General features: G+C 36.6%; 451 protein-coding genes, 1 tRNA gene, 1 other RNA gene, 7 pseudogenes, 3 riboswitches and 3 other annotated features (2 of these 466 cut by a window edge). Of the genes and pseudogenes, 129 read left to right on the top strand and 331 right to left on the bottom strand.

Going from position 1 to position 461,373, the window contains the following annotated elements; all coding sequences use genetic code 11:
- Positions 1 to 39, top strand: partial view of an MgtC/SapB family protein gene (locus MHB74_RS24250; RefSeq protein WP_061680269.1) — the 3' end only. Its footprint begins 642 nt before the window's first position; 39 of the gene's 681 nt are visible here — the last part of the coding sequence; the start codon falls outside the window, past its left edge; the stop codon is at positions 37 to 39.
- A gap of 92 nt (positions 40 to 131) precedes the next feature.
- Positions 132 to 1,127 carry a potassium channel family protein gene (locus tag MHB74_RS24255; RefSeq protein ID WP_061680268.1) on the top strand — a complete coding sequence of 332 codons (996 nt, stop codon included), beginning with the start codon at positions 132 to 134 and terminating at the stop codon, positions 1,125 to 1,127.
- On the opposite strand, the gene MHB74_RS24260 is transcribed toward MHB74_RS24255, so the two are convergent.
- Entirely contained in the window at positions 1,114 to 1,527 is a 414-nt protein-coding gene (locus MHB74_RS24260; protein WP_061680267.1) for a YugN-like family protein, read from the bottom strand. The genes MHB74_RS24255 and MHB74_RS24260 overlap by 14 nt on opposite strands.
- A 107-nt stretch (positions 1,528 to 1,634) precedes the next feature.
- Positions 1,635 to 2,987, bottom strand: a complete 1,353-nt coding sequence (locus tag MHB74_RS24265; RefSeq protein WP_061680266.1) for a glucose-6-phosphate isomerase — start codon at positions 2,985 to 2,987, stop codon at positions 1,635 to 1,637.
- A 274-nt stretch (positions 2,988 to 3,261) separates the two neighbouring features.
- Between MHB74_RS24265 and MHB74_RS24270 the strand changes: the two genes are divergently transcribed.
- On the top strand, positions 3,262 to 3,495 hold the full coding sequence (locus MHB74_RS24270) for a DUF378 domain-containing protein (RefSeq protein ID WP_048542215.1): 234 nt from the start codon (positions 3,262 to 3,264) through the stop codon (positions 3,493 to 3,495).
- A 112-nt stretch (positions 3,496 to 3,607) separates the two neighbouring features.
- On the opposite strand, the gene yugI is transcribed toward MHB74_RS24270, so the two are convergent.
- The 3 genes from yugI to MHB74_RS24285 all read right to left on the bottom strand — a co-directional run bounded on the left by yugI (position 3,608) and on the right by MHB74_RS24285 (position 5,889).
- Positions 3,608 to 3,952, bottom strand: a complete 345-nt coding sequence (gene yugI, locus MHB74_RS24275; RefSeq protein ID WP_000003765.1) for a S1 domain-containing post-transcriptional regulator GSP13 — start codon at positions 3,950 to 3,952, stop codon at positions 3,608 to 3,610.
- Between the two features lie 252 nt (positions 3,953 to 4,204).
- The gene (locus tag MHB74_RS24280) at positions 4,205 to 5,395 is read right to left on the bottom strand and encodes an aminotransferase (RefSeq protein WP_061680265.1); all 1,191 of its coding nucleotides are present in this window, start codon (positions 5,393 to 5,395) and stop codon (positions 4,205 to 4,207) included.
- The gene (locus tag MHB74_RS24285; RefSeq protein ID WP_061680264.1) at positions 5,392 to 5,889 is read right to left on the bottom strand and encodes an Lrp/AsnC family transcriptional regulator; all 498 of its coding nucleotides are present in this window, start codon (positions 5,887 to 5,889) and stop codon (positions 5,392 to 5,394) included. Before MHB74_RS24285 ends, MHB74_RS24280 begins: the two co-directional genes overlap by 4 nt.
- 265 nt (positions 5,890 to 6,154) lie before the next feature.
- On the opposite strand from MHB74_RS24285, the gene MHB74_RS24290 reads away from it, so the two are divergent.
- Positions 6,155 to 7,147, top strand: a complete 993-nt coding sequence (locus tag MHB74_RS24290) for a 2-hydroxyacid dehydrogenase (protein ID WP_061680263.1) — start codon at positions 6,155 to 6,157, stop codon at positions 7,145 to 7,147.
- Positions 7,148 to 7,256: 109 nt separating this feature from the next.
- Positions 7,257 to 8,096 carry an alpha/beta fold hydrolase gene (locus MHB74_RS24295; protein ID WP_061680262.1) on the top strand — a complete coding sequence of 280 codons (840 nt, stop codon included), beginning with the start codon at positions 7,257 to 7,259 and terminating at the stop codon, positions 8,094 to 8,096.
- Positions 8,097 to 8,125: 29 nt separating this feature from the next.
- Here MHB74_RS24295 and MHB74_RS24300 read toward each other — a convergent pair whose 3' ends face one another.
- A complete protein-coding gene (locus MHB74_RS24300; protein ID WP_061680261.1) occupies positions 8,126 to 8,377 on the bottom strand; it encodes a YugE family protein in 252 nt (83 codons plus the stop codon).
- Between the two features lie 117 nt (positions 8,378 to 8,494).
- On the opposite strand from MHB74_RS24300, the gene MHB74_RS24305 reads away from it, so the two are divergent.
- Entirely contained in the window at positions 8,495 to 9,649 is a 1,155-nt protein-coding gene (locus MHB74_RS24305; protein WP_061680260.1) for a MalY/PatB family protein, read from the top strand.
- A gap of 260 nt (positions 9,650 to 9,909) precedes the next feature.
- On the opposite strand, the pseudogene MHB74_RS24310 reads toward MHB74_RS24305, so the two are convergent.
- From MHB74_RS24310 to MHB74_RS24320, 3 genes and pseudogenes are all read right to left on the bottom strand, one after another.
- Positions 9,910 to 11,210: pseudogene (locus MHB74_RS24310) on the bottom strand (IS4 family transposase).
- A 103-nt stretch (positions 11,211 to 11,313) separates the two neighbouring features.
- Positions 11,314 to 11,853 carry a superoxide dismutase [Cu-Zn] gene (sodC, locus tag MHB74_RS24315; RefSeq protein ID WP_061680141.1) on the bottom strand — a complete coding sequence of 180 codons (540 nt, stop codon included), beginning with the start codon at positions 11,851 to 11,853 and terminating at the stop codon, positions 11,314 to 11,316.
- Positions 11,854 to 11,921: 68 nt separating this feature from the next.
- Positions 11,922 to 12,098: a hypothetical protein gene (locus MHB74_RS24320; RefSeq protein ID WP_000982763.1), complete on the bottom strand. Its 177-nt coding sequence runs from the start codon at positions 12,096 to 12,098 to the stop codon at positions 11,922 to 11,924.
- 164 nt (positions 12,099 to 12,262) lie between these two features.
- On the opposite strand from MHB74_RS24320, the gene MHB74_RS24325 reads away from it, so the two are divergent.
- Complete coding sequence (locus MHB74_RS24325) at positions 12,263 to 12,646, top strand: kinase-associated lipoprotein B (protein WP_001209345.1); 384 nt, start codon at positions 12,263 to 12,265, stop codon at positions 12,644 to 12,646.
- A gap of 41 nt (positions 12,647 to 12,687) precedes the next feature.
- On the opposite strand, the gene kapD is transcribed toward MHB74_RS24325, so the two are convergent.
- The gene (kapD, locus tag MHB74_RS24330) at positions 12,688 to 13,311 is read right to left on the bottom strand and encodes a 3'-5' exonuclease KapD (RefSeq protein ID WP_061680142.1); all 624 of its coding nucleotides are present in this window, start codon (positions 13,309 to 13,311) and stop codon (positions 12,688 to 12,690) included.
- A gap of 290 nt (positions 13,312 to 13,601) precedes the next feature.
- Here kapD and MHB74_RS24335 point away from each other — a divergent pair, with 290 nt between their 5' ends.
- Positions 13,602 to 14,927, top strand: coding sequence for an ArsB/NhaD family transporter (locus tag MHB74_RS24335; protein ID WP_061680143.1), 1,326 nt, complete (start codon positions 13,602 to 13,604; stop codon positions 14,925 to 14,927).
- Positions 14,928 to 15,037: 110 nt separating this feature from the next.
- Here MHB74_RS24335 and MHB74_RS24340 read toward each other — a convergent pair whose 3' ends face one another.
- Entirely contained in the window at positions 15,038 to 15,505 is a 468-nt protein-coding gene (locus tag MHB74_RS24340) for a hypothetical protein (RefSeq protein ID WP_000390064.1), read from the bottom strand.
- 117 nt (positions 15,506 to 15,622) lie between these two features.
- Here MHB74_RS24340 and MHB74_RS24345 point away from each other — a divergent pair, with 117 nt between their 5' ends.
- Positions 15,623 to 16,336: a DNA alkylation repair protein gene (locus tag MHB74_RS24345; protein ID WP_061680144.1), complete on the top strand. Its 714-nt coding sequence runs from the start codon at positions 15,623 to 15,625 to the stop codon at positions 16,334 to 16,336.
- 345 nt (positions 16,337 to 16,681) lie between these two features.
- On the top strand, positions 16,682 to 18,058 hold the full coding sequence (locus tag MHB74_RS24350; RefSeq protein ID WP_000287155.1) for a glycine--tRNA ligase: 1,377 nt from the start codon (positions 16,682 to 16,684) through the stop codon (positions 18,056 to 18,058).
- A 39-nt stretch (positions 18,059 to 18,097) separates the two neighbouring features.
- Here the strand turns inward: MHB74_RS24350 and MHB74_RS24355 are convergent, their stop codons facing one another.
- Positions 18,098 to 18,481: a hotdog fold thioesterase gene (locus MHB74_RS24355; RefSeq protein WP_001140606.1), complete on the bottom strand. Its 384-nt coding sequence runs from the start codon at positions 18,479 to 18,481 to the stop codon at positions 18,098 to 18,100.
- Between the two features lie 95 nt (positions 18,482 to 18,576).
- On the opposite strand from MHB74_RS24355, the gene MHB74_RS24360 reads away from it, so the two are divergent.
- Both MHB74_RS24360 and MHB74_RS24365 read left to right on the top strand, forming a co-directional pair.
- A complete protein-coding gene (locus MHB74_RS24360) occupies positions 18,577 to 19,320 on the top strand; it encodes a DUF3298 and DUF4163 domain-containing protein (RefSeq protein WP_061680145.1) in 744 nt (247 codons plus the stop codon).
- Between the two features lie 50 nt (positions 19,321 to 19,370).
- Positions 19,371 to 19,964, top strand: coding sequence for a biotin transporter BioY (locus MHB74_RS24365; RefSeq protein ID WP_061680146.1), 594 nt, complete (start codon positions 19,371 to 19,373; stop codon positions 19,962 to 19,964).
- 44 nt (positions 19,965 to 20,008) lie between these two features.
- Here the strand turns inward: MHB74_RS24365 and galU are convergent, their stop codons facing one another.
- Complete coding sequence (gene galU, locus MHB74_RS24370; RefSeq protein WP_061680147.1) at positions 20,009 to 20,896, bottom strand: UTP--glucose-1-phosphate uridylyltransferase GalU; 888 nt, start codon at positions 20,894 to 20,896, stop codon at positions 20,009 to 20,011.
- Positions 20,897 to 21,004: 108 nt separating this feature from the next.
- Positions 21,005 to 22,729 (bottom strand): phospho-sugar mutase, encoded by a 1,725-nt coding sequence (locus tag MHB74_RS24375; RefSeq protein ID WP_061680148.1) that lies wholly within the window; start codon positions 22,727 to 22,729, stop codon positions 21,005 to 21,007.
- Positions 22,730 to 22,872: 143 nt separating this feature from the next.
- Between MHB74_RS24375 and cdaS the strand changes: the two genes are divergently transcribed.
- Positions 22,873 to 23,478 (top strand): sporulation-specific diadenylate cyclase CdaS, encoded by a 606-nt coding sequence (gene cdaS, locus MHB74_RS24380; protein WP_001158734.1) that lies wholly within the window; start codon positions 22,873 to 22,875, stop codon positions 23,476 to 23,478.
- Positions 23,479 to 23,723: 245 nt separating this feature from the next.
- Here cdaS and pepA read toward each other — a convergent pair whose 3' ends face one another.
- From pepA to MHB74_RS24405, 5 genes are all read right to left on the bottom strand, one after another.
- Entirely contained in the window at positions 23,724 to 25,208 is a 1,485-nt protein-coding gene (pepA, locus tag MHB74_RS24385; RefSeq protein WP_061680149.1) for a cytosol aminopeptidase, read from the bottom strand.
- A gap of 128 nt (positions 25,209 to 25,336) precedes the next feature.
- Positions 25,337 to 25,963 (bottom strand): 3D domain-containing protein, encoded by a 627-nt coding sequence (locus MHB74_RS24390; RefSeq protein WP_033656415.1) that lies wholly within the window; start codon positions 25,961 to 25,963, stop codon positions 25,337 to 25,339.
- An 86-nt stretch (positions 25,964 to 26,049) separates the two neighbouring features.
- On the bottom strand, positions 26,050 to 26,367 hold the full coding sequence (locus MHB74_RS24395; protein WP_000027007.1) for a YuiB family protein: 318 nt from the start codon (positions 26,365 to 26,367) through the stop codon (positions 26,050 to 26,052).
- Entirely contained in the window at positions 26,364 to 26,870 is a 507-nt protein-coding gene (locus tag MHB74_RS24400; RefSeq protein WP_061680150.1) for an NUDIX hydrolase, read from the bottom strand. The genes MHB74_RS24395 and MHB74_RS24400 overlap by 4 nt, the downstream gene beginning before the upstream one ends.
- A 123-nt stretch (positions 26,871 to 26,993) precedes the next feature.
- Positions 26,994 to 28,202: an NAD(P)/FAD-dependent oxidoreductase gene (locus tag MHB74_RS24405; protein WP_000856609.1), complete on the bottom strand. Its 1,209-nt coding sequence runs from the start codon at positions 28,200 to 28,202 to the stop codon at positions 26,994 to 26,996.
- 462 nt (positions 28,203 to 28,664) lie between these two features.
- Here MHB74_RS24405 and MHB74_RS24410 point away from each other — a divergent pair, with 462 nt between their 5' ends.
- Complete coding sequence (locus MHB74_RS24410) at positions 28,665 to 29,654, top strand: NAD(P)/FAD-dependent oxidoreductase (RefSeq protein WP_000829779.1); 990 nt, start codon at positions 28,665 to 28,667, stop codon at positions 29,652 to 29,654.
- Positions 29,655 to 29,712: 58 nt separating this feature from the next.
- Here MHB74_RS24410 and MHB74_RS24415 read toward each other — a convergent pair whose 3' ends face one another.
- Complete coding sequence (locus MHB74_RS24415; RefSeq protein ID WP_340844568.1) at positions 29,713 to 40,065, bottom strand: isopeptide-forming domain-containing fimbrial protein; 10,353 nt, start codon at positions 40,063 to 40,065, stop codon at positions 29,713 to 29,715.
- 465 nt (positions 40,066 to 40,530) lie between these two features.
- Here MHB74_RS24415 and MHB74_RS24420 point away from each other — a divergent pair, with 465 nt between their 5' ends.
- Both MHB74_RS24420 and MHB74_RS24425 read left to right on the top strand, forming a co-directional pair.
- Complete coding sequence (locus MHB74_RS24420) at positions 40,531 to 41,010, top strand: GyrI-like domain-containing protein (RefSeq protein WP_061679569.1); 480 nt, start codon at positions 40,531 to 40,533, stop codon at positions 41,008 to 41,010.
- Positions 41,011 to 41,339: 329 nt separating this feature from the next.
- Positions 41,340 to 42,587: an MFS transporter gene (locus MHB74_RS24425; RefSeq protein ID WP_061679570.1), complete on the top strand. Its 1,248-nt coding sequence runs from the start codon at positions 41,340 to 41,342 to the stop codon at positions 42,585 to 42,587.
- 17 nt (positions 42,588 to 42,604) lie between these two features.
- Here MHB74_RS24425 and MHB74_RS24430 read toward each other — a convergent pair whose 3' ends face one another.
- On the bottom strand, positions 42,605 to 43,486 hold the full coding sequence (locus MHB74_RS24430) for a helix-turn-helix domain-containing protein (RefSeq protein ID WP_061679571.1): 882 nt from the start codon (positions 43,484 to 43,486) through the stop codon (positions 42,605 to 42,607).
- A 77-nt stretch (positions 43,487 to 43,563) separates the two neighbouring features.
- Here MHB74_RS24430 and MHB74_RS24435 point away from each other — a divergent pair, with 77 nt between their 5' ends.
- Positions 43,564 to 44,025, top strand: coding sequence for a DUF523 domain-containing protein (locus MHB74_RS24435; RefSeq protein WP_061679572.1), 462 nt, complete (start codon positions 43,564 to 43,566; stop codon positions 44,023 to 44,025).
- 28 nt (positions 44,026 to 44,053) lie between these two features.
- Here the strand turns inward: MHB74_RS24435 and MHB74_RS24440 are convergent, their stop codons facing one another.
- The 3 genes and pseudogenes from MHB74_RS24440 to MHB74_RS24450 all read right to left on the bottom strand — a co-directional run bounded on the left by MHB74_RS24440 (position 44,054) and on the right by MHB74_RS24450 (position 44,875).
- Complete coding sequence (locus tag MHB74_RS24440; protein ID WP_061679573.1) at positions 44,054 to 44,407, bottom strand: YxeA family protein; 354 nt, start codon at positions 44,405 to 44,407, stop codon at positions 44,054 to 44,056.
- A gap of 105 nt (positions 44,408 to 44,512) precedes the next feature.
- Positions 44,513 to 44,602, bottom strand: a pseudogene (locus MHB74_RS24445) (O-methyltransferase); the annotation flags it as partial.
- An 84-nt stretch (positions 44,603 to 44,686) separates the two neighbouring features.
- Positions 44,687 to 44,875: a hypothetical protein gene (locus MHB74_RS24450; protein WP_061679574.1), complete on the bottom strand. Its 189-nt coding sequence runs from the start codon at positions 44,873 to 44,875 to the stop codon at positions 44,687 to 44,689.
- A 213-nt stretch (positions 44,876 to 45,088) separates the two neighbouring features.
- On the opposite strand from MHB74_RS24450, the gene MHB74_RS24455 reads away from it, so the two are divergent.
- On the top strand, positions 45,089 to 45,652 hold the full coding sequence (locus MHB74_RS24455) for a GNAT family N-acetyltransferase (protein WP_061679575.1): 564 nt from the start codon (positions 45,089 to 45,091) through the stop codon (positions 45,650 to 45,652).
- A 146-nt stretch (positions 45,653 to 45,798) separates the two neighbouring features.
- On the opposite strand, the gene MHB74_RS24460 is transcribed toward MHB74_RS24455, so the two are convergent.
- From MHB74_RS24460 to MHB74_RS24470, 3 genes are all read right to left on the bottom strand, one after another.
- Positions 45,799 to 46,152 (bottom strand): HesB/IscA family protein, encoded by a 354-nt coding sequence (locus MHB74_RS24460; protein ID WP_000573830.1) that lies wholly within the window; start codon positions 46,150 to 46,152, stop codon positions 45,799 to 45,801.
- 40 nt (positions 46,153 to 46,192) lie between these two features.
- Positions 46,193 to 47,059: a diaminopimelate epimerase gene (gene dapF / locus MHB74_RS24465; protein WP_061679576.1), complete on the bottom strand. Its 867-nt coding sequence runs from the start codon at positions 47,057 to 47,059 to the stop codon at positions 46,193 to 46,195.
- Positions 47,060 to 47,297: 238 nt separating this feature from the next.
- Entirely contained in the window at positions 47,298 to 47,537 is a 240-nt protein-coding gene (locus MHB74_RS24470) for a YuzB family protein (RefSeq protein WP_000595025.1), read from the bottom strand.
- 350 nt (positions 47,538 to 47,887) lie between these two features.
- On the opposite strand from MHB74_RS24470, the gene MHB74_RS24475 reads away from it, so the two are divergent.
- From MHB74_RS24475 to MHB74_RS24490, 4 genes are all read left to right on the top strand, one after another.
- On the top strand, positions 47,888 to 48,958 hold the full coding sequence (locus tag MHB74_RS24475; protein ID WP_061679577.1) for an NAD(P)/FAD-dependent oxidoreductase: 1,071 nt from the start codon (positions 47,888 to 47,890) through the stop codon (positions 48,956 to 48,958).
- 230 nt (positions 48,959 to 49,188) lie between these two features.
- Positions 49,189 to 49,362: an aspartyl-phosphate phosphatase Spo0E family protein gene (locus MHB74_RS24480; protein ID WP_061679578.1), complete on the top strand. Its 174-nt coding sequence runs from the start codon at positions 49,189 to 49,191 to the stop codon at positions 49,360 to 49,362.
- Between the two features lie 54 nt (positions 49,363 to 49,416).
- Positions 49,417 to 50,076 carry an ABC transporter ATP-binding protein gene (locus MHB74_RS24485; protein WP_061679579.1) on the top strand — a complete coding sequence of 220 codons (660 nt, stop codon included), beginning with the start codon at positions 49,417 to 49,419 and terminating at the stop codon, positions 50,074 to 50,076.
- Entirely contained in the window at positions 50,060 to 50,857 is a 798-nt protein-coding gene (locus tag MHB74_RS24490; RefSeq protein ID WP_061679580.1) for an ABC transporter permease, read from the top strand. The genes MHB74_RS24485 and MHB74_RS24490 overlap by 17 nt, the downstream gene beginning before the upstream one ends.
- A gap of 182 nt (positions 50,858 to 51,039) precedes the next feature.
- On the opposite strand, the gene phnA is transcribed toward MHB74_RS24490, so the two are convergent.
- From phnA to MHB74_RS24515, 5 genes are all read right to left on the bottom strand, one after another.
- Entirely contained in the window at positions 51,040 to 51,381 is a 342-nt protein-coding gene (phnA, locus tag MHB74_RS24495) for an alkylphosphonate utilization operon protein PhnA (RefSeq protein WP_000212737.1), read from the bottom strand.
- A gap of 235 nt (positions 51,382 to 51,616) precedes the next feature.
- Complete coding sequence (locus MHB74_RS24500; RefSeq protein WP_061679581.1) at positions 51,617 to 52,411, bottom strand: DUF2628 domain-containing protein; 795 nt, start codon at positions 52,409 to 52,411, stop codon at positions 51,617 to 51,619.
- Between the two features lie 321 nt (positions 52,412 to 52,732).
- Entirely contained in the window at positions 52,733 to 53,410 is a 678-nt protein-coding gene (locus MHB74_RS24505; RefSeq protein WP_061679582.1) for a CPBP family intramembrane glutamic endopeptidase, read from the bottom strand.
- A 96-nt stretch (positions 53,411 to 53,506) separates the two neighbouring features.
- A complete protein-coding gene (locus MHB74_RS24510) occupies positions 53,507 to 54,301 on the bottom strand; it encodes a nucleotidyltransferase domain-containing protein (RefSeq protein ID WP_061679583.1) in 795 nt (264 codons plus the stop codon).
- Positions 54,302 to 54,354: 53 nt separating this feature from the next.
- Positions 54,355 to 54,663, bottom strand: a complete 309-nt coding sequence (locus tag MHB74_RS24515) for a YuzD family protein (protein ID WP_061679584.1) — start codon at positions 54,661 to 54,663, stop codon at positions 54,355 to 54,357.
- A gap of 195 nt (positions 54,664 to 54,858) precedes the next feature.
- Here MHB74_RS24515 and MHB74_RS24520 point away from each other — a divergent pair, with 195 nt between their 5' ends.
- Both MHB74_RS24520 and MHB74_RS24525 read left to right on the top strand, forming a co-directional pair.
- Positions 54,859 to 55,095, top strand: a complete 237-nt coding sequence (locus tag MHB74_RS24520; protein WP_000431158.1) for a NifU family protein — start codon at positions 54,859 to 54,861, stop codon at positions 55,093 to 55,095.
- A 189-nt stretch (positions 55,096 to 55,284) separates the two neighbouring features.
- Complete coding sequence (locus MHB74_RS24525; RefSeq protein WP_001137787.1) at positions 55,285 to 55,500, top strand: hypothetical protein; 216 nt, start codon at positions 55,285 to 55,287, stop codon at positions 55,498 to 55,500.
- 57 nt (positions 55,501 to 55,557) lie between these two features.
- On the opposite strand, the gene yutH is transcribed toward MHB74_RS24525, so the two are convergent.
- Positions 55,558 to 56,559, bottom strand: a complete 1,002-nt coding sequence (gene yutH, locus MHB74_RS24530; RefSeq protein ID WP_061679585.1) for a spore coat putative kinase YutH — start codon at positions 56,557 to 56,559, stop codon at positions 55,558 to 55,560.
- 120 nt (positions 56,560 to 56,679) lie between these two features.
- Between yutH and MHB74_RS24535 the strand changes: the two genes are divergently transcribed.
- Positions 56,680 to 57,171 carry a phosphatidylglycerophosphatase A family protein gene (locus MHB74_RS24535; protein WP_000665100.1) on the top strand — a complete coding sequence of 164 codons (492 nt, stop codon included), beginning with the start codon at positions 56,680 to 56,682 and terminating at the stop codon, positions 57,169 to 57,171.
- Positions 57,172 to 57,194: 23 nt separating this feature from the next.
- On the opposite strand, the gene MHB74_RS24540 is transcribed toward MHB74_RS24535, so the two are convergent.
- The 3 genes from MHB74_RS24540 to MHB74_RS24550 all read right to left on the bottom strand — a co-directional run bounded on the left by MHB74_RS24540 (position 57,195) and on the right by MHB74_RS24550 (position 61,523).
- Positions 57,195 to 57,674 carry a GNAT family N-acetyltransferase gene (locus tag MHB74_RS24540; protein WP_061679586.1) on the bottom strand — a complete coding sequence of 160 codons (480 nt, stop codon included), beginning with the start codon at positions 57,672 to 57,674 and terminating at the stop codon, positions 57,195 to 57,197.
- Between the two features lie 503 nt (positions 57,675 to 58,177).
- Entirely contained in the window at positions 58,178 to 60,751 is a 2,574-nt protein-coding gene (locus tag MHB74_RS24545; protein WP_061679587.1) for an FtsX-like permease family protein, read from the bottom strand.
- Positions 60,735 to 61,523: an ABC transporter ATP-binding protein gene (locus tag MHB74_RS24550; RefSeq protein WP_061679588.1), complete on the bottom strand. Its 789-nt coding sequence runs from the start codon at positions 61,521 to 61,523 to the stop codon at positions 60,735 to 60,737. Before MHB74_RS24550 ends, MHB74_RS24545 begins: the two co-directional genes overlap by 17 nt.
- A 228-nt stretch (positions 61,524 to 61,751) precedes the next feature.
- Here MHB74_RS24550 and MHB74_RS24555 point away from each other — a divergent pair, with 228 nt between their 5' ends.
- Together MHB74_RS24555 and MHB74_RS24560 are read left to right on the top strand one after the other, a co-directional pair.
- Positions 61,752 to 62,333, top strand: a complete 582-nt coding sequence (locus MHB74_RS24555; RefSeq protein ID WP_061679589.1) for an NAD(P)H-dependent oxidoreductase — start codon at positions 61,752 to 61,754, stop codon at positions 62,331 to 62,333.
- A 109-nt stretch (positions 62,334 to 62,442) separates the two neighbouring features.
- A protein-coding gene (locus tag MHB74_RS24560) for an IS3 family transposase (protein ID WP_151360624.1) occupies positions 62,443 to 63,599 on the top strand; the annotation gives its coding sequence in 2 pieces (ribosomal slippage) (positions 62,443 to 62,695 and positions 62,695 to 63,599; 1,158 coding nt in all).
- A 55-nt stretch (positions 63,600 to 63,654) separates the two neighbouring features.
- On the opposite strand, the gene MHB74_RS24565 is transcribed toward MHB74_RS24560, so the two are convergent.
- From MHB74_RS24565 to MHB74_RS24580, 4 genes are all read right to left on the bottom strand, one after another.
- On the bottom strand, positions 63,655 to 64,185 hold the full coding sequence (locus MHB74_RS24565; protein ID WP_061678033.1) for a hypothetical protein: 531 nt from the start codon (positions 64,183 to 64,185) through the stop codon (positions 63,655 to 63,657).
- A gap of 115 nt (positions 64,186 to 64,300) precedes the next feature.
- Positions 64,301 to 65,065: a TIGR01457 family HAD-type hydrolase gene (locus MHB74_RS24570; RefSeq protein ID WP_000276470.1), complete on the bottom strand. Its 765-nt coding sequence runs from the start codon at positions 65,063 to 65,065 to the stop codon at positions 64,301 to 64,303.
- Positions 65,066 to 65,173: 108 nt separating this feature from the next.
- Positions 65,174 to 65,806 carry a helix-turn-helix transcriptional regulator gene (locus MHB74_RS24575; protein ID WP_061678032.1) on the bottom strand — a complete coding sequence of 211 codons (633 nt, stop codon included), beginning with the start codon at positions 65,804 to 65,806 and terminating at the stop codon, positions 65,174 to 65,176.
- 79 nt (positions 65,807 to 65,885) lie between these two features.
- Complete coding sequence (locus MHB74_RS24580) at positions 65,886 to 66,326, bottom strand: DUF86 domain-containing protein (RefSeq protein ID WP_061678031.1); 441 nt, start codon at positions 66,324 to 66,326, stop codon at positions 65,886 to 65,888.
- Between the two features lie 147 nt (positions 66,327 to 66,473).
- Between MHB74_RS24580 and glpX (MHB74_RS24585) the strand changes: the two genes are divergently transcribed.
- The 3 genes from glpX (MHB74_RS24585) to MHB74_RS24595 all read left to right on the top strand — a co-directional run bounded on the left by glpX (MHB74_RS24585) (position 66,474) and on the right by MHB74_RS24595 (position 68,576).
- A complete protein-coding gene (glpX, locus tag MHB74_RS24585) occupies positions 66,474 to 67,445 on the top strand; it encodes a class II fructose-bisphosphatase (protein WP_000439089.1) in 972 nt (323 codons plus the stop codon).
- 16 nt (positions 67,446 to 67,461) lie between these two features.
- Positions 67,462 to 67,728 carry a DUF3055 domain-containing protein gene (locus tag MHB74_RS24590; RefSeq protein ID WP_000392615.1) on the top strand — a complete coding sequence of 89 codons (267 nt, stop codon included), beginning with the start codon at positions 67,462 to 67,464 and terminating at the stop codon, positions 67,726 to 67,728.
- Positions 67,729 to 68,078: 350 nt separating this feature from the next.
- Positions 68,079 to 68,576 carry a hypothetical protein gene (locus MHB74_RS24595; RefSeq protein WP_061678030.1) on the top strand — a complete coding sequence of 166 codons (498 nt, stop codon included), beginning with the start codon at positions 68,079 to 68,081 and terminating at the stop codon, positions 68,574 to 68,576.
- A 39-nt stretch (positions 68,577 to 68,615) separates the two neighbouring features.
- Here the strand turns inward: MHB74_RS24595 and MHB74_RS24600 are convergent, their stop codons facing one another.
- Entirely contained in the window at positions 68,616 to 68,927 is a 312-nt protein-coding gene (locus MHB74_RS24600; protein ID WP_002073449.1) for a YutD family protein, read from the bottom strand.
- Between the two features lie 115 nt (positions 68,928 to 69,042).
- Here MHB74_RS24600 and MHB74_RS24605 point away from each other — a divergent pair, with 115 nt between their 5' ends.
- On the top strand, positions 69,043 to 69,621 hold the full coding sequence (locus tag MHB74_RS24605; RefSeq protein ID WP_002191082.1) for a YhcN/YlaJ family sporulation lipoprotein: 579 nt from the start codon (positions 69,043 to 69,045) through the stop codon (positions 69,619 to 69,621).
- Between the two features lie 37 nt (positions 69,622 to 69,658).
- Here the strand turns inward: MHB74_RS24605 and MHB74_RS24610 are convergent, their stop codons facing one another.
- The gene (locus tag MHB74_RS24610) at positions 69,659 to 70,390 is read right to left on the bottom strand and encodes a MerR family transcriptional regulator (RefSeq protein ID WP_061678029.1); all 732 of its coding nucleotides are present in this window, start codon (positions 70,388 to 70,390) and stop codon (positions 69,659 to 69,661) included.
- A gap of 99 nt (positions 70,391 to 70,489) precedes the next feature.
- On the opposite strand from MHB74_RS24610, the gene MHB74_RS24615 reads away from it, so the two are divergent.
- Positions 70,490 to 71,305 carry a YhfC family intramembrane metalloprotease gene (locus MHB74_RS24615; RefSeq protein WP_061678035.1) on the top strand — a complete coding sequence of 272 codons (816 nt, stop codon included), beginning with the start codon at positions 70,490 to 70,492 and terminating at the stop codon, positions 71,303 to 71,305.
- A gap of 23 nt (positions 71,306 to 71,328) precedes the next feature.
- Here MHB74_RS24615 and MHB74_RS24620 read toward each other — a convergent pair whose 3' ends face one another.
- Positions 71,329 to 71,772 carry a hypothetical protein gene (locus tag MHB74_RS24620; protein ID WP_061678028.1) on the bottom strand — a complete coding sequence of 148 codons (444 nt, stop codon included), beginning with the start codon at positions 71,770 to 71,772 and terminating at the stop codon, positions 71,329 to 71,331.
- Positions 71,773 to 72,055: 283 nt separating this feature from the next.
- On the opposite strand from MHB74_RS24620, the gene MHB74_RS24625 reads away from it, so the two are divergent.
- Entirely contained in the window at positions 72,056 to 72,610 is a 555-nt protein-coding gene (locus MHB74_RS24625) for a histidine phosphatase family protein (RefSeq protein WP_061678027.1), read from the top strand.
- Positions 72,611 to 72,684: 74 nt separating this feature from the next.
- Entirely contained in the window at positions 72,685 to 73,167 is a 483-nt protein-coding gene (locus MHB74_RS24630) for a YbaK/EbsC family protein (protein WP_061678026.1), read from the top strand.
- 17 nt (positions 73,168 to 73,184) lie between these two features.
- On the opposite strand, the gene lipA is transcribed toward MHB74_RS24630, so the two are convergent.
- Positions 73,185 to 74,081 (bottom strand): lipoyl synthase, encoded by an 897-nt coding sequence (gene lipA, locus MHB74_RS24635; RefSeq protein WP_000166375.1) that lies wholly within the window; start codon positions 74,079 to 74,081, stop codon positions 73,185 to 73,187.
- A 189-nt stretch (positions 74,082 to 74,270) separates the two neighbouring features.
- Here lipA and MHB74_RS24640 point away from each other — a divergent pair, with 189 nt between their 5' ends.
- A complete protein-coding gene (locus tag MHB74_RS24640) occupies positions 74,271 to 75,254 on the top strand; it encodes a M23 family metallopeptidase (protein ID WP_061678025.1) in 984 nt (327 codons plus the stop codon).
- 36 nt (positions 75,255 to 75,290) lie between these two features.
- Here MHB74_RS24640 and yunB read toward each other — a convergent pair whose 3' ends face one another.
- The 19 genes from yunB to MHB74_RS24735 form a co-directional block, all read right to left on the bottom strand.
- On the bottom strand, positions 75,291 to 76,022 hold the full coding sequence (yunB, locus tag MHB74_RS24645) for a sporulation protein YunB (RefSeq protein ID WP_061678024.1): 732 nt from the start codon (positions 76,020 to 76,022) through the stop codon (positions 75,291 to 75,293).
- A gap of 54 nt (positions 76,023 to 76,076) precedes the next feature.
- The gene (locus tag MHB74_RS24650; protein ID WP_000248463.1) at positions 76,077 to 76,379 is read right to left on the bottom strand and encodes a YunC family protein; all 303 of its coding nucleotides are present in this window, start codon (positions 76,377 to 76,379) and stop codon (positions 76,077 to 76,079) included.
- Between the two features lie 64 nt (positions 76,380 to 76,443).
- Positions 76,444 to 77,859 carry a bifunctional metallophosphatase/5'-nucleotidase gene (locus MHB74_RS24655; protein ID WP_340844751.1) on the bottom strand — a complete coding sequence of 472 codons (1,416 nt, stop codon included), beginning with the start codon at positions 77,857 to 77,859 and terminating at the stop codon, positions 76,444 to 76,446.
- A gap of 676 nt (positions 77,860 to 78,535) precedes the next feature.
- Positions 78,536 to 79,933: a Fe-S cluster assembly protein SufB gene (gene sufB, locus MHB74_RS24660; protein WP_001118824.1), complete on the bottom strand. Its 1,398-nt coding sequence runs from the start codon at positions 79,931 to 79,933 to the stop codon at positions 78,536 to 78,538.
- A 48-nt stretch (positions 79,934 to 79,981) separates the two neighbouring features.
- Positions 79,982 to 80,413, bottom strand: a complete 432-nt coding sequence (gene sufU / locus MHB74_RS24665; protein WP_000009525.1) for a Fe-S cluster assembly sulfur transfer protein SufU — start codon at positions 80,411 to 80,413, stop codon at positions 79,982 to 79,984.
- The gene (gene sufS / locus MHB74_RS24670; RefSeq protein ID WP_001020767.1) at positions 80,403 to 81,623 is read right to left on the bottom strand and encodes a cysteine desulfurase SufS; all 1,221 of its coding nucleotides are present in this window, start codon (positions 81,621 to 81,623) and stop codon (positions 80,403 to 80,405) included. The genes sufU and sufS overlap by 11 nt, the downstream gene beginning before the upstream one ends.
- Entirely contained in the window at positions 81,623 to 82,915 is a 1,293-nt protein-coding gene (gene sufD, locus MHB74_RS24675; RefSeq protein WP_000152177.1) for a Fe-S cluster assembly protein SufD, read from the bottom strand. Before sufD ends, sufS begins: the two co-directional genes overlap by 1 nt.
- A gap of 15 nt (positions 82,916 to 82,930) precedes the next feature.
- Complete coding sequence (gene sufC / locus MHB74_RS24680) at positions 82,931 to 83,716, bottom strand: Fe-S cluster assembly ATPase SufC (protein ID WP_000929163.1); 786 nt, start codon at positions 83,714 to 83,716, stop codon at positions 82,931 to 82,933.
- 238 nt (positions 83,717 to 83,954) lie between these two features.
- Entirely contained in the window at positions 83,955 to 84,761 is an 807-nt protein-coding gene (gene metQ / locus MHB74_RS24685) for a methionine ABC transporter substrate-binding lipoprotein MetQ (RefSeq protein ID WP_000722407.1), read from the bottom strand.
- Positions 84,762 to 84,830: 69 nt separating this feature from the next.
- Complete coding sequence (gene metQ, locus MHB74_RS24690; protein WP_016085693.1) at positions 84,831 to 85,643, bottom strand: methionine ABC transporter substrate-binding lipoprotein MetQ; 813 nt, start codon at positions 85,641 to 85,643, stop codon at positions 84,831 to 84,833.
- Positions 85,644 to 85,667: 24 nt separating this feature from the next.
- Positions 85,668 to 86,333, bottom strand: coding sequence for a methionine ABC transporter permease (locus MHB74_RS24695; protein WP_061678021.1), 666 nt, complete (start codon positions 86,331 to 86,333; stop codon positions 85,668 to 85,670).
- Positions 86,326 to 87,351 (bottom strand): methionine ABC transporter ATP-binding protein, encoded by a 1,026-nt coding sequence (locus tag MHB74_RS24700; RefSeq protein WP_061678020.1) that lies wholly within the window; start codon positions 87,349 to 87,351, stop codon positions 86,326 to 86,328. Before MHB74_RS24700 ends, MHB74_RS24695 begins: the two co-directional genes overlap by 8 nt.
- A gap of 179 nt (positions 87,352 to 87,530) precedes the next feature.
- Positions 87,531 to 87,638, bottom strand: a riboswitch (SAM riboswitch).
- A gap of 125 nt (positions 87,639 to 87,763) precedes the next feature.
- On the bottom strand, positions 87,764 to 88,108 hold the full coding sequence (locus tag MHB74_RS24705) for a hypothetical protein (protein WP_000781217.1): 345 nt from the start codon (positions 88,106 to 88,108) through the stop codon (positions 87,764 to 87,766).
- A 154-nt stretch (positions 88,109 to 88,262) separates the two neighbouring features.
- Positions 88,263 to 88,571 carry a thioredoxin family protein gene (locus MHB74_RS24710; RefSeq protein WP_080467534.1) on the bottom strand — a complete coding sequence of 103 codons (309 nt, stop codon included), beginning with the start codon at positions 88,569 to 88,571 and terminating at the stop codon, positions 88,263 to 88,265.
- Between the two features lie 3 nt (positions 88,572 to 88,574).
- Positions 88,575 to 88,919, bottom strand: coding sequence for a toprim domain-containing protein (locus tag MHB74_RS24715; RefSeq protein WP_000640869.1), 345 nt, complete (start codon positions 88,917 to 88,919; stop codon positions 88,575 to 88,577).
- Positions 88,920 to 89,276: 357 nt separating this feature from the next.
- The gene (gene gcvH / locus MHB74_RS24720; protein WP_000026896.1) at positions 89,277 to 89,660 is read right to left on the bottom strand and encodes a glycine cleavage system protein GcvH; all 384 of its coding nucleotides are present in this window, start codon (positions 89,658 to 89,660) and stop codon (positions 89,277 to 89,279) included.
- A 41-nt stretch (positions 89,661 to 89,701) separates the two neighbouring features.
- On the bottom strand, positions 89,702 to 90,067 hold the full coding sequence (locus MHB74_RS24725; protein ID WP_000218969.1) for an arsenate reductase family protein: 366 nt from the start codon (positions 90,065 to 90,067) through the stop codon (positions 89,702 to 89,704).
- A gap of 609 nt (positions 90,068 to 90,676) precedes the next feature.
- Complete coding sequence (locus MHB74_RS24730) at positions 90,677 to 90,919, bottom strand: DUF3937 family protein (RefSeq protein WP_061678018.1); 243 nt, start codon at positions 90,917 to 90,919, stop codon at positions 90,677 to 90,679.
- A 254-nt stretch (positions 90,920 to 91,173) separates the two neighbouring features.
- Positions 91,174 to 91,701, bottom strand: a complete 528-nt coding sequence (locus tag MHB74_RS24735; RefSeq protein ID WP_061678017.1) for a hypothetical protein — start codon at positions 91,699 to 91,701, stop codon at positions 91,174 to 91,176.
- Positions 91,702 to 91,844: 143 nt separating this feature from the next.
- Between MHB74_RS24735 and MHB74_RS24740 the strand changes: the two genes are divergently transcribed.
- Positions 91,845 to 92,492 (top strand): phosphatase PAP2 family protein, encoded by a 648-nt coding sequence (locus MHB74_RS24740; protein WP_061678016.1) that lies wholly within the window; start codon positions 91,845 to 91,847, stop codon positions 92,490 to 92,492.
- A 55-nt stretch (positions 92,493 to 92,547) separates the two neighbouring features.
- Here MHB74_RS24740 and MHB74_RS24745 read toward each other — a convergent pair whose 3' ends face one another.
- The 5 genes from MHB74_RS24745 to MHB74_RS24765 all read right to left on the bottom strand — a co-directional run bounded on the left by MHB74_RS24745 (position 92,548) and on the right by MHB74_RS24765 (position 96,087).
- Entirely contained in the window at positions 92,548 to 93,561 is a 1,014-nt protein-coding gene (locus MHB74_RS24745; protein ID WP_000666174.1) for a PTS transporter subunit IIC, read from the bottom strand.
- Positions 93,562 to 93,583: 22 nt separating this feature from the next.
- Positions 93,584 to 94,534 (bottom strand): L-lactate dehydrogenase, encoded by a 951-nt coding sequence (locus MHB74_RS24750; RefSeq protein ID WP_061678015.1) that lies wholly within the window; start codon positions 94,532 to 94,534, stop codon positions 93,584 to 93,586.
- A 245-nt stretch (positions 94,535 to 94,779) separates the two neighbouring features.
- The gene (locus MHB74_RS24755; RefSeq protein ID WP_001002992.1) at positions 94,780 to 95,028 is read right to left on the bottom strand and encodes a spore coat protein; all 249 of its coding nucleotides are present in this window, start codon (positions 95,026 to 95,028) and stop codon (positions 94,780 to 94,782) included.
- A gap of 13 nt (positions 95,029 to 95,041) precedes the next feature.
- A complete protein-coding gene (locus MHB74_RS24760) occupies positions 95,042 to 95,227 on the bottom strand; it encodes a hypothetical protein (protein WP_001180553.1) in 186 nt (61 codons plus the stop codon).
- Positions 95,228 to 95,373: 146 nt separating this feature from the next.
- Positions 95,374 to 96,087 carry a CPBP family intramembrane glutamic endopeptidase gene (locus MHB74_RS24765; protein WP_061678014.1) on the bottom strand — a complete coding sequence of 238 codons (714 nt, stop codon included), beginning with the start codon at positions 96,085 to 96,087 and terminating at the stop codon, positions 95,374 to 95,376.
- Positions 96,088 to 96,328: 241 nt separating this feature from the next.
- Here MHB74_RS24765 and MHB74_RS24770 point away from each other — a divergent pair, with 241 nt between their 5' ends.
- Entirely contained in the window at positions 96,329 to 96,457 is a 129-nt protein-coding gene (locus tag MHB74_RS24770; RefSeq protein ID WP_270400891.1) for a hypothetical protein, read from the top strand.
- 94 nt (positions 96,458 to 96,551) lie between these two features.
- Here the strand turns inward: MHB74_RS24770 and MHB74_RS24775 are convergent, their stop codons facing one another.
- The gene (locus MHB74_RS24775) at positions 96,552 to 97,100 is read right to left on the bottom strand and encodes a TetR/AcrR family transcriptional regulator (protein ID WP_061678013.1); all 549 of its coding nucleotides are present in this window, start codon (positions 97,098 to 97,100) and stop codon (positions 96,552 to 96,554) included.
- Between the two features lie 3 nt (positions 97,101 to 97,103).
- Positions 97,104 to 97,826 (bottom strand): MBL fold metallo-hydrolase, encoded by a 723-nt coding sequence (locus MHB74_RS24780; RefSeq protein WP_061678012.1) that lies wholly within the window; start codon positions 97,824 to 97,826, stop codon positions 97,104 to 97,106.
- A 55-nt stretch (positions 97,827 to 97,881) separates the two neighbouring features.
- Here MHB74_RS24780 and MHB74_RS24785 point away from each other — a divergent pair.
- Positions 97,882 to 98,612: pseudogene (locus MHB74_RS24785) on the top strand (integrase); the annotation flags it as partial.
- Between the two features lie 307 nt (positions 98,613 to 98,919).
- Here the strand turns inward: MHB74_RS24785 and MHB74_RS24790 are convergent.
- The 13 genes and pseudogenes from MHB74_RS24790 to MHB74_RS24850 all read right to left on the bottom strand — a co-directional run bounded on the left by MHB74_RS24790 (position 98,920) and on the right by MHB74_RS24850 (position 113,059).
- Positions 98,920 to 99,081 carry a hypothetical protein gene (locus MHB74_RS24790; protein WP_270400890.1) on the bottom strand — a complete coding sequence of 54 codons (162 nt, stop codon included), beginning with the start codon at positions 99,079 to 99,081 and terminating at the stop codon, positions 98,920 to 98,922.
- Between the two features lie 307 nt (positions 99,082 to 99,388).
- Positions 99,389 to 99,850 (bottom strand): thioredoxin family protein, encoded by a 462-nt coding sequence (locus MHB74_RS24795; protein WP_061678011.1) that lies wholly within the window; start codon positions 99,848 to 99,850, stop codon positions 99,389 to 99,391.
- Positions 99,847 to 100,278, bottom strand: a complete 432-nt coding sequence (locus tag MHB74_RS24800) for a disulfide oxidoreductase (RefSeq protein ID WP_061678010.1) — start codon at positions 100,276 to 100,278, stop codon at positions 99,847 to 99,849. Before MHB74_RS24800 ends, MHB74_RS24795 begins: the two co-directional genes overlap by 4 nt.
- A 20-nt stretch (positions 100,279 to 100,298) precedes the next feature.
- Positions 100,299 to 101,213, bottom strand: a complete 915-nt coding sequence (locus tag MHB74_RS24805; RefSeq protein ID WP_270400889.1) for a S8 family peptidase — start codon at positions 101,211 to 101,213, stop codon at positions 100,299 to 100,301.
- A gap of 298 nt (positions 101,214 to 101,511) precedes the next feature.
- Complete coding sequence (locus MHB74_RS24810) at positions 101,512 to 102,216, bottom strand: hypothetical protein (protein ID WP_061678008.1); 705 nt, start codon at positions 102,214 to 102,216, stop codon at positions 101,512 to 101,514.
- 154 nt (positions 102,217 to 102,370) lie between these two features.
- Positions 102,371 to 104,257 carry an asparagine synthase (glutamine-hydrolyzing) gene (gene asnB / locus MHB74_RS24815; protein WP_061678007.1) on the bottom strand — a complete coding sequence of 629 codons (1,887 nt, stop codon included), beginning with the start codon at positions 104,255 to 104,257 and terminating at the stop codon, positions 102,371 to 102,373.
- Between the two features lie 204 nt (positions 104,258 to 104,461).
- The gene (locus tag MHB74_RS24820; protein ID WP_061678006.1) at positions 104,462 to 104,848 is read right to left on the bottom strand and encodes a methylglyoxal synthase; all 387 of its coding nucleotides are present in this window, start codon (positions 104,846 to 104,848) and stop codon (positions 104,462 to 104,464) included.
- Positions 104,849 to 105,563: 715 nt separating this feature from the next.
- Complete coding sequence (locus MHB74_RS24825) at positions 105,564 to 106,082, bottom strand: DJ-1/PfpI family protein (protein ID WP_061678005.1); 519 nt, start codon at positions 106,080 to 106,082, stop codon at positions 105,564 to 105,566.
- Between the two features lie 750 nt (positions 106,083 to 106,832).
- A pseudogene (locus MHB74_RS24830) lies at positions 106,833 to 107,236 on the bottom strand (HTH domain-containing protein); the annotation flags it as partial.
- A gap of 122 nt (positions 107,237 to 107,358) precedes the next feature.
- Complete coding sequence (locus tag MHB74_RS24835) at positions 107,359 to 109,143, bottom strand: acyl-CoA dehydrogenase family protein (protein WP_061678003.1); 1,785 nt, start codon at positions 109,141 to 109,143, stop codon at positions 107,359 to 107,361.
- Positions 109,144 to 109,241: 98 nt separating this feature from the next.
- A complete protein-coding gene (locus tag MHB74_RS24840; protein WP_061678002.1) occupies positions 109,242 to 109,478 on the bottom strand; it encodes a hypothetical protein in 237 nt (78 codons plus the stop codon).
- Positions 109,479 to 109,483: 5 nt separating this feature from the next.
- Complete coding sequence (locus tag MHB74_RS24845; protein WP_001206343.1) at positions 109,484 to 110,656, bottom strand: acetyl-CoA C-acetyltransferase; 1,173 nt, start codon at positions 110,654 to 110,656, stop codon at positions 109,484 to 109,486.
- A 21-nt stretch (positions 110,657 to 110,677) separates the two neighbouring features.
- The gene (locus MHB74_RS24850) at positions 110,678 to 113,059 is read right to left on the bottom strand and encodes a 3-hydroxyacyl-CoA dehydrogenase/enoyl-CoA hydratase family protein (RefSeq protein ID WP_061678001.1); all 2,382 of its coding nucleotides are present in this window, start codon (positions 113,057 to 113,059) and stop codon (positions 110,678 to 110,680) included.
- A 237-nt stretch (positions 113,060 to 113,296) separates the two neighbouring features.
- Between MHB74_RS24850 and MHB74_RS24855 the strand changes: the two genes are divergently transcribed.
- Positions 113,297 to 113,443 carry a YuzL family protein gene (locus MHB74_RS24855; RefSeq protein ID WP_061678000.1) on the top strand — a complete coding sequence of 49 codons (147 nt, stop codon included), beginning with the start codon at positions 113,297 to 113,299 and terminating at the stop codon, positions 113,441 to 113,443.
- Between the two features lie 97 nt (positions 113,444 to 113,540).
- Entirely contained in the window at positions 113,541 to 114,380 is an 840-nt protein-coding gene (locus tag MHB74_RS24860; RefSeq protein WP_000831469.1) for a D-alanyl-D-alanine carboxypeptidase family protein, read from the top strand.
- Positions 114,381 to 114,402: 22 nt separating this feature from the next.
- Here the strand turns inward: MHB74_RS24860 and MHB74_RS24865 are convergent, their stop codons facing one another.
- The 4 genes from MHB74_RS24865 to MHB74_RS24880 all read right to left on the bottom strand — a co-directional run bounded on the left by MHB74_RS24865 (position 114,403) and on the right by MHB74_RS24880 (position 118,307).
- Positions 114,403 to 115,320, bottom strand: a complete 918-nt coding sequence (locus tag MHB74_RS24865) for a proline dehydrogenase family protein (RefSeq protein WP_000436767.1) — start codon at positions 115,318 to 115,320, stop codon at positions 114,403 to 114,405.
- A gap of 311 nt (positions 115,321 to 115,631) precedes the next feature.
- Positions 115,632 to 115,877, bottom strand: a complete 246-nt coding sequence (locus MHB74_RS24870; protein ID WP_001290594.1) for a YusU family protein — start codon at positions 115,875 to 115,877, stop codon at positions 115,632 to 115,634.
- A gap of 48 nt (positions 115,878 to 115,925) precedes the next feature.
- A complete protein-coding gene (locus MHB74_RS24875; protein ID WP_001018860.1) occupies positions 115,926 to 116,228 on the bottom strand; it encodes an MTH1187 family thiamine-binding protein in 303 nt (100 codons plus the stop codon).
- A 78-nt stretch (positions 116,229 to 116,306) separates the two neighbouring features.
- The gene (locus MHB74_RS24880; protein WP_061678034.1) at positions 116,307 to 118,307 is read right to left on the bottom strand and encodes a methyl-accepting chemotaxis protein; all 2,001 of its coding nucleotides are present in this window, start codon (positions 118,305 to 118,307) and stop codon (positions 116,307 to 116,309) included.
- 188 nt (positions 118,308 to 118,495) lie between these two features.
- Here MHB74_RS24880 and MHB74_RS24885 point away from each other — a divergent pair, with 188 nt between their 5' ends.
- Positions 118,496 to 119,254 carry a TrmB family transcriptional regulator gene (locus MHB74_RS24885; protein WP_061677999.1) on the top strand — a complete coding sequence of 253 codons (759 nt, stop codon included), beginning with the start codon at positions 118,496 to 118,498 and terminating at the stop codon, positions 119,252 to 119,254.
- Positions 119,255 to 119,284: 30 nt separating this feature from the next.
- Here MHB74_RS24885 and MHB74_RS24890 read toward each other — a convergent pair whose 3' ends face one another.
- The 4 genes from MHB74_RS24890 to MHB74_RS24905 all read right to left on the bottom strand — a co-directional run bounded on the left by MHB74_RS24890 (position 119,285) and on the right by MHB74_RS24905 (position 124,567).
- Positions 119,285 to 121,441 (bottom strand): SpaA isopeptide-forming pilin-related protein, encoded by a 2,157-nt coding sequence (locus tag MHB74_RS24890; RefSeq protein WP_061677998.1) that lies wholly within the window; start codon positions 121,439 to 121,441, stop codon positions 119,285 to 119,287.
- A 269-nt stretch (positions 121,442 to 121,710) separates the two neighbouring features.
- Positions 121,711 to 121,881, bottom strand: a complete 171-nt coding sequence (locus MHB74_RS24895; protein WP_061677997.1) for a hypothetical protein — start codon at positions 121,879 to 121,881, stop codon at positions 121,711 to 121,713.
- A gap of 79 nt (positions 121,882 to 121,960) precedes the next feature.
- A complete protein-coding gene (locus MHB74_RS24900; RefSeq protein ID WP_141658057.1) occupies positions 121,961 to 123,145 on the bottom strand; it encodes an MFS transporter in 1,185 nt (394 codons plus the stop codon).
- A gap of 108 nt (positions 123,146 to 123,253) precedes the next feature.
- The gene (locus MHB74_RS24905; protein ID WP_061677995.1) at positions 123,254 to 124,567 is read right to left on the bottom strand and encodes an APC family permease; all 1,314 of its coding nucleotides are present in this window, start codon (positions 124,565 to 124,567) and stop codon (positions 123,254 to 123,256) included.
- 65 nt (positions 124,568 to 124,632) lie between these two features.
- Positions 124,633 to 124,869, bottom strand: a binding site (T-box leader).
- 166 nt (positions 124,870 to 125,035) lie between these two features.
- Here MHB74_RS24905 and MHB74_RS24910 point away from each other — a divergent pair.
- A complete protein-coding gene (locus tag MHB74_RS24910) occupies positions 125,036 to 125,263 on the top strand; it encodes a hypothetical protein (protein WP_061677994.1) in 228 nt (75 codons plus the stop codon).
- A gap of 81 nt (positions 125,264 to 125,344) precedes the next feature.
- Here the strand turns inward: MHB74_RS24910 and MHB74_RS24915 are convergent, their stop codons facing one another.
- The 3 genes from MHB74_RS24915 to MHB74_RS24925 all read right to left on the bottom strand — a co-directional run bounded on the left by MHB74_RS24915 (position 125,345) and on the right by MHB74_RS24925 (position 127,679).
- Positions 125,345 to 126,454 carry a hypothetical protein gene (locus MHB74_RS24915; protein ID WP_340844593.1) on the bottom strand — a complete coding sequence of 370 codons (1,110 nt, stop codon included), beginning with the start codon at positions 126,452 to 126,454 and terminating at the stop codon, positions 125,345 to 125,347.
- Between the two features lie 129 nt (positions 126,455 to 126,583).
- The gene (locus MHB74_RS24920) at positions 126,584 to 127,366 is read right to left on the bottom strand and encodes a membrane protein insertase YidC (RefSeq protein WP_061679000.1); all 783 of its coding nucleotides are present in this window, start codon (positions 127,364 to 127,366) and stop codon (positions 126,584 to 126,586) included.
- A gap of 28 nt (positions 127,367 to 127,394) precedes the next feature.
- Positions 127,395 to 127,679, bottom strand: coding sequence for a hypothetical protein (locus MHB74_RS24925; protein ID WP_061678999.1), 285 nt, complete (start codon positions 127,677 to 127,679; stop codon positions 127,395 to 127,397).
- Positions 127,680 to 127,956: 277 nt separating this feature from the next.
- Between MHB74_RS24925 and MHB74_RS24930 the strand changes: the two genes are divergently transcribed.
- Positions 127,957 to 128,850 (top strand): YitT family protein, encoded by an 894-nt coding sequence (locus MHB74_RS24930; RefSeq protein ID WP_000530035.1) that lies wholly within the window; start codon positions 127,957 to 127,959, stop codon positions 128,848 to 128,850.
- A gap of 98 nt (positions 128,851 to 128,948) precedes the next feature.
- Here the strand turns inward: MHB74_RS24930 and MHB74_RS24935 are convergent, their stop codons facing one another.
- Positions 128,949 to 129,470 carry a GNAT family N-acetyltransferase gene (locus MHB74_RS24935; protein WP_061678998.1) on the bottom strand — a complete coding sequence of 174 codons (522 nt, stop codon included), beginning with the start codon at positions 129,468 to 129,470 and terminating at the stop codon, positions 128,949 to 128,951.
- Between the two features lie 462 nt (positions 129,471 to 129,932).
- Here MHB74_RS24935 and MHB74_RS24940 point away from each other — a divergent pair, with 462 nt between their 5' ends.
- Complete coding sequence (locus MHB74_RS24940; RefSeq protein WP_001077770.1) at positions 129,933 to 130,319, top strand: DUF3938 domain-containing protein; 387 nt, start codon at positions 129,933 to 129,935, stop codon at positions 130,317 to 130,319.
- Positions 130,320 to 130,537: 218 nt separating this feature from the next.
- Here the strand turns inward: MHB74_RS24940 and MHB74_RS24945 are convergent, their stop codons facing one another.
- From MHB74_RS24945 to MHB74_RS24960, 4 genes are all read right to left on the bottom strand, one after another.
- Positions 130,538 to 130,678: a DUF3985 family protein gene (locus MHB74_RS24945; protein ID WP_000404782.1), complete on the bottom strand. Its 141-nt coding sequence runs from the start codon at positions 130,676 to 130,678 to the stop codon at positions 130,538 to 130,540.
- Positions 130,679 to 130,774: 96 nt separating this feature from the next.
- On the bottom strand, positions 130,775 to 131,857 hold the full coding sequence (locus MHB74_RS24950) for a hypothetical protein (RefSeq protein WP_061678997.1): 1,083 nt from the start codon (positions 131,855 to 131,857) through the stop codon (positions 130,775 to 130,777).
- A gap of 12 nt (positions 131,858 to 131,869) precedes the next feature.
- On the bottom strand, positions 131,870 to 132,577 hold the full coding sequence (locus MHB74_RS24955) for a DUF3169 family protein (protein ID WP_061679002.1): 708 nt from the start codon (positions 132,575 to 132,577) through the stop codon (positions 131,870 to 131,872).
- Positions 132,567 to 132,788 (bottom strand): helix-turn-helix transcriptional regulator, encoded by a 222-nt coding sequence (locus tag MHB74_RS24960; protein ID WP_000776168.1) that lies wholly within the window; start codon positions 132,786 to 132,788, stop codon positions 132,567 to 132,569. The genes MHB74_RS24955 and MHB74_RS24960 overlap by 11 nt, the downstream gene beginning before the upstream one ends.
- A gap of 164 nt (positions 132,789 to 132,952) precedes the next feature.
- On the opposite strand from MHB74_RS24960, the gene MHB74_RS24965 reads away from it, so the two are divergent.
- Positions 132,953 to 133,753: a hypothetical protein gene (locus MHB74_RS24965; RefSeq protein WP_061678996.1), complete on the top strand. Its 801-nt coding sequence runs from the start codon at positions 132,953 to 132,955 to the stop codon at positions 133,751 to 133,753.
- A gap of 56 nt (positions 133,754 to 133,809) precedes the next feature.
- Here the strand turns inward: MHB74_RS24965 and MHB74_RS24970 are convergent, their stop codons facing one another.
- Entirely contained in the window at positions 133,810 to 134,424 is a 615-nt protein-coding gene (locus MHB74_RS24970; RefSeq protein WP_061678995.1) for a DedA family protein, read from the bottom strand.
- 414 nt (positions 134,425 to 134,838) lie between these two features.
- Here MHB74_RS24970 and MHB74_RS24975 point away from each other — a divergent pair, with 414 nt between their 5' ends.
- From MHB74_RS24975 to MHB74_RS25000, 6 genes are all read left to right on the top strand, one after another.
- Positions 134,839 to 135,282 (top strand): DUF3978 family protein, encoded by a 444-nt coding sequence (locus tag MHB74_RS24975; RefSeq protein WP_000388764.1) that lies wholly within the window; start codon positions 134,839 to 134,841, stop codon positions 135,280 to 135,282.
- Between the two features lie 30 nt (positions 135,283 to 135,312).
- Positions 135,313 to 135,774: a L,D-transpeptidase gene (locus MHB74_RS24980; protein WP_061678994.1), complete on the top strand. Its 462-nt coding sequence runs from the start codon at positions 135,313 to 135,315 to the stop codon at positions 135,772 to 135,774.
- 363 nt (positions 135,775 to 136,137) lie between these two features.
- Positions 136,138 to 136,803, top strand: coding sequence for a response regulator transcription factor (locus MHB74_RS24985; RefSeq protein WP_002145008.1), 666 nt, complete (start codon positions 136,138 to 136,140; stop codon positions 136,801 to 136,803).
- Positions 136,781 to 138,223 carry a sensor histidine kinase gene (locus MHB74_RS24990; protein WP_061678993.1) on the top strand — a complete coding sequence of 481 codons (1,443 nt, stop codon included), beginning with the start codon at positions 136,781 to 136,783 and terminating at the stop codon, positions 138,221 to 138,223. The genes MHB74_RS24985 and MHB74_RS24990 overlap by 23 nt, the downstream gene beginning before the upstream one ends.
- Positions 138,224 to 138,362: 139 nt before the next feature.
- Positions 138,363 to 139,265: an EamA family transporter gene (locus MHB74_RS24995; protein WP_061678992.1), complete on the top strand. Its 903-nt coding sequence runs from the start codon at positions 138,363 to 138,365 to the stop codon at positions 139,263 to 139,265.
- A 72-nt stretch (positions 139,266 to 139,337) separates the two neighbouring features.
- Complete coding sequence (locus tag MHB74_RS25000) at positions 139,338 to 139,592, top strand: hypothetical protein (protein ID WP_061678991.1); 255 nt, start codon at positions 139,338 to 139,340, stop codon at positions 139,590 to 139,592.
- A 42-nt stretch (positions 139,593 to 139,634) separates the two neighbouring features.
- Here MHB74_RS25000 and metG read toward each other — a convergent pair whose 3' ends face one another.
- Entirely contained in the window at positions 139,635 to 141,269 is a 1,635-nt protein-coding gene (gene metG / locus MHB74_RS25005) for a methionine--tRNA ligase (RefSeq protein WP_061678990.1), read from the bottom strand.
- A 51-nt stretch (positions 141,270 to 141,320) separates the two neighbouring features.
- Positions 141,321 to 141,591, bottom strand: a binding site (T-box leader).
- Positions 141,592 to 141,705: 114 nt separating this feature from the next.
- On the opposite strand from metG, the gene MHB74_RS25010 reads away from it, so the two are divergent.
- From MHB74_RS25010 to MHB74_RS25025, 4 genes are all read left to right on the top strand, one after another.
- Positions 141,706 to 142,524 (top strand): class I SAM-dependent methyltransferase, encoded by an 819-nt coding sequence (locus tag MHB74_RS25010; RefSeq protein ID WP_061678989.1) that lies wholly within the window; start codon positions 141,706 to 141,708, stop codon positions 142,522 to 142,524.
- A 412-nt stretch (positions 142,525 to 142,936) separates the two neighbouring features.
- Entirely contained in the window at positions 142,937 to 144,631 is a 1,695-nt protein-coding gene (locus tag MHB74_RS25015; protein ID WP_061678988.1) for a methyl-accepting chemotaxis protein, read from the top strand.
- A gap of 224 nt (positions 144,632 to 144,855) precedes the next feature.
- Complete coding sequence (locus tag MHB74_RS25020; protein ID WP_061678987.1) at positions 144,856 to 146,547, top strand: methyl-accepting chemotaxis protein; 1,692 nt, start codon at positions 144,856 to 144,858, stop codon at positions 146,545 to 146,547.
- 118 nt (positions 146,548 to 146,665) lie between these two features.
- The gene (locus MHB74_RS25025; RefSeq protein ID WP_000082521.1) at positions 146,666 to 146,983 is read left to right on the top strand and encodes a metal-sulfur cluster assembly factor; all 318 of its coding nucleotides are present in this window, start codon (positions 146,666 to 146,668) and stop codon (positions 146,981 to 146,983) included.
- A gap of 42 nt (positions 146,984 to 147,025) precedes the next feature.
- Here the strand turns inward: MHB74_RS25025 and nprB are convergent, their stop codons facing one another.
- The 7 genes from nprB to MHB74_RS25060 all read right to left on the bottom strand — a co-directional run bounded on the left by nprB (position 147,026) and on the right by MHB74_RS25060 (position 153,046).
- Positions 147,026 to 148,675 (bottom strand): neutral protease NprB, encoded by a 1,650-nt coding sequence (gene nprB, locus MHB74_RS25030; protein WP_061679001.1) that lies wholly within the window; start codon positions 148,673 to 148,675, stop codon positions 147,026 to 147,028.
- A gap of 157 nt (positions 148,676 to 148,832) precedes the next feature.
- A complete protein-coding gene (locus MHB74_RS25035) occupies positions 148,833 to 149,531 on the bottom strand; it encodes a pirin family protein (RefSeq protein ID WP_061678986.1) in 699 nt (232 codons plus the stop codon).
- A gap of 51 nt (positions 149,532 to 149,582) precedes the next feature.
- Complete coding sequence (locus MHB74_RS25040; protein WP_061678985.1) at positions 149,583 to 149,993, bottom strand: MarR family winged helix-turn-helix transcriptional regulator; 411 nt, start codon at positions 149,991 to 149,993, stop codon at positions 149,583 to 149,585.
- Between the two features lie 112 nt (positions 149,994 to 150,105).
- Positions 150,106 to 150,540 (bottom strand): DUF3920 family protein, encoded by a 435-nt coding sequence (locus MHB74_RS25045; RefSeq protein ID WP_061678984.1) that lies wholly within the window; start codon positions 150,538 to 150,540, stop codon positions 150,106 to 150,108.
- Between the two features lie 135 nt (positions 150,541 to 150,675).
- Positions 150,676 to 151,269: a DedA family protein gene (locus MHB74_RS25050; RefSeq protein WP_000900205.1), complete on the bottom strand. Its 594-nt coding sequence runs from the start codon at positions 151,267 to 151,269 to the stop codon at positions 150,676 to 150,678.
- Positions 151,270 to 151,348: 79 nt separating this feature from the next.
- Positions 151,349 to 152,548, bottom strand: a complete 1,200-nt coding sequence (locus MHB74_RS25055) for a cation:proton antiporter (RefSeq protein WP_000380218.1) — start codon at positions 152,546 to 152,548, stop codon at positions 151,349 to 151,351.
- Complete coding sequence (locus MHB74_RS25060) at positions 152,549 to 153,046, bottom strand: cation:proton antiporter regulatory subunit (RefSeq protein ID WP_001026069.1); 498 nt, start codon at positions 153,044 to 153,046, stop codon at positions 152,549 to 152,551.
- A gap of 411 nt (positions 153,047 to 153,457) precedes the next feature.
- On the opposite strand from MHB74_RS25060, the gene MHB74_RS25065 reads away from it, so the two are divergent.
- The 3 genes from MHB74_RS25065 to MHB74_RS25075 all read left to right on the top strand — a co-directional run bounded on the left by MHB74_RS25065 (position 153,458) and on the right by MHB74_RS25075 (position 156,445).
- Positions 153,458 to 154,891 carry an alanine/glycine:cation symporter family protein gene (locus MHB74_RS25065; protein WP_061678983.1) on the top strand — a complete coding sequence of 478 codons (1,434 nt, stop codon included), beginning with the start codon at positions 153,458 to 153,460 and terminating at the stop codon, positions 154,889 to 154,891.
- 335 nt (positions 154,892 to 155,226) lie between these two features.
- Positions 155,227 to 155,667: a Dps family protein gene (locus MHB74_RS25070; RefSeq protein WP_061678982.1), complete on the top strand. Its 441-nt coding sequence runs from the start codon at positions 155,227 to 155,229 to the stop codon at positions 155,665 to 155,667.
- 580 nt (positions 155,668 to 156,247) lie between these two features.
- Positions 156,248 to 156,445, top strand: coding sequence for a hypothetical protein (locus tag MHB74_RS25075; RefSeq protein ID WP_000656323.1), 198 nt, complete (start codon positions 156,248 to 156,250; stop codon positions 156,443 to 156,445).
- Positions 156,446 to 156,461: 16 nt separating this feature from the next.
- On the opposite strand, the pseudogene MHB74_RS25080 reads toward MHB74_RS25075, so the two are convergent.
- Together MHB74_RS25080 and MHB74_RS25085 are read right to left on the bottom strand one after the other, a co-directional pair.
- Positions 156,462 to 156,743 (bottom strand): annotated as a pseudogene (locus MHB74_RS25080) (hypothetical protein).
- A 271-nt stretch (positions 156,744 to 157,014) separates the two neighbouring features.
- Positions 157,015 to 157,593 (bottom strand): LOG family protein, encoded by a 579-nt coding sequence (locus tag MHB74_RS25085; protein ID WP_061678981.1) that lies wholly within the window; start codon positions 157,591 to 157,593, stop codon positions 157,015 to 157,017.
- A gap of 73 nt (positions 157,594 to 157,666) precedes the next feature.
- On the opposite strand from MHB74_RS25085, the gene MHB74_RS25090 reads away from it, so the two are divergent.
- Together MHB74_RS25090 and MHB74_RS25095 are read left to right on the top strand one after the other, a co-directional pair.
- The gene (locus MHB74_RS25090; RefSeq protein WP_061678979.1) at positions 157,667 to 157,990 is read left to right on the top strand and encodes a MazG nucleotide pyrophosphohydrolase domain-containing protein; all 324 of its coding nucleotides are present in this window, start codon (positions 157,667 to 157,669) and stop codon (positions 157,988 to 157,990) included.
- A 53-nt stretch (positions 157,991 to 158,043) separates the two neighbouring features.
- Positions 158,044 to 158,550, top strand: a complete 507-nt coding sequence (locus MHB74_RS25095; RefSeq protein WP_061678977.1) for a ferritin — start codon at positions 158,044 to 158,046, stop codon at positions 158,548 to 158,550.
- A gap of 25 nt (positions 158,551 to 158,575) precedes the next feature.
- Here MHB74_RS25095 and MHB74_RS25100 read toward each other — a convergent pair whose 3' ends face one another.
- The 5 genes from MHB74_RS25100 to MHB74_RS25120 all read right to left on the bottom strand — a co-directional run bounded on the left by MHB74_RS25100 (position 158,576) and on the right by MHB74_RS25120 (position 165,082).
- Positions 158,576 to 158,809 carry a hypothetical protein gene (locus MHB74_RS25100; protein WP_061678976.1) on the bottom strand — a complete coding sequence of 78 codons (234 nt, stop codon included), beginning with the start codon at positions 158,807 to 158,809 and terminating at the stop codon, positions 158,576 to 158,578.
- A 92-nt stretch (positions 158,810 to 158,901) separates the two neighbouring features.
- Positions 158,902 to 160,083 (bottom strand): NupC/NupG family nucleoside CNT transporter, encoded by a 1,182-nt coding sequence (locus MHB74_RS25105; protein WP_061678975.1) that lies wholly within the window; start codon positions 160,081 to 160,083, stop codon positions 158,902 to 158,904.
- Between the two features lie 350 nt (positions 160,084 to 160,433).
- A complete protein-coding gene (locus tag MHB74_RS25110; RefSeq protein ID WP_016085638.1) occupies positions 160,434 to 161,615 on the bottom strand; it encodes a NupC/NupG family nucleoside CNT transporter in 1,182 nt (393 codons plus the stop codon).
- Positions 161,616 to 161,935: 320 nt separating this feature from the next.
- A complete protein-coding gene (locus MHB74_RS25115) occupies positions 161,936 to 163,378 on the bottom strand; it encodes an alanine/glycine:cation symporter family protein (protein WP_061678973.1) in 1,443 nt (480 codons plus the stop codon).
- A 273-nt stretch (positions 163,379 to 163,651) separates the two neighbouring features.
- Positions 163,652 to 165,082, bottom strand: coding sequence for an alanine/glycine:cation symporter family protein (locus MHB74_RS25120; RefSeq protein ID WP_061678971.1), 1,431 nt, complete (start codon positions 165,080 to 165,082; stop codon positions 163,652 to 163,654).
- 300 nt (positions 165,083 to 165,382) lie between these two features.
- On the opposite strand from MHB74_RS25120, the gene MHB74_RS25125 reads away from it, so the two are divergent.
- Positions 165,383 to 166,021 (top strand): NAD(P)-dependent oxidoreductase, encoded by a 639-nt coding sequence (locus MHB74_RS25125; protein ID WP_061678970.1) that lies wholly within the window; start codon positions 165,383 to 165,385, stop codon positions 166,019 to 166,021.
- A gap of 42 nt (positions 166,022 to 166,063) precedes the next feature.
- On the opposite strand, the gene MHB74_RS25130 is transcribed toward MHB74_RS25125, so the two are convergent.
- The 4 genes from MHB74_RS25130 to MHB74_RS25145 all read right to left on the bottom strand — a co-directional run bounded on the left by MHB74_RS25130 (position 166,064) and on the right by MHB74_RS25145 (position 174,279).
- The gene (locus MHB74_RS25130; RefSeq protein ID WP_061678969.1) at positions 166,064 to 170,485 is read right to left on the bottom strand and encodes a putative mucin/carbohydrate-binding domain-containing protein; all 4,422 of its coding nucleotides are present in this window, start codon (positions 170,483 to 170,485) and stop codon (positions 166,064 to 166,066) included.
- 724 nt (positions 170,486 to 171,209) lie between these two features.
- The gene (locus MHB74_RS25135) at positions 171,210 to 172,139 is read right to left on the bottom strand and encodes a thioester domain-containing protein (protein ID WP_061679263.1); all 930 of its coding nucleotides are present in this window, start codon (positions 172,137 to 172,139) and stop codon (positions 171,210 to 171,212) included.
- A gap of 124 nt (positions 172,140 to 172,263) precedes the next feature.
- Positions 172,264 to 173,100: an aldo/keto reductase gene (locus MHB74_RS25140; RefSeq protein ID WP_186369163.1), complete on the bottom strand. Its 837-nt coding sequence runs from the start codon at positions 173,098 to 173,100 to the stop codon at positions 172,264 to 172,266.
- 15 nt (positions 173,101 to 173,115) lie between these two features.
- Positions 173,116 to 174,279: an MFS transporter gene (locus MHB74_RS25145; protein ID WP_270400893.1), complete on the bottom strand. Its 1,164-nt coding sequence runs from the start codon at positions 174,277 to 174,279 to the stop codon at positions 173,116 to 173,118.
- 392 nt (positions 174,280 to 174,671) lie between these two features.
- Here MHB74_RS25145 and MHB74_RS25150 point away from each other — a divergent pair, with 392 nt between their 5' ends.
- The 3 genes from MHB74_RS25150 to MHB74_RS25160 all read left to right on the top strand — a co-directional run bounded on the left by MHB74_RS25150 (position 174,672) and on the right by MHB74_RS25160 (position 177,113).
- On the top strand, positions 174,672 to 175,019 hold the full coding sequence (locus MHB74_RS25150; RefSeq protein WP_061679266.1) for a winged helix-turn-helix transcriptional regulator: 348 nt from the start codon (positions 174,672 to 174,674) through the stop codon (positions 175,017 to 175,019).
- Positions 175,020 to 175,449: 430 nt separating this feature from the next.
- A complete protein-coding gene (locus MHB74_RS25155; RefSeq protein WP_001115312.1) occupies positions 175,450 to 175,890 on the top strand; it encodes a DUF1641 domain-containing protein in 441 nt (146 codons plus the stop codon).
- A gap of 44 nt (positions 175,891 to 175,934) precedes the next feature.
- Positions 175,935 to 177,113 carry an NAD(P)/FAD-dependent oxidoreductase gene (locus tag MHB74_RS25160; protein WP_000043194.1) on the top strand — a complete coding sequence of 393 codons (1,179 nt, stop codon included), beginning with the start codon at positions 175,935 to 175,937 and terminating at the stop codon, positions 177,111 to 177,113.
- A 193-nt stretch (positions 177,114 to 177,306) separates the two neighbouring features.
- On the opposite strand, the gene tyrS is transcribed toward MHB74_RS25160, so the two are convergent.
- The 5 genes from tyrS to MHB74_RS25185 form a co-directional block, all read right to left on the bottom strand.
- Positions 177,307 to 178,566, bottom strand: coding sequence for a tyrosine--tRNA ligase (gene tyrS, locus MHB74_RS25165; protein ID WP_061679267.1), 1,260 nt, complete (start codon positions 178,564 to 178,566; stop codon positions 177,307 to 177,309).
- A gap of 52 nt (positions 178,567 to 178,618) precedes the next feature.
- Positions 178,619 to 178,834, bottom strand: a binding site (T-box leader).
- Between the two features lie 97 nt (positions 178,835 to 178,931).
- Positions 178,932 to 179,849 (bottom strand): UDP-N-acetylmuramate dehydrogenase, encoded by a 918-nt coding sequence (gene murB, locus MHB74_RS25170; protein WP_061679268.1) that lies wholly within the window; start codon positions 179,847 to 179,849, stop codon positions 178,932 to 178,934.
- Positions 179,850 to 180,238: 389 nt separating this feature from the next.
- Positions 180,239 to 180,634, bottom strand: a complete 396-nt coding sequence (locus tag MHB74_RS25175; protein WP_000573651.1) for an SET domain-containing protein — start codon at positions 180,632 to 180,634, stop codon at positions 180,239 to 180,241.
- A 196-nt stretch (positions 180,635 to 180,830) separates the two neighbouring features.
- Entirely contained in the window at positions 180,831 to 182,333 is a 1,503-nt protein-coding gene (locus MHB74_RS25180; RefSeq protein WP_061679269.1) for a DUF4077 domain-containing protein, read from the bottom strand.
- Positions 182,334 to 182,360: 27 nt separating this feature from the next.
- Positions 182,361 to 183,419 (bottom strand): endonuclease/exonuclease/phosphatase family protein, encoded by a 1,059-nt coding sequence (locus MHB74_RS25185; RefSeq protein WP_061679270.1) that lies wholly within the window; start codon positions 183,417 to 183,419, stop codon positions 182,361 to 182,363.
- A gap of 218 nt (positions 183,420 to 183,637) precedes the next feature.
- Positions 183,638 to 183,697, top strand: a riboswitch (Fluoride riboswitch).
- A 54-nt stretch (positions 183,698 to 183,751) separates the two neighbouring features.
- On the opposite strand from MHB74_RS25185, the gene crcB (MHB74_RS25190) reads away from it, so the two are divergent.
- Both crcB (MHB74_RS25190) and crcB (MHB74_RS25195) read left to right on the top strand, forming a co-directional pair.
- Positions 183,752 to 184,156: a fluoride efflux transporter CrcB gene (gene crcB / locus MHB74_RS25190; RefSeq protein WP_061679419.1), complete on the top strand. Its 405-nt coding sequence runs from the start codon at positions 183,752 to 183,754 to the stop codon at positions 184,154 to 184,156.
- Entirely contained in the window at positions 184,153 to 184,509 is a 357-nt protein-coding gene (crcB, locus tag MHB74_RS25195; RefSeq protein ID WP_061679271.1) for a fluoride efflux transporter CrcB, read from the top strand. The genes crcB (MHB74_RS25190) and crcB (MHB74_RS25195) overlap by 4 nt, the downstream gene beginning before the upstream one ends.
- Positions 184,510 to 184,542: 33 nt before the next feature.
- On the opposite strand, the gene MHB74_RS25200 is transcribed toward crcB (MHB74_RS25195), so the two are convergent.
- From MHB74_RS25200 to MHB74_RS25225, 6 genes are all read right to left on the bottom strand, one after another.
- Entirely contained in the window at positions 184,543 to 184,782 is a 240-nt protein-coding gene (locus MHB74_RS25200) for a DUF3947 family protein (RefSeq protein ID WP_061679272.1), read from the bottom strand.
- Positions 184,783 to 184,882: 100 nt separating this feature from the next.
- Complete coding sequence (locus tag MHB74_RS25205) at positions 184,883 to 185,116, bottom strand: DUF3955 domain-containing protein (RefSeq protein WP_081110345.1); 234 nt, start codon at positions 185,114 to 185,116, stop codon at positions 184,883 to 184,885.
- A 159-nt stretch (positions 185,117 to 185,275) separates the two neighbouring features.
- Positions 185,276 to 186,469, bottom strand: a complete 1,194-nt coding sequence (locus MHB74_RS25210; protein ID WP_061679274.1) for an MFS transporter — start codon at positions 186,467 to 186,469, stop codon at positions 185,276 to 185,278.
- A 5-nt stretch (positions 186,470 to 186,474) separates the two neighbouring features.
- Positions 186,475 to 188,022: an ABC-F family ATP-binding cassette domain-containing protein gene (locus tag MHB74_RS25215; RefSeq protein ID WP_061679275.1), complete on the bottom strand. Its 1,548-nt coding sequence runs from the start codon at positions 188,020 to 188,022 to the stop codon at positions 186,475 to 186,477.
- Positions 188,023 to 188,457: 435 nt separating this feature from the next.
- The gene (gene speG / locus MHB74_RS25220; protein WP_000076820.1) at positions 188,458 to 188,973 is read right to left on the bottom strand and encodes a spermidine N1-acetyltransferase; all 516 of its coding nucleotides are present in this window, start codon (positions 188,971 to 188,973) and stop codon (positions 188,458 to 188,460) included.
- 149 nt (positions 188,974 to 189,122) lie between these two features.
- Complete coding sequence (locus tag MHB74_RS25225) at positions 189,123 to 189,674, bottom strand: PadR family transcriptional regulator (protein WP_061679276.1); 552 nt, start codon at positions 189,672 to 189,674, stop codon at positions 189,123 to 189,125.
- Positions 189,675 to 189,822: 148 nt separating this feature from the next.
- On the opposite strand from MHB74_RS25225, the gene MHB74_RS25230 reads away from it, so the two are divergent.
- Both MHB74_RS25230 and MHB74_RS25235 read left to right on the top strand, forming a co-directional pair.
- The gene (locus MHB74_RS25230) at positions 189,823 to 190,983 is read left to right on the top strand and encodes an MFS transporter (RefSeq protein WP_061679277.1); all 1,161 of its coding nucleotides are present in this window, start codon (positions 189,823 to 189,825) and stop codon (positions 190,981 to 190,983) included.
- On the top strand, positions 190,983 to 191,312 hold the full coding sequence (locus MHB74_RS25235) for a DUF1516 family protein (RefSeq protein ID WP_061679278.1): 330 nt from the start codon (positions 190,983 to 190,985) through the stop codon (positions 191,310 to 191,312). Before MHB74_RS25230 ends, MHB74_RS25235 begins: the two co-directional genes overlap by 1 nt.
- A 31-nt stretch (positions 191,313 to 191,343) precedes the next feature.
- Here the strand turns inward: MHB74_RS25235 and psiE are convergent, their stop codons facing one another.
- Positions 191,344 to 191,745 carry a phosphate-starvation-inducible protein PsiE gene (gene psiE / locus MHB74_RS25240; RefSeq protein ID WP_000671179.1) on the bottom strand — a complete coding sequence of 134 codons (402 nt, stop codon included), beginning with the start codon at positions 191,743 to 191,745 and terminating at the stop codon, positions 191,344 to 191,346.
- Positions 191,746 to 192,034: 289 nt separating this feature from the next.
- Here psiE and MHB74_RS25245 point away from each other — a divergent pair, with 289 nt between their 5' ends.
- The gene (locus MHB74_RS25245) at positions 192,035 to 192,592 is read left to right on the top strand and encodes a cysteine hydrolase family protein (RefSeq protein WP_061679279.1); all 558 of its coding nucleotides are present in this window, start codon (positions 192,035 to 192,037) and stop codon (positions 192,590 to 192,592) included.
- Positions 192,593 to 192,632: 40 nt separating this feature from the next.
- Here the strand turns inward: MHB74_RS25245 and MHB74_RS25250 are convergent, their stop codons facing one another.
- On the bottom strand, positions 192,633 to 193,061 hold the full coding sequence (locus MHB74_RS25250) for an Lrp/AsnC family transcriptional regulator (RefSeq protein ID WP_061679280.1): 429 nt from the start codon (positions 193,059 to 193,061) through the stop codon (positions 192,633 to 192,635).
- A 191-nt stretch (positions 193,062 to 193,252) separates the two neighbouring features.
- Here MHB74_RS25250 and MHB74_RS29255 point away from each other — a divergent pair.
- A pseudogene (locus MHB74_RS29255) lies at positions 193,253 to 193,339 on the top strand (DUF4822 domain-containing protein); the annotation flags it as partial.
- A gap of 200 nt (positions 193,340 to 193,539) precedes the next feature.
- Here MHB74_RS29255 and MHB74_RS25255 read toward each other — a convergent pair.
- Complete coding sequence (locus MHB74_RS25255; protein ID WP_061679281.1) at positions 193,540 to 193,971, bottom strand: Lrp/AsnC family transcriptional regulator; 432 nt, start codon at positions 193,969 to 193,971, stop codon at positions 193,540 to 193,542.
- A 167-nt stretch (positions 193,972 to 194,138) separates the two neighbouring features.
- Between MHB74_RS25255 and MHB74_RS25260 the strand changes: the two genes are divergently transcribed.
- The 3 genes from MHB74_RS25260 to MHB74_RS25270 all read left to right on the top strand — a co-directional run bounded on the left by MHB74_RS25260 (position 194,139) and on the right by MHB74_RS25270 (position 196,633).
- Complete coding sequence (locus MHB74_RS25260; RefSeq protein WP_061679282.1) at positions 194,139 to 194,720, top strand: beta-class carbonic anhydrase; 582 nt, start codon at positions 194,139 to 194,141, stop codon at positions 194,718 to 194,720.
- Between the two features lie 55 nt (positions 194,721 to 194,775).
- The gene (gene cynS / locus MHB74_RS25265; RefSeq protein WP_029443571.1) at positions 194,776 to 195,225 is read left to right on the top strand and encodes a cyanase; all 450 of its coding nucleotides are present in this window, start codon (positions 194,776 to 194,778) and stop codon (positions 195,223 to 195,225) included.
- A gap of 127 nt (positions 195,226 to 195,352) precedes the next feature.
- Positions 195,353 to 196,633: a purine/pyrimidine permease gene (locus MHB74_RS25270; protein ID WP_061679283.1), complete on the top strand. Its 1,281-nt coding sequence runs from the start codon at positions 195,353 to 195,355 to the stop codon at positions 196,631 to 196,633.
- Between the two features lie 133 nt (positions 196,634 to 196,766).
- Here MHB74_RS25270 and MHB74_RS25275 read toward each other — a convergent pair whose 3' ends face one another.
- From MHB74_RS25275 to MHB74_RS25330, 12 genes are all read right to left on the bottom strand, one after another.
- Positions 196,767 to 197,519: an iron ABC transporter ATP-binding protein gene (locus tag MHB74_RS25275; RefSeq protein ID WP_046955601.1), complete on the bottom strand. Its 753-nt coding sequence runs from the start codon at positions 197,517 to 197,519 to the stop codon at positions 196,767 to 196,769.
- On the bottom strand, positions 197,516 to 198,580 hold the full coding sequence (locus MHB74_RS25280) for an iron chelate uptake ABC transporter family permease subunit (protein WP_061679284.1): 1,065 nt from the start codon (positions 198,578 to 198,580) through the stop codon (positions 197,516 to 197,518). The genes MHB74_RS25275 and MHB74_RS25280 overlap by 4 nt, the downstream gene beginning before the upstream one ends.
- The gene (locus tag MHB74_RS25285; RefSeq protein WP_061679285.1) at positions 198,577 to 199,593 is read right to left on the bottom strand and encodes an ABC transporter permease; all 1,017 of its coding nucleotides are present in this window, start codon (positions 199,591 to 199,593) and stop codon (positions 198,577 to 198,579) included. Before MHB74_RS25285 ends, MHB74_RS25280 begins: the two co-directional genes overlap by 4 nt.
- A 19-nt stretch (positions 199,594 to 199,612) precedes the next feature.
- A complete protein-coding gene (locus tag MHB74_RS25290; protein ID WP_061679286.1) occupies positions 199,613 to 200,626 on the bottom strand; it encodes a siderophore ABC transporter substrate-binding protein in 1,014 nt (337 codons plus the stop codon).
- Positions 200,627 to 200,980: 354 nt separating this feature from the next.
- Complete coding sequence (locus MHB74_RS25295) at positions 200,981 to 201,658, bottom strand: response regulator transcription factor (protein WP_061679287.1); 678 nt, start codon at positions 201,656 to 201,658, stop codon at positions 200,981 to 200,983.
- 374 nt (positions 201,659 to 202,032) lie between these two features.
- Positions 202,033 to 202,387: a transfer-messenger RNA gene (gene ssrA / locus MHB74_RS25300) on the bottom strand.
- Positions 202,388 to 202,513: 126 nt separating this feature from the next.
- On the bottom strand, positions 202,514 to 202,981 hold the full coding sequence (gene smpB / locus MHB74_RS25305) for an SsrA-binding protein (protein WP_001123922.1): 468 nt from the start codon (positions 202,979 to 202,981) through the stop codon (positions 202,514 to 202,516).
- A gap of 371 nt (positions 202,982 to 203,352) precedes the next feature.
- Positions 203,353 to 205,785, bottom strand: coding sequence for a ribonuclease R (gene rnr, locus MHB74_RS25310; protein ID WP_061679288.1), 2,433 nt, complete (start codon positions 205,783 to 205,785; stop codon positions 203,353 to 203,355).
- 145 nt (positions 205,786 to 205,930) lie between these two features.
- Positions 205,931 to 206,671 carry a carboxylesterase gene (estA, locus tag MHB74_RS25315; RefSeq protein ID WP_161940854.1) on the bottom strand — a complete coding sequence of 247 codons (741 nt, stop codon included), beginning with the start codon at positions 206,669 to 206,671 and terminating at the stop codon, positions 205,931 to 205,933.
- Positions 206,672 to 206,833: 162 nt separating this feature from the next.
- Positions 206,834 to 207,067, bottom strand: coding sequence for a preprotein translocase subunit SecG (gene secG / locus MHB74_RS25320; RefSeq protein ID WP_000557263.1), 234 nt, complete (start codon positions 207,065 to 207,067; stop codon positions 206,834 to 206,836).
- A 94-nt stretch (positions 207,068 to 207,161) separates the two neighbouring features.
- Positions 207,162 to 207,854, bottom strand: coding sequence for an LrgB family protein (locus MHB74_RS25325; protein WP_000078299.1), 693 nt, complete (start codon positions 207,852 to 207,854; stop codon positions 207,162 to 207,164).
- On the bottom strand, positions 207,851 to 208,219 hold the full coding sequence (locus tag MHB74_RS25330) for a CidA/LrgA family holin-like protein (RefSeq protein ID WP_000673220.1): 369 nt from the start codon (positions 208,217 to 208,219) through the stop codon (positions 207,851 to 207,853). Before MHB74_RS25330 ends, MHB74_RS25325 begins: the two co-directional genes overlap by 4 nt.
- A 275-nt stretch (positions 208,220 to 208,494) precedes the next feature.
- Here MHB74_RS25330 and MHB74_RS25335 point away from each other — a divergent pair, with 275 nt between their 5' ends.
- Positions 208,495 to 209,445 (top strand): nucleoside hydrolase, encoded by a 951-nt coding sequence (locus MHB74_RS25335; protein WP_061679290.1) that lies wholly within the window; start codon positions 208,495 to 208,497, stop codon positions 209,443 to 209,445.
- A 51-nt stretch (positions 209,446 to 209,496) separates the two neighbouring features.
- On the opposite strand, the gene eno is transcribed toward MHB74_RS25335, so the two are convergent.
- From eno to MHB74_RS25385, 10 genes are all read right to left on the bottom strand, one after another.
- Positions 209,497 to 210,792: a phosphopyruvate hydratase gene (gene eno / locus MHB74_RS25340; protein WP_000103948.1), complete on the bottom strand. Its 1,296-nt coding sequence runs from the start codon at positions 210,790 to 210,792 to the stop codon at positions 209,497 to 209,499.
- A 30-nt stretch (positions 210,793 to 210,822) separates the two neighbouring features.
- Positions 210,823 to 212,352, bottom strand: coding sequence for a 2,3-bisphosphoglycerate-independent phosphoglycerate mutase (gene gpmI / locus MHB74_RS25345; RefSeq protein ID WP_001231145.1), 1,530 nt, complete (start codon positions 212,350 to 212,352; stop codon positions 210,823 to 210,825).
- The gene (gene tpiA / locus MHB74_RS25350; RefSeq protein WP_061679291.1) at positions 212,349 to 213,104 is read right to left on the bottom strand and encodes a triose-phosphate isomerase; all 756 of its coding nucleotides are present in this window, start codon (positions 213,102 to 213,104) and stop codon (positions 212,349 to 212,351) included. The genes gpmI and tpiA overlap by 4 nt, the downstream gene beginning before the upstream one ends.
- Positions 213,105 to 213,136: 32 nt before the next feature.
- A complete protein-coding gene (locus MHB74_RS25355; RefSeq protein WP_001036332.1) occupies positions 213,137 to 214,321 on the bottom strand; it encodes a phosphoglycerate kinase in 1,185 nt (394 codons plus the stop codon).
- 139 nt (positions 214,322 to 214,460) lie between these two features.
- Positions 214,461 to 215,465, bottom strand: coding sequence for a type I glyceraldehyde-3-phosphate dehydrogenase (gene gap, locus MHB74_RS25360; RefSeq protein ID WP_000161234.1), 1,005 nt, complete (start codon positions 215,463 to 215,465; stop codon positions 214,461 to 214,463).
- A 26-nt stretch (positions 215,466 to 215,491) separates the two neighbouring features.
- Positions 215,492 to 216,520 carry a gapA transcriptional regulator CggR gene (gene cggR / locus MHB74_RS25365; protein WP_001258183.1) on the bottom strand — a complete coding sequence of 343 codons (1,029 nt, stop codon included), beginning with the start codon at positions 216,518 to 216,520 and terminating at the stop codon, positions 215,492 to 215,494.
- Between the two features lie 135 nt (positions 216,521 to 216,655).
- On the bottom strand, positions 216,656 to 216,901 hold the full coding sequence (locus MHB74_RS25370) for a glutaredoxin family protein (RefSeq protein WP_061679292.1): 246 nt from the start codon (positions 216,899 to 216,901) through the stop codon (positions 216,656 to 216,658).
- 9 nt (positions 216,902 to 216,910) lie between these two features.
- On the bottom strand, positions 216,911 to 218,218 hold the full coding sequence (gene rpoN, locus MHB74_RS25375) for an RNA polymerase factor sigma-54 (RefSeq protein ID WP_061679293.1): 1,308 nt from the start codon (positions 218,216 to 218,218) through the stop codon (positions 216,911 to 216,913).
- A 252-nt stretch (positions 218,219 to 218,470) separates the two neighbouring features.
- Entirely contained in the window at positions 218,471 to 219,691 is a 1,221-nt protein-coding gene (locus MHB74_RS25380) for an ABC transporter permease (RefSeq protein ID WP_061679294.1), read from the bottom strand.
- Positions 219,692 to 219,693: 2 nt separating this feature from the next.
- Positions 219,694 to 220,578 (bottom strand): ABC transporter ATP-binding protein, encoded by an 885-nt coding sequence (locus MHB74_RS25385; RefSeq protein WP_061679295.1) that lies wholly within the window; start codon positions 220,576 to 220,578, stop codon positions 219,694 to 219,696.
- Between the two features lie 316 nt (positions 220,579 to 220,894).
- Here MHB74_RS25385 and MHB74_RS25390 point away from each other — a divergent pair, with 316 nt between their 5' ends.
- Complete coding sequence (locus MHB74_RS25390; RefSeq protein WP_061679296.1) at positions 220,895 to 223,213, top strand: sensor histidine kinase; 2,319 nt, start codon at positions 220,895 to 220,897, stop codon at positions 223,211 to 223,213.
- Between the two features lie 3 nt (positions 223,214 to 223,216).
- Positions 223,217 to 223,858: a response regulator transcription factor gene (locus MHB74_RS25395; RefSeq protein WP_061679297.1), complete on the top strand. Its 642-nt coding sequence runs from the start codon at positions 223,217 to 223,219 to the stop codon at positions 223,856 to 223,858.
- 85 nt (positions 223,859 to 223,943) lie between these two features.
- Here MHB74_RS25395 and MHB74_RS25400 read toward each other — a convergent pair.
- Together MHB74_RS25400 and MHB74_RS25405 are read right to left on the bottom strand one after the other, a co-directional pair.
- Positions 223,944 to 224,019 (bottom strand) — tRNA-Arg (locus tag MHB74_RS25400).
- Positions 224,020 to 224,171: 152 nt separating this feature from the next.
- Positions 224,172 to 224,525, bottom strand: coding sequence for a YxeA family protein (locus MHB74_RS25405; protein ID WP_061679298.1), 354 nt, complete (start codon positions 224,523 to 224,525; stop codon positions 224,172 to 224,174).
- Between the two features lie 203 nt (positions 224,526 to 224,728).
- On the opposite strand from MHB74_RS25405, the gene MHB74_RS25410 reads away from it, so the two are divergent.
- From MHB74_RS25410 to clpP, 8 genes are all read left to right on the top strand, one after another.
- Positions 224,729 to 224,935, top strand: coding sequence for a DUF1657 domain-containing protein (locus MHB74_RS25410; protein ID WP_000216166.1), 207 nt, complete (start codon positions 224,729 to 224,731; stop codon positions 224,933 to 224,935).
- A gap of 93 nt (positions 224,936 to 225,028) precedes the next feature.
- Entirely contained in the window at positions 225,029 to 225,514 is a 486-nt protein-coding gene (locus MHB74_RS25415; RefSeq protein ID WP_001228535.1) for a YhcN/YlaJ family sporulation lipoprotein, read from the top strand.
- A 29-nt stretch (positions 225,515 to 225,543) separates the two neighbouring features.
- The gene (gene spoVAC, locus MHB74_RS25420) at positions 225,544 to 226,020 is read left to right on the top strand and encodes a stage V sporulation protein AC (protein ID WP_000095399.1); all 477 of its coding nucleotides are present in this window, start codon (positions 225,544 to 225,546) and stop codon (positions 226,018 to 226,020) included.
- A complete protein-coding gene (gene spoVAD / locus MHB74_RS25425; protein ID WP_061679299.1) occupies positions 226,021 to 227,037 on the top strand; it encodes a stage V sporulation protein AD in 1,017 nt (338 codons plus the stop codon).
- Positions 227,034 to 227,384, top strand: coding sequence for a stage V sporulation protein AE (spoVAE, locus tag MHB74_RS25430; protein WP_000575919.1), 351 nt, complete (start codon positions 227,034 to 227,036; stop codon positions 227,382 to 227,384). The genes spoVAD and spoVAE overlap by 4 nt, the downstream gene beginning before the upstream one ends.
- A gap of 9 nt (positions 227,385 to 227,393) precedes the next feature.
- Positions 227,394 to 227,600 carry a DUF1657 domain-containing protein gene (locus tag MHB74_RS25435; RefSeq protein WP_002167398.1) on the top strand — a complete coding sequence of 69 codons (207 nt, stop codon included), beginning with the start codon at positions 227,394 to 227,396 and terminating at the stop codon, positions 227,598 to 227,600.
- A gap of 20 nt (positions 227,601 to 227,620) precedes the next feature.
- Entirely contained in the window at positions 227,621 to 228,490 is an 870-nt protein-coding gene (locus MHB74_RS25440) for a DUF421 domain-containing protein (RefSeq protein ID WP_061679300.1), read from the top strand.
- Positions 228,491 to 228,731: 241 nt separating this feature from the next.
- On the top strand, positions 228,732 to 229,313 hold the full coding sequence (clpP, locus tag MHB74_RS25445; RefSeq protein WP_001049162.1) for an ATP-dependent Clp endopeptidase proteolytic subunit ClpP: 582 nt from the start codon (positions 228,732 to 228,734) through the stop codon (positions 229,311 to 229,313).
- 249 nt (positions 229,314 to 229,562) lie between these two features.
- Here the strand turns inward: clpP and MHB74_RS25450 are convergent, their stop codons facing one another.
- The 25 genes from MHB74_RS25450 to MHB74_RS25570 all read right to left on the bottom strand — a co-directional run bounded on the left by MHB74_RS25450 (position 229,563) and on the right by MHB74_RS25570 (position 250,995).
- Positions 229,563 to 229,811, bottom strand: coding sequence for an HPr family phosphocarrier protein (locus tag MHB74_RS25450; RefSeq protein ID WP_000250305.1), 249 nt, complete (start codon positions 229,809 to 229,811; stop codon positions 229,563 to 229,565).
- A 23-nt stretch (positions 229,812 to 229,834) separates the two neighbouring features.
- Entirely contained in the window at positions 229,835 to 230,785 is a 951-nt protein-coding gene (gene whiA, locus MHB74_RS25455; RefSeq protein WP_061679301.1) for a DNA-binding protein WhiA, read from the bottom strand.
- An 89-nt stretch (positions 230,786 to 230,874) separates the two neighbouring features.
- Positions 230,875 to 231,828: a gluconeogenesis factor YvcK family protein gene (locus MHB74_RS25460; RefSeq protein ID WP_000712183.1), complete on the bottom strand. Its 954-nt coding sequence runs from the start codon at positions 231,826 to 231,828 to the stop codon at positions 230,875 to 230,877.
- Between the two features lie 3 nt (positions 231,829 to 231,831).
- Positions 231,832 to 232,713, bottom strand: a complete 882-nt coding sequence (rapZ, locus tag MHB74_RS25465; protein ID WP_000138462.1) for an RNase adapter RapZ — start codon at positions 232,711 to 232,713, stop codon at positions 231,832 to 231,834.
- A gap of 20 nt (positions 232,714 to 232,733) precedes the next feature.
- Entirely contained in the window at positions 232,734 to 233,192 is a 459-nt protein-coding gene (locus tag MHB74_RS25470) for an NUDIX hydrolase (protein ID WP_061679302.1), read from the bottom strand.
- Positions 233,193 to 233,419: 227 nt separating this feature from the next.
- Positions 233,420 to 234,226 carry a DUF368 domain-containing protein gene (locus tag MHB74_RS25475; RefSeq protein ID WP_000455196.1) on the bottom strand — a complete coding sequence of 269 codons (807 nt, stop codon included), beginning with the start codon at positions 234,224 to 234,226 and terminating at the stop codon, positions 233,420 to 233,422.
- 164 nt (positions 234,227 to 234,390) lie between these two features.
- On the bottom strand, positions 234,391 to 235,347 hold the full coding sequence (gene trxB, locus MHB74_RS25480) for a thioredoxin-disulfide reductase (RefSeq protein WP_061679303.1): 957 nt from the start codon (positions 235,345 to 235,347) through the stop codon (positions 234,391 to 234,393).
- Between the two features lie 85 nt (positions 235,348 to 235,432).
- Complete coding sequence (locus MHB74_RS25485) at positions 235,433 to 236,944, bottom strand: tetratricopeptide repeat protein (protein ID WP_061679304.1); 1,512 nt, start codon at positions 236,942 to 236,944, stop codon at positions 235,433 to 235,435.
- A 145-nt stretch (positions 236,945 to 237,089) separates the two neighbouring features.
- A complete protein-coding gene (locus tag MHB74_RS25490; RefSeq protein ID WP_061679305.1) occupies positions 237,090 to 237,596 on the bottom strand; it encodes an acyltransferase in 507 nt (168 codons plus the stop codon).
- 57 nt (positions 237,597 to 237,653) lie between these two features.
- Positions 237,654 to 238,304 (bottom strand): pyrophosphatase PpaX, encoded by a 651-nt coding sequence (ppaX, locus tag MHB74_RS25495; RefSeq protein ID WP_061679306.1) that lies wholly within the window; start codon positions 238,302 to 238,304, stop codon positions 237,654 to 237,656.
- A gap of 67 nt (positions 238,305 to 238,371) precedes the next feature.
- Positions 238,372 to 239,184, bottom strand: a complete 813-nt coding sequence (gene lgt / locus MHB74_RS25500) for a prolipoprotein diacylglyceryl transferase (RefSeq protein ID WP_061679307.1) — start codon at positions 239,182 to 239,184, stop codon at positions 238,372 to 238,374.
- A gap of 24 nt (positions 239,185 to 239,208) precedes the next feature.
- A complete protein-coding gene (hprK, locus tag MHB74_RS25505; protein ID WP_061679308.1) occupies positions 239,209 to 240,138 on the bottom strand; it encodes an HPr(Ser) kinase/phosphatase in 930 nt (309 codons plus the stop codon).
- A 156-nt stretch (positions 240,139 to 240,294) separates the two neighbouring features.
- Positions 240,295 to 240,675: a phage holin family protein gene (locus MHB74_RS25510; RefSeq protein WP_001267308.1), complete on the bottom strand. Its 381-nt coding sequence runs from the start codon at positions 240,673 to 240,675 to the stop codon at positions 240,295 to 240,297.
- 114 nt (positions 240,676 to 240,789) lie between these two features.
- Entirely contained in the window at positions 240,790 to 241,239 is a 450-nt protein-coding gene (locus tag MHB74_RS25515) for a DUF4275 family protein (RefSeq protein ID WP_061679309.1), read from the bottom strand.
- A 59-nt stretch (positions 241,240 to 241,298) separates the two neighbouring features.
- Positions 241,299 to 244,169, bottom strand: a complete 2,871-nt coding sequence (uvrA, locus tag MHB74_RS25520; RefSeq protein WP_061679310.1) for an excinuclease ABC subunit UvrA — start codon at positions 244,167 to 244,169, stop codon at positions 241,299 to 241,301.
- 11 nt (positions 244,170 to 244,180) lie between these two features.
- Entirely contained in the window at positions 244,181 to 246,157 is a 1,977-nt protein-coding gene (uvrB, locus tag MHB74_RS25525) for an excinuclease ABC subunit B (protein ID WP_061679311.1), read from the bottom strand.
- Between the two features lie 151 nt (positions 246,158 to 246,308).
- Entirely contained in the window at positions 246,309 to 246,740 is a 432-nt protein-coding gene (locus MHB74_RS25530; RefSeq protein WP_061679312.1) for a DUF4362 domain-containing protein, read from the bottom strand.
- Between the two features lie 45 nt (positions 246,741 to 246,785).
- Entirely contained in the window at positions 246,786 to 247,406 is a 621-nt protein-coding gene (locus MHB74_RS25535; protein WP_061679313.1) for a hypothetical protein, read from the bottom strand.
- On the bottom strand, positions 247,403 to 248,164 hold the full coding sequence (locus MHB74_RS25540; protein WP_061679314.1) for a MerR family transcriptional regulator: 762 nt from the start codon (positions 248,162 to 248,164) through the stop codon (positions 247,403 to 247,405). Before MHB74_RS25540 ends, MHB74_RS25535 begins: the two co-directional genes overlap by 4 nt.
- Before the next feature lie 100 nt (positions 248,165 to 248,264).
- Positions 248,265 to 248,492: a hypothetical protein gene (locus MHB74_RS25545; RefSeq protein WP_000524124.1), complete on the bottom strand. Its 228-nt coding sequence runs from the start codon at positions 248,490 to 248,492 to the stop codon at positions 248,265 to 248,267.
- Between the two features lie 17 nt (positions 248,493 to 248,509).
- Positions 248,510 to 248,902 carry a hypothetical protein gene (locus MHB74_RS25550; RefSeq protein ID WP_061679315.1) on the bottom strand — a complete coding sequence of 131 codons (393 nt, stop codon included), beginning with the start codon at positions 248,900 to 248,902 and terminating at the stop codon, positions 248,510 to 248,512.
- Complete coding sequence (locus MHB74_RS25555) at positions 248,899 to 249,120, bottom strand: hypothetical protein (RefSeq protein WP_029440982.1); 222 nt, start codon at positions 249,118 to 249,120, stop codon at positions 248,899 to 248,901. Before MHB74_RS25555 ends, MHB74_RS25550 begins: the two co-directional genes overlap by 4 nt.
- Before the next feature lie 18 nt (positions 249,121 to 249,138).
- A complete protein-coding gene (locus MHB74_RS25560) occupies positions 249,139 to 249,528 on the bottom strand; it encodes a hypothetical protein (protein WP_061679316.1) in 390 nt (129 codons plus the stop codon).
- 11 nt (positions 249,529 to 249,539) lie between these two features.
- Complete coding sequence (locus MHB74_RS25565) at positions 249,540 to 249,737, bottom strand: helix-turn-helix transcriptional regulator (RefSeq protein ID WP_061679317.1); 198 nt, start codon at positions 249,735 to 249,737, stop codon at positions 249,540 to 249,542.
- Positions 249,738 to 249,972: 235 nt separating this feature from the next.
- On the bottom strand, positions 249,973 to 250,995 hold the full coding sequence (locus MHB74_RS25570; protein WP_061679318.1) for a YeiH family protein: 1,023 nt from the start codon (positions 250,993 to 250,995) through the stop codon (positions 249,973 to 249,975).
- 152 nt (positions 250,996 to 251,147) lie between these two features.
- Here MHB74_RS25570 and MHB74_RS25575 point away from each other — a divergent pair, with 152 nt between their 5' ends.
- The 4 genes from MHB74_RS25575 (at position 251,148) to abc-f (ending at position 254,911) form a co-directional block, all read left to right on the top strand.
- A complete protein-coding gene (locus MHB74_RS25575; protein WP_061679319.1) occupies positions 251,148 to 252,041 on the top strand; it encodes a LysR family transcriptional regulator in 894 nt (297 codons plus the stop codon).
- A 51-nt stretch (positions 252,042 to 252,092) separates the two neighbouring features.
- Positions 252,093 to 252,461, top strand: a complete 369-nt coding sequence (locus tag MHB74_RS25580) for a MerR family transcriptional regulator (RefSeq protein WP_001219207.1) — start codon at positions 252,093 to 252,095, stop codon at positions 252,459 to 252,461.
- 4 nt (positions 252,462 to 252,465) lie between these two features.
- On the top strand, positions 252,466 to 253,011 hold the full coding sequence (locus MHB74_RS25585) for a flavodoxin family protein (RefSeq protein WP_061679320.1): 546 nt from the start codon (positions 252,466 to 252,468) through the stop codon (positions 253,009 to 253,011).
- A gap of 265 nt (positions 253,012 to 253,276) precedes the next feature.
- The gene (gene abc-f, locus MHB74_RS25590; protein WP_061679321.1) at positions 253,277 to 254,911 is read left to right on the top strand and encodes a ribosomal protection-like ABC-F family protein; all 1,635 of its coding nucleotides are present in this window, start codon (positions 253,277 to 253,279) and stop codon (positions 254,909 to 254,911) included.
- Positions 254,912 to 255,011: 100 nt separating this feature from the next.
- Here the strand turns inward: abc-f and MHB74_RS25595 are convergent, their stop codons facing one another.
- From MHB74_RS25595 to MHB74_RS25670, 16 genes are all read right to left on the bottom strand, one after another.
- Entirely contained in the window at positions 255,012 to 255,323 is a 312-nt protein-coding gene (locus MHB74_RS25595) for a heavy metal-binding domain-containing protein (protein ID WP_000637523.1), read from the bottom strand.
- A 67-nt stretch (positions 255,324 to 255,390) separates the two neighbouring features.
- On the bottom strand, positions 255,391 to 257,106 hold the full coding sequence (locus MHB74_RS25600; protein ID WP_061679322.1) for an ABC transporter ATP-binding protein: 1,716 nt from the start codon (positions 257,104 to 257,106) through the stop codon (positions 255,391 to 255,393).
- A 258-nt stretch (positions 257,107 to 257,364) separates the two neighbouring features.
- On the bottom strand, positions 257,365 to 258,549 hold the full coding sequence (locus tag MHB74_RS25605; RefSeq protein ID WP_132133416.1) for a PDZ domain-containing protein: 1,185 nt from the start codon (positions 258,547 to 258,549) through the stop codon (positions 257,365 to 257,367).
- 260 nt (positions 258,550 to 258,809) lie between these two features.
- Positions 258,810 to 260,246, bottom strand: a complete 1,437-nt coding sequence (locus MHB74_RS25610; RefSeq protein ID WP_081110349.1) for a S41 family peptidase — start codon at positions 260,244 to 260,246, stop codon at positions 258,810 to 258,812.
- A 118-nt stretch (positions 260,247 to 260,364) separates the two neighbouring features.
- Entirely contained in the window at positions 260,365 to 261,258 is an 894-nt protein-coding gene (ftsX, locus tag MHB74_RS25615) for a permease-like cell division protein FtsX (RefSeq protein WP_061679326.1), read from the bottom strand.
- On the bottom strand, positions 261,248 to 261,934 hold the full coding sequence (gene ftsE / locus MHB74_RS25620) for a cell division ATP-binding protein FtsE (RefSeq protein ID WP_071724655.1): 687 nt from the start codon (positions 261,932 to 261,934) through the stop codon (positions 261,248 to 261,250). The genes ftsX and ftsE overlap by 11 nt, the downstream gene beginning before the upstream one ends.
- Before the next feature lie 317 nt (positions 261,935 to 262,251).
- On the bottom strand, positions 262,252 to 262,575 hold the full coding sequence (gene cccB / locus MHB74_RS25625; RefSeq protein ID WP_000727965.1) for a cytochrome c551: 324 nt from the start codon (positions 262,573 to 262,575) through the stop codon (positions 262,252 to 262,254).
- Between the two features lie 438 nt (positions 262,576 to 263,013).
- A protein-coding gene (gene prfB / locus MHB74_RS25630) for a peptide chain release factor 2 (RefSeq protein WP_097863750.1) occupies positions 263,014 to 264,112 on the bottom strand; the annotation gives its coding sequence in 2 pieces (ribosomal slippage) (positions 263,014 to 264,039 and positions 264,041 to 264,112; 1,098 coding nt in all).
- 134 nt (positions 264,113 to 264,246) lie between these two features.
- A complete protein-coding gene (gene secA, locus MHB74_RS25635; RefSeq protein WP_061679328.1) occupies positions 264,247 to 266,754 on the bottom strand; it encodes a preprotein translocase subunit SecA in 2,508 nt (835 codons plus the stop codon).
- 274 nt (positions 266,755 to 267,028) lie between these two features.
- Positions 267,029 to 267,571 (bottom strand): ribosome hibernation-promoting factor, HPF/YfiA family, encoded by a 543-nt coding sequence (hpf, locus tag MHB74_RS25640; protein WP_000671193.1) that lies wholly within the window; start codon positions 267,569 to 267,571, stop codon positions 267,029 to 267,031.
- Between the two features lie 320 nt (positions 267,572 to 267,891).
- Complete coding sequence (cspC, locus tag MHB74_RS25645) at positions 267,892 to 268,089, bottom strand: cold shock protein CspC (RefSeq protein ID WP_001990088.1); 198 nt, start codon at positions 268,087 to 268,089, stop codon at positions 267,892 to 267,894.
- Positions 268,090 to 268,215: 126 nt separating this feature from the next.
- Complete coding sequence (locus MHB74_RS25650; protein WP_081110352.1) at positions 268,216 to 268,920, bottom strand: ComF family protein; 705 nt, start codon at positions 268,918 to 268,920, stop codon at positions 268,216 to 268,218.
- On the bottom strand, positions 268,920 to 270,269 hold the full coding sequence (gene comFA, locus MHB74_RS25655) for an ATP-dependent helicase ComFA (protein WP_061679330.1): 1,350 nt from the start codon (positions 270,267 to 270,269) through the stop codon (positions 268,920 to 268,922). The genes MHB74_RS25650 and comFA overlap by 1 nt, the downstream gene beginning before the upstream one ends.
- 127 nt (positions 270,270 to 270,396) lie before the next feature.
- The gene (locus MHB74_RS25660) at positions 270,397 to 271,695 is read right to left on the bottom strand and encodes a C40 family peptidase (RefSeq protein WP_061679331.1); all 1,299 of its coding nucleotides are present in this window, start codon (positions 271,693 to 271,695) and stop codon (positions 270,397 to 270,399) included.
- 252 nt (positions 271,696 to 271,947) lie between these two features.
- A complete protein-coding gene (locus tag MHB74_RS25665; protein ID WP_000400858.1) occupies positions 271,948 to 272,262 on the bottom strand; it encodes a winged helix-turn-helix transcriptional regulator in 315 nt (104 codons plus the stop codon).
- 171 nt (positions 272,263 to 272,433) lie between these two features.
- Complete coding sequence (locus MHB74_RS25670) at positions 272,434 to 273,276, bottom strand: DegV family protein (protein WP_061679332.1); 843 nt, start codon at positions 273,274 to 273,276, stop codon at positions 272,434 to 272,436.
- A gap of 239 nt (positions 273,277 to 273,515) precedes the next feature.
- Here MHB74_RS25670 and MHB74_RS25675 point away from each other — a divergent pair, with 239 nt between their 5' ends.
- The gene (locus tag MHB74_RS25675) at positions 273,516 to 274,151 is read left to right on the top strand and encodes a YigZ family protein (protein ID WP_061679333.1); all 636 of its coding nucleotides are present in this window, start codon (positions 273,516 to 273,518) and stop codon (positions 274,149 to 274,151) included.
- Positions 274,152 to 274,225: 74 nt separating this feature from the next.
- Positions 274,226 to 275,359: an LCP family protein gene (locus MHB74_RS25680; RefSeq protein WP_061679334.1), complete on the top strand. Its 1,134-nt coding sequence runs from the start codon at positions 274,226 to 274,228 to the stop codon at positions 275,357 to 275,359.
- A 40-nt stretch (positions 275,360 to 275,399) separates the two neighbouring features.
- On the opposite strand, the gene wecB is transcribed toward MHB74_RS25680, so the two are convergent.
- Positions 275,400 to 276,515: a non-hydrolyzing UDP-N-acetylglucosamine 2-epimerase gene (gene wecB, locus MHB74_RS25685; RefSeq protein WP_061679335.1), complete on the bottom strand. Its 1,116-nt coding sequence runs from the start codon at positions 276,513 to 276,515 to the stop codon at positions 275,400 to 275,402.
- A 74-nt stretch (positions 276,516 to 276,589) separates the two neighbouring features.
- Positions 276,590 to 277,960, bottom strand: coding sequence for a UDP-glucose dehydrogenase family protein (locus MHB74_RS25690; protein WP_061679336.1), 1,371 nt, complete (start codon positions 277,958 to 277,960; stop codon positions 276,590 to 276,592).
- A 521-nt stretch (positions 277,961 to 278,481) separates the two neighbouring features.
- Here MHB74_RS25690 and MHB74_RS25695 point away from each other — a divergent pair.
- From MHB74_RS25695 to MHB74_RS25705, 3 genes are all read left to right on the top strand, one after another.
- Positions 278,482 to 279,555, top strand: coding sequence for a glycosyltransferase family 4 protein (locus tag MHB74_RS25695; protein ID WP_061679337.1), 1,074 nt, complete (start codon positions 278,482 to 278,484; stop codon positions 279,553 to 279,555).
- A gap of 207 nt (positions 279,556 to 279,762) precedes the next feature.
- Positions 279,763 to 280,500, top strand: a complete 738-nt coding sequence (locus MHB74_RS25700) for a polysaccharide deacetylase family protein (protein WP_061679338.1) — start codon at positions 279,763 to 279,765, stop codon at positions 280,498 to 280,500.
- Positions 280,501 to 280,604: 104 nt separating this feature from the next.
- Complete coding sequence (locus MHB74_RS25705; protein ID WP_061679339.1) at positions 280,605 to 283,280, top strand: sigma 54-interacting transcriptional regulator; 2,676 nt, start codon at positions 280,605 to 280,607, stop codon at positions 283,278 to 283,280.
- 141 nt (positions 283,281 to 283,421) lie between these two features.
- Here the strand turns inward: MHB74_RS25705 and exsM are convergent, their stop codons facing one another.
- Positions 283,422 to 283,835 carry an exosporium regulatory protein ExsM gene (gene exsM, locus MHB74_RS25710; RefSeq protein WP_061679340.1) on the bottom strand — a complete coding sequence of 138 codons (414 nt, stop codon included), beginning with the start codon at positions 283,833 to 283,835 and terminating at the stop codon, positions 283,422 to 283,424.
- Positions 283,836 to 284,024: 189 nt separating this feature from the next.
- Between exsM and MHB74_RS25715 the strand changes: the two genes are divergently transcribed.
- Positions 284,025 to 285,206, top strand: a complete 1,182-nt coding sequence (locus MHB74_RS25715; protein WP_061679341.1) for a chromate transporter — start codon at positions 284,025 to 284,027, stop codon at positions 285,204 to 285,206.
- 41 nt (positions 285,207 to 285,247) lie between these two features.
- Here MHB74_RS25715 and chbG read toward each other — a convergent pair whose 3' ends face one another.
- The 5 genes from chbG to MHB74_RS25740 all read right to left on the bottom strand — a co-directional run bounded on the left by chbG (position 285,248) and on the right by MHB74_RS25740 (position 289,464).
- Positions 285,248 to 285,952 (bottom strand): chitin disaccharide deacetylase, encoded by a 705-nt coding sequence (gene chbG / locus MHB74_RS25720; protein ID WP_061679342.1) that lies wholly within the window; start codon positions 285,950 to 285,952, stop codon positions 285,248 to 285,250.
- Between the two features lie 49 nt (positions 285,953 to 286,001).
- Positions 286,002 to 287,327, bottom strand: a complete 1,326-nt coding sequence (gene celF / locus MHB74_RS25725) for a 6-phospho-beta-glucosidase (protein WP_061679343.1) — start codon at positions 287,325 to 287,327, stop codon at positions 286,002 to 286,004.
- 3 nt (positions 287,328 to 287,330) lie between these two features.
- A complete protein-coding gene (locus MHB74_RS25730) occupies positions 287,331 to 287,654 on the bottom strand; it encodes a PTS lactose/cellobiose transporter subunit IIA (protein ID WP_000989050.1) in 324 nt (107 codons plus the stop codon).
- Between the two features lie 183 nt (positions 287,655 to 287,837).
- Positions 287,838 to 289,145: a PTS cellobiose transporter subunit IIC gene (celB, locus tag MHB74_RS25735; RefSeq protein ID WP_061679344.1), complete on the bottom strand. Its 1,308-nt coding sequence runs from the start codon at positions 289,143 to 289,145 to the stop codon at positions 287,838 to 287,840.
- A 16-nt stretch (positions 289,146 to 289,161) separates the two neighbouring features.
- Positions 289,162 to 289,464, bottom strand: a complete 303-nt coding sequence (locus tag MHB74_RS25740) for a PTS sugar transporter subunit IIB (RefSeq protein WP_001023569.1) — start codon at positions 289,462 to 289,464, stop codon at positions 289,162 to 289,164.
- Between the two features lie 396 nt (positions 289,465 to 289,860).
- On the opposite strand from MHB74_RS25740, the gene MHB74_RS25745 reads away from it, so the two are divergent.
- Together MHB74_RS25745 and speD are read left to right on the top strand one after the other, a co-directional pair.
- Positions 289,861 to 290,919, top strand: a complete 1,059-nt coding sequence (locus MHB74_RS25745) for a polyamine aminopropyltransferase (protein WP_061679345.1) — start codon at positions 289,861 to 289,863, stop codon at positions 290,917 to 290,919.
- A 27-nt stretch (positions 290,920 to 290,946) separates the two neighbouring features.
- The gene (gene speD / locus MHB74_RS25750) at positions 290,947 to 291,318 is read left to right on the top strand and encodes an adenosylmethionine decarboxylase (protein ID WP_061679346.1); all 372 of its coding nucleotides are present in this window, start codon (positions 290,947 to 290,949) and stop codon (positions 291,316 to 291,318) included.
- Between the two features lie 110 nt (positions 291,319 to 291,428).
- On the opposite strand, the gene MHB74_RS25755 is transcribed toward speD, so the two are convergent.
- The 3 genes from MHB74_RS25755 to MHB74_RS25765 are packed head-to-tail and all read right to left on the bottom strand — an operon-like array spanning position 291,429 to position 293,374.
- The gene (locus tag MHB74_RS25755; protein ID WP_061679347.1) at positions 291,429 to 291,746 is read right to left on the bottom strand and encodes a PTS lactose/cellobiose transporter subunit IIA; all 318 of its coding nucleotides are present in this window, start codon (positions 291,744 to 291,746) and stop codon (positions 291,429 to 291,431) included.
- 9 nt (positions 291,747 to 291,755) lie between these two features.
- Positions 291,756 to 293,057 (bottom strand): PTS cellobiose transporter subunit IIC, encoded by a 1,302-nt coding sequence (celB, locus tag MHB74_RS25760; protein ID WP_061679348.1) that lies wholly within the window; start codon positions 293,055 to 293,057, stop codon positions 291,756 to 291,758.
- A gap of 14 nt (positions 293,058 to 293,071) precedes the next feature.
- Positions 293,072 to 293,374 (bottom strand): PTS sugar transporter subunit IIB, encoded by a 303-nt coding sequence (locus tag MHB74_RS25765; RefSeq protein ID WP_061679349.1) that lies wholly within the window; start codon positions 293,372 to 293,374, stop codon positions 293,072 to 293,074.
- A 222-nt stretch (positions 293,375 to 293,596) separates the two neighbouring features.
- On the opposite strand from MHB74_RS25765, the gene MHB74_RS25770 reads away from it, so the two are divergent.
- The 3 genes from MHB74_RS25770 to MHB74_RS25780 all read left to right on the top strand — a co-directional run bounded on the left by MHB74_RS25770 (position 293,597) and on the right by MHB74_RS25780 (position 296,644).
- Positions 293,597 to 294,814, top strand: coding sequence for a dicarboxylate/amino acid:cation symporter (locus MHB74_RS25770; RefSeq protein WP_061679350.1), 1,218 nt, complete (start codon positions 293,597 to 293,599; stop codon positions 294,812 to 294,814).
- 249 nt (positions 294,815 to 295,063) lie between these two features.
- Entirely contained in the window at positions 295,064 to 296,221 is a 1,158-nt protein-coding gene (locus tag MHB74_RS25775; protein WP_061679351.1) for an acyltransferase, read from the top strand.
- A gap of 42 nt (positions 296,222 to 296,263) precedes the next feature.
- Positions 296,264 to 296,644 carry a VOC family protein gene (locus MHB74_RS25780; RefSeq protein WP_000609849.1) on the top strand — a complete coding sequence of 127 codons (381 nt, stop codon included), beginning with the start codon at positions 296,264 to 296,266 and terminating at the stop codon, positions 296,642 to 296,644.
- A 42-nt stretch (positions 296,645 to 296,686) separates the two neighbouring features.
- Here MHB74_RS25780 and MHB74_RS25785 read toward each other — a convergent pair whose 3' ends face one another.
- Positions 296,687 to 298,687: a YhgE/Pip domain-containing protein gene (locus MHB74_RS25785; protein WP_061679352.1), complete on the bottom strand. Its 2,001-nt coding sequence runs from the start codon at positions 298,685 to 298,687 to the stop codon at positions 296,687 to 296,689.
- 135 nt (positions 298,688 to 298,822) lie between these two features.
- Here MHB74_RS25785 and MHB74_RS25790 point away from each other — a divergent pair, with 135 nt between their 5' ends.
- Positions 298,823 to 299,707, top strand: coding sequence for a LysR family transcriptional regulator (locus MHB74_RS25790; protein WP_061679353.1), 885 nt, complete (start codon positions 298,823 to 298,825; stop codon positions 299,705 to 299,707).
- Between the two features lie 61 nt (positions 299,708 to 299,768).
- Here the strand turns inward: MHB74_RS25790 and MHB74_RS25795 are convergent, their stop codons facing one another.
- Positions 299,769 to 300,854, bottom strand: coding sequence for a hypothetical protein (locus MHB74_RS25795; RefSeq protein ID WP_061679354.1), 1,086 nt, complete (start codon positions 300,852 to 300,854; stop codon positions 299,769 to 299,771).
- 91 nt (positions 300,855 to 300,945) lie between these two features.
- Positions 300,946 to 301,095, bottom strand: coding sequence for a hypothetical protein (locus MHB74_RS25800; RefSeq protein WP_000283173.1), 150 nt, complete (start codon positions 301,093 to 301,095; stop codon positions 300,946 to 300,948).
- 256 nt (positions 301,096 to 301,351) lie between these two features.
- Here MHB74_RS25800 and cydA point away from each other — a divergent pair, with 256 nt between their 5' ends.
- The 3 genes from cydA (at position 301,352) to MHB74_RS25815 (ending at position 305,432) form a co-directional block, all read left to right on the top strand.
- Entirely contained in the window at positions 301,352 to 302,707 is a 1,356-nt protein-coding gene (cydA, locus tag MHB74_RS25805; RefSeq protein WP_061679355.1) for a cytochrome ubiquinol oxidase subunit I, read from the top strand.
- Entirely contained in the window at positions 302,700 to 303,725 is a 1,026-nt protein-coding gene (locus tag MHB74_RS25810) for a cytochrome d ubiquinol oxidase subunit II (RefSeq protein WP_000544166.1), read from the top strand. The genes cydA and MHB74_RS25810 overlap by 8 nt, the downstream gene beginning before the upstream one ends.
- A gap of 348 nt (positions 303,726 to 304,073) precedes the next feature.
- Positions 304,074 to 305,432 (top strand): arsenic transporter, encoded by a 1,359-nt coding sequence (locus tag MHB74_RS25815; protein ID WP_061679356.1) that lies wholly within the window; start codon positions 304,074 to 304,076, stop codon positions 305,430 to 305,432.
- 101 nt (positions 305,433 to 305,533) lie between these two features.
- Here MHB74_RS25815 and thiC read toward each other — a convergent pair whose 3' ends face one another.
- Positions 305,534 to 307,294, bottom strand: coding sequence for a phosphomethylpyrimidine synthase ThiC (gene thiC, locus MHB74_RS25820; protein ID WP_061679357.1), 1,761 nt, complete (start codon positions 307,292 to 307,294; stop codon positions 305,534 to 305,536).
- 112 nt (positions 307,295 to 307,406) lie between these two features.
- A riboswitch (TPP riboswitch) is annotated at positions 307,407 to 307,522 on the bottom strand.
- A gap of 71 nt (positions 307,523 to 307,593) precedes the next feature.
- Entirely contained in the window at positions 307,594 to 309,255 is a 1,662-nt protein-coding gene (gene lldP, locus MHB74_RS25825; protein WP_061679358.1) for an L-lactate permease, read from the bottom strand.
- Between the two features lie 283 nt (positions 309,256 to 309,538).
- On the opposite strand from lldP, the gene MHB74_RS25830 reads away from it, so the two are divergent.
- Complete coding sequence (locus MHB74_RS25830; RefSeq protein ID WP_061679359.1) at positions 309,539 to 309,856, top strand: DUF4870 domain-containing protein; 318 nt, start codon at positions 309,539 to 309,541, stop codon at positions 309,854 to 309,856.
- Positions 309,857 to 310,125: 269 nt separating this feature from the next.
- On the opposite strand, the gene MHB74_RS25835 is transcribed toward MHB74_RS25830, so the two are convergent.
- Both MHB74_RS25835 and MHB74_RS25840 read right to left on the bottom strand, forming a co-directional pair.
- Positions 310,126 to 310,617, bottom strand: a complete 492-nt coding sequence (locus tag MHB74_RS25835) for a metal-binding protein (RefSeq protein WP_061679360.1) — start codon at positions 310,615 to 310,617, stop codon at positions 310,126 to 310,128.
- A gap of 50 nt (positions 310,618 to 310,667) precedes the next feature.
- A complete protein-coding gene (locus MHB74_RS25840) occupies positions 310,668 to 311,033 on the bottom strand; it encodes a YkvA family protein (protein ID WP_061679361.1) in 366 nt (121 codons plus the stop codon).
- Between the two features lie 546 nt (positions 311,034 to 311,579).
- Here MHB74_RS25840 and MHB74_RS25845 point away from each other — a divergent pair.
- From MHB74_RS25845 to MHB74_RS25870, 6 genes are all read left to right on the top strand, one after another.
- Positions 311,580 to 313,508 carry an LTA synthase family protein gene (locus MHB74_RS25845; RefSeq protein ID WP_061679362.1) on the top strand — a complete coding sequence of 643 codons (1,929 nt, stop codon included), beginning with the start codon at positions 311,580 to 311,582 and terminating at the stop codon, positions 313,506 to 313,508.
- Positions 313,509 to 314,014: 506 nt separating this feature from the next.
- Positions 314,015 to 314,896, top strand: a complete 882-nt coding sequence (locus tag MHB74_RS25850) for a D-amino-acid transaminase (RefSeq protein WP_081110354.1) — start codon at positions 314,015 to 314,017, stop codon at positions 314,894 to 314,896.
- Between the two features lie 210 nt (positions 314,897 to 315,106).
- Positions 315,107 to 316,864 carry a C40 family peptidase gene (locus tag MHB74_RS25855; RefSeq protein WP_061679364.1) on the top strand — a complete coding sequence of 586 codons (1,758 nt, stop codon included), beginning with the start codon at positions 315,107 to 315,109 and terminating at the stop codon, positions 316,862 to 316,864.
- A 346-nt stretch (positions 316,865 to 317,210) separates the two neighbouring features.
- On the top strand, positions 317,211 to 318,422 hold the full coding sequence (locus tag MHB74_RS25860; protein WP_061679365.1) for a NupC/NupG family nucleoside CNT transporter: 1,212 nt from the start codon (positions 317,211 to 317,213) through the stop codon (positions 318,420 to 318,422).
- 255 nt (positions 318,423 to 318,677) lie between these two features.
- On the top strand, positions 318,678 to 319,433 hold the full coding sequence (locus tag MHB74_RS25865) for a diguanylate cyclase (RefSeq protein ID WP_061679366.1): 756 nt from the start codon (positions 318,678 to 318,680) through the stop codon (positions 319,431 to 319,433).
- Positions 319,430 to 320,731, top strand: coding sequence for a glycosyltransferase family 2 protein (locus tag MHB74_RS25870; RefSeq protein WP_061679367.1), 1,302 nt, complete (start codon positions 319,430 to 319,432; stop codon positions 320,729 to 320,731). Before MHB74_RS25865 ends, MHB74_RS25870 begins: the two co-directional genes overlap by 4 nt.
- Positions 320,732 to 321,294: 563 nt before the next feature.
- On the opposite strand, the gene opuD is transcribed toward MHB74_RS25870, so the two are convergent.
- The gene (gene opuD, locus MHB74_RS25875) at positions 321,295 to 322,812 is read right to left on the bottom strand and encodes a glycine betaine transporter OpuD (RefSeq protein WP_061679369.1); all 1,518 of its coding nucleotides are present in this window, start codon (positions 322,810 to 322,812) and stop codon (positions 321,295 to 321,297) included.
- A 665-nt stretch (positions 322,813 to 323,477) separates the two neighbouring features.
- On the opposite strand from opuD, the gene MHB74_RS25880 reads away from it, so the two are divergent.
- The 4 genes from MHB74_RS25880 to MHB74_RS25895 all read left to right on the top strand — a co-directional run bounded on the left by MHB74_RS25880 (position 323,478) and on the right by MHB74_RS25895 (position 329,316).
- Positions 323,478 to 324,341 (top strand): cell wall-binding protein EntA, encoded by an 864-nt coding sequence (locus tag MHB74_RS25880; RefSeq protein ID WP_061679370.1) that lies wholly within the window; start codon positions 323,478 to 323,480, stop codon positions 324,339 to 324,341.
- 79 nt (positions 324,342 to 324,420) lie between these two features.
- On the top strand, positions 324,421 to 324,723 hold the full coding sequence (locus tag MHB74_RS25885; protein WP_061679371.1) for a DUF3910 family protein: 303 nt from the start codon (positions 324,421 to 324,423) through the stop codon (positions 324,721 to 324,723).
- Between the two features lie 233 nt (positions 324,724 to 324,956).
- Positions 324,957 to 326,576: an SWIM zinc finger family protein gene (locus MHB74_RS25890; protein WP_061679372.1), complete on the top strand. Its 1,620-nt coding sequence runs from the start codon at positions 324,957 to 324,959 to the stop codon at positions 326,574 to 326,576.
- Positions 326,560 to 329,316: a DEAD/DEAH box helicase gene (locus MHB74_RS25895; RefSeq protein ID WP_061679373.1), complete on the top strand. Its 2,757-nt coding sequence runs from the start codon at positions 326,560 to 326,562 to the stop codon at positions 329,314 to 329,316. The genes MHB74_RS25890 and MHB74_RS25895 overlap by 17 nt, the downstream gene beginning before the upstream one ends.
- Positions 329,317 to 329,340: 24 nt before the next feature.
- Here MHB74_RS25895 and MHB74_RS25900 read toward each other — a convergent pair whose 3' ends face one another.
- The gene (locus MHB74_RS25900; RefSeq protein WP_016136054.1) at positions 329,341 to 329,826 is read right to left on the bottom strand and encodes a VanZ family protein; all 486 of its coding nucleotides are present in this window, start codon (positions 329,824 to 329,826) and stop codon (positions 329,341 to 329,343) included.
- 110 nt (positions 329,827 to 329,936) lie between these two features.
- Between MHB74_RS25900 and MHB74_RS25905 the strand changes: the two genes are divergently transcribed.
- Both MHB74_RS25905 and MHB74_RS25910 read left to right on the top strand, forming a co-directional pair.
- A complete protein-coding gene (locus tag MHB74_RS25905; protein ID WP_061679374.1) occupies positions 329,937 to 330,161 on the top strand; it encodes a DUF1659 domain-containing protein in 225 nt (74 codons plus the stop codon).
- Positions 330,162 to 330,225: 64 nt separating this feature from the next.
- Entirely contained in the window at positions 330,226 to 330,441 is a 216-nt protein-coding gene (locus tag MHB74_RS25910; RefSeq protein WP_061679375.1) for a DUF2922 domain-containing protein, read from the top strand.
- Between the two features lie 20 nt (positions 330,442 to 330,461).
- On the opposite strand, the gene MHB74_RS25915 is transcribed toward MHB74_RS25910, so the two are convergent.
- The gene (locus MHB74_RS25915) at positions 330,462 to 330,860 is read right to left on the bottom strand and encodes a DUF4359 domain-containing protein (RefSeq protein ID WP_000731404.1); all 399 of its coding nucleotides are present in this window, start codon (positions 330,858 to 330,860) and stop codon (positions 330,462 to 330,464) included.
- A 194-nt stretch (positions 330,861 to 331,054) separates the two neighbouring features.
- Here MHB74_RS25915 and MHB74_RS25920 point away from each other — a divergent pair, with 194 nt between their 5' ends.
- Positions 331,055 to 331,561 (top strand): competence protein ComK, encoded by a 507-nt coding sequence (locus MHB74_RS25920; protein WP_061679376.1) that lies wholly within the window; start codon positions 331,055 to 331,057, stop codon positions 331,559 to 331,561.
- Positions 331,562 to 331,616: 55 nt separating this feature from the next.
- On the opposite strand, the gene MHB74_RS25925 is transcribed toward MHB74_RS25920, so the two are convergent.
- The 57 genes and pseudogenes from MHB74_RS25925 to nuoA form a co-directional block, all read right to left on the bottom strand.
- Positions 331,617 to 332,087 carry a sigma-70 family RNA polymerase sigma factor gene (locus MHB74_RS25925; RefSeq protein WP_061679377.1) on the bottom strand — a complete coding sequence of 157 codons (471 nt, stop codon included), beginning with the start codon at positions 332,085 to 332,087 and terminating at the stop codon, positions 331,617 to 331,619.
- Positions 332,088 to 332,305: 218 nt separating this feature from the next.
- Positions 332,306 to 332,986 (bottom strand): Yip1 family protein, encoded by a 681-nt coding sequence (locus tag MHB74_RS25930; protein ID WP_061679378.1) that lies wholly within the window; start codon positions 332,984 to 332,986, stop codon positions 332,306 to 332,308.
- 16 nt (positions 332,987 to 333,002) lie between these two features.
- The gene (locus MHB74_RS25935) at positions 333,003 to 333,701 is read right to left on the bottom strand and encodes a Yip1 family protein (protein ID WP_061679379.1); all 699 of its coding nucleotides are present in this window, start codon (positions 333,699 to 333,701) and stop codon (positions 333,003 to 333,005) included.
- A 126-nt stretch (positions 333,702 to 333,827) separates the two neighbouring features.
- Positions 333,828 to 335,030 (bottom strand): ABC transporter permease, encoded by a 1,203-nt coding sequence (locus MHB74_RS25940; protein WP_061679380.1) that lies wholly within the window; start codon positions 335,028 to 335,030, stop codon positions 333,828 to 333,830.
- Positions 335,027 to 335,707, bottom strand: coding sequence for an ABC transporter ATP-binding protein (locus MHB74_RS25945; RefSeq protein ID WP_048542605.1), 681 nt, complete (start codon positions 335,705 to 335,707; stop codon positions 335,027 to 335,029). Before MHB74_RS25945 ends, MHB74_RS25940 begins: the two co-directional genes overlap by 4 nt.
- Positions 335,704 to 336,897: an efflux RND transporter periplasmic adaptor subunit gene (locus MHB74_RS25950; protein WP_061679381.1), complete on the bottom strand. Its 1,194-nt coding sequence runs from the start codon at positions 336,895 to 336,897 to the stop codon at positions 335,704 to 335,706. The genes MHB74_RS25945 and MHB74_RS25950 overlap by 4 nt, the downstream gene beginning before the upstream one ends.
- 239 nt (positions 336,898 to 337,136) lie before the next feature.
- The gene (locus MHB74_RS25955) at positions 337,137 to 338,471 is read right to left on the bottom strand and encodes an MFS transporter (protein ID WP_061679382.1); all 1,335 of its coding nucleotides are present in this window, start codon (positions 338,469 to 338,471) and stop codon (positions 337,137 to 337,139) included.
- A gap of 19 nt (positions 338,472 to 338,490) precedes the next feature.
- Positions 338,491 to 339,525 (bottom strand): ABC transporter substrate-binding protein, encoded by a 1,035-nt coding sequence (locus tag MHB74_RS25960; protein ID WP_061679383.1) that lies wholly within the window; start codon positions 339,523 to 339,525, stop codon positions 338,491 to 338,493.
- Complete coding sequence (locus tag MHB74_RS25965; RefSeq protein ID WP_061679384.1) at positions 339,522 to 340,304, bottom strand: DUF3919 family protein; 783 nt, start codon at positions 340,302 to 340,304, stop codon at positions 339,522 to 339,524. Before MHB74_RS25965 ends, MHB74_RS25960 begins: the two co-directional genes overlap by 4 nt.
- Positions 340,305 to 340,370: 66 nt before the next feature.
- Positions 340,371 to 341,801 (bottom strand): sensor histidine kinase, encoded by a 1,431-nt coding sequence (locus MHB74_RS25970; protein WP_061679385.1) that lies wholly within the window; start codon positions 341,799 to 341,801, stop codon positions 340,371 to 340,373.
- Positions 341,802 to 341,812: 11 nt separating this feature from the next.
- Positions 341,813 to 342,484, bottom strand: coding sequence for a response regulator transcription factor (locus MHB74_RS25975; protein WP_061679386.1), 672 nt, complete (start codon positions 342,482 to 342,484; stop codon positions 341,813 to 341,815).
- Positions 342,485 to 342,606: 122 nt separating this feature from the next.
- Positions 342,607 to 343,599 carry a UDP-glucose 4-epimerase GalE gene (galE, locus tag MHB74_RS25980; RefSeq protein WP_061679387.1) on the bottom strand — a complete coding sequence of 331 codons (993 nt, stop codon included), beginning with the start codon at positions 343,597 to 343,599 and terminating at the stop codon, positions 342,607 to 342,609.
- A gap of 89 nt (positions 343,600 to 343,688) precedes the next feature.
- Positions 343,689 to 344,507: an SGNH/GDSL hydrolase family protein gene (locus MHB74_RS25985; RefSeq protein WP_061679388.1), complete on the bottom strand. Its 819-nt coding sequence runs from the start codon at positions 344,505 to 344,507 to the stop codon at positions 343,689 to 343,691.
- 98 nt (positions 344,508 to 344,605) lie between these two features.
- Positions 344,606 to 345,517, bottom strand: coding sequence for a polyisoprenyl-teichoic acid--peptidoglycan teichoic acid transferase TagU (gene tagU / locus MHB74_RS25990; protein WP_061679389.1), 912 nt, complete (start codon positions 345,515 to 345,517; stop codon positions 344,606 to 344,608).
- Between the two features lie 104 nt (positions 345,518 to 345,621).
- The gene (manA, locus tag MHB74_RS25995) at positions 345,622 to 346,566 is read right to left on the bottom strand and encodes a mannose-6-phosphate isomerase, class I (protein ID WP_061679390.1); all 945 of its coding nucleotides are present in this window, start codon (positions 346,564 to 346,566) and stop codon (positions 345,622 to 345,624) included.
- A 31-nt stretch (positions 346,567 to 346,597) separates the two neighbouring features.
- Entirely contained in the window at positions 346,598 to 347,665 is a 1,068-nt protein-coding gene (locus MHB74_RS26000) for a glycosyltransferase family protein (protein WP_061679391.1), read from the bottom strand.
- 42 nt (positions 347,666 to 347,707) lie between these two features.
- Positions 347,708 to 349,093, bottom strand: a complete 1,386-nt coding sequence (locus MHB74_RS26005) for a sugar phosphate nucleotidyltransferase (protein WP_061679392.1) — start codon at positions 349,091 to 349,093, stop codon at positions 347,708 to 347,710.
- A gap of 49 nt (positions 349,094 to 349,142) precedes the next feature.
- Entirely contained in the window at positions 349,143 to 350,465 is a 1,323-nt protein-coding gene (locus MHB74_RS26010) for a UDP-glucose dehydrogenase family protein (protein ID WP_061679393.1), read from the bottom strand.
- Positions 350,466 to 350,503: 38 nt separating this feature from the next.
- Positions 350,504 to 351,736: a glycosyltransferase family 4 protein gene (locus tag MHB74_RS26015; protein ID WP_061679394.1), complete on the bottom strand. Its 1,233-nt coding sequence runs from the start codon at positions 351,734 to 351,736 to the stop codon at positions 350,504 to 350,506.
- Positions 351,737 to 351,807: 71 nt separating this feature from the next.
- Positions 351,808 to 352,998, bottom strand: coding sequence for a glycosyltransferase (locus MHB74_RS26020; RefSeq protein WP_061679395.1), 1,191 nt, complete (start codon positions 352,996 to 352,998; stop codon positions 351,808 to 351,810).
- Between the two features lie 99 nt (positions 352,999 to 353,097).
- Positions 353,098 to 353,619, bottom strand: coding sequence for an acyltransferase (locus tag MHB74_RS26025; RefSeq protein ID WP_061679396.1), 522 nt, complete (start codon positions 353,617 to 353,619; stop codon positions 353,098 to 353,100).
- 26 nt (positions 353,620 to 353,645) lie between these two features.
- Complete coding sequence (gene murJ / locus MHB74_RS26030) at positions 353,646 to 355,193, bottom strand: murein biosynthesis integral membrane protein MurJ (RefSeq protein ID WP_061679397.1); 1,548 nt, start codon at positions 355,191 to 355,193, stop codon at positions 353,646 to 353,648.
- Positions 355,194 to 355,208: 15 nt separating this feature from the next.
- Complete coding sequence (locus tag MHB74_RS26035; protein WP_061679398.1) at positions 355,209 to 356,306, bottom strand: glycosyltransferase; 1,098 nt, start codon at positions 356,304 to 356,306, stop codon at positions 355,209 to 355,211.
- A 52-nt stretch (positions 356,307 to 356,358) separates the two neighbouring features.
- Positions 356,359 to 357,498 carry a glycosyltransferase family 4 protein gene (locus tag MHB74_RS26040; RefSeq protein ID WP_061679399.1) on the bottom strand — a complete coding sequence of 380 codons (1,140 nt, stop codon included), beginning with the start codon at positions 357,496 to 357,498 and terminating at the stop codon, positions 356,359 to 356,361.
- A 77-nt stretch (positions 357,499 to 357,575) separates the two neighbouring features.
- Positions 357,576 to 358,802 (bottom strand): O-antigen polymerase, encoded by a 1,227-nt coding sequence (locus MHB74_RS26045; RefSeq protein WP_061679400.1) that lies wholly within the window; start codon positions 358,800 to 358,802, stop codon positions 357,576 to 357,578.
- Positions 358,803 to 358,920: 118 nt separating this feature from the next.
- Positions 358,921 to 359,997 carry a GDP-mannose 4,6-dehydratase gene (gene gmd, locus MHB74_RS26050; protein ID WP_061679401.1) on the bottom strand — a complete coding sequence of 359 codons (1,077 nt, stop codon included), beginning with the start codon at positions 359,995 to 359,997 and terminating at the stop codon, positions 358,921 to 358,923.
- A 36-nt stretch (positions 359,998 to 360,033) separates the two neighbouring features.
- Positions 360,034 to 360,978, bottom strand: coding sequence for a GDP-L-fucose synthase (gene fcl, locus MHB74_RS26055; protein WP_061679402.1), 945 nt, complete (start codon positions 360,976 to 360,978; stop codon positions 360,034 to 360,036).
- A gap of 18 nt (positions 360,979 to 360,996) precedes the next feature.
- On the bottom strand, positions 360,997 to 361,677 hold the full coding sequence (locus tag MHB74_RS26060) for a sugar transferase (RefSeq protein WP_061679403.1): 681 nt from the start codon (positions 361,675 to 361,677) through the stop codon (positions 360,997 to 360,999).
- A gap of 17 nt (positions 361,678 to 361,694) precedes the next feature.
- A complete protein-coding gene (gene bpsC / locus MHB74_RS26065) occupies positions 361,695 to 362,576 on the bottom strand; it encodes a UTP--glucose-1-phosphate uridylyltransferase BpsC (protein ID WP_061679404.1) in 882 nt (293 codons plus the stop codon).
- Between the two features lie 241 nt (positions 362,577 to 362,817).
- Entirely contained in the window at positions 362,818 to 363,585 is a 768-nt protein-coding gene (locus MHB74_RS26070; protein ID WP_061679405.1) for a tyrosine-protein phosphatase, read from the bottom strand.
- A 108-nt stretch (positions 363,586 to 363,693) separates the two neighbouring features.
- Positions 363,694 to 364,395, bottom strand: coding sequence for a CpsD/CapB family tyrosine-protein kinase (locus MHB74_RS26075; RefSeq protein ID WP_061679406.1), 702 nt, complete (start codon positions 364,393 to 364,395; stop codon positions 363,694 to 363,696).
- Positions 364,385 to 365,128 (bottom strand): YveK family protein, encoded by a 744-nt coding sequence (locus MHB74_RS26080; RefSeq protein ID WP_061679407.1) that lies wholly within the window; start codon positions 365,126 to 365,128, stop codon positions 364,385 to 364,387. Before MHB74_RS26080 ends, MHB74_RS26075 begins: the two co-directional genes overlap by 11 nt.
- Before the next feature lie 276 nt (positions 365,129 to 365,404).
- The gene (locus MHB74_RS26085; RefSeq protein ID WP_061679408.1) at positions 365,405 to 366,082 is read right to left on the bottom strand and encodes a CpsD/CapB family tyrosine-protein kinase; all 678 of its coding nucleotides are present in this window, start codon (positions 366,080 to 366,082) and stop codon (positions 365,405 to 365,407) included.
- A gap of 366 nt (positions 366,083 to 366,448) precedes the next feature.
- Positions 366,449 to 366,883, bottom strand: coding sequence for a 3-hydroxyacyl-ACP dehydratase FabZ (gene fabZ, locus MHB74_RS26090; protein WP_000931959.1), 435 nt, complete (start codon positions 366,881 to 366,883; stop codon positions 366,449 to 366,451).
- A gap of 505 nt (positions 366,884 to 367,388) precedes the next feature.
- Positions 367,389 to 368,390 (bottom strand): rod shape-determining protein, encoded by a 1,002-nt coding sequence (locus MHB74_RS26095; RefSeq protein WP_061679409.1) that lies wholly within the window; start codon positions 368,388 to 368,390, stop codon positions 367,389 to 367,391.
- A gap of 161 nt (positions 368,391 to 368,551) precedes the next feature.
- Positions 368,552 to 368,824, bottom strand: a complete 273-nt coding sequence (gene spoIIID, locus MHB74_RS26100; protein WP_000544012.1) for a sporulation transcriptional regulator SpoIIID — start codon at positions 368,822 to 368,824, stop codon at positions 368,552 to 368,554.
- 308 nt (positions 368,825 to 369,132) lie between these two features.
- Entirely contained in the window at positions 369,133 to 369,267 is a 135-nt protein-coding gene (locus tag MHB74_RS26105; protein WP_000008903.1) for a hypothetical protein, read from the bottom strand.
- 287 nt (positions 369,268 to 369,554) lie between these two features.
- Positions 369,555 to 370,460: a M23 family metallopeptidase gene (locus tag MHB74_RS26110; protein WP_061679410.1), complete on the bottom strand. Its 906-nt coding sequence runs from the start codon at positions 370,458 to 370,460 to the stop codon at positions 369,555 to 369,557.
- A 162-nt stretch (positions 370,461 to 370,622) separates the two neighbouring features.
- Positions 370,623 to 371,327 (bottom strand): ABC transporter permease, encoded by a 705-nt coding sequence (locus MHB74_RS26115; protein WP_061679411.1) that lies wholly within the window; start codon positions 371,325 to 371,327, stop codon positions 370,623 to 370,625.
- Positions 371,327 to 372,169, bottom strand: coding sequence for an ABC transporter ATP-binding protein (locus MHB74_RS26120; RefSeq protein ID WP_061679412.1), 843 nt, complete (start codon positions 372,167 to 372,169; stop codon positions 371,327 to 371,329). Before MHB74_RS26120 ends, MHB74_RS26115 begins: the two co-directional genes overlap by 1 nt.
- A 180-nt stretch (positions 372,170 to 372,349) precedes the next feature.
- Positions 372,350 to 373,357 (bottom strand): LytTR family transcriptional regulator DNA-binding domain-containing protein, encoded by a 1,008-nt coding sequence (locus tag MHB74_RS26125; RefSeq protein ID WP_061679413.1) that lies wholly within the window; start codon positions 373,355 to 373,357, stop codon positions 372,350 to 372,352.
- A gap of 116 nt (positions 373,358 to 373,473) precedes the next feature.
- Positions 373,474 to 373,696 (bottom strand): annotated as a pseudogene (locus MHB74_RS26130) (hypothetical protein); the annotation flags it as partial.
- Between the two features lie 112 nt (positions 373,697 to 373,808).
- A complete protein-coding gene (gene spoIID / locus MHB74_RS26135) occupies positions 373,809 to 374,828 on the bottom strand; it encodes a stage II sporulation protein D (protein WP_061679414.1) in 1,020 nt (339 codons plus the stop codon).
- A 207-nt stretch (positions 374,829 to 375,035) separates the two neighbouring features.
- On the bottom strand, positions 375,036 to 376,340 hold the full coding sequence (murA, locus tag MHB74_RS26140) for a UDP-N-acetylglucosamine 1-carboxyvinyltransferase (protein WP_061679415.1): 1,305 nt from the start codon (positions 376,338 to 376,340) through the stop codon (positions 375,036 to 375,038).
- 39 nt (positions 376,341 to 376,379) lie between these two features.
- Entirely contained in the window at positions 376,380 to 377,084 is a 705-nt protein-coding gene (locus tag MHB74_RS26145; RefSeq protein WP_371399484.1) for a YwmB family TATA-box binding protein, read from the bottom strand.
- Positions 377,085 to 377,135: 51 nt separating this feature from the next.
- Positions 377,136 to 377,372 (bottom strand): DUF1146 family protein, encoded by a 237-nt coding sequence (locus tag MHB74_RS26150; protein WP_000940742.1) that lies wholly within the window; start codon positions 377,370 to 377,372, stop codon positions 377,136 to 377,138.
- A gap of 212 nt (positions 377,373 to 377,584) precedes the next feature.
- Positions 377,585 to 379,099, bottom strand: coding sequence for an NADH-quinone oxidoreductase subunit NuoN (gene nuoN / locus MHB74_RS26155; protein ID WP_061679421.1), 1,515 nt, complete (start codon positions 379,097 to 379,099; stop codon positions 377,585 to 377,587).
- A gap of 7 nt (positions 379,100 to 379,106) precedes the next feature.
- The gene (locus MHB74_RS26160) at positions 379,107 to 380,609 is read right to left on the bottom strand and encodes an NADH-quinone oxidoreductase subunit M (RefSeq protein ID WP_061679416.1); all 1,503 of its coding nucleotides are present in this window, start codon (positions 380,607 to 380,609) and stop codon (positions 379,107 to 379,109) included.
- On the bottom strand, positions 380,606 to 382,468 hold the full coding sequence (gene nuoL, locus MHB74_RS26165) for an NADH-quinone oxidoreductase subunit L (RefSeq protein WP_061679417.1): 1,863 nt from the start codon (positions 382,466 to 382,468) through the stop codon (positions 380,606 to 380,608). The genes MHB74_RS26160 and nuoL overlap by 4 nt, the downstream gene beginning before the upstream one ends.
- 29 nt (positions 382,469 to 382,497) lie before the next feature.
- Complete coding sequence (gene nuoK, locus MHB74_RS26170; protein WP_000100078.1) at positions 382,498 to 382,812, bottom strand: NADH-quinone oxidoreductase subunit NuoK; 315 nt, start codon at positions 382,810 to 382,812, stop codon at positions 382,498 to 382,500.
- The gene (locus MHB74_RS26175; protein WP_061679418.1) at positions 382,805 to 383,329 is read right to left on the bottom strand and encodes an NADH-quinone oxidoreductase subunit J; all 525 of its coding nucleotides are present in this window, start codon (positions 383,327 to 383,329) and stop codon (positions 382,805 to 382,807) included. Before MHB74_RS26175 ends, nuoK begins: the two co-directional genes overlap by 8 nt.
- Positions 383,326 to 383,745 (bottom strand): NADH-quinone oxidoreductase subunit NuoI, encoded by a 420-nt coding sequence (gene nuoI, locus MHB74_RS26180; RefSeq protein WP_000677191.1) that lies wholly within the window; start codon positions 383,743 to 383,745, stop codon positions 383,326 to 383,328. The genes MHB74_RS26175 and nuoI overlap by 4 nt, the downstream gene beginning before the upstream one ends.
- Before the next feature lie 25 nt (positions 383,746 to 383,770).
- Complete coding sequence (gene nuoH / locus MHB74_RS26185; RefSeq protein ID WP_000573437.1) at positions 383,771 to 384,772, bottom strand: NADH-quinone oxidoreductase subunit NuoH; 1,002 nt, start codon at positions 384,770 to 384,772, stop codon at positions 383,771 to 383,773.
- Positions 384,772 to 385,872 (bottom strand): NADH-quinone oxidoreductase subunit NuoD, encoded by a 1,101-nt coding sequence (gene nuoD, locus MHB74_RS26190; RefSeq protein WP_000621434.1) that lies wholly within the window; start codon positions 385,870 to 385,872, stop codon positions 384,772 to 384,774. The genes nuoH and nuoD overlap by 1 nt, the downstream gene beginning before the upstream one ends.
- A 3-nt stretch (positions 385,873 to 385,875) precedes the next feature.
- Positions 385,876 to 387,141, bottom strand: a complete 1,266-nt coding sequence (locus tag MHB74_RS26195) for an NADH-quinone oxidoreductase subunit C (RefSeq protein ID WP_340844660.1) — start codon at positions 387,139 to 387,141, stop codon at positions 385,876 to 385,878.
- Positions 387,138 to 387,656, bottom strand: a complete 519-nt coding sequence (gene nuoB / locus MHB74_RS26200) for an NADH-quinone oxidoreductase subunit NuoB (RefSeq protein ID WP_000236331.1) — start codon at positions 387,654 to 387,656, stop codon at positions 387,138 to 387,140. The genes MHB74_RS26195 and nuoB overlap by 4 nt, the downstream gene beginning before the upstream one ends.
- Entirely contained in the window at positions 387,647 to 388,015 is a 369-nt protein-coding gene (gene nuoA / locus MHB74_RS26205) for an NADH-quinone oxidoreductase subunit NuoA (protein ID WP_000179273.1), read from the bottom strand. Before nuoA ends, nuoB begins: the two co-directional genes overlap by 10 nt.
- A gap of 290 nt (positions 388,016 to 388,305) precedes the next feature.
- Between nuoA and MHB74_RS26210 the strand changes: the two genes are divergently transcribed.
- On the top strand, positions 388,306 to 391,035 hold the full coding sequence (locus MHB74_RS26210) for a putative bifunctional diguanylate cyclase/phosphodiesterase (protein ID WP_061680016.1): 2,730 nt from the start codon (positions 388,306 to 388,308) through the stop codon (positions 391,033 to 391,035).
- A gap of 70 nt (positions 391,036 to 391,105) precedes the next feature.
- On the opposite strand, the gene MHB74_RS26215 is transcribed toward MHB74_RS26210, so the two are convergent.
- The 19 genes from MHB74_RS26215 to MHB74_RS26305 all read right to left on the bottom strand — a co-directional run bounded on the left by MHB74_RS26215 (position 391,106) and on the right by MHB74_RS26305 (position 405,452).
- Positions 391,106 to 391,759, bottom strand: coding sequence for a DUF975 family protein (locus tag MHB74_RS26215; RefSeq protein ID WP_061680017.1), 654 nt, complete (start codon positions 391,757 to 391,759; stop codon positions 391,106 to 391,108).
- 47 nt (positions 391,760 to 391,806) lie between these two features.
- Entirely contained in the window at positions 391,807 to 392,598 is a 792-nt protein-coding gene (locus MHB74_RS26220) for a DUF975 family protein (protein WP_061680018.1), read from the bottom strand.
- A gap of 129 nt (positions 392,599 to 392,727) precedes the next feature.
- Positions 392,728 to 393,129 carry a F0F1 ATP synthase subunit epsilon gene (gene atpC, locus MHB74_RS26225; protein ID WP_060487972.1) on the bottom strand — a complete coding sequence of 134 codons (402 nt, stop codon included), beginning with the start codon at positions 393,127 to 393,129 and terminating at the stop codon, positions 392,728 to 392,730.
- 20 nt (positions 393,130 to 393,149) lie between these two features.
- Entirely contained in the window at positions 393,150 to 394,559 is a 1,410-nt protein-coding gene (gene atpD / locus MHB74_RS26230) for a F0F1 ATP synthase subunit beta (RefSeq protein WP_001032603.1), read from the bottom strand.
- A 162-nt stretch (positions 394,560 to 394,721) separates the two neighbouring features.
- Entirely contained in the window at positions 394,722 to 395,582 is an 861-nt protein-coding gene (atpG, locus tag MHB74_RS26235) for a F0F1 ATP synthase subunit gamma (protein WP_000157696.1), read from the bottom strand.
- A gap of 290 nt (positions 395,583 to 395,872) precedes the next feature.
- Positions 395,873 to 397,381 (bottom strand): F0F1 ATP synthase subunit alpha, encoded by a 1,509-nt coding sequence (gene atpA / locus MHB74_RS26240; protein WP_000027514.1) that lies wholly within the window; start codon positions 397,379 to 397,381, stop codon positions 395,873 to 395,875.
- Between the two features lie 11 nt (positions 397,382 to 397,392).
- Complete coding sequence (gene atpH, locus MHB74_RS26245; RefSeq protein WP_000064683.1) at positions 397,393 to 397,935, bottom strand: F0F1 ATP synthase subunit delta; 543 nt, start codon at positions 397,933 to 397,935, stop codon at positions 397,393 to 397,395.
- Positions 397,932 to 398,438: a F0F1 ATP synthase subunit B gene (gene atpF, locus MHB74_RS26250; RefSeq protein WP_001142618.1), complete on the bottom strand. Its 507-nt coding sequence runs from the start codon at positions 398,436 to 398,438 to the stop codon at positions 397,932 to 397,934. The genes atpH and atpF overlap by 4 nt, the downstream gene beginning before the upstream one ends.
- Before the next feature lie 129 nt (positions 398,439 to 398,567).
- The gene (atpE, locus tag MHB74_RS26255) at positions 398,568 to 398,786 is read right to left on the bottom strand and encodes a F0F1 ATP synthase subunit C (RefSeq protein ID WP_000052064.1); all 219 of its coding nucleotides are present in this window, start codon (positions 398,784 to 398,786) and stop codon (positions 398,568 to 398,570) included.
- A gap of 56 nt (positions 398,787 to 398,842) precedes the next feature.
- A complete protein-coding gene (gene atpB, locus MHB74_RS26260; RefSeq protein WP_061680019.1) occupies positions 398,843 to 399,562 on the bottom strand; it encodes a F0F1 ATP synthase subunit A in 720 nt (239 codons plus the stop codon).
- Positions 399,563 to 399,569: 7 nt separating this feature from the next.
- Complete coding sequence (locus MHB74_RS26265; protein ID WP_000567600.1) at positions 399,570 to 399,962, bottom strand: ATP synthase subunit I; 393 nt, start codon at positions 399,960 to 399,962, stop codon at positions 399,570 to 399,572.
- Positions 399,962 to 400,186 (bottom strand): AtpZ/AtpI family protein, encoded by a 225-nt coding sequence (locus MHB74_RS26270; RefSeq protein ID WP_001171219.1) that lies wholly within the window; start codon positions 400,184 to 400,186, stop codon positions 399,962 to 399,964. Before MHB74_RS26270 ends, MHB74_RS26265 begins: the two co-directional genes overlap by 1 nt.
- Before the next feature lie 26 nt (positions 400,187 to 400,212).
- Positions 400,213 to 400,326, bottom strand: coding sequence for a DUF4024 domain-containing protein (locus MHB74_RS26275; protein WP_071724806.1), 114 nt, complete (start codon positions 400,324 to 400,326; stop codon positions 400,213 to 400,215).
- A gap of 371 nt (positions 400,327 to 400,697) precedes the next feature.
- Positions 400,698 to 401,327, bottom strand: coding sequence for a uracil phosphoribosyltransferase (gene upp, locus MHB74_RS26280; protein ID WP_000517539.1), 630 nt, complete (start codon positions 401,325 to 401,327; stop codon positions 400,698 to 400,700).
- Between the two features lie 271 nt (positions 401,328 to 401,598).
- Positions 401,599 to 402,840: a serine hydroxymethyltransferase gene (glyA, locus tag MHB74_RS26285; protein ID WP_061680020.1), complete on the bottom strand. Its 1,242-nt coding sequence runs from the start codon at positions 402,838 to 402,840 to the stop codon at positions 401,599 to 401,601.
- Between the two features lie 253 nt (positions 402,841 to 403,093).
- Positions 403,094 to 403,711 carry a TIGR01440 family protein gene (locus tag MHB74_RS26290; RefSeq protein ID WP_098374244.1) on the bottom strand — a complete coding sequence of 206 codons (618 nt, stop codon included), beginning with the start codon at positions 403,709 to 403,711 and terminating at the stop codon, positions 403,094 to 403,096.
- Positions 403,712 to 403,732: 21 nt separating this feature from the next.
- Complete coding sequence (gene rpiB / locus MHB74_RS26295; protein WP_000869917.1) at positions 403,733 to 404,176, bottom strand: ribose 5-phosphate isomerase B; 444 nt, start codon at positions 404,174 to 404,176, stop codon at positions 403,733 to 403,735.
- A 96-nt stretch (positions 404,177 to 404,272) separates the two neighbouring features.
- Positions 404,273 to 404,713, bottom strand: a complete 441-nt coding sequence (locus MHB74_RS26300) for a low molecular weight protein arginine phosphatase (RefSeq protein WP_061680022.1) — start codon at positions 404,711 to 404,713, stop codon at positions 404,273 to 404,275.
- A gap of 241 nt (positions 404,714 to 404,954) precedes the next feature.
- On the bottom strand, positions 404,955 to 405,452 hold the full coding sequence (locus MHB74_RS26305) for a PTS sugar transporter subunit IIA (protein ID WP_000473666.1): 498 nt from the start codon (positions 405,450 to 405,452) through the stop codon (positions 404,955 to 404,957).
- A gap of 388 nt (positions 405,453 to 405,840) precedes the next feature.
- Between MHB74_RS26305 and MHB74_RS26310 the strand changes: the two genes are divergently transcribed.
- Together MHB74_RS26310 and MHB74_RS26315 are read left to right on the top strand one after the other, a co-directional pair.
- Positions 405,841 to 406,227: a DoxX family protein gene (locus tag MHB74_RS26310; RefSeq protein WP_061680023.1), complete on the top strand. Its 387-nt coding sequence runs from the start codon at positions 405,841 to 405,843 to the stop codon at positions 406,225 to 406,227.
- Between the two features lie 310 nt (positions 406,228 to 406,537).
- Entirely contained in the window at positions 406,538 to 407,149 is a 612-nt protein-coding gene (locus MHB74_RS26315) for a flavin reductase family protein (RefSeq protein ID WP_061680024.1), read from the top strand.
- Between the two features lie 510 nt (positions 407,150 to 407,659).
- Here MHB74_RS26315 and MHB74_RS26320 read toward each other — a convergent pair.
- The 16 genes from MHB74_RS26320 to spo0F all read right to left on the bottom strand — a co-directional run bounded on the left by MHB74_RS26320 (position 407,660) and on the right by spo0F (position 421,380).
- On the bottom strand, positions 407,660 to 408,175 hold the full coding sequence (locus MHB74_RS26320) for a hypothetical protein (RefSeq protein WP_061680025.1): 516 nt from the start codon (positions 408,173 to 408,175) through the stop codon (positions 407,660 to 407,662).
- 10 nt (positions 408,176 to 408,185) lie between these two features.
- Positions 408,186 to 408,461, bottom strand: a complete 276-nt coding sequence (locus MHB74_RS26325; RefSeq protein WP_000197468.1) for a DUF3935 domain-containing protein — start codon at positions 408,459 to 408,461, stop codon at positions 408,186 to 408,188.
- A gap of 81 nt (positions 408,462 to 408,542) precedes the next feature.
- The gene (locus tag MHB74_RS26330) at positions 408,543 to 408,674 is read right to left on the bottom strand and encodes a hypothetical protein (RefSeq protein WP_257144581.1); all 132 of its coding nucleotides are present in this window, start codon (positions 408,672 to 408,674) and stop codon (positions 408,543 to 408,545) included.
- Positions 408,675 to 408,693: 19 nt separating this feature from the next.
- Complete coding sequence (locus MHB74_RS26335; RefSeq protein ID WP_061680026.1) at positions 408,694 to 409,242, bottom strand: manganese efflux pump MntP; 549 nt, start codon at positions 409,240 to 409,242, stop codon at positions 408,694 to 408,696.
- Between the two features lie 77 nt (positions 409,243 to 409,319).
- The gene (locus MHB74_RS26340) at positions 409,320 to 410,360 is read right to left on the bottom strand and encodes an L-threonylcarbamoyladenylate synthase (protein WP_061680027.1); all 1,041 of its coding nucleotides are present in this window, start codon (positions 410,358 to 410,360) and stop codon (positions 409,320 to 409,322) included.
- Between the two features lie 108 nt (positions 410,361 to 410,468).
- On the bottom strand, positions 410,469 to 410,927 hold the full coding sequence (locus MHB74_RS26345; protein WP_000758432.1) for a hypothetical protein: 459 nt from the start codon (positions 410,925 to 410,927) through the stop codon (positions 410,469 to 410,471).
- Positions 410,928 to 410,976: 49 nt separating this feature from the next.
- The gene (gene spoIIR / locus MHB74_RS26350; RefSeq protein ID WP_061680122.1) at positions 410,977 to 411,840 is read right to left on the bottom strand and encodes a stage II sporulation protein R; all 864 of its coding nucleotides are present in this window, start codon (positions 411,838 to 411,840) and stop codon (positions 410,977 to 410,979) included.
- A 112-nt stretch (positions 411,841 to 411,952) separates the two neighbouring features.
- Positions 411,953 to 412,804, bottom strand: coding sequence for a peptide chain release factor N(5)-glutamine methyltransferase (gene prmC / locus MHB74_RS26355; RefSeq protein ID WP_061680028.1), 852 nt, complete (start codon positions 412,802 to 412,804; stop codon positions 411,953 to 411,955).
- A complete protein-coding gene (prfA, locus tag MHB74_RS26360; RefSeq protein ID WP_033656424.1) occupies positions 412,804 to 413,871 on the bottom strand; it encodes a peptide chain release factor 1 in 1,068 nt (355 codons plus the stop codon). The genes prmC and prfA overlap by 1 nt, the downstream gene beginning before the upstream one ends.
- Positions 413,872 to 414,061: 190 nt before the next feature.
- Positions 414,062 to 414,646, bottom strand: coding sequence for a thymidine kinase (locus MHB74_RS26365; protein ID WP_000281086.1), 585 nt, complete (start codon positions 414,644 to 414,646; stop codon positions 414,062 to 414,064).
- Between the two features lie 110 nt (positions 414,647 to 414,756).
- Positions 414,757 to 415,002, bottom strand: coding sequence for a type B 50S ribosomal protein L31 (locus MHB74_RS26370; protein ID WP_000643447.1), 246 nt, complete (start codon positions 415,000 to 415,002; stop codon positions 414,757 to 414,759).
- Positions 415,003 to 415,570: 568 nt separating this feature from the next.
- The gene (gene rho, locus MHB74_RS26375; RefSeq protein WP_001053898.1) at positions 415,571 to 416,842 is read right to left on the bottom strand and encodes a transcription termination factor Rho; all 1,272 of its coding nucleotides are present in this window, start codon (positions 416,840 to 416,842) and stop codon (positions 415,571 to 415,573) included.
- 394 nt (positions 416,843 to 417,236) lie between these two features.
- Entirely contained in the window at positions 417,237 to 418,202 is a 966-nt protein-coding gene (gene glpX / locus MHB74_RS26380; protein WP_000442336.1) for a class II fructose-bisphosphatase, read from the bottom strand.
- Positions 418,203 to 418,319: 117 nt separating this feature from the next.
- On the bottom strand, positions 418,320 to 419,609 hold the full coding sequence (murA, locus tag MHB74_RS26385; RefSeq protein WP_061680029.1) for a UDP-N-acetylglucosamine 1-carboxyvinyltransferase: 1,290 nt from the start codon (positions 419,607 to 419,609) through the stop codon (positions 418,320 to 418,322).
- Between the two features lie 333 nt (positions 419,610 to 419,942).
- A complete protein-coding gene (locus tag MHB74_RS26390) occupies positions 419,943 to 420,800 on the bottom strand; it encodes a class II fructose-bisphosphate aldolase (RefSeq protein ID WP_001131859.1) in 858 nt (285 codons plus the stop codon).
- Positions 420,801 to 421,011: 211 nt separating this feature from the next.
- On the bottom strand, positions 421,012 to 421,380 hold the full coding sequence (spo0F, locus tag MHB74_RS26395; RefSeq protein WP_000398592.1) for a sporulation initiation phosphotransferase Spo0F: 369 nt from the start codon (positions 421,378 to 421,380) through the stop codon (positions 421,012 to 421,014).
- Positions 421,381 to 421,580: 200 nt separating this feature from the next.
- Between spo0F and MHB74_RS26400 the strand changes: the two genes are divergently transcribed.
- A complete protein-coding gene (locus tag MHB74_RS26400; RefSeq protein WP_061680030.1) occupies positions 421,581 to 422,105 on the top strand; it encodes a DUF2529 domain-containing protein in 525 nt (174 codons plus the stop codon).
- 32 nt (positions 422,106 to 422,137) lie between these two features.
- On the opposite strand, the gene pyrG is transcribed toward MHB74_RS26400, so the two are convergent.
- The 8 genes from pyrG to MHB74_RS26440 form a co-directional block, all read right to left on the bottom strand.
- A complete protein-coding gene (pyrG, locus tag MHB74_RS26405; RefSeq protein WP_000170443.1) occupies positions 422,138 to 423,745 on the bottom strand; it encodes a CTP synthase in 1,608 nt (535 codons plus the stop codon).
- Positions 423,746 to 424,002: 257 nt separating this feature from the next.
- Entirely contained in the window at positions 424,003 to 424,533 is a 531-nt protein-coding gene (gene rpoE / locus MHB74_RS26410) for a DNA-directed RNA polymerase subunit delta (protein ID WP_061680031.1), read from the bottom strand.
- Between the two features lie 154 nt (positions 424,534 to 424,687).
- Positions 424,688 to 425,317, bottom strand: a complete 630-nt coding sequence (locus tag MHB74_RS26415; RefSeq protein WP_000238598.1) for a TetR/AcrR family transcriptional regulator — start codon at positions 425,315 to 425,317, stop codon at positions 424,688 to 424,690.
- Between the two features lie 66 nt (positions 425,318 to 425,383).
- Entirely contained in the window at positions 425,384 to 426,523 is a 1,140-nt protein-coding gene (gene acdA, locus MHB74_RS26420; RefSeq protein ID WP_061680032.1) for an acyl-CoA dehydrogenase AcdA, read from the bottom strand.
- 21 nt (positions 426,524 to 426,544) lie between these two features.
- Positions 426,545 to 427,675 (bottom strand): acyl-CoA dehydrogenase, encoded by a 1,131-nt coding sequence (locus MHB74_RS26425; protein WP_061680033.1) that lies wholly within the window; start codon positions 427,673 to 427,675, stop codon positions 426,545 to 426,547.
- Positions 427,676 to 427,747: 72 nt separating this feature from the next.
- Positions 427,748 to 428,599 carry a 3-hydroxybutyryl-CoA dehydrogenase gene (locus MHB74_RS26430; protein WP_061680034.1) on the bottom strand — a complete coding sequence of 284 codons (852 nt, stop codon included), beginning with the start codon at positions 428,597 to 428,599 and terminating at the stop codon, positions 427,748 to 427,750.
- Between the two features lie 56 nt (positions 428,600 to 428,655).
- Positions 428,656 to 429,939 (bottom strand): acetyl-CoA C-acetyltransferase, encoded by a 1,284-nt coding sequence (locus tag MHB74_RS26435; RefSeq protein ID WP_141658097.1) that lies wholly within the window; start codon positions 429,937 to 429,939, stop codon positions 428,656 to 428,658.
- 9 nt (positions 429,940 to 429,948) lie between these two features.
- On the bottom strand, positions 429,949 to 432,060 hold the full coding sequence (locus tag MHB74_RS26440; protein ID WP_061680036.1) for a heterodisulfide reductase-related iron-sulfur binding cluster: 2,112 nt from the start codon (positions 432,058 to 432,060) through the stop codon (positions 429,949 to 429,951).
- A gap of 299 nt (positions 432,061 to 432,359) precedes the next feature.
- Between MHB74_RS26440 and cls the strand changes: the two genes are divergently transcribed.
- The 3 genes from cls to MHB74_RS26455 all read left to right on the top strand — a co-directional run bounded on the left by cls (position 432,360) and on the right by MHB74_RS26455 (position 437,347).
- On the top strand, positions 432,360 to 433,553 hold the full coding sequence (gene cls / locus MHB74_RS26445; protein WP_061680037.1) for a cardiolipin synthase: 1,194 nt from the start codon (positions 432,360 to 432,362) through the stop codon (positions 433,551 to 433,553).
- Positions 433,554 to 433,586: 33 nt separating this feature from the next.
- Complete coding sequence (uvsE, locus tag MHB74_RS26450) at positions 433,587 to 434,540, top strand: UV DNA damage repair endonuclease UvsE (protein ID WP_061680038.1); 954 nt, start codon at positions 433,587 to 433,589, stop codon at positions 434,538 to 434,540.
- A gap of 128 nt (positions 434,541 to 434,668) precedes the next feature.
- Complete coding sequence (locus MHB74_RS26455) at positions 434,669 to 437,347, top strand: DUF4084 domain-containing protein (protein ID WP_061680039.1); 2,679 nt, start codon at positions 434,669 to 434,671, stop codon at positions 437,345 to 437,347.
- 17 nt (positions 437,348 to 437,364) lie between these two features.
- Here MHB74_RS26455 and papR read toward each other — a convergent pair whose 3' ends face one another.
- On the bottom strand, positions 437,365 to 437,511 hold the full coding sequence (papR, locus tag MHB74_RS26460; RefSeq protein WP_000734741.1) for a quorum-sensing peptide PapR: 147 nt from the start codon (positions 437,509 to 437,511) through the stop codon (positions 437,365 to 437,367).
- An 89-nt stretch (positions 437,512 to 437,600) separates the two neighbouring features.
- Positions 437,601 to 438,458 (bottom strand): transcriptional regulator PlcR, encoded by an 858-nt coding sequence (plcR, locus tag MHB74_RS26465; RefSeq protein ID WP_061680040.1) that lies wholly within the window; start codon positions 438,456 to 438,458, stop codon positions 437,601 to 437,603.
- A 404-nt stretch (positions 438,459 to 438,862) separates the two neighbouring features.
- Between plcR and MHB74_RS26470 the strand changes: the two genes are divergently transcribed.
- Complete coding sequence (locus MHB74_RS26470) at positions 438,863 to 439,186, top strand: bacillolysin (RefSeq protein WP_061680123.1); 324 nt, start codon at positions 438,863 to 438,865, stop codon at positions 439,184 to 439,186.
- Positions 439,187 to 439,198: 12 nt separating this feature from the next.
- On the opposite strand, the gene MHB74_RS26475 is transcribed toward MHB74_RS26470, so the two are convergent.
- Genes MHB74_RS26475 through MHB74_RS26490 form a run of 4 tightly spaced genes read right to left on the bottom strand, consistent with a single transcriptional unit; the run spans position 439,199 to position 442,556 of the window.
- Positions 439,199 to 439,801: a response regulator transcription factor gene (locus MHB74_RS26475; RefSeq protein ID WP_000619264.1), complete on the bottom strand. Its 603-nt coding sequence runs from the start codon at positions 439,799 to 439,801 to the stop codon at positions 439,199 to 439,201.
- Positions 439,798 to 440,922, bottom strand: coding sequence for a sensor histidine kinase (locus MHB74_RS26480; RefSeq protein ID WP_061680041.1), 1,125 nt, complete (start codon positions 440,920 to 440,922; stop codon positions 439,798 to 439,800). The genes MHB74_RS26475 and MHB74_RS26480 overlap by 4 nt, the downstream gene beginning before the upstream one ends.
- On the bottom strand, positions 440,923 to 441,657 hold the full coding sequence (locus tag MHB74_RS26485) for an ABC transporter permease (protein ID WP_061680042.1): 735 nt from the start codon (positions 441,655 to 441,657) through the stop codon (positions 440,923 to 440,925). It abuts the gene before it with no gap.
- Positions 441,654 to 442,556: an ABC transporter ATP-binding protein gene (locus MHB74_RS26490; protein ID WP_061680043.1), complete on the bottom strand. Its 903-nt coding sequence runs from the start codon at positions 442,554 to 442,556 to the stop codon at positions 441,654 to 441,656. The genes MHB74_RS26485 and MHB74_RS26490 overlap by 4 nt, the downstream gene beginning before the upstream one ends.
- A gap of 157 nt (positions 442,557 to 442,713) precedes the next feature.
- Between MHB74_RS26490 and map the strand changes: the two genes are divergently transcribed.
- From map to MHB74_RS26505, 3 genes are all read left to right on the top strand, one after another.
- Positions 442,714 to 443,508, top strand: coding sequence for a type I methionyl aminopeptidase (gene map / locus MHB74_RS26495; protein ID WP_097863846.1), 795 nt, complete (start codon positions 442,714 to 442,716; stop codon positions 443,506 to 443,508).
- Positions 443,509 to 444,237: 729 nt separating this feature from the next.
- Positions 444,238 to 454,224, top strand: a complete 9,987-nt coding sequence (locus tag MHB74_RS26500) for a SpaA isopeptide-forming pilin-related protein (RefSeq protein ID WP_061680045.1) — start codon at positions 444,238 to 444,240, stop codon at positions 454,222 to 454,224.
- 487 nt (positions 454,225 to 454,711) lie between these two features.
- Positions 454,712 to 456,112, top strand: a complete 1,401-nt coding sequence (locus MHB74_RS26505; protein ID WP_061680046.1) for a M28 family metallopeptidase — start codon at positions 454,712 to 454,714, stop codon at positions 456,110 to 456,112.
- Between the two features lie 39 nt (positions 456,113 to 456,151).
- Here MHB74_RS26505 and MHB74_RS26510 read toward each other — a convergent pair whose 3' ends face one another.
- From MHB74_RS26510 to MHB74_RS26530, 5 genes are all read right to left on the bottom strand, one after another.
- A complete protein-coding gene (locus tag MHB74_RS26510; protein ID WP_061680047.1) occupies positions 456,152 to 456,823 on the bottom strand; it encodes a hypothetical protein in 672 nt (223 codons plus the stop codon).
- Positions 456,807 to 457,121 carry a hypothetical protein gene (locus MHB74_RS26515; RefSeq protein ID WP_061680048.1) on the bottom strand — a complete coding sequence of 105 codons (315 nt, stop codon included), beginning with the start codon at positions 457,119 to 457,121 and terminating at the stop codon, positions 456,807 to 456,809. Before MHB74_RS26515 ends, MHB74_RS26510 begins: the two co-directional genes overlap by 17 nt.
- Complete coding sequence (locus tag MHB74_RS26520) at positions 457,108 to 457,635, bottom strand: RNA polymerase sigma factor (protein ID WP_061680049.1); 528 nt, start codon at positions 457,633 to 457,635, stop codon at positions 457,108 to 457,110. The genes MHB74_RS26515 and MHB74_RS26520 overlap by 14 nt, the downstream gene beginning before the upstream one ends.
- A gap of 229 nt (positions 457,636 to 457,864) precedes the next feature.
- Positions 457,865 to 459,535, bottom strand: coding sequence for an arginine--tRNA ligase (argS, locus tag MHB74_RS26525; protein WP_001086441.1), 1,671 nt, complete (start codon positions 459,533 to 459,535; stop codon positions 457,865 to 457,867).
- The gene (locus MHB74_RS26530; protein WP_000414868.1) at positions 459,535 to 459,972 is read right to left on the bottom strand and encodes a DUF1934 domain-containing protein; all 438 of its coding nucleotides are present in this window, start codon (positions 459,970 to 459,972) and stop codon (positions 459,535 to 459,537) included. The genes argS and MHB74_RS26530 overlap by 1 nt, the downstream gene beginning before the upstream one ends.
- 202 nt (positions 459,973 to 460,174) lie before the next feature.
- Here MHB74_RS26530 and MHB74_RS26535 point away from each other — a divergent pair, with 202 nt between their 5' ends.
- The gene (locus MHB74_RS26535; RefSeq protein ID WP_061680050.1) at positions 460,175 to 461,161 is read left to right on the top strand and encodes a S66 family peptidase; all 987 of its coding nucleotides are present in this window, start codon (positions 460,175 to 460,177) and stop codon (positions 461,159 to 461,161) included.
- 26 nt (positions 461,162 to 461,187) lie between these two features.
- Here MHB74_RS26535 and MHB74_RS26540 read toward each other — a convergent pair whose 3' ends face one another.
- Positions 461,188 to 461,373, bottom strand: the 3' portion of a protein-coding gene (locus MHB74_RS26540; protein WP_061680051.1) for a YxeA family protein. The gene runs 177 nt beyond the window's last position; the window shows 186 of its 363 coding nt (coding positions 178-363); its start codon lies off the right edge, out of view — the gene reads right to left on this strand; it ends in the stop codon at positions 461,188 to 461,190.

Consider the following 461,373-nt stretch of genomic DNA (forward strand, 5'->3'; position numbering starts at 1 on the left):
CTTGATAGTGTTCAACAAACTGAAGTGGAAAGTATGTAATGTAAAAAACTCTCTTTTCAATTAGAGAGTTTTTCTTTTTTCTATAATGGTAACAATGAATGTAGTCCTGCAAAGTAAGGAGGAATAAGAGTTTGAAATCCCGTCCAAATTTAGTAGATACATTTCGTGATTCCATTATTTTTCGTTTAATTTGCTTTATTGTTGTACTTACTGCTTTTTCCGGATTTCTTATACATAGATTAGAACCATCGCACTTCACCACATGGTTTGATGGAATTTGGTGGTCAATCGTTACTATCTTCACCGTTGGCTATGGTGACTTTGCCCCGCATACACTAATAGGCAAACTTATCGGTATGGGTATTATTTTATTAGGAACCGGATTTTGTTCTTATTATATGGTTTTGTTCGCTACTGAAATGATTAGTAAACAATATATGAAGATTAAAGGAGAAGAAGCTGCGACTTCTAACGGACATATGATTATTGTAGGATGGAACGAACGGGCAAAGCATGTTGTCAAACAAATGCATGTTTTACAACCGAATCTTGATATCGTTTTAATTGATGAAACACTTTCTTTACTTCCAAAACCATTTCATCATTTAGAATTTATAAAGGGGTGCCCCCATCACGATCAAACTTTATTAAAAGCTAATATTACAACAGCACACACTATATTAATAACAGCTGATAAAGAAAAAAATGAAAGCTTAGCAGATACACAGTCCATTTTAAATATTTTAACTGCAAAAGGACTCAATCCAAACATTCATTGCATCGCTGAACTTCTTACTTCTGAACAAATACAAAATGCAACGAGAGCTGGTGTATCAGAAATTATAGAAGGAAATAAATTAACGAGCTATGTATTTACCGCTTCTCTTTTATTCCCTTCTATTTCAGGTGTCCTATTCTCACTTTACGATGAAATCTCTGATAATAAATTACAACTGATGGAGCTTTCTCCTTCCTGCACAGGACAAACTTTCGCAAATTGCAGCTATACTCTTTTAAAGCAAAACATTCTATTACTAGGTATAAAGCGCGACGAACAATATATGATTAATCCAGTCCATTCCTTTATTCTCATTGAAAGCGACATACTCATTGTTATTCACCATTAATAAAATGACGCTCTAGTTCTTGTATGAGCACTTTCCCAATATTGATATATTTTCTTTTCACATCTCCATCTGGATCTTTCGGCTCAGCAAATTGATCCATTCCACTCGTTCCGGCTGCTAAAGTATTTACATGATCATCTAGTTCGTCTTGATATACGTGAGAAAGAATATACGGTGTTTCAAGACGGACGATTACGCCCGGCACATCTAATTCGCCATTCACTGCTGTAAATGGCACTCGTAAAAATTGATAGCCATCTTCTTCATCGATTTTATAATCGAAGCACCCTTTATCGTAATCCCAATTGCCACCAATGTTATACCCAAGCGGCTTCATTATCTCTTCTAACTTATATAACGCATATGTACGTCCTTCTAAATTGGATTGAATCGGAATCAAGCCCATCCCTCCTAGACTTTTTCTTTAGCATACCCACTCTAGTTTGAATATACTGATGGACTTTTCGATTAAATAATAAAAAGCGACCGGAATCCGGTCGCTTTTTATTATTTTAAACGCTCTTCTAATTCTGCTTTTAACTCTTCAAATCCTGGTTTACCAAGTAAAGCAAACATATTTTTCTTGTATGCTTCTACTCCTGGTTGGTCAAATGGATTTACGCCTAATAAGTAGCCGCTCATCGCACATGCTTTTTCGAAGAAGTATACAAGGTAACCGAATGTGTACTCATTTAATTCAGGGATATTTACGATTAAGTTTGGTACTCCACCATCGCTATGTGCAAGTAATGTACCTTCGTATGCTTTTGTGTTTACGAAGTCTACAGTTTCACCAGCAAGGTAGTTTAATCCATCTAAATCGTTTTCTTCTGATTCGATTGTTAGTTCATGCGTAGATTTACCTACTTTCAGAACTGTTTCGAATAAGTCACGACGACCTTCTTGAACGTATTGACCTAATGAGTGTAAGTCAGTTGAGAAGTTTGCTGAAGATGGGAAAATACCTTTTTGATCTTTTCCTTCACTTTCACCAAATAACTGTTTCCACCACTCAGAGAAGTATTGAAGTGCTGGCTCATAGTTAACAAGCATTTCAATTGTTTTTCCTTTATTGTATAAAGCATTACGAACTGCTGCATATTGGTAAGCTGGGTTTTCTTCTAGCTCTGATGCACCGAAGTCACCATGACCAGCAGCTGCACCTTTCATCATCTCTTCAATATTTAAGCCACTTACTGCGATTGGTAATAAACCAACTGGCGTTAATACAGAGAAACGTCCTCCAACATCATCTGGAATAACGAATGTTTCGTAACCTTCGTTATCAGCTAATGTTTTTAATGCACCACGTGCTTTATCTGTCGTTGCATAAATACGTTTGCGAGCCTCTTCTTGTCCATACTTTTCTTCTAATAACTTACGGAAAATACGGAATGCTAGTGCCGGCTCTGTTGTTGTACCTGATTTGGAAATAACGTTAATAGAGAAGTCTTTACCTTCTAATACGTCCATTAAATCTTTCATGTAAGTGGAGCTAATGTTTTGTCCAACAAATAGCACTTGTGGAGTTTTACGTTGTTCTTTAGATAGCGTGTTGTAGAAAGAATGGTTTAACATTTCGATTGCTGCGCGTGCTCCTAGGTAAGAACCACCAATACCTACAACAAGTAAAATGTCAGAGTCATTTTTAATTTTTTCTGCGCATTTTTGAATGCGAGCAAATTCTTCTTTGTCATATTGAAGCGGAAGGTCTACCCACCCAAGGAAATCGTTCCCAGCTCCAGTTTTTTCGTGGATTGCGTGATGTGTTACTTTCACTGCATCACGTAAATAAGTGATTTCATGTTCACCGATGAAGGATAACGCTTTAGAATAGTCGAACGTTACATGTGTACTCATCTTTTTCCCTCCAATAATGTATATGTATTTCTGTATTCACTTTAGCGAAACTGAAGTTGTAAATCAAGCGATTCAACAATTGTAAACGTAACCAATATATATTTTTTAGAAAAAGTTCATTTTTTGCATAAAAATTCGCATTTTTCGGTATAGATGTATATACATCCTTTTTCTTATATTTTTTATGTATAAAAACAACATAACTGCCCCATTCTATAAAGGAGTTAATTAACTCATCGCTTGCTCATGCTTCACAATTAAGGGGGGCTTTTTCATGAGTACTCTGCAACGTATCGCATTAGTCTTTACTGTAATTGGCGCTGTAAACTGGGGACTAATCGGGTTCTTCCAGTTTGACTTAGTGGCAGCCATTTTCGGTGGACAAAACTCAGCTCTTTCACGTATTATTTACGGCATCGTCGGTATTTCTGGGCTTATCAATCTTGGTTTACTCTTTAAACCATCAGAAAATCTTGGTACTCACCCAGAAACGAACGAAATCCACTAGTCAGTATGTCTTTATTTCGCCTCCGACATACGAATATGATTGCATGCAATCATATTTGCAAATATATATCATAAGACAAAGTAAAAGAGGAACGCTCATATGCGCTCCTCTTTTACTTTGTTAACTCGGACTCTTCAATCCATTCTGTTAGCTTTTCTCGCAGCGTATTAAATCCGTTCTCAGATGGATTCGGTATAAGAATCCGTCCTTGTTTTCTTTTCGCCGCTTTTAACGATAAACTCATTTTTCTGTGTTCTTCATCAATTGAAAGTACTTTTACTTCTACTGTATCGCCGACTTTTAAAAAGTCATGAATATCCTTTACATATCCATTTGTAATTTCAGATATATGCACAAGTCCTTGTGTTTCTGCATCTAACGCTACAAATGCACCGTAATCTTGAATCCCAGTCACTTTCCCTGTTACAACCACTCCTGTTGTATATTGTTCTGACATATGAAACACTCCCATACGTTTACCATTTTCTCTACAATTGTAGATAGCAAAGCAGATGATTTATTGTTAAATATCCGATTAGTTAGTACGTATCCTAAGTAAAGCGACTCAGGATACGCATACCTTATATTAGTAAATTATACCACTATGGCAGAACTCATTCAAAATTAACGAAAAATTTCCTGTAGTACGTATAATTCTCCAATATTGGGATAGAATACTAACACATGGCTTTCTAGTATTCCCCCCCTTTTATGGACAAAACGTATTACGTTTTGTCCTTTTTTTATTTCCTATAAACCGTTCCATTCTCTTCATTGCTTCCATTAGTTGTTCAAGCGATGTTGCATATGAGCAACGAATAAAGCCTTCACCACTTTCGCCAAATACACTTCCAGGTACAACAGCCACTTTTTCTTCTAATAATAACTGTTCTGCAAATTCCGCTGAAGATAATCCAGTTGAAGAAATGGAAGGAAAGACATAAAACGCTCCGCCCGGTACATGGCATGTTAATCCCATTTCATTGAAAGATGTCGTCATAAAATTACGTCGTTTCTTATAACTATCTCTCATTCGAATTACTTCATCATTCCCCGCGCGTAACGCTTCGAGTGCTGCGAACTGAGACATCGTCGGTGCACACATCATGGAATATTGGTGGATTTTGAGCATTAATTCTGAAAAATGAACAGGAGCTGCAATCATACCGAGGCGCCATCCTGTCATCGCAAATCCTTTTGAAAATCCTGAAATTAAAATCGTATGCTCGCGCATATTTTTAATACTCGCGAAACTTGTATATACTTCGTCGTATACAAGCTCTGCATAAATTTCATCAGATAATACGATTAAATTGTACTTTTCAACGATTACTGCTATTTCTTCAAGCTCGGATTTATTTAACATCGCACCTGTTGGGTTATTTGGTGAACAAAGTAAAATTGCCTTTGTTTTCGCCGTAATAGCTGCTTCAATTTGTTCTGGTTGTACTTTAAACTCATTTTCTAAAGTAGTCGCCACGGGAACTGGAACTCCTCCAGCTAATGTCACAAGCGGTGCATAAGAAACGAAACTCGGTTCAATAATGAGTACTTCATCATCAGGATTTATAATGGCACGCATCGCTACATCTAACGCCTGACTCGCTCCAACTGTAACAATGATTTCATCGTTTGGATCATAAGATACTGCAAATTGTTTTTTTAGATACTTTGCTATTTCTTGACGGAGCTCCAATAATCCTGCATTTGCTGTATAGGACGTATATCCTTGTTCTAAAGAACGGATACATGCTTGCCTTACATTCCAAGGTGTAACAAAGTCAGGCTCTCCTACTCCAAGAGAAATAACACCTTTCATATTCGCTGCTAAATCGAAAAACTTTCGAATACCTGATGGTTGTAAAGATTCTGCTGCTCTAGATAGTTCAAATTGCTTCATGGTGTCACCACAATCCGCTTATCATCATCGTTTTTTTCATAAATAATTCCCTCATGTTTATACTTCTTCAAAATGAAATGAGTTGTCGTAGAAACGACAGATTCAATTGTTGCTAATTTCTCAGAAACAAACATCGCTACTTCTCCCATTGTCTTTCCTTCTAATGTAATAGACAGATCATATGTCCCTGACATTAAATACACAGACTTCACTTCTGAATAACGATAAATTTGTTCAGCAACCGCATCGAACCCAACGCCGCGCTTTGGCGTAACTTTCACATCGATCATCGCCGTTAAACCTGTATGTTCTTTCACCTTCGTCCAATCGATATGTGTTACATAATCCACGATAATCTTTTCCGCTTCTAATTTCTCCACCATTTTCTTTACTTCTTCTACTTCTATATTTAACAGCTTCGCTAATGTATCTACAGTTAATCGACTACTTTTTTCAAGACAAGCTAATAATTCTAATTCCTTTTCCGTCACCATATAAATCATCCTTCCTTTCCTTTGTGTCTAAATTATACAAATACCCTTTCCAGTTTGAAAAGAAGATTTTTTTAGTGAATTATGTCAAAATAAAGTGAAACTTTAATCCATGGAAAGGTTCACCCCATGGATTATTAGCCCGCACCAATCGGGCTTTTACGAGCAGTTGATCTCCCACCTCACTTCTTTGCCTTAACCGTCTTTTTAGGTGAGAGTCTTACTGCTCGTTAAAGCGGGGTAAAGTGAAACTTTAATCAGCGGAAAAATGCGTGATAAAGCGAAAGGGGATGGAACCGTGAAACCAAAAGTTTATATTGCCGAACCAGTTCCAACATTTGTAGAAAAATATTTATCAGAACACTGTGATTATGAAAAATGGGAGCAAAATGAGAAAGTACCTCGCGATGTTCTATTGGAGAAAATACAAGATAAAGATGGTTTATTAAATTTTGGATCTGCTATTAATGAAGAATTATTAGATGTAGCTCCTAACTTAAAAGTAGTAAGCAACATTTCTGTCGGTTACGATAATTTTGATTTAGAAGCGATGGAAAAGCATAATGTCATCGGAACGAATACACCATACGTACTAGATGATACAGTAGCTGATCTCGTTTTCGCTCTTATGCTATCTGCTGGTCGCCGCGTCTGCGAACTCGACTCTTACGTAAAAAATGGCGAATGGAATGCCGAAATTGGAAAAGAGCACTTCGGGCTGGATGTACACCATAGTACAATCGGTATTATCGGGATGGGACGAATTGGTGAAGCCGTTGCAAAACGAGCGAAATTCGGATTTGATATGAATGTTCTTTATTATAATCGTCGCCGTAAAGAAGAAGCAGAGCAAAAATTCGATGCTACATATTGTGATTTACAGACGCTACTAAAACAATCTGACTTTATTGTCCTTCTTACTCCACTAACAGATGAAACGTATCATCTTATTGGAGAAAAGGAATTTTCATTAATGAAAGAAACAGCAATCTTCATTAATGCTTCTCGCGGAAAAACAGTAGATGAAGAAGCGTTAATCCATGCGTTAACCGAAAAGAAAATCTTTGCAGCAGGCATCGATACGTTTACACAAGAGCCGATTCAAAAAGATAATCCGCTCTTATCCTTACAAAACGTTGTGACTTTACCGCACATCGGATCTGCAACATTAAAAACTAGACAGCAAATGGCTATGACAGCGGCTGAAAATTTAGTTGCAGGGTTACAAGGAAAAACACCGCCTAATATTGTTCGCGGATAATACTGAATAAGCGAAAGGCAAGATGACATCGTCATCTTGCCTTTTTTTGTTAACATATTTTCTTCTTCCTTGGAAATGATATGAACAAAAATCAATGGAGTGACAAAAAATGAATCACGAATATACTTGTCCTTATTTCACTTTTTCCACTCGCGGCACTACTATTCATTACGAATTGTATGAACATGACAATAAAGCGGAACGTCCTACTTTCGTGCTCATTCACGGCTTTTTATCTTCCTCATTCAGTTACCGCCGTCTTATTCCTTTACTATCGAAAGCAGGAACAGTACTGGCTCTTGATTTACCACCATTCGGAAAAAGTGATAAGTCTCATCTGTTTAAGTATTCTTATCACAATTTAGCAACGATTATTATCGATTTAATTGAACATTTATCTCTCTCAAATATTGTGTTAGTTGGGCATTCTATGGGTGGGCAAATTTCTCTTTATGTAAACCGTATACGTCCTGAATTAATCTCAAAGACAATTTTACTATGTAGCTCTAGCTATTTAGCACGCGCAACCTTACCTTTACTGTACTCTTCTTATTTACCGTTCTTTCATTTATACGTAAAGAACTGGATTATTCGGCGCGGCATCGTTCATAACTTAATGAATGTCGTTCATGATCACTCATTAATTGACGATGAAATGAAGGAAGGCTACTCTGCTCCCTTTTATGACAATCGTATATTCCCCGCTTTAACTCGTATGATACGAGATCGTGAAGGTGACTTATCTTCAACTGAATTACAAAAAATCGAAACACCTACACTACTCATTTGGGGTGAAAAAGATCGCGTTGTCCCTGTACATGTAGGTCATCGACTACACAAAGATTTACCAAATTCAAAATTTATTTCTTACGAAAACACAGGGCATTTACTACCTGAAGAAAAACCTGAAAACGTTTATGAAGAAATCATCGCTTTTTCTGCGCAATAATATAAAAGGCTGTCGGAAATTCCGACAGCCTACAATGAACAACTTCCGCCTTCTTTTACTACAAGTAATTCCACAGCTAACTTCTCACATTTTTCAAGCGCAGGTACTTCCTCAAAAGACATAAAGTATATATGTTGAATCTTCTTTGCGATGTATTTTGGATCATCAAACACACTTACGACGTTCACAACATCGCTCGCTTCTGTTTCATAAAACTCCGGTCCCATTTGAAACGGATCCCAATTCTTCACAACCTCTATCATCTTTTCATATGTACCCATTCGCTTCCCGCCTTTTCACTTTTTAATACTTTTCTTTATCCTATCACATCAGCTATTCTATAAGAAGAGAGAGAACTTTCATAACTTATCGGTTTTACAGAAGAAGGGGGCAAACTTATGCAACTATTTCATAAAACAGTCAATCGTCGTGGAACTCATAGTACAAAATGGGATACATATAAAAACGAAGAACTTATCCATGCTTGGATTGCTGATATGGATTTTGAAGTACCACAACCAATTCAAACTGCTTTAAAGACACGTATCGAGCATCCTATTTTCGGCTACACACTTCCTCCCGAAAATATGGGAGATATTATTTGTAACTGGACAAAAAAACAGTACAACTGGGATATTCAAAAAGAATGGATTATCTTTAGCGCCGGAATCGTTCCAGCTCTTAGTACGAGCATACAGGCCTTCACAAAGGAAAATGAATCTGTTCTCGTACAACCACCTATTTATCCACCATTTTTCGAAATGGTTACAACAAACAATAGACAATTATGCGTAAGTCCATTACAGAAACAAAATGATACATACGCGATAGACTTCGAGCATTTAGAAAAACAATTCCAACAAGGCGTCAAACTCATGCTTCTTTGTAGCCCTCACAATCCAATCGGGCGTGTTTGGTCAAAAGAGGAACTCACACAACTTGGCGCGTTATGTACAAAATATAACGTAATTGTTGTCGCGGATGAAATTCATTCTGATATTATTTACGCAGACCATACACATACACCGTTCGCTTCTTTATCTGAAGAATTAGCAGCGCGCACCATTACTTGTATGGCTCCGAGTAAAACATTTAATATCGCTGGATTACAGGCATCAATTATTATCATTCCAAACGAAAAACTCCGTCAAGCCTTTACATCTATCCAATATAGACAAGGCTTCCACGGATTAAATATATTCGCCTATACAGCGATGCAAAGCGCCTATACAGAATGCAACGATTGGCTAAATGAAATCCGATTATATATAGAAGATAACGCTCAATTCGCTTGTAAATATATTAAAGATCACATACCTGCTCTTTCTGTAACGAAACCAGAAGGTAGTTTTTTATTGTGGATTGATTGCTCTCGCCTACAGCTTTCTCAAAACGAACGCACTACACTGCTTGAGGAAAAAGGGAAAATCATCGTTGAGCCTGGTGAGAAATACGGATTAGGCGGAGAAGAACATATTCGAATTAACATCGGCTGTCCAAGATCTGTTTTAGACGAAATTTTAAATAGACTGCGCCATACGTTTTCATCCTAAACTCTTTTGTAGGCAAATTAATATATTTCCACTTACGTTTCACAAAAAAAGCTACCATGCACGGTCATAGCCATCAAGTTAAAAAAATGAGTCCGATGCCTTTTGGCATCGGACTCATTTTTTTACAATAGGGAGTAGAAGAGTACGGTTTTGGACATACTCAAATAAGACTCTCCGGATTTCGTATTTTTTATACGGCTTTGTGAAGTCTTTTCGTACATTCTTGAGTGATACTAAGGATATCGAACGGTGTACGACACTTATACCTTCGTGCTTTTCTTCCGTTTTTGACAAGATCCTGAAAGAGCCTGGTTAGCACTGATACAGGATGTTGAAAGGTTGTGAAAAGCACGTCGTGTATACTAGAGAAGTAAATTTTGACGATATATGTACACTTATACTCACTAACCTCTTTTTGTTTTTTCTCCCATATAAGTCTTCTCATTCGATATGTAATGCTAGCTACCAAACACAAACCAATTAATTGCCCATATAAATGACATTGAAATCGTTCCAGTTTCACAGGTTTCACTTCATGAATTTTAAAAATAGACTTCCATGTTTTAAATATAATTTCAATTTGCCACCGTAAAGAATACAGTTCATACACTTCATTGTGCGGAAGGTGTTTACTAGATACGTTCGTAATAAGAAGGTTGATCCGACTTGCATATTTCGGCATCCTCTTTTTCGCTTTCTTGTGATGTTCCAAACGTTTCGCCCACTCAGTTTGTGTTAGACGATATATGACAAGGCGTGTTTTATGTTTTTGGCGAAGTCCTATATAGATTTCTGGTAATTCTAATATTTGTCCTTCAGCTAGATCTTTCGTCAATTTTTCTAAATCGAGAAGAGTCCATTTTCCATCTTTCTCTTTTTGATAGACTTGTGTATTCCAGCGAATACGTGACACATAAAATGCTTTTCGATCCGCAATTTTTTCTAAATCATAAATAGAAAAATAACCAAGATCACGAAGAGAAAGTTCCCCTGGCTCTAATGTTTGCGTACGTTCCTGTCCATAACGGCAATCGCTACTTGTTCCATCGCTTACAGCTGTTTCTAAAAATTCTCCAGAAATCAGTTCATACTCTAATTGAATTTTCACACCAGCTTCTGAACCACCACCCCCTATCCCTTTGTAAGAAGATGCATATTGAGCTGGAAGCTGAAAGGCTGTTGAATCTAGTATACGGATACGTGTAAAACGGTTAGATAAAGGAGTCATTGGAGAAAACTTCTTTCGAAATACTTGTAAAAACAATTCCTTTAAGAATTGTACAGTCTGTGCATTAAATCGTTCGTTCAGACCTTGACTAGATAATTGGATTCCCGTAGCTCTAGTTAGTTTCGCACATAAACTAACTAGGGATTCTGTCCCAATTGCTTGGCTGAGAAACACGCATAATGAAACGAGGTCTTGTGCTCTACACTTTCGTTTTCGTCGAATCATTCCAGTTTTAACTGCTAGTAGTTGTAAGTGGTGAATCGAAAATTTACTTTTAAATTCTTCACCTAGTAAACGTAACTCTTCTTGTGTAACATCATTAATTTTATACATAAAATGGGTCATCCTTCCTTGCGGTATGCATGGAAGGATGACCCATTTAGTTAAATTTTATTCATTTCCTTAAGTTGATGGCTATGACCATGCACGGTAGCTTTTACTTTTTCTTCATATCCGACGCTTTTTTTACAATGACACCACAAGCAATTCTATCACCAGATTTACCTGCTGGTTGTGTCATACCATCATCAGCGTTTTCTGTAATAATAATAGACGCTCCATCTTTTCTATGAATCGTCGTTTTTCCTTCTTCAAGCGTTATATGTGGTGCATCGATTTCTGCTTTAATCTTTCCAGAACTGTCTGCAATTACGTTCGGTAAATCACCGTTTTCTGCACCTTTTGGATTAAGAAGCCCATGCTTTTTATTATCAGGATTAAAATGATTCCCAGATGATTCAAAACGTGGTGCTTTACACTCACCAATTTCGTGTACATGTATGCCGTGTGGGCCAGGTGCGAAACCTTCCCCTTTAATCGTAATTTTCACTCCGCTTGTTTGCTGTACTACTTTTGCAGTCCCCACTTCATCGCCTGAAGCATTATGTAATTTCACGTCAATTTCTTTCGGCTTTCCTTGGTCACAACCTGCCATCAGAAATAATACACAACAACTGAAAAAAAGCCGTTTTTTCATTCTATTCCCTCCAAAATATATTCTGCCCTTAGATTGTCCGAGCATAGAGGGAAACATACAAAAATGAGTTACTGTTTCTTTTCCGCTAACAGTTTTTCTTCAACTTTCTGTAACCGCTCCGCTTCTCGTTTTGATACACGAATGAACATACGCCACGTAGCAACGGCACCAATGATAAATAGAACGCAAACAATCCCTGGAATAATATATTCTGTTTTATCTTCCGGAAAATATAAAGGCATCATATTGAACACTCCTTATGATTGGATTGAAAAACATCAGAATTTTCTGTTTTATACCTTTAAATTATAGTTGAACCGATTCATATTCTCAAGGGGTCGTTCCGAAAGAGAAGGATTTCTTTGACTACTTCGTGGACTTTCCTTACTATAAACTTGAGGTGAAAAATATGAGAGAAACATTTGAAATTGGCGAAATCGTTACTGGTATTTATAAAACTGGAAAATACATCGGCGAAGTTACAAATAGCCGCCCTGGCAGTTACGTCGTAAAAGTATTAGCTGTTTTAAAACATCCGGTGCAAGGTGACTTACATAATGTAAAACAAGCTGACGTACCATTTTTCCATGAAAGACGCGCTTTAGCTTTCCGTGAACAAACGAACATTCCGGAGCAAATGGTGAAGAAATATGAAGGGGAAATTCCAGAGTATACAGAGTCACTCAAATTAGCATTAGAAACTCAAATGAATTCATTTTCTGAAGATGATTCACCTTTTGCGGTTCGTAGTCTAGAAACATTAGAACAGTTAAAAAAAGACTACAAACTTTAAAAAAACAAAACGACCAAATTACATACTGTGCAATTTGGTCGTTACTGTGTACTCACTTTCTTTAACACTTTTGAAAAATCAACAAGTTCCCCTAATGTTGGAGGTGCTGGTTTCACTAAATACTCTTTATCTTTTTCTACTAATTTAAAAATATTATACGTCGTCATCGCATCATCTAGCGCACAATGATGCTTACCCGTCCCTGCTTTTCCATACGCCTCAATTGCTTTCCACAATCCTGTTTGATTTCTCTCCCCAAAAAACTTCTTATACTCAAGTGATAAATCACGACACTGTCCTAAGAATGGAAAGTCTACTCCAGCCATTTCACAATTATGTTTCAACACTTTCATATCCATATTTCCCCACGTAACAATGGTTGGTTTACATCTCTTTTCATATTCTGCAAGTTTTTCAACGAGTTCTGGAAATGAAATTCCTTTATCTACGACTTCTTGTTTAATCCCTAAAAATTTCTTACATCGATCCGTTAAAGAAGGAAAAGTTTTCGGCCTAACATGAGCTGAATACGTGTCTTCTACCTTACAGCCAACAACCGAGACGAGTCCTACCTCAATAATCTCCGGGAAAAATCCTTTTGGTTTTTTTCTGTGCTGGGGCATCGTAAACTCAAAATCCAAAAATAAAAATCGTTGTTCATCCATACGATCCCTTCCTTATCATCTTTGTCATTCCTTTCTATTTGACACTCCTACACGAACAAGCTCGAATGCTAATTCCATTTTAAATATTCAGATTGGATGTATCTTATATATATGTCAAATGCCCACAAATATTTTTAAAAATAAGAAAAAATGACCGATGCAGAAAATATGACAAAATAAGCCCTTTCATTTACATCCCCCTTTTTTCTACTTTATAATGACGTTATGTGTGTTTCATCTAGTTAATTTTTTGACACACTAAGAAAAGTGAATGAAAGGAGATGAGAGTTTTGCACGAAACAACGCAAGAGCTCGCAAACTGGCAGTATTATTTTGCTATCGCAGTCTTTTTAATTACATATGCCATTATTATTTCTGAAAAAATTAATCGCGCTGTCATCGCACTTCTTGGCGCAGCACTCATGGTAATTATGGGGGTCGTTGATTTACACAACGCCTTTACGAAACATATTGAATGGGGGACGATTACACTACTCATCGGTATGATGATTCTGGTGAATATTACGAGTAAATCGGGCGTCTTCCAATACGTTGCCATTAAAGCAGCAAAAGGAGCACAAGGAAATCCAATTAAAATTTTAATTTCACTTTCCTTACTTACTGCACTTGGTTCCGCATTTCTAGATAACGTTACAACTGTACTTCTTGTTGTACCAGTTACTTTATCTATTACGCGCATACTGCAAGTAAATCCTGTTCCTTATTTACTTTCTGAAATTATTTTTTCAAACATTGGGGGCACAGCAACATTAATTGGTGATCCACCTAACATTATGATTGGTTCTGCAAATAAGCATTTAGATTTCAATGCTTTCTTGTTCAACTTAGCACCTATCGTAATCATTATTATTGCTGTTACAGCGACAATACTTTACTTCATGTACCGTAAACAATTAATTGCTGATCCTGTACAAATTAAAAAATTAATGAGTTTAGATGAAAAACAATACATTAAAGATCCCGTATTAATGAAAAAATCTTTAACAGTACTTGGACTTACAATCGTAGGTTTCATGACTCATTCGATCTTCCATGTTGATGCAGCTATCATCGCTTTAACTGGTGCTACTGTACTTATGCTAATCGGTGTGAAAGAACATGAAATTGAAGAGGTATTCGCAAGTGTAGAGTGGGTAACAATCTTCTTCTTCGCAGGACTATTCGTACTTGTTGGAGGACTTATTGATATCGGCCTTATCAAAATGTTAGCTCAAAAAGTAATTGGCATAACAGGTGGAGATGTTTCTTACGCATCTATCCTTATTTTATGGGTATCTGGTATCGCCTCGGCAACAATTGATAACATTCCATTCGTTGCAACAATGATCCCGCTTATTAACGATATGGCAGTTGGGCTAGGTTTATCACCTTCTGACGCACAAATCGACGTATTATGGTGGGCATTAGCATTAGGTGCTTGTCTAGGTGGAAACGGAACATTAATTGGAGCTTCAGCTAACGTAATCGTTGCAGGTATCGCAAGCCGCGAAGGACATAAGTTTAGCTACATGGACTTCCTAAAAGTTGGTTTCCCAATTATGATCGTTTCATTAATCATTTCTCATATTTATATTTATTTACGCTACCTTATGTAGTAGAAAAAGGGCTGTCCTATGTGGCAGCCCTTTTTTCTTAGTCAACGAAATATCGCTTTACCAACAAAGAGCTGTTCCAAAACATCTTCGAAACAGCTCCCCACATATATCTACTCGTTATATCTTACCGGCTCATTCCGAATAATAAATAAGTGAATCGGTAAGAAAACCGAAAACGTGATTGTATGAATAATTGTAAACAATATAGAATTCGTTCCGTATCTATCTAAAATTGCGTAGATAAGATAAATAGACAGCACAATCGATACAGCTGTTGCTATTAAATATAGAATTGGTACGAAGTTAAAAATGAAACACGCGACATATATGCCGAATACTTTCCATCCTGCTTCTTCTTTTAAGAAATCTGGTAATTTATCTTTCGCTAAATCCCCCCATATCTTACTATTTAAAAAAGGAATAAACGCAAGAGCACCATCCGTTGCACCATCATTTTTCGCCATCGTATACAGTGCAAAAGCCGTTAATAAATACGCAATAATTGCCCAAATCAATACAACAAGAATAAACGCAAAACTAAGAGCAAAGAAACCTGCTAGTACGCCTTGATCTTCCATCTTATCCTCTCCTCTCTACTCTCAACATATTTCATTACATAGCAAGTTATGTTTTAAAATTTAACCAAACTCTCTGTATAATAATAGGAGTAAGATAATTAGAGAGGAGAACAACTGATGCATCCATTTGTAAAAGCACTACAAGAACATTTCATAGCTCACAAAAATCCGGAAAAAGCAGAACCGATGGCACGTTATATGAAAAACCACTTCCCATTTCTCGGTATTCAAACACCTGAAAGAAGACAACTATTGAAAGACATCATCCAAATACATACTCTCCCAGATCCAAAAGATTTCCAAATTATCGTACGTGAGCTTTGGGATTTACCAGAACGTGAATTTCAGGCAGTAGCACTCGATATTATGCAAAAATATAAAAAGCATATAACCGAAACACATATCCCGTTTTTAGAAAAACTCATTGTCACAAAGTCTTGGTGGGATTCTGTCGATAGCATCGTTCCTACATTTTTAGGGAATATCTTTTTAAAACATCCAGAATTAATTTCTGCCTATATTCCAAAATGGATTGCATCAGATAACATATGGTTACAACGCGCCGCTATTCTATTCCAGCTAAAATATAAACAAAAGATGGATGAAGAACTTCTTTTCTGGATTATTGGACAACTACATTCTTCAAAAGAATTTTTCATTCAAAAAGCGATTGGCTGGGTCCTTCGCGAATATGCAAAAACAAAGCCCGATGTCGTTTTGGAATACGTACAAAATAACGAACTTGCCTCACTTAGTAAACGTGAAGCAATTAAGCACATTAAACAAAATTACGGAATAAATAACGAAAAAATAGGCGAGACTCTATCATAGATAGACACGTTCCTCTATTGAGATTTAAAAAAGAACGTGTTAGAATATGTTCATTATTATTAATATAAGTAGCGATGACGGACTTATAAGTACTTGCACAAAAAGCGATTCAGGGATAGTGAAAGCCTGAAGCCGCAAGGAAACGGCAGTCCCGAGCAATACGTGATAAAGTGGATGCACCTTTAGTGTATCAACTAGGGTGGAACCGCGGGCAAACGCTCGTCCCTAGGCAATTAAGCCTTGGGATGAGCGTTTTTTTATGTTTTCAAAGCATATACTGCTCGTTTCACAAGTACCTGAGCACGTCATCGCCAATACGTTAACTTTCAAAAGGAGGATTTTATTATGTATTCAATGGAACAAGTTGTAAACTTAGCAAAACATCGCGGTTTCGTTTTCCCTGGTTCTGAAATTTACGGTGGTCTTGCAAACACTTGGGATTACGGTCCACTTGGAATCGAATTAAAAAATAACGTTAAAAAAGCTTGGTGGAAAAAATTCATTCAAGAATCTCCATACAACGTTGGTTTAGACGCAGCTATTTTAATGAACCCAAAAACTTGGATCGCTTCTGGTCACGTTGGTAACTTCAACGATCCAATGATCGATTGTAAAAAATGTAAAGCGCGTCACCGTGCTGACAAATTAATTGAAGATGCATTAGATGCAAAAGGCATCGAAATGGTTGTTGATGGTCTTACTTTCGACCAAATGGCTGACTTAATGAAAGAGCATGAAGTAAAATGTCCTGATTGTGGTAGTGAAGAGTTCACTGAAATCCGTCAGTTCAACTTAATGTTCAAAACTTTCCAAGGTGTTACAGAGTCTAGCACAAACGAAATCTTCCTTCGTCCTGAAACAGCACAAGGTATTTTCGTAAACTTTAAAAACGTACAACGCTCTATGCGTAAAAAACTTCCATTTGGTATCGGCCAAATCGGTAAGAGCTTCCGTAACGAAATCACGCCAGGTAACTTCACGTTCCGTACACGTGAATTCGAACAAATGGAACTTGAATTCTTCTGTAAACCTGGCGAAGATTTAGAGTGGTTCGCATTCTGGCGTGAAACTTGTAAGAACTGGTTACTTTCACTTGGTATGACTGAAGAAAGCATGCGTCTTCGTGACCACGGTGAAGAAGAGTTATCTCACTACAGTAACGCAACAACTGATATTGAATTCCGATTCCCATTCGGTTGGGGCGAACTATGGGGCGTAGCATCTCGTACAGACTTCGATTTAAAACGTCACATGGAACACTCTAACGAAGACTTTAACTATATCGATCCACAAACGAATGAGCGTTACGTACCGTACTGCATCGAGCCATCTTTAGGTGCTGATCGCGTAACATTAGCATTCTTATGTGATGCATATGAAGAAGAGCAATTAGAAAACGATTCTCGTACAGTTCTTCGTTTCCACCCTGCTTTAGCACCATACAAAGCAGCAATCTTACCATTATCTAAAAAGCTATCTGAAGGTGCTACTGAAGTATTCGCAGAACTAGCTAAAGACTTCATGGTAGACTTTGACGAAACTGGTTCTATCGGTAAACGTTACCGTCGTCAAGACGAAATCGGTACACCATTCTGTATCACTTACGACTTCGACTCAGTTGAAGACAAAGCTGTTACAGTACGTGACCGTGACACAATGGAACAAGTTCGTATGCCAATTAGCGAACTAAAAGGTTTCTTAGAGAAGAAAATCCAGTTCTAATGATAAGAAAAAGAGGCAGCTCATGAGAGCGCCTCTTTTTTACTTTTCACGTTTTTCTTTAATTGCTACTGTACATCGTGATATGCACAGTAAATCATCATTTTCATCAATAATACGCACATCCCAAACCATCGTTGAATGTCCTCTATGTATCGGTGTCCCGATCGCTGTTACAATTCCATCTTTCTTTGAGCGAATGTGATTTGCATTAATTTCTAGACCGAAACAAATACATTTCTCTTGATCAATTAAATTGTATGAACCAACGCTTGCTACTGTTTCTGCTAATGCAAGGGATGCACCACCATGTAAAAATCCAAACGGCTGATGCGTACGCTCATCTACAGGCATCGTAGCAACTACCTTATCCTCTGTCATCTCTAACAACTCAATTCCAAGTGAATCCATTAAAGTTTTTGCCATCTCGTTTCCCCCTTCTCTTACTTTAATTAAATGTATAATTTTACCTGTTTATTTTCAAACTACTTATAACGCTTATATAAGGAGGTTTCACCTAAATGAAACAGAAATTTTGTATATTACTGCTTATGTTCTCCTTGCTGACTATTGTACCAAATTGTGCACTAGCAGCCAAAGCATCCAACCTGACAATCGATGTTCAGACTGTGACGCAAAAAGGTAAGAAACCTTATATAGAATATCAAATTAACAGACCTTCTTTTCACAATTTTTCCGATTCTAAATTTCAAAATAAGCTCAATTTCTATTACAAGAAATCTACTGACAAATTTAAAGCCAAATTAGAAAAAGACGCAAAAAAATATTATAAAGAAACAGAAGGATCTAGTACACCATTTCACCCGTATGTGGCGAATGTTGATTATAAAGTCTCCTTAAATAAACCACCTTTTCTTAGTCTATATGTGAATTACTATCAATATACAGGCGGAGCACACGGTCTGTATACGTGGAAGGCAAACACATTTGATTTAAACGAAAAAAAGCTACTACACTTAGACGAATTATTTCAAAAAGCAGATACATATAAAGAAGTAATTCGTGCTGAAATTGTAAGGCAAATTAAACAAAATGAAAGCATTTATTTTCCTGATGCAACTGAAAAGGTCATGAGTACGAAAAAGTTCCACTTCTTTTTAGAACCAGACAATCTCGTCATTTATTTCCCTTTATATGAGATTGCTCCTTATTCAAGCGGAATTCCGCAATTTCGTATTCCATATACGTTGCTAAGAGATTATTTGAAGCCTTCTTATCAAAATATTTTGATTGACAACAAGTAAATATTTTCGCTACGATAATGTTAACCTAAAAACAACAGGAGGTTAACATTATGAGAAGATTTCATGTTTTAGATTTAGCATTAGCTGCCATGTTCGTTGCTCTTATGGCCATTGGTGCAAATATTGTATCTTGGGCACCATTCCTGCAAGTAGCGGGCATCCCATTATCTATGCAACCATTTTTCGCAATTTTAGCAGGGCTTCTTCTTGGAAGTAGACTTGGCGCATTATCAATGACTGTTTATATGCTTGTTGGATTAGCAGGTGCGCCAATCTTCGCTAACTTCAAAGCTGGTTTTGGAGCACTTTTAGATCCTACTGGTGGTTTTATTATCGCATTTATTATCGTTGCTTACGTATCAGGAAAACTTGTAGAACAAAAGGAAAAACCAACATTCAGCACATTTGCAATTGCCTCTTTCACAGGAATCATTTTAACTTATATTATCGGCACTACTTATATGTACGGCGCAGTCAATCTCTTCATGGGTGGTAATATGAGCTATAAAGCTGCTTGGATGATTATGATGTGGTTCGCAGTAAAAGATATTGTATTTACAATTATCGGTGCTATTATCGCACCTCGTATATACTATGCTGTACGCCGTTCCGCTTATCAGCATTCTCATTCAACGATTTCATAATAAAAAAGAGTTATTTCAGTGTACTGAAATAACTCTTTTTTCTATTAAGAATTTTGATTCATGTGTTTTTCTAAAATTTTCTGCATCATTGGAACCATGTCATCACGTAATTCTGGGTGTTGTAGGGCCATTTCAATTGTCGTTTGAACGAATCCTAACTTTTCACCTACATCATAACGCGTTCCTTCGAAATCGTAAGCGAATACACGTTGAATTTCGTTTAAGTTTTGGATTGCATCTGTTAACTGAATTTCACCACCAGCACCAATATGTTGCTGTTCTAAGAACATGAAGATTTCAGGTGTTAAAACGTAACGTCCCATAATTGCTAAGTTTGAAGGTGCTGTACCTGCTGCTGGTTTCTCAACGAAATTGCGAACTTGGTAACGACGGCCTTCTTGCTCTAATGGGTCGATAATTCCGTAACGGTGTGTTTCATCTTCTGGAACCGTTTGTACACCAATAACAGAAGAAAGCGTTTTATCATATTCTTCAATTAATTGACGTAAACATGGTTTTTCAGCTTGAACGATATCATCACCTAATAAAACAGCGAATGGCTCATCACCGATGAATTTACGTGCACACCAAACTGCATGCCCTAATCCTTTTGGTTCTTTTTGACGGATATAGTGAATATCTACCATTTTTGAAGAAGCCTGTACTTTTTCAAGTAACTCATACTTTTTCTTTTCTAATAAGTTTTGCTCTAACTCAAATGCATTATCAAAATGATCTTCAATAGAGCGCTTCGTTTTACCAGTAACGATAATAATATCTTCGATTCCTGATTTTATTGCTTCTTCTACAATGTATTGGATAGTTGGTTTATCTACTATCGGTAACATTTCTTTTGGCATTGCTTTTGTAGCTGGTAAAAAACGTGTTCCTAATCCAGCTGCTGGGATTATCGCTTTTCTTACTCTTTTCATCACAAAATACCCTCTCTTCTGTCAGAATCAATAACGATCATTTCCTTACATAGAACAAAAGGGAGGTTTCACTCCCTTTTGTTCCCTACTACCTAAAATTACTTTATATTATAAACGATTCATAATATCTTCTTTAATAGTAAGTAACTTTTGTTCACTATTTTGTAAAGAATTGTCTTGAACACCGAAGTAGAACTTAATCTTCGGTTCAGTTCCAGATGGACGTAGGCAGAACCATGAACCATCTTCTAATTGATATTTTAACACATTTGATTTCGGTAAGTGAATCTCTTCTTTATGTCCATCTTGTAAAGATGTAACGATGCTCGCTTTATAGTCTTCAACTGCTACAACTGTTAAGCCAGCTACTTCTTTCGGAGGATTTTCACGGAATGTTGCCATCATTTCTTGGATTTGTTCCGCTCCATCTTTTCCTTTTAGCGTTAACGATACAAGATCTTCACGGAAGAAACCATACTTCTCAAATACTTCTAATAGACCATCGTATAACGTTTTTCCTTGTGACTTGTAGTATGCAGCTACTTCACATGCAAATAGAACAGATTGTACTGCATCTTTATCACGACAGAATGGACGGATTAAATAACCATAGCTTTCCTCATAACCGAATTGGAATTCGTATTGTCCGCTTTCTTCATACTGTTTAATTTTCTCACCAATAAATTTAAATCCAGTTAACGTATCAACTGTATCTAAACCGTATGCTTTCGCGATTGTACGGCCAATTTCAGATGTTACGATTGTTTTTAATACAACACCGTTCTCTGGAAGTGTTCCGTTTTCTTTCTTTTGAGATAATAAGTAATCAAGCATTAATGCACCTGTTTGGTTACCAGTTAATACTTGGAACTCACCATCGTGATTACGAACTGCTACGCCAAGGCGGTCAGCGTCAGGATCCGTTGCGATTAACACATCTGCGCCTACCTTCTCACCGTCACGAATAGCATACTCAAACGCTGCATGCTCTTCTGGGTTCGGTGATTTAACTGTAGAGAAGTTCGGATCTGGTAACTCTTGCTCTTTTACAACTGTTACATCTGTAAATCCAACTTCTTCTAAACCACGGCGTACAGAAATATTTGATGTTCCGTGTAATGGTGTAAAGACGATTTTTAAGTCTTTCCCAACATTTTGTACCATTTCTTTATTAATGATGACATTGTTCAATTCTGCTGCATATGCATCATCTACTTCTTGTCCAATAATATGTAATAAACCGTCAGCTTTTAATTGCTCCACATTAGCAACCTCAACTGTTAACTCATCCTCTACTGCATCTACATAGCTAATTAACTCATCAGCTTCTTTTGGAGGCAACTGCCCACCGTCTTCACCGTACACTTTATAACCGTTATATTCAGGTGGATTATGGCTTGCCGTAAGAACGATTCCACTCACTGTATGTAAATGACGAACTGCGAAAGAAAGCACTGGCGTTGGACGTAAGCTTTCAAACACATATGTTGTGATGCCGTGTGCACCAAGTGTAGCAGCTACTTCCATTGCGAATTCAGGTGATTTATGACGAGAATCGTACGCTACAACAACACCGCGCTTCTTCGCTTCTTCACCTAATTTTTCAATAAACGTCGCTAATCCTTGTGTCGCTTTACGAACTGTATATACATTTAAACGGTTCGTACCAGCACCAAGTTCACCACGCATACCACCTGTGCCGAATTCTAGATTTTTATAAAAGCTGTCCTCAATTTTCTTCTCATCTTGCTTCATGTTTTCTAACTGTTCTTTTAGTTCTGCGTCTAGCTCTGTATATGAAAGCCAGCGACTAAATTCTTGTTTCCAGTTCATACTTCTATCTCCTCTCGCTTGTCATACCTTTATTATATGAAAAAAACAACCTGTATCTCAATATTTTTTACAATCTAATAGGATTTTACTAAGAATATTTGTATACACTATGGCTAAATACTCCACTAAAGGGAATGAGGATTATGCAAGAATGGGGCTTGTCAGAAGAGCTCAAAATACAAACAAAACAAATGATTGAAATTGCTGAGAAAGAATTATCAATTATGAGGCAAGCAATTGATAAAGAAGATGAATGTATTTTGTGCAAAATGGAAGATATTCATCATATGTTAGCCAATGTACAAACATTGGCAGCTACATACTATATTCAAGCGTATTTATCACCTTATACGGAAAGCTCACATTCTATTACAGCGACTGTCCAACATTTAAGCGCCCGAAAACACGGGGCTCTTATTGTTGTGGAAAGAAACGAACCGCTTGACTCTCTCATTCAAACTGGGACAACATTACATGCTCATTTAACCTCACCGTTACTTGAATCCATTTTCTATCCAGGTAACCCTCTTCATGACGGGGCCGTTCTCGTTAAAAATAATCATATTGTTTCAGCTGCCAATATTCTTCCGTTAACGAAAAGCACAGAAGTTGATCCAGAACTAGGAACACGTCACAGAGCTGCAATTGGCTTATCAGAAAAAAGCGATGCCCTTATTTTAGTTGTCTCTGAAGAAACAGGCCGCACTTCATTCGCTTTAAATGGGACGCTATATACGATTTCTTTATAAAGTGAAACTTTAATCAGTGGGGGTTTTCTTCATCCCCCACTGATTATTAGCCCTCACCAATCGGACTTTTATGGGCAGCCCGACCCCACACCTAACTTCTTTGCTTTCGCTGAATTTTGAGGCGGGGGTCTTACTGTCCATTAAAGCGGGATAAAGTGAAACGAGTTCATGTGGGATAAGACGACCATAGTCATCATAATAAAAAAGGCTGTTCCAACATGTTGGAACAGCCTTTTCTTATAATTTTATTCTTCTCCGAAACGTTCAACAAGTGTTGCAAGTGTACGTACCATTGCACCTGTTGCTCCAGCTGGCCCTAAATCATGCGCTCCTGATGTTTCAGATGTTCCAGCGATGTCTAAGTGTACCCACGGTGTATCTTCAGCAAATTCACCTAGGAATGTCCCTGCCATAACCGCATGTCCTTCACGACCTGGTGAGTTATTTAAATCAGCAAATTTACTGTTTCTCACGCGTTCTTTATCACGATCAAAAATCGGTAATTGCCAAATTGATTCATCTGTTTCCATAGATGCCTCTAGCACTTGCTCAAACAACTCTTCATTGTTTGTCATTGCACCTGTCGTGTGATTTCCAAGCGCAACAATTACACCACCTGTTAACGTCGCAACATCAATCAGATAGTTTGCACCTAGTTTTTTCGCATACGTAATACCATCAGCTAACGCTAGGCGACCTTCTGCATCTGTATTTAATACTTCAATTGTTTTTCCGCTCATAGACGTGATGACATCGTCTGGCTTAAATGCTGTACCACTTACAACGTTATCCGTTGATGGAATAACAGCGATCACATTTTGCTCCGGGCGAAGTTCACCGATAATTTCCATCGCACCTAATACAGCAGCAGCACCGCCCATATCACCTTTCATACCGACCATGCCTTCACGTGGTTTTAATGAATAACCACCTGTATCGTATGTGATTCCTTTTCCAACGAATCCAATGACATCTGTCCACTCTTCTTTTCCTTTATAAATAAGAGCGATCATTTTTGGTGGTTCAGTAGATCCTTGGTTTACTGCAAGTAACGCACCCATACCAAGGTCTTCCATCTCTTCTTTCTCAAGAACTTTATAATCCATATCATACTTTTCCGCTAACTCAACAGCATACTCAGCAAGTTTTGTTGCTGTTAATACGTTTGGCGGCATATTTACAAGTGTACGAGCTGAATTTGTTGCATGTCCATGTACGTAGCCAACTGTTAATGCAGCTTCAATTTCATGTGCATCTTCTGTTGTAATAGCCGTGAACTTCTCTAACTCCACACGTTCTTTTTTATCTGATTTATACGTTTGTAACTCATATGTACCAAGACCTTGTACCTCTGCTGCAATGTGAGCTACATCAATCGCGTCTAATTTCTCTGTTACGAAAGAATCAAGTAAGATTGCTGCATCTTGTACTTTTGCTGCTTGTAACGTTTTAAACGCCTTACCAAGAGCTGCACGTAATATTTCTGTCGTGTAAGACTCTTTCTTACCTAAACCAACGAAATAATAACGTTTCACATTTGTTTTCCCTAAACTATGTACTTTCGAAATAGCTTTCTTCTTCGTAGAAAGTTCTTTCTCTTCTAATAAAACTTGTAATTGTCCTTCAAACGCTTTGTCCAGTTCTTGTACAAAACTACTCGTTTTCTCTTCTTCAAATAAGGCAACAATTACCGCTTCATGGCTTGCTAATTCTTTTTGTACTTGAAACATGTTCAGACCCCCTAAATTTCTCTACTCTACCCTTATTATAACTTTATTTTCGATAAAATGCGACAATTCTAACTTCTACTATTACCTCTATCATGAAATAAAAAAAGTCTAGCGTAATTACCACTAGACTATCTTTGTTTTAAATATTGACCGCGAAACACTTGCATCGTTTCGTCTTGATTTAACATCGTTAACTCTTCCTCTGAAAACTTACCATCTCCAACTTTCACTACATACACATTTACTTTTTTCTTACCCCATTGGCTATAAACATCTTTCACTGTATCATAGTACAAATCAAGACGGTTCCCTTTTATTGCACCGCCCTTATCAGCTACTACACCATACCCATAACCTGGTACGAATAAAATCGTTCCAATTGGGAATACGCGTAAGTCAGCTGCGATTGTGGAATATAAATCCCTTTTCACCTTAACACCTGAATATGTAATACCATACTCCGGATGTCCCGGCCTCTTACCAGTTGACTCAATTCCTGACGTATAACCTGTTGCAGTCATTTCAATTGAACGATATTTAGACCAGTCTTTCGCCTGCTCTAAAGCATTTATCACTTCTTTACTCGGAGCAACATTTCTCTTAATTTCTGCTGCATGTACTTCTTTTGCACTCGTTCCCTCATACTTCTTTACAATCTCTAATAAAGAAACTCCTGTGAAAGCATTCCATGTTACGCATAATGCGGATACAAGTAAACAAGTCATCATAATGCGAATACAATATCGTTTTAACATTTTTATATTCCACACTCCTTCATCGTTAATCATTCCCTATACAATGAAGGAATATGCAAAAAAATAATCCCCAAATGAATTGGAGATTAAAACATTTGATATCCGCTTTTCCTAAGTTTCTTAATGACAATTCCAGCTAAGGCAGCACCTACTAATCCAGTAGATAGAATAAACACATCTGCCTGTCCTAAATGCGATACACTTGTCCCAAATGAAGAGAATGTTTCTTTCGGCTTTGAAAAATAATCCCACACACTCGCCTTATTAATAATAAGTATACAAACAATTGGATACACAATAACCATTACCCACGTAGCTCGCAAAATCATGTTAAGTAAAAATCCAATTCCAAAAAACAAAATAAAGAATAACATCATTGAAATAAGTAGTACCGGTATACTCACTCTCTCTCCCTCTCCTTCGCATGCGCCGTAAATACGTGATAGGCTGTATAACCGAATTGCTCTCCTGGATCTAATGTTTTGTTCATCTCAAGATGTAGTTCTGATCTTCCTTCAAACAAATATTTGATAAGTAAAGACGTATTTGGATCGTCTGCAATCGTATCTGGATGTAAAAACGCGACTTCAGACAATTCTTTCTCCTGTACAATAATGTTTTCTCCTTCAGGCTCCAAAAGGAAAATAATCATATTATCACTAATCTCATTGCGAATCACGCCCGATCGAACGCCAATAATCCCCTTCACATGAGCGATAATGCCTGTCTCTTCTAACACTTCACGTTTCACAGCTTCATCAACCGTCTCACCTTCATTTACAAAACCAGCCGGCAAAGACCATTTCCCCTTTAATCCACTGTACTTCTTCTTAACGAATAGCCACCTGCCATCTTTTGTAGCTACTAGGCCACCGACAGCTAACCACACTTTCCCTCGTTTCTCCATGATGCAATACCCTCCTCTACCAAAACGGACAGAATATTCTTTCTTTTTTATATATTATACTATATTTTTAAAATGAAAAAAGCAGAAACAGCTCTTAGCCGTTTCTGCTTTTTCTACTATATATTAAAAGAACTTTAATTTACCTTTTTTAAGAACTAATAAAGGTCCACCTAATAAGAATAGGTAACGGTTATCGATTACTTTCTTCATGAAAGAAGCTTTCCAACCTGTTAACTTTTTGCCCATAACAACGCCCATTGCATCGTCATGACCTAAAGAACATACAGATCCTTTATTATCGAATGCGAATTTCTTCATTTCGCCCTTGCCACGAACTAATACAGTTAAGTTGTGTGCAATGTTGTAACCTTGTTGAATTGCGATTTGTGCTGTTGGTGGGTATGGACGGTTAATTTCTTCGTTAATGATTAACGCTGCGTCACCAACCATGAATACCTCTTCGTATCCTGGAGCGTGCATGTACTCATCAACTTTTACACGTCCGCGCATTGCTTCAAAGCCAGACTCTTCTACAATACCATTACCACGAACACCTGCAGCCCAAACTACTGTTTCAGACTTAATTAATTCAGTATCATCGCCATTTGCAACGATAATACCTTCTTCAGTTGCTTCTTTAATTGCTGTACCGATGCGGAATTCTACGCCTTTTTTCTCAAGTTGTTTTACAGCGTATTCTACTAATGCTGGATCGAAACCTGGAAGTGCTGTTGGAGCAGCTTCTACACAGATAATACGTGCTTTTTCACGTGGTACATTGTACTCTTTGCAAAGTTCAGGAACACGGTTCGCAAGCTCACCTACGTATTCGATACCAGTAAATCCAGCACCACCAACAACGATTGTTACTAGCTCATCGCGTTGTTCAGTTGCATATTTAGCGAAACTAGCTTCCATATGCTCACGAATTTCACGAGTTGCATTAATGTTAGCGATTGAGAATGCATGCTCTTTTAATCCTGTAATTCCGAATGTTTCTGACTCGAAACCAAGACCGATTACTAAGTAGTCATACTCTAATTCGCCGTCTTTTAAGATAATGCGTTTTTCAGCAGCTTTAATTTCTACTACTGTGTCTTGTACAAAGTTTACTTTATTTGTATCAATAACGTCTTGAATATCTAGACAGATTTTTTCATCTTGTAATGTACCAGCTGCGCTCTCGTGTAACCAAGTCGCTTGGTAGTGATAGCTGTTGTTGTTTACTAACGTAATTTCAGCTTCATTTACAGATAATGCTTTTTGCAGACGAACAGTCGTAATCATCCCGCCATAACCTGCACCTAAAACTACGATTTTTGGAGTCTTCACCAAATCACAACCCTTTTCTTTATATAATAGTAATGAAAAATAATACCAAGTACTAAAAACTCTATTTGTCAAGAATGTGGAATTTATCACATTCTATATCATAACAAAACGCAGTCAAAAAATCGTACGAATTTTGTCATAGAAATTTAACATAATACTTCCCTATATTAGTCGGTTTTATTCCAGAATTCAAGCGTCTGGCGAATTATCAATATTTTAAAATAACATAGCGTTTTCAAGGGTTTTTCAGCCTTTTTTTCATGTATTTTCCTTTCACCATATTTTATACAATTTAAAAAGCATCTATGCGAAAACTTACACACAATTCAGTCGTTTTCAGAAGTATTATGAACTCAAATATGCTATCATTTATTTGAAAGTGTCATCATTTGCAGGATTTTCGTGTACATATGAACAATATATGAAATCAATATCAAAATTCCATCTATAGGGGGAATGAAAGTGGCAGAAAATCAAAAAGTTTACGACATAACAATCATTGGTGGTGGTCCAACAGGACTATTCACAGCATTTTATGGCGGTATGAGACAAGCAAGTGTAAAAATCATTGAAAGCTTACCTCAACTTGGAGGACAATTATCCGCACTCTACCCTGAAAAATACATTTATGATGTAGCCGGATTCCCAAAAGTGCGCGCACAAGAATTAGTTGATAACTTAAAAGAGCAAATGAAGAAATTTGACCCAACTGTTTGTTTAGAAGAAGCTGTTGATACGCTTGAGAAACAAGCTGACGGTATATTTAAACTTGTTACGAATAAGCAAACTCACTATTCTAAATCAGTTATTATTACTGCTGGCAATGGTGCTTTTCAACCACGCCGCTTAGAATTAGAAGGGACAGCAAAGTACGAAAAGAAAAACTTACATTATTTTGTTGATGATATGAATAAATTTGCTGGTAAGCGCGTCGTAGTATTTGGCGGTGGCGACTCAGCTGTTGATTGGACAATGATGTTAGAGCCAATCGCTGACAAAGTTACAATCGTTCATCGCCGTGATAAATTCCGTGCGCATGAACATAGCGTAGAAAGCTTAATGAATTCTCGCGCAGAAGTAAGCACACCGTATGTTCCAGTTGAGCTCATTGGTGATGACAAAATTGAACAAGTCGTTCTTCAACACGTAAAAACGGAAGAAAAAATTATCATCGATGTTGATGATGTAATCGTAAACTACGGCTTCGTTTCCTCTCTTGGCCCAATTAAAAACTGGGGCTTAGATATACAAAAAAACAGCATTCTCGTGAACTCAAAAATGGAAACAAATATTCCTGGCATTTACGCTGCTGGTGACATTTGTACATATGAAGGAAAAGTAAAACTCATTGCTTGCGGCTTCGGTGAAGCACCAACAGCAGTAAACAATGCAAAAGCTTACTTCGATCCAAACGCAAAACTTCAACCGATGCATAGCTCGAGTATGTTTTAATATATAAAGAAAAGCACAATGAATCCGATACATGATCGAACCCATTGTGCTTTTAAAATTACTGTTTTCTTCTACCTAATATGAATAATACTCCGCCGACTAAGAATGAAATTCCCGCACCAACTGACATCATCCATGGAGACGCTGCCCCTGTTTTCGGTAATTCTCTTTCTACTTTTACTTGCGGCTCTTTAATCAATTTTTCTAGTCTTATTTCCGGATCTTCCGGCTTCACTTCTGGTTTCTTCGGATCTTCCGGTTTCACCTCTGGTTCTTTCGGGTCTTCCGGTTTCACCTCTGGCTCTTTCGGATCTTCCGGCTTCACCTCTGGCTCTTTCGGGTCTTCCGGCTTCACTTCTGGTTCTTTTGGATCCTCCGGTTTCACTTCTGGTTCTTTCGGATCTTCCGGCTTCACTTCTGGCTCTTTCGGATCTTCCGGTTTCATCTCTGGCTCTTTCGGATCTTCCGGCTTCACTTCTGGCTCTTTCGGGTCTTCCGGTTTCACTTCTGGCTCTTTCGGGTCTTCCGGTTTCACTTCTGGTTCTTTCGGATCTTCCGGCTTCACTTCTGGTTCTTTCGGATCTTCCGGCTTCACTTCTGGTTCTTTCGGATCTTCCGGTTTCACTTCTGGCTCTTTCGGATCTTCCGGCTTCACTTCTGGTTCTTTCGGATCTTCCGGTTTCACCTCTGGTTCTTTCGGGTCTTCCGGTTTCACCTCTGGCTCTTTCGGATCTTCCGGTTTCACCTCTCGTTCTTTCGGATCTTCCGGTTTCACTTCTGGCTCTTTCGGATCTTCCGGTTTCACTTCTGGTTCTTTCGGATCTTCCGGTTTCACTTCTGGCTCTTTCGGATCTTCCGGTTTCACTTCTGGCTCTTTCGGATCTTCCGGTTTCACCTCTGGTTCTTTCGGATCTTCCGGCTTCACTTCTGGTTCTTTCGGATCTTCCGGTTTCACTTCTGGTTTCTTCGGCTTAATGGAAACTGTCGGTTCAAGCGGTTTGTTTGTTGTATCTTCCACAACCGCTTTATTCACAATTTCCTCACCGATTTTAACCGTTTCTCTTACCTTCGCTTTAAAAATAATACTACGATCTTTTCTATCCATAATGTCTAAATACGTAGCAGTTACTTTTCCAAATTCCATTTTCAACTCTACTGGATTTGGCTCAGCACCTTCAAATCTAAGACTATTTTGCACATATTCTAAACCGGTTGGAATTTCATCTTCTACCTTTACCACGGCTAATTTTCCGTTTTCTACCGTATTTTCAAAACTAATTCGGTACTCGATTTCGTCCCCTAACTTCGGTTCATGATTACTTACTGTCTTCATTGCTTTTAACTTACCATCTTTATATTCTGGCTTTATTGTCACTGTCGGTTCTATAACTGGATGGTTCGGATCTTCCACATGAATAGTCGCTTTATTTGTTATTTCCTCTCCAACTTTTACTGTTTCTTTTACCTTCACTTTAAAGATGATACTTCTTTCTTTCGTATCCATAATGTCTGGATACTTTACTATTACTTTTCCACTCTCTACTGTAAGCTCTGTTGGTGCAGGCTTGTCACCTACAGCCTTCAAACTATCTTTCACGTATTCTAAACCAGCTGGGATTTCATCTTCAATTTTCACATCAACTAACTTACCGCCATCTACTGTACCGTTAAAAGTAATTCGATATTCGATTTCTTCTCCTAGCTTCGGTTCATGATTACTTACTTCTTTCCTTGCCTCTAGTTTTCCATCTTTATATTGCGGCGTAATTGGTATAAGTGACTCAACTGGCGGAGTCGTCGGATTATTATCATCCACAATCGCCTTGTTTACAATCTCTTTTCCTACTTGTACCGTTTCTTGTACTCGCACTTTAAAGATGATGCTTCTTTTTTTCGTATCTGTAATTTCCGGATACTTTGCTGTTACTTTTCCATGTTCAACATGAAGTTCTACTGGATTTGGTTCCGGTCCATCAGACTTTATACTATCTTGTACATATTCTAAACCGGCTGGAATTTCATCTTCTACCTTTACCTCTGTTAGTTTTCCGTTCTCTACCGTATTTTCAAAGCTAATTCGGTATTCGATTTCTTCTCCTAACTTCGGTTCATAATTGCTTACTGTTTTTTCTGCTTGTAATGCACCATCTTTATATTGAGGCTGAATAGCGATATTCGGTTGCTCTGGTGGGTTTATTGTATCTTCCACAACCGCTTTATTCACAATTTCGTCGCCTACTTTAGCTTTTTCTTTCACCTTCACCTTAAAGACGATGCTTCTTTCTTTCGTATCCGTAATTTCTGGATACTCTGCAAGAACGATTCCGTTTTTCACTTTCACATGCAATGGTTTCGGATTCTCTCCCTCAGCTCTTTCACTACCTTCTACAAACTCTAAGCCATTTGGTAATTCATCCTTAATCTTCACCTTTGCTACTTTTCCATGCTCAACTACGTTACGGAATGTAATTCGATACTCTACTTCTTCTCCTAATTTCGGAGCTTCGTTATTTACTGTTTTCTCAGCTTTTAGTTTTCCATCTTTATACTCCGGTGTAATAATCGCTTCTGGTTTTTGCGGTGGATTCTTTGGATTATGATCATCCACAATTGCCTTATTCACAATTGTCTTACCGACTTTTGCTGCTTCCGTTACTTTCACCTTAAAGCTAATACTACGCTCCGCTGTATCAGTAATGTTTTCATACTTCACTGTAATTTTTCCAGCTTCTTCTTTTAACTCTACTGGACTCGGTTCATTACCTTCTGCTTTTAAACTATCCTTCACATACTCTAAACCAGTTGGTAATTGATCCTCAATTTTCACCTCTGCTAGTTTTCCATTTTCTACCGTATTTTTAAAACCAATTCGGTACTCCACTTCTTCTCCTAACTTTGGATCTTTTTTGCTTACTTTTTTATCAGCTTTCACTTTACCGTCTTTATACTGCGGGGTAATATCTACTTCTGGTTGCTCTACTGGATTTTTCGAATCATCCACAATCGCTTTATTTACAATTGCTTTGTCCACTTCCACATCAGCTTTCACTTTCACTTTAAAGATAATGTTTCTTTCTTTCATGTCAGTGATATTTTCATACTTTGCGATAATTTTGCCCGCCTCTTCTTTCAACTCTACTGGCGCCGGCTTATCACCTTCTGCTTTTAGACTATCCTTCACAAATTCTAAACCAGACGGAATTTCATCTTCTATCTTCACCTCTGCTAGCTTTCCATCTTTCACCGTATTACTAAATGAAATGCGGTATTCGATCTCTTCCCCTAGCTTTGGATCTTTTTTACTTACTTTTTTATCAGCTTTAATTTTACCGTCTTTATATTGCGGTGTAATTTTAGCTGTCGGTTCAGTTATAGGATGGTTCGGATCATCCACATGAATAATCGCTTTATTTGTAATACCCTTTCCTATTGCAGCTGAATCTTTCACCTTCACCTTAAAGACAATACTTCTTTCTTTCGTATCCATAATCTCTGAATACTTTGCCGTTACCTTGCCATTTTCTACTTTCAACTCCACTGGTGTTGGCTCTTCCCCTTCAGCCTTTTCACTTCCTTGCACAAACTCTAATCCAGCTGGAATTTCATCCTCTATCTTCACTTCTGCTAGCTTTCCATCCTTCACCGTATTATTAAAAATAATTCGATATTCGATTTCCTCGCCTAGCTTCGGTTCGTGATTACTTACTTTTTTTCTCGCCTCAATTTTTCCATCTTTATATTGCGGGGTAATCGGTACGTAAGGCTCTTCTGGCAGATTTTTTGTATCATCCACAATCGCTTCATTTACGATTTCTTCTCCCACTTTTACGCTTTCTTTTACCTTCGCGTTAAAGACAATGCTTCTTTCCTCTGTATCTGTAATTGCTGGATATTTTGCCATTACCTTATTATTTTTCACCTGTAGCTCTACTGGTTCCGGTTTAGAACCTTCTGCCTTGATGCTGCCTTCTACATACTCTAAACCATTTGGTAATGTATCCTTTATATTTACCTCTGCTAGTTTTCCGTTTTCTACCGTGTTTTTAAAGCTAATTCGGTATTCTACTTCTTCTCCTAGTTTTGGTTTATGATTATTCGCCACTTTCTGAGCAGCAATCTTGCCGTCTTTATATTGTGGGATAATTGCCACATGAGGCTTTTCTGGCTCATGTGTTGTATCTACTACAATTGCCTTATTGACAATTTCCTTACCTATTTCTGCCTCTTCTTTTACCTTCACTTTAAAGACAATGCTTCTTTCTTTCGTATCCATAATTGCTGGATACTTTGCCAGTACCTTTCCGTTTTCCACTTTCAGTTCTACTGGACTTGGTTTAGAACCTTCTGCCTTCACACTGTTCTCCACATACTCTAATCCAGCTGGTATTTCATCTTCTACTTTAACCTCGGCTAGCTTCCCGTTTTCTACCGTGTTTTTAAAACTAATTCGGTATTCTACTTCTTCTCCTAGCTTCGGCTTCTTATTGTTTACAACCTTCTCTGCTTTCAACTTACCGTCTTTATATTCTGGAGTGATTGTTACTTCTGAAGTCGTTGGATCTTTCGTATCATCAACAACTACTTTATTGACAATACCTTCACCAACTTTGAAGTCTTCTTTTACTTTTGCTTTAAAGACGATACTTCTTTCTTCTGTATCCGTAATCTCTGGATATTTGGCAATTACTTTGCTATCTTTCACTTGCAGTTCTACCGGCTCTGGCTTAGATCCTTCTGCCTTCACACTTTCTTTCACATACTCTAAGCCCTTCGGTAAAGTATCTTCTATTTTTACCTCTGTTAGTTTTCCGTTTTCTACCGTGTTTTTAAAGCTAATTCGGTATTCTACTTCTTCTCCTAACTTCGGTGATGGGTTATTTACTACTTTTTTCGCTTCAACTTTTCCATCTTTATGCTGCGGAGTAATTTCTGCTTTTGGTGTTTCTGGTTTGTTTTTTGTATCATCAATAATTGCTTTATTGACGATTTTTTCGCCGATTTTTACTTCTTCTTTTACTTTCACTTTAAAAGTGATACTTCTTTCTTCTGTATCCGTAATCTCTAAATACTTCGCCAGTACCTTACCGTTTTCCACTTTCAACTCTACTGGGTCTGGATTAGATCCTTCTGCTTTCACACTGTTTTCTACATACTCTAAGCCTTCTGGTAAAGTATCTTCTATCTTCACCTCTGCTAGTTTTCCGTCCTCTACCGTATTTTTAAAGCTAATTCGGTACTCTACTTCTTCTCCTAACTTCGGTGACGGGTTATTTACTACTTTTTTCGCTTCAACTTTTCCATCTTTATGCTGCGGAATAATTTCTGCCTTCGGTGTTTCTGGCGGATGTTTCGTATCGCTCACAATCGCTTGATTGACAATTGTATCGCTCACTTTACCTTTTACTTTCACTTTAAAAGTAATACTTCTCTCTTTCGTATCCGTAATCTCTGGATACTTCGCCAGTACCTTGCCTTTTTCCACTTTCAATTCCACTGGATCTGGATTAGATCCTTCTGCTTTTAAACTATCTTTCACGTACTCTAAACCATTTGGTAAATCATCTTCTATTTTTACCTCTGTTAGCTTTCCATGTTCTACCGTATTTTTAAAACTAATTCGGTATTCAATTTCTTCTTCTAACTTCGGCGCTTGATTATTTACCATCTTTTTCGCTTCAAGTTTTCCATCTTTATACTGCGGAGTAATTTCTGCCTTTGGTGTTTCTGGTTTGTTTTTTGTATCATCAATAATTGCTTTATTGACGATTTTTCCGCCGACTTTTACTTCTTCTTTTACTTTCACTTTAAAAGTGATACTTCTTTCTTCTGTATCCGTAATCTCTGGATACTTCGCCAGTACCTTACCGTTTTCCACTTTCAACTCTACTGGATTTGGTTCGGCACCTTCTGCTTTCACACTGTTTTCTACATACTCTAAACCTTCTGGTAAAGTATCTTCTATTTTCACCTCTGCTAGTTTTCCGTTTTCTACCGTATTTTTAAAGCTAATTCGGTATTCTACTTCTTCTCCTAACTTCGGCACTAGATTATTTACGCTTTTCTTTGCTTTCATTTTTCCATCTTTGTGTAATGGCGTAATTTTTGCTTCTGGCTCTTTTGAATCTTTCGTATCGTCAACAATTGCCTTATTGACGATTTCCTTGCCTACTTCCGCTTCTTCTTTCACCTTTACTTTAAAGACGATACTTCTTTCTTTCGTATCCGTAATATTTTCGTATTCAGCGATAACTTTTCCATCTTTCACACGTAACTTTACTGGAGCTGGTTTATCGCCTTCCGCCTTTTCACTATCTTTTACATACTCTAAACCATTAGGGATTGTATCCTCTATTTTTACCTTTTCTAGTTTTCCGTTTTCTACCGTATTCTTAAAGCTAATTCGGTATTCCACTTCTTCTCCTAGTTTTGGCGTTGGATTATCTACTGTCTTCTTCGAATCAATCATTCCATCTTTATACTGCGGAGTAATTCTTTCCTCCGGCTCAATCGGTGGATGTTCCGTATCGTCAACAATTGCTTTATTGACAATCTCTTTACCTACTTTTGCTTCTTCCTTCACCTTTACTTTAAAGACGATACTTCTTTCTTTCGTATCCGTAATATCGATATACTTAGCTTTAACTACCCCAGCTTCAACTGTTAATTCTACTGGACCCGGCGCTTCGCCTTCAGCCTTAATACTATTCTCTACATATTCAAGGCCTGTTGGAATTGTATCTTCTACTCGCACCTCTGCTAGTTTTCCGTTCTCTACCGTATTATGAAAACTAATTCGATATTCGATTTCTTCTCCTAGCTTCGGCTTTTCATTATTAACTACCTTTGTAGCAGCAATTACACCTTTTTTACTTTGCGGTGTAATAACAACCTTTGCATCAGTCGGATCATGTTTCGGATCTTTTGCAACTGCTTTGTTTACAATTGCTTCCCCTACTTTTGCCGTCTCTTTTACTTTCACTTTAAAAACAATACTTCTTTGTTCCATATCCGTAATTTCTGGATATGTTGCAGTTACTTTGCCATTCTCCATTTTTAGTTCTACTGGCTCTGGTTTTACACCTTCTGCTTTCAAACTATCTTTCACGTATTCAACACCTTCAGGCAACGTGTCTTCTATCATTACCTTTTCTAGCTTTCCGTTTTCTACCGTATTATGAAATGTAATGCGGTATTCCACTTCTTCACCTAGTTTTGGTGTTTGATTCGTTACGCTTTTATCTACGTCTACTTTACCGTCTTTATAACCTGGCGTAATCTTTTCTTCTGGGTACTCAGTCTGACCATTCGGATCACTTACAATTGCTTTATTAACAATTGTTTCTCCTGCTTTTGCTTCTTCTTTTACTTTCACTTTAAAAATGATGCTTCGCTCTTCTGTATCTGTAATCTCTGGATACTTTGCGATTACCTTACCATTCTCTACTTTTAACTCTACTGGATTTGGTCCAGCACCTTCAGCTCTCTCACTACCTTGAACAAATTCTAAGTTAGCTGGAATTTCATCTTCTATTGTAACTGCCTCTAGTTTTCCGTTTTCCACCGTATTTTTGAAGCTAATTTGATATGCAACTTCTTCTCCTAGCTTCGGCTTCTTATTTGTTGCTTTTTTCTTTGCAGCAATTTTGCCGGCCTTATGCTGTGGTGTAATTTTTTCTTCTAGATCCTTTGGTGGATTTATTTTATCACTAACAATTGCTTTGTTAACAATTTCTTCACCAATTTTTGCAGTTTCTTTTACTTTCGTTTTAAAGACGATACTTCTTTCTTCCATATCCATAATTTCTGGATACTTTGCAATTACTTTTCCATTTTCAAATTTCAGTTCTACTGGCTCTGGTTTTGCACCTTCTGCTTTCAAACTACCTTTCACAAACTCAAGACCACTCGGCAATTCATCTTCAATTGTCAACACATCTAGACGTCCATCTTTAATAATGTTTTTAAAAGTAATGTGATACTCTACTTCATCACCTAAACTCGGCGTTTTGTTAGAAGCTATTTTTGTCGCTTCTACTTCTCCAGAAACCTCTTTTGGAGTCGTAACTGTAACATTTGCATCATCTTCACTTTCATACTTTATCTCGGCACTATCTTTTCCCTTTACAGCAACGACATTTTTGACTGTTGTATCTGATTGTATAGATTCTTTCACTTTCACCTTAAATGTAATAACGGCACTTTCACCAGGCTGTAAAACACCACCGTCTGTAGCATCTGCCCCTTCACCAAGACGAAAATCAATTTGATTATTTACAAACTCTGCTTCATCATCGTTTGCATCATCTGTTTTTTGTCCTTTATTGCTCCCAGTAACATATTGAATGGATCCCGGGACATACTCTAAGCGATTATCTAATTTATCAAATCCTTTTACATTAGATACCGGTGCTTGATTATTCTTCGTATCATTCTTCACTTCAATTTGATACGTAATCTCTTCGCCAACTTTAACTTCCTTAATTTCTTTTCCAGCACTATCTAACGCCTTTTTATCGACTTGTAAATTTGGTGCATTATGTTCTGTGACGAATGTAGTGTTGTTTAATACGTAAATATCACCGCCGCCACCATATGCTCTAAAGCGCATTTTTCCTTCTTTTAAATCGTTTTTCACTTGCTTTGGTCCCTCAAGATGATACGTATGAATATCTGTACTAAATGAATTTGTCCAATCTGGGTTATATCCCGGATATTTTTTTGTAACAAACTCGTTAGTGCCATCCACTTGTACTTCTGTCATAGACGAGTCATTAACATCATTGTCTTTACCGTTAATATTTTTCAACTTTTGATATCCTAATCCAAAGTCATACTCTCCATAATCATAGGCATATCCATCATGATCAGCAGGATCTCCTTGTGACGAGAAATAACTAAATTTCGCCTTAAAAGCCCCTTCTTTCGGTGTGTTTATTTTATTAACATTAATATCGGCCCAAGCTGTACTTTTTTGAGCAACTAAACCTTCCCAAATTTTCATATCTTTTACGGTTTCTTTATAGTTTTCATAAACTAATATAAGATTCCAGTTACCCCAATAGTAGCCACTACCCTTTTCATATTTAATTTGAGGTACATTAGCAACTGTCACCGTTTGAGAAATACCTTGCTTTGCAATTACATTTGTTACGTCAGCAAATGCAACATAACCATCACCAGAATAACCACCTGCATAGTTAGCTATATAAGGTAAAAGTTTTGCTTGTCGTATACTATCAGCACTTACTTCTGTATATTCTTTATTTCCCATCTTCATTTTAACTGGCTGTCTTACCTCTTCATCACTCACTTTATACTCGTTCGCATAAGTTGGTATACTCATGGCTGCCGTCCAAAATAAATACGCCTTTTTCACTTTACTTCCAGCAGGAATGTTAGGAAAAGCTCCTGTTGATGAATTAAATGTAGTGTCATCATTATCAACATCTACAGCTTTTTTATTTATTTTTCCCCCGACACTTTGCCTAGTATAGTAATTATCTGTTAGCCCCAGCGTCACATTACCCGTCTGTACTAAATTACCAGCAGCAATTACAGAATACAGTGGATCTCCAAACCCTTGCTTATCCCCTGTTTGGATTTGAACCTTTGAAGCATTTTCTGATGCAGCTTGTACCTCTGCATTGCCCTGCTTTGCTGCCTCTTTTTCTGGCTGTTTCTCAGCCTCAGTTACTGGTTGTTCTGCCTTCTCCAGTTCTGTTTTTGATGTAGGTTTATTTTTATCTTCTACAGATACTTTCAGCTTTTCATCAACTTTTTTAGTTGTATTATCAACTGATGCGCCTACTTCTTTCTTATTACTGTCAGCCTCATCATCGGCGTTCGCTTCACCCTTGTCTTCAGAAGGAATCCCTTCAACATCTACAGACATATTTCCTATTTGCACTTGATCTTTTTGCACACTAATTTTTTGTTTGTATTCTTTATTAAAATGCTGTGCACGACTAGCTTTTATTAACACAGTTATTTTTTCGTGTGATTTTAAATCTTGAATTTTAAGATTAGAAGAAAGAAGCTTTCCTCCCTTATCTTTTTCTTCTATATAGAAATCAGCTACCCTATTTTCAGGTAGTTTCTCCCCGTTTACTTTCATAGATTGAGGAAGAAACATAATTTCATTGTCATTATTTTGTTTCATCACCAATTCTTGAATTGGTGTATCTCCCGTATTTTCAATCGTATATTGAAATACGTGCTCCCTCTCAGCTACTTCTCCCCTGTATATTTCAGCATTCACTTTCTCTGCCTTAATCTTCACATCATTCCCTTGTAACTCATCCCAGCTCTTTTTATTTATCTCTGTAGCAAAAGCGCTAGGTGAAGGTAATATGATGGATAGGAGAAGTGTAATCATTGTTACGACATTAAAACTTTTCAACACTTTTTTCATATTTCTACCTTTTCTCCTTTCTATATATTTGCTATCCGTCTACTTCATTTCAGTACCCATTTCATTTAGTAACCGGAAACATAGCAATATATATCCACTCGCAACAATCTGTCCTACGAAGATGCATCATTGAAATCTTTATTTCAACAATACAAATCTCATAGAGTATTACTATTTTCATTTATCAAAAATAGCGTATATACCAGATACCTATATAAACCTCTACTATTTTTTTAATATAGGAAAAACCCATATTATATAGGTTTATATAACAGTTAAAGGATACATAAAAATCTTAACATACTCCCTAATCTATTTATACAAGCAATAGGAAGTTTACCATTTTTTACTTATTTTAGTTCATTAATTATTATTTAAATTCCCGAAAAATAGTAACCGATACATGTAAAAATATGTTATATTAAAAGAAGAACAAATGTTCTAATTTGAGAGGGGGAATTTTTAATGATAAACGAACCTATTATCGTAAAAAAAGAAGCTTTCCAAGCAATCGGCGTTTCGATTACGACGACAAATGAAATAGAGGCATCTACTGAAGGTAAAATTCCAGGGCTTTGGAACCAATACTTCCAAGAACAAATGATGCATCACATCCCAAATCAACAAACGAAAGAAACATTCGCTTTCTACTCCAATTATGAATCAGATGAAACTGGCACATATCAATTTACAATCGGCATGCCCGTTTCTTCATTAGAAAGCGTACCTGAAAATATGACAACTTTAACAATACCTGCCGCTACCTATGCGGTATTTACAACGAGAAAGGGACCAGTTGCTGAAGTCGTTTGCGAGGCCTGGGAATATATTTGGAAATGGTCAAAAGAAAACAAACGTGCTTTTACAACAGACTTTGAGCTTTATAATGAAAAAGCAACAGATCCAAACAACGTACAATTAGATATTTATATTGCATTAGCCTGAACGACAAAAAAGAAGATACCATTTGGTATCTTCTTTTTTGTCGTTAAATAGCCACTGTGCAAATTCCACATTATTGTCTACAATGAGAAAGTGCAGTATAGAAATATTAGAAACTGTATAAAGTGAAACTATACTCAGTAGTGGGGGGGCATCCCCCCACTACTGAGTATTAGTTGAACCAATCGGACGTTTACGGGCAGTTAGTCTCCCACCTAACTTCTTTGCTCGAGCCAAATTTTGAGGTGGGAGTTTTACTGCCCGTTAACGCGGGATAAAACGATTGTTAACAGGTTTTTTAGTTTAAATTTGTCACATAGAAAGGAAGCAATATGGAGGAACTACAACAAAATAAATCTGCTTTAGAGGGAAGCGGAAAACCGTTATTAAAAAATACGAATTTCCTTTTTCTTTGGGCAGCTACACTCTTTTCAAGTTTTGCTTTAGCCTTTTTTACTTTTTCACAAACGTGGTACATAGCAAAAACATTAAACCTTGAGGCTTCACTCGGTGTTGTTTTCGTAGCTCTTAGTGTTCCAAGGCTTATTTTTATGATTATCGGCGGCGCTGTAGCTGATAAATTCCCGAAAAAAAACATTATGTTTTACTCTAATATTATTCGTGCTATTCTTGTCGCGACCATTCTTACATGGTTCATCGTAGGTGATGTAACACTATATACATTTGCTTTATTCGCTTTATTCTTTGGACTTGCTGATGCTTTTTTCTGGTCAGCTGATGGATCTATCTTGCCTGAACTTGTAGAAAAAAGCCGTTTAACACAAGCAAACTCACTTACACAAATGACAAACCAAGCATCGGTTATCTTAGGCCCTGTACTTGGCGGAATTCTTATCAAATTTACGAACTATGAAACGATCTTTTCAATCACGATTTTATTGCTGATCGTCGCAGCCATACTCGTTCAAAAAATACAATTTACGATGCCAGAGCAGGAAAATACAGACAAAGGCATGTTCACTTCTATTAAAGAAGGAATCTTATATGTAAAGGAATCACCATTCCTTTCAACTTTCCTTCTTTGTAGCGCCTTTTTAAACTTATTTTTAATTGGTCCGATGCAAGTCGGTTTCCCGCTTTTCGTTAAAAATGTTCTGCACGGTGATTCGCTTCAGTTTAGTTACTTAGAAGCGTCTGTAGGAGGCGGAATGGCAATAGGCGCCGTCATTGTCGGTTTAAAAAATATTAATCGTAGACGTGGTCTATTTTGCATTATCATGATGCTACTGTCTGGTGTATTCTTCTTATCCATTAACTTTAGCACCGTACTTTGGCAAGCATTATTAGCTGGCATGTTTTACGGTATTACAATCGCAATGGCTATCGTTCCGCTTATGGCGATGATTCAATCGACAGTAAAAGAAGAAATGATGGGACGCGTAATGAGTCTACTTATGCTATCATCAATGGGCTTTATCCCGCTTTCTTATGCATTCACATCAATCGCACTTGCAATAGGAATTCCAATCGTAACCGTTATGAAAAGCGGTGCAATCGCCGTTATCGTCTTCGTACTATTTGTAGCGATTCGTGTTCCAGTTGTAAGAAAGTTTGATTAACTACTTGGAGTCATGTGTTATACGCATGGCTCCTTTTTAAACGGATCAAATAACGGTATCCCCTTACTTCTTCTCACAGCTGCTCCCCATTCTAATCCAACCTCTAAAAATAAATCCCGCACTGTACTATATAAAAGCGCCTTCACATTTTTACGGATTTCCCCGTATTTATACGCTCTTACAACACTCTTTACTCGCCAAATAAAGTTTCCATACACTTCTTCATCGGCTAATATTTGCTCCAGTAACACACCTTGTTCTAGTAACCCGCTCTTTTTATACGCAAGTTCCACCTTACTCCAAAATATATTAATCTTCTTCGGATTACGCGTCATCGGCACAAGCGCGTATATAAAAGGCTTCGGTATATCATGGCGGCAATACGTCTCATCAAGCTCGTACGTTTCTTTTCTATTCTCTTTTATTTGTGGAATGTTTTTAGAAAGAATTGTTTCCCCCTCATATTTTTGCTCATTTTTACTACAGCCAGCTGCACGATCATCACTTTCACATGCGGACATTTTCATACGGTCATCCATGCGGTCAATTGCAGATGTAAGAAATACATATAAGTTCGCACTATATCCACCGCGCCTATGTCTTTCTTTTGTTGCAACACGCTTTATAATGCCTAGTTCCTCTAACTTTGCAATCGAGCGGCGTACTGTACGAATACTCTTTCCAACATTCGTCGCAATTGTCTCCATTAATGGACAAGCAACTCCCACTGTTTTCTGTTTCTCATTCACCGCATACTTTCCTAAAAAATGAATGATGGTAGCATCCGTCTTATTTAATTGGTATCGATAGTACTTCAAAACTTGTTTTTGATATGTATTAAACTCTTCTTTACTTCGAAATTCACTGTATGGTTTCATTAAGTTATATAAGCTTCCCATTTTCATCACCTCATTTATAGGTAAGAGTCAGGAAGAAAAATTGGCGTGATATTTTAAATTTTTTTGGAGGTGACAATATGATCGTAATAAGTGCTTGTTTAGGTGGTATCGCTTGTCGGTATGATGGAAATGACAATCTCGTTTCAAAGATAGAGGATTTGCTGCAACAAGAAGATACGGTCCTCATTTGTCCTGAAGTATTAGGAGGATTACCAACGCCTCGTCCTTCAGCTGAAATTATTGGCGGGAATGGCGATGATGTTTTAGATGGAAAAGCGAAAGTGATGACAAAAGACGGTGAAGATGTTACAGAAGCTTTCGTGAGCGGTGCTTATAAAGCTCTAGAACAAATTAAGAATTTACATCCAGAATATATTATTTTAAAGGAACGCAGTCCATCTTGTGGTAGTTCTAGGATTTACACTGGAGAATTTAACGGAAATAAACAAACTGGTTACGGGGTAACCACTGCTTTATTCAAAAGACATGGATTGAAAGTCATTTCGGAAGAGGATTTTGATAAAGAAAAAAGGAATTGACCCTATTCGTCAATTCCTTTTTTCTTTCTTATTTTGCACCTAGCTTTTCTTTCACTTTCGCAGGAAGCTCATCTTTCTTTACTTCTTCCCAAGCTGATACACCTTTTTTATCTGAGTGATATACACGTAAGAATGCATCTTTACGTAAGTTTTTTTGTGCAGTAAATTCTAATTCTTTTTCTTTTCCGTCTTTATCAAAACCAGTTAGTTTATATTCGTAATCTTTATAAGGCTGACCATTATCAGCTTTACCATTATACTCTTTTCCATCTACTGTAATTTGAACGTAATACTCGTCTTTACCCATACGATTTAAATCACAGCCAACTAATAAGCTTGCAAATACAACTAAAATACTAAAAAGTGCAATATATCTTTTCATTTCCTTCACCTCATGTGTTTTTCTTATATTGTTATCTTAAAGCCTAAACTTTAAAGAAGAAATTCAAAAACATGACATGAACATTACACTTTTGTAAGATAATAATTATTTCTTTACTTTAGAAACCGTCATTCCGTCACCAATTGGAATGAGTACAGATTCTAAATTTGGATGCGTTGCTACTACTTCTTTATAAAAAGCCTTAAGCGAAATGAATTAATCATCCCCCTTAAGGCTTTTTATCCTCTATCTCTTTACTGCCAATTTTTTATGTACCTATTACCGCCAATAACGTCTTTCACGCCAGTTTCGCCACTTATCACGGATTTTATCACGTAATCTCCTTATACCGTTTATTACACCTTCTATTATGCATTCTATTATAATATCTATCACAAGGTATCTTATAACTCTAAAAATAGAACCTATAACGTACTTCAATATAAATTCAAAAATATCTTCCAGCATATATCCCCCTCTTTCTACCCTTCCATTATAACTCTGGAAAACAGAGAACTTGAAGCTCAAATAAATGATAAAGAAATTAGAAGGCAATAGATGAAAAAGGATTTCTAAGTGATGAGTTGAATATATATTTATTGTTCTCTAACTTTTGAGCGAAAGTTTTTTTACATACGTTTCATTCTGTCCTAATTTAAAGTTTTCGAGAGGTGAAATAATATGAACCCTATTTTATTAGATGTTCCGTTACAAATAGAAACAGACAGACTCATTCTTCGAGCACCACTTCAAGCTGGTGAAGGGAATATAGTACAACAAGCTATTAAAGATTCCATTAATGAGTTAAAGCAATGGTTGCTTTTATTCCAGTCAATTCCTACTGTTGAAGAAACGGAAATTCTCCTAAGAAATGCGCATATAGATTTTTTGAAAAGAGAAAGCTTTCGCTATCTTATCTACCATAAAGAGACAAATGATTTTATTGGAACTGCTAGCCTTCACAGAATTGATTGGAAGGTTTCTAAATGTGAAATTGGATACTGGATTAACACGCAATTTAGTGGAAATGGATATATGACAGAAGTAGTAAATGCGTTAATAAACCTTGGATTTGAGTCATTCAAATTTAGAAGGATTGAAATACGATGTGAACGTAATAATATGAAAAGTCGTGCAATCCCTGAAAAACTAGGCTTTGAACTTGAAGGGATATTACGTAATGAAGATCTTACCGCTGACGGCAAACAACTAACTGATACTTGCATCTATGCAAAGATAAATTAGAGTTTAACATTTGTTATGCAACATATCTTAAAGTCAGTTTCTAAATTGGGAAGGCGACGTTTTTGATTTTTTACGGCAAAAGAAAAGACCTCCTTAACGATTTTATTCAATCGCTAAAAAGGTCTTTCTCTATTTCTGCTAAAAACTTAGCACTCTTCAGGCTTACCAGCATTCGTCGCTGTACGGAAAGACGATCCACATCCGCATGATGCGATTGCGTTTGGATTGTCGATTGTGAATCCGCCGCCAAGCATAGATTGTTTATAATCAATTTTTACTCCTTTAACAATTGGAGCACTTTCTGTATCGATAACAAATTCAACACCGAAAAATTCAAGAACTGTGTCGTCTTCTTTTGGTTCTACTTCAAATCCTAAGCCGTAAGAAAGGCCAGTACATCCGCCGCCATGTACAGCAAGGCGCACGTACTTCTCTCCATCTTCAGCATCTTTTAACATATCTTTAATTTGAAAAGCTGCTTGTTCTGTTACTTCAATCATGAAATACACATCCTTTCTGTTCTCATTCTATTATACATCTTTACGCTTCTATCTTGTACTCATACACTCCGCGGCAAATTACTTCCGCTGGTCCTTTCATTAACACATTGCCTTCTTCTGTCCATGCAATCATTAAATCGCCACCAGCTAAATGAACTGTAATTTCCTTACCACGTTCCATCTTTCCATTTAAAATAGAGGCTACAACCGCAGCACACGCCCCTGTTCCGCAAGCTTGTGTTACACCAGATCCTCGTTCCCAAACGCGGAAGTTCATTTCTTCCTCATTCAAAATCTCGATGAATTCAACATTTACTCGCTCTGGGAACATTTCATGTGTCTCAAGGACTGGCCCAAGTGTTGTAAGAGGTGCTTGTTCTACATCATTCACAAAAATAACCGCATGCGGATTCCCCATTGAAACAGCTGTAAATGCATAACGATGATTATTGTATAAGAAGTTTTCACGAATAAATGGTGTTTCACCTTCACCAAGCATCGGTATTTCTTCACGCGTTAAACGCGGTGCTCCCATATCGATTTTCGCTAACGTAACTTTCCCTTCTTCTACCGTTACTTCCGCCGTTACAATGCCAGCTAACGTTTCAATTGTAAAAACTGTTTCTTCTACTAGTTTATGCTCATACGCATATTTCGCTACGCAGCGTAAACCGTTACCGCAGCTCTTTCCTTCTGATCCATCATTATTAAACATGCGCATTTTCACCGGAGCTACGTCAGATGGACAAATTAAAATCATTCCATCTGCTCCAATACCAGTATTAATATTTGAAACCTTTTCCGCCACAAGAGCTAAATCTTCTTCAGGAATTTGTTCTTCAAACATATTTACATATATATAACTATTGCCAAGACCATGCATTTTTGTAAAAGAAAATTGGCTCATTTGTATTCACTCCAAAAATAGTTTGTTATTTTAAGTATAAAATGCACGCTTTTAGAACACAATATGAATGTCCCCCGTTTCTCATATTTGACAACATTTGGCGATGAGCCTTTCTTGCACAAATTGTGTAAGAAAAAAGCCCTTTTAAAAGGGCCTTTTTTTATTTATATTCAGTATTATCCTCCCCTGCGAAACAAAATTTTATCTAATAGAAAAAGGTGCTGCCGATTGCAACACCTTAAAACATTGGATTTTCATCCAAATAATCATATACATTATTGACTAGTTCTTCTACTGTAGCACCTTGTACGACTTCGCCATTTACAAGTGCAAATGGCCCCTCAAAACAAATGCCACAATATCCTAAACAACCATACTCCATTACATCTAAATTCGGATCTTTTTCTAATTTCTCTAAAGCTGCTTGTGAACCACTCGCAAGATTACCTACACAAAATTCAATTAATGGTTTAATCAAAATTCTCCCCCCTGTACTACAAAACAAATTACCTTCTGACTATCTATAAGAAGAAAACTAAGCTGTCTCTTGTTGTTTTCGTTATACATCCTAAACTATTTAGTTACTTCACTATTTCACTTCAAAGTAGATGGCTTTATTTTATATAACATGCTACTTGCAATGAAATAGTAACTAAAAAGGCAAAACAGTTTACTTTACTTTTCTTCTTATTGTACAACAGAGTATTCATTCATGCATTGTTATTTGTTCACAAATTCGATATAATTTGATTGAGTAAAGTCAAAATATTTTATTAATATAAAATTGTGTGATTAGGGGATATTTCAACAGAAAAGGGGTAATCCATCATGAAACACCTCGTAATACTAGGTGGCGGCTACGGTGGAATGAGAATTCTGCAGCGGCTACTTCCAAACAACCAACTTCCAGATGATGTACAAGTGACATTAATCGACAAAGTACCATATCATTGCTTCAAAACTGAATATTATGCATTAGTTGCGGGTACTATTTCAGAAACGCATATTCGTATACCGTTTCCCGAGCATCCACGCCTCAATATTCAATACGGCACAATAACAAATATTGATCTCGAAGAAAAAGCTGTTCATCTCGATGGCGGCGAAGCGATTCAATATGATGATTTAATTATCGGACTTGGCTGTGAAGATAAATACCATAACGTTCCTGGAGCGAAGGAATATACACATAGCCTACAATCGATTGAACAAACTCGTAAGACATATGAACAATTAAATAGTCTAGAACCAAACGCAACAGTAGCTGTCGTTGGTGCTGGATTAAGTGGCGTTGAAGTTGCAAGTGAACTTCGCGAAAGCCGTTCTGATTTAAAAATTCACTTATTTGATCGAAAAGATAGGATTCTATTCCCATATCCAGAGAAATTAAGTAGATACGTAGAAGAATGGTTCGTAAAACATAAAGTTACTATTATAAGAAACTCTAACATTACAAAAGTAGAACCAAATATTGTGTACAACCACGATGAACCACTTGAATGTGATGCAATCGTCTGGACAGCTGGTATTCAAGCAAATGAAGTTGTTCGAAACCTTCCAGTTGAACAAGATGGTAGCGGACGGGTTGTTTTAACAAAATATCACAATATTCCGAATAACGAGCACGTGTATGTTGTAGGAGATTGCGCAGCACTTCCACACGCACCATCTGCCCAACTTGCTGAAGGTCAAGGAGAACAAATTGTCCAAATATTATTAAAACGTTGGAATAATGAACCACTTCCTGACGAACTACCTGTAATTAAATTAAAAGGTGTTCTCGGCTCTCTTGGGAAGAAGCACGGCTTCGGTTTACTAGCAAACCAACCATTAATGGGACGTGTACCGAGATTATTAAAATCCGGTCTTCTTTGGATGTACAAGTATCATAAAGGTTAATACTTTACAGGCTGTCTACTAAGCAGGCAGCCTCTTTTATTCGTTAACATATAATTATCAGACACATCTTTCTCAATATGAATAATGATTTATTTTTCATTTTCATATTAAAAACTATCAATAAACAGTGTATGCTATTTATAAGTTGTTTTATTTCCTTTAAGACCGAAGTCATTCGGTCTTATTTTTTGTGTTGTAAATACTTTTACAGGAGGCATTCCATTTCACTTATGAACTTAACGAAACTAAACGATCGAATAGAAGCAAAGAAGAAAGAGCTGATCTATCTCGTTGAACAATACGGATTCACTCATGATAAAGTAATTTCTTTCAGCCAAGAATTAGATCGTTTACTTAACTTATTAATAGAACTCAAGACGAAGAAAAAACGTTGCTCTTTATAACCGTTATCTTCTCTTTTTTGATACGATATAACTAGAATCAGAAAGGAGCCATCTATGTTTATATTAAAAGACGTTACATATAAAGATATACTACACATTCCTTATTTACAGATTCAAAAAGAAAAAATCACATGTATTATCGGTGAGAGCGGGAGCGGAAAAAGCACATTGCTCCGCATGCTAAATGATTTGCAATCTCCAACATCCGGTACAATTGAATATAACGGAAAGTTAATTTCCGACTATCCTCCTATTCAATTACGACGTGATGTAATCATGCTTGGGCAAACGCCACCTATTTTTGATGGAACGATTAAAGACAATCTATTAATGGGACTTCGTCTTTCTGAAAAACCATTTCCAAATGATAATGCACTGCGTAGCGCATTAACGACTGTTAGCTTAGAAAAAAATTTAGAAGACAATGCCGATTCATTATCAGGCGGGGAAAAACAACGACTTGCTTTTGCACGTATCGTACTTATGGATCCACCTGTCTATTTATTAGATGAACCAACATCGGCGCTAGATAGTGATACAGAACGCCGCGTTATGAAAAAATTTACTATACTAGCAAAAGAAAAGAAAAAAACAGTTATCTTCATCACACACTCACAACAACTTCCAGAAGAAATTGCAGACGACATTATTGAGATTAGTAAAGCAAACGGTGCAACTAGAAAGGAAGTGCTCTCAGTTGAAGGGCGTTATTGAACTCCAAATTTGGCAACTTGCCGCTGCATATATTTTTATTCTTATATTAATTGGACTTGTAAAATTAAAAGGAATACCGCGTGAGAAACAAATTGCACTCGCAACATTCCGTATGACGATTCAGCTCGTACTTGTTGCATATGTCCTTACATACGTATTTGAAAATAGTAATCCATTTTATACAATTGCTCTTATTACTTCTATTACTACCTTTGCCATTTTTAATATTTATAAACGAGTCAACATCCCGATGTCAAAAGACTTAAAACGAGTAGCCGCTCTTTCCATGGTTGCCGGATCGATTGGGCCACTTCTACTATTTATCTTTGTTATTATCGGTCACGACCCTTGGTATGCGCCGCAATACATCGTTCCGATTACAGGAATGTTAGTTGGGAACGCAATGACAGGCGTTTCTCTAGGTGCCAATACGTTCTTAAACAACATGAAATCGCAAAGAGGTCAAATTGAAGGTGCCCTTATGCTCGGAGCAACACCGAAAGAAGCCGTTGCTCCGCTCATCCGTGACGCTTTTGACTCTGCTATTTTACCAACGATCAACTCTATGGTCGGAATGGGAATTATAAGCTTACCAGGCATGATGACAGGACAAATCTTATCTGGTGTATCACCATTTACAGCTATTCAATATCAAATTGCTATCATACTTGGTATTTCAGGAAGCACAGCCTTTGCTGTTATTATCTTCTTACAGCTTGGATATAAAACATTCTTTAATAAGCGGTGTCAGTTGAAAGAGATTGACTATAGTGCGCGATAAATTGTCCACTGTTCATGATAAATGAAATTATATCGACGATTTTTCGAATATATCTATCGTAACTCAAATTATATCAACGATTTTTGAAATATATCGGCGATTCGACAAGGAATATCGACTTACCGACAAAAAATGACAATAAAAAAAAGAGAAGGCTACTCGCCTCCTCTTTTTTTTATTATTTACGCCTTCTTAACGAATTGTGATTTTAACTTCATAGCTCCGAAACCGTCGATTTTGCAATCAATATCGTGATCGCCATCAACTAGACGGATACTCTTTACTTTCGTACCGATCTTCACAACTGAAGAAGTTCCTTTTACTTTTAAATCTTTAATAACAGTAACAGCATCGCCGTCTTGAAGAACGTTTCCGTTCGCATCTTTTACAACTTTTGCACCATCATTATTTTCAGCTTCTGCTTCTTGGCCCCACTCATGAGCACATTCTGGACATACGAAAAGAACGCCATCCTCATACGTATATTCTGAATTACATTTTGGACAATTTGGTAAAGTAGCCATAAATTCATTTCCTCCGTTCATTATTTATACGTAAAAATCAAAATTGATGTTTACATCTCGATAAATAAAATTTGTACAGCATTTCTTTATAGTGCCATAGTCTTACGTTATTGACAAGCCTACCTGGAATTCTCATTTTTTATTGTATTTTACAAAATTTCAATTCGCATGGTGTTTCCAATAAAAAAAGAAGAACCTTCACAAGATTCTTTTTTTCAAAATGAATGAGTTCTCACTAGAACCCCCAACCATTTTCCTCAATATAAAATTGATACTCTTCTAACTCTTCTTCACTTAACTTTTTATTATTCTCATATACTTCTTGCCATTCAAAATAGTCTTCACTAAAATAAACAGCAAATTTTATTTTCACGTTTTTCTTCTCTGTATAATCATAACCAGTAAATTCTACTACATCATAATCTTTTTCTTTCTTTACAAGCTTCCACGTTGGATTATCCGTCATAATCTCTAAAGTAACACCTTCACCACTTGAACGAACAATATTTTTAATGTTCGGCTCAGTTGGTAAAAGGGAAAGTCCAAACATAGCTCCGCCAAATACTATCGTCACTATAACTTGTAAACCAATCATGCCAGCAAAACTAGCGCCACCCTTTGATTGTAAATAATATGCCTTCTCATGATCAGGCATATTTTCTCCCTTATGTAAAATACGGACAGCGTGCTTATAATATAAACGGTTTCCTTGCCATCCAGTAAATATCATCATTCCTAATTGAAAAACTAAACCAATTGATAAAAAAATCCCATCGGGAATGTCTATAAAAGGCGGTATAAGTATACTAGGAACCGAGAATAACATAAGTATAATAAACAACTTATACATTTTACGATAAGCTAACCATAAAGGTGGGAAGAAAAAGGCTACCCAATTCCACGTATTTCTTTGCGCTGGATTTTCTACTTTCCCCCACTTAAAGTCATAATACGCCGTATTCTTTTGAACAACTGTATGTAACTGTTGCGGAGAAATTGATTCTTGTAAAACAGTTTCCTTCACGTACATCATCCTTTTCTTATTTCTACATACGTGTATTTTATAGAAATAAAAAGAAGGATTCTAACAAAAAGTACATATATTTCATAAAAATGAACAGAAATCGAATATATTCCGACAATTACCCGTTTATTATTCCATTTTACTTTTAAATATATTAAAATACTTATGAATGATACGTTTAATACACTAAGTTAATCATTTTGTATATTTGATAATAAAATGTTTCACATGAAACTATCTATATTTTGTACTACCTTGCCTCTACACAGTACATGTAAATCCATTTCTTCAAAATACGAAAGACGCCCTTTTCAAAAAGGCGTCTTTTTACAGTTGAAAATTTACTAATATAAAAAATGCATTATTTAATAAATGAATCCCCCATGGGACGAGTAAGTTATTTGTTTTCTTATACGTATAAGCTAAACATATACCGCCACCAAAAATATATAAAACACTACCTACCGTAAGGGGATGACCTAAAGTAAATATAGAAGCACTTATAACGGCACTACTAAGTATAGAGAAGCGCTGAGATAATTTCATAAAAAACATACCTCGGAATACAAGCTCTTCCCAAATCGGTGCAAAAATCGTGAGTACAACTACGTATAAAATGATTTCACTTTTAGTAGGCTCTATTACTATATTAGATTCATCCACACCAAGCCCATGTGGTAAAACTAAATTTAATACCGCAAGATATATAAGCAGTACGATCATCGTCATTACTATCGTTACATAATGCTTAAAATTATTGAACTGTATTGATTTTACTAACTGCACACAATAATTTCTTGCTGGTGAGTATATTAAAATAATAGTAAGAAATGTTAAAGGCGGAATAAGATGATCTACATACCATGGATATAAGGAAGAGTCATATATAATGTTTAAAAAACCAATTCCATGCATGACCCCAAAAATAATTATTATCATACTAATTACTTCGCGCATACTTATTACTACATTCTTTTCTTCATAAGTAGCTAATTCTGTATTCACCCTATCCCCTCCAGTATAATTAAACCTTTTAAACCATTATATACCAATTACACCACAAAAACAGACGATACAATCTAATGTATCGTCTGTTTTTTCCTACCATTTCTCTCTACATGTTTCAATTAAATGCAGTAAGTACTTCCTCGTCATATCTGCTCTTCTCCATCTTGAGAGCATTCGCTTTTCTTTTGGATTCTGCCGTATCCTCGCTACTTCTTTTAATAAAATCTCCCATTCTTCCCCTGAACGTTCTAACAAGTATTGCAATCCACTATCTTTTGAAACGATTGTTTTATGATCTAGTGTATATAAAATACGGCCCATCGTAACGACAGCTGATTCTACCCACTCTTCTACGAAAAATAAATATGGCTGCTTCGCTTTTTCACTCCAGTACTGTTCTACGTTGTATTTCATCGTATTGACTACATCATCCCACCTTATTTGAAACGGAAGATCTTCCGCTTCTTTCCCGGTAACTGTAATACCTTGATTTTTCAATGTCCACCATGTGACCGCATTAATATCCCAATGACCTATATTCGCTTTACCATCTGCACAATACGCGTACTCATTCATTTCATCATTGTATTTCCCTAAATCAGTAAGCGGAATATACATACCATCCATTCTTTTCCCTAACGTACTACCACTAAGTTTCTTATGAAGTTTTACAAGTTGCTGTTTTTCAGCTTCATTCACAGAATCACTTATTACTGTAACAAAATCAACATCGCTCGTTTCTGCATGAAATGCACCGAGTGCGATGGAGCCGTAAATATATACCCCGACTATTTTTTCATCCAAAAAAATTTCTTTTAATTCTACGGTGTACTGCTCCATTAACTGTTGTACTTCTGTTGGTAAAGCATGTTTCACTCCATTTTCCACATCTATCCCTCCAATAAAAAAGAGCCTTTGCAAATTCGCAAAGGCTTCCTGCTTTATAAATATTTCTCGATTTCTTCGTAAACATCCTTCAAACGAGGATTTCCTTCTCCAACAATTTCTCCATTTACAAGAACGACCGGATAAAATAGATCTTCCTCCACTACGCGCTCTGCGAATGCTTTTTTATCCTCATCTTCTTGTTTTTCTTGAAAATCAATATACTCGAAATTAAATTTATTTTCTTGTCCTTCATATTTACGACCAATTGCCGCTTGTAGCCACTCAAACGTTTCTGTTGAAGATGGCATTCCAACGCAGCTCGCACAAATTACTTTCGTCCCATACACTTGAACATTAACCATTTCTTCTCCCCCGCCTCTTGTTTCAACAGCATATTAAGATGTCTTATTACATAAGCACATCATTTTACAAACTTATTCCCTACCCCTATACTGAAAAAACACAATAAAATATTTCGACAATAAAACAAGAAGAGAAAAAATAGATTTTCCCCTCTATCTTGATTATAATAAAACTGATGAAAGGAGTCGATAAAAATGGAAAACCCACATATGGAAGAACAAGTATTAGAAGTATTAGATAAATTACGTCCATTCTTACTTCGCGATGGCGGAGACGTTGAATTAGTAGACATTGAAGAAGGTATCGTAAAATTACGCCTTATGGGTGCATGCGGAAGCTGCCCAAGTTCTACAATCACACTAAAAGCTGGTATCGAACGCGCATTACTAGAAGAAGTACCAGGCGTTATTGAAGTAGAACAAGTATTTTAATTAAAAGCGGAAGCGGCTCGTTCAGAATCGCTTCCTAGAAAGAGACCCATTTGGGTCTCTTTTTTTATTCAAATAACACTTCTCCTTTAACATCATAAAACAAAATTGGAAATCCTTCTCAAAAAATGAGATAATTAATACTATAGAATCGTTCACACATATACAGAAAAAAACATAGGGGGACGACACATGCCAAGAATGGGAAACACTTTTTTAACAATTCAAGAACTAGAAAAGAAAAAAGAGTATTTATTAGATCTTTCATCCGTTATACCAACGTGGAATGCGAGCTACCAATTTTTATTTAAAGAAATCCAGCAAGAATTATTGAGTAAAGTAAATGAAAAAATCGAACAACATCAATTCATTTTAAATATATGTGCAGATCAACAGGTAGGGGCATAATGTATTACATACAATTGTAGTATAAAAAAAGAGACCTCAATCGGTCTCTTTTTTATTTTAAGATAGCCAATCTAATTTTTTAATCCCTAACTTATCAACTGGTAAACGAAGTGAGCCATAAAAGTGCTTCATAAATTGCTCAGAGCGGTTCACATCGTGTAAAATGGCTTCTAAGCGATCTCTATATATGCTTTTTTGTTCTTCGTTTCCCGTTTGGTAATATCGTTCGACTGTTTCAAAGTAGTGAAGTGGGAACAGGAGCCTTGCAAATAATAAGCGCCAACCAAATGAGGATAGCGAATAATTTCGTTCATAGTCTGTAACAAATTGAACGATTGTTTGCTCCCAGTCTTTCTTTTTTTCTATCATCATATAGCGAATTAATTCTGCCATATCTCGAGTTGGGTGATCATACACCCAATCGAAAGGAAGTTTGAGGCGCTTCGTTTGATGCCATAATAAAGGTGTAAATCGTTCTTGGCAAATTGTTGCTGCATCAGTTACTTGCGGCGTATCATCCATCTCTGTATCGACAACATACTGAATTGCATTTTCTGCAACTCCTAAGTAATACGGGAAGGATTCAATAAACAATTGATCGAATACGTCTGTAGGGTGGTTCATCACTTGTGATTGCCAAAACTTTTCTAATTGGTCGAGCCTTTTTTCCCATAACGCTTTCCATTCGCCTATGCGGCTTAATTGCTCGATTTCTTCTGGAAAGAATGCACCTCGTTTATGGAATATAGAAAGCTCACTTCCTAATGATGTAGCATGTCGTTCTAACGCACGCATACCTTTTAATAAGCAGTAATTTTGTTCTTCTATCTCACATACATAGTAGCCGTGTATAGTCGGAACGAAAGTCGCTACAGTTATATCCCCTTGCTGGTTCATATAGTCACTGAGCTTTTTCATCTCTACAAGTACTTCTTCCTCCATTTCTCCAATTGGAACAAGTACATAAATTTTGTTGCGAATCCAAAAGCTTTTATAGGGGCCAAGGGGGATTAATTCTTTAACATGCATGTGATAATGCTCATAAATATGATGAATCATCGCAGTCGCCACCTATGGTTTTTCTTTATATATATGAGCTTGTGCTCGCCTTTCATTCCTATGCACATGATAAAGCAACGAAACGTATACAAATACTAAAAAGAAAAAAAGGTGATAAACATGAAAGAATCAAATCAACTACAAGAAAGAGCATTACAACTATTACAAGAGCGCGGTGTAACAATTGACGATATTGCTGAGCTTGTTCATTTTCTTCAAAAAAAATATCACCCAAATTTAGAGATGTCAGAATGCCGTTATAACGTTGAGCGTGTATTATCAAAACGTGAAGTACAAAACGCACTGATTACTGGTATCGAACTCGATGTTCTTGCTGAAAAAGGAATGTTAAGTGAGCCGTTACAAGATATCGTAAAACGTGATGAAGGCTTATACGGAATTGATGAAGTAATCGCACTTTCTATCGTTAATGTGTACGGCTCTATCGGTTTCACGAACTTTGGATATATCGATAAATTAAAACCTGGTATTTTAGAATTCTTAAATGATAAATCATCTGGAAAGGTGCACACATTCCTTGATGATATCGTTGGCGGAATCGCTGCCGCTGCTTCAAGCCGCTTAGCGCATAGAGCTGAGCATTCGGAGTAATAAAACATGAAAGACCGTCAGTTTCATACTGACGGTCTTTCGTATTCCATGAGCATAAATTCTCTTCCCCGGCTCAAAAAAATAGAACCTTGCTGAAAACCTATATTTTCATATAGCGTAATCGCTCTTGTATTAAATGTCGCTACGCTAAGTCGAAACGTTTTCGGCTTATATTCTTTCGCAGCAAAAGCTATCCCAGCTTGAAAAAACATTTTCCCCAGCCCTTTCCCTGTTAACGCTGGCTTCATGCCAAGTCCGATATCAATTACATCTTCTCCACCATATAAATGAGCATCTCTTCCCCCTGGTACTTGTGCATTTTCCCCAAAACAAAAATAGCCGACAAACTCTCCCTTATCGTCACAACAACCGTAATACGTCCCATCTAATAATTCTTCTATTACTTCTTCCTCTCCTGAAAAACTATATAAATTATAAGGTTCTTCGTACGTCCACGTATTTACCTCGTTTGCTTCTGCTACCGTTAATTTATGTATATCCATCCTTCTCTCTCCTTATCAAATATTCCATATATACTCATTCATTTTTCGTACCTCATTTCCCTCTAATTGGAATATGCATAATTGCATACGCACGCCCATGAAACAAATGGTACAATTTTATTTGAATCGCTGTTGCTACACTTCTTGATCAAAGAAAAGGCGTTAAAACGGATATTAGCGCCTTATCAAACTCAAGCAATTGGCACATTTTGTCATCGTTAAAGACACTCAAAAGAGTGTCTTTTTTTTATACCTCACGAGGACTTACTCATTTCAACATATAAACACATAAAATATTGTAACTCTTTACATGCATGAATCCTTTCCTCAAAGTTTTGAAGCAGATTCAAAATAAAAAAGCACTCTTGGCTAGAGTGCTTTTTACTTTCAAATAAGGAGGTTCCATAGTATGGATAGTACTCTCGTATTTAACTTCGGCATTGGTATTGTTATCATTTTATTTGTTTTCTTTGTTCTTTGTATGAGCGGGGTATAGCAATCTTTTATGCTGATAACTCCTTTAAAGTATCACTTAATTTAAACTTTCTTAATTGTAATGAAGCAATCAATGCTGCCCCTGCTCCAAGTATCACGCTAGCTAGAGCTAGTATGGCAACTTGATTATATGGAATAATAATAACTGTTAACTCTAAGCTTGATAACACGATATAGCTAAACAAAATCCCACCAAAAATCCCTATACAACCCGCTATTGCTCCAAGTAAAGTTCCCTCTAATAAAACGATCCGTCTCATCTGCTTCGGAATAGCTCCTACCGCACGAATCATACTAATTTCAGCACGTCTTTCATGCAAGCTTGCGACAATCGCATTCATTAATCCTATACCAGAAATAATGAAAACAATTACAACTAACAATCGAATTAACATCATCATTTGCGATAATAGCTGCTCTTGTTCTTTCAATAAATCATAACTGTTTATAACTTCTACATTCTCTTTATTATTTGTAATTTCTTTTACTTGCTTCTTAATCGCTTCAAACGATTGATTAGAATTTGTCATAATTTGAATTGCTTCATATCCTTGTACGTGAAACTTATCGCGAGCCCATTGTTCATTTACGAAAATATCCAAACTCCTTAACCTTAATCCTTGCTCAATAATCGAAACGACTTTAATTGTTTGTTTTTCTTTCCCTTTTCCTTGTACGTCAACCGTATCATGCAACTGAAGCCCTAAATTTTTAGCCACTTCTTTCGTAATAACTCCCTCACCATCTTGTAATGGCTTATTTAAAGCTTGTCCTGCAATTACTTTCGCCTTTGTTACTTTCTGGTACGCTACAATATCGTTTCCTACAACTTCCATTGAATCATAGGTCAAATTGTTTTTTTTCATAAATTCATACCATTCTTGATTCGCTTTTTTAAAGTCATAATTCACAAGCTTTGCGGTAAAGTCAGTAGCATTGCCAACACTCGATTCCACACCATCAATTTTTCTAACCTTCTCCATCCAACTAAACGGTAATGTTTCTATTCCTTGCGACTCTACTGGAATTCTTACTACTAAGTCCGCTGGTAAATGTTTTTGTAACCCTTTTTTCATACCTTCATACATAGAATTTACATACATCGTTCCAACAAGTGCTAACATAAAACCAAATGCTAATATAGCAACCGACACGGCTGCCTTGTTTCGATAACGAATTACATTCCGGCTACTAATCGTCGTTTCAATTCTTAATATCATTTGAAACGGTTTTGCAATCACTGGTGCTATTACGCGAATAAATAACGGAATCGCCAATAACAAACCAACTGCAAATAACAGCGCTCCTATCGCACTTGGATTAAAACCGATATACTGCTCTAATACGCTACCCGTGAGTCCAATAGCGGTACCAATGATTAAAATGCTAAGACTAAAAGCACTCCATCTTTTTTCTTTTTTTTCATTACTAGGAAGACCAGGACGAAGTGCTTGAACTGGTGGAATCTTTCTAACCATGAAAGCTGGTATAATGGCCCCTATGATAGACATAACAATCCCTAGTAAAAAAGTAATGAGTAAAATCTCACCTGAGATCGAGAATGATGCTTTCCCTGCGCCCTCAATATTCACCCATTTATTAATGAATGATGCAGCAATTGTTTGCGTACCTGCTCCAAGAATAACTCCTGCTAGCGATCCGATTGCTCCAATGCATAAAGCCTCTAATAAAACGACTACTATAATTTGATTTGGGTTACTACCGAGCGCACGTAATAATGCCCACTGCTTAAATCGACTTCTAACAGATAAGAAGAAACTTCCCATTATTAAAAGAGCTACAACAAATAAAGCAATACCACCTAAACTAAAAATTAAAGGCTTCATTACATTTAGTCGTTCAAACGCCTTATCAACATAAGTACGTTGATCCACCTTTATATTTTCTATCTTCTTATTTACATCAAGAGCAATTGCTCTTTTCACATTTACATCGGCTGTTTTCACTTGAACGAGGTTGAATTGATTTGGTAGATTTAATTCTTTTTGAAGCCAATGGATTGGAAAATAAGCCCCGTGCCCCATTGCTGCCATTAGCGGTGGATTTAAAATGCCGACGACTTTCACAGTCTTTTCTCCATGTTGCGGGAATGGCAACTGAATCGTATTTCCTACCCGTATATTTTCACGATCTGTATATCCTTTTGTCAGTGCTACTTCAGCCCCTTCTTTCGGATATCGACCTTCTAATATTTTATAAGAATTCATTTCTGGAGAATCTTGCTCCACACCCCAATAGGACGGTTTTCCCGATAACTCTTTATAATTTGGAAAAGGATATGGTATAAGTACTTTTGATATTTTTTCAGCATTTTCTAAGCCATCTATTTCTTTTAAACTTTCATTATTTAAATACATATCATTTTTTATATAACCAAATTGTAAATTATAATCTCCATACCGGCTTACTACTTGTTCCTTCACGCTTTTCTCTACTGATTGATTGCCTAGTAATAACATCGTCGCTAACATAACACCTAAAGCTGCACCGAGGGCAATCAACATATTTCGCAACCAATTTTGTCTCATCGATTTTACTGCATACTTAATTACCCATCGCATCACCTTTACCCCCTACTTTAAAGTGACGATTCATAATCTCTTGAATGTGAGTAACTTGTTGCGGGATATTTCGAAACTTCCATCCTTTACTTTCAGCATGTTCATGAATCACTTCACCATCTAATAAGAAAACAACTTTATCCGCATGGGCCGCTACGAACGGGTCGTGCGTTACAATGACAGCTGTTTGCCCTAATTCATCACACGCATTGCGAAGTGCCGCAATTATGTTTTTGCTATTTTCCGAATCTAGTGCCCCTGTTGGTTCATCTGCTAATATAATAGCCGGCTCATTTGCAAAAGCTCTTGCAATCGCAACCCTTTGCTGTTGCCCACCTGATAACTGTGCTGGTAAATGTTTTTCTTTTCCCTTCAATCCGACAAGTTCTAATAATCGCTTTGCTGTCACCGTTGCCTTCTTTTGCGACACATTATCTAACAGTAAAGGTAATCCTACATTCTCCTCCGCACTAAACACTGGAATCAAATTAAACTGCTGAAAAATAAAACCGATTTTATGCCTTCTAAATAAAGCGAGCTCTTTTTCTTTTAATGTTGAAATCTCTGTACCATCAACTCGAATACTACCTACTGACGGAATATCTAATCCACCTAATAACTGCAATAAAGTCGTTTTCCCTGAACCACTTGCCCCCATAATACAAACAAAATCTCCTTTTTGAATTTGAAGATTAATGCCTTTTAATATCTTTACTTTACTATCCCCAATATCAAACGATTTTTCTAACCTTTCAATTTCAATAATATTCATCCCAATATCCCCTTCTCTCTCTATTTACCAATCTATATATTCTATTCAGAATGCAAAATCCCTACTTTTTTGTATTTTTTTGTCACATACTAACATGTATCCCATATTAGCTAATTACATTTTCACTTTATTTCTCACGTCAGAAAAGTTGACTCTCACAACAGAAGTAACCATAATAGTTACATAAATAAAAAACTATTCACACATCCACAAATAGGAGGAAGAATAATGAAACATGTAATCGTTTATGCACACCCAAATACAGAAAGCTTCAACCATGCAATTTTAGAAACAGTAAAAAGTGAATTAGAAGAAAAAGGTCATGAAGTACGCGTTCGCGATCTATACGAATTAAACTTCAATCCAGTATTAGGCGCTTCCGATTTCATCTCATTTTCTCAAGGAAACACACCAGAAGATATTAAAGATGAGCAAGCGCATATCTCTTGGGCTGATAGCATTACATTCATTTATCCAGTTTGGTGGGCGGGACTTCCTGCTATTTTAAAAGGATACGTTGATCGTGTATTTAGTCACGGCTTCGCTTATGCTTACGGTGAAAATGGTATCGAGAAGTTGTTAAGCGGTAAAAAAGGCTTATTATTATCTACAATGGGAAATACGAAAGAGGCATACACAGCAGGCGGTATGTTTGAAGCAATGAAGAAAACAGCAGATGTTGGTATTTTTGAATTTACAGGCATTGAAACAATTGAGCATACATTCTATACGAGTGTCCCTTCTGTGGATGATAATGTGCGTAAGCAATATCTTGAAGAAGTTAAAGATGTTGTGAATCGTGCATTCTAATAAAAAAACTCCGGTTGTTATGAAGTGAACCCGAATAGTGGTACATGAAAAAAACACCTCCTGAATTCGCATACTAAGTATGCAAATTCAATGGAGGTGTTTTTTTCGTATGACGACAAGAGTTCATTACCCAGAAGAAACAAAGTGGAAAGTAATTGAAATGAAGAAAGATGGTTATTCAAATCGTACAATTATGGAGAAACTCGGAATTAAAAATGTTTCCCAAATTAAGACATGGATGAAATGGTATCGTACAGATCAAACGTATCGTTTTCAACAACCTGTAGGAAAACAATATTCTTATGGAAAAGGACCAAAAGAGCTCAGTGAATTAGAACAACTACGTCTAGAAAATAAGCATCTAAAAACAAAATTACTTGTATGGGGAAAGTATCTGGAAATCGAAAGGGGCTGAAACCAGAAACTGTAGTTACTTTATGGAAAAATGTAAAAACAAAAATAACGATAAAAGAATTGTGTAACGTATTAGAATTACCCCGTTCCACATTTTATCGCTGGTTACAACGAACGGAAGATCGGAAAGATGATATAGAAGAGAAAGTAAAGGACGTCTGTCTTAGGCATAAATTTCGGTATGGATATCGAAGAGTGACCGCTACTCTTCAAAAAATGGGACTGTGTGTGAATCATAAAAAAGTATTACGAATCATGAGACAAAATCACATTCTTTCAAAAGTACGTCGAAAGAAAAAGAAATATATCAATGGTACGGAACCAATGGTAGCCCCTCATCGATTGGAGCGTGAATTCGATGCATCCAGACCAAATGAAAAGTGGTTTACAGATGTGACGTATCTCTTATTTGGAGAGCGTACCTTGTATTTATCAACGATCATGGATGCCTTTAATCGTGAAATTATTAGTTGTGTCATCAGCGAATCACAAACACTGACATTAGCGATGAAGACATTGAAACAAGCAATGAGAGGGCGAAGAGTAAAAGATGTCCTTCTTCACTCGGATCAAGGAAGTATTTATACAGCAAAAGAATTTCAAGCGTATGCCAAAGAAAACGGCATTATCACCAGCATGTCCCGGAGAGGAAATTGCCATGATAATGCCGTCATGGAAAGCTTCTTTGGTCATTTGAAAAGTGAAGCCTTCTATTCACAAGAGATAACAAAAGTATCCAACACAACTGTGCGAAAGATTGTGCTAGAATACATTCATTACTACAATTGTGTGCGAATTCAAGAAAAATTAAACCACCTATCCCCTAAAGAATTTAGGGAACAAGTGGTTTAGGTGTTTTGATTGGTGTCCCGTTTTCGGGGTTCACTTCATTAAAACCGGAGTTTTTTTATTTCATCATTAATTTCGGAATATATCTTTGAAGAATGCTTTCTAATTCATTCATATCTTCCTGTCTAATAAGTAAATTTACATTGTCATTCATTTTTTCTCGCCCGCGATATAAAAATATATTTTCTTTTGGATTTTCCCATGTTGATGTTTTATAGCCTTTTAATTCTTCGTATGAATAAAAGTTTAATCCGTCTACTACACCTTTTTCATATATTTGTACACTTTTAATAAGATGGATAGCTATTAAAGTCATAAAACAACTTGCTACAGCATGAATACCTAGCTGAATGAGGAACTGTTCAACTGTATCAATATCGCCACTTACGTACTGAGCATATATATACATACATTGTCCAAAGAAATATGCTGGCCCAAGTAACGCGATCCACCGTCTCTTCACTCGTGGATATGTTGCAATAAGTTTTCCCGCACTTTTTTTCATTTCATTTATTTTATATATCTTCCATAGAACAAAAAACAAAACACATAATGTAAAAACAAACATAATACATGACATCCAGTACACTCTGATTCCCTCCCCTTGCATCATTACATATAAATTTTACATTTTATATAACAACAACGAATATGCAATTATGCATAAAAAAAACAGGTAACCTATTCCGGTTACCTGCATTTCATTACATCTTCTCAATCCACTCCGTCAAGTTATGCACAACTTGCGTTGGTTGTACTTCATATTCTGTTAACTTCTCCACAGTTGTGACTCCAGTGTGGACAAGAAGCGTATGCATGCCAGCATTTACTCCCGCTAAAATGTCTGTATCGTAGTTATCCCCAACCATTAATGCTTCATCTTTTCCTATACCAAGCACTTTTAACGCTTGTTCCATAATGATCGATTCTGGTTTTCCAATAAAGATTGGATCCACACCTGTTGATACTGCTACAACTGATGTTAATGAACCGTTACCTGGTAATAATCCGCGCTCAGTCGGAATGGCAATGTCTCCATTTGTAGAAATAAATGTTGCGCCGTTACGTACAGCAAGACAAGCTTTTGCTAATTTTTCATATGTGATGTCACGATCTAAACCAACAACAACGAAATCAGGATTTTCATCCACAAGTTCAAATCCTTTTTCCACAAGTGCATCATGTAAGCCCTCTTCACCAATCATATAAACAGTTGCGTCTTGTTTACGTTCATAAATGAAGTTCGCAGTCGCCATACTCGTTGTGAATACTTGCTCTGCTTTCGCTGGAATATCGAAACGAACAAGTTTTTCTGCCACCTGTTCTGGTTTACGCGTTGAGTTATTCGTAACGAATAAATAAGGAATGCCGCGCTCTCCTAATGCTTTTACGAAGTCGCTCGCTTCTTCAATTTGTTCTTCTCCGCGATACATCGTACCGTCTAAGTCAATTAAGTAACCTTTATACATCGATTATGTCTCTCCTTCTATGCTAACGTTCTCACCTATCATACCACTCTTATATTACCCGCTTTTTCCAAAGAAAAAAACGCTTTACCTTAAAGCGCCCCATAACGTTCATTTTTTCTCTTTTACTTGGTAAGAACAACTACAATCGCCCTCACACATGTTTGCTAACGTCTTTACATCTGCTCCTGCAAATAAACGATTATACATCTCTTTTTCATCTTCACATACTTGCGGGAATCTCTCTGCAATTTCCTTTAACGGACAATTTTGTTTTTCAATTATGAAAGAGTTTTCTCCATCTCTCTTTATTTGAACCATATAACCATTTTTCTCTTGCATAGCTGCTATCTCTTGCACTTTATATGCTAAATTCTTTTGATTACTCACTCGCTTTTGCAACTGTTCTTCCATTCGCTTCGTTCTCTCTTTTAAAACGTGACTAAGTATTTTTTCATCACCCATTCGAGCTAAATCTTCTAGCATATCAATCGCAAATTGCTTATACTCCTTCGGGAATGTATCTTCTCCCTTTTCGCTTAATCCATACAAATAAGTTGGTCTTCCGACATGTTGTCTTACCATCTTGGAATAAATGAAACCATCTTTCTCAAGATTACTTAAATGTCTTCGGATCGCCATTTCGGTAATCTCTAAAACGTCAGCTAGTTCTGCTACTGTATGCTCTCCCTTTACTTTCAACAATTGTACAATTTCATCTTTCGTCGTACGTGCTTCCCCCATGTTTCAACCTTCTCCCTTTTCTTTCTCACATACAATATAAGATCCCCAAAAGATAGTCCCGGGGATCTTATAAGCATAATTATTCTGGTACAAATGCAGATACAGGTCCTAATTCCTTCTCTAAATAACTGCGAATATTTGCTGGGTATTTCTCTACCACGGCAATATGTTTTTGAATCGTCTTATATAATTCATCGTGATTCATTTGAATATAATCTTGCGTAAGCATTTTTCGAAGAAGAATCACTTCTTTCATGCCTTGTCCTTCTTCTGCACTTATCACTCGCTCGTCCATCAAAATATCGATAATATCTTCATAACTTCCTGGATCGCGCATAATAAATCCATCAATCATCGCATTCCCTACATCTAATACACTATCAATAATTAGATGAGTTATGCGTTCTAATGCGTAAAATTCAAACTCGGTTTCATATATCTTTTTCTCTTGAAATGTACTTGTTGCTCGTTCTAAACATACTAGCATTTGTTCTATTTTCTTTCTGTCTACAAAATACATGAATGTCACCTACCTGGAAATTAAAGCATTTACATTTTAATTGTAACGCTTTCTTCTGAAAAAATCGACAATTTTTCGAATTCACCTTTTCTCCGTTATTTGTTATAGTTATATTTGTATGATTTTTGAAATTGGAGGAATGGAATCTTGGAACGTGAACTCGCACTAGAAATTGTCCGTGTAACAGAAGCAGCAGCATTAGCATCCGCACAGTGGATGGGCCGCGGAAAGAAAAACGAAGCAGATGATGCAGCAACTACAGCAATGCGTGATATGTTTGATTCAGTAAACATGGCAGGTACAGTTGTAATTGGTGAAGGAGAACTTGATGAAGCACCGATGTTGTATATTGGTGAAGAACTAGGAACAGGTAACGGTCCAGAAGTAGACATCGCCGTTGACCCATTAGAAGGTACAAACATCGTTGCAAAAGGCCTTGCAAATGCAATGGCAGTTATCGCAATCGCAGATAAAGGAAACCTTCTTCATGCTCCTGATATGTACATGGAAAAAATCGCGGTTGGTCCAAAAGCAGCTGGTAAAATTAGCTTAGATGATCCAATTGAAAAAACAATTGAAATTGTAGCAGAAGCTAACAATAAAAAGATTCGCGATCTAACAGTTATCGTTCAAGAACGTGAACGTCATCAAGATATTATTGACCGTGTTCGTGCAAAAGGTGCACGCGTAAAATTATTTGGTGATGGTGATGTTGGTGCGTCAATCGCAACAGCACTACCTGGAACGGGTATTGATTTATTCGTAGGTATTGGTGGAGCTCCAGAAGGTGTTATTTCTGCAGCAGCATTAAAATGCCTTGAAGGTGAAATGCAAGCTCGCTTAGTTCCAATGAACGAAGAAGAAGAAGCTCGTTGTCGTGAAATGGGATTAGAAGACCCTCGTCAACTTCTTATATTAGATGACTTAGTATCTGGGGATGATGCAATCTTCTCAGCAACTGGCGTATCTGCTGGTGAGTTATTAGACGGTGTGAAATTCCTTGGCGGAGATTTAGCTGAAACATATTCTATCGTTATGCGTTACAAAACAAGAACGGTACGATTCATTAAAACGCATCACCATTTAGATCATAAACCACACTTAAACTTAGATATTTAATAAAGGAGCCATGTGTATGGAAGAACGTTTCTTTCTGTACGACGACACAGTCGCTACAAGAACTCGTTTCGTTAGCTTTATGGGAGAAAATGAGCGTCATGATTTAGCGCTTTTATACTCTGATCGTCATTACGGTAAAACAATTGTCCTTGATATGCAGCGCAATAAATTTGCAATCATCGGTCCTGACGATTTAAACGAACCAGGCTACTTAGAGCATGCATTTTCTATGACTGAAGAAATTGCAGAAGAACTACGCTCATTTTTATTTGAACTTATATAATTTATCGTATGCACCAGCTATTTTAGCTGGTGTTTTTTCACTTTGAGTATTTTGAATTTTCAAACGACTATGTTATAATTAAGAATAAATCTATTTGGATAGAAAGGACGTTATCTACGTATGCCAACATTTACTTTGTAATGGACCAGCAATTGGATAGCATTACTCTCAAAAAAGCACCACGCTTTTTCAAGGGAGTAGTCTGCCCATTCCCATTACACAGGAACGTAACGCATCTGTAGTATGATGTTTACGGAGGTTCCTAAGGGAACCTCCGTAAACATCATACTACAAGACATCCAAATAGCTGTATTACGTTCCTTTACCAATCCTATAAGAGGTGAAGGAAAATGCAGAAAGTACAACTTTCTTGGAGTTTATATGAAAATGAGCAAAACACAATCGAAAAGTATTGTAAAAATTGCAGACACAATACCCTATTTACTGACACGAATATTCGTAGGCATAACGCCAATGGAAAAAATATATACCGCTTTGCCATTTACAAATGTCCGAAAGATCATACGTGGAATCAAAAACTTCGTATTTATAAATCATTTACTGATCACGTTGAAACAGTCGACATGACGCAGCAAGATCAAACAGAAACAACTACTACCATTTCCATTACGCAACATAAAGAAAACGGCATAATCGAAATCACGATCGTATTAGATATCGTTTTCGGTTTACACCGAATCGATAAAGCCTTATCCACATATATTTCTGACTGGAGCCGTACACGCATTGTGGATAAAATTAAAAATGGGGATATTCAATTGAACGGGCAACAAATGAAACCAAACGCACTACTTTCTGAAGGCGATTCTATTTCAATTTGTTTGTGAGCAAGTAAAAAATCCTCTTACAATCGTAAGAGGATTTTTTTATTTCTTCATTTTTCGTAATACGAAGTGTGCACAACCGAAGTTACAGTACTCGTATAAATACTCTGATAAAGTACTAATTTTCGTATCATATGTCGAACGTTGATTACTATCATCAAAGAAACCGCGCAATCTAAGTTGCTCATAACCCCAGTCCCCAACGATGTAATCATATTTATTTAAAATTTCTGCGTAACGCTCTTTAAATGCTTCTTCACTAAAACCATCACGAAAGTTTTTAATTACTTCGTACTGAACATTATTAATGCTCACCGTAGCATGCATCTCTTGCTCTTGCTTTTGCTCCATCATTAACTTCCTCTCTAAGCATTCTTCTTTTTATCGTATCACAAAGCATACCAACCAACAATTTCAAATACAAAAAATTGAAAATTAGTGCATGCTATGGAGAAGGAGGTGATACATCGTGAAAAAACAAATTATACTCTCTCTCCTCACTCTTTCCTTATTTGCAGGCTGTCAATCAACGAATAAAGCCGAAATGGAACGTGAAGAAGGAAGTCGTGTTCTTGTTTCCAATAAAAACGACATGTATCATACGGAAAATACAAATACACGATTAACGAGAGTCGGTTATTCATCTAAACAAAAGCATGAAGTATCTAACAAACAAGTAGGAGCCATTAACCGTGAGAAAGTCGCTGAAATGATTACAAGCATGACAGTCAAACTTCCTGACGTTACAAACGCTGCTACGCTCGTTACCGATGATGAAGTATTTGTTGTATACCGTGCAAACACAACGGATCCAAAACTCGTAGCAGATCAAGTATATAAAGCTGCTTTGTCCATCGTCCCTCGCTATTATAAAGCATATGTATCAACAGACCAAAAGTTGATTTCTCAAATTCAAGGACTTCAATCTGGTGCTTTAAATGATACAGAATATACACAGAGCCTCGACATGCTAAAACGGGAAATGAGTAAAAATCCTCATTTAAACAATACAGGGGATCAGACTTTGAATGATATGATTAAAAAATAAAGAAGATGGAGAAAACCTCCACCTTCTTTATTTTTGACTATTTCTTACGATCCGCATAAACCTCCATCGCATCACACATAAACTGTGCTAAACCTTCGCCAAACTTATCAATATTTTTCGTGAAGCGCTCATCAGCGACGTACATTTGACCGAGTCCTTTAAAAGCATCTAATGAATATTCACCGAAGTTTTGCAAGTAATCGTACCATACTCCTATTGCTTCCTGTGCCTCTTTAGAATCTGGTGCGTCGTGTCTAAGCGCCGCTAAATTTCTGTAAATCGTATTGAACTCTTCTTGATTATCTTTTGACATACCTTTCGCATATTCATTCGCTTTATCTACAGCTGCGTCTCCCCATCTTTCACGCGCTTCTTCTTCGTACGGATTATGGCTGAAATCGAAGCCTTCAAATTTCTCTTTGTTCGTCATTTCAATCTCTCCTTTTGTATGTTGAATTGTTTTATCAATCGTCGCAATCACTTTATCTAACCTGGCACGCTTTTCAATAAGCATTTTCTTATGAAGCTGTAGCGCTTCTTCTCGGTCAAATGATGGACTCATGATAATTTCTTTAATCTTCTTCAAAGGGAAGCCTAGTTCTCTAAAAAATAAAATTTGCTGCAATGTCTCTAAATTTTCATTGGAATACAGACGATACCCAGACTCTGTCGTCTCGTCTGGGGTTAACAACCCAATTTCATCGTAATGATGCAGTGTGCGCACACTAATTCCAACTAAATTAGCTACCTCTTTTACCTTCATTGTCATGTGTATCTCCCCCTTAGTACATACGATAAAGTATGACGCAACGTTAGAGTCAATAAGTACATTCATTTTTTGTTAAAAGTTTCATCTCCACTATATTTCATGCATAATAGATATGTACATATATTAGAAAGCGGTGAAAGTATGGTTTCAAATACTGTAATTGCCAGCATCACAATTCAACTTGTGCTTTCGATTCTGGTACCTATTATTGCGTTTGTTTATTTTCGTAAAAAATATCATATTAATTGGAAAGTAGTCGGCGTTGGTGTTCTTATTTTTATTGGGTTTACTCAAATTCTCGAGACACCGTTCCACCTATTTATGCGCGGAAATCCGGCAATCGCTCCAATTTTAGAAAATCCATTTGTCTTTGCGCTTTATGGCGGTCTAACAGCTGGTATTTTTGAAGAACTAGGTCGTTTCGTTGCCTTTTACTACTTATTAAAAAAATATCGTGAGTATACAGACGGTCTTGCATACGGAATTGGACACGGCGGTATTGAATCAATTTTAGTCGGCGGATTCGCCGGGCTTCAAACTCTTACCTTTGCAACATCGATTAACAACGGTAGCTTCGCTCAAATGGTTGATCAATATCCACAGTTAATCCACATTAAGGACTTGTTAATAGAGCAACCTGCCTATTTATACTTATTTGGTAGCCTAGAAAGAATTATGGCTCTTGTGTTGCAAATTGCCTTTACGATGCTTGTCTTATACGCAGTAAAACAGAAGAAATATATCTTCCTTGTTTACGCTATATTATTCCACGCATTTGTAGACTTTTTCGCGGCGCTTTACCAAACACAAACAATCAACATCTTCGTTGCAGAAGGAATCACCCTTCTCTTCACAATTGGTGCTATCATTCTTATTCGTAAAATGAAAGAGAAATTAATGAGTGTATCAGAGTAAAAAATAACCCACCAGTTGGTGGGTTATTTTTTATAAGGATTATCATAATGACGATAGTTTTTCCCCGCTTGCAGCTCCCTCTTTGTTTCTGCATCTATAACGATGTACTTATGAAACTCGTCCACTTCATTTTGAGAAAAGGAGGCGAAAAAGTAAACTTGGCGGTTAGGGTGAATAAAAGAATCTTGAAACACCACACTACCCCGACAACCAGCGGCTGTTTTTTGTAGGAAAGAAAATTCTTCATCAGGCACTTCTTTAAATAAGATCTTTTTTCGAACGCTATATGCTGCATTGTTGTATTCTTTATAGATTTTCTTATCTAACTGTTCATAAAATACATCTTCACTCACAAACGATTTATTTCGGTTGCTTCGATAATTTAATTTTGTATTCGATTCTGCATATGTTGTGGACAAGTGCAGAAAAAAACAAAGACTGAATATAATACATATCATTTTTTTCATAAGTGCACCTCAAATGTTCATTATCCACATTACTTTTCCACATATTAAAATCATTATGCCGTTTCCAATAAAGTGAAACTTTAATCAGTGGGGGTTTTCTTCATCCCCCACTGATTATTAGCCCTCACCAATCGGACTTTTATGGGCAGTTGATCCCACCTAACTTCTTTGCTTTCGCTGAATTTTGAGGTGGGGTCTTACTGCCCATTAAAGCGGGATAAAAAGGAATTTTTTCCACATTTGTCGAAGTATATAGCGTCAACTTGAAAGATGGGGATGAATTATGAAGAAATTGATTGTAATACGACACTGTTCAGCAATTGGCCAAGAACGTGATTCCGAATTAACGATTGCCGGAAAAAACCAAGCAAACACCCTTGCTACATTCCTCTTAGAAAACCAACTACAAATAGATCATATTATTTCAAGCCCATTTGTGCGAGCAATCGATTCTATTCGGCCCTATGCGCTCCAAGCTAACTTATCTATCCAAGAAGATGAACGATTAGCTGAACGCATATTAAGCGACGTTCCAATGGACGATTGGATGCAAAAACTAGAATCTACTTTTACAAATATAGATATTGCCTTTTCAGGCGGAGAGTCGACAAAACAAGCAACGGACCGTGCTATATCGCTTATCCAAGACGTTTTAAAATTAAATCATACTACAACAATACTCGTTACACATGGAAACTTACTTACGCTCATTTTAAAGCACTTTGATCATACGATTGGTTTTAATGAATGGAGAGCTCTAACGAATCCTGATATTTACGAAATTACAATCGATGAACAATGTGTCCTAAAACGATTATGGGAAGCACCGTCCGAGTAATATCTCTTTCCAACACATTCAGTTGACGCCACGAGAAGAAACTGTACTAACAATAGAAAGGGGTATCACTCCATATGTACGAAGATGTACTTGCTTTACTACATAAAACAAATGCTTCTTACGAAAAGTTTGAACACGAACCAGTACTCGATTATGAAACAGATCGTATCGTACGTGAAAGGCTTGGCTTACACGGCACTCCAAGTAAAAGCTTATTTTTAAAATCAAAGTCTGGAGATTATTACGTATTTTTCACGTTAGAAGGCGCAAGACTCAACCGAGGAGAGATGAAGGAAATAACAGGAGCAAGCTTATCTCTCTGTTCTCCTGATGAGCTAAGAGAAGAAACTGGCTGTACGCCAGGATGTGTCGCTCCTTTCGGTTATTCACAACATGTAACGATTATTGTGGATCGTGCAATTTATGCTTACGACAAAATTTTAATCACACCTGGTGTACCTGAATTTACAATTGAATTATCCACAGAGGAATTAAAGAAAATTTTATTAACATGTCCGAATACTGTTTTAGAATATAAACAAAAAGAGAGCCAATGATTGGCTCTCTTTTTTCATTATTTTGCTTCTGCTGTTTTTTCTTTTGCAGAACGAACCTGCTCGTCCGCATGGTAAGAAGAACGCACAAGTGGGCCAGCTTCACAGTGGCTAAAGCCTTTGCTAAGTGCAATTTCTTTAAGCTCTGCAAATTCTGCTGGTGGGTAATATTTAAGAACTGGTAAATGCTTCTTAGATGGTTGTAGGTATTGTCCAAGAGTTAAAATATCCACATTGTTTGCACGTAAGTCATCCATTGCTTCAATTAAATCTTCTCTCGTTTCACCTAAGCCCACCATAATGCTCGATTTAGTTGGAATATCAGGCTGCATTTCTTTCGCTCGACGTAAAAACTCTAATGAACGGTCATATTTTGCTCTAGCGCGAACTCGGTTAGATAATCGACGTACTGTTTCAATGTTATGGTTTAAAATATCTGGTTTTGCATCCATTAACATTTTTAAGTTTTCTTCTACTCCACCCATATCAGATGGTAATACTTCGATTGACGTAAATGGATTTTTACGACGTACAGCGCGTACTGTTTCAGCAAAAACAGCTGCTCCTCCGTCTTTTAAATCATCACGTGCAACCGCTGTTATAACAACGTGCTTTAAGCCCATTTGTACTACAGAATCTGCTACGCGTTCTGGCTCTTGTAAATCAAGCTCAGTTGGTAAGCCTGTTTTAACCGCACAAAAACGACAAGCACGTGTACAAACCGCACCTAAAATCATAAATGTTGCTGTTTTTCTTACAGCCCAGCATTCATGAATATTCGGACATTTCGCTTCTTCACAAACTGTATGAAGATTCTTAGAACGCATCATTTTCTTTAAGCCTGTATAGTTTTCATTCGTGTTTAACTTAATTTTCAACCATTCGGGCTTGCGCTTATATTCTGTTTGTTTTGTCATGGTTATCAACTCCGCACAATATGAAATAGTTTACCGTGTTCGCTTCTTTCAATGTAACATATCTATTCTAACGTATGAAAGCGATTTGCTCAAATGAAGATTCTAAGATTTTTTCCAATCGTTCCCTATAATGAAATACTCCGTATATCCCACACTAAAAAGAGTGATGTTGTGAAAGGAGTCTATTTCATGCTTCGAAAAATTTCTCTTTTGCTTTCAATTTGCTTTCTTCTCCACCAAAACATCGCTTACGGTGAAGATAATCAGCAAAGCATATACGAAAAGCGCATGGCACTATATAAAGAAACCGAGCAATCTTCAGGCATTCCGTGGTATTACTTAGCTGCAATGGATCAATATGAAAGAAATATACGGAGCGTAAGAAAAGATATTCCGAAAAAACCAGATGCCATCATTTCCCTTTATTTCAAACCAGAAATATGGGCTGGACCCGTTAATGGTAACGACACTCTCCCCCATACAATTTCTCTATTTGGCGGGTTAGGTTTAGATGGTGACAAAGATGGATTTGCAAATGCAAATAACGACCGTGATCTTTTGCATACAGCAGCAACGATTTTAAAGAAACAAGGAACGTCCGAAGACCGTGTTCACATTATGCTTTGGGAATATTATAGACGTGCGAAAACAGTTGAATTAATTACCGAATACGCCCAAATTTATAAACATTATGGACGTATTAATTTAGAAGGAAATGCTTTCCCACTTCCAATTCGTAGCGACCATAGCTACCGTAGTACTTTTGGCGCTGGAAGAAGTTTTGGGGGAAGAAGAGTTCATGAAGGAACCGATATTTTTGCAGGCTATGGCGTACCAGTAAGATCCACTTGCTATGGCATCATTGAAACAAAGGGCTGGAACCGCCTTGGCGGATGGCGCATCGGTATTCGTGACCTTCATAACAATTACCATTATTACGCTCATTTAGGCGGATTCTCAAAAGAAATACAGCTTGGACAAATTGTCGAACCAGGAAAAGTAATCGGATTTGTCGGTAGCACCGGTTACGGCCCTCCCGGCACAGCAGGAAAATTCCCTCCTCACTTACATTTCGGCATGTATAAAGACAATGGCTATACAGAATGGGCTTTCGATCCATACATGCATTTAAGTCTTTGGGAGCGAAAAGAACGCGCAAATACAAAACGATAACCGTAGCATATTGCTACGGTTATTTTTTATATTCGGCTAACTATCCGTTTTCTTTTTATCAGGTACAACAACACTCCCGCTTCCGTAATAAGTAGGCACTTCCCCTTGAACAATGCGCGTTGCAATCGGAACATCTTGTTTTACTTTTATTTCTTTCGTATGGAATGGAATAATCACTTGCAACGTTACTTCCATCTCCATAATAATTTGAATCGCTGTCGTATTGATTCCGTGCGGTTCAATTTTTTGTTTAATATCCGTATTCACATGACCAATCGTCGTGAAATTAATTGGAATATCGGGTCCTATATTTCCAAGAAGTGCATTATCCGTTACACGACCAAAAGGAACTGCCATCGTTGCTCCATTTTTTTCAGAAATACCTAGCCCCTTCAAATCACCTTGTTCTACTTGCTGTAAATATTTTTCTATGTATGTGGTCGTTGACGTTACGATTTCATTTACTTGCTTCGTATTTAAATTAATTGTGGATACTTTCCCGTTTTTATCATTTTGTACTTTCATTAATGAATCGACATCGAATCCTTCATTAATTCTATCTTTTACCGCCTTCGTCATAATCGCTGTCGCCATTTTATGCGTCTCTACTTCTCCATATTTAAGTAATGTCGGCTGAATGCTACTATTCACAATCCATAATCCTTGCACGAGTAATATAACAAAAAGAATAAACGACATAAGCAGTATGTACCGAAAGGAAATAGGCCCCCTTCGAAACCGCGAATTTTTCGAACGAAATATACTCATAAAAAAACCTCCTTCTTATATCATTTCTATGCAAGAAGGAGGGACGATATATGCTTATCTCATTTTTAATAATGCTTCTTTTCCGATTGTGCCGGCCGTAATACCTAAAGCTTCGGCTTCAATCGTTACTGATTCTAGCGGTGCTTCAAGAAGTTGTTCAATCGTTCTTACACCAACCGCACGGCCAGCAATAATACCTCGATCCCCTAACTTCTCATTTAAAAGACCTACATCTAATGCACCACACATAATATATCCTTTATCGCTCATTACAGCTAGCAAATTTGTCTTTGGAAGTTTGACGCTAACCGCAATAAACGTATAATTATCGATTATAATTGGCTCCACATTAACCATAGTTCACACTCCTCTCTTTCTTATCTGTATGACAAGAGAAAAATGAGTGTTACAAGTAACTAGCCTATAGTTTGACGGAAGATGTATGAGTTATCAACACGTCTGTTAACACATCTCTAAGTAGTTCCGGCATATAATATTGTTTGTCAGAAAGTGCGGATAGCTCTGGGTATAAGTAGCCGAATGTAAACATATCAATCGTTCCTACTGTATATATACGATCTAATTCCAGCGATTCCCCGTTAATCACTACATCTTCGAGTAAAATTTTATTCCCAGGAATCGTATCTGGAATAACTTCTACACCAGCGTAAATCATTTTCCCCATCACTTTTCCACGAAATCCAAATCCTTTTACCTCAAGGTTCTCCATATTTGGACGGCGCGCTTTCAAAATAACTTCTCGTAACGTTTTCCCTGGTACTTTTAATAAACATGGATTAATGGGATGTGGACAAATTCTGTGAATATCTCCGCGCGTCACAACACCTTCATTTAATCCCTCTAATAGCACACCAGCGTTCACCATGCCGATTTCTGCACCACACCACGTTTTCAGCGCACTTGCTAACATGTGCGAAAATGATGTCTCCTGAAACCAATCGACCGGTAATGCTTCCTTTACATGAACGACAGGCTCGGCCATAATCTGTTTACTTTCTTCCTGCAGCAATTCAATTGTGGATAACGGTTTGCTATAAGCACCTAAACGTTCTGTCTTAATCGCTCTACCGTCTTTTTTCAACAGCTTCTTCGTCTCTTTATCCACAGTAAGCTGAACGTGCCCAACGTAACGTCCCCACTTCTCACAGCAACAAAGTAACGTATTATTCATAAGAACGCCACGCTCAAATAAATGGTGCGTATGTGCCCCTAAAATAACATCTACATCATAATGCTCTGCCATATACTCATCCATGCTTTTTCCAAGATGAGAAAGGACAACTGTAACATGAGCCTCATCTCGCACTTCTTCTAAAATAGACTCTAAATGGATAAGCGGATCTTCAATATGCCAATCGAGCATATGATAAAACTCTGGATACGCTACCGTTAATCCGATAAAAGCAATCGTAATCCCATCTGTCGTTGTATGTAATTTATAAGGCTTTGCCCACTCGGGACGTACCCCTTCTTTTTCAAATAAATTCGCGACGAGCACCTCAAATCCAGCATCATCATATAGACGATTCAAATGATCCTTGGCTAACGTAATTCCTTCATTATTTCCGATCGTTACATAATCATATAGCGCCTCATTCAAAAGCTTCGTATTGCCAAGTCCATTCGTCGCTTCCGAAATACTATGAAAACGATCCACATGATCGCCGATATCAACCGTCAAAACGGTCTCTCCCGCTTCCTGTCTTCGCTTTTTCTCTCCTTGTACAAACCGAGAAATTTGCGGCCAATTTTCAAAATGACTATGTATATCGTTTGTATGATAAAGGTGGATGATTGTTTCTTTATTTATATTCAGAGAAAAAACCTCCTCTCAGTTCCTTACTGCCATTTACGCTACGCGTACGCAATAATCCTGTAAATACTTTTCGTCTTTTCTTGCTATTTTACATTGTACTCGCATTGAGGGAAAAAGCAAAAGATTGCCCTTTTTGATAGGAAAACTTTTTCTAGTTTGTGGAAGGGTTTTAGGTGGAGGAGGTGTTTTTTTTGTGGTTGGGGTTCGGGAGGGGGGATTTGTCAAAAAGTTTAACCGAGTTTTTATGTTTGTTTTTCTGAGTGGTTTAGCGAGCAATTTGGTGGATTCCCCAATGGGATTTTTCAGTATCTTTGCCTTACTTCCAGTCGTTCTCTTTTCATATAAAATGTTACGGGGTATATGAAGAATTTCTTTTGTCTTACTTTGTCGATAAGTCGATATTCCTTGTCGAATCGTCGATATATTTGAAAAATCGCTGATATATTTAACTGAACACCCGCCTGGGTATCCCAGCCTGACCTGATCTACACTGAACCCAACCAAGCACAACATAAAAAAGCACCCTGCATAGCAGGGCGCTTCCACTTTATATATTATCCAGTTCCAGCGGCTAGAATGTTCGGTGGCTTCACTTCTTCCTATGAGGCAAAAAGCGCCTCTACGTCAGAAGCTCCATCCCCCTCACATTCTGAACGAGCCGCTTCCACTTTAAATATTAACCAATAGAACCTTCCATCTCAAACTTGATTAGGCGGTTCATTTCAACTGCGTATTCCATTGGAAGTTCGCGAGTGAATGGCTCAATGAAGCCCATTACGATCATTTCTGTAGCTTCTTGCTCAGAAATACCGCGGCTCATTAGGTAGAATAATTGTTCTTCTGATACTTTCGATACTTTTGCTTCGTGCTCAAGTGAAACGTAATCGTTTTTGATTTCGTTGTAAGGAATTGTATCAGATGTAGATTGGTTATCCATGATTAACGTGTCACACTCGATGTTAGAGCGAGAGTTTTTCGCTTTTGGTCCGAAGTGTACGATACCACGGTAAGTTACTTTACCACCATGCTTCGCAATCGATTTAGAAACGATTGTTGAAGACGTGTTTGGTGCTAAGTGAATCATTTTCGCACCAGCATCTTGGTGTTGGCCTTTACCAGCAATCGCGATAGATAATGTTAAACCACGAGCGCCTTCGCCTTTTAAGATAACTGCTGGGTACTTCATCGTTAATTTAGATCCGATGTTACCGTCAATCCATTCCATCGTTGCGTTTTCTTCACAAACCGCACGTTTTGTAACTAGGTTGTATACGTTGTTCGCCCAGTTTTGGATTGTTGTATAACGGCAATATGCATCTTTCTTAATGATGATTTCTACTACCGCACTGTGAAGTGAGTTAGTCGTGTAAACAGGTGCTGTACAACCTTCTACGTAGTGTACGTGTGCGCCTTCGTCTACGATGATAAGCGTACGCTCGAATTGCCCCATATTTTCAGAGTTAATACGGAAATACGCTTGAAGTGGTGTATCCACTTTAATACCTTTTGGAACGTAGATGAATGATCCACCAGACCAAACTGCAGAGTTTAATGCAGAGAATTTGTTGTCTGTTGGTGGGATTACTTTTCCGAAATGCTCACGGAAAATATCTTCGTTCTCTTTTAATGCGCTATCTGTATCTTTGAAGACGATTCCTAGAGCTTCTAGGTCTTCTTTCATGTTGTGGTATACAACTTCAGATTCGTACTGTGCAGATACACCAGCTAAATATTTTTGCTCAGCTTCTGGAATACCTAATTTATCAAATGTTGCTTTAATTTCATCAGGTACTTCATCCCAAGACTTCTCAGATTTCTCAGATGGTTTTACGTAGTACGTAATTTCATCGAAATCTAAGTCGTTTAAGTCGCCGCCCCATTGTGGCATTGGCATTTCATAGAACTTATCCAGTGATTTTAAACGGAAGTCTAACATCCACTGTGGTTCTTCTTTCATACGTGAAATCTCTTCAACGATCTCTTTTGTTAAACCGCGTCCAGCACGGAAAATCGAAACGTCTTTGTCTTTGAAACCATATTTATAATCGCCGATATCTGGCAGTTGCTTCGCCATGTTGGTGTGTCCCTCCTTAGATAACCTCGTTTTTAGGAACCTTTAACATTACTTATCTTCGTTTAAGCCCTTTTCTAACGCTTTCCACGCTAATGTTGCACATTTAATACGTGCCGGGAACTTGCATACGCCTTGTAATGCTTCAATATCTCCTAAATCAATGCTGTCATCGTACTCTTTTCCTAGCATCATGTCAGAGAAAATTTTAGAAAGCTGAAGTGCCTCTTCAATTTTCTTACCTTTTACTGCTTGTGTCATCATGGAAGCTGAAGACATTGAGATGGAACATCCTTCTCCTTCAAACTTCGCTTCTTGCACAATACCTTCTTCTACTTTCATCGTAAGTTGAATACGATCGCCGCAAGTTGGATTGTTCAAGTTAACTGTAACACTATCTTCTAACACGCCATTGTTACGAGGATTCTTATAATGATCCATAATAACTTGACGATATAACGTATCTAAATTATTAAATGACATTTGTGAAATACTCCTTTGTCTTGATTAGCGATTCAACAAATGTATCAATTTCTTCTTTTGTATTATATAAATAGAAGCTCGCACGTGCTGTAGAAGAAGCTTTTAGCCACTTCATAAGCGGTTGTGCACAGTGGTGTCCTGCGCGAACCGCAATGCCTTCTACATCTAATACTGTCGCTACATCGTGAGGATGTACGTCTTCTATGTTAAATGTAACAAGACCAGCGCGATGCTTTGGACCATAAATTGTAACGCCATCTACTTCTGATAGTCTTTCTAAAGCATATTGCGCTAATTCATGTTCATGCTTTTCAATATTATCAAGACCGATTTCTTCTAGGAAATCAATTGCCGCTCCAAGTCCGATTGCATTACCGATAATCGGTGTTCCTGCTTCAAACTTCCACGGAAGCTCTTTCCAAGTAGATTCTTGTAAATCTACGAAATCAATCATTTCACCGCCAAATTCAATTGGCTCCATATTGTTTAGCAATTCTTTTTTACCATATAATACGCCGATACCTGTAGGTCCGCACATCTTATGAGCAGATAATGCGTAGAAATCACAGTTCAAATCTTGTACATCCACTTTCATATGAGGTGTACTTTGTGCACCGTCAACGACCATAATTGCGCCATTTTCGTGTGCGATTGCTCCGATTTCTTTTACAGGGTTAATCGTTCCAAGCACGTTTGAAACTTGCATAATAGAAACGATTTTTGTATTCGGTGTAACTGTTTGACGAACATCTTCTAAAGAAATTGTACCGTCTGGTTGAAGCGGAAGGTATTTTAAAGTTGCACCAGTTTTCTTCGCAACTTGTTGCCACGGAATGATGTTACTATGGTGTTCCATGTAAGAAATAACGATTTCATCGCCTTCTTTTACATTTTCAAGACCATAGCTAGCCGCTACTGTATTTAATGCAGTTGTCGTTCCGCGCGTGAAAATAATCTCTTCCATTGATTTCGCATTAATAAACTTGCGAACTTTCTCGCGTGCACCTTCATACGCGTCGGTAGCTTTCGTACCGAGCGTATGAACACCGCGATGCACGTTAGAATTATATTCTTTATAGTAACGTTCTAACGTTTCAATGACTTGAATTGGTTTTTGAGAAGTTGCTGCACTATCGAAATATACAAGTTGTTTGCCGTTCACTTTTTGATCAAGAATTGGAAACTGTTTGCGTATTTCATGAATATTCATTAGCGAACTTTCCTTTCAATTACCTCAACAAGCTGTGCTTTTACTCCTTCAATTGGAAGCTCATTTACTACAGGTGCTAAGAATCCATGGATGACTAAACGTTCTGCTTCGCGTTTTGGAATACCACGGCTCATCAAGTAGTATAATTGGTACGGATCTACGCGGCCTACTGAAGCTGCGTGACCTGCCATTACATCATCTTCGTCGATTAAAAGAATTGGGTTTGCATCCCCACGAGCTTTCTCATCTAACATAAGAACGCGAGAAGATTGTTGTGCATTTGATTTAGATGCACCGTGTTCAATCTTACCAATTCCGTTAAAGATAGATGTTGCACTATCTTTTTGTACACCGTGTTTTAAAATCCAACCTTCAGAGTGTTTACCGAAGTGAACAACTTTAGTTGTAAAGTTTTGTGTTTGGTTACCACGGCCAATTGTTACTGTTTTCGTATCAGCATATGAACCGTCGCCCATTAAGTTTGTAACGTTCTCTGAAATTGTGTTTCCGTCATTCATAAGGCCTAGAGCCCAATCAATGCGGCCGTCGCGTCCTACAACACCGCGGCGGTTAACGTAAGTTGTTACGTCTTTTGCTAATAGATCAACCGCACCGAATTTCACTTGTGCGCCTTGTTCCACGATTACTTCTGCTACGATATTTGCAATACCTTTAGCATTTTCATTTGCAACGTAGTTTTCTACATAAGTTGCAGTACTGTTCGCATCAGCTACGAATAATACGTGGTTATATACGTTAGCTTCTTCGCCGTCTACTAAGAATACAGCTTGAAGTGGAGTTTCAAGAACAACGTTTTTCGGAACATATACGAATGCACCGCCGTTGATTAATGCAGCATGAAGTGCAGTTAAACGATGCTCGTCTACCTTCACGCCGTCTTTCATTAAATACTTTTGTAATAGTTCAGCATGCTCTGTTGCAGCTGTTACGATGTCTGTAAAAATAACACCTTTTTCTTTTGCTTCATCTGCTAAAGAAACGAATGCAGTTGTACCAGTACGTTGTACCAATACGCTGTTATTTTCATCGATTAAGTTTTTCACTGCTTCTGGAAGCTCTGTTAAAGAACTTACAGGCTCTTGCTTAGCAGCGTCGCCTTTTCCGATAAAGTCCCATTTCTCAATTTTCGTTTTATCAGGCGTTGGCATTGGAAGTTCAGTTGCTTGTGCAAGAGCTTGTAAGCGGAACTCAGTCAACCAAGCAGCTTCGTTTACTTCGCTTGCGCGTTGACGGATTGTTTCTTGATCGAAAGGTAATGTACCGATTGTCATGTTTATGCTCCTCTCTTACGCTTCTTGCTCTGTTGTTTCGTCTTCAATACCTAATTCTTTTTTAATCCAGTCATAACCTTCAGCTTCTAGACGTTGTGCAAGCTCAGGGCCACCAGATTTAACGATACGACCGTTCATCATAACGTGAACGAAGTCTGGAGTGATGTAGTTTAATAAACGTTGGTAATGCGTAATCATTAGGCAACCGAACTCTTCGCCGCGCATTTGGTTAATACCTTTAGATACAACTTTTAATGCATCGATATCAAGACCTGAGTCGATTTCATCTAAGATTGCGATTTTTGGCTCAATCATCATTAATTGAAGAATTTCATTACGTTTTTTCTCTCCACCAGAGAAACCTTCGTTTAAGTAACGTTGTGCCATTTCTGGATCCATTTCTAGGAATTCCATGTTTTTATCTAATGTACGGATAAATTTCATAAGAGAAATTTCATCGCCCTCTTCACGACGTGCATTAATTGCAGAACGTAAGAAGTCAGCGTTTGTTACTCCGCTAATTTCACTTGGATATTGCATTGCTAGGAATAGACCTGCTTGTGCGCGCTCGTCTACTTCCATTTCTAATACATCTTCACCGTCGATGATGATGCTACCTTCTGTTACTTCATACTTTGGGTGACCCATAATCGCAGAAGATAAAGTTGATTTACCTGTTCCGTTAGGTCCCATAATTGCGTGGATTTCTCCACCTTTTACTTCAAGGTTTACACCTTTTAAAATTTCTTTGCCATCAATTGATACGTGTAAGTCTTTAACCGTTAATGTAGAACCAGCCATCTCAATACCTCCATTAATCCTATATATACATTTTAAAAATTCCTAAAACGTTCATATTCTCATTTTATTCTCATTCTAATCTTATATCAAATAAAATGATATCGCAAACGACGAAAAAAAGTAACAATTTTTTCACAAATGTATATAAGTATTTCCCTTGCATCCTTATATGATACACCTTTCTTCTTATTTATATAAAGAAAAAAGGACTGGTAATTTTCCAGTCCTTTCCTCATATTTATTCACTTACCGGAAGTACAGCACCTTTATATTCTTTAGTAATAAAGTCTTGAATTTCTTTCGAATGCAGTACTTCTACTAATTCTTTAATTTCTTTTTTCTTCTCGTCACCTTTACGAACTGCAATAATATTTGCATACGGAGAGTCTGATCCTTCAATCGCAATTGCATCCTTTGTTGGATTTAACTTCGCATCAATTGCATAGTTTGAATTAATGAATAAAGCATCGCCTTCATTATTTTCATACAGCTTTGGTGACAATCCAGGCTCTACATCTGTTTTAAACTTTAAGTTTTTCGGATTTTCTACAACATCTTTCACTGTTGCTTTAACAACATCTACGCCATCTTTTAATTTAATAACGCCGCCTTTTTGTAACAATGCAAGCATACGGCCACGCTCCGCTACGTTATTACTCATAATAACTGTTCCGCCATCTGGAAGTTCTTTCAAGCTTTTATATTTCTTAGAATAAATACCCATTGGCTCTAAATGGATTTTTCCTGCGTTTACAATTTTATATCCCTTTTCTTGAATTTCTTTATCTAAATAAGGAATGTGTTGGAAGTAGTTCGCATCAATTTCCTTATCCGCTAACGCTTTATTCGGCAGAACATAATCCTGGAACTTTTTAATTTCTAATTTAATACCCTTTTTCTCTAGTATCGGCTGTGCCTTTTCTAAAATAACAGCATGCGGTACGTTAGAAGCCCCCACAACAAGCTTATTCTCTTCTTTCCCCCCGCAAGCAGCTAATGTAAATACAGACAGCGCTGTAACAACTGACAGTAGAATCTTTTTCATATGACGTCCCCTTCTCCCTATAGTTATGTAGTAAAAAAGGACCGGCATACACCAGCCCTTTTTCAGCAATTATTCTTTTACAGGAACAACTGCACCTTTATATTCTTTAGTAATAAAGTCTTCAATTTCTTTAGAATGTAATACTTCTACAAGCTCTTTAATCGCTTTTTTATCTTTATCACCTTTACGAACCACTAGTACGTTTGCGTATGGAGAATCATCGCCTTCAATTGCAATTGCATCTTTTTCTGGGTTTAATTTCGCATCAATTGCATAGTTCGAGTTAATTAAAACAGCGTCGCCTTCTTTATTGTTATACACTTGTGGTAACAAACCAGGCTCAATATCCGTTTTGAACTTTAAGTTTTTCGGATTATCTGCAATATCTTTTGGAGTTGCACTAACTGGATCTACTCCGTCTTTAATTTTTAAAATGCCTTCTTTTTGTAAAATTGCTAAACCACGTCCATGGTCAGTAACGGAATTACTCATAATAATTGTCGCCCCGTCTGGAAGCTCTTTTAAGCTCTTATATTTTTGAGAATATACACCAATTGGCTCTAAATGAATTTTTCCTGCAATTTCAAAATCGTATTTTTTATCTTTTATTTCTTTTTCTAAATACGGAATGTGCTGGAAGTAGTTTGCATCTAAATCCTTATCCGCTAACGATTTATTTGGTAACACGTAGTCTTGGAATTTTTTAATTTCTAACTCAATTCCTTTTTTCTCTAATAAAGGTTTAGCCTTTTCTAAAATAACCGCATGCGGCACGTTAGAAGCCCCTACAACTAGTTTCTTTTCATCTTTATCTTTCCCGCCACAAGCTGCTAACCCAAAAATTGAAGTTGAAATAAGTGCTGTAAGTAATAATTTTTTCATTTGAAACATCCTCCCGTTTTTTTATTATCGTTTATCTATTCGAACCGTTACACGATCACCAATCCACTGAATGAAAAATACAACTAGTAATACACAAATTGTCGCAACGATTGTTACATCGTTATTTCCTCGTTGGAATCCTTCTAGATATGCAAGTGTTCCAAGGCCACCAGCACCAACAACTCCCGCCATTGCTGTATAGCCTACTAAAGCAATTGTCGTAACTGTAATGCCAGATACTAATGCTGGTAATGATTCTGGAATTAGCACTTTTAAAATAATTGTGCTTGTTTTTGCTCCCATCGCTTTTGAAGCTTCGATTACACCCTTATCAATTTCACGAAGTGCAATTTCAACCATTCTCGCGTAAAATGGTGCCGCTCCAATAATTAAAGCCGGCAGTGCTGCACTCGCTCCAAGAATTGTTCCAAGCAGAATCTTTGTGAATGGGATTAATAAAATGATTAAAATGATGAACGGTATCGAACGGAATATATTTACGAACGCTCCAATCGCTGTGTTAACCGTCTTGTTTTCCCATAAATTATCTTTCGCTGTCATAAAGAGTAACAATCCTAAAATTAGTCCTAAAACAAATGTCGCAAGAGCTGCGATTGCCGTCATATATAACGTTTCACCAGTTGCTTCTAACATTTGATTCCAATCAACATTTGCGAGTAATTTATCCATGTGCGATCACCTCCAGCTCTACTTGATCTTGATGTATTCCCTCTATTGCTTGCTGAATCGCTGTTTCCTCACCATTTAAATGAACAACTAAACTACCGTAAGAACCGTTATTCGTTTGTGCGATATTTCCTTGCAAAATGCTAACTTCTATATCACTGCGTTGCATTAATCTTTGAAGTACTGGTCTTTCTACAGCTTCACCGATAAACTGCAAACGAACGACTTTACCATCTGGATACTTTTCAATTAAACTTTCAATCGTTTCATTTGTATCTTCAGAATCCGTTAACTGCTGTACGAATCGTTTCGTAATGTCTTTCTGCGGATTACGGAATACATCAAGTACTGGACCCGTCTCTACAATCTTTCCTTTTTCCATTACCGCCACTCTATTACAAATCTTTCGAATCACGTGCATCTCGTGTGTAATAAGTACAATTGTTAAACCGAGACGCTTATTAATATCTAATAATAAATCTAAAATTTGATCTGTCGTTTCTGGATCAAGAGCTGATGTTGCTTCATCACATAAAAGCACTTGTGGGTTGTTAGCTAACGCTCTTGCAATACCAACGCGCTGTTTTTGTCCTCCACTCAGCTGAGATGGATATGCATCTCCTCTTCCCTCTAATCCAACGAGATAAATTAACTCATCAACACGTTTTCTTCTCTTCGCCTTATCCACACCTGCAATTTCAAGTGGGAATTCGATATTTTCGCGTACAGTTCGTGACCAAAGTAAGTTGAAGTGTTGAAAAATCATTCCGATTTCTTGTCTAGCCTTACGAAGTTCACTTCCTGTAATTGCTGAAATCACACGATTTGCAATTGTAATTTGGCCTGAAGTTGGTTTCTCTAGCTGATTGAATAATCTGATTAACGAACTTTTCCCAGCCCCACTATATCCGATAACACCAAATATTTCGCCTTTCTCTATTTTTAAATTGGCATTATCTACAGCAGTGACATCACCGCTTTTTGCTTTATATATTTTCTTTACATTCTCTAATAAGATCATGATGTTCACCCCTTTTTTTGTTTGGATCGACTCCGCAATTTTTTATGTTTAATGCGTGTAGTCCACCGTTATCACTACTTTTATTATTTGAATGTCCTCCACATTCAAACAATAAAAAAACCTTTCCGCTTTAGAGAAGCAGAAAGGTTTATATGCGTATATAACAACATTATCCCTCTCTCTCATCTCTCAAAGCATTTGCTTTGCAGGAATTGGCACCATTTCAACATAAGTTGACGGTTGCCGGGCTTCACAGGGCACAGTCCCTCCACCTCTCTTGATAAGAGAAATCAGATTACATTTTCGTCTGATTTGTAATTTATGAAATTGTCTATATTTTATGAATTGAATTGTATCAATATCCACACACCATGTCAACAGAAATTTTCTTAAAAAATGAAACTTCAGAATTTTAAGCGCCTACTGACATCGGTTTACATATATGAAACATCGATTCAACTAATAGCATCGTTCGATACGTTCCCGAATATTGCACACGTCCATCGTTCATTAACATTTGCAACCTTACATTGCCGTTCACCAATTGTTTTACATCTTCTTCATCTACACAAACGATTTGCTCCGTTCCTCTTTCCTCATGTAGCAGCTCTATATAATCCCTTGAAATTTGTAGCGAACAACTTTCATCTCCAAAACGGAAATTAACCGTTTTTTCTCCTTGTCTTAAAAGCGGCTCTAAATGATATTGACCATTAGCGTAATTTACAAATGATTGTAGCAAAGAATATAATTTCACCCTAAATCACATCCTTCATATCACTTTCTATTACACATACCATTCCCTCTCACTAAAGAGCAATCCTGTTACTTTCGCTCGACAAATACTGTAACCACACTGCCTCTCGACATATTTCCCGAGAAATATGTCGAGGCGGCAAAAACTTTGCCGCCTATTTTAATTCCGTATATAAATATTCAACCGAATGAAATGCATATATCTTCTTCATGAGTGTCCCATTTTCAAAAACAAGTAAACACGGTACACTTTCGATTCCATACTCTTTCGCTAAATGCGGAGCATAATTTAAATCTAACATTCCAATTTGGAGGTCTCCAATTGTCATCTCAACGACTGTTAACATCTTTTTTGCTAATTGGCATGTTCCACACATTGGAGTATATACATATAACACTGTTTTTTCTTCGTTCTCTATTAGGGCTGTTGCTTCGGCTCCTGTCCAGTCAATCACTTCTATCATTCCTTACCGTAAATATTCTGTATAAACGTCAATGTCAGCTCCCCATAATACATTTGCTAAGTGTGAAGATGGCGCAGTTGCCACTTCTCGGTACGAGCGATCAATATAAATATGCTCTGCTTGCGGAAATTCTTTTCGAAACTGTTTCCTTAACTTTTCTCCAGCATCATCAGCATCCACTAGTACATACACTTCCTTATCAAAAAACTGATCAACGAGCTCATCCATTTTCGACAAACCAATTGTACCATTTGTACAAACGATTTCCACCGGTTCCCGAATAATAGATTCAATCTTTCTTCTATCTGATGTACCTTCTACAATAATGACTTTTTCCACATAAATCATATGTCATCACCCGATCACCATATACTATACAACCTTTAACTTAGTATATAGTATATTCGTTATTTTCATGTTGTTTCCTGTTTATTTTTGCAAAAGAAAAGCGCAAGCGGCTCGCTCAGAACAAGAGGGCATTGGAACTCCTGAACTAGAGGCGCTCTTTGCCTCAAGTTCAGGAGTGAAATGACCGACTGTTTAGCCATGAAGGGCTAGGAGATGGAGCTGGACAATAAAAACTTAGACGAAAAAGTTTTTTCAAAAAACGTTCTCCTACACAATAATTAGTATATGATTCTACATTCATTATTTTACATCAAATAAAAAAGGACAGCACAAAGGCTGTCCTTTAGTCGACTATAATTAGTCTTGGTTTGTCATTTCTGCATATTTTTCAGCAGTTAATAACTTCTCAACTTGGCTTGCATCAGAAAGTTCAACTTTAACCATCCATGCACCCTCGTATGGAGATTCGTTAACAAGTTCTGGTTGGTCACTTAATTCTTCGTTTACTGCTACAACTTTACCACTTACAGGTGCGTATAACTCAGAAACTGTTTTAACAGATTCTACGCTTCCGAATGGCTCGTCAGCTTCGATTGTTGCACCTACTTCAGGAAGTTCAACGAATACGATATCGCCTAGCTCACCTTGTGCAAAGTGAGTAATACCGATAACAACTTCATTACCTTCAGTTTTTACCCATTCGTGTTCTTCAGAGTAACGTAAATTATTTGGAATGCTCATGACTGTACCTCCAGTGAATGTATTAATTATGTAAAAATACCTTATTGGTACTTTTTCCACACACTTTCAAACTGCTCTTCGTTAAAACCAAGTGTTACATTCGTTCCATTTGTTACGATTGGACGTTTAATCAACATGCCATCAGATGCTAAAAGCTCGTACATTTCGTCTTCACTTGCATCCTTTAACTTATCTTTCAGACCAAGTTCACGGTAACGCATTCCACTTGTATTAAAGAATTTTTTTAATGGTAATTCACTTTTTTCATGTAAATTACGTAAATCTTCTTTTGATGGTGGATTTTCAACAATATGAATCATCTCATATGCTACATCGTTTGCCTCAAACCATTTCTTTGCTTTTTGACATGTGCCACACTTTGGATATGAATAAAATGTTACTGTCATAAATTCACCTACTTTTTTACTAACCTTTACCTTTATCATATAGAAAACGTTTTATTATTTCAAACGATTATTCGCTAAACTTTTACTTATTTCGTGATAATTTTTAATAATCCTGCAAATTTTTCTTATTTTTCCGCCATTTGTTAAGAAAAAATAAATATATAAATTTTTTTGATTCTTCTCTTATCACTCACCGAACATATATCTTAAACAAACGTTTGATTAATTCCCCACTTTTCTTTGCTGACCCTTGAGCTGCATCAATTTCTTCTTACCGAACATACATCTTAAACAAACGTTTGATTAATTCCCTATTTTTCTTAGTTAACCCTTGATCTGCATCGATTTCTTCCTACCGAACATATATCTTAAACAAACGTTTGATTAATTCCACATTTTCCTTCATTAACCCTTGGGCTATATCAGTTTCTTCCTACCGAACATATATCTTAAACAAACGTTTATTTAACCACTTCATCCTATAGTCACAAAATCCGGAAACACTTTACATGACAAAGGCGTACAGATGAAAGAAACTAACGATTTTGGCCGTAATAATGAGAGTATTCCATGATATTGAAGAAATTACTGTAAAGAAAAAAGACGCATTTAAATGGATGCGTCTTTTGGCGATGTTTCTTTTGTGAAATCATATAAAGCAATTGCGCCTAAAATAACTAGTATACTTTCAGGGGCATCTAACAAAATTGTTCTCCAAGTTTCTGATATTACCCATTTAATACCTGCCGCTGATTCAAGATATGCTTGAAAATAACCGATTGTAAAATCAATTACAAATAAACATACAAGTAATGTTAGACCAAAACGAATTAATTTCTTGTTTTTAAACATACAACACCTCTCAAAGTTCATTGGATATTTCTGAGTTCAGTCCCTTACATATAAAAATCCTTATATTTAATTTTATCATACGAAATATCCAAATAAATACAATATGCATATTTGCATATTTCTTGCATATTGAGGAATTACTGTTAATAAAAAGGCCCTACAAGCAACCTCATAACAATGGAATCATTTGAACCACTATATAACCGATTCCTGCATGCGAAATAAAGGAGAAGCCTCGTTTACAGGCTCCTTCATCATCTATTCAAGTAATCGGCAATTGTTTGAAATACGACGATATACATATTATGAATACTTTCTTCCGTATTTCCACCATTCGATAAACCAACTGCCCATTGTTGTCCTTCACCACTTCCGATATTCGCAAAGCCTTGCGTATACATAGCATTTACATCTTTTCGTGCACTGTTATAATCTATCCCTTTTGTAATAAACGTTGAATATGATTTATCTTGCAAACCGATAAAAAACACTGGTTTCTTTAGCGATGAAAATACACTTTTATACTGCTCAGTTGAGGCCTCTTGAAAGTGATCTTTCATTATCAGAAAACCATCCACTTCCTTAGATTTCTTTTCCAGTTCCCCTAACTTCGTTTCCTCAAACTTTATATTCCTAAACGTATCTTTCGGCTTCTCTCCAACAACTCCAATTACGAGTGCTCTTCCGTTATATTCTAATTTCTCTCCTTCTTTATCCTTTGCACACCCAGCACTCACTAGGCATATCAATATAAAAAATAAGAAATACGATAAACGCTTCATATAGCACCCTCCCCTTCTTTTCAGTCAAGTGACAAAAACGTAAGGTTCATTCAAGAAAATGTAAGTAAAATCGATAGCCCAAATTACGTTTCTATATTATAATCAATTGAATTTACTTACATTACTAAACATAGGAGATTATCATGAAGAAATTTAAACTTTCATCTTTTCTTCCGTTAAGTTATATACTTCTACTCGTACTCGTAAGTCCCCTTTACGATGTATTAAATAAATCGGCTGTTCACGCAGTAGATGTCACAACTGTAGTAGATGATTGGATTCCATTTGTGAAAGCATTTATTATTCCTTATTTACTTTGGTTCCCTTACTTATACGGCGCACTTATTTATTACTGCTTTGCAGATCGAAAACAATATTATGTCACTTTAAGTAGTATCATTCTTGGAAAACTTGCTTGTTTTTCTATTTATTATTTTTGGCAGACAACTGTACCACGTCCAACAGTCGTTGGATCAGACGTATTTTCCGAACTAGTCCGCTATATTTATAGTATCGATCAACCGGTAAACTGTTTCCCTAGCATTCACGTACTTACTACCTTCATCATTATGCTAGCTGCCTTTAGACGTAGAGAACAACATGCTTTTGAATATTATATCCTTATGTTCTTCGGTACGCTTATTATTTTATCAACACTATTTACGAAGCAACACGCGTTTGTAGACGCCATCTCTGGCATGACGCTTGCAAGCATACTTTACTTCGGCGTTCAGTTATTATTAGCAAAAGAAACAGTACGTGTTCCAGTAAAACAAAATCAAAAAATGTAAAAAGCAGACTGTGGCTTCCAGTCTGCTTTTCTCTATATAAAAGGAGATTTTCAATTTAAGATTGCGGTACAGTCATATCACCAGAGTGAATACGACCTGCTTTTTTAAGAGCAATGTAAAGTATATAAGAAACAGCTACTGGAATGATGATATAAGTGATTACCATCGCTGGAACAACTTCCCATCCTTCGCTGGAAATTAAATTAATTGGTGCGATAAGAGAGCTTAATCCAAGACCTGCAATTTCTTTTCCTGCTTCCAGTTGGAAAATCAATGCGGATACAGGACCAACTATAGCACTGGCGACAACAGTTGGGACGAGAATCATTGGATTTTTAGTGATATTTGGCAACTGTACTTTCGGAGTACAAAGAGCCTGAGCTAATATACCGCCTAAATTATTTTCTTTCGCTGAGATAACAGAGAATCCGATAAACTGAGCAACGCAACCTGCAAGAGCAGCACCACCTGCAACACCGTCTAAGCTAAGTGCGATCGCTAACGCAGCTGATGAAGCTGGAGAGATAAGTAATAGTCCCCAAACGACTGCAATCACGATAGAAGCAATAAACGGGCTACCAGCTGAGCTATCTTTAATAAATGCTCCAATTGTATTTAAAACAGGAGTAATATTATGAGATAACCAAATACCGACTAAACCAGAACCTAATATGGCCGCAAATGGAACGAGCATCATATCTAATGCAGTTTTCCCGCTTAAACGTTTACCAATATATACAGCTAAAGTTGCTGTTAATAATGCACCGATTGGCTCACCTGTTTTAATGATTAGACCTGCTTCAGTAATTGAAATGGATCCGGCACCAATCGCTCCAGCTACCATAGCCGAGAAGATTACAAGACCGTTTGCACCGAGCATAAAAGCAATTCCGGCACCAATGGCTGGTGCCATAAGTGATTTTGCAACAACTCCGATTGTAATAAGCAGTGGAATATCAACAATTCTTCCTATATTTTCGATTAGTAAACCAATTCCAAGGGATACGAAAATACCTTGCGCGATTCCAGCTGACGCTTTAAATACACGAGACATTATATATTCCTTCATTTGTTTCACCTTCTCCTATAAGTTAGTAACCAATTGTTTTCATATAATCACGTAAAATATCGTTTGATTTTGCGAATCGAGATTCTTCATCCTCTGTTAGATTTAGTTCTACAACTTCTTTCATACCATCTCTAGTAATAATAGCTGGCACTCCTGTACAAATATCATATTCACCGTACTCTCCATCTAAAATGGCCGATACAGCAATGACACGGTGATCATCGTTAAAGATTGAACTCGCAATATATGCTAGAGAGTTTCCGATTCCGTAATAAGTAGTTCCTTTACGCTTATAAATTTCCCATCCAGCTTTTGCAGTCTTCTCAACAATTTCATCTAAATCTATTTCACCAAATTTGTCTTTTTTCTCTTCTAAAATTTGTAGAATTGGCTTTCCACCAACAGTTACGTGAGACCAAGCAACCATTTGAGAATCACCGTGTTCTCCTAATGAATACCCATGAATGCTACGAGGATCTACATGTAACATTTCAGATAAAATTGTTCGTAAGCGAGAAGAATCTAGTGATGTACCAGTACCGATTACACGATTTCTAGGTAATCCAGATAATTTCCACACTTGATATGTAATAATATCAACTGGGTTCGATGCAAGTAAGAAAATACCATCAAATCCACTTTCCATTACGCCGCCAACAACACTTTCCATAATCTTCGCACTCGCTCCTAAAGTATCTAAGCGACTTTGCCCAGGCTTTGGTGCTGGTCCTGCTGTAATAATAACGATGTCCATATCTTTGCAGTCTTCATAGCTTCCTGCATATACTTTTGTTCTTGTATTTGTAAAGTTAATGCAGTGTGATAAATCCATTGCTTCCCCAACTGCACGTTCATGATTTATATCAATTAATAATAGTTCTTCGCAAATGCCTTGATTCACAATGGAATATGCACAACTTGATCCAACTAATCCAGTACCGATAATTGCAATTTTTCTTGTATTTCGTTTCATAGCAATCTCTCCTAATTGATCATATAATCTATTTCTTTTGTTCTTTACACTCCTAATTATAGAGATTCCCACGATATAAACCATGGATACTTTGTGAAATATTGAGCAAACTTTTGTCCTTTTTGTGAATTGTCATATTCCATTTTCGTCATATTTGTTACAACTGGAAAAATATTTATCATGTATTTATTGACATGCCCAAAACAAAAAAACGAGCGACTTCATTCGCTCGTTTTTTCATCCCATTATTCCGCACTTAATTGGCTTTTTAATTGCTGGACAATCATTGGATTCGCAGGTGCAGCTGGTTTATAATAACTTTTTTGCTTTGCGTACTCATACATATTACGTTGACGCATCTCATCTTGATTACGAATTTGAATTAACGTTTGATGTAACTGTTCGTTATCAGACTGAGAAATATAATTTGCATAACTTGTTAAACTTGCATTTAACCCTGCTAAATAATCATTTACCATATCTTTTTCATTCATCTGTCGCTTCCTCCTATCCTAGGAAAGTCATTAATTGCTGTTTCGTATTTCTTGCATCTTGCGCATCCTTTTGTAGCATTTGTTTCAACTCTGGATCTGTACACGTCTGTGCATACTGCTCCAACTTGTTAATAATTGTTGCGTGTCCACCGATTAAATGACGTAAGTTTTCTACTTCAAGCTCTGTTAAGTTTTGCATAGAATACTCCTACCTTTCTTTGTTCGTTCACTGTTAGTATTTAGCTATTTTTTGATTGTATGCATGAATTAACTTTTTTACGTGCATACAAAATAAAAGATGAATAGCTAAGCCATTCATCTTTTATACTGGTTATGTATTCATTTTTATAGAGATACAATCATACTTATACTCACAAGTAAGTTCCATACAATGTGTAAAATAATACTAGGTATAACAGATTGCGTCTTTTTGTATAACATAGCCAATACAATCCCCATAATCGTTGCTGTAATTAGAAGACCTCCATGAAGAATCCCAAAAATGAAGGAAGAAATAATAATACCAACTAAAAAATTATATTTCCTTTCTAGAAATCGATATAAAATACCTCGAAATAGAATTTCTTCTTTAACCGGTGTAATTATAGCAACACTTAACACATATATAATACTTTGTATGCTATTTTGAATCCTTAAGCTCCCTAATTGTTCCTTCTGTTCTGCTGCACTTTCGAAACTAAACACATGTAACATTAAATATTGTGATAACGCAATGATAATAAAACCAATTAATAGATATAAATATGTCTTCCCATTCTTCAAAACGGATACATCCCAAATAGATTTAATAAAATGAAGAACTGGTTTATAAGCTAATAAAATGATAACAACAACAGCTGCATCAAATAAGAGTAAATAATATCCTTCTAAATTAGTACTTAATACTTCTTCTCCATAAATCTCAAAGGCTAAACCAAGGAATAATCCTCCTAGGAGTGAAATCCCTATAATCATTGCTATCATTACAAATAGGTTTTTATATGTTATATTCTCTATTTCTCTTTCCACACTATACGCTTCTAACACTGTTTTACTCACAGTATCCCTCCAGTTATTCTCATTTGTCTTAATAAAATCCTTTAATTGAAATATAAAGATAATATAACAAAATTTCCAAAAAGAATAATATGCAATTTTACATATTATGAAAGCTTTGCATTCTATAGTTTTAGAAATCAAATTGCTATACAATAATTATTGTATGAAATTTCAAAAAAGACCTTCTATCCACCATAGCCCTCGTATCATATAAAACTGATTAGTTAAAGGAGCAATGAACATGAAAACACATGACTTCCTTACAGAAATCCAGAAGGGTTCTGAGCCTAGTCCATATCAAGATCCTATCGCATTCAGTTTCGTTTGCTTTTTCTTAGCGATATATACATTTTTCAAACCTGTAAAATGATATCCTTTAACGAGAAAAAGCCTACCGTTCTTTTAAAATCATATGTACTAAAAAACCTTAGAATCACTTCTAAGGTTTTTGTTTGCCTCGCTTCTTATTCACGTAATCCTTTAATAAACGTTTCCAATAATACATGTAAACTTGTATCTAAATCTAATGGCAGACCAAATCCACCTTGTTGTTCAATCGATGCAAATCCATGACAAATACTTCTGAATCCACGTGTCGCATGAAGTGCATTCTCTCCTTCTAAGCCGTACTGTTGTAAAACATGAAGACAAAGATTTACAATTCCGTCACCTGCTTTTCTTACTTCTTCATCTCTTAAAAAGGTTGCTTCATACAGCCCAGGATGTTTGCGTACGAATGCTACATATGCTTCTCCTAAAGCATGAATTGCTTCGTCCATACGTTTACCCTCAGCCGCTTCTTCCAGTCTGTTATGCAGCTGTTTGATTCCGTACATACCAAGATTTTTCCGTACATCTTGTAAACCTTTCACATGATTGTATAGCGAGGGTGAACGTACCCCTAATGTTTGCGCTAATGATGCTAACGTTACTTCTTGCATTCCATTTTCATCCGCAATTTCTACCGCTGTTTCTACAATTTTCTGTAATGTAAGTCCGATTCTCGGTGACATCAATTAACCCTCTTTTCTACTTTCTATATTCCGCTTAGCTTCCTTAATAGCAATTTTTATTGCAGTGCCTGGGTCCTTTATCATTTTTCCATGTCCTGCCGCAAGCAAGGAAGGCTCATATTCGCTTAACTTCTCTGCACTTTGTAATGATATTTCTTTGCTCCACGTTGCCATCGCAGGAAACGGAAACCAAAATTTCATTTGTCCCGAAACAGCCATACCTCCTCTTGTTTGGAATGCATCCCCGACAATAAGAACTTTATTCCGCACATCAAGAAACGACATGGAGCCTGGCGTATGTCCCGGTGTCATAATCGCAAGAAGCGATCCAACTCGGTCGCCATCTTCCAATAACACATCAGGGACCGTTTTTACTTTTTTAGGTACACCGCCTTTTATCGGTATATTCAGTTCATCCTTTTGTAACGTCGTATCTCCTTCTAACAGCTTTGCGTCCCGCTTAGAAATATAGACTGGAACATTAGGAAGTACTTCCTTTAATGCGTCTAATGCACCGATGTGATCATCATGCGCATGCGTTAATATAATCTTAGTAATGGGTTTCCCTATGTTCTCAGCCGCCTGTAAAATACCTTTTGCGCTATATGGCAAAGCCGCATCAATTAAAGTTAAACCATCTTCTTCCTCCACAAAGTAACAATTCACAGGAAACACTCTTGGTAAAAATGACAATTGATATACCGTTTTTTCATGTATCATTCTCATATTTCCATCTCCCTTTTCACGAAAACTAATACCATTAGTTTTATGTCACTAAAAATTTCATTTTTTAAAGGAAGAACATAATTACTCAGATAAAACTATCCACCGTATCTATAATGTTCTAAACTGACTTCACGAAGCATTAGATTTACCAAGCCTATTAGAAAGTGTAGTCCAAATAGATCAGCCCGACCGAGAATTACATGATAAAGATTTTATATCTTTTGAAGAAGAAGCCTGCCTGAAACAAGTAATCACTTCACTAAATGGTCTTACAGATAAACAGCTATCAATTCGACCGATGCTTTTAAATAGAAATCTCTCAATTATTTTATTACTTTTAGACTACAGATTATCATTACACGAGCTTGTTTCCTTGCAAATGAAACATGTTCATTTCGAAAACAATACAATTTCTATCTCGAAAGACTCAAAAACAAATCGTACGATTCATTTAAATGAAAAAGATAAGCTACATTTATATACGTATTATAACGATATACCAAAATCCATTCGTCCTAAATATCACAGTAATGATCCGTTATTTGTAGCCTTTGATTCATGTCGGAAAACATACTATTGGAGCTATGATGATGACGCTCTAAAATCGTTAGCGGAAGTATCAGTACAAAAAATGATTCGTTTAGAAATTGAACGTACTAATCTCCGAAAAGGGATTTCAGCGCAACATTTCCATAATACTTTTATTTTGAGGAAGTTTAAAAAGAGGATTGATAAAAACAGATTGGATTCAAATCGGATTATTCCTTAAAAAGATATTACACTTAATTTACTACATGCAGTCCTTGGAAAATATCATTGAAAACAATATGCTAAATGTGTAACTTTCACACACACCTATCTTTTTAACTATTTCAAGAGAGAAAAGGGTGCAAAATGAAAAAATAGACCCAAATAAAAGATAGCATAGCACTATAATAAATAAGTCCTTTTTGGTAAAAGCACTATACATTGTTGAAATCCCCTATTTCTCTATAGTAATTATCATTTCCAGTAAGATAACTTGCCTGTCATTTCTAAATACCCCCTTCAATTCTGATGAGGGCATTTAGAATAAAAACCTCCACACTTTATATTAAGAACTCTTCCCTGCACAAAATGCTGAACATAGAAGAAATACGATACCTAATCCAACCCCAACTACCATCGAATAGTCAACAGTATTTTTCAATGATAATCCACCTATAATAGATGCGACAAAAAACAGTAGAAACATAGTTGTATGTTTTTTTTTCATTTTTTATCATTCCCTCCAAATTTATTGTACAGTCTAAACTATTTTATAATATGTTTTCAAACACAACAGACATTAAATATAGAAAATTGGAATACAAGAAGATTACAAATGAAAAGCGATTTAAAAAATCAGATATGGATTTACAGTAAATCTCATTATCTACACGATACATTCTGATGTATTAGGACGATTATTATCTCGAAAACAAAAAAACTTAATATGATTTCAACTCCCTTTTTTTAAGGCATACCACAATCCATTAATATATATTAGCAATTTTATATTGAATATATCAAAACTAACAATCTTATTTTTTGTGTTTAAACCATTCCTCAAATTCACTTTTACTATTAATCCCCATAATCCTATCTTTTTCCTTTCCGTTACTAAAATGGATTATCGTCGGAGTTCCAACTACACCATACTTATCCCATCCTTCTTCATACTCAAGTAGGTTTAACTGCTTCAATTCTACCCCGATTTTTTTTGATATAGGAGATACAATTGGTGTTACCTTTTTACAATGTTCACATGTAGGACTATAAAAATATACAGTAATATCTTTACCATTTTTAATTTCATTATCTAACTGTTCGGGTAAAATAATATTTTGATACAATGGATCTTTTAATTGTTCCCGTGTTGCTTTATGAATATCTTTTTTGTGATATGGGTTATTATCACTGTAACTATCCATGTTCTTCACCACTGAATACGCAACTATAAAACAGCTACCAATAATTAATAATGTAATTAAGATTTTTTTCATTTCCCCTCCCCCACCTTTTGTAAATATAACAATAACGCACATATACAAATAATTGAGAATGCAGTTAATGCAAGAAATGGAATTGTAATGAAATTAAACCAATTAATATATTGTCCCACGCATGGTACTCTTCCACAAAACCCTTCAGTATTAATATGAAAAATGCCTTTTTGAATTCCATAATGATAACCAGAAAAAAATATACCTAATATCGATAAAGGAAGTACATAAATCACATAATTATACTCTTTTCTAATAGTTGCAATAACTCCAGTTACTGCAATTGGATACATTAAAACCCTTTGTATCCAGCACAATTTACAAGGTTCATATTCAAGTATTTCTGAAAAAAATAAACTCCCCATCGTTGCGATCAACGATATAAGCCAAATTAAAAATAATAATTGATCACTGTTTCTTCTTACCATTACAAAGCACCTCGATGTAATTAATCTTTTTCAGGTAAATTATTTATTATTTTCTTTACATTTATTATTTTCACTTCTTGTTTTTGTTGTTTTATTACCTCTGAATTATTAACAAGAATAGACTTTATATTTTCAGATGTAACCTGTGAATAATTTGATAAAAGATAAGCAACAACACTTGTAACAATCGGAGCAGCCGCAGAATTACCACCAAACATTCCTTTTTGACTCTTTTGATCTACTCGAGTAGTTAATATGTCATCACCCGGAGCAAATATATCTACTTTTCCAATATCCGATGCATTAATTAATTTTTTTTCCTTGTTAATAGCACCAACGCTAATAACCCCCTGATAGGCAGCTGGATAATATACTGAGTTTGTTGAATCATTACCATTGGCAGCTATGATTATAACTCCTTTAGATAAAGCATCCTTAACCGATTTTTTTAATAAATCATTATTTTTAGTCGTCCCTGAACTAATATTAACAATCCTTGCACCCTTTTCTACTGATAGATCAATAGCTTTCGCCAAATCATTTGAAGTCATTCCCATATCTGTTCCCGATTGGATCGATATTATCTCTCCTTTAGGTATCAATCCACCTGGATCCGTATAGCCATCTCCATTTGATATTAGAATTCCGGTTACCATAGTGCCATGATATTGCTGTGATACTTTTGAATTCTTACTTAAGAAAAACTGTTCTAAATTAGCATCTTTTAAAAATCTATTATTAGAATCAACGCCTGTATCAATAATAGCAATTTTAGGAGTTTTCCCTTTAAAAGGAAGCTCTCCTTGTGCATTAATTACCTTTACAGTTTCACCATACATTCCTTTACTATCTGTATATTTATAAAATACGAATAAAGATGCTGTTAATATAACTAACAATAGTACTACTAGCTTGTTTTTTTTCAAAACAATCACCTCTGATAAAAATATGTAGCTAAAATGATAGTGAAATCCCCTTTATATTATAAACTTTGTATTACATAAATAAGTAATATTAATTTGCATAAGAAATAAACTCGAATTAAGACGGCAGTTAATTATCCTCACAAAATTTCAACTTAATTATTTGCTGTAATGTTTTTTATTAATAGATGGTCCGGGAATGTTTTAAATAATCCCTTCTATATTCATTTATCGATAAACTAGAAAACAATTACTAAGAAAAACTAATAGCTTTCTGCTTTTAAGCAGAAAGCTATTAGTTTTTTGCTTGTTATTTTCTTAAAGCTTTTCCTAAGCAATATCCAATTGTACCACCAGTGATACTAGATCCACCATATAAACATGGCGCACAAGCTGCTCCACCAGTAGCCGCACAAGCTCCACCGCAAATAAATCCTAAAGCTGCAACTAATGCCCAAGCAACCCCTTGAGAGCTCAAACAATCTTGGAAATAGCTGAATGACCACTGCGGTTGAACATCCGGTTTTTCCAATACTACATCAGTAACCACTTGGCCGTTTGACCATGTTTTTAAAGTAGCAGTATCTTCATTTAACTGATTTAAGTTAACTTCAAATACTGACACTACCTCTTTATTTTGATTGAAGATCACGGAAAAACCATTAAGCTTCTCAGTCTCACTTTCTCCTTTAACCGATACTTTCACAAAATAGTTACCATTCTCTAGAGTACGAGCAACAACTTTAGAGAAATTCAACTTAGTATTTTCTAATGATTGAAGCTTAATTTTCCCCTCTGATAATTTTTTTTCTACTAAATTAGTTAAATCTTTTTCTACCTTTTTACTAACTGTTTTAGTTTTGCTATCAAAATCCTTAGACATTTCTTCAAATTGACTTCCTAGCCCTGTAACTTGTTCAGTTTGTTCTGCACTTACACTTTCCACAAATGAAGAAAAACCAAATGTTAGAGCCATACTAAAAGCTACTAATACTGAAATAAATCTTTTAAACATATAAACCTCTCCCTTTTATAATTTTTCATCTAAATATATGGTTATATAAATTGATGACGTGAAATATTAAAAACTTCTAAACTAATTATCCATTGCATAATAAAACACTATATAACCTGAAGAACATGCAACGGTCCCCTTAACGATAAAACATTTATATTTTTATAACATCAGCAAAAGCATTTGTATCGAATTTATGTTCTATATAAATTTGATGCCATACCATAAATGATAGAACTGTCCAGATTTTACGACTATAATCCCCTTTACCAACGTAGTGCGACTCGAGTAACTTCAAAACATAGTTCTTATCAATTAGATGTTCAGTTTGACTCTCACTAATAATCTCTACAGCCCAATCATACATTTCATTCTTTAGCCAGTGTCGAATTGGAACAGGGAAACCTAGTTTTTTACGATTTAATACATGATCAGGAACAATTCCTTTTACTGCTTCACGTAAAATATTTTTCGTTGTTCCATTTGCAATTTTCAAGTTCGTTGGAATTTTTGATGCAACATCAAATACTTCTTTATCTAAGAAAGGAACACGAAGTTCTAAAGAATGTGCTAATGTCATTCTATCTGCTTTTACAAGAATATCACCACGAAGCCAAGTAAACATATCAATATACTGCATTTTACTTACATCATCGTAGGAATTGATTTCATCGTAAAGAGGTCTTGTAATATCCATATAACTAATAGCATCTTTATAATGCTGCATAAACTTTATTTTTTCACTTTCTTTAAAAATTTTCGCATTCCCATAGTATCGCTCTTCAATGGGTGTACATCCACGGACGAGAAAATTCTTACCCTTTAAATCTTCTTGTAGAACGCCACTCAATGCTTTCAAAACACGCTTTCCAGTCGATGGAATATATTGGAATATTTTTAATGAATTTGGCTCACGATAAATATTGTAACCACCAAATAGTTCATCCGCACCTTCACCAGATAAAACAACTTTTGCACGCTTACGTGCCTCTTTTGCTACAAAATATAAAGGAACAGCTGCTGGATCTGCTAATGGATCGTCCATATGCCACATTATCTTTGGAAATTCTTTCATAAATTCTTCCGGTGTTATCAGTGCACTATAATTTTGAACATTGAGTTTTTCTGCGGTTTCCTGTGCCACATCAACTTCACTAAAACCTTCACGTTCAAACCCCACAGAAAATGTATGTAGATTTGGATTTAATTCTCTTGCAATAGAGACAATGATAGAAGAATCTATGCCACCCGACAAGAAAGCACCAACCGGTACATCACTACGCATATGCATATTTACAGAATCGTATAATACTTTACGAATGTTATTAATATGTTCTTCCTTAGTTTCCTTAGAAGCATTAAAATATGGCTTCCAGTAGCGATGAATGGAAATAGGTTTCCCCGATTCTTTAATAAAATAGTGTCCTGGCTCAAGCTTATTAATATCTTCGTTCATTGATTGTGGTTCTGGTACATATTGATATGTAAAATAATGCTGTAAAGAAGCGATATTCACACCTTTATCCTTCAAAATGTGCAGGATACTTTTTTTCTCAGAAGCAAAATAAATTGTATCTTCTTCTTGAGCAAAAAATAATGGCTTAATACCAAAATGATCACGTGCACCAAATAATTGTTTTTCCTCACGATCCCAAATAATAAATGCAAACATACCACGTAAATAATCAACACACTTTTCTTTCACATGTGCATATAGTGCAATAAGCACTTCTGTATCTGATTGTGTTGAAAATGTAGCACCTTTCTTTAAAAGCATTTCTCGAAGTTCAATATAATTATAAATTTCTCCATTGAAAACAATAACATATCGTTCATTTTCATAAGTAAGAGGTTGATGACCCGCCGCTAAGTCTATAATACTTAATCGACGGAATCCTAATTGTACATGTTCATCTCGGAAATATCCTTCATCGTCAGGACCTCGGTGATGAATCATTGAATTCATTCCCTTAAATTGCATCATCTCTTTAGTTGAAAATTCTCTTGAATTCTCATGTAAACAACCTACAAAACCACACATAATATTTTTCCTCTTTCTGTATTAACTCTTTTATTTGTATTAGATAGGATATAAACTTTTCGCTACTTTTAATAGAATCGTTTTCATATAACGAAGTCTAATCTCTCCCAATCTGCGATGTTTATGCCAAGCAAATAATTGTATCTAATTTCCGAAACAAACTCTTTTCTAGATACATGTAATCATTTATGATGAAATTTCTATTCATCCTGCCACTGAAATAGGTACTTGCTCTATCATATGAATAAGTATTTTTGCAGTCTCAATATTAGTAGCAAGTGGGACTTTATATACATCACACAATCTCATCAATGCTGCTACGTCGGGTTCATGCGGATGTGCAGTTAGCGGATCTCTTAAAAAAATCACAAAGTCAATTGAATTCTTCGTTATTAGTGAACCAATTTCCTGATCACCACCATAGGGACCTGATTTAAGACATGTAATATCTAAGCCTGTCGCTTCATTAATTTTTTTTCCAGTTGTTCCAGTTGCAAATAAGAAATGCTTTTCTAACGTTAATTTGCAGTTTGTTGCAAGTTGTACCATCTCTATTTTCATATTATCATGAGCAATAAGTGCTATTCGCATCCAATAATCCCCCTAGTTTTTCTCTATCCTTTTTACTCACTTCAAAATAATATTTATAGTTTCAGAATTATAATATGAAATATTTATAACTGAAGTTATTTAAAGAGGATTAGATTGTATTACATATAATAGATTCAGACTAAAAAACGTATACTTTACAAATAGGTTCCCATGAATAACTAAAAGAATATTCAAAATCACAAACACTGAACAGCTATATAACGATTTATTTTTATAACTATTTCATTCTAGTGTTTATGTTTACACTTGTGAAATCGATACCTTTTGTACCATTAATTTTTCACTTGTTATATCCTTTAGTTACATATTTCACATTCTTTTTTTATCCGCAATTTTTTTTCGGTTTAGAATTGCCTGATAATTCTCTCTAAAAAAAACAACTAGCATACCCATATGAAACGATCAACTATTTATCTTATCCATAATTTTTATATTCTAGGACCTCATTTCCATAAAAAGGATTATTAATTACACTTACTAACTTAATTAACATTCATTATATTAGCATAAAATGTATTTTATTGTAAATATTTTCTATATGAATATTTTGTAAAATATTCATATAGAAAATATTAGAAAATTAACATCATCCATAACAACTAGATATGAGAATATTCATTTTATAGAAGATACCTTAAAATGTAAATTCCCTAAGGTATCTTCTAATCATTCCTTTATTTTTTTAATGAAGGAACTAATTCATTATTTCAACTATGCTTTCACCGAAATTGATAGCTCCATCTGGTCCATCACTAGTTATAATATCTTTGTGAGAAACAACATGTTGTGCAACATACTCTACATTATTATCCTTCAAAGCGTTGATCATCACATCTACTGGATAACATGTTGCCTTCCTTCCAGAAAGTAAACCGGTTTCAGCTACCACTACAGATCCAGCACAAATTCCCGTTACCAGTACTTTTTGCTTATAAGCTTGTTGTAGATAATCTATTAACGTTTGATTTTCCCATAGATGATCAATAGTACCAGACCCCCCAATAACAGCTATAACATCATAGTTATTAGATGGGACTTCAGAAAAAACAACATTTGATGTCACTTTCCCTTTATAGTCTCCTTTAATTTCACCAGTTATTGTACTCGCCACAGTCACATCTATTCCTGCATTTTCCAAAACTTCTTTTGGATGAAATAATTCATCTTCATTGAATCGGTCTGGTGGTATAATAAACAGTGCTTTTTTACTCATAATATGCTTCCCCCTTGAAGTAAAGTGTTTTATTAAATCTAAATATAGCTTACCTTTGATTTATATTCATGTAAATAATGCACTTTTTTGTAAGGTAGTTACCAAAAGGTTACTATCGTAACATTATAAATAGTCAGTGAAATAAACCATTTGTAATGATAATGTGTTTAATAAAAAATAGTTCTGCTACAAATATCTAAAGAATAATATGGGGAATAGTACATTCCTAGCGCACTAACTTAATTTATACTATCATTCATCAAATCTGCTCACTCTCTATTTAATAGATATAAAGAAATGTTCTTAATATCGGATTTAGTGCAAAGAAGTGAAATGAATACATTTTATAATTTACAACTAAAGTATTGGTTCGTTCGTTTAGGGATTATGTACTATGCGGATAATTTATTAAGTAACAAGGAAAACAAATCTACCTTAAGCTATGAAATGTAGTGGGACCATAGAGGATCATACTGCTATTGGACATGAATTACCTCTTTTAGAGGAAAGAAATGAAGCTTACATACAAAGCGATTCAACAGCTAAATTAGAGCAAATAACAGCTGAACAATTACATATTTTAGATTCAGAACTTGAGAAATTAAATCAATAAGAAAGTTGTTTCAACACTATGTAATAAAACTTCAACATAGCGCTACGTTGGGGCTTTATTACTACCTATTCATAGAAAGCAATTCTTAAGAACAACACACTATAACACCTTCTGGGACATTCACCTTATTGTCCTCTATCCTCCCTTCCATAATTTTGATCTTTTTTAACAGAGCTTTTTCAGCTTTTAATACGTTTCGTTCCGCTTCCAAACGTGCATATTTCTCTTCTAATATAAGTTCTTTTCTCCACTTTCTTCCGGAGTTTTCCTTACGTGTATCCCTTAAACCAAATATACCCTTTTCCTTATAGGAGGTACTCCAGCTATTTCTTGATGACACAACACGTTGCAGACCGATGACATCTATATCAAATCCACATTCTTCAAAAATAATACGAGGTGGTTTTCCTTTTTCATTTTCTTTAATAAAAATACGTTTGAATTCATCTGTATCGATAATTCCTTTCTGACTGACTGATTTTACGTATCGATTTTTTGATAGGGCTTGAACTTCTTTTTCTGTAAACAGTTTTTTCGTCATTTTGAAATTTCTCTGATTCTCATTTTTCTCTCATTATACAAGAAATACCCTATAGAATAGACTCTTTTTAAATGTCTATTCTATAAGGTATAGTTTATACGACTACTTTTCTTTACAACTTATTAAACTGTGTAACGCTCATCTTCTAAAATTTTCGCAGCGATTTCACGTTTCTTCGGAATTACGTTAAGTGGTGTGTGGCGAGTTAATTTACGTAATGATGATAACATCATGCGCAGCATGTCGCCGTTTTCAACTGCGATAAGTGTTTCTTTCGCATCTGCTTCGATTTCGTTGAATGCTTCTTGGCAGAATACTTCAGTGTATAACACTTTTTGTTTATTCTTTTCAAGACCAGTTGTTTTAATCGCTTTTTCTGTACGAAGAACAGCTGACTCCATTGCGTATAGGTTGCTTACGATGTCAGCGATATTCACAAGAACTTCTTGCTCTTTATCTAATGCTTTACCGTATTTTTGAGCAGCTAATCCAGCTACCATTAAGCCGATTTTCTTCGCGTTAGTTACTAAATATTTTTGAAGTGCTAATGGCTCATCGCCTACTTCTTCTGGCATCATCATCATTAACTCTTCTTGTAATTTTTGTGCTTTTTGAAGAAGTGGTAATTCACCTTTCATCGCTTTACGTAAGAACGTACCTGGTACGATTAGGCGGTTAATTTCGTTCGTTCCTTCGAAAATACGGTTAATACGAGAATCGCGGTACATTCTTTCAATCTCGTACTCTGCCATAAATCCGTAACCACCGTGAATTTGAACACCTTCATCTACTGTATAATCTAATACTTCAGAACCGAATACTTTATTTAAAGAGCACTCGATTGCATATTCAGCGATAGAAGCTGCTACTGCTTTACCGTCCTTTACTTCTTCTTCAGATAATGTGCTCATGCGGCTTTCGAATAAACCTACTGTACGGTATACAGAACTTTCAGCTGCATATGTTTTTGCTGCCATATTGGCAAGTTTCTCTTGAATTAATGGGAAACGAGCGATTGGTTGTTTGAACTGTTGACGTTGGTTCGCATATTGTGCTGAAATTTCTACTGCACGTTTCGCAGATCCAACTGTACCAACACCTAATTTATAACGACCGATATTTAAAATGTTGAATGCGATAATATGACCTTTACCGATTTCACCAAGTAAGTTCTCTTTCGGTACTAATGCATCTTCTAAAATCAACGTACGAGTTGAAGAACATTTAATACCCATTTTCTTTTCTTCTGGGCTTGTAGATACGCCAGCATATTCTTTCTCTACGATAAATGCTGAGAAGTGCTCTCCATCAATTTTTGCGTATACGATAAATACGTCAGCGAATGCAGAGTTTGTAATCCATTGCTTTTCACCATTTAATACGTAATGTGTACCTTCTGCATTTAAACGTGCAGTTGTTTTTGCGCCTAATGCGTCAGATCCTGAACCTGGCTCAGTTAATGCGTATGCAGCTAATTTTTCACCAGTTGCAAGTAATGGTAAATACTTTTTCTTTTGCTCTTCGTTACCGAATAACACGATTGGTAACGATCCGATACCTACGTGAGCACCGTGAGTAATTGCAAAACCACCAGCGCGAGAGAATTTCTCTGCGATTAACGCTGAGCTTACTTTATCAAGGCCAATTCCGCCGTACTCTTCTGGTACGTCAGCGCCTAATAAACCAAGTTCCCCAGCTTCTTTTAAAAGACGAACAGAACGATCAAACTCGTGTTGCTCTAAATATTCAAGCTCTGGAAGAACTTCATTTACGATAAAGTCCTCTGTCGTTTTCGCAATCATTTTATGCTCAGATGAAAAATCTTCTGGCGTAAACACTTGATCAATCGTAATCTCATCAACTAAAAAGCTACCGCCTTTAACCGCACTTCCTACTGTTTTTTCCATGAAAATTTCCTCCTTCATATTTTCATGAGCTGCTTCTCTCATTTTGAAAGAAGCTAGCTCTCCCTTTTGTTTTTATAAACCTTTGTCGCTTCCATTCTTCATAATCCAGTTCCAGTGGCTAAAACAGTCGGTCGTTTCACCCCTTCCTGTGAGGCAAAAAGCGCCTCTTCGTCAGGGCTTCCAACGCCCTCCTGTTCTGAGCGAGCCACTTCCACTTTTTTTAATCCAGTTCCAGCGGCTAGAATGTTCGGTGGCTTTGCTTCTTCCTGCGAGGCAAAGAGCGCCTCTACGTCTGAAGCTCCATCCCCCTCACATTCTGAACGAGCCGCTTCCACTTTTTTTATAGTAATTCAAACACTCCTGCTGCTCCCATTCCGCCGCCGATACACATTGTTACGATACCGAATTGTTGGTTGCGGCGTTTCATTTCGTGAATAAGAGATAGTGTTAGTTTTGCTCCTGTACAGCCAAGTGGATGTCCAAGTGCGATTGCACCGCCGTTTACGTTTACTTTTTCTTCATCTAAACCAAGTTCACGAATAACTTGGATCGATTGAGAAGCGAATGCTTCGTTTAGTTCGAACAAGCCAATATCAGATAGCTCTAAGCCAGCTAATTTTAACGCCTTTGGAATTGCTGCGATTGGACCGATTCCCATTACTTCTGGTGGTACGCCAGCTACTGCGAATGAACGGAATTTCGCAAGTGGTTTCATTCCATCACTCACTGCTTTTTCACGATCCATTAATAGTACAGATGCTGCACCGTCACTCATTTGTGAAGAGTTACCAGCTGTTACAGAACCGCGAACGTTAAATGCTGGACGTAATTTACCTAAAATGTCTAGCGTCGTTTCTGCTCTTACGCCTTCGTCTTGTGCGAAAATGATTGTTTCTTCTTGCAGTTTATTGTTTGATCCAACAGTACGTAACGTTACATCTACAGATACTGTTTCATCAGCGAAGTTACCTGCAGCTAATGCTTTCGCAGCACGTTGATGACTTCTTACTGCAAATGCATCTTGCTCTTCACGAGAAATTCCATATTTCACAGCAACTTGCTCTGCTGTATGTCCCATGCCCATATAATATTCTGGAGCCGCTTCTACAAGGCGACTATTCGGACGAACAACGTGTCCCATCATCGGAACTAAACTCATTGATTCCGCTCCGCCTGATAATACCGCTTCCGAATGACCAAGCATAATGCGCTCTGCTCCGTAAGCGATACTTTGTAAACCTGAAGAACAGTAACGGTTAATCGTAATAGCTGGAACATCGTAAGAAAGTCCTGCTAATCCACCGATATTACGAGCCATATTTAAACCTTGCTCTGCTTCTGGCATTGCACAACCGAAAATTAAATCATCGATTGGTCCTTCATAATTCGCACGCTTTAACGTTTCTTTTACTACTAACGCCCCTAAATCGTCAGGACGAACTGTTTTTAATGAACCCCTCTTTGCTTTTCCAATTGGTGTTCTTGCTCCCGCAACAATGACAGCTTCTCTCATGAACGATATCTCCCCTCGTTATTAGTTACGTAATGGCTTTCCTTTTACAAGCATGTGCTGCATTCTTGCTTGTGATTTCATCTCACTTACTAAGCTAATAAATGCTTCACGTTCTACATCTAATAAATACTGCTCATCAACTTCTGTTCCGTACGGTACTTTTCCGCCCGCAATGACATATGCAAGTTTCTTCGCAATGTGAAGATCATGTTCAGAAATGTAACCTGATAAATGCATTGCTTCTGCACCAAGTACAAGCGTTGCATAGCCTGTTTCACCAACAACTGGTATCTTTTTGCGAATCGGTGCTTTATAACCCGCTTCATATAAAGAAAGTGCTTTTTGTTTCGCATCATATAGTAAGTGATCACCATTCACACTAATACCGTCTTTATCGCCTAAGAAGTTGTTCGCTACAGCTTCTTGTGCTGATGTAGAAACTTTCGCCATCGCTACAGATTCAAATACTTTATTCGCAACTTTTTGCAGATCAAACTCTACACCGTTTGGCATTTGGTTTAAGTGTTTAATGTATAGCTCTTTATTACCGCCTCCGCCAGGGATTAAGCCAACACCAACTTCTACTAAGCCCATATATGTTTCACTAGAAGCTTGAATGCTCGCTGCTGGTAAGCATACTTCTGTACCTCCGCCAAGCGTCATACCATATGGAGCTGCTACAACTGGCTTAGAAGAGTATTTAATTTTCGTCATTGCATCTTGGAAGTTTTTCACAACCCACTCAATTTCAAAGTAGTTGTCATCTTGTGCTTCCATTAAGATCATCGCTAAGTTCGCACCAACGCAGAAGTTCTTCGATTGGTTACCGATAACAAGACCTTTATAATTCTTTTCTACTTCATCAACAGCGTAGTTAATCATTTGCGTAATATCCATACCAATTGCATTGCTCTTCGAATGGAATTCTAAGCAAAGGATGCCGTCACCTAAATCAATTAAGCTCGCTCCGCTATTTTTCTTTAATACACCATTTTTCGCTTTTAATTGTTTAAGCGAAATTGCCTTTTTATTACGTTCGATTAGCTTATATTCGCCATTATCGTAATAGTAGCTATCTCCGTTATCATGTTTGTAGAAAGTAGTGAAACCTTTCTCTACCATTTCTTTCACCCAAGTCGGAACAACTACGCCGTTTTCTTCCATCTTTTGAACGGACTTTTCAACGCCGATTGCATCCCAAACTTCAAATGGTCCTTGCTCCCAGCCGAAGCCCCACTTCATCGCTTGGTCAATTGCAACGATATCGTCAGCAATTTCTTTATGAAGTTTTGCAGAGTATAAAAGAGTCGGTGTAATGATATTCCATAACAACTCTCCTGCGCGGTCTTTCGCATATACAAGCGCTTTCAATTTATTCGATAAACCTTTTTCTTGTTTACTTAACTCGATAGATGCAGCTTTTAATTTTTTGCGTGCTTCATATTCCATCGTTTCAGGATTTAATTCTAAAATTTCTTTTCCTTGTTTTAAGAAGAAGCCTTGACCTGTCTTGCTTCCAAGCCATTTTTTATCAAGCATGTCATGCATGAAAGCTGGTACTTTAAATACATCACGCTCTTCTTCTTGTACGTTTTCATATACGTTATTTGCAACGTGTACGAATGTATCTAAACCAACAACATCTAATGTACGGAACGTTGCGCTCTTCGGACGACCAATAAGTGGGCCTGTTACAGAGTCAACTTCCCCAATGCTATAGCCGCGTTTTATCATCTCTTGAAGAGTTACTAATAAACCGTACGTACCGATGCGGTTTCCAATAAAGTTTGGTGTGTCTTTTGCGATAACAACGCCTTTTCCAAGAACGTCTTCGCCAAATAATTTCATGAAGCTTAATACTTGTGGATCTGTTTCTTTCGTCGGTATTACCTCTAGAAGTTTTAAATATCGTGGTGGGTTAAAAAAGTGTGTACCTAAGAAGTGTTTCTGGAAGTCGTCTGAACGACCTTCTGCCATTTTTTCTACTGAAATGCCTGACGTATTCGAGCTTACAATAGAACCCGGTTTACGAACAGCATCTACTTTTTCAAATAGTTTCTTTTTAATATCTAAGTTTTCAACTACTACTTCAATAATCCAATCAACATCAGCTAGACGCTCAAGATCATCTTCTAAGTTACCTGCTTCAATCAGTGCTAGATTTCCTTTCACTGTCAGAGGAGCTGGTTTTTGCTTTAATAGTTTTTGTACAGCCGTATTACTAAAACGATTTCTCACACTTTTATGTTCTAATGTAAGTCCCTTCGCTTCCTCTTCTTTTGTTAGCGCAGGTGGTACAATATCAAGCAATAATGTCGGAATACCAATATTAGCTAAGTGTGCCGCAATCCCTGAACCCATTACGCCTGAACCTAGAACAGCAGCCTTTTTAATTTGGAACATCCAATTCTCCCCCTATTCTTGAATGAATGCTCATTCAATTTTTCGACATAAGTCGCAATCAATGAGTGAGCCTCTACTAATAAATATATGATACAGTTTGAATTTTCGCAATATATTTATTGATAAAATTTTCTGAAATAAATATTTTTCTTTTATTTGCCCATGCTATATGTATGTATTTTCTTCACTCAAATACACTTTTCCTTTTTATAATCTGACGAAACTGGAGGAATATATATGGCAAAACTTAAGAAGAACCCTTCAAAAGCTGGAATTAGCGCAGCAAGTGTAACCGGAAATGCAGGTCCTCATAATCACGTTGTGGAAAAGGGCCGTCAAGGTAATAACCAGCAATACAAGAAGCATAATATGGGCGAAAAATAACGGTATATTTTTGGGCAGAAAACGTGGCATAATGGGTAATGGCTGCTTTTTCTGCCCAATTTATTTGTACATATGGAAAACAAAAGAGGGAACGATGATGAAACGAACAATAGTTATGATTGTAATGATTGCTACACTATTTACAGGGATGATTTTCTTCTCTTACGCCCAAAGACAACAAGCTGTAAGAGCCGATCAACCCAGCATCACTGGACAATACGCCATTACAATCGATGCAGACACAGGTGAAATTTTGTATGGAAAACGAGAAGACGAACGCTCTTATCCGGCTAGTATAGCCAAAATGATGACAACCCTTCTTTTACTAGAGAATGTAAAAGAAGATGAAGAAATTACGATTACAGAGAACGCAATTAAAACAGAAAGTCAAAGTAAGAAAATTAAACTTCGTGCTGGGGAAAAGTTAAAGCGTGATGAGGCATTAAAACTGATGCTTATCATTAGTGCAGACCCAATAGCCGAATCCATCGCAGAACATATCGCAGGATCAAAAAATGAATTTGTAAAAATGATGAATGCTAGAGCGAAGGAACTTGGTACAAAGCATGCAACTTTCAAAAACGCAAGTGGCGCTGATGCACTCGGAAATAAAGTATCACCATATGACATTGCTATGATTACGAAAGAAGCATTAAAGTACCCAGTTGTTTTAGAATATATGAATTCAACACGTACAACTCTACATACTTCAGAACGCTCTCCAAACATCGCAAACTATGGACGAGAAGAACTATATGACGATCCATATGCAATTGGAAGTAAAAGCGGTCTATCAGCACTCGGAAAATATACGGTCGTAACAGTGGATGAAAAAGACGGTAAACGCGTCATTAATGTTGTATTATCTTCTACTCGCACGCAACTATATCCTGATACGAAAAAAATGGCACATTACGCATTTCAGCAATTAAAATAACCAAGGAGTATTTTCTCCTTGGTTATTTTTTAACCATACCTTTTAATACGAACGCAACGTTTGCTGGACGCTCTGCTAGACGACGCATGAAGTAGCCATACCAGTCGTTTCCATAAGGTACGTAAACACGCATTTTGTAACCTTCTTTTACTAGCTCAAGTTGACGCTCATTACGAATACCATATAACATCTGGAATTCAAATTGGTCTCTTGGAATATTGTGTTCTTCGGCAAGTTTTTTCGTATATTCAATAATCGCTTCGTCATGTGAAGCAATTGCAGTATAATTTCCATTTAATAAGTGCATTTTAATAATTTTTTTATAGTTATCATCTACATCTTTCTTATCCGGGAACGCTACCTCTTCAGGTTCTTTATAAGCTCCTTTTACAAGACGTAAATTCGGACTATAAGCATTTAATTCTTCCATATCTTTTTCTGTACGATAAAGGTAGGCTTGAATAACTGTACCAATATTATCGTATTCAGATTTTAATTGTTTAAAGATCTCAATTGTTTTCCCACAGCGCGTATAGTCTTCCATATCAATTGTAATAAACACACCATTTTCTTTTCCAGCTTCTAAAATACGGCGCATATTGTTCATTACGATTTCATCAGAGATATCTAATCCCATAGAAGTCATTTTTAAAGAAAGCTGTGAATTAAGACCTTCTCTTCCAATTGCACGAATCGCTTCAATCGATTCGCTAGCCATTTCATTTGCTTCCGCTTCGTTATCAACGAATTCACCTAAATAATCGATCGTTACACAAAGACCTTGCTTATTTAATGCTTTAATTGCAGCTGTCGCTAATTCAATCGTTTCCCCTGCGACAAAGCGACCTGCACCAAAGCGTAAACCGTACTTTTTAGCCAGTTTTGTTAGCGCTTTATTTTTTGACAAGAAAAGAAACGAATTTCGCATTAATTGTTCCATGTAATTCACCCCTATGACTGTGATTTATCTGTTTTTTACCCCTCTTCAAAATTATATCATTGTTTAAAATTATTGGATACAAATAATTATTTAGATAATTTATAAAATACTATAAAAACATTTAAAACCCTATATTTTCGCTTATAAATATGTAGGAAATATTTTTCGACATTTAGAAAAAACGAATTTACTAGGCACAAAATAAGCATGTCGAAAATATTCGACATGCTTATAAAACCCTTTATATTCCATGTAAATTATATAAGGATATTAATACAGAAAACTTGAGATTATATTTATCTCAAGTTTTTTTATTGCTCATTTCTCTTCTCTTCATTCAGCCTTTTAATATCTGTAATTAACTGCACCATCTCTTCTTTCGCATCAGGGTAAGTCTCATTCCAATGCTTCACTAAAGCCGGCATCGTCTTAGCTATGTAAGAATACAGTGCCCACTTCTGCACCTGTTCTTTTCTCTCTTCATTGCTCTCTCCAAGTAATAGTTCCGTGTATTTCTCTAACAACCCATCAAATTGTTCGTTAAACTTTTCACTCATCTTATCTACCTCCTATATGAAAAAAGCAGCGGAGGTCGCTGCTTTTTCTTATAATTTTGATCGAACAGAGTTTAATTTCTTCTCCATTGTGCTTACTTTATCACGACGATCATCGATACGAATTGTTGTCGCAACGCGCTGTGCACCTTTCGTATATGGAACTTCATGCATTTGTTGAATAACTTCTAGAATGACAGGAAGATCTCCTTCAATAATTGTATTCATTGGTGTTAATTGATATTTCACGCGATCTGCATTTTTCTCTAACACCTTTTGTACTTCTGCTACATATTCACTAACACTTGGATTACCCGTTCCTACTGGAATAATCGATACGTCAACAATTGCCATAGTAGTCTTCCTCCTATTACTTGCTTCTTATATATCCATTGTCTATTTTACCGAAATACTCATCATTTTACTAATTTGTTATTCCTCTATTTTAAATTGCTCAACTAATCTTTCTAAGTCTCTCATGTGCTCCGTCAGGCTTTCCATCGTATGAGCTACCTTTTCTAGATGATTCACTTGAGATTCAGTTGCAGCATTTACCTCTTCCGAAACAGCTGCGCTTTCTTGACTCGTACCAGCAATTGTATGCATTACCGTTGTAATTTCTCCTTGCTCATAACCAATGTTATATACCTCTTCTACAATTTGTTCCACTGAAGTACTAATCGTATTTACAACTGACATAATTGTACGGAATTCCGTTTCTGCCTCTGTCGTAACTTTATTTTGTATATCCGCAATGTCTTTCAACTTACTTACAACTTCTACAACTCGTCTTACCTCTACTTGTACATCACCAATCATCGTCGCAATTTCTACTGTTGCATCTTTTGATTGTTCCGCTAATTTCCGAACTTCTTCAGCAACAACAGCAAATCCTTTACCTTGCTCACCTGCACGCGCCGCCTCGATTGAAGCATTTAAAGCAAGTAAATTCGTTTGATCCGAAATACCTTTTATAAGCTCTACAACATTTTGAATCGATCCAACTCTTTGCTCTAACTTTCCGGAGGCTTCCTCTGTATGAACAACAATCGAAGATGACTGGCCCCTTGTACGAACTAAATTACGCATCGTATTTAATCCTTGCTTAGATGCCTCTTCAGCTTTGCCAGCCACTCCTTTTATTTCACCAACGGATTGATTCATTTGTTCCACTGACTGCGCCATATTCTCGAGCTGCTCTGAAACTTCATCTACACTATTAGCAAGAGTAGACGCTCCTCCGCTCACATCATCCATTGCACCTGACACTTCTCTACTAGCAGCTACAGTTTCAGTCGTTAAATAATGTAGATTATTCGTTGATTGCTGCACTGTTGATACACTATTTTTAATTTTGCTTACCATTTCATTCATTTGCTCAACCATATGATTAAAGTGATTCGTCAGCTCTCCAACTTCATCCTTACTAGTCACTTTCATTTGCAACGTTAAATCACCTTCTGCTACTTTTTGAACGTGATTCGTTAATAGTTGCAACGGTCTTGCTAACCTTCTTGAGAACAAGTATGAAGCTACGATTCCAACTAATAAGCTAATACATGCCATTATAAGGACTGTATTTCTCGTACTATTTAATAGCCCATCAATCGTTTCTTTCGGATAAAAAATTCCTATTTTCCATTTCATCAAATCAAATGACTGGCTATAAACAACTACATCTTCACCTTTTAATGTAGTAACAGCATATTTTGTTACCTCTTTATTTAAACTCTTCACAAGTGGCTCTTTCGAAACATCTTTCCCTATTTTCTCTGGGTAAACAAGAGCCATACTTTTATCATTTATAATAAACATTTCTCCGCCATTATTGTATTGAATATTATGAAGTAACTTCTGAATTGTTCCAAGTGATACATCCATCGCAACAACACCTAATACAGATCCATCTTGAGCTGTAATTGCTTTAGAAACTCCCACGCTTAACTTACCTGTTGCAATTTCATACATAGGTTGTCCCCAGTGAACCTTTTTCACATCAGCTTCTGAGTCTTTATACCATGGTCTTGTCGTTGGATCATATCCTTCTGGCACTTGTCCACCTTCAGCAAGATTGGCACTTAATGTTTTTTTATCTTTCGTACCAATATATAAGTCTAAAATGCCAGGATGATTCTTTTTGTACTCCGAAAACTCTTTCGTCAAAAATGCTTCTTCTTCTGGAGTAACTCCGTCTTGAAGTATATTACGAACCATCTCACTGTTCGCATAATATCCCATATCTTCATCCGTTCTTTGAACAAATGTCGTAAGTTGCTCTGTCACAAGATCCATCGTATTTTGAGAATACTGGTCTAAGGAGCGCACTTCCTTCTCTTTCTGTAATTGATACATAGCTGTGCCTAATATTACAAACATCATAGAAATAAGCACCGAAAATACTACTGCAATTTTTAAACGTAAACTTCTCAACATCTTCCCCCAAGCATCTCCTTCTCGTTGTATTATAATCATATTAATCACTATATTAAGTATAATGGATAAAATTAAAAAATTGAAATTAATTCTCATCTCAATTTGAGTAGAAAACATACTACCACTTGTGCAAAAACAAATAGTTCATTATCCTTAAGCTATATCATCTCATTCGTTCGGAGGGAACTATGTTACAAAAATTCGGTTTCTCACAGTATGAAAGCCAAGCTTATGAAGTTGTCGTATCAAGCAACGAACCACTAGATGCTACAACAATTGTGAAGCACTCTGGTGTTCCAAAAGCAAAAATATATGAAGTGCTAGCACGCCTGATCGATAAAGGCATGGTAATGGATTCTGTTTCTGAAAAGAAAAAGCTGTATACAGCATTACCACTCAAGCTAGCAATTGAAAAATTAACGACAGAATTTCAATCAAATATTAAAGAATTGGAAACGAATATATCGAAAAAATCATTTACAGATGACCGTGTATGGAGCTTAAAAATGCAATCTTCTATTCGAGTGCAAAGTAAAGAACTTATCGAAAGCGCAAAAGAATCGATTCGCATTTCAGCTTGGAATGATACTCTTTTAGAATACCTTCCTTCATTAGAAGAAAAGGCGAAACAAGGCGTCAAACTCGAATCGCTTATAGTTGGAAAAGTAGAAACAGAGTTAGACAACATGCATTTTCTAATCCCAACTGAAGAACCGAATGCATTAGAGCGCTATTTACTACTCATCGTTGACAACCGCGAAATTTTATTTGCTGGTGTAGAGCAAGAATCATGGCAAGCAATGAAAACAATGTCGCAACCTTTCGTAAAGTTCTTTACAGAATTTTTCTATCACGACGTTGCACTTGCGAAAATTACAGAGAAGCATCTTGATCTCTTCATGCAAGATGAGGAAATTAAGAGTTTGTTGAGGAAATTGAGATACTAAAAAAACGCCTCTATTACAAGGCGTTTTTTTCTACATTTCTTTTCTATTTTTCATCCTTAACACATAAGCACCCGCAATAATAAAACCAATTCCTAAAACGAATAAAGCGGTAAATTCATTGCCGACGCCGCCAGTAGCTGGTAAACGCACTTCATTATGAGTATTAGGTTGTGGCATTGGCTTCACATCAGTGGAAGGTTTCACTTCTCCATTCGGTGTTGGCTTATTTGGCTTAGAAGGAAGCGATGCCTTTTCTCCTTTCTTATTTTTCACAATATGTTTAATAATTTCTCCATCCTCTTTTATTTCAAATGCGAATGTCTCTTCATTTATTACATATCCATTTGGTGCTATTGTTTCTTTATACGTGTACTTTCCGTATGGTAATTTGAATTTCGCTATACCTTGCTCATTTGTTTTTCCTTTTGCTACTTCTTTTCCTTGTTCGTTGTAGATAGTAAATTCTGCATTTGGCAGTTTCGTATTCCCATCCGCTATATCTACTTTCGTTATTTCTAACTCACCTTCTACCTTCTTATCTTGAACGATATGTTTAATAATCTCTCCATTCTCTTTTATTTCAAATGAGAACGTCTCTTCATTTATTACATAGCCATTCGGTGCTATTGTTTCTTTATACGTGTACTTTCCGTATGGTAGTTTGAATTTCGCTATACCTTTTTCATCCGTTTTCCCTTTTACTACTTCTTTTCCTTGTTCATTGTAGATTGTAAATTCTGCGTTCGGCAGTTTCGTATTTCCATCCGCTACGTCTACTTTCGTTATTTCTAATTCACCTTCTATTTTCTTATCTTGAACGATATGTTTAATAACTTCTCCATCCTCTTTTATTTCAAAGGCGAATGTCTCTTCATTTATTACATATCCATTTGGCACTATTGTTTCTTTATACGTGTACTTTCCGTATGGTAATTTGAATTTCGCTATACCTTTTTCATCCGTTTTCCCTTTTACTACTTCTTTCCCTTGTTCGTTGTAGATTGTAAACTCTGCATTCGGTAATTTTGTATTCCCATCGGCTATATCTACTTTCGTTATTTCTAATTCACCTTTTACATTTTCATTTTTCAACTCTAATACAGCAGTTTCACCAGTTTTCACTTCAACTTTTTTAACACTTCCGTCTAACACATATCCAGCTGGCGCTTGAATTTCTTTGACGCTATATATACCGATTGGAAGATTGCCTAACTCTGCAATCCCCTTATCATTAGTCGTAACATTTTGTTTAAAGTTTTCATTAGAAACTTCAAACACAGCCCCTTTTAATAATTCCTTTTTTTCTCCTAATTTCATAATCTTTAAAGAGCCTACTGTTTCCCAATTTACAACTAAATCTGTACTCATTTTCTCACTATTTCTTTGTAACAATACTGTTGTATTTTGAACTTTTTCTGATCCCTTAAAAGCTATTGCTTGTAAATTTGTTAAAGTAGACTTCACTTTCATTTTAAAATTACCACTACTCGTATCTTTCGGGATTAATATTTTAAATTTTTCGTTAATTGATAATGTACTTTTCTCTTCTCCATTTTCATTTACAATTCGAACCCCTTTAGGAGCGTTTTCAGGAAGAATTGTATAAGAGCCAGAAACCGCATTTGTTTGCACTGCATAAAATCCTGTTTCTAAATAATTACCTTTTTGTGTAGCAGTTTGTGGATCTACAGGATTAACTTTAAAAAATACATCTTGTGATCCAGTTTCTTTTTTTGAAACCTCTACTAAACGCTTCATAAGATTATGTACTCGTTCATTTTTTGCAACTAAATCTTCTACCGTTAATTCATTTGCTGCAATCCATACCGCTAATTGTGTAGCATAATGCGCTTCTTCTACTGTCGCTACCCCTAATTCAGATGGGCTTTTTTGAGGATACCCATTTAATAAAATACGATATACGGCATCAGATGTTTTCCCCATTTCAGGCAAATCATCCCCATTGGGAGAACGCAAATCAGGCGTTAAACAATACGCAATACTACCCGAAGCCGTTTTAATTATTTCTGTTTTTATTTCACGATGTTTCGAATTACTATAACTCCAATCCATTTTATATGTTTCTCTGTTCATTACTTCTGCCTTTACTTGCGGCATTGCAATTCCTAATAAAATAATAAGAGCACTTAAAAAACTAAACCATTTCCCTACCATCTTTCGTTTCATTCTCTCCACCACCATATATAAATTTCTACATGAAGCAATCTTACTGTTTCATTGTACTTATAGTGAAAAAAAGAGAATAGGTGGTTTTTTTGTATTATCTTGTCGAATTGTTGAGAAAGTTTCAAAGCAATAAGCAACATTACAATTGTTTGTTCTCATGCTGCTATTGACAAATGAATGTTACATATTTAAAATTTTTAAAAATAATAAAAAGACACTTTATAAGTGCCTTTTTTACTTACCAGAAACAAATTTCAAACGAATACATGTTATTTATCTTTTTCTTTTATCTCTGTCAACAGCTCAATAATTTTCTCATTTTGCTCCACTTGTTTCTCTGAATTTTGATAGATGAAACGTACCCATCTAAGTGCAAGAATAATAAGGAACAACGGAAGCATTGAAATTAGAAAGCCAAAAATCGAAAAATTCGTATACATATATATCACCTCTCTACATACAACTTTCTCCATACATCTACTAAAACCTGCAATTTTTTACACATAAAAAAAGAACCTATCAAACGATAGATTCTTCTTTTGCAAACTGAGTAGAACGTCCTCTCGTAATAGAGAAAATCGCACAAAGCAGAGCTAATATAATAAAGCCGCCGCCTACCCAAGCATTATATATAACAGATGATTTTTCAATAACAACTCCGCCTACTGTTGAACCGAGTGCAATTCCTAAGTGAAGCGCAGAGTTATTTAGACTTTGCTGAATGCCAGCCGATTCTGGTGCAATTTCAATTAAATAATTTTGTTGCGCTGGCGAAATAGCCCAGCTCAGCATACTCCAAATCCCCATCATAATAATGAACAGCGGGAATGAGAATGTCATCATCGGCAATATGAAGATTGCACACGCAAATACGATAATAATTGAGATAATACTTTTCTTCGATCCCCATTTATCAGCAAGCAAGCCCCCAAGGCCGCCTCCAAGTACCGCTGCGATTCCGAAAATGAAGTAAAATACACTAATCCAATTCGCTTCCACATGCATCACATCTTTTAAAAATGGTGTTAAATATGCATATAGCGTTAAATGACCCGTTAAAAATAAGAATGACGTTAACTGTGCACTTACGATTTTCTTATCTTTTAACGTAGCAATTTGTTCTCTTATTGATAATACCGATGTCGGTGGTACTTTCGTTAAGAATAATGAAATACAAGCAATTGCCATAACTGTTAATACCGAAATTAATACAAATGGTGCACGCCATCCATATGCATTTCCGAGTACAAGACCGAGGGGTACTCCAAGTACAAGTGATCCACTAATCCCCATGAAAATGATTCCAATTGCACGCGCACGAAAATGCGGTTCTACAACACTAGAAGCAAGTGTTACAGATAACGCAATAATTAATGAACCGCTCGCCGCACAAACAACCCTCGAGAACATTAACATCCCGTAATTCACACTACATGCCGAAATAATATTTCCGATTAAGAAAATTGATAATGCCCCAATGTATAATCTTTTTCTTTCAAACTTTCCAGTTACCGCTAATAAAACAGGACCTGATAAAGCAAATACTACTGAAAATATTGTTATAAGCTGACCAGCTGCACTAATAGATACGCCTAAATCATTGGCAACTAGATCGAGCGTTCCTCCTATAATTAGCTCAACCGTTCCGACTACAAAAGCCGCGATAGCTAAAATATACACACGAAAATTCAAGTCTTTCCCCACGCTTTCTATTTTGGTTACTACGACTATAGTAACCAAAATAGAAATTGAACACAAGTACAATTTTTTTACAATAAAAAACAGGCGTATGATACGCCTGCCTTCTAATTATTAAACAGTAGTTTTATTCTTCTTATTTAAATACCAATACACCGGAAGTCCAGTAAAGACAATTCCAATTGATAAGAAACAACTTACCGGATCATTGATAATTGCACTACCAATTACAAAGAACGAACCTAAAATCGCGACAATTGGTACGATTGGGAATAACGGTACACTGTATGCACGCTCTTTATTCTTATTACGTTTTCTTAAAATGAAGACACCAATAAACGTCATTACGTAGAAAATATAAATAATGAATACGGAAATCTCAGATAGCTTATTCGGATCACTAATAATCATTAAAATAATTCCTAAAATGATTTCAACAGTAATCGCATTTGCTGGTGTTTTAAATCTTGGGCTTTCCTTTGCAATAAACTTAGCAAATGGAAGTTGTCCACGTTCTGCCATCGACATTGGAATACGTGGGAATGTTAAAATCTTTCCATTTAAACAACCGAAAATAGAAATGATAATACCAATACTAATAATTTTCCCGCCATATTCTCCAAGTAGCATGCCCGCAGCTGTCGCTGTTGCATTTTCTCCAAGGTCTACAATTTTCGCTGCTGGTAATACATTTAATAATGCCAAGTTAATTAATACGTAAGCAGCTGTTACAATTAAAATCCCAACTGTCATCGCTTTCGGTAATAACTTTGTTGGATTCTTCATTTCTCCGCCAATCGAAGCAAGTAGAATCCAGCCATCATAAGCAAATAACGTTGCTAAAATCGCCATACCAATACTTTGATTTTCCGATATCGGCACAACTACGTTAAAGATATCGCTATTCCCTTTCCAAAAACCTAACACAACAATTAAAACGATCGGAATCATCTTCCCAATTGTCGTAACCGTTTGGACGATACCTCCATATTTTGTTCCCATACTATTTACAACGCCAAGGAACACAACTGTTCCAATTGCAATTGGTAAATTCCATACTTTATCTAAATAGAAGAAATTAATCATTAAAGAACTAAAGTACAACCCTAATGTTCCAATAATAGCTGGTCCATAAACAATTGTTTGCATCCAGCCTGATAAATATCCCCAAAAACTTCCGTAAATCTCCTCTAAATACGTATACAACCCACCATTTTTCGGGATTTGCGCTCCAATTTCAGCTACTGTTAAACCACTTGCTAGCGTCAACAGACCACCAATTACCCAAGCAAGAATGGCCATATTAGAACTCCCCGAGTAATCTAATACGCTCCCTGGTTTCATAAACACACCAGATCCAATAATCGTTCCTACCACAATAGAAAGTGCTACTGTTAAGCCAATTTTGTTCTTCTCATCATGATGCATGCTGCGTATCCTCCTTCCAATCCTAGTGTGATGCAAAAATGAAATAAAAAAACACTCCTCCCTAAAAAAGGGACGAGTGTTGTATTCGTGGTTCCACCCTTGTTTCAATTAGCAAAGTGACACACTTCACCAATTTCTCAAGTCTAAATAACGGTTTTTGCCGGCAAGCAATTACTAGATGTTCGTTCACTGCTGCAGTTCAGAGGTGGTAATCCATTTTTTCGTATTAGGAAGCTCACAGCCAAAGGCTTCCCTCTCTGAGAATCGTAAAAAATTGATCGTGTCCTCATCATCACTTCTTGATGTCGAATTTTGTAGTTATTGTTCATTATATTGAATTGTTAGAAAAAATCAATATATTTTTTTATATAACATACGAAATATTTCTCTTCTTATATTATAACAGAAGTTACGACACTTCTCTAATTCCCTAAAAATGGTATACTTCATATAGGAGGTGCAAGGATAATGATTGCTGTTTTTTGTATTATCGCTACATTTCTTTCGGCTCTATTCGCTATCATGTACAGGCACAAATATCCTGGTTATAGCATTTTAGCAGTAGCTATTATACCAGCTGCTTCCTTCTATGTATTAGGTAAATACCAATATACAGAAGTATTTATCGGTTTTGCAATCTTCTACTGCGTCTTTGGATACATACTAACAATGAAAAAAAATTTATTAAATCATTAAAAGGGACCGATTTCTGCTAACAGAAATCGGTCCTCTCACGTACCTTTCGGTTGCCCACACGAAAGATACGAATTCGCTCAATTATTTCTCATCTTTTCCCATAAAAAATTTGTGATGTGGAAGATCCACATTCAACGCCTCTAATTGTTTCTTTTCATTGTCTAAAATCGATTTTGCTTTTGTTTTTGTTGCCTCATCTAATCCCGCAAAGATATCTTCATGTTTCTCTTTCTCTGGAAGTTTCACACCTAGTTTTGTTAATTCTTCTTTAGCTTGCTCATGTGTTAATTTCCCGGACTTTTCTTGTTCAAAAATAGACTTTACTTTTTCCTTCGTTGCTTCATCTAAGTTAACAAGTATGTCTTTATGCTTACCCTTCTCTGGCATTTTCACGCCTAACTTTGTTAATTCCTCTTGCGCTTGTTCACGTGTTAATTTCCCGGATTTCTCTTGCTCTAAAATTGATTTTGCTTTTTCTTTTGTTGCTTCGTCTAAGTTAGCAAACATATCACCATGCTTACCCTTTTCCGGGAACTTCACGCCTAGTTTTGTTAACTCTTCTTTTGCTTGTTCACGTGTTAATTTTCCAGATTTCTCTTGCTCTAAAATCGTTTTCGCCTTTGCTTTTGTTGCTTCATCTAAATTAGCAAACATATCACCATGCTTACCCTTCTCTGGCATTTTCACGCCTAACTTCGTTAATTCTTCTTGCGCTTGTTCACGTGTTAATTTTCCGGATTTCTCTTGCTCTAAAATCGTTTTCGCCTTTGCTTTTGTTGCTTCATCTAAATTAGCAAACATATCACCATGCTTACCCTTCTCTGGCATTTTCACGCCTAACTTCGTTAATTCTTCTTGCGCTTGTTCACGTGTTAATTTTCCGGATTTCTCTTGCTCTAAAATCGATTTCGCTTTTTCTTTTGTTGCTTCATCTAAGTTAGCAAACATGTCTTTACGCTTTTCTTTCTCTGGAAGTTTTACACCTAGTTCCTCTAACTGTTTCTTTGTATCGTCCATAATCGTTTTTACTTTTTGTTTTGTAGCGTCATCTAAATCTTTTTTCGCCGTTTTTGTAGATTGCTCAGCTGCTGGAGTATTCGTTGCCGCAAATGCTGGTATGCCGGCTCCTCCAATGATTCCGAATGATAAAGCACCTGCAATTGCTAAATACCCAACTGTTTTCTTCTTCATAGGAAATTTCCTCCTTCATATTTCTAAAGCATGTACACTTTCGTATACAATGCCTATAGTAATGTCGGTTTCTTAACATTTCCTTAACGACTTAACAAAAAAACACCGCTCTTGATGAGCGGTGTTTCTCTATGCTTTTTGTAATTGTAATTCTTCACGTTCCATTATTCTTCTTAATACAATTGTTTGTGTCATTGTAAATAAGTTACCTGTTATCCAGTACAACACAAGTCCTGATGGCGCCGCAAATCCCATAAATAGAATCATTGCCGGCATCATAATTTGCTGCACCTTCATCATCTGTACTTGTTCTCCAGGTGTAACGTTAGATTGGAAAACTTTCATCTGAATAAATGTCGTTAACGCTGCGATAATCGGTAATATATGATAAGGATCTGCATGTCCTAAGTTCACCCATAAAAATGAAGATGTGCGAATCTCTTCTGTTCGGCTAATCGCATAATACAAAGCAGAAAAAATCGGCATTTGTATAAAGATTGGCCAGCAACCAGCAAGTGGATTCCAACCGCCTGATTTCATTAGTTCTGACATTTCTTTTTGATACTGCTTTTGTTTTTCAAGATCTTTACTTACATCACCGTATTTTTTCTTTAGCTTCTGCAATTCAGGTTGCATTTTTTTCATTTTTGCTTGGCTACGATATTGCGAAATAGCTAATGGAATCATAGCTGAACGAATAACGAGCGTCATAATAATGATAGCAATCCCGAAGCTAGCTCCCGGTATATGATGAGCAACAAATTGAATCATATACGAGATTGGATATACGAAATAATGGTTCCAAATTCCCGTACTATGTGAATCGATTGTGCCTGCATTACTGCAGCCAGATAAAACAAAAACAAGTAATACTGATAAACTAATGAGCGCAGCTCGGTATGATTTTAACATGTTCATTCCTCCAATGTTTCGTAATTATTTAGCGAAACATTGGTGTATACGGACCGACCTCGTCATTCTCTTCACTTGATTCTTGTCTGCGTACAGAACGAATCATTCCATACTTATAAAAAATTGAAAATAGCGGTACATTTCCCGCACTATCTTCACATGTATCAGCTAACGCAAAAGCTCTTTGTCTACCGCTTGATGCTTGCTGACGCACAAAGCGAGAAACATTAGCAAGGAAGAAAACTTCTAATAAACAAAGCGCTGTCGTTACAAACGATATATATAGAATTGCATCCTGCAATAAAAATTCCATCGCTTCACATCCTTAATAAGGTCATTTTAGCACATTGGGCAAATATTCTCTATTTCCTTTTATCGTCAAAAAAAGTATTTTGCATATTTTCTCAAGAAAATAATAATTAAGAAACGTTGTATTCGCTTTCTTTAGTATATTCACACACATCAATGAATAGGCTTGATTTATTAGAAATTTATAAAATTTTTGCATTATAATAAAACTATTGCCAGTTTTTGAAAAAACCTTTATTCTCTTCTTGTAATCAAAAATGAATATGGAGATGAAACATACTATGGGTCAACTAGGAGACGCCGATTACGTTCCCGACACCGCCTTTTTATCCTTCCCAGCAGCTAAAACATTTCACTTAGAATTTATCATACAGTTGGTTGTTATTTTCGTAGCTTCTATTTTGTATGCAATTTCTATGAATATGTTCTTTATCCCGCATAACATGATTAGCGGTGGATTCGCTGGTGTAGGGATGATTATCGGTTATTTAATGCACTACAATATCGGTGCACTTATCTTTTTACTAAACATTCCTCTTCTTATTTTAAGTCACTTTTACTTAGGCAAGAAGACAACCTTTTTAACAGCGTACTTTGTAGCTGTATCATCGTTAGCGATGAACATTATCCCTGTACACCAAGTTTCAGACGATATTTTACTATCTTCTGTATTCGGCGGTGTAATCTGCGGAGCAGCTTCCGGAATCATATTCCGATTTGCTTCTTCAACAGGTGGTTTTGATGTCGTTGGATTGATTGTAGCAAAACATCGAGATATTTCGATTGGAGCAATCATCTTTGGATTCAACTTAATCTTACTTGTTGCAGCAGGATTTATTTTCGGATGGGATATTACACTTTATACGTTAATTAGCCGGTTTGTAGTCAGTAAAGTAATTGATGCCGTGCATACGAAACATATTAAATTAACGATAATGACAGTTACAGAAAAAGGCGAGGAAATAAAAAGCGCACTATTACATCACGGCATACGCGGAGTGACAATGGTAGATGCTGTCGGCGGCTATACAAACCATAAGAAAAAAATGATTTACACTGTCGTGACTCGCTATGAGTTAGGCGAAATGAAACGTATTATCCGTCAAGTGGATAACAAAGCATTCATGAACATTACTGAAACAGTTGAAATTGTCGGCCGTTTCAAACGCATATAAAAAGATTAATACATTAAAGGGCATAACATATAATATGTTATGCCCTTTGTTATTCAACTAACGCACCCTTTAGCATAATAAAATCACAAAGTTTATTACTACAAATCGGAGGATAGCATTCCATATACAAAACTATCTGTCCATTCATTTTTATTCCAAAAATCTTGTATGAAATGGGCTTCCTTTCTCATGCCTATGCGTTCACACAATTTTTTTGAAGCTGTATTACGTGCATCAAGATTAGCTTGTATACGATGTACATTACATTCATTAAATAATTTAAATACCAAACTACTTACTGCTTCTGTTGCCAAACCTCTCCCAGCTACTTCATTTGAAAAACTATAACCAATCTCAACAGTATCTTTCATATTTGTGTACCATACGGATAAATCACCAACTACTTTAGTCTTGTATATAACTGCCAAACTTAATATTGAATCTTTAGTAAGTACATTGTTTGCTAGCTTCGTATTAAATCTTTTCTGCATGTCTTCATGAGTCCACTTATTATATAATAGGAACTTACATGTATCATCATTATTATAAATAGCAAATACATCCTTTAAATCAGTACTCTTAAAAGGTCTAATTATTAATCTTTCTGTTGTGATCTCCAAGTTAGCTCTCCTCCTTTTCATTCATACTACAAAACATTTTTATAGTATGTAAATCTCCTTCTTATATCCCACCTTAATTACATATTTGATCATAATAAATTAAAATCCTTCTTCCACTAAACGGCATTGTTAATGGTACTTCCTTGCGCTTTTTATTTTATTACACTTATTACAAAATCAGATAATTCTATTATTGTGACCCAAAATGTGTTATAATGAAAGCAGACTCACAAAAAAAGAGTATATAGACTTGGAAGTTTCTCTTATTTTACAAGCAAAAAGAAACGAGCAGTCGGGTATATTTCAAACACCATACACGTAACGGTTTAAAAAACCGATCATCTTAGTTATTCTTCCATGATCTTTTTATAAAAAAAGATACGTACAACTAAAATTCACTTCAATATACTATACCTACCTTTTTGACTTCCAAATCATCTTATTACATAGGGAGATGAACATATGAATCAATATATCAGATATACAATAGCTGTCCTGTTTGCTATTATCGGCGGAACAATCTGCTTCTGGACAAACACTCAGCTTGGAGAGAATATCATTTTTAATGGAATCGAAACACTTGTAAGCGCTTCAATTTTAGGCGGATATATTTTCTTCCTCTTCAACCCAGAAGAAAATGCGCAAAAAACAATGTTATTAACAATGATCGGAATCGTTGGCGGATGTATTTCCTACTCAATGACTAACTATACATTACCACTTCAATTAAGCTCAGCTTTCTTCCACGGTCTATGGACTTGGTTCATTGCATTCTGCCTAGCAGACGTATTCAACCTACTACAAGACAATGAAGAAGAAAACGGTCGCCAAATTGAAAGTAACTCGTAAGCTGGAAGATATTCTTCCAGCTTTTTTATGTTATTTTGCATACTCCGTCACCACAATAAAAAGAAGCTACCCTCACGGCAACTTCTTTTCCACATACCCCATCTGGTACTCACCAGAATATATCAACGATTTTTCACATATATCGGCGATTTCTCCACTTATATCAACGATTTTTTCATTATATCGACGATTCGACATCCAAAAACGCACAACATACCCTATCCCCCAAGCAACTTACTGCCGAACTCTACGATTAAAAAGATAATTAATAGGATCGCGAGTATCTTTAATGCTACATATGCTACTTTAAAAACAGCATAAATAAGCAAGACTATTAAAATAATCGTTAAAATTTCCATCTAGAATTCCTCCAAGCTTTGCTCTTCTTATCTTATTTTACTCGCCTCAGACTTTTTATGGAACGGCATAAGGCGACATAGAAAAGAGAGGATATCTCACCCATCGTAAGATACCCTCTCTTTCAGCTGCTCAAACCATTCTCTCTCTAATTGTAAATATCCCATTTCATTCTTTTCAGCATTCTGCAATTCTTTATCAGCTTTCTTCATATAAGTACGGGACGCTTCCATATTGCCCTCTAAATATTTAATAATCCCTTGTGTACGGTAATATCCGTTTAGATCCATTTTTGTAATGGCCTTTGCATGCTCCTTTGCTTCTTGCAAAGAAAGACTATCCATCTCATAAAGGGCTTTATATAAAAGGTACCAACTATGAAAACTACTAACGAAAAACTTATTTTCTTTCGTTACAGGTAGTTGAACAATTCGTTCTATATGTGGTATCGCTCTTTCCATTCCCTCTTGATCTGCACGAGCAAAAAAGACAAGCATAAGTCTACTCATTATCTCTCTTATCCCTTTATTCTCTTTTATTTTTTCCTCACTAAGTTCTACTAATCTTTCATCCCAATCTTTCGGTCTTTTATAACTAAATAACTCACTCGATATTTGAATCTCATATAAATGATTTCTAGCTCTTTCATCATCTTTAATTAAAATAAGAAATTGCATCCCATCACTCATAAGCGTTCCTTTTATCGGCACAATTGTAACCGCAAAGATTGCAAAATGGAAAAAGGAAAAATATAAAAGATATTGATAATAACTTACCATGTATATGTAACCGGAAGTAATACCAAATAGTAAACTCGTAATCGGTCCACCTAAAGTGAGCCAAGCCCATTTTTTCGAAAGATTCGGTGTCTCTATAGAAGGTGGTACTAGTGTTGCAACGCCTCCAAAGTACGCCCATAATTTATTTTCTCGAATGCGTAATTTTCCTTTTTCTTTTTGAATAGTAATGGGTCCTACTGTCATAAATTTAAATGTCAAACCACCTATTACACCAAATACTACATGTCCTAGCTCATGAATGGCTAACACTAACAATGCAATTCCAACTATTGCCCATAGGTTCAAAATTACTTCTAATTTCCCAGTTCGGATTACTCCGTATAAAATGGACAGAATTAGCGCCACTGTCATTGAGCCAGCTGGCCTTCTTAAAATATCCATCTTTTTCTCCCCTTAATAAATCATTTTTCTATGCATCTCGTACATGAATTTTCCGATATGTAATATCCAAATAAACGAGATTAAACCAAGCAACACGAAATTGATATCACTAACTGCTGTATATATAACAGCAATCCACCATACATATGCCAATATTGTATTCGTAAATTCATACGCTTTATATCCAGCTTCATGCACAATATGCTTTAATCCTTCATCTGCGTTTTTCGTCCACATTTTCATCGATTCCAGGTAAATTACACCTTGTTCAGGATATAGCTTATTATAACGATTTTTTGTTATGATCCCGATAATCACTACGATAGTTAAACAGGCAATAGAAGCTACTAAATTCCACACCGCAAATGACACATTTGTATCCTGCAACAGTGCACGTCTACATGCAATAACTGCATATACAAACCATGCCAGTGTAACTATATCACCTATACGTAAATACATACTTATAATGCCTAATTTTCTGCCTTGTACACTCTCTTCTTCATCGCGTGCCTCCGCTAACATACGTGTATTCTTCCAAGTGTAGTACATCATTATCATTCCAAAAATAGTACATACACCTATTAATATATTGGGTGATAATTTTCTCGGTTCATCCGAAAGCATATCTAGAGCTATATACGATGCAAAAAAGCCACCTATCATACTTAATATGAGTTTGCAAAAACTAAAAAATTGTTCCCCTAGTTTACTCTTCATCATCCTCTTCCCCCTCCACTAACGTAAATATTTCCTCCACCGGTACATTGAAAATTTGTGCGATTTTTAACGACAATACGATAGATGGTGCATAATCCCCGCGCTCAATTAAACTAATCGTTTGCCGTGATGATCCAATCGCTTTCCCTAAATCCCCTTGTGATAAACGATGCTTTGCTCGCAATTCCCTCACTCGATTTTGAAGCTTCATGTCTTCCCTCTTTTTCATTTATTTAATTAAAATTGTAAATAATATCCTTATTTTTGTCAATTATAATTGTCATTACGACTATAATAATTGACAAAAATAAAGATTTATTATGATGAAAATAACTTATATAATGAATGTGAAATATTAAACAAAGGAGATTCCATATGAAGAAAACATCTACCTTTTCTTACATTCTTACCAAGCTTACAGCAGCTTTCTTGTTATTATTACTTATTAGCACGCTTCTCTTAACAACTAGTCAACAAACATTATATAGTTTCTTAGCTGGATTACGAGAACTACTATATGTTCCCTTCGTTCCTATTCTTGCGGCATATGCAATTTTTTGTTCTATTTGCATCGATAAATTAAAATTAAAAACACATACAAGACTGAAGACATTGTGCCTTTATATTTTTTGCGGCTATTTATTTTCTCTTCCATTCCTAATATTTAAAGAAGCTAGTCTAATACAGTTCTTATTTCTCGGATCAATTGGAGCAATATGTTCTCTTTTTTTCTATTTATATACAGTTATAGCAACAAAATTTAAGTGGATACAATATGTCGTGCCAGGCATTATGCTTATTATATTTATCACAATCAACTTAATAGATATAGAAAAGTTTGGAACATCAAAAGAACAATGGGTCGAAACAAAAACAGATAACTCTTTCGAGGCATCTTTTCAACATTTTAGTGGTAAACATAAAGTCCCCATTGAACTAAAACGAGGGGACATATTAGAATTCACGATTGAATCACGAGCTGAAAATCCAAATGGCTACATGGGGGACATAGGGGACATCAAAATGGCTAGTGAATTTCAAGACGAAGAAAATTATTTAGCTTCAGTCGGCCCTGATACGTACCATTTCCCAGCAATTAAGACCGGAACTTATTACATTATAGTTAGCGGAAACCAGTTAAAAGGAAAATTAAAAATAAATTGGAACATAAAATAAAAAAGGCAGTGTGTCTGCACTGCTTTCCTAAATTTTGACATAGAATGGATTTCATATTAACTTGCGTTTTGTAAAAATACTCGTTTTAACTGTTTGCGGAAACGAACTCCTAACGTAATTGCTACAATCACAATCACTCCAAAAATGATTTTACCGATGTGACCTTCTAACGCTCCAAAAATATCATGTAAGTTGCCACCTAACCAGTAACCACCGATTAAGAAGAACGATACCCAAAATAGAGCACCTGAGTAAATTGTAATGGCAAAACGACGGAATGGTAAGTTAATAATTCCTGCAAAATACCCTGTAAAATGACGGACACCAGGAATAAAGAAACCGATAAAAATCAGGAAGTATCCATACTTATCAAACCACATTCTTGTTAAGTCGATTTTTCTTTGTGTTAAAAATACGTATTTCCCATACTTTTGAATAAAGGGCATACCTAGTTTATTTCCTAAAAAGTATTGAATTGTCATTCCTACACTTGTCCCAATAAAAGATAGGATAATTAAAATCGGTAAACTTAAATCGCCCTTCTGTGCTAAAAATCCCGCATATGCTAACGTTGGCTCTCCCGGAAACGGAAGTGCAATATATTCTAACAGCAAACCAACAAGTACAACATAGTACCCGTACTGCTGAAATAATTCATGAACCCATTCCATGTCATCTCTCCTTCCAATCACGTACAACTTCTTACTATTATTGTATAAAAAAATTGTCGAAATAACTATCACAATAGCTTACATTTTTATTACATTTTTGTAAGGCTCACACTAAAGATTTCCGTTCTTTATTTGATGCTATCCATTATCATTTTAAAATGAACTAACAGCTATATATCGTACGAATCAAAGGAATTAATATACATTTTTCATCCAGTTTTTAACACCTAAAAATCACCACATTTTGTTCTCAATAAAAAACCACCACAAACTCATACGAACTTCATATTAGCTTCATATACGTATTGTAAGATTATATCGGAATTTGTTGAAAAATTTAACCAATATATGACTAATCATTAAATTGAATAAATATAAGTCGTTTTTCGAAATTGAAAAAAGGGTGAATAAGAAATGGAAGCTTATAAAATGCACGATTTTATTAATACAAATGTTGAATCTCATCAAAATGAAACCGTTTTTAATTTACACATGTGTGAAACAAGTGAATTTGACGTAAGTTTAACAAAATCTACAACACTGTCTTTTATCGTTTCAAAAAAGAACATTAAGATCGTTACGAAAAAATGGATTAATTCAAATCAAGAAAGCATGATTGGCAAAAGTTACATCATCCCAACGAAAGCTTTCCACTACTTTTTACCAATTATTTCTGAAACTGAAGATGAACTAAATATTCAAGTTCAAAGTTTTGGACTACATGGTGAACTTTTACTAAATGAAAGATTACTTATTGATAAAAACAACAAACAAAATCCAAAGATTACTACCTTCTTTGAAACATTAGATGAAAATGTAAATAAAGTATTACGCGGATTACAAATTCATTGTATGTAAGACTATTACAATAGTAAAAAGGAGAATATAATGAAAAAACTATTATTAAGCGCACTATTATCATTAGGATTTTTAACTATTCCATTCACAAATGCTGAGGCAGCTACAACGAATGATCAACTGATTGTAAACACGCAGTTAAATAAAATGGATTATTATCAAAACGGACAATTTATAAAGAGTTTTACTGTCGCTACTGGAAAAGCAGGTACACCTACACCTAAAGGTACTTTTCAAATCGTTAATAAAATTAAAAACCGTCCTTACTATACAGGAAAAATTAAAGGCGGCGACCCACGTAATCCCCTTGGTGATCGTTGGCTAGGATTAAATATGGCTGGAACTTACGGAACAACTTATGCGATTCATGGTACGAACAATAATCAGGCAATCGGCAAATGGACAACACTAGGTTGTATTCGTATGTATAACAATGATATACACTGGTTATTTGAGCGTATTCCCCAGCAGGCTACTGTCACTGTAAAATAACCTAAGAACACGATTTACGTGTAGCCAAGAATTTTATGTCTTGGCTTATTTTATTTCTTCATTTACAGTAGCAAAACAACTGTATTTACATATATAATGAAAATAGATTGTGTCAACTGACATTAAAACATTGATAAACATGGATATTAAAATTATACAGTTATAATATTTTATAAATTCTACAATACATACTATAATAGAACTACTGTAATTCTGAAATATTCAGTTTCGCTAAACAACTCCCCTTGCTGCTTTCATGATTATTTTATAGCGGGGGCTTATTATATGTATAAACAATCTGAGTCATTCAAAAATGATGAATTCGAATATTGCAGTAAAAAGCGTTATTTAGGAGGTGTTACTATGACGCATATACTGGTGATTGAAGACAACCCAGATATACAAGAACTAATTCGTGAATTTCTAATGGCACAAAACTTTACCGTTGATGTCGTTGGCGCTGGAACAGAAGGTATACTTCTTTTCCAAAAAAATTCATACGATCTTGTCCTCCTTGATGTGATGTTACCAGATATAGATGGCTATAGTATTTGTAAAATTATGCGAGGACAATCTGATGTACCGATCATTATGTTAACAGGCTTACATAATGAAGAAAGTGAAATTAAAGGATTTGAATTAGGTATTGATGACTATATTACAAAACCGTTCCATTACACCGTATTTATTAAACGTGTAGAAGCTGTATTAAGAAGGGCAGCAACGAAGGAAGCAGAAACTGCAACTATACTACAATTCCATGAATTGATGTTAAATTCTACAGCATATGCCGCTTATGTTCATGGTAATCAAATTGAATTGACAACAAAGGAATTTGAAATTATTTATACTTTACTGCAAAATCGGGGAAAAGTATTATCAAGAAGTGATTTGCTGAATAAGGTATGGGGCTATGAACATTATGGTGATGTAAGAGTTATAGATACACATATTAAAAACTTAAGAAAAAAATTAGGGATTCCTTATATTAAAACGGTGAAAGGCATTGGCTACAAAATCGAATCGTAGCACCGACAACATCACCAAAAATATTTTCATCAAAACCTTATTATTTTGTATTCTTTTATCACTTTGTCTTTATCAAATTATTTACTTTCTAGCTTCAAACTACGATAAAGAACGTTTTGCGAAAGAAAATGGGGCGCTGACGACAGAACAAGCGGATTCAGACAAACAAAACGACCAAAGTAAAATGAATCAAAGTAAGGCTGTTTCAGAGGGTATAGTTTCTAACTTTCAATCTTCTATTATAGATTATAAAGCACTCTCTACAGCCATAAATCACCTTTTGCAGCCTAGCCAAACTGCAAAAGCAAAAGAACATACTCAAAATATTTCGAAAAAAAATAGTACTTCTGCTCCACCTATAGAAACAGAAAAGCAAGTCACTACTAATGATGCCTTACAGAAACAAAATGCAGCAAGTAAAACAAATGATGCACAAGATTATCCAAAATTAGCAGATGCACTGCAGCAATTAGCTCCACATATTGGCGCGACAATGCTTGCATTATCTTTACTTGGATCCTTAATTTATACAAAACTAATTGCCAAACCTTTTCAATATATGAGCGATGCTTTAAAAGATATTATGAATATTGATTTCTCAGATAAAAAAGCACTTAACACAAATACAGATCAAACAGATTTTGATTTACAAGTAGCTGCTTCACAGGTCCCAAATATTGTGAAGAATTTACATGCAAGCAATCAAGATTTAAAAAGTGAGCTCAAAAAGGAACAACAGTTAGAACAATCTCGTAAAGAATTTATGTCTATGGTATCCCATGAATTAAAAACACCAATTGCGGCAGTTATGGGACAACTTGATGGCATGATTCACGGAATTGGTGCTTATAAAGATAGAGATAAATATTTAAAACGCTCCTATGAGATGATGCAAGATATCAACATATTAACGGAAAAGATGTCAGAATTATCCAAAATACAAAACCCTCAATTTAAACCGAATTTAGAAGTTATTTCATTAACTACTATTATTGAGGATGTTATGAAAAAAGTAGATTACTTTGTATCTGTAAAGCAATTAAATGTTCAATCTAACATTAAGCAAGACGTACAAATTTTAGCTGATCCTAAATTTATTCAAACTGCTATTTTTAATATTATTTCAAATGCAATTCATTACACAATTGACCATCAGCATGTCTATATAAAGCTTTATGAAAAGCCAAACGGTTACGCATTAGAAGTATTAAATACAGGTTCACAAATCGATGAGGATAAACTTGCCCATTTATTTGAGCCGTTCTATCGCGCAAACCCTGGCAAACATGGATTAGTACAAGGTAGTGGCCTTGGGCTATATATTGTAAAACAAATACTAGATAAACATCAGTTTCCTTATGGGATACAAAACACAGCCCAAGGTGTAAAATGTTCTATTGTATTCCCAAAAGCAATGTAAAAACCTACTACAATTTCATACCCCAAATTCATACTTCGTATGAGTGGCGGAATTTTGTAGAGTATCTTACTCTGTTTCGTTCGCCCGTTATCCTTATTTGGATAGCGGGCGTTTTTTATTATGTAAAAGGAGGATTTTCATGGAAAAATTTAAGTATTCATTACTCGTTTTATTCGGAGCTTGTAGCTACGGTGTACTTTCAACTATTTTTAAACTCGGATTCATTGATGGATTTTCAGCACATCAACTATTAGGGGGACAATATGTCTTCGGATGGATCGGGCTTCTTCTGCTCGTTCTTTTCACTTCACGTCATAAAGTAACAAAAAAGCAATTCTTTTCCTTACTAACAGTTGGCACAACAATGAGTATGACTGGTATCTTCTACGCTATCTCTGTAGAAGAACTACCAGCATCTATCGCTGTTGTCCTACTTTTCCAGTTCACATGGATTGGTGTAGTCATTGAAGCTATTGCAAATCGAACATTTCCAAGCCGTGAGAAAGTTATATCTATCATTATTTTATTTACTGGCACATTGTTTGCAGGCGGTGTCTTTGAAGGACTCGGACAAAGCTTTTCCACAAAAGGTATTATCTTTGGTTTATTAGCCGCTGTCTCTTTTTCGTTCTATGTGTTTGCAAGCGGGCGTGTTGCTACAGAAGTTCCGCCTTATACGAAAAGTTTTCTTATGACAACAAGCGCTACTCTTATCGTATGCCTATTCTTCCCGCCAACCTTTTTAACAGACGGTGCCCTGCAAGCAGGTCTTTGGAAATACGCTTTCTTCCTCGGATTGTTCGGCGTTGTCGTACCTGTCATCTGTTTTTCAATTGGTGTACCGAAAGTAGGAACAGGACTTAGTACAATACTAGGAGCAGCTGAATTACCAACGGCTATTATCGCTTCTATTACACTTGTACATGAAGTCGTAACCTTCATGCAGTGGATTGGGATACTCTTTATACTACTTGGAATTTTTACTCCTCAGCTACTTACAGCTAGGAAAGCAAAGAAACATAGTAGCGTGCATAGCGCATGAAAATAATATTTTGTATATAAATGTAAATATAGTTACAATGTAGTATAATTTCAAATCTATTTGGAGGTATAAATGACTATTTTAAGCGTAGCCTTTTTTTCCATTATGTGTATCTTCTTCTTAATAAGATATATGAAAGAGAAGAAATTTTACGATTTGCTCCTCATTCCCATTTGCATATATGCTGGGGCAGTCAAAACCCCTTTAGTAGAGTACTTAAACTTTAATACTACATTCAAAATAACATATGATATTGCAGCTATTATTCTCGTAATCCTTGCTGTACTTTTCTTCTTAAAGGATAAGAAAGAGAATCCTACTGTATAACCAAAAGACCTTTCATGTATTTGAAAGGTCTTTTTCTCTATCTTACTTTACCGCTCCATACAGCTTCTCTACCTCATGCTCAATTTGTTTTACATCAATTCGTTCAAATAGCGGCTGCACATTATCAATTCTATTCGGCAACGTGTTTTGAGGCTCCCAATTTCGTTTCACAATCGATAATGTATTTCTAACTCTTTCACTTAAAAATGGTAAAAATGGTTCAAGGAGATTTGCAAAATTAGCGATAAGATACACACAATTATAAATCGTTTCTTCGCATGCAACTGGATCATCTTCTCGTTGTTTCCACGGCTGCCTCTCATCAAAGTATTTATTTGCAAAACGTACTGCCTCAAATATTGTTTCTAGCGCCACCTTAAATGTAGTTTGCTCAATGGCCTCTCCAATATTTTTATATAATCCTTCTACTTTATCTTTCAGTTCTACATCAATACTTCCCTTCGGTACAATGCCACCATAATACTTTTCAATAAACTTTAATGTCCGGTTCACAAAGTTCCCATATGCACCTAGCAATTCACTATTATGACTGTAAATGAATTCACGCCACGAAAAATCAGTATCACGATTTTCTGGTGCATTGACTGTTAAAAAGTAACGAATAGAATCCGGATTGTAGTGTTCTAATATGTCAGGCACCCATACTGCCCAGTTTTTACTTGTAGATAACTTTCTTTTTTCAACTGTTAAATATTCATTCGAAACGATATGACGAGGGGTAGCTCCTTCTCCTATTCCAAGCAATACCGCTGGCCAAATGATGGAATGAAACGGAATATTATCCTTACCGTGCACATAATATGTTTTCGCTTCTTTATCCCAAAACTCTTGATCATCTTTCCCTGCTTCTTTAGCCCAATGTTTACTCGCCGAATAATATCCTGTCACTGCTTCAATCCATACGTAAATTTTCTTATCTGCATACCCTTCTACTGGAATTGATACTCCAATTGGTAAATCACGTGATACAGCCCTATCTAATAACCCTTCCTTAACATATCTCTCTGTTAATTGAATCGCATTGTCGCGCCATGCTCCTGTTTGTTTTGCAGTTTCTACAGCCGTTTTGATTTGCTCCTGAAATGTATGCAATGCGAAATAGAAATGCTCCGTTTCCTGCACAGACGGTGTACCGCCACATAACTTACATTTCTTTTCTAACAAATCGAGTGGATCTAAAATAGCTGAACACGCATCGCATTGATCTCCTCTTGCTGCTTCATGGCAATGTGGACAAACGCCTTCTACATAACGATCAGGTAAAAACTGCGTACACGTTTCACAATACGCTTGTTCCACTGTTTTTTTATAAATATAGCCTTCTTTTAATAAACGTAAAAAAACATTTTGAACCGTTTCATGATGGTGCTCACTATCTGTACGTGTATAGCAATCATAAGTAAAACCGAGGCTACGAAAACATCGATCGAATTCTTCATGATACTTATCAGCAATTTCCTTCGCCGTCACACCTTCTTGTTTTGCCCTAATCGCAATTGGTGTTCCATTACAATCACTCCCCGAAACATACAACACATTCTCACCCTTTGCCCGGTAATAACGCGCTAATATATCTCCAGGTAACAAACTCGCAATATGTCCAAGATGTAACGAACCATTTGCATACGGCCAAGCGCCTCCAATAAAAATACTCATCTTACATTCCTCCTTTTAAATATAAAAAAGCCCCGCCCTTATCTTAAAAAAGATAAGGGCGGGGCTGTATAAACAGTCGCGGTACCACCTTATTTCGCCAATTACTCACATAATTAGCCTTAACAAGTACGGAGCTATATGCTCTTATACTGTGGTTTTGATAACGAGTACCAACTCTCGTCGCCGCCTACTATTATCATTTGATAAGTTCAGGACGAAGCTCAAAGGCCATTGTTCAAATGAATATTCTTGCTTCTTCTCAGCTACCGAAGCTCTCTGGACAGAATGATTTCATTCTACTTTTCCTTTTCAACGCTTTTATATATAACACGTATTTTACGACTTACTTGCAGAAAAATCAAACTTTTATTCAGAAAGAAAAGGAAATCCTATCCTCTCATAGAATAACTATACGTTCACAAAAGGAGTGATACGATTGAATCAAAATCAACTAAGCATACGTAATGAAAAAAGCTGGAATGCAGCTGCTTATGAAGCTTGGACGAACCGCCACGGGGCGCCAGCCGATTATGCGAAAAAGCTTATAGCAGATCCGGAGCGCGAGGTAGATCACTATTTACCTTACATACAATCTCCAAAAGGAAAACGTATTATTAATTTACTCGGGTCAAAAGGAAATAAAGCCGTTGCTCTCGCTCTTTTAGGAGCTAACGTAACAGTTGTTGATATTTCAGCAAGTAATGCAAAATATGCAAATGAACTTGCTGAAGCAGCAGGTGTCTCTATCCAGTATGTCGTTTCTGATGTATTACATGTGCAGCTCTCCGAATCATTTGATATCGTATTGCTGGAACTTGGTGTACTCCACTACTTCTTAGATTTAAAACCGCTCTTTCAAAAAATTGCTACCTTGCTTAAAGGAGATGGCATACTTATCCTTCGTGACTATCATCCTGTTTACACGAAATTATTAGGAGCAGACCACCCATCATTCCGGGCTAATGGAAATTATTTCGATGAAGAATTAATTGAAGATGATGTTGCTTATAGCATCCTTCTTACAGAAGCGCAGAAAGAATCATTACCTAAAACACTCATCCGTCGCTGGACGCTAGGGGAAATTATTACAACACTTGCGGAAGAACATTTTAAAATTGAAAAACTAGTTGAAGAGCACGGACCTCATCAAAAGTGGGTCTTCCCTTCTACTGCACCGGAAGGAATTGAAGAACGTGTGCCTAGTTTATATACATTAATTGCGACAGCATGCAAAAAAGGATCCCTTCACGGATAGGATCCTTTTTGCATGCTCACGCATATAAGTTGAGGTTGGAGATTACCATAATTCTGTAGAATAGGACACAAGATATTTCAACATTTCGTCTCTGACTTACGTCGTCAAAAAGGGGTATGACCAACATAACGAAGAGTAATGTTTATAGTTGATAGCGATAATCATTATCAACTAATTAGAAGTATACATGATGTTATTTCAAATTACAATAGCATTTCTCATTTTTATTTATGAATTTTTTGATATACAAATGTATACATTTTAAGAACATTTACTCATATGAATCTGTCTTCTTCCATTATCTGCTATAATTTTCATTGAACAGATTAATAACTTCATAATAATGTTTTTATTAATGTCGTTCTTAATATTTATAAATTATAATAAATAGTTTTTAAAGGTAGGGGTAACGATGAAATATGTTAGTATTCGAAAAAAACTACTCTTCACACTCTTAAGCATTTCTTCTTTATTTAGCATTGCTCTTATTGTTATTCTTTCATTCGCCATGCATCAAGCCAATGAAGTCGAAACATTAAAAAATGATGTATCAAAACGAGCAACGATTTTAAAAGAGCGTGGCGATTGGTTCCAAGCACAAGTTGCTGGTTTACAAGAATATTTACTATCACATGATCAAAAAGGACTGGATAAATTCAACCGAGAAGGAAAAAAACTAGCTGATACTAGAGAAAAAGTAACAAGTGATAAAAAACTCCCCGAAGGAATGAAAGAAGCAATTTTAATGGGGGGCAAATGGCGGAGCGTTATAGATAATGAAGTCCTCCCTCTCGCTCGCGAAGGAAAATGGGACGAAGCATCCAAAATCGCTTTAGCTCAAACAGACTATGTAAACGACCTTTTAAGCCGCTTTACTAAATATACAAATGAAGAAAATGATAAACGTGACGCATTAATTGCTGACGTAGAGTCTTCTTCATCTCTTATTCAATATATTATTTTCTTCTCACTCATTACATGTACGTTAACATCTATTTTATTAGCATGGTGGTTCTCTGGTAAACTTGTTAAACCGATACGACAAATTGATGAGAAATTAAAAGAATTAGCTTCTCAAGATGGCGATTTAACTGCTAGATTGCACGTAACGAGTAAAGATGAAATTGGTGATATCGCCAATTCCTTTAATCAAATGCTCGCTAATTTACAACGTATTATAAAACAAGTGCAACAATCATCTACAAGCGTCAAAGAAGCGTCTGAAAATGTATTTATCGAAACAACTACGTCTATGGAAAATACCGCAAAAACCGAAGAAACTATGAACGCTCTTGAGCATAATATTCGTTCACAAGTTTCCAGTATCGAAGAAAGTTCAACTGCAATGGATGATATGACAACGAGTGTTCAGCGTATTGCTGAATCTGCCTCTTCTGTTACTAGCCTAGCTGTTACAACTGCTGAAAAAGCAGATAGTGGGAATCAAGTCATTGAGAAATCTATTACACAAATGCATACCATTAACGAAGCTGTTAACGCTACATCACAAGTAGTAGAACGACTCATTACACATACGAATCATATTGATACTGCACTTCAATCCATTTCTAATATCGCGGAACAAACGAATTTACTCGCTTTAAATGCTTCAATTGAAGCAGCACGTGCTGGCGAACATGGAAAAGGATTCGCCGTTGTTGCCGATGAAGTACGAAAACTTGCTGAACAATCTCAGCTAGCAGCAACTGACATTAACCATTTACTTCATCAAATTCAAGCTGACACAAAAATAGCAAATGAAATGATGACACAAGGTCAGTCAGAAGCTTCTGAAGGAATTACAGTCATTCGTACCGCTGGATCTTCATTCTCAGAAATTGTTAACCACATTAACAAAGTCTCTACACAAATGCAAGAAATGTCTGCAACTGCTGAAGAAATGGCCGCAAGTTCTGAAGAAATGAATGCAGCTTTAAATAACATTGCTTCTATTTCAAATGAAGTTGCCGCCGAAACATCACAAACGGCAACCTCAGCTGGTGACCAAGTAAACAAAATGAGTGTCGTTGCTAAAAGAGCGTCTGAAATGAAAACAACCGTACAAGAACTTGAAGTTCTCGTTTCTCATTTCAAAACAAACGTTTAAAGCGAAACTTTCATTTATACTTTCAGAAGCTCCAAGTTATTAAAAAGAGGGATCTACAGTCTCTCTTTTTTCAATTTAAAATATCTCTTTCTATCTCTCATTCCGTCTGCTATAATTCCTAAAGGAAAGAAGAAAGCTTTATTCCAATCGGAGTAAAGCTTTCTTTCAATTTTTTACATTTATTAATTCTAATACTTTGATTTCACAAGGAGGATTTTTATCATATGAATTTTATTAGCATTCGAAAAAAACTAATGTTCATGATGGGAACGATTTGCGCTTTATTTGGCATCGCCTTAGCTTTTATTTTATTTTTTGCTATTGACCAATCTCATAAAGCTGAAGCATTACAAAAAGAAATTTCCCCTCTGGCAACACAATTAAAAGAGCGCGGGGATGCTTATCAAGTACAACTCTCTGCTTTAAGAGGTTATTTATTACAACGTGACCAAGTTGAATTAGACAAATTTAATGAGATGAGTAAACTTCTTGAAGATACGAAAGAGCAGCTTCTTTCAAATCCTAACATTTCTCAATCTGTGAAAAATACAATGGAATCCGGATCGACTTGGAGAAAATTTATTGAAGAAAAAGTTTTCACTCTTGCAAAAGAACAAAAGTGGGAAGAAGCTCTACAAGTAGCGTATGCAGAAAATGGTACTGTTTATAAAGTAATTGGTGACTTCACAAATTACAGTAATGAACAAGCTAAGTTACGTGATCAAGCTATCGAAAAAATTGATCAATCTTCGCTACAAATTGAATATGTTATCTTCTTATCACTTGTTATTTGTATTATCGTAGCTATCACTCTTGCATGGTGGTTCTCTGGTAAACTTGTTAAACCAATTCAGCAAATTGATAGTAAGCTAAAAGAATTATCATCTCAAGAAGGTGACTTAACAGCCCGCCTACAAGTAAATAGTAATGATGAAATTGGCGCAATCGCAACATCATTTAATACAATGTTAGAAAATCTACAACATATCATCAATCGTGTTCAAAAAACATCTGTAGAAGTACAAAATGCTTCTGAAAATATGCTAGAAAAGACGAATATATCACGCGAGGCAACAATAAAAGTTCAAAACTCGATGTCTAGCCTAAATTCAAATATTCAATCACAAGCCTCTAGTATGGAAGAAAGCTCAACTGCAATGGACGATATGGCAGTAAGCGTTCAGCGTATTGCTGAATCTGCTTCATCTGTAACTGAACTTGCTGTATCTACATCTGAACAGGCTAACGATGGAAGTACTGTTATTCAAAAATCTGTTTCACAAATGACAACGATACACGACGCGGTAAATGCTACGTCCGAAGTGGTCGAACGTCTAATCACACACACGAAATATATTGATACAGCTGTACAATCTATTTCTAATATCGCGGAACAAACAAACTTACTTGCTTTAAATGCATCTATCGAAGCGGCTCGTGCTGGCGAACAAGGAAAAGGTTTCGCTGTCGTAGCTGACGAAGTTCGAAAACTTGCTGAACAATCTAAAACAGCGGCAACAGATATTAACCAATTACTACATCAAATTCAACAAGACACTGAAACTGCGAGTTCGATGATGTCACAAGGTCGTTCTGAAGCATTTGAAGGCATTCATGTCATTCGTGAAGCTGGCAATTCTTTCACAACAATTGTAGAACAAGTAAATAAAGTATCTACTCAAATGCAAGATATCTCAGCAACTGCTGAGGAAATGGCTGCAAGTGCTGAAGAAATGAACGCTTCACTGAATAACATCGCTTCTATTTCGACTGAAGTATCTAGTGAAACAGCGGCAACAGCACAATCTGCTGAGCAAAAAGTCATTACGATGAATGAGATGACACAAACCGCTAGAAAAATGAAACAAACAGTTGAAGAATTAGATCAACTCGTATCTCACTTCAAAACTGAATAGCCTTTAAAAAAGATCCCTCTTGCAAAAGGGATCTTTTTTTGAGCTCATTTCCTGCACATTATGCACATTTCCGTTATAATGAGAATCGATATCATTAATTATGCAGGGGGTGCTACACATGTCACAACAAGCATTTGAAGAAAAGTTATATGCAAACTTAGAAGCTGTTATTGACCCTGAACTAGGTGTTGATATTATCAATCTTGGATTAGTTTATGACGTTACAGCAGATGAAAATAATAATGCTGTCATTACAATGACGATGACCTCTATCGGTTGTCCAATGGCTGGGCAAATTGTATCAGACGTTAAAAAAGTATTATCAACGAACGTACCTGAAGTCAATGAAATAGAAGTAAATGTCGTTTGGAATCCGCCCTGGTCTAAAGAACGCATGTCACGTATGGCGAAAATTGCATTAGGTATTCGCGACTAAATAAAGAAAGACCTGACATCCTAGTCAGGTCTTTTTCTCTTATTATTTTACGCCTACTGCATCATAAGCTTTCGTAACAGCTTGTACAGCTTTAGAGTTTTTACCATATAAATCTTCAGCTGACTGCAGAGCAGCTTGACGCATCATCTTAAAGTCAGAGTTTGCAGTTAAATATTTCGTAAGAGCACGATAGTAAATTTTTTCTGTCGCTTCACGGCCTACTCCAGTTACTTTCACGCCGTAATGCTCTCCACCGTCAGATACTAAATATGCAGCTTTATTGTTAATACTACTGTTAATATGAACGCCGCCATTATCAGCTGTTCCAGTATAGCGTTTATTGTAATGATCTGGGTAACCTTCACCTGGTTTTAATGGATTTGGAATAGATGCTGGATCTTTCAGAGAACGAAGTGCATCACCAGGTTTTCCAGGTGTATAAATGTCAGCACCTAAATCCCAGCTCTTCTTCTCAACCATGACACCCATAATATCAGATAACGATTCATTTAACGCACCTGACTCATTTTTATAAACAAGATTTGCTGTATGTTCAGTTACAGCATGCGTTAATTCGTGACCGATAACATCTAGCCCAGCAGATAATGGAATGAATGTTTTACCATCGCCATCACCATACATCATTTGCACACCGTTCCAAGCTGCGTTATTCCAGCTTTCTCCAACGTGAACAGTAGAAATAAGCTTCGCACCTTGATCATCGAAAGAGTTACGATTAAATGTCTTTTTATAGTAATCATATACCTTTCCTGCATTTACATGCGCATCAACTGCCGCTTTATCTTCGAAGAACTTAGATTTACTCTTCACTTCTTCTCCTGTATATCCAAGAATTTGCGAGAATAAATTAAACCAGTTTTCGTCCATATTCTCCGCATCAAATGTATGGATACCTTGTCCTCGTTTACCGTCAAATAAGTTAAATTCTCCTGTTTTCGTATCTTGAGCAATTTCAAATGATTGTCTACCACCTAATACTCCGTAGCCAAATCCTGTAATGTTGTCTACAGCATTATATTTCTCAATCACATTTCCATTCGTTGCATCAACAAAATAATGCCAATATCCTGGAGCTGGTTTTGAAATCGATGCTTTCACTAAGTATGCAAGATAGTAGTTTCCATCTTTTTCATACACAAATAGATCTTTTTTCACACCATCATAATTCTTTACTTTACCAATTTCTTTCTCAATATCTGTCTTTGCAATCGTTTCTGCTTGCTCTGCACTAATATTTGCAAACGCAGGAATATTTTTATCATCTAAATTCGGAATAACTTGTCCGAAGAATGCTTTTACATTATTTTCTTTATCAAGTGTAACAGTTTGATCTGAACCATACACAGGAATGTTATTATGCTTCTCAACTAACTTCACGTGTGTTGTGCCAGATTCAGCGTCTTTTTCTTCCCCAACGACATTAAAGTGTTTATCAATATTCCCTGCTAATTTAAACATATCTTTCTTACTCTCTAAATATTGAAAGACCGTTTCTTTTTTATCTAGTCCTTCTGGTGCTTTCCATTCTTCACCTATGTATGCAGGTGTTTTAAACTCTTGATGATATTGAATTTTTTGTTCTTCCGCTTTCGTTGTCGTTGCTCCAAATGTTCCAAATCCCCCGGCTATAACAGTTAACGCTAATGCTGATGAAATGACTTGCTTTTTCACTATAACATTCCCCATTCCCATAAAGATTTTTGACACTTTTATACAATTCTTATTTTCCGGGCTAATACCTTTTTCTAAATATTGAGAAAGTTTTTTCTGACAATTCCACTCAAAAAAAGAGGACATCCTATCGGGTGTCCTCTTTTTCATAAACATTCTATTGTCTTTTCAACTCGATTGCTAAATAGTGTGATTGCTCTTTCGCTTCAATATGAATATCTTCTTCTATCGCTTCTGCTGCATCACGCATAACAAGCGTTTCACCATTTATTACACTACTTCCTTCAATTTGAACAAGATACAATTGACGACCTTCTCGCACAGGGAAATGAATTTCTTTTCCGGCATCTAACGATAAAGAATATAAATTTGCATCTTGATGAATTTGAATTGGTGCCCCTCCTTCTACTGGAGATACCATATGGAACCATTCGTTTTCACGCTTGCTCCAATCAAATGTAAACTCACCATAGTTTGGTTTATGATCCGCACGATCCGGTAAAATCCAAATTTGTAATAAACGTAGTGTTTCATTTCCTAAATTATGCTCGCTATGAAATACACCTGTGCCAGCACTCATATATTGAACATGTCCTCGCTCAATTGTTCCGCGGTTCCCCATGCTATCCTCATGTGTTAAAGCACCATCTACAACGTACGAAATGATTTCCATATCGCGGTGCGGATGCATATCAAAACCAGTTTGTGCCGCTACTAGGTCATCATTAATTACACGCAATGCACCGAAGTTCATGTTATTCGGGTTATAGTAATTCGCAAATGAAAAATGAAAATGTGTATTTAACCATCCATGATTTGCTCTTCCCATATTTTTATGATCAACTTTTCTAAACATACCCTTCACCTCATATTATCTCGAATTCAAGATTTATTATAAAAATTTTTCTCACTGTAATTTTTTTAGTAATTGTAATAATTGATGTTGTTCTTCTACATTTAAATTTTGAAACTGCTCCGCTTGGAACGTTTCTTGAGGCGGGACGATTTCTTCATATAAAACGTTTCCCTTTTCTGTTAACGAAATATATTTTGTAGTACCTTCTTGCTCACGACGAATCCACTCTAGCTGCTCCATTTTATTTAAAAGCTGCGTGATATTTCCCTTCGTAACAAATAGTTTATTTCCAAGCTCTTGCTGCGTTAGACGATTATGCCCTCCAACTTGTGCTAGTACATCAAACTGAGCGGCAGACACATTCCATTCTTTCAAATGCTGATTCGTCTCACGAATACTTTTGTTATAAAAACGTGATAAACGAAACCATAATAGTAATCCGAGTCTATCTTCTGTTTTCATTCTATCACCTCGCTCGTTTCATACCATTAGTTTAGAACTAAACTTTATAAAAGTCAATCACTTACTTTTAGTAACCGCAAAAGAAAGCACAGTGCCATTTCTCCACTATGCTTTACATTAACTTTCTATTTTTATATTCATCTAACTTCCTCTCTGCGAAATTCCTCGCATCTTTCTCAATCCATCTATCTTCGTACAATTCACTTCCAACATACAATACTTCGTTCTTATGCTGCATCGCATGGCGAAATTCATGCAGTAGTGTTTTGAGCACTTGCTCATACTCTTCCCATATGCAAACGAAAATTAATTGTTTTTCTTTATGATAAAAGCCACCTACTGGGAATAAAAATTCCTCTTCTTCTTCTCCTAACGATAGAAGCACATGATTCGCATCACACGTATCACAAAAAATAACTGGCGTTTTACATACTTCAATAAGTGAAAACACATCGTCTCTAAGTCTTTTGACATCCCAAGGAAGCTCCGAATCCAACACATACCAATTCTCCACCTGTTGATATACATTTTGAAACTGGAGTTCCATTTTTCTATAATCCCCTTTCCAAACTCCTTTTCCTATATGTATGCCACAATCTGTAAAATATTAAACATACTCTTCCCCTTTCGAAAAAATGACAATAAAAAAGAATCTATGTCAGAATAGATTCCTTTTACGTAATTACTTTTTTTTCATCACTTTTTTTAATACAAAGTAACCAATCGCACAAACAATAGCAGCAAGTGCAAAGTATTTCACATATGGCCCAGCTACTTTATTAATACTTTCCCACTCTGTTCCTAATTTAAAACCTAAATATACAAATACAATTGACCATGGAATAACAGCTAATGTAGTTAGCGTAATAAACTTAGCATGTGACATTTTTGCAATACCCGCTGGTATCGAAATAGCATGACGCACAACCGGAATAAAACGCGCTGTAAAAATAACACCAGTTCCGTAACGATTAAACCACGCTTCAGCATAATCAATATGTTTCTTCTGAATTAAAATATATTTTCCATATCGCTCAAGAACAGGCCTTCCTCCGTATCGACCGATCCAATAAATAAATAGTTGTGCGATTACACCACCAATTGTACCGAACGCGACAGCGCCCCAAAATGTAATGCTTCCTGTTGATACTAAATAACCTGCATAAGATAATACGATTTCACTCGGAATAACCTCTAGCATTAATCCAAGCATAATTCCCCAATAACCAAGTCCTTCTAGAAAAACTAAAACGGAATGAATCAACTCTCCTAACATCATGTACCTCTCTTTACTGTTTTCATTGCAAAAAATAAAAGTACAAGCAGGAAATATCTTGTACTTTTATTTTTTTAATTTAGTTAGTCTTCGTATCCCACTTAAAGATTTTATTTAAAAATTTATATACATTCTTTGACTCTTTCGTCAGAAGTGGACCTAAGATCGATAGTATAAGCACGTATAGTGCTGAGAATGGTTTCAAGACTGACATTAACCCCCCAGCGATACCGATATTAGCCATAATGATGGAGAATTCTCCTCTTGAAACGATTGTTAATCCAATATTTGTTGACGCTTTATGAGATAATCCAGCTTGTCGTCCTGCAATCATCCCTGCTACAAAGTTACCGATGATTGTAAGAAGGACCGCACCTAGCGTTAACCATATCGCTCCGCCTAATGAAAACGGATCAATACTTAATCCGAAACTGAAGAAGAAAATAGCTCCGAAAAAGTCTCTAAATGGAACAACAAGATGTTCAATTCTGTCACTATGCTCTGTCTCAGAGAAAACTAATCCTAAAAGAAGTGCTCCAATTGCTTCGGCAACGTGAATTGTTTCTGAGAATCCTGCAATAAAGAATAACGAAGCAAATACTACAATAATGAAAATTTCATCTGAACTAATATTGAGCAATTTATTTAATAACGGCGTCGCCTTTCTAGCTACAATAAAGAATAGAAGCATGTATCCTAAAGCAATTCCAATTGAAGTAAGAGCACCTAGGAAGGAAGCATGATCTCCTAGAACTAAACCAGATACAACTGATAAATATACAGCAAGGAATATATCTTCGAACATAATAATTCCTAAAATTAATTCGGTTTCATTATTACCAGTTCTTCTTAAATCCACTAACACTTTAGCAACGATAGCACTAGAAGAAATCGTAATAATACCCGCAATAATTAAGATTTCTAGTAAAGGGAATCCCATTATAAATCCGTATAATAATCCAAGTGAAAAGTTAATTAAAATATAAATCGTTCCGCCAATCGCAATAGAACGTCCAGATTTAATTAGTTTTTTCATCGAAAACTCTAGTCCTAGATAGAACAGAAGGAACAGAACCCCAATCCGTCCGAGGAAGGAAATGACACTTGCACTTTCAATAAACTTGAAATCGATAACACCTATTGTCGGCGCATGTGGTCCCACTAACATTCCAAGAACGATTAGAAACGGAATTACTGAGAATTTAAACTTTCCAGCAATTACTGCCGCAATTGCAACTAATACTAACGCTGTACCAACTTCAAAAATTAACGTATCCATCTAGTCAGTCCCCCTATTCGAAAGTAACTCATTAATAATTTTTTTAATTTCTTCTCTCTCACCAGAAACGACAAGCATATCGCCTTCTTCAATTACCGTTTCTGGACCTGGATTAAATAGCTTTTTCATATTCTTTTTCATAACTGCAATGATCGTTACGCTATATGTTTTTCTTATTTCCAGATCACCAATTGTTTTCCCGATTGCTGGAGCTGCATTCTCCACTTTAAACCACTCAATCGCTAAACCTTCAAAGACCATTTCAACATTTTCTAACGCTCTAGGCTTATATACCATTCCGCCTAATATTGCTGCAATTTGTCTTGCCTCTGAGTCACGTAATGAAATACTTGAGATGCTTTCTTCATGGTCTGAATCAAAATGATACATTTCTCTACGCCCGTCATCATGAATGACAATCACCATCTTTTCGTTACCTTTCGTAACGATTTGAAACTTATAACCAATACCCGGAAGTTCACTTTCTCTAATATTCATGTTTAGCTCCTCCACAACATTTTTTTATTTGAATTTTCTGTTTTTCTGTCTTTTATTCATCCAATCAACTTCAGAAATTCTAACCATTCAGGATACATGTGAGTTGGAAATCTTTTATTGTAATAATAAGTGGCTCCTAAAAAGATACTTAAAGATGTAATGATAAAAAGTATATTACTTCTCATTTTCAAACTTTTAAGGCTTACTTTCAATAAAGTTTCTTCTTTCAAATTATCCCCTCTTTCTTGCTTTACATTTAGTTTTTTAAAATGTAAATAATTCTAAAAATATTATGATGTAACATAATCATAACACATAATACGTTTAAGTAACATAATTTTTTAGAAAAATTGATTCTCGTATATTTTTTGCATATAATTTTCTTATTACGGAAAAAAGGAAGTGTATTATATGGTTGATATCTTTAGCAGATTCCTTGAGGTAACGAATAATATTTTATGGTCATATATTCTTATTGCAATGCTAATCGGCTTCGGTCTTTATTTCTCTTTTAAATTGAAATTTGTCCAAATTACTCATTTCGGTGAGATGGTCGGTTTAATTAGTAAAGGATTTAATCGAAAAGAGAAAAAGAAAGATAGCATCTCTCCATTCCAAGCATTTTGCTTAAGTGCAGCAGCGCGTATCGGTATCGGGAATTTAGCTGGTGTAGCATTAGCCATTTCAATGGGTGGACCCGGTGCAATATTTTGGATGTGGTTTATCGCTATCCTTGGAGCAGCTACTAGTTTCGTAGAATGTACGCTCGCGCAAATTTATAAAGTAAAAGATGGAAGCAGGTTCCGTGGTGGGCCAGCATATTACATGGAAAAAGGATTAAACAAACGTTGGATGGGTGTTTGGTTTTCGTTACTTATCACAGTTGCTTACGGATTAATTTTCAATTCTGTACAAGCAAATACAGTAACAATAGCGTTTGAAAATGCTTTTGGACTAGAGCGAACAATTGTAGGAGCTCTATTAGCTTTATTAGTGGCAGTTATTATTTTTGGTGGTATTAAGAGCATTTCACGTATTACAGAAATAATTGTTCCTCCAATGGCAATCATTTATATTGGTGTGGCAATTTTTGTCGTTATTAACAACTTCACTATGTTACCAAGCATTTTTTCAGAAATTTTTAACAGTGCATTCGGTTTAGACCAAGCTATCGCTGGTGGTATCGGTGCAGCAATCAAGTTCGGAATTCAGCGCGGTTTATTCGCGACAGAAGCAGGTATGGGTAGCTCTCCTAACGCAGCAGCAACATCAGATGTATCTCACCCTGTAAAACAAGGACTTGTTCAAGCGTTAGGAGTGTTCGTAGACACATTCTTAGTATGTACATCAACAGCATTTATCGTATTATGTTCTGGACTGTACAAAGGAACAAACTTACAAGGTATTGAATTAACACAGCAAGCACTAAGTTCACAAATCGGACCGTGGGCAAGCACTTTCTTAGCGATTATTATTTTCCTATTCGCATTCAGTTCTTTACTAGGAAACTACTATTATGGTGAAACAAACATCGCATTCATTAAAGAAAGCAAAACATGGTTAATGATTTATCGCGTCGCAGTTGTCGGAATGGTATTCTTCGGATCAATCGCTGCCCTTCAAACAGTTTGGAGCTTAGCTGATTTATTCATGGGACTAATGGTATTCACAAACTTAATTGCCATCTCATTCCTTAGTAAATTCGCCTACGCAGCATTAGTAGACTATATTAAGCAAAAGAAACAAGGAAAAGATCCTGTTTTCGTTGCAAGTTCTATCCCTGGCTTACAGAATACAGAGTGCTGGGATGGACAGGATGTAGAAGAGAATAAAAAAGCTGTATAACGATTAAAAGCGGATGCGGCTCGTTTAGAATCGCAGGACATTGGAGCTCTCGACCTTGAAGCGCTTTTTGCTTCGAGCGAGAGAGCGAAATGACCGGAGATTCTAGCCGCTGGAGCTGGATATCGTAAAAAGCGGATGCGGCTCGTTTAGAACAAGAGCTATATATCAAACAAAATCCCTATTACTTCACCGTAATAGGGATTTTTATTTATAACAGTTCATAATTTGTTCAAATTAATTCCAGCAAAAGGGTTGATTTATACGAATTACTAGATTATAATAATTATAAATTAGTAATTGATATAACATAAAAACTCAAAAGGAGATTGATCATAATGAACAAACAAGTAATCGAAGTATTAAACAAACAAGTAGCAGACTGGAGCGTTTTATTCACAAAATTACACAACTTCCATTGGTACGTAAAAGGACCTCAATTCTTCACATTACATGAGAAATTCGAAGAACTATACACAGAATCAGCTACTCACATCGACGAAATTGCAGAACGTATTTTAGCAATCGGTGGTAAACCAGTAGCGACTATGAGAGAATACCTAGAAATATCTACTATTCAAGAAGCAGCTTACGGAGAAACTGCCGAAGGAATGGTTGAAGCAATCATGAAAGACTACGAAATGATGCTAGTCGAACTGAAAAAAGGCATGGAAATCGCTCAAAACTCTGACGACGAAATGACATCTGACCTACTACTAGGCATCTACACAGAACTAGAAAAACACGCTTGGATGCTACGTGCGTTCTTGAATCAATAATAGATTTTAAAGCGGAAGCGGCTCGTTCAGAACAAGAGGGTGTTGGAACTCCTGATTACGAGGCGCTTTTTGCCTCGAATGAAGGAGTGAAACAACCGACTGTTCTAGCCGCTGGAGCTGGATAATACTTAAAGTGGCGGCGGCTTGCTCAGAATCGCAGGGCATTGGAGCTCTCGACCTTAAAGCGCTTTTTGCTTCGAGCGAGAGAGCGAAATGACCGGAGATTCTAGCCGCTAGAGCTGGATATCATCACCTTGAAAGCGGAAGCGGCTCGTTCAGAGTCGCTTTTTTCTATGGGCTGGTCGCACATGTTGGTACATGAAATTATATCAACGATTTTTCAAATTTATCGACGATTACTCACAATATATCAACGATTTTTTCATTATATCGACGATTCGACACAGGATATCAACTTACCGACAAATCACGACAATATCAGTGCCTCTCTCCCCTACTTTTATCAATATATTACAATCCCTTTTATGTTAAAATATAGGTAACATCCTTTAGTAAAATAGATCCAAAAAAAGCTTTTCCATATTCATCATTTACTACTTAAATGGCGGGAGTGGTTCAGTTGAAAGACTACTTAATTAGAGCATTTTTTGCGTTAATAACAGTTGGGATTGTCTTACTTATAGCTAACATTTTCAATATACGTATCGAGGTGAAAGACTATGCTTTCCTCGTTGTTGTAGCAATTGGGGGCGGCTGGGGTGGCTGGTACCTGTATAAAAAACAAAGTAATCAAAGTGATAAAGGCATTCCGAAGTAATACGGAATGCCTTCTTTTATTGTCGTCTATAATAAATAATAAAATTCAAACCGCTAATACAACCAATCGCAATAAACATGCTAAAACTCTGTGCATCTCCACCTAAATTATACTCATCGACGATAAACCCAGACATAAACAACGTTATCGCAGAAACACCGATACATAATATCGAGATAAACCAAAGCTAAAATTCATTAATTAGCTCTTTTTTCTGTGTTGAAACAATTAGCATAACAAGAAGGGATGTTGCTAATATACTTTTAAAAACAGGACGTAAATACACAAACTCCTCCATTTGTTTCTCCTTTTCCAAAAACATTATATCTCAACATTAACATATTTAACCAAATTAAAAACACATGCCTTTTCAAAATAAAATGACATGTGTTTCCGAAAATCTCTATAAAGTGAAACTTTAATCAGTGGGGGTTTTCTTCATCCCCCACTGATTATTAGTTGAACCAATCGGACTTTTATGGGCAGTTGATCCCCCACCTAACTTCTTTGCTTTCGCTGAATTTTGAGGTGGGGGGTCGTACTGCCCATTAAAGCAGGATAATTTTGTATTATGATAACTGTTTCCACTTCGTTCCTAAAACAGGACGCTCGTAATTTTGGATTTCATGAATTAGTTTATCTGCCGTCTCAGCTGAAACAATCAACTCTTTATTAGATGGGTTCATAAACCCTTCTTCTGCTGCACGTTCAACCATTTGCAGGATTGGCCCGTAAAAATCTTTAATGTTTAATAAACCAACCGGCTTATTATGTATACCAATTTGTGACCAACATACAACTTCAAATAACTCTTCGAACGTTCCATATCCGCCTGGTAGCGCAATAAAAGCATCTGCAAGCTCTGCCATTTTCGCTTTACGTTCATGCATCGTTTCTACTTCAATTAGTTCTGTTAACCCTGTATGTACAATTTCTCCTCGGAATAGACCGCGCGGCATAACACCTGTTACACGCCCGCCTAAACGAAGAACTTCATTTGCTACTTCTCCCATTAATCCAACGCATGAACCACCGTATACAAGCTCATAGTCATTCTCAACAAACATTTTCCCTAACACTATTGCCTGCTCTTTAAATTCTGGTCTCTCCCCTAAGTTGGAACCTGCAAACACACAAATCTTTCTCATTCCTACACCCCGAAACTATATATTGTTATGATACAATGAACATTGTACAACATATTGAAGGGATGAGGAAGAAATGGATATCGTCGCATTTCAAAGATGGGTAGAGGAATTTTACGAAAAACGAAGCTGGTCACAATATAATGCCTTTATTCGCTTAAATTTCTTAACTGAGGAAGTTGGGGAAGTTTCACGTGTTGTTCGCGCCATTGAGATTGGCCGTGATCGCCCTGATGAAGAAGCGAAAACAGAAGAAGAGCTAAAACAGGAACTAAAAGAAGAACTTGGTGATGTACTATCTAATCTTATTATTCTTTCACAAAAATATGATTTAGATTTACAAGACATTATGGAGGCTCACGTCACAAAGCTTTCGATAAGGTTCGAGACATCCAAATGAGAATATTATCAATTATGGTATAATATTCTTGTCACAATACTAAGGGGGATTTTATGTTATCTAAAAAATTGCACGACGCATTAAACGATCAAATGAACTTTGAATTTTACTCTGCCCACGCTTATATGGCAATGGCTGCTTACTGTACATCTGAGAGCTATGATGGATTCGCTAACTTTTTCCTTGTACAAGCTGAAGAAGAACGTTTCCACGCAATGAAGCTTTATAACTACATTAACGACCGCGGTGAGCGCGCTATTGTTACTGGATTTGATAATCCAAATAACGAATATGAATCTGTACTGAATGCTTTTGAAGTAGCACTTGAGCATGAGCGTGAAGTAACGAAGCGTATTTACAACTTATCTGATATCGCTTGGGATGAGCGTGAACACGCAACGATTACATTCTTAAAATGGTTCGTTGATGAGCAAGTAGAAGAAGAAGCTTCATTCGATAGCATCATCCAAAAATTAAAACGTATTACAAGCGATTCAAACGCATTATTTATGCTAGATGCTGAATTAGAGAAACGTACATTTACGCCTCCAGCTGAGTAGTATCCCAATCACCTTAATGAATGTATTAAGGTGATTTTTTTATTTCCTCTCTCAGCCCAATAACCTTCGCCAAATCCTTCTTATAAATCCCTGAAACCTTTTCAACAAAATCACTCTGAGTAAACGTCCCACTGCCTTCTTCTACTATACTTAAATATCCATGTATGAATTTCAAAAAGGTTCTAGCATCTTCACCAGTTAATTGATCAATGTTCTCCATAATCTCATCAAACTCCCTTAAACTATCCCGTTCTTTCAACTTAATCCCCCCTCTTTGTATTATTTATCATACCAAAATAAAAAAGCCGTTCATCTCCTAAATGAGAGATAAACGACTTCTTTATCATTTTATTAAAGCATAACCCCAACGATAATCGCTGATAATATACTTACTAACGTTGCACCGTATACAAGTTTTAATCCGAATGAAGATACAACGTTTGCTTGTTTGCCATCGATACTCTTCGTTGCACCTGCGATAATTCCGATTGATGAGAAGTTCGCAAATGATACAAGGAAGATAGATAAAATTCCTACTGTACGAGTTGATAAATCGCCTGCTACTTTACCAAGGTCAAGCATCGCAACGAATTCGTTCGTTACTAACTTCGTTGCCATAATTTGTCCTGCTTGTAGCATCTCTGATGTTGGAATACCCATTACGAATGCTAATGGTGAGAATACATATCCTAAAATGCTTTGGAATGTGATTCCGAAAATTGAATCGAATACACCGTTAATTGCTGTAATTAATGCTACGAAACCGATTAACATCGCCGCTACTGTTACAGCGATAGAGAAACCAAGCATAATATATTCGCCTAACATTTCAAAGAATGTTTGTTTTTTATCTTCTTGTAATTCTAAAATATCGTCTTCTTCTTTTACTTCATATGGATTAATAATATGAACGATAATGAATCCGCTAAATAAGTTTAGTACAAGTGCTGTTACTACATATTTTGGATCAATCATTTTCATGTAAGAACCGACGATTGACATCGATACTGTCGACATGGAAGATGCACAAAGTGTGTATAAACGATTTTTCGGTAATTTGCTTAATTGATCTTTTACTGTAATGAATACTTCACCTTGACCAACGATTGCAGCTGCTACTGCATTATATGATTCTAGTTTTCCTAAGCCGTTAATTTTACTTAATAGGAAACCGACTGCACGAATGATAATCGGTAATACTTTAATGTGTTGTAAGATCCCAATTAGTACTGCTAAGAAAATAATTGGTAATAATACTGTTAAGAAGAATGGTGCTTGTCCATCATTTGCTAAACCACCAAATACGAAATTAACCCCTGCTTCCGCAAATTTTAAAATAGCGCCAAACCCATCTGCAATCCCTTTTACTAATACAAATCCGACCTTTGTATTTAGTAAGAAATACGCGAGTACCAATTGAATGACTAGCATAAGTGCAATTGGTTTATATTTAATTTTCTTACGATCTGAACTGATAAGGAACCCTAGTACAAATACTACAAGTAAACCGACTAGAAACATTACGATCTTCATATGTGAATCCTCCACTTCTCCCACGAGTTATTGGTCGTATAACGTATAACGAATGACGTCTGACCATTGATGTTAAAAAATTTAAAACCCCTAAATACTATTCAACTATCATCTAAAATCAGTAAGCGTTTACATAAATTGCAATTTATAAAAGGTAGTTTCTTCTCTCCTACCATACTTGAAAGTCTGAAATTGATACCACCTACAAATCAAATTGTAAGCGTTATCTAATCGAAATGCAATATAAATTTTAAAAGATTTTTATATGTTAATATATTCCTAATCAATTGGTTTTTTCATGCAAATTTACCATAAAAAATAGCCCTAGCTATAAGCTAGGACCATCTTTTTTATAACATAACACCAACGATAATCGCTGATAGAATACTTACTAATGTCGCACCGTATACAAGGCGTAGACCGAATGATGATACAACGTTTGATTGGTTTTCATCGATACCTTTCGTTGCACCTGCGATAATTCCGATTGATGAGAAGTTCGCAAATGATACAAGGAATACAGAAAGAATACCAACTGTACGAGCTGATAAGTCACCAGCTACTTTTCCAAGATCCAGCATCGCAACAAACTCGTTTGATACTAATTTTGTTGCCATAATTTGTCCCGCTGTTACCATCTCTGCTTGCGGGATACCCATTACGAATGCTAATGGTGAGAAAATATACCCTAAAATAGCTTGGAATGTAATACCGAACATGGAATCAAATAAGCTATTGATTGCTGTAATTAATGCTACGAAACCAAGTAACATTGCCGCTACTGTGATCGCGATTGTGAAACCAAGCATAATATATTCACTTAGCATTTCAAAGAATGACTGTTTTTTCTTATTTTCTAATTTCAGTGTATCTTCTTCTTCTGTAATATCGTACGGGTTAATAATATGAATAATAATGAAACCACTAAATAAATTTAATACAAGTGCTGTTACTACATATTTTGGTTCAATCATTTTCATATAAGAACCTACGATTGACATTGATACTGTCGACATGGAAGATGCACATAATGTATATAAACGATGTTTTGGGATTTTACTTAATTGATCTTTTACTGTAATAAATACTTCTGCTTGCCCAACAATAGCAGCTGCTACTGCGTTATATGATTCTAGTTTACCTAGACCATTTACTTTACTTAACAACGTACCAATAGCACGAATAAATATCGGTAAAATTTTAAAGTGTTGCAGAATTCCGATTAAAACGGCAAAGAATACGATCGGTAATAACGCTGTTAGGAAGAATGAAACCTCTCCTTTATTAACAAGACCGCCAAATACGAAAACGATTCCAGCTTCTGCATATCCAAGAAGCGCGCCAAATCCATCTGAAATTCCTTTTACTAAAATATAACCAACTTGCGTATTTAATAAGAAATAACTTAACACTAGCTGAATAACAAGCATGATTGCGATTGGTTTATACTTAATCTTCTTTCGATCGGCACTTATAAGAAAACCGAGTACGAATACAACGAGCAATCCTACAAGAAACATAACAAACTTCATTAATAAAATCCTCCATTTAACTCTTCATTAACGTTGAACGTCTGACCACTCAAAATAAGAAATAATCCGAACTTTCCATTTCTCCTCCAAAACCTTCAATCGGATAGGAAAGATCATAAAACCTCTTGTTTCAAAGGCATTTTCCATTCTAACATAAATCACAACTCATATCCGCACTTTTCTTAAAAAAATTACATTTTATTATAAATCACCCATTAATGTTCGTCTTTTACCTTTTAAAATAAACTTTAAGCGAGCCTCATAAATAGCAGGATAAAACAAAAAAAATGAGCATCAAGTTTTACTTGATGCTCACCTCATTATACTGCTTTTTCTTTATCAGCTACTGCTGGCTTGTCCCAGCACTCTGTATTGTTCAAACCTGGAATAGACTCCGCATAGAACACTGGATCTTTTCCTTGTTTCTTTTGCTTAATGTAATCTGATAATGCCGCGAAAGCATACTTAGAAAGGAATACGATCGCAACTAAGTTAATAATAGCCATAATACCCATGAATAAATCTGCTACATCCCAAACGATTTGAATTGTTGCTACAGATCCTAACATAACCATACCAAGTACAGCAATTCGATAAGCATTTAGTAACACTTTACTTCCATTTAAGAACTCAATATTTGTTTCACCATAGTAGTAGTTACCTACTAATGAACTAAATGCAAACAAGAAGATTGCAACTGCTACAAATATAGATGCCCATGGTCCGATATGTTGGCTTAATGCTTGCTGCGTTAATTGAATACCATTTAAATCAGCCGCATTATGCACATCTGATAAAAGAATGATAAATGCTGTACAACTACAAATTAATAATGTATCTGTAAATACCCCTAAAGTTTGAATGAAACCTTGTTTAACTGGGTGCGTTACGTTTGCAGTCGCAGCTGCGTTCGGCGCACTACCCATACCTGCTTCATTTGAGAATAATCCACGTTTTACCCCTAGTAAAATCGCAGCTCCTAATCCTCCGCCTACTACTTCTTTAATTCCAAAAGCATGTAAGAAAATTTCTTTAAATACATATGGAATTGCCGTAATGTTTGTTACAACAACGAATAATGCCACTGCTACATATATAATTGCCATTACTGGAACAATCATTTCAACCGCACGTGCAATACGTTTTACTCCGCCGAAGATGATGATTGCAAGTAAACCAGCCATAAACAGACCTACAAACTTACCATCTGTGTTAAATGCTCCATCAAAAGCTGCCGCTACTGTGTTTGACTGCACGGCGTTGAAAATTAACCCAAAACTAACCGTTATTAGAACAGAGAAGACAACTCCTAACCAGCGTTTCTTTAAACCCTTTTCCATATAATACGCTGGGCCACCGCGGAATGCGTTCCCATCTTTTACTTTATAAATTTGCGCTAATGTGCTCTCTACAAATGCAGAAGCACCCCCAATTACCGCGATTAACCACATCCAAAATACTGCTCCTGGTCCACCTGCTGAGATTGCGATAGCTACACCAGCTAGGTTACCAGTACCTACACGAGAAGCTGTACTCATACAAAAAGCCTGGAACGATGATACACCACTCTTCTCTTTTTGCGCTTTCCTCGTTTTCGAACTTGCCCCATCCCCAAGCAAACGAATCATTTCACCGAAGTAACGAACTTGGACAAATTTCACACGAAACGAAAAGTAAAGTCCTAATCCAATTAACATCGCAATGATTATATATGACCAAAGAACATTATTTATATCCCCAATTATATTAGTTAAAAAATCCATAATTGCATTGCCCCCTCTTCTTCACAATAAGAAAATTATATTCTAAAAACTCTTAGTAATCAAGAATTTTCGACAAAAAGATGTGAGGTTTTCTAACATGAAAATGTTACCACATATAACACAATTGTTTTTTCTCTACTAAAACATCACAACTAGCACAAGCATCCCTACCTATTCAACTGATTATTTCTATACTGAAAATAGCAAAAAACAAACCACCGGGTTACAACAAAAAAGATGAGTATCGAATTCAGCTCGATACTCATCTTTTCATCACACTGCTTTTTCTTTATTCGTTACAGCCGGTTTATCCCAACACTCTGTATTCGTTAAACCTGGAATAGAATCTGCACTGAACACTGGATCTTTCCCTTGTTTCTTTTGCCTTACATAGTCTGCCAATGCAGCGTATGCAAATCGCCCAAGAAGCGTAATCGCAATTAAGTTTGTGATTACCATTAGTCCCATAAATAAATCCGCCATATTCCATACAACTTGAAGTGTCGCAACAGAACCGAATAATACCATTGCAACCACCGCAATACGGTAAATTGTTAACCAAGTTTTACTTTGTTTAATGAATTCAATATTCGTTTCACCATAATAGTAGTTTCCTAGAAGTGAACTAAATGCAAATAAGAAAATAATAATCGCTAGGAAGCTACTTGCCCACGGACCAATTTGTGAACTTAATGCATTTTGCGTTAATTCAATCCCTTCTAAATTTGTCGCTTTATATGCACCAGAACATAGTACGATAAATGCTGTTGATGTACATACTAAAAATGTATCTACTAGTACTCCAATTGTTTGAATAAATCCTTGTTTCGCTGGATGTGTTACATCCGCTGTTGCTGCCGCATTCGGCGCACTACCCATACCTGCTTCATTCGCAAATAATCCGCGCTGAATACCAAACTTCATCGCAGCACCGATACCGCCACCTACAGCTGAATCTAAACCAAATGCACCTTTAAAGATTTCTGTAAACATATCCGGTATTAAATAATAATTTTTAATAACAACGAAAATTGCTACTGCAATATAAATAAGCGCCATTGGCGGAACGATCATTTCAGACATACGCGCGATACTTTTCACGCCACCAAAAATAATAACCGCGACTAATACCGCTAATACAATCCCAACAACGTAACGCTCAATACCGAAAGCATTTTTAAATGCTAATGTAACTGTATTTGCTTGTACTGAGTTGAAAATTAATCCGTAACTAATTGTAATTAGAATAGAGAACCAAATCCCCATCCAACGTTTATTTAAACCTTTTTCCATATAATAAGCAGGTCCACCACGGAAGCCACTGCCATCTTTTATTTTATAAATTTGCGCAAGCGTACTTTCTACAAAACTTGAAGACGCCCCAATAATCGCAATTACCCACATCCAAAATACCGCTCCAGGTCCTCCCATAGAAATAGCTAACGCTACCCCAGCTAAGTTCCCGATTCCAATACGAGCTGCTGAACTCATACAAAATGCTTGGAAAGAAGATACACTACCTTTTTTACGCGTCTTTCCAGTTAATCCATCACTCATTAATCGAACCATTTCCCCTAAATGAGTGATTTGTACAAATTTCAATTTAATAGAAAAATAAAGACCTAAACCAATTAACATTGCAATAAGAATATATGACCAAAGAATTGTATTTGTCGATGAAACGAATTGCTCTAAAATATCCATACAATTAACCCCCTCCTTTTCTTCATAAAACGAATTATATTTAAAAAATACTTAAAAATCAACATTTTTCGACAATTTTCGATTTTCCAAATGTTAGAGGTTAATAAAGTACAATTTTTTTATGACTCTTCCCTCTCTAACTGTACATACTAAAACAAAAAATAAATCTACAAACAACACCATTGACAAAAATACCAACCTGTAACTATAATGATTACAACAGGTTGTAACAAACCTAATTACAATACATTCATTTACTTTCAGATATACACATTAACAAACACTTTGGAGGGATTTATTATGAAAATTGGAATCATTGGAGCAACTGGTAAAGCAGGAAGTCGTATTTTAAAAGAAGCTTTAGATCGCGGACATGAAGTAACTGCAATCGTAAGAACCGCAGCAAAAATTACAGAAGAAAACGTAAAAGTTTTAGAGAAAGATGTATTCTCTCTTACATCTAATGACCTACAAGCATTTGACGTAGTTGTAAATGCTTTCGGCGCTCCAGCAGGCGAAGAGCACCTTCACGTAGATGCAGGAAACGTACTAATTGAAGCTATGAAAGGTGCACCTAACACAAAATTACTTGTAGTTGGCGGAGCTGGAAGCTTATTTGTAGACGAAGAGAAAACAACACGTGTATTTGATACGCCAGGTTTCCCAAATGAATACCTTGCAACAGCTCAAAACCAAGGGAAGAATTTAGAAATCCTGCAACAAACAAACGATATCACTTGGACATTCATCAGCCCTTCTGCACTATTTGCATTAGGAAAACGCACAGGTTCTTATACAGCTGGCAAAGACAACCTTCTTGTTAACTCAAAAGGTGATAGCTACGTAAGTTACGAAGACTTCGCAGTTGCGGCACTTGATGAAATCGAAAATCCAAAACACGTAAACGAACGCTTCACAGTAGTTTCTGAAGCTGAATAATAGAAAAAGCTCGTAAAACATAATGTTTTACGAGCTTTTTTATTATTGTACTTGCTCTAAACCATTTGGAGTAATCTTAAAGGAAATTTCTTTAAACTTTTTCTTATCTCCTTTTCCAATTAACTCACTCTTTTTATACCAATTCAAACGATTTGATTCAGCATGGTACACTTTCACTACATCCCCATACTGGAAGAAAGTGCCGTTTAGTTGCTCAGCAAAATTCTTTGAAGTTTCTTGCCCTTCTGCTGTTACTTGCTTTTTCACGTTTCCATTTTGATCATATAGTGTAATTCCCATATATAATTCATTTTTAAAGTAGCTATGAATTTGTTCATTTGTATGCGTTACATGTAGTTGCTTATCTTCATGATTGAACGTTACAACAGAACGAATATCATCACCCAGCCCTTGGTATACAAGACTATCGCCATACGTTACTTCTAGCGCTACTTCTGTCACTTGCTTATTTTCAAATCGATCTTTCGTTTCTACTTTCACCGTTTGTTCACCAATTTTTGTTGTATCTGGTTTCCCTACAAAACCTACTACTTCTCCGCCCGTTACTTCAACAAATTTCCTCGCGTCCAGCGTTTCGCTGTTTGTTCCGATTACTACTTGCTGCGGATTTGCTTTTACTGTTTGCTCACCGTCTAACCTTTCAAATCCATTTTCAGTGATTTTGAAGACTAATTCTTTTATATCCTTACTTTTCCCTTCGCCCACATATACATCTTTTTGATACCAATGTAAACGAGAAGATTCTGCATGATATACTTTCACTACATCTCCATACTCAAATGCAAGTCCATTTACTTCATTAGCAAAAGCTTTCGTATTCTCTAAACCTTTTACCGCTATATTTTTCTTCACCTTTCCTTCTTTATTGTACAGGGTGAATTCAAAATACTTCTCATCTTTAAAGTAATCATGAATTAGATTCTTTGTATCTGTCGCACTCAGTTTTTTCGTATCATGATGCAAAGTTACAATTGATTTCAAGTCACCATCTCTATAACCTAATCCATATACTAATAGGCTGTCTCCATATGTTACTGTTAGAGGTACTTCCGTCACTTGCTTATTTCCAAATCGATCTTTCGTTTCTACTTTCACCGTTTGTTCACCGATTTTTGTTGTATTTGGTTTCTCTACAAAGCCAACTACTTCTCCATCTTTCACGTCAACAAAGTCCTTTGCATCTAACTTCTCAATATCTGTTCCTACTACTACTTGTTGCGGTTTCGCTGTTATTTCTTGTTGAGTCACCATTCTTTCGAAACCGTGCTCCGTAACTTTAAAGACTACCTCATGAACGCCATACTCTGTATTCACAAATTCATTCTTTTTATACACTTTAAATCTATCAAACTCTTTTTGATATACTTTTACTACATCACCATATTCAAAAGTCATTCCATTGAATTGCTCTGCAAATGCTTTTGTATTTTCAGACGCTTTTACAGATACTACTTTCTTCTCTTTTCCATCTTTATCATATACAGTCATTTCCATATATTTCTCATCTGCAAATGACGTATGCATTTTACCTTCTGAATCTGTCACACTAAATTTTTTCTCGTCATGATTCAACGTTACAACTGATTTAATGTTCGTTCCGCCATAGCTCGTCCCAAAGAACATAATGCTATCACCGTAAATTACTTCTAACGATACTTCCGTTACTTGCTTATTTCCGAAACGATCTTTCGTTTCTACTTTTACTTTTTGCTCACCGATTTTTGTTGTATTTGGTTTTTCTACGAATCCAACTACTTCTCCATCTTTCACGTCAACAAAGTTCTTTGCATCTAACTTCTCAATATCTGTTCCTACCACTACTTGCTGTGGTTTTGCTGTTACTTCTTGCAACATATCCATTCTCTCAAAGCCTTTTTCTGTCACTTTGAAGAATAGTTCTTTTGCCCCTTTTTTCTCACCTTGACCAGTAAGGGTATTATTTTGATACCATTTCAAACGATCCGGTTCTGCGTGGAATACTTTCACTACATCTCCATACTCAAACTGCACTCCATTCACTTGCTCTGCAAAGTCCTTTGAAGTTTCTTGTCCTTCTGCTGTTACACGCTTTTTCTCCGTTCCATTTTGATCGTATAAAGTGATTCCCATATATTGTTCTTTATCAAAGTATTTATGAATTTGTTTATTCATATCAGTTGCATGTAATTTCTTCTCATCATGCTTTAATGTTATAACTGAAGCAATTTCATTGTTATACCCTACATATGCAATGCTATTTCCATAAATTACTTCTAGCGATACTTCCGTCACTTGCTTATTTCCAAAAGCATCCTTCGTCTCTACTTTTACTTTTTGTTCTCCAATTTTTGATGTATTGGGTTTTTCTGCAAAACCAACCACTTCTCCATCTTTTACTTGTACGAATTCTTTCGGATCTAGTTTGTCTACATCCATTCCGACTACTACCTTTTGCGGTACTGCTGTCACTTCTTGTAAACTATCTTTTAATTCGAAGCCTTGCTGAGTAATTTGGAATAATTTATCTTTTTTATTTTTAGCTTTCCCTTGATCTACAAGTGCGTTATTTTGGTACCATTTCAAACGATCCGGTTCTGCGTGGAATACTTTTACTACATCACCATATTCAAAATCCAAGCCATTTAGTTCCATCGCAAACCTTTTTCCAGTTTCTTGTCCTTCTGCTAATACACGTTTCTTTTCAATCCCATTTCGATCATATAGTGCTAAGCCCATATATTCTTCTTTTTCAAAACGATAATGTATTTTATTATTAGTAAAGTTTACATTTAATTTTTTTTCATTGTGACGCAGCGTCACTGTCGACATTACATCATTTGAAATTCCTTGAAAAATTATACTGTCTCCATAAACCCCATTTACCTGGACAGGAATTGAATTTTTATTTCCTTTCTCATCCTCAATTTCTACTAACACTTTCCGTTTTCCATTCTCTAATTTAGGCCATATAATCTTACCTGTTACTTTTACATTCTCGCCTAAATTTTGAACGAGTTTACTCGCTTGATTTTCATCAGAATCCGTACCAACTAAAAGATTTTTCACCTCATTAGTAGGCTCACCATAAGGGACCTTATACGGTTCAACTTGCTTTTCACGAATATCATTACTATCTGTAGCTTTCCAGATTTCCTTTTCTAATTTAGGTAAATTTAATTTTTCTATTTTCTCTCTAATATCATCGTTTGGCGCTAATCCCCATTCTTCAAAGAAAGGAATTAAATTTTGCCCTGCCACTTGTGATGTCATATAAATAAATAGTTGCTTTTTGTCTTCATCAGACGCGGGCATTTCACTCTGTGGTAACAAACGATAAGCTTGATGTAACCTAGGATAGAAATGTTCTCCATACACTACATTTAATTGCCAAAACATTGTAAGAGGATTAATATCATCAATGGACCTTTCTGCTTTAGGTTTCTCTAAATACTCAAATGAGTTTTTATAGTGCTCATCCATTTCTAATTGATTCCCTAACGCCTTTTGAACAGCTAATGAGTAAATATTTACTGTAACTTCCCTTACTTTAGACCACTTCCAAGGTTCTTGCTGATGTAAATGTCCAACTTCATGCCACGGTCCCCAGCCATCCTTTTCAAGCACTTCTATATCTAAAACTCTATTCATTGCCGTCGGGATATATCCTGTATGATAATTTTTCGCAAACATAAAGTCCCCTTCAGCAGGCTTCCTTTTCTCAATAAACTGAGCATAATGAATTGGAGATTTCGCAACCCCCATACTATTTTCAGATAATCCTGCCACTGCATTTTCCAATCGAATAATCTTATCGTGTAATTGCATTAAATCTGTTGGATCCGTATTCTTCATATATTTCTGTACAGAATCGTAAGTAGTAGTAATTAGGCTTCTCTCACCTTTTAATTCAACTACATAAGGATCCTTATACTTTTTTAACATTTCATCCCAATCTTTTTTCGTATGCTTACCTAAAATAAACATAGGGAAGTGGCTACCACCATTCGTAACTGAAGCTGTTACTTCCCCTTCGTTATTCATATTGTAAAAATATAAAATCCCACCACTTGGAGATGAAATAACATTTTTCCCTGGTTTTAAATCAAACTCTTCTGGATCTTTCTCATCATAAGATCTCGTTCCTATGAAAGCTTGAATAGACTGCGTTCCTTTTATATCAATTGTGATTTCTTCATTTGGCGCTGCATAAATTCCAGTCGGCTCATTAGGAGAAAGCTTCCAATCGACTCTTAAACGTTCTCTTTCTTCTTCTACACTGCCTTTCCCCGGCAACTGAAATACTCTCTGCTCAAACTTATTCTCTTTAACCTCTTCTAATTTCCCACCTTTATTCTCTTCCAAAGGTGCCGCGTATCCTTTCGATGCTTCGAAAGCTACTGGCGATAACAATGTAGATATACATATTCCAGCCACTAATACCCTACTACTCTTTTTCTTCGACATAATCTGTGTCCCCTATTCCTTTATTTAGAGAAACTATCCTATATATCCATTTAATAAGACATCCTATTATTTTTATAAAAACATTTAATGAATAGACTAACACCTCGCGCACCTGTATCAATTACTACCGCATTTCTCTCAATGTATTCGCTTTCTTACATTATAAAAATTTTTATGTACTGTATCCTCCTCACTTCCCTCTACTTGTGATGAGTTCTCTCTACATAAAGTGAAACTTTAATCAGTGGGGGTTTTCTTCATCCCCCACTGATTATTAGTTGAACCAATCGGACTTTTATGGGCTGTTGATCCCCACCTAACTTCTTTGCCTTCGCTGAATTTTGAGGTGGGGGTCTTACTGCCCATTAAAGCGGGATAAAAAAGAGAATAGTAAAAGATATATTATCAGTATTGTCATCTATACATCTAAAGTTATGAATAACAATAGAAACTTACATTTTCTTCATATATGACCATCTATAGGTAGTTTTTCCAACTGAATTTTACACGCTTTCTACTTTGTTTGATAGCCTTTTCAATTAGAATAATGTTACAATTTTGTGAATACAATCTATTAATTGTAACGTTAAGATTTTACTATATTTATATTATTTCTAAATAAAGTTTAAACTGTATAAACAGTACTTTTATCCCACATTTAATTTTCTTAATATAATTTTATCTTTCACAGAAAAAGCATTGGCACACGGCCAATGCTTTTTTATTATCTCTTTTGATTCGGTTTATGCGGTTCATTTGGAGTATGTGGTTTATTGTTATCATGACCATTTGTTGTTTTCCAACTTACCGATAACTCCGGACTTGTTTTTTCTTCACTGCGCTCAAGTAATACGACTGCATTTTGAATTGTTGGTGTACCTTTATGTGCAATCCCTTGTAACTTTGTTAAATTACCTAATACTTTAAAGCTAAATCCACCAGCTGGTGTTTGTTTTGGAATTAAAATGCGGAACTTTTCTCCTACATTAAATTCAGTTTTCGCTTCGCCCTTTTCATTTACAAACTTCGTGCCCGCTGGTGCACCTGTTGCTTGCACTTTATACGTTCCACTTTTCGCGTTTGTTTCTACTGTATATAAACCTGTTTCAAAGAAATCATTTTTTAACACTGCTTGTTGTTCTTCTGCTGGTACGACGCTCATCGTAATTTCTTGTAATTCTTCACTCGCATTTGCTTTTGCAACGATATCTTTCGTTACCTTTTCTACATTTTTATTTCGGAAATCTAAATCATTAATATCGATTTGTTTTAACGCATTCCATACTGCAAGCTGCGTTGCATAATGTGCTTCTCTCCAATCAGAAACACCTAATTCTTGTGGACTTTTTTGTGGATATCCATTCAATAATACACGGTACACATTAATATCCACTTTCCCCATTTCTGGTAAATCTTGACCACTCGGAGATTTCAAATCTACATTTAAGCAAAAGGCAATTTTACCATCTGCTGTTTTTATAAGCTCTGTTCGAATTGGTTTCTTCTTTGATTTACTATAACTCCAATCCATTTCATACTTTGTATGATCCATAACTTCGGCGAATGCTTTTTGAAGTGGAAATAATAAGTTCGCAAATACAAATAAAACACTCAAAAAAGCGGCCATTAGCTTGAAAGATCGTTTTATATTCATGTTTACAACCCCTTATGAAATAACAAATTTTCTTCTGTTTATTATTTAGTTAGAAATTTTTTTTATACATAAGCAAAACAAAAAAGAGTGCAAACTGTTTGCACTCCTTCTCTCTACTATAAGTTTAGAAATCAAAGTTATCCGGATCTGGACCAACGCGATGATTTTCGTTTAACGCGTCGATTTTTTCCATATCTTCTTTCGTTAATTCGAAATTAAATATATCAGCGTTTGCAACGATGCGGTGTTCCTTCGTTGACTTCGGAATTGTGACAACTTCATTTTGAAGATCCCAGCGTAAAATGATTTGAGCTGTCGTTTTCCCATACTTATGAGCAATTTCCTTTAATGTTTCGTTATCTAACAATTGACCTTGCATAAGTGGTGACCATGCTTCCATTTGAATACCTTGCTCTTTACAGAACGCTTGTAACTCTTTTTGTGTTAAACGAGGGTGATATTCCACTTGGTTAATCATCGGTTTCATTTCCGCACCTGCTAGTACGTCTTTCAGATGATGAATTTGGAAGTTACTTACGCCAATTGCACGTACGCGTTCTTCTTTATAAAGTGTTTCTAATGCTCTCCACGACTCTTTGTATTTCCCTTCTACAGGCCAATGAACAAGATATAAATCTAAATAATCTAGTTCTAATTTTTTTAAGCTTTCTTCATATGCAGCAAGTGTCGTTTCATATCCTTGATCCGAATTCCACACTTTTGAAGTAATGAATAAATCTTCTCGAGAAATCCCTGCTTCTTTTATACCAGCACGAATTCCTTCTCCTACTGCTTTCTCATTTCCATAAATCGCAGCTGTATCGATACTGCGATATCCTGCTTTAATCGCTGATTTCACAGCCTCTACAAGCTCCGGTCCGTCTTCTACTTTAAATACACCTAAACCGAACCAAGGCATTTCTACACCGTTATGCAATGTTGTTGTACTTTGTAAATTCATTATATTTTCTCTCCCTTAATTCACTTGATCTCTTTTTTCTAATGTCATACTCCACACCGTTAACATAACAGCACCTACTACCATCATGCCGCCTACCCAAGCTGTATGAATTAACCCTAACGAGTTCGTTACAATGCCGCCTAAGTAAGCACCAAGAGCGATTCCCGCATTAAACGCTGCGATGTTAATCGCGGATGCTACATCCACAGCACTTGGAACAAATCTCTCAGCCAATATAACGACATACACTTGTAGACCAGGAACATTCATAAATGCGAATAGTCCCATGAAAATAATTGTGATGAATCCAGCGACTTTAAACGGCGCTGTAAATGTTAAAACAAATAATACAATTGCTTGAATGAAGAACATGTAAAATAGCGCTCGAATTGGATTATGATTTGATAATTTTCCGCCGACCATATTCCCAATCGCAATTGCGATTCCGTACACTAACAAAATAATTGTAACGGTACTTGCTTTAAATCCTGTTACTTCTTGTAATAGCGGAGATAAATACGTAAATGCTACGAATGTTCCCCCGTATCCTAATGCAGTAATAATAAATACAAGTAATAGTCTTCCATTCGTAATTAGCTTAAACTGATCGCGAAATGATACAGGCGTACCTTTTTTTAAGTTAGAAGGAATTAGCATACTATTGGCTATTAAGGCAACGATTCCAATTGCCACAATTACAATAAACGATGCTCTCCAGCCAAATTGTTGACCGATAAACGTTCCAATTGGTACACCTGTAATGGTCGCAACGGTTAAACCAGTAAACATAAATGCAATTGCACTCGCACGTTTATTCTCTGGTACAAGCGCAGACGCAATTGTGGATCCTATCGACATAAAAACGCCGTGCGCAAACGCAGATACAACCCTCGCGATAAGTAACACAGTAAAACTTGTTGCCACCGCCGCAATTCCATTACCAATAATGAAAATAATCATAATCCACATTAATAACGTCTTTCGCGACATACTAGCTGTTAATGACGTTAATACAGGGGCACCGAATGCTACTCCTAATGCATATAAAGAAACCGTTAAACCCGCTGTTGTAACAGAAACATGTAAATCCTCTGAAATAGATGGTAATAAACCGACACTAATAAATTCGGTTGTACCAATTCCAAACGCACTAATGGCTAGTGCTAATAAAGCAAACATACTTCTCCGATTCGTCTGTACTACCGAAGAAGATACTGTATATGAATTCAATTGAACTCCTCCTTAATGCGAGAAATCCAATCATAATAGTATGAAAAAAGGCCTTTTTTCTTCTACAAAAATAAATTTACTGCTCATATATGCTATTATGAATGGCTTCACTCTTTTTTTGAAGAACGCACTTAAAAGTACGATAGGTACCTAAAAGTAACATAGGCACTTTTTAGTACCGTACTACTCATTCCCCTCTTACGTATGCTATTATGGAACATATTCAACATGATAAAAAGTACGTACTTTAAAGTGCTATAGGTACTTTTTAGTAACATTTAAATTATTTAGCTTCTTTTGTTGGAGAACTGAAATTTACATTCATCAAAGGAGATTTTCATATGAAGAAATATAATATTCCCGTTGAAGCGACTTTAGAGGTTATCGGTGGAAAATGGAAAGTCGTTATTCTTTGCCACTTAACGAAAGGTACAAAGAGAACAAGTGAATTAAAACGTCTCATGCCTGGTATTACACAAAAAATGTTAACGCAGCAATTACGTGAATTAGAAGAAGACGGCGTTATTCAAAGAAAGGTATACAATCAAGTACCACCGAAAGTAGAATATTCTCTTACAGACTACGGTTGGTCTTTAGAATCCATTCTTGATTCTCTTTGTACTTGGGGCGAATGCCATCTTGAAAAAAGCGGTAATACATCGATGCTAATAACAGAAGATGAACAATAAAAAAAGGAAAAAATGAACATAAATTTGTCCATTTTTTCCTTTTTCTCTTTATATATACGGACATTTCTTAGCTTAACAAAATAATTTATGCGCTTTCACACCTTGTCAGTACTACGTTATACACTTAATATCAAATAATTAGGAATCATTTTTATGTTAACATAGGTGTATATAGTATATAATATAGGATATATATTATATACACTTTCCGATAAAGGAACTTTCCATTATGCGGACAAGCCAAGTATCGGACAGTTCATAAATAATAGGTAGGACATTATGGTTTTGGATTTATGATTTCAGCTTACTTGCTGGCATAAATTTAAAGGCATTTTATTGTGCTTTGTGAAACTTTGTATAAAGTTTCGCAAGCGTTTACTATCTTACCTATCAAAAATAAGAGTATTGCTATCGTAAAGGAGAATTGGAGATGCCAGAAACTATGACTCAAACAAAGCCAGAACAAGAAACTGTACAAATTTCTGCTAGCCAAGGACAACTTGATGTACTTGATCAGTTGTTAAAACCTGAGGTACAAGAATCATTAACTACATTAGTAGAACAGCTTCCAAAATTAACTGAGCTTGTTAACATTTTAACTAAGTCTTATGACTTCGCTCAAACTGTTGCTACTGATGAAGTATTAAAAAGCGACACTGTTAGTGCAATCACAGAGCTTGTAGAACCTGTAAAAGATACAGTGAAAGGCATGGCTGCAACTGCTATCGAAGCGAAAGATCGTGCTGACGAAAGCAACGAAGTTATCGGCCTGTTCGGTCTATTAAAATTACTAAAAGACCCACAAGCACAAAAAATGTTCCGCTTTGTGAACGCATACCTTCAAATTAGTGCAGAACGTAACAATAAATAATTTAACTTATAACAACAATTAGTAAAGACGGGGGATATCATACTATGTCAAAACAAATTGTCATCTTAGGCGCTGGTTATGGCGGTCTTCTTGCCGCTTTAAACGTACGTAAATATTACAGCAAATCAGAAGCACAAGTTACAGTGATTAACCAATACCCAACACACCAAATCATCACTGAACTACACCGCCTTGCAGCTGGTAACGTTGCTGAGCAAGCAATTGCAATGCCACTTACAAAGCTTTTCAAAGGTAAAGATATCGATCTTAAAATCGCAACAGTTGAGTCATTCTCAGTTGATAGCAAAGAAATCAAACTAGCTGGTGGCACTACTTTATCTTACGATGCACTTGTAGTTGCTTTAGGAAGTAAAACTGCTTACTTCGGTATTCCAGGACTAGAAGAAAACAGCATGGTATTAAAATCTGCTGCTGATGCAAACAAAATCTACAAACACGTTGAAGACCGTATTCGTGAATACGCGAAAACGAAAAACGAAGCTGATGCTACAATCGTAATCGGTGGTGGCGGATTAACTGGCGTTGAGCTAGTTGGTGAGCTTGCTGACATTATGCCTAAACTTGCAAAAAGCCACGGCGTAAATCCAAAAGAAGTTAAACTTCTTCTTGTTGAAGCAGGTCCAAAAATCCTTCCAGTATTACCAGACCACTTAATCGAACGTGCAACTACTAGCTTAGAGGCACGCGGTGTTACATTCTTAACAGGTCTTCCTGTAACAAACGTTGCTGGCAATGAAATTGACTTAAAAGACGGTCAAAAACTTGTTGCTAACACATTCGTTTGGACAGGTGGCGTACAAGGTAACCCATTAATCGGTGAATCAGGTCTTGAAGTAAACCGTGGTCGTGCAACAGTTGATGCATACCTACAATCTACTTCTCACAAAGACGTATTCGTTGCTGGAGACAGCGCTGTTGTCTTCGCTCCAGACGGACGTCCATACCCACCAACTGCACAAATCGCTTGGCAAATGGGTGAGTTAATTGGATACAACTTATACGCAGCACTAGAAGGCAAAGCATTCGAAGAGTTCGCACCTGTAAACTCTGGAACACTTGCTAGTCTAGGACGTAAAGATGCTGTTGCTACAATTGGAGCAAGCAATACTCCACTTAAAGGCTTACCAGCATCATTAATGAAAGAAGCAAGTAACGTTCGTTACTTATCACACATTAAAGGTCTATTCAGCTTAGCTTACTAATCTGAATATAAGCCCGAATCATGCCCTGCATGGTTCGGGCTATTTTTGTCCGTAATTTTCTCTAACTTATTTATTCGGCAGAAGAACCATATAACCCTTTAAATTATCTAAATTTACTGATTATTTTATGTCTAAATTGTGTATATGAAAGAATGGAAGTATTCTTCCTACTCCCATCCTTTCACACAAATTATTATCCTAATTTAACTAAGCTGTAGTTTTTCTTCCCTTTACGAATAATGATAAATCGTCCATCAAATGAATTTTCTACAGTAACATCTGTCCCCACATCTGTTACCTTTTCACCATTCATCGAAATAGCTCCATTATTAATATCTTCACGGGCTTGTCGTCTAGATGGTTCAATTCCTAAGTCAACTAGCCATTCTACGATGTTTTTCGTCTCTTTTGAAGACTCGAATGTTGGCATCTCTTTAAAGCCTTGTTCAATTTCATCAGCTGTTAACGATTTAATATCTCCGCTAAATAATGCTGCTGTAATTTTCACAGCTTGCAGGAGTGCCTCTTCGCTATGAACGAATTTCGTCATTTCTTCCGCTAATACTTTTTGTGCTTCACGTTTATGAGGCTCTGTTTCTACCTTCGCTGCCAATTCATCAATACGCTCTTTCGTTAAGAACGTAAAGTATTTCAAGTATTTCACTACATCACGGTCATCTGTATTCACCCAGAACTGGTAAAATTCAAACGGTGTTGTTTTTTCAGGATCAAGCCAAACCGCACCACCTGCAGATTTACCGAACTTCGTACCATCAGATTTTAATAATAACGGAATTGTTAGTCCGAATACTTTCGCTTCGTGCCCTTCTAACTTGCGAATTAAATCTAAACCACTTGTAATATTTCCCCATTGGTCACTACCACCAATTTGCAGTTGAACATCTTCTTTCGTGTATAAATGATGGAAGTCCATCGCTTGCAAAATTTGGTACGTAAATTCTGTGAAAGAAATTCCTGTATCTAAACGACTCGCTACAATATCCTTCGCTAACATGCTATTAATGCTAAAGTTTTTCCCGTAATCACGTAAAAACTCAATAATATTTATTTCATGTGTCCAGTCGTAGTTATTTACCATCTTCACTTCACTATTTCCACCAAAATCAAATAGCTTTTTCATTTGCGCTGTTAACGCATCCACATTATGCTGCACGACATCTAACGTTTGAAGTTGGCGTTCTGATTGACGTCCGCTCGGATCACCAATTGTTCCTGTTGCCCCGCCGATTAATATAACTGGATGATGGCCTGCTAACTGAAATCTCTTCATCATCATAAACGGAATCAAATGTCCAATATGCATACTATCACCAGTCGGATCAACTCCGCAGTATAATGAAATCTGTTTCTCTTCTACTAGCTTACGTAAACCTTCTTCGTCCGTTTGTTGATTAATGGCGCCGCGCCATTCTAATTCATCAATAATATTCATCTTTTGTCATCCCCTCTATTTTTTTGAAAACAAAAAGTCCCTATGTCTATGACATAGGGACGATTATTCACCGTGTTACCACCCAGTTTGTATAAATAGCATAGCTACTCATACCACTCTTAGCAATAATATCGATTGCCAATCCGCTTAGCATTACCTAAGATACTCCAGAGTGTAATTCGCAAGTTTGTTTGTGCTAGGTTCCAGCAACCCCTAGCTCTCTCGTTAACAGTGACAAACTGCTACTGGGCTCTTTCAACGTATATTATTTGTTAAATTATTAGCCATTATATTGAATTGAAAACAAATTGTCAACAATACCCAAATGTTATTTTAAAATAATTCACAGTTTCATACGTATTTCGTTACTCTTTATCTTCTCCAATAATTCTTACTTCTCGCTCTAACTTCACGCCAAATTTCTCTTCAACAGTCTTTTGTACGAAGTGAATTAAATCGATGTAATCTTGTGCTGTTCCGTTATCCACATTCACCATAAATCCAGCATGTTTTAAAGAAACTTCCACTCCGCCAATTCGCTTACCTTGTAGTCCTGATTCTTGAATCAACTTACCAGCAAAGTTATTTGGTGGGCGCTTAAATACGCTACCACATGAAGGGTATTCTAGAGGCTGTTTTGACTCACGTTTAAACGTTAAATCATCCATTTTCTCTTTAATTTCTTCACGCACACCTTCTTCAAGCTCAAATCTCGCTTCAAGAATAATGTAATGGTTGTTTGCAAATACACTCTTACGATATCCAAATTCAAATGCTTCTTTCGTTAAAGTACGTAGCTCTCCATCACCTGTCATTACGACAGCTTCTGTTAATACAAACGATACTTCACCGCCGTAAGCACCAGCATTCATATACAATGCTCCGCCAACTGAACCTGGAATACCACAAGCAAACTCAAGACCCGTTAAATTATGATCTAACGCAATACGTGATACGTCAATAATTGCTGCACCACATTGCGCCACAATCGTCGTTCCTGTTACAGTCACACCTGTAATGTGAATTAAACTTACTGTAATCCCGCGAATTCCACCATCTTTAATAATGACATTCGATCCATTTCCTAAAAACGTAACTGGAATATTATATTCGTTAGCATATTTGATAACTTCTTGGATTTCATCATAATTTGTCGGCGCAACGAACACATCTGCTTTTCCGCCAACTTTAATATGCGTATGATTCTTTAACATTTCATCTTGTTTCACATGACCTTCAGGCAATACCGTACTTAAATATTTATAAACCTCTTGCATATTCATTTTACGATTCCTCTATTTCTATATTCTTTTTATCCCGTTATACGGGCCCATAATATCCCCACATACATGAACGAACCTAAAGTGGTGGATACAGTGTACCCAAAATCAATTCGAGACACCTATAAACCTCTTAATTTATAAGAGGTGCCACTCATATTAAAATATATATTGCATAATAAAGCAACCCAAATGGGCTACTAAACTTGACATGTCATCAGAAAGACAACAATTTGTAAAATATATTACTTTTTCAACACACTATCCTTCAGTATCTTACTATACCATACGAAAATAAAGTGGTATTTTTTTGTAATTTTTACTTTATTTTCATCAATAAAAAAAGATGCTTTTACCTATGTAAAAGCATCTTTTTCATCACTTATTATAAATTACTTTTCGTTCTCTTCTTTTTCCTTATCAAACCATAATAATTCGTCATCATCAACTTCACCGTTATAGTTGATTAAAATTTCTTCTCCCGCTTTTATATCCTTATAAGCGAAGAAGTTAAACGTATGATTCTCAAAGACAATTTCATACGTTGCATTCGGATTATATGCATGATTAAATAACATGCCGTATCCTAACAGGAATGCTGTATGATTTACCCCATACTCAAATGCGTAGTCAGCAAGTAACGTTTTCTCAATGTGTTCATGCTGTTCATTCGGATAAGAGATAACTGGTGCTGAGTGAATCAACTCACCCTTTTTAATATCACGAGTTGCAAATACACCTCTATTAAATTCTCCATCACTAAGTTCAGAAGTCTTAACTTCAATCATATGCGTCACCTATATAATTCTTTCTTTGAAGTATTTTATCCCGCTATTTGCAGGGGTTCAACTAATAATTAGTAGATATTAGTCTCACTTTATCTCCTTAAGCTTGGCAGAAAACGCGCAGAAAAGCAATTAAATTACTATCACGTATTCATTTAAATGAAAAAGAGCACACATAGTGTGCCCTTTTCAAGAGATATTACTTTTCTAAAATATCTTCTAATAACTTCACTTGCTCGCTAACCGTATGCAACGTCTTCACCGATATATCATTTCGATGTTTTTCTTCTTCCACACTTGCTAACACTTCTTCCGTAGCAGCAGAAGTTTGCTGAATTACATGAGAAGCATGTGTAACATCCTTTACGATATTCGTCGTTTTAACTTGGAAACTTTCTTGATGCCCAACAATTTCTCTCATTACATCATTAATTGTATCAATAAACTTCCCTAAATCTGTTACATTCGTTAAAACACTTGCTAGCATTTCGTTACACTCTTCTTGTACTCTTTCTGATTTCTCTACCTGCACTTCCACTTTACTTGCTTGATTACTAAAATCCTTCAAAATACCTTGAATTCTCCCTGCAGAACGATTCGATTCTTCAGCAAGCTTTAATACTTCATTCGCTACAATAGCAAATCCTTTTCCATGCTCTCCTGCTCTTGCAGCTTCTATATTTGCATTTAAAGCTAGCAAACTCGTCTGGCTTGAAATATTCGTTATTACATCTACAATTTCATTAATTTGCTTCGACTGCATCATTAAATCTCTAAATATAATTCCTGATTGTGAAACAACATCATTCAAACTTCTCATATTCGCTTCAAAATTTCGTAAAGTATGTACACTGCCCTTTGAAATTTCTAAACTTTCATCCACACGAATCGATGCATTTCTTACTTGAGAAATGATTTGTTCGATATTTCCTTCCATATCATTCAATACTTCTACCGAACGATGCATCATCTCTGATTGTGATTGAGTGCCAACTGCCACTTCTTCAAAAGCAAAATTAATTTCACTCATCGACTCCATCGATGTATTCATATTTTGTCTTAAATGATTGAAATTACTATCTAACTTTACAACCGTTTCCTCAATAAGTCTTTGCGTTTCTTCTAACTCCTGAGCTTTTCTCATTACTTCTTGCTTCTCATCACTTAAGCGAGCTAGCAGATTAGAGCCAATCTTCGTTACGCCCCACATAGCGATCGTTACGATTGCTAACAAGCTTGCGAAGTTTGCAGCTTCAGATGCCGCTGTATAAGCAAAAAATTGCTCCGGCCAATAACTACAAAGAATAAATGTAATAACAACCGCCACTCCGCCGAGAATAATAACGAGACGTTCGCTTAAATAAATAAGTGAAACTGCTAGTGTAAAGTAGACCATTTGAAATACAGCCGGGCTTTCATTAAAAGCTTGTACCATAATGAAAGACATAATAAGCAGCATAAATGTCATGATATATTTATACATCGCTTCCATGCTTTTTATAAAAGTAAGAAGCGTTCCAAATACAACAACTGAAATACCGCAAACCCAAAACGCTATTGCTCTCTCTGTAAAAATATATCCGTAATACCCAATCGCGATTATTCCGAGGAAGAAACTACAAATCGTGATAAACAACAATAAATGATTTTTCTGTGATTCTTTCTCCAGGTTAGAAAAACAAGTTTTCTTTAACCACTCCATATATAAAGTCCCACCTTCTGCACTTAATTACTTCAACTTAAAGACCGCACTCACTGGGTTATGATCACTATTCTCAAACTTTAGATCTTTCCCTTGTACATTTACAATCTCCACATTCGGTGAAACGATAAAGCCATCAATAATCGTGACAAAGTTTTCACCTTCCACATACTTCTTCACATCATCTCTCACCGTCATAACAGACGGATCTACAGCCCACTTAAAGCCACCATTAGTAAAGTCCTTCGGCAACTCTACTAACCATTCTGGACGCTCTTTCACAAACTTCGGATTACTTAACTGAACATCAGAAAGTAATTGATTCCAATCTCCGCCCATTATTACGTAATCACCATTTTTATAATGCTTGTTCATATATTCCTTTAAATACTCTACTTGCTGCTTTCTAATTTTCCCGCCTTCATCATAAGCAGACAAATGTAAGTTTACGAGTCTAACAAACTTCCCATTACTAACAGGAATTTTATGCTCAACAATCGCTCGATCTAAATCAAACAAACGCTTTGGCCAAGGCTCCATTCCAGGAAGCTGGAACCTCTCCGCTGTTTGAACTTTATATTTAGAAAACGTACTTAATCCAGCCTCCGCATATCCCATTGGACTTGTAATTGGGACAGGGACCCATTTTGTATCATAGTTCTTTCCAAATGACGAAGCATAATCAGGTAATCCCTTTTTCAAAAACTCATGTCCATTTACATCAAAAGATCGCAATGATTTTATATCAACTTCTTGTAATAACGCAAAATCACTATTCTCATTTTGTAAAAACGAAAGCATATTCTTTAAATTCGTTTCCGTTTGCTCTTTACTACTTGAACCAGTTCCCTTTCCGCCATCCATAAAGAAATCTTGATCCTTATCTAATCCAGCATATCCAATATTAAACGTTGTAACTTTAAACTCATTGTCAGACGCTAATACGCGCTCCTTATTATTTTCCACCTTTAAACTTATAACATCAGCCGGATTTTCTTTTGTAAGTGTCATATAAGCTAAAAAACCACCTAAAATGCAAACTCCTATCAAAATACATATAAGTACTATTTTTAATAATTTCTTCAAACAAACGACTCCTTTTCTATAAACACAATTTCATTTTTCTATATTTTCAGTCAAATAAAAAGATGACAGACATACGAAATATTTTATCACATTGAAAACCTTATATCACTATATTTAGTTTATAAGTAAAAATTCCCTATCTTAAACCATCACACACATACAACACAGCTCCACTTATCCACTGGAAATTATACGCAATTTTTAGTACACTATATGTAATAATCATAGGCGATGGAGTTCGCCATAACTGCTGCTTAGCTAATGACTCCTACCAGTATACCTACTGGTAGGAGTCTATTTTTTTGAGCAAGCTATTTAAAGGGGTGAAGAAATTGATTTATATTATCGTTGGCATAGCCGGTATATTAGGAGCCCTCTCTCGCTATTATTTAGGTCTTACTATTCATACTTCATGGCAGCATTCATTTCCATTAGCCACGTTGCTCATTAACTTAATTGGCTGCTTCTTATTAGCATGGCTAACTACGTATATAGCTCGGCGAAATATTTTACCTTCAGAGATTATTACAGGCATTGGAACTGGATTCATCGGTTCCTTTACGACGTTTTCGACATTCAGTGTAGAAACTGTACAATTAATCAATCATTCTGAATGGAGTACGGCTTTCTTATATGTATCATGCAGTATACTTGGTGGCCTCATTATGTCTGCTCTTGGTTATACACTAGGTGATTTCTTAATTAAGAAACATCTTACGGAAGGTGACCCCTTATGATAGAAGCTTTATTAGTAGCAATAGGCGGTTTTTTCGGTGCTATTACACGATTTGCAATTAGCAATTGGTTTAAAAAAAGAAATAAAACTTCCTTTCCAATTGCTACATTTCTCATCAATATAACAGGAGCGTTTTTACTTGGATATATAATTGGCAACGGCGTCACTACAAGTTGGCAATTATTATTAGGGACTGGATTTATGGGTGCCTTCACAACATTTTCAACGTTTAAATTAGAATCTGTTCAGCTTTTCAACCGCAAAAACTTCGGCATACTATTTCTATATTTAAGTGCCACTTATACGATTGGTATCCTTTTTGCATTCCTTGGTATGAAACTAGGCGGAATATAAAAAAAGAAAGCGACTCTAATCAGTCGCTTTCTTTCATAAGAAGTATGTCCCGCCATACGGAATGGAAAATAAACCCGCTGGATGCACATCGTAATGTACAATTTGCATTGGAGGCTGTGAGTAAGGCATATACTGTCCTTGCATCATTTGTGCAAAATATGCTTGTTGCTGCATTTGAATCGCTTGATTCACAGCATGAATTGTCCCCTGTGCTCCTGCCAGTGTAATAGCTGCTCCCACTTGTCTACCACTATACAAATAATGATTCATCATGATTCAGCTCACTTAGTATTTTTCTTCCATATAGTATGTTCCTATTTTATAGTGAGTATTTTGTCCTGATTAATGGATCCCTCACTACTTAAACTTCATTTTATCTATTATTTTTTTTCAGCTTTGAAGTAACAAATCCAAATAGTAATACACCAATACCACTCAAGAACAATACATAACTTATTGGTACTAGGAAAAAGAAAGGTTCTTCAAGGAATCCATTCGCTCCCACTTTACTGTTTGAAGCATGTATAGCTAAAGAAATGATCGCTAAAATCATGAAAGAAATAGCTACTACGTATTTATTTATCATTTCACATTCTCCTCTATTCATATAATTACCCTTAGATTATTAACATCATATTACCTAAAATAAAATCATTAGTCAATAATTATTTATCGTTTTACAATAAATAATTATTGACTAGCACAAATCGAAAAAGGTTTATAAAGCACCTTAAATTGCCTCACAAACCTTTTCAAACATAAATATTTACACTTCAAACCTCTTGCTTACTACAGCATAAATCGCACACAATAGCACGAATATCCCAGCATAAATTAACAAAATTTCTACACTAAACATATCAGCCAATGGACCAAATATTATCATTCCTAAAGGAAGCGCGCATGAATTAGCGATTTGTACAAGACTAAACATTCTTCCGTGCATAGAAGGTTCTACTTTTTCCTGCAATAACACGGTAACCGGTGTATTGAAGCACGGCATTGTTATACCAATTAAAAAGTTAAATACTAAATACACAATAAATACCGGAGCAATCCCTAGTCCAATCATAAGCAGTCCATACAACGCACAAGCTAGCGCTGTTGTATGCATACGATTACGGAAACCACCCCATGCCGCAATCAATACGCCACCAGCTGCCGCCCCCGCACTAAAAGTCATTTCACTAGCAGTAAGTCTCCACATTTCTGCACCGAAAGAACGAGTTACCATTAAAGGTGTTAAAAAGGCGGCTGGACTTATTAAAATCATGACAATGATTAATAAAAAGAGTAGCCTTTTAATAAATACATTTTCTTTTAAGTAAGCAAAGCCTTCTTTTATACCTTGTAGATTAGATTTTTGCTTACTCTCTGTATTCACATGTCTCTCCACTTGAATGATAAACATAATACTAATTCCAATCATAGCCGTAATAACATCAATAAAAAATGTCGTTTCAATGCTAGCAATAGAAAGAATTGCAGCACTTGCTGCTGGAGAAAGAAACATAATTAAAGATGTAATACTGCTATTTATCCCATTCACTTTCATAAGATGATCTTTTGGAACGATTTGTGGGATTAATACATTCACAGCTGGCGTTTGTACCCCTGTCCCAGCTGAACGAATGAGTAGTACTATAAAAAGTAACCAAATACTTTTATATCCTGTTACAAATAGAACTGCTAAAACTAACGTAGCAATTGCTATAACCCCGTCCGATAACATAATCATTTTTTTACGGTCGTAACGATCAATCCACACACCTGCAAATAAAGAAATCGCGATTTGTGGTAGGAAACCGCAAACAGTTGAAATGGTCAACATTAACCCTGACGATGTCGTTAAGGTGATATACCATATAATCGCGTACTGTACGAGAGATGAACCGAATAACGAAATCGTTTGAGCAGTCAAAAATAATATAATTTTCTTTTTCCAATTGTTTCCAATCATATGTTTCACACCCCCTTAACTAATCCTGTCTCTATATTAAAAATACTATCTGCCAAATCAAGATAAAAACTTGCTTCGTGAGATACAAGTATAATGCTACCTTTAAACTGAATGAGTGCCTTTTGCAAAGCTCCCTTCGCTTCTGCATCTAAATGATTTGTCGGTTCATCTAAGATTAAGAAATTACAAGGTGATAATAACAACCCGCATAATTTAACCTTTGATTGTTCACCACCACTCAACGTACGTATTTCTTGGGAAACATGAGTATCCTTCACACCACACGCAGCTAAATGATGACGTATTTCCTTCACGCTTAGTTTAGGAAACTGTTCCGAAATAATGTGAAGCGGCGTTAAAGAATCATTATTCCAATTTAAATCTTGCTCATAATATCCAATCTTTATTTGCTCTGAGAAGTGAAATCCTCCAGAAATGCTAGCAATATTTCCAACGATTGTTTTTAATAAAGTAGATTTCCCCACTCCATTAAACCCTGTAATAACAAGTTTTTGCCCACCCATTACTGAAAAATTTAATTTTGGTAAGAGAGCAAAATCGTAACCAACTTCAAGGTTATTTACTTCCAGAACTGTCTGAACTGAAATGGGAAGCTCCTGAAAATGAATAAACGGTTTATGAGTAAAACTTGGCGGTGCAATTCTTTCCATACGTTGCAACTGCTTTCTACGTCCTTGTGCTATTTTGGAATTCACTCCGGCAATATTTCTACGAATATACTCTTCCGTTTTTTCAATTTTCTTTTGCTGTGCATAATATTGGCGCATATAATCTTTTCGCAAATGCTCCTTTTGTCTTACAAAATCTGAGTATTTTCCGTAATACTTCTTCACCGTTCCAAACTCTATATCACATATGCAAGAAGTCACTTTTTCTAGAAAATCAAAATCATGTGATACGACAATAAATGCTCCTTCAAAATTCACTAAATAATTTGCAAGCCATTCAACATGCTCTTTATCAAGAAAGTTTGTCGGTTCATCTAGTAATAAAATATTAGGCTCTTCTAATAAAAGCTTTGCTAAAATTACTTTTGTCCGTTGCCCTCCGCTTAATTCACCAATAACACGATCCATCCCAATAGCATCAATACCTAAACCCACTGCCACCTTATTTATTACGCTGTCTACTGAATAAAAATCACGAGCTTCAAGCTGCTCTTGTATTTCAGCTGCTTTCAATAGTTGATTCTCATCTCCCGTCATCGCACTTTCTTCATATAACTTACTCATTCTCTTTTCCATTTCAAACAAATCATAAAAGGCTCGCTTTACATATTGTGAAATGGTATAGCTCCCATCAATTTCTGCATATTGATCAAGATGTCCAATTTGAATATTCGGTTGCCACTTAATGCTCCCCTTATCAGCAATAATTTCCCCCACCAATATTTTCATTAACGTGCTTTTCCCCGCACCATTCTGTCCAACAATCCCCATATGTTCCCCTTTATGCAAATCAAAAGAAGCATTTTCGTATAATACTTTATCTATAAAACTATGTGATAAGCTTTCAACTTTAAGTAAACTCATTTTTATTCCTCTTTTCCTGAAATTAAAAAAGCAGAGAGATAGCGTCATTCGACACTAGCCCTCTGCTTCGTGATTTTTCCCATACTACTCCAATTTACAGTAAAAGCTCATTGGAATAATATACACAAAGGGCCATAGACAAAGCATTGTCTATGGCCCCTTAATCTATTTTATACATCAGCTGAAAAACCATAACCAAATAAGCATAGGTAAACTATACTTTTTTCGAAAAGTTATTCAGCCGATGAATATAGGGATTTATACCCCTTGATTAAGCTCCGTACAACGCTTCACCGTATACATTTGTGCGGAGCAAAGTTTTCTAATGAGTTTTACAAATTTTATATAAAGCATGTTCTGCACCTTCCTTAATACTTAAAAGGGATTTTAGCACACGGTTTTATGAAGCGTCAACATTACTTCCAAATCATTCAACTACTTATTTTTAAAATATTCCTTCTGGAACATACACATTCTTATCGCATTATGATAGTTACCATCAACGAAAAACTCGTCTAAAAGCTCGCCTTCCACTATAAATCCAACCTTTTTATACACATGGACTGCTTTCTCATTTTCTTTATCCACAACTAAATAAATCTTATGCATATTTAATACAGAAAAAGCGTAGTCCATCGCTAAACGCGTCGCTTCTGCTGCGTAGCCATGTCCTTGATAATTTGGATCAATAATGATTTGGAATTCTGTTCTACGATGAATATAATCGATTTCCACTAACTCGACCAATCCAACCATCTCATTATCTTTCTCAACGATAAATCGGCGTTCACTTTGATCATGTATATGTTTATCGTATAAATCCTGCAGCTCTACAAATGCCTCATACGGCTCTTCAAACCAATATGACATAATATGTGCATTATTATTAAGTTCGTGTACAAACTTTAAATCTTCCCGTTCTAAAGGACGTAACTTCAATTCCTGACTCATTGTTATAACCTCCAAGTAAAAGAAACCTCTTCACTTAATTTCTCAATTTTTTTCAATTTCAAACGCCCTATTTACATTGTAAACTTTCAAGCAACTTGAAGGTCAAGGCATAAAAAAGTAGTGCAAACTTATGTCTGCACCACTTTCCCTTACTCTTCTTCTCGTAATGTTTCTAACACTTCAATTGCCCATTCACACCAATCGATGTACATTTTTGAATATCTTATTCCATATTCAACAGTAATATACTCTCCTATCACTTGTTTGCGAATAGCAGATTGATCTGGAAAACCATAATCTTTCCATTTTTGAGTTTCCCGCATTACGTGCGTTTCTCTATCAATTATCTTCTGTAATAGTGAAATAGCTTCACTTACTGAAATAACATTAAAACTTGAGGCTTTTAATAAAAACTCATCCTTTATACGTTGGGGCTTCGTTTTCGAATGAATAATCCATTCAACAAGAGCCTTTTCGCCCTCTTTCGTCAAAGAATATATTTTTTTATTTGGACTTCCTTCTTGATAAATATATTCGAACGTAACCAGGTTATCCTGCTCCATTTTTGATAATTCTTTATACACTTGTGAATGACTTGAATTCCAAAAATAAATGAGTTGTTCTTGAAAAGTATGATACAAGTCATAACCAGTTTGTTCTTTTTTTGAAAGTAGTCCAAGTAATGCATAACGAATAGACATTCTTAATTCTCCTAACCGGACTTTTAAATTATGAATAATTTGTTTCAATTTTATTATATCGATTGTACTCCTTTTAATAAACCATTATTATAACCATATGACTATTTAGTCATATGTCATTTAATTAATAAGAGGAAAGGAGGATATGATGAAAAGAAATATAGTTCCGTTAATGATTGTTCAATTTTTCATCTTTTTAGGATTCGGTATGATTATCCCTGTTCTACCAGAAATCATTACAAATTCACATGTGCCGTCACATCATTTAGGTATGCTGTTATCTTCTTATTCACTTGCTTCATTCTTAACAGCTCCACTTTGGGGAAAGATTTCTGATCGAGCAGGTCGGCGTCCTGTACTACTAATTGGCATACTCGGGTATTCCATTAGTTTTTTCTTAACAGGTTTACTAATTGATAATTTAACGGGCTTATACATCGCAAGAAGCCTAAATGGATTGTTTGCAGGTGCATTATACACTGCTGCAACAGCTTCAATTGTCGATATGACAAATGAAACCGAGCGTAATCGTTATATCGGAATGATGGGTGCTTGCATCGGCATGGGCTTTATTGTCGGCCCAGCAATTGGCGGCATGCTAAGTCATTTGGGAAATGCGGTTCCGTTCCAAATTGCTAGCAATCTTCTTATCATTTTATTTCTCTATACATGTTTTACTTTTAAAGAGAGTTTAAACAATGCAGAAGAAAAAGATGCCGGAAACCCATTTAAAAAGTTTATCCATTTACCAGCGGCATCAATCGGCTTGTTTTTCATTACTTTCACAATTTCTATGGCATTAGCTGGATTAGAAGGCACCTATCAACTATTCGGTAAACAAGCGATTGGTATTACACCATTACAAATCGGCATAATCTTTTTAGCGAGCGGCCTAGTAGACGCATTCATACAAGGTGGACTCATACGCTACATTCGTAACGGAGATGAAAAACGCTACATTATAATCGGACAAATCATTTCTGCAACAGGGTTATTTTTAATCCCTTTCATTACGAATTTACTATGGGCCGGTATTTGCTTATCCATCTTCACAGCTGGAAACGCACTCGTACGAACATGTACCTTATCCTTTTTAACAAAACAAGTAAAAAGCGATCACGGTACCATTTCAGGATTAAATTATTCATTTGATAGTTTAGGAAGAATTATCGGACCAATATTTTTCACAATGATATTTACATCACAAGGGGCAGTATCTTTCATAATAGGCGGCATGATGACGATGCTTTCTATCGGATTAGTAATCCTATTTTCAAAAAAACAACATACATACGGGAGTGAACTGTAATGCTTAATACTTTTTATCAAATTCACGCGGGATCATGGGCAATTCTTATCATCTTATTTATTATGAGTTACATGCTTAACAAACAAGAATTTACACTGTGGGGGCAACGTGCCTTTTATGTTCTTATGTTAGGTTCAGGAATTGGGATGGTCGTCATTAAAAACTTCCCTGTCATTTCTATGATAAAAGCTGTATTCGCTCTTATCCTTATTATGTCGATGGAAATTATCGTTGCCAGAAAAAGAAGAGGACAAACACATACGTTATGGTGGGGCATATTTGCTATCACGTTCATCGTTATTTTATTAATCGGATTTCATATTATATAAAGTAAAAACCCCTATACTTAGGGGTTTTTTACTACTCTTTTCTCAAATCTCTCATATTTGATATGTATAAAGCAACGACTAAAACGAGAATGGATCCTGCATATAACAACGTCTCCATCGGTTCCTCATGAGATACAATAATTAAACGAATTAACGCCGTAATCCCGATATAAATAAAATAACGTAACGGGAAATGATAATTCGACTTAAAATACTTAATAATCAATGCGATGAACTCGAAGTATAAGAAATAAACGATGATGCTCTCAACCAATTTATACGACGTATATTCCTTTGTTGAAAATATGTATTGAATAAATGTGATTGTCTCATTTATTAAAAAGATCGATAAAACAATGGACAATATAATTAACGCTATATTTAATATCCACTGTAAAACGCTAGCTATATAATGATCGATATTAAACTTCATTTCACACTCTCCTTCACATAAATACTTATTTATTATAGCAAAATTATACTTACAAAAGTGTTAAATCCAATATGATCGTCCTCTTTCACTATCACTTCACCATTCTGATATTTACGCTTAATATAGTCGCTTCCCCAATCTTCACTTTGTATCTTTGAGCTTTTTCACAATGAAACTATATGCGTCAAAATCGTTTCATGACATTATTACCTGCACATACCTACAGTTTATATAATAACGGTACAGTATAAACAACGTACTGTACAAATATATGTGGGGGGGATTAACTATGAACGAAGCTTTACTGTTAGTCGACATACAAAATGATTACTTTAAAGGCGGCAATATGGCATTACATCAATCTGAAAAAGCCGTACAAAAAGCGAAAGAAGTCTTGAAAGTATTTCGTGAAAATCGTAAAACAGTTATTCACGTACAACATATTGCGAACAATGACGGAGCTACTTTCTTCTTACCCGATACAGTAGGTGTTCAAATTCATGATGATGTACAACCGATTGCTAACGAAAAAGTCATACAAAAACATCACCCTAACAGTTTTTTAAGAACAAATTTATTAGAAACATTAAAGGCAGAAAAAATAGATCAACTAGTCATTTGCGGCATGATGACTCATGTATGTATTGATGCAACAGTACGTGCTGCCAGTGATTTAGGATTTCAATGTGTTGTAATTGAAGATGCTTGTACAACAAAAGATTTAGAGTTTCAAGGAAATCTAATCCCCGCAGTACATGCTCATCAATCGTTCATGAGTGCATTAGAGTTTGGTAATATTTATGCAAAAGTCGTATTAGCAAGCAGTTTTATAAACAAAATCAAATAAAGAATTACAGTTCCATATGAAAAAAGAAAGAATAAATATCTTATTCTTTCTTTTTTTCAATTGTTTTAATGACAGTGTTTATACGATAATCACCATAATGTAAAACATCTGCAAGAGTCTCTTCCAATTGCTGGTGCGAAGATGTATGAAGAATCATGATATAACACCCATCGCCACTTATACGATACATTTCAGCAATTACGTCCGTTTTTTCGAAAAAGGTTTGAATTTGATTATGATAATGTGGTGCATGCAGAAATAGTGTAACAAACGTCATAATAGACCCTTCTAACTTAGCCCTGTCGATATCTATCGTATATTTTTGAATGACACCTGCCTCTTCTAATTTATTAATTCGTTTCCCAACAGCCTGGCCCGTCAAATGTACTAACTCTCCAATTTCCTTCCAATTCATCCTAGCGTTTTCTTGTAGTAACTTTATAATTTTAAAATCTGTTGAATCAAACATAGCCGTCCCCTTCCTATATAATCACCTTCTATAAGATCTTCATTTCCCCTACAACTCACTTTGAAAATTTTCACAATACAATTGATTAACTCTATTAAGAATTACATTACTATTAACGGCTTTCCTTCTTCCTTACTATGTATTTTTGGATTACTCGTAGGCATCAAAAAAATTGGTACGTGTTCGAAAGAGGCATACAGCAAGCTGATAAGGACGTAACTATATTCGTTGAACATGAGCCTTATAAAGGTAATATGAAACCACAATTTAGCTTTTAAAAACATTTCTTTACAAATCCTATACTGAGCTACAGGATTTTTTAAGGCAAAATTATTTATGACTCCCTAAAAAAAGCCTTACTACACATAAATTGTAGTAAGGCTCTGACTATTTAAGATAAACATTAAACGAATTCATTATCTCTATACAAATAAAGTTTAGCAAATAAGGTTACCATCCCCTCCAAGGAAAAGAAACCTTATTTCAACTTTCCGATTGATAAGTTAACACGATAATTCCCATACTTTAATAGTCGCCCCAGAAAGTTATCCAATTCTTCATTAGAAGCAAAATGTGTTTTTAATAAATAACATCCCTCACCACTTATACGATGCACTTCAGAAATTCCTTTTTCTTTTTGAAAGAAATTCATAAACTCTTGATGATTAGCTGTTGTTACAAACAAAGTAACAAATGCAGTCACTACTTGTCCTAATTTGATTCGGTTTATTGCGATTGTGTATTGCTCAATAATCCCTAAATCCTCTAATCTTCGAATTCGATTTCCTACGGCCTGCCCCGTCATATGTATTTTTTGACCAAGTTCTTTCCATTGTATTCTTGAGTTTTCTCCTAATAATTTCAGTATCTCAAAATCTGTTTGATCAATGATATAAACCAATCCTTTCACCGTGAAAGTAGAAAGCCCGAAAGTGTTTCGCCAACTTATTCTGCTTATCGATACAATTCACTATACTTAGTTTATCCTCTTACATCACATTATTTATCAGTTATATTTACTTATAACACAGAGGACGCAACAAAAAAATACATCTAGATTTAAAGGAGGTTACAAATATGTTATTACAAGAAATTCTTTCGTTCAATGAACAATTTGTAGAAAATAAGGAATACGCTCCTCGTGAAGCGACAAAAATGCCTAAAAAACGTATGGTTGTTGTTTCTTGCATGGATGCTCGTTTAATTGAGCTACTTCCAAAAGCTTTAGATATACACGATGGTGATGCAAAAGTTATCAGAAATGCAGGTGGTAAAATTGCTTCTGCTTTCGATAGTGTTATGCAAAGTGTTGTAGCTTCAGTATACGATTTAAATGCAGATGAAATCTTCCTTATTGGACACCATAGATGCGGTGCGAGCCAAACGAATCCAAAAGGAACACTTCAAAAAATATTAGAGCGCGGGGTAGCTTCACCAGAAATTTTATCAGCGATTGAATATGCTGGTGTTGACCTTAAAAAATGGTTATTTGGATTCGATGATGTCTGCGATTCAACTCAAGCTAATGTTGATTTAGTAAGAAATCATCCACTTATTCCAAAAGATGTTCCTGTGCATGGTTTAGTTATTGATCCTCACACAGGTAAATTAGATGTAGTGGTTGATGGATATAAAGCATTAAATAGTGAAATAAAATAATAATTATTACGTATATGAAGGGAAGTTATTAGATATGAAAAAACAAGTATTAGATATGAATAGACAAGAAGCTACGCAAAAAATTCTAGCGGCCAAAATTAAAAAAGGGTTAACTTGGGAAGAAATTGCAAAAGTAAGTGAAAACTCTGAGACTTGGGTTGTAACAGCGTTATTAGGACAAGCTACAATGACACGTCCAGAAGCAGAAAAAATCGGTAAACTATTAGAATTAGATGAAGAAGTAGTTCAAGCATTAACAGTAGTTCCACTTCGTGGTCAAGTAATGGAAATGCCTCCTACTGACCCGATCGCATATCGTTTATATGAAATGATGTTACAATATGCACCAACTATTAGAGAATTAATCTTAGAAAAGGCCGGCGAAGGTGTAATGAGTGCAATTAACTTCAACCTAGGTGTGGACACACAAGAAGATCCAAAAGGTGGCGACCCTCGTATCGTTATTACACTTAACGGGAAATTCTTACCATTCCGTACATGGTAATTAATTAAAAATCTATCTATATAATTAAAATAATTTTATAGATTTACAAAATCCATCCTTTTTAATCTAACTGTGTAGAAAGGATGGATTTTTACTATGAAATTCTTTTTCGGCAAAGGAGAATAATATGAATAAAAAACACTTTGATACGGGTTTTAGTATTCTACAATGGTTTGTGTTTTTATTAGCAAATGCAATTGCATTACCTATCATTATTGGTGGCATATTCCATTTATCAATAGAAGATATCTCAACATTAATGCAGCGGACTTTTTTAGTTGTAGGAGTAAGTTCATTTATACAAGCATGGTTTGGGCATCGTTATCCCATTGCGGATGGGCCAGCCGGTTCATGGGTAAGTATATTTGTCATATTGGGACAAGTCGCTATGCATCAGGGACAAAGTGCAAAATATGTATTACAACTTTTAGAAGGTGGTTTAATTATTGCAGGTATATTACTCTTCGTCCTTGGTATAACCGGGCTTGTTCATCGAATTCTACGTTTATTTACACCCTTGGTTACAGGAACCTTTCTTTTAATATTATCTCTTCAGCTTAGTGGTGTGTTACTAAAAGGCATGATGGGATTACAAGGATCTGCAACTCATCCTGACTATACAACAGCTACTATTGCTCTCTTTGTTTTTGCCCTTATTACTTTCTTATCAATTAAAGGGAAAGGATGGATGAAAAGTTACGCTGTATTACTTGGAATTTCATGCGGTTGGCTTTTGTATGCAGTATTAGGAAAATCATCTCATATGCCTTCGCACACAACGCTAGTTAAGTTACCAGATATATTTGCTTGGGGCACACCTAGATTCGATATTGGAATGACTCTAACAGCAACTTTATTTACCTTTCTTTTAGTTGCAAATACAATCGCTGCTATTTCGGCTGTAAAACAAGTAGCTCCGTTATCGAAAGAAAATGAAAAGCAAACACTGAACCGTGGTGTATGGGCCGGAGGTATATCACATATTATCTCATCATTGTCCTCTACCATTGGAATTGTGCCATTACCTGCATCAGCAGGATTTATTCAACTAACAGGACAAAGAAAAGTGAAGTCTTTCCTTATAGCAAGTCTTATATTAGCAGGTATTTCTTTTATCCCCTCAATTGTAAGCTTTATATCCTTGCTACCAGGTCCGATTGCTAATGCTGCACTTTTAGCAACGTTTGTCCAAGTAATAGGCATTTCATTTCAATCCATTTTACGTGAAGAATTAAATCAACGCCGATTAACTATATTGGGAATTACATTATTAATTAGTTTTGGAATAATGTTTCTTCCAGAAAGCGCATTTAGCGGCATTCCTTCTTCTTTACAATATGTTTTAAGTAACGGACTACTCGTAGGTACTATGATTGTTATTTTATTAGAACAGTTTTGGAAAGAGTAAAATTTGTGATTAAGTAAAAAAGCGCCCTGCTTACAGGGCGCTTTTTTATACCTAATGACTAATACTAGCAGTTGGGTATAATGTTGTTCCTCCAATTGAAACTTTTATTTCAATTGGAGGAATATTTTATTCATTAATAAACAGCGATTGGCCCATAAGGACCTTTAATAATTTCAATTTTTGTTTCAAAAATATCTGTCAAAAGTGTTGGGTCCATAACCTCTTCTACTGTTCCAAAAGCAGCAATTTGTCCATCTTTCATAGCACAAATTTTATCAGAGTATTTAGCCGCAAAATTGATGTCATGCATAACAGTCAAAATTGTTCTTCCAAACTCATTAGCCGCACGTCTTAAATGCTCCATCATTTGAACAGAACGCGCAACATCAAGATTGTTCAGAGGCTCGTCCAATAGCACATATTCAGTCTCTTGGCACAATACCATCGCTACATATGCCCTTTGTCTTTGACCACCAGAAAGCTCATCTAAATATCTATTCTCTAAACTAGTTAAATCTAAGAAATCGATATATTTAGAAATGATAACCTCATCTTCTTTAGTTAATCTACCCTTTGAATAAGGAAAGCGCCCAAATCCAACTAATTGTCTAACAGTGAGCCTCGTTACAAAATGATTTTCTTGTCGCAATATAGTCAGGATTTTTGCTAAGTCTTTTGATTTGGATTCAGAAACATCCATATTCGCTACTTGAATTTGACCTTCATCCATATCTAAAAGTCTTCCAATCATCAAAAGTGTCGTAGACTTTCCAGCGCCATTTGGTCCAATTAAAGAAGTAAAGCCTGCTTTTGGTATTTCAATATCCAAAGGTCCTATTTTCACCTTATCGGTATAGAACTTTTTAACATTATCGATTTTTATCATAAAGCCCTCTTCCTTAAAACTATAGTTAAGAATATGATTCCACCAAATAATTCAATAATAACTGAAACTACACCTTGAGCATGGAATACATGATACATTAAAAAGTATGCACTCGTCATTATTAAAAATCCTATAGCAAAAGCCATTGGAAAAATATATCTATGATCATAAGTTGACGCCGCTTGATAACTCAAAGTTGCCACTAAAAAACCATAGAACGTAAGGGGTCCAATTAGAGCAGTTGAGATGGACATCAAAATAGCAACTAGTACAAGCGTATAAATTACACTAGGTTGATATTTAACCCCAAAGGAAGTAGCAACATCCTTCCCTAGTGACAAAACATTCAACTTCTTAGAATGAGCAAAAATTAATACTGCTACAATTATGATCATAGGAATTACAATAGGAAAATATGCAGGGTCTGCATGATTAACAGAACCAAATAATCTCGCTTGTAAAATATCAAATTCTGAAGGCGCAAGTAGTTTTCTCATGAAAGTTGACACAGAATTTAGCCCGGTACCAATAATAATTCCAACTAAAAGCATAAGTTGTAAATTCCCGTATTTACCGGAAAGTAACCATCCATAAAGTATCAAACTCATGAAGACCATCACAACAACTTGAAATAAAAATGATCCAATTCCATTAAAGTTTATTAACGCACTAGCACCAAAGAAGAATATTGTACTCGTTTGAATTGCCGAATAAAGTGATTCGAAACCTAAAAGTGAAGGAGTAATAATCTTATTATTCGTAATAGATTGGAACGCAACTGTCGATAAGCTATGGCAAACTGCTGCAATAATCATTGCGACAATCGCTACTATTCTTCTCTTAACAACTGGGATAAAAGAAGGTGAATCTATCGGAACTGGGTTGTTATAAACTAAAAGTCCATATGAAGAAAGGAGACCTAAAGCAATCAATGCTACGAGTAAAATCCAATAACGTCTTGCTTCCTTCTTGGAACGAAAAGCACTAGCTGATCTACTTGCATTATGAAGGCTAGAATCGATTTCGACATTTTCTTTATTTTTATATTCTAATGTGATCATCGCAGCCTCCTTGGTTTTCTTTGTCTCAATAGAATAGTAATAAACACGACCGCTCCCACTGTTGCAAGTATTAAAGAAACAGGGACTTCAAAAGGCTTTATAATTGTTCGAGAAATAATGTCACAGGCAGTTATTGTCCCCATTCCAATCACACAAACCCAAGGTAAATTACTTCTAAGATCATCACCTCTAAACATGGAAACAATATTTGGCACAATTAATCCTAAGAAAGGTAAGTGTCCAATAACAGCTGCAACAATTCCAACTGCAACGGAGATAAGAGCAGTCCCAAAAAGAACAATTCTATTGTAATTAACGCCAAGGCTTGTTGCGACATCTTCTCCTAGTCCAGCTAGAGTCAATCTATTCGCATACATAAAAATAAGCAAAGTAATGATAACAATCAGCCATAAATATTCATACCTTCCCACCTGAATGTTAGCAAATGAACCTACGAACCAAGTTTCAATACTTTGTGTCATTTGAAAAAGAAGTCCCAAAAAAGTAGACACTGCAGAAATAACTGCTCCAAGCATCAATCCAATAATCGGGACAATTAAAGACGAACGAAGCTTAACTCTTCTTAAAAATAGAAAGAAAATCATAGTTCCTATAAAAGAAAAAATGATTGCACCAGTCATTCTTTGAACTAAAGTCGGGGCAGGAAATAGTAAATACACAAAAAGCAGGCCTAAGCCTGACCATTCAATAGTACCCGTTGTAGTAGGTTCAACAAAACGATTCTGTGTAATGAGTTGCATTACGAGTCCTGCCATCGCCATCGCAGCTCCAGTAAGCATTAATGCAACAGTTCTCGGAACACGAGTGATGAAAAACATCTCCATTCCGTCCTCTTGTCCACGTATATCATAAACTCCAGTAAACAGTGATATAATCCCTAAAATTATAACAACTATAACCGCTATTATAAAAGGTTTTGTCCATATTTTATTGTGATTATAAAACTGGGGTTGAGAAATATTCTCAACCCTAGAAATCATATTTTTTGACACTGTTTCGTACCCCTTTACACTACTTAGCTAAAGTTTTTGCAAGATTTCCAAATAACTCTACATAAGTCTGAATTGATTCATTTGTGTAAGTATCTTCTGGTGCATAAACAACTTGTTTTTTAGAAACAGCAGTTGTGTTTTGAAGAGCTGGTGATTTAGAAATAACATCCTTAGCAGGTGTTGACTTAGCTGCATCAGATGTTGCAGCATCACGATCTAATACGAACAGCCAATCAGGATTTGTTTGTGCGATAGCTTCAACAGAAACGTCATCACCTTTATGACCTGCAGTAGAATTAGACACTTCTAATGCTGGAGTCCAACCGAAAATTTCATACATCGGTCCCCAAACACGACCAGAATGTGGAGCAGCAAAACCAATATTCCCACCAGTAACGATAACACTCATAACTTTATCTTTTCCGTTATAAGCAGATTTTGCTTTTTCAATAGATTTATCAAAATCAGCTACTAATTGTTTAGCTTCTTTATCTTTATCAAAGATTTTTCCTAGAGTAGTTGTAGAATTTTTAAGTCCATCTACTAAATTTTTTCCAGGCGTAGTAGATTTCTCAGAAACATCAAAATTAAGATCAATAACAGCTGCTTTTGGCACTAATTTTTTGATTTCTTCGTAATGATCAGCAAATCTTTGACCAACGATTACAAGTTCAGGGTTTGCCGCTGCAATGATTTCAAGATTTGGTTCGCGGTGATTCCCGATATTTTTAACTGAATCATCCTTTTTATATGCTGAATCTGCAGGCATGATATCCTTTGGAGCAGCCGCTAATTTAATTCCCCAATCAGCTAAAGTTTCAAAAGTTCTATTATCTAAAGCAACTACATTCTTTGGATTTACAGGGACTTTAACAGTTCCATGAGCATCAGTGATTTCAACCGTTTTTGGCTTATCACTACTATCACCTTTATTAGCTTTCGAAGTTTCCTTACCTGAATCTGAGCAAGCTACTAACATTAAAGTGAAAATCGCTAGAATACTTACTAATTTTAAAAGCATAGTTTTTTTCATACGTATACTCCTTATTATGTAATTTAGTTCGAAAATGATGACGTCCATAGATTGAATTAGATAGTAACTTTCATGTATCTAAATTGCTATTGATAATCATTTTCATTTGAATATCCTGTTAATAAGTATAGTCATTAATTCTGTGAAAATCTTGTGAATGGTGTGAGTTAATAAAATTAAAAATAAATTAGATACGGTCTCAATTAATGCGCACCAGATCCATCCCCCACACGTACTAACCAATAGATTAGCACTATATAAACCATGATTTCTATTGCAAAAAAATGACCATTCCCTGATAGCAATCTTCTTTTTAGGGTTTCCGTCTTTTCATATTTCACAGAAACTATTTTATTATTCAACCATTGAATAGCCTCTGCCATGTATCGTTTGAATATATCTGTCTTTCTTCTCACACTTTAACTTTTTTCTTACATACCCAATATATAAGTCTACTACATTCGGATTTACTACTACGTTATATCCCCAAACCTGATTCAAAAGCATTTCACGGCTCAATATTGTATTTTTATTCTTGATTAAAAATACAAGTAAATCATACTCACGCTTCGTAAGCGAGAGGTTTTTACCACCTTTTTTCACAATATTGCTAGATGCATCAACAAAGAGATCTTTAAACTGAAAAAAGCTTATCTCATTTTGCTGGTTACAGTCAGTTCTCCTTAAGATTGCTTGAACCCTTGCTACTAATTCTTCTTTTACAAATGGTTTTCTTATATAATCATCTGCTCCTGCTTGCAACCCTGCTATGCAATCCTTGCTAGAAGTGTTATCAGTCACAATAATGATCGGTGTCGTTTTAACAAGTCGTATTTGTCTGCAAATTTCTGGTCCCGATATACTTAATGAGTCCCAATCCAATATGATAATATCCCAATATTGTTCATATACTATATTTAAACCTTGGTTTTCATTGTGAAGTTTTAAAATGAAAGAGCCTTCTTGCGTTAGACCGCTTACGATTTTCTTCGCTAAAGACCGTTCATTTTTAATTACTAACACCTGCTTCACCTATGGTTCACCTCTATTTCAATATAACTTAGTTAGATAAAAATAATTTAAGATTTATAAATATTAAATTCCTAAAAAAGCCATTATAACAGCTTATTAGGAGAACACTATATAATCTTACAATAGATATGAATAGAAACACAAAGGATATGAAGATTTAAATACATATTATTTAATCATTAAGGGCATCTATAGTATCTATCTGCTTATCAGCAATAACTATTCCTTCCGTTTAAGTTTCAAGGATACCGCCCCACCTCTATCAACTTAAGCATTTTATAAACCCAGAAAACAAAAAGAACCATACCCCCGCCAATCTGGCAAAGTTATGGTTCATATCCTACAAAATAAAAAACCACCAAACAGTTATGTATTGGTGGAGACGGTGGGAGTCGAACCCACGTCCAAAAATATCGGCACTTAAGCTTCTACGAGTGTAGTCGATATATTAGCATTTCGCGAACTCTTCGGCCTATCGACAGGCTTCCAAGTTGCTAGTCTGATTGTTCTCTTCCTTCGCCCTCAGACGGCGAACTCCGGCGTAGTCCACTTAGTTTGAGTCCCTTACCCTACCACATGGACGATGGAGGGAGGAACCTTTAGTGCAATTAAGCAGCTAAAGAAAGATTGTTTTGTTTGCCAATTATAGGCTTTGACGTTTTAACGAGGCCGATCCCCTCGACTCGCAACCTAAGCTCGAACTATCCCTGTCGAATCCGTAACGTCCCCATGATAAAAATGGAGCATACGAAGAAAATATCGTGATAGCTACTAAGAGCTGTTTTTCAATGTGCAACAATCTTACATAAGTTATTATATCATACGCGCGCCGTTTTACAAATGTAAATATCTGTATTACATCTTTTGACGATCACGGAACGCGCGTGCAATTTCACGTTTAGCTTCTTTCTCTTTTAAATCGTTACGCTTATCATATTGCTTTTTACCTTTTGCTAAACCAAGTGCCATTTTCGCGAATCCATTTTTCAAATAAATTCTAACTGGAACTAATGCATAGCCTGTTTCTTTTGAAGCACCCGTTAACTTCTCAATTTCTTTTTTATGAAGAAGTAACTTTCTTGTGCGAAGCGGATCATGGTTGAAACGATTCCCTTGCTCATATGTACTAATATGCATATTATGAACCCATACTTCACCATTATGTACACGAGCAAATGCATCTTTCAAGTTCACGCGTCCAGCACGAATCGACTTAATTTCCGTTCCTTGAAGGACAAGCCCTGCTTCGTATGTTTCTTCGATGAAATAATCATGAAAAGCTTTTTTATTTTGTGCAATAACCTTACCTGTACCCTTTGGCATATAACGTCCCTCCTCTATTTTTACTATTGTAACAAATGTTAATAAAAAGCGAAAGTGGCTCGCTCAGAATGTGAGGTGGATGGAGCTTCTGACCTTGAGGCGCTCTTTGCCTCCCTTGGAAGAAGCGAAGCCGCCGAACATTCTAGCCACTGTAGCTGGATTATACAAAAGCGAAAGTGGCTCACTCAGAATCTTTGGACATTGGAACTCCCGACAGAGAAGCGCTTTTTGCTTCGTCCGAGGGAGTGAAATGGCCAATAGATTCTAGCCACTGTAGCTGGATTCCATTAAAAAGCGAAAGTGGCTCGCTCTCAAACCACCAAGAAAAAAGAAAAAGCCTCGCTTTTTATAAAAGCGAAGCCCTCTTTTTCTTACTTACGCTTTTTCTTTTTCTTCTTGAATCCTGGTACGTTTTCGAAGAATGCTTTTTTCTTCTTGCCATTACCGTCTTTTTTCCCTGGCTGGCTAGCGGATGCGGATGCTGATCCTCTTCCTTTTCCTGTGCCTTTTCCTTTGCCACCACGGTCAAATTTTCTACCTGTACCACGTTCTCCGCCGCGCTCATTACTGCGCTCGCTACGTCCACCGCGTTTCTTTCTGCCTGTTCTTGGCTGTTCGATAACGACTGGGCGATCTTTGAACTTACGACGAGGTGTACCTTTCATGCCAACGATTTCAAAGTCGATTGCACGCTCGTCTTTGTTTACGTTAATAACGCGAATTGTAATTTCGTCTCCGATGCGGAATACGTTACCTGTACGTTCTCCGATCATTGCGAAATGTTTCTCGTCATAACGGTAGTAATCATCCGTTAAGTAGCTAACATGTACAAGACCTTCAATTGTATTTGGAAGCTCTACGAATAAACCGAAGTTTGTTACAGAGCTAATCATACCGTCATACTCTTCGCCAACTTTATCAACCATATACTCTGCTTTTTTCATTTCATCTGTTTCACGTTCTGCTTCAACAGCACGGCGTTCCATATTAGAAGAGTGCTCTGCAATCTCAGGTAAGTTTTCGCGCCATTTTGCTTGTGTTTCATGGTCGACTTTACCGTTAATGATGTATTCACGAATTAATCTATGAACAATCGTATCTGGGTAACGACGAATTGGTGATGTGAAATGCGTGTAGAACTCAGTTGATAAACCGAAATGTCCTAAGCTATCCGCATCGTAACGCGCTTGCTTCATTGAACGAAGCATTACTGTTGAAATAACTACTTCTTCCGGCTGCCCTTGAACCATTTCAAGAATTTGTTGCAGCGCACGAGGATGTATTTCATTCGCACGTCCTTTTACTGCATATCCGAAGTTCGTTACAAACTCGAAGAAACGCTCAAGCTTATCTTCTTTCGGATCTTCATGGACACGATACATGAATGGTACGTTCATCCAGTGGAAGTGCTCTGCTACTGTTTCGTTCGCAACAAGCATAAATTCTTCAATTAACTTCTCTGATACAGAACGATCGCGCATGACAACATCTGTCGGTTTTCCTTCTTCATCTACTAATACTTTCGCTTCTTTAAAGTCAAAATCGATTGCACCGCGGCGCATACGTTTTTCACGTAGGATTTGCGCTAATTGACCCATCTCTTTAAACATCGGTACGAGCGGCTCATAACGTTTGATTAACTCCTCGTCCTCATCTTCTAAAATGCTTCTTACGTCAGCATACGTCATACGCTCTGTCGTTTTAATCACACTTTGGAAAATCTCGTGCTTTACAACGTCACCTAAGTTGTTGATTTCCATTTCACAAGATAACGTCAGACGGTCTACTTTCGGATTTAACGAACAAATACCGTTAGATAGACGATGCGGAATCATCGGAATTACACGGTCAACAAGATAGACACTCGTCGCTCTCTCCGCTGCTTCTACATCAATTGGAGAACCTTCTTGAACGTAATGACTTACATCCGCAATATGAACGCCAAGCTTGTAATTACCGTTCTCAAGCTTCGTTACTGTAACAGCGTCATCTAAATCTTTCGCGTCTGCACCGTCAATCGTTACGATCATTTGGTCACGCAGGTCACGACGATCTTTTAAATCTTCTTCTGAAATCGTTTCTGGTACACTGTTTGCATGCTCCATCACTTCCTCAGGGAATGCTAAAGGTAAATGATGTTTATGAATGACAGATAAAATATCTACTCCTGGATCATTTTTATGACCTAGAATTTGAATAACTTCACCTTCTGCACTTAAACGATTCTCTGGATAGCTCGTAATTTTCACAACTACTTTATGGCCTTCTACAGCACCCATTGATGCACTTTTCAAGATAAAGATATCACTCGTCCAGCGCTTATTGTCAGGTATAACAAATCCAAAGTTTTTCGATTCTGTGTATGTACCAACTAGTTCTTTCGTGCCGCGCTCTAAAATACGTACAATCGAACCTTCTTGGCGTGATCCACTTGATTGTGCGCTAACACGCGCTAATACTGTATCGCCATGAAGTGCACCGTTTAACTCTGTAGGCGGGATAAAAAGATCATCATCTCCCGTTTTCTTTTCGTCTGGTACAACGAATGCAAATCCACGTGCATGTCCAATTAATTTACCACGTACTAAATTCATCTTTTCAGGAAGACCGTAACGGTTGCTACGAGTACGAATAACAAGTCCCTTCTCTTCCATCGTTACAAGTGCCTTTACAAAATCTTTAAAGCCCTCAGAACCTTCAATTCCAAATGCCTCTTCTAACTCTTGTATCGTTAGCGGTTTATACGCTTCTTCTCTCATAAATAATAACAACTTATCAATATGTTCTTGTATGATTTCTTCCAAGCAGAAATACCTCCTTTAAACCCTTATATTATTTAGTGTATCCGAAAGATGGGGGATGTATAAAGCGAAACTTCAATCATCTCCCAATGATTTTTTTACAGCTTTCATAAAAAATTCCCTTATGAAAAAAAGAGGCAACTAGATCTTACCAATCTAGTTGCTCCAAGAAGTTATATACATCCTCATGTAGCTCGTCACGTTGCTTATCAAGTGTAATGACATGCGTAGAGTCTTCATACCATTTAATGTCTTTTAACGTAGATTCTACACCGTTATAAATAATGTTAGCACTATCTGTATTAATCATTTCATCATGACGTGCTTGTACAACAAATGTCGGTGCATAAATCATATCCACATTGTTACGTACGTCAGCAATTAATTGTTGTAATGCTTTTAATGTATTCATCGGTGTCTGTTGGAATTCCAACATTTCTTGTTCGATTTGCTCTGGTGATTTTTGCTCACGTTTTTTATATTCGCGGGCATATGCCAATATACCTTGGTACATCGTTTCTTCACTCTTAATATACATTGGTGCACACATTGGTACTACACCTAAAACCGGTACTGTATAACCTAATTTTAAAGAAAATACGCCGCCAAGTGATAGTCCAGCAACAGCAATTTTCTCAAAGCCTTTATCTTTTAGAAGCTGATATGCCTCCATTACGTCTTGCCACCAATCTTCAGGACCTGTATGAACAAGCTCTTCTGGTGGTACACCGTGCCCTTTAAAAATTGGCGCATGACAAGTGTAGCCTTTCTTTTCTAAGAAACGCCCTAACATACGTACATCAGCTGAGTTGCCTGTGAAACCATGTAGTAATAAAACAGCGCGGTCTCCACCCTCAAATGTAAATGGTTTCGGAGATGCTAATTTCATCATGTACTTCTCCTCTTTCTCTTCTGTAATCTAGTCGTATTCTTTCTATATCTTAGTGTACCATATTTATATTTCTATAATCTAATTAGAAACATCTTTCAAATGGCAAAACAAAAAAAGAAGAACCATTAGTACAACTTACTAACGCTTCTTCTTTCAATTCTATAAATTTAAGTACGTAACAGCAATTGTTAATACGAAGAATAGAACAGCTAAAACAATTGTAATACGGTTTAATACTGCTTCAATTCCACGTGCTTTTTGCTTACCAAATAATTGCTCTGCACCGCCTGAAATTGCACCTGAAAGGCCTGAGCTATTACTAGACTGCATAAGTACCATAACAATCATTAAAATCGATACAATAATAAGTAAAACGGATAATAACGTATGCACTTGGCGTACCTCCTACAAAGATTCAGTTATTTTAACTGTAGCATAAATTCTATAGAAAAGCGAGAGCTATAGAGTAGCTCTCGCTTTTCTTCTATTACATAAACATCATTGCAAATAATGGCCCGAGCAAACATGTCAAAATTGCTGTTAATGTCATTGTTACCGATCCAATAACACCTTCATGTTCATTATTTTTCATTGCTCTCATGACGCCCATAATATGAGAAGCACATCCAAATCCGATACCTTTACCAACTGAGTTTGTAACACGGCTCCATTTTAATAAAAGCGGGCCGGTAATCGTTCCAGTAATACCTGCGATAACAACGAAAGCTGCTGTTAATGACGGTACACCACCAACTTGCTCTGAAACACTCATTGCAACTGGCATTGTCACCGATTTTGGTAAAGAAGATAAAATTAAGCTTTTATCCGTTCCCATAAGTGATGCAATAGCAAAATCACTCGCAATGGCAACTGTTGTACCTACTAATACGCCACCAGCAATCGGTACAACATACTTTTGAAGAACGTGACGTTGTTTATAAAGAGGAATTGCAAATGCTACAACACCGGGTCCCAGTAGTTTTGCAATCCAGCCGCCACCACTTTCCATATAATGTTGATATGGTATATCAAGCATAATAAATAAGAAAGCCATTAATCCTGTTGCTACAAGCATTGGAATGGTGAATGGTGTTGGAAATAATTTATAGATTTTTTTAGATAATTGGTATAATAGCACCGTAAAAAGAACCCAACCAATTCCGATTAATATTTGGCTCATCGCGACTCTCTTTCCTTTCTATTCGCAAGATATTGTCCTGTATGTCCTGCGACAATAATAATTAAAAATGTACTCGCTACAATTGTAATGAAAAGAGAAATTCCTTTACTCATAAAAAAAGCACCGTAATTCATTAGGCCAAGCGTTGGCGGAATTAATAAAAACGGCATAATAGCAACAAGTGTTTCTGCTCCTAAATCGAACCATTTCACTGGAAGAACTTTTAGGCTAAGTAAAACAAGTAAGAGGAACATTCCAATCAAACTTCCTGGAATTGGAATATTTAACATTTCTTGTACCCAAGTTCCAACCATATAAAAAACGTAAAGAGCAGCAATTTGGACAAGAATCTTTGTAAATTTCATGTTCATCATCCCTCATGTTTATACGATCTTCTCTTAATATCTTTATCATAGTATAAATTGTAAAAAGCTGCAATTTATCAATTCGGCAGCAAAAACAGCCTATGTTAGACGCTTACAACCTTGATATGACTGAATTTCTATGTAAAAATTAAGTCAAAAACCTTGACCTAATATAAAAAGTTTTTATTTTCTGAATTTAAAAGGTTGTTATTTCAATAAAATAATCTTTTTATCCTTAAGCTTACATATACATAAGTAAGATAGGTGGTGAACATATGCCCAAAAAAGTTCTTATTTTTTGTGATCCTGGGATTGATGATGCGATGGCCCTCCTCTTAGCATTCTTTATCGATGAAATAGAAATAATCGGCATTGTTGCTGATTACGGCAATGTTCCAAAAGAAATGGCTGTACAAAATGCTCATTTTCTTAAGCACGAAACAAAGAATAGAAATATTAAAGTATTTGGTGGTTCAGAACAACCGCTTACTGGTGCTCCTCCTGCTTTTTTTACGGATGTACACGGGAAACAAGGGCTCGGTCCAATTATTCCAAAGGGCAATGTGACTAACGGCGAAATGGAGAATTTTTTTGAAGTTATCCCTCTTATTGAGCAATATAAAGATGAATTAATCATTGTAAGTTTAGGAAGACTTACCTCCCTCGCAATTTTATTCATCCTATGTAAACAGCTAATGAAGCAAATTAAATCTTACTACGTAATGGGCGGTGCCTTTTTACATCCTGGTAATGTTACCCCTATTTCAGAAGCGAACTTTTATGGAGATCCTACTGCCGCTAATATAGTCCTTCAATCCACAGCTAACATGTATATATACCCGTTAAACGTCACCCAATATTCTGTTATTACACCAGAAATGGCTGAATACATTGAAGCAAAAGGAAAAGCCCCAATTGTCAAACCGTTATTCGATCATTATTACTACGGATATTATAAAAATGCCCTACCAGATTTAAAAGGAAGCCCCTTTCATGACACAATGCCAATACTCGCTTTACTTGATAACTCTATGTTTACGTATCATAAATCACCTATCGTTGTCATGACGGAATCCTATGCACAAGGAGCAAGCATTGGAGAATTTCGCTCTTTAGGAGAATCCAAACCATTTACTGATTGGCCGAGTCATCAGATCGCAATCGATTTTGACTATAACCGTTTCTTTAAACATTTCATGTCACTTATGACAGGTGAGCAATTTTAAGCATAAAAAAACAGACCGTGATTTCTCACGGTCTGTCGTTATTTTCTACAATTATCGTTTGATGTTGTAGAAAGATTTGATACCATCGTAAACAGCGATTTCGCCTAGTTCGTCTTCGATGCGTAATAATTGGTTGTACTTAGCAATACGGTCAGTACGGCTCATAGAACCAGTTTTGATTTGGCCAGCGTTAGTTGCAACTGCGATGTCAGCGATTGTAGCATCTTCAGTTTCACCAGAACGGTGAGATACAACTGCTGTGTAACCAGCACGTTTAGCCATTTCGATAGCTTCGAAAGTCTCAGTTAAAGTACCGATTTGGTTAACTTTAATTAAGATTGAGTTAGAGATACCTTTTTCGATACCTTCAGCAAGTTTTTGTGTGTTAGTTACGAATAAGTCGTCACCAACTAATTGTACTTTATCACCGATACGCTCAGTTAATAATTTGTGACCATCCCAGTCGTTTTCGTCTAAACCATCTTCGATAGAGATGATTGGGAAGTCTTTGCAAAGCTCTTCGTAGAAATCAACCATTTCTGCAGAAGTTAAGCCAGTACGGCCTTCGCCTGCAAGGTCATATTTACCAGTTTCTTTGTTGTAGAACTCAGAAGAAGCAACGTCCATTCCTAAGAATACGTTCTCGCCAGCTTTGTAACCAGCTTTTTCGATAGCTTCGATGATTACTTCTAATGCTTCACGGTTAGAACCAAGGTTTGGAGCGAATCCACCTTCGTCACCTACTGCAGTGTTAAGACCTTTGTCATGTAATACAGCTTTAAGTGCATGGAATACTTCAGCACCCATACGGATTGATTCTTTGAATGTTGGAGCACCAACTGGTAAGATCATGAACTCTTGGAAGTCTACGTTGTTATCAGCGTGAGAACCACCGTTGATGATGTTCATCATTGGAGTTGGTAATTGTTTTGCATTGAATCCACCAAGGTAACGGTATAATGGAAGACCTACGAAGTCAGCTGCTGCGTGAGCTACTGCCATAGATACACCAAGGATAGCGTTAGCGCCTAGTTTACCTTTGTTTGGAGTGCCATCTAATTCGATCATAGCACGGTCGATACCAGCTTGGTCAGTTACGTCGAAACCAACGATTTCTGGAGCGATTGCTTCGTTAACGTTGTTTACTGCATTTAGAACACCTTTACCAAGGTAACGAGATTTGTCACCGTCACGTAATTCTACTGCTTCGTGCTCACCAGTAGATGCACCACTTGGTACGATAGCGCGTCCGAAAGCGCCGCTTTCTGTGTAAACTTCTACTTCTACAGTTGGGTTACCACGAGAGTCAAGGACTTCGCGAGCATAAACATCAATAATTGTTGACATAATAAATTCTCTCCTTTTTATATAAGCAAATTATTTAATAATTGTTTTACCTGTCATTTCTTTCGGTTGTTCCACATTTAAAAGTGTAAGCATTGTTGGGGCGATATCTCCTAAAATACCACCTTCACGAAGCTCTACGTCATTTTTTGTAACGATGAAAGGAACCGGGTTAGTTGTATGAGCTGTCATTGGTCCACCATCAGCAGTTAACTCCTGATCAGCATTACCATGGTCAGCAGTAATAAGTGCTACACCATCTTTTGCAAGAATCGCTTCTACAACTTTTCCTAAACATTCGTCAGTTGCTTCTACTGCTTTAATTGTTGGTTCCATCATCCCAGAATGGCCAACCATATCACAGTTCGCAAAGTTAAGAATGATAACATCATGTTTATCATTTTCGATTTCATTTACTAAAGCGTCTGTTACTTCGTAAATGCTCATTTCAGGTTTCAAGTCATACGTTGCAACCTTCGGTGAGTTAATTAAGATACGCTCTTCTCCTGGGAATTCAGCCTCACGACCACCGCTAAAGAAGAATGTAACGTGCGGATACTTTTCAGTTTCCGCGATGCGAAGTTGCTTTAATCCCGCTTGCGCAACAACTTCACCTAATGTGTTATCAAGGTTCATTGGCTTGAATGCCACGTAACCATCTACAGTTTCACTGAAATGTGTCATACAAACGAATTCAGGAATGTGAGGTACTTTTTCACCACGATCGAACTCACGGAAGTCTTCGTTTGTAAATACACGAGCAATTTGAATTGCACGGTCTGGACGGAAGTTATAGAAGATAACTGCATCATCATCATTGATTGTTGCAACTGGCGTGTTATCTTCGTTAACAATTACAGACGGCAATACGAATTCATCGTAGATACCATTTGCATAAGAGTCTTCTACACACTCTTCTGCTGATTTATAAGTAGGGCCTTCACCATTCACCATAGCACTGTAACATTTTTCTACGCGATCCCAACGCTTGTCACGGTCCATAGAGTAATAACGACCAGAGATAGTCGCGAATTGTCCTACTCCTGTTTCTTTAATCACTTCATTTGTTGCATCGATATAACCTTTTGCTGTTTGTGGTCCAACATCGCGGCCATCTAAGAATGCATGGATATAAACTTTCTCCACGCCTTCTTTTGCTGCTAAGCGAAGAAGAGCAAACATATGGTTCATGTGACTGTGCACACCACCGTCAGAAAGTAAACCGAATAAATGAAGAGCAGTACCTTTTTCTTTTACGCTTTTAATTGCATTTTGGAACGTTTCGTTCTGATCGAACTCCCCTTCACGAATTGCAACGTTTACGCGTGTTAAGCTTTGATATACAATGCGGCCAGCACCGATATTTAAGTGACCAACCTCAGAGTTACCCATTTGACCTTCTGGAAGACCCACTTCCTCACCACAAGCTGTAAGCGTTGTGTGAGGGAATTTGTTCCAGTAACCATCAAAATTAGGTTTCTTAGCTTGTGCTACAGCATTCCCGTGAGTTTCTTCACGTAGTCCGAAACCATCAAGAATGATTAAAGCTGTTGGCTTTCTCATTTTACCGCCCCCAGAAGACCTAAGAACGAAGCAGGCTCTAAGCTAGCACCGCCAACTAAAGCGCCGTCGATGTCAGATTGTGCCATATACTCTTTAATGTTTTCTGGTTTTACGCTACCGCCGTATTGAATACGAACAGCTTCTGCAGCTTCTGTAGAAACAGCTTCTGCAACAACTTTACGGATGTGCGCACATACTTCATTTGCATCTGCAGAAGAAGAAGATTTACCTGTACCGATAGCCCAGATTGGCTCATAAGCGATAACAGTTGCTTTAACTTGCTCTTCTGTTAAACCTGCAAGTGCTTTTGTCACTTGACCTGCTACTAGATCAAATGTTTTTCCGCTTTCGCGCTCTTCTAAAGTCTCACCACAACATACGATTGGTGTTAAACCATGTTCAAATGCTGCAAGAGTCTTTTTGTTTACTGACTCGTCTGTTTCAGCAAACATTTCACGACGCTCAGAGTGGCCAAGTACTACGTAGCCTACTTTTAAGTCGCTAAGTGCCACTGGGCTAATTTCGCCAGTGAATGCACCATTTTTTTCGAAGTGCATGTTTTGTGCACCTACTTGTAAGTCAGTTCCTTCAGTCGCTGCTACAAGACGCTCTAAGAATAGAGCTGGAGAGCAAACTACTGCATCAACAGCTGTAGCTGCTGGGATTTGACCTTTAACTTCCTCTACGAAGCTAACTGCTTCAGATAGAGTTTTATTCATTTTCCAGTTACCTGCGATAATTGGTTTACGCATGCTTTGCACCGTCCTTTTTCTTTGGCTGCTACTTATTTGTCGTTAAGACAAACTACACCTGGAAGCTCTTTGCCTTCCATGAATTCTAATGACGCACCGCCGCCAGTAGAAATGTGGCTCATTTTATCAGCCATACCGAATTTTTCAACAGCTGCTGCAGAGTCACCACCGCCGATAACAGAGTATGTATCTTCTGCATCTGCTAATGCTTGTCCTACTGCTTTTGTACCTTCTGCGAATGGAGTCATTTCGAATACACCCATTGGTCCATTCCATACAACAAGCTTAGAGTTTTTAATTACATCTGCATAAATTTCACGTGTTTTAGGACCGATGTCCACGCCTTCCCAGTTAGAAGGGATAGAGTCGATACCTACGATTTGAGTTGTTGCAGTTTCAGAGAATTCCTCTGTGATTACAACATCAACTGGCATGTAGAAGTTTACGCCTTTTTCTTTTGCAAGTTGCATAAATTCTTTAGCTAGTTCGATCTTGTCGTCTTCACATAGAGATAGACCAATTTCATGACCTAAAGCTTTAACGAATGTGTAAGCAAGTCCGCCACCGATGATTAAGTTATCTACTTTGTCTAATAGATGACGAATTACACCGATTTTATCTTTTACTTTCGCACCACCGATGATAGCTGTGAATGGACGTTCTGGGTTAGAAAGTGCTTTACCTAATACATCTAACTCTTTTTCCATTAATAGACCAGATACTGCTGGTAGGTAGTCTGCGATTCCTGCTGTAGAAGCGTGAGCACGGTGAGCTGCACCGAATGCATCGTTTACGAAGATGTCAGCAAGTGCTGCAAATTCTTTCGCAAGTTCTGCATCGTTCTTTTCTTCGCCCGCATAGAAACGTACGTTTTCAAGAACTAATACGTCGCCTTCGTTCATTGCTGCAACCATTTCTTGTGCAACTGGTCCGAATGCTTCGTCTGCTTTTTTAACATCTTTACCAAGAAGCTCGCCTAAACGTGCTGCTACTGGAGTAAGACGTAATTCTTCTACTGCTTGACCTTTTGGACGGCCTAAGTGACTTGCTAAAATAACTTTCGCACCTTGCTCTACTAAATATTGAATTGTAGGAAGAGCTGCACGGATACGAGTTTCATCTGTAATTTTGCCTTCTTTCATAGGTACGTTGAAATCAACGCGGCAAAATACACGCTTACCTTTTAAATCTACGTCACGAATTGATTTTTTGTTCATTGGATTTCCCTCCGACTACTAGTTAGGATTGACAAAACCCACTCAAAAGCTTAACACATTTGCTTTTAAAACGAAAGAAGAGAGAGAGGGAACAAACCCTCTCCCTCGTTTTGTCATTGATTACTTATATAATTAAGAATTAAAGACCTTTAGAAGTCATGTATGCTGCTAGGTCTACTACACGGTTAGAGTAACCAGTTTCGTTATCGTACCAAGAAAGTACTTTAACCATGTTACCTTCCATTACCATTGTAGATAATGCATCGATTGTAGAAGAAGCAGTACATCCGTTATAGTCGATAGATACTAATGGCTCTTCGCTGTATCCAAGGATACCTTTTAATTCGCCTTCAGCTGCTGCTTTGAATGCTGCGTTTACATCTTCAACTGTTACTTCTTTGTCAAGTTCAACAACTAAGTCAACAAGAGAAACGTTAGCAGTTGGAACACGTACAGCGCCACCGTTTAATTTACCTTTAAGTTCTGGTAATACTAATGCTACAGCTTTAGCTGCACCAGTAGATGTTGGGATCATGTTTTCAGCTGCTGCACGAGCACGACGTAAATCTTTGTGTGGTAAGTCTAAGATTTGTTGGTCGTTAGTGTAAGAGTGAATTGTTGTCATCATTCCGCGTTTTACGCCGAATTTTTCGTTTAATACTTTAGCGAATGGAGCTAGACAGTTTGTAGTACAAGAAGCGTTAGATACTACGTTGTGGTTAGCTGCATCGTATTGTTCGTGGTTAACACCCATAACTACAGTGATATCTTCGTCAGAAGCTGGAGCTGAGATGATAACTTTCTTAACTGATCCACCTAAGTGTTTTTCAGCGTCTGATTTTTTAGTGAAACGGCCAGTAGATTCTACTACTACTTCTACTCCGTAGTCGCTCCATGGTAATTGAGCTGGGTCACGCTCAGCGATAACTTTAATTTCTTTACCGTTAACAACGATGCTGTTTTCGTTAGCAGATACTTCTGCATTTAAAGTTCCGTGAACTGTGTCATATTTTAAAAGGTGAGCTAATGTTTTAGCATCTGTTAAGTCGTTGATTGCTACTACTTCTACCTCAGAGTTGTTAAGAGCTGCGCGGAATACGTTACGTCCGATACGTCCAAATCCATTAATACCAATTTTAGTCATTTGAATTTCCTCCTTGGGGGATTATATTAAAGGGTAATACCCTTTGTTAACTGTTTTGCTGCACCTTCATCTGTAATTAGAATTGAAGTGTGCCCTTGTTTAATTACAGCTTGTATTGCCTTTGCCTTTGAAGAACCTCCTGCGACTGCAACAACGTGAGATACATGTTGTAAATCCTCAAGTTGCATACCAACTGTTCTTACTTTATGAACAACATTTCCTTGTTCATTAAAGTAGTAACCGAAAGCTTCGCCAACTGCTTCGCTTGCTTGAATCTTTAACCAATCTGCTTCTGAAGTATTTCTGCGACGTGCCATTGTTAACGCATCACCTATTCCATGAATGACGATGTTGGAAGATCGAATCAACTCAAGAACTTCTTTCACGGAAGGCTCTGTCACAATAGACGCATATGCTTCGCTACTAACATGGTCTGGAACATACAATAAGCGATAATTACTCATCGTATTTTGCGCCATTTTGGCACAAATGGTGTTGGCTTCTAATTCGACACCTTCTCCAATTCCACCACGTGCTGGGACAAATAGCATATGTAAATCTTTGCAATCAAGCTGCATCATGTCCGCAGCAGCAGCTAGCGTAGTTCCTCCAGCCACAGCAACGATATTATTCGCTGTCAGACGGTCTTTTATACAAGTCACACAAGCACGGCCCATCTCCAGTTTGACCCAAGGCGATTCATCACTATCACCAGGGACAACGAAAACTTCATCCAAGTCTAATGTTTCCTTAAGTTGCTTTTCTAAAACCTTTAACCCGGAAATTTCTTTCATAAAGTCTTCCAAAGCAAGAACTAAAGCTGTTCCTTCTTCTGTCAAAGTCATTCCAGAAGAAGCGACGTGAACTAAGTTTTGTTCTTTCAAAACTTGAACTTCACTTCGCAATACTCGTTCTGTCATACCGAGACTTGCTGACAAATTTCTTCTTCCAATCGGCTGCATGAGCCTAATGTATTGAAGAATTTGCATTCTCGTTTGCATAACAGGTAGCAGATCAGGTAATAATTTTTTTGTGTTCTGAATCCATGAGCGCATATCTTTTCTCCTCACTACATTGGTTCATTTTTCCTCGTGGTCACTTTACGTCCCGTAGTGACATTTTGTGTCCCACATAGGTTAAAAAAATAATCCCTGCTACGTGTATTATTGTAACAGGAGATAGAAACTTATTCAACTCTTAACTGCATTCTTTATATAGTTTATTATGACACCTTTGTGAATGTTACCATATTCCACCTGTTTCCCGCCTATTTCTACAACCGGAATCATTAGATGATATTTTTCTAAAAGGTTATTATCTTCATATATATCTATTTCCTCAATATGAAAAGAATATTCACATTGAACTTCCTGTAAAACTTGTTTCGCCTGCACGCAAAGACCACAATCTTTTTTTGTATACAGTACAACTTTCATTTTCTTCACCTATCCGATCGTTTTTCGCAATGACGACGCTGGAATGTGCATTTGTTCTCTATACTTTGCCACTGTTCTTCGAGAAATAACGATTTCATGCTCTTCTTCTAATAATTTTGAAATCTTTTGATCTGAAAGTGGCTTTTTCTTATTTTCCGCTTCAACAAGCGTTTGAATAAACCGTTTCACACGCTTTGTAGAAACTGCTTCATCTTCAGTAGTAGAAACAGCATTACTAAAGAACGATTTCATCTCAAATAAACCGTGTGGTGTTTGCACATATTTATTTCGCGTTGCACGACTAATTGTAGACTCATGCACACTTAACTCTTCCGCTACCTCTTTTAAAGCAAGTGGCTTTAAATGTTCTGGACCTTCCCAGAAGAAATCATGTTGTTTCTCCATAATAATGGTCATCACTTGCAGAAGCGTTTGTTTTCTCTGTTTTAAACTGCGCATAATCCACTGCACATGCTGATACTTTTCTGATACGTAAGATGCTACTTCACTTTCACTATCATTCAGAAGCGCACTATACTCAGAATGAATTTCAATTCTCGGCATATTTCTCTCATTCATTTGTAAAACGAGACGATCACCATCTTTTTTCACCGCCATATCAGGCACAATGTAAAGTGGTTTATCAGAAGAAAACGCAAGACCTGGTTTCGGCTGCAGGGACGTAATACAGTTCACCGCCGATTGCAATTCTTCATTACTACACTTCAACACTTGAACGAGCTTTCGCCAATCCTTCTTCACGAAATAAGCGAAGTGATCCTCTATAACCTCTTCCGCTAATCCATTCCGTCTTTGTAAGCGCTTCAATTGTAAAGTTAGACATTCCTGAATATTACGCGCTCCTACCCCTGCTGGCTCGAGCGATTGGACAAGCTCTATAGAGCGGTCGACTACATGAATCGGCGCGGAAAGGAGATCCGCTAACTCTTCGTTCGTTTCTTGTAAATACCCATTTCCATCCATGTTCATAATAATGAAAGAAGCTACTTTTCGCTCTTCTTCATCTATTTTATAATACTGTATTTGATTTAATAAATGTTGCTGAATCGTTGTAGAATCCACACTGTAGATTTCCATCTGATTCTCGACTTGTTTGCTGGTACTTTTACTGTTGTTAGAGCTCTTTTTCTTCTCCCTCTCAAAACCACCTAACTCAATAAGGGGATTCTCTAACGATTGCTCATACAAAAACTCCGATAATTCTTGTACATTATACTGGAGCATTGTAATCGCTTGCCTTAACTCTTGTGTCATTGCCAAACGTAAGCTTTGTTCTTGTAAAAGACTTGCCTTCAAACTAATCTCCCCCTTGTTTCTATTGTACAATAAGTTTGGTAAAAGGAGAATCCTCACGCAGACACCCATTCCAAAATATTATTAATTTATATGTATTAATGAGATTTACAACTTACAACCGAAATTTGAATAATATTGAAAGAAAATAATAAAAACAAAAAATTATCACTAGATACTAATAGTAAATAATAATACATGATATTAAAATGAGCAATAAAAAAAAGAGAAGAACCTTTTCTTCTCTTTCACAAATCAACTATTTTTCAAAAGCTGGACTAAGTTCAAACTCTTACCACTTCGCAAAATGCCCTTTGGGTATACTTTCGCTGCAAATAAAGAAATAAGACTAATGCTACTTAATAGAACGAATATAGACGCTACAATTTCCATACCACTCACAGATCCATTAATAATCCTGATTACCATACTTATCGGTGCTGTAAAGGGTACATATGATGTCACTCTAGATACTAGTCCTTCAGGATTATCAAGTACTACCAATAACTCCACCACTAAACTCCCCATTAATATAAGGGTAATTGGCATCGTAGTTCCTGATAATTCTTCAGGCCTGCTCACCATAGAGCCAAATACAGCAAAAAGTGCTGCATAAACGAAGTAACCGAGAACAAAATATAATAAGAAATAAGCAGCGTGCTCTCCTGTAATCATATTCACATCAATATTCACTCCAAAAAATGAATCCGATACTTTAAAAAATCCAGATTTAATATATAGCGCCATACTAAGGAAAAATATAAATAACTGTGTCAAACTAGCAAGGCCGACTCCTAATATCTTTCCAAAAACCATGTGAACAGGCGACACCTTTGTTACCATCACTTCCATAACACGCGACGCCTTCTCTGATGCTACTGCTGTAGCAATTGCATTTCCATACGAAGTAATTGCTAAATACATAATCGCTACTAATAAGTACACTAGTAAAAATGAGCTTGTTCCTTCGTTATTTAAGTTTTGCTTTTTCGCTTGCACGTTCATCGTAAGTGATTTTACAGCTTCTTCCGACAACCGTTGTTTAACTACCGCACTTTGAAAGTACTGATTTTGTACAAATAACTTTGTGCTTTGAATCAGCTTCTGATTCTCTTGCTTCATAAAGTAATCTAATACTGGCTCAGCCCCTGCGTTCTCCTTCAATATAAAAAGTGCTTCAACTTTCTTATCCAACAAGTCTTGCTTATATTGATTTAATTTTGTTTTATCCCCTAAAGACCATTCCCACTCTGGAAGAGCCTTACTAAGATTAGATTGATCAACCGTAACATTGGATGCTTCATGAATAAATATAACCTTTTCTTTTTCTGCCTCCCCAGAAAACTTTTGGACAAAGCTTGGAAAAGAGAATAAAAATATCCCTCCTCCTATTAATAAAAATGTCATCCCAATAAATATTTTTGTCCTCACACGATCCCAATATGTTTGCCATAACACAATCCAAAAATTTCTCATTTTTATGCACCTGCCTTTTCAACAAAGATTTGATGTAAAGACGGTTCTTTAATAGAGACATCTCGAATGTATTGTTTCATCCTTATATCCTCAAGTAGAGAAAAAGCATCCTCTCCATCTTTCACTTTAATCGTAAATGTACGATTAACCTTTTTAAAATCAAGATTTCTATTCTTAAGAATAGGTTCGATATCCCCTTCCGTTTGCAAGGTCATATATTTATATTGATAGCTTTTCTTAATATCAGATAAAGCTCCTGATAGTACGAGTTGACCATTCTTCATAATACAAATTTGCTCACAAAACGTTTCTACACTATCCATTTGATGGCTACAAAAGATAATCGTTTTTCTTTGGGAGATTAACTCAAGCACGACATTTTTTAACATTTCTGCATTCACAGGATCTAGCCCACTAAAAGGCTCATCCAGTATGATAAATTCAGGATTATGCAAGATCGCTGAAATCAATTGAATTTTTTGTTGATTCCCCTTTGACAATTCCTCTGTTTTCTTTTTTAAATGTGACGTCATCTCTAATTTTTCTAGCCATTGTAACGCATGCCTTTTTGCAAGATTAGCTGGCATCCCTTCCAACTTACCGAAATACACCAATTGCTCCACTACATTCATTTTCGGATATAACCCACGTTCTTCTGGTAAATAACCAATACATATATCTTTCTTTGAAAAAGGGCGATTGTTCCAAAGAATTTGTCCGCTATCCGGTTTAATTAAATCTAAAATCATACGAATTGTCGTTGTCTTACCGGCACCATTCCGGCCAAGCATCCCTAGAATCCCGCCTTCTTCTACACGTATATTTAAATCATTAACAGCTTTATACTCCCCAAATGTTTTATGTAACCCTTGAATTTCAAATGCCATATATAACATCCCCTTTTAACTTTTTACGAAATAAATAACCGCCATTCCTAATACAATCCCGCCTACCATCATCAAAAACTTTTTCATCATTATTTCCTCCTTCATTTACTTGTTAAGTTGTATCTCTATCATAGACTTCTTTCTGCTGCTATTGTCCGCAATCCGTACTGTATTTACCGTAAAAAAGGTGAACCACTCTTATGTGGTTCACCGCAATTTCAACAGATAACGCTAATTGTATGAAAACTCCTTACATGTTATTATAAAAATATTCAGAATTTAAATATTGAACCTTTAAAGTGAGGTGTCCAAATCGTTGCAGATACAACGTAACTTTGTTTTCATTTTATGTATAACCTTCCTGTATTTTTGTTTACAAGGCTATATTTTATATAAAATAAACCAACCATATAGCGGCGTTCTTATTTCTAAAACAGACCCAACTACATACACAATAGCAAAAATCAAATCCTCTGGTTGGGCTTTTCATACTGATTTAAAAGAAGGAGATGTAATCTATTCGATTAATAAAGACAAACCTCATGTTGGAATACTTCCGAGATATCAAAACCAATCACTAACTGCATCTGAAATACAAGTAAAAAAAGAAGGTATAACCTACACTTATAAAGGAACACAACATTTTATTGATTATCGCGATAAAATCATTTCAGTATATTTCCCATCCCTACTCGCTCTTATTTGTTTCGGGTTATCTATTTTTCTGTATAAAAAAAAGCCTTTAAACCGGGAAACATTCTTTTTGATCATGTTTTTATTCATGACATCCTCAAGTCTCCTAATTGCAGTTGAATCTGGTAGAGGTGATTTTATCGCCATTATTATTATAAGTATTGTATTTCAAGGTACACCTATGTCTCTCATTCTCTTGTTGAATGAATTATTTAAAAAGAAGCACATATACGTTATTTCTAATAGGTTTCTACAAATTGATATTGTAATCGGCATTATTTTAGTATCACTCTCTGTTTTAACGATGTTCATTCCATTCCCCTTAGTTCATACCGATGGATTAGAACTCAGTTACCTTTCAATAAATTTCATTTTTTGCATTTACTTTTTAATTCGTGCCTATATCAAATATCACAGCACAATTCATAAACCATTTTTAGAATTAATGCTCACGATTCATTTCATTGCCTTCTTTCCGTTCGTTACGCTCTATGCTCTTCCAGATGCAATATTCGGAACACCGATTCTCTCAGCAGATATTGGAGCTATGTTCTTAATCATTCTTCCGATCGGTTATTTTTATTTAGTAGCAACTAAGCAGATTTTTGACATAGAGTTTGTATTTGACCGTTTACGGTATTACGCATTTCTCTCACTAATCCCAACTCTATTAATTGCAATTATTACGAGCTGGAGCATTCATTACGAAGACAATTTTATCTCTCGTCTACTGCAAAGTTTCGTTATTATTTTTCCGTTGAACATTTTATTTCTCATATTAAAAGAAAGATTAGATTTTACATTCCGTAATCACCTGTTTCGGACGAAAACAAATTTATACGTAAACATTGAACAGTTTACCGCGCAACTATCATCTATTATGAAAATAGATGAGTTAGAGAAAAAATTCACTAATGAAATTGTTTCAATGTTGCAACCTTCTTTTATTCAGTTTGTTCAATATAATATGAAAGACAACACATATACACAGTGTAACGGATACGGACAAACGAAAGATTTCATACTTTCTAAGAAGAAAAAATGGAGTATGGCAGCATTACTAATTAATGATTTATTAGAGGATGATGGAGGCATCGGTATTTACTTATACTCTACTAAACATATAAAGCACTACATCTGGATTGGAAGAAAAGTGAATAATATTAAATATAATACACATGAAAAATCATGGTTCATCACTGTCGCGACATACGTCCGTCTTATTTATGAAAACTTGTATGTTATCAATGAAATTATCCATTCTTTAGAACAGGAGAGTTTAGAATCCAAAATTAATTCTGCAAGCTTATCACGCCTACTCTTCCAAATCTCTGAACAAGAAAGGCGCCGACTCGCTTCAGATTTACACGACTCTGCATTACAAGATCAAATCGTATGGTATCGTAAACTAGACTCTTTACTAAAAAACAAATCAGTTTCACTAGAATTAAAAAATGAACTTAAAAAAATCCACTTCGGTATGCACGATGTAATACAACAAATTCGTGATACATGTAATGAATTGCGTCCATCACTTTTATCAGATGCCGGTTTAATTGGTGCATTAAGAGAATTGCTTTCCCAAACACAATTACGTGTGCAATTTCAAATTCAATTTGATCATGAACCCATTCATGAACATCATTACGATTTTGATAAAATTTTGTCTTTATATCGGATCATTCAAGAACTACTAACAAACGCAGAGAAACATTCCGAAGCAACCATCGTATCGATCTTTTTATGGGAAGAAAACAACTGTATTTCGCTAGACTACCGAGACAATGGAAAAGGTTTCAATGTAGACACTTCCTACTCTCCTAAACACCATATGGGGCTTTCTGGTATAAAAGGAAGGCTTCAATCAGTTGGTGGAGAAATACATATAGTATCCAAAGCTGAAAAAGGACTTCAAGTAAACATTACAGTTCCGAGGTGGTAAATAATGATTCGAGTACTAATTGTAGATGATCATCAAATTGTTGGTGAGGGAACAAAGAGCATGATTGAATTAGAAGAAGATATGCAAGCAGAATATATATTAAATGAACAGGAAGCACTTATGAGAAGTGACGCTATACCTTTTGATGTCTACCTCTTGGATATGAATATGCCCAATTGTAGTGGGATTGAACTCGCGCAGAAAATATTACGTATGCAAACAGATGCAAAAATCATTTTATACACAGGTTTTGAATACATATCCCAATTTAATTTATTAATAAACTCTGGTATCAGCGGAATTATTAGTAAATCAGCTTCTCAGCAAGAGCTATTAATGGCAATCCGCGCAGCCGTAAACGGATATACTTTACTCCCTATTTCCTTATTACGTCAACTACGCACAGACGATATAACGACTCAACAACTTGAAAAGAAAACCGCTCTTCTTACACAAAAAGAATTAGAAATCTTAGAATCCGTTTCGAAAGGAAGTAGCAATAAGCAAATTGCTGATGAGCTATATATGAGTTCAAGAGCTGTAGAATATAACCTAACAAAAATCTTTAAAAAATTAAAAGTCGGATCCAGATCTGAAGCTTTAACAGAAGCAATGAGACAAGGTATTTTGAAAGTACACATATAAAGTGAAACTTTCATCAGTTGGTTTTACTTAGCCCTCAATAAATAAAAAAGCCCTAACCTACAAAACGTAAGTTAGGACTTTTTGACGCGCCCAGAGGGATTCGAACCCCCGGCAGACGTGGTACCGGAAACCACCGCTCTATCCGACTGAGCTATGGGCGCATGATTAAAAACACTTCATTTTCTTTTCATAATAATAGCAATAAAATCCATTTAAATCAATAAAAACTCTTTGATTGCACATTATATATAAGCTATTTTCTACATAAAAACGCCCCCTAATTTCTACATTTAGGAGGCACTTCTTATCCATTTTATTTATCTAGTTTCTCTTTAATCTCTTTTGGAATTTCATTCGGCTGTACTTCTTGGTATGTTTCAATGTATTCGCCTTTCGTTTTAACCTTTACATACGCTCCTTCTCGAAGCCCACGAGGTGCATAAAACTTAACGTCTTTTCCTTCGCCCGAAGCGTAATAACCAGTAAGTTTATAATCCCCAGCTACCTCTCCGATTTTGGATAGTCGGCCAGATTCTTTCGCTTTTACATATAACCAATCCTCTTTCACAAGCGGGTTGTATCTATCTGTTATCTCATTATGAGAAACACTTGCCACACCAATAACTAATATAAAAAGTCCAATTAAACCTAATAATAATTTCTTCATTTTTTCTCCTTAAAATATCTTTTTGACTTGCTTTACTTTCTTTATTCTAGAAGAAAAAATTTTTTCCACTATCGCTTTTCCTTACATATTCATTACAAAATTGTAACCTTCACATGCTTGCCCCCTAAATTTTCCAATCATAAATTCACCCCAACTCACAAATTATAATCTTTGAATTGATATTCCAAAGGGGGCTTCATTCAATGACTGTAATTACGAAATTAAAGCAAACTGTTTCTGGATTAAAAAGTGCACAAGCTAGCTTAGAGGGATTCGCTCTTGATACGGATAACCAACAAGCGAAGCAACTTTTCCAAACAGCTGCGCAGCAAACACAAACGATTATCGATTCTTTAAACCCACGCGTTGAAGAAGTCCAACAAGAAGAACCACAATACTCACAGCAATAACATATTCGTCATGCTGTGAAATAGAAAAAGGATGATATGCAGTCATCCTTTTTCTATCACATTACATATTGCAATAGAAATGGAATGATAATCATGCGAAAACTCGGCCTCATAACCGCATTATTTGCCCTTCTATGTAGCTCTTTTACCGGATGTGATAATAGTCCCTTAGATAAAAAAGTGAAAGAAGAAGCAAAACGAACGGAGAAAGAGAAAGGTCCCAAATTAACAAAGACGAGTACGGAATCATTTAATCAATCTATATCACAAGGAGCCAAGAAAAGAGCTCTCGCTATGGATGAAATTATAAAAAGTACAGCAGTGAATTCAAATTTAGATCTCTACATAGCAGTTACACCGGAGCACCACGAAAGGTTTGGATTAAAACCTTTACGTAAGAAGCTTCAAAAGCAGCTAAGTGATGAACATCCTACTTTCGACGTTCGTGTAAGTACAGATAAAAAAATCTTTATGTTACTCGAAAAGCTTGAAAGAAAGATTAAGGAAAAAAAAGTATCTAAAGATGAGATTAATAAACAATTAAAACTCATCGGGAAAAAAATGGAGTCTAACACTTAACGCTTTTTAAAAGAAAAGGAAGGATCGCAATGTCTAGTAAAGATAAGAACTTAACCCCTGTGCAACAGGAGTATAAAAAATTCGAGCAAGAACGGGAACCGAAGCGCCCTGTCTTGAAAAATTGTATAAAAGCCTTTTTCGTCGGTGGTTTTATTTGCTTCATCGGACAACTCATTTCTACTTTTTACATCACATATTTTGATTTCACTGAGCGTTCAGCAGGAAATCCAACAGTCGCAACTCTTATTTTCATCTCCATGTTGCTAACTGGATTCGGTATATATGACCGCTTTGGGCAGTTTGCTGGAGCAGGCACAGCTGTACCTGTCACTGGATTTGGTAACTCTGTTATTGCCGCATGTATCGAACACCGAACAGAAGGATTCGTACTCGGCGTTGGAGGAAATATGTTTAAATTAGCCGGCTCCGTTATTTTATTTGGTGTATTTTCAGCTTTCGTCATAGCACTTATTAAAACGATTCTCGTTCAATGGGGAGGGCTATAAATGTTACAAGGACACCGAACATGGGTATTCGAAAACAAACCAGTTATTATCTCAACGGGGGTAGTTGGTGGACCGTTTGAAGCGAATGGAAATATACCTGAAGACTTCGACACCCTCCATGAAGATTTATGGCTCGGACAAGATTCTTACGAGAAGGCGCACAAAATTTTATTTGAAGAAGCTTGTAGCCGCGCTACTGAAAAAGCCAAGCTTCGTAAAGACGATATCCAATTTGTACTTGCAGGAGATTTAATTAATCAAATCACTCCAACAAGCTTTGCCTGCCGTACACTCGGAACACCATATCTCGGATTATTCGGCGCATGTTCTACTTCAATGGAAGGATTAGCACTCGGGGCGAGCATTGTAAATGCAAAAGGCGCAAAGTATTTATTAACTGGAGCATCCAGTCATAATGCCGCTGTAGAAAAACAATTCCGATATCCAACTGAATATGGCGGTCAAAAACCTCCTACCGCACAATGGACAGTAACTGGAGCTGGCGCAGCTATTTTAAGCGACACTGGACATGGCCCTAGAGTAACATCTGCAACAATCGGACGAGTGATTGATATGGGATTAACAGATCCTTTTAATATGGGTGGCGCGATGGCCCCAGCGGCTGTCGATACGATTGAAGCCCATTTACGCGAACGACAAATTGATGCCTCTTATTACGACTTAATCGTAACAGGTGACCTTGGACATGTCGGTCGCGAAATTGCCTACGACTTACTACATAAACACGGAACAAAAGTAACGAGCGAACAATTCCAAGATTGCGGAATCATTATTTACAGAGACGGACAACCAGTCATAGCTGGGGCGAGTGGACCAGGGTGTTCCGCAACAGTCGTATACGGTCATTTATTGAACCGAATGAAAAGAGGAGAGTTCAATAAAATACTTGTCGTTGCGACAGGCGCTTTACTATCTCCACTTACATTCCAACAAGAAGAAACAATTCCGTGTATCGCTCACGCCGTTTCGATTGAATTTGGAGGTGCAACACAATGATTTTTTTCTGGGCTTTCGTCATTGGTGGACTCATATGTGTAATCGGACAACTTATGTTTGATGTCGGCAAATTAACACCCGCTCATACAATGGCAACACTTGTTGTTGCCGGAGCTATATTAGATGGATTCAACCTGTATGAACCATTAATTGATTTTGCTGGAGCCGGGGCAACTGTACCTATTACAAGTTTCGGTAATGCCCTCGTTCACGGCGCAATGGAAGAAGCTGCAAAACATGGCATCGTCGGCGTCATCACCGGTATGTTTAAAGTAACGAGCGCCGGCGTATCTGCAGCTATTATTTTCGGATTCATTGGAGCATTGCTATTCAAACCGAAAGGATAAGGTGTTCGTATGACTGTTATCGCTAGCGTTAAAACCTGCCTTGCTAGTGTAAGGGGCGCTCAAGCAAGTTTAAGCTCTCTTTCCCTAAATTCGCAGGACGCGGAATCAAAACGTGTATTTCATGAATGTATGTTAGAAATGGACAGCATCATCGCTGATTTACAGAATAGAGTTTCAGTATTAGAACGTGAAGAACCTCAATATAAAGGGTTTTAAGTAGACTGGAGGAAATGACTATGTCTCACCTACCGGAATGGACACTTGTCATTCTTCGCTCTGTATTCATATTAATTATTTTATTCGCTATTACGAAATGGTTAGGGAAAAGACAAATCTCTCAGCTCTCCTTTTTTGAATACATAGCCGGAATGACAATCGGTGACATCGCTGCCCAAGTATCTACAGGGCTCGATTCAAAATTTTTCCACGGCGTCTTTGCGATACTCATTTTCGCTGTGGTACCTTTTTTAACAGGAATCCTCTCTTTAAAAAACAAAACAGCTCGAGATTTTTTTGAAGGAAAATCTACCGTATTAATAAAAGACGGAAAGATACTCGAAGATAACTTAAAGAAAGAAAAATATACAAGTGACGAATTACTGGAACTTCTCCGTGGAAAAGATGCTTTCAGCGTAGCAGATGTTGAATTCGCTGTACTAGAACCGAGCGGAGAATTGAATGTGTTATTGAAGAAAGATCGCCAACCACTTACTGCAAAAGACATCGGCTTAAAAGTACCAAACGAAAAAGAACCACAAACTGTTATTATGGATGGAAACGTCTTAGATGAACCTTTATCCTCTAGTGGACATAACCGTGCTTGGTTACATTCTGAACTAGAAAAGCTCGGTGTAGTTATTGAAAATGTCTTTCTCGGTCAAGTGGATTCATATGGGCAACTGACTATCGACATTTATAATGACAAACTACAAATGCCTTCTCCTCAAAACAAGCCTTTATTATTAGCATCTTTAAAAAAATGTCACGCTGATTTAGAACTATTTTCCCTAGAAACAAAGTCGAAATCAGCTAGCGAAATGTACAGTAAAAACGCGAAACACATCGAAAAGATTTTAAATAAAGTAACCTATCTTTTAAAAGAATAAATATCGAAAGAACGCTTCAGTAAAAAGGCGTTCTTTTCTTTTTTTCTACAGCTTTTATAACGTTTAAATTTATGTAATTCGGTTATGATGTTGAAGATACATAAGCAGGGAATTTCAAAAACATAGCGAATATTTCATGGTACAACTACATATTTTTTTGATTTAAAGTGGTTTCGTTTGACCTTTATTGACCATAATTGTATTATAAGACTAAGAAAGCTTTAGAAGGAGGAAATAACAGATGAATTTAATTCCTACAGTAATTGAACAAACAAATCGTGGAGAACGCGCTTACGATATTTACTCTCGACTATTAAAAGACCGCATCATTATGCTTGGTAGTGCAATTGATGACAACGTAGCTAACTCAATCGTTTCCCAGCTTTTATTCTTGGAATCTCAAGATCCAGAAAAAGATATTCACATCTATATCAACAGCCCTGGTGGTTCTATCACAGCAGGTATGGCAATTTACGATACAATGCAGTTTATTAAACCACAAGTATCAACAATCTGTATCGGTATGGCTGCATCTATGGGTGCATTCTTACTTGCAGCAGGTGAAAAAGGTAAACGTTATGCACTTCCAAACAGTGAAGTAATGATTCACCAACCACTTGGTGGAGCACAAGGTCAAGCGACTGAAATCGAAATCGCTGCAAAACGTATCCTATTCTTACGTGAAAAACTAAACCAAATTCTTGCTGACCGCACAGGTCAACCACTTGAAGTACTACAACGCGACACAGACCGCGACAACTTCATGACAGCAGAAAAAGCTTTAGAATACGGTTTAATCGATAAGATCTTTACAAATCGTTAATAGATTCAAAGCGAAAGCGGCTCGTTCAGAATGGGAGGAGAATGGAGCTTCTGACAAAGAGGTGCTTTTTACCTCGTCGGAAGAAGCAAAGCCACCGACCATTCTAGCCGCTGGAGCTGGATAGACTTAAAGCGGAAGCGCCCTATAACAGGGCGCTTTTTTTATAGTATGGCCTCCGCACTCGCATACCCCAGCCTCCCAATAACAAACAACCAAACAAAAAAGCTACCGCACATGCGCGATAACTTTTTATTGTATATATGCAGCTAATGCTTCTAAAGCTTCTTCTGCATCTGAACCTTCTGTTGTAATTGTTATCATGCTACCAGTTCCAATTGCTAAGCTCATAATCCCCATTATGCTCTTTGCATTCACTGTCTTTCCATCTTTCTCGATAAAGATATCCGCATGAAAACGATTGGCCTCTTGTACAAACAACGCAGCCGGACGTGCTTGTAAACCGTTTTTTAATGAAACCTTAACTCTTTTTTGAACCACAGCTCCATTTCCCCTTTAACCTCTTATTTTTTTGCTACCGTTTCCCCTGCGCGTAATTTCTCTGCAATCTCATCGATTTTACGCAAACGATGATTAATACCCGATTTACTAATTTTCCCCCCGGATACCATCTCGCCTAACTCTTTCAATGTTACATCTTGATAATCTCTTCGTAATTGTGCAATTTCTCGTAGTTTATCTGGTAATATATCAAGACCAACCGTCTCATCAATATAACGGATATTTTCAATCTGTCTTAGCGCTGCACCAATTGTTTTATTTAAATTGGCTGTTTCGCAGTTCACTAAACGATTTACTGAATTACGCATATCGCGAACAATTCGAATGTCTTCAAATCTTAAAAGTGCATTATGAGCGCCTATAATATTTAAAAACTCCGTAATCTTTTCTGCTTCTTTCAAGTACGTAATGTACCCTTTTCTTCTTTCCAACGTCTTACTATTTAAATCAAATCCGTTCATCAGTTCACATATAGCATCATTATGTTCCTTATATAACGAAAAGACTTCTAAATGATAAGATGATGTTTCTGGGTTATTTACTGAACCACCTGCTAAAAATGCACCGCGTAAATACGATCGTTTACAACATTTCTTATCAATCAATTCTTGTGATATATTTCGGATAAATGAAAAATCGTCTCGAACAATATGAAGATCAGCTAATATTTCACGAGACTTCTCAACAAGCCGCACAATATATACATTATTTTTCTTCAATCGCATTTTTTTACGAACAAGTAATTCTACCGTCACGTCATATCCTTTTTTCAAAAGCGTATAAATCCTTCTTGCAATTGCCGCATTCTCCGTTTGAATATCGATAGATAGACGACGATTTGAAAAAGAAAGCGATCCGTTCATTCGAAGTAACGCTGATAATTCTGCTTTCTCACAGCATTCCTTCATCTCAAGATTCGTCAACTCTTTCTTTGTTTCTGATGCAAATGACACAGTCAACACCTCCTTATACGATTACTTTGGAACAAAAATCTTGTCCTATATGAAAGGATGAGCGTTACCTCAAACGAGGCAACGCACATCTACAACAGTGAATATAAAATAGAAGCTAGTTTTAATGTATCGTGCCTTACAACACGATCATCATACTTCGCCAATTGATCTTGAATGACATCAATATTGCTCTCTGCAAAACGCTCTTCATCTACTACAACTGGTGCCGACATTTCTTCCTCATATAACTGACGTAATTCACAAGGAATATCACGGTTATTTACAATTGCAGTATCGATAAATGGTTTACCTAAATGATCATGTAACGCCTGCACATGGTCAAACGCAGTATATCCCATCGTTTCACCAGCTTGCGTCATAACATTACACACATATACCTTCTTTGCTTTTGCAGCAAGAACAGCGTCCCCAATTTTGTTAACAACTAAATTCGGTAATATACTCGTATACAAACTTCCTGGACCAAAAACAAGTAAATCAGCTCGTTTAATCTCAGCCAACGTTTCATGTAACGGCTCTACATCTTCTGGAGTTAAAAAGACGCGGTTAATCTTCTTTCCGTAATAAGGAATTTTTGATTCACCTGTTACAATTTCTCCATCTTCTAGTTCCGCATGAAGTACCGCACTTTGGTTCGCTGCTGGTAACACACGTCCTCTGACATTTAACACTTTACTCGTTTCCGTAATCGCATGGAAGAAGTCTCCTGTAATCGAGGTCATACCCGCCAATAATAAATTTCCTAACGCATGACCTTTCAGCCCGTCTCCCGTTGTGAAACGATGCTGAAATAAAGCTTCCACCAGCGGTTCTACATCTGATAACGCAACAAGTACGTTACGAATGTCACCTGGGGGTGGAATTTCTAGCTCATCACGTAATCTACCTGAACTGCCACCATCATCAGCGATTGTAACAACTGCTGTAATATCAACTGGATATTGTTTTAATCCTCGTAATAAAACAGAGAGTCCAGTACCGCCTCCCATGATAACAATTTTAGGTTTTCTCTCTTTTTTCATCCCTTAATGGCCCTTTCTCTTCTCCACATCACGATGAGATACATGAACGCTATACTCTGGTTTCAAATGTTTCCCAAGGTATTCTGTAAGCGTAACAGAACGATGCTGTCCACCTGTACATCCAATTGCAATTACAAGTTGACTCTTGCCTTCTCTTTTATAATGAGGCAGCATGAAAGTAATAAGATCCGTCAATTTCTCTAAAAACTTATGTGTCTCATTAAATTTCAGCACATACGATGAAACTTCCTCATCTAGTCCTGTTAATGGCTTCATATGTGGAATGTAATATGGATTTGGTAAAAAACGAACATCAAATACTAAATCTGCATCAATTGGAATACCGTACTTAAATCCAAATGACATAACATTTACACGAAATGCTTGCTCAGTTTCAGTTGAAAACAGATGAACAATTTTTTCACGTAATTCTTTCGGTTTTAAATCCGATGTATCCAGTACAATATTCGCTCGTGCCTTCATATCAGTTAATAAACTGCGCTCCATTTCGATTCCCTTTAACGGCAAACCAGTTGGTGCAAGTGGATGCGAACGTCTCGTTTCTTTATAACGAGTTACAAGCGTGCCATCTTTCGCATCTAAGAATAAAATATGAGGAATAATCCATGTACGTTCTGATAAATCATCAAGTGCTCCCCATAAATGTTCGAAAAACTCTCGGCCACGTAAATCAACGCCAAGTGCCACTTTATTCATTTTCCCTTTTGAATCCGCCATAAGCTCAATAAACTTTGGCAATAACATCGGTGGTAAATTATCTACACAGAAATATCCTAAATCTTCAAAACTTTGTAAAGCTACTGTCTTTCCAGCTCCAGACATTCCTGTAATAATTACCATTTTTATATCATTATTCTCTGTCATCGTATCCTCTCCTTGACGGTTTAACTCGGATCTAATCGATATGAAAGCAACTCAAAATCTGGGGTATATACAAATGTACCGTAGATTATGCCATTTCCTTTAATTAAATAATCAATAATGTGATAATCTCCTGGTGCCATTGCTAAATCATCAATTTTGTCAAATGTATGCCAACCAATGATGCCTTCTTCGCTCTCTAGTTTGTTTTCTCCTGCAAAATCTGTCGCTAAAAAGGAGAACATCATCCATTCAGAAACAACCTTATCACCTTCTTGGATGACAAAGGTGAAGACCCCTTTTAACGCTGGGTTCTTTAAATAAATACCTGTTTCTTCACGATACTCGCGAACAACGGAATCTCTTACTGTCTCACCACGCTCCATTTTCCCGCCTGGTGCAACCCACCAATTTCGGCGAGGTTTTTGGAGTAAGAGTACTTCATTATCTCTAACTAACACACAGTTTGTCACTCTTTGCATGTTTCTTCACCTCAGCTACTTGCAGTAAATTTCTCACTGCATACTCATTTCATTATACTATCAAAAACAGTTTGCTACAACGAAGGAGCCAGTCCCCTTTCGCTAAGCACTGCTACTCAACAATTTTAAAAAAGCTTTCTATAACTAGCAATGTAAATGCCTAGACTTTCAATGAATAGCATGAAAAATCCCCTTAACGATTTTTATCGCCAAGGGGATTAAAGTCCTTATTTCTTACCGAAATAAGTAACAATCGCAAATCCTAAAATAAAGGTAATAATTGAACTTATAATTGAAAATCCTCCAGTTGGAATACCAGGGAACACAATTACAATTGAGCCGATAACAAGTCCAATAATTGCCGCAAATGTCATACTTTTATAACGATCTAACAAGAAACTAATTCCTTTACTACTTACAACAAACCCTACCATAACACCAGCACCGATAACTACGATTAAAGGTAAGTTCAGTGTAGTTAAAGCATTAATTGCTGTCGGATACACACCAATAATTAATAAAATAAATGATCCGCTAATTCCAGGAAGCAACATAGCCATACTAGCCATCCATCCTGCGAAAAATAAACCAATTGCATTTAAAATTGTTAACGTCGTAATTGGATCTGCTGCCTTATCCGGTTTAAAGAAAGCTGTGATTGCAACAAGAATTGCTGCAACGATTAGTAAAACAATGTGCTTACCCTTAAACGAAGACTTTGCATCAGCTTCTCTCATTAACATCGGTAATATACTAATAATTAAACCGAGGAAGAAAAATTGAGTCGGTTCATAATGATTTGCAAGTAAATATTTAATAACGTGGCTTAATGTTAAAAACGCTGCTGCCACACCAGCTGCAAGGGGAATTAAAAATCCTAAATGTTTTTTCCATTCACGACTAAAGAACCCACTAATTGCTGCAAGTAATTGTTCATAAATCCCTAACACAACAGCGATTGTACCGCCGCTCACACCAGGAATTAAATCACTAACGCCCATACAAAATCCACGATATATATTACGCCATTCCATACTGAATAAATTCCTCATTTCTTATAGTGATTTTTTCCGTAAAATCCAGTATATCAATAAGAAAGCTTATAATCCTAATATTTTTTGACAAAACTTTGACATTTTCACAAAAAAAAGAAGAAAGCTCCTATCGGTAGCTTTCTTCTCAAAAGGTATGTTATCCCTTATTTTTCTGATACAGTTTTTAGTTCTTCTAATAATTCTTCTACGTAATGTTGTGCACTTTGCGCTGCAATACTACCATCACCTGTTGCAGTTACAATTTGACGTAGCATTTTTTCACGAACATCACCAGCTGCGAAAATACCTGGAACTTTCGTTTCCATACGCTCGTTTGTTTCAAGGTAACCATTTTCATTTGTAATACCTAGTTCAACAAATGGTTTTGATAATGGTAACATACCGATGTATACGAATACACCGTCAGTTTTGACTTCTTTCTCTTCTCCACTGTTTACGTCTACAAGTGTTACGCTTCCTACTTTACCATTTGCATCGTTAATTTCTTTAATAGTGTGATTCCAAATGAAATCTACTTTCTCGTTTTGGAAAGCACGATCTTGTAAAATTTTCTGTGCACGAAGCGTGTCACGACGGTGAACAATTGTTACCTTCGATGCGAAGCGTGTTAAGAACACACCCTCTTCAACAGCAGAATCTCCGCCACCAATAACTACAAGTTCTTTTCCTTTAAAGAAAGCACCATCACATACTGCACAATATGATACACCGCGGCCGCCAAGTTCTGCTTCGCCTGGCACACCAATTTTTTTATACTCTGCACCGCTTGCAACGATAATTGCACGTGCTTTATATTCTTTTTTACCAGCAATAATTGTTTTGTATTCTTTACCATCGATGACTGCTTTCACATCACCGTATGCATATTCAGCACCAAATTTCTTCGCATGCTCGAACATTTTATTTGATAAGTCTGGTCCTAAAATAGACTCATAACCTGGGTAGTTTTCTACATCTTCTGTGTTTGCCATTTGCCCACCTGGAATACCACGCTCAAGCATTAATGTGCTTAAATTCGCACGAGATGTATATACTGCAGCTGTCATACCAGCTGGTCCTGCACCAATAATAATGACATCATAAATTTTTTCTTCTGACACACTATTCACTCCTATTCATTCCTACACAATTAAGTTACCCTCATTATACTGTTAGCATCATTTTTTTCCCAATGATTTGCTTACATTATGTGTGCGTACGCTTAACAGCCTGCACATACTTTCGAACAGTCGCTACAGATACATTATATACATCTCCAAGCTCCGACTGTGTCATCTTATTTCCTTGTTCGCTGCGTACGATATATTCAATCGCAGCTGACCATCCGTATACATTTGTGAAAACTGCCCCAGATGTATATAAACGTATGAACGTACAGAACCAAAATTGTAAACACTCTTCGATTAATTCATCATCTTTTTTCGTATAATTATATAAAGCATCCGCAATTCGCGCACACTGTTCAAATTGCTGTAAATCAGCCGGAATGCTCTTATGGCTATTAAGTAAAAAGAAATACTTTGCAAGTTGTGATACGATTGGAACACCGTTCTTCGCCTGCGTTACATCAAAGAAGAATCCCACCTTCTCTGGCGTGGACAATTCATTCATTAAATATAAAGCTAGCATTTGTTCCTCTAGCGTCCCACTTTGCTGGAATGATTTTCGTAATTCTTCAAATAATACGTTTTGTCCTTCATCTGCTAAATTCAGCGCATTCCACGGCTCTTTCCCCTTTTTATCAGGGTGCAATTCTACAACATGTTGCCACATTTTTTCAGCTAGTTGCTGATCTTTCACCATATAAGCAGAATATGCAAACCAATAATAAAAACTAACGTCTCCCTCGTATCCTTGACGCTTTAATACTTTAAACCATTTATATGCAGGCTCAAAATGACCAATTGTTGCAAGTGTCGTTCCAAGTTTCAAACGATGCTCGAACGAAATTGGATATACCGAAACTAACTGAGCAGCTAACGCTTCTACTTGTTTATGCTCTCCAATTGAATATAGAAAAATAAGCGTATTACAAAGCGCATGTATATTACCAGGATTTTTCTCTAAAATCATTTCCGTTAATTTTAGCGCCTTATCTACATTACCAGATTGAAAATGTGCAATGGCTAAATTATTATGACCCGACCAAAATTCCGGATAATCTTTCGTAACAATTTCTAATGTAGCAATTGCTTCTTCCAATTGTCCGTTACGAATATAACGATTCGCTTCTTCCTGCATAACAATTAAATCATCTTCATCCTCAATCTCTTCCGCACCCATCGCTTCTTCTTCCATAATCTCAAGTAATTCTAATGTATCTTCTACAAATTCCTTCTCTTCTGCAACTTCTAAATAGCGATCCGCATACTTTTTCGCCTGCTGAAATAGCCCCATATATGCATAATTATTTGCAATAAAATAATAGCACTGTTCAAGTTCTGGATTAGATCTAACAAGCTTAAAGAAGATTTGATTCGACTCTTGATATTCACCAGCCTCAGATAATACTGTTGCTAATTGGCATAAAATAAACGGCTCCTTCTCACTTTGTGCCGCTCTTCGAAAATATTTAATTGCATCTTGCAATTTTTGCCCTTTGTAAGCCCTCATCCCTTTTTTATAAAAGAAGTCCGCTAATTGATTAAAAGAGATAACTTGTCCGTTCTCCTTATATATTCCTTGATTTTTCCCCATATATCCTCCAGTTTTTTGTTTTCTTCGTTCACACATTCTTCTATCTATAAGTATAAACGATTCCGTAAAAAACAAAACAGTATATTATACTCAATTATTTCCTTTTTATTCATTAAAAAAGAAGAGAAATGTTACATTTTTGCTATCAACCTTCTCTAGCATCCATTTCTTCTTTCGTATAAATAACACGCATTGGATTTCCACCCACGAAAGCACCACTTGGGACATCTCTATGAACAAGTGTGCCAGCTGAAATAATCGCGCCATCCCCAATTTTTACACCTGGTAATATAGTCGTATTCGCTCCAATCATCACTTCATTTCCTATGATGATCTCTCCAAGTCGATATTCACGAATTAAATATTCATGTGCTAAAAGCGTTGTGTTATAGCCGACAATCGAATTCTCTCCCACAGTTATCTTTTCTGGGAACATAATGTCCGGCATTACCATAAGCGCAAATGATGTTTTCTTTCCGACTTTCATCCGTAAGAATGTGCGGTACAACCAATTCTTAACGGATAAAAATGGCGTGTAACGCGCAATTTGGATAATAATAAAGTTCTTCATTACCTTCCAAAAGGACACTGTTTTATACACATTCCATAATGAATTCTCTCCCGAAACAGGATAGCGCGTTGTCCGTCGCACTTAGCTCGCTCCTCTACTAAAGTAGGGAAATACGCCCCTACTAACTTACTTGGACCTTTATGACCGGTTCATATTAGACAAAATCGGTAGCAAATCACTCATTTTATCTAGCATAAAGTCCGGCTTGTAAGACTCTAAATACGCTCTACCTTTCAACGTCCATGAAACAGCAGCCGTTTTCGTACCAGCATTTTGCCCGCCAACAATATCATGGTGGTTATCACCAACCATCAATGCTTCTTCCGGTTTCGCATCTAATAACTCAAGCGCTTTTTGAAGTGGCTCTGGATGTGGTTTCACATGCTCTACATCATCAATTGTCACGACAACATCAAAAAATTCATCAAGCTTTGACAGCTTTAATCCCATTTCAACTGTTTGTCTCGCTTTCGTTGTAACAATACCAACTTTATAGCCTTGCTTCTTCAACTCTTGAACTGTTTCATATACAGTTTCATATTCTTCCACTAATTCATCGTGATGCTCATGGTTAAATTGACGATAACATGTAATCATCTCTTCAACCTTGTTTTCATCAATCTTGCTGAAAGTATCATGTAAAGATGGACCAATGAATGGCAATACATCTTCACGCTTATATTGATTTGGATAATATGTATGTAACGTATGTAAAAAAGAAGAAATAATAAGTTCGTTTGTATTAATTAACGTTCCATCTAAATCAAATAACACTGTATTTATTCTCATTGCCTTAGTCCCTTCTCTTTCCTGAATATGAAAGAAGCAGCATCTCATAATAAGATGCTACTTTTCTCTAATTTTTCGAATATCTTTTATCAGCTTGCCCCATTTTTCGTCTCACAATAATGAAAATAATAGAAATAACAACAAGTCCAATTGACATTACTTGTGCGATACGAAGTGGTCCTAGCATTAAACTATCTGTACGTAAGCCTTCTACGAAGAAGCGCCCTACTGAATACCAAATTAAATATGTGAAGAATAATTCCCCGCGTCGTAAATTCACTTTTCGTAATGCAAGTAATAAAATGACACCTGCAAAATTCCATAGTGATTCATATAAAAACGTTGGGTGGTAGTACACACCTTCAATATACATTTGATTAATAATGAAATCCGGTAAATGAAGACCCTCTAAAAACTGTCTCGTTACTTCATCACCATGTGCCTCTTGGTTCATAAAGTTTCCCCATCGGCCAATTGCTTGTCCTAGTAAAATACTTGGCGCAGCAATATCAGCCAACTTCCAGAATGAAACCCCGCGGCGTTTCGCAAAAAGAATCCCTGTAATAACAGCCCCGATTAAACCACCATGAATCGCCAAGCCACCTTGACGAATATTAATAATTTGACTCGGGTTTTGCGCGTAATATTCCCATTCAAAAATAACGTAGTACATTCTCGCAAATAGAATAGCGATCGGTACTGCAATTAATACAAGGTCAACAAATGTATCTTTTGGAATACCTAGCCTTTCTCCCTCGCGAGTTGCTAGCCAAAGACCTAGTAGCACACCTGTACCGATAATAATCCCGTACCAATAAACAGGAAACGGTCCAAGTTGGATCGCTACACGGTCAAGCTGTGGTACAGAACCTAACAGCATATGTATGACCTCCCTCTCCAAAGTTTACTCCTGATTTCCTAACTCAATCGCACTCATTAATCGTTCAGAGAACTGTTGTGCTGCATTGACTCCCATACGTTTTAAACGGAAGTTCATCGCTGCTACTTCAATAATAACAGCCAAGTTTCGACCAGGACGAACTGGAAGTGTAATCTTCGTAAGTTCTGTATCAATAATCTTCATCTTCTCTTCATCAAGACCTAAGCGATCATAATTTTTCTTTTGATCCCAAATTTCAAGATTAATAACAAGTGTAATACGCTTATAATTTCGCACTGCCCCTGCACCGAATAACGTCATAACGTTAATGATACCTAGACCACGAATTTCTAATAAATGCTCAATTAAATCTGGTGAGCTTCCTACTAATGTGTCTTCATCTTCTTGGCGAATTTCTACGCTATCATCCGCAACAAGGCGGTGACCACGTTTTACAAGCTCAAGAGCTGTCTCACTTTTACCGACACCACTTTGACCTGTAATTAAAACACCAACACCGTAAATATCTACTAACACACCATGTACAGCTGTTGTCGGTGCTAACTTACCTTCTAAATAATTTGTTAAACGACTTGATAATCTTGTTGTCGTTTGAGCAGAACGTAATAAAGGCATACCTGATTCACGCGATGCTTGTAGTAACTCATCTGGTACATCTTGATTACGAGTTACAATAATACATGGCGTCTCCTCAGTACAAAGCGCTTTCATTCTCTCTTGTTTTTGCTCTGACGTTAACGTGTCAAAGAACGTAAGCTCCGTTTTACCAAGAAGCTGTACGCGATCAGCTGGATAATATGTAAAAAACCCTGCCATTTCAATTCCAGGTCGTGATAAATCACTTGTATCAATCGGACGATGAATTCCTTCTTCACCACTTATTAACTCCAATTGAAATTGTTCAATTAAATCTTTTGTCCTTACTTTCGGCATATGTATAAACCTCCACTCCGCTGCGGGTTCAGTCTCATTTGATGTAAAATTCCATTCTACCGGATATTGTACCATTTTTTTCTGGAAACAAGAAATACGGTTTCTAATAAATAGAAAAAAACATTTCATACACATCATGAAATGTTTTTCTTTTTGTCATTTTCTCTTTTTTTCATATAAAGGTTCCACAATTGCCTTTTCAATAATCATATTAAAAATTGAAATACAAATTGCCGCTACAATCGCTACACCGAATCCTGATATATTAAATGCATCTCCTAATAATGAATCTGCTATTTTTAACGTAATCGCATTAATAACAATTAAGAAGAACCCGAAAGTTACAACAGTAATCGGTAGCGTAATTAAAATTAAAAACGGTTTTACGAACACATTTAAAACGGCCAAGATAATACTCGCTATAATTGCAGTTTGTATATTTGCTACATAAAACGCGTCTGGCGCAATCCCTTTTAAAAGTCCCGATACAGCGATTAACACAACGCTATTTACAAGAAGTGATACAATCCATCTCATTTTCTTACACATCCTTTTGACATATATATTTCATCATACGCTAATAGATAAGAAACGCAAGTATCACACAAATACTTATATCAACTTATTCTATTCACCATGCTTGTATACCTACTAACATTTCCTCATAAAATAAGGGCCACACCATCTATGTTCATGAGTTTTCACAAAAGTCCAAGTGAACGCTTTGTCTACGACATAGATATCCCCTTTATACATATCGTCCCTCTCACACAATATATCATCCATATGTAATAAACTTGCATCTTTTATTAGCAGTACATCATCACAATGTTGATAAAATATATAGCAATCCTTTTTCGCTTCATTATGAAACGCGTTCTCCGCTTCTTCACCCTCTATACATTTCTTTTTCTCATAACTAAATATGTGCCAAAGATACCCACATCCATACTTATCTCCATACAGGAAAATGTCTTCTTTTTCCTCATCACTTAAATGGTTTGCAAAATGATCCTCCCAGCGCTTGCGAAAATATACACCCCAACTTTGAAACTCTCTTACTTTCATATTTTTCTTTCTTAAAACATCTGCAAACTCCATCTTCTCCCCCTATGAACGAAAAACCGAGTGGAAATGCCACTCGGTTTTTCGTAATACACTTATTGCGATAACTCTACTTCTTTTATTTTCTCTTTCATTCTTGCTTTATCACGATCTAAAATCTCTTTTAAATACTTACCTGTATACGAGCGCTCTTCTTTCACTACTTGCTCTGGCGTTCCGGAAGCAACGATTTGTCCACCCTTGTCTCCGCCTTCTGGTCCAAGGTCAACGATATAATCAGCTGTTTTAATTACATCTAAGTTATGTTCAATTACAAGTACGGTTTCACCGCTCTCAACAAGACGTTGCAGAACTTCTAGAAGACGCGCGATATCATGTGCATGTAAACCAGTCGTTGGCTCATCTAAAATATATAACGTACGCCCTGTAGAGCGACGGTGTAATTCAGAAGCTAATTTCACGCGCTGCGCTTCTCCTCCAGATAACGTCGTAGCTGGCTGGCCTAATTTCATATAACCAAGTCCAACGTCTACAAGTGTTTGAAGTTTACGCTTAATTTTTGGGATATTAGCGAAGAACTCTACTCCATCTTCAATTGTCATCCCTAACACTTCAGAAATGTTCTTATCTTTATACTTCACTTCTAACGTTTCGCGGTTATAACGTTTACCATGACAAACTTCACACGGAACGTATACGTCTGGTAAGAAGTGCATTTCGATTTTAATAATTCCATCACCACGGCACGCTTCACAACGTCCACCTTTTACATTAAAGCTGAAACGCCCTTTTTGATATCCACGCACTTTCGCTTCATTCGTTTGTGCAAACACATCACGAATATCATCGAATACACCTGTATACGTCGCTGGATTAGAACGTGGTGTACGCCCGATTGGCGATTGATCAATATCGATTACTTTATCTAAATGCTCAAGACCTTTAATCTCTTTATGAGTACCTGGCTTCGCTTTCGCTTTATATAGCTTTTGCGCTAACGATTTATATAGTACCTCATTAATCATCGTACTTTTACCTGATCCAGATACACCGGTTACCGCTACAAACGTACCAAGCGGGAATGACATCTTCGCATTCTTTAAGTTATTCTCTTTGGCACCGACAATTTCCACTTTTCTTCCGTCACCTTTACGTCTTTCAAGTGGAACCGGAATAAACTCTTTACCACTTAAATACTTACCTGTTAGCGAATTATCATCTTGCATCACTTCAGCTGGTGTACCTGCTGACACAACTTGACCACCGTGAATACCTGCACCAGGTCCGATATCAAGTAAATAATCAGCAGCCATCATCGTGTCTTCATCATGCTCAACGACAATTAACGTATTTCCTAAATCGCGCATTTCTTGCAATGTGCGAATAAGACGATCGTTATCACGCTGGTGCAAACCGATCGAAGGCTCATCAAGAATGTAAAGTACGCCAGTCAGACGAGAACCGATTTGCGTCGCTAAACGAATACGCTGTGCCTCACCACCTGATAAAGTTCCTGCGGCACGACTTAACGTTAAATAGTCTAAACCGACGTTTACTAAGAATCCAACGCGCTCCTGAATTTCTCTTAAAATTAAATGAGCAATTTTTTGTTGCTTCTCCGTTAGTTCCACATTTGAGAAGAATTCCTGTACTTCTTGAACAGAATACTTCGTTACGTCAGCAATCGTTTTATCACCAACGAAAACAGCTAAACTCTCAGGCTTTAAGCGTCCACCTTTACACTTCGGACAAGCTTGCTCTGCCATATACTTTTCCATTTGCTCACGAATATAATCAGAACTCGTTTCACGATAACGACGTTCAATATTCGGAATAACACCTTCAAATAAAATCTCATTTTCCTTTACTTGACCAAATTCATTTACATAACGGAAATAAACTTTCTCTTCTCCGCTTCCGTACAACACTTTATCAAATAAATCTTTCGGTATATCTTTCACAGGCATATCCATATCAACGCCGTAATGATTACATACAGATTGTAAAAGATGTGGGTAATATTGTGAGCTTGTCGGTTCCCAAGGCGCAATCGCATGTTCATTTAATGATAAATCCCAGTTCGGAATAACAAGTTCTAAATCTACCTCTAACTTTGAACCAAGTCCATCACAAGAAGGACATGCCCCGAATGGACTGTTGAATGAGAACATACGCGGCTCTAATTCTCCGATTGAAAAACCACAATGTGGGCAAGCATGATGTTCACTAAATAGAAGTTCCTCTTCTCCCATTACATCAATTAACACTCTTCCCCCGCCAAGTCTTAATGCACTTTCAAGAGAATCCGCAAGACGGCTGGCGATTCCTTCTTTTACAACAATACGATCAATTACAACTTCAATAGAATGCTTCTTATTTTTATCTAACGCAATATCTTCAGATACATCAAGCATTTCACCATCAACACGTACACGAACATAGCCTTGCTTCTTAATGTCTTCAAGCACTTTCACATGTGCACCTTTACGCCCAGAAACGATAGGAGCTAACACTTGTAATTTCGTACGTTCAGGATATTCAAGTACACGGTCTACCATCTGCTCTACTGTTTGTGATGTAATTTCAATACCATGATTCGGACAAATCGGCGTACCAATTCGTGCGAATAGTAGACGTAAATAATCATAAATCTCCGTTACCGTTCCGACAGTTGAACGGGGATTACGACTCGTTGTTTTTTGATCGATTGAAATCGCTGGTGACAATCCTTCAATCGTATCTACATCCGGCTTATCCATTTGTCCTAAAAACTGGCGCGCATACGCAGATAACGATTCTACGTATCTGCGTTGCCCTTCTGCATAAATCGTATCAAATGCTAATGATGATTTCCCTGAACCAGACAATCCCGTCACAACAACAAGCTGATTTCTCGGAATGGTTACATCAATATTTTTTAAGTTATGTGCTCTAGCACCTTTTACAACAATAAAATCCTTGCTCATGCTCACTCTGTTCACCCTTCCGCTTTTAATTCTAATAGTAAATCTCTTAATTCAGCTGCACGCTCGAAATCTAACGCTTTTGCTGCTTCTTTCATCTCTGCTTCCATCTTCGCAATTGTTTTTTCACGCTCTTTTTTCGTCATCTTCTTAGCTGGCGCTGCTTCATATGTTTCCGGTTCTTCAGCAGCTGTCGTTGCACGGATAACATCACGCACGCCTTTTTGAATCGTTTTCGGCGTAATACCATGCTCTTTATTGTAAGCTTCTTGTATCGTACGACGACGCTGCGTTTCTTCAATCGCAATTCCCATCGACCTTGTTATACGATCTGCGTACATAATTACGCGGCCGTTTTCATTACGTGCCGCACGACCAATTGTTTGAATTAATGAACGCTCTGAACGCAAGAATCCTTCCTTATCAGCATCTAAAATAGCTACAAGTGATACTTCTGGAATATCTAATCCTTCTCGTAATAAGTTAATACCAACAAGTACATCAAACTTACCAAGGCGAAGGTCACGAATAATTTCAATACGTTCTAACGTTTTAATTTCAGAGTGAAGATAGTTCACTTTAATTCCTACATCTTTTAAGTAATCCGTTAAATCCTCTGACATCTTCTTCGTTAAAGTCGTAATTAATACACGTTCATTTTTTGCAATGCGATCTTGAATTTCTCCTAATAAATCATCAATTTGTCCTTCAATTGGTCGTATATCAATTGGTGGATCTAAAAGTCCTGTTGGACGAATAATTTGTTCTATTACTTCTGGTGACTGCTCTAACTCGTACGGTCCTGGCGTTGCCGAAACGTAAATAACTTGATTCGTTTTCTCTTCAAACTCATCAAACGTAAGCGGTCTATTATCTAAAGCTGATGGCAAACGGAATCCATGATCCACAAGTACTTGCTTACGTGCTTGGTCCCCGTTATACATCGCTCTTACTTGTGGCACGGATACGTGTGACTCATCCATAACGATTAAGAAATCTTCTGGGAAATAGTCTAATAACGTATACGGCGTTGCACCCGCTGGACGAAGTGTTAAATGACGGGAATAGTTTTCAATCCCTGAACAAAATCCCATCTCGCGCATCATTTCTAAATCATAACGTGTACGTTGCTCTATACGCTGCGCTTCTAGCAACTTGCCATTATCATTTAATTCCTTTAAACGCTCTTCTAATTCTTTTTCGATATTTTCAATAGCGACCTTCATTTTTTCCTCACGTGTCACGAAGTGAGATGCTGGGAAGATTGCTACATGATCACGTTCTGCTAATACTTCACCTGTTAACGCATTTACTTCGCGAATGCGATCAATTTCATCGCCGAAAAACTCAATTCGAATACAATGCTCATCAAGTGATGCTGGGAAGATTTCAACTACATCTCCGCGCACACGGAATGTACCACGCTTGAAATCAATGTCATTACGTCCATACTGCACATCAACAAGCTCACGAAGCAATTGATTGCGGTCCTTTTCCATACCAACTCGAAGTGAAACAACTAACTCACGGTATTCTTCTGGGGAACCTAAACCATATATACACGAAACACTCGCAACAATAATTACATCATCCCGTTCAAATAGTGCAGATGTTGCTGAGTGACGCAATTTATCAATTTCATCATTAATCTGCGCATCTTTTTCAATGAACGTATCTGTTTGCGGTACATACGCTTCTGGCTGATAATAATCGTAATAACTAACAAAATATTCAACTGCATTATTCGGAAAGAAATCTTTCAGCTCACTATATAACTGTCCTGCTAACGTTTTATTATGAGCCATGACAAGTGTTGGCTTCTGCACTTCTTTAATGACATTTGAAATCGTAAATGTCTTACCCGTTCCTGTCGCTCCAAGCAACACTTGCTTTTTCTTTCCACTATTAATTCCCTCTACAAGCTTCTCTATAGCTACCGGCTGATCACCTTGCGGGGAATACGCTGAAATAATTTCAAATTGATGTTCCAAGTATAATCCGACCTCCTCATAAAAATCTGTATTATTATTTTACCACGAACGCCCATAAAAAACCTAAAAAAACGAACAGATATTCGGTAAAATTTTCGACAATATATACATAGAAAAAGGAAGGAGTCAAAACTTCCTTCCTCTACTAACTCTATTTTTCAGGTACATATAATAAATCATATCCATTGCGCCCATTTTCATTCACACAGTCTATTAACCTATAAGCCGTTTGTAATTCACGCTGCTCTTTAACAATCCTTTTACAGCTATCTTCATCTATATCTGTATGATTACCAGCAAATCGATCTTTCCTATTATCTAACATATGAATTATTTCTGTTCCACTATACTCTAACGTTTGAAAAATCGGATCACCTTCATGTGTATAATGTACAATTCTTATTTTATCAACTTCCCCTTGTTCTACATTCAAAACAAACTTTTCAAATTTATCTAGATTAGAAATTCCTGCTGCCTTTACAATGACATCATTCTTCTTATCAATTGTAATGTTAGGTTGTGAGCATGCTACTAAACTAAAGAGAAGTAGGCATATAAAACCACTTCTTTTTCCTATTGTCATCCGCTCCTATAAAAATCATTTGTATACTGCAAAAGCTACTTTCCTCTACGAAAGTAGCTTCTCTTTTCCTTTTTCCTTCTTCGGGAAAAGAACATATGAAAATGAAATAACTGTATCCACTAAAAGTATAATCGCCCAAACTTGGCTAACACGACTTGCTTTTTCATTTAAAACAATCCCCGTTTCTAACCAATTATGCCACTGTTCAAACGGGACAAAACCGTACAGAAAGAAAAAGAAAATATGCACAACAACGAATAAAACAAGATGTAATACCCAATTTTTTATTTCCTGCTTCGCATAAGCCATACCTGTTAATTCTACGTGTTCTTCCATAATTGGCGCTGGTTCATTCCGCCATTTCGCAACTAGCTTTTGCGCAAATATATCAAGCTTCTTCAAATCCTTTTTTCCGTAGAAAACTGCATAAAATAAAATGATTACAGTAATGATCTGAAAGTTAGAGAACTTCCCTGTTTGATAATAATCCACTACTCCTAAGGTTAAAATGAACACTTCATTTAGGAGTAGTACAATCCCCATAATAAAGCTCGCCTTCTTCAAACGGAATCCGTAACGAAGTAAAAAGAAACCGATAGCCGATAACCAAAATACAATTTCTGCCCCAATTAAAAAATACCAACGATATTCTGCGAGTATACTCATTTATCCCTCTCCTTTTCATCATATATACGAAAAGCTTCATCCATATACAATAAAAGTTCTTCTTCAATTGGATACATGCTCATTTTCTGTGAATCTTCCTTCGACTTTCTAACTTCCCATAACTTATCTAAAAACGCCTCATCACCATTAGCCATTTCTAAACACTTCTGCATTAACCTCTTCGTTGCCCCTTGTACCTCATCACTTGCAGTTTCTTTACCATCTTTCATAAAAGTGCGAAACTGCTTTAATAAATCTACCCACTCTAAAACATTCGGATCTTCTTCACTCATATTTGGCAAATTATGAAGTAATTTTTGTTCTTCCTTTGAAAATACTTCATTTTGAAATATTTCACGTATACGAGACGACTGTTTCGAAAGCTGAATCAGTTCAAACATAACTTTCCAATCAAGTTCTCCCTCCACATCTACTGAATAAACAACAGCTTGTAAAACACGCTCCATTCGATTGAATTTCTTTTGTTCTTCCTGTACAAATCGAAGTTGTTTTTCAAGTGAATCCTTTAAATTAAGCTCACCTTTTACTAACATATTCGCAGACTCTTTTAATGAAAATCCCATTTCCTTTAAAAATAAAATCTGCTGCAGACGTATTACATCAGCTTCACTATATAAACGATGCCCACCTTCTGTTTTCCCGCTCGGCTTTAATAAATCTATTTGATCATAATAACGTAATGTACGTACTGTTACCCCTGTTTCTTTCGTCAATTGTTGTATTGAAATCACTACCATCACCTCTTCCACTTCATTATAAAAGATGACGTTACGTAACTTTCAAGACTTTTGTAAAAAAAATACAAAAAGCTGTTTATACTCTTTGTATAAACAGCTTTTACGGAAATAATCCTTTTTGTACAGCGCGCCCACAAAATAAAATAAGTGCTCCAACAACAACACTCGTTGCTGTTTTATGATAATGAGCTGAAACTAATAAATAATATGATAAACCTACAGTACCAAGCATAATACAAATACTTGGTACTGGATTACGAGAGAAGTTCTGCATTCCCCAAAACAAAGCAAAAATAGCCGTAGCGACACACAATACCGGTAATCCCATCCCAGTTCCCCTTTTTTCTATCTATTCCTTGTTGCTAACACACTCGTCGATGCCATACTTATTAATAAACCAAAAATAGCAATATATAATAACTCATTTACATGTACGACTTGCCTATCTAAATACTTATTTACACAAAGATACATAATGAACAAAAAAACGAAGCTTGTCATACTAATCGTAAAATATGACTTCATCTTGTTCACGACTCGCTCATCAATCGACGGCACTCCCTCTTCTTTCAAACGCTTCTGTTCTCTATATTCCGCAATGCCATATAAAATGACTAGTGCTACATTCGATATGAAGATTGTTCCCCACGAAATACTTAAAATCATTAAACTCGCATTTAAAATAAGACCTGCTAAAAATAAACTTCCTATGAACCGTGTAATATCTTGTTTACTCATACATGATCGACCTCTTTTTGATTTCTATATTTCCACTTCGGCCAATAGTTCACAAGAAAATACACCCACTGCCCTAGTACAAACAAAACAAACGGCATACCAGCATTTCCATCAACAATTAAATTATACAAACTCCATATCGCTAAACTAATCGTAAAAAATAACCCTACATATTTAAACGCTTTATCTGACTGAAATCTCTCAAACTCATCTTGCATTTTTCATTCCTCCTATCACTATGCTCGTTTCCCTATCATGACTCCTATGATGAGACTACCCGCAAATAAGGAACTACATATCATAAATATTTCTTGCACTGGTATAACAGCTCTGCCTATCGCTTTACTCGCAACAATATAAACAATAAGCAATAGAAATGCGAATACAAATGAGACATTTACATATTTTTTTATATTTTCATTTACTCGCTCATCTATATCCGGAAGTTCTTCTTTTCTGTACTTACGCTTTTTGTAATACGCATACACTAACAAAAATACAATTGCTAAAACGTTACTCACTACGAGCGGTAAAATTGGTATAGCCGGGTTCATAATATGAACTACAATGTCTCCCAAAAACAATCCAAAAGTCGCACCGATCAATAACTTTTTAGTATCGTTCATTTTTTCTCCCCTTACTCTAGCGTAAATATTTCCTCCACCTTCACCCCAAAATATTTGGCAATTTTCAGGGATAACTCTAGACTCGGATTATAATGATGGTTTTCAATCGCCACAATTGTCTGCCGCGTCACCTGCATCGCCTTTGCCATTTCAACTTGCGTTATATGATGTTGCTTTCTTAACTCTTTTATTGTATTTTTCACACCCATAAGCTCCACCTTCGAAAGTAAAGATATCTTTACTTTAATTATAAATATTTTCCAGTTACAAGTAAAGATATCTTTACAAATTTTAGAAAAACGTTTCACTGAGCATCTTCTCTAACAACGTACAAGCAAGCGTAACTCAATTTTTATCGGCAATTTTTTTAATATATCGACATCCGTAGCACTATAATCATAAGAAAAAGCTGCCCCAAGTACCTTTGGGAGCAGCTTTTTCCTACTACATAAATCCTAACGCATATACAAGAACGTATCCAAGAATAGAAAGGCAAACCGAGCCGATCAGCCCCGCCATGAATGCTTTACTTCCTAACTTACGGAACGTTTTAAACTCTACATTTAAACCAAGCCCCGCCATCGCCATTGCAATAAGCATATAAGCAATGACAACAATGTATCCAGCAACAACTTCTGGTATAACCCCGAGCGAATGCACTGCACTCATCGCTAAAAATCCGAAGATGAACCACGGAATTGGAAGGTCGCGCCACGATTTTTTTTCCTCGCTTCCTTCACTCTTACCAAACCATAATCCAATTAAAATCGCTACTGGCACAAGCATTGCTACGCGCGTTAATTTCACGATAACTGCGATGTCTACAGCCGTACTTCCTCCTGGCGCCGCAGCTGCGATGACATGAGCGATTTCGTGCAGCGTCGCACCTGAGAATACACCGTAACCGTACGGTGAGAAGCCGAGCACTGGGTATAATAGCGTATAAATAAGTGTAAATATTGTACCTAAAATTGCAATAATCGCTGCGCCGACTGCCGTTTCCTCATCTTTCGCCTTCACTTGCGGCGCAATTGCCACGACCGCAGCCGCGCCGCAAATTGCAGTTCCGCACGCTGTTAAAATCCCTAGCTTCTTCTCTACTTTAAATACTTTCGTTAGTCCATATACAACGAAAATCGTAAATGTAATAACAACCGCTGCAATGACCAATACTTTCGGCCCTGCCTTCGCAATATCAACAAGATTTAATCGCATTCCAAGTAAGATAATCCCGAAGCGAAGTAACTTCTTACTCGCAAAGTTCGTTCCAGCTATCGCTTCTTGCGGGACTCCAATTGCCGCACGCCAAACCATCCCAATTAGAATAGCAATTACTAATTGTCCCATAATATTTAAAAACGGAAGCTCTGCTAAATATTTCGCAGCAATTGCGATTAATAGTGTAATCCCAATTCCTTGCGAAAATCCAAAGCCCTTCTTCTTTTGTATAACAAGTGTTTGTTCCATTTTGAACCACTCCAATAATCGTATTGGAACATGCATGTTCTTTCTACTTACATTATAAGAGAGTTTCTATAATAAGTTTAATATCAATATTGAATCTCTATCATCACAAATACTTATGATAAGATGAAAGAAAAACGAAAGGAGCCCATTACATGAACGTAGACATTTTAAAAATATTTGTTACTGTCGTTGAACAGAAACACTTCTCCCGTGCAGCAGAATTATTAAACCTTTCACAACCTGGCGTAAGTATGCATATACGCAACTTAGAAAACGAATTTGGAACTACACTCATTCAGCGCTCTCCGAAGCACGTTCAAGTGACGGAGGCTGGAAACATATTATATATCCATGCAAAGCAAATGCTCTCTCTTTATGAAGATGCTAAGCAAGAAATTAACGAGCTACATAACGTTGTAACAGGAACTCTTCGCATCGGTGCTAGTTTTACAATTGGTGAATACTTACTTCCAAAAATACTGGCTAACTATGCGAATGAAAATCCACACGTCGAAGTTCATACTTTTATCTCAAATACAGAAGATGTTTTGCAAAGTCTTCGCTCTAATCAAATTGATATCGGCTTGGTGGAAGGGCAAGTCGTATACGCCGATGTTGACGTTGAAACGTTTATGCAAGATGAAATGAAGCTCGTCGTCCCGCCAAATCATCCACTACTCCACACAAAGGAAATAAATGAAAGCACACTCCAAGATCAAGTATGGGTATTAAGAGAAAGTGGTTCTGGTACACGCGCTTATAGTGACCGCTTTATTCATCAACACCATTTAAAACTGAAGCGCTTCTTTACATTCAGTAGTATCCAAAGCGTGAAGGAAGCTGTTAGTGCCGGACTTGGCATCGCTATCCTTTCTGATTGGACCGTACGGAAAGAGTTACTGGCAAAAGAGCTATTCCACGTTGAAGTTCCAAATGAACAACTCATCCGTCCATTCTCCATCGTGCGCGGCAAATATTTTATTCCATCTAAAGCTATTCAAGTGTTTTTAAATCATGTAGATTCCTTTGCGAAAAAACAGGGTTGACCTTCACATTAGTGTGAAGGTTTACAATACATGTAAAAGGAGTGAAACACATTGCGAATTGGAGAGTTATCAAAAGAAACCGGGGTTAGCGAAAGATCACTAAGACATTATGAAGAAAAGGGATTACTCCCTTCTAAGCGCCTCGCAAATGGCTACCGTGATTTTGATGAAAGTGCCATCGAAAAGGTGGAGCTTATTCAAATGTACTTACAAATTGGCTTAAATTTAGAAGAGACGGAAAGGATGCTGCGCTGCCTCGAAATAGAGCCGCACCTGTACGAAAATCCTTGCAGCAGTATCCTTACGCTTTATGAAGATAAACTCAATGAAGTAACGAAACAAATCTCATTACTTTCCAGCATTCAAACGAATTTGCAAAAACACGTTTCACTCCTAAAACAAACAAAAGAAAAGGAATGATTACATGTTTGTTATACATGGCAGTTCAAGACAAAACGGAAATACAGAAGCTTTAACACATACGATGATCGATGGAATCGAAACAGAACAAATTTACTTGCGAGACCGTACAGTCCATCCTATTACAGACCAACGTCATGATGCAAAAGGATTCCAGTCTGTAAACGATGACTATCAACATTTAATTGAACGCATGCTAGAGCACGACACAATTATCTTTGCTACACCGCTATACTGGTATGGAATGAGCGGTCATATGAAAAACTTCGTCGATCGTTGGTCACAAAGTTTGCGTGATACATCCCTTCATTTCAAAGAAAAAATGAAAGACAAAAAAATGTACGTTGTCATCGTTGGCGGAGACAATCCAAAGCTGAAAGCATTACCGCTTATCGCTCAGTTCCAATACATCTTTGATTTTGTTGGTTCATCATTTGAAGGGTATGTTATTGGGGATGCGAATGGATTGGACGAAATTAAAAATGATGCTGAAGCACTAGCAAAGGCACAACTGTATAATAACGAATTCAAAAATCACAAGCAAAAATAACTTTGACAAACCATTTTGTATACGCATACAATAAAAGTAACATTATGAAAGGAAGGTACTTTGACCAATGAAGTTCTAATTCTCTTATTTATTTCATCCATCACAAATAGTGAACAAAAAATGATGAAAACTAGCAGGGGATTAGTCTGTCCATTTGTCGATACTTTCTTTCGAAACGATCATGTAAAAAAATCGTTTATTTATGTACGATTTTTACATGCAAGGGCGACGTTTATCCTCTCTAGTGAAACTAGGGAGTTTTTTTATGACTATTTTATTCGCACTCAATATTGAAAAGAGCTTTGGTGATCGCACACTATTTACGTTACCGTCACTAGAAATTCAAGCGCAGGATCGCATAGGAATTGTCGGGGTCAACGGTGCTGGTAAATCTACGTTATTACAAATATTAAGTAAAGAAATAGAAGCTGACACTGGCATAGTAACTCATCATAGTTCTATCAGCATCATTCCTCAGCTTAGCGAGGAATTACCGGAAACCGCTTCTTCTCTCGCAAAGGGAAAATGGAGTATTTCAAATATTACAGATGCAATGAGCGGTGGTGAACGAATGCGGCTAAAGATCGCCCATGCTCTCGAACAAGATGCAGGCATTTTATTCGCTGATGAACCAACAAGCCACTTAGATATGGTCGGTACAGAGCAATTAGAAAAAGCACTTTTATCTTATAAAGGGGCTCTTGTTTTAATATCGCATGATCGTGAATTTCTAGATAATATATGTACAAAAATCATTGAAATTGAAGACGGCATGATTCAAGAGTATAAAGGAAACTATTCCAACTATCGAAAGCAAAAAGAACGTGAACGAATACAAAAACAAGCAGAATATGAGCAATATATACAAGAAAAAAATCGTTTAGAGCAATCAATTTCACAAAAAAAGCAACGTGCTTCTAGCATGACAAAAATACCAACTCGGTTCAGTTCATCTGAATCTAAACTTTATAAGTTAAGCGGGGCTCATGGGCAAGAACAGGTTAGCAAAGCAGCAAAAGCATTAGAAACACGTCTCGAAAAACTAGAAAAGAAAGAAAAACCAAAAGATCTTTCTCAGGCTCAGTTTGACGTGCAATACCATACACCCATTCATAGTAAAGTGGCAGTACAGTTCAATAAAGCAACAAAGAAAATAGGCGACCGCACACTATTTAAAAATATGAATGGAACTATTGCCCCTAGTGCAAAACTTGCTATTTTAGGTGCAAACGGAAGCGGCAAAACAACTGTGTTCAACATGCTTCTCTCAAACGAGCGTGGCATTCAGCTTTCGAAGAGTTGCAAAATTGGATACTTTGAACAAACACTATCCATTTTAAAAACAGATAAAACCATTTTAGAGAACGTTCTAGAAGAAACCAACTATACAGAAGCATTCGTTCGAACAATACTCGCCCGGCTTCTATTCCGTCGTGAAGATGTTCATAAACCTGTGCATGTCTTAAGTGGCGGCGAACGAATGAAGGTTGCGCTCGCAAAAGTATTTTTAGGAAACTATAATATGCTCCTACTCGATGAACCGACAAACTATTTAGACTTAGCGACGCAAGAAGAATTAGAAAGCATGTTACAAGAATACCCTGGCACAATACTTTTCATTAGCCATGACCGTGCCTTTATTCGCTCTGTTGCCGACCATATTCTACAAGTAGATGAGAGTGAACCTAGAGTATTCCACGGTAATTACGAGCAATACACCAAAAGAACGACTGGGGATTCTGTAAACGTTACTGAACAAGAATTATTACGATTACAAACAAAACTAACAGAAATCATCAGCCGAATTTCCATACCAAATCATCACGATGACATCACGTCTCTCGAACAAGAATACGAAACATTATTAGTTCAAATACGAAAATGTAAAGAAGCGCTCTAATGTCTTCCCTATATATCGACAAGGCCTTCCGCATTTCCCAAGAAATATTTGAACTTCGACATGATAACAAAAAAGCCGTGCATCAGCACGGCTTTTTACTTTAAATACGGACAGCAGTTCCGCTCACTGCAACCATTAGCATCCCCTCGCGAACTACTTCGTAATCCACGTCGATACCAACAATTGCATTCGCATTTTTTTGTCTTGCGAAAGTTTTCATCTCTTCCATTGCAATGTCGCGTGCTTCTTTTAATTTACTTTCATAAGCACCTGCACGACCGCCGACAACGTCACGAACAGAGGCGAAAAGGTCACGAACGATATTCGCGCCCATAATCGCTTCTCCATTGACGATATCGATATACTCAATAATTTCTTTCCCTTGAATTGTAGACGTTGTTGTTACAATCATACTTTATAGCCTCCCATATAAGATGTTCATCTACTTATATGATGTGCTAATTCAGTACAAATTATATTTACGAACTAAACTGAGCTTCGTATAACCTACTGTATCCTCCGCCTTGCTCAATTAATTCTTCATGTGAACCTTGTTCTGCAATACCATCTTTATTTACAACGACGATACGATCTGCATTTTTAATCGTTGCAAGTCTATGAGCGATAACTAATGTTGTACGACCGACAGATAGTTCAGCAAGTGATTTTTGAATTGCTAGTTCCGTCTCTGTATCTAGTGCAGAAGTTGCTTCATCCAATATTAAAATTGGCGGGTTTTTCAAGAACATACGAGCAATCGCTAGACGCTGCTTCTGTCCTCCTGAAAGTTTCACGCCGCGCTCACCGATAACAGTATCTAAGCCGTCTGGTTGTGAGTAAATTAAGTCTTCTAACTGCGCACGTTTTACCGCCTGCCAAATTTCAGATTCTGACGCCTTTAAATTTCCGTAAGCAATATTTTCACGAATCGTTCCTGAGAATAAAAACACATCTTGCTGCACAATTCCAATTTGCTTACGAAGTGAAGATAACGTCATATCTTTCGTATCAATACCATCAATTTGGATTGACCCAGACGATTGTTCATAAAAACGTGGGAGTAAACTACATAACGTTGTTTTTCCAGCTCCTGATGGTCCAACGAACGCAACTGTTTCACCTGCATGTATTTTCAAGCTAATATCATTTAAAATCGGTTCTTTGTTTTCATATCCGAATGTAATGTTGCTATATTGAATATCACCATGTACATGTTTCACTTCCATCGCATCTTTAGAGTCTACAATGTCTGGCTCTGTTTCAAGAAGCTCTACATATCTCTTAAAACCAGCAATCCCTTTCGGATAGCTTTCGATTACTGCATTAATTTTTTCAATTGGGCGGAAGAAAATATTCGTTAATAGAACGAATCCGATAAATCCACCGTACGTTAATTCACCTTGCAGAACAAACCATGTACCGCATATTAAGACGAAAAGCGTTACGAGACGCATGAGCATATAACTAATTGACGAATTTAACGCCATAATTTTATACGCCATTAATTTGGTTGTACGGAAACGAGCGTTATTTACAGCAAATTGCTCTTTCTCAAACTTTTCATTTCCGAATGCTTGTACAACGCGGATACCACCAACATTGTTCTCAATACATGCATTGAAATCAGCAACATCTGAGAATAAACGTCTAAACGTACCTGTCATTTTTTTATTGAAGTAAAGCGCTAACCATAATAAGAATGGAATAACGAAGAACGTTAATAACGCTAACTTCCAGTTGATCATCATCATAAATGAGAATGCCCCAACTAAAGTCATAACAGCGATAAATAAATCTTCTGGCCCGTGGTGAGCAATTTCTCCAATTTCCATTAAGTCGTTTGTAAGGCGTGAAATTAAATGACCTGTTTTATTATTGTCAAAAAATCTGAATGATAGCTTTTGAATGTGATCAAATAATTTCTGCCTCATATCCGTTTCAATGTTAACCCCAAGCATATGTCCCCAGTATGTAACGACATATTGTAAGCCTGCATTTAATATATACACTGCAAGTAAACCGAAACAAGCCCATAAAATAAGCGTCCAGTTTTGTCCTGGTAATAACTTATCAATAAATTGATTTACGATAAGTGGGAAGCCAAGTTCTAGTAACCCTGCGACAACCGCGCAAGAAAAGTCGAGTATAAATAAACCTTTATACGGTTTATAGTAAGAAAAAAATTTACGTAGCATATTTCCCCTCCATTTTCCAAAATTAAAAAGACTCTCTAAATGATAACCATTATCAAATAATTATTCAAGTTATTCGTCTATGAAACTTCAAAATTCAAAATAAGGTTTGCGATAGTTGTCGTTTTTTGCCGGAAAGTCGATATATTGGAATAATCGCTGATATATTTTCAGTTGCGCCGATATAAATTTCAGTTACTACTAACTCCGCCCGCCCAACAACAAAAAAGGATATCACCACAAGGTGATACCCCACTTCTATTACATCGCTTCTGAATCCCATTCGTGCTCCTGCTGAACAAACACAACACCTAATTCATGATGTCCTCCGGCGTATAATGCCGTTTGAGCAAGGCGAAGCTCTCCATTTGTATCTAATACTTCTAACTTACAAAATGCTCCTGTCGTCTTCGTTTGAAGCGCATCATAAAATTCCTCAGCACTTCTTGGAATGACTCCATTTACTTTCGTAATCACTTCTCCAGGCAGCAAATTCAGCTCTGCCCCAATTGTATTCGGAATTGTATCTAATACAACAAGTCCATCATTACGTGCAGCGAAATACGCCGGTCTTGTCTCATCGGCAATTTTTTCTTGCATGGAAATCGTGAAACGTCCAAGCATCGCAACTCCCATCGCGATAATCGCAAGTACATGCCACCAATAACTTGCGATTCCTAAAACAAGCACAAGTCCTGCTAATCCGTACACACGTCTTCCTGTAAATAATAAAGCTTCCGTTGGCTCATAACTTCTAATCCTTCTCATAAATCCAATTAAAAATGGAACGAGGAATAGAGAATATGTATCTGAACCTATTGAAACGACAGGCCACCATGAAATAAATTGTGTTACCGCGTCACCTGGTACAAGAATAAAAATAGGAACGATCCATAAACGCTTTGATTCGTGTAAACCAATCTTTAATCCGCGCTTACCCTTCCTAATCTTCGGCGTCGAATATCCTACTGCATTTTTAGAAACCAACAAACCCTCTACAACGAGCATGACGCCTAGTAAAATAGCAAGAGATACAATCGTATTCTCTTCACCCTCTCCAAGCTGTAAGAAGGAAACTGGTAGCTTAGAAGATAATAGAACGCATACAATCGCGATACTAAACGTATAAGCTACTGATAAATATCGATACATAGCAGTTAATCCAAATAGAAACGTCCATAATAAGATGACCCATAAGCTTGCTTTAGAAACAACAAGTCCAAGTCCAATCGTAATAATAGATACGATTAATCCGTATTTAACTCCTGCAAATAGAGATGTTCGCAGTTCAAACCAAATATCATAAACTTTAAAGGAAAAATCCTTTCGTTCACGTAACATACGTAAGTATCCAACGAAGATACTACTTATTAAAAATACATAGACAGCAGGGTGTAAGAAAAAACGTCCAACTGCCCGCATTATTTCAAAAATCCATGCCTCCACGAACCCATTCACCACCATTTATATCATTCTTTCTTTTTATATTATCATAACTGGACAAACGTTTGTTTAACACAAAAAAATACAGGCAACAAACTGCCTGTATTTCACTTTACCCCACTTTAATGGGCAGTAAGACCCCCACCTCAAAATTCAGCGAAAGCAAAGAATTTTGGTAGGGGTCGGGCTGCCCATAAAAGTCCGATTGGTTCAACTAATAATCAGTGGGGGATGAAGAACCCCCCGCTGATTAAAGTTTCACTTTATTTCGCTATTAATTTTAATGCCGATTGTAATTGTAAATCATTTTCTCCAGAACGGATTTTTTCAATAATTTTAGTTTGAATCGCCTCAGCTGTCTTTTTATCCAGCTGTCCTGTCGCTTCCATCTCATTCGCATTTTGGAATGCTTTCAGCCCTGATTCTGTCTCTTTACTAAAGTATCCATCTTCACGTCCCGGTACATATCCTAGGCTCTTAAGCATTTCTTGCGCGTGTTTTACTTGCACATCATTTGAATTGTATGAAAGTGTTTTTTCAATTTGAATTGGTGTAGCATGATAATAATCTGGTTGCTTCACTTCTACTGTTGGCGCGATTCCTTTTTTATGAATCCAGTTTCCATCCGGTGTTAACCATTTAAACATCGTTAATTTAATGTTGCTACCATCTTTAAATGGAACAGCTTGCTGAACAGTGCCTTTACCAAACGTTTTTTCACCAACTAAATCGTAACCTTCTCCCTCTTTTAGCGCACCCGCTAAAATCTCTGAGGCAGAAGCACTTCCGTTATCAATTAATACTGAAATTGGATATGGCTTTTTCTCTTTCAGTTCCGTAGAGAATTTCTTTTTCTCACCATTTCGTTGCTCTACTTGTAGCATCGGCTTTTTATCCGTCATAATTTCCCCTAGTATCTCTTCTACACTATTTAAGTAGCCACCAGGATTACCACGCACGTCAATAACTAAGCCTTTGATATTTTTCTTCTCTAACTCTTTTAACTGATCCTTAAATTCTTTCGCCGTATTTTCAGCAAAAGAAGTGATTTGCATATAACCGATATCTTTTCCACTCTCTTGTTTCACAGAACTAAACACTGTGAAGATTGGAATTTTTTCACGCTTAATTTTAAATACAATCGGATCAGCTACTCCTGCACGCTTAATTTCAATCGCGACAGTCGTACCTTTTTTACCACGAATCTTTAATACTGCTTCTTCACGTGATAAATCTTTCACACTATTTCCATCTACAGATAAAATTTGGTCATTCGGTTTAATTCCAATCTTTTCTGCCGGTGAGCCTTTAATTGGAGATACGATAATAAGCTTACCGTCCGTTTTGTTCACCTCAGCCCCAATCCCCTCTAGCTCAGGATCAAGTGATTCACTAAACTGTTTAGCCGTTTCTTTATCCATATACGTGGAATAAGGGTCCTTCAGCGTAGACAACATACCTTGTATTGCACCTTCGACTAACTTGTCATCCTTCACGTCTTCCACATAACGTGAATCAATTAGTGCATACGCCTCATTAATTTTTGCCAAATTCCCTTGCGCGGTGCTAGCGTTTCCACTCGAAATTGTTTGCGTTACTTCTGCTGGGTTAACCCCAAATAAAGACATACCTGCAAACATTCCGCCAGCACCAATTAAAAATGCAACAACCATTCCAATAATTGCAACTCTACGTTTCAATGCGGAATTCCCCTTTCCAAAACACACAGGTGGTGTAGCAAAAGGCATCACACAGTGTGTGATGCCTTTACCTATTTCTACTATATGATAAGCTTGTACGAATTATGTTTGCAACTTTTTATACTTTTAAGAAGCGACGAATTGACATTACACTTCCCCACATACCGATTAAAGCCCCGATTAACACTAATAAACCAGCTAATTGGAACACGAAAGGACTGTATGGTAGAAGTTCGAAAATTGTTCCGCCAAGTTTTTCGTTAAACACACTTTGTAGTGAATTATACGTAACTAGAATTAAGCCAATTGGAATAATTGATCCTAATACTCCTAAGAATAATCCCTCTAATAAGAACGGCCAACGAATAAACCAGTTTGTTGCACCTACCAGTTTCATAATTTCGATTTCTGTACTACGAGCATAAATTGTAATTTTAATTGTATTAGAGATTAAGAACATCGCTGTAAATAAAAGACCTGCAATTAACGCAATACCGATATTACGTCCTGTTTTTACAGTATCAAATAATTTTTCAACTTGCCCTTTACCATATTGAACATTACTTACAAACTGCATTTTTTCAATCTTTTTCGCGATTGTCGCTGTATCTGTTGGTTCTTTTGCTTTTACAACGAATACGTTTTTAAGTGGGTTATCTTGTTCAAATAACTCAAACGTTTTTCCGCTATCACCTAAGCTTTTAATTAAGCGTTTTAGCTCTTCTTCTTTAGAAGAATATTTAATAGATTCTACTTTTGCAATCTTACTCATATCATCTTCTAATTTCTTTTGATCAGCCTCTTTTGCTGCTGGATCAATGTGTACACGAATCTCTACATCTTGCTCTACTTTCGTCGCAAAATGGTTCATATTCATAATCGCTGTTAAAAAGACACCTACAAGTAATAATGTAACTGTTACTGCACTAACAGAAGCAAACGTCATCCATCCGTTACGTGATAGATTCTTTACACCTTCTCGCAAATGTCGACTAAGGGTCTTAGCCTTCATATCCGTATCCTCCCTCAATCTCATCTCGAACAATTTTTCCGCCTTCAATCGCAATTACACGATGACGGATTGTATTTACGATATCTGCGTTATGTGTCGCCATAACGATCGTTGTACCGCGTTCATTGATGCGTGTGAAAATCTTCATAATATCAAGAGCTGTTTCAATATCTAAGTTACCTGTTGGCTCATCGGCAATTACAACCTTTGGTCTATTAACAATTGCTCTCGCAATCGCAACACGTTGCTGCTCTCCGCCTGAAAGTTCACTTGGAAGTGCGTCTGCACGATCTTCAAGACCTACAAGACCTAAAACTTCTGTTACACGCTCGCGAATAGCTTCTTTTTCTTCTTCAATTACCTCTAAGGCAAACGCAACATTCTCATATACCGTTAACTTAGGTAGCAATTTAAAATCTTGGAAAATTACGCCTAATTGACGACGGAAGTATGGAACATCTCTTTCTGCTAATGTTTCAATAACAAGTCCATTTACATTAATTGATCCTGTAGATGGCTTCTCTTCACGATACATCATTTTAATAAATGTAGATTTCCCGGCTCCACTCGGTCCAACTACGTATACAAACTCACCTTGTTTAATGTTAACTGTGAGACCAGCAATGGCTTTCATACCATTCGGGTACTCCTTATAAACATTCGTCATTTTTATCATTATTTATCACCCAATACTTAATGATTTTTTTCGAAATACTTTTCTGTACATCTAAAAATAAAAGATAACCTTTTATTCTCGCTTAACCACTCTTGTTGAAGGTAGTCTACTTACAATCTTTTTATAAGCAATACTACTATGTAATATATTTCAGCAAAATTCTACAAACCCCATTGTAACATCAAACGGTTTCCAGTTCGGATACAATTTTGTTACAGTTATGTTACACTCCAAAAAAAGGAAACGAGCTGTCATAATTCTTATCCAAAATCATTTTGGGATAAGATTATGTAATCAACTCGTCCATTTTACCCTTTTTATTTATGTTCAGCTAACCACTCAGCTACTTTTTTCGCATCCTCACCTTGAATAATTCCTGGTGACATGGAACCGCGACCTTTTTCAATAATCTTTTCAATCTCTGCTGCATCATATTTCTGTCCCACTTTTCGTAAATCTGGTCCAGTTGCTCCCGATAAATCTTTCGCATGACAGCCTATACAACTTTTTTGGTAAATTTGCTCTGCGCTATCCGTGCTTGCAGATTGTTTCGAAGGCTTACTCTCTTCTTTATTTCCACATGCTCCTAAAGCAAAAACAACTGATGTTCCTAGCGCAATAGCCAACAATTTCTTTTTCACTTCTATCGCTCCCCATTGTTGATATTCTTTTCATTCCTAACACACTCATTTTCATTATAAGCATTATCTTTATATAGAAAAACTAAGGTATATTTCATATTCTTCAAAAATACAGTAAGAACCCTGATAATATAAAGCTTTCATAAGTTGTTTCAATTCTGTGAACAACGTAAAAACTTCTATAAAGAATTCTTTTTGAACAGAAAATCAGAAAAGTTCTGTTAAAGTCTTACTCTATTGCCGCTCTGTTTTACTATTCTCTTCTTTTTACAAAACAATATACAACATTATATGCTACATATAATCCCATCAAAAAGAGAAGTTGTCGTTTCCAACTTCTCTTCCTCTTTACTTCATTTATAGAAATAAAATCAAATTCTTTATATCCTCGATTACCCTCAGCATACGCCGACAACTTTGTTGGCTTTTTTTCGCTTATTAGATACGAGAACGTAAGTAAGCATCAATAAATGGATCAATTTCTCCATCCATAACTGCTTGCACGTTACCAACCTCTGTATTTGTACGGTGGTCTTTCACAAGAGAATACGGGTGGAATACGTAAGAACGAATTTGGCTACCCCATCCGATTTCTTTTTGTTCACCGCGAATTTCATCTAATTCTGCTTGTTGCTCTTCTAATTTCTTTTGGTATAATTTCGCTTTTAACATTTTCATCGCGTGCTCACGGTTTTTAATCTGTGAACGCTCTGACTGACATGTTACAACTGTGTTTGTAGGTGTATGTGTAATACGAACTGCTGAGTCTGTCGTATTAATATGCTGTCCACCTGCACCACTTGCACGGTACGTATCAATTTTCAAGTCCTCTGAACGTATTTCAATTTCAACTTCATCATTGAACTCAGGTACAACTTCACAAGATACGAACGATGTATGACGACGGCCTGAAGAATCGAATGGTGAAATACGCACAAGACGATGTACACCTTTCTCTGCTTTCAAGTAACCGTAAGCGTTATGACCTTTAATTAATAAAGTAACACTCTTAATACCAGCTTCATCACCTGGTAAATAGTCAACCGTTTCTACTTTAAATCCACGTTTTTCAGCCCAACGTGTGTACATACGTAATAGCATAGAACCCCAGTCTTGTGACTCTGTTCCACCAGCACCTGGGTGTAATTCTAAAATCGCGTTATTTTTATCATAAGGATCGCTTAGTAGTAACTGAAGCTCATACTCATTCATTTCTTGAATTAAGCCTTTCACTTCCGATTCAAGCTCTTCATGTAAATCTTCATCATACTCTTCTTTTAAAAGCTCATGCGTGATTTCTAAATTTTCGAATGTTTCATCTAACTGACGGAACTTTCCAACCATCTCTTTCAGTGCATTAGCTTCGTTAATTACAACTTGTGCGCCTTGTTGGTCATCCCAAAATCCAGCACCCATCATTGTCTCTTCTAATTCTGCAATTTGTTTTTCCTTAGTAGGAAGGTCAAAGAGACCCCCTAAAAGCCGCTAATCTCTTAGCCATTTTCTCTAATTCTTGTCTAATTTCTACTAATTCCATTTCCTTCACCTCTATGTAATTGCTGTTACTTTCGTATGAAAACAAGGGAAACTCTCTCCACTTACTAGGGAGAGAGTTTAATCCTTTTTATTATAATTTGCAAAACAAGCTGAATTCAGCAGCCGCATTTTTTATTAGCTTACAATGCCACAGCAGTTTTTATATTTCTTGCCACTACCACATTTACATAAATCGTTACGGCCCACTTGGTCACCTTTTACAACTGGTTTTTTCTTCGCCTCTTCGCCATCACTAGATGGATGAACAGCTTCACCTTGGACAACTTCTTGACGCTCTAAGTTTTGTTCAATTTCAGCTTTCATAATGTAACGAGAGATTTCCTCTTCAATAGAAGCAATCATTGACTCGAACATTGCGAATCCTTCCATTTGATACTCACGAAGTGGATCAATTTGACCGTAAGCACGTAAATGAATACCTTCACGAAGGTGATCCATCGCATCAATATGCTCTGTCCATTTCGTATCTACTACACGGAATACAACAACTTTTTCGAACTCACGCATTTGCTCTTCTGGCAGAAGCTTTTCTTTGTCGTTGTAACGCTCTATTAATTTCGCGATAATCGGCTCGCTCATTTCCTCTGGAGCAAGACGACGTAACTCTTCTTCTTTTACATCGCCTTCTTGCAGAAGGTTTGTATTTAAGTAGTCAACAAGACCTTTAATGTTCCAATCTTCTTCAATTTCCTCTTGAGTATGAAGCGCAACAGCACGTTCTACCGTAGATTTCATCATACCTTCAATAATACTGCGTAAGTTCTCAGAATCCATTACTTCTTGACGCTGTTTGTAAATAACTTCACGTTGCTGACGAAGTACATCATCGTACTGCAGTAACTGCTTACGTGCATCATAGTTATTTCCTTCTACACGTTTTTGTGCAGATTCTACCGCACGAGAAACCATTTTACTTTCAATTGGCTGTGAATCATCCATACCAAGACGATCCATCATCGCTTTCATATTGTCAGAACCGAAGCGGCGCATTAGTTCATCTTCCATAGACAAGTAGAACTGCGTTACACCAGGGTCCCCTTGACGACCAGCACGACCACGTAACTGATTATCAATACGACGACTTTCGTGACGCTCTGTACCGATAACTGCTAGACCAACGTTTTTAATATCGTCTCCAAGCTTAATATCCGTACCACGACCAGCCATATTCGTCGCAATCGTTACAGCACCTTTCATACCAGCTTCTGCAATGATATCTGCTTCACGCGCATGGTTTTTCGCGTTTAAAATGTTATGGCGTACACCTTTACGTGTTAACATTTTTGAAATAAGCTCTGACGTTTCAATTGCAACTGTACCAACAAGAATAGGTTGCCCTTGTTTATGACGATTTACAATATCCTCAACAACTGCATTGAATTTACCTTCCATTGATTTGAAGATTAAATCAGCACGGTCATCACGAATAATATCTTTGTTCGTTGGAATTACGATAACATTCATATTGTAAATACTACGGAATTCTTCTTCTTCCGTTTTCGCTGTACCAGTCATACCAGATAACTTTTCATACATACGGAAATAGTTCTGGAACGTAATTGTTGCGAGTGTCATACTTTCATTTTGAATTTCTACGCCTTCCTTTGCTTCAATAGCTTGGTGTAAACCTTCGCTATAGCGACGACCTTTCATAAGACGACCAGTGAATTGGTCTACAATTACGATTTCGCCTTCTTGTACAACATAATCTGTATCAAGATGCATAACAACGTGTGCACGAAGCGCCTGATTAATATGGTGAAGAAGTGCTACATGTTTTAAATCGAATAAGTTTTCAATATGGAAAGCTTTCTCAGCTTTCGTAATACCATCTTCTGTTAACATTACATTTTTCGTTTTCACATCAAATGAATATTCTTTTTCATTTTCTAATGTACGAACGAATGCATTTGCAAACATATATAGCTCTGTTGATTTTTGTGCTTGTCCTGAAATAATAAGCGGCGTACGCGCTTCATCGACTAAGATAGAATCGACTTCATCGATAATAGCAAAATGAAGTGGACGCTGAACGCACTGTTCTCTATATAAAACCATGTTGTCACGTAAGTAATCGAATCCAAGCTCATTATTTGTGCTATACGTAATATCAGCAGCATAAGCCTCTTGTTTCTCTTCGCGTGACATACTGTTTAAGTTAATTCCTACTGTTAAGCCAAGGAACTCGTGAAGTTGTCCCATTTCGTTCGCATCACGTTGTGCTAAGTATTCATTGACTGTAACAACGTGAACACCTTTTCCTGTTAAAGCATTTAAATATACAGGTAATGTAGATGTTAACGTTTTACCTTCACCCGTTTTCATCTCAGAGATATTCCCTTCATGTAAGGCAATACCACCCATTAACTGTACGCCATACGGACGCATTCCAAGAACACGAGTCGCAGCTTCACGAACAACCGCAAAAGCTTCAGGTAGTAGATCATCTACTGTCTCACCTTTTGTTAGACGTTCTTTAAATTCAAGCGTCTTTCCTTTTAATTGTTCATCAGTTAAAGGCTTAATAGATGACTCTAATGCATCAATTTGCTCAACTGTCTTCTGCATACGTTTAATTTGGCGTTGATTTACATCAAATACCTTTTTTAAAATACCGATCATAGGAAATACGCTCCTCTTTTTATTAAAATAAAACTTCCGATTGTTTTTCTTTTTCTCTATTACAATCAGTCGTCATAAAAATCAAATGTATGTTATGCCAATTTTTCTCCTAATTAAAAAAACTAAAATGTATATACCTAATGATAATTGTAACACTTGTCTTATAACTATGACAACAATCGGCCGAATCTCTCGTTCTAAATTAAGAAAACTTTTTTTCAAAATCTATTTTCAGCAAAAAAAGCGCAGCCATTTCGGCTGCGCTTTTGAATTATTATTTAGTTTCGATTAAACCATATTTCCCATCTTTACGGCCGTATACAACATTAGTTTCATTTGTATCAGCATTTGTGAAGACGAAGAAATTATGTCCTAGCATATCCATTTGTAGGATCGCTTCTTCAACGTCCATCGGTTTTAAATCAAATCGTTTTGTACGTACAAGTTCTAATTCATCCTCTTCTACCGCATCCAGAACAGCTACTGCTTCTGGAAGGATAAAGTTCGTTTTCACAGAACCTTTCTCACGTAACTTACGATTTACCTTTGTTTTATGTTTACGAATTTGTCGCTCAAGTTTATCAACTACTAAATCAATAGCAGCGTACATATCGCTATTAGTTTCTTCTGCACGAAGTAATAAATCAGTAAATGGAATTGTTACCTCGACACGTTGCTTGTCAGAGTATACCTTTAAATTAACTTTAATCTCTGGGAATGTATCAAAATAACGCTCTAACTTACTTAGTTTTTTCTCTACATATTCCTTTAATGCTGGAGTTACTTCAATATTTTCACCACGAATGTTGAATTTCATAGATGAATTCCTCCTTTCAAGCCTATGTACTATAATTTCGACATTGGCTTAAAAATTCCTTCTAACTTTTTTAAAAAAATTAGTGGAATTGCGATTTTTTTATCGTTTTTTGTTGAAATGAAAAGATGCATCGTTTCTATCTTTATTTTATCCTATTAACATCGTGAATAACGAATATAACTGTGGACAATTCGTTACAGAAAAGAAACAACTTTTTGACAACTTCATTCATAACAAAAACCCCTTGTAAAAAACAAGAGGTTCTACCATATATATAACGTTGCCACAAACGCAGCTTTCTCTTCCCAAAAACAATATTCCTACAGTTTTACAACATTAGCTGCTTGTGGTCCACGTGCTCCATCTACAATGTCAAACTCAACTTGTTGCCCTTCTTCTAATGACTTATATCCATCTTGTTGAATAGCAGAAAAATGAACAAACACATCATCACCATCTTCACGCTCAATAAACCCAAATCCCTTTTCTGCATTGAACCATTTCACTCTTCCTTGCATGTTCATTCCATTCCCTTCACTCTAAAAATCAGGGCATTCGCCCCATACTTTGACTATAACCAATGACAACTTACGAAGTCAAAGGAGACTTATCGCCTTTTTATTATCCCTTTCGACAGTTACAGATCAACTTCTACAGAGCGTCAAACTAGAAACTTCCCTTGCTCCTCTATCGTATAAAAGACTTCCAATTTGTCTAACTGTAATTCCTGTCGTATATACATCATCAACGAGTAAGATATGTTGGTCATGAAACATCTCTTCTCCCTGAAAATAAAAAGGATTACTTCCCGAAAGCCTTTCTTTACGTTTCTTCTTACTTTGCTTTTCTGTTTCTCTTCTTCTTAATGATGGATAAGAAATTTTGACAGGTAAACAAGCTGCTAATAACTCTGCCTGATTAAAACCACGTTCATACTCCCGTTCCCTACTAAGCGGAACAGCAATAACACTTGAAACACTCGTAAAATGCTCTTGAAATAACTCCCGAAAAGATCGATGAAAAATATGAACTAACTCCGCATCCCCCCGAAACTTAAACTGTGCTACTATTTCTTTCATCTCATCATCGTACACGTACAAAGAACGATTTTTAAAAGGACGATACTTCTCCTTGTTTATCCATCTTATGCAATCCACACAAATATCATTTTCTTTATATTCGGAAGGCAATTCCTCTAAAGGTCGCCCACATTCCATACAAATGTCTCCTATAATATAGGAAAGTTTCTGCTCACATCTATCACATATATATTTTTTATGAGGCTTTACAAAGAAGGTGTACCAACTAACTGTTTCCAATATATACTCATCGCAAAGTAGACAATGCATCAATCGATTAATCCTTGTTCTTTTGCCTTTTTGTTCATACTTTGAATATGTTTTTTCGCACGTACCATCGCCTCTGTCTTACCGTAATGAAAATAAACGACCTCGCCATACGGTTCTTCAAAACTACGACCTGCTCGGCCTGCAATTTGTACGAGTGCACTTTCCGAAAAGATTTCTTCCTCCGCCCCTAACACCGCAACTTGTAAATTCTTCACAGTTACTCCTCTCTCTAAAATTGTTGTTGTAACTAATAATGGAATTTCTCCCTTTCTGAAAGCTGCTACTTTTTCTTTTCTCATCGGATCTTCTGCATGTACACCATCGATTCTATGATCCAACGCTTTCAATAATAGGCTCATTTCTTCTATATATCGCACATGAGGAACAAATAAAAAAATAGGATGTTTTTTGTTTACGTACATTTCTAACCATTGTAGTAAAACTCGAGGGATTTTTTTATGATGGAGGCTTTTCTTCCAATTTCCGCACCAGCAAAATAGAGGAACTGGTAACGGATGACGATGATATCGTCCAGAGACAATGATACCTTTTTGCTTTCCACTTCTGAAATTACGTTTCCACTTTTCATCGGGAGTTGCCGTTAAATAAATACGTGCCGCCTTCTCTTTCATCGCTTGTTGCACTGCATACTGTAACATTTGATCTGCATGATACGGGAAGGCATCAATCTCATCTACAATCATGACATGAAACGCTCTATAATAACGTAACAATTGATGCGTCGTTGCAACGACTAACGCTGCGTCTTTTTCCCGGTCTACACTCCCTCCGTATAAAGCAGCTACATTTATATTAGGAAACACTTCTTGTAATCTCGGTGCTAATTCCAATACAACATCTGTTCTTGGCGTTGCGATACAAACTCTTTCTCCTTTTTGAAGTGCCTCTGCAATACCGTAAAACAGCATTTCTGTTTTTCCAGCCCCACACACAGCCCAAATAAAAAAAGAGTCTTTCTGCTTAATAGCTTCTATAACACCTTGCGCCGCCAACTCCTGACCAGTAGACAAAGTTCCTCTCCACTGTAACGAATTTAAATCTTTTTCACCTTTTCTTTCAGCGATCCCACGAACGAGTACAGCACATTCACTAACTCTCCCCATCGTGATACACTTCCGGCAATACGCACACACTTTACTGCACCTTTTACATGAAAATGATGCAAATAGTCGTTGCTCTATATTTCCGCAACGCTGACATATATATTTAGAAGCCTTTTTTGTTACGCCTTGTACACATACGATCTCTCCCTTCTTTTTCAAACTACTTAATTCTCTCCGTAAATCTGAAGAAAGTTCTTCTAATAGCAACTGTTTTCCAGCAAGCATCAGCAACCACCTCCAGCACTACTATAAACCCTTCTCATAATCTCGTAAAAACTCAAAAAAGCCGATAACCTACTTATAAAATAGTAAGCTATCGACTTTATACACATGTTTTATTTGTTTATAAATCCTAGAATCTACCGTATCCTAAGAAATGTTTTTGGTTGTAGCTACTACTTAAGCTAGCGTAAGCAATCCCTTTATCACCAGCATGAATCATTTGGCCATTACCAACGTAAATACCGATGTGAGATGGACCTGGCTTATAAGTACCTTGGAAGAATACTAAATCTCCAGGTTGTGGGCTACTTACTTTAGAAACTGAATTCCAGTAACCTGCAACGTCTTGACGTCCTACACCGAAGACGTAAGAAATAAATCCACTACAGTCAAAACCACCGTTTGATGGAGATGCACTTCCCCAAACATACGGTAAACCTAAATATTGTTGTGCTTTACCAATTACGCCAGGAGCTGGAGCTGGAGCTGGGCCTGGTGCTGGCTCTGGTTTTTTCGTTTCTTGCTTAGGTGCTTCTTTTTTAGGCTCTTCTTTTTTAGGTTCTTCTTTTTGAGCTGGTGCTGCTGGCTGAGCAGGCGCCGCTTGTGCTGGTTGAGCTTGCGCATCTTTAGCAGCTTGTTCTGCTTGCTTTTGAGCAGCAGCTTCTTGTGCAGCTTTTTCTTGTGCTTCTTGTTCAGCAATACGTTGTAATTGCAGTGCTTGTTTTTCAAGATCTTTCAATTGACTTTCCGTACTTGTCATTGAAGTTACAACTGTATCCATTTTGCCGCTTAAATCATTTACTGCTGTTGATTTTTTCGCTTTTTCAGCGTCAAGTTCTTTCTTAGCAGTTTCAATTTGAGCTTGTGCTTCTTTTAATTCTTTTTGCTTTGTTTTTACCATTTCAACGTCTTTTTTCACGTTCGCTTGATCTTCTTGTTGTGTTTTCATGATATCTTCATCAGACTCAAGAATTTTAGAAACAGAAGCTAAACGATCAACTAAATCTGCAACGTTTTTAGAGTTTACAAGAACTTCTGTTACAACATTTGTGTTTGGTTGTTCTTGAAGTGCAACTAAACGTTTTCTTAATAACTCTTCACGTTTTGCAATTTTCGTTTGTAGTTCTGCAATATCTTTATTTTTATTTTCGATTAATTGCTCAGTATCAGCAACTTTTTTCGTTGTTTCATCAAGCTTTGAAGCATTCTCTTGAACAGACTTATCTAAACCTTGAATTGTTTTGTTTAAGTCATTCATTTGTTTTTGTAATTCATCACGTTCTTGTTGTTGTTTATGTAAAGTGTCATTTTGTGTATTAATTTGTGATTTCACGTCAGAAATTTTATCTTCTGCAAATACATTTGGTGTTAGTCCTGAAAACATTAACCCTGCAACTAATGCGCAAGATGCCATTTTTAGCTTTTTCATTTTATTTTTTACACCGCTTTCTTTTGTCTTTTTTCCGTATATAACCTATAAAATTTATACCATAATTCGGGATTTTTTTTGCTAATGTTACGCTATTGTAAAACAAATGTAATATTATATGTAACTCTATCTCAAAATATGCATATTTTTGTATATATGTGTAGAATTTTAAAAGCTTTTTATAAGCAAAAAAAAAACGCAAGGTTTCCCTTACGTTTTGTTAAATACACTAATACAAATGAAATCAAAACGTTATTTCATCCATTTCTCAGCCCAATTTTGGACTTCATCCATAACACTTTCTAATGCTTTCCCTTTTTCAGTTAAGCCGTACTCGATTCGAACTGGTACTTCTGGATAAACATTACGAACTACAATGCCTTCGCTTTCCAATTCCTTTAAACGCTCTGACAACATACGATCGCTCATATTTGGTATAATATCTGCGATTTCTCTAAAACGTTTTGACTCTTCAAGCAAAGATTTAATAATTAAGCCAGTCCATTTCTTACTAAGCAAAGTAAAAGCTGACTCAAACTTTGGACATAAACAAGAATTATGCTCCATATGTTTCACCTCTCCTCCATTATAATATAGTCTCTTGTAAAAAGTAAGTTATAAAACTTTCCTCGTTAATTTATTTTACGTACATTTTACCATTTCCAAATATTAACTTGTCAACTACACGTAAAATATCCGTAAAAAAACCCTCTTAAAAAGAGAGCTTTTTATATCTTATTACTTCGTATACCACCCAAGACCTAGCGCACCTTCACCTAAATGCGTACCAATTACAGCACCGAAATAACCTGTGCGGATTGTGACATGAGGATATTTTGCTTCTAATTCTGCCTTCCATTCATTCGCTTCCTCTTCACGTTGTGCATGAATGATAACTGCTTCCATAGGTACACCTTTACTTGCTTGCTCATCAAAAATTTCAACAATTCGTTTTAACGCCTTTTTACGTGTACGAATCTTTTCAAATGGAATAATGATTTTATCTCTAAAATATAAAACGGGCTTCACTTGTAACAAACTACCAATGAAGGCTTGCGCACTATTTAATCGTCCGCCACGTTGTAAATGATGTAAATCATCTACTACAAAATAAGCGTCCATCGTTTTCTTCATTTCATCAAAACGGGCAACGATCTCTTTCGGATCTTTTCCTTCGCTTGCTAATTTTGCCCCTTCACGTACATAGAATCCTTGTACTTCACAGCTAATTTCAGAGTCGTACGTATATACATCAATACCCTCTACCATTTGCCCGGCTGTCGTTGCCGTTTGATATGTACCACTAATCCCACTTGAAAGATGAATGCTAATAACCGCATCATAATCCTTCGATAGTTCTTCAAATAACTCAACAAACTTTCCGATTGCTGGCTGAGAAGTTTTCGGAAGTTCTTCTTGCTCACGTACTTTTACATAGAAATCATCTACTGAAATTTCAGCTTCTTCTTGATAAGATTCCGTTCCAAATACAACGTTTAATGGAATCATATATATATTGAGTTCATCACGAATATGCTTCGGTATATATGCTGTACTATCAGTAACAATAGCTGTTTTCATTTGCGTACCTGCCTTATAAAAAAGTTTTTATTCCCTAAGTTTACACGAAAACTAAAAATGGTGCATCCATACATGAAAATGCCGATTTGAAATTATACTAACCACCTCGACAAATTACAACAAAAAGGTGAAATACTCACCAAAAATTTCAGCTTATTTATAAAAAATGTTTGAATATAAAAACGCCCGCTTTTAAAATGTAAAGTACTAGTCATTTTGATAGATAGGGGCGTATACGAGTGTTATTACAATATTTAACAATCAAAGACTACGGTGAGCACGAAATTGTCATTCAAAAATCAAGATTTATCTGTTATGTTAGCAGAGCTACAACTGAAGAAGAAGCTCAAGAATTTATACAAAAAATAAAAAAACAAAATTGGAATGCCACACATAATTGTTCTGCGTATTTGATTGGCGAACAAGATCAAATCCAAAAAGCAAATGATGATGGAGAACCTAGCGGCACAGCTGGCGTACCTATGTTAGAGGTCCTAAAAAAACGCGGTTTAAAAGATACCGTCGTTGTCGTTACTCGCTATTTTGGCGGCATCAAACTTGGCGCAGGTGGATTAATTCGCGCATATGGAAAATGTACAAGTGAGGGTATTAATCATGTTGGTGTCGTTCAGCGAAAACTAATGCGTGTTATGCAGACCGAAATTGATTACACATTACTTGGCAAAATTGAAAATGAATTACGTAATTCGAAATATGCCATTAAAGATATACATTATCTCGAAAATGTCACATTTGATACGTATGTAGAAGAAGATGGAAAACAAGCATTCACAGATTGGATGATTGAATTAACAAATGGGAAATGTACAATTACAGAAGGAGATATGTTGTACTTAGAACAAGATGTTATCTAAGAATAACTATATTATCACCTCTACAGATTAATGTAGTGAATTACTTCCCTACAAATGAACTAAGGAGATTATATATGGAAGAACGTTATTATCATCTCCAAAATAGCAGAATAAAAAAGAAACGAAGAAGAAAGTTTTTCTACTTCCTTATTTTCGTATTTTTATTTGGCGGTGTAGGACTTTATATATTAAATTCCTACTCTTCTCTCATGGGGATGTATAGTGGTTTTACTCGTCAAAAATCGGACTTGAGAACCGAAGATGTAGAAATTACAAAAGAGCCTTTTACACTCCTCATTATGGGTATAGAAGATTATGCAACGGACGGTCAAAACGGTCGTACAGATTCATTAATGTTTGCGACAGTCAATCCTAAAACGAAAAAGATTTCGCTTATGAGTATCCCTCGTGATAGTCGCGTTCCAATTGTTGGTAAGAACAAAGAGGACAAAATTAACGCTGCACATGCTTACGGCGGAGAAGAAATGGCAATCAAAACGGTCGAAGGTTTTCTAAAAGTTCCTGTAGACCATTATATTAAAATTGATTTCCAAGGCTTTAAAGGTATTGTTGATGCTGTTGGCGGTGTTACCGTTGATGTCCCATTCGATTTTTGGGAGCGTTCGGACATGGATTACTACAAAAAAATCGAATTTAAGCAAGGACAACAAGACTTAAATGGTGAAGAAGCACTCGCATACGTACGTATGCGAAAGCAGGATCCAAACGGCGATTATGGTCGGGCCGCTAGACAAAGACAATTACTAGCAGCTGTTGCTCAAAAACTAAATTCAGCCTCTACTGTATTTAAAATTAAAGATTTAACGACAGTCGTTGGAAAATATATAAAAACTGATATTCCTATTTCAGACGGACTTGCTCTTTACAATAAACTATCTGGGTTTGATCCTTCTACAATACAAACACTCAAACTCGAAGGAGAAGACAAAAAAATAGGCGGTATTTATTACTTCCTTCCAGATCCAATCGGTGTAGAGACAGTACGTAACGAAATTAAAAAAGAGTTAGGAGAAAAAGCGAACACTCAAGAAAATCCAACTACAAAAACCGAATCAAATCCTAACTCTAACGAAAAAGTAAAGAAAGAAACGAACCAAAACCAGAATCAGAATCAGAACAAAACACCAATTGAGCCACCTCCTTCTACGAATGCTCATGCAGAGTGGATTATGAGAAATCAGCAATAACAAAAAGAGCCAAATCGCATGTGATTTGGCTCTTTTTTATTTACTTATTAAAGTGTTGTAAAATTGCTTCTACAATACGCTCTGATGCACGGCCATCACCGTAAGGATTAGATGCTTTTGACATCTTATCATGAGCTTCTTTATCTGATAACAATTCATCAGCAAGACCAAAGATTGTCTCTTCGTCTGTTCCTGCTAATTTCAATGTACCTGCTTCAATACCTTCTGGACGCTCTGTTGTATCACGAAGAACAAGAACCGGTACACCTAGTGACGGTGCTTCCTCTTGTACACCACCAGAGTCAGTTAACATTAAGTATGAACGAGCTGCAACATTGTGGAAATCAATTACATCTAGCGGCTCAATTAAATGAATACGACCATGATCGCCTAGAATATCATTCGCTGTTTCACGAACAACAGGGTTCATATGAACAGGATACACAACTTGTACGTCTTCATGCTTATCAACAAGACGTTTAATTGCACGGAACATATTACGCATTGGCTCTCCTAAGTTTTCACGACGGTGAGCTGTCATAAGTACAAGACGATCATTTCCAAGTTTCTCTAGTACAGGATGACTATATGTTTCTTTTACAGTCGTTTTTAGTGCGTCAATCGCTGTATTTCCTGTTATGAAAATGCGTGACTCATCTTTATTTTCTTTCTGTAAGTTCGTTGCTGATTTTGATGTAGGTGAGAAATGAAGATCTGCCATTACACCTGTTAGTTGGCGATTCATCTCTTCTGGGTATGGAGAATATTTATCCCATGTACGAAGTCCTGCCTCGACATGACCTACTGGAATTTGATTATAGAAAGCAGCTAAACTTGCAATAAATGTTGTCGTTGTATCACCATGTACAAGTACGATATCCGGCTTTGCTTCTTTCATTACTTTATCTAAACCCTCTAACCCACGCGTTGTAATATCAATTAAAGTTTGGCGATCCTTCATAATATTTAAATCGAAATCTGGCGTAATTCCAAAGATACTTAATACTTGATCTAACATTTGACGATGCTGCGCTGTTACAGTCACAATCGATTCAATTTTGTCTGGATGCTTTTGCAACTCTAACACAAGAGGTGCCATTTTAATTGCTTCTGGACGTGTCCCGAAAATTGTCATTACTTTTAAACGTTCAGTCATTTCATTGCCTCTTTTCTTTCACTAGTTACAAATTCTATTATGACATATAAGAATATACATGAATACATACCTTTTTAACGAATAATGGATAAGTCTCTCTTACAAATACTTTCTCTTCCAACCGAATAATAATCTATCCCTTGTTTCTTGACATCCTCAACAGTATAACAATTTCTTCCATCAAATAAAATAGGCTCTCTCATAAGTTGTTCGTACTTTTCTAACGGATAAGCTCGGATAGCCTCCCATTCTGTCATGATAAAAGCCGCACACGCCCCTCTAATCGATTCATCTATACATTCGCTATATTGTATAGTCTCTCCAAAGATGTTTTTCATATTTGGAATCGCCTTCGGGTCATATAGAACTACGTCCGCACCTATATGAATTAATTCTTGTATCATAATAAGAGACGGTGCGTCTCTTATATCATCCGTATTCGGTTTAAATGCCGCTCCCAGCACCGCAATCCGTTTCTTGTTCATATTTAATACTTTCTTCGCTTTCTCAATCAATAACAACTGTTGTTTATTATTCACTTCAATGACTGCTTTTAACAAGCGAAAATCATGCGCCACATTCCCTGCAATTTGCACAAGGGCCTTCGTATCTTTCGGAAAACACGATCCCCCATAACCAATACCCGCATTTAAAAATGACGCCCCAATTCTCTTATCCATTCCCATCCCTTGTGCAACGTCTAATACATCGGCTCCTACCTTCTCACATATATTTGAAATTTCATTGATAAAACTAATTTTTGTCGCTAAAAAAGCATTCGATGCATATTTAATCATCTCTGCACTTTTTATATCTGTAACATACATTTTCAAGCGTAATTCACTATACAAATTCTCCACTTTTCGTGCCGCTGCCTCATTATCTGCTCCAATTACAATACGATCTCCCTGAAAAAAATCGTAAATTCCTGAACCTTCCCGTAGAAATTCTGGATTCGATACGATATGTAATTCATATCTATTTTGTAATTTTTCCTCAATCCATCCTCTCATAACATCATTTGTACCTACAGGAACCGTACTTTTCGTAACGACAGTAATGTCGTTCGTCGCATATGTTCCGATATCATCACAAGCACTTCGAATGTATGTTAAATCCGCTGTCCCATCTAATAAAGATGGCGTTCCAACTGCAATAAATATAAATTCTGCACCGTAAAATGCTTTTACCCTACTTGTCGTAAAAGTTAAACAATCATTCTCGCATGCATCATTTATTAATTCATATAAACCCGCTTCATAAATAGGCAGATCACCTTGCTTTATCCGTTCAATTTTCTCATCATTTATATCAAAACATGTGACTGAATGGCCTAACATTGCTAACCCTACTCCTGTAATCAATCCAACATATCCGGTACCTATTATCGTAATTTTCATTTCCTTTTCGCACAGGAATATACAATAGAAAATATACGAATACATAGAATTCTCCCTGTGCTTCCCCCTCTCACATTAAAAATGAGAAAACTCCTTTACTTCTTTATTATATGAATTACTTTTTCCATTCTTTTTTAAGTTTTTGTAAAATTGCATGCAAGAATATGTAATGCAACTTTATTCAGTGAGGGCATTCATCCCCAACTAAATTTTGAGGCGGAAACCTTACTGCCCGTTCATGCAGATAAATTCCCACATTTTAACACGGGATTTACTCATTTCTACGTGTAACACTTATAATACTGAAATAAAAGTATTCACTATCGAAGAAATAGAAAAAATGTCATATTCCAAAGCCCAATACGATTAACCTTCTCAAACGATTCAACATTCTGTATACAATTGTCATATATTCTATCTGCTTCCATTTGCCGTACAAAGAAAAAAAGATTGAATTCTAATCTTTTTGTGATACCATATGTTATGAGCCTGTAAATAAACATCATAATTTTCAGATAAATACATTTTAAAAAAATTACGTTAGACTATAAAAGGGTGGGGTATTAATGGACTCACAAGTGATTTATGCCATTTTGGCATCTTTCATCACTGTACTCGTCGTTACTCCTTTAGTTATTAAGTTAGCTTTTAAAATAGGAGCAACAGATAAGCCAAACGCGCGTAAAGTGCACCAAAAAATTATGCCTCGTCTTGGCGGATTAGCGATATTCATTGGTGTAGCTGTAGGATTTGTTGTCGGCGGCTTATATGAACAAAGAATGTTATCGATAACGCTAGGTGCGATTATCATTGTAATCATCGGTATTTTAGATGATATGTACGAGTTATCTGCGAAGGTAAAATTCGGTGGACAACTATTAGTTGCCATGATGATTGTAAAAAGTGGATTATTAGTGCAAATATTATATATTCCAATCCTCGGGGATACTGAACTGGGATGGCTTGCTTATCCAATTACAGTATTTTGGATTGTAGGTATTACAAATGCAATCAACTTAATTGATGGCTTAGATGGGTTATCTGCTGGTATTTCATCTATCGTACTTGCAACGCTAGCATATATGGCCTTCACTAGCCCATGGGGCACTGGAGCTGCTATTATTTTACCACTAGCATTAATTACATTAGCAAGTACAATTGGATTTTTATTCTACAACTTCCATCCAGCAAAAATTTTCATGGGAGATACAGGCGCACTATTTTTAGGATACTGTATTTCTGTTATATCGTTACTTGGATTATACAAAAGTGTAACGTTATTCAGCTTTATCGTTCCAGTTATCATTTTAGGCGTACCTGTATTTGATACGACATTTGCAATTATCCGCCGTATCGTAAATAAAAAACCTATTTCAGCACCAGATAAATCGCATTTACATCACCGTTTACTTGCAATGGGCTTCTCTCATCGTAAAACGGTACTAATTATATACGCATTTGGTATTTTCTTTAGTGTAAATGCAATCATTTTCTCTAGTGCGACGTTATGGTTATCCATTATTCTTCTTTTCGTTTTAATCTTCTTTACAGAGATTATTGCTGAAGTAATTGGGCTTGTACATGAACGTTACAAACCACTTATTTCCTTCTATAAAAAAGTGAAAAAACGCGAAGACTAATTGTAGTATAGCCTTTACAATTATGAAATATTCAAATAGCATCCTCTTTCTTATAAGAGGATGCTATTTTTTATTTTTTACTCCTCATTTCATATTTCCAAAATATAGTTTGTTTGAGAGTCCCACTATTGGAGAAAGATATACATAATAAGAAAAGGATTATATTTTCTTTTTTACATCTTGATTGTCAAACTGAGGGTGAATGTTATGATCAAGCGAGTATTTCAATACATTATTTTATTTTTAACAATTACTATGTACGCGTCATCTCATGCAGGGGCAACTACAATGATTCCTGCTGAACATCATCCAAATACGGAAACTACCTCTCCTATCCAAAAAATCGCGTACTTAACATTTGATGACGGACCAAACAAATATACTACGCAAATTTTAAACATCTTAAAAGAAAAGAACGGAAAAGCAACTTTCTTTGTTATTGGTGGAAAGGTGCCACATTATAAAAAAACAATGCAACGATTAATTAAAGACGGACATTATATCGGACTTCACAGTATGTCACACGATGTAAAACGCCTTTATACTGGTGATCCATCTGCTTTAATTACAGAAATGGAACAAACACAAACCATTGTTCAGCAAGTTACAAAATTAAATACACATCTCGTTCGTGTCCCGTACGGTAGCATGCCTTACTTAAAAAAGAATTACCGTGATGCACTTGTATCCGCCCAGTATAAAATGTGGGATTGGACAATCGATACATATGACTGGAAAAGCTATGACAATCCTTCTGCCATATTAGAAAGAGTACGTAATCAGAGCGATGAACAAGTCGAAGTGATTTTAATGCATGATTCGAGTGTAACCGTACAAATACTGCCACAAGTAATTGATTACTTACAGTCACAAGGATACAAACTTCTTCCCTATAATCCGTCTTCCCATCTCGAAGTGAACTTTTGGAAAGACACAAGATTGTAACAGCTTTAGTGCCTATATGCTAAAGCTGTTTTATTTTTCTCTTCCCACCCTTCCCATTTTTGTGTAAAATTTTAAATAGTGATGAAGTTTCGAGGTGAATAGAAATGAAACGAATAGATCTCATTTTTAACGCAATACAAGAAGGCAATTATACAGAAGGTGTAACCGCATCAGAACTCGCTACCCTGTTGCAACTAGATCGCGCCAATGTAAGTAGCGACTTAAACAAACTTGTAAAAGATAAACGTTTATTAAAAACAAATACGCGTCCTGTTCGTTTTTATATAGAAATGAACGCTTCGTTGGAAACGCATTCAAAGGAAACAACTTCATTAGATACATTTGCAATTGAAAATACAAGCCTTAAAATCGCAATCGAAAAAGCGAAAGCTTCTATTCTCTATCCTCCAAACGGTATGCATACTTTGCTGCTAGGAGAAACAGGAGTCGGAAAATCTATGTTCGCTTCTTTAATGCACGAATATGCAATTGAAGTTGAACAGCTTCCTAAAAATGCACCATTTATCGTCTTTAACTGTGCTGATTACGCAAATAATCCACAGCTACTACTGGGGCAGTTATTTGGGATTAAAAAAGGAGCTTATACAGGGGCAAGTGATCAAAAAGGATTAATTGAAAAAGCACATGAAGGGATCCTTTTCTTAGATGAAGTACATCGTCTTCCTCCAGAGGGACAAGAAATGCTTTTCACCTTTATTGACCGCGGGGTATACCGCCGCCTTGGAGAAACAGAAAACGAGCGTAAAGCACAAGTACTAATCATTACTGCAACAACAGAAGAACCAAATTCATTTTTATTAAAAACATTTACAAGACGTATACCGATGACCGTTACGCTACCACCACTTCGTGAGCGTACACATAAAGAACGATTTGCTTTACTGCAACTATTTTTCACAAACGAAGCGATACGTCTGCGAAAAGAAATTCACGTTAGCCCGAATACAATGCGTGCCTTCGTCTTTTACAATTGTCCCAATAACATCGGTCAATTAAAAACGGATGTACAAATTGCCTGTGCGAAAGCCTATTCTGACTTCGTGACAAAGAAACGTGATTCTGTCTATGTTTCAAGTACAGATTTACCTTGGTATATGAAAGAAGGGCTATTCATTGAAAGAAAGAGCCGTCATCTATACCAAATACCAAATGAAACATTTGTATTTACGGGTAATGAAGGTTGGAGTAATCATAAAATAGAAAATGAAAAACAATCTTCTATATACGATTATATTGATTATAAATATGAAGAACTTCAAGCTCGCGGTATTGAAGAGGACGAATTAGAATTACTAATAGAAAATGATATTCAAAGCTTTTTCGTACAATATTTTAACCAAATTTCTAAAAAAACAAGTCATGAAAATGTTTTTAAAATTGTGGATCGTAATATCGTTTCCGTTTGCGAAAAAATTGCGGTACTTGCTGAGAAGCATTTATCTAAGACGTTTGATGAAAAAGTATTTCTCGCTTTAAGCTTACATGTACAGACAACTCTACAACGTTTGCAAGCTGGGAAACAAATTCATCACCCACAATTAAATCAAATTCGTACAAAATATAAAGAAGCTTTTTCCGTAGCGATGCAATGCATTCAACTACTGGAGGATGAATTACAAATAACAATGCCTATTGATGAAGCAGGCTTTTTAACAATGTTCTTCGTTGTTGATCCAATTCCTGCCTCACAAACAGAAGTAAAAGTATTAATATTAGCGCACGGTAACGGCATCGCAACAGAAATGGCAAACGTCGCAAACGAACTTCTCGGCATTGAAGAAGTAACTGGTATTGATATGCCGTTACATGAATCGCCGAAAGATTTCCTAGAGCGTGTGAAAGTGTATATGAAAACACTTCAAAATGTAAATGGGCTTCTCTTACTCGTTGATATGGGCTCTCTCGCTTATATTGGGGATATATTAGAAACTGAGTTCAAAATCCCGGTACGTGTTCTTTCCATGACAAGCACCCCACATGCACTAGAAGCAGCTCGAAAAGCACAGCTCGGCTACTCGTTAGATGCATTATATGAAACAGTGAAGAACTTAACACCGTTTTACTTAAACGTACAAGAAGAAAAGAAAAAGCCACTATCACCAATGAAATCTGTTATTTTGACAGCTTGTTTAACTGGGGAAGGCAGCGCTTTAGCTATTCAAAAAATGTTAGAGAACTATTTGCGATTTGACAAAGACTTAATTGAAATTATTCCGATTAGTATCGTCCATGAAAAAGATTTAACAAAAATGATTGAGAACATAAAAAAAGAGCGGAATATCATTTGTATCGTCACAAATTTCGATGTGCAAGTGCCATGCTTGACATATCATTTCCAAGACATTGTAAACTACACAGCGATTCAGCCAATTCAAGAATTAATTACGTATGAAGAAACATATGCAAAAATGGCTGATATTCTTGAACAACAAATGCAGCGGAACGACGGAGCATTACTTATTAAAACAATTCGTTACGCATTAAATACAATTCAAGAATTAATTTCCTTACAGCTAACTCCTGACAGCTTAATGGGTGTAATTCTGCATATGAGCTGTATGGTTGACCGTCTTCAAAAAGGAGAAAGCCTCCTCCCTCATCCAGATAAAGAAAAACGAAGACAAGATGAGTACTGGATGTATATGAAAGTGAAAAAAGCATTACAACCAATTGAAAATACATTTGAAATACAAATACCTGATGACGAAGTGTTTTATGTCATGGACTTCTTCATTAAAAATCAGCCTGTAAAAAATTAATCGAGGCAGTTGTTTAAGTATATCGACCGTAACACGAATTATATCAGCGCTTTTTCAAATATATCGATTTACCGGCAATAATCGCTACAATTTGCACCTTATAGCAGAAAAGGCTGTTCCAAAATATGGACAGCCCTTTTTCTACTTCTTTACCTTCCTGATTCTCCCCCTGATTTCACCCTTCTTATTGGACTTCGTATACACATTTACATATACATTCGCCTGAATGATTTCTTGCAATAAGCTATCAAACGCTCTCCCCTGTAAAGGCCCTTCAAAATCCTCCACATTAACTACACCCGTCACGACTCCTTCACTTACACTAATACCTTGCTTTAGCGGACCAAACAAATTTAAAACAACTGGACCAATTTGATCCGATTTCCCTAAATGAATTTTGCATGATGTAACTTTTTCGATGTTTTTCAATATGACCCGATATTGTAATTTCTTTAAATCATCACTAAATATAAACTCTGTTACACCATAAGCTTCTGTATTTACAGGAGGTATTTCCCTCTTGCCTGTTAACCTCGCAAAGAAATGTGTTGTCATACGGGCATTCTCCTCATATAAATTTCCCAGCACTACTTCTACTACTTTATGGTTTATACATAATCATTTATGACTTTTTCAAGTTTTAATTACGAAGAAAAGATTCACACAATCTTTACATTAGAATCGTTCCCTTTGCTTTACTACCTCTTGTATAATGCACTTAGAAACACATTCTAGGAGGTTATTTTGAAAAATAACAAATACACTTTTCAAACATTATTAGAGATTTTTCTCGTATCATTTAAATTAGGACTTACTTCATTTGGTGGTCCTGTCGCCCATCTTGGCTATTTCCACCATGAATACATACAAAAAAGAAAATGGATGGATGAGAGAAGCTATGGAGATTTAGTAGCACTGTGCCAATTCCTTCCCGGTCCTGCTAGCAGTCAAGTCGGTATGGGGATTGGATTATTAAGGGGCGGGGTATTAGGAGCTATTATTTCATGGATTGGATTCACTTTACCGTCTGTGCTTGTTTTGGTTTTCTTCGCCTCGTTCCTTAATCAGTTCGATCTTGGAAGCGCTGGCTGGATTCACGGATTAAAACTTGTAGCAGTCGCTATTGTTGCTCATGCCATATGGGGAATGGCGCAAAAATTAACGCCAGACCGAAATCGCGCGACGATTGCGATTGTAACTGCCGCAATCGCCTTATTATGGCCAAGTAGCTGGACACAAGTTATCCTCATTATAATATCTGGCTTTATCGGCTGGTTTTTATATCGCAACCAACCAATTAGCCAATCTCAACATATAAAAGTACCTATTTCAAAAAAGATAGCAGTTTCTTGTCTCGTCTTATTCTTTGGACTATTACTGCTGCTACCAATATTAAGACCGTTCTCCTATTACATCGCTTTATTTGATAGTTTTTATCGCTCTGGTGCACTTGTATTTGGAGGCGGACACGTCGTGCTTCCCCTTCTTGAAGGTGAGTTCGTACAAAACGGAATGCTGACGAAAGAACAGTTCCTAGCTGGATACGGATTAACACAAGCCGTACCAGGCCCACTATTTACATTCGCCTCTTATATAGGAGCAGTGTTAAATGGGACGCTTGGAGCCACACTCGCAACAATCGCGATCTTTCTTCCTGCTTTCTTACTCGTTATTGGTGTTTTACCATTTTGGGATAGTGTAAGAAAAATACCTTTCATACAAGGTGCACTACTTGGGGTCAATGCAGCTGTTGTTGGTATTTTATTAGCAGCTTTTTATGATCCTATTTGGACAAGCACCATTATGAACGCTGTAGATTTTGTTTTTGCGTCTCTTCTATTTTGCTTGCTCGCTTTTTGGAAAACACCACCTTGGGTTATCGTTATACTCGGAGCCTTCGGCGGATATATTCTATCCATCTTGTAAGTACAAAAAAACGACGGCATGATATAGCCGTCGTTTTTCTATTAAAACTTCACAAGTTCTATTCCTTCAGGCAACTCACTCTCCGTTAAAATGCGCAATTCTTTCACACGATCCATTACGTAAGAAGAACGCTTCACAAGCTCTGGATCAATATAAGCTGGATGAACCATAATTTCTACCGTTTGTTCATCTTGTACTCTTTCTTTTAACTTCACAAAGTAATCTTCCGTCACACCATACGCGTAAAAGTCACTGTAAAATACGTCAGAAAATGGGCGTACCGCTCGCTCTTTCTCACAACGACGAATCGGAACATTATATGTAGCCGCTAATCTCTCAAGAACATCGTGCAAAATCGGTAAGCCGTGCACGTGATGGTGACTATCTAAATGAGTTGGTGTTAATCCGTAAGATAAGAACTTCTCAATTTGAGCAGTCCATTCTCGCTCGACTTCTTCTGGGTTTACATTCCCTTTCCATACGACGCTTTGTTTATGAAACAATCCATCGCTACTTACAAGTGATGGTACGTCTCCAAGAAGCGGTTTCCCTGCTGTTAATACGAGATGTACGCCTACTCCGAGTAGGTTATGCTCTTTCGCTAAGCGTACCGCATGCTCTGTCCCTGGCATATTCATCATCATCGTCGTTGAATTTACAAGTCCATTTATATGCCCATCAATAATGCCGTAATTTGTACCTTCTGTAAGACCGAAATCATCTGCGTTTACAATTAACTTAATCATCGTAATACCTCCTATCGAAATAAAAAAAAGCGGGCTAAATAGCGCCGCTTTATTTCTCTACCTTTTTGAAGAACTGTGGAAGATATTCTTTATGTGCTTCCAACATTTCATCTAAAATTTGTTTTGCAACCTTATCTGATGGTACAAGTGGATTAATTGTCATAGCAAGCAGCGCTTTATGATAATCACCTGTAACAGCAGCTTCAATTGTTGTGCGCTCAAATGATTTAATTTGCTGTACTAAGCCGCGAACTGGTACGGGAAGATCTCCAACTGCAATTGGTTTTGGACCTTCTTTCGTAATAATACAGTTCACTTCAACAGCTGAATCATCTGGTAAGCTTGCAATCGTTCCGTTGTTTCGTGTATTAACAGGCTGGATATCACCTTTATTATTGTAAATAGATGTAATTAAACTACATGCTGCGTCACTATAATAAGCGCCGCCACGTTTTTCTAATTGTGGTGGTTTAATATCTAAGTCCGGGTCTTTATATAACTCGAATAAATCATCTTCTAATTGTTTTACTACTTCTGCACGTGTACCTTTTTCAACTGAAGCTTCTTTCTCTTCTTCTAACATTTCACGTGTTTTGTAGTAATAACGGTGGTATGGACATGGAATTGCACGAAGGCCGCGAATAAAGTCTGGCTCCCAGTTAAGCGCTGCAATATTTTCCATCGTAATTTGCTTTTCTGGATCTGTTACAAGCTCTAATACACGATCCATTACACTCACGCCATCCAAGTATACATCTAGTCCGTATACCATATGATTTAAACCTGCAAAATCAACGTGGACACGACTTGCATCTACTTCAAGTAATCTTGCAAGACCCATGCGGATTCCGATTGGAACGTTACATAGACCAACTACTCTTTGAATATTTGTATAACGAAGGACAGCTTCTGTTACCATACCTGCTGGGTTCGCGAAGTTAATTAACCATGCATTTGGACAAAGCTCCTCCATATCCTTACAAATATCTAAAATAACAGGAATCGTTCTCAGCGCTTTGAATAAACCACCAGGACCATTCGTTTCCTGACCGATCACATCATATTTTAACGGGATTGCTTCATCTTTTGCACGAGCTTCTAATAAACCTACGCGAAGCTGCGTTGTTACGAAGTCAGCACCTTTTAATGCTTCACGGCGATCAAGTGTTAAATGCACCTCGATTGGTAAACCAGATTTTTTCACCATACGTTTCGCTAAGTTACCAACGATTTCTAACTTTTCTTTTCCTGCCTCGATATCTACTAACCAAATTTCACGAACAGGAAGCTCATCATAACGCTTAATAAATCCTTCAATTAACTCTGGTGTATAACTAGATCCACCGCCGATTGTAGCAATTTTAATTCCAGTCATGCTTTATTCCCCTTTCGCTTCTAACTTTTTATAAAGGTCAATAAATTCTGCTGCTAATTCTTTCACTGTAATCGCATTCATTAAATGATCTTGTGCGTGAATTAAAAGAACACTAATCTCTGTTTTTTCTCCTCTTGCTTCTGATTGTATGAGCTCTGTTTGGAAATGATGCGCTTCATTAATCGCTTCTTTCGCCTTTACCATCGCTTCATCAGCCTCTGCCATTTTCCCCTGTTTGGCAAATTGAAGTGCCTCCATTGCAAAGCTTCGTGCATTACCACTATTTAAAATTAATTGGAATGGAATTTGTTCTGCTGTAGTCATCATAATTACCGCCCTCTCTATTATGGTTCAACCGATTGAAATACCCCTTCAGTTTGAACATTTCTATTAAATTATTATTTTATGAATGATAGTTTGGTGTTCTTGTAGATGGGTCTCATCTTTCTGAACATGATATAAAGGTAATTGTTCTCACAGATAATGTTATCTGTGAGAACAATTACTGTGTTACATAGGTACAGAGTTATTATTTCCTTGTGCTGCTGCTTTTTCAGTACGAACAACAGAACGGTCGCATAATACAACGAATGGATAGTAGATTACCATCGCAATTACAAAGTTGAATAACTGTAGAATTGCACCTGAAAGATGTCCACCTGTTACAAGATAACCACTAATAATTGGTGGTGTTGCCCATGGAATCATCACAACTGTTTTTGGTACCCATCCAATAGATATAGCTGTATAGGAAGTAATTACTAATACAATTGGTGTTACGATAAACGGTAAGAATAAAATTGGATTTAAAATAATTGGTGTACCAAAGATTACTGGTTCGTTAATGTTAAATGCACCAGGTCCAATTGATAAGCGAGATACACCGCGTAATTGTGCACTTTTTGCTACAAGTAATACCACTACTAAGAATGCTAATGTTGCACCAGAACCACCAAGATATACGAAAGTATCAAAGAATGGTTTTGTAATAATATTTGGAACATCAAATGCAGATGTACCACCTTGGAATAACTTCATATTTTTCTCTAATGCCGGTAAGTATAATGGCTCAATAATACCACCAACGATATTTGGCCCATGTAAACCGAAGAACCAAAGAAGATGAACAAGGATTACAATGATAATTGCACTTGGTAATGTCCCTGCTAAACTTTGCAGTGGTGATTGAATCGTATTAAAAATAAATTCATGAACACTTGTACCAGCTAATTTCACTGCTAATTGAATACCTGCAACTACTGTTAAGATAACAAATGCTGGAACTATAGCTGCGAAAGATCTTAAAACTGCTGGTGGTACTCCATCAGGCATTTTAAAAGTAATGTTTCTTTGTACAAAGAAACGGAATACCTCAGTAACAAGAAGTGCCACGATAATTGCTACGAATAGCCCTTGTGCACCTGTCCAAGCTAAGTTCAATCCGCCTTCTTTCGGTGTTGTTGGCGTAAGAATAATTAACGCACCAAATGAAATAATACCTGCTGACAAACCATCAACGCCGTAAGATTTTGCTAAGTTATAACTTGTTGTAAATGCTATGATTAGTGCTAGAATTGCGAAAGAACCAGTCCACATTCCACCGCCAACTTGTTTCCACGTTTCACCAAACAAACCTTTCATGAAATCTTGGAAAACTTCAGACGGAAAACCATTAATTAGTGATGCCAGTGCACCAACTAAAATAAGTGGCATAACTGCAATAAATCCATCACGGATCGCAGCTAAGTGACGTTGCGATCCGATTTTACCAGCGACAGGAACAATATACTTCTCCATAAATGCAATAAACTTTTGCATTTCGCTTCCCCCCTAATTATTTTTTAAGTGTTAATGCGTGATCTAAAACTGCTTCTCCATTCATCATGCCGTAGTGCATTGGATTGATAACATCGATTCCAACATTTCTCTCATCGGCAAGCGTTTTCATTGAAGAAAGCATGTAACGAACTTGTGGTCCTAGTAATAATACATCTGCTTGATCGATATTTGTTTTTACTGCATCCCCAGATACAGCCCAAATCTTTCCTTCTAGACCGCGAGCTTTTGCAGCCGCTTCCATTTTTGTAACTAGTAAACTTGTAGACATCCCTGCTGAGCAACATAATAAAATATTCATTTGAAAATCCCCCTTGTGTAGTATAAAAAATTTATATGTTATTTATTTTTCTTTACGCTATTTATTAATGCAATTAGCGTGCCAACTTTTTAAAATCACTAAAATCAGCACTTTTTCGACTGTTTTCTTTGTGTGTTAACGCTTTCAATTAGTGTGTCACCTAAAAAACACACAGTGTGTTATAAAACAACACGCTTTTAACACATAACTGTATGAAAATAGATTAGTGTTTAGTTGTATAGTTGTGTTTAAAACAAAAAAACACTAAAAAATTTTTAAAAACGTGAAAATCTAGTGAAAAATAGACCTCTCTTAAACACACTCTTCTATCTATTGTCCAATCAAACTCTACTAAATTACATAGAATAAAATAACACAATTCGAAAGGGGATTCCTATGCCAAAACATAGAAAACAGAACAAAAGAAAGATTTATAGAATAACAAGCTATAAAAAAGACAAGCGTTCTGAATTAGACTCTGACAAATTTGAACTAGAACGAGAGAAAATAGAAAATAAGCAAGACAAAAAAGAGCAATCGGAACCTATAATAGAAACAAACTCATATAACTTAGATATATGGGATGAAATTTCGCTAACAGAAATACAAGCTAGCGAACATACAAATTTATTTGCAGAACAAAGTAATTATCAAAATATTACTTTGTTACAAGTTAGCGATGTTCGTTTATATTTGGACAAGCAACTACAATTTAGTTCCGTCGATGAGCAAATTTATCATGAAGCACTCGTTCATCCGATTATGTCAAAAGTAATTGATCCAAAGCGTGTTCTCATATTAGGTGGTGGCGATGGTCTTGCCTTACGAGAGGTTTTGAAATATGAAACTGTGCTACATGTGGACCTTGTTGATTTAGACGAGGCAATGATTAATATGGCACGTACTGTTCCGGAGATAGTTTCTTTAAATCAAAGTGCATTTTTTGATAGTCGTGTAAATGTGCACGTATGTGATGCGAAAGAGTTTCTAAATTCTCCTTCATCCTTATACGATGTCATTATTATTGATTTTCCAGATCCAGCAACAGAGTTATTAAGTACTTTATATACAAGTGAATTATTCACTCGTATATCTACATTTTTAACAGAAGACGGAGCATTCGTCTGCCAATCTAATTCTCCTGCTGATGCACCTCTTGTTTATTGGAGTATTGGTAATACAATTGAACATGCTGGATTGACTGTGAAAAGTTATCATACAATCGTTCCTTCTTTCGGAACTGACTGGGGATTTCATATTGCTGCTAACTCTGCCTATATACTCGATCAAATTGAGCAATTATATATTGTGCCAACTCCTCGAACATTACCTTCTCTTCTTGCTCCTTTGTTTCAATTTAAAGAAGAACATTTAGAACATCGTAACCAAGATCTTGTAAATTCAGAATCGAACCTTATCCTACACGAATGTTACAAAAAGGAAATGGAGTTTTGACGATATTATAGTGAGGAGTGCTACCTTATGGAATACTCTACTTTCGGCAAGCATATAATAGTAGATTTATGGGGAGTAGACTTTTCTCTATTAGATGATGTTCACTTTTTAGAATATCATTTAGTTGCCGCTGCAAATTGTTCTGGTGCCCATGTTTTAAACGTAAGTGCAAAAGAATTCGATCCGCATGGTGTTACTATTTTAGTTTTACTATCTGAAAGCCACCTTTCTATTCACACTTATCCAGAAAAAAACTTTGCAGCCATCGACTGTTACACGTGCGGTACGACCGTTGAACCACAAATAGCGATTGATTACATCGTGAGTATATTAAAACCAAATAAGATGAATATAAAAAAACTAATTCGTGGTATAGGAGAGATTGTTACTACCGATTAAATATCAACCTTACTCATTTATAAAAAGGAGGATTGTAAATACCATCAGTGGAACAAGCATTCCACTGATGGTACCGACACATACATAAAAAAACCTTGCATACGCAAGGTTCATTCCGATACTGACATCTTCCTATATAATTCTACAAATTCACTCGCTAATTCCTTCACCGTAATTGCATTCATTAAATGATCTTGCGCGTGCACCATCAGAAGGGTAACTTCGGTCTTTTCACCACCAGCTTCTTTCTGTATGAGCTCCGTTTGTACACGGTGCGCCTCTTTTAATTCCTCTAATGCTTCTTGTAATTTCGCTTCTGCTTCTATAAATTCTCCACGCTTTGCGCAATCAATTGCTTCCATGGAACAACTTCGTGCATTTCCCCCATGCAAAATTAAATGAAAAGCCTTCGTTTCTATCGTATCCATTTTAGTTCTTTACTCCCCCTTTTCTTCCGCCAACTTTTGTTTATCCCATATTTTTAAGAACGGTAAATAAATGAAGAATGCTAGTGCAAAGTTAACGAGTTGCAAAATAACACCTGAAATTTTTCCGCCTGATCCCAAATATCCACTAAACAGAATCGGTGTCGTCCAAGGTACAGCAGCTCCGCTCGGACGGGCAACTAGCCCCCATTCCATCGCAAAGTAAGAAACAATCGTTAATACAACCGGAACTACTATAAATGGAATTAGTAACAGTGGGTTCATGACAATTGGCATACCGAAAGTTACCATTTCATTAATATTGAAAATACCAGGTGCAATCGACAATCGACCTATACTTTTTAATTGCTGACTTCGCGCAAATAATAACATTCCGACAACTAAAGCCAGTGTCGCACCTGAACCGCCCATATAAATCCACAAATCAAAAAACTGTGCGGTAATCGTATTCGGTACATCTTGACCCGCTTGAAAAGCAACTCGGTTTTGATCCATTAACGATAACCAAATTGGGCTCATTACACCACCAACAATTGCAGCACCATGAATTCCGCACGCCCAAAGAACATGAACAATGATAACTGCAATTACTGCCCCCCAAAGACTAGCTCCCAGTATACTAAGTGGCTCTTGCAACAACTTCCCTACAACATTATGAATACTACCAAAAGTCGTGTGTTCAAAGATTAATCTAATGATCCAAACAACTGTCACAACAATAAATCCCGGAATAAGTGCTGCAAATGAACGCGTTACTGCTGGTGGAACTGTCTCAGGCATCTTTATAATCATCTTTTTCTGCACAATAAATCGGTATATTTCAGTAGATATAATTGCAATAATCATCGCTACAAATAAACCTTGGCTTCCCATTAATGCCGCTGGAATTACTCCATCTACCAGTATACTTTCTTTCGTACCCGGAACAATATATGCAACTTGAAAGGGAGTTGCAAGTAAGAAGGTTACAAGCGATAATGCACCAGATGCTAGAGCATCTACTTTATAATACTCACCAAGCCTGTAAGCGATTCCAAAAACAGCTATTAAAGCCATTATATTAAAAGTTGCACTAACTGGATACCCCAAAGCCCTTTGCCAATTCTCCCCAAACAAACCTGCCATAAAATCATTATACCCTGGTATTGGTAGCGCACTAATGATAAGGAAAAATGATCCAATAATTAAGAAAGGCATCGTCAAAATAATTCCATCACGAATTGCTTGCAAATGCCTCTGCTCTGCAACCTTTCCCGCTACTGGCATTACATATTTCTCTAAAAACCGTATCATCTATCCCACTCTCCTCATGGTTTCATTGACAAAGCTGCTTGTAAGATAGCTTCTCCATTACAAAGCCCGTAATGGGCAGATTGAATGACATCAACAGGTACTCCCTTCTCCTTACATAACTCTTTCATTTTCGGTAATAAATAACGTACTTGCGGTCCAAGTAAAAGCACATCAGCTTCATCTATGTGACTATTTACTTCAGAACCTGAGACTGCCCAAATCTTTACCTCTATCCCTTTTGCCTCTGCTGCTTTCTCCATTTTAGTAACAATCAAACTGGAAGACATTCCCGCTGCACAGCAAAGTAAAATATTCATCCCTTTTCCCTCCCCCTTTTTCCAAACCTAAATTACGGCGCATCCTTGCCACCACTAGGTTACAAATATATATGTCTAGATTGCCTGCTGTATGCCGAGCTTAAAAACAAAAATTTCTCGGTTTTCACGCTATTCCATCTATCATTATTCTCCTAGTAAAGAGGGCTCTAACTCGCTATAATAATTCAGTATGATTTTTTTAATTGATAGGAGGATATATTTATGAAGGCGTATCGCTTTCCACTTATTTTATTATCTTCTATCCTAATTGGTGGTTTCATTGGTTATTTCATGGGTGCCGATGCAGTTGCTTTAAAGCCGCTTGGTGACATTTTCTTAAACTTAATGTTTACGATTGTTGTACCGTTAGTGTTCTTTAGCATCGCGTCATCTATTGCTAATATGGATGGATTAAAACGTTTCGGTAAAATTATGTCTAGTATGGCTGGGACTTTCTTATTTACAAGTATTTTAGCTGCTATTTTTATGATTATTGTCGTGAAAGTATTCCCGCCAGCACAAGGTGTTGTATTGGAACTAACGCAGCCTGATAAAGCTGAAAAGGCAGTTAGTGTTGCAGATCAAATCGTTGGTATTATAACAGTATCTGACTTCTCGAAGTTACTATCTCGTGAAAATATGTTAGCTCTTATTTTCTTCTCTATTTTAATGGGGGTTGCAACTTCAGCAGTTGGTGAAAAAGGAAAACCATTCGCTACATTCTTACAAGCTGGTGCAGAAATTTCAATGAAAGTTGTATCTTTCATTATGTACTACGCTCCAATCGGACTTGCTGCTTACTTCGCAGCATTAGTTGGTGAATTCGGACCACAACTTCTTGGAACTTACTTCCGAGCAGCAATGGTATACTATCCAGCGTCTCTCATTTACTTCTTTGTATTCTTCACGTTCTATGCATACCTTGCAGGTCGTAAACAAGGTGTACAAGTATTTTGGAAGAACATGGTATCCCCTACAGTTACATCACTTGCAACTTGTAGTAGTGCTGCTAGTATTCCAGCGAACTTGGAAGCAACGAAGAAAATGGGTATCTCTTCTGACGTTCGTGAAACAGTTGTCCTTCTTGGATCTACACTTCATAAAGACGGATCTGTTTTAGGCGGCGTACTAAAAATTGCTTTCTTATTCGGTATTTTCAACATGGAATTCGAAGGACCGAAAACATTAGCAATCGCACTTGTTGTTTCTCTATTAGTAGGAACAGTAATGGGCGCTATTCCAGGCGGCGGTATGATTGGTGAAATGTTAATCGTTTCTCTATACGGCTTCCCGCCAGAAGCATTGCCAATTATCGCAGCAATTAGTACAATCATTGATCCTCCTGCAACAGTGTTAAACGTAACAGCAGATAACGCTTGTGCCGTAATGACAGCTCGCCTTGTAGAAGGTAAGAACTGGATCAAAAACAAATTTGCTTAATAAAATAGAAAGAGGATGCTCATTTGGAGCATCCTCTTTTTGTCGTTATTTGTTGATAAGTCGATATCCCTTGTCGAAACGTCGATATATTGAAAAAACCGTTGATATATTTGAAGTTATGAACGATATATCCGAAAAATCGTCGATATAATCTATTCCGCCACAAATTTGTTATAATCTTCACAAATATTCCACACCCATCATCCATTCTCCGTACTATAATCATGTATGGAAAAGGAGATGGATCTAATGACTCAAAGCGCACCAGAATTTAAAGTTTTGCAAAGCATCGCATTCCTTGCTGTCGTTTTGCAAAGTTCCTTATTATATACAATGAATCAAGGAAATGTCTTACTTGAGCAATCCCTCATTATGGGCATGCTATTTAACCTTGCAAAGTTTTCAGCACCTGCATTCATATTTATCGTCGGCTTTCACTTAATTCGGCAATATACGAAGCAACTAGCCTACACAGAATATATTTATGAAAAATCCGCACATTTACTCATTCCTTATTTCTTCTGGTCTATTCTTTACTTATTAACAACAAACGATATGATTACACTACAAAGTGGTATAAAAAGTTTATTACTCGGAACAGCTGCACCCCATCTTTGGTACGTGATTATGATGTTCCAAATTCACTTATTGTTCCCTTTACTATGTACACTATTTTATTGGTTTCAAAAACGAACTGAAAATAAAAAAGACATATATAAATATATGACCATCTTTGCTTCTCTATATTTCCTCTTAATGTGGTATTCTTCTCACTACATTTTTAATGGAGAGAAATTGACTAGCTCAACCATTTTACATTATACAGATCGTTCCTTCTTGTTCTACTCATTCTATTTCGTCATGGGAGGAATCGCTGCTGTCGCATTAAAAACGTGGCGTACATTTGTCATGAAACATATCCCGCTTATTACAATATTATTTTTCATCTTATTTTTATTCATCAATTATGAGTTATTTAGTTTTTACGGAGCAAACTCTATTCATTTAACCGTTTCGACTTATTTAAAACCGTCTATGTTTTTATATATCGTCTGCGAAATTATTATACTTTACGTGCTGTCTATTACAATTGTACAGCGACGCGGTTTCTTATATAAAGCTTTACGATTTATCGGGAATTACACGTATGGTGCCTATTTAGCTCATTTTTTCTTCTTACAACTATGTACAAAATTTCTTTCTTTATTCACACAGCAAGAAAACACAATATTATATAGCCTATTATTATTTATAATAACGGCCACACTCTCAATTTCAGCAATGGTCATTTGTAGTACACTACCATTGCATACGTGGATTACAGGACCTTCTCCTACGAAAAATGTGAAATGGGCTAAGATTGTACTTCGGAAAAATCACGAAAAGGTATTCAAACCATATCTTTGATATAATAGAACTCCATACAAGAAAAGAAAGTAGGACACACCTATGATTAATCAAATTGGACAAATTATGTTATATGTAAATAATCAAGATGAAGCAGTACAATTTTGGACTGAGACAGTAGGATTCCAAATTATTGCGGAAGAAAATAACGGACAAGGCTTTCGCTGGATTGAAATTGCACCAACGAAAGAAGGAGGCACAAGCATCGTCCTTCACGATAAAGCGTTAATTGCGAAGATGCAACCTGAATTAAACTTAAATACGCCTTCACTTATGTTCTTCTCTAATAACTTAGATCAACTGTATAAAGATCTTTCTGAGAAAAACGTTACAGTTGGACAAGTTGTAGATTTACCTACAGGTAGAGCATTCAACTTTGCTGATAATGAAAACAATTACTTTGCGGTAATGCAGCGCAAATAAAAAAGAAGCTATCCGAAAAAAAAACGGATAGCTTCTTTCATTTTAAGAAACTTGTTCTGCATTCGTTTCCTTATGTTGTATATGACTCGTGATCCAAGCAATTCCGCCAGCAACAACGAGATAGCATAACAATATTAAAATTTGTATTTGTAATTGAGACCAATCTCCTAAAGAAATCACATCTTGTAGCCCTCTAAGAGAATGGGACATTGGAAGAAATTGTCCAATTTTGCTAAGAACAGCTATATTTAATTCTCCTGGGAAAGTCCCCCCGCTCGTCGCTAATTGCAAGACGAGAAGCGTTACCGCTAAGAATTTCCCAACAAGACCAAATACCGTTACTAACATAAGAATAAACGTCATGAACGTAAAGGAAATAACGATACTTGATAAAACAAAGAGTGGCACACTTGCAACTTCTAATTTCATAACTCCTAGCACAACCACATCCACAAGTAATGCTTGAATAAGTCCAATTACATATACCAGTCCTAGTTTATTAATAAAATGTACCGTTCCGCTTACCTTCATATTTTGTCTACGGCCAAGAGGTAAAATATTTGATGCCATAATTCCGCCAACATAAAATGCAAGTGATAAGAAATATGGTGCAATACCTGAACCGTAATTAGGCACATCAGAAACTGTCGACTTCACTAATTGAATCGGCTCTGAGAACATCGTATTACGTGCATCATCATTGCGAATATTCCCTATCTTCTCTGCGCCCTCTCCCAATTTCATAGAGAGTTCTTTCGCACCATCGTCAAGTTTAACAAGTCCACTTGTTAACTTACCAGCACCGTTATTTAGCTCTGTTCCGCCACTCGCAAGCTGATTTACACCTTCTTGTAATGATGTAAATCCACTTCCCCACTTCGTAAGTCCATCAGCTAAATTCCCCGCACCATCTGCAATCTTTTTCGTTCCAGTAGTAGCCTCATTTAATTTAACTCCAAATGTATGCATGCCTTCTTCAACCTGATGCTGACCAGCCACAAGCTTCTGCGCACCTTGTGTCAATTGTTGTTGGCTATTATTTAAAGTTTTTGTTGCTTTAGCTAATCCATTAGAAGTAGCAATGATCTTTTGAAAAGCAGGATCTTGCTGCACTTCTGGATGACTTTTCACGTACTCTTCTAGTTGTTGTTTTACACTATTCGCTGCATTGTCCGCCTTCACTTGCCCTTCAGCAAGCTTCTCACTTCCATTCATCCATTCATTTGTACCAGCACTTAATTCACTAACCCCTGATTGTAAAGTTTTTTCACCTTGTGCTAATAATTCCATACCACTATGAAGTGAGGTCGCTCCTTGACTCAGCTCGTTTGCTCCGCCAGTTAAGGCTGATTGGCTATCAGCAAGTTTTTCACTTCCCTCTTTCACTTTTGATGTCCCGTTACTTAAACGATGAATACCATCTGCAAGCTGATTGGCCCCATTTCTTGCATCTGTCGTTCCTTCATGTAACTTCTCAGCACCATTACTTGCATCACTCAATCCTTGTGCTAAGTCTTGGAACTTTGAAAAGACACCTTCTGTATAAGATTTCGTAATACTATTTGAAATTTTTGTTTTCATATTTTCAACAGCTGTCGTTCCAATTTGAGCTGCTACAAAGTTTTTACCTGGATTTACTTTGTACTGAAGCTGCGCTGGCTCTGGTTTCTCATCCATAAGTGTACTTACCTTTTGAGAGAAATCCTCTGGAATCGTAACAACCATATAATACTTATCTTCTTTTAACCCTTCATCCGCATTTTTTTCTGATACGAAATGAAAAGCTAGTTCCTTATTCTCTTTTAAATTTTTTACAAAATCGTCCCCTGCATGAATTGTTTTTTCATCCATCGCAGCACCCTTATCTAAATTTACAATCGCAACAGGTAATTTATCTAATTTTCCATATGGATCCCAATATCCAGCTAAAAAGAATCCTGAATAAATTAAAGGAACGATTAATAAAAAAATTAAAGCGATACGTCCATGTTTATGGTGCCACATCGCTTTCCAATCTTTAAATATAAGTTGAATTCCATTCATGAAACATACTCCTTCTCCTAATTTAACACCATTAGAATGGTTTAACAGATTTACTATACACGCCACTTTCCATACTGTATAATACATCTTTAATTATCAATTCATTCCTTTTGGTCTATAGAAAGGAGCGTCAAAATGGAACTTCTTCAACTAAAATACTTTCAGACAGTCGCACGATTAGAACATATGACGAAAGCCGCTGAAGAATTGCATATCGCACAACCTTCACTCAGCAAAACAATCGCTAGATTAGAAAAGGACTTAGGCGTCCCGTTATTTGATCGCCAAGGTCGACAGATTACATTAAACTCTTTTGGAAAAGTATTTTTAAAACGAGTAGAGCGCATTTTCCATGAATTAAGTGAAGGTGAACGAGAAATTAAAGATTTAGCTGAATTACAACAAAGCTCTATTACACTGGCGGTTTCTATTCCAAGAATATTACCAGAACTACTCGGTTCTTTTTTACTAGAGCATCCTAACGTTCGCTTCCAACAATTTCTCGCATCTACTCCTTCTATGAAGCGACAACTAGATAATATAGAAATTGACTTTTGCATTTCTTCTGTACCAATTGAAGGCGAGGAAATTATGTGGGAACCACTTATTACAGAAGAAATTTTCTTAGTCGTCCCTTCAGGTCATCGTTTATCAGGACGTGAAAGCATCCATCTGCATGAGGTAAAAGATGAACCATTTATTAGTATGAACACTGGTTACGGATTTCGGCACTTAACAGATGAATTTTGCAAGGAAGCTGGTTTCACTCCACATATCGCTTTCGAAGTAGATGAACCAACCGTGATTAGCGACCTCATTAAGCAAGGTCTCGGCATCGCCTTTGTCCCAAGTTTAACTTTATTAAAAAACTCTACTTTAGCATTAAATAAGTTACGTATTATTGAACCAAATTGCGAGCGAACTATCGGCTTAAGTTGGTCGAAGAAACGCTACTTATCGAAAACTGCTCAGCAATTCCGTAAATTTGTGATTGAATACTTCTCTAATATTAAGGTGTAAAATTATATCCATAAATAACGACACAAATAGAAGGCGCCACCCCAAAAGGGGATAGCACCTTCTATTTTTTATTCTTCTCCAATTCTATTTCCGCTAAAAGTGGCAATACGTTATCAAAAATGTGCGTATTATTATTTTCACCTGTTACGTATCCACCGTAATATCTACTAAATACATTATCATTTCGGAATGTGACCATATGATCATATAATTCCTTTGCAAACTTTGTATCACCTGTTTGTAGTACGTACAAGATCGTTAGTCCGTAAGCGGCTGGCGATTCATAATTCACAGTTTGTTTTCCCGTTTCTAAATTGTAACGACCGTATAGCTTTCCATCCTCCTGGAATTTCTTCTTTATAAATTCCAAATAAGCATCTGATGAAAGGCCACCTAAACTTCGATGGTACGCAACGTATGATTGGTCAATAAGATTCACTTCTTTATCGTACGTAAATGTACCATCTTCTTTATACTCTTTTGGGAATGCCCAGCCATGCCTTGGATAATCCGCTAAAAATTGAACGACTTCCTGATATTGCTGTGCAGAAACTTTACCGTACTTCTTCATATACGAGAATGCGTGCGGATTTAAGTATGATGTAGTTGCAAAATTATTTTGTTTCCCTGCATCTGCATCATAATAATCAACGTAATAATTATCTTTCTTATTATAACGAATTACAGCGTCACTCAATTGATCTGCTAAGTTTTTATAACGCTCCTCCTTATACATCTCATAAGCACGATATAATTGTTCTATAATACGAAGATCATCTATAAGTGCATTTGTAGCTGACTGCATTTCTCCCTTTTCAGAGATTTTCCATATAACAATGTGATCCTTATGTACAAAGCTATTTTGAATAACCTTAACTTGTTCATCGAATAACGCTTGATCGTCTTTATCGAGTGTATATTGTAGCCATAGTCCTGCTGATTCCGATAAAGCTTCACGGCCTTTTGCTTCACCCGTACCTGCCTTTGTATCCGCTAAACGATATGTGGCAAGCGTCCCATTTTCATTTACCATATGTCTTAAAATAAAATGTTCTGTACGGTTTCCTTGTATAGCTGACCAAAATACAATGCCACCTAAAGCAATTAAGAGAACAAATCCAATCCCTATATATAAACGTTTCCGCAATCTTTTCACCTCCCCATTAAGGCTAACCTTAATTTTACCAGAACATACGCAAATTTAAAAAAGACAATCTATTAGATTGTCTCCCGTTCCTCTATCCCTCACAAGCCTCTTTAGAAGGTCTATATAGCGATGCTACAAGTCGATCATATTCACGACGCGTAATTTCTTTATTATACAGCTTCAATAATAAATCTCTATGCTCTTTTGAAAATGCCATCTTTTTAATGACTTCAGGATACATAAAACATCCTCTCCATTTCACATAAACTTCTTCGCTTCCAAAAAACAGAACTTATGTTCGCATAAAAGATTATAAAATATTCCTTACTAAAAAACAAACAAAATATTATTAAACATTAACTTCTTTTTATTTAGAATATTCAATCAACATATTACCATATCCACTTTTTAAATACATATATATTTTTGGTAGTTTTTTTGAATAAATCTTCCAATTCAATCAGAAAATAATGGCAAAAAAGAAGAGGAGTTTACATATGGATACGGTAACATTAGCAAGAGCATTTTTTGGTTCTTCATTAGCATTCCACATTATCTTTGCAACACTTGGCGTGGGACTTTCATTGATGATTTTTATAAGTGAAATACTCTATCACTGGAAGAAAGATTCCGATTACGCCATTATGGCGAAAAGATGGACAAAGGCGTTTGCCATACTTCTCGGTGTAGCAATTCCAACTGGAACAATTGTTGGTGTGCAAATCTCACTTCTTTGGCCTGGTTTTGCCAAAATTGTTGGGCAGGTAATTTCTGTTCCCTTTCAAATTGAGATTTTCGCCTTCTTTTTAGAGGCTTTGTTCATGTCCATTTATGTATATGCAGCTGATAAACTACCTCCATTCATGAGATTAATCTCGCTATTCTTCGTCATGATTGGTGCCACGGCATCTGCCGTGCTTATTACATCAGCAAATACATGGATGAATACACCCGCAGGCTTTTCAATGGGGCCAGATGGATCCGTTTTTAACGTTGATCCGTGGAAAGCTTTCTTTAACCCGAGTTTTGGCACAAGCGCATTCCACGTTGTGATTACAGCCTATACAACTGGAGCTGCCGTCATTGCCTCTATCGCTGGATTTAAATTATTAAAGAAGAATTTAAGTAAACGTGAAGTAGCATATCATAAAAAGGGACTACTGTTAGGTCTCGTCGTGACATTTATTACAGGTGCTACGATGTGGCTTTCGGGACACGAATCGGCGATTGCCTTACATAAGCATTCCCCTGAAAAACTTGCATCTGCTGAAGCTTTATTTGAAACAACATCACATGCACCGTTATCAATTGGCGGAGTTGTAGATCCTAACACACTTGAACTAAACTATGCACTAGAAATTCCGAACATGCTTAGCCTACTAGTGGGACTCGATCCTAGCACCGTCGTAAAAGGACTCAAGGAATTCCCACAAGAAACATGGCCACCATTTTATACACATACACTATTCAACTTAATGGTCGGCACCGCTGCCTTTACTTTTGCAGTTGCAGCAATTGCCCTCTTATATTGGTACTTTGTTTACCGAAAAAAAGGAACAGAATTACCGAAGTGGCTTCTTTGGGGAGCTGCCGCATGTGGACCAATTATGATGCTCGGTATTGAATTCGGATGGATTTTCAGCTGTAGTGGTCGTCAACCTTGGACCATTTATGGTATGCAACGTACAGTCGACGCTTCTACACGCGCTGATTTTGTCGGTCCTTTATTTATTCTATTCATCATTTTATATATCGGACTCGGTATTTTAACAGTTTTTGTACTACGGACATTCTTTAAGAAACATCCGCTTACAAATGATTTACATCACGAAGGAGGCGATTCTCGTGCATGAGGAAAGTATTGCAATCATCATCTTATGGGCTCTTATTTTCGTATACAGTATATTAGGGTCCATCGATTTTGGAGCAGGTTTTTGGGGCATGGTATACGCAAAACATCCAACGCTCGCTGCCAAGCTTGCCAATCGGTACTTATCACCAACTTGGGAAGTAACAAATACATTTCTCGTCTTTGTCGTTGTCGCTTTTCTTGGCTTCTTTCCGAAAGCTGCTTTCACCCTTGCGACAGTGATGTTCGTGCCAGTTATGTTAATTTTAATACTCATCGCAATTCGTAGTACATTCATGGTATTTGCCTACTCTCTGCCAAAGTATCAATTCCTCCTTCGGGTGATTTCAGGTATTACTGGGCTCTTAATTCCAGCCTTATTAATTACCGTTTTACCCGTTACAGAGGGAGCTTATATTACAATGTCTGAAGGAAAAGAAGTACTTCTATATGGAAAACTTCTTTCTAGCCCGGTTATCTACTGCTATATGCTCTTCGGACTAACTTCGGAACTATTTCTCTCCTCTCTCTTTCTTGCTGATTTTGCGAGAGAGCAAGGTTCAGAAGATTCGTATAGAATTTATAGAAGAAACGCCATCATCCTTGGTCCTGCAACACTCGTTACGGCGATTATTGCCCTCGTTGTAATGGATCCGGAAACACACTGGCTTATGCAAGGACTCATAAAGCAATTCCCATGGTTTACAGTTTCTATCGTTTTATTCGTTATCGGGTACTCTTCTCTTTGGTGGACAAACAAGAAGTATGGCACACTAGGATACCCTCGCATCGCCGTTTTAGCAGTCGTTGCTCAATATGCATTTGCAAGTTACGCTTACGGTGTCGCGCATTTACCGTATATTATTTATCCTGATGTAACTGTATTTACAAGTTTTACAACGACAGAAACATTCTATGCATTACTTATTCTATACGCAATTGGAATCGCAATTTTACTACCAGGATTTATTTTCTTCTGGAATTTATTCTTGAAGGATCGAACTTTTTTGAAGGAAAAATAATATAGTGGGGAGTCTGTTCCAAAAGGCATTTTGGGATGGGCTCCTTTTGTCATGTTTTTTCGATAAGTCGATATATTTTAAAAACCGCTGATATATTTTGCGTTGCGCCAATATATCTCCACAATCACCCATATAAATTTCATTTACTATCTTACTGCCCCCACAATTTATAGACTCCTCTCACAATAGTTATTTCACTATTCGTGACACTTGTCCTTTCGCTTGAAAAACACATATTCACTTTATTCTATTATACGTCTAGTTCTTCCTATTTTTTGCTGAATATACTATCAATACAAACTTGAGACAAGCTACTTGTTCAAGGGAAAATAGAAAGGTAGGAAAAATATGAGCATTGAAATATGGATTACTATTATTGTATTCTTCTTAACGATGATTGTTATCTTTTGGCGACCTCGTGGTTTAAATGAGGCGTGGCCAGCAGCAATTGGCGCTGGCATTATCCTGATTACTGGACTTGTATCAAGACCAGACGTCGTGGACATTATTAGTAAAATTGGCGGTGCCTCCATAACAATATTAGCGACCATCGTTATGGCGGTTATATTAGAGAGTTTCGGTTTCTTCCACTGGTCCGCAGCGAAACTCGCAAACTTAGCAAAAGGCTCCGGTCGCCGCTTATACTGGTACATTCAATTACTTTGTTTTCTTATGACTCTTTTATTCAATAACGACGGTAGTATTTTAATTACAACACCAATCCTAATTTTACTACTGAGAAATCTTAAATTAAAACCTCATCAACAAATCCCTTATTTATTAAGCGGCGCTTTAATCGCCACTGCCTCTAGTGCACCAATCGGTGTAAGTAATATCGTAAACTTAATCGCATTAAATATCGTTCATATGACTCTTTATATGCACACAGCAATGATGTTTGTACCAGCAACATTAGGACTACTATTTATGTCATGGCTTATGTATACAGTTTTAAAGAAAAAGCTACCAGAAAGATTACCTGTTTCTTCATATGATATTGAAGAAATTTTCTTCACGAAAAACTTCCATCCGTTAAAAGGAAAAAATTCTGTTGATACGAAACAAAAACGTACAAAATTTATGTTAAAAGTATTAGGCTTCGTCTTCCTTATGCGCTGTCTTCTATTCGTTGCATCCTTCTTATCGATCCCAATCGAAATTGTTGCTGTACTCGGTTCACTCACTCTTCTCATCTGGAGATGGTACTACTTACGAACAAACCCTGTCGATATTTTGAAAAAGACACCGTGGCACATTTTAATTTTCGCATTCTCTATGTACGTCATTATTTACGGGCTTCACAACGCAGGATTAACAGCGGCGCTTGTAAATTGGCTTGAACCAGTTGTAAGTCAACATCTACTCTATGCTAGCTTTGCAATGGGTGGACTCGTCTCCCTCCTCTCTAACGTCTTCAATAACCATCCTGCACTTATGATTGGTACAATCACATTAACAGAAATGGGACTAGACCCAGTCACATTAAAAACTATCTACCTCGCAAACATTATTGGTAGTGACATCGGTTCACTATTATTACCAATCGGTACGCTAGCTTCCCTCATTTGGATGTATATCCTGAAACAAAACAAAATTAAAGTAAAATGGAAAGACTATTTAAGTGTATCCCTTATCGTTATCCCTCTCACAACAGTCGTCACATTATTCCTCTTATACTACTGGGTACACCTCTTCTTCGCCTTATAGACAATAGAAGCCCGCTTTGCTACCGTCTTAGCAAAGCGGGCTTCTTCTATATTTAAGTTAGGTACTACAGTGTGATCAATCAAGTAAAGAGGTGTAACGTGTTATTGGTATAAATGACTACCAGTGTCTTTAAATTCTTTTGCTTTCGCTTTCATTCCTTTTTCAATTGCTTCTGTCGTTTCTAAATCATTTTCTTTCGCATATTCACGAATATCATGTGAAATTCTCATACTACAAAACTTCGGTCCACACATGGAGCAGAAATGAGCTGTTTTCGCGCCTTCTGCTGGCAATGTTTCATCGTGGTATTCCATCGCACGTTCAGGATCTAAAGATAAATTAAATTGATCGCGCCAACGGAATTCAAAGCGAGCTTTTGAAAGTGCATCATCACGCTGATGAGCCGTTTTGTGCCCTTTCGCAAGATCAGCCGCATGCGCAGCGATTTTGTAGGTAATAACTCCCTCGCGAACATCATCTTTATTCGGTAAACCTAAATGTTCTTTCGGCGTTACATAACAAAGCATCGCCGTTCCAAACCAGCCAATCATTGCAGCCCCAATTGCGGATGTAATATGGTCATAGCCTGGTGCAATATCTGTCGTTAACGGCCCAAGTGTATAGAACGGCGCGCCCTGACAAATATCAAGTTCTTTCTCCATATTCTCTTTAATTAAATGCATCGGTACATGCCCAGGTCCTTCAATCATCACTTGCACATCATGTTTCCAAGCAATCTTCGTTAATTCACCAAGTGTTTCAAGCTCAGAAAACTGCGCTTCGTCATTTGCATCTGCAATCGAACCTGGACGTAATCCATCTCCAAGAGAGAACGAAACGTCGTACTGCTTCATAATTTCACATATCTCTTCAAAATGAGTGTATAAGAAGTTTTCTTTATGATGGAATAAACACCACTGTGCCATAATTGAACCACCACGTGAAACGATACCTGTCGTACGCTTTGCAGTAATCGGAATGTAACGAAGTAATACGCCTGCGTGAATCGTAAAGTAATCAACACCTTGCTCCGCTTGCTCAATTAACGTATCACGATACACTTCCCACGTTAAATCTTCTGCAATTCCGTTTACTTTTTCCAGCGCTTGATAGATCGGTACAGTTCCGACTGGTACAGGCGCGTTACGAATAATCCACTCACGCGTCGTATGAATATTTTTACCTGTAGATAAATCCATAATCGTATCTGCACCCCAGCGCGTTGCCCACGTCATCTTCTCTACTTCTTCTGCAATAGAAGAAGATACAGCAGAGTTTCCGATATTTGCATTAACCTTCACGTGGAAATTACGTCCGATAATCATCGGCTCTGCTTCCGGATGGTTAATATTCGCTGGTAAAATGGCACGGCCTTCCGCGATTTCCTTACGAACAAACTCAGGCTCTACTCCTTCGCGAATCGCAACATATTCCATCTCAGACGTAATGATACCATTGCGTGCATAATGCATTTGCGTAACGTTTGCCCCTTGCTTTGCTCTAAGCGGCTGGCGATCCATTTGCGGAAAAACAGGTGTATGTTTCGAAGCCACTTTAACACCGTCATCCTCTGGTTTCACTTCGCGCCCTTCGTATGCTTCTACATCTCCGCGCTCCAAGATCCAAGAATGGCGCGGCGTTGGAATTCCCTTTTCCAGCTCCACTTTATACGCAGGATCTGTATAAGGACCGCTCGTATCATATACACGTATTGGCGGATTCGGAATGCCGTTCGTTTCACTTTGTTCAATCTCGCGCATCGGCACTTTCATACCCGTGCGTGGTCCATCCACATACACTTTCTTACTTCCTGGTAAACTCGATTTCAATTCAATTTGCTCAGCTGAAACAGACTGTTTCATAACCTTTGTTGCCCCCCTGTACGTGACAAGGACGAGATATGGCCAGCGTATGCCAAAATAAAAAGAGCCAGGTCCATAAAAAAATAAGGACCTGGCTCATAAAGACATCATTATGTAAAGCCGTTAACTTCCCTACGCTGGTACGAGCCAGATCAGGTCCAAAGGGTTAAGAAGTTCACACGCTTCTCTCTCAGCCTACGCATACGTTAGGCACCCCTAGTTTATCACTGATTTAATTTTCAATACTTTCCCATCATACACGATAATCTGAAAAATGCAAAGTTTATTTCCTTTGTTGTTTATGGAATCATCCACGTTAAATAATATGCCTGTACATACGTCATAATACCAACAATAATTACGAAGAATAAACTATGCTTCACTGTAAAGCGGAATAAATCTGATTCTTTTCCAGCAAGTCCAACTGCCGCACAAGCGATTGCAATCGATTGCGGAGAAATCATTTTTCCTGTTACACCGCCCGTTGTATTTGCTGCAACGAGAAGTACTTCAGATACACCGACTTGCTGCGCTGTAATCGCTTGTAAATTCGAGAACAGTGCATTCGCTGACGTATCGGATCCTGTTAAAAACACACCGATCCAACCTAAGAATGGTGAGAAGAACGGGAATAGTCCGCCAGTTCCTGCAAGTGCTAATGCTAATGTAGAAGATAGACCAGAATAGTTTGCGATAAACGCGAATCCTAATACGAATCCGATAGATAGAATTGGCATCTTAAGCTCATTTAACGTTTCTTTAAATGTTACTACTGCATCTTTTGCACTCATTTTCAAAATAAAGATAGAAATGATACAAGCAATTAAAATTGCTGTTCCCGTCGCTGATAAAATATCTAATTTCAAGATTGCTTCATAAGGCGTCGGTTTATTTACAATTGGCTCTGCTTTCATTACGAGATTGTGTAAGCCTGGAACTTCAAACTTAAACACAAAGCTTTCTAGTGCGCCGCCTGGAGCAAATAACGCTTTAAAAAAACTTTGGCTCCAAATGACTACCATCACAGTTAAAATAATGAATGGAGACCATGCTTTTACTACTTTTCCTACTGTTAGTTTCGGCATAGATGTCGCCGTCGTTGCCGCAGCTACTTCACCATTTGCTTCTTTAGACTGATAAATCTCTTTTGGTTGCCAGACTTTTAAGAATAGCGATAAACTCACTAAACTTACAAGTGCTGACGTAATATCCGGAAGTTCAGGTCCTAAGAACGTCGCTGTAATGAACTGCGTAATTGCAAATGAGCTACCTGCTACAAATAGAGCTGGCCATGTTTGTCTTACTCCTTTAAATCCATCCATTAAAAAAACGATAAAGAACGGAACAAATAATGATAGAAACGGTAATTGATGTCCAGCCATCTGTCCAATTTTATGTGGATCAATACCTGTTACTTGTCCAGCAACTGTAATCGGAATTCCCATCGCTCCAAACGCTACTGGTGCCGTATTTGCAATTAAACAAAGACCCGCTGCATATAAAGGATTTAACCCAAGACCTGCAAGAAGTGCTGCCGTAATCGCTACTGGTGCACCAAATCCTGCTGCTCCTTCCAAAAATGCTCCAAATGAAAAACCGATTAAAATAACGAGTAAACGATGGTCATTTGTAATGGATAATACAGATGCACGAATGACATCGAATTGACCTGTTTTCACAGATATTTTATATAAAAATACCGACATAATGATAATCCAAGCAATTGGCCATAGTCCGTATAAGAAACCATATCCGGTCGCTGCCATCGCCATTGTGAACGGCATCTTATAAGCGAATAACGCCACTAAAATTGTAAGTACAACTGTAATAAATCCTGCCACATACCCCTTCATGCGGAAAACTGCTAAAGCTAAGAAAAAAAAGATAATCGGAATAAGTGCGACCGCTGCCGAAATCCAAATGTTTCCGAACGGATCATAAACTTGTGTCCATGTGTTCATTGTTCTCTCCCCCTAAAGAATCCCCTTTTAAATAGAATAACCTCATCAATAGACTATCAGGTCATCATACCTTTAAGTCTAAAATAAAAAACGTTTAGGAAAACGTTTTCATTAATTTTATCACAACAATTTCCATTAAAAAAGATTTTTTTGAAAATTTTATTATTTACTATAGAAATCTTACAAAAACGTCACGTTCTTGTAATGTTCATCGATAGGAAGCTCGCTACATTTCCTGCATAATAAAGGTATAACAACGGATATTATTTATGAGGTGATATATATGAACGGAAACAAAATATTAGCAGCTTTATCATACTTTAGTGTATTATTTGCTCCTATCTTATTCCCTATCATTGTTTGGATTGTGGGCGATTCTGAAACAAAACCACACGCAAAACGCGCTCTATGGACACACATCATTCCAAGCATCGCGTCATTTATTGGATTCATTATTCTAGGAATTATGGGCATCGGATCGGATCAACCAGACGTTACACTTGGAATTGGAGCAATGATTGTCTTATGTATTTGCGGCATTATTAGCTTATACTACTTCATTTGGAACATCGTAAAAGGTATTAAAATACTGAAAGCTTAATTTTAAACAAACGTTTGATTAAAACAGCATGCATAATAATAAATAAAGTGAAACTTTAATCAGTGGGGGTTTTCTTCATCCCCCACTGATTATTAGTTGAACCAATCGGACTTTTAGGGGCAGTTGATCCCCCACCTAAATTCTTTGCTTTCGCTGCATTTTGAGGTGGGGGTCTTACTGCCCATTAAAGCGGGATAAAAGATTATCGATGATACGACAACCTTTTAATAAGAAAAAACCGTCCCAAAATACCTTTTGGGACGGTTTTTTTATCTTCTACGTTTCTTCTTTTTTCTCATCATCTTCTTGCGGCGCGTATTCACTTTATCCGCTATAATGTGAAGCGTGCTTGCCACAACAATTCCCATTACGAACGTTATAATTTCAACCTCATGTTTCTTCGCAATTTCTATTAAATTCCCGTCAAGTGCGATTACATTTAATAGGAATAAAAACGGAGAAAATACAATTAACATGTATGCAATACGAATCATATCACCAAGTATAATTGTATGTGTAAAGAAGGATCGATGCGGCATTACCTTCTTATACGGATACCAAAATATACGTAAGAATCCCCATTTATTATACGCATTACTATACGTATCTAAATCTGGCGTTAAAAATGTAGTACCTACTAAAAAGCCAATTGCAAAAGTTAATAAAAAATCAAAGTTTGTTAATCCATACGAAAAGAGCATAAACAAAACAACCGGAAGGGATATTAAGTTTATTTTCGTATGCGTTCTTCCTGATGGCATAATGCACTTCCTCGCTTATGTTCGCCCTGTCACCATATGACAGTTCTCACCTATTGATCTAATTTCTGATCGATAAAGGATGTGTCTATATCCGAACCAAACCATTCTGCCAACTTCACTCGTGCCTTATCTTTCACATCTTCATTGACGTATATTGACGCTTGTAATAGCGCAGCCATTAACGCCCCTAAATCATCCGTATAACCAATTCCAGCAACGAAATCTGGAATCGCATCAATCGGTGCAATAAAATAAGCAAGTGCTCCAATTACAATAATTTTCACTCGTTTTGGAACATCCGGTTTCTGCAAAACGTAAAACAATAATAAACTTGCATAAATGACCGATTGCCCTGCTTGCTTTGCAACATGTTTCACTTTCTTCCAAAACGCTTCAACTGAAAATTTTTGTTCCATGTAAAAGCCTCCCTATTTTTAAAAAGAAATAAGCTACAATATGTTATCAGTAAAAGTTCATCAAAATTACACATAATCTATCAATGAACTTTCATTGTAACAAACAAACGAAAAAAGAACAAGTGTTCGTTAATTTTCCTGTACTCTCCTTCATATAATAGGTTTCTAGATAACCGCTTACCCATCGTCATTTCTTATTTCTCAACAAAGAAAATTTTCAATTCCACTTAACATTCTGCTCTACCTTTGTTATATTTTCTAGTTGACGGACATATAAACGAATGTTAAAGTTTTCTCTGGTAGTGACAAATCTCATACAAAAAATGTAAAATGTTATAGTGTTTCTCAGAAATGAATTTTGTTGTATAATACAGAAATGACGTTATGCTTATGAGCAGCACAAGAAACCAAAAGGGTATGCATAGTTATAGTCGTATATGGGTGAATATAGAACCTCTAATTATGGCCAAGAAAACTATGTATTTTTTATTTTAGCATTTTTCGCTCCAAAATCGACCAAGCCTGATAGAGAAAGGGTGGAAATGAATGAAAGAAACCTTGAAATCACAATTTCAAAATGTGCGTTTCACTGTATTCGTAGCTTTAGCCGTATGGTTGAAGACATATATTATTACACGCACAAGCTTTGATTTAAAACTTGAATCTTTCATGCAAGAATTCATTTTATTCCTTAGCCCATTAGCAGCATCATTACTGCTTGTTGGCCTTGCATTATTTGCAAAAGGGAAAAAACGTAACTATATAGCACTTGGAATTAATTTTGTCTTAACAATCATTCTTGTTGGTAACGTAATGTTCTACGGATTCTACAATGACTTCGTTACTTTACCTGTACTAGGACAAACATCTAACTTTGGAAGTTTAGGTTCTAGTGTGAAAGAATTGTTTAACTACAAAATTATCCTTGCATTTGCTGATATTATCGTATTCTTCATTTTATTGAAGAAGATGAAGAATTTTGCACCGACAGAGCGTGTAGCACGCCCAATGCGTTCCCTATACTTCGTGTCAACAGTTGCTATTTTCTTCGCAAACTTAGGACTGGCAGAAGCCGAGCGTCCTGAACTATTAACACGTTCATTCGACCGCGTTATGCTTGTTAAAAACTTAGGTTTATATGTACACCAAGTATACGATCTTGGCTTACAAGCAAAATCAAGTTCACAAAAAGCTTTTGCTGACGGTAGTAAGTTACAGGAAACAGAAAACTACGTAAAAACAACACAAAGCAAACCAGATCCAAATATGTTTGGTACTGCAAAAGGGAAAAACGTAATTGTTGTCTCTCTTGAGTCACTACAAACATTCTTAATTGGTGCAACAGTTAACGGACAAGAAGTTACACCATTCTTAAACCAATTTACGAAAGAAAGTTATTACTTTGATAACTTCTTCCATCAAACTGGGCAAGGAAAAACATCAGATGCTGAATTCTTAGTAGATACTTCCATGTATCCACTAGACCGTGGTGCTGTATTCTTCACACACGGTAATAATGAATATACAGCAACTCCAGAAATTTTACGTGAGCAAGGATACCACACATCAGTATTCCACGCGAACAACGCAACATTCTGGAACCGTAACATTATGTATCCGGCACTTGGTTATGATCGTTACTACAACGAACTTGACTACAAGATTACACCAGAAACGAAATTAAATTGGGGATTAAAAGATATCGAATACTTCGATCAATCTATCGATATGTTAAAAGAAGTGAAGCAACCGTTCTATACTCGCTTCCTTACTTTAACAAACCATTACCCATTCACTTATGATGAAAGTACGAAATTAATCGATGAATACAATTCTGGTGATGGCGTATTTGACCGTTACATGGTAACTGCTCGCTATTTAGACGAAGCAATGAAACACTTTATTGAGCGTCTAAAAGCAGAAGGTATTTACGACAACTCAGTTATCGTATTCTACGGTGATCACTACGGTATTTCTGAAAACCATAACCGTGCAATGGCACAGTTTTTAGGAAAAGAAGAAATCACTGCATTTGACCATATGAACTTACAAAAAACACCGATGTTTATTCACGTTCCAGGTCAAAAAGAAGGTAAAACAATTTCAAAACCAACTGGTGAAATTGACATTAAACCAACAATTCTAAACCTACTTGGCGTAGATTCTACGAATCAAGTTCAATTTGGTCATGATGTATTCTCACCTGATAATAAAGGATTCGTCGTTCTTCGTGACGGTAGCTTCATTACAGATAAGTACATGTACACGAACAGTACATTCTACGACCGTACTACTGGCGAAGTTGTACAATTACCAAAAGAAGAATCTCAACCACTTATTGATCGTGCACAAAATGAATTGAACATGTCTGACAAAATCATTGAAGGTGACTTACTTCGCTTCTCTGAAAGTAATAAGACCAAAACTGGTGAAGTAAAGACAGCTATTAAAGAAGAAAAGAAGAGCGCTGAGTAATCTCAGCCTCTTTTTTTATATTTCTCCATACAATCACTTATATTCATTAACTGTAACATTACATAACCTTTACCAAATATTCACATAGGATTAATGAAACATCTCTATAATAAAATATGTAAGCGAGGTTCTATATATTTCTTATCTCTCATCTTTAATAAGATCCCTTAAAGAAATATATGAATCGTTTATTTCTACTTTCTTATAATTGTCTTTCAATGTGTTTTGTTTCCATACACAAAACATTCAATAAGACGATGTCCCTATGAAAGATAGCTACCCTCCTTGTGCAGCATTCCATAAGAATGTTGCTTTTTTTTATTCAAAAGCAGGATTCTTATTTCTTATTTTCGAATTTGTATATACAAAATGCTGTAAATCACTACTACTTCTCTACCATTTACAAATACATATACGTCATATGTAAAGAAGTACTCACATAAAAATTACTATAGTGATTTTTATTCCGAATGAAAGCTTCACTTTACTTATGCACTTACGAAAGGATGGGACGGAAATTGGCATATGAAAGATTTGTACTTTGGAATGATGCAGTTATTGATACAACGAAACAAAAATCGTACATAGAACTTGAAGAAAGAGGCTTACAGTTTGGAGATGGTGTCTACGAGGTTATTCGCCTATATAAAGGGAACTTTCACTTATTAGATCCGCATATCACAAGATTATATCGCTCCATGGAAGAAATAGAATTATCACTCCCTTTCTCAAAAGCAGAACTTATTATCCTACTTTACAAACTAATTGAAAGTAATAATTTCTACGAAGATGGAACAATTTATTTGCAAGTATCCCGTGGTGTACAAGCTCGTACCCACACATTCTCATATGACGTCCCGCCGACAATCTATGCCTATATTACGAAGAAAGAAAGACCCGCGTTATGGATTGAATATGGTGTACGTGCTATATCAGAACCAGATACGCGCTGGCTACGCTGTGATATCAAATCATTAAATTTATTACCCAATGTATTAGCTGCTACGAAAGCTGAACGTAAAGGATGCAAAGAGGCCCTTTTCGTACGAAATGGTACCGTAACTGAGGGCAGCTGTTCTAATTTCTTTCTCATAAAAAACGGAACTCTCTACACACATCCAGCCAATCACCTTATTTTAAATGGCATCATTCGTCAATATGTCCTTTCTTTAGCGAAAACCCTTCGCATTCCGGTACAAGAAGAACTTTTCAGCATTCGCGATGTTTATCAAGCAGATGAATGCTTCTTTACAGGAACGACGATTGAAATTTTGCCGATGACTCACCTGGATGGAACTGCAATTCAAGATGGGCAAGTTGGCCCTATCACAAAAATTCTGCAAAGATCATTTTCTCAAAGCTTGCTACAATCCAATATGTCTTCTTAAACACGAATAATTTCTTTTCTTTCTACATCCAATATATGTATTTAAATGGAAATCAAGGTATAGATTTATGCCTTGATTTTTTTTTGTAATCTTTTTGTCATATTCAGATTACCGCATAAGTCTTGACAGTAATCGACATGCTCTTTAGAATTTTTAACAGTTGGTAAATATTTCTTCACTACATTACAGACAGAAAGGAATCGACAAATTATGAAAAAATACCTTGCCGGTCTTGCGGCAGTGTCTGTAGCAGGAGGAGCAGCACCTACACTTGATAGTGTTCAAGCTGCCCCTGAACAAAATACACAAAAAGCTGCTACACAAACTGTCCAAGCTTCCGCATCAAACAGCTCATCTTATACGGTAAACACTAGCGTATTACATGTTCGTGCAGGATCTAGTACTTCTCACGACATCATCTCACGCGTGTATAACGGTCAATCTTTAAACGTGGTTGGCGAAGAAAATGGTTGGTTCAAAATTAATATTAATGGACAAACCGGCTTTGTTAGCGGCGAATTTGTATCAAAAAATGGAGCAAGCAATACTAATGTAAATACATCAGGTGGAAACAATAAAGTTACTGCTGATGTATTACGTGTACGTACTGCTCCAAACACTTCTAGTTCTGTTTCAGGACGTGTATATGAAGGACAAACATTAAACGTAATTGGGCAAGAAAATGGTTGGGTGAAAATCAACCATAATGGACAAGTAGGTTATGTAAGTAGCCAATTTGTGTCTGGTGCTTCTTCAAATACGGGTTCTTCAAACAACAATACAAATAATAACAACCAAGAATCTGTAAAACCAGCAAGTGGAAACTATACAGTAAATGTATCTTCCCTTCGTGTTCGTACAGGTCCTAGCACTTCTCATACAACTGTAGGTTCTGTTGCAAAAGGACAAGTCGTACAAGTTGTTGGCGAAGTTCAAGATTGGTTCAAAATCAATTATGCTGGACAAACTGCTTACGTAAGCAAAGACTACGTAACAAAAGGCGGTTCTAACGACAACGTTACACAAGGAAACAACCAAGATAACAAACAAGAACAAAACAATAATGTAACTGTTCAAACTGGCGGTACTTACGTTGTTAACGCAACATCTCTACGCGTTCGTACAGGCCCTGCTGCTTACCATAGTGTAATTGGTGGCGTGTTAAATGGGACTACATTAAACGTAGTTGGATCTGAAAACGGTTGGTTTAAAGTAAACTATCAAGGGAAAACAGGCTTCGTTAGTAGCGAATTTGTAAAATTCGTTAAAGGTGGCACTGCTACTCCTGAGCAACCAAAACAACCTGAACAACCTAATCAAGGTGCAATTGGTGACTACTACATTAATGCTTCTGCCTTAAATGTACGTAGCGGCGAAGGTACAAATTATAGAATCATAGGGGCTCTTCCACAAGGACAGAAGGTTCAAGTAATCTCTGAAAACTCTGGATGGAGTAAAATTAACTACAACGGCCAAACTGGTTATATCGGAACACGTTACCTTTCTAAAACACCAGTGGGTGGCGCAGTAGATAATAAACCTAACAACAACCAAAATAACAACCAAAATAACAATCAAAACAATAATAATACAGGTAATAATAGCGGCGATAGTTCTTCCATACTTGCATATGCAAAAGGAATGCAAGGCGTACCATACGTTTGGGGCGGTACTTCTGCTAACGGTGTTGACTGTAGTGGCTACATTTACCACGTATTTAAGAAATTTGGTCATAACATTAGTCGTCAAAGTGTTGCGGGATATTGGGGTAGCCTACCACAAACTTCAAATCCACAACCAGGTGACTTAATTTATTTCAAAGACACTTATAAAGCTGGTCCTTCTCATATGGGTATTTACCTTGGAGGCGGATCGTTTATCCAAGCTGGAGATAAGGGTGTAGCAATTGCTTCACTAAGTAACTCTTATTGGAGTAAGCACTTCTTAGGGTATACGAAAGCACCTTAAGTTATATTTTTAGAGCCTTCTAGATTACTAGAAGGCTCTTTTTAATGTGTATAACCTATTTCCCTCAAAAAATAATGTATCTATTTTCCTATTTCATACACTATATTCTACAATAATGATCCATAACGTTATCATAATGTATATTTTCACATAAAAAACATAACCTATTTCATGTCTAATCATTTTATATGTGTTTTTTTAAAGAATTTTCTTTTTATTTAAACTTTTCGTTAGACGTTTGACCTCTGATGTCCATTATGATAAGTTACTTAAGATGTTATATTCGTAAACGTATAGACAACTGGTTTATACACTTTTTTTACTATGAGGAAGGAGCTTACACTGCATGAATCTTTTATGGGGAATTGGCGGCGTGATTGGAGTATTAGCAATTGCTTTCTTACTATCTTCCAACCGCAAAGCTATTAATTGGCGCACAATTTTAATCGCGCTAGCATTACAAATGTCATTTTCATTTATCGTATTACGATGGGATGCCGGAAAAGCAGGTTTAAAACACGCTGCAGATGGCGTTCAAGGATTAATTAATTTTTCTTACGAGGGAATTAAGTTCGTTGCTGGGGATTTAGTCAACGCAAAAGGCCCTTGGGGATTTGTTTTCTTCATTCAAGCACTACTTCCAATCGTATTTATTAGTTCATTAGTTGCAATCTTATATCATTTCGGTATTATGCAGAAATTTGTCAGTGTCGTTGGTGGCGCATTAAGTAAACTTCTTGGAACTTCTAAAGCAGAAAGTTTAAACTCAGTAACAACTGTATTTTTAGGACAAACTGAAGCTCCAATCTTAATCAAACCTTACTTAACACGTTTAACAAACAGTGAATTCTTCGCTATTATGGTAAGCGGTATGACAGCTGTTGCCGGATCAGTTCTTGTCGGCTATGCAGCAATGGGTATTCCGTTAGAACACTTATTAGCAGCAGCAATTATGGCAGCTCCATCAAGTTTATTAATTGCGAAACTAATTATGCCAGAAACAGAACAAGTAGATAATAACGTTGAACTTTCTACAGAACGTGAAGATGCAAACGTTATTGACGCAGCGGCACGTGGTGCATCTGAAGGTATGCAACTTGTTATTAACGTAGCAGCAATGTTAATGGCTTTCATCGCATTAATCGCTTTATTAAATGGTCTATTAGGATTAATTGGCTCTCTGTTCCATATTAAACTTAGCCTTGATTTAATCTTCGGTTACTTATTATCACCATTTGCAATCTTAATCGGGGTTTCTCCTGGTGAAGCTGTACAAGCAGCAAGCTTTATCGGTCAAAAACTTGCAATCAACGAATTCGTTGCATATGCAAACTTAGGACCACACATGGCAGAGTTCTCTGCAAAAACAAATTTAATTTTAACATTCGCAATCTGTGGATTCGCAAACTTCTCTTCTATCGCAATTCAGTTAGGTGTAACAGGAACGCTAGCTCCTACTCGCCGTAAACAAATTGCACAATTAGGGATTAAAGCAGTTATCGCTGGTACACTAGCGAACTTCTTAAATGCAGCAGTTGCAGGTATGATGTTCCTATAAATAACAAAAAGTCCCCTCTTTTCTAAAGAGGGGACTTTTTGTTATTTATTTTTTCGATACATATTAAATACTTTATGCTTAAATATAAGAACATTATGATACAATAATTAGTAAGTCTGTTTATTTTTTCTTGCAAAAGAGAGATACTACTTGTTGTTGCTCTCTCTAAAAGAATCTAGCCATCCGGTCTATTTCTTAATAATTGTGCATACTACAAGTATCCTTGCATGAATTACCTTTAAGGAGGAAAGTTTTGTGAAAAATAACTTCTATAAAGTCCTCTCTATGTGGATTTTACAAATTTTATTTTATTTTACAACTGTACATGTAACGCAATATGAGCATGCTCTCATTTTTACAATTATATATGTAATTGTTAATGTACTATTTCTATTTTTGGCTGATAAAATTGCCTTTGTTTTCTTCATATTAGGAACCATTATTTCGGTGTTCTACCTATTCTACCAAGCATGGCTTTACTTATGGAGTACATCAGAACAATGGGAATACATTATTACCCACTTCCTAATGGCAGCAAACTTCTTCATCGTATATATCTCAACTCATTTATTAAAGAAGGTTATTCATGAAAATAAAGAATTAACCGAACGTGTGAGAACGTTAGAACAATACATTGGAGAATCAAAATTATTAACAAGACAAGAATTCGAAAGACGACAAGCATTATTAATAAATGCAATGAATCGTCGTAATGAAACAGGCCTTATGATTTATTTTGACTTCACTCCCTTTAGTAAATATACGAAGGAAAGTGTTATGGACCGTGTAGCTTCATTATTAGTTGAAACGGTAAGGGCTGACTTTGACCTTGTTGCTGAATATGATAACAACACATTAGTCATTTTATTACAAAATACAAATGAAGCTGGTGCCGATATTGTAATGAACCGCCTACAGCCTAAAATGGAAAAATGGCTTGCAGCTGAGGCAATTCAAGAAATTAAGATTAAACGAGAACAAATCGCTACAAAAGGACCGACAGTATTATGATGACACTCGTTATACTCCTTTTATTCCTCCTGTTTTGCGTACTTGTTTTTTGGATCAGCATCACATTTTCAATTAAATATGTACTTATTTTTACAGCCTTTCTGTTCTCTGGCTTACTCGTTTACTATTCTTTCTTAACACTTGCGGGCTTAGTTCACCGAAATAGAAAACGAAAAGATCGTACGCTAGAACATTATCCAAGCGTCGACATTTTAATACCCGCCCACAATGAAGGTGTCGTTATTAAAGATACTTTAGAGGCGATGGCGAAGATTGAATATCCAGGCAAACTAACTATTTATTTATTAAACGATAACTCTCAAGATGAGACACCTGAAATTGGTGACGATTTCGATAAAGCTTATGCTCATATTCGTCACATTCGTGTACCGGCGGGTGAACCAAAAGGGAAATCGCGTGTATTAAACTATGGTCTTAGTATTTCAGATGGTGAATACTTTTGTGTGTATGATGCAGATAACCAGCCTGAACCACATGCACTGCGAATGCTTGTAGAACACGCTGAAACAACCGAGGATGCTGTTGGAGCTGTCGGTCACGTTCGTACTGTAAATGAAAAAAGAAACTGGCTAACACGAATGATTTCGTTAGAATTTCAAATCTTCCAGCTCCTTATGCAATCCGGACGCTGGTTACTATTCCAAACAGGTTCACTAACAGGAACAAACATGCTTCTTCGCCGCTCTGCATTAGAAGAGCTTGGCGGTTATGACCCGTATGCAATTGCAGAAGACGCTGAATTAACATTACGAATTACACAAAAAGGCTATCTCTTGCCAATCGTTCCAGAATCGATTACATGGGAACAAGAACCTGAGCATTTAAAAATCCTTATTAAGCAGCGTACACGTTGGCTCCAAGGGAACTTGTATATTTTAGAAAAAATGTTTTCTTCCTTAAGTTTCTTTAAAGGAAAACTTCTCGTCCATTCCTTACAACAAGTTTTAGTGTATGTTGTATTTTGGCTATTCTTAATCATTTCGAACGTTTGGTTTGTAATTGGGTTACTCGGGATATTCCAAATTCAATATAGCATTCCGCTACTATTTATGTGGTATGTCGCATATATTACATATGTTTCTCAATTATTTAGTGCCCAGAGTGTGGAACGAACCTTTACACCCACTAATATTTTTATTAGTGTTATCATGTACTTTACGTACGCACAGCTCTTTACGTACTTATTCATTCGTAGCTTAATTTTATACTTACGTGCAAAGAGCAAGAAACAAGTCATTGGCTGGGATAAAACAGTTCGATTCAAAAAAGATAAATAATAAAAATAAGCACAGAGCGCCGTATGCTCTGTGCTTATTTATTGCCGTATAAATTATATATCAGACAATACCCCTTAGCTGAAAGTAATTTCACGTCCATCCCCCAACGAACGATTGACCTTCATTTATATACGAAAAAGTGATTGCTATTTTTGTAGAACCAATTGCTTCTCTAGCTGTTCTTTGCGCGTTTCAGTCTTAGGTTCCGTGCTTTCTTGGACACTACGATGTGCCACACGTTTCAAACAAATATGCTTCCACTTTCTTTCGTAACGTTTCATTATTCTAGATGTCCCCCTTGAATGCGCTTTAAAACTATTTGAAATCGCTTACAGGAAATAATATAGCACATATACATAAACGTGACAACACATTTCCGACAATTTTTTGTCAAAAATATGAATAGAATTTACAAATTATCGGAATTTGTCGAAACGTATCGATTTTCCTTTGCATAAAAGGCATACTACTTATATAGTAAAGTATTTTATTTCCCTGACTTGCTGTTAAAGTTCCTTCTATATAAAAAAGAGCTGATACATAATCAGCTCTTTTTCCTTCTATTATTTATGACGCTTCATACGCCCTTCTTTTTGTAACTCTTTAAATAATGCTGCCATCATAAAGAAAATAACGAATACGAATGGGAATGCTGCTATGATAGCTGCCGTTTGTAAGGCTTCTAATCCACCTACATATAATAAGATAGAAGCTAACGCTGCTAAAACGATACCCCAAACCATTTTAATGCGGTTTGGTGGATTTAAACTACCATGTGTCGTTAACATCCCTAAAACGAATGTCGCAGAGTCTGCAGATGTAATAAAGAATGTAGAAATCAGAAGAATTGCTAGAACAGATAAAGCTGATCCAAAGCTTCCCATCTGATCAAACATAGCGAATAATCCTACTTCTGTTCCCATCTCTTTCACTTTTTCAAAGATATGTGCATCACCAAACAACTCCATATGAATACCAGTCCCGCCGAAAACAGAGAACCAAAGCGCACCGATTACAGTCGGTACGAGTAACACACCGATAACAAACTCACGAATGGTACGTCCTCGTGAAACACGAGCAATAAACGTACCTACGAATGGTGACCATGCAATCCACCATGCCCAATAGAAAATTGTCCACGACTGAATCCATTGGTTTCCGCCTTCATCTAATGGACTTAAACGGAAGCTCATGCTTGGCAATTCCTGAAGATAAGAACCGATTGTTGAAGTGAAGTAATTCATAATAAAGTTTGTTGGACCTGCAAATAATACAATAATCATAAGTGCAAACGCCAAAATAATATTCGCATTACTTAAATATTTAATTCCTTTATCAAGACCTGTTTGCGCAGATAACATGAAAAGAACGGTTACGATTGCAATAATAACTAACTGTGTCGGCAATGAATTCGGAATAGATGTTAAATAACTAACACCACCAGCAATTTGTTTCGCACCAAGACCTAATGATGTTGCAACACCAAACACAGTTGCGAAAACAGCTAACACATCAAATGAATGAGCAATACGCCCATGTTCCCCGCCTTTAAATAACGGACCTACTGTCGCACTAATCGTACTTGCTTTTCCTTTTCTAAAAGTAAAGTAAGCAATACACAGCGCTACAAATGCATATAGTCCCCACGGATGTAATCCCCAATGGAAAAATGAAAAGCGTAGTGCAAGACGCGCACTTTCCTCAGTTGCACCTTCTCCAAATGGAGGTGCGTACAAATGGTTTAACGGTTCGGCAACGCCCCAGAAAACTAAGCCGATACCCATACCAGCGCTAAATAGCATAGCAAACCATGTCATATAACTATAATCAGGCTCATCATCATCTTTACCTAAACGAATAGAACCGTATTTCGAAACAATTAAAAAGATAGACACACCTAATATAATAGAAACAGAAATAATATAGAACCATCCAAACTTACTAACTAATGCAGTTTGAATTGCGGTTGTTACATTTCCTAGGCTACCTTTTCCAATAATAGATTCGGGAATAATCCCCCAAATTGTAAATGCAATACATAATGTTAATGAAACGATGAATGTTTTTGTCAGTTTCCTCATCAAATCCCCCTTCGTAGGTTTCACTTTTGTAAATAACATCAATTCCGATATGTAAAATCGGATAGAAAACTATGATTTTTGCGGTGATTTTCTTACTTTCACCTTCACCAATTCGAATTCTTATGGACAGCCTTACCTTCCGTATAACCTTTTTACTCTGCAAGAGCTACAAGATCGAAATACTGCTGTCAAATTGTGCGAGAAAAATGCGGATGGGAATGTGTTTTCCCAAAAAAGGATGTGTTACAGATGTAAAAAAGGGCATTTTTCTTCCTTGCAACCCTTTCTGTTTGTAACAATTATGCGGTTTTTTTGCTAGTATATAGCACGTGTTTATAGTTTCACAAACAAAATGTTTATGTTTATATAACTATATTACCCATAAAACGGTAAAATACTCAAGGAATGTAATCGTTTAGTAAACATCATGTAACACTCCTGTAATATTTTTATTTACGCCGAAAACAATATGTTGTATTAAATATTTTGAATATAAGTAGAAACCTAATAATCATATGGAATGAAAAACGCTTTCCTATATTTTTTGTTATATTACAGGATGTTAACGACTTATTACGAATGGTTTGTAATTGTGTGTTTTCCCGAAATCCGAAAAAATCTGTTGCTATAATGAGGACACGAAAACAAACGCAATGGAGGCTATCATGAAAAAATTAATTGGAATAGCAACAGCAGCAGTTTTTGGTCTTGGGATTTTCACATCATCTGCTAATGCAGAAACTGTTGTAACAACAGACGTACTAAATGTACGCGAAAACCCTACTACGGAATCAAAAGTTGTCGGTAAATTACTAAACGGTAATAAAATAGATGTTCAAAATACAGAGAACGGATGGTCAAAAATCACTTTAGATGGTAAAGACGCATTCGTAAGTTCAGAGTTTACAAAAAGCATCTACTATGTAACAGCTAACGTATTAAACGTACGTGCTGAAGCGAACACAGACTCAGAAATTCTTGGGACGCTTACGAAAGACGATATGATCGAAACAACGAACCAAGTACAAAATGAGTGGTTACAATTCGAATATAACGGGAAAACAGCTTATGTTCACGTTCCTTTCTTAACAGGTACAGCACCTGTTATTGAGAAACAAGAACAACCTGCTCCTGCTAAAACTGTAGCACCAGCTAAAGCGCAAGCAAAACCAGCTGCTAAGCCTGCTGTGAAAGCTGCTGAAACTAGCGAACCTTCTAATGGTCGTGAGTTAACAGTTGTAGCTACAGCATATACAGCTCACCCAAGCGAAAACGGTGGCACATACGGCGGCCGTGTATTAACTGCAATGGGTCATGACTTAACAGCGAACCCAAACATGAAAATGATTGCTGTTGACCCGAAAGTAATCCCATTAGGATCTAAAGTATGGGTTGAAGGTTACGGAGAAGCTATCGCTGGAGATACTGGCGGTGCAATTAAAGGTAACCGTATCGACATCCTACTTGGATCAGATAGTGCTGCTCAAAAATGGGGACGCAAAACTGTTAAAGTGAAAATTTTAAAATAACCAATGACTGCTAAAGCCGGTTCTCTTTGTTGAGAGCTGGCTTTTATTTTTTTATAATAGCTATAAGGAGGTTATGTCCATGAATGTACAAGCAAAAGTAGACTGGATCGGTACACCAAAACCGTATATATATAAAGATGAAGTAACATACGATGCTACTTCCATTGACTTTTCACTCGCTGGTGATGACAATCGATATAAATTAATTGTGCTCAGCTCTGAAGAAAATACACATTACAAAATTGTCCAATATGGAATCAAACCCGGCTCACAAAAGCCATTTCCTATCGACATTCCATTCGAACAAAATATGTTACCAATCGTAGAACAAATATTACATGATCCATATGTGCAAGCGATATTAAAGGAAACGCGCTCATAATTGTAAAAAAGGATATCATCTAGCTGGTTTTTTTGGCTAAGTGATATCCTTTTTGTTTTCTCTTCTTGAACACGAGATATAAACTACAAAAAGATGCCGTTCAAAAATATTGAAAAACACCTTTCCATTTCCATTCACAGTTACAATATGATAATGTAAATTTCATTTTTTCTGTTTTGGGCATTTTTTGTTTATAATGGTAAAGGAAAGAAATATGTGTACGGAGGAATATTATGCTGCAACACTCAATTACGAAAGATGAAATTATGATGATTGCGAATGAGTTCGTCCAAGGACTAGATCCACAGCAAACAGCTGATCAGGAACATGTCGCTACAGCTCGGCACCTATATCGTAGTGGTTTTGTCTACAACGTTGACTTTGATGGTTATACGCTATCAGGAACTGTAGATGCTACAGGCAGCGTATATAGCGTCCATATCCCGATTCGTAACGTCGCTGAAAGCTATTGCGATTGCTTCGCACCAACACAATGTGAGCATATGCTTGCTGTGTTACTATCTGCAGCATCTAGTTTCGGGCAAGTAGGAGATGTATTAACTTTATTTAAAAATAATACGAAACCTTCCCTTCCTCCTATTCGAACTGCAAGACAAGTATTGCAATCATCAGCTTTTGAAGAAACGGATTATAAAAGTTGGCAATCATATTTTGATAACGAATATGAATCATTTAAAAAAGAACAAGCTCGGCTTACTTATAAACAAATGTATTTTCTTATGAGTATTTTTACGGACTTCTATACGAAACTCGAGCGGAAGGCTCCGCGCATTGTTGCGATACATGAGTTGTTTAGGCTACACGCAGCGCTTTATTGCTTTCAAAAATTACTAGAAGAGATTCAGGACTTCGAAGCAAATAAAACGTATTCTTATCACCAGCCTGTTAACGTCGTTCGCTTATTTGTAGATAAAGTGGAATCCATCGTTCGGGACTTACAATCAGAAGCGATTCCTTCAGAGTCTGAAGCAATTTTGCAAGAAACAGCTCGTCTCGTTCACGAAGTCTTCTTCTCCACCGACGCCTATACACAAGAGAGATTTTTTATTTATCGTCACATATGGAGTGAACTCTTACAAAAGAAAGAGCAACTACAAGAAGAAGAAAAGCGAATCGATACGAAAATCAATCCACTTTCCAAAGCATTAGCATCTTCTCATCTACTCTTTTTAAATGACGAAGACCTATTAGCGATGGATTTACTTAAGAAACAACCTGCTTCTGTTGTAAGTCTATACTTCTATTGGTTAGAAGAGCTATTAAATACAATGCAGTGGGATCGTGCGAAAAACTGGCTTTCCTTTACGTATAAGCAAGTGAAGAAAACGATACATGAGCATGAAAATACAATTTTCATAAAAGATATCGTTCGCTTATTTGTCATCATGTATGAAACGTATGCAACCCATACAAATGAACAAGCCGGACTCGAAATGATTTTGCAAGAGCTATTACCATATAGTTTCGCAAACTATGAGCAATACGTACTCGCGAAAAAGCAATATCGTACATGGGCAGAACTTCAGCTCTTACATGGATTTGAAGCCATTGAACTTTTGAAAGAGCCTCTGAAAGATATTGAAAAGGAAGCACCAGAAGCGGCCCTTCCTCTTTATCACCTTGCTGCTACTGAGGCCATTGAAGAGCGAAATCGTAAATCATATAGACGCGCAGTTCGTTACTTAAAGAAATTACGTACATTATATAAACGATTGAAGCGTACCGATGAATGGGATGCTTTCATTATTCACACCGCAAACTTACATTCACGTCTGCGTGCACTACAAGAGGAATTACGGAAAGGAAAATTAATCGATGATCAATCAAACTGAAGTAACAATTAGGCTCCAGCACGTTAGTCAAGGTTGGTTCCTTTGGGGAGAAGATGACAGCGGTACTCCATTATCCGTAACAAGTTGGAAACGAAATGCATTTACATGGCACTCCACTTCCTTCTACGGCACGTTTCTAAAAGAAGCGACCTTTGAAGGAAAACAAGGTGTTATGCTAACAAACGCACAAGCATTTGAATACATCGCTAATAAACCGATGAACTCCTTTGCCCATATTCAAATGAACGGCCCTATTACAGCACTTACGGAAGATGCGAACGAATTATGGGATGCCTTCATCAGCGGTAGCTTCGTACCTGATATGGAGCGTTGGTCTCAGCAACCATCTTGGAAAGTTCAAAATACCCCAATCGAAGATGACACATTGGCATCTCTTTTCTCGACTGCGGTAAATGAAAGCATATTACAAGATAACCGTTCAAATGATGGATGGGAAGATGCCAAGAGACTTTATGAACATTACGACTTTACGAAAAGACAATTGGATGCAGCACTACATGAAGAAGATTGGCTTCGCAAAATTGGTTACATTGAAGATGACCTTCCCTTTACAATCGGACTACGGCTACAAGAACCGCAAGAAGAATTTGAAATGTGGAAGCTTGAAACAATTGTTACACCAAAGCGCGGGGCACATCGCATATATGTATATGAGAGTATCGATTCTTTACCAAAGCGATGGCACGATTATGAAGAACGTATTCTAGAAACACAAGAAGGCTTCAGTAAGCTCGTACCGTGGTTAAAAGAAGACGAGATGTTCCGAAGTGAACTCTTTGAAACAGAAGCGTGGAACTTCTTAACGGAAGCAAGTAACGAATTACTCGCCGCAGGTATTACGATTTTACTACCATCATGGTGGCAAAATTTAAAAGCAACAAAACCAAAATTACGTGTACAGCTGAAGCAAAATGCTACGCAAACGCAATCTTTCTTTGGCATGAATACGCTTGTTAATTTTGACTGGCGCATTTCAACGAACGGCATTGATTTATCCGAAAGCGAATTTTTCGAACTCGTTGAACAAAACAAACGGTTATTCAATATAAATGGTCAATGGATGAGACTGGATCCAGCCTTTATTGAAGAAGTACGAAAACTCATGAACCGTGCCGATAAATATGGACTCGAAATGAAAGATGTCCTTCAGCAACATTTATCAAACACTGCTGAGGCAGAAATTGTAGAAGAAGATAGTCCATTTACCGATATTGAAATCGAGCTAGATGGATATTATGAAGAGCTATTCCAAAAACTATTGCACATTGGAGATATTCCAAAAGTAGATGTCCCTTCTGCACTAAACGCAACACTCCGTCCGTATCAACAACATGGCATTGAGTGGTTATTATATTTAAGAAAGCTTGGATTCGGAGCATTATTAGCTGACGACATGGGACTTGGGAAAAGTATTCAAACGATCACTTACTTACTATATATAAAAGAGAACAATCTCCAAACAGGCCCTGCCTTAATCGTGGCACCGACATCTGTTCTTGGAAATTGGCAAAAAGAATTTGAGCGTTTCGCACCAAATTTACGTGTTCAGTTACATTATGGAAGTAACCGAGCGAAAGGCGAATCATTTAAAGACTTCCTTCAATCAGCAGATGTTATATTAACATCTTATGCATTAGCTCAGCTTGATGAAGAAGAACTGAGTACGTTATGCTGGGATGCTGTTATTTTGGATGAAGCACAAAATATTAAAAACCCACATACGAAACAGTCGAAGGCAGTACGAAACTTGCCAGCAAATCACAAAATCGCTTTAACCGGTACACCGATGGAAAACCGACTTGCCGAGCTTTGGTCTATTTTCGACTTCATTAATCATGGATATCTCGGCAGCTTAGGACAATTCCAACGCCGCTTCGTCTCACCAATTGAAAAAGACCGTGACGAAGGAAAAATCCAACAAGTTCAACGTTTTATCTCGCCGTTTTTACTGCGTCGTACGAAGAAAGATCAAACCGTCGCATTAAACTTACCAGATAAACAAGAACAGAAAGCTTACTGCCCACTTACTGGTGAACAAGCTTCCTTATATGAACAACTTGTTCAAGATACATTGCAAAATGTAGAAGGATTAAGCGGGATTGAAAGACGCGGATTTATATTACTCATGCTGAACAAGCTCAAACAAATTTGTAATCACCCTGCTCTTTATTTAAAAGAAACAGAACCAAAAGACATCATCGAACGTTCCATGAAAACGAGTACGCTAATGGAACTCATTGAAAATATAAAAGATCAAAATGAAAGTTGTTTAATCTTCACACAATACATCGGTATGGGGAACATGCTAAAAGATGTGTTAGAAGAACATTTCGGTCAGCGCGTTCTCTTCTTAAACGGTAGTGTACCGAAGAAAGAACGAGACAAAATGATCGAGCAGTTCCAAAACGGAACGTATGACATTTTCATCTTATCGTTAAAAGCAGGTGGAACTGGCTTAAACTTAACCGCTGCCAACCATGTCATTCACTACGACCGTTGGTGGAATCCAGCTGTAGAAAATCAAGCAACAGACCGTGCATATCGCATTGGTCAAAAACGCTTCGTTCACGTTCATAAGCTTATTACAACGGGGACACTCGAAGAAAAAATTGATGAAATGTTAGAAAGAAAACAATCATTAAATAACGCCGTCATTACAACCGATAGTTGGATGACCGAACTATCTACAGATGAACTAAAAGAATTGCTTGGTGTATGAGAAAAAGGAGCTAATCTCAAAAGATTAGCTCCTTTTTCTATTCCAAAACCAATTGCTTATTATAATTCCTGTTAATCCACCGCACGTATCCAGTAATGAATCTTGCCACATCGGTGTACGGTCTCCCGTAAACCATTGATGAATTTCATCAAATGTTGCATATCCCGCAACGAAAAGAAGAGCGTATATAAAGCACCGCTTTCTCGAATAACCCGATCGATGAAAAGCATAATACGTCAATGAACCAAGCATAAAGAACACCATAAAATGAGCTCCTTTACGAAGGAAAAACTCAACAAATCCGCCTACACCTTTATTTGCAATGCTAACAGGTGTACCACCGCCATAATCGATAGATACCCATGAGAAATGCTCTTTCACAAACTCCACATTTACATATTGTTCAATATCCGAACGCATATCCTGCTTTTTATATGGTTGTGCCGAGGAATAGAAAATCAACCCCATCCATAGTAAAACAGGAATCCAAAATAACCATTTACGATTCATTCTTCCGAAACCCCTCTCTTAGTCTTTTAAGCGTACCAAAAAAAAGAATAAATTTCACGCCAAAACATGACATTTGCACTCTATTTATAAAGTGAAAGGGGGTGATAAACATGGCAGTCGAAACAATCGTAATGGACTTAACTTTACGTCTTGTCTTAAACAGTGGATTAGATAAGAACGGCAAAACAGTTTTTAAGCACAAACAATTTAAGCGTGTTAAAACAAACGCAAACTTAGAACAAGTACAAAACGTAGCACGTGCTCTTGCTTCTGTACAAGCATCACCGCTTCACGCTATACAACTTGTTAGCACATCGGATCTTTCTAACCTATAAGGTGAAACTTTAATCAGCGCCAATCGGCCCTGCCTAACTGGATAAAAAAAGGAGGAAATAACATATGCAAGTACTAGAATTAATTTTCGCAAAAGAAGATGGAAAAACAGTTGTTTTTTCTATCGAAAAACCTATCACACCCGTCGATGCACAAGTCGTAGATCAAGTAATGGATACGATTCTTGCCTCATCTGTATTTTCATCAATTAATGATACTACTCGAAAAAAAGGAGCCCGTCTTGTAGAAAGGAATGTATCTGAAGTTCCCATTACTCTATAAATGAAAAAGACGAATCTGCATCATTTTGCAGATTCGTCTTTTTTCTTCGGCATTTCAATCGGAATAAAGATTTTTGAAAAACCGACGCATACATATTTATAGTGTTCTCCACCTATATCAAACTCGGTCGTATATGTTGAGAAGAAAATATAATCACTTCGCTTTGTATAATTCTCGATTAATAATCCAACTTGTGGCTCAACATATTTTTTCGCCAACTTCTTACCAGCCGATGCTAAATCGCCAAGGAGACCCTCTTCATTTTCCTTTTGAACTTCGTCTAGCTTCTTACTTACATCATTACGTTTCATAAACTGCTTTGCTGCCCAATCCGTATATTCACCTTTACTCGGATTACTATTTGCTAAATATACTAGAAGAACAACAACTAGAGCCATAATAATATACTTTTTCTTCATACTATCTCACCGCCTACTCTTTTCTATTTTCATATATATGTACAAGCGATGCAAATTAGAAAGACTATCATCTATTGATTGTAAACGAATAGCCAAAATTTACAATATGAAACAGAATATTAACAATTAATTTACTTAATTCGTATATAATTATATTGAGAATTACTATCATTTATAAAGGGGGAATCAAATTTATGAATGACGAAAATGATATTATTATTTCTAATTCTACAATGATGTTAGAGCCATACAAGCACCCTCAATATCAAACAAAGATTATCGAAAGTAGCGGGAACCATCTTTACTCCTGTCAAACTGCTCTCCAACTCATCAAACAATCTTGTCTAACCAATGTTCACTCTACTTATCAAGGCAGACGGAAAGCAGTTCAAACAAACTTTCATTTCAAACAAAATGTCCCAATTCCAATTAATCATCGAGAATATATTTGTGCTTTCCCGACAGAATCTCCTTCTTCTCCAAACTGTATATGGCTGTTTTATAACCATATAGATGACATAGAGTTTTTCAAAAAGAGTAAAAAAGCTAACATTCATTTTTCAAATGGTACTACTACAACAATACATATCAGTCCCCATAGGCTAAAACAACAATTATTAAAGGCTGGATACGTATTATCACGTATGAACATGCAAGATTCACTACAATTTAAAAACCTCTTACTACATTTACTACCTTAACATAATAAGTAGAATGGAAAGCAATATCCCTTGCCTTCCATTCTTATGATAATATTTACCCTCTTAAACTACTTCGCATTTTCTCAAGTGCTTGCCGATACATCCACCTCACTTGATAATAGGTCATTTCCATCTCGCTAGCGATTTCACCCATCGTTTTCCCTACAAAAAATCGTTCAAAAATAATGTACTTTTCCTTCTCATCTAACACACTCATAAAATCCTTCGCTTTCATTTCAATATCTTCAAAATGGAAGATATCCTCATACTCTCCTACATATACACACTTTTCTTGCACCGCAAACTCTTTCTTCAACCTTTCTAATATATAACCACGCACCGTTACAACTGCATATGCTGGGAAACTTCCTTTCTCCGCATCAAATCTTTCATACGCATACCAAAGACCAATTAAACCACATTGATAATACTCTTCATGATCTTGATAAATACCTAATTTCTTTATTTGATTCACAATCATACCTTCATACAAAACAACCGCCTCTTTAAAAGTAGCTGGTTTCACACAGTACCCACTTCTAAAAGGTATACCTCTTTGTTATTCCGCCGGTACCTCCACAATATAAAAATAAAGAAGCGATTTCACTGTGAGTAATTTCAAATACTACCGCCGAAATTTGAAATTACATGAAATAGAATTTGAAATTTTGCTGGTTGTATTTGAAATAAGGGTAAAAATAAAAAAGGTGACTCTTGGAAGAGCCACCTTTTAATCCAATCATATTATGCACCAAAACTGTTTCCTAAACCTTTTAGAAAACCTAACCCTATCGTTAAAATAAAGAAAATTACAATTAAAATTGTCGTTTTTTTCTTACTTAAACCTGCCACAATATGTAACCCTAATCCTGTTAAAATTAAACTCCAAATATTAAAAATCTCAATTGAAGATGCAATGCCGTTTAAAACTGTCCCTTTTTCAAATAAAGGGGCTAAACTCGTATAAGTATCCGTTCCATTTCCATCGAAAATCAAACCTAATCCTACATTTAACAAGCTCCCAATGTAGAAAACAAGATTAGCGTATAGGTAAATAGATAATATCTTCATGTAAGGAGTATCATTGCCCATTAACATCATAATTACTTTATAGAAACCTGCTGCAATAAAGAGACCGATAGGTGTTCCAAATAATCCGAAAAGTGCCCCGCCACCAAGTGCAAACCATTTTATCATCTGCCCATCTTGGCCATTTATTTCTTTTGCCACTTCTGGTGTATTAACCACTGATAAATAAAATACCGCAGCTGTCGTAACCGTCCCAATTAGAATAAATAAGATAAACGCTACCCAGACCGGACTTTTCGTCTTCATTCTCTCAAACTGTTCACCTGGAGATGTAATCATCCCTAATAACGATGGCTTTTTAGAACCTACATCTTGCGTATTAATATTCGTTTCCATTATAACGCTCCCTTATTTATACTGGCATATTCGGTAAGAATGCCGCAATTAACATAACAATTGCTGCTAAGAATAAAGCTTTAATGATGAATAAAACGATAATTGGAATCGCTGCTTTCACTTTACTTACTCCCGCTGTAATTTGCAGTCCTAACCAAATTAAAACGATATTCCATAAATAAAATACTTCAATCGAACTCCCTATTCCATAAGCAACTGAACCTTCTTCAAATAGTGGTCCTAAGCTTGTATATGCAGTTGGTGCAACACCTAAAATGAAAGCGATAATACCATTAATAAATCCACCAATAATAACAACAATGTTCGCATATACAATAATCGTTACTAATTTTTTATAAGAGGTATCATTCCCATAGAACATCATAAACACTTTATAAATAGCTGCAACAACGAATGTTGCCAGCATACCACCTATAGTACCCGACACAATGCCAGAAATAACATCGGATGTCAGTGAACTCTGTCCTGCGAATTCACCTAGTTCTTTTTTCACTTTCACCATCTCAGGTGACGTATTCGTAACGTATGTAGTAAAAGCACTTAACAGCCCTTGTAATAGCGCCATTAAGAAGAACATACCCCAAACTTTCTCGCTCGTCTTCATTCTCTCAAACTGTAAACCAGGAGAAGTAATCATTCCAAACAATGATGGCTTCTCTCCGCCAGCTTTTTGTGTATTCAAATTCGCCTCCATTATAACGCCTCCTTCTATTTATATAACCCGTTCTAACGGGCGGTTCACTTCCTCTTATGAGGCTACGAACCGCCCACTAGAACGGTAATGTGTAGTAGAGAGCCCCCTCTCTACTACACTGCTAACTTATTCATAACGTAATGCTTCAATTGGATCTAATTTAGCAGCTTTATTCGCCGGAATTAATCCGAAAATAATACCGAGTGTCATAGAGAATAGTACGCCTCCAACGACAACTTCCCACGAAACGAGTGGTGGCCATTTCGCAAATGTGGAAACGATATAGGCCCCGCCATATCCAAGACCAATTCCGATTAAACCACCTAGAAGCGTTAACATAACTGCTTCAATTAAAAACTGTAATAAAATTTTACTACGTGTTGCCCCAAGTGCTTTACGTATCCCAATTTCGCGCGTACGCTCTGTTACAGATACGAGCATAATGTTCATAACACCAATACCACCAACGACTAACGAAATACCAGCGATACCGCCGATGATCATCGTCATGATGCTAGTGACTTTAGAAACATTTTCTTGTAATTCTTTTAAATTCACCAGTTCATATTTACCTGGAATTTCACTTGGCTTACGACTATTTAATACATCAACAGCTTGTTTCCCAGCTGCTTCTAAATCGTCTACATTTTTAGCTTGAATTGCGATATTTTGAATATCATCTGTTCCGAATAAAACTGGCCATAATGTAAGGGGGATTAACGCTTCTTCCATTTCAAATCCCATAAACTCATTATCAGATGTATACACACCAATAATTTGCATCGGTTGCCCCTTCATCTCAATAATTTGTCCAACTGGGTTTACATCCTTAAATAACGTCTCTTCTGTTTTTGTACTAATCATCACAACGTTATTTGCATGAGAAATATCTGATTCACCTAAAGTACGTCCCTTTACGACCTTTACTTTATTAACCGCAAAGTATTCATTATCAAGACCAATAACATTCAAATTTGCTTTTTTATCATTTACATCCAATATCTCTGTTGTCGAATTTGTCGTAATAACATGTGAAACATCTTTCACTTGTTTTACTTCCATAATATCCTCTTCTGTTAACTTCGGTATTTCAAATCCGCCTATAGCAAACTCATCATTCATATCTGGTTTAAATTGAATTGGCATAAGGTTATTACCACCAGAACCCGCGAATTTCGACTTCAGCATCGCTTCTCCGCCTTGCCCAATCGCAACGACAGTAATAATAGAACCAACGCCGATAATAATACCGAGCATCGTAAGAGCTGAACGCAGTTTATGAGCTAAAATAGAAGATAGGGCAATTTTTATACTATCTAGTAAGCTCATACCGCACACCTTCTATCTTCTGTAATTTTCCCATCTCGCAGTACAATGCGGCGGGAAGAATACGCTGCTACTTCCTCTTCATGCGTAACCATAACAATCGTTGTACCTTCTGCATTAAGCTTCGTGAAAATATTCATAACTTGCTCACCAGACTTCGTATCAAGCGCACCAGTTGGCTCATCGGCCATAATGAACGTTGGATTATTCGCAATCGATCTTGCAATCGCTACACGCTGCTTCTGTCCACCTGATAACTCATTCGGCAGATGATGAACCCTATCTGACAAACCAACTTTACCAAGCGCTTCTAGAGCCCTTTGACGACGCTCTGCTTTCTTCACGCCACCGTATACGAGCGGAAGTTCAACATTTTCTACTGCTGAAAGACGCGGCAGCAAATTAAAGTGCTGAAACACAAAGCCAATATATTCATTACGAATTAAAGCAAGCTTTGACTCATCTGCTGTTAAGATATTCACATCATTCAGCATATATTCGCCTTCTGTTGGACGATCTAAACAACCGATAATATTCATAAGCGTTGATTTACCAGAACCAGAAGGTCCCATAATCGAAACGAACTCACCACTTTGAATCGTTAAACTAATATCATGTAAGATCGGCACTGCTAATTTCCCTTGATAATACGTTTTAGCAATATTATTTAACGTAATCATTTCTCTTTCACTTCCATTCCGTCATACACATCGTCGGAAGGATTTTTAACCACCTTTTGCCCCACTGTTACGCCTTCAGTAATTTCTGTCCAGTCTCCATCAGTAGAACCTTTTTTCACATTTTGTTTACGAAGCTTTCCTTTATCCTCAACATAAACAAATGCATCATCGTCTTTTTCCACAATGCTCTTAGTTGGAACAGCAATCATCGTCTTATTCTCTAAATTTACTTGCAGAGAAACGTGATAACCTGGAGATAAACCATCTTGACTATCAAGACTTGCTTTATATGTATATTGGGACATATTCTGAGTCGCTTCCCCCATACCGCCTGCTTGAGCCATCTCTGCACTCGTTGGGAATTCACTTACTTCTGTAATCTTACCTGTCCACTTCTTCTTACTATTTGCTTTCGCAGTAACAGTAAATGTTTGATCTGGTTGAATTTGTGACTTCTGAAGCTCAGTTAACGTCCCTTGCACTTGGAATGGATCTTTAGACGCCACTTGTAAAAATGCTTTCCCTTGACCACCTAACGCTTGAGATGAACTTTGCGCCGCATCTTTATCTAACTTTTGAACGACACCAGTAAAATTACTATAAATCGTAAGCTCTTTCTGCTTTTTACTTAATTCTTCTTTCTGCAACTTCCCTTTTTCTTTCTCAAGATCAGTTGTCTTTTGCGCCATCTCTAACTCACTTACTTGCTCGTCCATCGGATCCGTTACTTCTTTCCCAGCTCCGCTATCCTTTGCCTTCTTAATTTCTTTCTTCAACGAATCAATTTTCTTCTTTCCTTGATCATAACGCATGTCCGCCATCTTCTGATCAAGCTCAGCTTGCTTCATTTGCAAGTTAATCTCTTCATTATCATAAGAGAATAACTTCGTACCTTTCTCTACCTCTTGTCCTTCTTTCACTGCAATATCTTTCACTTTTCCTTTAGTCGGATCCGCATAGAAACTTTCAATATTACCTGGTTTTACCTGACCAGAAATTAATTTCGTATTATTAAGCTTTCGCTCCGTTACCTTCTCAAAGCTCACAGCATCAGCAGATGTTGATGCTCCTTTCTTCTTGCCTTGCATAATAAAAATATTAACTGCTGCTACAATAACAATTAGTGCAATGACCCCGATAATAATCCATTTCTTCTTCTTGTTTGGAGTACGAACCGTATTTGGTATCATTTTCTCGCTCCCTTTATAACTTAATAGTTTAATATAAAAAATGTATAAAACTTTCTGAAAATAAATTACATATTATTACATTCTTTTTACAAAGTTTTACACATCCATTTATATTGTAACAAAAATTCCAATGATTAGAAATATGACATATTGTCTTTTAAGATAGATTTAAGGAAAGATTATATTAATATAAGAAAAGCCATCCAACATGATAATTGGATAGCTTTTCGAACAAAATATTATGCAGCTTTAGGAGCGTTTCTCTCATGTCCACGTTGAACGATGAACAAGAAGATTGTTGATAAAATTGCACCTGTTAATAGTAAGATGAAGCAACCGTCCCAGCCAGAACGATCAACAATAACACCGATTGCTGCGTTTGCTACAAGACTTCCGCCTACATAACCGAACAGACCACACATACCAACTGTCGTACCTACTGCAAATTTCGGTACTAATTCCATCGCACTTAAACCGATTAAGAACTGTGGTACATAAATTAAACAACCGATAATAGAAACTGCAATACTTACAACAAGTATGCTAGTTGCTTGCCAATATACAAACGTACCAATAACAACTCCGACCATACTAATGATACATAATGGCATACGTTTTCCTTTAAATAATTTATCACTTAAAAGACCAACGATTAATGAACTTGGAATTGCCATACCTTCAAAGATTGCGTATGCCGCATGTGCTTCATTTTTTGAGAAACCTTTAACTGTCGTTAAATAAAGTGGAACCCAGTTAATAACACCGAAGCGAATTAAATACACAAATGCATTCGCAATACATAAGAACCATACAAATTTATTCTTTACTACGTATTTCATTAAAATTTCTTTTGGTGACATCTTGTTAGCATGATCTGCTTTTTCAAGATTTTCATAGTCATTACGATACTCATCAATTGGAGGAAGACCTTCTGATTCTGGTGTATCCTTCGCATTAATCCAAACAAGAACTGAAATTACCATTGCGATAATCGCAGGGAAAATAAACACGCCGCCTTGCCAATGATTTTCACCAAAAATAGCTACACCAATTCCGACAAGTGGTGGCACAAGCATCCCGCCAACGTTATGTGAAATATTCCAAATACCTGTTTTCGTACCACGTTCTTTTTTTGAGAACCATTTTGTCATAACGATACTACAAGGTGGTGCTCCCATACCTTGTACAATACCATTTAGAACAAGTAGTGTAACAATCATTCCAAATGACGATGCAAAACCGAAACAAATATTTACAAGCCCTGATAAGAATAAACCGACTGCGATAAAGCGCTGGGCGAAAGCTTTATCTGATAAATTCCCCATAAAGAACTTACTAAACCCATAAACAATTGCCATGATTGAACCTAGTAGTCCAATTTCAGCTGTACTAAACCCATATTCTTGTACTAAATACGTACTAGATAACGTAAAGTTACTACGAACTAAATAATAAGCAGCATACCCAACTGAAATTCCCATCAATACACGGATACGTAGTAATCGATATACACGGTCGATCATATCCGCTGGCAATCTTTCAATTGCAGGTGCTGGCTTAAGCCATTTAAACATATATTTCCGTCTCCTTTTCTCACTTCTGAGAGAGACGCTGTCTATTCCATATCTCGATTATTCCACTATTTGATATATTTTTGTTTGTTCTTCTAACCGGCTGTCCTTCAATTTCTTTCTCGTTCTTCGTAAACATTGTTGGTACGCCAAACGAAACCTTTTCTAAAATGTGACCCGCTTCTTCTGATAAACAATAATCAATAAATAAATCCGCAATAATACCATTCGGTGCACGTTTTAGTTTCGAAATCGCATTAACAGATAATCCTGTTTGCTCCGGTACAATACTTACAATTGGAAAGCCTTGCTTTTGAAGCATTCTCTGATCTCCCATGAAATTGATGCCTATCATATACTCACCGCTCGCAACAAGCTCCACCGGTATGTAACCATTCACCGTTACTTCACCAACTTGTCCTGCGAGATTCTTAACATATTCCTTCGCTTCCTCTTCACCTACCGTATCAATAAGTGATTGAAAAAACGTATATGCTGTTCCTGATACATTTGGATCTGGCATCACAATCTTTCCCTTATATACTGGATTTAATAAATCTTGCCACCTTGATGGATAAGGAAGTCCGAGCGGTGCTATTTCTTCATTCCACCGCTCTTTATTGATCGCAATTGCCAGTTTCTCCACTTCATAACCGTACCAATAACCGTCTTTATCTTTAACAGTTTTTGAAATACGATTCGCATGCTGACTCGTAACAGGAATAGATAGATTTTTTTGCTTCATCATTTGATGCGCGTCTACCGTACCGCCAATAATAATATCCGCTTTCGGATTTCCAGCTTCCTCTTCTACCCTCCGAAGAAGCTCTTCTGTCGAAAGACGAATAAATTCATACGTACAACCGCGTGGTTTACAAAATGATGAAAGCAAAGCTTCACCAACTTCCTCACGAGCTGCTACATACGCAACAAGATGACGATTCTCCAAAATAGGGAGACCACTTTTATTATATTTAATAGAGGTTGTATCTCGAGAGCAACTAGACATCGCTCCTCCAATTACTAGCAAAAAGAAGAAAAAGGCTATCTTTCTCATGACACATTCTCCTTTACAAATAAATTTGCGAGGGAGCTTTTCATATACATGACATTCCCATTATTATCACCGAGATATTGCACAACAAAGTACGATGGATATACAGAAATAGTAAGAATGTCTTCTCGCTCATTCTTTATACGCTTCCCTGTTTTATAAGCGGTAATATAAGCAATCGGTTCATTCTGTGATTGTAATAATTTCTGTATTTCTCCGTAATCTGTAATTTGCTTTGCGTACCGAATCGAATCAAGTATGTGCGTAAGACTCATCGCACGTTCTACATCACCTTGGCGCACTATGACATCCTGCGCTGACGCAAAAAAATCACTAATACGCTCTGGTGTGTAATACAGGCTTAATAAATACGTTTGAAATGCTGAAATCATTGGATCCGTACCATTCTTTCCATACATATCAGCCCCGTACTGGAACAAGTCACCTACTGCAAAAGTACGTTTATGTCCATTCAAGTACGTTACTTCTCCAGTAAATACTTGTTCTTGACTCTTAGCTTCTCTCGGTTCTATTTGAATTCGGTCAAAGAATGAAACAATCGTATGCAAACGAACTTCATCCGTTATAACAATTTCTCCCCACTTTTCATGCCTAACCTTCATTTCAGTAGGTAGGGATTCATTCACCCTTTGTAAAACAGTTTGTTTGTCATTCACTATTGTGATTCGATTGTATATTTGCTTCTCCATCACATAAAACAAAATAAGAGAAACAATTATACAAAGGACAAACATAAGAATTTGAAATGATAGCCTTTTCATTTCTGCCTACCTCCAAGATAAAAAAACGTTGTTTCGAAAATACCGCATAATTGTTTCATAAATGTATCATTTAACCGCTTTCAAGTTTTTTATGTCTTCCATCCGTCTCGGAAGCAAGAATGTAATAAATATTGTAGTACCAACATCTTCACTACTCTCAATTCGCATACTTCCGCCCTGCTTATTCATAATCTCCTGACAAATATACAAGCCGTAACCATTCCCGTAACTAGAAGGAAGTACCTTCCCTTCTGGCGATTCATTCCACTCTGCAAGCACACCTTCATCTATACCAATGCCATCATCATGAACAAAAACCTTCGCCTCACGTTCATTTACAATTACATTCATACGAATTTGCGTAGCATCGCTATATTTTATCGCATTATCAAGCACGTTTAAGAAGATTTGTTTCGTCTTATCAAAATCCGCAACAACATGTACATCTGTTAACTCATTTATCACTTCAATCTCAAATTTCTGCAGGCGAGGTTTCACAATTGAAACTGCTTCTTCTGCTAATTCCTTTATATTCACAACTGTAGGTGACACTTCAAACGTACTCGTCCCGTACTTTGAAGACTTCAGTAATTCCTCCACAAGTGATAATAAACGCTCACTCTCTACAGCTACATAACGCAGGCTTTCCTGTACATCTTCCTTCGCCTTTAACTTCGGAATTAAATCCACATAGCCAATAATTGCCGTTAGCGGCGTTTTTAGCTCATGCGTAATACGGTCTAAGAAATCTTTCTGCTTCTCTTTCTCCTCTTTCAATTGCTTAATATGCAATTCAATTCCATCAGCCATCGCATTAAAAGATGCTGAAAGCTGAGCAATTTCCACATATTCATTTAGCTCAATCTTGCTTTTATAATCCCCATTCGCAAGCCGCTTTGCCATTTGTCTTAACTGATCAATCGGCTTATGCAGAGACTTCGCCAAACGAATTGCAAAGAAAATACCCGCAGCTACGAGGCAAAGAGACGTCATTAAAAACGTCCAACCGACATTTGTTAAAACTTCCTTCTCACCCGTTAACTCATTTATAAAACGAACACTTCCAATGACATCGTTTCCATAATACACTGGGCTTGAAAACAAAAGAATTGGAGCTGGGTCTCCCTCTTCAAAAACATACGATTTCTTCCCCTTCAAAGAACTCGCAATATCGATATTCCGATGAAGAAGTGCTCCCTTTTGCGTATCCGCCACAACATCTCCATTCTTCCCAATCATCTGTACACGTACATCCATACGCTTCGCTAAATACGAAGCAATTAAAAGCGAATTCGGACCGAGCGTCTCGACCTCTGCTTCCTTCTCTAAATAATTCATCGTATAAATTTGTGCTTCTACACTTAACTTCTCTAAAGAATTCGCCGCGTTATGATACATATTCTTTTCTAACGTAATATAAACAACTGCGTACAAAAGAACAAAAATCGGGATTAACAGTCCAACTATTCCAAACACCATATTTCTCTTTAAAGACATACCATCACCACTTAACAATCCAGTTTATAGCCGACGCCATAAATTGTCTTAATATATTCCCCGCTATTCCCTAGCTTCTTCCGCAGTCTTTGCACCATAATATCAACCGCTCTCGTATTTCCGATATACTCAAATCCCCATACTTTCTCAAGTAACTCATCTCTCATAAATACACGCTGCGGATTGGAAACAAACAACTGACATAAATTAAACTCTCGGTACGTTAACTGAATTTCTTGTCCACTAACATGCACTTTTCTTTCCTTAGGACAAATCGTTATCTCACCCGCCCCAATCACTTCATGACTTACCGTTACCTCTGTCTTCTTCACACGCCGCGTCATATTCTTGACCCGAAGAATAAGCTCCGCATAATTAAACGGCTTCGTCACATAATCATCTGCACCAAGCTGCAAGCCAAGCAATTTATCATTCATCTGACTCTTCGCAGTTAACATCAGTACTGGAATATCCCTATTCTTCTCACGGAACAAACGAAGCAACTCATACCCATCTGTATCTGGAAGCATAACATCCAAAATCAATACATCCGGCCCTTCATTCCATTTCTCTAAAGCTTCTCTTCCATCAGCCGCCGTGAGCACTTCATACCCTTCCATCTCCAACTGCATCCGAATCAAATTACGAATACTCGATTCATCATCAACTACAAGTATTTTCATTATTTTCCTCCTTCCATCCTGTCTTATAGTACAGTTTAGTATAGCAAAAATCCTATAAAAAAAGAGAGGGTATTGTCGAACATATGTTGAACGACAATACCCTCTCTTTCACTTATTATATTTTATTTAGCATACCCATTAGGTTGCTTCTGATGCCAATTCCAAGCATGCTCAATGATTGTCTTCACATTTACATACTGAGGATCCCATCCTAACTTCTCTTTCGCCTTCTGAGAAGAAGCAACTAAACGTGCTGGATCTCCCGCACGACGCGGCGCAACTTCAGCAGGAATTTCATGATTTGTAACTTCGCGAACTGCATCAACGATTTCTTTTACGCTGAAACCATTACCATTTCCTAAGTTATAGAAATCACTCTCTCCGCCGTTCTGTAGGTCTTTAAGCCCTAAGAAGTGAGCTGCCACTAAATCTTCAACGTGAATATAATCACGGATACAAGTACCATCTGGTGTATTATAATCCTCACCAAACATCATAATCTTCTCACGTTGACCTAACGCCACTTGCAGTACAAGAGGAATTAAATGCGTCTCTGGACGGTGATCTTCCCCAATAATACCATTTGGAGTTGCACCAGCCACGTTAAAGTATCTGAAAATCTTATAACGTAAATTAGAAGCTTGGCTATACCAATGAAGCATCTTCTCGATTGCTAACTTCGTTTCTCCATACGTATTCGTTGGATTTGTCATCGTTTCCTCAGTAATAAGGTCTACATCTACCTCACCATACGTTGCCGCAGTAGAAGAGAAAATAAACTTATCTACCTTAAACTCATCCATTACCTCTAATAAGCAAAGTGCACCATACACATTGTTATTATAATATTGAAGAGGCTTCTCCATACTAACTCCAACTAAAGAATCAGCTGCAAAATGCATAACAGCCTCAATATTTTCTTGTGTAAAAACATCTCTTAAAAATGCTTTATCACGAAGGTCGCCATTATAAAACTTCGCACCTTCCGTAATTGCATCTTCATGACCAGTTTGTAAGTTATCTACTACTACTACAGATAAACCTTCGTCTACTAATTTTTTCACAGCGTGAGAACCGATATAACCAGCTCCACCGCAGATTAGAATTGAATTCATTGTCTTCCTCCTACATATATTAGGATTTCTTACTCACTCTCTTATTATAAAAGGTATACGATTGCTCGTATACCTTTTGTGTACCTTTATTACTTAGCAACGAAATAATCCGTTACATATTGTGCCCAAACTTCATGCCCTTTAGCACTTGGGAAACCGAATTCTTCTGTTAAGTATGGTAGGATAGCCTTCGTTGATGCATCAGGCCATACTCCCCAATGATCCACATATGTATAACCATTTTGCGTTGCAAATTGCTTTAACGCCTCAATCGCCTTCGGATAATTCTTCGCACCATACACTGGGTTTGGTGGTTGAATCATAATCGTAGCGCCCTTTGCACTAGTAGAAAGTGCTTGAACAAATTTCTGTGTACTCGCAACTGAGTTTCCATTACCAGTTTTACCATTGTCCGTAATAAATGGTGGTTCGAATAAAATCACATCTGGATTATCTTTCGCAATCTCTTTATCACGCTTATTTGCGATTAACTCTTCTGTACTTTCACCCTTATATTCCTTTACCGTCACATTCCATAAACCTTTACCGTAAGCAGTCTCTAAATTAGCCGTTAACTTAGCTGCCCAAGCATCTTTTTCAGATGAAGAAGCTTCATCACCAACAATAATAAGGTTTACTGCCTTTTTATCCTCGGCAGCTTTCTTCAACTTCTCTTTCACTTCATCTGGTAAATTCTTCGCATATGCTTCATTAAAAGATGACTTCGCATCTTGTTTTTTCTCTGTCTTCTTCGCTCCACTATCTTTCACTTCAGACTTCGTTTTCGTTACTTCACTCGTCTGCCCTGTCGCATGCGCAACTTTCTTATTCCAGTACAATTTACCGCTCACAACCGAAGCGACAAACAATACAAAAATAACTAGGACAAGTACTGCTTTCTTATTCATCGATTCACCTCATCTATTAATCTCACAACATATAATACTAATATAAATTCACGCAAAAATAAACCCAACTCCTACCAAAGGAGTTGGGTTATTACATATTACTTAGTCACTTCAAGATGCGCTCTTAACTTATTCGTAATATCTTGTTTCGCTGCATCTGGAACGTAATAGTACCAAATACCGTCAGCGGCTTTGTGACCGTCACCTGGGATTTGGATTTCTTCACTGTTCTGCATGCAATCTTTATAGTTCTTTTGAATATCAAACATTTGATCTTGCGTTAAACTTGTTTTAACGTTTTTTTCAATCGCTTTTAACACATCACCGTAACTTGCTAGAGAAGAAACACTTGCACCTTTTTTAATTACGGCTTGGATAACTTGACGCTGGCGCATTTGGCGGCCGAAGTCACCGCGTGGATCTTCGTATCTCATTCTTGAATAAAATAATGCTTGTTCCCCATTCAAATGGATATTACCTTTTTCAAAGTGTTCTCCATATGTAAACTCCATATCATTATTAACCTCTACCCCGCCTACAGCATCTACAATATCTTTAAAACCAGCCATATTTACTTCAATATAATGATCAACCGGTACATTAAGGAAATTTTCTACCGTTTTAACAGACATATCAATACCACCGAAAGCATAAGCATGGTTAATTTTATCCTTTTTACCTTTTCCTATGATTTCTGTATAAGAATCGCGTGGAATACTAGTAATTTTCATAGACTTCGTTTTTGGATTTAGCGTAAATAACATAAGCGAATCAGAACGCCCCGTCTCTTCGGCTCTCTGATCAACACCCATTAATAAAATAGATATTGGCTTATTATCTGCAATATCTACTTTCTTATCACGTTTTTCAGACTTATCACGATCTAATGGTTTATGCACTGCATTTAATGTGTTAGACACATTAGAATAGACATAATATGCATATGCCCCTCCAGCAATTATCAGAAAACCTATTATACCTAAAATCCAAAATAAAATTTTCTTTTTCATATTTTTTTACCTTCTTTATCAATATTTATAAATAACACAATGATTTTTCACTACCTCATTATATTACCTTAAGACTGACTAAAAATAAAAGGGAATTTATCATTCTACAAATGAGATACAATAGCTGTAATGTTTCCCTTTATAATAAAGTTTTCAATTGTTATTGGTAAAATAAAGTGATTACCCTTTTTAATAGAAAACTCGCCATCAATAGTAACCAATATGCCTTCTCCTTCAATTACGCTCACTAATTGAAAGATTTCCCTTTGCTGAAATGATGCTTCCGCTTCAATTTCCCATTTATATACCGAAAAATATTCTTCATGCACGTAAGTTGTAATTAACGCACCATTTCTCTCAATAATTTCTGGCCGAACTTGATAATCTTCATGTGGAATGCTTGTAACCTGAACAGCTTTATCTAAATGCAATTCTCTTTTCTTACCATCCGCACCTATTCGTTCATAATCATATACTCTATACGTAGTATCCGAACTTTGTTGTGTTTCTAATACTACTGTTCCTTCACATAAAGCATGGATCGTTCCACTTGGCACATAAAAGAAATCGCCTGGTTTAATAGCAACTTTACGAAGTAAATCATCCCAGTTCCCATCGTTAACCATCTCTTCAAATTCAGATTTTGTATATGCATTATGGCCATATACTAATTGAGCATCTTCTTTACAATCAATAATGTACCAACATTCTGTTTTCCCAAGCTCGCCATTCTCATAAACCTTTGCGAACTCATCATTTGGATGTACTTGTACAGATAAATCTTTATTAGCATCCAGTATTTTTGTTAATAACGGAAACTTCTCTAAGGGGCATTCTCCAAACAGATACTTCTCATCTCTCCACAATTGTTCAAGGGACTTTCCTTCATATGCCCCCTCCCCTACAACACTCATCCCATTTGGATGAGCTGAAATCCCCCAGCATTCTCCAATTGATTCAAAGGATAAATCATAGCCAAATTTCTGTAGTGATTTACCTCCCCAAATCCTTCCTTGAAGAACAGGTTGTAAAAATAATGGTGATTTCATTCTTGTATAAAACCTTCTTTCCTACTAAAAATTACGATATAACAGATTCAAAAATGTGAGATACAACAGTATGAACCTCATTTTGATATATAGAATTCTCGGTGTCCAAATACATTCCAATATCTATACTCTGCAACTCTTCCCAAGTAATTAAGTTACATAATTTATTATCTTTTAAAAATCGTATCGTGTTTTGGTCCTCACTCATACCTTTTCTATCAATGATTACTAACGGTTTATTTTGAAGAATCGCTTCACTAACAGTACCCCAACCAGCTTTTGAAATAATACAATCGGCAGTTGCTACATAATTTTGTGATTCCGTATAGTTCCTTGGGATTTTGTGCACATTATTATGCTCAATTTTCATATTATGAGACACGATAAAAACATATCTTTCATCATCCCAAAGTGGAAATGTAGTTATATCTCCTATATCAATTTTCATTCCTAACGGTATAAATATAATTTGTTTTTTACCTGTCGGATTTAACTTCTTCCTTAGCCTCTTTACTTCTAAGGGGTTAATTATTCTACTATAAAAATGAAATGCAGATGTATTTAACCTTGCCAAATTTTCTTCGTTGCTTCCTGCTAACGTATAAAAATAATCCATTTTTTTATACATATTTTTAAATACTTGAAGCAAATTATCCGAAATAATATTTTTATAAGCTGTATACCACGTGAAATTGGAAATACCTATAGATGGGACTTCCAACTTATCTGCTATTTCAAAGGAAATTGGTGAAATATCAGAAATAATACAATCCACAGAAAAAGCACTTAAAAAATCAATTTCATCATTAATTTTCTGAGGTAACTTCGCACAAAACTCTTCATACGACTGTTCCAATTTTTCTTTATCTAAATCTAACGAATGCTCTTTTAGAATAAAGCCAACATCAGTCTCTACATCGTGAAAAATGACCCTATCTCCATATTCGGTTAATGATGTGCGAAGAAATTGCAACGCAAATGAGTTACAAACAACAATCCGCACATCTTTTCTTACACTCAACATTTCCCTAATAAGTGCACTACATCTTGTCGCATGTCCAAATCCATATTCTGAAACATAAAATACAAATGTTTTCATAAATTTATCCTCAAAAAAATAACAGCTAGAATATACTAGCTGTTACATAATTACTTGCGCTTGTGATTGATAATAATGTTTTAAAATATCATCCCATTTTGTATACAAGCGAACGAAATCTGTATCCACTACTTCTTTCCCCGTTTGTACTTCAATAAATTCTAATTCACTCAATGCACGAATAGCATGCTTTTTACCGGCTGGAATATGTACAATATCACCGGCTTTTACGCGGCGAATATGATCTTCTAAAATAAGTTCTCCTTCACCACGAATAATTGTCCATACTTCATTCCTTAGATTATGATAATGATAAGTAGAATTTTGATTTTCTTCTATACAAATTCTTTTTGTTACCATTTCTTCATTTTCATATTTTGCGTAATCTAGCACTTTCGACCATCCCCAAATGCGCTCTTCATACATCGGCGGTTGATTAAATGAACCAATTAAATCTTTAATTTTTGGACTAGAAGCCTTATCTGAGACTAAAATACCATCTGGACTCGCTGCAACAACAACATCAGAAAGCCCAACAACTGTTACCGGAACCTCTAATTCATTGACTACATGTGTGTTTTGAGAGTCCTCACTAATTACACCTTTACCAATTTGGGTTGTAGCCATTTCTTCCGTTAATGTGTTCCATGTTCCTAGGTCTTTCCAATACCCACTGTAAGGTAAGGCAACAATATGATTTGCCTTTTCTACAACTTCATAATCAAAACTAATTTTTGGTAAATCACTATAATGCTTAGATAAATCATGGTATAAAATTGGAAGATTCTTTTCTTCCAAAATATTAATAAGATAACGTAGCTTGAAGGCAAATACGCCACAGTTCCATAAAGCCTTTTGTTCAATTAGTGTTACTGCCTTTTCTTCACTAGGTTTTTCCGTAAAACGCGATACATTAAAATGTTCATATGCAGTAACTTCTTCAGTTGGTACAATATAACCATACTTCGAAGATGGATATGTTGGCTCAACTCCCATAAGGGCTAAATCAGCATCTGAATTTTGTAATGCCAGCTCCAAACCTTTTACTCTTTCAAAAAAACCATCTTCAACATACGGATCTACCGGTAATACAATAACTGTTTCATCTAGATTAGTATGTTGTTCAGAAAATAGAAATGCACTAGCAAGAGCGATTGCCGGGAATGTGTCTCTACGCTCCGGCTCAACGATTAAAGGAACATTCACCCCTAACTGATTATGAATCATCTCTGTTTGTGTTTTTGATGTAGCAATAACTGAAGATTCACTTAAACCAACCGACTCTAATTGTCCCCATACACGTTGTACCATCGATTGCCTAGTACCCTCTTCACTTTCTAAAACTTTCAAAAATTGCTTAGAGCGCGTATCATTTGATAATGGCCATAAACGTTTTCCAGATCCACCTGATAACAGAATTAACTTCAATATTCTAGCTCCTTTCCTGCTAAAAAACTCATTACTTTGACTAAATGAATTAAACTAACTGACCAATATTTTGTATATTACTGCGCCCAATTGAATAATAATCTATCTCGTTCCTACTTACTTCTTTCACATCGAAGCAATTACGACCATCAAATACGATTGGTTTGTTCATAAGTTTAGCAAACATACTTAAGTCCACTTCTTTTACTTCTTGCCACTCTGTAACAATGAAGACTAAGTCCTTATCTACTAAGGCTTCATATAACTCTTTTGTAAATTGAACTGTTCCAGGAAGCAATTTTTTTGCACTTTCAACTGCTACTGGATCATATGCTGTCACTTGTGCACCCTCACCAAGCAATTCTTTAATAATAACTACAGATGCCGCTTCACGCATATCATCGGTGTTAGGTTTAAAAGCTAAACCAAGTACAGCAACTTGTTTATCACGTAATGATCCTAATTTTGACTTTGCAGCCTTAACTAGCTTATGTTGTTGTTTATTATTAACTTCTACAACAGCTTTTAGAAGTGTGAAATCTAAATCTACATTAGATGCAATTTTCGTTAATGCTTTTGTATCTTTTGGGAAGCAAGAACCGCCGTAACCGATTCCTGCTTTTAAAAACATTGAACCGATGCGTTGATCTAGTCCCATACCGCGTGCTACGTCTTCAATATTTGCTCCAGTTTTCTCACAAATATTTGCAATCTCATTTATAAAACTAATTTTAGTTGCTAAAAATGCATTAGACGCATATTTAATCATTTCTGCACTACGAATATCTGTCTTATAAACAGGAATACCAAACGGTTTATTAATCTCTTCAATAACGTTTGCCGCTTCTACGCTATCAGAGCCAACTACAATACGATCCCCATTAAATGTATCGTATACAGAAGAACCTTCTCTTAAAAACTCTGGATTAGAAACAACTTCAATTTTAATATTTTTATTAAGATGCTCTGAAATAATTTGTTTGATATAATGATTCGTTCCAACAGGAACTGTACTCTTAGTTACAACAATAATGTCACGCTGTGCATTTTTAGCAATGTCTTCTGCAACTTGTTCAATATAGGATAAATTTGCTGATCCATCTTCTTTTTCTGGTGTACCTACCGCAATATAGACTACTTCTGCATCCTCGAATCCTACTTGATGGCTTGTCGTAAAATAGAGCCTGTTTTCTTCAATATTTTGAAGCATAAGCTCTTCTAATCCTGGCTCATATATAGGAGAAATTCCTTTTCTCATACTTTTTACCTTTTTTTCATCGATATCAACACATGTAACATCATGCCCTATATGAGATAATGCAACTCCTGTCACTAGGCCAACATAGCCTGTACCAACTACTGCAATTTTCATAATTTAAGCATTCCCTTCACTATTTATCATTAAGATTTTCATAGTTGTTTTAATAGATTTCGGTATTTGTTAATAGAAATTTCACGTTTTAAATTCTCATCTAAATACTTACGACCGTTTAATCCCATTTCTTTTACGCTACTCTCCTCCATACGATAAAATTGTTCTATTGTACGAATAATACCTTTATAATCCTGTGGCTCCACTACAATCCCTGACTTACTTTTTTCAATAAGCATTTGTGCCTCACTATCTTGTTCTAACACACCTAATATAGGTTTCCCTGCAGCCATAACACCGTAAATTTTACTCGGAACCGAAACACCTTTAATTCCTTTTTGATTTACAACTAGATGAACATCTGCAACGTTTAATGAATACTTAATAAACTCCTTAGGTTGATATGGTAGGAAGAATACATTCTGAATGCTGTTATCCTCGACAAATTCTTGCATATCTTTTTTTACAGCACCTTCGCCAATAAATACAAACGCAATATCCTCATACTCCTTAAAATGCTCCGTAACATGAATAATATTTTCAAGATCATAATATAGTCCTATATTTCCCGAATACATAATAATAAACTTATCTTCTAAGCCATTGTCTTTTAAAAATTGTTGAATATGCTTATCTGATTTATCTAACGGAATAACTTCCTGTTCATTTGTCCAATTATTAATAACTACATGCTTCGGTATTTTTTTCCCATCAAAACGCTGCTTTAGCGTTTCACTCATATCATTGCCAACAACAATAACGCAATCTGAATATTTACAATTCATCATATCTATTTGTTTAGCAATTTTAAATACTGATTGCTTAGTCGTATAACTCACTGCCGCTGCTTGCTCTGGGTTAAAATCCTGTACATTATATACGTGCTTTGCTCTTTTTAGGAATTTACCAATTGTTCCAATCAAACCACCTAAAACTGGAGGCTGCGATATTGTGTAAATAACATCGACACCCTTTTCTTTTAAAAGAGCAATATTTGCCAATGCAAAGTAAGAGAATATGTATTTCATGCGACTAAATTTAGAAGTTTTATCAACCTCTGGTAATCTGATTCGAACGACTTTCATATTCTCTAAGCGATCTTCCTCAAATATTTTTTTTGAATTGACTTTTTCACCAGCGTAGCTTGGTTGAGCAGCGATAACTGTTATATCAAAATCATTTTGCAAATCTAAACAAAGCTCTGTCATTAACTGGCCTGTAGATGCAAAATCTGGGTAAAAATAATTGATTACAAAGACAATTTTTTTCATTGATTTATCCCTCTTCACATAAAAAAACCCTTTATTAAAAAGGGATTTTTTAATTATAATTAAATTACTCTTTACTCACTAAATATAATCTTCATCTTTTCTTTCCATTGTAAATTTTGTTCAGAATATGCCCTCATAACATTCTTAAAATCTTCTGACCCTAAATTTTCATAAAAACTTATTAGATCCTCTATATTAACAGATGAATCATCAGCATTTATACGGTGCACAAAATTTACTTCAGCTGGAAAATCTAAATCTGTTGCAGCAAGAACAAAAGGGATTCCTCTTGCACAATACTCTCTATTTTTTAGAGATGAATCTCCATAGAGCTCTTTTCGATGATTTCCTAAAATCCCTATGCCAATATCACTCTTATCAAAAATCCTATCTAGTTCTTGACCATTTTTAGATCCGTGAAAGATGACATGATCATGTAATTCATAATCTGCCACTAGTCCCTCTAAATTCCTTTTCTCTTTCCCTTCACCTACTATATGAAAATTAACTACTACAGCTGCAGGAGTATCCCTATAATATTCCTGCAGCCCTTTAATTACTCTATCATATGCATGCCAAAATCCTAAATTAGCAACACCTATAAGATTAATCTCATAATTTTTCTTAATTTCTCTTTCTCTCTTACTCACTTTAATCCCGTTTACATCTATACCATTACGAATATATGTTATTTCTACCTCTTTATCTTTTATTGATTCATCCACTGAGATAGCCACTAATCTATATAAGTGTTTTTTAAGTTTATTGACCCTATTTCTCTCAAATCTATACTTTATACGGTTATTTATACCCTTTTTTTTCAGTTTAATCCAAGGTACATCTGGAAAATCTGGATATTCATAAAATACTTTAATACCTCTATTATTTAAATCGCTAATTACCCCTATCAAACCATTTGTGACAAAACTAATTCTTCTTATATAAACTTTACTAGGTTCGATAATTTTTATCGCTTCTTTAAAGCCTTTTAAAAACTCCTGAAAACGCATTAAATTTTTAAATTTCCGCATCAAAAAATTTGTTTCTTTAAAACATGCTTTCTTTGAATAACGAAACGAGTATATACGTTCCATTCCATTTGCATTAAAATGATATAATTCTGCACTATCCTTACGGGATATATACAAATAACTCTCATTACCTAATTCATTAAATGCCTTACATTGGGAATATACCTTTTTTACAAAACCTAAACTCTCTGAATCCTCCCTAATGAAGGCTAAATAAAGGATTTTATCCATTTACACCATTCCTTAAGAATATTTTCGCTTTAAATGTTTCGGATATATATTATTCTTAATATATATCCGAAACGAAACCTTGAAATATTAAGCAATTATTTATTCGTTTAATTTCTTTAAAACTCTTGCTGGTACTCCACCCATTAAAACATTATTTTTTGTATTTTTAATTACGACCGAGCCAGCAGCTATCACATTCCCTGTCCCTAAAGTAACTCCCGCTATAATTACAGAATTTATCCCCAGCCATGTACCACTATTAATTACTATATTTCCTAATCTTCCTTCTCCAGCCCGTTGCTCTATTGTTCCAATATCATGGGTGCCCGTACATAAGGTACAATTAGGAGCAATATCAACATTATCTCCAATTTCTACCCTAGAAGGATCCGAATTATAAATTTTAATATTATCACCTAACCAAACATTATTACCTATAACACAATTATTAGATAACATAAAAATTTTTCCACCAATCCTGACATTCTGCCCACATTTAATTCCCGCCATACATAATAAAAATCTCTTAGTTTTATATAATCTCGTAACCGACATAAGATTAATTAACCATAAAAAAAACACTAGTCTAAACTTATTTAGTAAACGATACAACAAATTCATTACGCTCTCCTTTATCAGTAATTAATTTATTGATTTTTAGTAAATTTTCTTTTTAGTGATTTTATTATTATATTTACTTCTTCTATCTTGAACAGATAAATAGAAACAATATATACTAACACCCCAATTATTACACTAAAAAATAATTTTGATACAATTACTAGATCGCCTTGTATACTATTAATATTAAAGTTTTCATATACAATTTTTGATGAACTACCAGCTATAATCGATGCTGCTAGTATCTTGAGAGTAGTAGTTAACATTTTAAAATCCAATTTAATATTTAATTTGTAATACATACTTCTCAACAATAAAATAGAGGTTACAGCAGCAGCTATACTAGATGCTAAAGCTATTCCTTTAAAACTCATAAATTCCGCTAAAACGATGCTAAAAATAATATTTACTAATATGGCTATGACGCCATTTATCATCGGTGTTTTTGTATCGTGAAAAGAATAAAACACACGATTTAAGACCTCACGATACCCCAAAAATAACATTCCAAAAGCATAGTAAAATAAGGCACCTGATGTCATTATAGTTGCCTCATTATTAAAAGCACCGTGTTCAAAAAGTAGTTGAACTATTGGCTTATTTAGTACCATTGTTAATACTACAATCGGCAAAGTAATTATTGTAATTAGATTTAGTGACTTTATAGTAGTTTTTTGAAATTCAACCATATCTTTTTCAGATTGATATTTACTTAGAATTGGAAATATAATAGTTGCAATTGATGTAGCGACTATTCCAAAAACAAATCCATTAAGTTTAGTTGCAAAATTTAATGCCGATATACTTCCTTCTTCCAAACCAGAAGCTAGCATTCTATCTATCAACAAATTTATTTGCTGAATTGATGTACTGATAAATACCGGAATTACAAGCTTCCACGTATCTCTAACATAATTATCATGCCAACCTAGTGTCAATCTATATACATATCGTTGATGTTTTAAAAAAGGGATTTGCACAAATATTTGTAGTATGGTTCCCCCCACCGTCGCCCATACTAAGCTTTCAATATTATTTCCGTTAACTAACAACATTACACATAATAATAATAAATTAGCAGGTATATTGATTGCTGCCGATACAATATATTGTTGATTTGATTGTAAAAAACCTGTGAATATTTGACTTACAGCTAAAAATATACACATTGGAAGAGAAATTAAAAGAAATTTTACTGTTATCTTCGTCGCTTCTTCATTAAATCCCCCAGCCAAAACTTTCACAATATCCTCCGAATATACTATGCATAAAGCAGTTACTAATATAGAGAAAATTACAACTGTATTTAATATTCGATTTGTATACTCCATTCCTCTTTCTCTATTAGTTTTAGTAACTATATCTGTATACATTGGAATAAATGCAGTAGAAATGGATAATAAAATACTTGAAAAAATTATTTGGGGTAAAGATGTCGCTAGGAAAAATGCATCTGTCTGATAATTTATCCCATACTGAGCTCCAATTAATATTTCACGAAAAAAGCCTAAAAATTTACTTAAAAACGTTATTAACATGACCCAAAATGCTGATCGGATTATATTTTGTTTCACTCATAAATTCCTCATTTATCTATTTTTCTTATCTTTTAAAGATTCATAAACAAATTTAATATAGTCAATATATGAATCTTCTTGTTCATCTAATTTATAGGGGATATTTTCCACACCAATATCCCTTTTTTCACTGTACTCTTTAATTTTTTCTACAATATCTGTTATATCACGCGGATTAAAGAAAATGGCCTTTTCTCCACCTACTTCCCTACCATACGGTAAATCTGCCAAAATTAAATCGATATTACTTTGCTTTGCCTCTAATATTGGCAAACCTAAAGACTCAACTAGAGAAGGGAAAATTAAAGCATTACTCATTTTATAAATATTATATATTGCCCCATAAGGAATCTTGTTCAAATACTTTATGTATTTTTCATCTTTACCCTCAGTGGTTAAATATAGAGTAACTTTCTTTTCATTTTCTTTATTATATTTTCGTATTGCGCTAATTAACTTTGCATTATTTTTATATTTTTCTTCATTAGTTGGATAAAAAAGCTTGATAGTATTGTTTTTAAATTTATTAATTACTTCTTCTTCTAAACTATCAATATTAGTGGTTATATCTTTAGTTTGGGGCCTAATTACCCTTATATTTCCTTCATAGTTAAAATCTTTTTTTATGGCTTGCATCATCCAACTTGTCTGTACAATAATCCCTGTAATTTTCTTCATTTGCCATTTTAACGCATATTTCATAATTAACTTATATTTAATATTATTTTTACATTCCAATTCGTTCAATTTTAAATTTTCAAGTAATAAACCTTGATGTACCAATGTAAATTGTGGAATTTTAATTCTAGACAACCCTATATTTTGTAAAGATAGATACGCATCTACCTTGTTATTCTTTAATATTTTTGGTAATATACTATTTTCAAAAAAGAACTTATGCCAGAGACTCTTTTTAGGATATGGTTCGTAATTAACTTTTATGTTTTCTGTACTAAGACTACATAATTCTTTTTTTGCTACTAGGATTGTTAATTTTATCCCCATTTTTTCAAGATAATTCTTTTCTTCATTTAAATCAATCAAAAAAGCTTTAATAAGCGAGTATGAGCCCCTTGCGTCAAGTGCAGTTGCATTGATGAAAATATTCAAATTTAAAACACTTCCCTATATAGGCTAAGAACCTTTAACCTGTTTTTTATTTTTATTTTCGAATATTCTTCTTACAAATAAATTCAATCATTTCATTAAAATTCTTTGCTGAATTAGTAAATGACCATTGCGATATAATCCTTTTGGATTCTTCCCCATAACTATTGGTTAAATTATTCTCAAATAAGTAAGAAATTTTCTCTTTAAGTGCTCCTTCTTGCCCAGCTGGAATAACAAATCCATTTCTATAATCTTGAACCAAATCTAAAGACGCTCCACACTCATCAGACGAGATAATAGGTAAACCAGCTGCCATAGCCTCATTAATAACTAATCCCCATGGTTCTTCATTAGAAGCTAAAATAAGTACATCACCTACAAAATAGTGTTTAAATAATTCAGCTTGATTTGCTATAAAACCCGTAATTTTCAAGCTTACATTCAATTCTTTCGCTAATTCAATTAAGCTTTCACGCTCTTCTCCATCGCCCAAGATTAGTAATTCATACTCTTCTTTATTATTCATCTGATTTAAAGCTAATAAAATCTTATCCACATTTTTCCTTTTAACTAATCTACCGCTATATATTAATACCCTTTTTTCATTATCAATTTGATAACGTTCCCTTAATTCTTTTCTGAATTCATCTGAATTTTTCGCTAAAGACTCGATAGACTCAATATCTACAGTTAAACATTGATTAAAAATTTTATTTGGTTTGAAGTTAAATTTCTCACAAAAATATTTTGAACTCACTACTCCGTTTCCGAATATTGCAGTAGCACCCGAAATGACCATTTTTTTTATTAAATATTTGACTTTTTGCTCACTTCCCAAAACTCTCTTAGGCGAAATACCATCATAAATAATTACGTACGGCTTTTTGAGCAACCTAGCCAACAAACTTAAAGCTATATATGTAGGCTTTTCATACCCACCAATTAAAATAACATCATTTTCTACTATAATTTTTAATAATCCAAAATTAAGATTCCCATGAGTTTTGGATAATTTAATCCCCCTTAATGGAATCTCTTTAACATTATTGATTGGATCAACATCCCAATTTCTTCCCAAGATATTTTTGTTAGTATAATAAACACTTATATCCCAATTACTATTCTTACTTATTTCTTCTATTTGCAACTTCCTATACGGAGACCTTAAATTTGTTATAATTCCAATTTTCATATTCTTTCTCCTTAACTTATTCCATTAAAAATTAATCCCCTATAGATGATATGCTATAGGGGATTACTCACATCCTATTAGTAACTGAATTTGTTTTGGTCACTTAAAAAACGTAATATAAATATCCAATAAATAAAGCTAAGTAATTCACTCGGTGTAAAATATACAGCCTCAAAGCATGCATAATAAATACCTGTAATAATTAAAGACAGGATATATATATAAGTTATATTTTTATATTTTTGGGTATATCGAAACATCTTGAAGAAAATACCCCCGACTATTGTTAAGCTCGAAATAATACCGATTAATCCAAGGGTCATATATGTATATAAAAACCAATTATCTGTGACAAGATTCGTACTGAATTGCATATTTTGATAGAAATAACTAATATTAACATAACCTAGCCCTATTAATACATTCATGTTATTTCCTAAAAATTTTATAGTATCTATCCACCAATAATACCTATTACTATTAGCTAAGAGATCTTCCAAATTAATTGTTTCTTTAAAATACATCAAACACAATATACATAAAATTAAAACCATTGTCCCCAGTATCAGTGATATTCTATTTAATAACTTATTTTTAAATAAAATATATTTATTTAAATAAAACAAAATATATAATAATAAACTTGCCGTCAATGCCGTTCTACTACCTGAATTTAACATTATAAACAAAGTAATTATTTCTAAAAATAAAATTAATATTTTTTCTTTTTTATATATACACCACTGCTTTTTCTTTAATCCAACAATAATAAGTATTAAACAAATATTTCCTAATGTATTAGCATGTTTTAATCCATAAGTTTGTCTTATTCTATCATCTAGATTAAATGCACTAGTAATATTATTAAAATTGATGAGAGATTCTCCATTTAAAATCAATAAAATTAATACGAAGACAAATATCGAATAATACAGAGTGTTAATCATTTTTTTATAAACTAATTCCTCTTTTACTAAATTCAATGTAATCATTAAAAATAATATGTATATTAAAGATAGCATTGAATTTAAAAGAATTTGATAGCTAGCATATTTTAAAAATCCAATTAACGGAAATAGAACAAAAGTCATTAGAAATACAATGAAAATTTTCGGAATATAAGAAAAAGTGTCATTGATAATTTTTTTTGAGCTAAATGTAATCACTATAATAATAAGCATCATTATATATTTCAAATTAGAAAAAAAATAATTCCCTTGTACACTCTCAAGGCTACTTATTAGATACGCAAATACAAGTATTCCATATAAAACCATAAACTTATTTATTTGATGTTTAACCATAATATTAATGTCACCTATTTATATGTCTTTCGTAGATAGAATTCACTCGAAAAATAACATAGAATTTCAAATTACACATACTATTAATAATTTTCTATTTCACTATATTTAAGCGGCATCAGTCAAACATCTTCTTTAATTTATCTTCTTTTTCAACTTTCTTCATGTCCTCTTCTACCATAATCTGAACAAGCTCTTCAAAAGAAGTTTTAGTTGGATTCCAACCTAGTAATGTTTTTGCCTTTGTAGGGTCGCCTAACAATTGCTCTACTTCAGCCGGACGGAAGAATTTAGGATCTACTGCTACAAGCACTTTACCTGTTGCTTTATCGATACCTTTTTCTTCTACACCTTCTCCTACCCACTCAAGCTCAATACCTACATGTTTGAATGCTAATGTAGTGAATTCACGCACTGTATGCATTTCGCCCGTTGCGATAACAAAGTCTTCTGGCTTATCATGCTGAAGAATTAACCACATGCATTCAACATAGTCTTTTGCATAACCCCAGTCACGAAGTGAGTCTAAGTTTCCTAAATATAATGTTTCTTGTTTCTCTTGTGCAATACGTGCTGCTGCAAGTGTGATTTTACGTGTTACGAATGTTTCACCACGACGTTCTGATTCATGGTTAAATAAAATTCCATTTACTGCGAACATATTATAAGATTCACGGTAGTTCTTTGTAATCCAGAAACCGTAAATTTTTGCTACACCATACGGAGAACGTGGGTAAAACGGCGTTGTTTCTTTTTGTGGTACTTCTTGTACTTTACCGTATAACTCAGATGTTGATGCCTGATAAATACGAGTCGTTTCAGTTAGACCCAAAATGCGAACTGCTTCTAAAATACGTAGTGTCCCTACGCCATCTACATCTGCTGTATACTCAGGTACGTCAAATGACACTTTTACATGTGATTGTGCACCTAAATTATAAATTTCATCTGGACGAATTTCACTAATTAAGCGAATTACATTAGATGTATCTGTAATATCACCATAATGCAAGTGGAAATTTTTTTGATTATTTAAACCTTCAATTTCTTCATTTACTAGGCTCTCAATACGATCTAGATTATAAGAAGAACTACGACGAATAATACCGTGTACTTCATATCCTTTTTCTAATAAGAACTCCGCTAAATATGATCCATCTTGTCCTGTTACGCCTGTAATAAGTGCTTTTTTCATAATATCCTCCAGTTATCTCTATTTAATCTTTTATTATTATTTTCTTACTAATTCTTTTTCCGTCTGTAGAAACCAATCATATGCTTTCTTTAAACCTTCATCTAAAGAAGTTGTTGCCTTCCACCCTAATGCATTAATCTTTGTCACATCTACTAACTTACGTGGGGTACCATCTGGTTTAGAAGTATCAAAACGAAGCTCACCAGTAAAACCTACTGTCGCTTTCACCTTTTCAGCAAGTTCTTTAATTGATAAATCTTCACCTACACCGATGTTTACAATTTCATTATCTTCGTAGTTATTCATTAAATATACACAAGCGTCTGCTAAATCATCAGAATATAAGAATTCACGTAACGGAGTACCTGTTCCCCAAACTTCGACAAACTCAGCATTATTTTCTTTTGCCTCGTGGAACTTACGAATTAAAGCTGGTAATACATGTGATGTATGTAAGTCAAAGTTATCATTTTCTCCATATAAGTTTGTTGGCATTGCCGAAATATACTTTGTACCATATTGACGATTATATGATTCACACATTTTAATACCCGCAATTTTTGCAAGAGCATACGGCTCATTTGTTGGTTCTAATTCACCTGTTAATAAATACTCTTCTTTTAACGGCTGTGGAGCTAATTTCGGATAAATACAAGTACTACCTAAAAATAGTAACTTCTCTACACCTGAACGATAAGCTGAATCGATTACGTTCGTTTGAATCATTAAATTATCACGAATGAAGTCCGCTGGATATTGATTATTTGCAACAATTCCGCCTACTTTAGCTGCTGCTAAAAATACATAATCAACCTTCTCTTTCTGGAAAAACTCTTCTACTTGTCTTGGATCACGTAAATCTAATTCTTTACTTGTTTTATATACTAAATTTGTATACCCTTGTTCTTCTAACTTACGTAAAATAGCCGAACCAACTAATCCACGGTGACCTGCTACATAAATTCTAGAATCTTTTTTCATGATTTTCTAAACTCCTTTTTAAAATGCATTATTTGATCCTAATAATACTTTTATTGTCTTAAATATAATTTTCATATCATAGAAAACATTTCTATTTCGTATGTATTCTAAGTCTAACTCTACCATTTCAGCAAATCCAACACTATTTCTTTCCGTTACTTGCCACAGTCCTGTACACCCCGGGGTCACAAGTAACCTCTGTTTATCATAGGCCGTATATTCCTTCACCTCTCTTGGAAGTGGTGGCCTTGGACCAACTAGGCTCATATCACCTTTCAATACATTTAAGAGCTGTGGTAATTCATCAATACTTGTTTTACGAATAAATTTCCCTATCTTTGTTATACGAGGATCATCTTTCATTTTAAACATAGCACCTGATACTTCATTGTGCTGCAGCAAATCTTTTAGCCTTTCCTCTGCATCTGTTACCATCGAGCGGAACTTAAACATCCCAAATTCTTTTCCATCTTTTCCAACACGTATTTGTTTAAAAAAGACAGGCCCTTTCTTGTCTTCTAATTTAACCATTATAGCAACAATAATAAAAATCGGTGAAAGAAAAATAAGACCACATATCGCACCAAATATATCCATTAAGCGCTTCGCAAATAAATATAACCCATTTTGATTTACCTCTGTAGCAATCAGTAATTCTTGCTCCTTGGAAGTTCCACTTGATACTTTAGTTAAGGCCAATGCCTTTTCACCTCACTTTATATACGTACATTTTCTTTTTTAACAAGTTCATTCATATAACTCATTAACTCTTCTCGTAAAGTCGCATGCTGAAGAGCCATCTCAATCGTAGTCTTAATAAAACCAAACTTCTCCCCAACATCATAACGAGTACCTTCAAAATCATATGCAAACACACGCTGAATTTCATTTAATCGTTGAATTGCATCTGTTAATTGGATTTCCCCACCAGCACCTGTTTGTTGATCTTCAAGGAACATAAAAATTTCTGGTGTCAATACGTAGCGACCCATAATCGCTAAATTTGATGGTGCTGTTCCCTCTGCCGGCTTTTCAACAAATTGACGTACTTGATAACGACGGTCATTTTGTTCAACTGGATCGATAATACCGTAACGATGCGTTTCATTTTCAGGTACTGTTTGTACACCAATTACAGATGATTGTGTTCCTTCATATTGATCCATCAGTTGTCGTAAACATGGTATTTCAGCTTGAACAATATCATCACCAAGTAATACCGCAAATGGCTCATTTCCAATAAATTTACGTGCGCACCATACTGCGTGTCCAAGTCCCTTTGGTTCTTTTTGTCTTATGTAATGAATATTAATTTTTGATGAAGCTTGTACCTTTTCAAGCATTTCATATTTTCCTTTTTCAAGTAAGTTTTGTTCTAGCTCAAAGGAATGATCAAAATGATCCTCAATCGCACGTTTTCCTTTTCCAGTAACAATAATAATATCTTCAATTCCAGATTCTATCGCTTCTTCTACTATGTATTGAATTGTCGGTTTATCAACGATTGGCAACATTTCCTTCGGCATCGCCTTTGTTGCTGGTAAAAACCTCGTCCCAAGACCAGCTGCTGGGATAATTGCTTTTCTCACTTTTTTCAATTATAGTCCTCCAATATTTCTTTATTCATATGTAACAATAACAAAAACCCTACCTATAGCGTCATTTCTATAACTCCATAGGTAGAGTTTCTATTATAAATAAATTATGGGCATCCAACCCATCCTCACGTCATACTCCCGACGACAAGCGTCTAAGGTAGGTTCGAAATAAAAATTTCTACCCACAGCACGACCGAGTGCCTCCGTTGATAACGGTCAGGAGACATCACCTGTTCTTTATTTAAAAGATGCCAAACAACTTTTTACGACGAATTTGTTCTGGATCTTCTTTATAAATTGCTTTTCCGCTAATGATTAAATACGGATTCTCTCTTAAATCATTCATAACACTTGCACCGAATTCTTTCTCAATTAGTTCATAGCTCTCTGCTAGATGAAATCCTCTTGATGTCGTGTTATGTGCATCTGATGCGATCATATGGGTTAAATTATGTTCAACAAGTTGTAGTGAGAATTTTTTGATCTTTTTCCCGAATTTACCTAGAAGACTTCCTGCCGTCACTTGTGTTAATGCCCCTTTATTAACAAGGTTGTATAACTTATCTGGCCGCTCGATTAACTCAGCATTACGTTCAGGATGAACGATAATCGGGAGCATTCCTTTTACACGTAGTTCATAAAATAGTTGTTCTGCATAACGAGGTACGTGATTAGATGGAAATTCAATGAATATATATTTATTTGTCTCATTTAAAGTAACGATTTTACCAGCTTCATAGTCTTCTAATAAATCACCGTATAACCTGACCTCTTGTCCTGGTAAAACTTTCAGTGGGATTTCATGTTGCTCTAATTCATCGTTTAATTGATTCACTTGATGAATAATAGAAGTACGCTCATTTACATATTTTCCATTTTGATGATGTGGTGTTGCAACAATTGTATGTATTCCTTCTGCCACTGCTTGTTGTGCCATCGCTAAACTATCTGTTACTGTCTGTGCACCATCATCAATACCAGATAAAATGTGGCAATGTAAATCAATCACTTATTTCATCCTCCCTCTCTTATGCTAATCTTTTTTCCCTTGAATATGAGATGTCTCATATTCAAGGGAAAAAAGGAGATATGTTCTTCCCATATCTCACTCTCTTCATTAATTTGCACCGTAGTAATAATATAAGCCCTGCTCACGTTCACGATCATTTAGGACAACACCTAACAGTTTACCTTTTGCAGATTCTAATAAACCTTTTGCTTTTACTGCTGTTTCTTTCTCTGTCGATTCACTACGAACGACAAGAATAGAAGCATCACATACATTTGCCATAATTTGTGCGTCTGTTACAGCTAAAATTGGCGGTAAATCGAAAATAACTAAATCGTACATACTATACGCTTGCGCAAGAAGTTCTTGCATTGATTTCGAACCTAACAATTCAGCTGGATTTGGTGGAATTGGACCACAAGCTAAAAAGTGTAAATTATCAACTGATGTTGTTTGTACACATTTTTCTAAACGTTCACTATGCGTTAACACATTTGTTAATCCAAAGATGTTATCGACTTGAAACATTTGATGCATCGCTGGTTTACGCATATCTGCATCAATTAATAGTACTTTCCTTCCTTGTTGGGCAAACACAACCGCCATATTCGCTGTTGTCGTTGTTTTCCCTTCACTTGGGTTCGCAGACGTTACCATCAATGAATGTAAATTCGTATCAACAGATGCAAATTCGATATTCGTTCGAATATTACGATATTGTTCTGAAATTGGTGATTTCGGTTGTTGATGAGCAATTAATTGACGACGTTGACGATGATTTTTTTTCTTTTTAAATAAATTAAGAGCCAATTGTTTGTCCCCTCACTTTTCTTGATGATGGAGCGTGTGATTTCACGTTCATTGTTTCTTCATCCATACGAGCTACAATACCTAACACTGGTAAGCCAAGTAAGTTTTCTACATCTTCTTCTTTTTTCACTGTGTTATCTAAGTATTCTAGTAAGAATGCTAGACCAACTGAAGCCATTAAACCAACAACAAAGGCAATTGCTACATTTAACATTGGGCGTGGCTTAATTGGAGATTGATTTTCTGCAACTTCTGCTTTAGATAGTACTGTTACGTTATCAACGTTCATAATTTTTGCAACTTCACCTTTAAATACATCCGCCGTTGCATTGGCAATATCACGCGCAACTTTCGGATCTTTATCCTCAGCTGTAACAGAAATGACTTGTGAATCTTTTTCATTCGCAACATTAATCTTCTTTGTTAGATCCTGCGCTACCATATTTAAATTTAATTTTTCATTCACTTGATCTAAGATTACTGGACTTTTAATAATAACCTTATATGTATTCGTTAATTGAATATTCGTCTGAACTTCACCAGCTTGAAACATTGATCCCTCTTGTTTCTTCTGGTTAACAAGAATTTGCGTCGAAGATTGATAGATTGGTGTCATGAAGAAGAAGCTAATGATAGCACTTACAATAGCTGCACCAAAGGCGATTACGAGGATCATTGCTAAACGTTTTTTTAAAATATGAAATAACTCTTTCAAACTAATTGTTTCTTCCATAAGTTCCTCCAACTTTCTAAAATTTGCACATAAGAAAAATTATAACATATAAATCTTACATTTTTTTATTTTAGTAATATCTATGTACGTTTCTTATTTAAAAACATATATAATCTTACAAAATAATCTTAAATATGACAACACATTCCATCAATTTGACAAAAATTCCATTATATCATTTTTTTCATATAATGCGATACAAAATTTTAAAACAATTCAAAAAAGCTAGTCAAAAATTTACTAGCTTTTAAAAAATACTATTTCATACATTATTTTCTAATAATATCCATATTGCTCATGTTCTTCTCTTTTATCGTTTAATATAACACCAAGTAGCTTTCCGGATGCTTTATCTAATATTTGTTTTGCTTTTATTAGTTTATCTTTTTCAGTTTTTTCACTGCGCGCTACTAATACAACTCCATCACATTTATTAGCGAGTATTTGTGCATCTGTAACGGCCAATACAGGTGGTGTATCAATCAAAACGATGTCAAACATCTTATATGCCTCTAGAAGTACTTCATCCATTTTACGATATCCAAGTAGCTCTGCTGGGTTTGGCGGGATTGGACCTGCTGACATAACATATACATTCTCTATGTCTGTTTTTTGAATACATTGCACAAATGATGCTTGTCCTGATAATAAATTCGTTAATCCATTTGGATTATGTGCAGCGAATAAATTTTGCAATGTTGGTTTACGTAAGTCAGCTCCAATTAACAATACTTTTTTCCCTTGTTGCCCAAAAACAACTGCTAGATTAGAAATGGTCGTTGTTTTCCCATCACCTGGATCTGCTGAAGTGACAATGATAGAACGAATATGGTTATCTACAGATGTAAATTCAATATTTGTACGGATATTACGGTATTGTTCCGCAATGCGTGATTTAGGCTCTTTATTTGTAATTAATTGTCTTAATGGCTTTCTTTTCTTTCTCCCGAACATGTTATGGTCTCCTTTTTCAGAATACGTCATTTTCCCCTTTTTCTCTTTTATGCTCGATATACTATGCCAATTTTTCATTTACTTCTACCGTTAAATTTCTCCATTACTTTCCTCTACAATTCATCATAACGAATCAGAATAACCTTTGTCCTATTCCACACCTTCTATAATATGACAACGATATCTCTATTTTCATCGCACTATCATTTATCTTAATTCCAAGATATTTATAGCGTCATTATATACAAACTTCCATACATTTACAATAAAAATTCTGATTACTCTGCATTTTAATATTTCGAATCGAAAATACATTAATTAAAAAAATTCTTCTGCATGTTACAGAAGAATTTTTTTAATTAACATCTATTCTTTTTTATCACCAATCGCAAATGTAATTTCAGCTTCACATGCAACTTCACCATCTACTGTTGCGATTGCTTTTCCTTTTCCGATTGGACCACGTACACGTGTCATTTCTACTTCTAGGCGCAGTTGATCACCTGGGCGTACTTGTTTTTTGAAACGGCAATTGTCGATACCTGCGAAGAAAGCAAGTCTTCCACGGTTTTCTTCTTTCTTTAATACCGCAACTGCTCCGACTTGTGCCAATGCTTCTACAATAAGTACACCGGGCATAACTGCATAGTCAGGAAAGTGCCCGTTAAAGAATTCTTCGTTTGCGGATACATTTTTAATTCCAACCGCTCTTTTTCCTTCATCTACTTCTAATATTTTATCAACAAGTAAGAATGGATAGCGGTGAGGAATGATTTCTTTAATTTGTTCTATATTTAGCATATAACAATCGCCCCTTTTGTAATATTGGTCTTACCACTTGGACATATTGTTTATTATCCCATTTTGTTTATTGTTTGTCATTATAAAGTGAAAATTTACTATCTTTTCAGCTTTATATATAAAAAAATGCACACACTCTATTCCATTCAAATAGCTGCATATACTTGCAACTGACACGGAGGTAGAAAAGAGTGTATGCCCAGATTAGGGAAAGGCAATATGTATTGAAACATTATTTGCCTTAATGTCGTATTCGACTCATTATATTATAAACGTTTTCAAATAAGGAAATATTAAATTTAACCATATATATGAATATTTTACCTATTTCCTTCATTTTTCTTTATTTTCCTTCTATTTTCTCAATAAATCAAAATAAAATAAAAAAATAAAAGAATAAAAAAACAAAAAAGAACTACGGTTAACACCTTAGTTCTTCTCATCTTCCTGCTATTTGTGAGCTAATAATAAGTGGGGAGTACCCCCCACTTATTAAGGTTTCACTTTATCGTAAAGCACGCTTTGGTAATTTATCAATATTCTCTAACATAATACCTGTACCAACCGCAACGCATTGCATTGGGTTTTCAGCAATTAATACTGGTACTTTTAGTTCTTCTGCTAGAAGCATGTCGATACCGTGTAGTAAAGCTCCACCGCCTGTTAGAATAACACCGCGGTCGATGATGTCCGCAGATAGTTCTGGTGGTGTGCGCTCTAATACGCCTTTTGCAGCTTGTACAATGATAGCCGCGTCTTCTTTTAGTGCTTCTGTAATTTCTTCAGAGCATACTGTAATTGTACGTGGTAAGCCTGTTACCATGTCACGTCCGCGAATTTCAAGCTCTTCGCTACGTGCACCTGGGAATACTGTACCAACTTTAATTTTAATATTTTCTGAAGTACGTTCTCCAATTAACAACTTATACTTACGTTTAACATAGTTTAAGATCTCCAGATCAAACTTATCGCCAGCCATTTTGATAGAGGAAGAGGTAACAATATCACCCATAGATAGTACAGCGATATCTGTTGTACCTCCACCAATATCAACAACCATGTTACCGCTTGGTTGGAAGATTTCCATACCAGCACCAACTGCGGCTACTTTTGGTTCTTCTTCTAAAAATACTGTTTTACCACCTGAACGTTCAGCAGCCTCACGAATTGCTTTTTGTTCTACTGATGTGATATTTGTTGGACAACAAATTAAGATACGAGGTTTTGAAAAGAAGCTCTTTACGTCCAATTTGTTAATGAAATACTTTAACATTGCTTCTGTAATTTCGAAATCTGCGATTACACCATCTTTAAGTGGACGAATAGCTACAATATTACCAGGCGTACGTCCCACCATACTTCTTGCTTCTTCACCTACTGCTAATACTTTACCTGTGTTACGATCAATTGCAACAACAGATGGCTCATTTAATACAATACCCTTACCTTTAACATGGATTAATACGTTAGCCGTACCTAGGTCAATTCCGATATCTCGCGCAAACATTCCCGTTTTTTCCTCCTCGATATTCAAAATCAGGTTATACCCGAATTCTTTTACACCTAATTTCTGATTTTATCATAAATTTAACAGAAACGTAATATTCGCAAAAAGAATTCTTCTGAAAAATATTACCGAATTGACACGGAATGTTTGCAATCGCATATTTATTGACGGACCGGCTTTTCTACATCTTCTTTTCTATACTTTTGCTTTGTTGCTTCTCCGCCTCTTAAATGACGAATAGACTTATGATAATCAAGAATTTCTTTCACTTCATTTGCGAGCTCTGGATTAATTTCTGGTAGACGTTCCGTTAAATCTTTATGGACTGTACTCTTTGATACCCCAAATTCCTTTGCAATGACACGCACTGTCTTTCTTGTCTCCACGATATACTTACCAATCTTGATAGTTCTCTCTTTGATGTAATCGTGCACACCACTCGCCTCCCTAAATTGGATGTGAGAAGGGTGAAATGAGCCTCGCTGCATATGACTAAGAAGTAAGTGTGAGTGCTGTTTGTAAGCGCTAAACATTCTTGGATTTATAATGAAATGATTCACGATTTCTCACCTCAAACACTCTCTTTGCTTTGGTTTATACCATTGTATTGCCCGCACTACTGATATATGCTACATGTTCACTATTTTTGCGGACTAAGTTAAGAAAAATTACATTTTTTTGTGAGAAATACGTTAACAGTGACTATTTTGGCGAAAAAAAATGACACCTTATATATAAGGCGTCATTCTTCTCGTTCCAATTCTTCTTCTAATAACTGATGGTGGGGAACCTCTTTCTTACCAGCAATGTAATAATATAAAGTGAATAAAACAAACAATAAAATAATAGCAGTCGACAGAACAAACAAAAATGACACAGTATCCCCTCCCTTTTGTAATATATATTCGAGAATCTCGTCATTTTTCCTTGTTATTGCAACTTTTTTCTCGAAATTGAGTATTTTTATATAAAGTGAAACTTTAATCAGTGGGCGCCATTTCCCACTGATTATTAGTTGAACCAATCGGGCTTTTACGGGCAGTTGAACCCAGGCCTAACTTCTTAGCTTTCACTGAAATTTGAAGTAGGGGTCTTACTGCCCGTTAATGCGGGGTAAAAGTAAAAAAATCAGCTCTCCTAATGAGAACTGATTTTTCCACTTTTTTATTCTTGTGAAGAAGAACTGTTAGATGATTCTGTAGAACCATTTGTTGATTTTTCTTCTTTCTTCGGTTCTTCTTTTTTGTCACTAGTCGAACCGCTCGTTGATTTCTCTTCTTTTTGAGACTTATCTTCTGTTTTATTTTCTGGTTTCGTGCTTGTTGACTTCTCTTCTTTTTGAGATTTGTCATCAGCTTTTTTACCAGAAGCGTTCGTTGCTTTTGCAGCGCCTGCATCAGCTTTAATTTCGGCTACTGATTTATTTAAGTAGCGTTCAGGGTTCACAGCCACATTGTCTTTACGTACTTCAAAGTGAACGTGAGAACCTGCTTCTTTATTCATTGCACTTAGACCGGATTTTCCTAATACTTCACCTTGTGCAACTCGTGCACCTTTTTCTACTTTTACACTGCCTAAGCTTTGATAAGAAGCTGCTACACCATTTCCGCTATCAACTGTTACAACATAACCAAGAAGTGAATCTTTTTCAGCTTTCGTTACTGTACCACTTAAAGCAGCAGCTACATTAAATTCTTTTCCATTCTTCGCAGCAATGTCGATTCCTTTATTTGGGGAATATGTGTTGTTATAAAAGACAAGTGCTTTTTCTTGTTCCGCCTCAGTTGCTGCATCTTCATAGAATTTCTTCTGTACGACTACTTCCGCATTCGCGGCAGCTGGCATTTTCACTACTTCTGAAGATTTCGTTACTGGTACTGCTGGATCTTCCGATTGTGTATACGGTGTTGCTTGATCTTGGTTCGGAGTCTTCTTCGGATTAGCTCCTTGGAACCATAGCGCAACCATTAAGATTACCGCTGCACAAGCAATGTACAGTGCCGGAAACACCCATCTTTTTTGAAATAAATGTACTACCTTTTGCGACTTTTTATTATTTCTTCCTCGCATTCCATCATCACCTCAGCAATCATTTTGAACAATATTCACGTATCCTATACAACGTATAACTAATTACTTTTCGACAAAATATGTAAAAATATGTATAAGAATTGTAAAATTTCCGAGGAAATGATAGAAAAAAGAAAAAACTGAGCATTTTCGGCTCAGTTTTTAGTCTAATTGTTTCTTTTTATATACGATTAAACATGCAATAAGCGAAATGATAAGCCAAACTGCAATATTTAATACATGCCCACTAATATTACTAAATCCTGCCCCACCTACTACGCTGTTAAGTGCTTTTACAATATGAGATGTTGGAAGATATTCAATCATCGTCTTAATTGTTTTATTTTCAACTAGTGCCTCAAATTGTACAGCTAAATACATCGTCATTAAAATAGGCATCCCAATTAATGATGTTTGTGGTACAGAAGATGCAAGTAATCCGATCATTGTTCCAAGCACGATAAATAAAATAGTTCCACATAGAAATATCAATCCTACCAATGGAATGTTGATATTTAACTGATCTAAAATGAATAAATTTGCAATACAAATAGCCATCGTCAGACCTGCTGTTAATAAACTCTTTCCAAGAAGAACTTCAACAGAAGATGCTGGGGATAACATTAACACACGTAGTGTATGTTTTTCTTTTTCTTCTGCAATTACCATAGATTGAACAAAGCCTGCGACAAATAGGAAGCCCGTTATAGTAGTAATGCCTAACATTTCCTTTCCGACTCCAAATCTGCTAAACAAAAATGAAAGTATAATTGGTAAAAATGCCATTAATAACACTTGTGAATTTGTCTTAAAATCTTGTACTTCTTTTCTAAAAATAGCTGATACACGTCTCATTGAAAATGTCATTATAATCCCCTCCCAGTAACTTCAATAAAGATATCGCCTAAAGTTGGTTCGTGTGAATGAATGGATAGTAATTCACCTTTATTCATCCATTCTGAAATGCGTTTTGCCCCTAATTCATCTTTTTTCACAATTTCTTTCTTCTTATCTGTTAACACAACTTGTATTTGATCTTTCGCGTATTGCAAGCGAAGGTTTTCTGGAGTATCAAGCGCTACAATTTCTCCACCACACAGAAAGGCAATGCGATTACAAAGTGTTTCTGCTTCGTCCATATTGTGAGTCGTTAAGAAAATCGTCGTTCCTTCTTTATTTAAATCTTTTAAGATTTTATGAATGTTTTGTACGTTTACTGGATCAAGTGCGGATGTTGGTTCATCTAAGAAGAGGATATCTGGTTTATGAAGGATTGCTCTCGCTAGTGTGACACGCTGCTTCATTCCTTTTGATAATTTTTTTACTTGTGTTTTTTTATCATCTAGCAAGTTCACTTGTGCTAGTACTTCATCGATTCGTTCTTTTTTACAATCGTATAAGTCACAAAATAATAGTAAGTTATCATAAATGCTAAGTCTTTCGTATAAGCCGCTATTGTCTGTTAAAATACCGATTCGTTTGTAATCAATGCTGCTTGGTCCTGTAATATCTTTACCTAATACTTTTACAGTTCCAATGCTATGAAGCAATTGAGATGTTAATATTTTTACGGTTGTCGTTTTCCCAGATCCACTCGGTCCGAGGAATCCAAAGATTTCTCCTTGCTTCACCTCAATATTTACATTTCGAAGTGCCGTTTTTCCGTTGAAACTTTTCATTACATCTTTCATTTCAATTGCCAATGTCATTTCTTCATCCCCTTTGTTTTTCTTATATAGATGAAATTCACTTTCGCAAGTTTCGATTTCGTTGTTTCGCTTTTCTCAACTCAATCATATGAAAAGCAAAGGGTTTACGCAGTAAAATACACGCAAAAGGAGTATTTTTACTGGTGAATGAATCGTATTTTGAGCTTATTGGAGCATCTTTTATATCCCAATTACACCTTTTAACTCATCCATTCTTCCTTTCGAAAGCGGGATTGAACTTTTTCTTTCGTCATCCAAAATTAAACTGAAGCTATTACGAGTCCACGTAATGACTTCTCGTACTCTTTGTAAATTCACAAGGTACGAGCGATGACATCTAAAGAACCCGAATCCTGTTAATCTCGCTTCTAGTTCACTTAACGTTAATGCACATACGAAATCACCTTCGCGTACATGAATATGTGTCACTCCGTTTTGCGTTTCAATGAAATGAATTTCCATCGGATCAAGTAAAATGATTTTATCGTTCACTTTCGCTGGTATTCTTTCAAGTTTCATTTGCGGAATCATTTGAACAACCTTTTCTTCATCCATCTCTTCCACTTCTTCTTGTTCGATTTCTATTTTTTTCACACCTTCATTGTTTAATATGTATACATCTTCTGTTAATGAAAGGGCGTCCGATAAAAAGGATGACGTAATAAAAATTGCTTTTCCTTGCTCTTTCATTTTCATAATTGATTTTCGAATAATAATCGTGCTCTCTGTATCTACATTTTGCTCCGGCTCTTCCAAAATAACTAAATCCGGATTATGAATCATAACTCGCCCGATATGAAGGCGACGTTTCTCTGAAAATGATAGTTTTTCTATTTTAACGTTTAACTTATCTAAGAGACCGACATGTTGTACTACTTCTTCCGTGCTCATATTTGATTCATAGAGTCCTATTAAAAACTTGAAGTATTCCTTTACCTTCAAACGATCGTATGCTTCATCTTTCAAAAAACAAAAACCAATGCGAGAATAATTTTTCTTTCCAATCGATTCTCCTTCAAATAGCACGGTGCCAGTTGAGGCTTCTTCCTCACCAATAATAATGCGGTGCAATATTTTAGCTGTATGGTTATTACATTGCAAAACAACACATTGTCCCTTCTCAACCATCAGTTCAACTACTGGTAACTGGTTCGTTTTTCCTAACTGTCTCAACTCCAATAACGCCATTCTGTCTCCCCCAAATGCTTTTTATCCTATTATACCAAACAATTAATGGAAAATTTTGATATTTTATGGAACATTCTAAAAAGAAGACTATCCAAATGAATGGATAGCCTTCTTCTCTAGTTTTGCTCTACCATATACGTCTTGAGCTGATCACGCAGCGCTCGTTTTAAAAACTTCCCTACAGATGTTTTCGGAATTTCGTTTACAAATAAATCCTTCCGAATCAACCGTGACAATGTCTCCTGTATGGAGCCAACCATCTTTCATTGATTCTTCTGTACGCTCATCCTTATAATAGCTCCCAGTGATCCATGGACCCCTTAAACAAAGTTCTGTCATCACTGATCATTGACGATTTTTTTAATATATCAACAGTTCGACAATGATAACCTATCTACTAACAAAAGAAAAACCGTCCCAACATACCTCTTGGGACGGTTTATTCTGTACCTTACTTCTTCACCATTAACTTTCCTTCATAATCATTCATCGACTTTATTTCAACGCCTTTGTAATAATGAGCAACGATATCTGTATATTTCTTACCTTCCGCTGCCATGCCATTTGCTCCGTATTGGCTCATGCCAACACCGTGGCCGAAGCCTTTTGTGGTAACAATGATTTTATCTCCATCTTGTTTCCACGTGAAGTCAGAAGAGCGTAAATCTAATTTTTCACGCACTTCTTTTCCTGTTAATGTCTTGCCTTGAAATGCTACGTCTTTTACTCGCTTTCCTTCCGTAAGATCTTTAATATTTCCAACCTTTCCGTCTGCTAGCACTTTCACACCGAGACGTTTTTGGAAGTCAGCTACTGTAAATGTTTGCTCGCTCGTAAATTTCGGAGAAGCTTGATCCCACGGACTATCTACGCTCTTTAAGTACGGATAATCATTTCCCCAGTAATCAGCCGCATTTTCTGTCCGGCCATTACTCGTTGAGAAGAAGGATGCTGAGATTGGTTTTCCATCATACGTTAAAACTTGTCCTGCGGTTTTCGAAACGGCTTCTTCGATTTTCTTCAAATTATTTTCGTAGTTATTACCCCATTGTTTCTTCAATTCTTCTTTACTTTTGTACACTTGATCTTTCACCGTATCTGTCACGTCCGCATTGTTTTTCTTTCCTCCGCTTAGCATACGCTGCACCACAAATGTTCTCGCTGCTAATGCCTGCGCCTTTAGCGCCTCTATTTCAAAACTGGCATTCATCTCAGAAGCTACTACACCGGTCACATACTCCTCCATAGGTAATGTATCTACCTTTTTCTGTTTCTCACGATATACAGCAACTTGAACCGCTGTATCCACTTTCCCTGGAGCTGGTATACTTTCTATTGCTGGAGGAGTTTTAGAAGCTGCTTCTTCCCCTACCTTTGCTTTCGCAAACGGAATAACAAGAGCAGCAGGTACAATGATAACGAGCGCTATGAGAAGCGCTACTGTGATGAAAAGTGGCTTTGAAAATTTCATCTTATTTCCCCCAATATGAAAAAGCTTTACTCCATTCATTCTTATGGAACAACTCTTTCTTTTAGAACATACTTAAGGGGAACCAGCTAAAACGGAAATTTTCTAAATATTTTCACTGGTACGTGCATAAGTATAGAATTTATTGACTATAACAGTAATAACCCAAAAAAATAGCCCCTACGTCAAAAGACGTAGAGACTATTTCAATTAAGCGTGAAGATCAGAAACTTCTTGTTCTTTCACTTCTTCTACTTGTTCGTTTACACGTTCAATAGTTGCACCTAATGCAGCTAATTTCTTATGGAAATCTACATAACCACGGTCAAGATGCTTTAATTCAGTTACACGAGTGTAACCTTCAGATACTAAACCAGCTAAGATTAATGCAGCAGCAGCACGTAAGTCAGTTGCGCCTACTTCAGCACCTTGTAAGCTGTTTGGACCGTTCATAATAACAGAACGACCTTCAATTTTAATATCAGCATTCATACGACGGAATTCTTCAACGTGCATAAAGCGGTTTTCGAATACCGTTTCTGTAATCATACTTGTTCCATCAGCTTGTAGTAATAATGCCATCATTTGTGATTGCATGTCTGTTGGGAAACCTGGGTGAGGCATAGTTTTAATATCAACCGCTTTTAACTTATCTGGGCCGATAACACGTACACCTTCATTTTCCTCAATAACTTTAACACCCATTTCTTCCATTTTCGCTGTGATTGAGCGTAAATGTTCAGGTACAGCATTTTCAATTAAGATGTCTCCACCAGTAATTGCCGCTGCAACCATGAATGTTCCCGCTTCAATACGGTCAGGAATAATAGAGTGGTTTCCACCATATAATTTATCAACGCCTTCGATACGGATCGTTCCAGTTCCAGCTCCGCGTACTTTCGCTCCCATCGCATTTAAGAAGTTAGCTAAGTCAACGATTTCTGGTTCTTTCGCTGCGTTTTCAAGGATTGTTGTCCCTTTTGCTAATGTAGCTGCAGACATAATGTTTTCTGTCGCGCCCACGCTTGGGAAGTCTAAATAAATTTTAGCTCCTTTTAGTTCTCCCTCAACGTATGCCTCAACAAAACCATTACCAACCTGTACTTTTGCTCCCATTGCTTCGAAGCCTTTTAAATGTTGGTCAATTGGACGTGAACCAATTGCACATCCACCAGGAAGTGCAATACGAGCACGACCGTTACGTGCAAGTAATGGTCCCATTACTTGAACAGATGCACGCATTTTACGTACATATTCAAATGGTGCTTCGATGTTTAGTTCTTTAGAAGCATCGATTGTTACTTGGTTATTTTCAAATACGACTTCAGCATTTAAATGACGTAATACCTCATTAATTGTGTATACATCAGACAAAACTGGTACTTCAGATAGTACATTCTTTCCATCACTCGCTAATAGGGCTGCAGCGATTATAGGTAATACAGCATTTTTTGCGCCCTCAACACGCACTGTGCCGTTTAACCGCTTTCCGCCACGGACGATGATCTTTTCCAAATTATTCCCCTCCGTGTCCTTTTTTCAGTATCTATTCACTCAATACTCAGAAGTTATGATCGGTGTGCCAACCACAATTGTATCTTTGTTGTCTGTAGAACGTATTGCTATTTGCACATTTATTTTCTCTCTATTTGTTGAAAGAGCGTCATCCCACTTTTTATTGTATGCGGAGACTGACACAAATGCTCTTTCTTCTATCTGTTCGATCGCTCTTGCTGAAAGATCTTTCAAAACCTGATTGGTTTTATTTTGCAAAACACCTTCAATCTTATCATTCAGTACACCTTGAACACAAGTGTAAATTATAGGTTTTTCACTAAAAATTTTATTTGTTTTCTGAATGTACTTCGGGTCCCATTTCGCCCCGCTTACTTCGAAAATAATGAAAGTGTTTTCTTTAGTATTTTCCTTACTCCATGTTACTACTACTCGTTCTTCATAAGAAGAAAACTTTTTATAGGATGTAGCTTTATATCCATCTGGAGATTGCTCTAATTCCCACTTTTGAATATTCGCCTTGTCCTTCACATCGTTTAACAATTTTTGAAACGTATGTATGTTAGAAATTGTTTTTGTTTCTCGCGCTAACCATGACCACTTCTCTACTTTAGCATCATTTTTCTCTAAAGTTGCAATCATGCTCTCCATTTTCTGTTCATCGCTGATTGGTTTCATTTCTCTATATCCAACCAAAAATAAAACAACACTTATCACAACAATAAGAATGGCTTTAAGCTTCAATTTCATCCCCTCCTATCCCCATTGTTAACGGAGATATGAGGTTCTATACACTTACTTTACTAAATACGTTAAACTCTTTGAATAGCCTAAATAATCAAGGAAAAAGTTACTTACAGATGTCCCAATTGCAATTGTAATTAGGATGAGTAATACTCGCGTCTGCATCACCTTTCCAGGCTTCATTAAACGCTCAATGTGAATACCTTGTAAGGCCCACCACGTAATGGTAATAAATAATAAATGCGAAACGATGGCAATCAGTGCTTGTTGCCCTAAAAGATGTGCCAAAAAATCGACCCCTTTTTACCTAGCTACTACTTACGAAATACTATAAAAACGATACCATAATAAGTAGGAGCCACACTTTTTCAAATACAAATAAGCATCTTACATTTCACATCGTAATTTGCTCTCAAAAAACGTATACCTACATGCATTTTCAATTGTATTTCACACAAAATAAAAAGCGCAGAGTAACAACTCCACACCTTTTATTTTCACTATTGTACCACGTTCCCTAGGAAGAAGAAATCCTTCATTAATGGAAAATATTCATAAAAGAAATTGTATCCGATCATCGGCATAATCCCTAGTATTACAATCGAAATTGCACAAAGGCTCATAACAACCTTTATATTGAATGGGAAACGAATTTTCTCTTCCACTTCTCCCGTCCGGAAAAACATTTGCTGTAGAATCCGGAAATAATATACGAATGAAATGACTGTCGTTCCCATCATAATAGAAGCTAGTACGTAATGAGCTGGCTCTACATGCAGTGCACCTAAAAAGATGTTAATTTTCCCGATGAAACCAGCTGTTCCTGGTATTCCGGCCAACGATAAAATAAAAATCGTCATCACTATCGCTGTAAATGGCGACCTTTTATATAATCCGGCGAAAATCGTAATGTTTTCTTTGTCGCTTTGTAAGATTAAGCCGTGGATAATTGCAAACGCACCTATATTCATAAGCATATACGCAAGCATGTAAAACCACATGCTATCCATCGTAAATGGTGATAATGCTACAAGCGGAACGAGTAAATACCCCGCATGTGCGATTCCCGAATAGGCAAATAGGCGCTTTACGTTATATTGCTTTAACGCTACGATGTTTCCGATAATCATCGTAATACTCGCTAGCACTGCAATGTATATACTCATACGTCCGTATAAAGATTGCATATCTCCTTGCACCGATACACTTGCAAAAACCATGAGAAACAGACGAATAATGAGTAGGAACCCAGCAATTTTAGAAATCGTTCCAAGAAAAGCAGTAACAGGCGTAGCCGCTCCCTCATACACATCTGGTGCCCACATATGAAACGGCACCGTCGCAATTTTAAACGAGAGTCCAACGAGTAATAGTAGAAATGCGAGAGCTAACAATAACTGAATACCACCAGCAAGCTCCCCTGCGAATACTTTTTGCATATCCACGATATTAGTTGATCCTGTAATACCGTATAAATAACTCATTCCAAAGAGCGTAATTGCCGTTCCAATTCCTCCATTAATGACATATTTCATGGCCGCCTCGTTTGATGCACGGTTCTTTTTTCGTATTCCTACTAAAATATATGAAGAAAGTGAAAGCAATTCTAAACCGACGAAAAGTGTAATGAAGTCGACACTAGAAGCCATAAACATAGCCCCAAGAAGTGCCATTAAAAATAAATAATAATATTCTCCCTTATCTTCAATGGGATTCTTCTTATCATCGCTCATTGCGGTGCATAAGATGAGGGCCGCTCCGCCTAACAACAACGTTTTGAACCCTTTTGAAAACCCATCTAACACGAACGATCCGTTTAAAATATCTCCTGTCGGTTCACCATATAGCGTAATTAATGACACAATTGCTAATATGACGGCTGCGATTGCACTAAGCGCTACATATCTATGGTTCAACTTAAAAAACAAATCACATATGGAAAGAAGGATGGCAGCTCCGAGAATTATGAATTCTGGCACCATGAGATGCCACGATAAGCTAAGTAACGTATTCATATCCATCCTACTTCACCCCCAATGTTTTCAATGTATTTTGAAGCGGATCCCCTAGTATTTCTGGCATTACTCCAATTGCAATAATGCAGAAGATAAGTAGCAATATAGGGACATACTCCCATCCATGTATATCAGCTTTCGCTTCCCACTCTTTCTTACCAAATGTTACTTGAAGTGTTGCTCTTAATACGTATACAGCGGTTAAAATGATGCCAAGTACGCCGACTGCCGCAACGACCGGTTCTCCTTGGAATAAACCGAGAAAGGCAAGAAACTCGCTAACAAATCCAGACATGCCTGGTAATCCAAGCGATGCCATTCCTCCCGCTAAGAAGAATCCGCTAAGTATTGGGACACTTTTTGCAAGTCCGCCAAGCGCCGTAATATCCGACGTTCCAAAACGTTGTTCTATAACACCCAGTAAGAAGAAGAGTAATGCCGCAATTAAACCGTGAGAGACAACTTGGAATAGCGCCCCTTGTGTACCTGGTGCATTTAACGCCGCAAGTCCCATTAATACGATACCCATATGCGAAATACTAGAGTAAGCAAGCACCTTCCGAAAGTCCGTTTGGATGAGCGCCAAGAAGGCTCCGTACAATAAATTGATGACTCCTAAAATCGCAATGAGCGTTGCAAACTCGTGAAAGTATTCCGGGAATAACCCCTTTCCGAAGCGAATCATACCGTATGCTCCAATCTTCAGTAAAACGCCCGCATGAAGCATAACTACAGCTGGATGCGCTTCAATATGCACATTAACCATCCAGCGATGTAACGGGAAAACGGGTAGTTTAATCGCAAAAGCGATCATTATGGCAAGAAACAAACCGAACTGTAAGCTACTTGAGACAGCCGTTCCTCCCCCAGCACCTACACTCGTTAATATTTCTTTAAGCTCTGTAATATTTGTTGTACCTGTTTTTGCAAATAAAACCGAGAAAACGATGAGTAAAATAGCGGAGCCGATACCGTTATATATTAAATAACTATAAGCAGCCTTTTCACTCGACAATTTCCCCCACTTCCCAATTAATAAAAACATTGGCGGCAATGTAATTTCAAAGAAGATAAAGAACAGCATTAAATTTTGAGCAGCGAAGACGCCGAGCATCCCTATTTCTAGCATGAGTAGCAGCATATAAAAGGCTTTTAAGTTCCTTTTAATAGTAAATGCCGCAATTGCTGCAAGCATTGCTAGAAGGGCCGTCAGCACCATCATAACGAGCGATAAACCATCAATACCAAGCTCGTAATAAATAGCGAACCATCTTTTATCCACCGCTGCAAAATCCCCAAATTTAATCCATTTCACTTTTTCATCGAATAGCGACAAACTCTTTCCAGAAGCATATGTACAAGCGAGGACGATAGCGATTCCAAATGGAAGCGCCGTCCCAAATAAACCGAGCGCTCGCACTGTACGCGATTCTTTTTTCGGTGTTAATACAAGTAAAAGAATTCCTAAAAGCGGGGAAAAAATGAAGAACGTTAATAACAAATCATTCATCGTAAATCCCCTCCCGTATAAAGCAAAATAATGACGAGTACTGCAAGCGAAACAGCTGTTACAGTGCCGTACACTTGTACATTTCCGTTTTGGAGTCTAGAACCAAGTCCACTTATCCCTTTAACTAGACTTCCTATTAAAACGGCAATTCCTTCGACTACATACACCTCAAATAAGCGAAGCACATGAGCGATTCCCTTCGTGATAGGGAGCACCGTCATATTGTATAGTTCATCCACATAATACTTTTCTTTCAAAAGGTTATATTGAGGTGTTCCCTCGCCACCAGCCCAATCTCTAGAAATAGATTTCTTACCATATATGAAATACGCAAGAGCAATCCCTGCAAATGAAACGAGCGTTGCTACGATCATAATCCAAACTGGCCCGTGTACCTCTCGCGCTTTAAATGCTACATCTTTCGTAAGCCAATCCCCAAGAAACGTCCCAAACCACGGTGTATTCATATAACCCGCCACTACCGCGAGGACGCCGAGGACAATCATCGGATACGTCATAACGCGGGGTGATTCCCTCACAGCTTCCTTCGTCTTCACTTCCCCCGTAAAGACAAGGAAGTATAGCCGGAACATGTAGAATGCTGTTAAGAATGCTGCAATTACTGCTAATATGAATAAAACGTAATTGCCATTCATCCAAGCCGCCGCTAAAATTTCATCTTTACTAAAGAAACCGGAAAGGAGTGGCACACCACTAATTGCAAGTGTACCGATTAAAAATAGTGCACCCGTTACTTTCATCTTCTTCTGTAAGCCGCCCATTTTGTTAATGTTTTGCGTATGCACTGCATGAATGACACTTCCTGCAGCCAAAAATAGTAGTGCTTTAAAAAAGGCGTGTGTCGTTAAATGGAAAATACCAGCTACATAACCGGCAGATCCTAATGCAAGCATCATATAACCAAGCTGACTAACTGTAGAATAAGCAAGCACTCTCTTTATATCCGTTTGCACAAGACCGATAGAAGCCGCAAAGATTGCAGTGAAGGCTCCAACAATGGCCACCGTCTGCATCGCCACCGCACTTGCTGAAAATAACGGGAACATCGTCGCCACTAAATATACGCCAGCTGCGACCATTGTCGCCGCATGAATAAGTGCCGAAACAGGCGTCGGCCCCTCCATTGCATCCGGTAACCACGTATGAAGCGGGAACTGACCTGATTTCCCCATCGCTCCGATAAAAATTAATATCGCCGTTATTGTAATCATCGTAGGGGTAAGATCACCCGTATGAATCGCTCTAAAAATTACGTCATATTCAAAACTACCCGCGTGCCAAAAAAGTAAGATCATCCCTATAAATAAACCGACATCTCCAATACGAGTCATAATAAAAGCCTTTTTTGCAGCAGCCTTCGCTTCTTCTTTAAAGAAATAAAAACCGATGAGTAAAAATGAACCGAGGCCTACTAACTCCCAAAATATATAAAGCTGTAATAAATTCGGCGATATAACGAGCCCGAGCATCGCAAATGTAAAGAGTCCTAAATAGGCATAAAAGGTTGGTAATCTTTCATCACCTTTCATATAACCTTTCGAATACACATGTACAAGTAAACTCACAAGTGTAACGATAAACAGCATTAAAGCCCCTAATGCTGTCACTTCAAAGCCAAATGATATATCAATATCTCCCGTTCTAAGCCATACCCACTTATGCTTCAATCCTACTTTCGAAAATCGTTCTATTAACACAAGTACCGCAAATATAAAGGAGAGAAAGACGAGGAAAATACTAAGTACACTGCTTCCTTCTCTAATTTTCTTCCCGAATATAAGTAATAAAAAAAACGAAACAAGCGGGAAAAGCGGTATGAGCCATGCATAATCGATCATTGTTTCCTTCCCCCTTTTCGGTCACAATGTTATCCTTTGAGCGTATCCATTTCATCTACATGAACCGTCGTACGATTACGATACAAAGCAATTAAAATGGCGAGCCCTACCGCCGCCTCCGCAGCTGCTACAGCCATCGTAAACAGAGAGAAAATTTGCCCTGTTAAATTTGGGAACAAACCTAATTTACTAAATGCTACTAAATTTAAATTGGCCGCATTGAGCATTAATTCAATACAAACTAATACAATCACTGTATTTCGCTTTGTTAAAGCGCCAAACAAACCGATGCAAAACAAAATAATCGCAAGCGTTAAATATGCAGAAGCCGGAACGCTACTCATTGGAATCCTCCTCTTTCTCATCCTTCTTCGCAAGAATAATTGCGCCAACAAGTGCTACAAGTAAAATAACTGAGGTTAACTCAAATGGAATAATATATTTCGAATAGAGAAGTGTACCGATTTGAAGTGTGTTTTTTTCATGGAGAGGTAAACTTCCTTGTGCGCTTTCATTTGCAAAATCAATATTGTTAACAGCGAAATACATAACTGCCCCAAATGCTACAACCGCAAAGAAGATAATCCATTTTCGAAGAGTAAGACGTGATTCATTTTCTGCGTTATGTTGCGTTAACATAATGCCAAAAATCATAATAATTGTGATTGCACCCGAGTAAAGTAAAATTTGTGCAACTCCGATAAATTCAGCCGATAAAAGAAAGTACAAACCTGCAATGCTGAGGAATGTCAGAACGAGAGCTAGCATCATATGCATGACTTTCGTTAAGTTCAACATAAGAATGCCGCCGATAATTGCAGACAAGGATAGTATGAAGAATGCTACAAACTCGCCATTCATGCTTTATTCTCCTTCCTGACGTTTTCGTCGTTTTCGTCAAGCCACTGCAAATTTTTAAATAAATCATCACGTGAATATTCCGCGAGTTCAAAGTTGTTTGTCATAACAATCGCCTCTGTCGGACAAACTTCTGTACATAAATCACAAAGAATACAAATTTCAAAATTAATATCGTACGTGTCGATAATTTTTCCTTTTTTCGTAGGATCCGGATGTTTTTTCCCCGTCAACTGAATACAATCTGTCGGACAAATGTTAGAGCACTGGTTACAAACAATGCACTTTTCCGGATAAAACTTTTGAATACCTCGAAAGCGGTCTGGCAACGGCAACGGTTGATTCGGATAATCGTAAGTCACCTTTTTCTTACTCAAATTGCTTAATGTATATTTTAATCCTTTAAATAGTCCTTTCATCTCTTACTGGCACCCCCCTCATAGATTAGAAGAATAACTCCTTAATCAATGCCGTTAAGAAAATATTCGCAAGTGCAATTGGCAATAATACTTTCCAGCCAAACTCCATTAACTGGTCACCTCTTATACGCGGGAACGTAACGCGGAACCAAATTAATAGAAAGACTACACTGCTAAATTTCAAAGCAAACCATACAGCTCCTGGAATAAATCCAAGGAACATGACTGGATTCCATCCGCCTAAAAAGAGCACTGTAATTAAAGATGCCATTCCGAAGAAATATACGTACTCTGAAAGCATGAAAAACGCCCAGCGAAATCCTGAGTATTCCGTATGATATCCAGAAACAAGTTCTGACTCTGCTTCCGGTAAATCGAACGGCGTCCTATTTAACTCTGCTACCGCTGCGATTAAGAATACGACGAAACCGATTGGTTGCACGAAAATATACCAAACATTCTCCTGCGCTGCTACAATTTCATTTAAATTCAGACTACCAGCTAACAAAACGACACCAATTACACTCATTACGAGCGGAATTTCATAAGAAATCATTTGCGCCGCCGCACGCATCCCTCCTAAAAGGGAATATTTATTATTTGATGCCCATCCTCCGGTCACGACACCAATCGTCGTAATACCAGAAACAGCAATGTAATACAGTAAGCCTACGCCAATATCCGCGAACTGAAATTTATCAGTAAACGGGATGACTGCAAGCACCATAAATGCCGGTGCGAATGCAATAACAGGTGCTAATATAAACAACGGTTTATCTGCCGCTTTCGGAATACTATCTTCTTTCAGTAATAGTTTTAAAACATCGGCTACCGTTTGCAGTAAACCGAATCGACCCCCAACTTGGTTTGGTCCAATCCGCCCTTGCATAAATCCCATCACTTTCCGTTCTGCCAAAATACCATATGTAACGAAGCCCAGGACTGCAAATAATAGAAGCACCGCTAATCCGAAAAAAATGAAGAAATTCGTCCAGCTTGAAGGTGATTGTAAGAGCGTTTCAATCATTAGCCATCAACCTCCCCAAGTACAATATCAACTCCACCTAAAATCGTAATTAAATTGGCGATGTTTTCACCTTTCAATAACTTCGGTAAAATTTGCAAATTGTAAAAAGACGGCCTGCGAAACTTCAAGCGGTACGGCTCTTTCTTTCCGTCACTAGCAATATAGCAACCAATCTCTCCTCGCGGTGATTCTATACGGACAAACGCTTCTCCTTTAGGCGCCTTAATGATTTTCGGCACTTTCGCCAGCACAGCTCCGTCTTTCGGGAACTGCTGGACAGCTTGCTCAACAATCTTTAATGACTCCTCAATCTCTTGCATGCGGCAAACGTAACGATCCCAAGCATCTCCCACGCTCCCAACAGGAATATCGAAGTCAAAACGATCATAAATAGAGTACGGTTCATCCTTGCGAAGATCCCAGTTTACTCCCGTACACCGCAAATTCGCTCCGCTTAAAGAATACGAAATTGCTTCTTCCGCGCTATATATACCAACGCCTTTTACACGATTTAAGAAAATCTCATTACCGCTAACGAGATCATGATAACCTGCCAATTGTTCTCTCATATACGGAACGAATTCTTCCACTTTTTCGATCCAACCATCCGGCGCATCCCACTTTACACCCCCGACTCTCATATAGTTAAAAGTAAGCCGGGCACCGCATAATTCATTTAATAAATTTATAATCATCTCTCGTTCACGAAACGCGTACAAAAACGGACTGACCGCTCCTATATCAAGAAGATTTGTCCCCCACCAAACGAGGTGACTCGCAATCCTTCCAAGCTCCATTGCAAGCACTCGCAAGTATTCGGCCCGCTCCGGGATTTCAAGCCCCATCATCGTCTCTACAGCATGGCAAATGACGTAATTATTCGTCATGGCCGATAAATAGTCCATTCGATCTGTATAAGGGATAATTTGCGTATACTGTAAGCTCTCGGCAATCTTTTCGGTCCCGCGATGCAAATATCCAATAACCGGTGTAGCTTCTTTAATAATTTCCCCATCAATCTTAATAACAAGCCTGAACACACCGTGCGTACTCGGATGCTGAGGCCCTACATTCAAAAGCATTTCTTCCGTACGGATCATTAGCTACACCTCCACATCATGCGGTTCATAATCTTTCCTAAGCGGGTGCCCTATCCAATCATCTGGCATTAAAATACGTGATAAGTTGGGATGCCCCTTAAATACAATACCGAGCAAATCATACGCTTCTCGCTCCGGCCAGTCCGCGCCTTTCCAAAACGCTGTCACCGATTCTACTTGCGGTTCTTCCCTATCCAGCTTCACCTTCACCGCTACTGACTGTTTCTTTCCATATGAAAATAAATGAACATACACTTCCATATGTGTCACAAAATCTGTCGCATGTAGCTCTGACATATAATCAAATGCAAGTCCCTCGTGGAACCGCAGTAATTCCATCACTTCATAATACTTTGAAGGCTCCACTACAAGAGTTGGCACATCTTTTGAAAGTTTATTAATGTAGGAATCTACTAATATATCCTCTCCTATTTTCCCCTTAATAATTTCAACATACTGATTTAAATACGGCTGATTCACGGATGGCTCTTCCTGCTTTGTTTCCTCTTCCTTCTTACCTTCAGCACCCTTTGTCTTCGCCCTTGCAGCCGCTGCGGCTTTTGCCTTCGCTGCTGCAATCGCCTTCGCCTTTTCATCTCCCGAATCCCCATCACCTTGCGAGGCCTTCTGCTTCGCTAGAGCCGCTGCTTTTGCCTTCGCTACCGCCACGGCCTTTGCTTTCGCCTTAGCCTTGTCCTCTTCCGTTACTTCTTCGCTTCCTTCTCTTTTTCGCTTCGCTAACGCCGCTGCTTTTGCTTTTGCGGCTGCCACGGCCTTCGCTTTCGCTTTGGCCTTTTCTTCTTCCGTCACTTCTTCGCTTCCTTCTCTTTTTTGCTTCGCTAATGCTGCTGCTTTTGCTTTTGCCGCGGCGGCTGCCTTCGCTTTCGCTTTGGCCTTTTCTTCTTCCGTCACTTCTTCGCTTCCTTCTCTTTTTTGCTTCGCTAATGCTGCTGCTTTTGCTTTTGCCGCGGCGGCTGCCTTCGCTTTCGCTTTGGTCTTTTCTTCTTCCGTCACTTCTTCGCTTCCTTCTCTTTTTTGCTTCGCTAATGCCGCTGCCTTGGCTTTTGCGGCCGCGACGGCGCGGCGTTTTGCATCTTCCAAAGTCATTTCACTATCTTTTGGTAGCGCTTTCTCTTTTTCTCGATTTTCTTCCTCAAGTTGACTTATTTCTGCATCATGTTTCGCAACAAGACGCTTTCTTGCCTCTTCTTTCGCACGCCTAGCCGCTTCTCTTTTCAAATCCTCCAAGTCTTTGTTTGGATCACTCATTTATTCGTCACCTGCTTTCCCGTCTTGGCCTCGTAACGAATTTTCTCTTTCAATTTATTAATTCCATAAATTAAAGCAGCGGGATTTGGTGGGCAACCAGGAATATACACGTCAACTGGCACGATTTGATCTACACCTTTCACAACAGCGTATGAATTTACATATGGACCACCTGCTGTCGCACAAGATCCCATTGCAATAACCCATTTTGGCTCGGGCATTTGATCGTATAAACGCCGAACAATAGGAGCCATCTTCTTCGTTACCGTTCCCGATACAATCATAACGTCCGATTGCCTTGGTGAAGTCCGAAAAAATGACCCAAATCGATCTAAATCATAATGTGATGAACCTACTCCCATCATTTCAATTGCACAGCATGCTAGTCCGAATGTCATCGGCCATAAAGAATTGCTCCGTGCCCATCCTTTCAATTGCTCCAATGTAGAAAAAAAGATATTTCGTTCTAATTCCGCACGTTCATTTGGATGTAATTCCTCAAAATTTATAACCATTGTAACACCTTCTTTTTCCAAGCATACGCTAATCCAACTAGCAACATTACAACAAAGATGAGCATTTCAATCAGTGCAAATAAACCGAGCTTGTCATATGCAACAGCCCATGGATATAAAAATAAAGTTTCTACATCAAAGATGACAAACAATAAAGCAAAAATATAATAACGAGCATGAAACCGAATATTCGCATCATGAAAAGGCTCAATCCCACTCTCATACGTCGTCGCTTTCGCTGCACTTGGTTTGTTTGGACGCAGCATCCTTCCTAATGTAAGAGCCACTACCGGCAGCAATATGCCTAATAGCAAGAAAATCAAAACGATCATATAACTATTTTCATATACACTTGCCATTGTGAAACCCTCCCCCCTGAATTAAGAACAAGTTCACTTAGTAAACAATATGTCCTAGTTGCAGTAATTATTATTTTTAAATTTTTCTAAATAATGCAACTATTTTAATCATTATAGCAAACTTCAAATTCCTATGTCGATATGTTGGGGACAGAAACGAGAATTATTAAAATCTGTTTTTATAACTCGCGCCATACCTGTGCAAAATAAATATAAAAATTATATATGTTTTTCAAGAAACTATAAAAAATAAAAGAGGAATTTATATGTATATACCGTGGGTGAGATAAATGAAAAAACAAACACATGTAAGTATTCTTATAAGCATTATATTGTTGTCTATAGTGACTCATTACGTAGCAATGCCTTTTCTATACGAATACTCATTTCCTTTTCAAGTATTAATTGGGATGAGTTCACTATTCATTGATATTATCGCTTGTAGCTATATACTTTATTTTTCAAACATGAAAGAAGGGTTACCCCGTTTATTTTGGACCGTATTATCTGTTGGAACCCTCTCTTATTTCATTGGTGATATCGTCGTTGCCTATCAACGTTTAATTTTAAAGGACTACTATACATTCGTTGATCCGTCCGATTTTTTTTACCTACTTTTTTTAATTAGCTTTGCATTTGCCTTTCTATATGAAATCATTTATAACCGCGATTTATTAGAAAAACTTTTTATGATATGCGATATTTGTATTATTGTTACAGCACAATTCACTTTAAGTTACTACTTACTTATCGAACGCACAATTCACGTTTCTTCAACATCCTATGTCGACATATTTGTTCAACTTACCTATCCAATGGCTGATTTACTTTTTCTTTTAATAGGAATCAATCTGTTATTCAAGCCATTATCCTTATTACCCAAAAAAGTTGGCGCGCTTCTTGGCGGTGCTTTAATTTTATATGCTACTACAGACGCGATTTATGCTTATATTAAATACTTCACACCCGAGTATTCTATGTTTACAGTTACCCCTCTCTATCAAGTAACTTTAGTACTAGTAGCAATCGCCTGTATTCTGCATACAAAAGAACCCGAAAAACAAGAACAAGTACTATTAACACCTAAAATTGGTGAGTCGATCAGATTGTCATTACCTTATATTTCTGTAGTCATGCTTATTGTTTTTATATTAGTTGAATACGTTTTTGCACCTATTGTAGTAATTGGGCTCATGATAACTTTCTCCTTCGTTCTCATACGCCATAGTTTAGTTCGAAAACAAAATAAAATATTATTACTAGCCCAAATGCAATTCAACTTAGAACTCGAAAAACAAATTGAACTACGTACAGAAGATTTAGTAGAACAAAAAAATGAACTATACCATAACCAACAAATGTTTAAATCTTTATACGAGCACCATCCAGATCCAATTTTCACATTAGACTTGTACGGTAATTTTCTTAATGTGAACAACGCTGGTACTACTTTACTCGGTTATCAAACGAATGAATTATTAAATCAACCTTACTATTCCCTTATGTATGAAGAAGATTTGGAAGAAATCATTAATGCCTTTCATCGCGTAAAAAAGGGGAAATCTATTTCTTTAGAAATACGGGCATATCATAAAAATAGAGATATTTACTACTTGCATGTTACAGCTGTTCCTATCTTTTTAAAGAATCATATTTCTGGAGTTTATTTAATGATTAAAGATATTACGGAAAGCAAACAACAACAAGAACAAATTAATTTTCTAGCATATCATGATACGTTAACAGAGCTTGCAAATCGTCGTGCATTTCATCAATATGTAGAACAAGCAATTGCTCGATCCGAAATATCAAAAAGGCCTTTTGCTGTTATGTTTCTCGACCTAGACCGCTTTAAAGTTATTAATGACACCCTCGGTCATAGGGTAGGAGACCTTCTATTAATTGCAGTAGCAAAAAGACTTGAAAGACTATCGACACCAAATATGAAGCTTGCCCGATTAGCTGGGGATGAATTCACAATCCTTATTGAGAATTATAAAAAAAGACCCGATGTAAAAAAAATAGCTGATGCGATTGTAGCAGACATGAACGAACCATTCGAAATTGAAAATCAACATTTAAAAATCTCACCAAGCATCGGGATTGCAATATATCCTGAAGCAGGTGAAGATCCATTATCAATCTTGCAGCATGCCGATATGGCCATGTACGAAGCAAAAAACAAAGGGAAAAACGGTAGCTCTCTGTACACGAAAGAATTGTATAAAAAAATGGAACGAAAAGCTCGAATTGAAAAAGATTTACCACTCGCTTTAGTAAACGAAGAATTTTATCTCGTCTATCAACCACAAATTGATATTACGACGAAAAAAATTATTGGAGCTGAAGCATTAATACGCTGGAAACACCCACTCCTAGGTGATATTCCGCCATGTGAGTTCATTCCAATTGTAGAAGAGACACCACAAGTCGTGCCACTCGGTCATTGGGTATTAAAAGAATCTTGTCGTCAGTTAAAAATATGGCATACTTTCGGCTACAAAGATTTAAAAATAAGTGTGAACTTATCAGCAAAAGAGTTCCAGCAAGATAATTTAATCCAGAACATTTCACAAATCATAACAGACATTAAAGTCGATCCAAAGCATGTAACACTTGAGTTAACAGAACGAATTGCAATGATCGATGAAAAAGAAACATTATCAAGACTAAAACAATTAAAGGAATATGGTATTCAAACGTCCATTGATGACTTCGGTACCGGCTATTCTTCTCTCGCTTATTTATCCATTTTCCCTATCGATACATTAAAAGTACCTAGAGAATTTACACAACTAGCCGATCATCGGCCTGAGGAAAGAGCCATTGTTTCCACTATCCTTTCCCTTGCAAATACTTTAAATCTTTCCGTCGTCGCTGAAGGAATTGAAACAGAAAAACAACTTAAGTTTCTACAAAAAAACAACTGTAAATATATGCAAGGTTACTATTTCAGTAAACCACTTACTAGTCATCAATTCATAAAATTTCTACAAAAAACACCCAGTATGAACCAATAGCTCATACTGGGTGTTTTTATCATGCTATTTGCTGACAGTAAAACTAGTCATCAACGTGAGATGCCCCACTTTATAGTGTCGGAATTGTTTTCTCGTAATATTCCTCTGCAATCTCTTCATAAAAAGCTGCTGACGTCGTATAAAAATATGGAATTAGCCATAGGAATCCAATTCCTAACGTAATACAACTTAATATAAACCAACCGATAAAGCTTAAACATAAAATGAAATACTCCATCTTATGTCCATCCATCATACGACGGCTTTCTGTAATAGCTTGATTTATAGAATACTCAGGGTGATCATTTATAATAAAGTACGTCATCGCATAAGAAAATGATTTAATAATGCCTGGAATAATAAATAGTAAAAACCATAAGAAAATATAAATGTTCACTACTATATATAATAAAAATGACTTGATAAACTTACTTCCTTCTGTAAACCATCTAAATATATGCCCAATACGCGCTTCTTTCTCACGAAGAATATGTAGTGCTAAATAATAACCACCTAGCGTTAATGGACCTACCATCAATATTGAAATAACGTCTACTGAAAGTGAGCTATTTACTTCTTTCCAATCCCAAACCTGAGAGAAAATAAAATTAATACTAAAACTAAAAGCTGAAATAAGAATCGAAATCAGTAATGTTGCACCGACAGCTAATCCCCATTTCCCTTCTAATGAATCTAGCGCTTCTCCTTTTAAATCACTAATCATAATCGTCCTCCTATACGTAATAACTCTATTAGTATAGCATGTTCCTACTACAATTCATCTTTTGAAAGATGGCGATAAAAATGCGCTGTCGTTGTACTCATATACGGGCTAAGCCAAAGAAAACCTATTCCAAGTGTAAGAATCGCTAAAATTGCCCAACCTATAAAACTCAACCACAACAGAAACAGATCCAATTTGTGCCCCTTCATAAGATGCTTACTTTCTTTCATTGCCTGTGAAACACTATATTCTGATTTTTCAACCATCACATAATACGTCATTGAATACGAAAAATACAGGATAGTCATTACAATACCCGAGATAGCTAATAAAATAAAGAAAACGATTATGAACGATGGGTTTGCACTCTCATCAAAAAAACCTAATGTCCCAAACACAATCATTCCTAACATTGGCACCCATGCACCTGTATATAACAAAATTGCAACCATAGCCCACATTGTTTTCATCATTCTTTTAAAACCACGGAACCCTTCAAACAAGTAATCCACTCTAGCATCTTCTCTTTTACTTATTTGTAGAAACACATTCGTATAACCGTATGTTGTAATACCATAAGCTGCATAACTTAAAATTATCATAAGACAATAAAAAAACCCAAACGTAATCACAGCTGCAATTCCCATCACTTCTTCTCCAATTGAACCGATTGAGATAGAAGCTAAAAGAAATATTATAACTCCTGGAATTAATAATATAAGCATTACAGCCATTGAAACGACGTAACTTATGATATGATATAAAATCGTTGATCCAACACCTAGTCCCCAATTTCCCTTTAAAGAGTGCAACGCTTCTCGTTTCATTTCACCAATCATTTATTCATCTCCTTTATAAATTGTTGTACATTCTCTACTTATACAAGCATCAATATAATTATACCATTTTTGTAAAATTATCCATGAACTACAAAAAAATCCGCAAAGGCAAAGCCTTTACGGATTTTTTTATTTCATATCGGAAACGTTTAAACGGTTCACAGCACGTTGTAATGCCATTTCTGCACGTTTAAAGTCAACATGTGCTTGTTTATCTTGCATACGTTGCTCAGCGCGACGCTTCGCTTCATTTGCACGATGGATATCGATATGGTTTGCTTCTTCAGCAGATGATGATAATACAGTTACTTTATCTGGACGAACTTCGATAAAGCCACCGCTTACCGCTACATAATCAGTGTGTCCACCATGTTTCAGACGAACTGCACTAATTTTTAATGGTGCAACAGTTGGAATGTGGCCCGGTAAGATCCCCATTTCCCCACTCTCTGCTTTTACGCTTACCATTTCTACTTCTTTTTCGTAAACCGGTCCATCAGGAGTTACAATACTGACTGGAAATGTCTTCATAATTCGTCCCTCCTAAGGCCTTACGCCATCATTTTCTTCGCGTTTTCAATAACTTCTTCAATGCCACCAACAAGGCGGAATGCATCTTCTGGAAGGTCATCATATTTTCCTTCTAGAATTTCTTTAAATCCGCTAACTGTATTTTTTACAGGTACGTAAGAACCTTTTTGACCTGTAAACTGCTCAGCTACGTGGAAGTTTTGAGATAAGAAGAATTGAATACGACGAGCACGATGTACAACTAACTTATCTTCTTCAGATAACTCATCCATACCTAAGATAGCGATGATATCTTGAAGCTCTTTATAACGCTGTAAAGTTTGCTGTACTTGACGAGCTACTTCATAATGCTCTTCTCCTACGATTTCTGGAGAAAGCGCACGAGATGTAGATGCTAATGGATCTACGGCTGGGTAAATACCCATTTGTGTTAAACGACGCTCTAAGTTTGTTGTTGCATCTAAGTGAGCGAACGTTGTAGCTGGTGCTGGATCCGTATAGTCATCGGCTGGTACATATACCGCTTGGATAGACGTGATAGATCCTTTATTTGTAGATGTAATACGCTCTTGTAATTGACCCATTTCTGTTGCAAGTGTCGGTTGGTAACCTACCGCAGATGGCATACGACCAAGAAGGGCAGATACTTCAGAACCTGCTTGCGTGAAACGGAAGATATTATCGATGAACAGAAGTACGTCTTGTCCTTGCTCATCACGGAAATGTTCAGCCATTGTTAAACCTGTTAATGCAACACGTTGACGTGCTCCAGGTGGCTCGTTCATTTGTCCGAATACCATCGCAGTTTTCTTAATTACGCCAGAATCGCTCATTTCGTGGTATAAATCGTTACCCTCACGAGTACGCTCACCTACACCAGCGAATACAGAGATACCACCGTGTTCTTGTGCGATGTTATTAATTAATTCCTGAATTAATACAGTTTTACCTACACCGGCACCACCGAATAGACCGATCTTACCACCCTTAATGTAAGGAGCAAGTAAGTCTACTACTTTAATACCAGTTTCAAGAATTTCTACTTTAGTAGATAATTCTTCGAATGCAGGTGCTTGACGGTGAATTGGATCACGACGTACATCGGCAGGAACCTCACCATCTAAATCAATTGCATCACCTAATACGTTAAATACGCGACCAAGTGTTGCATCACCAACTGGTACAGAGATTGCTTTACCAGTATCTTCTACTTCTGTACCACGAACAAGTCCGTCTGTGGAAGACATTGCAACTGTACGAACTGTATCATCACCTAAATGAAGTGCAACTTCAAATGTTAAGTTAATGCTTGTTCCGTTTTCGTTGCTTTGTTTTACCGTAAGGGCGTTGTAGATTTCTGGTAGCTTTCCGCCATCAAACTTAACGTCTACAACCGGACCCATGATTTGCGTAACGCGCCCTTTATTCATCGGGTTCCCTCCTAGCTTTCTTTTAATTAGCTAACTTGCTACGAGCAGTTAGCTTTTCATTTTTTATTGGTTTATAGCTTACGCGGCTCTTTTGAAAGAGCCGCCTACGCTTTTTATTGAATCTAGTTCCAGCGGCTAGAACAGTCGCTTCCACTTTTTATACTACTCTAACGCTGCTGCTCCACCAACGATTTCCGTAATTTCTTGCGTAATCGCTGCCTGACGCGCACGGTTGAATGAAAGTGTAAGTGAATCGATAACTTCCATTGCGTTGTCTGTAGCACTCTTCATTGCTGTCATACGCGCTGCGTGTTCACTTGCTTTACCGTCTAGTAATGCACCGTACACTAAGCTTTCTGCGTATTGTGGCAATAGTACTTTTAAAATTTCTTCTTCAGAAGGTTCGAATTCATAAGCTGTCGTCGGTTTATCAGACGCCACATCAGTAAGCGGTAAAATTTTATTTTCCGTTACTTCTTGTGAAATTTTACTTACGTAATGATTGTAGTAAATATACAGCTCATCATAAGCACCATCTGCAAACATCGCAATTGCTCGAGAAGCAAGATCTTTAATATCAGTAAATGATGGGTGGTCAGATAGTCCAACTACTTCATCAATGATGTTAAAGCCGCGACGTTTTAAATAATCACGTCCTAGTCGGCCAAGCACAATAATTGAATATTGGTTTGAGTCCATATTATGACGTTCACGAATTACGTTACTTACTGTACGTAATACGTTACTGTTATAACCACCTGCTAGTCCGCGATCAGATGTAATAACGATGTACCCTGTACGCTTTACAGGACGCGCATTTAGCATCGGATGATTAATTCCTTTACTTCCTTGCGCAATGCTCGCTACTACTTCTTGAATCTTTTCCATATACGGAACGAAAGATTTAGCATTTTGCTCTGCACGGTTTAACTTAGATGCAGATACCATCTCCATCGCTTTCGTAATTTGACTCGTTTTCTTTGTCGAGTTAATCTTCGCTTTTATATCGCGTAAAGATGCCACAGGTTTTCACCACCTTTTTTCCGGAAGTTGGCACGATTAGTAAGAGTTCTCTTCCTAATCTACGTTGCAAGATATTCTTGCTCATGATTGAAGGAAAAGAATAGGTGCACCTACTCTTTTCCTTTACATAACCGTCAGCAATCTCAAAACTTGAGATGCCTATATATATTATTATCTAGCTCCAGCGGCTTGAATGTTCGGTGGCTTCACTTCTTCCTACGAGGCAAAGACCGCCTCTTCGTCAGAAGCTCCATCCCCCTCACATTCAGGACGAGCCGCTTCCGCTTTTATTATTCAGAAGCTACGAATACTTTTTTAAATCCATTAATAGCTGCTGCAAATTTGTCGTCATCCGCAAGTTTCTTAGTTGTGCGGATTTCTTCTAATAAGTCAGTCGCATTAGAATCTAACCAAGCATGTAATTCTTCTTCGAAACGAGTGATATCTGCTACTGGGATATCATCTAGGAATCCACGTGTTAAAGCGTAAAGAATGATAACTTGTTTCTCTACACGTAACGGTTTGTGTAATCCTTGTTTTAATACCTCAACAGTACGAGCACCACGGTTTAGTTTCGCTTGAGTTGCTTTATCAAGGTCAGAACCGAACTGAGCGAACGCTTCTAACTCACGGTAAGATGCAAGGTCAAGACGAAGTGTACCTGATACTTTACTCATTGCTTTAATCTGAGCAGATCCACCTACACGAGATACAGAAGTACCCGCATCGATTGCTGGACGTACGCCAGAGAAGAATAGGTCAGATTGTAAGAAGATTTGTCCATCCGTAATAGAAATTACGTTTGTTGGGATGTATGCTGATACGTCCCCTGCTTGTGTTTCGATGAAAGGTAGTGCAGTTAAAGAACCGCCGCCTCTTGCATCACTTAATTTTGCTGCACGCTCTAATAAGCGAGAATGTAAGTAGAATACATCCCCTGGATAAGCTTCACGACCTGGAGGACGACGTAATAGTAATGAAAGCTCACGGTAAGCCGCTGCTTGTTTTGATAAGTCATCATATACTACTAATACGTGTTTACCATTGTACATGAACTCTTCACCCATTGTTACACCAGCATAAGGAGCTAAGTATAATAATGGAGCTGGTTGAGAAGCAGATGCAGTTACAACGATTGTGTAATCTAATGCACCGTGCTTACGTAGTGTTTCTACTACGTTACGTACAGTTGATTCTTTTTGTCCGATAGCTACATAGATACAAATCATATCTTCATCTTTTTGGTTAATGATTGTATCAAGTGCAACTGCTGTTTTACCTGTTTGACGGTCACCAATGATTAACTCACGTTGACCACGCCCAATTGGTACAAGAGCATCGATCGCTTTAATACCTGTTTGAAGTGGCTCATGAACAGATTTACGATCCATTACACCTGGTGCTGGACTTTCGATTGGACGAGTGTTTGTTGTATTGATTGGGCCTAAACCATCAACTGGTTGACCTAATGGGTTTACAACACGACCGATTAGTTCTTTTCCTACTGGTACTTGCATGATGCGACCAGTACGACGAACTTCGTCACCTTCACGGATTTCTGTGTAAGGTCCTAAAATGATAATACCTACGTTGTTTTCCTCTAAGTTTTGTGCTAGTCCCATAACGCCGTTAGAGAACTCTACAAGTTCACCAGCCATAACGTTATCAAGACCATGAGCACGCGCAATACCGTCACCAACTTGGATAACTGTACCAACATCACTAACTTCGATTTCAGACTGATAGTTCTCGATTTGTTGCTTTATCAGTGCGCTAATTTCTTCAGCTCTGATGCTCATGTGCTTCACCCCTATCTATTCTTCATTAATTCACGCTGAATACGTGCTAATTTTCCTTGTAAACTTCCATCATAAATGCGATTTCCAATACGTACTTTAATGCCGCCTAGTAAATCTTCATCTACAACATTTTTTACGCGAATTGCATCTTTTCCTGTTCTCTTTGCAAATGCTTCTGCAATGTTAAGCTTCTCTTCTTCTGATAGAAGACGAGTAGAATATACAGTTGCATCCGCTACGTTACGTTCTTCATTAGCAAGAACAACATATTCATCTGCAATTTCAGGTAAGATATCAATACGTTTGTTATCAATTAAAATATATAACGTATTTAAAATAGATTCAGAAACAGACCCGAATACGTTTGCAAGAAACGTTTTCTTTTGTTCCTTTGAAATGTTCGGTTGCGTTAAAAAGCTATGTAGTTCTCCGTTCTTTACATAAACGTTTTGTACAAGGCGTAATTCCTCTTCAAACATTTCTAATACGTGTTTTTCTTTTGCAATTTTAAAAAGAGCGACAGCATAACGTTTTGCTACAATCCCATTGCTCATCGCGCTTCTCCTACTTCTTTAATATAATCGCGAATTAACTTAACTTGATCTTCTTCTTTTAACTCTTTTTCAATTACTTTAGAAGCAATTTGAACAGATAAAGAAGCCACTTGTTCTTGTAAAGCAGCAATCGCTTGCTCTTTTTCGCGTTGAATTTCTTGTACAGCAGATGCTTTAATTGATTCTGCTTCTTCTTTCGCAGCAGCAACAATAACATCTTTTTGATCTACAGCTTGTTTTTTCGCTCTTTCGATTAACTCTTGTGCTTCAACACGCGATTGTTTTAACATTTCACGTTGTTCTTCTACTAATTTCTTCGCTTCAGCGTTACTTCTTTCTGCAGCGTCGATTTCATTAGTAACATGCTCTTCACGTTCTTTCATAATTCCCATTAAAGGACCCCACGCAAATTTGCGTAGCATTACTAATAGAAGTAAGAAAATGAACAATGTATAAGCAATCGTTCCAAATGGAATGGCAGCCCCTAATAATAAAGTTGGCACAAGGATTCACTCCCTTCAAAATATCTAAATTGATCATATGAAAAAAAAAGACATACGTTTCATCCATAAAGCAATGGCGAAGAAAGTTCGGAAAAACACTCTTCGCCATCTATGTAAGGGGAGTCTCCCTTATTTGTTCATTACGATGAATGCAATAACTACACCGATGATTGGAAGTGCCTCAACTAAAGCAACCCCGATGAACATAATTGTTTGAAGTGCGCCTTTTAATTCTGGTTGACGAGCAACACCTTCGATTGTACGTGATACGATAAGACCGTTACCAATACCTGCACCTAATGCTGATAAACCAATTGCAATTGCAGCTGCGATTACACCTAAACTCATTTAATTTGTCCTCCTTTGTATTATAAAAAAATAAATTTTTTCTTACTTAAATTATATTAATGGTCATGGCTTACTTTATGAGCCATATAAACCATCGTTAACATAACGAAAATAAATGACTGGATTGATCCAACGAATACGCTGAACCCCATCCATGCTAACATTGGTACAAGCGCACCTAATGCTCCAAGGAATGATGCCCCGCCTAACTTAGCAAGTAATCCTAATAAGATCTCACCTGCATAAATGTTACCGAATAAACGAAGACCTAACGTTAATGTGTTAGCAAACTCCTCAATAACCTTTAATGGGAATAAGAATTTCATAGGTTGGAAATAACCTTTTACGTATTCTTTCGTACCCTTCATCTTAATTCCATAATAATGGGTGAGGGTAACTACCATCACGGCTAATGTTAATGTAACTGCTGGATCAGACGTTGGTGATCTCCACCATGCAATATGTTCGCCAGCCTCAACTGTTGAATACATGAATGGTAAACCAAGGAAGTTCGATACGATGATAAACATGATAAGCGTAACGCCAAGCGTTAAGAAACGTCCACCTGTTTTCCAGTCCATCGTACTATTGATAATCCCTTTCACGAAGTCAAACACCCATTCCATGAAGTTTTGCATCCCGGTTGGGCGAAGGGCTAAACTGCGAGTTCCGATAACAGCGATTAAGAAAACTATAACTGCTGCTACAGTAACCATCATAACTGATGACAAATCGAACGTTAAACCTAGAAATTCAACTAATTTACCGTGTTCCACTAGTAATTCACCTCTCTTCCCTGCTCTTATACTCTAAATAAAGAAAATCTATGATCATGACAAGGTATCCTGTCAGCAATCCCACACCTAAGCCCCACATCGCAATTAACTCTTGATATTTGGCTGCAAATAAAATTAATAACCCAATCGTGGCGAATCTTGAATATGTACTTACCGCTGTCGCCTTAAACTTCACGTTTTCTCCATTTGTTACGCGATCCAACAGCTTGTCTGTTCTACGTGCAATGATGCGCAAACTAAGAAAACTGAAAATCGTTCCGATAATCAGTCCAAGAAATACATCCTTGTAAGAGGTGAATCCCCATCCTAGCACTAGAAGCGCAAGCAAGTAGTACATATATTTCTTTTGTCTTTGGACAAGTCCATGTACGTCTATCATCATTGCTCTCCCGAATAGTAATGTCGAATGAGTCGAATCATTGCGTATACCCCAGTTCCTAATCCGAGTAATAACCCTATAATAAGAAACAATGGAAACGTTCCAACCTTATTATCAATCCACTGCCCACCAAAGATTCCAATAAGAATAGAACCGACTAACTGAGCAAGAATACCTGACATTAAAGCATAAGCTTTTATATGGCTGCGATCGTTTTTTTGCAAGGATTCATCCCTCCAATATGTAACCCTCATTCACGATGTGTTAATAATAACTCATTTTTTTGCATAAATCCTATACAAAATAAAAAGTTTACATTTTCGTCACTGAATAGATGTATTTTTGTCACTGAAAGCCCTACCATCTATCCCCGTTGTTAGCATACAATAGGGTATTAACAGTGTCAACGAGAAATCGTAAAAAATCAAAAAATTTGAGTATTAGTCATTTCCTCCCAAAAATGAAAACGTTCCCCTTCTAAATACTGGTTAGAGATATGCAATTTCTAACAGTTTTCTCTTTATAATAGAAGGAAATGTTCACAAGTTTGTCACTATTATATTTTTACGATATAACGCTTTCCTTCCATAATATAGTGCTCTTTAGACGTAAGACTTCTATATTATATGTGATGTGCATGCAACTTATGTTGTATATACTATGTATATTTATCCCCCCTCCCCTACTTAATTGAGGTACAAAAAAACGAGAGGAAATCCCCTCTCGTCAGTTGTCTTACTTCGTTCCGAATAAACGGTCACCAGCATCACCAAGACCTGGTACTACATATCCGTGGTCATTTAATTTCTCATCTAATGCCGCTACATAAATATCAACATCCGGATGTTCTTCTTGTACTACTTTTACGCCTTCTGGAGCTGCAACGATACACATTAATTTAATTTGCTTTGCACCGCGCTTTTTCAGAGAGTTAATTGCTTCAGCTGCAGAACCACCTGTTGCTAGCATCGGATCTAGTACGATAAAGTCACGCTCTTCTACATCCGTTGGAAGTTTCACATAGTATTCTACCGGTTGCAATGTTTTAGGGTCGCGGTATAAACCAACGTGTCCTACTTTTGCTGCTGGAATTAATTTCAGAATTCCATCAACCATTCCTAAACCTGCACGTAAAATCGGAATTAAACCAAGTTTTTTACCAGCGATCACTTTTGTTGTCGCTTTGCTTACAGGCGTTTCAATTTCAATGTCTTTAAGTGGAAGATCGCGAGTAATTTCGAAGGCCATTAAACTTGCTACTTCGTCCACTAATTCACGAAAATCTTTCGTACCTGTATTCTTATCGCGAATATATGTAATCTTATGTTGAATTAACGGGTGATCAAATACATACAGTTTTCCCATGTGAATCTCTCCTTTAGATGATATTCATGCGTTTGCACGCTTTTTTACACTATTTACGATTGTAAAGAAAACGTTACTAATATTCAAGGGCAAATTTGGCAAAATCATAATTTTATGATGAATCTATCTAGTATCTTTACCAATTATGGGAGCTGTATCCTTCATTATATCGCCAAAATTTATTCATCATTTGTATACATACTTAAAGACCAATATATGTCCAAAAAAAGACTGCCAAAACAATTACGTCTCAGCAGTCTTCTTTCATCTATTATAGATCTGTGTACATTGGGAATTTGCTCGTTAACGCTTCTACACGCTTACGTGCTTCTTCTAATGCAGCTTCATTTTCATGATTTTTTAATGTGTAAGCAATAAGTGACGCAATTTCATCCATTTCTTCTAAACCGAAACCACGTGATGTTACAGCTGCCGTACCGATACGTACACCGCTTGTTACAAATGGGCTTGCTGTTTCAAATGGAATTGTATTTTTGTTCACTGTAATACCAACTTCATCTAATACGTGCTCCGCTACTTTACCTGTAATTTCTAAGTTACGAACATCAATCAGGATTAAATGATTGTCTGTTCCGCCAGAAACAAGTGTAAGTCCTTCTTTTTGAAGACCTTCAGCTAAGCGGTCCGCATTATTAATGATATTTTGTGCATATGTTTTAAAATCATCTTGTAGTGTCTCACCAAATGCAACAGCTTTTGCAGCGATTACGTGCATCAGTGGACCACCTTGAATACCAGGGAAGATTGATTTATCAATTTGTTTTGCAAATTGCTCTTCACATAAAATCATACCACCACGTGGGCCACGTAATGTTTTATGTGTTGTCGTTGTAACGAAATGTGCATGTGGTACTGGGTTTGGATGTAAACCAGCAGCTACTAAACCAGCGATATGTGCCATATCAACCATAAAGTATGCACCCACTTCATCTGCAATCTCACGGAATCGTTTGAAATCGATAACACGAGGGTATGCACTTGCACCAGCAACGATTAATTTTGGTTTATGTTCTTTCGCTTTTGCTAATACATCATCGTAATTAATACGGTGAGATTCAGCATCCACGCCATATTCTACGAAATTATATTGTACTCCACTGAAGTTAACAGGGCTTCCGTGTGTTAAGTGACCACCATGAGATAAATTCATACCAAGTACTGTATCGCCTTGCTCTAAAATCGTGAAGTATACTGCCATGTTCGCTTGTGCACCAGAATGCGGTTGAACATTTACATGCTCTGCGCCAAAAATTTCTTTCGCGCGATCACGTGCGATATCTTCCACTACGTCTACGTGCTCACAGCCACCATAGTAACGTTTTCCAGGATATCCTTCAGCATACTTATTCGTTAAAACAGAACCTTGCGCCTCCATTACTGCTTCACTTACGAAGTTTTCCGAAGCAATTAACTCAATCTTTGAACGCTGTCTTCCTAGTTCTGCCTCAATTGCAGCAAATACCTTTTCATCTTGACGTTTTAAATGATCCACCAAAATCCCCCTTTTCTGAACGAATTACATCGATTCCCAATAGTTTTTTCTCATTTATTCAGAAAAAACGAAAATTCAGGTTGTAATTCTTTCGAACCTTCATGTTTTCAACTACATTCTAACATGACTTTCTATATCATAAAAGAAAAAAAAGACCGAAAATCGGTCTTTTCTTTCTTCTATTATAAAGTCAGACTACATACCTTTTATCTTTCGATATAAAGCTATTATGCGAATTTATAATTTTTCATGTCTAACGGCAAGTAATAGTCTCTTCCTTCACTGCATAAACAGCACGCGCTCCTCCAATTAATTTCCCACGTGTTGTTGCCATCGTTACATGTGCACTTCCAATTTCCTTCACACCTGTACGAACAGGAACAGCTACATGCTTTAAATGCATACCGATAAATGTATCACCAATATCCATTCCTGCATCTGCTTTAATAAACTCAATTACTACCGGATCTTTCAAATTGTGATACGCATATGTTGCTAATGCACCACCTGCTGATCTAACAGGCGTAACTGTTACAATTTCAAATTGATATTTCATCGCCAACTCTCTCTCAACTACTAAAGCACGGTTTAAATGCTCACAACATTGAAACGCCAACTCAATACCTGTTTGTTCTTGAAATTGTTTTAACTCAGAAAAAATCGCCTCTGCTACTTCCATCGTTCCTGATGTTCCAATTCTCTCTCCTAGCACTTCGCTCGTGCTACACCCCACTACAAAAATTTGACCACTTTGTAATGAAGCTTGTTCTTGGAAATCAGAAAGCGACATTTGTAACTGTTCTCTTACCTTTACGATTTCTGTCATTACGCCTCTTCCTTTCACAGGTTGGTTCACCAAATTATATTGCATACTGCTTCTAGTTAGAATCTATTACTTTGTTTCGTATGTTTTAATTTTTCCTACGCGGTTTTCGTGACGACCACCTTCATAGTCAGTTGTTAACCAAATTTTTGCGATGTCACGCGCTAGGCCTGCACCAATTACACGCTCGCCCATTGCTAGCATGTTCGTATCATTATGCTCTCTCGTTGCTTTCGCACTGAAAGTATCATGAACTAATGCACAACGAATACCATTTACTTTGTTCGCTGCAATTGACATACCGATGCCTGTCCCACAAACCAAAATACCACGATCTACTTCGCCATTCGCTACCATTTCCGCTGCTGGAAACGCAAAATCAGGGTAATCAACAGAACCAGCTTCACATTCACAACCTAAATCAATATATTCAATATTTAACTCTTCTAATAAACTTACAAGTTCTTTACGGATATTCATACCGCCGTGATCAGATGCTACTACTACTTTCATTTTTACCCCTCCAAAGTTTCAATCAATTATCTTCATTTCTCACTCGTTACCTTAACGGAACGAAGTGATCTCCAATATCGTATTATACACGAAACATCAACCCTCTGAATGTTTTTTCAGTAAAGTTTGTACAAGTTTTTCCATCTCTTCTAACGTTTCCTTATAAATAGAAAGTGATCCGCCGAATGGATCTGAAATATCCTTACTGATCCCCTCGGTTACTCCATATAATGTATCTACTTTCTTTTCAACACTCGGATAATGCCCAAGTACAATTTGCTTATGGTTTTCCGTCATCGTTACTACAATATCTGCCCAATCAATCAAAGTTTCATTTACCTGCTGCGCGGCATGATTGATTGCAATTCCCTTTTCAGCTAAAGCTTCCTTTGCATATATCGACGCATCACTACCAGGATAGGCGAAGACGCCAGCAGATTGCACTTCAAACTTACCTTCTCCATGATGACGAAGTAACGCCTCAGCCATCGGGCTACGGCATGTATTTCCAGTGCAAACAAATAATACTCGTTTCATCTAACCCCACCCCTTTTCTCTGCTTCCTTTATCATAGCGTACATAAGAATAGAACAAAAGAAATGTGAATATACGAAAGGCGCATTTCTCTTATATTTTTTCTAAGAAAAATGCGCCTTATCCACATATATGTGAAACCCTATTTCCAAGTGCCCAAAGTATTTTAACATACATAAGGAACAGACTACAAAACAAAATAAGGAATCCATTTCATACGAAACGGATTCCTTTCATGCAATAATTATTTCATTGTAACTTTCATTACTTCTGTTGAACCTTTTGTAGCAGTTACACCTACAGTTGTCTTAATAGACTCAGCTGCATCTGTATTTGTGATAACGATTGGAGTAATTGTGCTTTTCGCTTTTTCACGGATTAATTCTAAGTCGAATGAGATTAATTTATCTCCAGCTTTTACAGCTTGTCCTTCAGAAACGTGAGCTTCGAAACCTTCGCCTTCCATTTTTACAGTTTCTAATCCAACGTGGATTAAAATTTCTGTACCGTTTTTCGCTTTAATTCCAATTGCATGTTTCGTGTGGAATAATTGTACGATTTCACCATCAACTGGAGATACAACTACACCTTCAGTAGGATCGATTGCAACACCGTCACCCATCATACGACCAGCGAATACTGGATCTGGTACTTCTTCAATATTTTTCACTGCTCCAGTTAATGGAGCTACGATTGTTTCTTCATTTGTTTTTGAACCAAGACCGAATAATTTTTTAAACATAGGATAGTCCTCCTTATAATTTACCTAAAAGTTTATAGGGCAATCTCTATTAAAGATCGAAATAAACGTAAGACCTCATACTTCGAATATTATACTGTAAAAACGCTTTCGAAATAAATTACGTCATTACTACTAGACTCTTATTGTAGCGCCTCACAAAATTCCAGTCAATTCTGATTGTCTGAATAACAATAAGAAGTTAACTTCTACTTATATTTTCTCTTTTTTTACCCAACTTGTCTAGAGGTCTTTACTACATTTTGTTTTTTGTCGCTAATTTGTAAAATTATTTTCAAACTTTTTTCGAAATCCACTTGACTAAAGTAAGTAACTATTTTATCATTACTTACATAAGGTAAGTTAATAACTTTTAGGAGGTTTTTTAAAAATGATGGATTTCGGTCTTCTTATTATTCGTCTTATTATAGGTATTACATTCATGGGTCATGGTGCTCAAAAATTATTTGGTTGGTTCGGCGGTTACGGTTTAAAAGGAACAGGCGGCTGGATGGAATCAATCGGTTTACGCCCTGGTGTATTCATGGCATTTATGGCTGGCGCAACTGAATTATTAGGTGGCTTCTTATTCGCATCAGGTATTTTCACTGCAGTTGGTTCATTATTTATCGTTGGAACAATGTTAATGGCAATCTTCACTGTTCACGGAAAAAATGGTTACTGGGTGACACAAAACGGATATGAATACAATTTAATGTTAATCGCTGTTGCGATCGGTGTAGCTTTAATCGGACCTGGCGCATACGTTTTACTGTAATATTTATCCCACTTTAATGGGCAGTAAGACCCCCAACTCAAAATTCAGCAAAAGCAAAGAATTTTGGCGGGGATCAACTGCCCATAAAAGTCCGATTGGTTCAACTAATAATCAGTGGGGGATGAAGAAAACCCCCACTGATTAAAGTTTCACTTTATCTCAGTTTCGAGATTATTCAAACGGAACTTACTTCATTACAATTGAAGTAAGTTCTTTTTATGCAATAAAAATATTATTTCCAGCAGGAGTTTTCCACTAACATCTTGTAAACAAACAATAAGTCGTCATATTTAGAAAGGGGATTTTACACATGTTATCCATTAATCCAAATGAACAAACAGAAAAAGAGAATTACAAATTATTAACGGGAAGTATCATTCCACGTCCTGTCGCATTCGTTACTTCTGTAACAAAAGAAGGCGTATTAAACGGAGCACCGTATAGTTATTTCAATATCGTCGCTGCCAACCCACCACTTATTTCAGTTTCTGTGCAACGGAAAGCAGGAGAAAGAAAGGACACTTCCCGAAACGCAATTGAAAAAGGTGAGTTTGTCGTACATATTTCTGATGAATCTTACGTAGAAGCAATTAACGAAACAGCAGCTAATCTTCCGCCAAATGAGAGTGAAATTGAACTAGCAAAACTAACACCAATTGAAAGTGACGTCATCTCTGTTCCAGGTGTAAAAGAAGCAAACATTCGAATGGAGTGCGTATTAGAACGCGCAATCCCTCTTGGCGGAACAGAAGACTCACCAGCTTGTGACCTACTAATCGGACGCGTCGTTCGTTTCCACGTCGCAGAACACCTATACGAAAAAGGTCGCATTCACGCAGAAGGACTAAAACCAGTAAGCCGTCTAGCAGGACACAACTACGCAAAACTAGGAGCACAATTTGAATTGGTGAGGCCTATCTAAAAGTGGAAGCGGCTCGTTCAGAATGGGAGGGGGATGGAGCTTCTGACAAAGAGGCGCCTTTTGCCTCGTAGGAAGACGCGAAGCCACCGACCATTCTAGCCGCTGGAACTGAATATATCTAAAAGCGGAAGCGACTCGTTCAGAATCGCAGGGCATTGGAGCTCTCTCGCATGAAGCGCTTTTTACTTCATGCGAGAGAGCGAAATGACCGGAGATTCTAGCCGCTGGAGCTGGATATATCTAAAAGTGGAAGTAGTTCGCTCAAAATAGAATACCTGTAAAATATAAAAGGCTGTACCAAATTAATTTGGTACAGCCTTTTCATAGAAGAAGAAAAATAATTTTTCAATTTTGGTCATCGACCTCTTTTACCATCATTGGTCATCGGTAAAAAGTAACAGTGTGATCGGTTATTGGATGATTGGTTGTACCCTTTGCCATCACAAAATCTCATTTTTACAAAAGCGGTCTTCTTCTATGCCTTGAAGCAGAGTCTCACCACTTCAAGGTTTAAAAGTATTTTTCACCATCGAAGTCTAGTTCAATCGCGTAGTTTTTCGCATTAATTAAATTGGACAATCTATTAGCTTGTCTCTCTAACTCTAAACCTTTTACACGATATACTTCAGGATCAAACATTGCTACTTTTAAAAGAGACGATGTTTCACCGTAAGAATATACATGTTCTTCTTTCTTACTCACGCCAAACTCTTTGCACTTTCGAGCTTTTGCACGTAGTTGTGTTGCAAGCTCTATCGCTTCAACAATCGTTACGTTTTCTCCGTTGAAATTAACTTCATTTTGAATATTTGCTTCATACATCAATTTATCTAAAAGACGAAAATCAGCGCGAACTTCATCTAACTCTTGTTCAACTTGTACCAATGTACGCGTCTGTTTTGGAAGTGTATCACCTTTTTCAATTTCAACAAATCCAATTTGGTTCATCTCTTCTTCTAATTCATGTATTCTTTTCGATAATACGCTTTTTAATTTTACAGCTTCTGCTAAAGAAATGTTAGACATAGTCTCCCCCTTATATTTCTTCCTTCTGCTCCTCTAAAGTAGGTACTTTCTCTTTTTTCGGTTTCCCAAGCTTAATTACTAAGAAATATAGGGAAAGCAATGTAATAAGAAAAACGATTATAAACGGATACGGAGAATAAAAGGCACGCGCCGCCTCCGTTTTTCCCGCAACAAACTTCAATGACTCAATATCTAAAAACTCAGCAAACATTTGTACACCGAGCATACTAAACCAAAAAACAAAAAAACTAATAATAATACCAAAAACTTGTTTCAATCTTGTCATTCATCTCATCCTTTCTATTTGTGTAATTTTTTAGCGCAATCAGTATAGTATAAATAAAACTATGCACAGAAAGGAGCTATCTTACCATTTGCGAATTAACTTCATCCAACCTAAAATTGAAATTTGCAAAATAATACCCCAAATAACAAGCAGTCGCAACCATCTAGGAAAGAAAGTGACAAATCGAATATACCATTCCAATAGCTTGTTCATAACGCCCTCCTCCTTAAAATTATATAGGAAAAAGGAGATATAATCCAAATCCAACCAAAATGATACCGCCTACTATCTCGCCATATGTGCCGAGCATATCTTTCGCATGCCTACCAATTAATAAACCAAGCCATGCTAATAACATACTAACAAACCCAAAAAGCAATATCGTAATAAGTGTCTGCGCCCCGTAAATACCAAGACTAAGGCCTACTGAAAAACTATCTATACTAACACCAAATGCAAATACGAATAAACTAATTCCAATAGGGGCCGTTCTAGTCTCTTCATTCTCCAAAATAGAGGAATATACAATATAAAAACCTAGTCCAATTAATAAAATAGCACCTGCAAAATGTGCAACATCTCCATACTGCTCTGATAAAAAACGACCTAATACCATCCCTATAAATGGCATGATAATATGAAATATCCCTATCGTCATACCGATATACAGGATTTGTCTTCCCTTTAAGGTCATCATTCCCATACCAAGACTCACCGAGAACGCATCCATCCCTAAGGCGAATGCCATAATTATTAAAGGTAATAGCTGTTCAAACGTCATTCATGTCCCTCCTCGGACGTGCTACTTCAAAATATGCTTATCCGAGGAGAAATATTCTGTTTGCTAATCGTACCTTATTATTCAGTAATAATTTGATGCCCTGCCGCTTTCGTTAAGCGATTCATAATAGCATTCCCTATTCCCTCATTCGGGAATGATTCACTAAAAATAACATCCACTTCACTTGCATCAAACGTTCTAAGTACATCATATAATTTAGTCGCAACGCTTGCTAAATCGCTTCGAACACCACAAGACAATACAACATCTGCGTTGTATACATGCTGATACTCTTCTGTCGTTAATACACCTACTTTGAACCCTTCTTCTTTCTTCTCATCCACAAGGCGTTGAATAAATTCACGTGAACCTTCCACAATACTCAGTGGCGCTTTCGGTGCATAATGTGTATATTTCATTCCAGGTGATTTCGGTTTTTCCTTCTCATCCTTTAAAGCCGGATCTAAAGAAACAGTACCAATCACCGCTTCCAATTGTTCTTTCGTAATCCCACCTGGGCGTAATATCGTTGGAACATCGCTCGTACAATCAATTACAGTCGATTCAACACCTACTCCAGTCGCCCCACCATCTACAATACCTGCGATTTTCTCATTTAAATCTTCATATACGTGAGACGCTAACGTCGGACTTGGACGACCAGAACGATTCGCACTCGGTGCTGCAACAGGTACATTTGCCTCTTCAATAAGAGCAAGCGCTACTGGATGATCAGGCATTCTTACTCCAACCGTATTAAGTCCTGCCGTCACCTTCTCTGAAATCCCTTCTTTTCTAGGTAAAATAATTGTTAACGGACCTGGCCAAAAATGTTCCATTAACTTCTCTGCAACTGGCGGGATTTCTTTCACAATCCCGTCCAACTGTGACTTTGTACCGATGTGGACAATCAGTGGATTATCACTTGGTCTTCCTTTCGCTTCAAAAATTTTCGCGATTGCTTCATCATTCATTGCGTTGGCGCCTAGTCCATATACCGTTTCTGTAGGGAAGGCAATCGCCTCGTTTTCCCTTAATAATTTTGCTGCTTCTTGTAACTGTGGATAATATTTATTTCTTTCCACAACATTATCCACAACCCACATATTTGTATGCATTTTTTTACACGTCCTTTTCTACCCTGAAATACTTGTCTATTTTTAGTTTACTATGAGATTTATCCAAAAGACAAACAAGGTTTATCCACAAAATGTGGATAAACCTAATTAATCCGTGGATAACTTTGTGAATAGCTGACAATTTAGTATTATTGCATTTGGCTCTTTTATATTTTTACAAAAGTGTTCTAACTGTCGAATTCCCTCTGGTACGTTTTCTTTCTCTATAGTAACAAAGTCGAAAAACTGAAAGATTGTTATAGATTGTGGATGATTTGTTAGTAAGTACAATTGTCGAATATTTTTTTCGTTCATATACTGCAAAAACATTTCAAAAAAATATAAGAAAGTCTGTTTATCCACATTAGGTGTGAATAAACAAGAACGTATCAGTGCGTGTTCTTCACTTTGTTCATATCCGATAACAGCCCGTATTTCTTCCGCCTCTTCCAAAATCATAAATTGCGCGTACAACTCATTTATTTTATCATCTTTTTTATTAGCTTGTCCGAAAAAAGAATGCAATCTTTCCACATCTGCTTTCGTCGCAAAATATACTTTCTTCATAGTAAATCCCTCCTCTTTTTTATATATGAGAAGGGATTTACTAATAGTACTATTTAGAGAATAAAGATGTAAAAGCTTCTACAATAAATAACTTCACTTCTGGCTTTTCTTCTTCCTCCTCTACTTTTACATACTCATTTTGTTTTTCTTGCTTTTGTTCCACAGGTTTCTCCACTTTTTCCACAGTTTTTGTTTCTTCTTTACTTACAGGTTGTTCCTCTACTTTCGTTTCATTTTTTACTACTTTCTTTTCAGAAGCTGTTACCTTTTTTGCAACTTCCTGCTTTACAACTTTCGTTTCTTTCACTTTATCCTCTTTCTTCTCTCGTACATCCACTACTTCCTCATCTTGTTTCTTAACTTCTCCTTCTTCAGGAGATTCAGCCTTCACAACATGTTCTTCTTTCCTTACAGCTGTACCACTTGAAAAATCTAAGAAACACATCGGCGGAAATAATACACACCACCAGTTTGCCCCTTCACCTTCCCCAATTGTAATCAATACCGCCTCATATTCCCCTGCTGGGTAAATAAAATTCCCATATACCTTTGTAGGAAACTTTACATTCTTACTGAATTTCACTTGAAATGAATCTTTACTTCCTTCTTTTTTCAACGTATTTGCCACCGTTTTTTCGATTTCTGGAATATGACTTTGAATGACTTTACGTGCCTCTTCAAATGAAGTTAAATCCGCTACCCATCCATCAATTTGTGCTTTTACTTCATCACGCACTTTGCGCTTTAACGCCTGATCTTTATCTGAATCACTATTTGCTAAAATTCGTAATCGAACGGCCTCTTTCGGAATAACTGAAGGCCCTTTCGCATCAGCTTTCATATATCCAAACTGCACAAGCAACTGTGCACCAATTAATAATAGAAGAAGATAAGCAATAACTTGTTTTTTCATTTCCTCCACCGTCCCTTCTACAAACAGTGTGGACAGACTTTCATCTTTCTAAACTATTAAATTCAAAATCTATATAAATTTTCCCACAAAAAAATAGAGTAAGGTGTGAACCTTACTCCATCTCTGCAAATACCATACGATCTTTTCCGTTAATATCAAAAACAACCTGAACATGAGCATGAGGAAAAGCTTGTTGTAACAGCTCTTTTACGTCCTCACCTTGTCCTACTCCAATTTCAAATGCCACAATTGCTTTCTTCTGCAACACATTCGGCAACTCTTCCATAAAACGGCGATAGAAATCTAATCCATCCTCACCACCAACAAGGGCTCTCTTTGGCTCATGCTCTTTCACCACAGGAGAAAGGCCACGCCAATCCTCTTCCGGTATATATGGAGGATTTGAAACAACAACATCTAGCTTTTGACCTGTTTCATGAAATGGCGATAATAAATCACCGTGATAGAACGTTACTTCTGCGCCCAAATTTTTTGCATTTTCTTTTGCAACTTCAATCGACTCTCGTGCAATATCTACCGTATACACATGAAGATTTTTATTTTCTAAAGCAAGCGTAATTGAAATCGCTCCACTACCTGTACCGATATCTGCCACATGCAGTTTCTCATCACCAAAATGACGCTCGATTCTTTCTAACACTCCCACTATGAGCTCTTCTGTTTCCGGTCTTGGTATTAATACTTCTTCATTCACAAAGAATGACCGTCCATAAAACATTTCATAGCCAATCATATATTGAATAGGAATACCTTCTACATGCTTGTGAATAAACTCCGTAAAACTTGTTTCTTGTTCCACAGTTATTTCTTCACGCATATTCATGAGCATTCCGGTTCTGTTCGTCTTTAATACATGACAAAGGACAATTTCTCCCGCATTTTCATCTCGTCCATTTTCCTGTAAAAAAGAAGAAGCCCATTTCAGGGCTTCATAGACACGCATTACTCAGCTGCCTCCATCTTTTGAGCCTGATCTTCCATCACTAAGGCATTGATGAAATCATCTAACTTACCTTGTAAGATTTGATCTAGCTTTTGAATCGTTAAACCGATTCGATGGTCTGTAACACGGTTTTGCGGGAAATTATACGTACGAATACGCTCTGAACGATCACCTGTACCAACAGCTTGTTTACGGTTTTGATCATACTCAGCTTGCGCTTCTTGTCTAAACTTATCATAAACACGTGCGCGTAATACTTTCATCGCTTTTTCTTTATTCTTAATTTGTGACTTCTCATCCTGACACGATACAACTACACCAGTCGGTAAATGCGTTAAACGTACCGCTGACATCGTTGTATTAACACTTTGTCCACCAGGACCACTAGAAGCAAACGTATCTACACGAACATCTTTTTCATGAATACTAATCTCTACTTCTTCTGCCTCTGGTAATACAGCTACAGTTGCTGTAGATGTATGAATACGTCCACCAGATTCCGTTTCAGGAACACGTTGTACACGGTGAGCACCATTCTCGAATTTTAGCTTCGCGAACGCACCTTTACCGTTAATCATAAAGATAATCTCTTTATATCCACCTAACTCTGTATAGCTCGCTTCGATAATTTCAGTTTTCCAACCTTGTACCTCAGCATAACGGCTATACATACGATATAAATCACCAGCAAATAAAGCTGCCTCATCACCACCAGCAGCACCACGAACCTCAACGATAACGTTTTTATCATCATTAGGGTCTTTTGGAACAAGTAAAATTTTCAGGCGCTCTGACAATTCTTTATCTTGTCCTTCTAATTCAGAAACCTCTTCTTTTACCATTTCACGCATATCAGCGTCTAACTTATCTTCTAACATTGCTTTTGCATCTCTTAATTGCTCACGAACATCTTTATACTCACGGTACACCTCTACCGTTTCCTGCATATCAGATTGTTCTTTTGAATACTCACGAAGCTTATTCGTATCACTAATAACCTCTGGGTCACTTAACAATTCATTTAACTTCTCATAACGATCTTCTACAGCTTGCAAACGATCTAACACACCATTCACCTCTACATCCTAGTATCTAATACAAATAGTATATGGTACTTAATAAAAAAAACGCAAATTATATTTAAAAGTGGAGGTGGCTCGCTCAGCTCTGACTGCCTAACGTTCTTAGCTGTACGAAGAGCCGACCACCAATCTTCATCTATTTTGAAAAAAACCCGCTCTACATAGCGAGTTTCATTTATCTTTGTTTTGTAGGTACTGCATGACAATGACGACAACGTGGTTCATACGATTCTGAAGCCCCAACTAAAATAATTGGATCATCAAATGCTGCTGGTTCTCCATCGATTAAACGTTGCGTACGACTTGCAGGAGATCCACATGCAGAACAAACTGCCTGCAATTTAGTTACATGTTCAGCAATCGCCATCAGCTGAGGAACTTGTCCAAATGGTAGACCACGGAAATCTTGGTCTAATCCAGCTACAATGACACGATAGCCACGATTTGCCAATACTTGCACCACTTCCACAATGTCCCCATCAAAAAATTGTACCTCATCGATTGCAATAACATCCATTTCTTCTGTTACATGGTTAAATATATCTTTTGACGCTGAAACAGGAACTGCTTTAACCTTTAATCCATTATGTGATACAACATCTTCTTCACTATAACGATTATCAATACATGGTTTAAATACAATCGCATGTTGTTTCGCAAATTGCGTACGGCGTATACGGCGGATGAGCTCTTCTGATTTTCCAGAAAACATACTCCCGCAAATCACTTCAATCCAACCATTTTGATTCATTAAGTACATTGAGCTCTCCTTTCATCTACTTTCCTAATCCAAAGTAGGGTAAAGGTTTAATATTTTTGCAAAAAAAACAGACAAGCGAATACATACACTTGCCTGTTTTATGTTCTTTATTACTTGATACCGTACTTCTTATTGAAGCGGTCAACACGTCCGTCTGCAGTAGCAAACTTCTGACGTCCAGTGTAGAATGGGTGAGAATCAGAACTGATCTCAATTTTTAGTAATGGATAAGTGTTACCATCTTCCCACTCAACAGTTTCGCTAGAGCCTTTAGTAGACCCGCTTAAGAATTTGAAGCCTGTGTTCGTGTCCATAAATACAACTTTATTGTAATTTGGATGGATTCCTGCTTTCATTCTTTTCATCTCCTTCCGCCCTGAATCATTTTCGAAACAGAGTTTTTCATCTTCAGCTGCTTACACAACTATATTGATGAAACACATATGATGAAATTATAACAAGGCTAACTCCATTTTGCAACTACCTGTTTTTGTCTTTTTGAATTTAAAAGCAAAAGCGGCTCGTTTAGAATCGTAGGACATTGGAACTCTCGACCTTGAAGCACTTTTTGCTTCGAGTGAGAGAGTGAAATGACCGGAGATTCTAGCCGCTGGAGCTGGATATAATTTAAAGCGCAAGCGGCTCGTTCAGAATGGGAGGGGGATGTAGCTTCTGACGTAGAGGCGCTTTTTGCCTCGTAGGAAGACGCGAAGCCACCGACCTATTCTAGCCGCTGGAGCTGGATAACCAACTTACAGTGAAGATGGCTCGTTTAGAATCGCAGAACACTTCAAGCTCTTGATCCAAATATGATTTCCATCTCAAAAAACAAAATTTTTCCCACATATTACTCTCTCTAATATTCCCTTAAAAAACATAAAAAACTCGCTTACTACGAAATAAGCGAGTCCCAATCTTTTCCCTTTACTTAGTTGTTACATATCGTTTCGAATCTGCAACAATGTTTTGTAAAAATTCTTCATTTGTCTTTGTTTGACGAAGTTTACGTAAGAAACCTTCAACAAAGTCTGGTGTATCGCGCATTGTTTTGCGAATACCCCATAGCTTGTCTAAATGTTCTTTCGGAATTAATAGATCTTCTTTACGTGTACCAGAACGGCGAATATCAATTGCCGGGAAGATACGACGCTCAGCTAATGAACGATCTAAATGAAGTTCCATATTTCCAGTTCCTTTAAATTCTTCGTAAATTACATCGTCCATACGAGATCCTGTATCAACAAGCGCTGTTGCTAAAATCGTTAAGCTACCGCCTTCTTCAATATTACGTGCAGCTCCAAAGAAACGCTTCGGTCTATGGAAGGCAGCTGGGTCGATACCACCCGATAATGTTCTACCACTTGGCGGAATAACAAGGTTGTAAGCTCGCGCTAAACGGGTAATACTATCCATTAAAATGATAACATCTTTTTTGTGCTCTACAAGACGCATTGCACGTTCTAACACAAGTTCCGCTACTTTAATATGATTTTCTGGTACTTCATCAAAAGTAGAGCTTACAACATCACCTTTAACAGAACGTTCAATGTCTGTTACTTCCTCTGGACGCTCATCAATTAAAAGTACAATTAATTCAGCTTCCGGATGATTTGTTGTAACACTGTGTGCGATTTCTTTTAATAGACTAGTTTTACCAGCCTTTGGAGGCGCGACAATTAAACCACGTTGTCCAAATCCAACTGGTGCGATTAAATCCATGATGCGTGTCGGTAACTTTTTCGGTTCCGTTTCCAATTTCATTTGGCGATCTGGGTATAATGGTGTTAATGCAGGGAAATGCACACGCTCTTTTGCTGACTCTGGATCATCTCCGTTTACAGCTTCAACTTGTAATAATCCAAAATAGCGTTCATTTTCTTTCGGAGGTCGTACTTTACCAGAAACCTTGTCTCCATTACGTAAATCGAAACGACGAATTTGCGAAGCTGAGATATAAATATCTTCTGAGCTTGGAGAATAGTTGATAGGACGTAGGAATCCAAATCCTTCTGATTGAATAATTTCTAATACGCCTTCCATGAAGAAGAAACCTTCTTTTTCTGCTCGAGCTTTTAGGATAGCGAAGATTAACTCTTTTTTCGTTAATTTGCTATAATACGAAATCTTAAATTCTTTCGCAAGCTCGTATAACTCTTTTAATTTCATGTTTTCTAATGCTGCAATTGACAAATTCATTCAGACACCACACTTTAACGTTATTCTCTTTTCACATGGGTAAAGGGAAAAAATACGGAAGGCAAATAATTAATAATGAAAGGCAATAAGTTCAAGTAGGGTAATATTCACTATTGTAACCCTTTTATCTAGTTTTAATCAATACGTTGAAACACAAATACAAGAAGCGAAGACAAGAAAATTTGTCTTCGCTTTTATTTAACCTAGTTCCAGTAGCCAGAATGGCCGAGAGCTCCAATGCCCTGCGATTCTGAACGAGCCGCTTGCACTTTTTATTTAATCCAGCTCCAGCAGCTAGAATGGTCGGTGGCTTCACTTCCTCCTGCGAGGCAAAAAGCGCCTCTACGTCAGAAGCTCCATCCCCCTCCCATTCTGAACGAGCTGCTTACGCTTTTTATTTAATAACCAAGTTAGGCTTTTTATTCAAGCTATGACGTCCGTCTACGAAGCGTACTGTGCCTGATTTTGCACGCATAACAAGGGATTGAGTTGTTCCTACGCTGCCTTTAAATTGAACGCCTCGTAATAGTTCTCCGTCTGTTACGCCTGTTGCTGCAAAGATTGCATCGTCACCTTTTACTAAGTCTTCCATGCGAAGGATACGATTTATATCTTCAATGCCCATTTTTTTACAACGAGCTAATTCAGCTTCATTTTGAGGCAGAAGCTTTCCGTGGATTTCTCCACCTAGACATTTTAATGCAACTGCTGCTAATACACCCTCAGGTGCTCCACCAGAGCCGAATAAAATGTCTACACCTGTACGATCGAATGCAGTATTAATTGCTCCAGCCACATCTCCATCGTTAATTAATTTAATACGAGCACCAGCTTTACGAATTTCTTCGATAATCGCTTGATGACGTGGACGATTTAAAACTGTCGCTACAACATCTTCAATATCTTTATTTTTCGCTTTCGCAACCGCACGTAAGTTATCGATAATAGGCGCATCAATATCGACCGCCCCAACTGCTTCTGGGCCAACCGCGATTTTATCCATGTACATGTCAGGAGCATGTAACAAATTACCATGATCTGCAATTGCAATAACAGCAAGAGCATTCCATCCACCAGCTGCTACAATGTTTGTCCCTTCTAAAGGATCAACTGCAACGTCTACACGTGGTCCATATCCCGTACCTAATTTCTCTCCGATATACAACATTGGTGCTTCGTCCATCTCACCTTCACCAATGACAACTGTACCTTTCATCGGGATTGTATCAAATACGTCACGCATAGCTGATGTTGCTGCACCGTCTGCCTCATCCTTTTTCCCGCGCCCCATCCAACGCGCTGATGATAATGCTGCAGCCTCTGTTACACGTACTAACTCCATAGATAAACTTCTTTCCACGATAATCCCTCTCCTTTAAGTCTTTATATATTCTGCCGTATTTTGTGAACCGTGTTTCTCTACAAAGTATACTTCCGCAAGTAGTGATGCTTCGCTTCCCCCTTGCGGAAGTATCACTTATGCGTTCTTCATCTCTTCAATTTCTTGACTTGTCATTTGTTCTCGCCAAATGTTTGCACCAAGACCTTTAAGCTTGTCTACTATATTTTCATACCCTCGATCAATATGCTCAAGTCCGGTTACTTCTGTAATTCCATCCGCCATTAATCCTGCAATAACAAGGGCCGCTCCAGCTCGCAAATCACTCGCTTTCACTTTTGCACCTTGCAATAAAACAGGACCAGTTACAATTGCCGAACGACCTTCTACTTTAATTTGTGCATTCATACGACGTAACTCATCAATGTGTTTAAAGCGTGCGCCGTAAATCGTATCCGTTACAACACCTGTTCCGTGCGCCTTTGTTAAAAGTGTCGTAAATGGTTGTTGTAAATCTGTTGGGAATCCTGGATATACAAGCGTTTTTATATCAACTACTTTTAACCTTCTATTACCGTTCACTGTAATTTGGTCATCGTTCGTTTCAACTTGGACACCAGCTTCTCTTAACTTCGCTGTAACTGACTCTAAATGTTGAGGAATAACATTATCAACCGTTACTTCTCCTCCTGATGCAGCTCCTAAAATCATATACGTACCCGCTTCAATACGATCCGGAATGATCGTGTGATGACAACCGTGCAGTGAATCCACACCATCAATTCGGATTACATCTGTGCCAGCACCTTTAATACGTGCACCCATGCTTGTTAACAATGTAGCTACATCAATAATCTCTGGTTCTTTCGCTGCATTTTCAATAACAGTTCTACCCTTCGCTCGCACAGCTGCCAGCATAATATTAATCGTAGCTCCTACACTAACAACATCTAAATAAATACGTGCACCACGCAATTCATCTGCTCTTAAATAAATCGCACCCTGTTCATTCGTAACATGTGCACCTAACGCTTCAAATCCTTTAATATGCTGATCAATCGGCCTCGGTCCTAAATGGCATCCACCCGGAAGCCCAATAACAGCTTTTTTAAAACGGCCAAGCATCGCACCCATTAAATAATAAGAAGCACGCAATTTTTTCACTTTTCCATTTGGTAAAGGCATTGCAACCATGTTAGAAGGATCGACTACCATCTCTTCCTCCTGTCCATAATTTACCCTTCCTCCAATTTCCTCTAGCAAGTCTCCTAACATTTTCACGTCCGAAATATTAGGGACACCACCAATAGTTACTGGAGTATCTGCTAAAATTGTTGCTGGAATTAGTGCAACGGCGCTGTTCTTTGCACCACTCACTCGAATTGTTCCATTTAAAGCTCTTCCGCCTTCAATTAGCAATTTTTCCATATTGAGCTCCCTTCTTGTGAATGTACTTACTTTCTATATCTTTATAGAAAGCTCCCCTTAAGAATCTCAATCACTCTTTCCACCCTAACACTCAATAAATAGGAAACCATTATCTTCATTTCTCCTGTAGTACGACTAGATAAAGATTAACTATTCATCGAATTTACTTTATCAATTTAGATACGTTATCACATTTATTTAATAGGACTATGCACATTATTTTCTACTTCAAAAACAAAATGATAAAAATCTTTAGACTTGTTCACGCTTTCATTATACAACGAAAGGAAACCGTCTAAAAGACTAGACGGTTTCCAAAACGGAATTTTATTCTTACGCTTTACCGTTAGAACCGAATTCACGCATTTTACCAGCAACAGTTGCTTTAATAGCGTCGCGGCCAGGTCCAATAAATTTACGAGGATCGTAAACTTCTTGGTCTTTGTTTAATACTTCACGAACAGCTTTTGTAAACTCGATTTGGTTCTCAGTGTTTACGTTAATTTTTGAAGTACCTAAAGAGATAGCTTTTACGATATCAGCAGTTGGGATACCAGTACCACCGTGTAATACTAAAGGTACGCCAGTGAAGTCACGAACTTGTTCCATTTCAGCGAATCCTAAGTTAGGCTCACCTTTGTAAGGACCGTGTACAGAACCTAAAGCTGGAGCTAGGCAATCGATACCTGTTGCTTCAACAAGGTGCTTACACTCTGCTGGGTCAGCGTAAATTACGCCTTCAGCGATGATGTCGTCTTCTTGTCCGCCAACTGTTCCAAGCTCAGCTTCAACAGATACGTTACGAGCGTGTGCGTATTCTACTACTTTTTTAGTAGTTTCAACGTTTTCTTCGAATGGGTGGTGAGAAGCGTCGATCATTACAGATGTGAAACCTGCATCGATTGCTTCTTTACATTTTTCGAAGCTTGAACCATGGTCAAGATGAATCGCTACAGGAACAGTGATGTTCATTTCTTCGATTAAAGCTTTAACCATAGCTACAACTGTTTTGAAACCAGTCATATGACGAGCTGCACCCTCAGATACACCTAGGATTACAGGAGATTTTTCTTCTTCCGCAGCAGCTAAGATAGCTTGAGTCCACTCTAAGTTGTTCATGTTGAATTGACCAACTGCGTATTTTCCTTCTAGTGCTGTGTTTAGCATTTCTTTCATAGAAACTAAAGGCATGGTGAATCCTCCTAAAAAACGTTTTTTGTATCCGATAAGTTCTTATCGCTGGTAGTATGACCAGAATAAGGTAAAATATGTATATTTACATACCGGACTTTTTTCTACACTCAATAGGATAACAACTTGTACTCAAAAACTCAACCGTATTCACCTGCTCAATAGTCCATGTAAACGCTTTTTTCCATATTTTTTATAAAAAATTCATTTTTTACGCCTCTACAGCAAGCTGATCTCTCACTGCTTGACGAATCTCATCAATATCAAACGGTTTAGCAAAGTGCATTAAAGCTCCTAAATCTTTTGCTTCTTGGATCATATCAAGCTCTCCATAAGCAGTCATTAAAATTACTTTAATACTCTCATCAATTTCCTTTACATGTTTTAAAATCTCTATACCATCCATACCTGGAATTTTCATATCTAACACTACTAAATCTGGATTATCTTTTTTCACGATATCTAAAGCTTGAAATCCATTTGCTGCTTGGAATGTCTGATAACCTTCTTTTTGGAACACTTCATGTAATAACACACGAATGCCATATTGATCATCAACGATTAAAATTTTCCCTTCCATAACTCCCAACCTTTCTGTGTAAGTACAAGATTTAAAGCTTCTTATATCTTAACGATTAATTTTCGCTATTCTTTGGCAAATTCCTTCCTATTCTTTCTTATTTTACCGTTTCCTATTTTGTTACGCCACCTTCGATTTCACCTTTCTAAAAAAATAAACTATAATGAAAGCCGGTAAACACGTACGAAGGGAGTAACATTATGTTAAAAATTTTTTCAACTCAATTAAGTGGTTATTTCTCCAGAGTTTCTCAAAAAGAGGAAATGAATATAGAAGATAGCGCCCGTCTACTTGCTCAAGCATTAGTTGGCGATGGTTTCATTTATTTACATGGTACAAATGAAATGGAGGGCGTTGTTGCCGAAGCTTTATCCGGTGCTGAACCAATGAAGCAAGCAAAACGATTATTTGAAAATGGTAAAGAAGTAGAAGTAACTTCTGCAGATCGTGTACTTCTTATTAGCCGTTTTTCAACAGATGAAGAAGTTGTCGCAATGGCAAAAAAACTTCAAGCAAATGGACACTCTATTGTCGGTATCTCTGCTATTCAAGAAGGTACTGAATCGCTAGAACAATATACAGATGTACATATTGATACAAAGCTGTTAAAAGGTCTTATTCCAGATGATGAAGGCAATCGCTACGGATTCCCAAGTTTAATGATAGCTTTATTTGCATATCATGGGATCAAATTTACAATCGATGAAATGTTAAATGAATATTAAAAAAAGCGCCCTATTTCAGGCGCTTTTTTTTATTACTTGCTCTCTTTATTCGTAATAGAAGCTCTTACGAAGTCATGGAACAATGGTTGTGGACGGTTTGGACGAGAAACTAGTTCTGGGTGGAACTGTGCTGCCACGAACCAAGGGTGATCTTTTAATTCAATGATTTCAACTAGACGGCCGTCTGGGCTTGTACCAGAGAATACAAATCCTTCTTTTTCCATATCCGGACGGAATTGATTGTTGAACTCATAACGATGACGATGACGCTCATATACAACCGGCTCATTGTAAGCACTGTAAGCATTTGTTTCTTCAGCAAGCTTACATGGGTATAGGCCAAGACGAAGTGTACCACCTAAGTCTTCTACATCTTTTTGTTCTGGTAATAAGTCAATGATTGCATAAGGTGTGTCAGGATTAATTTCAGAAGAGTTAGCTCCCTCTAATCCTAATACGTTACGTGCAAATTCGATTGATGCAAGTTGCATACCTAAGCAAATTCCTAAGAATGGTACTTTGTTTTCACGAGCATATTGAATTGCAACGATTTTACCTTCTACACCACGATCTCCGAATCCACCAGGTACAAGGATACCATCTGTGTCGCCAACTAATTCTTGTACGTTCTCTGGTGTTACGTGTTCAGCATTTACCCATTTCACTTCTACATCTGTGTCGAATGAATAACCCGCATGACGAAGTGCTTCTACAACAGAAATGTATGCATCTTGAAGCTCTACGTATTTACCAACAAGAGCAATTTTTGTTTTCTTAGAAAGGTTACGTACTTTATCAACTAGCGCAGTCCACTCTGTCATATCTGCAGCTGGATTGTCTAATTTTAAGTGATCGCAAACGATTTGATCCATATTTTGCTCTTGAAGAGATAATGGAACCGCATATAAAGTATCTGCATCGCGTGCTTCGATAACTGCTTTTGTATCAATGTCACAGAATAATGCAAGCTTGTCTTTCATATCTTGAGAAACAGGCAATTCTGTACGAACAACGATAATATTTGGTTGAATACCTAAGCTGCGAAGCTCTTTAACGCTATGTTGCGTTGGTTTTGTTTTCATTTCACCCGCTGCTTTTAAGTACGGGATTAACGTACAGTGAATGTACATTACATTGTCACGACCGATGTCGCTCTTAATTTGACGGATTGCTTCTAAGAATGGTAGAGACTCGATGTCACCAACAGTTCCACCAATTTCTGTAATAACAACATCCGCGTTTGTTTCGCGACCAGAACGGTATACACGCTCTTTAATTTCGTTAGTAATGTGAGGAATAACTTGAACTGTTCCTCCTAGGTATTCACCACGACGCTCTTTTTGAAGAACTGAAGAGTAAATTTTACCTGTTGTTACGTTGCTGTATTTGTTTAAGTTGATGTCGATGAAACGCTCATAGTGACCAAGGTCTAAGTCAGTTTCTGCACCATCATCTGTTACGAATACCTCACCGTGTTGGTATGGGCTCATAGTCCCTGGGTCTACGTTAATGTATGGATCAAACTTTTGAATCGTTACGTTTAAACCACGATTCTTTAAAAGTCTTCCAAGAGATGCTGCTGTAATACCTTTTCCTAAAGACGATACTACACCGCCTGTTACAAAAATATACTTAGTCATGAAAAAGCTCCCTCCTATTTTGCTGTTATATAATCACCGTTGCAAAGCGCAACGTATGTAGATAACACTGTATCCATCTTATTGTTAGACTCTTTTTATTTTCTAAACAAAAAACAAAAAAGAAAATTGCTCCCCTCATCACAAAAAGTAATAAGTAGGGAGCAATTTTCTTTTATATTTACACTTTAAAAGTATTATCGTCCTTTTTTAAAGAGCCCAAAAATGATTCTACATGGACGATAATGAAAAGTCAAGAACTACAGTTCTTCCTCTTCTTCTTCTTCAGTTTCATCGTACTCAAGTTCTTCTTCGGCGAAGTCATCGTCATCATCTTCATCTAAATCATCAAGATCTTCGTCATCTCCGTCTTCTTCTTCAAGAACCTTGTCCAAATCTTCTACCTCTTCGTCTTCTTCATTTCCGTCTGCATCGTCGAAGTCTTCATCTTCTTCAATGTAGTCGTCAAAACCGTCTTCTTCAACTTTACGTTTCTTCTTCGGTTTTGGTTGAGGCAAGATTTCTTCATCAATTTGCTCATATGGGTACCAGCTGCGTAGCCCCCAACGATTTTCTCCTAAATTAATGAAACGTCCATCGATGTTTAAATCTGTATAAAATTGTGCGAGTTTCGCATTAACTTGCTCTTGAGATAGTCCCAGCACTTGAGCGATTTCTTGAACCAACTCGTTGAATGTCGTTGCTTGTCTTTTATCCCCTAAAACGCTATGTACAACTTCAATCATTGAACATTCTTTTAGCTCTTCTGGTGAATATTGCTTAAAATTCACTTATGCGGCACTTCCTTTCTTCAAATATAACCTTATATATAACGGTCTGCTTAAAAAAATCCATACTATTCATTATAAACAAAAGTCGCACAAATATGCTACAAAAAAAACGGGAAACTTTAATATGGTAATAAAATTATAATTTGTCTATTCTTTATTTCGGAAACATATGCGCTCCTTGCAGTACATACCTAATTTGCATTTCTGTATATTCTTCAAGCGTATACAGTTTTTGCAGGGCCCAACGTCTAAACCCCCACATTTGTCCTTGTATGAAAATGTTATGTGCAAGAAGCTGTATCTCTTTTTTATTTAATGTAAATGTCCCATTTTCTGTACACTGCTCTAAAATATTCTCAAACATCCCGACCATTTGAAACTCTTTTTCTAATACGTACGGGAGTGATTCTTTCGGTAAAAAACGTACCTCTTGATACATTATTAATACTTCTTCCTGCAATTCGTCCATCACTTTAAAGTAATTCGTTATTGCTATCTTTAAACTTTCTATACTCCCTTTTTCTGTACACACTACTTCCTCTAATCTTTCTTTTACATGTTCATAAATACTATCACAAACTAAATATAAAACATCATCTTTTGTACGAATGTACTCATAAAGTGTTCCAATACTAAACCCAGCCGCCTTCGCAATCTCTCTCGTTGTTGTACGTGGGAACCCTTTTTGCTTAAATAATTGCACCGCACCTTTAATCATTTGTTCACGTCTTAACGCAACTAATTTTTCATCTTTCACGGACGCATGCACATTATGTTTAACCATCCCCTTCACCTCTCTCTATTATTTTTTGGAAGGAAAAAGCGTAGGAAAATACCTACGCTTTCGTTCCTACTTCGTTAACATACGAGAAATTACAAGCCTTTGGATTTCTTGTGTTCCCTCATATATTTGTGTAATCTTTGCATCGCGCATATAACGCTCTACTGGATAATCTTTCGTATAACCGTAACCACCAAATACTTGTACCGCTTCAGTCGTCACCTTCATCGCTGTATCGCCTGCAAATACTTTTGACATCGCTGACTCTTTCCCGTACGGAAGCCCTTCCGATTCAAGCCAAGCCGCTTGGTATGTTAGAAGACGCGCCGCCTCCACATCCGTTGCCATATCTGCAAGTTTAAAACCAATTCCTTGCTGCGCCGCAATTGGTTTCCCAAACTGATGACGCTCTCTTGCATATTCTACAGAAGCATCTAAAGCCCCTTGCGCAATACCGACTGCTTGCGCGGCAATACCATTACGGCCGCCATCTAATGTTTGCATCGCAACTTTAAATCCTTGGCCCTCTTCCCCTAGTAAATTCTCTACAGGGATACGGCAATCTTCGAACATAATTTCAGTTGTTGGTGAAGAGCGAATCCCTAACTTGCTTTCCTTCTTCCCAACTGAAAATCCTGGTGTATCACTTTCCACAATAAACGCGCTCGTACCACGCTGCTTCGATTCTGGATCAGTTAACGCAAAAACAACATAAATATCAGCAATACCGCCATTTGTAATAAAGATTTTCGATCCATTTAAAATGTAATGGTCTCCATCTCGTTTCGCAGTTGTCCTCATTCCGCCAGCATCCGAACCAGAACTTGGCTCTGTTAAGCCGTATGCACCAATTTTCGTTCCTTCAGCCATCGGTCGTAAAAACTTTTGCTTTTGTTCTTCCGTTCCAAATTTAAAAATTGGCCAACCAGCAAGTGAAGTGTGTGCAGACAGTGTTACACCTGTTGAAGCACAAACACGAGATAATTCTTCAATAGCAATTACATACGCTAAGTAATCGCTTCCAATTCCGCCGTATTCTTCAGGCCATGGAATGCCGGTTAAACCAAGCTCTGCCATTTGATCAAATAGCGCGCGATCAAATCTCTCTTCTTCATCGCGCTCAGCTGCAGTCGGTGCTACTTCTTTCCTAGCAAAATCCCGAACCATTTTTCTTATCATTTCATGTTCTTCTGATAGTTTAAAATGCATGCCTGTCTCCCCCTGGTCCTTTTATAAAGCTCGACTAATAACAAGCTTCTGTATCTCACTCGTTCCTTCATATATTTGCGTGATTTTCGCATCACGGAAAAATCGTTCTACTGGATAGTCTTTCGTATAACCGTAACCACCAAATACTTGCACCGCTTCAATCGCAACTTCAACAGCCGTCTTAGAAGCGAATAATTTCGCAATAGATGCCTCTTTACCACATGGTAATCCTTGTGCTCTTAGCGATGCCGCTCTATATACGAGTAATCGCGCTGCCTCTACACTAGTTGCCATATCTGCAAGTTTGAATCCGATTCCTTGCTGCGCCGCAATTGGCTTTCCGAATTGCTCACGTTCTTTCGCGTAATCAATTGCACATGCAAGCGCTGCTTCCGCAATTCCTAAAGCCTGTGCACCAATTCCAATTCGTCCAACATCTAAATTCGCCATCGCTACCTTAAATCCTTGTCCTTCTTCACCAAGTAAATTCTCAGCCGGCACTTTCATATCTTCGAACGTAAGTTGTACTGTGCGAGAACCGAGAAGTCCCATTTTGTGCTCATCTTTTCCAATAATTAAGCCCGGTGTATCTTTCTCTACTATAAATGCAGAAATCCCACTTTTTCCTGCATCTGGATTTGTAGAAGCGAATACAATGTATGTACTTGCTTCACCACCATTTGTAATAAATACTTTCGATCCATTAATAATGTAGTGATCGTCTTTCTTTACAGCTCTTGATTTCAAACTCCCTGCATCTGATCCTGCATTTGGTTCTGTTAATGCAAATGCACCTAAATACTCACCAGTCGCAAGTTTAGAAACATATTTCTGCTTCTGGTCTTCTGTTCCGAAGTATAAAATCGGATTCATTCCAACTGACGTATGTACAGCTAAAATTACACCAACCGTTGCACTTACCTTTGAAATTTCCTCAATTGCTAAAATGTAAGAAATAAAATCCATTTCTGCCCCGCCATATTTTGCAGGCGCTGGAATACCCATTAGTCCAAGCTCACCCATCTTTTGCAAAATCTCTTTCGGGAACACCCCTTGTTCCATACTAGGAACAAAGGGAGCTATTTCCTTCTGCGCAAAATCTCGAACCATTTTCCTCATCATTTGTTGCTCTTCAGTAAAATGAAAATTCATATACTTCGCCTCCGTTTGCTATATATCTTTTTAACAATTTGGTAAGACCACTATTTTAATAAAGGGAGGAGTTTATTCGTAAACGTAGAAGCCACGACCCGTTTTACGTCCTAACCATCCTGCATTCACATACTTGCGTAATAATGGACATGGGCGATATTTACTATCACCTAAGCCTTCATGCAACACTTCCATAATGTATAAACATGTATCTAAACCGATAAAATCAGCGAGCGTTAAAGGCCCCATCGGATGATTCATACCGAGTTTCATTACTTCATCAATCGCTTCTTTCGTCGCTACACCTTCATATAACGTATAGATTGCTTCGTTAATCATCGGTAATAAAATACGGTTCGACACAAACCCTGGGAAATCATTTACTTCAACTGGTACTTTCCCAATTCTCTTCGTAATATCTTCAATCGTTTCATAGACTGCATCATCTGTAGCCAATCCACGAATAATTTCAACAAGCTTCATAACCGGAACTGGATTCATAAAGTGCATACCAATTACTTTCTCCGGACGTTTCGTTACCGCTGCAATTTCTGTAATTGGTAGAGATGACGTATTCGTCGCTAAAATTGCGTGTTCCGGAGCGATTTCATCTAGATTCGCAAAGATTTTCTTTTTAATATCCATTTTCTCAACAGCTGCTTCAATAATAAGATCCGCTTCCTTCACACAATCTAAATCAAGCGTTACTGTAAGACGATTTAGCGTAGCTTCCTTCTCTTCTTCCTTCATGCGCCCTTTTTCTACTTGGCGTGCTAAGTTTTTCGTAATAATAGCCAATCCTCTGTCTAATTGCTCTTGTTTTAAATCTTGTACCTTCACATCATATCCTGCCATTGCACATACTTGCGCAATTCCCGATCCCATTTGTCCCGCACCAATTACAACTATTTTTTGTACACCCATTCTTTTTTCCCCCTTAATATAAATTGTTAATAAATCAAAAATCACCTACACGTAAATTAACAAACCTCAATCATAATTGCGTCACCTTGACCGCCACCACTACAAATCGAAGCAATTCCAATTCCGCCGCCGCGCTGCTTCAGTGCGTGAATAAGTGTAACGATAATTCGTGCTCCACTTGCTCCAATCGGATGTCCCATTGCCACTGCGCCGCCATTTACATTCAATTTGTCTGGGTCAATCCCTGCAATCTCTGTACTTGCAATTGCTACCGCTGCAAATGCTTCATTAATCTCGAATAAATCGATATCTTCAATTGTCTTGCCTGTTTTTTTCAACAATTCGTTAATTGCATAACCTGGCGTTCTTGGGAAATCTTTAGACTCCACTGCAATTGCCGTATGTGCCAAAATTGTCGCTAATGGCTTTCTTCCTTCTTGCTTCGCTCTGTCTTCGCTCATTAGTACAAGTGCAGCACCACCATCATTTAGTCCTGGTGCATTACCCGCTGTCACCGCTGACGTCTTATCAAATACAGGTTTTAATTTCGCTAATTTTTCAATCGTTGTATCCGCGCGTGGCGCCTCATCTTTTGCAACGACAATAGGATCGCCTTTTCTTTGCGGAATCGTTACTGGTACGATTTCCTCTTCAAAACGTCCTTCTTTATGCGCTGAAACCGCGCGTTGATGGCTACGATACGCCCATTCATCTTGCGCTTCGCGAGAGATTCCATCTTCCTTCGCAACTTCTCCGCCATAAACACCCATGTGTATACCTGAAAATGCGCATGTTAAACCGTCAGCAACGTTTAAATCAATCACTTCGTTGTTGCCCATTCTGTATCCCCATCTTGCTCCGCGTAAAATGTAAGGACTATTACTCATCGACTCCATACCGCCAGCTACAATAAGTGATTGATCACCAGTACGAATAATTTGATCCGCTAATGTAACCGCACGAAGCCCTGATGCACAAACTTTATTCACCGTTTCCGTCTGCACTTCCCAAGGGATTCCAGCAGCCCTCGCAGCTTGGCGTGATGGAATTTGTCCCTGTCCACCTTGAATAACTGTTCCGAATATAACTTCTTCCACATCATTAGCAGAAACATTTGCTCTTTCAAGCGCTGCTTTAATTGCAATTCCCCCAAGTTCTGTTGCTTTTACGTCTTTTAAAGATCCTCCAAATTTCCCAACCGGTGTTCTTGCAGCACTTAAAATAACTGTTTTACTCATATCTATTTCCCCCATCTCTTTTTTTAGCACCGAGCGCTCGCTCGGTGTTCTTACGTTGAGAAGAGGTGCAATGATTGCACCTCTCTCTAAAGTTGTATTCATTCCTATAAATTAAATCGCTTCTTTCTTCTGTCCGATAACAGAGCGTTCTAAAATCTCTGTTACATCAAGAGTTTGAACCTTCTCTTCTACTTCTTTCGCTTTCGTCCCATCGCTAATCATCGTTAAGCAATATGGACAACCTGTACCGATAATAGATGGCTCTACAGCTAGTGCTTGTTCTGTACGAGCAACGTTAATACGTGAACCTGCTGTCTCTTCCATCCACATTAGGCCACCACCTGCGCCACAACACATTCCTGTTTCACGGTTACGTGCCATTTCTACAAGATTCACACCAGGAATTGCTTTCAAAATGTCGCGCGGCGCTTCGTATACTTCGTTGTATCTTCCTAAATAACAGGAATCATGGTACGTAACTGTTTCCTCAATAGCGTGAACAGGTTTTAATCGTCCTTCTTTCACCCACTGAGCTAACAATTCTGTATGATGATAGACTTCTGCTTGCAAGCCAAAGTCTGGATACTCATTTTTAAATGTGTTATAAGCGTGAGGATCAATCGTAACGATTTTCTTCACTCCTGCTTTTTCAAATTCCTCGATATTCTTTGTCGCCATCTCTTGGAAGACAAATTCATTTCCAAGACGTCGCGGTGTATCCCCAGAATTCTTTTCTTTATTACCAAGTATCGCGAATGAAATGCCTGCTTCGTTCATTAACTTCGCAAATGATATTGCAATCTTCTGACTACGATTATCATATGATCCCATTGAACCAACCCAGAATAAATATTCGAACTCCTCGCCAGCTTTCGATTTTTCTTTTACAGTTGGAACCGTTACTTCATCATCACCTTGGCGCCAAGTTTCACGCTCTTTACGGTTCAGTCCCCACGGATTCCCTTGACGCTCGATGTTTGTCATCGCACGCTGCGCTTCCGCGTCCATCTTTCCTTCTGTTAAAACGAGATAGCGGCGTAAATCAATAATTTTGTCAACATGCTCATTCATAACCGGACACTGGTCTTCACAGTTACGGCACGTTGTACAAGCCCAAATCTCTTCCTCTGTAATAACATCTCCGATTAAACTCGGATCGTAAGCTAGCGTTGAAGCCGCTGATTCTTGTTGCCCTTTCCCAGCTGCCATCATCGCTAACTGATTTCCTTGTGTATTATTAAAAGCCACTACTGGAACCCACGGTGCCTTTGATGTCACTGCTGCTCCTTTATCAGTTAAATGATCGCGAAGTTTTAAAATTAAATCCATCGGCGATAACATTTTCCCTGTTCCAGTTGCTGGGCACATATTTGTACAGCGACCACACTCTACGCAAGCGTATAAATCAATAAGCTGATTTTGTCTAAAGTCTTCGATTTTACCAACACCAAATGTTTCTTGCGTTTCATCTTCAAAGTCAATCTTTTCAAGTTTCCCTGGATTTGAAAGACGACCGAAGAAAACGTTGGCTGGTCCCGCAATTAAATGCGCGTGTTTTGATTGTGGAACGTACACTAAAAACGTTAACAAAATTAGTAGATGCACCCACCAAGAGAAATAGAACACAGAAATGGCTACGGTTTCATTTATTCCCGAGAAAACGTAAGCGATTGCAGAAGCGATTGGTTCACTCCATGAAAGCTCCTCGCCATGCCATATAATTCCCATCCCATTACCGAGTAGCACAGAAATCATTAAGCCACCAATAAAGATAAGAACAAGACCTGATTTGAAATTACGTTTTAAACGAACTAGCTTCTCAACATAACGTCTATGAAAAGCCCAAAAGACTGCAATTAAAATAACAAGTGTGACAATTTCCTGGAAGAATGTAAATGCAGGGTATAGTGGTCCAAGTGGAAGATGTGATCCTGGTGCGAGTCCTTTCCAAACGAAGTCAATTGCTCCAAATTGGACAAGAATAAATCCGTAAAAGAACATAACGTGAATAATGCCGCTCTTCTTATCTTTCAGCAGCTTTTTCTGACCGAAAACATTGACCTTAAGGAGGTCCCAACGCTCTTTAAAACGACGGTCAAATTCAATCTTTTTTCCTAACTGTATGTAGGCCATCCTCGTTCGTATAAGATACACAAACAAATATCCCGCATAAGCAATAACAGCAATGGCAGCCAGCCAATTCATGATAAGTAAGCTATTCATTTTTATGCTACCCCTCTCTTTGTAAGCCTTCTTTCTTTTTTAGAATCTTCAAAAACATATAATTTTCTGAATTTTTTCCCCTATCTTCATTATATAATGAGTGAGCATTCAGTCAACAGTTTTTTGTTATACAACAACATATTTTTTCATAAAGCTGTTTATTTCGGTGAAACTATAAAGTGAAACTTTAATCAGTAGAGAGCTGTTTATTCCCTACTGACTATTAGCCTCACCAATCGGGCTTTACCAGGTAACCAGCAAAATGAAGGTGAAAAGAATGCAAAGGAGGGAATTCACTTATGTTCTTCTTATCTCTCTTGTTACTATGCGTTACTCTTTGGATCACAATTGACCTTTTATATGGGAGAATTCTTCATTTAAAGCGTGTGCGCTCTCGTACCTTCCCTTTACGTCAAAGTAATTTTCACCTTTATACATACGGGCAAGATTTATATGATGCTTTATTTACTGATATACAACAAGCAAGGCACCATGTGCACGTTTTATTCTTCATTGTAAAAAACGATAAAATCAGTCGTGAATTTTTAAAGTTACTTATCGATAAAGCACAGGAAGGAATTGAAGTAAGACTTTTACTCGATCGATTGGGAAGCCATCATTTATCAAACGAGGCAATTCGCTCCCTACAAAAACATGGTGTCTCTTTTTCATTTTGTCACAAAGTAAAATTTCCTTTTCTTTTCTTTTCTGCCAATCAAAGAAACCATAGAAAAATTACAGTTATTGACGGGAAAATTGGTTATATTGGTGGATTTAATATTGGAGAAGAATATTTAGGGCATAATCAAAAATTAGGATTATGGCGCGATTATCATTTACGTCTTACAGGCGAAGGTGTACAAGATTTACAAAAACAATTTTTACATGACTGGTTTGATGATACAAACCAAAACTTATTGGATACTTCTCTTTATTTTCCAAAACTGCAACCTGGTACCATCCAACATCAATTTATTCCGACAGATGGGGCCTATTTACAACATACTTTTTTACACTTAATTGAAAATACGGAAAAAGAACTCTTTATCGGTACACCATATTTCATTCCTGGAAAAAAAATTATGAACGCATTATTAAGAGCACGAAAACGTGGGGTTCAAATCACGATTCTCGTTCCAGAAAAAGCAGATCATGCCCTTGTTCGAGAAGCAAAATTTCCATATTGCCGAACGTTAATACAAGCTGGGTGCAATATTTACGCATTTCAACAAGGTTTTTTTCACGCTAAAGTTATTATAGCGGACGATTATATTTGTGATATTGGAACTGCAAACTTTGATATGAGAAGTTTATATATTAATCATGAAATCAACTGCCTTTTATATGATAAACATTTTATACAAATAGTAAAAAACAAATTCCATGAAGATCTAAAAAATGCGTCCTTACTTTCCTTTAAAGATGTTAGCCCGCATTCCCTTATTGATAGGGGAAAAGAATGGATAGGAACGATATTTGCTTTCTTCTTATAGGAAAGATAATGAGTAAAAAGAGGTGTATCACATATGATTATGCGGTTTGGATATGTCTCACATGCAATGGCACTGTGGGACTGTTCTCCTGCCAAAACGATGACATTTACAAGCTTTCAAAAGCTCAGTAAACAAGAACGAGAAGATAAATTGTACGATGTTACAAGACAAAATCTTGAGCATACAATACGTATTCTTCATTACAATATAGCGCATGAAATTCCTTTATATCGTTTATCCTCTTCAATTGTCCCACTTGCAACACATCCTGAAGTCGAGTTTGATTATATCGGGGCATTTACACCGCTTTGGCGTAAAATTGGAGCATTAATTAAAGAACACAATTTACGAGTAAGTTTTCATCCAAATCAATTCACGCTATTTACAAGTGACAAGCCACATATTACAACTAACGCGATTACAGATATGACCTATCATTATAAAGTATTAGATGCAATAGGCGTTGCAGATTCTTCCTATATTAATATCCATGTAGGTGGTGCCTATGGAAATAAAGAAAAAGCGGTTGAGCGTTTCCATGAAAATATAAAAAAACTTCCTACACATATAAAAAAGCAAATGACGCTTGAAAACGATGATAAAACATATACAACTGCTGAAACTTTATCGATTTGCCAAAAAGAAAAGATCCCATTCGTATTCGATTATCATCATCACATAGCAAACCTTTGCGAGGAACCGCTAGAAGTGTTACTTCCTGCAATTTTTGAAACTTGGTCACATACAAATATCCCTCCTAAAGTTCATATTTCTTCCCCTAAATCCCAAAAAGAATTTAGGGCCCATGCTGAATATATTAATTTAGAGTTTATCAAGCCTTTCTTACACATTGCAAAAAAAATCAATCATAATTTCGATATTATGATTGAAAGTAAACAGAAAGATTTAGCAATGCTGCAATTCATACATGAATTATCCTCTATAAGAGGGGTAAAAAGAATACATAGCTCAACATTACAATGGTAAATTGTAATGTTGAGCTATTTTTTTCAAAAAAAGTAATTTTTTTAGTAAAAAACACCCTATTTTATATGCTATGATTGGAATTAGCATTTTCCACCTGTGATTCAACTTTATTGAAACGGAGTCATAATATGATTAATCAAAAAAAATATGTATACTTTGTCACGATGTATATAACTATATTTTCCCTTTGGATATTTCTTATCCCTAAGGACTTGAATATAAAAGAAATTGGAATTCTCTTCTTATTTTGTTTTGCTGCACTCTTTTCTTGCTATTGCTTATATAAAGCTATTAAGAAAATGAAGCGTAGTGATAAATTATTTTGGGTTTTATTACTATGCACTTGCATATGCGGACTAACTATGGAAATAACTTTATTTCTTCATTCACTTTCTATATATGATCAAGTCATATTCTCATATAAGGCACTACCTTTTTTCATCATACAATATATTTTGCTCTTTTCTGGGTTTGCTATCAAATTTATAAAACATTACTCTATTAGAGGCCTTGCTCAATTTTCATTCGATAGCATCTTTATTGTTATTATGAATATTTATTTTACCTTAACTTTTATTTTAGACCTTTCAAGCTTTCGCACGCTAACGATAGATCATTGGGTTTTAATTGGATACTTTATTGCACAAGCATTAGTAATTTATGCCGTTATTAGCCTATATAGACGAGAACAATATTCTGCTAGCAGAATTTCATTAATTATCGGCTTTACTATCATACTTGTGTACGGATATATACATCTGTTTCAATTAAACACAGGGATGAAAACTTCTTCTGAAGTCTCTTACTTAATACATACTGCTTCAATTTTATTAATTGGTTTGTCGTCCATACTATACATATTGGATAAACCAATGCAGCATGAAACGAAAACAAAGTATTATCGCTTTGACTACGTACGTTTTATATTGCCTTATTTCAGTATAATCATTACGTTTTCCTTCATTCTCATTCAACCTTGGAATGATAAATTCATGTTAATCGGTCTAGTATTATCACTCATCTTATTATTCCTACGACAACTTTATATGTGGAAGGATAATCGAGCATTAATCGATACATACGAACAGTTGACTACACAACTAGAAGGCAAAGTAGAAGAAGGTGCATCTGCGTTATCAAAGAGTGAACAACGCTATAAATCTTTATTCGAAGATCATCCTGATGCCGTTTTCTCTTTAAATATGAATGGTATTTTCCAGCAATCTAATACAGCTTGTGAAAGCCTATTTACTGCCTACTATTGTGAAGTAGAAAGCTATGCTCTTCTACACTTTATTGACTCAAAAGACCATGATCTACTAAAGAAAGCTTTACAAATAACAACAGAAGGTAGACCACAAACTTTAGAAGTTCGCACAAAAGAAAAAGAAGGCTATTACTATTACCTTCACATTACACTCATCCCTACTTTCATAAACAAAGAAGTTGTTGGGATGTTCGGCATAGCACGTGATATTACAACTTTATATGAAAAGCAAAAACAAGTAGAACACTTAGCCTTTCATGATGCGCTTACTGGATTACCAAATCGCCGAAAGTTTGAAAAAGATTTGAAAAAGATTTTAAATACAGCTCAAACTAGTGCGAATGATGTTGCCGTCATGTTCCTTGATTTAGATCGATTCAAAAAAATAAACGATAGACTTGGTCACGATGTCGGAGATCTATTATTAATTGAAGTAGCAAAAAGGTTACGCAGTTGCTTGCGTTCAAAGGATGTCGTCGCTCGCCAAGGCGGAGATGAGTTTACAATTCTATTACCAGATATGTACTCAGAGAAAAGTGCGGCTTTTATAGCTGAACAGATTTTAACCATTTTAAATAAACCATTCTTCATTAAAGAAGAAGAACTATCTATTACACCAAGTATCGGCATTGCCATGTACCCTGATTATGGAACAGATGTAACAGAATTAATGAAAAATGCTGATATGGCTATGTATCGCGCGAAAGCAAATGGAAAAAACAGATTTGTTTTCTTCTCAAAAGAAATGAGTATCGCACAAAATGAAATCCAATTCTTAGAAGGCGAACTTGCAAAAGCATTACAACAAAATGAATTTTTCCTTGAATATCAGCCACAAGTAAGCACAGCAACAAAACAAATTATCGGTTTTGAAGCACTAATCCGTTGGAAGCATCCAAAACTCGGCATCGTATCTCCTGCCCAATTCATTCCTCTAGCGGAGGAAACCGGATTTATTATTGAACTTGGAAATTGGATTTTACGTACCGCTTGCTTAGAAGCAAAAAGATGGCATAATCAAGGTTTTTCTCACTTGAAAGTTGGTGTGAATTTATCTGTTGTTCAATTTAACCATGCAGATTTAATCCCAACTATTTCAAAGGTTTTAGAAGAAACAGAACTAAAACCGGAAGCACTAGATATTGAAATTACGGAAAGTATTGCAATTAATCAAAATCAATCTGTAGTTACAAAACTAGAACAGCTTCAAAATCTCGGTATTCAAATTTCAATCGATGACTTTGGAACTGGTTATAGTTCTTTAGCTTATTTAACAAAATATCCAATCAACACATTAAAAATTGCTCGAGAGTTTATTTGCGGCATTACAAATAGCCCTTTAGAGGAAGCAATTATCTCTTCTATCATTACACTATCTAAAGAACTAAATTTAGAAGTTATTGCAGAAGGTGTAGAGACGGAAGAACAATGGAAGTTTTTATATGAACAAAACTGTGACCATATTCAAGGATTCTTTATTAGCAAGCCTGTTTCTAGTAAAGATGTTTGGAGGTTACTCCACAAAAAAACAACCGTCTAAGTAAGACGGTTGTTTTTTTAATATTCAAAAGGTAGGTCCGAAGCTAATTGTACCTCTTGATCATTATGAGAAATTACTTGGCTTTTCTCTAAAGCTGTATCTGTTAATGAAATACCCCATGCCATTGCTAACGTTAATAAACTACCAATAAGTAATTTTTTCATATTCCATCACCCACATTTTTTTCTTTTAATATATCATGAAAATTTATCCATACCATATGCAATTATGCATATCCATTTTTTGGGGTTATTCATTGATTGATTTTATTTACGATCGCTTCTTTATATGCATGCATTTCTAATATATCAAAAAAGAAACTTGCTTTCTTGTATGTATCTTCAATCTCTGCCTCATCATACTCCAACTTTTCTAGACATTCACCTCTTTGATAGTACAGCTGTCCAATTAATGCCATACTATTAATTCGGCATGATATTTCAATTGCTTTATTTACTTGATAAAGTGACCCTTCATATTGCTCGTCTAAATATAATGCTTTTGCATGATTATATCTTACCTTCACGTCAAATTCTTCATTATCATGCAATGAATCTAATTGTTTTAATATATCTTCAAATAACTCAATACTTTTCTTAAAATAATTATTTTCGGCATAAATATTTGCAATTGCATTCTCTATATAGAGATTTTGGTATACGTCTATTCCAGCTAATTGTTGGTTTAATAATTTTTTTAATTCTAAAATACAATATTCGTAATCGATTTTCTTCAATATGTAAGCTGCTACATGATATTGCCATTGAAGAAACTGCTGGAATTCGGGATGATATTCTTCCTTTTTCAGCTCATTCCATACTCTATTATAAATCTCTTTATATTTTTTTTGCTTACAAAGCATAATGACTTGATCTTTAAACTGTTTTTTTCTCTCAATATCCGAATAAATGAGTACCTCATAAAAATGAATAATGGGAACTTGTAACTTTGCTGCAATACCTTGCAATATATCCATACTTGGGTATACTGCGCCTGATTCAATTCGGCTCACTTCCGATTGATGACATATGTTCTCGGATAACTGTTTTTGCGTTAATCCCCTCATTACCCTAATTTTCTTAATTTCACTTCCTAATTTTTCTGCGTGCATACTTACTCACCATCCCATTGTAACAATTTAATTTGTTAAGTTGTCATACCACTACAATAATGTGAATTCGACAATTTTTGATATGAAATAATGCATAATATATATAAAATTCGGCAAATTTTTCATACAATCCATCTCATATAATAGACTAGTAATTTTATAGATAAACTATAGAAAATTTGCCCATGCTTTCGTTACATTCGGTCTTCTTTATCCTTTATCAGCAGAAGCTATTCACACCCAAGAACTAGTTAGAAATGAAGTAAAAGTTGAAATCGCTCAGCCTAGTTTAACGATTTAAAAATTAACACAACCTCAAAATGATATAAAAATATATGGCGAAAGAGTATTTAAAGGGTGAGATAAACGAGGCTAAAGCTCAACAAGAGTGAATGACAACTGAAATGAATGTAGATTCCCAACCTACCAATAAAGAAACAAAAGAAAATCAAACCGAAGTTCACCTTGCACAAACTTACAAAAATTACAAAGTATATTGCCAAGATCTTATTGTAAAAGTAGATAAAAATGGAGTAATTACAACTGTTAGTGGTAAAGTTGTCCAAAATTTAGACCAACAACCTAATCTTACTATAACAAATTTTTTGTCGAAAAATGAAGTAAAATCTAAATTACGCGATATACTTCAAATTCTGAGCGATGCGACTGCGACGAAACTCTCTATTGAAATACTTGTTTATGAGAAAAAAGAAGTTTACCACTCATAGGTAAACTTCTTTTCATATCCATCCCTTTTCTTCCGCAATTGTAATTGCCTCAATTCTATTTTTCGCATCAAGCTTCGTTAATACTTCAGAAATGTAATTACGTACTGTTCCAGGTGAAAGATAAAGTGCCTTCGCAATTTCATTTGCCGTCTTTCCTTCTTTCGCAAGTAACAATACTTCTTTTTCACGATCCGATAACGGATTTTGCTCCTGCCATAAGCCGAACATTAAATCTTGAGAGATCTCTCGCTTTCCTTTCATTACATTACGAATCGATGCAGCTAAATCTTCACTTGGGCTATCTTTTAATAAATATCCGTGCACGCCAGCTTTCATAGCTCGTTCAAAATATCCAGGGCGTGCAAATGTTGTTAAAATCATTACCTTACATGCTGATTTTTCTTTCTTTAACGTTTCTGCAACATCTAATCCGCTTTGAATTGGCATTTCAATATCCATAATACTTACATCAGGTTGTAGCGATTCAATTAGTTTTAGCGCTTCTTCCCCGTTCGCAGCTTGCCCAATTACTTCAATATCATCTTCTAGATCAAGTAAAGCCCCCAATGCACCACGAAGCATCCGCTGATCTTCTGCAATAATAATTCGAATCATGCCCTCACCTCATCTTTTCCTGTTCGAATAACAACTGGAACTTTCACTGTTAATAGTGTCCCTGGATTGATCGTACCTAGTTCAACAAATCCATCAATAAGAGCGATGCGCTCCTTCATACCCCGAATGCCATTCCCATCGTGGCTTTGACCTGCTAAACCGATTCCGTTATCTTCTACTGTCAAAATTAATTCACCTTGTGATTCTCGTACAGAAACTGTGCAACATGTTGCCTTACTATGCTTTACAACATTCGTAACAGCCTCACGTAAACACATTCCCACAATATTTTGCTCAATTGGTGATAACGAACTCGCACTTGCTTCCTGCTTCACTTCTAGTTCGACATTAGCCGCTTGTAAGATCGCCTTTATTTGCTCAAGCTCTTCTTCTACTGTAATCATACGCATATCAGAAATTAATTCCCTTAGCTGCTTTAAAGCTGTACGAGATGTTTGTGTAATTTCTTTCGCTTCCACACTTGCACGCTCCGGATTTTTTACAATTAACTTCTCCACGAGCTGACTCTTTAACGTAATAAGAGATAGCGTATGCCCTAACGTATCATGAAGATCTCTTGCAATTCGCTGCCTTTCTTCACGTTTTACTAAGTCTTTAATTTGTTCGTTTGCTTCGTTTAATTGATTTCTTAATATCTTTTTTTGATTAAAATTGCGCATACCAAAAGGCGCAACAAGCATCAAAATAAGCATCGGGACAGTATTTATAAAGCTTGTAAATGAAAAACCCGCACCATATACAAATGTTATAAGCGTTACAACTAATAAGCCCAATAATATACGGAATATTTTTTTCGTAGGTGCGAATGCTATGGCATTTGATGTGAAGAAACATAAAAAAATAAGATACGGACTATAGAAAAAGCTAAATACCAAGGCTATAACCAGTTGCATACAAGCCCACATTGCGAACATTTTTGTAACAAAATATAACTGCCGGTATGCTAATACAAAAAGAATTAGCATGCCAGCCCCAAACATTAACCTTGAGCCCTCCTCTTGTGCAAGTGCATAAATCGGAAACGCTAGATACACAAGCCACATATACGGGAAGAAACCCATATGTTTCGGAAAAATCTCAATCCTCTTCTTCTCTATCATTTATACCGCTTCCTGTCTTTTTCTTATATATATTGATACTACAACAAATATAAGGAAATAACCTCCTAATACCGCGATATTTTCCCAACCAACTGATTTCCCAGCTACAATATCCCATGCACCACTTCCGAAATGATATGTTGGTGTCCATTCACCAATCGTTCTTAATATTTTCGGGAATACTTCAATCGGCATCCATAAACCACCAAGAATTGCTAAACACATATTTAAAATGTTTGCTAATCCTGCTGCTGCATCAACTTTTTTAATAGAACCAACTATTGATCCAAGCGCTAAAAATGGTGTTACACCTAATAATAGCCATATACCAGCGCCCATCCATTGACCAAATGTTAACTGAACATCATTAATTAAAATACCTGCTATAAAAATAACTACGATTGAAAAAACATTTACTACTGTTTGCGAAACGATTTTTGCGGAAATATATGCTCCCTCTGGCAGAGGTGTAATTCTCAAAAGTTGTGCCCATCCTTTTTGTCTTTCCTCTGAAAGGCGCACACCGAAGCTAAAAAGTGCCGTTCCAATAATACTAAATGAAGTCATAGAAATTAAATAATGTGCTTTCCACGCATCTCCGTTTTGCGGCACTTGAATAACATTTGTGAAAATATAGTAAAACATAACCGGCATTAATAATGAGAAAAAGATAAATAGTTTATTGCGAAACGTACGTAATATTTCCATCTTACATTGCATCAAAAACGCTCTCATGCGATTCCCTCCTCCTGATTTGCGACAAACTGTTCAAATGCTTCATCTAGGCTTCCACGTTCAACTGAAACATCTGTTACAGGTAAGTTCTTTTGATAAATTGCTTTTAAAGTTTCATCTGTATCTTCAGTTGTTAAAGTGAAGTGCCCATCGTTCGACTGTACTTCTGTTACGTTTGGTAATTCTTTTAGTAATTTTGCAGGAATACTTTCCTTCGAATAAAACTTAATCGTTTTTCGTGAAATCGTCGCCTTCATCTCATCTGGTGTACCATCTGCGATAATCTTTCCATTCGCAAACAATAAAATACGATTCGCCAACGCATCCGCTTCTTCTAAATAGTGCGTCGTTAAAATAATTGTTTTCCCTTCACTTGCTAACTTTCGAATTGTTTCCCAAAACGTTCTTCGAGACGTAATATCCATTCCAACTGTCGGTTCATCTAAAAATAGCAATTCAGGATTTCCTGCAAGTGCAAGCGCAAAGTTTAACCTTCTTTTTTGCCCACCTGATAATTTCTCACATCTTTGCTTTCGCTCCGATTCTAAATTTGATAACTGTAGTAACGTTTCTTTCGCTACCGGATTCGTATAATAACTACGGAATAACTCAATTGCCTCTTCCACTGTAATACTATCAATGACACTTACTTCTTGTAGCATCGCACCAAGGCTATTACGAACGTCTCTATGCTTGGGACTCTTTCCAAATATAGAAACAGTTCCTTCCGTCGGATCCTTTAATCCAAGCATCATTGACATCGTCGTCGTTTTCCCTGCACCATTCGGTCCAAGTAGTGCTACGATTTCTCCTTTATTCACATGAAATGAAACGTTATTTACTGCTTTTTTATGTTTAAATGTTTTAGAAACACCATTTACTTCTATAATCTTTTCCATCTCTCCACCCCCGCTGTTTCTTATATTTACATTGTACGTGTTGGAAAACTTAGGAAACAGTATGATGCGTCATGACATCGATATGACAATTGTCATGTATTCCTTATGAGAGGAATCAGCCCACATACCGCAAGCGAGTAGCAGGACGAAAATAAACATGATACAATCGGGTAAGATATATATTCGAGGAAGGACAGTGGTTTTCATGATTATTCGTAATGAACAAGATTTAGAAGGCTTACGAAAAATCGGCCGCATCGTTGCGCTTGCACGTGAAGAAATGAAAAAAGAAGCGAAGCCAGGTATGACAACGAAAGAGCTTGATTTAATCGGTAAAAAAGTATTAGATGAGCATGGTGCTATTTCTGCACCTGAAAAAGAATATGATTTCCCAGGTGTAACTTGTATTAGTGTAAACGAAGAAGTTGCTCACGGTATTCCAGGAGATCGCGTATTAAAAGAAGGCGACTTAGTAAATGTCGACGTATCTGCTGCACTTGATGGCTATTATGCAGATACAGGTATTTCATTTGTACTTGGAGAAGATGAAGCGAAAGAAAAGCTTTGCCAAGCAGCTGTTGATGCATTTTGGGCAGCAATGAAAAAGGTAAAAGCTGGTGCAAAACAAAACCAAATTGGTCGTGCTGTTTCAAACTTTGCTCATAAAAATGGATATAATGTGATTCAAAACTTAACTGGTCACGGCATTGGTCTTAGCTTACATGAAGCACCAAACCACATTTTAAGCTACTTTGACCCAATGGATAATGCGCTTCTAAAAGACGGTCTTGTTATCGCTGTAGAACCATTTATTTCTATGAAAGCTGATCACATTATCGAGCGCGGTGACGATGGTTGGACATTCGTTACACCTGATAAAAGCCTCGTTGCACAATGTGAACATACCGTTGTCGTAACACGCGGCGAACCGATAATTTTAACAGAAATATAAAAAGAACCGCTTCTTAGTAGGAAGCGGTTCTTTTTTATGTACTTTTTTGAAAAGAAGCAATACGGTTGAACTCTTTTTCATTTACGTATATAATTTTTAACGAAGGTTATTGATGATTATCTCTCATAAAAGATGATCAAGGGAGTACCTTCTTTTTTTATTTCATAGCATCGATTAAAGTAATGCGTTCTATTTATTATAAAACGCTGTCTTCGCTTTAATCTACGAATTGTATACTCTTTTAGACAGTACATATTTTCTTCATCCTGACCAAATTCAAGCTACATTTTATTACTACCTCAATATGAAAGAACTTTTTTACAATAGGATACATTATTTGGGTTAGCATGTATCGTAAAACTTACCTTTATAACGATTCTTTGCGCATTGCAAGAATACAAATCATTATAAAATAGTTTAAGTATTTCACTGCATATTTTTTGTATGTACCTATTTTATAAAGAACCACGTAACAAGTCACATCCTATAAAGGTCTGATATCATTCCTTATCAGTATTTCATTCGACATTTTTTGTCGAAACTTGTATATTCACTCCCTATATTATTAGAATATACATTTTGTTTTACGTTACAAAGCATCGGATATGAATACTTTCCCTAAAGAGGATACGCAGTAAAGGAGGCATCAAGTCAGTCCCATTGATCCATGACAAACAATCCATTCACAAAGCATTTTTATGCAATAAAAGGATTCATAAAGGAGGCACAATGAAAAAACTTTTCAATATATGTTTAATTGTATTCGTACTATTTTCACAGCTTGCTAGTTTTCCATACAATCAAGTAAAAGCGGAAACATTAACAGGCAATTCATTATTTGACACTGTTGAAATGAAAGATACAACGAATCATATTATTGACGAAGCATTAAATCCTAAAAACTTAATACAAGTAGGATCAACCATTCACTTAGAATATGCTTGGTCAATAAAAGATCATCAAACAGACTCAACGGTGCTCCAAATACCTAACGCATTAAAAATTAAAAGTAATCAACAAGGAAATCTGACGGCAGATCAGCAAGTTATTGGTCAATATTTTGTTACAGCAAACGATAACAAAATGAAACTAGTATTTAACGATCAAGTAAAAGATTCCAAAGGTGCTAACGGAAAAATCAATTTTGATACAGTATTCAATCCTGATTTAAAACCTGGTGCAAAATCTGTTCAACTCTCATTCCCTCTAGGCACAACAGCTAAGTCTATTTCAGTTCCTGTTCAAGTAGATAACCCAGCTTCCCCTACTACGAATAAGGATACTGCAGAGGAACCTACGGATGAGCAAAAGAATGGCGACGCTCAGCAACCTGCAGATGTGCAAAAGAACGGTGATGCTCAGCAACCTACGGATAAACAAAAGAACGACGATGCAGAGCAACCTGCGGATGAGCAAAAGAATGGCGATGCTCAGCAACCTGCGGATGAGCAAAAGAACGGTGATGCTCAGCAACCTGTGAATGAGCAAAAAAATGGCGATGCTCAGCAACCTGCGGATGAGCAAAAAAATGGTGATGCAGAGCAACCTACGGAAAATCCTGGTGATAACACAACAGAACAACCGGTTGAGAATCCAGATCCATCACCTAAGCAAATTACAGAAAATATTTTAACGGGTGTCACATTAACAGATAAAGACGGTAAACCATTTAACAATACGGATAATCGTCCAAATCCAAATTCTATTACCCAAATCGATTTTACATGGGAAGTTTTAAAATCGCTAAACATCAAAAAAGATGATTATTTTACTTTCCAACTCCCAGAATACTTTATTGTCCACAATACGATTACACAGGATTTAATAGATGGAAAAGGACATACGATTGGGTCATTCGTTGTTACGCCTGATGGCAAAGTAACGATGACTTTTAACGAATATGTTGAAGATCATCCTGATATAGCTGGACATTTAAACATTCGTACGGAGTTTAATGAAGTAAAAATTACAGGGACTACAGAAAAACAAATCCCATTCCCTATTAAAGAAAAAGACGTTATTATTGAGCTCGATTTTAAACCTAAAGTAAAACAATCTATAGATAAAAAAGGTGTACCTGATAGACCAACTAATACGAATCAAATTAATTGGACAGTAGAAATGAACAAGACAAAAGATACACTGACAAATGCTGTCTTCCAAGATAACATTCCAAATGGAGCAAGTCTCAATGAAGATTCTATTAAGGTTTATTATTTAGAGGTAGATATTAACGGGAAGACAACTCGTGGAGCAGAAGTTCCTAAGGAAGAATATGAACTTACTTCATCCTCTGATAAATTAAATATCGCTTTTAAAAACGAAACGAATAAAGCTTATCAAATTGAATATGCAACAAAGATTACAGATGAAAGTGTTACTAGTTTCAAAAATGAAGCAAAGGTATCAAGCAAGAATCAAAAAGATGTATCTGCAAATGCAACTGTAACTGTAAAACGAGGTACGCATCTAGAAAAAACTAGCAAGTACAATCCAAAAACACAAACAATCGAATGGACGATCACTTACAACGGTGACCAAAGAAAAATTGAAAAAGAGGCTGCTCTTTTAAAAGATATTCTAGATAAGGATCATAAAATTGATCTAAGTTCTATTGTTGTAAAAAATGCTTCTTATAATGATAGTGGGCAAATTGTCACTGGTGACAATGCTACAAACTTCACAGTAAAAGAAACGACTGAGGGATTTGATTTACAGTTTACTACTGATATTGATAGTGCCTACGTAATTACTTACACATCAAAAGCCGCGGGTGATGTCATCGCAGATGGTGAAATCGAAAATAAAATTATCGCAGATGGTGGTTCAAGTAAGACAAACAAGGTTACATTACAACAACAAAACATCATAAAGAAACATAATAAAAATGCAGGCGATACAGATTACAATGCGAAAACAACAAAATGGACAATTATTGTAAATGATAACAACTACGTGTTAAACGATGCTGTTATCAAGGATACGTTTGACTTTGGTGGTCTAACGTTACAGAAAGATAGTTTCAAAATTACAGATGGATCGAGAACGCTTGATCCAGAGTTTGATTACACACTTGATGTAACAGATAAAGGATTTGAAGTGAAACTAGCTGGTGATTATAAGTCTAATATGAATAAAACTTTAACTATCACATACACAACAGACTTTAATTACGAAACCCTATCTAAAGTAAAAGAGGATAAGAGTAAAAATAACTCATTCCAAAATACAGCAAAGTTATCATGGATAGACATAAATGATAACAAGAAAAATAGTTCATCCGACGATACATTCAATCCTGATCACTACACAAAAGGAAACGGATTTAAATACGGTTCTTACAATGCCCAAACGAAAGAAGTTACATGGAAAATTGGATTTAACTATAATAATAGAACAATTAAGACTCCTTCTATTGTTGATGTATTAAGAGATAACCAAAAATTAATACCGGAATCTATTGAAGTTCGGCATATGAAATTAACTGGTGGTGCAAATGGATTTGAAGTAAGTAATCCTGTCCCATCTAGCGAATATACAATAGAATATCCAACCAAAGATAATAACAATACATTAACAGTTCATTTTAAAAACGAAATTAATTCTGCATATTATATTAGCTTTAACACTTCACTTGCAGGCGAACAAATTAATAAGCGCTACGATAATTATGCCGATTTAAAAGATGGATCAAAAACTGTTACTACTATTCATGGTGCATTTGAAATCACAAACGGTGGTAGCGGGGTTATGAAAAAAGCAAAACAAAATGACAAGTATATTGATTGGAGCGTTTCTATTAATCCAAGTCAATCAACTATTGAAAATGCAGTCGTAACGGATGAACCGACAGACAATCAAATGCTTGATGAAAAGTCCTTCCACCTATACCCGACAACAGTAGCCGTGGATGGCACTTTAACGAAAGATACAACAAATGAATTAAAAGAAGGAACAGACTATAAACTCAAAGTAATAACAGACAACAATACAGGGAAACAACAATTTAAAGTTGAATTCCTTCATACGATTCATCGAGCTTATATTTTAGAATATCGCTCACTCATTAATGCAGATCATATGGAAACAGTAAGCAATAAAGCTAATATTACTGGTCACCGTTTAGTACTTGAAGAAACGAAAACTACTGAAGACGTAGTTGTTAAAGTATCTACTGGATCTGGAGGTGGTTCTGCTAGTAAAGGACGCGGGAGCCTTCAAATTATAAAGGTTGATGACAAAGATAGAAAAGTAGCATTAGCCGGAGCAGAATTTACTTTATATGATCAGACAGGTACAACCGCTATTCGACCAATTACAACAGGTGATGACGGTGTCGCTAAGTTTAACAACTTACGACGTGATAAATATTTAATTAAAGAAACGAAAGCACCTAAAGGTTATGTAATTAGTAAAGAATTAAGAGAAGGTATACTTGTTGAGCTAGGTTCTGAAGAAATTACAACATATACCCTTACAAATAAGAAATTTGTTGGGAAAGTAGTACTTACAAAAATTGATGCTCACAGTAAAGAAAATCTTGAACACGCTGTTTTCTCTTTACTGGATCAAAACAAACAAGTCATTCCTGAGCACAAAAAATTAACAACAAATAATAAAGGTCAAATTACTGTAGATAATTTAAAACCAGGAACTTACTACTTACAAGAAACAACGGCTCCTGAGCATTATCAATTAGATGGTCAACTTATTGAAGTTAAGATCGAAGAAGATCAAACAACAGTAATTGAAAAAGAAGCAAAAAATAATTTAATTACAGGGTCGGCTATACTAACAAAAGTTGATAAAAATGGTGAAACTTTAGCAGGGGCAGTATTTAGTGTACGAGACCGAAAAAACAAAATAATCCCTGGCTATGGAAAATTAACGACAAATGCCCAAGGACAAATCGAAGCAAAAGATTTACGTCCTGGAGACTATCAATTTGTTGAAGAAAAAGCTCCAAAAGACTATGACATAGATAAAAAACCAATTGAGTTTACAATTGTAAAAAGTCAAAAGAGCGCAGTTACTGTTACAGCAACAAATCACCTCATTAAAGGTGGCGTCACTTTAACAAAAACTGATGATATCGATGGTACAGCTCTTGCAGGTGCTGTATTTAAAATTGTTGACGCAAATGATGAAAAGAAAGTCATTCGCGAAAATGTAAAAACTGGCGCAGATGGTAAAGTAACTGTTAAAGACCTAGAGCCTGGTACGTATAAATTTGTTGAAACGGAAGCTCCTAAGGATTATGTGTTAAATGCAAATCCTATCGAGTTTACAATCGATAGAAGCCAACAGTCTTTTGCTACCGTGAAGGCAACAAATAGTTTAAAAACAGGCGAAGTCGAATTATTAAAAGTTGATGAATTCGGTGATAAAAAACCTCTTGCAGGTGCCGTATTTAAAATTGTCGATTTAAATAATAATGACGTTCGTACTGACTTAACTACAGATGCTGATGGAAAAACAAAAGCTGATAAGCTACGTCCTGGTACGTATAAATTTATTGAAATAGTTGCTCCTGAACATTACGTTTTACGAGCAGCACCTATTGAATTTACAATCGATAGAAGTCAGAAAGAAACTTTAATTGTGAAGGCTGAAAATGCTTTAAAACCAGGAGATGTTGAATTGACGAAAGTTGATGATATCGATGGTACAGCTCTTGCAGGTGCCGTATTTAAAATTGTTGATGCTAATGATGAAAAGAAAGTCATTCGTGAAAATGTAACAACTGGTGCGGATGGTAAAGCGATCGCTACTGGCTTACGCCCTGGCGATTATAAATTTATCGAAGTAACAGCACCGAAGTATTACGATAAAAATACAAATCCGATTAAATTCACAATTACCGAAAGTCAAACAACATCGGCTACCGTTACTGCTAAAAACAGCTTAACAAAAGGCGGTATTGAATTAACAAAAGTGAATGCTGCAGATGAAAAGGAAACACTTGAAGGTGCAGTATTTAAAATCGTTAATAGAGATACGAATGAAGATGCTCGTACGAACCTTGTTACGAATAGTGAAGGAAAGTTAGTTGTAGACGACTTACGTCCTGGTAACTATAAACTTATCGAAACGAAGGCTCCAACTTATTACGATGTAAATGTAGAACCAATTGAATTTACAATCGAAAAAGGACAACAAAAACTTCTTCCACTTACATTTAAAAATAGTTTAACGAAAGGAAAAGTTAAACTTATTAAAGAAGATGATGTGGAGAGTAGTATCGCTCTTGCCGGCGCAGTGTTCACATTACAAGACGCAACTGGCAAAGAAATTGCGAAAGATTTAAAAACAGATGATTATGGAGTACTAGTTATTCCTGATTTAGCACCAGGAGATTATCAATTTATTGAAACATCAGCTCCTGAACATTATAAATTAGATCAAACACCTATTAAGTTCACGATTAAAAAAGGTAGCAAGGATGATATTCCAGTCCCTGTCACTGTAAAAAACAGTTTACTTACAGGTGGCGTTACTTTAACTAAAGTGGATGACGTTGATGGCATTACACTTGAAGGTGCAGAATTTATCATTGTTGATGCTCATGATACGAAAAAAGTCGTTCGTAAAGGGCTAACTACTGATAAGCAAGGTATAGTTACCGCTTCTGATTTACGCCCGGGTGACTATCAATTTATTGAAGTAAAAGCTCCAAAAGACTATGACTTAAGAAAAGATCCTATTCCGTTCACTATCGGAAAAAGTCAGAAAGAAAACATTACTGTTACTGCTACTAACAGCTTAACGAAAGGCGGCGTCATTTTAACAAAAATTGATGACATCGATCGTACAATGCTGAAAGATGCAGTATTTAAAATTGTTGATATGGACGGGACAGAAGTTCGCACAAACCTTGTTACAGATGACAATGGTGAAATTTCTGTTTCTAATTTACGTCCAGGAGACTATCAGTTTATTGAAACAGCTGCTCCTGAACATTATGTGTTAGATGAGACACCAATTCCATTTAAAATTGAACGAAACCAAACGAAAAAGATTCCTGTTACAGGGAAAAACACGTTGAAAAAAGGTAGCGTTGAATTAACAAAAATTGACGATATTGATACTGATACGAAGCTCGCTCATGCCGTATTTAATTTATTAGATGCAGACGGAGAAGTAGTTAAAGAAGGATTAAAAACAAATGATGAAGGAAAAATTGTTGTTGAAAACCTACGTCCTGGTACGTATAAATTTATTGAAACAGCTGCTCCTGAACATTACGATTTAAATCAAACACCGATCGAATTTACAATTAAGAAAAGCCAAACTGAAACTCTTCATGTTACGGCAAAAAACGCTCTAACAAAAGGTGCAGTGGAACTTTCTAAAGTAGATGACATCGATGGTACTAAACTTGAAGGCGCAGTATTTAACATTGTTGATATGAAGGGTACTGTAATTCATAAAGGTCTTGTTACAAGTGGTAAAGGGAAAATTGAAATTAACGACCTACGTCCTGGTGATTATCAATTCATCGAAACAGAAGCTCCGAAGCATTACGTTTTAGATGAAACACCAATCAATTTCACTATTGAAAAAGGACAGAAAGAGACTATTTCTTTAACCGCTAAAAATAGTTTAAAACAAGGTAGTATCGAATTAATTAAAGTGGATGATTTAAACGATCAAACAAAACTTGCCGATGCCGTGTTTAATTTACTAGATCAAAACGGTAAAGTACTTAAAACGGATTTAAAAACAAACGGTGAAGGAAAAATCATTGTTGAAAACTTACGTCCTGGTACGTATCAATTTGTCGAAACTACGGCTCCGAAACATTATGATTTAGACAAAAAGCCAATGGTAGTTACAGTTGAAAAAAGCCAGAAAAATATTGCTACTGTTACTATGAAAAATAGTTTAACTAAAGGCGGCGTTGAACTTATTAAAGTGGACGACGTCGATGGTACTACTCTTGAAGGCGCAGTATTTAACATTGTTGATATGAAGGGTACTGTAATTCGCGAGAATCTTACTACAAATTCACAAGGTAAAATTAGCGTTTCTAACTTACGTCCTGGTGATTATCAATTCGTCGAGACGAAAGCTCCGAAACACTACGATTTAAATAAAGAACCGATTCCTTTCACTATTGAAAAAGGACAAGCCGAACCGATTTCTGTTACTGCTAAAAATAATTTAACTAAAGGTGCGGTAGAGCTTTCTAAAGTGGATGACGTCGATGGCACTGCCCTTAAAGGCGCAGTATTTAACATCATTGATTTAAGTAATGGCAAAGATATTCACATTAATCTTACGACAGATGCAGATGGAAAAATCTCTGTTCCAGATTTACGTCCAGGAAACTATCAGTTCGTTGAAACGAAAGCTCCTGAACACTACAAATTAGACAGTACACCGCTTAAATTTACAATTAAGAAAAGCCAAGCAGAGAAACTACAAGTCACTGCTACTAACAGCTTAATTGAAGGTGCTGTTGAATTAATTAAAGTGGATGATATAAATCTAGATACAAAACTTTCTGATGCAGTATTTAACATCATTGATGCGAAAGGTAAAGTTGTTCGCACGAATTTAACTACTGATAAAGACGGGAAAGTTTCTGCTTCTAATTTACGACCAGGAGATTATCAATTCGTTGAAACGAAAGCTCCTAAAGATTATGATTTAAACAAAACACCGATTCCTTTCACTATCGAGAAAAGCCAACCAGCTCACGTTTCTGTTACTGCTAAAAATGGCTTAACTAAAGGTGGCGTGGAATTAACGAAAATTGATTCTTTAGATGCGAAAGAAACGCTAGAAGGTGCAGTATTCAAAATTACTGATATGAACGGTAACGACATTCGTACGAATTTAGTTACCAATAAAGATGGCAAAATTGTCGCTAAAGACTTACAACCTGGAGACTATCAGTTTATTGAAACGAAAGCTCCGAAACATTATGACTTAAATGAAACACCTATTAAGTTCACAATTGAAAGAAGTCAAACAAAACATGTCTTCGTTACAGCTACGAACAGCTTAACGAAAGGTAGTGTGGAGTTAATTAAAGTGGATGATGTTGAAGAAAACACAACACTTGAGGGTGCGGTATTTAAAATTGTTAATAAGGATGGACACGACGTCCGTACTGATTTAACTACTGATAAAAACGGCCGTTTAGTTGTGGATGAATTACCACCAGGAGACTATGAGTTTATCGAAACAAAAGCTCCTACTCATTATGACTTAAACGAAACACCTATTAAGTTCACAGTTAAAAAAGGGCAAGAAAAAATCGCTTCCGTTACAGCTACGAATAGCTTAACTAAGGGTGCTGTGGAACTTTCTAAAGTAGATGATGTCGACGGTACTACCCTTAAAGGCGCAGTATTTAAAATCGTTGATATGAACGGGCACGACGTGCGTTCTAATTTAGCTACTGATAAAGATGGTAAAATTTCTGTTTCTGATTTACGTCCGGGAGACTACCAATTCGTTGAAACGAAGGCTCCTACTCATTACGACTTAAATCAAAATCCTATTAAGTTTACTGTTGAAAAAAGTCAAACGGCTACAGCTTCTGTTACTGCTACAAATAGCTTAACGAAGGGCGCTGGTGAATTAATTAAGCTTGACGACGTTGACAACTCTACTCTTGAAGGTGCGGTATTTAAAATCGTTGATCACAACGGCAATGATGTTCGTTCTGATTTAACTACTGATAAAGATGGTAAAATTTCTGTTTCTGATTTACGTCCGGGAGACTACCAGTTTATTGAAACGAAAGCTCCTACTCATTACGACTTAAATCAAAATCCTATCAAGTTTACTGTTGAAAAGAGTCAAACAACTACAGCTTCTGTTACGGCTACGAATAGCTTAACTAAGGGCGCTGTTGAATTAACTAAGGTCGATGACATCGACGGCTCTACTCTTGAAGGTGCTATCTTTAAAATTGTTGATCAAAACGGCAATGATGTTCGTTCTGATTTAACTACTGATAAAGATGGTAAAATTTCTGTTTCTGATTTACGCCCGGGAGACTATCAGTTTATTGAAACGAAAGCTCCTACTGGATACGATTTAAGTGCTAAGCCAATTCCTTTCACAATTACGAAAGGGCAATCTCAAGTTACTTCTGTTACAGCTTTAAATAGTTTAACGACAGGTTCAATGGAGTTAATTAAAGTTGATATGGATCACCATGGAACACTCGAAGGTGCCATTTTCAATATTTTAGATCAAGACGGAAAAGTAGTACGAGAAGGTTTACAAACAGATGGGCATGGTAAATTAATCGTAAATGATTTGAAACCTGGTAATTATCAATTAGTGGAAACAAAGGCTCCTGCTGGCTATCAATTGGATGCATCACCGATAAACTTTACAATTGAAAAAGCTCAAGCTACACCACTACAACTTACAGTTTCAAATAAAAAAATCGATTCTTCATCAGGTGGAGATGATAAACCAGTTACTCCTCCTAATAAAGAAGAGGAAACAGGGAAAGAAACTTCTGAAGAACTAGAAAAAGGAAATCCTGAAACACATGGTAAGGGAACTTCTGAAGAACTAGAAAAAGAAAACCCTGAAACACAAATAAACAAACAGCAAGATGACCGAAATAAGGGTAAAGAACTTCCAAATACGGGTCACAAAAATGATCCTACTCAAACAGTCGGCACCGTACTTCTACTAGCTGGCTTGTTAAGTATTTTAGCTACAAAACGCAAAAAATATTATTAATAGTTTTCACACCCAATCAAGTAAACATTTGATTGGGTGTTTTTTTATACAAAAAAGGACGATACGTAGAGTATCGTCCTTTTAACGGGGTGAGGCTGCCCAAAAGTACGGAAAACCTTTGAACAGCCTCGTATTTTCATATGGATGCCTTACATATATCACTGATGATAAGTATGAAATGCGGAAACATATTTATCATCACATGATTCAAACACGAGAAAAGAACCCTATAGGATTCTTTTCTCTACATAATCTAAAGTTTGGGTACACTAGATTCATGCAATGTAGGAGCTTTCCAAGCAGAAAGCGAACCTTCATTTAAAATGATAGCATACATATCTCCATCAAAAATATGCAAATATGCATATAGCGTTTTTTTATTTCTCAATGTCAGAATATTGAAAAATAATGAAGATAACGGTAAAATAAAGTCGTTATCCGTCTTCTTTTGTCAGGCATAGAGAATAGAAGAATAGGAGAGGAAAAAATGAAAAAATCTTTAAAACAAAAAATAGTAAGCTCTTTGCTTGCTGTATCACTCGCTGTTAGCTTAGCTCCAATCGGACAAGCCCAAGCTGATTCCACGTCAGAAATCACACAGACTTCACCTATCACAAAACAAGTTGATGCAAGTCGCGCCATCGAACACATTCGTTTCTTATCCGAAACAATTGGTCCTCGCCCTGGTGGGACAAAATCAGAAGAATGGGCTTCTCGCTACGTTGGTATGCAACTTAAATCAATGGGCTATGAAGTAGAATATCAACCATTTCAAGTGCCTGATCAATACGTTGGATTTATTGACTCACCATTATCCACAAAGCGTAATTGGCAAGCTGGCGCTGCCCCTAACGCACTAATTTCTACAGAAGCTGTTACAGCCCCTCTTATCTTTGTTCAAGGTGGGACAAAATTAGAGGATATCCCAAATGAAGTAAACGGAAAAATTGTTCTATTTGAAAGAGGAACAACAGTTACAGACTATAATAAACAAGTTGAAAATGCTGTTAGCAAAGGAGCAAAAGGTGTCCTTTTATACAGTTTAATTGGCGGACGCGGAAATTATGGACAAACCTTCAATCCCCGCCTAACGAAAAAGCAGTCTATCCCTGTCTTTGGTCTTGCTTATGCGCAAGGAAATGCATTTAAAGAGGAAATCGCTAAAAAAGGGACAACAATTCTTTCTCTAAAGGCGAGACATGAATCTAACTTAACATCACTAAATGTCATCGCTAAAAAGAAACCAAAAAATAGTACAGGTAATGAAAAAGCTGTCGTTGTAAGTTCGCACTATGATAGCGTAGTTGGAGCACCTGGAGCAAACGACAATGCTTCTGGTACAGGATTAGTATTAGAGTTAGCTCGTGCTTTTCAAAATGTAGAAACTGATAAAGAAATTCGTTTTATTGCTTTTGGTTCTGAAGAAACTGGCTTACTTGGCTCTGATTATTACGTTAATAATCTGCCCCAAAAAGAACGCGATCGAATTTTAGGTGTCTTTAATGCAGACATGGTTGCAACAAATTACGATAAAGCAAAGAATTTATATGCTATGACGCCTAACGGTTCTCCAAACCTTGTAACAGACGCGGCCTTACAAGCAGGTAAACAATTAAATAATGACCTCGTACTGCAAGGGAAATTCGGCTCTAGTGATCACGTTCCATTTGCTGAAGTTGGTATCCCTGCCGCCCTATTTATTTGGATGGGAGTAGATAGTTGGAATCCATTAATCTATCATATTGAAAAGGTATATCATACACCTCAAGATAACGTATTTGAGAACATTTCGCCTGAACGTATGAAAGTGGCATTAGAGGTTATCGGGACAGGAGTTTATAATACACTTCAAAAACCTGTTACTCAAACTGAACAGAAAGCTGCTTAATACAGAGCAAAGCCACCAATTATTTGGTGGCTTTTACTTTTATTCTTCTTTCCAATCTACTTTGACAAAACCATCTTTCACTTTCAAACCACTTATATTCAATGTATACTTTTTATTCGCTTTTAAAGTAGCTGTAAAAGCACCTTTTTTCGATTCACACACTTCTTTTAATTCCTCTATTTTTTCACCTTGTGCCTCGTAGAGACTAAAACATAAGTTGCCACGTTTCGCATCCGTTTCATAAGAAAACGTTACTGTCGTATCTTTATCGTACTGCAAAGGAATGTCCTTTCCTGCTATATCCCACGATGAAAATTCCGCTTCATAACTCTTATCCCCTTGCTTCTCGTTTTCCAAATATATATCTCCCGCTCTCCACGCATCATCTAACGTTTGCACAAAAGTAAAACCGCTAAGTAATACAAACATTGTACTTGCCAATATCGCAATTAATGTTAATTTTTGTTTTTTCATACCATTCATCTTATGTTCTCCGTCTACTTTCTTTTTACTTCTTCTTAATATATATATCAATACTCCAATAAAGAATGGCACTATAATAGCCACAACACTCCACCACTTACTTATTCCATGTATTTTCGCGTCAGTATACACCCATGATGCAACGCATATTAAAAGTGATATAAAAGCCAATAACATGATGATCCCAGCTGTTTCAAATGTAATAATCGAATTAACGAATTCTTTCATATGACTTATACTCCTTTTTCAAAAGTGCCTGTACTACAATGTATATAGGGATGTATACGTGCATCATAATGACTATCGCTATAATGATGGGAATTTGGTTATCCAAATGAGTAATAAATTGTTCTATAATCACCGTTAAAAAAACAATCCAAACGGCATGAATACAAATAACCCATCTCTTCTCTATCTTTTGAGCATTTCGCACAATCTGCTTCGTATTATTTATTAGCTCTTCGCTTGGAATCATCTCCCCCGCTAAGCTACTTTTTATCTTCTGATCAAACTTATCTTCCGTCATAAACGAACACCTCCAAACGTTCCCGCATTTGCTTCTTCGCATAATTAAGGCGGTATTTCACCGTACCAATCGGTATATTTAATATTTCGCTCATTTCTTTATAAGAGTATTGTTCATAATAGTAGAGTACGAGCACAGTTTTATATTTTTCATTCAATAACTGTATAACTTCCCATATCATTTCCGCTTCCACTTTTTGAATAAATTCTTCTGATATATCCACTTCATCTGCGAAATCGATTTCTCCCCCATCCTCTTTATGAAACAAATCCAATACGCGATCTTTCCACCTTTTCTTCTTACGATAAAAGTCATAAAACGTACGAACACAAATTGTAGTAACCCATTTTTTATAATTTTCCACGCAAGAAAGCTGGTGCCTAGAGGAAAAAACTTTTATCCAAGTCTCTTGAAAAATATCTTCTGCATCTTCTTTCGTTTTCGCTAATTTATAGCATAAGGAATATATTTGCTGCTTATATATATCAATTAATTCTTCTACCTTTTCTTCCATCTTAAACCTCCTGTCATTTATATAAGACGACGCAAATTCTCCTTTTGTTTGATAAAATTTTATTTTTTTATTATCTCCATACAAAAAGGCAATCACAACATCGTGTGATTGCCTTTTACTGAAAGCGAAAAATCGGCTTCCGCTTTTCTCTATGTCCAGCTCCAGCGGCTAGAATACTCGGTGGCTTCGCGCCTTCCTATTCTGAACGAGCCGCTTTCGCTTTTCTTAATTACATTTTTTCTGGTGCAGATACTCCTACGATTGCTAATGCGTTTTGAAGTGTAGTACGTACTGCCTTCATTAACTCATAGCGAGCTTTACTTAATTCTAAGTTGTCTTGGTTTAATACTTTTTCTGCATTGTAGAAGCTGTGTAATGCTGCTGCTAATTCAAATGCATAGCTTGTAATGCGGTGTGGCAGACGTTTTTGCGCTGCATCCGCAACTACTGCCGGGAATTCACCAAGTTTTTTCAGTAACTCTACTTCTTTCTCAGAAGTAACAAGTTTGTAGTTCACGTCTCCGCCTGTAGCTAATCCTAACTCTTCACCTTGACGAAGGATACTGCATACGCGAGCATGAGCATACTGTGCATAGTATACTGGGTTTTCATTAGATTTTGATACAGCTAAGTCCATATCGAAGTCTAAATGAGAATCACCGCTACGCATTGCGAAGAAGTAACGCATTGCGTCCACGCCTACTTCTTCCATAAGCTCACGAAGTGTAACTGCTTTACCTGTACGCTTACTCATCTTCATTTTTTCACCATTTTGGTACAGTTGTACCATTTGGATGATTTCTACTTCAAGTGTTTCTTTATCGTAACCAAGCGCTTGAATAGCAGCTTTCATACGAGGAATGTAACCGTGGTGGTCAGCACCCCAAATGTTGATTAACTTATCGAAACCACGCTCTAATTTATCACGGTGGTAAGCGATATCTGGCGTTAAGTATGTGTAAGAACCGTCGTTTTTAATTAATACACGGTTTTTGTCGTCACCGTAAGTCATAGAACGGAACCAAGTTGCGCCGCCTTCTTCAAAGATCTCATCACGCTCTTTTAATACTGCAAGTGCAGCATCGATTTTTCCATTTTTGTATAATGATGTTTCTGAGAACCATACATCGAATTTAACACGGAAGCTTTCTAAGTCTTTTTGAAGTTTTGCTAGCTCATATTTTAAACCGTATGAACGATAGAACTCATAGCTTTCTTCTGCATCAGCCTTTGCATAACGATCACCAAATTCTTCAGCTAAAAGCTTACCGATTCCAATGATGTCCGCACCATGGTATCCGTCTTCTGGCATTTCTTTCTCTAGGCCTAAAGCTTGCATGTAACGAGCTTCAACAGAAAGCGCTAAGTTATGAATTTGGTTACCAGCGTCATTAATGTAGTACTCACGAGATACATCGTACCCTGCTTTTGCTAATACGTTACATAAAGTGTCACCCACTGCTGCACCACGTGCATGTCCTAAGTGAAGGTCACCTGTTGGGTTCGCAGATACGAACTCAATTTGTACTTTTTCACCTTTACCAGTATTCGTTTCACCGTAAGCTTCGCCAGCGTTAACGATTGTTGGGATTAAGTCTGTTAAGTAGCTATTATCCATGTAGAAGTTAATGAAACCAGGACCTGCGATTTCAATTTTTTCAATAGAAGCTTTTGCTTTATCGAAGTTTGCAACCAATTCTTCTGCAATCATACGAGGTGCTTTTTTCGCAACGCGTGCAAGTTGCATTGCCATATTTGTAGAGAAATCACCGTTTGTTTTATCTTTTGGAGATTCTAATACAACGTTTGGAATCTGTTCTTCTGTCGCTAATTCTGCCTTTAATACAGCAGCTTGAATTTCTTCTTTAATTAATCCTTTTACTTGTTCTAAAGAATTCATTATTTTGCCTCCTTCAAATTAAGTGTAATTGTATATCTGCCAGCTTCTTGTTCACTTAGAAGCAATGCGTACGTTAAGAAGAGTTGTCCTTTTTTCTTTTCATCCGACCATTTAAAAAGAACGTTATCAGTTTTCGTTTGCAATGCAAACGTACCAAGTTCACTCGTATACGTACCAGTTGTCCATTCACCTTTCACATGCGTTTGACGCATTGAAACAGCACCTGAACGCATAATGAGAACTTGTTCATCTTGAATTTTAATAATTGTTTTCACTTCGCCCTGTTCGTTCGGCTCTTGGAATGTTACGTATGTACCTTGACCTTTTACATAGTATTGACCATTTGCTTCAAAAGCAACGGTTTCCTTCCTCGCCCCTTCACGGATTTCTGTTACGAAATGAACGTGTACCGGCAAGCCTGCAAGTTGTTTCTCCACGTCTTGCACACCTTTCAAATGTTATAGATATTAAATACTACTTATAATAAATCACTTTTCCTATCATATCAAAAAAAACCTCTGTCTGTCTGCTGAAAAATCAGGAAAACTCCATTTCAAAAAATAATTCACTTTCCCTTTATTTCATATGATAAAATATTTTTTAAATCTAAATATTCTTTCATTTGAAGAGGTGAGTTAAGTGCTACCAACAAAATTGAAAAAAGATGATGAAATTAGAGTTATTTCACCATCTTGTAGTTTAAGTATTGTCTCAAATACGAACCAAGAGCTTGCTATAAAAAGATTAACTGACATGGGCTTTCAAGTTACATTCTCAACATATGCTGATGAGATCGATCGATTTGCTTCCTCTTCTATTTCTTCACGCATTCAAGACCTCCACGAAGCATTTAGAGACCCGAATGTAAAAGCCATTTTAACGACACTTGGCGGATACAACTCTAATGGTTTATTGAAACATCTCGATTATGATTTAATTCGAGAAAATCCAAAGTTTTTCTGTGGCTATTCTGATATTACCGCCTTAAATAATGCTATCTACGCAAAAACAGGACTCGTTACATATTCAGGACCCCATTTCTCTTCATTTGGAATGGAGAAAGGGCTCGAGTATACGAACGATTACTTTTTAAAATGCTTAACTTCTAATGAGCCTATTGAAGTCCTGCCATCTGAAACATGGAGCGATGATTCTTGGTACGTCGATCAGGAAAATCGAGAATTCATTAAAAATGAAGGATATGTTTCCATTCACGAAGGCGAAGCAACTGGAGAAATTATCGGTGGTAATATGAGCACATTGAATTTACTGCAAGGTACACCATATATGCCAAATTTACAGGATAAAATTTTATTTCTTGAAGAGGATAGTTTAACCGGAACATCTACCCTTAAAACTTTTGATCGTTATTTACACTCCCTTATGCAGCAACCAAATTTTGAGTGCGTAAAGGGAATCGTCATAGGAAAGATGCAAAAAGGTGCAGAATGTACGATAGAAGACATTCAAGAAATGATCGCTTCAAAACCTGAACTTGCACATATCCCTATCATTGCAAACGCAAGTTTCGGGCATACAACCCCGATTTTCACTTTCCCAATTGGTGGACGTGCAAAAATCATTTCTAACAAAGATAAGACATCTATCACCATTTTAACGCACTAAAAAAAGGAGCGAATGAGTCGCTCCTTTTATGGTTTTTCTATTTTTTCCAACGCTTTTTGTGGAATTGATTCTTTTGAGATTTCAGCCCATCCTTTTCCTTGCATACCTTTTGCATAAATTTTTATAAATGCTCCCGTATGCAATTCACGGTTCATCATTCTTTTCACAACTTGTAACTTTCCGTCTTCTGTATACCCTTTAAAAGTGTATAA

It is taken from the genome of Bacillus sp. FSL K6-0069 (assembly GCF_038007785.1).
GTDB lineage: Bacteria > Bacillota > Bacilli > Bacillales > Bacillaceae_G > Bacillus_A > Bacillus_A mobilis.

Bases quoted from the DNA above. Each gene is read 5' to 3' on its own strand.
- MHB74_RS24265 (WP_061680266.1), bottom strand. From the start codon at position 2,987: ATGAGTACACATGTAACGTTCGACTATTCTAAAGCGTTATCCTTCATC.
- MHB74_RS24270 (WP_048542215.1), top strand. From the start codon at position 3,262: ATGAGTACTCTGCAACGTATCGCATTAGTCTTTACTGTAATTGGCGCT.
- yugI (WP_000003765.1), bottom strand. From the start codon at position 3,952: ATGTCAGAACAATATACAACAGGAGTGGTTGTAACAGGGAAAGTGACT.
- MHB74_RS24280 (WP_061680265.1), bottom strand. From the start codon at position 5,395: ATGAAGCAATTTGAACTATCTAGAGCAGCAGAATCTTTACAACCATCA.
- MHB74_RS24285 (WP_061680264.1), bottom strand. From the start codon at position 5,889: ATGGTGACGGAAAAGGAATTAGAATTATTAGCTTGTCTTGAAAAAAGT.
- MHB74_RS24290 (WP_061680263.1), top strand. From the start codon at position 6,155: ATGCGTGATAAAGCGAAAGGGGATGGAACCGTGAAACCAAAAGTTTAT.
- MHB74_RS24295 (WP_061680262.1), top strand. From the start codon at position 7,257: ATGAATCACGAATATACTTGTCCTTATTTCACTTTTTCCACTCGCGGC.
- MHB74_RS24300 (WP_061680261.1), bottom strand. From the start codon at position 8,377: ATGGGTACATATGAAAAGATGATAGAGGTTGTGAAGAATTGGGATCCG.
- MHB74_RS24305 (WP_061680260.1), top strand. From the start codon at position 8,495: ATGCAACTATTTCATAAAACAGTCAATCGTCGTGGAACTCATAGTACA.
- sodC (WP_061680141.1), bottom strand. From the start codon at position 11,853: ATGAAAAAACGGCTTTTTTTCAGTTGTTGTGTATTATTTCTGATGGCA.
- MHB74_RS24320 (WP_000982763.1), bottom strand. From the start codon at position 12,098: ATGATGCCTTTATATTTTCCGGAAGATAAAACAGAATATATTATTCCA.
- MHB74_RS24325 (WP_001209345.1), top strand. From the start codon at position 12,263: ATGAGAGAAACATTTGAAATTGGCGAAATCGTTACTGGTATTTATAAA.
- kapD (WP_061680142.1), bottom strand. From the start codon at position 13,311: ATGGATGAACAACGATTTTTATTTTTGGATTTTGAGTTTACGATGCCC.
- MHB74_RS24340 (WP_000390064.1), bottom strand. From the start codon at position 15,505: ATGGAAGATCAAGGCGTACTAGCAGGTTTCTTTGCTCTTAGTTTTGCG.
- MHB74_RS24345 (WP_061680144.1), top strand. From the start codon at position 15,623: ATGCATCCATTTGTAAAAGCACTACAAGAACATTTCATAGCTCACAAA.
- MHB74_RS24350 (WP_000287155.1), top strand. From the start codon at position 16,682: ATGTATTCAATGGAACAAGTTGTAAACTTAGCAAAACATCGCGGTTTC.
- MHB74_RS24355 (WP_001140606.1), bottom strand. From the start codon at position 18,481: ATGGCAAAAACTTTAATGGATTCACTTGGAATTGAGTTGTTAGAGATG.
- MHB74_RS24360 (WP_061680145.1), top strand. From the start codon at position 18,577: ATGAAACAGAAATTTTGTATATTACTGCTTATGTTCTCCTTGCTGACT.
- MHB74_RS24365 (WP_061680146.1), top strand. From the start codon at position 19,371: ATGAGAAGATTTCATGTTTTAGATTTAGCATTAGCTGCCATGTTCGTT.
- galU (WP_061680147.1), bottom strand. From the start codon at position 20,896: ATGAAAAGAGTAAGAAAAGCGATAATCCCAGCAGCTGGATTAGGAACA.
- MHB74_RS24375 (WP_061680148.1), bottom strand. From the start codon at position 22,729: ATGAACTGGAAACAAGAATTTAGTCGCTGGCTTTCATATACAGAGCTA.
- cdaS (WP_001158734.1), top strand. From the start codon at position 22,873: ATGCAAGAATGGGGCTTGTCAGAAGAGCTCAAAATACAAACAAAACAA.
- pepA (WP_061680149.1), bottom strand. From the start codon at position 25,208: ATGTTTCAAGTACAAAAAGAATTAGCAAGCCATGAAGCGGTAATTGTT.
- MHB74_RS24390 (WP_033656415.1), bottom strand. From the start codon at position 25,963: ATGTTAAAACGATATTGTATTCGCATTATGATGACTTGTTTACTTGTA.
- MHB74_RS24400 (WP_061680150.1), bottom strand. From the start codon at position 26,870: ATGGAGAAACGAGGGAAAGTGTGGTTAGCTGTCGGTGGCCTAGTAGCT.
- MHB74_RS24415 (WP_340844568.1), bottom strand. From the start codon at position 40,065: ATGAAAAAAGTGTTGAAAAGTTTTAATGTCGTAACAATGATTACACTT.
- MHB74_RS24420 (WP_061679569.1), top strand. From the start codon at position 40,531: ATGATAAACGAACCTATTATCGTAAAAAAAGAAGCTTTCCAAGCAATC.
- MHB74_RS24425 (WP_061679570.1), top strand. From the start codon at position 41,340: ATGGAGGAACTACAACAAAATAAATCTGCTTTAGAGGGAAGCGGAAAA.
- MHB74_RS24430 (WP_061679571.1), bottom strand. From the start codon at position 43,486: ATGGGAAGCTTATATAACTTAATGAAACCATACAGTGAATTTCGAAGT.
- MHB74_RS24435 (WP_061679572.1), top strand. From the start codon at position 43,564: ATGATCGTAATAAGTGCTTGTTTAGGTGGTATCGCTTGTCGGTATGAT.
- MHB74_RS24440 (WP_061679573.1), bottom strand. From the start codon at position 44,407: ATGAAAAGATATATTGCACTTTTTAGTATTTTAGTTGTATTTGCAAGC.
- MHB74_RS24450 (WP_061679574.1), bottom strand. From the start codon at position 44,875: ATGCTGGAAGATATTTTTGAATTTATATTGAAGTACGTTATAGGTTCT.
- MHB74_RS24455 (WP_061679575.1), top strand. From the start codon at position 45,089: ATGAACCCTATTTTATTAGATGTTCCGTTACAAATAGAAACAGACAGA.
- MHB74_RS24460 (WP_000573830.1), bottom strand. From the start codon at position 46,152: ATGATTGAAGTAACAGAACAAGCAGCTTTTCAAATTAAAGATATGTTA.
- dapF (WP_061679576.1), bottom strand. From the start codon at position 47,059: ATGAGCCAATTTTCTTTTACAAAAATGCATGGTCTTGGCAATAGTTAT.
- MHB74_RS24475 (WP_061679577.1), top strand. From the start codon at position 47,888: ATGAAACACCTCGTAATACTAGGTGGCGGCTACGGTGGAATGAGAATT.
- MHB74_RS24480 (WP_061679578.1), top strand. From the start codon at position 49,189: ATGAACTTAACGAAACTAAACGATCGAATAGAAGCAAAGAAGAAAGAG.
- MHB74_RS24485 (WP_061679579.1), top strand. From the start codon at position 49,417: ATGTTTATATTAAAAGACGTTACATATAAAGATATACTACACATTCCT.
- phnA (WP_000212737.1), bottom strand. From the start codon at position 51,381: ATGGCTACTTTACCAAATTGTCCAAAATGTAATTCAGAATATACGTAT.
- MHB74_RS24500 (WP_061679581.1), bottom strand. From the start codon at position 52,411: ATGTACGTGAAGGAAACTGTTTTACAAGAATCAATTTCTCCGCAACAG.
- MHB74_RS24515 (WP_061679584.1), bottom strand. From the start codon at position 54,663: ATGGTTAATGTTCAAGTGTATGGGACGAAAGTAATTTGTGCGAGCTGC.
- MHB74_RS24520 (WP_000431158.1), top strand. From the start codon at position 54,859: ATGGAAAACCCACATATGGAAGAACAAGTATTAGAAGTATTAGATAAA.
- MHB74_RS24525 (WP_001137787.1), top strand. From the start codon at position 55,285: ATGCCAAGAATGGGAAACACTTTTTTAACAATTCAAGAACTAGAAAAG.
- yutH (WP_061679585.1), bottom strand. From the start codon at position 56,559: ATGATTCATCATATTTATGAGCATTATCACATGCATGTTAAAGAATTA.
- MHB74_RS24535 (WP_000665100.1), top strand. From the start codon at position 56,680: ATGAAAGAATCAAATCAACTACAAGAAAGAGCATTACAACTATTACAA.
- MHB74_RS24540 (WP_061679586.1), bottom strand. From the start codon at position 57,674: ATGGATATACATAAATTAACGGTAGCAGAAGCAAACGAGGTAAATACG.
- MHB74_RS24545 (WP_061679587.1), bottom strand. From the start codon at position 60,751: ATGCGATGGGTAATTAAGTATGCAGTAAAATCGATGAGACAAAATTGG.
- MHB74_RS24550 (WP_061679588.1), bottom strand. From the start codon at position 61,523: ATGAATATTATTGAAATTGAAAGGTTAGAAAAATCGTTTGATATTGGG.
- MHB74_RS24555 (WP_061679589.1), top strand. From the start codon at position 61,752: ATGAAACATGTAATCGTTTATGCACACCCAAATACAGAAAGCTTCAAC.
- MHB74_RS24570 (WP_000276470.1), bottom strand. From the start codon at position 65,065: ATGTATAAAGGTTACTTAATTGACTTAGACGGTACGATGTATCGCGGA.
- MHB74_RS24575 (WP_061678032.1), bottom strand. From the start codon at position 65,806: ATGGGGGAAGCACGTACGACGAAAGATGAAATTGTACAATTGTTGAAA.
- MHB74_RS24580 (WP_061678031.1), bottom strand. From the start codon at position 66,326: ATGTATTTTGTAGACAGAAAGAAAATAGAACAAATGCTAGTATGTTTA.
- MHB74_RS24590 (WP_000392615.1), top strand. From the start codon at position 67,462: ATGGAAGAACGTTTCTTTCTGTACGACGACACAGTCGCTACAAGAACT.
- MHB74_RS24595 (WP_061678030.1), top strand. From the start codon at position 68,079: ATGCAGAAAGTACAACTTTCTTGGAGTTTATATGAAAATGAGCAAAAC.
- MHB74_RS24600 (WP_002073449.1), bottom strand. From the start codon at position 68,927: ATGATGGAGCAAAAGCAAGAGCAAGAGATGCATGCTACGGTGAGCATT.
- MHB74_RS24610 (WP_061678029.1), bottom strand. From the start codon at position 70,390: ATGACAATGAAGGTAAAAGAGGTAGCTAATTTAGTTGGAATTAGTGTG.
- MHB74_RS24615 (WP_061678035.1), top strand. From the start codon at position 70,490: ATGCATAATAGATATGTACATATATTAGAAAGCGGTGAAAGTATGGTT.
- MHB74_RS24620 (WP_061678028.1), bottom strand. From the start codon at position 71,772: ATGAAAAAAATGATATGTATTATATTCAGTCTTTGTTTTTTTCTGCAC.
- MHB74_RS24625 (WP_061678027.1), top strand. From the start codon at position 72,056: ATGAAGAAATTGATTGTAATACGACACTGTTCAGCAATTGGCCAAGAA.
- MHB74_RS24630 (WP_061678026.1), top strand. From the start codon at position 72,685: ATGTACGAAGATGTACTTGCTTTACTACATAAAACAAATGCTTCTTAC.
- lipA (WP_000166375.1), bottom strand. From the start codon at position 74,081: ATGACAAAACAAACAGAATATAAGCGCAAGCCCGAATGGTTGAAAATT.
- MHB74_RS24640 (WP_061678025.1), top strand. From the start codon at position 74,271: ATGCTTCGAAAAATTTCTCTTTTGCTTTCAATTTGCTTTCTTCTCCAC.
- yunB (WP_061678024.1), bottom strand. From the start codon at position 76,022: ATGAGTATATTTCGTTCGAAAAATTCGCGGTTTCGAAGGGGGCCTATT.
- MHB74_RS24650 (WP_000248463.1), bottom strand. From the start codon at position 76,379: ATGGTTAATGTGGAGCCAATTATAATCGATAATTATACGTTTATTGCG.
- sufB (WP_001118824.1), bottom strand. From the start codon at position 79,933: ATGGCGAAGCAACTGCCAGATATCGGCGATTATAAATATGGTTTCAAA.
- sufU (WP_000009525.1), bottom strand. From the start codon at position 80,413: ATGTCATTTAATAATTTAGATACGTTATATCGTCAAGTTATTATGGAT.
- sufS (WP_001020767.1), bottom strand. From the start codon at position 81,623: ATGAATATTCATGAAATACGCAAACAGTTTCCAATTCTTGATCAAAAA.
- sufD (WP_000152177.1), bottom strand. From the start codon at position 82,915: ATGACAATCGGTACATTACCTTTCGATCAAGAAACAATCCGTCAACGC.
- sufC (WP_000929163.1), bottom strand. From the start codon at position 83,716: ATGGCTGGTTCTACATTAACGGTTAAAGACTTACACGTATCAATTGAT.
- metQ (WP_000722407.1), bottom strand. From the start codon at position 84,761: ATGAAAAAGATTCTACTGTCAGTTGTTACAGCGCTGTCTGTATTTACA.
- metQ (WP_016085693.1), bottom strand. From the start codon at position 85,643: ATGAAAAAATTATTACTTACAGCACTTATTTCAACTTCAATTTTTGGG.
- MHB74_RS24695 (WP_061678021.1), bottom strand. From the start codon at position 86,333: ATGGATAAATTACTCGCAAATGTTGATTGGAATCAAATGTTAGAAGCA.
- MHB74_RS24700 (WP_061678020.1), bottom strand. From the start codon at position 87,351: ATGATCTTATTAGAGAATGTAAAGAAAATATATAAAGCAAAAAGCGGT.
- MHB74_RS24710 (WP_080467534.1), bottom strand. From the start codon at position 88,571: ATGATAGAAGTGATTGACTGGACAGGAGCCGAAGCAACAGCCCTAATA.
- MHB74_RS24715 (WP_000640869.1), bottom strand. From the start codon at position 88,919: ATGATTTATGTGGAAAAAGTCATTATTGTAGAAGGTACATCAGATAGA.
- gcvH (WP_000026896.1), bottom strand. From the start codon at position 89,660: ATGAGCATTCCAAATAATTTACGTTACTCTGAAGAACACGAATGGGTA.
- MHB74_RS24725 (WP_000218969.1), bottom strand. From the start codon at position 90,067: ATGACAGTAACATTTTATTCATATCCAAAGTGTGGCACATGTCAAAAA.
- MHB74_RS24730 (WP_061678018.1), bottom strand. From the start codon at position 90,919: ATGTTTAAAAACAAGAAATTAATTCGTTTTGGTCTAACATTACTTGTA.
- MHB74_RS24735 (WP_061678017.1), bottom strand. From the start codon at position 91,701: ATGAAGCGTTTATCGTATTTCTTATTTTTTATATTGATATGCCTAGTG.
- MHB74_RS24740 (WP_061678016.1), top strand. From the start codon at position 91,845: ATGAAGAAATTTAAACTTTCATCTTTTCTTCCGTTAAGTTATATACTT.
- MHB74_RS24745 (WP_000666174.1), bottom strand. From the start codon at position 93,561: ATGAAGGAATATATAATGTCTCGTGTATTTAAAGCGTCAGCTGGAATC.
- MHB74_RS24750 (WP_061678015.1), bottom strand. From the start codon at position 94,534: ATGAAACGAAATACAAGAAAAATTGCAATTATCGGTACTGGATTAGTT.
- MHB74_RS24755 (WP_001002992.1), bottom strand. From the start codon at position 95,028: ATGAATGAAAAAGATATGGTAAATGATTATTTAGCAGGGTTAAATGCA.
- MHB74_RS24760 (WP_001180553.1), bottom strand. From the start codon at position 95,227: ATGCAAAACTTAACAGAGCTTGAAGTAGAAAACTTACGTCATTTAATC.
- MHB74_RS24770 (WP_270400891.1), top strand. From the start codon at position 96,329: ATGAAAACACATGACTTCCTTACAGAAATCCAGAAGGGTTCTGAGCCT.
- MHB74_RS24775 (WP_061678013.1), bottom strand. From the start codon at position 97,100: ATGTCACCGAGAATCGGACTTACATTACAGAAAATTGTAGAAACAGCG.
- MHB74_RS24780 (WP_061678012.1), bottom strand. From the start codon at position 97,826: ATGAGAATGATACATGAAAAAACGGTATATCAATTGTCATTTTTACCA.
- MHB74_RS24790 (WP_270400890.1), bottom strand. From the start codon at position 99,081: ATGAAAAAAAAACATACAACTATGTTTCTACTGTTTTTTGTCGCATCT.
- MHB74_RS24795 (WP_061678011.1), bottom strand. From the start codon at position 99,850: ATGAAAAAAATCTTAATTACATTATTAATTATTGGTAGCTGTTTTATA.
- MHB74_RS24800 (WP_061678010.1), bottom strand. From the start codon at position 100,278: ATGGTAAGAAGAAACAGTGATCAATTATTATTTTTAATTTGGCTTATA.
- MHB74_RS24810 (WP_061678008.1), bottom strand. From the start codon at position 102,216: ATGTTTAAAAGATTTATTTCAGTATTAGTAGCTTTTAGTATGGCTCTA.
- asnB (WP_061678007.1), bottom strand. From the start codon at position 104,257: ATGTGTGGTTTTGTAGGTTGTTTACATGAGAATTCAAGAGAATTTTCA.
- MHB74_RS24820 (WP_061678006.1), bottom strand. From the start codon at position 104,848: ATGCGAATAGCACTTATTGCTCATGATAATATGAAAATAGAGATGGTA.
- MHB74_RS24825 (WP_061678005.1), bottom strand. From the start codon at position 106,082: ATGAGTAAAAAAGCACTGTTTATTATACCACCAGACCGATTCAATGAA.
- MHB74_RS24835 (WP_061678003.1), bottom strand. From the start codon at position 109,143: ATGGAAAAAACAGTAGGAAGTGCGGTTAAAGGCGGTAGCTTTTTAGTT.
- MHB74_RS24845 (WP_001206343.1), bottom strand. From the start codon at position 110,656: ATGAGAGAAGCTGTCATTGTTGCGGGAGCAAGAACACCAATTGGAAAA.
- MHB74_RS24850 (WP_061678001.1), bottom strand. From the start codon at position 113,059: ATGTTCCAAATTAAAAAGGCTGCTGTTCTAGGTTCAGGCGTAATGGGT.
- MHB74_RS24855 (WP_061678000.1), top strand. From the start codon at position 113,297: ATGGCAAAACTTAAGAAGAACCCTTCAAAAGCTGGAATTAGCGCAGCA.
- MHB74_RS24860 (WP_000831469.1), top strand. From the start codon at position 113,541: ATGAAACGAACAATAGTTATGATTGTAATGATTGCTACACTATTTACA.
- MHB74_RS24865 (WP_000436767.1), bottom strand. From the start codon at position 115,320: ATGGAACAATTAATGCGAAATTCGTTTCTTTTCTTGTCAAAAAATAAA.
- MHB74_RS24870 (WP_001290594.1), bottom strand. From the start codon at position 115,877: ATGAGTGAAAAGTTTAACGAACAATTTGATGGGTTGTTAGAGAAATAC.
- MHB74_RS24875 (WP_001018860.1), bottom strand. From the start codon at position 116,228: ATGGCAATTGTTGACGTATCGATTATTCCAGTAGGAACGGGTAATCCA.
- MHB74_RS24880 (WP_061678034.1), bottom strand. From the start codon at position 118,307: ATGTTGAGAAGTTTACGTTTAAAAATTGCAGTAGTATTTTCGGTGCTT.
- MHB74_RS24885 (WP_061677999.1), top strand. From the start codon at position 118,496: ATGTTACAAAAATTCGGTTTCTCACAGTATGAAAGCCAAGCTTATGAA.
- MHB74_RS24890 (WP_061677998.1), bottom strand. From the start codon at position 121,441: ATGAAACGAAAGATGGTAGGGAAATGGTTTAGTTTTTTAAGTGCTCTT.
- MHB74_RS24895 (WP_061677997.1), bottom strand. From the start codon at position 121,881: ATGTATACGAATTTTTCGATTTTTGGCTTTCTAATTTCAATGCTTCCG.
- MHB74_RS24905 (WP_061677995.1), bottom strand. From the start codon at position 124,567: ATGCATCATGATGAGAAGAACAAAATTGGCTTAACAGTAGCACTTTCT.
- MHB74_RS24910 (WP_061677994.1), top strand. From the start codon at position 125,036: ATGATTGCTGTTTTTTGTATTATCGCTACATTTCTTTCGGCTCTATTC.
- MHB74_RS24915 (WP_340844593.1), bottom strand. From the start codon at position 126,454: ATGAAGAAGAAAACAGTTGGGTATTTAGCAATTGCAGGTGCTTTATCA.
- MHB74_RS24920 (WP_061679000.1), bottom strand. From the start codon at position 127,366: ATGTTAAAATCATACCGAGCTGCGCTCATTAGTTTATCAGTATTACTT.
- MHB74_RS24925 (WP_061678999.1), bottom strand. From the start codon at position 127,679: ATGGAATTTTTATTGCAGGATGCAATTCTATATATATCGTTTGTAACG.
- MHB74_RS24930 (WP_000530035.1), top strand. From the start codon at position 127,957: ATGGGTCAACTAGGAGACGCCGATTACGTTCCCGACACCGCCTTTTTA.
- MHB74_RS24940 (WP_001077770.1), top strand. From the start codon at position 129,933: ATGAATCAATATATCAGATATACAATAGCTGTCCTGTTTGCTATTATC.
- MHB74_RS24945 (WP_000404782.1), bottom strand. From the start codon at position 130,678: ATGGAAATTTTAACGATTATTTTAATAGTCTTGCTTATTTATGCTGTT.
- MHB74_RS24950 (WP_061678997.1), bottom strand. From the start codon at position 131,857: ATGGATATTTTAAGAAGGCCAGCTGGCTCAATGACAGTGGCGCTAATT.
- MHB74_RS24955 (WP_061679002.1), bottom strand. From the start codon at position 132,577: ATGAAGAGTAAACTAGGGGAACAATTTTTTAGTTTTTGCAAACTCATA.
- MHB74_RS24960 (WP_000776168.1), bottom strand. From the start codon at position 132,788: ATGAAGCTTCAAAATCGAGTGAGGGAATTGCGAGCAAAGCATCGTTTA.
- MHB74_RS24965 (WP_061678996.1), top strand. From the start codon at position 132,953: ATGAAGAAAACATCTACCTTTTCTTACATTCTTACCAAGCTTACAGCA.
- MHB74_RS24970 (WP_061678995.1), bottom strand. From the start codon at position 134,424: ATGGAATGGGTTCATGAATTATTTCAGCAGTACGGGTACTATGTTGTA.
- MHB74_RS24975 (WP_000388764.1), top strand. From the start codon at position 134,839: ATGGAAGCTTATAAAATGCACGATTTTATTAATACAAATGTTGAATCT.
- MHB74_RS24980 (WP_061678994.1), top strand. From the start codon at position 135,313: ATGAAAAAACTATTATTAAGCGCACTATTATCATTAGGATTTTTAACT.
- MHB74_RS24985 (WP_002145008.1), top strand. From the start codon at position 136,138: ATGACGCATATACTGGTGATTGAAGACAACCCAGATATACAAGAACTA.
- MHB74_RS24995 (WP_061678992.1), top strand. From the start codon at position 138,363: ATGGAAAAATTTAAGTATTCATTACTCGTTTTATTCGGAGCTTGTAGC.
- MHB74_RS25000 (WP_061678991.1), top strand. From the start codon at position 139,338: ATGACTATTTTAAGCGTAGCCTTTTTTTCCATTATGTGTATCTTCTTC.
- metG (WP_061678990.1), bottom strand. From the start codon at position 141,269: ATGAGTATTTTTATTGGAGGCGCTTGGCCGTATGCAAATGGTTCGTTA.
- MHB74_RS25015 (WP_061678988.1), top strand. From the start codon at position 142,937: ATGAAATATGTTAGTATTCGAAAAAAACTACTCTTCACACTCTTAAGC.
- MHB74_RS25020 (WP_061678987.1), top strand. From the start codon at position 144,856: ATGAATTTTATTAGCATTCGAAAAAAACTAATGTTCATGATGGGAACG.
- MHB74_RS25025 (WP_000082521.1), top strand. From the start codon at position 146,666: ATGTCACAACAAGCATTTGAAGAAAAGTTATATGCAAACTTAGAAGCT.
- MHB74_RS25035 (WP_061678986.1), bottom strand. From the start codon at position 149,531: ATGTTTAGAAAAGTTGATCATAAAAATATGGGAAGAGCAAATCATGGA.
- MHB74_RS25040 (WP_061678985.1), bottom strand. From the start codon at position 149,993: ATGAAAACAGAAGATAGACTCGGATTACTATTATGGTTTCGTTTATCA.
- MHB74_RS25045 (WP_061678984.1), bottom strand. From the start codon at position 150,540: ATGGAACTCCAGTTTCAAAATGTATATCAACAGGTGGAGAATTGGTAT.
- MHB74_RS25050 (WP_000900205.1), bottom strand. From the start codon at position 151,269: ATGTTAGGAGAGTTGATTCATTCCGTTTTAGTTTTTCTAGAAGGACTT.
- MHB74_RS25055 (WP_000380218.1), bottom strand. From the start codon at position 152,548: ATGGATACGTTAATTTTTGAAGTTGGTACAGCGTTAGTATTAGTTGCA.
- MHB74_RS25060 (WP_001026069.1), bottom strand. From the start codon at position 153,046: ATGAATATTAGAGAAAGTGAACTTCCGGGTATTGGTTATAAGTTTCAA.
- MHB74_RS25065 (WP_061678983.1), top strand. From the start codon at position 153,458: ATGGTTGATATCTTTAGCAGATTCCTTGAGGTAACGAATAATATTTTA.
- MHB74_RS25070 (WP_061678982.1), top strand. From the start codon at position 155,227: ATGAACAAACAAGTAATCGAAGTATTAAACAAACAAGTAGCAGACTGG.
- MHB74_RS25085 (WP_061678981.1), bottom strand. From the start codon at position 157,593: ATGAGAAAGATTTGTGTGTTTGCAGGTTCCAACTTAGGGGAGAGACCA.
- MHB74_RS25090 (WP_061678979.1), top strand. From the start codon at position 157,667: ATGGATATCGTCGCATTTCAAAGATGGGTAGAGGAATTTTACGAAAAA.
- MHB74_RS25095 (WP_061678977.1), top strand. From the start codon at position 158,044: ATGTTATCTAAAAAATTGCACGACGCATTAAACGATCAAATGAACTTT.
- MHB74_RS25105 (WP_061678975.1), bottom strand. From the start codon at position 160,083: ATGAAGATCGTAATGTTTCTAGTCGGTTTACTTGTAGTATTTGTACTA.
- MHB74_RS25110 (WP_016085638.1), bottom strand. From the start codon at position 161,615: ATGAAGTTTGTTATGTTTCTTGTAGGATTGCTCGTTGTATTCGTACTC.
- MHB74_RS25115 (WP_061678973.1), bottom strand. From the start codon at position 163,378: ATGGATTTTTTAACTAATATAATTGGGGATATAAATAATGTTCTTTGG.
- MHB74_RS25120 (WP_061678971.1), bottom strand. From the start codon at position 165,082: ATGGATATTTTAGAGCAATTCGTTTCATCGACAAATACAATTCTTTGG.
- MHB74_RS25125 (WP_061678970.1), top strand. From the start codon at position 165,383: ATGAAAATTGGAATCATTGGAGCAACTGGTAAAGCAGGAAGTCGTATT.
- MHB74_RS25130 (WP_061678969.1), bottom strand. From the start codon at position 170,485: ATGTCGAAGAAAAAGAGTAGTAGGGTATTAGTGGCTGGAATATGTATA.
- MHB74_RS25135 (WP_061679263.1), bottom strand. From the start codon at position 172,139: ATGAATATAAAACGATCTTTCAAGCTAATGGCCGCTTTTTTGAGTGTT.
- MHB74_RS25140 (WP_186369163.1), bottom strand. From the start codon at position 173,100: ATGAATTTACAAAGTACAACAACATTGCATAACGGTGTAGAAATGCCT.
- MHB74_RS25145 (WP_270400893.1), bottom strand. From the start codon at position 174,279: ATGTTTGCTTTATTAGCACTAGCCATTAGTGCGTTTGGAATTGGTACA.
- MHB74_RS25150 (WP_061679266.1), top strand. From the start codon at position 174,672: ATGAAGAAATATAATATTCCCGTTGAAGCGACTTTAGAGGTTATCGGT.
- MHB74_RS25155 (WP_001115312.1), top strand. From the start codon at position 175,450: ATGCCAGAAACTATGACTCAAACAAAGCCAGAACAAGAAACTGTACAA.
- MHB74_RS25160 (WP_000043194.1), top strand. From the start codon at position 175,935: ATGTCAAAACAAATTGTCATCTTAGGCGCTGGTTATGGCGGTCTTCTT.
- tyrS (WP_061679267.1), bottom strand. From the start codon at position 178,566: ATGAATATTATTGATGAATTAGAATGGCGCGGCGCCATTAATCAACAA.
- murB (WP_061679268.1), bottom strand. From the start codon at position 179,849: ATGAATATGCAAGAGGTTTATAAATATTTAAGTACGGTATTGCCTGAA.
- MHB74_RS25175 (WP_000573651.1), bottom strand. From the start codon at position 180,634: ATGATTGAAGTTAAGACTTCTGAACTTAGTGATGGAGAATTTAATAGA.
- MHB74_RS25180 (WP_061679269.1), bottom strand. From the start codon at position 182,333: ATGGAGTGGTTAAAGAAAACTTGTTTTTCTAACCTGGAGAAAGAATCA.
- crcB (WP_061679271.1), top strand. From the start codon at position 184,153: ATGATAGAAGCTTTATTAGTAGCAATAGGCGGTTTTTTCGGTGCTATT.
- MHB74_RS25200 (WP_061679272.1), bottom strand. From the start codon at position 184,782: ATGATGAATCATTATTTGTATAGTGGTAGACAAGTGGGAGCAGCTATT.
- MHB74_RS25205 (WP_081110345.1), bottom strand. From the start codon at position 185,116: ATGAATAGAGGAGAATGTGAAATGATAAATAAATACGTAGTAGCTATT.
- MHB74_RS25210 (WP_061679274.1), bottom strand. From the start codon at position 186,469: ATGATTGGAAACAATTGGAAAAAGAAAATTATATTATTTTTGACTGCT.
- MHB74_RS25215 (WP_061679275.1), bottom strand. From the start codon at position 188,022: ATGAGTTTACTTAAAGTTGAAAGCTTATCACATAGTTTTATAGATAAA.
- speG (WP_000076820.1), bottom strand. From the start codon at position 188,973: ATGAGTCAGGAATTGAAGTTACGTCCTTTAGAACGGGAAGATTTAAAG.
- MHB74_RS25225 (WP_061679276.1), bottom strand. From the start codon at position 189,674: ATGTCTATTCGTTATGCATTACTTGGACTACTTTCAAAAAAAGAACAA.
- MHB74_RS25230 (WP_061679277.1), top strand. From the start codon at position 189,823: ATGAAAAGAAATATAGTTCCGTTAATGATTGTTCAATTTTTCATCTTT.
- MHB74_RS25235 (WP_061679278.1), top strand. From the start codon at position 190,983: ATGCTTAATACTTTTTATCAAATTCACGCGGGATCATGGGCAATTCTT.
- psiE (WP_000671179.1), bottom strand. From the start codon at position 191,745: ATGAAGTTTAATATCGATCATTATATAGCTAGCGTTTTACAGTGGATA.
- MHB74_RS25245 (WP_061679279.1), top strand. From the start codon at position 192,035: ATGAACGAAGCTTTACTGTTAGTCGACATACAAAATGATTACTTTAAA.
- MHB74_RS25250 (WP_061679280.1), bottom strand. From the start codon at position 193,061: ATGTTTGATTCAACAGATTTTAAAATTATAAAGTTACTACAAGAAAAC.
- MHB74_RS25260 (WP_061679282.1), top strand. From the start codon at position 194,139: ATGTTATTACAAGAAATTCTTTCGTTCAATGAACAATTTGTAGAAAAT.
- cynS (WP_029443571.1), top strand. From the start codon at position 194,776: ATGAATAGACAAGAAGCTACGCAAAAAATTCTAGCGGCCAAAATTAAA.
- MHB74_RS25270 (WP_061679283.1), top strand. From the start codon at position 195,353: ATGAATAAAAAACACTTTGATACGGGTTTTAGTATTCTACAATGGTTT.
- MHB74_RS25275 (WP_046955601.1), bottom strand. From the start codon at position 197,519: ATGATAAAAATCGATAATGTTAAAAAGTTCTATACCGATAAGGTGAAA.
- MHB74_RS25280 (WP_061679284.1), bottom strand. From the start codon at position 198,580: ATGATCACATTAGAATATAAAAATAAAGAAAATGTCGAAATCGATTCT.
- MHB74_RS25290 (WP_061679286.1), bottom strand. From the start codon at position 200,626: ATGAAAAAAACTATGCTTTTAAAATTAGTAAGTATTCTAGCGATTTTC.
- smpB (WP_001123922.1), bottom strand. From the start codon at position 202,981: ATGCCAAAGGGTACAGGTAAGGTTATTGCACAAAATAAAAAAGCTTTT.
- estA (WP_161940854.1), bottom strand. From the start codon at position 206,671: ATGAAATTAGCATCTCCGAAACCATTTACATTTGAGGGTGGAGACCGC.
- MHB74_RS25325 (WP_000078299.1), bottom strand. From the start codon at position 207,854: ATGAGCCAAATATTAATCGGAATTGGTTGGGTTCTTTTTACGGTGCTA.
- MHB74_RS25330 (WP_000673220.1), bottom strand. From the start codon at position 208,219: ATGAAATTTACAAAGATTCTTGTCCAAATTGCTGCTCTTTACGTTTTT.
- MHB74_RS25335 (WP_061679290.1), top strand. From the start codon at position 208,495: ATGCCCAAAAAAGTTCTTATTTTTTGTGATCCTGGGATTGATGATGCG.
- eno (WP_000103948.1), bottom strand. From the start codon at position 210,792: ATGTCAACAATTATTGATGTTTATGCTCGCGAAGTCCTTGACTCTCGT.
- gpmI (WP_001231145.1), bottom strand. From the start codon at position 212,352: ATGAGAAAGCCAACAGCTTTAATCATTCTTGATGGTTTCGGACTACGT.
- tpiA (WP_061679291.1), bottom strand. From the start codon at position 213,104: ATGCGTAAACCAATTATCGCAGGTAACTGGAAAATGAATAAAACTCTA.
- MHB74_RS25355 (WP_001036332.1), bottom strand. From the start codon at position 214,321: ATGAACAAAAAATCAATTCGTGACGTAGATTTAAAAGGTAAGCGTGTA.
- gap (WP_000161234.1), bottom strand. From the start codon at position 215,465: ATGACTAAAATTGGTATTAATGGATTTGGACGTATCGGACGTAACGTA.
- cggR (WP_001258183.1), bottom strand. From the start codon at position 216,520: ATGCGCTCATGGATTCAGAACACAAAAAAATTATTACCTGATCTGCTA.
- MHB74_RS25370 (WP_061679292.1), bottom strand. From the start codon at position 216,901: ATGAAAGTTGTACTGTATACAAAAAAAGATTGTGGTCTTTGCGTGCAG.
- MHB74_RS25380 (WP_061679294.1), bottom strand. From the start codon at position 219,691: ATGAGAAATTTTTGGATTGTGTTATGGCAAACATATTGGGATCGTGTG.
- MHB74_RS25385 (WP_061679295.1), bottom strand. From the start codon at position 220,578: ATGGCATTTGAAATTCAAGGGTTACATAAAACATTTGGGGAGTATAAA.
- MHB74_RS25395 (WP_061679297.1), top strand. From the start codon at position 223,217: ATGATTCGAGTACTAATTGTAGATGATCATCAAATTGTTGGTGAGGGA.
- MHB74_RS25405 (WP_061679298.1), bottom strand. From the start codon at position 224,525: ATGAAGAAATTATTATTAGGTTTAATTGGACTTTTTATATTAGTTATT.
- MHB74_RS25410 (WP_000216166.1), top strand. From the start codon at position 224,729: ATGACTGTAATTACGAAATTAAAGCAAACTGTTTCTGGATTAAAAAGT.
- MHB74_RS25415 (WP_001228535.1), top strand. From the start codon at position 225,029: ATGCGAAAACTCGGCCTCATAACCGCATTATTTGCCCTTCTATGTAGC.
- spoVAC (WP_000095399.1), top strand. From the start codon at position 225,544: ATGTCTAGTAAAGATAAGAACTTAACCCCTGTGCAACAGGAGTATAAA.
- spoVAD (WP_061679299.1), top strand. From the start codon at position 226,021: ATGTTACAAGGACACCGAACATGGGTATTCGAAAACAAACCAGTTATT.
- spoVAE (WP_000575919.1), top strand. From the start codon at position 227,034: ATGATTTTTTTCTGGGCTTTCGTCATTGGTGGACTCATATGTGTAATC.
- MHB74_RS25435 (WP_002167398.1), top strand. From the start codon at position 227,394: ATGACTGTTATCGCTAGCGTTAAAACCTGCCTTGCTAGTGTAAGGGGC.
- MHB74_RS25440 (WP_061679300.1), top strand. From the start codon at position 227,621: ATGTCTCACCTACCGGAATGGACACTTGTCATTCTTCGCTCTGTATTC.
- clpP (WP_001049162.1), top strand. From the start codon at position 228,732: ATGAATTTAATTCCTACAGTAATTGAACAAACAAATCGTGGAGAACGC.
- MHB74_RS25460 (WP_000712183.1), bottom strand. From the start codon at position 231,828: ATGAAAAAAGAGAGAAAACCTAAAATTGTTATCATGGGAGGCGGTACT.
- rapZ (WP_000138462.1), bottom strand. From the start codon at position 232,713: ATGACAGAGAATAATGATATAAAAATGGTAATTATTACAGGAATGTCT.
- MHB74_RS25470 (WP_061679302.1), bottom strand. From the start codon at position 233,192: ATGCAAAGAGTGACAAACTGTGTGTTAGTTAGAGATAATGAAGTACTC.
- MHB74_RS25475 (WP_000455196.1), bottom strand. From the start codon at position 234,226: ATGGAATGGCGTAATATATATCGTGGATTTTGTATGGGCGTTAGTGAT.
- MHB74_RS25485 (WP_061679304.1), bottom strand. From the start codon at position 236,944: ATGGGGAAAAATCAAGGAATATATAAGGAGAACGGACAAGTTATCTCT.
- ppaX (WP_061679306.1), bottom strand. From the start codon at position 238,304: ATGAGAATAAATACAGTGTTATTTGATTTAGATGGAACGTTAATTAAT.
- lgt (WP_061679307.1), bottom strand. From the start codon at position 239,184: ATGCTGTTAGGTTCTGTACCACAGCTTGACCGTGTAGCGATCCAACTT.
- hprK (WP_061679308.1), bottom strand. From the start codon at position 240,138: ATGCCGAAAGTAAGGACAAAAGATTTAATTGAACAATTTCAATTGGAG.
- MHB74_RS25510 (WP_001267308.1), bottom strand. From the start codon at position 240,675: ATGAGATGGATTGTATCACTTCTTGTAAATAGCGTTGTGTTAATCGCT.
- MHB74_RS25515 (WP_061679309.1), bottom strand. From the start codon at position 241,239: ATGGAGTTTGCAGATGTTTTAAGAAAGAAAAATATGAAAGTAAGAGAG.
- uvrA (WP_061679310.1), bottom strand. From the start codon at position 244,169: ATGAGCAAGGATTTTATTGTTGTAAAAGGTGCTAGAGCACATAACTTA.
- MHB74_RS25530 (WP_061679312.1), bottom strand. From the start codon at position 246,740: ATGACAATAGGAAAAAGAAGTGGTTTTATATGCCTACTTCTCTTTAGT.
- MHB74_RS25535 (WP_061679313.1), bottom strand. From the start codon at position 247,406: ATGAGTATACTCGCAGAATATCGTTGGTATTTTTTAATTGGGGCAGAA.
- MHB74_RS25540 (WP_061679314.1), bottom strand. From the start codon at position 248,164: ATGGTAGTGATTTCAATACAACAATTGACGAAAGAAACAGGGGTAACA.
- MHB74_RS25545 (WP_000524124.1), bottom strand. From the start codon at position 248,492: ATGGGATTACCGGTATTGTGTGTCGCTACGGCTATTTTTGCTTTGTTT.
- MHB74_RS25550 (WP_061679315.1), bottom strand. From the start codon at position 248,902: ATGAGTAAACAAGATATTACACGGTTCATAGGAAGTTTATTTTTAGCA.
- MHB74_RS25555 (WP_029440982.1), bottom strand. From the start codon at position 249,120: ATGCAAGATGAGTTTGAGAGATTTCAGTCAGATAAAGCGTTTAAATAT.
- MHB74_RS25560 (WP_061679316.1), bottom strand. From the start codon at position 249,528: ATGAACGATACTAAAAAGTTATTGATCGGTGCGACTTTTGGATTGTTT.
- MHB74_RS25565 (WP_061679317.1), bottom strand. From the start codon at position 249,737: ATGGGTGTGAAAAATACAATAAAAGAGTTAAGAAAGCAACATCATATA.
- MHB74_RS25570 (WP_061679318.1), bottom strand. From the start codon at position 250,995: ATGGAACAAACACTTGTTATACAAAAGAAGAAGGGCTTTGGATTTTCG.
- MHB74_RS25575 (WP_061679319.1), top strand. From the start codon at position 251,148: ATGAACGTAGACATTTTAAAAATATTTGTTACTGTCGTTGAACAGAAA.
- MHB74_RS25585 (WP_061679320.1), top strand. From the start codon at position 252,466: ATGTTTGTTATACATGGCAGTTCAAGACAAAACGGAAATACAGAAGCT.
- abc-f (WP_061679321.1), top strand. From the start codon at position 253,277: ATGACTATTTTATTCGCACTCAATATTGAAAAGAGCTTTGGTGATCGC.
- MHB74_RS25595 (WP_000637523.1), bottom strand. From the start codon at position 255,323: ATGATTGTAACAACAACGTCTACAATTCAAGGGAAAGAAATTATTGAG.
- MHB74_RS25600 (WP_061679322.1), bottom strand. From the start codon at position 257,106: ATGCTACGTAAATTTTTTTCTTACTATAAACCGTATAAAGGTTTATTT.
- ftsX (WP_061679326.1), bottom strand. From the start codon at position 261,258: ATGAAGGCTAAGACCCTTAGTCGACATTTGCGAGAAGGTGTAAAGAAT.
- ftsE (WP_071724655.1), bottom strand. From the start codon at position 261,934: ATGATAAAAATGACGAATGTTTATAAGGAGTACCCGAATGGTATGAAA.
- secA (WP_061679328.1), bottom strand. From the start codon at position 266,754: ATGATCGGTATTTTAAAAAAGGTATTTGATGTAAATCAACGCCAAATT.
- hpf (WP_000671193.1), bottom strand. From the start codon at position 267,571: ATGAAATTCAACATTCGTGGTGAAAATATTGAAGTAACTCCAGCATTA.
- cspC (WP_001990088.1), bottom strand. From the start codon at position 268,089: ATGCAAGGAAGAGTGAAATGGTTCAATGCAGAAAAGGGATTTGGGTTT.
- MHB74_RS25650 (WP_081110352.1), bottom strand. From the start codon at position 268,920: ATGCATTGTCTACTTTGCGATGAGTATATATTGGAAACAGTTAGTTGG.
- comFA (WP_061679330.1), bottom strand. From the start codon at position 270,269: ATGCTTGCTGGAAAACAGTTGCTATTAGAAGAACTTTCTTCAGATTTA.
- MHB74_RS25660 (WP_061679331.1), bottom strand. From the start codon at position 271,695: ATGAAAAAGCTAAAAATGGCATCTTGCGCATTAGTTGCAGGGTTAATG.
- MHB74_RS25665 (WP_000400858.1), bottom strand. From the start codon at position 272,262: ATGGAGCATAATTCTTGTTTATGTCCAAAGTTTGAGTCAGCTTTTACT.
- MHB74_RS25670 (WP_061679332.1), bottom strand. From the start codon at position 273,276: ATGAAAACAGCTATTGTTACTGATAGTACAGCATATATACCGAAGCAT.
- MHB74_RS25680 (WP_061679334.1), top strand. From the start codon at position 274,226: ATGGAAGAACGTTATTATCATCTCCAAAATAGCAGAATAAAAAAGAAA.
- wecB (WP_061679335.1), bottom strand. From the start codon at position 276,515: ATGACTGAACGTTTAAAAGTAATGACAATTTTCGGGACACGTCCAGAA.
- MHB74_RS25690 (WP_061679336.1), bottom strand. From the start codon at position 277,960: ATGTATTCGTATATTTTCTATTGTATATTCCTGTGCGAAAAGGAAATG.
- MHB74_RS25695 (WP_061679337.1), top strand. From the start codon at position 278,482: ATGGACTCACAAGTGATTTATGCCATTTTGGCATCTTTCATCACTGTA.
- MHB74_RS25700 (WP_061679338.1), top strand. From the start codon at position 279,763: ATGATCAAGCGAGTATTTCAATACATTATTTTATTTTTAACAATTACT.
- MHB74_RS25705 (WP_061679339.1), top strand. From the start codon at position 280,605: ATGAAACGAATAGATCTCATTTTTAACGCAATACAAGAAGGCAATTAT.
- exsM (WP_061679340.1), bottom strand. From the start codon at position 283,835: ATGACAACACATTTCTTTGCGAGGTTAACAGGCAAGAGGGAAATACCT.
- chbG (WP_061679342.1), bottom strand. From the start codon at position 285,952: ATGATTAAGTTAATTGTAAACGCAGATGATTTCGGTCTTACAGAAGGT.
- celF (WP_061679343.1), bottom strand. From the start codon at position 287,327: ATGACTGGAATTAAAATTGCTACAATCGGCGGTGGATCTAGTTATACA.
- MHB74_RS25730 (WP_000989050.1), bottom strand. From the start codon at position 287,654: ATGATGACTACAGCAGAACAAATTCCATTCCAATTAATTTTAAATAGT.
- celB (WP_061679344.1), bottom strand. From the start codon at position 289,145: ATGCAAAAGTTTATTGCATTTATGGAGAAGTATATTGTTCCTGTCGCT.
- MHB74_RS25740 (WP_001023569.1), bottom strand. From the start codon at position 289,464: ATGAATATTTTATTATGTTGCTCAGCAGGGATGTCTACAAGTTTACTA.
- MHB74_RS25745 (WP_061679345.1), top strand. From the start codon at position 289,861: ATGCCAAAACATAGAAAACAGAACAAAAGAAAGATTTATAGAATAACA.
- speD (WP_061679346.1), top strand. From the start codon at position 290,947: ATGGAATACTCTACTTTCGGCAAGCATATAATAGTAGATTTATGGGGA.
- MHB74_RS25755 (WP_061679347.1), bottom strand. From the start codon at position 291,746: ATGGATACGATAGAAACGAAGGCTTTTCATTTAATTTTGCATGGGGGA.
- celB (WP_061679348.1), bottom strand. From the start codon at position 293,057: ATGATACGGTTTTTAGAGAAATATGTAATGCCAGTAGCGGGAAAGGTT.
- MHB74_RS25765 (WP_061679349.1), bottom strand. From the start codon at position 293,374: ATGAATATTTTACTTTGCTGTGCAGCGGGAATGTCTTCCAGTTTGATT.
- MHB74_RS25770 (WP_061679350.1), top strand. From the start codon at position 293,597: ATGAAGGCGTATCGCTTTCCACTTATTTTATTATCTTCTATCCTAATT.
- MHB74_RS25775 (WP_061679351.1), top strand. From the start codon at position 295,064: ATGACTCAAAGCGCACCAGAATTTAAAGTTTTGCAAAGCATCGCATTC.
- MHB74_RS25780 (WP_000609849.1), top strand. From the start codon at position 296,264: ATGATTAATCAAATTGGACAAATTATGTTATATGTAAATAATCAAGAT.
- MHB74_RS25785 (WP_061679352.1), bottom strand. From the start codon at position 298,687: ATGAATGGAATTCAACTTATATTTAAAGATTGGAAAGCGATGTGGCAC.
- MHB74_RS25790 (WP_061679353.1), top strand. From the start codon at position 298,823: ATGGAACTTCTTCAACTAAAATACTTTCAGACAGTCGCACGATTAGAA.
- MHB74_RS25800 (WP_000283173.1), bottom strand. From the start codon at position 301,095: ATGTATCCTGAAGTCATTAAAAAGATGGCATTTTCAAAAGAGCATAGA.
- cydA (WP_061679355.1), top strand. From the start codon at position 301,352: ATGGATACGGTAACATTAGCAAGAGCATTTTTTGGTTCTTCATTAGCA.
- MHB74_RS25815 (WP_061679356.1), top strand. From the start codon at position 304,074: ATGAGCATTGAAATATGGATTACTATTATTGTATTCTTCTTAACGATG.
- thiC (WP_061679357.1), bottom strand. From the start codon at position 307,294: ATGAAACAGTCTGTTTCAGCTGAGCAAATTGAATTGAAATCGAGTTTA.
- lldP (WP_061679358.1), bottom strand. From the start codon at position 309,255: ATGAACACATGGACACAAGTTTATGATCCGTTCGGAAACATTTGGATT.
- MHB74_RS25830 (WP_061679359.1), top strand. From the start codon at position 309,539: ATGAACGGAAACAAAATATTAGCAGCTTTATCATACTTTAGTGTATTA.
- MHB74_RS25835 (WP_061679360.1), bottom strand. From the start codon at position 310,617: ATGCCATCAGGAAGAACGCATACGAAAATAAACTTAATATCCCTTCCG.
- MHB74_RS25840 (WP_061679361.1), bottom strand. From the start codon at position 311,033: ATGGAACAAAAATTTTCAGTTGAAGCGTTTTGGAAGAAAGTGAAACAT.
- MHB74_RS25845 (WP_061679362.1), top strand. From the start codon at position 311,580: ATGAAAGAAACCTTGAAATCACAATTTCAAAATGTGCGTTTCACTGTA.
- MHB74_RS25850 (WP_081110354.1), top strand. From the start codon at position 314,015: ATGGGACGGAAATTGGCATATGAAAGATTTGTACTTTGGAATGATGCA.
- MHB74_RS25855 (WP_061679364.1), top strand. From the start codon at position 315,107: ATGAAAAAATACCTTGCCGGTCTTGCGGCAGTGTCTGTAGCAGGAGGA.
- MHB74_RS25860 (WP_061679365.1), top strand. From the start codon at position 317,211: ATGAATCTTTTATGGGGAATTGGCGGCGTGATTGGAGTATTAGCAATT.
- MHB74_RS25870 (WP_061679367.1), top strand. From the start codon at position 319,430: ATGATGACACTCGTTATACTCCTTTTATTCCTCCTGTTTTGCGTACTT.
- opuD (WP_061679369.1), bottom strand. From the start codon at position 322,812: ATGAGGAAACTGACAAAAACATTCATCGTTTCATTAACATTATGTATT.
- MHB74_RS25880 (WP_061679370.1), top strand. From the start codon at position 323,478: ATGAAAAAATTAATTGGAATAGCAACAGCAGCAGTTTTTGGTCTTGGG.
- MHB74_RS25885 (WP_061679371.1), top strand. From the start codon at position 324,421: ATGAATGTACAAGCAAAAGTAGACTGGATCGGTACACCAAAACCGTAT.
- MHB74_RS25890 (WP_061679372.1), top strand. From the start codon at position 324,957: ATGCTGCAACACTCAATTACGAAAGATGAAATTATGATGATTGCGAAT.
- MHB74_RS25895 (WP_061679373.1), top strand. From the start codon at position 326,560: ATGATCAATCAAACTGAAGTAACAATTAGGCTCCAGCACGTTAGTCAA.
- MHB74_RS25900 (WP_016136054.1), bottom strand. From the start codon at position 329,826: ATGAATCGTAAATGGTTATTTTGGATTCCTGTTTTACTATGGATGGGG.
- MHB74_RS25905 (WP_061679374.1), top strand. From the start codon at position 329,937: ATGGCAGTCGAAACAATCGTAATGGACTTAACTTTACGTCTTGTCTTA.
- MHB74_RS25910 (WP_061679375.1), top strand. From the start codon at position 330,226: ATGCAAGTACTAGAATTAATTTTCGCAAAAGAAGATGGAAAAACAGTT.
- MHB74_RS25915 (WP_000731404.1), bottom strand. From the start codon at position 330,860: ATGAAGAAAAAGTATATTATTATGGCTCTAGTTGTTGTTCTTCTAGTA.
- MHB74_RS25920 (WP_061679376.1), top strand. From the start codon at position 331,055: ATGAATGACGAAAATGATATTATTATTTCTAATTCTACAATGATGTTA.
- MHB74_RS25930 (WP_061679378.1), bottom strand. From the start codon at position 332,986: ATGGAAACGAATATTAATACGCAAGATGTAGGTTCTAAAAAGCCATCG.
- MHB74_RS25935 (WP_061679379.1), bottom strand. From the start codon at position 333,701: ATGGAGGCGAATTTGAATACACAAAAAGCTGGCGGAGAGAAGCCATCA.
- MHB74_RS25940 (WP_061679380.1), bottom strand. From the start codon at position 335,030: ATGAGCTTACTAGATAGTATAAAAATTGCCCTATCTTCTATTTTAGCT.
- MHB74_RS25945 (WP_048542605.1), bottom strand. From the start codon at position 335,707: ATGATTACGTTAAATAATATTGCTAAAACGTATTATCAAGGGAAATTA.
- MHB74_RS25950 (WP_061679381.1), bottom strand. From the start codon at position 336,897: ATGATACCAAATACGGTTCGTACTCCAAACAAGAAGAAGAAATGGATT.
- MHB74_RS25955 (WP_061679382.1), bottom strand. From the start codon at position 338,471: ATGTTTAAATGGCTTAAGCCAGCACCTGCAATTGAAAGATTGCCAGCG.
- MHB74_RS25960 (WP_061679383.1), bottom strand. From the start codon at position 339,525: ATGAGAAAGATAGCCTTTTTCTTCTTTTTGCTAGTAATTGGAGGAGCG.
- MHB74_RS25965 (WP_061679384.1), bottom strand. From the start codon at position 340,304: ATGAAAAGGCTATCATTTCAAATTCTTATGTTTGTCCTTTGTATAATT.
- MHB74_RS25970 (WP_061679385.1), bottom strand. From the start codon at position 341,801: ATGTCTTTAAAGAGAAATATGGTGTTTGGAATAGTTGGACTGTTAATC.
- MHB74_RS25975 (WP_061679386.1), bottom strand. From the start codon at position 342,484: ATGAAAATACTTGTAGTTGATGATGAATCGAGTATTCGTAATTTGATT.
- galE (WP_061679387.1), bottom strand. From the start codon at position 343,599: ATGAATTCAATTCTAATCTGCGGTGGAGCTGGTTATATCGGTTCTCAC.
- MHB74_RS25985 (WP_061679388.1), bottom strand. From the start codon at position 344,507: ATGAATAAGAAAGCAGTACTTGTCCTAGTTATTTTTGTATTGTTTGTC.
- tagU (WP_061679389.1), bottom strand. From the start codon at position 345,517: ATGAAAAAGAAAATTTTATTTTGGATTTTAGGTATAATAGGTTTTCTG.
- manA (WP_061679390.1), bottom strand. From the start codon at position 346,566: ATGAAATCACCATTATTTTTACAACCTGTTCTTCAAGGAAGGATTTGG.
- MHB74_RS26000 (WP_061679391.1), bottom strand. From the start codon at position 347,665: ATGAAAACATTTGTATTTTATGTTTCAGAATATGGATTTGGACATGCG.
- MHB74_RS26010 (WP_061679393.1), bottom strand. From the start codon at position 350,465: ATGAAAATTGCAGTAGTTGGTACAGGCTATGTTGGCCTAGTGACAGGA.
- MHB74_RS26015 (WP_061679394.1), bottom strand. From the start codon at position 351,736: ATGAAAAAAATTGTCTTTGTAATCAATTATTTTTACCCAGATTTTGCA.
- MHB74_RS26020 (WP_061679395.1), bottom strand. From the start codon at position 352,998: ATGGATAAAATCCTTTATTTAGCCTTCATTAGGGAGGATTCAGAGAGT.
- MHB74_RS26025 (WP_061679396.1), bottom strand. From the start codon at position 353,619: ATGAATTTGTTGTATCGTTTACTAAATAAGTTTAGACTAGTGTTTTTT.
- MHB74_RS26040 (WP_061679399.1), bottom strand. From the start codon at position 357,498: ATGAAAATTGGAATTATAACAAATTTAAGGTCTCCGTATAGGAAGTTG.
- MHB74_RS26045 (WP_061679400.1), bottom strand. From the start codon at position 358,802: ATGGTTAAACATCAAATAAATAAGTTTATGGTTTTATATGGAATACTT.
- gmd (WP_061679401.1), bottom strand. From the start codon at position 359,997: ATGAAAAAAGCACTTATTACAGGCGTAACAGGACAAGATGGATCATAT.
- fcl (WP_061679402.1), bottom strand. From the start codon at position 360,978: ATGAAAAAAGATTCTAGAATTTATGTAGCAGGTCACCGTGGATTAGTT.
- MHB74_RS26080 (WP_061679407.1), bottom strand. From the start codon at position 365,128: ATGGAAGAAACAATTAGTTTGAAAGAGTTATTTCATATTTTAAAAAAA.
- MHB74_RS26085 (WP_061679408.1), bottom strand. From the start codon at position 366,082: ATGTTCGGGAGAAAGAAAAGAAAGCCATTAAGACAATTAATTACAAAT.
- fabZ (WP_000931959.1), bottom strand. From the start codon at position 366,883: ATGCTAAATATAGAACAAATTAAAGAAATCATTCCTCACCGCTATCCA.
- MHB74_RS26095 (WP_061679409.1), bottom strand. From the start codon at position 368,390: ATGTTTGCGCGAGATATCGGAATTGACCTAGGTACGGCTAACGTATTA.
- MHB74_RS26110 (WP_061679410.1), bottom strand. From the start codon at position 370,460: ATGCGAGGAAGAAATAATAAAAAGTCGCAAAAGGTAGTACATTTATTT.
- MHB74_RS26115 (WP_061679411.1), bottom strand. From the start codon at position 371,327: ATGACATTTTCAATGAGACGTGTATCAGCTATTTTTAGAAAAGAAGTA.
- MHB74_RS26120 (WP_061679412.1), bottom strand. From the start codon at position 372,169: ATGACATTGGCAATTGAAATGAAAGATGTAATGAAAAGTTTCAACGGA.
- MHB74_RS26125 (WP_061679413.1), bottom strand. From the start codon at position 373,357: ATGGCGTTATTGGAGTTGAGACAGTTAGGAAAAACGAACCAGTTACCA.
- spoIID (WP_061679414.1), bottom strand. From the start codon at position 374,828: ATGAAATTTTCAAAGCCACTTTTCATCACAGTAGCGCTTCTCATAGCG.
- nuoN (WP_061679421.1), bottom strand. From the start codon at position 379,099: ATGAATACGTTACTTAGCTTATCGTGGCATCTCATGGTGCCAGAATTC.
- MHB74_RS26160 (WP_061679416.1), bottom strand. From the start codon at position 380,609: ATGAATGATTTGTTATTAACGTTCTTCATTTTTTCCCCGCTTTTAGGA.
- nuoL (WP_061679417.1), bottom strand. From the start codon at position 382,468: ATGATCGATTATGCATGGCTCATACCGCTTTTCCCGCTTGTTTCGTTT.
- nuoK (WP_000100078.1), bottom strand. From the start codon at position 382,812: ATGAGTAGCGTTCCGGCTTCTGCATATTTAACGCTTGCGATTATTTTG.
- MHB74_RS26175 (WP_061679418.1), bottom strand. From the start codon at position 383,329: ATGAATGGCGAGTTTGTAGCATTCTTCATACTATCCTTGTCTGCAATT.
- nuoI (WP_000677191.1), bottom strand. From the start codon at position 383,745: ATGAAAGGACTATTTAAAGGATTAAAATATACATTAAGCAATTTGAGT.
- nuoH (WP_000573437.1), bottom strand. From the start codon at position 384,772: ATGATTGAAACGCTCTTACAATCACCTTCAAGCTGGACGAATTTCTTC.
- nuoD (WP_000621434.1), bottom strand. From the start codon at position 385,872: ATGATCCGTACGGAAGAAATGCTTTTGAATGTAGGGCCTCAGCATCCG.
- MHB74_RS26195 (WP_340844660.1), bottom strand. From the start codon at position 387,141: ATGAGTGATCCAAACAAAGACTTGGAGGATTTGAAAAGAGAAGCGGCT.
- nuoB (WP_000236331.1), bottom strand. From the start codon at position 387,656: ATGGTTATAAATTTTGAGGAATTACATCCAAATGAACGTGCGGAATTA.
- nuoA (WP_000179273.1), bottom strand. From the start codon at position 388,015: ATGGCAAGTGTATATGAAAATAGTTATATGATCGTTTTGATTTTCTTG.
- MHB74_RS26210 (WP_061680016.1), top strand. From the start codon at position 388,306: ATGAAAAAACAAACACATGTAAGTATTCTTATAAGCATTATATTGTTG.
- MHB74_RS26215 (WP_061680017.1), bottom strand. From the start codon at position 391,759: ATGATTAGTGATTTAAAAGGAGAAGCGCTAGATTCATTAGAAGGGAAA.
- MHB74_RS26220 (WP_061680018.1), bottom strand. From the start codon at position 392,598: ATGATTGGTGAAATGAAACGAGAAGCGTTGCACTCTTTAAAGGGAAAT.
- atpC (WP_060487972.1), bottom strand. From the start codon at position 393,129: ATGAAGACATTTCCAGTCAGTATTGTAACTCCTGATGGACCGGTTTAC.
- atpD (WP_001032603.1), bottom strand. From the start codon at position 394,559: ATGAATAAAGGGCGCGTTACGCAAATCATGGGTCCGGTTGTAGACGTT.
- atpA (WP_000027514.1), bottom strand. From the start codon at position 397,381: ATGAGCATCAGAGCTGAAGAAATTAGCGCACTGATAAAGCAACAAATC.
- atpH (WP_000064683.1), bottom strand. From the start codon at position 397,935: ATGAGCAATGGGATTGTAGCAAAACGTTATGCTGTCGCTCTTTTTAAA.
- atpE (WP_000052064.1), bottom strand. From the start codon at position 398,786: ATGAGTTTAGGTGTAATCGCAGCTGCAATTGCAATTGGTTTATCAGCA.
- MHB74_RS26265 (WP_000567600.1), bottom strand. From the start codon at position 399,962: ATGATAGACGTACATGGACTTGTCCAAAGACAAAAGAAATATATGTAC.
- MHB74_RS26275 (WP_071724806.1), bottom strand. From the start codon at position 400,326: ATGGTAGGGCTTTCAGTGACAAAAATACATCTATTCAGTGACGAAAAT.
- upp (WP_000517539.1), bottom strand. From the start codon at position 401,327: ATGGGAAAACTGTATGTATTTGATCACCCGTTAATTCAACATAAGATT.
- MHB74_RS26290 (WP_098374244.1), bottom strand. From the start codon at position 403,711: ATGCAATATAATTTGGTGAACCAACCTGTGAAAGGAAGAGGCGTAATG.
- rpiB (WP_000869917.1), bottom strand. From the start codon at position 404,176: ATGAAAGTAGTAGTAGCATCTGATCACGGCGGTATGAATATCCGTAAA.
- MHB74_RS26300 (WP_061680022.1), bottom strand. From the start codon at position 404,713: ATGAAACGAGTATTATTTGTTTGCACTGGAAATACATGCCGTAGCCCG.
- MHB74_RS26305 (WP_000473666.1), bottom strand. From the start codon at position 405,452: ATGTTTAAAAAATTATTCGGTCTTGGTTCAAAAACAAATGAAGAAACA.
- MHB74_RS26310 (WP_061680023.1), top strand. From the start codon at position 405,841: ATGATGGATTTCGGTCTTCTTATTATTCGTCTTATTATAGGTATTACA.
- MHB74_RS26315 (WP_061680024.1), top strand. From the start codon at position 406,538: ATGTTATCCATTAATCCAAATGAACAAACAGAAAAAGAGAATTACAAA.
- MHB74_RS26320 (WP_061680025.1), bottom strand. From the start codon at position 408,175: ATGTCTAACATTTCTTTAGCAGAAGCTGTAAAATTAAAAAGCGTATTA.
- MHB74_RS26325 (WP_000197468.1), bottom strand. From the start codon at position 408,461: ATGACAAGATTGAAACAAGTTTTTGGTATTATTATTAGTTTTTTTGTT.
- MHB74_RS26330 (WP_257144581.1), bottom strand. From the start codon at position 408,674: ATGAACAAGCTATTGGAATGGTATATTCGATTTGTCACTTTCTTTCCT.
- MHB74_RS26335 (WP_061680026.1), bottom strand. From the start codon at position 409,242: ATGACGTTTGAACAGCTATTACCTTTAATAATTATGGCATTCGCCTTA.
- MHB74_RS26340 (WP_061680027.1), bottom strand. From the start codon at position 410,360: ATGCATACAAATATGTGGGTTGTGGATAATGTTGTGGAAAGAAATAAA.
- MHB74_RS26345 (WP_000758432.1), bottom strand. From the start codon at position 410,927: ATGAAGAAAGTATATTTTGCGACGAAAGCAGATGTGGAAAGATTGCAT.
- spoIIR (WP_061680122.1), bottom strand. From the start codon at position 411,840: ATGAAAAAACAAGTTATTGCTTATCTTCTTCTATTATTAATTGGTGCA.
- prmC (WP_061680028.1), bottom strand. From the start codon at position 412,804: ATGCGTGTCTATGAAGCCCTGAAATGGGCTTCTTCTTTTTTACAGGAA.
- MHB74_RS26365 (WP_000281086.1), bottom strand. From the start codon at position 414,646: ATGTACTTAATGAATCAAAATGGTTGGATTGAAGTGATTTGCGGGAGT.
- MHB74_RS26370 (WP_000643447.1), bottom strand. From the start codon at position 415,002: ATGAAAGCAGGAATCCATCCAAATTACAATAAAGTTGTATTTATGGAC.
- rho (WP_001053898.1), bottom strand. From the start codon at position 416,842: ATGAATTTGTCAATTGCAGCATTAGAAAACATGAAATTAAAAGAGTTA.
- murA (WP_061680029.1), bottom strand. From the start codon at position 419,609: ATGGAAAAATTGCTAATTGAAGGCGGAAGAGCTTTAAATGGAACAATT.
- MHB74_RS26390 (WP_001131859.1), bottom strand. From the start codon at position 420,800: ATGCCTTTAGTTTCTATGAAAGAAATGCTAAACACAGCACTAGAAGGA.
- spo0F (WP_000398592.1), bottom strand. From the start codon at position 421,380: ATGGAAGGGAAAATTTTAATCGTTGATGATCAATATGGCATTCGTGTG.
- MHB74_RS26400 (WP_061680030.1), top strand. From the start codon at position 421,581: ATGTTAAAAATTTTTTCAACTCAATTAAGTGGTTATTTCTCCAGAGTT.
- pyrG (WP_000170443.1), bottom strand. From the start codon at position 423,745: ATGACTAAGTATATTTTTGTAACAGGCGGTGTAGTATCGTCTTTAGGA.
- MHB74_RS26415 (WP_000238598.1), bottom strand. From the start codon at position 425,317: ATGGTTAAACATAATGTGCATGCGTCCGTGAAAGATGAAAAATTAGTT.
- acdA (WP_061680032.1), bottom strand. From the start codon at position 426,523: ATGCATTTTAAACTATCAGAAGAACATGAAATGATAAGAAAAATGGTT.
- MHB74_RS26425 (WP_061680033.1), bottom strand. From the start codon at position 427,675: ATGAATTTTCATTTTACTGAAGAGCAACAAATGATGAGGAAAATGGTT.
- MHB74_RS26430 (WP_061680034.1), bottom strand. From the start codon at position 428,599: ATGGGTGTACAAAAAATAGTTGTAATTGGTGCGGGACAAATGGGATCG.
- MHB74_RS26435 (WP_141658097.1), bottom strand. From the start codon at position 429,939: ATGAATACAACTTTAGAGAGAGGTGCAATCATTGCACCTCTTCTCAAC.
- MHB74_RS26440 (WP_061680036.1), bottom strand. From the start codon at position 432,060: ATGAATAGCTTACTTATCATGAATTGGCTGGCTGCCATTGCTGTTATT.
- cls (WP_061680037.1), top strand. From the start codon at position 432,360: ATGTTCTTCTTATCTCTCTTGTTACTATGCGTTACTCTTTGGATCACA.
- uvsE (WP_061680038.1), top strand. From the start codon at position 433,587: ATGATTATGCGGTTTGGATATGTCTCACATGCAATGGCACTGTGGGAC.
- MHB74_RS26455 (WP_061680039.1), top strand. From the start codon at position 434,669: ATGATTAATCAAAAAAAATATGTATACTTTGTCACGATGTATATAACT.
- papR (WP_000734741.1), bottom strand. From the start codon at position 437,511: ATGAAAAAATTACTTATTGGTAGTTTATTAACGTTAGCAATGGCATGG.
- plcR (WP_061680040.1), bottom strand. From the start codon at position 438,458: ATGCACGCAGAAAAATTAGGAAGTGAAATTAAGAAAATTAGGGTAATG.
- MHB74_RS26470 (WP_061680123.1), top strand. From the start codon at position 438,863: ATGAATGTAGATTCCCAACCTACCAATAAAGAAACAAAAGAAAATCAA.
- MHB74_RS26475 (WP_000619264.1), bottom strand. From the start codon at position 439,801: ATGATTCGAATTATTATTGCAGAAGATCAGCGGATGCTTCGTGGTGCA.
- MHB74_RS26480 (WP_061680041.1), bottom strand. From the start codon at position 440,922: ATGATAGAGAAGAAGAGGATTGAGATTTTTCCGAAACATATGGGTTTC.
- MHB74_RS26485 (WP_061680042.1), bottom strand. From the start codon at position 441,657: ATGAGAGCGTTTTTGATGCAATGTAAGATGGAAATATTACGTACGTTT.
- MHB74_RS26490 (WP_061680043.1), bottom strand. From the start codon at position 442,556: ATGGAAAAGATTATAGAAGTAAATGGTGTTTCTAAAACATTTAAACAT.
- map (WP_097863846.1), top strand. From the start codon at position 442,714: ATGATACAATCGGGTAAGATATATATTCGAGGAAGGACAGTGGTTTTC.
- MHB74_RS26500 (WP_061680045.1), top strand. From the start codon at position 444,238: ATGAAAAAACTTTTCAATATATGTTTAATTGTATTCGTACTATTTTCA.
- MHB74_RS26505 (WP_061680046.1), top strand. From the start codon at position 454,712: ATGAAAAAATCTTTAAAACAAAAAATAGTAAGCTCTTTGCTTGCTGTA.
- MHB74_RS26510 (WP_061680047.1), bottom strand. From the start codon at position 456,823: ATGAAAGAATTCGTTAATTCGATTATTACATTTGAAACAGCTGGGATC.
- MHB74_RS26515 (WP_061680048.1), bottom strand. From the start codon at position 457,121: ATGACGGAAGATAAGTTTGATCAGAAGATAAAAAGTAGCTTAGCGGGG.
- MHB74_RS26520 (WP_061680049.1), bottom strand. From the start codon at position 457,635: ATGGAAGAAAAGGTAGAAGAATTAATTGATATATATAAGCAGCAAATA.
- argS (WP_001086441.1), bottom strand. From the start codon at position 459,535: ATGAATTCTTTAGAACAAGTAAAAGGATTAATTAAAGAAGAAATTCAA.